This is a genomic window from Mycolicibacterium baixiangningiae, assembly GCF_016313185.1.
Taxonomy (GTDB): domain Bacteria; phylum Actinomycetota; class Actinomycetes; order Mycobacteriales; family Mycobacteriaceae; genus Mycobacterium; species Mycobacterium baixiangningiae.
Window position 1 is genome coordinate 5,330,068 of sequence record NZ_CP066218.1, and the last position, 461,373, is coordinate 5,791,440.

Consider the following 461,373-nt stretch of genomic DNA (forward strand, 5'->3'; position numbering starts at 1 on the left):
TGTCGAGCGCGACGGCATGGGCGAAGCCACGGCGCCGCAGGCGTTTGGCCGCATGCGGTGTGGTCACCACCGGCAGCGAACGGTCGAGCCCGTTCTGCGCCACCCGATCCCAGTGGTCACCGTGCATGTGCGACAGCAGCACCGCATCGAGCGCCGGCAACCGGTCGATATCGAGCGCCGGATCGTGCAACCGCTTCGACAACAACCCGTACCCCAGGTATGCGTGCTGGCCGCGGTGCAGGAAGTTCGGATCCGTCAACAGCGTGATTCCATCGGCGGTGAGCAGCGTCGTGGCGTTGCCGATGAAGGTGACGGTGATGTCCATGACGCGGAGCTACCCCCGTTCGCGGCGGATATGCACCCACCGATCAAGCGAATACCCGTGATGTCGTCACTAGCATCGGCGGAGTGGGCGAAGAAGTGAAGCAGACGGAGTTCAGCCGGGCGCACCGTCGCGAGTACCGCCGCAAGGTGCAGCTGTGCCTCGATGTGTTCGAGACGATGCTGGCGCAGTCGAGTTTCGAGTTCGAGCGCCCGTTGACCGGTATGGAGATCGAGTGCAACCTCGTCGACGCCGACTACCAGCCGGCGATGAGCAATTCCGAGGTGCTCGCGTCGATCGCCGATCCGGCATATCAGACCGAATTGGGCGCCTACAACATCGAATTCAACGTGCCGCCGCGGCCGCTACCCGGCCGCGCCGCACTCGAACTGGAAGCCGAGGTGCGCGCCAGCCTCAACGCCGCCGAAGGGAAAGCCGACTCCGACGGCGCCCACATCGTGATGATCGGCATCCTGCCGACGCTGATGCCCGAACACCTCTCGGACGGCTGGATGAGCGAGTCGACGCGTTATCAGGCGCTCAACGATTCGATTTTCACCGCGCGCGGCGAGGATATCCTGATCGACATCGCCGGCCCCGAGCGGCTCAGCCTGCAGGCTGCGACCATCGCCCCCGAGTCGGCGTGCACGAGCATGCAGCTACACCTTCAGGTCTCCCCCGCCGATTTCGCGCGCAACTGGAACGCCGCACAGGTCATCGCGGGACCGCAGCTGGCGCTGGGCGCCAACTCCCCGTACTTCTTCGGCCACCAGCTGTGGGCCGAGACCCGCATCGAACTGTTCACCCAGGCCACCGACACCCGGCCCGACGAGTTGAAGACCCAGGGCGTCCGGCCGCGGGTGTGGTTCGGCGAACGCTGGATCACCTCCATCTTCGATCTCTTCGAGGAGAACGTCCGCTACTTTCCGTCGCTGCTACCCGAAGTGTCCGACGAAGACCCCGTCGCCGAACTGGCCGCGGGCCGCACGCCGAAGCTCTCGGAGCTGCGGCTGCACAACGGCACGATCTACCGGTGGAACCGGCCGGTGTACGACGTGGTCAACGGCACACCGCATCTGCGGGTGGAGAATCGGGTGCTGCCCGCCGGGCCGACGGTGATCGACATGCTGGCGAATTCGGCGTTCTACTACGGGGTGCTGCGCACGATGTCCGAAGAGGACCGGCCGCTGTGGACGAAGTTGAGTTTCGCGACGGCCGAGCACAATTTCCGCGCCGCCGCGCAGCACGGGATGGACGCGCGGCTGTACTGGCCGGGGCTCGGCGAGGTGACACCCGATGAGTTGGTGCTGCGCCAGCTACTCCCGATGGCCGACGAGGGATTGCGCCGGTGGGGGGTGGCCGCAGAGGTGCGCGACCGCTACCTCGGGGTGATCGAAGGCCGCGCCAAGACCGGCCGCAACGGCGCCACCTGGCAGATCACGACGGTGCAGGCGCTGCAGAAACGCGGTCTCGCGCGGCCGGCCGCGCTGGCCGAGATGCTCCGCCTCTACTGCCAGCGCATGCACAGCAACGAGCCCGTGCACTCGTGGGACGGGCGCGCGTAGGTTGGCACCATGACGTCAGAGGTGATGGATTGGGACAGCGCTTACCGGGGCGACGGCGTGTTCGGCGGCCCTCCCCCGTGGAACATCGGTGAGCCCCAGCCGGAGCTGGCGGCGCTGCACCGCGCGGGCCGGTTCCGCAGCGCCGTGCTCGACGCCGGGTGCGGGCACGCCGAATTGTCGCTGGCACTGGCCGCGGACGGATACACCGTGGTCGGCATCGACATCAGCCCGACGGCCATCGCGGCGGCCAACAACGCCGCCCAGGTGCGGAACCTGGTGACCGCCAGTTTCGCCCAGGCCGACATCACCGCGCTGAGCGGCTACGACGGGCGTTTCAGCACCGTCCTCGACAGCACGCTGTTCCATTCGCTGCCGATCGGGGTCCGTGACGGCTATCTGCGCTCGATCCACCGGGCCGCCTCCCCCGGTGCGAAACTCTTCATCCTCGCGTTCGCCAAGGGTGCGTTCCCGGCCCACCTGGAGACCAAACCGCGCGAGGTGGAGGAAGCCGAACTGCGCGACGCGGTGTCACGGCACTGGACCGTCGACGACATCCTCCCGGCCTTCATCCACGCCAATGCGCTGGCAATGCCGGGGATCCCGGCGGACGCACCGTATGACCGTGACGAGAAGGGCCGGTTGAAGTTCCCGGCGTTCCTGCTCACCGCGCACAAGTCCGAGTAGGGCTCACCCGGTCGCGGCGTCGGACAGCGCGGCGGCCGTCAGCTCCAGTTCGTCGGGCGCGACGTCGACGTGCGGTGAGAGCCGCAGCACCGGCACCGTCAGTTCCTGCGGGGCGCGCCGCGCATCGCACGCGGTGGTGACGATGCGCCGCTCGTCGATCAGCCACGCGCGCACCCGGTGCGGGTCAGCGCCGTCGGTCGGCACCAGCGTGGTGATGGCCGTCGGCTCGTCGACCGGTTCGACCACGCGCCAGCCGGCGACGTCGGCCATCACCTCCCGGGTCAGCCGGCCGACCTCGGCGAGCCGGGCCCTCACGTCCTCGTCGCCGGTGGCGAGATGCTCCCCGATCGCCACCGAAAACCCCACGCGCGCAGCCGCATTCGACTCGCCATGGGCCAGCTGCTGCAGGACGGTCAGAGGCGCGGAGGGTTCCGACGGCGGGAAGCGTGGCCGCAGCATGGCGGCGAAGTCGGGATGGAGGGCCAAGACACCGACGCCCCGGGGCCCGGCGAGCCACTTGCGCGACGACGAGTAGATCGCATGGGGCGCCACCGTGCAGTCGAGGTGGCCGAGCGCCTGGGCGGCATCGACGACGAGCGGTAGATCGAGGTCACGACACACCTCGGCGAGCGGGCGCAGAGGCTGGGCCAGCCCACGATGACTGCCCAGCGGGGTCAGGTGCACCAACCCCGGCCGTTCCCGTGCCAACGCCTCGGCGGCCGCGTCGATGTCGAGCCGCCCGTGTTCGTCGACGGGTAGCGGTGAGACTCGAAATCCGTTGGCCGCCATCAGTGCGAGGTTCGGCCCGTACTCCCCGAGCAGGCACGCCACCGAGCGGTCGCCGTCCCAGCTGGCGAGCAACAGGTCCAGCGCATGGTTCGCACCGGTGGTGAAGATGACGTCGGTGGGCGCCAGACCGGTGAGTGCGGCGACGGCGGCGCGGCCGGCGTCGAGCACCGGCGCCGCCGCCTCGAGCGCGACGTAGCCGCCCACTTCGGCTTCGTGACGCGCGTGCTGGGCGGCGGCGTCGATGGCAGCGAAGCCCTGCCGCGAGCAGGCCCCGCTGTCGAGGTGCACGCCGGCCGGTTTCGGCCGTGCCGCGCGCCAGCGCTCTGGCAGTGTCCCGGTCACTTCACGGCCAATGACAGCCCGAAGTCACCCGCGGGGTCGGTCCACCAGTGCGTGCGGCGCAGACCCGCGGCGGCGAGTTCGGCGGCGACGTCGTCGGGCCGGAACTTGCAGGAGACCTCGGTGAGCATCTCCTCCCCGGCGGCGAATTCGGCGCTCAGGTCCAGCGCCCTGATGCGCACGCGCTGCGAAGCCGTTGCACGCAGCCACATTTCGATGCGCCGCTCGTCGGGGTTCCAGCGGGCGACGTGCGCGAAGGCCTCCACGTCGAAGTCGGCGTCGAGTTCCCTGTTGACCACGGCGAGGACGTTGCGGTTGAACCGCGCCGTCACACCTTCGCTGTCGTCGTAGGCCCGGACCAGCCGGTCGGTGTCCTTGATCAGATCGGTGCCCAGCAGCAGCGCGTCGCCGGGCGCCATGGTGTCGGCCAGGGTGGCGAGGAAGTCCGCGCGGGGAGTGGGGGTGAGGTTGCCGATCGTCGACCCGAGGAATGCGATCACGCGCCGGCCGCCCTGGGGGATCTTGCCGAGGTGTTCCTCGAAATCGCCGCAGACCGCCTCGATCTCGAGGCCCGCGTACTCCGCCTCCAGCGCAGTGCCGGCGCTGCGCAGCACGCTCGCGTCGACGTCGAAGGGGATGAACCGGCGCAGCGACCCGTGGTCATGCAGCGCCGTCAACAGCATCCGGGTCTTCTCCGAGGTGCCACTGCCCAGCTCGACCAGGGTGTCGGCGTCGGTGGCGGCAGCGATCTCGGCGGAGCGATCGCGCAGGATCTGCGCCTCGGTGCGTGTCGGGTAGTACTCGGGCAGCCGGGTGATCTGGTCGAACAGGTCACTGCCGGCGGAGTCGTAGAACCACTTGGGTGGCAACGTCTTCGGTGTGGTGGTCAGTCCGTCGCGCACATCGCGGCGCAGCGCCTGGGCGGCGGAGTCGGCCGCCAGGTAGGTGGCGATGGTGAACGTCATGCCGGTCCTTTCAGCGCGGTCATGTGCACCGCGTCGCCGTCGGTGTGGACCAGGTGGCGGTCCGGGATCTCCTCCCAGCCCTGATCGTCGTCGTAGGGTTCGCTGGCCAGGACCACGCCGTCCCCGGTGCGTAGCACCGACAGGGTGTCACCCCAGGTGGTGGCGACCAGTTCGGATCCGTTGGCGGCGAGGATGTTCAGGCGTGCCTGGGGATCGCGCGCGGCCACTTCGCTGACGGTGTCGCCGAGCCGGTCCATGCCCCGGTCGAAGATCAGGGCCGCGAGCAGCGCGCTGTCGACGGTCGACTCGGCGTGCGCGGACAGCGGCAGCACCGCCCGGTCGACGAGCCCGTTGTGCGACAGCAGCCACGCCCCGTCGGTGAACGGGGCGGACGCCGTCGGCTCGATCGGCATCCCGATGCTGGCCGAGCGCACCGCGCCGACGACGCATCCGCTGCGCAGCGCGGGCGCGACCGAGGCGAACGACGCGTCACCCCACAGCGGAGCGGCGCTACGCCACCGGCGAGGTCCTCCGTCGGGCGTGTCGGGTGAGAAGAAGCCCACGCCCCAGCCGTCGGCGTTCATCAGGCCGTGCTTCTGACGGCGCGGCGCGTAGGACTGCACGAGCAGGCCGTACGGCGGATCGAGCATGAGCGACGCCACGGAGCGGGGCGCCCCGAGCCAGCCGAGGTGGCGGCACATCAGGACCCGCCCTCCTGGTCCTCCGACTCGTCGTCAGACCATGCCAACCTGACCCCGGAGAAGATCTGCCTGCGGATCGGGTGGTCCCAGTTGCGGAAGCTGGGTCGCAGGATGTCCGCCCCGACCGCCCACGACCCGCCGCGCAGTACCCGGTAGTCCCCTGACCCGGCGCCGTCGAAGAACGGTTGCGAATACTGCTCATAGAGCATCGGGGTGAAGCCGGGCCAGGGCCGCAGCGACGAGGTGGTCCACTCCCACACATCGCCGAGCATCTGCTCGGCGCCGTAGGCCGATGCCCCGGCCGGATACGCGCCGACGGGCGCGGGCCGCAACGCGTCGCCACCGAGGTTGGCCAGATGGGCGGTCGGCGCCGAGGACCCCCACGGGTACCTGCGGCGCCGCCCGGTAGCCGGATCCCAGGCGCAGGCCTTCTCCCATTCGAACTCGCTGGGCAGCCGCGCCCCGGCCCACCGGGCGTACGCCTCGGCCTCGAAGAACGTGACGTGCTGGACCGGTTCGTCGGCGGGGATCTCTTCGACGTGCCCGAATCGGGTTCGTGTCCCGTCGCCGTTCCAGAACTGCGGGGCGCTCAACCCGACACGTTCCCGGTGCGCCCAGCCGGGTTCGGACCACCACTGCGGCCGCCGGTACCCGCCGTCGTCGACGAACTGCTGCCATTCGCCGTTGGTGACGGGGACGCGGCCGATCCGGAACGCGGGCACGTCGACGGTGTGGGCGGGTCGTTCGTTGTCGAGCGAATGAGGTTCGGTGACGGCGTCGACGCCCAGCACGAAGGGGCCACCCGGCACCCGCACCGACGTACCCGCGAGGCCTGGCCGCCCGGCGGGCAGTGGCGTTCCGGTACCGAGCAGCGGCGCGCCGGACCGCAGATTGATCGCCTGCAGCATGGTCTCGTTGTGCTGGTGCTCATGGCTGACCGCGAGCGCGAAGGTGAAGTCGGCATCGTCCTCGGTCAGCGCGTCCTCCGGTAGCGCGTCGAGCCGGTCGAGCACCTTGTTGCGCACCGTCCTGCAGTAGCCGCGGGCGTCGGTCGGGGGCAGCAGCGGCAGGTCGGCCCGCTTCGCGCGGGGGTTCTGGAACGCGTCGTACAGCCGCTCGACGTCGGAGGCCAGCAGCCCGGGGCGGGCCAGATCCGCGTCGCGGAGCAGCCACAGCTCCTCCTGCCAGCCGATATGCGCCAGGTCCCAGACAAGCGGACTCATCAGCGGGTCGTACTGGCGACGCAACTCCGCATCGTCGAGGTCGACCAGACGAAGCGTGCGCTCGCGCGCCCGTGTGAGCCCGTCGGCCAGGGTGTCACGTGGAGTCAAGACTCACCTTTCGCGAGCTGCCGTACCGCTGGGCCGATCCCGTATGCGACGGCCCGGTCGGCGAAGTCGTCCGCCGGGCTTCGCCCTTCTTCGACCGAACGCATCAGCTGCTCCATCGATTCCATGAGCGGTGCCGGCGCCCGCTCGGCAGCCGCCGCGACGCAGCGCATCGCCGCCACGTGCAACCGGCGGTCAGCCAAGCCCATGCGCGCCGCACGATCCCAGGCGGTGGCCACCGGCTCGGTGGCCTCCGCGGCGATGTCCGCGGCCACCGGATCGTCGAGCAGGGTGGTCACGGTGAAGGCGACGGCCGGCCACAGCGCATCTGAAACGGCGTCCAGATAACGGATTTCGAGCCACCGGCGGGGACGCACCGGCGGGAACAGGGTGGTCAGGTGGTAGTCGAGATCGGCCCGCGTCGGCCGCCGCCCGCCGAGGATCGCCCGTCCGTCGGCCCAGTCGGCGAACGGCACCCAGTTCGGCACCGCCACCGGGTCGGGACTGTGCACCAGCATCACCGGAGCGCGCAGGGCGTACCGTGCCCAATCGCTGGCCGGATCGTCCCCGTCCACGCCGAGCACCGGACCGCAGCGAGCTTCATCCAGCTCGCCCCAAACCCACTGCCTGCTGCTGCTCCACCCGGAGAAGCGGCCGGCCAGCAGCGGGGAATTGGCGGTGACGGCGATCATCGTCGGGCCGAGCGCATGCGCCAACCGGACCCGGGCCGCCCAGTGGCGGCGGGGGCCGGCGTCGAGGTTGACCTGCACCGACGCCGTCGAGGTCATCATGAACGCAGCGGCCGCCCCGGTGCCACTGGCGGAGAAGAACGCCTCCATCGCCGAGTACCTGGCCCCGGGGTTGACTCTGCGCGGCCGGCGCAGCGGATCGGCACCGAGGAGCACCAGCCCGAGCCCGCGCCGGGCGAAGGCCGACCGCAGCACCGCCCGGTCGGCGGTCATCGCGGTGATAGCGGCCAGCGGGCCGTCGCCGGGAGGGCCGGACAGTTCCACGGCGCCGCCGGGTTCGACGGTGATCCGGCTGCCTCCGGGGAGCACGGGGACGCTCGCGATCGCGTCCGTCACCTCACCCCACTGCGGGCGCCGGTGCGGGTCGGCCAGATCGTAGGAGTGTGCCTCGATCTCGAGACCCACCCGGCCGACCGGGCCGTCGTGCAGGCAGCCTGCGGTGATGTACTCGGCGGCATCGGCAGCCGAGGCGAATTCTTCGGGACCCGCATCGCACCCCGGGTCACACGTCATCGGAACGGTCAACACAACCCATCCCTCCCGGGTCCGGACCGCTAAGACTGGACCGCTGGTAGGCAGCCGCGGGATCGGCCGATCACCGCTTCCGTCCTCATTGTCCAGAGCCGACCGACAAGTGCACCTTATTTATGCGTGACAGCTTGGTGACATACGCGTTTCCGCGCGCCCGGTCGTCATTGCCCCAGCGTGTTCTGCATGGCGCCGGCCAGCACGTTGACCGCCGGGCCGCCGTTGCCGGACTGACACACCTTCGCTTGCAGCAGAACATTTTCCCGCTTGCGGGTGGTGGTGAAGCAGCGCCGGTCGGTGCCGGCCTCCTGCTTGACCCAGTCGGCGTCGGCCGGACCGGGCGGACCGCCGGTGAACGTCCACACCTGGGTGGTGAAGTTGTCGAGGTGCATCGCGGTGGTCTGGCCCGCGCATCCTGCGGTGCGGTCGACGACGCGGCGGTACGCGCGCTCGGCGGCGTCGGCGGTGGCGTACACCCCCACTGCCTGTTTGACCAGATGGGTGCCGTCGGTCGGCGACTCCTGCGCGACGGCACCGTTGAACGACGCGAGGTCGGGATCGTTGTAGACCTCGGGCAGACCGATGTCGGCCCAGTTGTTGCACGCCGGGTTGTCCACGTAGAAGCCCTGCACCGGGTGGGTGAAGAAGGACTCCCAGCGCATCGAGGCGCCGACGATGTTGCCCACCGAACCCTTGCCGAGCACGGCGTAGTTGACCACGCCCGGATCCGACGGGCGGGCCTGCGCGGGTGCCGCCACGGCCAGTACGAGACCGGCCGCGGCGACGCCCACCAGGAACCGCATCGGTGCTAGACCTTCGCCGACAGCTTCACGTCGATGTTGCCGCGGGTGGCCTTGGAGTACGGGCAGAAGGCGTGCGCCTTCTCCATGAGGTCGTCGGCGACGGACTGCTCGAGCCCGGGCAGGTAGCCGACCAGGTGGGCGGTCAGACCGAACCCACCCTCGGAGTCGGGACCGAACCCGACCTGCGCGGTGATCGCCGACGCCTCGTCGATCTCGACGTCATTGTTCTTGGCCTGCAGGCGCAGCGCACCCAGGAAGCACGCGGCGTAGCCGGCCGAGAAGAGCAGCTCCGGGTTGACGCCCTCACCGCTGCCGCCCAGCTCCTTCGGCGGGCGGGTGTCCAGGTCGATCTTGTCGTCGCTGGACTTCACGTGGCCGTTGCGGCCGCCGCCGCTGGCCGTCGATTCTGCGGTGTACTTCACTTCGATGCTCATGATGCGATCATGCCAGCCCCGCCGCAGGCAGCAAGACCGACCAACAGCAACGCCGAGTGCACGGTTGTTGTACGCAATACCCGAGAGGGGTGTGCAACAACCGTGCACCCGGCGAGGAGTTACGCCTGCGCGCCGGCCTTCACCTTCGGCTCGGCGCTGTCACCGCCATCACGATTGTGTCTGGAAGAGTCCAATCACGGTCGCGATGGCGCGGTCGTGGAGGGGCTTCCGGGCTGGGCGGGCTGCGCGGGCTGCATACCGGGTTGACCAGGGCCGAAGGGCGATGCCGGCCGCTCGAACTGACCACGGGGCATCATCGGGAGCATGCCGGAGGGTGGGCCGTCGCGGAACATCATGTGACCGTGACCGGGGCCGCCATCGCGGTGGTGACCGCCGCCGGAGCTCTTGCCGAGCACGAAGCCGGAGAAGAAGACGACGGCGACGATGAACACGACGCCGGCCACGATGCCGACCCAGGCGGCGATCGTGGTGACGCTCGCACGGCGGCGTTCCTTGGGCGCTTCGACATACACCGGCTGCTGGGTGGTCGTGTGGACCGGTTCGGTCTGCGGTTCGGAGGCCGACGCGGGGGTCGACGGGGTTTCAGTCATGCGCCCGATGATGCGAGCGCTGCTGATGTGGCGGACCTGTATGGGCTATGAATCCGCTGTGAAGTGGACGGGGCCGGGCCACTTGCGTAACGCCACGGCGGAAATCCGGCCCGCAGAGCACCCTCCCGTTACGCAAATCGAGCGACGCGAGGATCTACCGCGGCGGCCAGGGCACCGGCCAGGGCAGCAGCTCCCCCGGCTCATAGGGATTCACCGCGAACTGAATCACCCGGTACGGCGCATTGTCGCCGAGCGGCGTGGTGTTCCACTGGCTGACGAACACCCGCACCTCATCCAGCGTCGAGCCCGGCGAGATGTAGCCGCCGTACGGCTGGGCCAGTCGGTTGATCTCCGGGGGTGGCAGGAACTCCACCTGATCCGGCCAGTCGGCGGCGACGACGACCGTGGTCACCGGAGCGGTACCCAGCCCGATAGGGCTCTCGGCCACCCGCATCTCCATGTTCCCCGTACTGGCGTTGAAATACGACAGCACGGTCTTCCCGTCGATCTGCCGCACACTCATCTCACCGACGCGGTCCTCCCACAGCGGTGTCGGCACATGCCCCCAGCCCTGCTCGGCGGACCACCCCTGCCACCCATCGCGGTCGGTGAACACCTGCGGCGCGGCCCGGTACAGCACGACCGGTCCGCTGCGGTCGAAGTTGTTGGCCACGATGTACACCCACCCGCTGGGCGAGTCCGGAGTCGGGATCGGGTCGTAGTAGCCGCTGATCTGTGACTGCCACCCCTCGGCATCCCCCGCATCCCGCTCCGAACCCGGCACCGTGCGCCAATTACCCTGCGCGGACTCGGCTTTCACCAACCGGGAGGTCTGCGGACGCAGGTCACGGGTGGTGGTGACCAGCATGTAGTTCTCACGATTGATCTGCACCACGCCGGCGGGCAGTTGCGATGAACCGGCCGGCGCCGCATCGGCCAGCAGCGGCGTGTCCACCCCGGTGACGCCGTCATAGCGCACACCACCCGGGTCGAGAATCGATTCGGTCTCGACGTGCAGCGCGATAGGCGAATACCAGCCGCCGAAGCCCACGCCCTGTCCGGCGAAGCTGTCGCCGCAGACCTGCAGGATCCCGCTCGGAAACTCCATGAACTCACACAGGTCTGTCGCGCCGATGCCGTAATCGCGGGTGGGCGTTCCGGTTCCGGCGGTCGGCCCGATCCGCACCACCTGCCCGGGCGCCAGCGGCGGCAGGACCGGACCGGGTACCGGCGCGGGAGGCTGCGCATGGGCGGCAGGCGCCGACAAGGCGACAGCGAGGACCGCGACGGCGGTCAGGCGGCCCGCGTACACCCGCCGGTCAGAGCTGAGCGGCCAGCAGCTCGGCGATCTGAATCGTGTTCAGCGCCGCGCCTTTTCGCAGATTGTCACTGGAGATGAACAGCGCCAGCCCGCGCCCGTCCGGGGCACCCGGGTCCTGGCGGATGCGGCCCACCAGCGATTCGTCGACACCCGCGGCTGCCAGCGGCGTCGGCACGTCGACCAGCTTCACCCCGGGTGCGCCGGCCAGCAACTCCTGCGCGCGTGCGACCGAAAGGGGTTGGGCGAACTCGACGTTGATCGACAGCGAGTGCCCGGTGTAGACAGGTACCCGCACGCACGTCCCGCTGACCAGCAGATCCGGAATGCCCAGGATCTTTCGGCTCTCGTTGCGCAGCTTCTGGTCCTCGTCGGTCTCACCGGAGCCGTCGTCGACCAGCGAGCCGGCCAACGGCACGACGTTGAACGCGATCGGCGCGACATACTTGCTCGGCGCCGGGAACTCGACCGCGCCACCGTCGTGCACCAGGTCGCGGCTGCCGGAGACCACAGCGCTGGCCTGACCGAACAGCTCGTCGACACCGGCGAGCCCGCTGCCCGACACCGCCTGATAGGTCGACGCGATCATGCGCACCAGGCCGGCCTCGTCGTGCAGGGGCTTTAGCACCGGCATCGCGGCCATCGTGGTGCAGTTCGGGTTGGCGATGATCCCTTTGGGCCGGTTACCGGCATCGCTGGCGAAGTTGACCTCGCTGACGACCAGCGGCACATCGGGGTCGTTGCGCCAGGCCGACGAGTTGTCGACGACGACGGCACCGGCCGCGGCGAACCGCGGGGCCTGCACCCGCGACATCGTGGCCCCCGCGGAGAACAGCGCGATGTCGAGCCCGGACGGATCGGCGGTCGCGGCGTCCTCGACCTCGATCTCCTGCCCGCGGAACGGCAGCTTCTTACCCTGCGAGCGGGCGGAGGCGAAGAACCGCACGCTGGTCGCCGGGAAATCGCGTTCCTCGAGCAGGGTGCGCATCACCTGGCCGACCTGGCCGGTCGCACCGACCACTCCAATGTTGACCATCCCTAACGTCCCGTCCCTGCGTAGACGACCGCCTCTTCGTCGCCGCCGAGGCCGAACGCCTCGTGCAACGCGGCCACGGCCTTGTCCAATTCCGTGTCCTTGACCAGCACCGAAATCCGGATCTCCGAGGTCGAGATCAAGTCGATGTTCACGCCGACCTCGGCGAGCGCCTCGCAGAACGTCGCGGTGACGCCCGGATGGCTGCGCATCCCGGCACCGATCAGCGACACCTTGCCGATGTGGTCGTCGTAAAGCACTCGGGTGAAACCGATTTCGTCCTGCAGCGAGGTGAGCTTCTCCACCGCGCCGGGGGCGTTGTCCCGCGCACAGGTGAACGTGATGTCGGTCTTGCCGTCCTCGATCTTGCTGATGTTCTGCAACACCATGTCGATGTTCACGTCGGCGTCGGCGACAGCGCGGAACACCTTGGCGGCGTAGCCGGGAACGTCGGGCAGGCCCACAACGGTCACCTTCGACTCACTGCGGTCGTGAGCAACTCCGGTCAGGATGGCGTCTTCCATGGCGATGTCCTCGATCGATCCTTTGACGATGGTGCCGGGTTTGTCCGAGTACGACGAGCGCACGTGGATGGGCAGGTCGTAGCGGCGGGCGTACTCCACACAGCGAAGCATCAACACCTTGGCGCCGCACGCCGCCATCTCGAGCATCTCCTCGAAGCTGACGGTGTCGAGTTTGTGGGCGTTGGGCACGATCCGCGGGTCGGCGGTGTAGACGCCGTCGACGTCGGTGTAGATCTCGCAGACATCGGCGTTCAGGGCGGCGGCCACGGCGACGGCCGTGGTGTCCGACCCTCCGCGTCCGAGCGTGGTCACGTCTTTGGTGTCCTGACTCACACCCTGGAATCCGGCGACCAGCACGATCTGGCCCTCGTCCAGCGCCGAGCGCAGCCGGCCGGGAGTGACGTCGATGATCTTGGCGTTGCCGTGGGTCCCGGTGGTGATCACGCCGGCCTGCGAACCGGTGAACGAGCGGGCCTGGGCGCCGAGGGACTCGATGGCCATCGCCACCAGGGCGTTGGAGATGCGCTCACCGGCGGTGAGCAGCATGTCGAGCTCCCGCGCGGGTGGAACCGGGCACACCTGCTTGGCCAGGTCGAGCAGGTCGTCGGTGGTGTCACCCATCGCCGAGACGACCACCACGACGTCGTTGCCCGCCTTCTTGGTCTCGACGATGCGTTCGGCGACGCGGCGGATGCGCTCGGCGTCCGACACCGAGGAGCCACCGTATTTCTGGACGACGAGCGCCACTGTCACGCCTTTCACGCGGGAAAAAGTCCCACCAAGGATAAGGGCTGCGCGCACCTCCTTTTTTCGGCCGGTAGCTTCGGGTGGTGGCCAACCCGCCCGCCCATCGGCACGCCGACACCCGCGTCCCCATCCATCCCCACCTCGCCGCCCGCTGGAGCCCCCGCGCGTTCGACCCGGCGGCCCCCCTGGACGACGAGGCGCTCACCGCACTGCTGGAGGCCGCGCGGTGGGCCGCGACGTGGGGTGGCCGCCAACCGGTGCGCTACCTCGTCGGGCGTCGCGGCGACCCGACGTTCGATGCGCTGGGCGGGCTGCTGCGCCGCGGCAACAGCTACGCGCGGGCTGCGAGCGCGCTGATCCTGGTCTGCGCCGATGAGGGTGACGACGAGCGCACCGCCCGATACGCCGTCCTCGATGCGGGTGCCGCGATCGCCGCCCTCAGCGTCGAGGCGGTGTCCCGCTCGCTGATCACCCACCCGATGGCCGGCTTCGACATCGACGGGGCACGGGAGGCGTTCGGTATCCCCGAGGGTGTGCTTCCGCTGGCCGTGGTCGCCGTCGGAAAGCTCGGGGACTATTCGCAGGTCGACGACGCCGTCGCCGAACGTGACTCCAGGCCCCGCGAACGGCTGCCGCTCGAGCAGATCGCGTTCCGCGAAACGTGGGGCCACCCCGCGTTCTGACTTTGCTCGAATTTCACAATTAACGACGATGCAACACAATTGACCCTGTTTCCGTAACAGAAGCATCAGTTACTGCGAGTAATCGGCCGCCGTGGGCCGCTTATCCCTTGCAGAAGAGGTTTCACATGGATACAGGAACCACAGCATTCATGCTGTGTTGCATCATCGGCCTCACGCTGATGATTCCGGGTCTCGCGCTGTTCTACGGCGGCATGGTCTCCGTCAAGAGCTCCACCAACATGATGATGATGACCTTCGGGGCCGTCGCATCCGTCGGGATCCTGTGGGTGCTGTTCGGGTTCTCGATGGTGTTCGGCACCTCGTACGGCGGGTTCGTCGGCAGCTTCACGGAGTTCGCCGGCATGAAGGACCTGCTCGAGCCGATGACCACTGTCGACGGCCTGCCGGTCAGCCTGTTCGCGGTCTTCCAGGCGCTGTTCGCCGCCATCACCGTCGCACTGATCTCCGGTGCGGTCGCCGACCGGATGAAGTTCGGCGCGTGGATGGGCTTCGCCACGCTGTGGGCGGTGCTGGTGTACTTCCCCGTCGCGCATTGGGTGTTCGCCTTCGACGGTGTGGTGACCGAGAACTCGGTCGGCGGCTGGATCGCCAACACCCTCGGCGCCGTCGACTTCGCCGGTGGCACCGCGGTGCACATCAACGCCGGCGCCGCGGCGCTCGCCGTCGCGATCGTCCTCGGCAAGTCGGCGATGTTCGGGCAGCTGCGCAAACCGCACAACGTGCCGCTGACGCTGCTCGGCGCGGGTCTGCTGTGGGCCGGCTGGTATGCGTTCAACGGCGGTTCCGCGCTGGCCGCAGGCAACTCGGCGGCCATCGTCATGGTCACCACGTTCGTCGCCACCTGCGCGGCGGTGCTGGCGTGGCTCGCCGTCGAGAAGATCAAGGACGGTCACGTCACCGGTGTCGGTGCGGCATCGGGCGCCATCACCGGCCTGGTCGCGATCACCCCCGCCTGTGGTGCGGTCACCCCGGTCGGCGCGATCTTCGTCGGCGCGATCGCCGGTGCGGTCTGCGTCTACGCCGTCGGCCTCAAATCGCGCTTCGGCTATGACGATTCGCTCGATGTCGTGGGCGTGCACCTGGTCGGCGGCGTGATCGGCACCCTGCTCATCGGCTTCTTCGCCAGCGAGGGCATGCCGAACGGCGTCAACGGTCTGTTCTACGGCGGCGGGATCGACCAGCTGTGGAAGCAGGCGGTCGCGGCCGGCGCGGTGATGCTCTATTCGTTCGTGGTCGCGTACATCATCGCCTTCGCGCTCAAGAAGACCGTCGGCATCCGCATCTCGCCCGACGAAGAGGAACAGGGCATCGACGCCAAGTTCCACCGCGAATCCTCATACGACTGGCAGCCCGTCTAGTCACCGCCTGCGGCCGGCACGGGGTGAACAACCCCGTGTCGGCCGCATTTGCATGTCCATCGAGTTTCCTATCGTGATACAGTGATTCATCCCAAGAGACAAGGGTCCCGTTATGTCCACCGATCTCGCCACGCTCGCCGAGAAGACCGGCACCAAGTTCATCCTGGCGCTGTTCGTCGATCTGCGCGGAAAGCCCTGCGCCAAGCTGGTTCCCGTTGAGGCTGTCGAACAGCTCGCCACCGAGGGCGTTGGTTTCGCCGGTTACGCGGTAGGCGCCATGGGGCAGGAGCCCAAGGACCCCGACCTCGTCGCGATCCCGGATCCCGCGTCGTTCACGGCCATCCCCTTCGTCAAAGAGGGCCTGGCGATCGTGCATTGCGATCCCCACGTCGAGGGCAAGCCGTGGCCGTATGCGCCGCGCAACATCCTCAAGACGCTCATCCAGCAGGCCGCCGACGCCGGCTTCGAACCCTGGGTCGGGGCGGAGGTCGAGTACTTCCTGCTCAAACGCAACGCCGACGGCAGCCTCGTCACGGCCGACGCCGCCGACACCGCGGCCCAGCCCTGCTACGACGCGCGCGGCGTGACCCGCATGTACGACCACCTCACCGCGATCTCCACCGCGATGAACCAGTTGGGCTGGTCCAACTACGCCAACGACCACGAGGACGGCAACGGCCAGTTCGAGCAGAACTTCCAGTTCGCCGACGCGCTCACCACCGCCGACCGCGTCATCACGCTGCGCTACCTGCTGTCGATGATCGCCGCCGAACGCGACATGGTCGCCACCTTCATGCCCAAGCCGTTCGGTGACCGCACCGGCACCGGCCTGCACCTGCACCTCTCGCTCACCAGCGGCGGCACCCCGGTGTTCCCCGCGGACGACGCCGCTCTTGACGACCGCGGCCTCGGCCTGTCGGACACCGCGTACGCGTTCATCGGCGGAATCCTCGACCACGCCTGCGCGCTGCAGTCGGTGATCGCCCCAACGGTCAACTCCTACAAGCGAACCGGCGCAACGAGCACCGCATCGGGCGCCTCGTGGGCACCGCGGACCGCCACCTACGGCGGCAATGACCGCACCCACTACATCCGCGTGCCCGACGCACAGCGCATCGAACTGCGCGGCGGTGACGGTTCGGCCAATCCGTACCTCGCGGTCGCCGCGGCCCTGGGGGCGGGTGTCGACGGAATCAAGCGTTCGGCCGACCCGGGTGCGGTCGGTGCGGTGATGGAAGGCCGTAAGCCTCTGCCGCCCACCCTGCTGCACGCGGTGGAGGAACTGGAGGTCGACCCCGTCGTGTCCGGTGTCCTCGACGCCGCGGGCGGCGGCGGCGTCGCCCGCTACTTCGCCGACCTCAAACGGCACGAGTTCTTCGACTACCACGGGACTGTCAGCCCGTGGGAGGTCGATCAGTACCTGACCGCGTTCTAGATCGTCCTGAACCACTGAAGAAAATAGAGAAAGCGAGCGACTGATGTGTGGGATCGTCGGGTTGCATCTGCGCAACCCCGAACTCCATCCGCGACTGGGCGAACTGCTCACCGGAATGCTGTGCGAGATGTCCGACCGCGGTAGCGATTCGGCGGGCGTCGCGGTGTACGGCGACCCGACGTGGACACCACCCGGCCACGGCTGCGTCTCCCTGTTGGAGATCGGGGCGTCCCCCGACTCAGTCAGCGAGGCAATCGGTTCGGCGCTGGGCGTGCAGGTGTCGGTGACCGTGCTCGACGCCACCTACCTGGTGACCGCGGAGGCCGAGTCGGAGGCGTTGCTCGCCGCGGCACGCGCGGCGTTCCCGGGTGCGTTGGTCGCCGGCTTCGGCGACGACCTGGCGGTGCTCAAGGGTGTCGGCGAACCCCGCCTGCTGGCCGAGGCGTGGGGTCTGGCGTCGGCGCAGGGCTGGCAGGGTGTCGGGCACACCAGGATGGCCACCGAATCGGCGGTCACGCCGTCGGGCGCCCACCCGTACGCGGTCGGGCCCGACCAGTGCCTGGTGCACAACGGGTCCTTCGCCAACCACGCCACCATCCGGCGTCAATTACGCGCTGCCGGTGTCGAATTCGACAGCGAGAACGACACGGAGGTCGGGGCGCGATTCGTCGCGACACAGCTCGCGGCGGGCCGTGACGTCGAGACGGCGCTGAAGGAACTGTGCGCCACCTTCGACGGCTTCTACACCCTGTTGGTGTCCAACCGTGACTCCTTCGCGGTCGTACGCGACGCGATCGCCTGCAAGCCCGCGGTGATCGCCGAGACCGCCGACTGGGTCGCGATGGCGAGCGAGTACCGCGCACTGTCGGGGCTGCCCGGCGTCGAGAATGCAGCAATCTGGGAGCCCGAGCCTGAGGTGGTTTACGCATGGACGCGGTGAATTTCGATCTTCGCACCACGAAGCTGCGCGAGGTCAACACCGCGCTGCACAGCGCCGATATCGCCGGTGACTTCGTGATCCAGAATCCCGACGGCGCGCACAACGTCGCCGTGGGCGTCAACGCGCCCGTCCGCGTGACGGTCGACGGTCACGTCGGCTACTACGCCGCCGGGATGAACCAGCAGGCCGAGATCGTCATCAACGGCAACGCCGGCACCGGTGTCGCCGAGAACATGATGAGCGGCACCGTCTGGGTCAAGGGCAACGCGTCCCAATCCGCCGGCGCCACCGGACACGGTGGGCTGCTGGTCATCGAGGGCAATGCCGCTGCGCGGTGCGGTATCTCGATGAAGGGCATCGACATCGTCGTCGGGGGCGACATCGGCCACATGAGCGCGTTCATGGCCCAGGCCGGCCGGCTCGTCGTGCGCGGTGACGCCGGTGAGGCGCTCGGCGACTCGATCTACGAGGCCCGCCTCTACGTCCGCGGCTCGGTGGCATCGCTGGGTGCGGACTGCGTCGCCAAGGAGATGCGGGACGAACACCACGAGGAACTCAGACGGCTGCTCAAGGCCGCGGGTTTCGAGGACGACGACACCGCGGCCTACACCCGCTACGGCTCGGCCCGCCAGCTCTACCACTTCCACGTCGACAACACAGGGGCGTACTGATGACTTCCTCCAGTGACGACCGCTCCCGGCTGGGATTGCGCGAATCCGCGACCTTCGACCGGGCCACCATCGCCGGCATCCAACGTGCGGCGGACACCGGCATCTACGACATCCGCGGCTGGGGCGCCAAGCGTGCCCTGCCGCACTTCGATGATCTGCTCTTCCTCGGCGCCTCGATGTCGCGCTACCCGTTGGAGGGCTATCGCGAGAAGTGCGCCACCGACGTGGTGTTGGGCGACCGTCACGCGAAGTACCCACTGCACCTGGACATCCCGGTGACCATCGCCGGTATGTCTTTCGGCGCGCTGTCGGGACAGGCCAAGGAGGCGCTGGGCCGCGGCGCCAGCGAGGTGGGCACCTCCACCACCACCGGTGACGGCGGGATGACGCAGGAGGAGCGTGGGCAGAGCAAGCACCTGGTGTACCAGTACCTGCCGTCGCGGTACGGCATGAACCCCGACGATCTGCGCAAGGCCGACGCGATCGAGGTGGTGCTCGGTCAGGGCGCCAAGCCCGGCGGTGGCGGAATGCTGCTGGGCCAGAAGATCTCCGAGCGGATCGCGTCGATGCGCACCCTTCCGCAGGGGATCGACCAGCGGTCGGCGTGCCGGCACCCGGACTGGACCGGACCGGACGATCTCACCATCAAGATCAACGAACTGCGTGAGATCACCGACTGGGAGAAGCCGATCTACGTCAAGGTCGGCGCCACCCGCACCTACTACGACGTCAAGCTCGCGGTGCACGCGGGCGCCGACGTCGTGGTGGTCGACGGGATGCAGGGCGGCACCGCCGCCACCCAGGACGTGTTCATCGAACACGTCGGCGTGCCCACGCTGGCGGCCATCCCGCAGGCGGTGCAGGCGCTACAGGAACTCGGGGTGCACCGCAAGGTGCAACTCATCGTGTCCGGCGGCATCCGCACCGGCGCGGACGTGGCCAAGGCGCTCGCCCTCGGCGCCGATGCGGTGGCCATCGGCACCGCGGCACTGATCGCCCTCGGCGACAACCATCCGCGCTACGCCGTCGAGTACGAGAAGATCGGCAGCGCCGCAGGGTTCTACGACGATTTCCAGGACGGGCGCGATCCGGCCGGTATCACCACCCAGGACCCGGAACTGGCCGCCCGCCTTGATCCGGTCGAGGCGGGCCGCCGTCTCGCCAACTACCTGCGAGTGCTGACGATGGAGGCGCAGACCATCGCCCGCGCGTGCGGGAAGGCCCACGTCTGCCATCTCGAACCCGAGGACCTGGTGGCCATCACGATCGAGGCCGCCGCGATGGCGCGCATCCCGCTGGCCGGCACCAATTGGATTCCCGGAGCGGGGCTGTGATGAGCGCTTGCGCGAAGAGGACACGATGATGACCGAGACAGCTGACGTCGTCATCGTCGGCGGCGGCCTCGAGGGCGCCGCCGCCGCATGGGCGCTGGCCGAACGCGGCGTCACGAATGTGGTTCTCGCCGAACGGCATACGGTCGGTGCCGGGATGACGGGCAAATCGAGCGGCATCGTGCGCTGCCATTACGGGGTCAGCTCGCTGGCCGCCATGGCCAACGCCGGGCTGGAGGTGTTCGAGAACCCGCAGAAGTACCTGGGCGAGGCGGCCGACGACATCGGCTTCCGCCAGACCGGTTACGTCGTCGGTGTCGGTGAGCAGAACGTCGACGCGATGCGCAAGAGCCTTGCGGCGCAGCGCGCGGTCGGTGTGCAGACCGAGGAGATCGACGCCGCCGAGGTCGCCAAGATGTGGCCGTTCGCCGACCTGGAACCGTTCGCAGCCTTCGGCTGGGAGCCGCGCGGCGGATACGGCGACGCGTATCAGACCGCACAGGCCTTCGCGATCGCCGCGCGGGCCGCGGGTGTGCGGGTGCGACAGAGCACCGCCGTGCAGAGCCTGGTGACCGACGGTGAGCGCGTCACCGGGGTGAAACTCGCCGACGGTGGCGAGATCTCCGCCGAGACCGTCGTCGTGGCCACCGGCGTCTGGACCCGTCCGTTCCTCGCCCAGCACCGCATCGACGTGCCGATCCGCGTGGTGCGTGAACAGATCGTGTTCATCGACCCCGGCGTGGAACTCGGGCCGGTGCCGGTGTTCTCCGATCTGGTGTCGCTGCAGTACATCCGGCCCGAACCCGACGGCACCGTCCTGTTCGGCAACAGCGATCTGGCCGACAACGAGGACACCGACCCGGACAACTACCTCAACCGCGCCACCGACGACTTCGTCGACATCACCGTCGAGAAGGTCGGCACCCGGTTCCCCGGATTCCCCGACGCCTCGATCACCAGCAGCTACGCCGGCTGCTACGACGTCACGCCCGACTGGAACCCGGTGATCTCGCGCACCGACCTCGACGGCCTCGTCATCGCCGCCGGGTTCAGCGGACACGGATTCAAGATCGCGCCCGCGGTCGGCAGGCTGGTGGCGGATCTGATCGTCGACGGGCACAGCTCCGACCCCCGGATCCCCGAGACCGACTTCCGGTTGTCCCGCTTCGCCGACGGCGATCTGCTCAAGACGCCCTACCCGTACGTCGGGGCCGGAGAGATGCGGTGACGCGCTGCCTGCGTTTCCGCTAGCGAGACGCCGGCTTAGTAGGGTGGACGGGTGAACGACGTTCCGCTGCTCCGCAACGAGTCGGGGACCGCGCGCGAGCGCGACCCGCAGGAGCCGGTCGAGGACACCGAGTTCGAGGCGGCGATCGGGCGTAACGTGCGCAAACTCCGGCAGCAGCACGGGCTCACCGTTGCCGAGATGGCCACCCGCGTCGGGATCTCCAAGGCCATGATGAGCAAGATCGAGAACGCCCAGACGTCGTGCAGCCTGTCCACGCTCGCGCTGCTGGCCAAGGGCTTCGACGTGCCGGTCACCAGCCTCTTCCGCGGTGCGGACGTCGAGCGTCCAGCCGCGTTCGTCAAGGCGGGGACCGGCGCCCGGATCGTGCGCAATGGCACCAAGGAAGGCCACGACTACCAGCTGCTCGGGTCGCTGCGCGGTGAGCACAAGCGGCTGGAGTGCCTGGAAGTCACTCTGTCGGAGAAGAGCCGGACCTATCCTCTGTTCCAGCACCCGGGCACCGAGTTCATCTACATGCTCGAAGGCGTCATGGACTACAGCCACAGCCGGTCGGTGTACCGCCTGCACCCCGGCGATTCCCTGCAGATCGACGGGGAAGGCGCGCACGGCCCCGTCGACCTGGTCGAACTGCCGATCCGGTTCCTGTCGGTCATCGCGTTCCCCGACTCGCAAATCTGATCCTCGAGACTGCGGTGAGATCGCCAATCTCCCCGGAATCGTGATCTCACCGCGGTCTCGGCGGGTTCGGGCCATTTGGGGCGTGGCGGCGCCAGGGTCTACAGTGGTCAGCGTGCAGCGGGCGCTCCTTCTCGGTCGCCGCGGCGGGGTCTGACCAGACCGGCTTCCCGTCGCGGGTTTTCGCGATGCGCCGGTCGAGTCCCTCGTCAAACTCCCGGAGCAATCGATCATGAACACCCCGAATTCGTCAGACGCCTACTCGTCAGCCCGCGCCATCACCACCCCGTCCGGCCCGCCCCATCCCGGCCAGCCGGCGTGGAACACCCAGCGCGCGTCGTCCATGCCGGTCAGCCGCTACCGCAGCTTCGCCGACGAGGTTGAGCCCATCACGCTGCCCGATCGCACCTGGCCCGACAAGGTCGTCGACACCGCCCCCATGTGGTGTGCGGTAGACCTGCGTGACGGCAATCAGGCACTGATCGACCCAATGAGCCCTCAGCGCAAACGCCGCATGTTCGACCTGCTGGTGCGCATGGGCTACAAGGAGATCGAGGTCGGTTTCCCGTCGGCCAGCCAGACCGACTTCGACTTCGTCCGCGAGATCATCGAACAGGGCGCGATCCCCGACGACGTCACCATCCAGGTGCTGACGCAGTGCCGGCCCGAACTGATCACGCGCACCTTCGAGGCCTGTCAGGGCGCGCCGCGGGCGATCGTGCACTTCTACAACTCGACGTCGATCCTGCAGCGCCGCGTGGTGTTCCGCGCCGACCGGGACGCCGTGAAGAAGATCGCCGTCGACGGCGCGCGGCTGTGTGTCGAAGAGGCCGCGAAGTATCCGGACACGGCGTGGCGGTTCGAGTACTCCCCCGAGTCCTACACGGGCACGGAGCTGGAGTACGCCGTCGACGTCTGCAATGCGGTCGCCGACATCGTCAAGCCCACCCCCGAGGTGCCTTTGATCGTCAACCTGCCCGCCACCGTCGAGATGGCGACGCCCAACGTCTACGCCGACTCGATCGAGTGGATGAACCGGAACCTGCGCCCGCGCGACAGCATCATCCTGAGCCTGCACCCGCACAACGATCGCGGAACTGCCGTCGCCGCAGCCGAATTGGGCTATCAGGCCGGGGCCGACCGCATCGAGGGCTGCCTGTTCGGCAACGGCGAGCGCACCGGCAACGTCTGCCTGGTGACGCTGGGCCTGAACCTGTTCAGCCGTGGCGTCGACCCGCAGATCGACTTCTCCAACATCGACGAGATCCGCCGCACCGTCGAGTACTGCAACCAGCTGCCGGTGCACGAACGGCACCCGTACGGCGGCGATCTGGTGTACACGGCGTTCTCCGGCAGCCACCAGGACGCGATCAACAAGGGCCTCGACCAGATGAAGGTCGACGCCGACGCGGCCGACAAGGACGTCGACGACATCCTGTGGCAGGTGCCGTATCTGCCGATCGACCCGAAGGACGTCGGCCGCACCTACGAGGCCGTCATCCGGGTGAATTCGCAGTCGGGCAAAGGCGGCGTGGCCTACATCATGAAGGCCGACCACGGGCTGGTGCTGCCGCGCCGCCTGCAGATCGAGTTCAGCCAGGCGATCCAGAAGATCACCGACGGTGAGGGCGGCGAGGTGTCGCCCAAGGAGATGTGGGACGTCTTCGCCGACGAATACCTGTCGCCGGTCCGGCCGCTGGAGCGGATACGTCAGCGCGTCGACGCGGCGGAGGTCGACGGCGGCACCGACACCATCACCGCCGTGGTGAAGGTCGACGGCGCCGAGCGCGAAATCGTCGGTGCGGGCAACGGCCCGCTGGCCGCGTTCGTCGACGCGCTGGGCGCGATCGGCTTCGACATCAGCGTTCTGGACTACTCCGAGCACGCCCTGTCCGCCGGCGAGGAGGCCCAGGCCGCCGCCTACGTCGAGGCCTCCGTCGGCGGTAGGACGGTGTGGGGTGTCGGTATCGCGACGTCGATCACGACGGCCTCGCTGCGCGCGGTGGTCTCGGCGGTGAACCGGGCCGCCCGCGGCTGACCCGCGCAATATCGGCGGTACTGCCAGGACACCGGCCAGTAACGCATCACTGTTTGCCTGGTTCCACCAGACAGTGATGGGAGATCGAATGACCGGCAAGTTCCATCTGGCGTGGTTCCTCAACTTCGTCGCCGACGAGTGGAACGGGACCTGGGGCGACGGTGGGCGGGACTTCACCGGCGACTTCTATGTGGAGATGGCCCGCGATCTCGAACGCGCCAAGTTCGACTACGTACTCATCGAGGACAAGCTGATGGTGTCGACGGCCTACGGCGGCACCATGGAGTACGACCTCAAGCACGGCGTGAACCCGAAACACGATCCGGTCCCGCTGGCGGTGTTGATGGCCAACGCCACGAGCCGGCTCGGCGTCGTGCCGACGATGTCGACCAGTTTCTATCCGCCGTTCCTGCTGGCCCGGTTGTGCAGCACGATCGACCACATCGCCCGCGGCCGGTTCGGCTGGAACGTCGTCACCTCGGGCGAGGACCGCTCCGCGCAGAACTTCGGGCTCGACAAGCTCTACGAGCACGACGAGCGTTATGCGCGGGCCACCGAGTACATGGAGGTGGTCACCAAGCTGTGGGAGTCCTGGGACCGGGACGCGATCGTGCGCGATCACGAGACCGGGACCTACGCCGACCACACGCGCGTGCGCACCATCGACTTCGAGGGCAAGTACTACAAGTCGCGCGGCCCCCTGAACACCGCGCCGTCACCGCAGTACCGTCCGGCGATCGCCCAGGCCGGGGCGTCACCGCCTGGGCGGGAGTTGGCCGCGCAGCACGCCGACACCATCGTCGCGCCGGCCGACGGCCCCGAGAAGATGAAGGCCTACCGCGACGACATCCACGCCCGCATGAAGGCCAACGGCCGCGATCCTTCGCATTGCAAGGTGTTCTACCTCGTCTCCCCGATCGTCGCCGACACCACCGAGGAGGCGCTGGCCAAGCGGGACCGGTGGTTCAACGACCCCCTCTACGTCGAGTACATGCTGGCCGAGATCTCCTCGATCACCGAGATCGACTTCTCCCAGTTCGATCTCGACAAACCGCTTCCCGAGGTGTGGACCAACGGAGAGCGGGGTTCGCTGGAGAGCTTCGTCGGCCGGGGCAAGGACAAGACGCTGCGCGAGCTGGTCACCGGCAGCGGGTTGACCAGCCACGTCGGATTCACCGGCACGCCGGCCGACGTCGCACAGGAGATGGCCGACGTGATGGACGAGGTGGGTGGTGACGGCTATCTGATCACCAGCCCCGTGATGCGTCTCAACCGCCGCTACGTCACCGAGATCACCGACGGTCTGGTGCCGGCCCTGCAGAAGCTCGGCCGGACCCGCAGCGAGTACACCACCGAGATGCTGCGCGACCACCTGCGCGAGTTCTGACGTGTCGCTGCGCGGGCTCCGCCGCTGCGGGCTGGGCGCCGACTCACCGCACGCGACGATCGACGACGCCGTCAACGCGCTGCGCTCCGGACAGATGGTGATCGTCGTCGACGGCGAAAACCCGGACGACTACGGCGATCTCATGCTCGCTGCGGCCCATGCCACTCCCGAACGGGTGGCGTTCATGGTCCGCCACACCGGCGGCATCCTGTGTGTCCCGATGCCTGCCGCTGACCTCGACCGGTTGGCACTGCCGCCGATGGTCGCGGTCAACGAGGATCCCAAGGGTGTGGGTTATGCGGTGTCGGTCAACGCCAGGACGGGCATCGGCAGCGGGATCTCGGCGGCCGACCGGGCGCGGACCATCTCACTGCTCGCCGAACCGGCAACGCGGTCAGGGGATCTGAGCCGGCCGGGGCACGTGTTCCCTTTGCGCGCGGTCGACGGCGGCGTGCTGCGCCGGGCGGGACACACCGAGGCGGCCGTCGACCTGACCGGGCTGGCCGGGCTGTCCCCGGTGGCCGTGATCGGCGAAGTCGTCGGCGACGACGGCACCCTCGTCCGCGGCGAGCGCCTGCGGGCGTTCGCCGCGACGCACCGACTCGTCACGGTGGCCGTCGCCGATCTGATCGCCTACCGGCACCGCACCGAACGACTCGTCGAGTTCAGGGCCACCAGCCGAATGCCGACCCAATACGGCGAGTTCCAGGCCCACGGCTTCGAGTCGGTGCTCGACGGCCGCGAACACATCGCCCTGGTGATGGGTGACCTGACGGGTGGCGCAGCGGGGCGCCATCCGTCGCCGACTCTGGTGCGGGTGCATTCGGAGTGCTTGACCGGCAACATCTTCCGATCCGCGAGCTGTGACTGCGGAGCCCAACTGCGGCACGGTATGGCTGCGGTCGCCGCCGAGGGCCGCGGTGTCGTGGTGTATCTGCGCGGTCACGACGGCGGCGGGGCCGGATTCCTGCCGAAAGGCCATGGCGGCGAGGGGAATCAGCCGGGGGATGCGCGCGACTACGGCGTCGGGGCGCAGATCCTCGCCCACCTCGGGGTCCGGCGGATGCGGCTGCTGACGAACAACCCCGTCAAACGCGTCGGCCTCGAGGCCTACGGACTCGAGATCACCGAAGCCGTCGGCCTGCCGGGGCGTACGGGTCATCCCGGCGAACCGTACGCAGACCAGACCGCCACCCCCTGGTGACGGCCGACCCCCTCACCCGGTCTCGCTCGTTCCTGCCACTGATGGTGGCGGCCGGAGCCACCGTGAGCCTCACCGCGCCGCTGGAAGTGCTGTACATCCGGGAGATCTCGCACAGCAGCCTCTACATCGGGATCTTCATGCTCGGCGCGGCCGTGGGCGTCATCGTGGTCGACGTGTTCGGGTCGCGGGTGATTCCGGGGCTCGATGCGCGGGCCGCTCTCGCGGTGGGGCTGACGCTGTTCGGAATCGCCTGCATCGGAATGGGTCTGGCGCCCGGTGGGGTGCCACTGATGTCGGCGCGCATCGTGCAGGGCCTCGGAGGCGGGATCGTCTTCGGCGCGGGACTGCAGGCGGCGGTGCGGCTACCGCATTCGTCGGCCGACGACCTCGCCCGGTCGCTGGGGCGGTTCAACGTGGCGTTCCTCTTCGGCGGTGCGGTCGCGTCGCCGGGCGGGCTGCTGGTCGCCGGGCTGATAGACGGCCGGATCGGTTACCAGGTGGCCCTGGTCGGCACCGGGGTGCTGGCTCTGCTGGTCGCCGCCGCCATCGCTATCGCCCTACCACGGCTGGCCGCGCCGCCGGGCAGTGCGCCGGTGCGCATCGGTCTGCCCCGGTTCGACCGGACAGCTGGCGGCGGCGCCGCCCTCGTCCTGGCGATGAGCGGTGAATTCCTGCGTGGCGGAGTGTTGTTCACCGCTCTACCGCTCGCCGGTGCGGCGCGAGGGCACTCCGTCGTCACGATCACCGCGGCGGTCGCACTCATGTCGGCCGTCGAGATCGTCGCGCTCGCGCTGGCCTACCGGCTGATCCGGCGCACCGGGGTGATCGGGATGCTCGTCGGCTCGTTCACCCTCGGCACGTTGTGTTCGGTGGTGCTGGCGCTCGATCCCGGTGTGACGACGTATCTGGTGGTGTCCGCAAGCTTCGGGGTGACCCTGGCCGGTGCCACGGCCGCCCTGCCGGTGATGGTGGTCGCCCGCGTCGGGGAGTCCGCCGCCGGCTTGGCGAAGTTCCGCATCTCGGCCGGCATCGGCCTGCTCGCCGGGTCGGTCGGCTGCGCCGTGGTGGGCGCCCAGTTCGGCGTCCCCGCACTGTTCACCGCGACCGCCGTCGTCCTGCTGACCTGCGCGTACCTCGCCCACCTCGTGGGCCGACACCCGGGTCTACCCAGACCCGCGTAACTCCGCTGAATCAACTACGCCCGAGTCCGGTAACAATTGCCTGCTCAAATACTCCCGGGGACTCAGGAAGGACTGATGACGCGTGTCGGGAGCGGAACAAGCAGTGTCCGAAGCGTGCCGGAACAGGCTGCGCGCCAAGGAACCGGCGCGCCCCGAAATCGCCTACCAGCGGCAGCGGCAGAGCCCGGACCGGTTGAACAACTCACCGCGGCGGACCTATGACCTGCTGCGCTCCACGCTGGTCACCTCCGGTGGCAGGCTGCTCCTCGTCGAACACGAGTTGACCAACGCACTGTCCGCGAGCCGCAACACCGTGCGCGCGGTGCTCCAGCAGCTCGCCCGCGAAGGGCTGGTGACCCGCGAACCCAAGAACGGAACCCGGGCCATCGGGGCGCTGGTCCTGCCCATCGACGAACTCACCCCGGTCGAGGCACGGCTGCTCGAATGCCGGTCGCTGGGCTGCCCGCCGATGGTGCGCGACCGCCTCGACCTGCCGTTGGGCTGGACAGTGCTGATGATCGAGGCCGTGTTGCTGCAGGACGGCGTTCCGCTGGGTATCTCGGTCAACTACATCGCGACTGGTGAAGAGCAGTCACTGGAAGCGGACATCGACGAGCCCGACGTCATCCACATCCTCGAGAAGAAGCTCGGGCTGCGGATCGGCGGCAGCCGCACCACGATCGGCGCCGTCGCGGCCGACGAGCAGACGGCCGAACTGGTCGGAGTGGAGCTCGGCGCCCCGCTCGTCTGGCTCGAGGATGTCATCGAGGACGACTCCGGGCAGCCGCGGGCGCTATCTCAGCTCCGGCTGCGCGGCGACCGGGTGGCGTTCTCCGCCACCGCCTACCGCACCGCCTGACGCGGGCAGCCCCAGCACCCGGCGGTTGAGCAGGACCGTCGCACCGAGCACGACCAACCCGGCCAGCGCCGTCACCAGCATCGCCCGCTGCGGACCCAGCAGGCTCGACGTGACACCCAGGACCACCATGCCCGTCGGCAGCGCCACGCCGATGGTCGTGGTCAGCAGCCCGAACGCCGCGGCCCTGTCATCGGGGGCCACCGCGGACACCGGCAGCGTCGCCTGGGTGGAGCCGAACAGACCCTGCCCCACTCCCGCCACGCCCAGGGCGAGCAGAGCGACCGATACCAGTGGCGTGTAGGCGAGCACGCCGAGGCCGACCAGGCACAGCGCCACACCCACCGCGAACGCGGCGAGCGGCCGGCGCGACGGCCGCAGCACCAGCGCGGCGGCGACCACCAGCTGGACGAGGCCGGCCATCGAACCGATCACCCCGGTCAGCGAGGCTCCCGCGCCGAGGCGCTGGGCGATCACCGGCACCAGCGGGATGAACGCGAAGTAGCACAGGTTGCAGATGACGGTCACCAGCAGAGTCACCGCGAGCGCCCGTGAACGCCGCAATAGCCGCCAATTAGCCTGCGGCACAGGTGTTATCGGCGGGCCGCCGGCCCCCTCCGGCATCCGGCGGGTGGACAGCCACAGCAGCGGCACCGAACCGGCCAGCAGCACCGCAGGCACAGCGAACGCGGCACCGAGGCCGAACGCGCCGACACTGAGTCCGCCGAGCAGTGGGCCCGCCATCATCGCACTCGCCATACCGGTCACCTCGGCGTTGAGGACCCGGGTGGCCCGCGCCTCCCCGCCGATCCGCAGCAGCAGCTCACGCTGCGCGGTCATGTTGACCATGCCGCCGACGCCGTAGGCCAGCTCGAACGGATACACCATCCAGGTCTGCACCGCACCGGTGCTGACGAGAAGCGTCATCACCACCGAGACCGGTAAGAGCACGAACTCGGTGACCAGCACCAGTTTTCGGGCGTCGAGTCCCCGGCGCAGGGAGCCGGCGACCCAGGTGCCCAACAGCATCGGTGCGAAGATGGCGACGCCGACGAACTGGTTGGCGATCGGATGCCCGCCGAGGTCGGTGACCAGGTACGTGCCGAGGAACAGTCCGTTCCAACGGGTGACGTGCCACAGCCACGAGCTGATCAGCAGCCACGCCAGAGGCTTTCGCGCGGTCCGCCTCAGAGCGCCACCCTCGGATCGGCCACCGATTGCAGCGCGTCGACCACGATGTTGGTCATCACGTATAGCAGCCCGACAACCAGTGTCACCCCGGCGATCGCGTTGAAATCGGCCTTGTCGATCGCCCTGGCGATGTAGAACCCGATGCCCGGCCGCGCGAAGATCAGCTCGACCAGGATGCAGTTGCCGATCATGACCGCGATCTGCAGGCCCATCAGCGCGAGTACGGGGCCCAGGGAGTTGCGCGCGGTGTGCATGAACAGGATCCGCTTCTCGCTCATACCTTTCGCGCGCACGGTGCGGGTGTGGTCGGCGCGCATGGTCGTCTCCAGGCTGCTGCGCAGGACGCGTCCCACGGCCACCGCCGGCGTCAGCGCCAGGCAGAAGGCCGGGAGGATGAGGTGGTGGAGGCCGTCGGCGAAGATCTCGGGCCGCCCCGCCAGCAGGCTGTCGATGAGCAGGAAATGCGTTGGCCCCGTGGGCGCGTCATCGTATGACGTCTCCCCGGTCACCGGCAGGATGTTCAGATAGCGGTAGAACACCAGCATGCCGAGCAGGCAGGCGAGGAACACCGGGACCGATGCGCCGGAGATCATCACCACCCGCAGGACCCCGGAGCCGCGCCACCCCTGCGCCGTCGCCAGGCCGAGCACTGCTCCGATCAGCACGGTGAAGATCATCGCCACGAGGAGCAGTTCCAGCGTGACCGGCAGGAACGCCGCGATGTCGGAGAGCACGGGGGTACGGGTGAGGCTCGACTGGCCGAGGTCCCCCTGCACCGCGCTGACCAGATAGTTCCAGAACTGCACGGGCAGCGGCCGGTCGTATCCGAGTTCCGCGCGGGCGGCGGCGTAGACCTCGGGGGATGCCTTCGCACCCACCACGGCCGCGACCGGATCGACCGGCGCCACCTGTTGCAGGATGAACACCGCCAGCACGAGCACGAACAGCACCGGGATCGCGCCGAGCAGGCGCCGGGGCAGGACGGTCAGCATCAGCGGTCCCGGATGCGGTCGCGCAGTGCGTCACCGGCGAAGTTGGCGACGATCGCGATGAGTGCCACCGCTGCGGCCGGCATGATCGGGATCCACCACGCGCTGAAGATGTAGGTGATGCCCTGGGCGCTCATGGATCCCAGTTCGGGCGCCGGTTGCGGCGCGCCGAGACCGAGGAACGACAGGCTGGCCAGCATCAGCACCAGCGCCGCGATGTCGAGGCTCGCGGTCACGATCGTCACCGGCACCGCCCCGGGCAGCAGATGCCGGCGCAGCTGCCGCCGCCAACTCACCCCGCCGACCCGGGCGGCCTCCATGTGCGGGGAGGCCCGCAGTCGGCGCACCTCCGAGCGCACGATCCGGGTGTAGAGCGGCCACCACACGATCGCGACGCCGATGAGCGTGTGCGTGTAGGACCGGCCGAGGGCGGCCACCACCGCGAGCGCCAGGATCGGTCCGGGGAGGGACAGGAACGCGTCGGTGATCCGCATCAGCACGGTGTCGATCCACCCGCCGCAGGCGCCGGCGACCAGCCCGATGAGGCCGCCGAACACCACCGAGAACGCCACCACCGCCAGCGCGCCGAACCAGCTGGTCTGCATCCCGCACAGCACCCGGCTGAGGACGTCGCGGCCGACCGTGTCGGTGCCCAGGAGGTTGGCGCCACCCGGCGCGGACATCGGTTTGCCGACCGCCAGCAGCGGGTCGAACGGCGCGATCTGTCTGGCGAAGATGGTCACCACGAACAGCACGGCCAGCGCACCGAAGGCGACGTAGCCCGCCACCGGGGTGCCCTGGAAATACTCGCGGGTCGCCAACCCCAGCCGTCCCCGGTACCCGACCAGACCGGTGGGTGCGTAATACTCCGCGACCGCCATTGACGTCTCCTCGTCTCGATCGGCGATGGGTGTTGCGCCCGGACGGCGGTGGCCGGGCGTGACATCAGAACTCGCGCAGCGTCTCCCGCAGCGTGGTGCCGGTGTATTCGGTGCGGGTCAGGCCCATCCGCTGCAGTTCGGGTACGAGGCCGTCGGTGATCGACGTGATGTAGTTGCGGTTGAGATCCCAGCCCGGCTTCATGATGAGGAAGCCGTCGCCGCCGATCTCCTCCATCGCCTCCCCCATCTGCCGGGCGACCTGCTCGGGCGTGCCGACGAACTCGACACCGGTGGTGGCCCAGTCGATGGCCAACTGCCGCAGCGTCTTCGGACCCGGGCTGCCGTCGCCGCGCATGAAGTGCTCGAGGGAACCCCGCTCACCGTTGGTGGTCAGATCCGCGGGTAGCGGTTCGTCCCAGTCGAACTGCTTGAAGTCGATCTCGGTGTTCGACGAGATGCCGACGAGTTGCTTCTCGATGTAGCTGTCGGTGGCCACCAGGCGTTCGATCTCCGCGCGGGCCTCGGCCTCGGTCGGCGCGACGACGGGTGAGACACAGAACATCAGCTTGATGTCGTCGGGGTTGCGGCCCTCCGCCGCGGCACGGGCCCGGATGTCGTCGCGGTAGGCCTTCATCCCGGCGGTGCCGGTGCCGACGGCGACGATCGCATCGGCGGCGCGGGCGGCGAACGCCCGGCCTCGCGGTGAGGCGCCGGCCTGCAGGATCGTCGGGCGGTGCTGCGGTGAGGGCACCGTGTTCAGCGGGCCCCTGGACTTGAAGTACTTGCCGACGAAGTCGACGGTCCGCACCTTGCGGTGGTCGGCGTAGGTGTGGGTCTCGCGATCCATCACCACCGCGTCGGCATCCCACGAATCCCACAGCTGGGTGACGACGTCGAAGTACTCGTCGGCGACGTTGTAGCGCTCGTCATGCTCGGGTAGCCCGTCCAGGCCGAAGTTCTGCGCGGCGCGGTCCTCGGCGGAGGACACGATGTTCCAGCCGAACCGGCCCTCGGACAGGGAGTCCACCGTGGAGGCCAACCGCGCCAGCAGGTAGGGCGGGTAGAACGAGGTGGACATCGTCGCCACCACACCCAGCTTTGAGGTGTGCGAGGCGATCTTCACCGCCAACGGCACCGGATCGTGTTTCGGGGCGAACACCGAGTTCTTCAGCGCACCCTCCATCGAGCGCCCGTAGGCGTCGGCCACCATCACGGTGTCCTCGATCATGATGAAGTCGAAGCAGGCGCGTTCCATGCTGCGCGCCATGTCGACGTAGAACTGCCCGTTGGGCCAGCGCGCCACGTCCGGTGACGCCCGCGGCGTATCCCATTCCGGCGGAATGAAATTCATGAACCATCCGAGGTGGAACTTCTTGGTCACTGGTGATCTCCTGTTTCTGTGTGCGGTTGAAAAAGCCTGGGTCAGCCGGCGAGCCGCTGATCGGCCTGCGGTGTGGTGAGCAGGCAGGCGGCCAGATGCCGGCTGGTGTCGTCGGTGGACAGCAGTGCGGGCACCTCTGTCGGGCAGCGCTCCACCCGTTCGCCGCACCGGGGGTGGAAGGCGCATCCGGGCGGGACCGCCAGGGGGCTCGCCGGTTCGCCGGGCAGCCGCGCCGGCTCCTTGCCCGGGCTCGGTATCGCCGCCAGAAGCGCTTTGGTGTAGGGATGTTTGGGGTTGGCGATGAGCTTCTCGGTCGGTGCCAACTCGACGATCTGACCCAGGTACATCACCGCGATCCGGTCGGCGATGAACCGTGCGGCCGCCAGGTCATGGGTGACGAACACGACGGCCATACCCAGCTCGCGACGCAGCTCCTGCAGCAGGTTGAGCACGGACGCCGCCAACGACGCGTCGAGTGCCGACGTCGGTTCGTCGCACAGCAGCAGCGGAGGCGGGTCGATGATCGCGCGGGCGAAGGCCACCCGTTGGCGCTGGCCACCGGAGAGGCTCGATGCCTTCACACTCGCCACGTCGGGGGGCAGGCCGACCTGACGCAGGGCCGCATCGACGCGATCGCGGCGTTCGGTCCGGTTCGTCGAACCCAGTAGCCGCTCGCCCACGATCTCCCCGACCGTCATCCACGCGGTCAGTGATGCGCCGGCGTCCTGGAAGACCATCTGCGGCCTCGGCCCGACGGACTTCACGCTGCCGCCGTCCGGCTCCATCAGCCCGGCCACCACCCGCAGCAGTGTCGACTTCCCCGAACCGGATTCGCCGACCACCGCAATGGATTCCCCGGGGGCGACGTCGAGGACGACGTGGCGTAGCGCATGCAGATCGTCGCGCCGGAACGGGCCGCGCCGCACAGAGAACCGCTTCTCGACCCCGTTGATCTGCAGCACCGGTCGGGGGTCGTCGAGTACCGCCATCGGCGGGAACGGCGTTGTCTCCGCACGGGTACGGGACTGGGCCGTCGCGTTGGGCACGATGCAGGCCGCGGCGCCGGAGTGGGTGGTGGCGGGCGTCGGGTCGGGCAGCACCTCTGTGCACGCGGGAATGACCGCGGGGCAGCGCGGCGAGAAGGCGCACCCGTTGGGGTGTGCCCGCGGATCCGGCGGGCTGCCCGGCAGGGCGCTGATCGCCCGGCCCAGCGGCAGGTCGAGGTCGAGGCGGGAATTCAGCAACCCGAACGTGTAGGGATGCGACGGCGCCGCCAAAACCTCGTCCATGGCGCCGATCTCGGCCAGCCGCCCGCCGTACATGACCGCCACCCGGTCGGCGATCTGCGAGGCCACGCCGATGTCGTGGGTGACGACGATGAAGGAAGTACCCAGCTCCGTGCACAGGTCACGCAGCAGGCCCAGCACCTGCGCCTGCACGGTCACGTCGAGAGCGGTCGTCGGCTCGTCGGCGATCACCAGGTCCGGCCCGCCTGCGACCGCCATCGCGATCATCACCCGCTGTCGCAGGCCGCCGGACAGTTCATGCGGGTAGGCCTTCATCCGCCGCAGCGGGTCGGGGACGCCGACGAGCTCCAGCAGGCGGCGCGCCTCGTCGGGATCCCCGGCGACCTCGGTGATCTGCCGGCCCACCCGCATCGTCGGGTCCAGCGACGTCATGGGGTCCTGGAACACCGCGCCGAGGTGGGCCTTTCGGACACGGCGCCGCTCCTCGGCCCCGGCGGTGACCATGTCGACACCGCACACCTCGGCCAGGCCGGAGACCACGGGTGCGGGTTGCCCGTCGAGCAGCCCGAGCAGACCCAGACCCAGCACGCTCTTCCCGGAGCCGGACTCGCCGACCAGCGCGAGCACTTCCCCGGGCTGGACGTCGAGGCTGACGCCCCGCAGCGCGTGCAGCGGCACCCCGCGGCGCTGGAACGTGACGGTCAGATCACGCACGCGGGCCCGCGGCGTCACCTCCGCGGGCTGCGCCGCTACAGCCGTCCGCAGCGCGATGTCATCGTCGATGGTCATGGCGCGAGCCCCTCGATTGCCGTGCGAATGGGAAGTCTTCGACTCGGGTGAGACACCGGTGCGGGCCGACGTTGGCTCTGCGTCACCAGATTTCGGAATGGGGAAAGCAAACCCGTTGTGCGTGACGACTTCACGACGTGTCGATGTCCATCGGATTGCGCCGCCGCTCGCCCGCCGCACCCGGCCACGGCGCAATACAGGATTTACCGCGGGGCGCGGCCGAGGAAATGGTCACTGCAAGAATGAGGCTGTTGCCGGCGAACTGGAGGATGCGTAGATGACGGTCGTAGTCGTAGGAAACCCGAAACCGATGTCGCGGACGCGGGCGGCCGCCGAACTGGTCGCCGAGAAGCTGACCGGCTCGGCCCCCGAACACGTGATCGACGTCGTCGACCTCGGCCCGGGCCTGCTGGGGTGGGGCGATCCGAAGGTGGCCGCCGCCAAGGAGATCGTGAAGTCGGCCGATTCACTGGTGGTGGCCTCCCCGACGTTCAAGGCCACCTATACCGGGCTGTTGAAGTTGTTCCTCGACCAGTTCGGCGCGGGTGAGTTGGGGCAGGTCACCACGTTTCCGCTCATGCTCGGCGGATCGCTGGCGCATGCGCTGGCGCCCGAACTGACGCTGCGCCCCGTGCTGGTCGAGATCGGCGCCAGCTGCCCGGCGCCGAGCCTCTACCTGATCGACTCCGAGTACGAGACCTCACCGGAGCTCGAGAAATGGCTGGATGTCGCGCGCCGGTTCGTCCCGCAGGTGTCCTCGTGATCACCGCGGTCGAGGGTCAGTTCGACCAGGCCCTGCTGCGGCAGGCGTTCGGCTGCTTCCCCAGCGGGGTGACGGCGTTCTGCGGTCTGATCGACGGTGTTGCCGAGGGGATGGCGGCCAGCTCGTTCACCTCGGTGTCGCTCGACCCGCCCCTGGTGTCCGTGTGCGTCGCCAACACGTCGACGACATGGCCGAAGCTGGCGCGGCTCGACCGGCTCGGGCTGTCCGTGCTGGCCAATGACCACGGCGCCGTCGCGCGCTCGCTGGCGGCCAAGACCGGCAACCGGTTCGACGGCGTGGAGTGGGAGGCGACCGCCAGCGGTGCGGTGTTCGTGCACGGCTCGACGCTGTGGCTGGAGTGTGCTCCGTTCAAACGCGTCGAGGCGGGCGACCACGAGATCGTCGTGCTGCAGATCATGGCGTTGGCGATCTATCCCGACATCGCCCCGATGGTGTTCCACCGCAGCGGATTCCACGGTTTGGCCGCCTCGTCCTGAGCGCGGGTGTGCGAGGAGGGCGGTACCGCACAGGTACCGCCCTCCCGTCGCGTCAGGCCCGTTTGAGTGCCGGCGGCCAGAAGATCTGCGGGTAGAACGAATTGCTCTCGATCCCGGTCAGGTCTTTCTGCGCGACGGTGGCATTCGGCGGTAGGCAGAGCGGGATCCAGATCGCCTCGTCCATGGCGATCTGACTGCACTGTTGGTAGACGCCGTTCATCGTCTCCGTGGTGGGCTGCCGGACGGCATCGTCCATCAGCGTGTCCAGCTTCGGATTGGAGTACTGAAAGAAGTTCAGCGGCTTGGCGCCCGTCCGCAGCAGGATGCGGAACGTGGTGTCCAGGTGCAGGGTGTCCCCGCCGAGGAACGCCACCAGCAGGTCCGGACGCTTCTCGGGCGGTTGATTGGCGAGATCGAACATCTCGGCCACCGGCATCGCCCGCAGGGTGACGTCGAGTCCGAAGGCGGCGAGTTGGTTCTGCACCAGTTCGGCCATCTGCTGGCGCGGCGCCCCGCCGTCGGCGGCCCACGCCAGGTCCACCTTTTTCGAGGGTAGAGACGCCACCATCGCCTTCAGTGGAGCGGTGTCGACCTCGGCCGGGAAGGGGGCCAGCTCGGGCGGCAGGGAGTTCGCCGGCCACATCGACTCCTGCGCAGTCGCCAGCCCACCCCACGCGGTGTCTACGATGGCCTTGCGGTCCAGCGCGGTCAGCATGGCGCGGCGCAGTGCGACGTCGGTGAAGAGGCCCGACGTCGGGTTGAGCCAGATCGCCTCGCCCGACCCGCCGACGGCAGTGACTACCGAGAAGTCCGGGTTCTGTTGGTACGCAAGGACATCAGGAACGGCGAAGCCTTTGCTCACGATGTCGAACGCCCCGGAGTCGAGCTGCATCTTCTGCGTCGTGATATCCGGTGTGATCTCGATGCGGATGGTCTCGAACGCCGGCTTGCCGCCCCAGTAGTCGCCGAACGCCGACAGCGTGTAGTGGCTGCCGGGGACGAACTCGGTGAAAGTGTAGGGGCCGCAGCCGGCGTCGTGGGTCTTCAACCAATCCTGCGCCAGGTCATCACCTTTGGCGTTGGCGGCCACCGCCGTCGGGCTCACCGCGAACGGCTGCCACGGGCACGCCAGATAGTGCATGAAGGCGTTGTTGGGCTCTTTCAGCGTCACGATGAACGTCGTCGGGTTGGGCGCCGCGGTCCCGGCCACCCCGGCAACCATGTATGCCGGGCCCTGGTTGACGGCCGCGCGGCGCTCAAAGCTCTTCACCCAGGCCTGCGCGTCGGCGATCGTGCCGTCGTGGAACTTCACGTTCGGATGCAGCGTAAAGGTATAGGTCATCTGGTCCTCGGAGACCGTCCAGTTCTCGGCCAGACCGCCGATGATGTCGGCGGTGCCGGGCTGGTAGCGCACCAGGCCCTCGTACGCCGATTCCATCACCTGTACGCCTTCGCCCTCGTACATGATGTCCGGGTCCGGCACCTGCATATCAGCGAGGAACGGCATCTTCAGGGTCAGTGTGCCCTTGGTCGATCCACCGCCCCCGGCTCCGCAGGCCGCGAGGAACGAAGCCAGCGTCAGTCCGCCGATGGTGAGGCCGCCGGCCTTGAGGAAGCTGCGGCGGTCCAGTCCGGTGGGCGGTGGTACGTGATGGGGCACGGATTCTCCTACGTAGCGGGACTCTTGGCGGCAGAGCACGGCATACGCTGGCGTGCGTCGGTACCGCGCAGTAAAGCCGGGTCACGTGACGCATCGGCGTCGCGTCGGTGCCTCGTGTATTACGCCGGTCCCCCGCTCAGGCCTTCGCGCTGCGTTATTTCGCATCGCCATATCGCCGGTGCGCCGCGCGGTGGGCCAATAGACTCGGGGCGGGAGTGGCTCGACGGCGAGCCGCGTCCGTGAGGGGGATCCCATGTGGGACTCATTCTGGGACTATCTGTGGTCGGCAGTGGTGATCTTCGCGTTCATCGCCTACCTGATCATCTTGTTCAACATCCTCACTGATCTGTTCTGGCGTGATCACAAGACGTCCGGGTGGATCAAGGCGATCTGGGTGGTCTTCCTGATCCTGCTGCCCTACCTCACCGCGCTGGTGTACCTCATCGCCCGAGGCGGTGGCATGGCTCAGCGTGCACGCGAAGCGGCGTTCGCTGCCCAGCGGGAGACCGACGACTACATCCGCCAAGCGGCAGGCCGCTCCCCGGCGCAAGAGATCGCGGACGCCAAGGGACTGCTGGACAACGGCGTCATCACCGAGGCCGAGTTCGACGCGCTCAAGGCCAAGGCGCTGAGCGGCTGACGGCCGGCGCCGAACGTCAGAACAGGGCGAACTGGTCGCCGACGGTCGTGGGATCGAAGAAGTCCTCGATGCCGGTGCCGCCGACGACGTGGTCGACGGCGCGCATGAACTCGGCGTCCGAAAGCACCGGCACGCCGAACTCGTGGGCCTGGTAACCCTTGCCCTGTTCGACGTCCGCCTGGTTGCAGATGACCAGCGAGGTCACCGGGTCCACGTTGTCGACGTAGGCCAGGCCGGCGGTGCCCATCCGCTCGATCAGTTCCTCGTGGGTGTGGCTGACCTCGGCCGAGACCGCGACGCGCATGCCCTTCACCAGCGGGCGTCCCGGGACGTAGCGGCCGGGGTTGAGGTACGGGCACGGCGTCCGCGCGGCCACCATCTTCAGCGGGTGCAGTTCGTCATGGGTCACCCGGCCGTTGGGCCACAGCCGCCGGCCGACCGGACGCGTCGGCAGCCACGCCCTGCGTTCCCGGGCGCGGGCCAGCGTCGGCTTGAGGATCTGGGCGAGCACCTGCGCGTCGTCGAGTGCATCGTGCGGTTTGAGCTGCGGCACGCCCCAGTGTGCGGCAAGGGTCTCCAACCGCAGGTTCACCGTGCCCAGGTCGAGGCGGCGGGCGAGTTCGACGGTGCACATCACCGAGTCGATGGGAAGTTCGGCGCCGACCAGTTCGGCCTCGGAGGTCAGGAACGAGTAGTCGAACCCGACGTTGTGGGCGACGAGCGTGCGGCCGCGCAACAGCTCGGCGAGGTCTGCGACGACGTCACCGAACCGCGGTGCGCCCTCCAGCATCTGTGCGGTCAGCCCGTGCACGTGGGTGGGCCCCGGGTCCACGCCCGGATTCAGCAGCGTGGCGAGACTGTGCTCGACGTTGCCGTCGTCCCCCACCGCGAGTGCGGCCAGGCTCACGATGCGCGCCTGGCCGGGCCGGAAACCCGACGTCTCGACATCGACGACGGCCCAGCCTGTACCGGTATCGACCGCAGGTCGTCCCCAGCTGTGGCTCACCACTTCAGACTGGCACGCCCCTCCGACAATCCTCGGATCGCAGCGGTGCGTGTCGGGCACCTAAACTGCCGGGGATGGTCACCCCTCGAGGACGCGCCGCGCTGTCGGCCGGAGCCGCCGCGCGGTGGGCGTCGCGCGTCACCGGGCGCGGGGCGGGCGCGATGATCGGCGGGCTCGTCGCGATGACGCTGGACCGCTCGCTGCTCGGCCAGCTCGGCGCCGGCCGGCGCACGGTCGTCGTCACCGGCACCAACGGCAAATCCACCACCACGCGGATGACCGCGGCGGCGCTGGGCACCCTCGGCGCGGTCGCCACCAACGCCGAGGGCGCGAACATGGACGCCGGCCTGATCGCCGCGCTCGCCGCCGACCGCAACGCCGGGCTCGCGGCGCTCGAAGTCGACGAGATGCACGTGCCGCACGTGTCCGACGCCGTCGACCCGTCCGTCGTGGTGCTGCTGAACCTGTCCCGCGACCAGCTCGACCGGGTCGGTGAGATCAACCACATCGAACGCACGCTGCGCGCCGGCCTGGCCCGGCATCCGAAGGCGGTCGTGGTGGCCAACTGTGACGACGTGCTGATGACGTCGGCGGCCTACGACAGCCCCCGCGTGGTCTGGGTGGCCGCGGGCGGCAGCTGGGCCAACGATTCGGTGAGCTGCCCGCGCTCCGGCGAGGTGATCGTCCGCGACGGCACCGACTGGTATTCGACCGGCACAGATTTCAAGCGGCCAGACCCGCAGTGGTGGTACGACGACACCCACCTCCACGGCCCCGACGGCCTGTCGCTGCCGATGACGCTGGCGCTGCCGGGCGCGGTGAACCGCGGTAACGCGGCGCAGGCCGTCGCCGCCGCGGTCACCCTGGGCGCCGACCCGGCAGCCGCGGTGGCCGCCGTATCGGGGGTCGACGAGGTGGCCGGGCGCTACCGGACGGTGCGGGTGGGCGACCACACGGCGCGGGTGCTGCTGGCCAAGAACCCCGCGGGCTGGCAGGAAGCGCTGTCGATGGTCGACAAGCACGGCGCGGGGGTGGTGATCGCGGTCAACGGGCAGGTGCCCGACGGGGAGGATCTGTCGTGGCTGTGGGATGTTCGGTTCGAGCACTTCGAGGACACCCAGGTGGTGGCCGCCGGTGAGCGGGGCACAGACCTCGCGGTGCGCCTCGGATACGCCGGCGTCGGGCACACGCTGGTGCACGACACCCTCGCGGCGATCACGTCCTGCCCGCCGGGCCACGTCGAGGTGATCGCGAACTACACGGCGTTCCTGCAACTCAACAGGCGGTTGGCGCGCTATGAGTGACTCCACGGTCCGCATCGGGTTGGTGCTGCCCGATGTGATGGGCACCTACGGCGACGGCGGCAACTCGGTGGTGCTGCGGCAGCGGCTGCGGTTGCGGGGCATCGACGCGGAGGTCGTCGAGATCACGCTGGCCGATCCGGTGCCCGCCGAACTCGACCTCTACACCCTCGGCGGCGCAGAAGACTACGCACAGCGGTTGGCGACCAAACACCTACAGCGCTATCCGGGCCTGCAGCAGGCCGCCTCCCGCGGCGCCCCGGTGCTGGCGATCTGCGCGGCCATCCAGGTACTCGGCCACTGGTACGAGACATCGTCGGGGGAACGGGTCGACGGCGTAGGGATGCTCGACGTCACCACCTCACCGCAGCCGGCCCGCACGATCGGCGAAGTGGTCTCCCAGCCGCTGGTCCCCGGGTTGTCCGAGAAGTTGACCGGCTTCGAAAACCACCGCGGCGGAACAACTCTCGGCCCTGACGCGGCACCGCTGGCACGGGTCGAGAAGGGTGCGGGCAACCGCGACGGTGACGGCGTCGACGGGGCGGTGCAGGGCAGCGTCATCGCGACGTACCTGCACGGCCCGTGCCTGGCCCGCAATCCGGAGCTGGCCGACCACCTGCTGAGCAAGGTCGTCGGCGACCTGCCGCCGCTGGATCTCCACGAGGTGGCGCGGCTGCGTCGGGAACGGCTGACGGCACCGCGGCGGGCCTAGGCCGCCCGGCGCCGCACCACCGGGGCGCCGACGGGACAGCCACGGCCGGCCAGGGCCGTGCAGACCCGCGCCAGCCAGTCGTGCGGATGCTCCTCGGCGATGACCCGAATGACGATCCAACCCCGCTCTTCGAGCATCCGCAGCCGGGCGATGTCCTTGACGTACTGCGCGCGATCCTTGCGGTGGTGGTCACCGTCGTACTCGACCGCCACCATGAACTCGCGCCAGCCCATGTCGAGGAACGCGACCGGGCGCGACCCGTCGACCACCGGAATCTGAGTCTCCGGTCGCGGCAGACCCGCGTCGTGCAGACACAACCGCAGCCGGCTCTCGCGCGGTGAGGCCGCTCCGCCGTCGACGAGCGGCAGCAACTCGCGCACCTGCCGTAGCCCGCGGGCGCGGGGATATCGCCCCGCCAGCGCCATGACCTGGTCGACATCGAACCGCTGATTCCACATCAGGGCGTCCAGCCGCTCCAGCGCCTCACCGCGCTCCAGGTGGCGTGCGAGGTCGAAGGCGGTGCGCACCCTCGTCGTCACGGGGAGCCCGGACCTCCGGGTGATCTCGTCCTCTGCGACTCTCTCGGTACGCGGGATCAAGCCCTCCTGCGGCCTGCAGTTCGCACCGACGACCTCGATGGGCGTGGACGGGTCCACCCAGGGCGCACCGTGCAGGGAGGCCGCGGCGACACCCGCGACGACTCCACGCCGGCCGGTCGCTAGCCAGGCGCCGATCGCACGGTGGCGCAGCGAGGCCGCGGAGCGCTTGGAGAGGTACACACCGCGGTACAGCACGGTGTAGTTCATGCGGAGGTCATGGCGGGTCACCACGCCCGCGGCCAGTGCCTCGCCGCCGAGGATCACGTCGCTCATGGGTTGCATACTGCGCGAGGGGTCTGACATTTCTCGAAATCGACGTTTCGTAGCCATCGGCCGAGAGGACCTCTACAAAACGTCGGTTTCGCGTGCGACGGATCGTGCCGCGATATCAGGCCATGGCGCGGCGACCGGCCAGCGCACGGCCCAGCGTGAGTTCGTCGGCGAACTCGAGATCGCCGCCCATCGGCAGCCCCGACGCGATGCGTGTGACGCTCAAGCCCGGGATGTCGCGCAGCATCCGCACGAGATAGGTGGCCGTCGCCTCGCCCTCGGTGTTCGGGTCCGTGGCGATGATCACCTCGGCCACGTCGACGCCGTCGACCCGCTCGCCGATCCGGTTCAGCAACTCACGGATGCGCAACTGGTCGGGCCCCACCCCGCTCAACGGGTCGAGCGCGCCGCCCAGCACGTGGTAGCGGCCGCGGAACTCCCGCGTCCGCTCGACGGCCTGCACATCCTTGGGCTCCTCGACCACGCAGATCAGCGAGGCGTCCCGCCGGGGGTCGCTGCAGATGCGACAGCGGTCCGCGTCGGAGACGTTGCCGCACACCTCGCAGAACTTCACCCCGTCGCGGATCCGATTGAGCACCGCGGTCAGCCGGTCGATGTCGGGGGGCTCCACGCTCAACAGATGAAAGGCGATGCGCTGGGCGCTCTTCGGCCCGATCCCCGGCAGCTTGCCGAGTTCGTCGATCAGATCCTGTACGGGCCCCTCGAACAAGTCAGAGGCCCGGGATGCCCAGGCCGCCCATGCCGCCCGCGAGCGGCCCGAGCCGGTCGTGCGCGAGGATGGTGACCTGCTTGGCGGCGTCGGCGATCGCGCCGACGACGAGGTCCTGCAGCGTCTCGACGTCGTCGGGGTCGACGACCTTGGGGTCGATGGCCACCGCCACCACGTCACCGCTGCCCCTCATCGTCACCTGCACCAGGCCGCCGCCGGCCTGACCGTGCACCTCGGAGTTGGCGAGTGACTCCTGCGCCTCCATCAACTGCTGCTGCATCTGCTGCGCCTGGGCGAGGAGTGCTGACATATCGGGCTGGCCACCACCGGGTTGCATGACTGGTCCCCTTGCATGTTGATGTCGCGTTGGTCTCGACTTGGTTTCTGTCGCCCGTATCCGGCGCTTTGGGGTTTAAGCGTAGTCGGCACGCGGGCTACGGTGGCGCCCGTGCCTGCCAGCCTGCGTGTCGGAGCCGCGATCGCCACCAGCCTGCTGATCGCAGGATCGATATTCGCCGCCCCCGCCGCCGCCGCGCCCGCCAACATCGCGGGCAAGATCGTGTTCCTCGACCCCGGCCACAACGGCGCCAACGACGCCTCGATCAGCAGGCAGGTCCCGACCGGCCGCGGCGGCACCAAGGACTGCCAGGCCAGCGGTACGTCTACCGAGGACGGCTATCCGGAGCACACCTTCGCGTGGGACACGACGCTGCGCATCAGGCAGGCGTTGACCGCGCTGGGCGTGCGCACCGCCATGTCGCGGGGCAACGACAACGCGCTCGGACCGTGCGTCGACGAGCGCGCGGCGCTGGCCAATTCGGTGCGCCCGAATGCGATCGTGTCGGTGCATGCCGACGGCGGCCCGTCGACCGGACGCGGCTTTCACGTGCTGTACTCGTCGCCCCCGCTCAACGACGCACAGGCCGGGCCTTCCGTGCAATTCGCCCAGATCATGCGCGACCAGCTGTCCGGGTCCGGATTCGTGCCGTCGACCTACATCGGATCCGGCGGGCTGAACCCGCGCAGCGACATCGCCGGGCTCAACCTCGCGCAGTATCCGTCGGTCCTCGTCGAACTGGGCAACATGAAGAACCCGGCGGACTCGGCGGTGATGAAGACCGCCGAGGGCAGGCAGCGCTACGCCGACGCCGTCGTGCGCGGTATCGCCGCCTTCCTCGCTGTTTCCTGACGGCGCTGTTTCCTGAAGCCCGTCAGGCGGCGGATGAGCTCCCGGACTCGACCTCGTGCTTGAGGTTCTCCAGCACCTGGGCCTGGATCTTCTTCAGCCCCAGCGGCGCGAACGTCTTCTCGAAGAACCCCTTGACGCCACCGGCGCCCGTCCACGACGTCTTGACCGTGACCGACGAGCCCGGGCCCGCGGGGGCGACGGTGTAGTTGGTCACCAGCGTCGAGTTGGCGTCCTTCTCGATCACGGTGTGTCCGGCCACGTCCACGGTGGCCTTGACGTCGCGCACCCGCGACTTCGTCGCCTGCAGCTTCCAGGTGGCGACCGTTCCGGCCCCCTGCCCGCCCTCGAGCACCCGATAGTCGCGGTAGTGCTCGGAGAGGATCTTGGGGCGGACGGTCTGGTAGTCGGCGACGGCTGCCAGCACCGCCGCCGGTTCGGCGTTGATCATGACGGTGCTGGAGGCGCTGACCTGTCCCATCGGTGAAATCTCCTTGTTCGAAGTGAAGACGCGGTGTGTCCCAGGGCGGTGCGGTCGCATCGGCTTCGGTCGCGGACTAGCGTATACGCGTGTCTGTTGCCCCGACCGACGCACGGGCTGCTCACGCCGAAGGCGTGGAGCGGCTACTCGCCAGCTACCGGGCGATTCCGCCGACCGCCTCAGTGCGTCTCGCCAAACCCACGTCCAACCTGTTCCGTGCACGCGCCAAGGCCACCGCCAAGGGGCTCGACGTATCCGGTCTGACCGAGGTGATCTCCGTCGACCCCGACGCCCGCACCGCCGACGTCGCCGGCATGTGCACCTACGAGACCCTCGTCGCCGCGACCCTGCCGTTCGGCCTGGCGCCGCTGGTGGTGCCCCAACTCAAGACCATCACCCTCGGCGGCGCGGTGACCGGGCTGGGCATCGAGTCCACCTCGTTCCGCAACGGCCTGCCGCACGAGTCGGTGCTGGAGATGGACATCCTCACCGGCACCGGCGAGGTCGTCACTGCGAACCGGGACCTGTGCCCGGATCTTTTTCACGCCTTCCCCAACTCCTACGGCACGCTCGGGTACTCGGTGCGGCTGAAGATCGAACTCGAACCGGTCAAACCGTTCGTGGCGCTGCGCCACTTACGTTTCCGGTCGCTGACCGACCTGGTCGAAGCGATGGACCGCATCGCCGAATCCGGCGGCCTCGACGGCGAGCCCGTCGACTACCTCGACGGTGTGGTGTTCGGCGCCGACGAGAGCTACCTGTGCGTCGGCGTCCGGACGGCAACGCCCGGCCCGGTCAGCGATTACACCGGTCAGCAGATCTACTACCGCTCGATCCAGCACTCCGGAGACAACGGCGCTGAGAAGCGTGACCGGTTGACCATCCACGACTACCTGTGGCGCTGGGACACCGACTGGTTTTGGTGCTCAAGGGCTTTCGGCGCTCAGAACCCGACGATCCGGCGGCTGTGGCCGCAGCGCTACCGGCGCAGCAGCTTCTACTGGAAGCTGATCGGATACGACCAGCGGTTCAACATCGCCGACCGCATCGAGATACGCAACGGACGGCCACCGCGGGAGCGCGTCGTCCAGGACATCGAGGTGCCCATCGGCCGCACCGCGGAGTTCCTCGGCTGGTTCCTGGAGAATGTGCCGATCGAGCCGATCTGGCTGTGCCCGTTACGGTTACGGGACAACGACAGCTGGCCGTTGTATCCGATCCGCCCGCAACACACCTACGTCAACGTGGGCTTCTGGTCGTCGGTACCGGTCGGGCCGGAGGAGGGGCACACCAACAGGCTCATCGAGCGCAAGGTCAGCGAGCTCGATGGGCACAAATCGCTGTACTCGGATGCGTACTACTCCGAGGAAGAATTCGACGAACTCTACGGGGGCGAGACATACAAAACGGTCAAGAAGGCATACGACCCCGATTCACGGCTGCTCGATCTGTATGCCAAAGCGGTGCAGAGACGATGAGCGCCTGCGCGAAGAGTAGGAACCTGCGATGACGAAACTCGTACCGGAACAGAAGCTGACGTTGGCGGAGATCCTCGAGATCTTCGTTTCGGGCCAGGAACCGTTGAAGTTCACCGCCTATGACGGCAGTACCGCCGGCCCGGCGGACGCCACGCTCGGCTTCGACCTCAAGACCCCGCGCGGCACCACCTATCTGGCCACCGCGCCGGGTGATCTGGGTATGGCGCGGGCCTATGTGTCCGGCGACATCGAGCTCACCGGAGTCCATCCCGGCGACCCGTACGATCTGCTGCGAGCGCTGACCGGGACAATGGAATTCAAGCGCCCGCCGGCCAAGGTGCTGGCGAACATCGTGCGCTCCATCGGATTCGAGCACCTCAAGCCAATCGCCCCGCCGCCGCAGGAAACATTGCCCCGGTGGCGCCGGATCGCAGAAGGATTGCGACACAGCAAATCCCGTGACGCCGGGGTGATCCACCACCACTATGACGTATCGAACACTTTCTACGAGTGGGTGCTCGGGCCGTCCATGACCTACACCTGCGCGTGCTACCCGCAGCCGGAAGCGACGCTGGAGGAAGCGCAGGACAACAAGTACCGCCTGGTGTTCGAGAAGTTGCGGCTGCAGCCCGGTGACCGGCTGCTCGACGTCGGTTGCGGGTGGGCCGGCATGGTGCGGTATGCAGCCCGCCACGGCGTGAAGGCCGTCGGCGTGACCCTGTCGAAAGAGCAGGCACTGTGGGGACAGAAGGCGATCGCCGACGAAGGTCTGACCGACCTGGCGGAGATCCGCCACGGTGACTACCGCGACGTGCGCGAAATCGGTTTCGACGCAGTCTCGTCGATCGGGCTCACCGAACACATCGGTGTGCAGAACTATCCGTCGTACTTCCGATTCCTGCAGTCGAAGCTGCGCACCGGCGGACTACTCCTCAACCATTGCATCACCCGGCCGGACAACCGCGCCGCGCCCGCCGCGGGCGGATTCATCGACCGCTACGTGTTCCCCGACGGGGAGTTGACCGGTTCGGGCCGCATCATCACCGAGGCGCAGGACGTCGGCCTGGAGGTGGTGCACGAGGAGAATCTGCGTCACCACTACGCGATGACGTTGCGCGACTGGTGCCGCAACCTCGTCGAGCACTGGGACGAGGCGGTCGACGAGGTGGGGCTGGGCACCGCGAAGGTGTGGGGGATGTACATGGCGGGTTCGCGGCTCGGTTTCGAGACGAACATCGTTCAGCTGCACCAGGTGCTGGCGGTCAAACTGGACGAGCGCGGCAACGACGGCGGGCTGCCGCTGCGGCCGTGGTGGTCGGCGTAACTACACGTTAGCTGCCGTCGATCCGGCGGGCGCCGAGTTCGTTCTGCAGCAGTTCGAGCGCGGCTTCCTCCGGGTCGCGGCGAGGGCCCATGTCCTGGTGGACCGCTTCGGCCAGCATGCTCTCCTCGTCGTCCCCGGGCAGTGGCGGAGGGGCGGCGGGCGACGGCCGGGCGGGTTCCGCCGGAGCGGCGGCCAGCCCGGCACCGGCTTCGCACTGGATCTTCCAGTCCACTCCGAGCGCATCCTTGAGGGCCTCGCGAATGACGTCGGAGTTCCGCTGCTCGACAAGCCGTTTCGCCAGTGGCGCCGACTCATGGCTCAGCACCAACGTGTCGTTCTCGACCGCGCGCACGATGGCGCCGGCCAGCATCACGTCGATGGTGCGGCTGCGCTGCCTGACCTTCTCCCGCACCGTGGTCCACATGCTGCGCACCGCCGCGGCGTTCGGCGCGCTACCGGCGGCCGGGGGGACCTCGACCACGGGCTCGGCGGGCTGGCGCACCGGAGGCGGCGACGGCTCCGGCTCGGCAGGCGTGGCGACCGGGCGCGATACCGGCTCGGGTGGTTCAGCGACGGGGGCCGCCGGCTCGGGCGGCGCGGGCGGCGGAGCCGGCTGTGACACCGCCGCGGGTGGCGTCGGCGTTTCCGGACCGGGCTCCGCGGGCGCGGGGGCGTCGGGCACCCGACTCCTGCGGGTGAACGTCTTGGCGGGCTCCACCTGGCGCGCGGCGGCCGGCATGTCCGAGGCCGGGATCGACATGTCGAGGCGGGTCTCGATGCGCTCGACGCGTTGCAGCAGAGCCGATTCCGTATCGCTGGCCGACGGCAGCAGCAGCCGGGCGCAGACCACCTCGAGCAGCAGCCGGGGCGCGGTCGCACCGCGCATCTCCCCCAGCCCGGCGTGCACCACCTCGGCGTAGCGGGCCAGCGTCGCGGCGCCCACCCGCTCAGCCTGATCGCGCATCCGCTCGAGTACGTCCCCCGGGGCGTCGACCACCCCGCGGGCGGCGGCGTCGGGCACCGCCTGCAGGACGATGAGATCGCGGAAACGCTCGAGCAGGTCGGTGGCGAAGCGTCGCGGATCGTGCCCGGCGTCGATCACCGATTCAACGGCGCCGAACAGCGCGGAGGCGTCGCCTGCGGCCAGCGCATCGACCGCATCGTCAATCAGCGCGACGTCGGTGGCCCCGAGCAGGGCGAGCGCGCGGCCGTACTCGACGCGGTTGCCCGCCGCCCCCGCCAGCAGCTGGTCGAGCACCGAGAGCGTGTCACGGGGCGACCCGCCGCCCGCCCGGATCACCAGCGGGTACACCGCGTCGTCGACGGTGACGCCCTCGTCGGCGCAGATGCGTTCCAGCAGCGTGCGCATGGTCTTGGGCGCCAGCAACCGGAACGGGTAGTGGTGGGTGCGCGACCGGATCGTCGGCAGCACCTTCTCCGGTTCAGTGGTGGCGAACACGAAGATCAGGTGCTCCGGCGGCTCCTCGACGATCTTGAGCAGCGCGTTGAAGCCGGCCGTGGTGACCATGTGCGCTTCGTCGACGATGAAGATGCGGTAGCGCGACTGTGCCGGGGCGTAGAACGCGCGGTCGCGCAGTTCGCGGGTGTCGTCGACACCACCGTGGCTGGCCGCGTCGAGTTCCGTCACGTCCATGTTGCCCGGCCCGTTGGGGGCCAGCGCCACGCACGAATCGCACGTCCCGCAGGGGGTCGGGGTGGGCCCGGCTGAGCAGTTCAGCGAGCGGGCCAGGATGCGCGCCGACGACGTCTTCCCGCAGCCCCGGGGACCGGAGAACAGGTAGGCATGGTTGATGCGCCCGGCCGACAGCGCGGTCGACAGCGGCTCGGTGACATGCTCCTGCCCGACCACCTCCGCGAAGGTCGCCGGTCGGTACTTGCGGTAGAGCGCCACGGTCAGCAGGCTACCGACGCAGTACGACGGATGGTCAACCGAGCAGTGACTCGGTGGCGGCCAGCAGCGTGCACGTCGCCAGACCGTCGATGGCCGAACGCAGGTCGTCCTCCGTGGGGAACGACGGGGCGATCCGGATGTTCTTGTCTTCCGGATCTTTTCGATACGGGAAGGCCGACCCGGCTTCGGTCACCGCGATGCCCGCGTCCTTGGCCAGCGCGACCGTGCGCCTGGCGGTACCCGGCCACACGTCGAGGCTGACGAAGTAGCCGCCCTTCGGATCGGTCCACGAAGCGATCTTGGCGTCACCCAGCCGGCCTTCGAGGATCTCGCCGACGAGTGCGAACTTCGGCGCCAGGAGCTCGCGGTGGCGCTGCATGTGCAGCCGTACGCCGTCGGCGTCGCCGAAGAATTTCAGGTGCCGCAACTGGTTGACCTTGTCCGGGCCGATCGACTTCTTGCCCGCGTGCTGCAGGTACCACGCGATGTTGCCCAGCGAGCCGCCCAGGAAGCTCACGCCGGCGCCGGCGAAGGTGATCTTGCTGGTCGAGGCGAATACCAGCGGCCGGTTCTGGTTGCCCGCCGCGGCGGCGAGGCCGAGGACGTCGACCTGCCGCACGGAGTCCGGCGTCAGGGTGTGCACCGCGTAGGCGTTGTCCCAGAACAAGCGGAAATCGGTTGCCGCCGTGCGCATCTGGACCAAGCGGCGGACCACTTCCCAGGAGTAGGTGATACCGGTGGGGTTGGCGAACACCGGAACGCACCACATGCCCTTGATGGCCGGGTCCGCGGCGACGAGTTCCTCGATGAGGTCGACGTCGGGACCGTCTTCGAGCATCGGCACGGGAATCATCTCGATGCCGAGGTTTTCGGTCAGCGCGAAGTGCCGGTCGTACCCGGGGGCCGGGCACAGGAATTTGACCGCTGTTCCGTCGCGCTGGTCCTCGATCCAGGGCCGCGGCGAGTCGACACCGCCGTGCAGCAGCGAGAACACCACGGTGTCGTGCATCAGCTCGAGGCTGGCGTTGTTGCCGGCGATCAGGTTCTGCACCGGGATTCCGAGTAGGTCGCCGAAGATGGCGCGCATTTCCGGCAGGCCGTGCAGACCGCCGTAGTTGCGGACGTCGGTGCCGTCGCTGTCTTTGTAGGTGTCCCGGCCGGGGAGCTCGAGCAGCGCATTGGACAGGTCGAGCTGGGCCGACGAGGGCTTACCGCGGGTCAGGTCCAGGTGCAGACCCTTGCCCTGCAGCTCGGCGTAGTTGCGCTGCTGCTGCTCGTGCTGGGCGACCAGATCGTCGCGGCTGAGGGAGTGGAACGACACCGCGGGCCTTTCACCAGGAATCCGGGAGCAGAAACAAAGGGGACCCCGCGCACCCGCCAGAGCCCGTTGACCCTTGCTGCCTTCCGGCCCTGGGGGAGTTCACAGGATGGACGCCGCGCGGGGTCCGCCCTGAGTGTAATACCCACGCCCGGGCACATCTCGACGGGCGCGTTCTGCCCGTCAGCTACGATTGCCCGCGGAGGATTCGCCTAGTGGCCTATGGCGCTCGCCTGGAACGCGGGTTGGGTTAATAGCCCTCAGGGGTTCAAATCCCCTATCCTCCGCACCCGGTCCGCGGTGCGATCGGCATCGACGATGCTGATCGCACCGCCGGCCACCAGTCTCGAGGAGGAGTATGCGGCGCTCGGTCGCGGTCATCTGGCACGCATCGTTCTCCGTCATCGCCGCAGCTCTCTACTTCTTCTTCGTCCTGCCCCGCTGGTACGAGCTGTTGGGGACGACGTCGCACACGCTCGGCACCGTGCTGCGCATCGTCACCGCGGCGCTTATCGGCCTCGCGGCGCTGCCGGTGGTGTTCACGCTGCTGCGGACCCGCCGGCCGGAATTCGGCACACCGCAGCTGGCGCTGCGCCTGCGAGTGCTGTCGATCGCGCTGCATGTGCTGGCCGCGGCGCTGATCCTCGGAGCCGCGATCAGCGAGATCTGGCTGAACCTGGACTCCGCCGGCCCGTGGCTGTTCGGCATCTACGGCGCGGCCGCCGCGATCGCGCTGCTCGGGATTTTCGCCTTCTACCTCGCGTTCGTCGCCGAGACGCCGCCGCCACCGCCCAAACCGCTCAAGCCCAAGAAGCAGACCGGACGCCGCGGTCGCAAGGGCGCGCAGGAGTCGTCGGCCACCGAAACCGCCGGAGACACCACCGAGGACACCACTGAGGATGCCGACGCGCCCGAGACCGAGCCGTCGGAGACCGACGAGCCGGTCACCGAAGAGTCGGACACCGAAGAGTCGGCCGACGAGGCTGAGCGGTCGGAGTCCGACGACGCCGCGCAACCGGAGACGCCCGTCGAGGACGAGGACGAGGCCGCCGGCAGCGGCCGGTTACGCAACCGGCGTCCGTCGGGCAAGGGTGATTCACCGCGCCGACGTCGCCGTCTTCGCGGTGGCGTCGCCATCGAAGACTGAGGTCAGCGCCCTACGTCGACACCTTGGGGTCCGATCACGAAGAATGTGGGCAGAACCCGAGGAATAAATCGTCGTCGAAGGGCAATTCATGGGCATGCACTGTCCCCGTTGGCTGTCTGTGGTGTCGGTCCTTCTGGCCGCGATTCTCACGTTGGTCATGCCGATCGCCCCGGCCACCTCGACCGCCGCACCGGGTGATCCGGTCGCCGCAGCAGCCGCCGTCGAACCCGCCGTGGCGCGGATCGACACGGAGATCGATTACCAGAACGCCTTCGGCACGGGCACCGGCATCGTGCTCGATGGGGGCGGCCAGGTGCTGACGAACTACCACGTCGTCCAGGGCGCCGATCGGCTCAGCGCCACCGTCGCGGGCCGGTCGTACCCGGCAGAACTCGTGGGCTACGACCGCGGACGCGACATCGCGGTGATCCAGCTGCTCGGAGCGGGTGGCCTGCCGGTGGCGCCGATCGGCGACTCGGCGGCGCTGGTGGCCGGCGAACCCGTCGTGGCGCTCGGCAACGCCCAGGGCTCCGCCGCCCCGCTGACCCGGGAGGTCGGCAGCATCACCGCCTTCGGGCGGACCGTACAGGCCGAGGACACGCTGACCGGCAGTTCCGACGAGCTCAACGGGTTGATCGAATTCGCCGCCCCGGTGCGCGCCGGTGACTCGGGTGGGCCGGTGGTCAACAGTGCCGGACAGGTGGTCGGCATCACCACGGCCGCGTCGGTGAGTTTCCGGATGGGTCCCGGCGGTAAGGGCTTTGCGATCCCGATCAACGACGCGGTGGGCATCGCCAACCAGATCCGGTCCAGAGTCCCGTCCGACAGCGTCCACATCGGTCCGCCGGCACTGTTGGGCGTCGGCGTCCGGACCGCACCGACCGACGTCCCCGGTGTCCTCATCCAGGAGGTGCTGCGCGGCGGCCCCGCCGAAGCGGCTGGGCTGATGGACGGCGACGTGCTGATCGCCATCAACGGCAACCGGCTCTCGTCGGCGACCGCGCTCACCTACACCCTGGACCGGTTCTACCCCGGTACCGTCGTCGACGTCACCTGGATCGACCGCGCCGGCCAGGAGCGCGCCGGCAGGGCGACGCTGGCTCCCGGCCCCTGAGTCAGGGCGTCTGACTCAGGGCGTGGCGGGCAGCAGGCGTTCCAGCCCCACGATCGCCAGGGTGAGTTCGAACTCGAACTGACCGTCGTCGGGTGACGGCGCGGCGGCGAGCACCCGGCGAAGCGCCGGATAGTCCGAATCGGCCGACCGCTCGAGCGCGGCGCGGGTCTGCGCCTGATGGAAGTCGCGCACCGAGGTGTGCAGCGTGTCGTGGGCGGCCGACTGGGCGATGTTCGCGACGGCGGTGACGCCGCGGCGGGCGTGGTCGGCGGCGAAGCCGGCGCTCAGCATCGCGGCGAGTACCCGTTCGGCGAGGGCGAGGACCGCGCCGGCGCCCGCACCGCTGAACGGCATCTGGTCGGCGCCTCCCCCGACCTGGACGATGCCGTCGCGGAAGGCGTAGGCGTAGGCACGCAGAACCGCGCGCCAGTCGCCGTCCTCGGGCAGGTGCACCGCGTGCAGCGATTGTTCGAAGCGGTCGAGCACCACGAGCGTCAGCAGGCCCTGACGATTGCCGACGTAGTAGTGCAGGGCCTTGCGGCTGACGCCCAGTTCGTCGGCGACGGCCTGCATGGTCAGTTCCGGTCCCGGTGCCCGGCGGGCTGCGGCGACGATCTGCTCGCGGCTGAGACGGGCGGGGCGTCCCCGGGGCCGACGTGGGTTCTGCGCGTCGACATCGGCTCCCACGGGGCCAGCCTACGCAGCGCTGCGTGTATTTTCGCCGATCGGTAAAAAGTCGGTGCGCCCCGCCCTAACCTGAGCGAGTGCCAAACACTTCCTATCGGGTCGTCCAGTGGACGACCGGCAATGTCGGAAAGAGTTCCGTCGCGGCGATCGCCGCGAATCCGAATCTCGACCTGGTCGGCTGCTACGCGTGGTCGGCGGAGAAGGCCGGCCGCGACGTCGGTGAGCTGGTGGGCATCGAACCACTCGGGATCAGCGCTTCGAACGACGTCGACGCGCTACTCGCGCTGAAACCCGATGTCGTGGTGTACAACCCGATGTGGATCGACGTCGACGAGCTGGTGCGCATCCTGGAAGCGGGCGTAAACGTGGTGGCGTCGGCGTCGTTCATCACCGGGCACAATCTGGGCGACGGGCGCGACCGATTGATCGAGGCGTGCGAGCGCGGGGGTGCGACGCTGTTCGGTTCCGGCGTCAGCCCGGGCTTCGCCGAGTTGCTGGCCATCGTGGCCGCGACCTCGTGCGACCGCGTCGACAAGATCACCATCGCGGAATCCGCCGACACCACGTTGTACGACTCCCCCGACACCGAACGTCCGACCGGCTTCGGCATGGCGATCGACGATCCCGATCTGCAGCCGATGGCCGCCAACGGCACGGCGGTGTTCGCCGAGGCTGTGCAGCTCGTCGCCGACTCGCTCGGAATCGAACTCGACGAGATCGTCTGCGAACCCGAATACGCCCAGACCACCGAGGACCTTCCGATGGCATCGTGGACCATCCCGGCCGGACACGTCGCGGGGGTGGCCGCAAGCTGGCAGGGACGCGTCGGCGGCAGGACCGTCATCGACATCAACGTGCGCTGGAAAAAGGGCCAGACGCTCGACCCTGACTGGCAGCTCGACAGCGACGGCTGGAAGATCACCGTCGAAGGGCGGCCGACGGTCAACATGACCGTCGGGTTCCTGCCGCCGCAGGACATGATCGAGAACGCGAAGACACTCGACGACTTCTTCGTCCTCGGCCACATCATGACGGCGATGCCACCGATTCACGCCATTCCGGCTGTGGTGGCCGCCGCACCGGGCATCGCGACCTACACGAATCTGCCGCTGCCACAGGCGCGCGGAGTGGTGCCTGTTAGCTGAATCCGCACCGGTGAGCGCGCTTTTGCCACCCGAATTAGAGCGGCTAAGCATTATACGCTCCGAGCCTGATGAGACGATTAGGGTTTGGTGGCAGTTTGCTGGGGTATGTGATCCCTTGCGACCGGGGGGGACGTGAACGTTCCCTGCCGTGCACGGACTGCAGCCCATGGTCCGATCGTCCACCGGCCCGGGAGGGCCACAAAGTCTGGAGTCTCTATGCGTGAAATCGTTGCTGTCGCCGCCGCTACCGGTGCTCTTCTGTTCGGTGGGGCCGGCGTAGCCAATGCCACCACCGAGTACACCCCTGTTCAGGGTCCGACGACCACACTGGTCGCCCAGGCCGACGACGATCAGGAGGACGGCGACAACACCGGCCTGTGGGGCCTCGCGGGTCTTCTCGGTCTGCTCGGGCTTCTCGGTCTGAAGCGGCGCAAGGACACCCACGTCGCGACGCCGGCGCCCGGTACCCCCGGTTACGGGGCCCAGCCGCGCGCGTAGCACTGAGCTCTACCGGTCGGCCCGCCACCTCCACGGTGGCGGGCCGGTTCCGTTCTGCGCGTTCTACTTTCGGTTACCGTCGTCATCCCAGTTGGCGGCGACCTTCTTGCTCGGCTGCACCCGCGGCGGCTCGCCCGGCATCTTCGGATAGCTCGGCGGGTACGGCAGATCCGAGAGTCCGCGTTCCTCGTCGGCGGCGACCATCTCGAGCAGGACCTCGATGGATTGCGCTTTCGCCTCGATGTCCGCCCACGGATTCGGCCGGCCCGCCACGAAGTCCGGCACCGTGCCGATCGTGTAGTCGTCGGGATCCGCGTCGGCCAACTCGGCCCACGTCAACGGCGTCGACACCGTCGCGATCGGCGTCTTGCGCACCGAGTACGCGGAGGCGAACGTGCGGTCGCGGGCGTTCTGGTTGTAATCGATGAACAGCCGTTGGCCGCGCTCCTCCTTCCACCACGACGTGGTGACCGCATCGGGCGCGCGCCGCTCGACCTCGCGGGCCAGCGCTATCCCGGCGCGACGCACGGCCACGAAATCCCAGTCGCTCTTGATCCGCAGGAACACGTGCACCCCGCGACCGCCCGAGGTCTTTGGATAGCCGACCAGCCCGAGTTCGTCGAGCAGCGGTTTGAGGACGTCGACGGCGATCGCGCTGGCTTCGCGGAAGCCGGTGCCGGGCTGCGGGTCCAGGTCGATGCGGAGCTCGTCGGGGTGTTCGACGTCCGGACACCGCACCTGCCACGGGTGCAGCGTGATCGTGCCCATCTGCGCCGCCCAGGCGATCGCCGACGGATGAGTCACCTTGAGCGCGTCTGCGGTGCGGCCGGACGGGAAGGTGACCGTGCAGGTCTCGAGATATTCGGGATGCTTCTGCGGCACCCGTTTCTGGTAGATCTCCTCGCCGTCGATACCGTCGGGGAACCGCTGCAGATGCACCGGCCGGTCCCGCAGCAGGGACACCATCTGCTCGCTGACCGACAGGTAGTACTCCACCAATGTGCGTTTGGTGCCGGCCGAGCCGAGTTCCGGGAAGTAGACCTTGTCGGGGTTGGTCAGCCGGACGGCGACACCGTCGACGTCGATTTCCTCTGCGGGCGTTGCCATGTCAGGTTCTCTCCAGGACGTCGTACAGGTCGTAGTTGAGCGGGACCTCCAGCTGATCGAAGGTGCAGCTCGCCGGATCGCGATCCGGCCGCCACCGCCGGAACTTGACCGCGTGCCGAAACCGTCTGCCTTGCACGGAGTTCCCTTCCATCTGGTCGTATGCCACTTCGGCGACCTTCTCCGGCCGGATCGGTATCCAACGCTTGTCCGCCGCGGAGTTCCACCGGCTCGGATCCCCCTCCCGCACCTCGTCCCCTTCGCGCAGCGGTTCGAGTTCGGCGAGCAGCTTGATCCGGTCCTTGGCGGTGAATGATGCTGCACCCCCCACCATCCGGAGTTCGCCATCGTCCGTGTACAGCCCGAGCAGGATCGAGCCGATCCCCTCCCCGCTCTTGTGGATGCGGTAGCCGATGGCCACACAGTCGGCGTCGCGGGCGTGTTTGACCTTCACCATCTCCCGCTTGCCCGGAAGGTAGGGCCCGTCGAGCCGTTTGGCGATCACGCCGTCGAGACCCGCCCCCTCGAAGGTGTCGAGCCACTCGGCACCGAGCGCCGGATCCTCGGTGGTGCGCGTGACATGGCACCACGTCTTCTCGTGGACCGCCGCCGACAGCGCGTCCCGGCGCACCCGGAACGGTTCCTTCAGCAGCGACCTGTCACCGGTGGCCAACGCGTCGAAACCGATGAAGTGCGACGGTGTCTGCTCGGCGAGCATCTTGACGCGGCTGGCGGCCGGGTGGACCCGCTGGCTCAGCGACTCCCAGTCCAGCCGTACCCGGCCACCGATGTCACGCGGGACCACGATCTCCCCGTCGAGCACACAGCGTTCGGCGAGTTCGTCGCGCAGCGCGACGACCAGTTCCGGAAAGTACCGGCCGAGGTCCTTGCCGTTGCGCGACTGCAGCAGCACGTCCGGCCCGTCGCGGAAGACGAGCGCCCGGAAGCCGTCCCACTTCGGCTCGTAGGACCAGACCCCCTCATCGCTGGGCACCTTCACCTGGGCTTTGGCGAGCATCGGTTCGAGCGGAGGCATGACGGGGAGGTCCACTGAGAAGGGCACCTTTCCATCCTCGTGTATGCGCGGGTCGCACCGAAAGAGACTTCCCACGCGCACCGAATTCATCACCCCCCGGAGAAATGGTCATCGGGGGTGCGACGATCGGTCATCGCAGCAGTGCCGGGGCGTTTCCGGTGAGGTGGGTGCGCGCGGACCGGACGAAGTCGAAGACCAGCGGATTCTGTTCGCCGATCCGGGTCGCGACCACGACCTTGCTGGCGGGGAAGCCCTCCAGCGGCACGGTCGCCAGACCTGCGCGCAGGGAGCTGCGCCTGTCGCCGGCAGGCAGCACGGCGATCGCCTGGCCGCTCGCGACGAGTTCGAGCCTGTCCTCGAAACTCTCGACGACTGGCCCGGCCGACATCGGCACCGGCTCGTTCGGCCGGTAGGAGTCCGTCGGGAAGATCATGGATGTTCCGCCGTGTGAGCAGATGACGGTCTCGTCGCGGGCGAAGTCGTCAAGCGACACCGAAGCGCGGTCTGCCAAATGGTGGTCAGCCGGCATCACCAACATCCGCGGCTCTTCATAGAGGACAGTGACCCGCGCCGCGTCGATCGGGATGAACAGCGGATCCCTAGCCACCAGGACATCGACTCCACCGTCGGAAAAGACCCCTTGCTCGTGGCATTCGAGATGGCGGGTACCGATATCGGCCTCTGGATGACGGCGCCGCAGTTCCCGCACAGCCGAGGTGATGACGAGGTCCTCGACGTAGCCGATGACGACCTTGCCTGCCGGTGTGTAGGCGCGGGCGGTGAGCGCCGCCTGGCGGGCAGCGTTCAGAAGCGCCTGCGCCTCCGGGAGGAACGCTTTGCCTGCCTCGGTGAGCAGGACGCCGTGCGGCGTGCGGTCCAGCAGGCGGACACCCAGGCGGTGTTCCAAGCGCTGAATCTGCCGACTCAGTGATGGTTGCGCCACATGCAACTCGGCCGCAGCGCGGCTGAAGTTGAGAAGCTCGGCGACGACCGTGAAGTACCGGACCAATCGCAACTCCAGGTCGACCCCGAGGTCGTTCACCGTCGATTTCCCATGAGCGGTCCAACCCCGCCGCCAACCGCGCGTATTCCTTTTCCACATAGCGAGGTACCAACCAGGTCTTGGACGCATGGCCTCGGCCGCCGAAGACTCGATGCATGAGCAGATACGACGGCAAGAACGTGGTGATCACCGGAGGCAGTAGTGGACTCGGGCTGGCGGCCGCGCAATATCTGGTGGACAACGGCGCGCACGTCCTCGTCACGGGCCGGCATCAGCAAACACTGGAGAACGCAGGCCGGCTGCTCGGCGGCAACGGCATCACAGTCCGCAGCGATGCGCGCTCGCTGCCCGACATCGACGCGCTGACCAACCGAGTCAGAGACGAGTTCGGCACGCTCGACGCCCTGGTGGTGAACGCAGGCATCGGCAGCTTCGATCCCTTTGATGAGGTGACTGAACAGACCTTCGACGAGGTCTTCGCCATCAACACCAAGGGACCCTTCTTCACCGTGCAGAGGCTGGCACCGCTTCTGTCCGAAGGCAGCGGGGTGGTGCTGACGACATCGATCGCGAACCAGACGGGGTGGGACGCACTCAGCGTGTATTCGGCCAGCAAGGCGGCCCTGCGCTCGATGGCCCGCACGCTCAGCCGCGAATTGCTGCCCAAAGGAATTCGCGTGAATGCGATCAGCCCCGGTTCGATCGACACGGGCAAGTTGGAGAAAGAAGTCCCGGAAAAGGCCGCCCGACTCAAGGCCGAGTTCACGGTCAGTAGTCCGATGCGACGTTGGGGCCGTCCCGACGAATTCGCCCCGGCAGTCGCGTTCCTCGCATTCGACGCGACATACGTGGCCGGGATCGAACTTGTCGTCGACGGCGGCGAATCACAACTATGAGAAGGGATTTGACGTTGACCGGATACGAGGGAAAACGCGTCGTCATCACGGGCGGGACGAGCGGCATCGGGCTCGCCACCGCCAAGGCGCTGATTGCCGGTGGCGCTCGAGTCCTGGTGACAGGCCGGACACCGACGTCATTGGAAAACGCGAGAGCCGCACTGGGTCCTGGCGCAATCGTGGAATCGAGCGACGCGGTCTCTGACATCGACAGTCTCGTCGATCGCGCCGCCGCGGAGTTCGACGCCGTCGACCTCCTGGTGCTCAACGCCGGCGGGACCGTGTCCTCCACCGTCGACGAAACCAGCGAGGCTGAGTACGACAAGCTGTTCGAGCTCAACACCAAGGCCCCCTACTTCACGCTGCAGAAGTTCGTGCCGCTGATGCCCGTGGGCAGCGCCGTGGTTCTCACGACCTCTGTCAGCAACACCAAAGGCATCGCGACGACGAGTGTCTACTCCGCGACCAAAGCGGCGTTGCGGTCCATGACGCGCACATTCGCTCGCGAACTGATCGACCGGGGTATCCGCGTCAACGCCGTCTCACCCGGTCCCATCGACACCGGCATCCTCGAACGCACCATGTCTGCTGAAGCCGCGCGGCAGTTCCTCGACCAGATCAAGGCCGCCAACCCGATGCAGCGATTCGGCGAACCCGAGGAAGTGGCGAAGGCGATCATCTTCCTCGGGTTCGACGCGACCTACACCACCGGCACGGAGCTGCTCGTCGATGGCGGCGCCTCCGACTTGTGACCAGTCCGGGCAGACGGCAAAGACACTGAGAACCTTTCGCTCACAGCGTTAGTCCCGATCTCGACATCTCGGCGTGCGTCCAGTACACCAATGGAATGCCGCACCCCACGAACGATGTCTGGGAAGTTCTGTCGACCGCGCGCTCGATCCGGCGCTTCACCGACGAGCCGGTCGACGCCGAGACACTCGACCGCTGCCTGCAGGCGGCCACGTGGGCGCCGAACGGCGCCAACGCGCAGCTGTGGCGATTCATCGTCCTCGACGGCCCGCAGCAGCGCGCCGCGGTGGCGGAGGCCGCCCGAATAGCCTTGGCCTCAATCGAATCCATCTACGTTATGACGAGGCCGGCCGACGCCGACGAGAGCCGCGCGGCCCGCAACAACCGCGCCACCTACGAACTCCACGACCGAGCAGGCGAATTCACCTCGGTGCTGTTCACCGCGTACAAGAACGAGTTCTCGTCGGAATTCCTCCAGGGCGGTTCGATCTACCCCGCCCTGCAGAACTTCTACCTCGCCGCACGCGCCCAGGGGCTGGGTGCGTGCATCACCAGTTGGGCGTCCTACGGCGGCGAGCAGGCCCTGCGCGAGGCGGTCGGCATCCCCGACGAATGGTTCCTGGCCGGGCACGTCGTGGTCGGGTGGCCGCGTGGACGGCACGGTCCGGTCCGCCGTCGGCCGCTGCCGGACGTGGTGTTCCGCAACCGGTGGGACCCCGAACGCGCCGACATCACCTATGGCAGGGGTGCGCGGCCCCGGGCCACGTGAACTGCTCACGCCGCGGAAGCCCGCGAAACTGAACCTGCGCAGCGGAAGTGCGAGAGTCGGTGTGCGGGAGCTCAGTTTCGAGGGTGCCGGCAGCGCGCCGTCGCGACAATGGGAGGGTGCAGCTTCCCGTCATGCCTCCGGTGCGGCCGATGCTGGCCAAGTCGGTGCCGTCGATCCCGCCCGGCGCGTCCTACGAACCGAAGTGGGACGGCTTCCGGTCGATCTGCTTCCGCGACGGCGACGAGGTCGAGTTCGGCAGCCGCAACGAACGCCCGATGACGCGCTACTTCCCCGAACTGGTCGCCGCCGCGACCGCCGAGTTGCCCGAGCGCTGTGTCGTCGACGGGGAGATCGTCATCGCCACCGACCGGGGCCTGGACTTCGAGGCGCTGCAACTGCGGCTGCATCCCGCCGCGTCGCGGGTACGGATGCTCGCCGAGAAGACCCCGGCGTCGTTCATCGCGTTCGATCTGCTCGCGCTCGGTGACGACGACTACACCGACCGCCCGTTCAGTGAACGCCGCGCCGCTATGGTCGCGGCGCTCGCCGACACCGGCCCCTCGATCCACGTCACCCCGGCCACCACCGACCTGGACACCGCGCAACGCTGGTTTCACGAGTTCGAGGGCGCGGGCCTCGACGGCGTCATCGCCAAACCGTTGACGCTGACCTACCAGCCGGACAAGCGGGTGATGTACAAGATCAAGCACGCGCGCACCGCGGACTGCGTGGTCGCCGGGTACCGGGTGCACAAGTCGGGCGACGACGCCGTCGGCTCGCTGTTGCTCGGCCTCTACACCGACGACGGCGGCCTGGCGTCCGTCGGCGTCATCGGCGCCTTCCCGATCGCCACCCGGCGCGCGCTGTTCACCGAGCTGCAGCCTCTGGTCACCACGTTCGAGGAGCACCCGTGGAACTGGGGCGCCCACGTCGATCCCGACGTGGTGCGCCGCTACGGCGGCGGCTCGAGGTGGAACGCGGGCAAGGATCTGTCGTTCGTGCCGCTGCGGCCCGAGAGGGTGGTCGAGGTGCGGTACGACCACATGGAGGGCCGACGGTTCCGCCACACCGCCCAGTTCAACCGCTGGCGTCCCGACCGCGATCCGCGCTCGTGCACCTACGCCCAACTCGACCAGCCGGTCACCTTCCGCCTCGGCGACATCGTGCCGGGACTGGGCTGACTCAGACGGATACGGCCTGCTTGGCGTTGCGCTTCGCGGCCATCTTCGCCTCGCGTTCGAGGCGCCGCTGCTTGGCGGTCTCGAACTTCTCGCACGTTTCCTCGAGTTCGGTGACCAGCACACCGAGGTCGTCACGCATGCGGGCGGCCTCACCGGTGAAGTCCTCGCGCTCGAAGATGCGCCACTTCTTCAGGACCGGCATCACCACGTCGTCGAGGTGGATCCGCGGGTCGTAGACACCGCCGACGGCGATGACGACGGCCTTGCGGCGGAAGTCGGGAACGGTGTACCCGGGCATCTTGAAGTTGCGCAGCACATGGTGCAGCGAGTGCATGGCCTGGTCGGGGGCGACGTCGAAGCCGGCCTCGGACACGTCCCGGTAGAAGATCATGTGCAGGTTCTCGTCGGCCGAGATCCGCTGGAGCAACTGGTCGGCGATCGGCTCCGCGCACGCCTTGCCGGTGTTGCGGTGCGAGACGCGGGTGGCGAGCTCCTGGAACGTCACGTAGATCACCGAATCGAACAGGCTCCGGGCGAAGAGCTTGTCCTCGCCCTGCCCGTTCTGGCCCGGTGAGAAGCCGCGGGTCATCTGCTCGACGCGCAGTTCCTCGAGTTCGACCGGGTCGATCGCCCGGGTGACGACGAGGTAGTCACGCAGCGCGATACCGTGCCGGTTCTCCTCGGCCGTCCAGCGATTCACCCACTGACCCCAGGCGCCGTCGAGGCCGAAGTTCATCGCGATCTCGCGGTGATACGACGGCAGGTTGTCCTCGGTCAGCAGGTTCTGCACCATCGCCGTCTGGGCCACCTCGGACAGCTTCGACTGTCCCGGCTCCCAGTCCTGGCCACCGAGCGCGTAGTAGTTCTTACCGTCCGACCACGGAATGAAGTCGTGCGGATTCCAGTCCTTGCGCATCCGCAGATGCCGGTTGAGATTCGCCTCCACGACCGGTTCGAGCTCGGTCAGCAGCTGCACTTGCGTCAGGTCCTTCGCCACGGCGTCCCCCAGATGTATGTGTCCACGGCGGTCACAGGTAAGTGTACGGGGTCCGCCGGCTGACACCGAAGCGACGCGCTCGAGCGGGCTAGATTGCGGTCGTGACCCGCACCCCCGCGGGCCGGTTCGCCCCGAGCCCGTCGGCCGATCTGCACATCGGCAACCTGCGCACCGCCGTCCTCGCCTGGCTCTTCGCCCGGTCCACCGGCCGGCGGTTCCTGATTCGCGTCGAGGACCTCGACTACCGCACGGACTCCGACATCGCCGCCCGCCAACTCGACGACCTCGCCGCGCTCGGACTGACGTGGGACGGGCCCGCCGAGTACCAGACGGCGCACCGTGAGCGCTACGACTCCGTCATCGAGCGGCTGATCCGCGACGACATGGTGTACGAATGCTATTGCAGCAGAAGAGATATCGCGCAGGCGCCGCGCGCCCCGCATGCACCACAGGGCGCCTACCCGGGCATCTGCCGCGATCTCACCGGCGCCGAACGCGCCGAACGCCGCCGCGAGACGGGCCGGCCGCCCGCGCTGCGGTTGCGCACCGACGTCATCACCTACACCGTCACCGACCTGCTGCACGGTCAGCACACCGGCATCGTCGACGACTTCGTGGTCCGCCGCGGTGACGGTGTGCCCGCCTACAACCTCGCGGTGGTCGTCGACGACGCGGCCGCGGGCATCGACCAGGTGGTGCGCGGCGACGACCTGCTCAGCTCCTCCCCACGGCAGGCCTACCTGGCCCGGCTACTGGGCCGGCCCCAACCCGTCTACGCCCACGTCCCGCTGGTGCTCAACGCCGACGGGGCGCGGCTGGCCAAACGCGACGGCGCGGTGACGCTCGCCGAGATCGGGGTGGGGAGGGCGTTCGCCCAGATCACCGCATCCCTGGGCTGGCCCGCCCGCGACCTCGGCGGGTTGCTGGCCGAGTTCGACCCGGCCCGGCTCCCGCGACAGCCGTGGATATACGTCCCCGACTGAGCAGAACCCTTCTGCGCCGACGGCCGGCTTGCTAGCGTCCGCCGGTGAGGTTTCTTCGAGCGCTCCTGCTGCTGCTCGCGGTGCTGGCCGTGGCGTCGTGTGGATCAGCCGGCGACGGCGGTGACGAACCGATAAAGGCGGCGGGAGTGCTGCGGGTCGGCACCGAAGGCGTGTACAGCCCGTTCAGCTACCACGACGCGTCAGGTCAGCTCGTCGGCTACGACGTCGACGTCGCGCGCGCGGTGGCCGACGAGATCGGTGTACGGGCCGAGTTCGTCGAGACGCCGTGGGATTCGATGTTCGCCGCACTCGAGGCGGACCGGTTCGACGTCGTCGCCAATCAGGTGACCATCAACGCCGAACGGCAGGCGAAATATGATCTCTCGCAACCCTATTCGGTGGGTGAAGGGGTCATCGTCACCCGTGCCGACGACAATTCGATCACCTCTCTCGACGACCTGAAGGGCAAGGTCGCCGCCGAGAACGCCACCAGCAACTGGTCAGAGGTCGCCCGCAAGGCCGGCGCGCGCGTGGAATCCGTCGAGGGGTTCAGCCAGGCCATCACGCTGCTCACCCAGGGCCGGGTGGACGTCGTCGTCAACGACAGCATCGCGGTGTACGCCTACCTGGCCGAGACCGGCGACAAGTCGGTCAAGATCGCGGGCACCGTCGGCGAGAAGAGCGAGCAGGGCTTCGCCGCGCGCAAGGACAGCGGCATGCTGCCCGAACTCAACCGGGCCCTCGACGCCCTGCGCGCCGACGGCACGCTGGCGGCGATATCGCAGAAATACCTCAACGCCAACGCCTCCGGCGCACCCGCGTCCGCCGAGGCCGTCCCCCGGTCCACGTGGCAGCTGATCGGTGACAACCTGTGGCCACTGGCGCGGGCGGCGTTGACCATGACGATCCCGCTGACGATCATCAGCTTCGCGATCGGGCTGGTGATTGCGCTCGGGGTTGCCCTGGCGCGGCTGTCGTCGAACATCGTGCTCAGCAACGCCGCCCGCTTCTACATCTCGATCATCCGCGGCACCCCGCTGCTGGTGCAGTTGTTCATCGTGTTCTTCGCGCTGCCGGAGTTCGGGGTGCGCATCGACCCGTTCCCCGCCGCGGTGATCGCGTTCTCGCTCAACGTCGGTGGCTATGCGGCGGAGATCATCCGCTCGGCGATCCAGTCGATACCGAAGGGCCAGTGGGAGGCCGCCGAGACCATCGGGATGAACTATGCGACGTCCCTGCGCCGGATCGTGCTGCCCCAGGCCGCCCGGGTGGCCGTGCCGCCGCTGTCGAATACGCTGATATCGCTGGTCAAGGACACGTCGCTGGCCTCGACGATCCTGGTGACCGAACTTCTGCGGCAGGCGCAGATCATCGCGGCGCCGACGTTCGAGTTCTTCGCGCTCTACGGCACCGCGGCGGTGTACTACTGGGTGATCTGCCTGGCGTTGTCGTTCGGTCAGGGCCGCATCGAACGCCGGCTGGAAAGGTACGTGGCGAGATGACCGACGATCGGGTGGTCGCAGAAGGCGTGTACAAGGCCTTCGACGACAACGAGGTACTCAAAGGGGTGTCGTTCCGGGTCGCCGCCGGATCGGTGACCACGATCATCGGGCCGTCGGGCTCCGGTAAGACGACGCTGCTGCGGGCGCTCAACGCGCTCGACGTCCCCGATGCCGGCGTCATCCGGGTCGGCGACGTGGAGTTGGACTTCTCCACACCGGTGCCGAAGGACCAGTTGCGGCGCTACCGGATGCAGAGCGGGTTCGTGTTCCAGTCCCACAACCTGTTCCCGCACAAGACGGTGCTGCAGAACGTCACCGAGGGCCCGATCGTCGTGCAGAAGCAGCCGAAGGAGGCGGCCGAGGCGGCGGCGGTCGAGCTGCTGACCCAGGTCGGGTTGGCGGAGAAACGCGACCAGTATCCGTATCAGCTCTCCGGCGGACAGCAGCAGCGGGTCGGGATCGCCCGGGCGCTGGCATTGCGGCCGAAGGTCGTGCTGTTCGACGAGCCGACCTCCGCGCTCGATCCCGAACTGGTCGGCGAAGTGCTCTCTGTCATCAAGGATCTCGCCGTCGAGGGGTGGACGCTCGTCGTCGTCACGCACGAGATCCAATTCGCGCGGCAGGTGTCGAATCAGGTGTTGTTCACCGACCGCGGCGTCATCCTCGAGCAGGGCCCGCCCGACGCGGTGATCGGAGATCCGAAGGAGGAGCGGACGCGTCAATTCCTGCAGCGCATCCTCAACCCGCTGTAGTTCTCCTGCGCGAGCGCGCGGATTTGTCCGCAAACTGGCGGCGTGTTGCGTACAGACACGCGCGGTCGCGGAGAAGGTGACTTTCTACGGCGTGAGTTCTTTGACGCCCCAGGGTGATCCGTAGGCCGTCAGCAGCTCCAGGAACGGCACCGCGTCGAACGCCTCCGGGCCGAGCACACCCGCACCACTCCAGGTTCCGTTGGCCAGAAGCTCCAGTGCGACAACGGGATTGATCGCCGTCTGCCAGACGACGCACTGGTGGCCGTATTCGGCCATCGACCACTCGTTGTCGACGACGTGGTACAGGTACGTCGACCGGGGCTCGCCGTCCTTGCCGGTCCCGGTCACCCACAGCCCCGCGCACGTCTTACCCGTCATCTTGGGGCCGAGCGTGGCCGGGTTGGGCAGGCAGGCGGCGACCACGTCGCGCGGGCTGACCTCGACCCGGCCTTTGTCGCTGCCCACTTTCACCGTGTCGGTGCGGTCCAGTCCCAGCTTGTGCAGCGTCTTGAGGACGTCGATGAACTCAGCACCCAGGCCGTATTTGAACGTCGCGCGTTGGCACGTGACCCAACGTGGCATCAGCAGCACCTCCTCGTGCTCGACGTTCACGCACTCGACCGGGCCGATGCCCTCGGGAAAGTCGAAAACCTCAGGCTCGCTGAAGGGTTCGGTGACGAACCAACCGCGGTCGGCCTCCCAGATGACCGGCGGGTTCAGGCACTCCTCGATCGTCGTCCAGATGGAGAACGACGGCGCGAAGTCGTAGCCCTCGACGGCGAGGTTCGCCCCGTCACGGGTGCCGAGCTCCTCGATATCGGAGAACAGGTGGTCCGCGGCGTAGCGCGCGAATACGTCGGACAGGCCCGGTTCCACGCCGATACCGACCAGGGCCAGGCGGCCGGCCGCGGTCCAGTCCGCCTCGGCGGCGAACTGCTCGTCGCCGAGCTTCACCCCGGTCAACGCGTACGGCTGGTCGGGGTGGCGGCGCGACAGGCTCATCGCCATGTCGAGGTAGTGCGCGCCGCCCACGAGCGCACCGTTGAAGATCGGCATCACGAAGCGCGGGTCGACGGCGTTCATCACATGGGTGACCGCGTGCTCGCGCACCAGCGCGGCGACCGCATCTGCCGACGTCGCGTCGACCTGCGCGGAGACGAACCGCGGGTCACCCACCGCGTCGGCGGCGTGGCGCGCCCGGCCCTCGTCGTAATCGCAGACGACGACCATCTCGAAGAAGTCGCGGCGCGCGGCGATCGCACAGAAGGCCGATCCGACGCCCCCGGCACCCACCAACAGGATTCGCATGCCCGGCACCCTAATACGCAATCCGAAGTATCGCGCCGGTTCGACGACGGTTTACGTAGACAAAGCCGCTATATCGCGACGGAAAGCGTCTCCATCCCGCGCAGGGTGAGGTTCGGCTTGTAGACCGGTTCGGCGGCCAGCCGGGCCCCGGGGAACCGTGCCGTCACCGCCGACAGCGCGACCGCGGCCTCCAACCGGGCCAGCGGCGCGCCGAGGCAGAAGTGCGGCCCCTTGCCGAACCCGAGGTGGCGGATCTGCGCCCGATCGGGATTGAATTCCCCGGCCCGGTCGAACGCGGCCGGGTCGCGGTGCGCCGCGGCCACCAACAGCAGCATGCTGTCGCCCTCGGGCACCGCCATGCCGTTGACCGTCATGTCCTCGGCCGCGATGCGGGCGACCAGCTGCACCGGCGGGTCGTACCGCAGCGTCTCCTCCGCCACCGCCGACACCCGCTGCGGATGCGCCGCCAGCTGCGCCCACTGCCCGGGGTCGCGCAGCATCGCCAGGATCGCGTTGGCGATCAGGTTGACCGTCGTCTCGTGGCCGGCCACCAACAGCAGGTTGCAGGTCGCGACGATCTCGTCCTCGGTGAGCTGGTCGCCGGCCTCCTCGGCGGCGATCAGCCCGGAGATCAGATCGTCGCGCGGCTCCACCCGGCGCTTGGCGATCAGTTCGCGCAGGTAGCCGCGCAGCCAGAGGCCCGCCTCCAGCCGCTGCTCAAAACCCTGCGCAGCCTGTCCGGTGACGGTCACGAACGGATCGAGCGACTGGGCGAGCAGCGCCGACGCGCTGCTGAACCGCGGTTCGTCTTCCAGCGGCACGCCGAGCAGACGGCAGATCACCGCCACCGGAAGCGGATATGCGAGGTCGGCGACGACGTCGAACTCGCCCTTGGCCTCGACCGCGTCCAGCAGTGAATCCACCAGCGACACGATGCCCGGTTCCAGCGCCTTGACCACCCTGGGCACGAACGCCGAACTGACGAGCCGGCGCAACCGCGTGTGGTCCGGCGGGTCGAGGAACAGGAACCCGGGAGCCCCGAACGGCCGTGCGGCCGCACCCGCGGCGACCTCGCGCTGCGCGACGGTCGACTTCAGCCGGTCACTGGCCGACGCCGGATGTCGCAGCACCTCGTCGCAATCGGCGAACGCGGAGAACACCACCAGGTTGGCCGAGGGCAGCGCCAGCGGTCCGGCGGCTCGCAGGTCGGCGTAGAGCGGATACGGATCGGCCCGGTTGGCCGGGTCGAGAAGGCGACCCAGCAGCGTCTGGGTGTCCGCGGTCGTCATGCAAGCCATTGTGCAGAAGGACGACCCGCCGCAGGTCAGCCGTAGTAGCGCCCCAGAACATGATCGCGCAGCGCGTCGAATTCACCGGCGACGATGGCCGCGCGGATCTGGTCGACCAGGCGGACGACGAAGCGTTCGTTGTGGATGGTGCACAGCGTAGAGGCCAGCATCTCCTTGGCCTTGAACAGGTGGTGGATGTAGGCGCGGGTGTAGTGCGCGCAGGTGTAGCAGTCGCATTCGGCGTCGATCGGGGTGAAGTCGCGGCGGTAGCGCGCACCGGTGATGTTGTAGCGCCCGGTCGCCGAGTACACCGCGGCGTTGCGGGCCACCCGCGACGGCGACACACAGTCGAACGTGTCGGCGCCGGCGGCCACCGCCGCGAAGAGGTCGTCGGGCTCGCTGATACCGAGGAGGTGGCGTGGCTTGTCGTCGGGCAGTTCGTCGGTGACCCAGCCGACGATGGTGGCGAGGTTCTGCTTCTCCAGCGCGCCGCCGATGCCGAACCCGTCGAAGCCCAGTTCCGCCAGCCCGCGTGCCGCCTGCCTGCGCAGGTCCTCGTACTGGGCACCCTGCACGACGCCGAACAGCGCCTGGTCCGGTTTGTGCGACCGTTCCCCGCGCAGGCGGCGGTGTTCGGCCAGGCAGCGCACCGCCCACTCGTGGGTGCGCTGCACCGACTGTTCCTGATAGCCACGGGTGTTGACCAACGTCGTCAACTCGTCGAAGGCGAAGATGATGTCGGCACCCAGTTGATGCTGGATGCCGATCGACACCTCGGGGGTGAACCGGTGGGTGCTGCCGTCGAGGTGCGAGCGGAACGTCACACCGTCGTCGTCGACGTGGGCCAAACGTTCCTTACCCTCTGCGATGACGTCGTCGGTCTGCAGCCGTTCGGTGTCCATCGCGAGCACCTTCTTGAACCCCACGCCCAGCGACATCACCTGGAAGCCACCGCTGTCGGTGAACGTGGGGCCGGGCCAGTTCATGAACGCGCCGAGCCCGCCTGCGGCGTCGACGATGTCGGATCCCGGTTGCAGATACAGGTGATAGGCATTGGCGAGAACCGCCTGAGCGCCAAGCTCTTTCATCGTCTCCGGCAGTACCGCCTTGACGGTCGCCTGGGTGCCGACGGCGATGAACGCCGGTGTGTGGATGTCTCCGTGGGGGGTGCGGATCACCCCGACCCGGCCGCGTTGTCCGGGAAGTTCGGCCTCGACGGTGAAGAACTGCTGATCCACGGGAGACATTCAACAGGATCGACGGGCGGGCCCCCCGGCGCCGCCGGAGTTGGCCCAATCACTGTTTCGGATTCAGCGCGTCCGCCCATACTGCATGGCGACGGTCCGCCTTACGGAGACGGGCCGCGCGACAGAAGGAGAACAGTGTGAAGCGTGGTTTCCTGGTGAGCGTGAGCGGCGCGGCGATCGTCATCGCCGGCCTGGCGGGTTGTTCCTCGGACAGCGGTTCGTCGGAGTCGACGACGTCCGCGGAGTCGAGTGACACCGCCACCGCCAGCGCATCGGCGGAGGCCACCTCGGCCCCCGGTGGCGCGAAGGTCATCATCGACGGTCAGGATCAGGCCATCCAGGGCACCGTCGCGTGCACCTCGATGGGCGGCAACGTCAACATCGCGATCGGCCAGGCCACCACCGGTATCGGCGCCGTGGTGACCGAAGCCGATCCGCCCGCCGTGCAATCGGTCGGCCTGGGCAACATCAACGGCGTGACGCTCGGCTTCCAGCAGGGCACCGGCCAGGGCAACGCCGAGGTGGAGAAGGACGACAAGACCTACAACATCAAGGGCAATGCGACCGGCATCGACATGGCCAACCCGCTGCAGCCGGTGACCAAACCGTTCGAGATCGAGGTCACCTGCCCGTAGTTCCGCCCCGACGCAGTGACGGCGGCGGCCCTGCGGGGCGGCCGCCGTCTTTGTTTCTGCAAACAACACTGTGCACCGTGTTTGCTGTGCGGTAGCCTTCGACGCGGCGCGATCGCGCCGATACTTCCCCAGGGGGCTCGTTCGTGGCAAAGCATCGCAAACGGCGTCGGCCGCATCTCACGCCGGTTGTCGTCGCCGGCGCCACGGCCGGGATGTCGACGGTGTTGGCACTCGGACACGCGACCAACGCGACCGCGGCCACCATCCCCACCGCGGACACGGTGATCGGCGTCGGTGGCTGGAGGAATCCGACGAGCGATCGGATCCCGAACAAGTTCCAGGGCAAGCTGGTCCCCCCGGGCCAGGATTTCGTCGGCGTGCAGTACCCGGCGCAGCTGCCCGTCGACCCGAGCGTGGCCGAGGGCCAGGCACCGCTGGGTGAAGCGGTCGACGGCGCCGCGGGCTCCGTGCTGATCGTCGGCTACTCCGAGGGGTCACTGGTCGCCGAGCAGTACAAGCGCGCACTGGTCGCCGCCGGTGCGCCGAACAGCGGGAACATCGCGTTCCTGTTCATCGCCGCCCCGACCGTCCCCAACGGCGGCATCTACTCCCGCTTCCCGGATCTGCGGATCCCCGGCTTCACGAGCACCGGTGCGGCTGCGCCGTCGCCGTACGACGAGACCTTCGTGACGCTCGAATACGACCTGATCGCCGACTTCCCGGCCTACGCCAACCCGCTGTCGCTGGCCAACGCCGTGCTGGGCCTCGCGTACTTCCACGGCGACCAGGGGCCTGACAACGTCGACCTGGAGAACGCCCCGCAGTCGGTGAAGGTGGTGACCAGCGAAGCCGGAGGCACCGACACCTACGTGCTCATCCGCGCCGTGAACCTCCCGCTGTTGCAACCGATCCGCGACGTGGCAGCGCTCACCGGAACCACGGCCGTGGTCGAACCGTTCGTCGGTGCCGTGGAGCCCACCCTGCGACTTCTCGTCGACATGGGCTACACCGACCGCGACTACCGCACCATCGGGGTGGACGAGCAGGCGGACTACCAGGACGCCGACCGGCCGACGCCGTTCTCCGTCTTCACCCCGGCCGACCGAATCGTCGAGACCGCCAATGCGCTGCCCGACGCCCTGCGTGACGGCGCGCAGAACGTCACCGGAGCCCTACCGGCAGCGCCGACGACCCCGACGACCAAGACGACCCCGACGACCAAGGCGGCGAAGACGACCGGCTCTGATGCGCGCAAGCAGGCCGCCGAGAGCGAAGACGACAGCGACGGCAAGACCAACGTCAAGCGGAATACCCTGTTACGCAAGGTGTTCGGCGGCGTCACACCGAAGCGCGGCAGCGGTACCGCACCGGCGGCAGATCCCGAACCGTCGCCGCAGGCGGAGTCGGCCGGAACCGCGGCCGAGCCGAACGACGCACCCGCGGCCTGACCCGCTCAGGCTCGCGACGCCGAGCTGTTCTCGGCGTACAGGTGCACCAGGCCGGAGGCCACCGCGAACCGCGGCCCGTGCACGCCGTCGATGTTCGCCCGGCCCACCACGATTCGCGCGGCGCGTAGCGATTCACCGACCGTGCGCAGCAGTTCGTCGTCGAGCGCTCCGCCGCCCGCGAGCACCAACGCGATCGGCGACTCCTCGAAGGTGGACAGGCACCGCGCGATGTTCGCCGCGACGGTCTCCTGCTTGATCGCCAACCGCAGGCTGCGCCACTCCTCGGCGGCCAGCCGGTGGCTGAACGGCACCAGGCCCGCACTGCCGCGGGTGCACAACCGGCCGATCGCGTCGGCGGGCGCCGGGCTGTCGAGGAACACCCGGCGTCCGTCCTCCTCGTGGGCGACGTGCGGACCCTCCACCCGCAGCGCCGGTGTCCGTTTCACCCGTTCGGCCAGCGCCCGCGGGATGCCCAGCACCCGCGACACCGCCGTGGTGATCGTCTCCCCCGCACCTGCTGCGGTGACGGTGCGGCCCTGACCGATCAGATCGACTGTGCCGCCGCCGATGTCGCAGACCACCGCTCCGGGCGGCAAACCCGGTGTCGTGTGCGCACCCCGCGCGGCGGCGGCCGGTTCACTGGAGATCGTCGTGGCGGGCCGGCCGGTCAGCGCCGAAAGCGTTGCGGCGGCATCGGTGACGGGTTCGGCGGCCAGCAGTGCCACGACGGTGCCGCGGGCGTCGGCGACCCCGCGGCGCAGCCACGCACCGTTGTCGATCGCGGCGAGGTCGGTGAAGAACGCATCGTCGGTCGCAATGCCCTCCGCCGCGACGGGCACCGCGCGCAGCCGCACCCCGACCGCGCTGCCCGGCGGCTCCAGCCGCAGGACACCGTGGGCCGCAGCGGGTGCGTACCGGACGATCTCACCGCCGACGCGGCAGTCGACGTAGTCGTCGTCCACCGCAGGCGGATCGGGCGGCCCGGTGCGTGCGGTGACGGCGATCGCGGGGGCGTCGGCCAACTCCCTGGTGAACTCGGCGACATCGCGCAGCCGGTCGTGGCCCAGCTGCAGCGCCGCCGACAGGGCGATGGGATCCGCCATGGCACGGTAGGCCCGCCCTTCGGCAACCACCTCCACGGCGATGAGCGCACCCCGCTGCACACCCTCGAGGTCCACCTCGTCGACCACCGGGACGTCGATCGGGATGCGGTTGCGGATCAGCACCGCATCGTCCTGGGCGGCCAGCACACCGGCGATGCACCAGCCTCGCGCCACGGCATCGCTGACGGCCTGGGCGGCGACTTCGAAATCCGTTGCGGCGGAGACGGATACAATCACCGGCTCGGGCTTCGCCGGTCCGGTCAGATCGGCCAGCGGCACATGCCTGCCGACTCCGTAGCCCGCACCTGCCGGGGTGCTGGCATCGGGACGGCGCAGGCTGCGCACCGGCGCGCGAGGCGACACCGCGGGAGCGAGTGGGGCGGTCGCCGTGTCGACCGGGCGGATCGTCGCGAGCACCACCTCGTCGACCCGCACCTGCGCGTCGACCTCGAGTCGGTGCAGCAGCGCCGCGGCGCCCTCCAGCGAGTCCGCCGAACCCTTCCGCCCGCGGGTCGGCGCCTGCCCGTGGACCAGCGCCTCGACCCTGCCGTCGTCGACACGGGCGAGGACGATCTCGGTGGTGTGGTTGCCGACGTCGACCCCGGCCACCACAACCGAATCGCGGCTCACCGCAGCAGGCCTCGCCGGGCGTAGACGTCGGCTGCCTGACGCACCAGTTCCGCGCACCGCGACGCACCACGGGTCTCCAGCGACACCTGCAAGGCCGCCAGTTCGGCGGCGGTCGACCGGTGCGGGCGCAGCGCCTCGTAGAGACCCATCACCGCCTCGTCGTCGATGACGGCCAATTCCGCTGCGCGCAGGAAATTCTCGGCCAGCTGAGGGTTGCCGTGCTCCTCCGCGACGACGGCCTGATAGGCGAGCGTGGTGGGGTCCATCCGCAGGTCGGCCAGTGTCAGTTTGCCGTCGATCGCGGCAGCCACGGTGAATCTCTCGGGGGCGGACTCATACTCGGTCATACTCGTTTGGCCTCCACGGTGATCGGCGCCTGCCCGGGTTCACAGGCCTGGCGTTCCAGCGCCACCAACGCCACGGCGCGGGCATGGTAGCGGGCGGAGATGGATTCGTCGGTGCCGCCGGCGAGGATCGGCAGCGGGGCCATCCCCTTGGCGTGCCGGGCGGCGTTGCGGCCCAACTCGCGGTACATCTTCGCGGTGAGCAACGGCGCGACGCTGAACAGTTCGAGGTTGGCCAGCGGCGCCAGGTCCCGCCGGTGGATGAGTGCGGTTCCCTTGCCCTGCAGTCCGATTGCGATCCCGGAGCCGGATAGCCGGGCGGCGGTCAGGCCGATCAGCCCGACGTCGATGGTCGAGCGGATCCGGACGAGGCGCGGGACGCATCCCTCCTCCTCGAGCCCGGCGGAGATCTGGCGAAGCACCTCACCGACCGTCAGACCGCACAGTGTCAGCCACACCGAACGGCCGAGCGCCGGCGACAGCCCGATGCAGACCTCGCGGGGATCGCTGCCCTGGCGGGCCGGTTCGATGTCGGACAAGACCAGGTGACCCTGATGCTCGGCCTGATCGGCGGTGAGTTCGGCGGCCGTGCGGGCCTGGCGGATGTCGTCGATCTCCACGCGGCGCGCCTCGGTGAGCGAGTACCCGGTGCCGGGCCCGGCGTAGTCGTTCGGATCGGTGATCTTCGACAGCACGCGGAACTGCTCGTCGAAGATGGCCGAGGTCTGCAACTGGTCGCCGCGCAGGCGTTCTCGGGTCAATTGCATGATCGCCTCGGCCTCCGGGGTGTAACCGGTGCGGTGCAGTGCGGCAACGACGTCGAACACCGTGAGCTGCCTGGCCTCGATCGCGGTGGCCGCCTCGGCGACCGCCTTCGGGTCACCGGCGGGCAGATCCCGCGAATCGTTGGCGACCACGACCGCGTCGATCCGGTCATCCTCGAAGTCGGCCAGGCCGAGGTCACGGTAGACCGCCTGCACCGCCGTCGCCGCCCGCCTGCGCACGCGCGCGAGATGTTCGGGCGACACGGTGCGCAGACCCCCGTCGGCGCCCCAGTCGCGCTGCAGCACCAGGAAGTCGTCAATATCGTCGGCGTTGAAGTTCGACAACGCAAAAGCGTTGTCGTAGCGGGGAATCGAGCCGAAGCCGGAGAAGATGAAGTCGGCGCCGGCCAGCAGCACCGGCAGCGTGTGGGCGCTGCGGCGGATGTCCGATTCGGAGATCAGGTTGTCGTTGCCCGCACACGATTCCAGATCACGCATCATGACCATCAGGTTCTCGGCGAGCAGTTCCTTCATGCCCTCGGGCACCGACGCGACCACGCCGACACCGTCGATGCCGCCGTTCTGCACGCCCTGCGAGCCCAGCGCCCGGGCCAGCGAGACGCACCGCGACTCGAGGTAGAGGATCGAGCACTTCTCGGCCGCGCCCATCAGCACCTCGGCGCCGCCACCGCTGGTGACGCGCATCTTCAACCCGCGCGAAGCGTACGCGGCGGTGAGGATCGCCTTGGAGAACGGGGTGTCGTCGCCGTCGACGAACACCTGCTCGGTGCCGTAGATCGAGATGGTCTCGGCGTAGCTGGTCAACCCCCGCAGCCCGAGCCGCAACTCCATCGCCTCTTCGATCGAGCACTGCGCCATGGCGCCCGGGTCGCCCACCTGGCTGCCGATCAACAGTGCGATCGCGTTCGACGGCGCGTCGCCGAACACCGGCACCGTCGTCTCGACCTCGCGGAACCCGTACGCCACCGCACTGGCCGCGTCGGCCGCGATCAGCAGCGGATCGTCGAGCTGATTGGTGACGTGCGCCTGGTTGCTCGGGGTGCGCCTGGCCCGCATCTTGTGCATCGCCATCTGCATCTCGACCGGCGTCATCACCGCCATGACGCGGGCGAGCTTCGCCGGCGTGGTGCCGCCGATCAGCCGTACCACCTCGGCCCGCGACACGTTGACGTCGACCGCCATCCGCGCCAGCACCGCATCGTCGAGCGCCATCGCCTCCTCGGCGACGGCGAGGTCGATGCCGTAGCGGGCGATGAATTCGTCGATGACGTCGAAGTCCGCGGCCGGCTTGCCGTCCAACTCCACGATCACGCCGTCGCGCATCACCAGCGACGGCTCGGGGTCGTGCGGGCTGCGCATGGCGACCAGACCCAGGGCCGGGTCGGTGACACTGAATCCGTCGAGATTTACCGGTTTCGCATCCAGAATCCGCATCCGACCCTGCGCCAGGTCGTTGATTTCCGTCACAGCGCTGATCCTGCCAAAGCCGCCGACGCGCGGGCGCGTTCGCCCCCGAATGCGATGTGCCTGACACCATGGGGGCGTGAAACGACTCGTTCTCGCGCTCGTCAGCGCACTCGTTCTCACCCTCACCGCCTGTTCGTCGCCGAGTCCCGCGGACCCGTTCCACGCCTTCGCCGACGCCCTCGGCCGCCGCGACGCCAAGGCGGCCGCGCAGCAGACCGACGATCCGGGGGCCGCCGAACCGGTGATCGCGGCCATGTTCGCGGGGATGGGTGCCGACGCCGCCGTGCAAGTGTCGCCAGCGCCCGTCGACGGTGAGGACACCACCGAGACCCTGAGCTACCAGTGGACGCTGGCACCCGGGCGTGAGTTCGGCTACGAGACCACCGGCACCGCCGAGCAGAGCGGTGACGAGTGGCGGCTGGCGTGGTCGACGGCGCTGCTGCACCCGGATCTGCAACCGAATATGCGGTTCCAGTACAGCGAGGACAGCGAGCTGCAGACGCCGGTGCTCGACCGCACCGGGCAACCGTTGATGACGTGGCAGACGGTCGGGGTGATCACGCTGGACCGCGCGCATCGGGCCTCGTCGAGCGCCCTTGCCGCACTGCTGGCGCCGATCGAGCCGACCATCACACCGGAGTCCATCCAGGCGCAGTTCGACACCACCGCCGACCAGGTGGTCACCGTGATCCGGCTGCGCGAGGCCGACCTCACGCCGGTGGCCGAGCAGCTGCGCGCCGTCCCCGGCGTCGCGATCGCCGACCAGGGTGACCTGCTCACCACGGATCGGGCGCTGTCCTCACCGGCGATGGCCGACCTGCCGAAGGTGTGGCAGGACCGCATCACCCGGACCGCCGGCTGGTCGGTGTATCTGGTCGACGGCGACGGCGCGGCCGCGCAGCGACTGACCGCCACCCCGCCCGCACCGACCGACCCCGTCCGCACCTCCCTTGACCTGCGCCTGCAGCTGCTGGCGCAGGACGCAGTCGCCCAGGAGCCGCGGCCGACCGTGCTCGTCGCGATCTCGCCATCAGACGGTGGCATCATCGCGGCCGCGCAGAACGAGGCGGCCGACGCGCAGGGCGCCATCGCGTTCTCCGGTCTGTATCCGCCGGGTTCGACGTTCAAGACGATCACCACGGCCGCGGCGCTGGAAGCAGGACTGGTCACCCCCGAGTCGCCGGTCGAGTGCCCGAGCCGGCTCACCATCGAGAACCGCACGATTCCCAACGACGACGACTTCGAACTCGGCACAGTGCCGTTGACGACGGCGTTCGCCCGGTCCTGCAACACCTCGATGGCTGCCCTCGCCGATCGGTTGCCCGCCGATGCGCTGTCCACCACGGCACGCGCGTTCGGGATCGGCGTGGATTACGTCGTCCCGGGTCTCACCACGGTGACCGGCCGGGTGCCCGCCGCCGACACCGCCGCCCAGCGCGTGGAGAACGGGATCGGCCAGGGCACCGTCACGGTCAGCCCGTTCGGTCTCGCGGTCGCCGAGGCCAGCCTCGCGCACGGATCGACGATCACGCCCACGCTGGTGCTCGGCGAGAAGACCACCGCCGACACCCCGTCCGAACCGCTCCCCGGCGACGTGGTCGACGCGCTGCGGATGATGATGCGCGCGACGGCCACCGAGGGCACCGCGAGCCAGCTGTCCGATATCGCCGACCTGGGCGGGAAGACCGGGACGGCGGAGTTCGGCGACAACACCCACTCGCACGGGTGGTTCGCGGGGATCGCGGGGGACATCGCGTTCGCGACTCTGGTGGTCGGCGGCGATTCGTCCGCCCCGGCTATCACGGTGTCGGGCAACTTCCTGCGGCCGGCGGGGTGAGTCGGGCAAGCTGAGGCCATGAAACTGGTGGCCGTTCTGGCAGTGGCCGGCGGTGCGTTCGCCGCGCCGCTCGTCACCGCCTCGCCCGCCACGGCGAGCCCGTGCAACAGCGTCGACTGCGTTCCGTATGTGGACCGCAACATCGATCCCAGCGAATCCTGTGTGTCCGGAGGCAGCCGCTATCTGTTCGGTCTCGACGCCTCGGGCAACAACTATCTGTGCACGATGCAGTCCCGGTGGGTGCCGCAACCAGCGCTCGTGGGAGTGCGGACGAACGGCGCCCCCTGTGACGGCAGCACCGGTGTGGCGCAGACCCCCGACGGGTTGGTGCTGACGTGCAAGGCCGGCGCCTGGAAACCCGACTTCACTGCCTTCTACTACTGATTCGCGAGGCCACCGAGGTCGTCGGGGACGTCGACGGCATGTTCGTGCAGCGCCTCGATCGGCACCACGTCGAGGGTGCGTTCGTGAGTGGCGGCGAGCACCACCGGCGCGGCACAGCCGTCGCGGTGGGCGCGCAGCCAGTTCGCGGCGGTGACGCACCAGCGGTCGCCGGGGTTCAGTCCCGGGAACCGGTACTCGGGCCGCGGGGTCGACAGGTCGTTGCCGATCGAACGCTGGTGTTCGAGGAAGTCGACGGTGACCACCGCGCAGATCGTGTGGGCGCCGAGGTCTTCGGGGCCCGTCGAACAGCAGCCGTCACGATAGAAACCGGTCAGCGGGTCGGTGCCGCACTCTTGCAGCGGGCCACCCAGCACATTGCGTTCGGACACTGCGTCAGTATCGCGTGCTGTTCGGGCAGAACGCCCACTCCTACGCCTTTGTGCGCGTTCCGACACCACGGCCGTGAATGGCGGCGCATAGCCGGATTCGACAGCCATGGTGGTGAAACCCAAGACAAGGGCGCGGCGCTGCAGGTGTTCAGGAGCTCAGGAGCTGGTCTCACACCGATGCAAAAACCGCCCCTACCTGCGTGGACAGGGGGGCGGTTCTGGCGGTGGCGGAGGGATTTGAACCCTCGGACGGGGGTTACCCGTCACACGCTTTCGAGGCGTGCTCCTTAGGCCGCTCGGACACGCCACCGTGTGGCAGCTTACCGAAACGGCTGCGCAGCCCCTAATCGCCCGCCGACCTCGCCGAGACCGCAGCCACGGTCGTCAAGCGCGCGGTTTGGCAGCCCTGTGTGCAGTCTCGGCGGGAGGCGGGGAAACCTCAGCGCTGCGCACCGAAGAACGCCTCGAGCGGCTGTGCGCACTGGTCGGCCAGCACGCCGCCGCGCACCTGCGGGCGGTGGTTGAGCCTGCGGTCGCGCACCACATCCCACAGCGAACCGACCGCACCGGTCTTCGGCTCCCACGCCCCGAACACCAACCGCGCCACCCTCGCGAGCACCAGGGCGCCGGCGCACATCGTGCACGGTTCAACGGTGACCGCGAGCGTCGTCCCCTCCAGCCGCCACCCGTCGCCGACCACCGCCGCGGCCGCCCGCAACGCCAGCACCTCCGCATGCGCGGTCGGATCGCCCAGCGCCTCGCGCGCATTGGCGGCGCGCGCCAACTCCGTGCCGTCGGGCCCGAACACCACCGCGCCGATCGGCACGTCGGCCGGACCGGCCAGCGCCGCCGCGTCGAGCGCGGCGCGGATCAGGGTCTCGTCAGACGTCACCGATTGAGTTTGTCGATCACCGCGGACAGCTCGTCGGCGAAGCCCATCTCCCGGGCGATGCGGCCGAGCTGCTCGTCGGCGTACAGGTCGGTCTCGTCGAGGATGACGCTGAGTACCGCCTCGGGCAAACCCATATCGGAGAGCAGACCGATATCGCCCTCCTCGAACGGATCGACGTCATCGAGATCGTCGGGTTCGATGTCCGCGTCGAGCTGTTCGAGCACCTCGGCGGCGATGTCGTAGTCGAGTGCCGCGGTGGCGTCCGACAGCAGCAACCGCGTCCCGGACGGGGCCGGCCGGACGATCACGAAGAACTCGTCGTCGATGTCCAGCAACCCGAACACCGCTCCGGCGCTGCGGAGTTCGCACAGCTCCTTCTCAGCGACCGTGAGGCTGTTCAGCGAGGCCCGCCGCATGGGCGCGCAGCGCCACTTGCCGTCCTCGCGGACGACCGCCACGCCGAACCCGTCTGGCGTGCCATGCGCCGGCGCACTCTGTGCTCCCATGTCGCAGTACGGTAGTCGCCCACGAGCGCCTTTGACCAGGCATGGGTACCGCCCCCGGTGCGGTGTGCCAACCTGGAATGGTGACGAAACCACCCGTGTGCGTGCTGGGCCTGGGCCTCATCGGCGGTTCGGTGATGCGGGCGGCGGCCGCCGCGGGACGCGACGTGTTCGGCTACAACCGATCGGTGGAGGGTGTACAGGCCGCGCGCTTCGACGGGTTCGACGCCAGCGAGCACCTCGACGAGGTTCTCACCCGCGCGGCCGAGGCGTGCGCGCTGATCGTGCTCGCCGTACCTGTGCCCGCCCTCGGTCTCATGCTGGGCCACATTCGCGCCACCGCGCCGCATTGCCCGTTGACCGATGTGACCAGTGTGAAAGGTGCTGTGCTGGAACAGGTCCGGGCGTTCGGCCTGCAGGAGCGGTTCGTCGGCGGGCATCCGATGGCCGGCACCGCCCACTCCGGCTGGGCAGCGGGTGACGCGGCACTGTTCACCGGTGCGCCGTGGGTGATCAGCGTCGACGACGACGTCGACCCCGACGTGTGGGCGCAGGTGATGGCGCTCGCACTGGACTGCCATGCGGTGGTGGTGCCCGCGCGCTCCGACGAACACGACGCCGCCGCGGCCAGCATCTCGCACCTGCCGCACCTGCTCGCCGAGGCACTCGCCGTCACCGCGGGCGAGGTGCCGCTGGCGTTCGCGCTGGCGGCCGGATCGTTCCGCGACGGCACGAGGGTGGCCGGGACCGCACCCGATCTGGTGCGCGCCATGTGCGAGGCGAACTCACCTCAGCTCGTGCCGGCACTGGACCGCAGCATCGAACTGCTGACCGCCGCCCGCGAGACGCTGGCGCGGCACGGGTCGGTCGCCGAACTGGTCGAGTCGGGGCACGCCGCACGCATGCGCTACGACAGCTTCAGCCGGCCGGAGATCATCACCACCACGATCGGCGCCGACAACTGGCGCGACGAACTGGCCGCCGCCGGACGGGCCGGCGGAGTGATCAGATCCGCGCTGCCAACCCGGGATAGTCGAGGATGAAACCGTCGGCGTCGATGGTGATCGTGGTGTCGGCGACCGGGGATTGCACCTTGATGGCGTCCGAGCCCTGCCCGCCTCCGCTGTAGCTGATCGTGACCTGTTCCACCGAGAACTCGGGCAACCGCACGTACACCACCGGGACGGCGATGGAGTCGCCGTGCTCGTGCAGGCCGGCACGGCGGATCGGCAGCGTGTTGAAGAACGGGCTGAGCACCACGTCGACGTCCATCGCCCCGTCGAACGCGGCGCGCTTCATCTGGTTCTGCTGATTGCGGACCAGCCACATGTTCTCTTCGTCACGGGCGATCGAGAGTTGCCGCTCGCGCTCGGCCAGCGTGACGGTCATCGACAGCCGTTTCGTGGCGCCGTGCTCGTCGGTGACGAGGTCGTAGGAGGCGGAGAACGGCGGGTGCGCATCGCAGCGGGCGGCGACGATCCGGCCGTAGGCCTTGATGCGCTTACCCACCATCTGCACCCGCACGGACTCCATCCGTGCGACGTCGTGCGCCCGCCACGTCAGGACCGCGGGCCAGGTGTTCTTCACGTCAGAGCGGTCGGCTTCACTCACCCTTCTACCGTAGGCGACGCACCCGTCCGTTCGTACCCCACAGCCGAACTCGACGGCGATCCGCCGCGACTTCGTGACTCCAGCGCCACCTCGTCACTCAAGAACGGCTGCGGCATGCGTCCCGCGCGGCGCCACCGCCCCGACCCGGGCACCGACAGCCACACCGCGAGCGCGAGCAACGCGTCGAGGATCAGCGCCAGTGCGGTCACCATCAGCGCGCCCACCAGCGCCAGGTAGAACTCCCGCACCTTGATGCCGTCGATCAGGTAGCGGCCCAGCCCGCCCAGGCTCGCGTAGGCCGCGACCGTCGCGGTGGCCACGATCTGCAGGGTCGCCGTGCGCAGACCGCCCATGATCAACGGCAGCGCGATCGGCACCTCCACGCGCAGCAGCACCCGCTTCTCCGTCATGCCCATCGCCCTGGCGGCGTCGACCACCGCCGGGTCGACGTTGGCGATCCCGGCGTAGGTTCCCGCCAGGAGCGGCGGGATGCCGAGCAGCATCAGCGCGACCGTCGGCGGAATCAGCCCGAGACCCCACAGCAGCACGCCCAGCAGCAGCACGCCGAGGGTGGGCAGCGCACGCAACGCGTTCACACCCGTCACGACCAGGAACGTGCCCTTACCGGTGTGGCCGATGATCATCCCCAGCGGTACGGCGATCAGCACGGAGAAGACCACCGCGATGACGGTGTACTCCAGGTGCTCGACGATGCGGGCACCCAGGCCCGCCGGACCGGCCCAGTTGGCGGCCGCGAAGATGAACGACAGCGCTTCGGAGAGGAAGTTCACGCCGCGGCCCCGACGGTCTTGGTGCGGGCCGGACGGCTCGCGCGGGTCCAGGGCGTCAGCGCCCTGCCGATCAGCATGATCACGGTGTCGATCACGACCGCCAGCACGAAGATCGCGATGATGCCCGCGACGATCTGATCGCTCTTGTTGGCCTGATAGCCCTCGGTGAACCAGGTGCCGAGACCGCCGACGCCGATGACCGAACCCACCGACACCATCGAGATGTTGGTGACCGCGACGACGCGCAGGCTGGCGATCAGCACCGGAACCGCAAGCGGTAGTTCGACTTTCAGCATCCGCGTCAGCGGCTTGTAGCCGACGGCGGTGGCGGCATCGAGCACCGCGGGCGACACCGCGTCGAGCGCCTCGGGGACGGCGCGCACGAGCAGGGCGACGGTGTAGAGCGTCAGCGCCACGATCACGTTGGCCTCGTCGAGGATGCGTGTCGGGATGACCAGCGGCAGCACGACGAACAGTGCGAGCGACGGGATCGTGAAGATGATGCTCGCGGTGATCGTGGTGAGCCGCCGCAGAGCGGTGGTCCGCTGCACCAGCGCACCGAGCGGCACCGCGATCAACAGCCCGAGCACGATCGGGATCAACGACAGCCGCAGGTGGATCACGGTCAGCGCCCACAGGTCGTCGAGATGGGTCAGCAGATACCGCACCGCTCACACACTCCCCGAGTCGCTGCGCTCGTGCCCCGCCGGAACCCCCCGCCGCTGCGCTTCGGCGCGCTGAGTGTCGAGCGCGGCGAGCACGTCGTCGGCCCTCACCCCGCCGATCACCTGGCCGGCGTCGTCTACCGCCACCCCGAGCCCCGACGGGGAGGACAGCGCCGCGTCGAGCGCCAGGCGCAGCGTGCCGTCCGGCCGGAACAGCGAACCCCCGGCGATCGTGCTGTCGTAGAGAGATCTGCCGCTGCGGTGCAGCGCGACGCCGTCGTCGTTGATCCAGGCGTACGGCGTGCCGTCCGGCCGGGTCACCAGCACCCAGTCACCCGACCCGAGTTGAAGCGCGTCGATCTCGGGCTCGCGGACATGGCGGATGTCGTGCAGCGGCAGACCCGCACCGCCGGCGGGGTAGAACTGCAGGCCGCGGTAACCGCGATCGGCGCCGACGAAACCGGCCACCGCATCGTCGGCCGGGTTCGACAGCAGCCGCGCCGGGGCGTCGTACTGCAGCAGCACCCCGCCCCGGCCGAAGACCGCGACCTTGTCCCCCAGCTTGATCGCCTCGTCGATGTCGTGGGTGACGAAGACGATCGTCTTACGCAGGTCGTTCTGCAGCCGCACGATCTCGGTCTGCAACTCCTCGCGGACCACCGGGTCGACCGCGCTGAACGGTTCGTCCATCAGCAGGATCGGCGGATCGGCGGCGAGCGCGCGGGCGACGCCGACGCGCTGCTGCTGACCACCGGACAGCTGCGCCGGGTAGCGGTCGGCCAGTTTCGGGTCGAGTCCGACGCGTTCCATCACCGCGAGCGCGGCCTTGCGGGCGCTGCGCCGGGATTCGCCGCGCAGCACCGGCACGGTCGCGACGTTGTCGACCACGCGCAGATGCGGCATCAGCCCGGCGCTCTGGATGACGTAACCGATGCCCAACCGCAGCTTGACGGCGTCGACCCGGGCGACGTCCTCACCGCCGACGGTCAGCGTGCCCGACGTGGGCTCGATCATCCGGTTGATCATCCGCATCGAGGTGGTCTTACCGCAGCCCGACGGGCCGACGAACACCGTCAGCGTGCCCTCGGGCACCTCGAGGCTGAGGTCGTCGACCGCGACGGTGCCGTCCGGGTACCGCTTGGTGACGTTCGAGAAGGTGATCATCGGGTCGCCTACTTCTGGAGGGGCTGGTTGAAGCCGTTGTCGCCGACCCATTTCTGCGCGGCCTCATCCGGGTCGACACCCTGATTGCCCTCGACCGCGGAGTTCAGCTCGATGAGGGCCTCGGTGGTCAGCTTCGCGCTCACCGCGTCGAGCACCGACTTGAGCTCGTCGGACTTCTTCTGCGAGGCGACCAGCGGCACCACGTTGGCCGCCAGGAAGTTGTTCTTCGGATCCTCCAGCACCACCAGATCGCTCAGTTCGATCGCCGGTGACGTGCTGAAGATGTTGGCCGCCGTCACCGTGCCGTCGGTCAGCGCCCGCACCGTCGCCGGCCCGCCGCCGTCGCTGATCGCCACGAAATTCGCCGGGGCGATGTCGAGCCCGTACTTCTCCTTCAGCCCGGGCAGGCCCTCGGCGCGGCTGAGGAACTCCGAGGGACCGCCGAATTTCACCTCGGGCGAGTGCGCGGCGAGATCGCCGATCGTCCTGAGGTTCCACCGCTGCGCCGTCTGAGCCGACACCGCGACGGTGTCCATGTCTTCGGCCGGAGAGGGATACAGGATCGACAGATCGCCGGGCAGCGCCCGCAGCAACTCGAGTACCACCGCATCCGGGGTGGTCACCGTGGTGCCTTCGTCGAAGTACTGCAACAGGTTCCCGGTGTACTCGGGGATCAGGTCGATCGAATGGTCCTGCACCGCAGGGATGTACGTCTCGCGGCTGCCGATCCCGAACTGCCTGCTGATCTCGAAACCGTTGGCCTCCAACGCCTGGGCATAGATCTCGGCGATGATCTTGGATTCGGTGAAGTCCGCCGACCCGACGGTGACCGTCTTCAGGTCACCCGAGATCTCGCCGCCGCCGAGCGGGTTCGAGCTGCCACACCCGACCAATGCCAACGTCGCCGATGCCAGAAGGGCCGCCAGCCGGGTGACGCCCCGCCTGCGACTGCGCGTGCTCGCCATTCGGAAGTCCTCTCGGCAGTGGGCTCGTGCGGGTGGCTCTTGCGGACATTAGCGGGATGCGGGCCGGTGCGCCGTCCTTTACCTCACCGGTAGCTGGTTTCGTGGACCGTCCGAACGGGCAGATATGAGCTATGAGCACCGATCCGTACGGGCCGTCAGCAGGGCGTGAGCCGCAGGGCTACGACCCGCCGAATCCCGGGCCACCGGTCCCGGGGGACTACCCGGTCGCGGATCGCACCCCGCCCGACCTCAAGAAGGTGCACTTCACCAGGGCAGCAGCGCTGTGGACGTCGGTGATCGTCGGCCTGCTCATCCTGATCGTGCTGCTCATCTTCATCGCCCAGAATACCGAGTCGACGACGCTGGAGTTCTTCGGCTGGCAGTGGAATCTGCCGCTGGGTGTGGCAATCCTGCTCGCCGCGGTGTGTGGCGGTCTGATCGCGTCGCTCGCCGGGGCCGCGCGGCTGTTCCAGCTGCGCCGCGCCGCGAAGAAGAACTACAGAGCCGCAATGCGCTGAGTCTCAGGCCAGCGCTTCGAGACCCGCTGCGATCAGCGGCGCGACCGCGTCGCCGACGTTGTCCTCGGTGCCGCCCATCCGGGCGCGGAACGCGATCCCCGCGGCGATGATCGCCAGCTTGAAGTACGCCAGCGCCATGTAGAAGTCCCAGTGCGCCAGCGGCTGACCCGACGCCGTCGCATAGCGCTGCGCCATCTCGTCGCCGGTCGGCAGCAGTTCCGACGTCCACGCCGCGTCACTGTGCACGTAGTTGAACATCGGGTTGCGGTACACGCACATCAGCGCCGCGTCGCTCAGCGGATCGCCGAGCGTGGACATCTCCCAGTCGAGCACCGCGCGCACCGTGGTGGCGTCGGTCGGGTCGAGGATCGTGTTGTCAATGCGGTAGTCGCCGTGCACGATCGACGCGCGGGTCTCGGCAGGCACCCGTTCGCCGAGCGCGGCGTGCAGCGTGTGCACGTCGGCATCGCGCGGGTCGTCGTCGAGGCGCACGTGGCTCCACTGCGAACCCCACCGCCGCACCTGGCGTTCGAGGTACCCGCTGGGCTTGCCGAAATCGCCGAGCCCGACGGCGGCCGGATCCACCGCGTGCAGTTCGGCCAGCACCCGGATCAGCTCGTCCACGCAGGCGTCGATCGTGGCCTTGTCGCCGAGGGCCTCGAGTTCGTCGGCGCGACGGATGACGCGCCCCTCAACGTGCTCGACCATCTGGAACGGGGCGCCGAGTACCGAGTCGTCGTTGCGCATCGTGATGGCGCGGGCCACCGGGACCGGGGTGCCGGCGAGGGCGGCCACCACGCGGTACTCGCGGGCCATATCGTGCGCCGACGGGGTGAGGCCGTGCAGCGGCGGGCGGCGCAGCACCCACTTCGACGCGTCGTCGAACACCAGGAACGTCAGGTTCGAGCGGCCGCCCGCGATCAGCTCGGCCCGCAGCGCACCGTCGCGGGCGATGCCCTCAGAACGCAGATGCCGGTCGAGTGCGTCGAGGTCGAGGCCCTCGAGAGTCGGAGACGTCATGGCGATCTGTCTACCACCGGCCCGATGGGCGGCTCGCGCGAGCGCTCACCACCGCAGGTTTCGCGGCAGCAGGTCCCATACGTGCTCGGTCCCGTTGACCGACGCCACCGTGAGCTGCCCGGCCCGCGAGGACCACAGCAGCCGGGTCACCGAGGCGTAGTCGACGTGGAAGGACAGCAACTTCTCGGTGCCCAGTACCCGATGCAGCAGCGCGTTGATCACCCCGCCGTGGCTGAACACCGCGACGGTGTCCTCGCGATCGGCGGCCGTCACGAGGTCGTCGACGGCGGCGAAGATGCGCGCCGTGAACGCCTCCTCGTCCACCCCGCTGGGCAGCTTGCCGTTCATCAGCCGCTCCAACTCCTGCGGGTTCTCCCGGGCGATCTGCTCGATCGGGATGTAATGCGGCAGGTCGCGGTCGTATTCGGCGAGGCGTTCGTCGACCTCGGTCTGGATGCCCAGTGCGTCGGCGACCGGCTGCGCGGTCTGCACGGCGCGTCGCTGCGGGCTGCTCACCAACCGCGTGATGGGAAACCGCGCCAGCGCGTCGGGCAGCCGCTTGGCCTGTTCGATGCCCTCCTCCGACAGGACGGGATCAGAGCCTTCACCGGGTTCGCTGCGCAGAGGCAGCGCATGTCTGACCAGAAGCAGTTGCACCGTGACACCATATGGGCCCATGGGTTACGCCGACGATCTGTTCGATCTCAGTGGCCGCGTCGTGCTCGTCACCGGCGGCAGCAGGGGCCTGGGACGCGAGATCGCGTTCGCCGCGGCCCGGTGCGGAGCCGACGTCGTGATCGCCAGCCGGTCGCTGGAGAGCTGTGAGGCGACGGCCGCCGAGATCGCCGAGGCGACGGGCCGCACCGCGATGCCGTACGGCGTGCACGTCGGGCGCTGGGATCAACTCGACGGGTTGGTGGACGCGGTCTACGAGCGGTTCGGAAAGCTCGACGTGCTGGTCAACAACGCCGGCATGTCGCCGCTGTACGACTCGCTGACGTCGGTGTCGGAGAAGCTGTTCGACGCGGTGTTCAACCTCAACGTCAAGGGCCCGTTCCGGTTGGCGGCGCTGGTCGGTGAGCGGATGGTGGCCGACGGTGGCGGGTCGATCGTCAATGTCAGCTCGAGCGGTTCGCTGCGACCGGATCCGTCGATGCTGCCGTACGCCGCGGCGAAAGCCGGGCTCAACACGATGACCGAGGGACTGGCCAAGGCGTTCGGCCCGACGGTGCGGGTCAACACGCTGATGGCCGGGCCGTTCCTCACCGACATCAGCAAGGCGTGGAACTTCTCCGAGGTGTCGAAGCCGTTCGGCCACCTGGCTCTCGAGCGGGCCGGTGAGCCGTACGAGATCGTCGGCGCCGCACTGTTTCTCATGTCGGACGCGTCGAGCTTCACGACGGGTTCGATCCTGCGGGCCGACGGCGGGCAGCCGTAGGTGTGCGCCGCTACGGCGTGACGATGTCGAACGCCGGGTCCGGCCGGTCCAGCATCGCCAACAGCGACGGCAGCGCGCCGGAGTCACCGACGATCTCGATGCCGGGCGAATCGGTGTCCCCCGCCGCGAATGCCAACAGCCGCAACGTGTTCGCCAACCGGACGGTGGCCTGCGCGCTCGACGGGTCGGCCGCCACCTTCCGGTACACCAACACCCCGTTGCGCAGCGTCAGGCGGTAGTTGTCGCCGGTGTGGAGGAACGTCACATCGGTCGCGATGTCGAGGTCCCAGGCCCGCGGGCCGTTCACACTGATGGCCAGCACGTCGAACATCTGCTCCGGCGTGAGCTGCGACAGCATCGACGGCGACGTGACCTGCGTCGGAGTGCCGAAATTGCCGTCGCGCAGTTCCGTCGCACCGGAGAGGTAGAAGTTGCGCCAGGTGGCGTTCTCCGCCCCGTAACCCAACTGTTCGAGGGTGTCCGCGTACAGCTTCCGCGCCCCGGCGTGCTGCTCATCGGTGAACATGGCGTGATCGAGCAGCGTTGCCGCCCAACGGAAATCACCGATACCGAACGCCTCGCGCGCCAGCTCCACCAGGCGGTCCAGCCCGCCGATGGCCGCGACGTACCGCGGCCCCAGCGCTCGCGGCGGATGCTGCCACAGCCGGGCCGGGTTCCCGTCGAACCAGCCCATGTAACGCTGGTAGACCGCCTTGACGTTGTGGCTCACCGAACCGTAGTAGCCGTGCGCGTGCCAGGCTCTCTCCAGTGCCGGCGGCAGCGCGAAGTCCTCCGCGATCTCGATGCCCGTGTGACCCTGGTTGAGCCGATGCAATGTCTGGTCGTGCAGGTAGGCGTACAGATCCCGTTGCAGCGACAGGAAATTCGCGATGCGCTCACGGCCCCACGTCGGCCAGTGGTGCGACGCGAACACCACGTCGGCCCGGTCGGAGAATGTGTCGATGGCCTCGGTGAGATAGCCCGCCCAGCCATGCGGGTCGCGCACCAGCGCACCGCGCAGGGTCAACAGATTGTGCAGATTGTGGGTGGCGTTCTCCGCCATGCACAATGCGCGGAACCCGGGGAAGTAGAAGTGCATCTCGGCGGGCGCCTCGGTGCCGGGCGCCATCTGGAACTCGATCTCGACGCCGTCGACGGTGTGCGTCTCGCCCGTCGCGGCGATGTCGAGCGTCGGCACGATCACCGCCACCTCACCGGTCGACGTGCGCTGCCCCAGCCCGCACCCGACCTGCCCGGCCGGCCCGACGCCGAGCATCGTGCCGTACATGTACGTCGCGCGCCGCGCCATCGCCGTACCGGCGTAGACGTTCTCGGCCACGGCATGATCGATGAACCCCACCGGGGCGATGACCGGCACGCGGCCCGCATCGACGTCGGCCTGGCTGGTCACCCCGAGCACACCGCCGAAGTGGTCGACGTGGCTGTGGGTGTAGATGACCGCGGTCACCGGCCGCTCACCGCGGTGTTGCCGGTACAGCGCCAGCGCGGCGGCGGCGGTCTCGGTGCTGATCAGCGGGTCGATGACGATGACACCGGTGTCCCCCTCGACGAATGTGATGTTCGACAGGTCCAAGCCGCGCACCTGGTAGATACCTTCGACGACCTCGTAGAGCCCCTGCTTGGCCGTCAGCGCCGACTGCCGCCACAGACTGGGGTGCACCGATGGCGGCGCCTCACCGCCGAGGAAGGCGTAGGCGTCGTTGTCCCACACCACCCGCCCGTCCGCGGCGGTGATCACGCACGGATCGAGCGCGGCGATGAATCCCCGGTCGGCGTCGGCGAAATCCGCTGTGTCGGCGAACGGCAGTGTGCTCAGGTGGTTCCGGTGCGCCGACTCGATGGTCGCGCTCGGTGGCTTCGGGTCCATGGCGATGACCCTGCCACCACGCCCGGTGCTTCGGTGGGAAACGGCGGCCGGTGCTCTACTCCGGGTTCTTCTCGCGCCACTCGCGTTCGAAGGGCAGCCGCCAGGCGCTCGGCGCGATGAGTTGGTGGATCGCGTTGGGACCCCACGTCCCTGGCTGATAGAGCTTCGCCGGCGGTGGATCCTCGAGCAGCGGGGTGGAGCGGTCCCACAGCGACTCGATGCCCGCGGCGGTGGTGAACAGCGTGTGGTCGCCGCGCATCGCGTCGAGGATCAGCCGTTCGTAGGCCTCCAGCACGTCACCGACCCGCCCGGTCTCCTGGGTCGAGAACTGCATGGACAGCTTGTCGAGCTTCATCCCCGGGCCGGGACGCTTGCCGTAGAACGACAGCGACACCTTCGAATTGTCGGCGAGGTCGAAGGTGAGGTGGTCCGGACCTTGGGACCCCACCCCCGAGCCGGCCGGGAACATCGAGCGCGGCGCCTCTTTGAACGCGATCGAGATGATGCGCTGCCCCTCGGCCATCTTCTTGCCGGTACGCAGATAGATCGGCACGCCGGCCCAGCGCCAGTTGTCGATGCCGACCTCGAGCGCGATGAACGTCTCGGTCTCCGAATCCGGCGCCACGCCCTCTTCGGCCCGGTAGCCGGCGTACTGACCGCGGATCACCTTGGCCGGGTCGAGCGGCAGCATCGACCGGAAGACCTTGTTCTTCTCCTCACTGATCGCCCGGGGCTCGAGCGCGGTCGGCGGTTCCATGACGACGAATGCCATCACCTGGAACAGGTGGGTGACCACCATGTCCTTGTAGGCGCCGGTGCTCTCGTAGAAGTTGGCACGCTGGTCGAGGCCGAGTTTCTCCGGGATGTCGATCTGGATGTGGTCGATGAAGTTGCGATTCCAGATCGGCTCGAACAAGCCGTTGGCGAACCGGAACGCCAGGATGTTCTGCGCCGCCTCCTTGCCGAGGAAGTGGTCGATGCGGAAGATCTGCGACTCGTCGAAGGTCTCGTGCACGAAGTCGTTGAGTTCCACGGCGCTGGCCAGGTCGGTGCCGAACGGTTTCTCCATCACCACCCGCGACCGGTCGACGAGGCCGGAGTCCTTGAGCATGGTGATGACGGCCTTGGCCGCCTTGGGCGGCACCGACAGGTAGTGCAGCCGCCGCGCGTCGGGGCCGAGTTCCTCTTCGGCCGCCTTCACGGCCGTGGCGAGCGCCTCGGGTCCGGCACTCTGCGGCACGTAGGAGATCCTGCAGGCGAAACCTTCCCATTCCTTGTCGGTGAGTTTGTGGCTGCCGAATGCGTCGACGGCCTCGCGGGCCACTGCCCGGAACTCGTCGCCGGACAGCTCTTCGAGCGACGTGCCGACGACCCTGATCTTCGGCGCCAGCGAGGACTGGACGAGATAGGCCATGCCGGGCAACAGTTTTCGTTTGGCGAGGTCACCGGTCGCACCGAACAACACGATGACGTGCGGGTCGAGTTTCTCGTCGGCGATCCGGTGCGGGCGCGCGCCGGGCGCCGGATACGCGATGGTCTGCGGGGATTCAGGGGCCACCCTGGCGATGATGTCACCATGAGTACTCGCCCGCAGAGGTTGTCAGCCCTGCTGTTCGGCGAGCCACCGTTCGGCGCGCCGCGTCGAGGCCCGCGACAGCCAGGCATCCTGGATCAGCTCCGTCAGCTCGTCCAGCCCGATCTGTCCGATCTGCGTGCCGCGCACCAGGACCGACAGGTGGCCGTCGAAGCGATCGCTGGTGAAGAACGGTGAATTCGGGTCCTGCACCAGCGACAGCTTGTCGGCCTCGGACTCCACCCAGATCATGATGACGTCGGGGTATTTTTCGCCACTGTCCGGATCGGCGGCGTCCGGTTGCGGGGTGCGGAAGAACACGAAGGACTTCCCGCCGACCTGATAGATCGCATTGCCCTTCGGGCCCTCTATGCGCTTGGTGTGCGGCATCGCGGCCGCGAGCGCGTGGACATCGTCCACCCGGGCGGGACGGTCAGGCACGCCGCTCCCCGCCCTTGGGGACGACGCCCTTGGGGACGACGCTCTTGGGGACGATGTTGTGCAGGACGACATCGGTGAGCGCACCGTCGGCGACGGTGGCGGTCATGTAGGTGCAGTACGGCTGGCGGCGGCGGTCGGTGGGCGAACCCGGGTTGAGTAGCCGCAGCCCACTGGCCGCGGTGGTGTCCCACGGGATGTGGCTGTGGCCGAACACCAGGACGTCGGTGTCCGGATAGAGCGCGGCCATCCGCGCGTCACGCCCGCCGGATGCCCCCGTCTCGTGCACGACGGTGAACCGCACCCCCTCCAACGTGACATCCGCGCGTTCGGGCAGGCGGCGGCGCAACTCGGCCCCGTCGTTGTTGCCCCAGCACCCGACCAGGCGGGCGGCCCGCTCCTCGAGCACGTCGAGCAGGTCGGGCTCCACCCAATCGCCGGCGTGGATCACCACATCGGCGCGCGCGACCTCGTCCCACACCACCGCGGGCAGGTCACGCGCCCGCTTGGGCAGATGGGTGTCGGCGATGAGCAGCAGCCGCATCGGTCACCCCGCCTGCAAGAGCTCGGCCATCTTGGGGATGACGGTCTGCAACGCCTTGAACGGGCGCAGCATCACCTTGAACGACGTGATCTCGTCGGCGTCGTTCCACTCGATCATGTCGATCCCGTTGACGTGGACACCGTCGATGTCGGCGACGAACTCGAGCACCGCCGACCGGTCGGCATACCACTGGTTGACGTAACGAAAGTTCTTTCCGCCGAACACTTTTGCGGCCGCGTTCAGGTAGGCGGCGGTCGTGTCGCGCCCTTCCTGGGGGGTGAACACCGCGGGTGAGTAGAACACCGCGTCGGGCGCCAGCAATGCCGTCACGTCGCCACCGTGGCCGCCGTCGATGAGGTCGAGCCAGCGCTGGATCACCGGGGGTGTCGTCATACCGTGGGAGATTACGCGGGGTTTGGCCGACCGAGGTGAGGGTAACCGCGCTGGCGTCGGGCCACTATTTCTGCAGGAGTTCACTTATGAGAGTTCGCCAGTTCGGTCGCTTCCTCGGCGCGGTGGTGATGACCACGTGGGCCGCCATGATCGGCGTGGCAGCGCCCTCTGCGTCCGCCCAGCCGTGCCCCGATGTCGAGGTGGTCTTCGCCCGCGGTTCCGGTGAGGCAGCGGGTGTCGGCGGCGTCGGCCAGTCGTTCGTCGACGCGCTGCGCGCCCAGGCCGCCCCGCGGACGGTCAACGTCTACGCGGTCAACTACGCCGCGTCGAACAATTTCGACGCCCGCGAGGACCTGGCCAGGACCGTTGTGGACGGGATCCGCGACGCCGGCAGCCGCGTCCAGACCATCGCCGATACCTGCCCGAACACCCGGATCGTGCTCGGCGGGTTCTCCCAGGGTGCGGTCGTCGCGGGGTTCGTGACCAGCTCGACCGTCCCGGACGCGGTGCCGGCGTCGTACCGCAACTCCGTCCCCCAGCCGCTCGCGGCCGAGGTCTCGGAGCACGTCGCGGCGGTCACCCTGTTCGGGCTGCCGTCGGCGGAGTGGCTCGGCACGTATGGCGCTCCCGGAGTCGTCATCGGTCCCCTCTATCAGCCGAAGACGCTCGAACTGTGCGCCGACGGCGACACCATCTGCAACGGCGCGCCCGGCGGACAGCCGAGCATCGCGCACGCGCTCTACGGGGTGAACGGGATGACGCAGCAGGCCGCCAGCTACGTGGTGGGCCGGTTGTAAGAAAGACCGCAACGCCGCCGACGCCGAGCCGCCAGGGGCTCAGCGTCGGCGGCGTTCTCATGTCCGGGGAAAAGAACGACTCCAGGGCGTGGTGCGTGCCGCGGGAGGAGCTTGAGTAGCCGTTGCAACTCAACCTCTCGGTTACGCGGCACCGGCGAGCCACCTCATCGGCGAGCGGTAGCTACACCAGCCTCCTAAGCGAACGGCCGAAGGATTTGGGAAACAATTAGTCCAGGCCACCGGTTGCTGTGACAGCACGCCGCGCTAAGGACAGAGCCGAAGGACCGTCCTGCTTAGCTCCGAGGGCCACGAGAACCAGTTGCTATTAACGAATGATTCTGGAAGCTGACGGCTGAGTCGCCCGTCAGCGTTCGGATTGAGATTACGAATAAACCAGTCGGCGATCTCCCTTAACCGCTCGACGTGCTCAAGAGCTCGGCTTCTGCCGATCCCCTCGTTCAGCCCATGGGCGATTTGATGCCGGCGAGCTACGGCCGCTGACAGGTCTCGTCTAAGGGATTGATCGTCTTCATCAATCCAGCGCTCGAAGTCGTCACGAAGCCGCAGGTCTAGGCGCCCAAGCAGGGTCAAGAGATTTTCGACGCTCGGATTTCGGCTCCTATCCATCCACGAAATAGAGAAATTTCGAACCGTACCGTAACTTGACTCTTGTATGTGTCCGCGGACGCAGTCGTGAACGACTTGCTCAAGGTATCCGACTGCCCGAAGCAACAGAAATCTGGTTAGCCACACCTCCTCGTCGTCGCTTCGAGCCATCGGCGGATTTGCGACCGAGTCGGACAGCATCAGAAGCTGCCTTTCCAGGCTCACTAGAGTATGCGGTGGCCACGAACTTCGGCTCATTCCGTTTCCGTACCGGCTTCCGATGCCATAATTCTAGTGACACCATTTATACGCGCTCGAACGTTTTCCTCACTTGTCGTCGACGATGCAGATGACATTTGCAACTCGCGATCCTGTCCGATCCGAATGAGCGCGGCACTAAGTCGCTGCGTAGATAGTGGCTCGCCAGACTCTAGTATTCGCATATAACCGACCATCACAGCTTCGAGTAGGGCTGCGTTCACCCTCTGGCCTGTCCTTCTGATAGCGTCGCGTACTCCTGCCGCATTAAGAGCAACCGCCGCGCCCTCGAATGCCTCGCGGATGTCGCTTATGGGGAAAGTCGTTAGCGTTCTGTGGTCACTCATAAAGGTGTTCAAGAACTTCTTGAGCGGAGAAAAGTACTCGTTCGATCTTGAGTACAGAGCGATGATGCGGAGAACCAGCTCCTGATCACGTAGCCGAGGAGACGGAGGACCGTAAATTCTACGCCAATCAGCCACTGAGTTGAGGTCCGTTAGCAGCCCGACGAGCGGCCCTGAGTAAAGAGCGATACGGATCTCATGAGCAGTTAACTGAGTTCCGCCCGAGTTCAGCCGTTCAAATATCTGGTAGACGGCGTCAAGCGAAGCGGGGCTGCCGTCAGTACGAACGATTGTCGCCTGTATGAATGTATTTCCTAGCATTCTGCGAAGCGGATCGTCCAAGGTTCTGTATGTCAAACCCTTAAACTGTTCGGCAACATTCGTCAAGGCAAACTCAACACCCCGGTACACGCCGTTGTAAAAGTACTGCAGAGTCTTTAGCCGTTGCTGGCCATCTAAGACCAAATAACGCTTATCAAGCTGTTGCACTAGCATTATCGCTGGTATTGGGTAGCCGAGTAGCAGAGATTCTATGAAGCGGTCCATCTGCGGACGTCGCCATACAAAACTCCGTTGAAAACCCGCAACCTCCAAATCTTCATCGGGATGCCCAAAGTTGGGAATGACAATGTCACCGCGATCGAGCCGGCGAACGAGCCCCTCGACGTCAAAGTCCGTGCCGGAGTATGAAATTGAGACGCTCTCCGCCTCCGCCTGCTCGATCTCGGCCACTTCTTCTTCGGTGAGCGTCGAGGGGTCCTCTGGCGTGTCACGTACATCACTTTCAGCGGTCATGCCAAGAGACTATCGGCCGCCCGAGCGCCGCAACGTCACCGAAGTAGAGCGCCCACACTTCAGGGATGGCGCCCTGCTCACGCTGGCTGACGGTTGACATGGCGGTGATTGATCTCTGTCACCGCTCTCGTGAAAACTAGAGGGTTCGCGCGTGTGTGAAGGCCCGTTTCCTTCGTTCCTCGGCAGCCTGTACAGGGCGGCGGCGTCGGTTAATCGGTCGTTGGCGCGGCCATAGAGCTGCGCTGGGGCCATCGTTGACCGACATATACGCAACGACGGCTTAGCTGCTTTTTGCTGCTTAGCGAACCTCGTATTGCCTCCATGTACGGCGGCTCGGAAAGGATCGACTGAAGCAACTGTCGAGCACCAGCCAAACACTGTCAGCCATCAGCCGACGTAATACACGTAATGAGTGCGCCCGAAGGGATTCGAACCCCTAACCTTCTGGCGTGAGCGCACCGTCCATCTCCGTCCGTAACCGAGCGTGAAAGTGCCGGTCTATCAGCTGGTATCACCGTTCACAGTCCGCAAGCGTCCGCCGTCGTACGCCCAATTTCGGGGGCGTTTGTGTCAGGAAAGTGGAGACTCCGGCGGATCATTCTGCCGACAGCTACGGCAAGGGGTCCGAAGCAGTCGTCATCGCCCTGCATGAGGCAGTGAAGCAGTTGGAGGCGTCTACCCGCGGGTCAAACCGTATGCCCAAGCCGTGATTGAACTCAGCCGAATGCGAAGCTGATCGTGCTGCTGCGGTTGGCTCCAGCCGGGGAACCACGCCTGGGCGTTGCTCAAATGTATATAGCTGGTGAGGTCCCAGCCATTCCGGATGGTCTGCTTCAGCCGGTCCGGCTCAGGCATGGGGTCCGCCCAGCGATCGAACGAGCGGCGCGCGACTGCCTCGGTCACGACCCTGACGTCTTCGTTATCAGAAGCACTCGCTTCCTCTCGAAGCTTGTCCGCTATCGACCGAAAGAACGCGTGGTTGGGGGCGATATGCCCTGAAGCTATCCCCCAAGGGAGGTACAGCGTCACCCCGAGACCAAACCCTATGTTGGCGACGCCAATAAGGTCTTGCAGTTCTGCGTCGGGTTTTGTAAACCAGTCGATCGCTGCCGTGAACTCCGGGGTAACGAAGCCGTCCACATCATCCCCACTGAGGGCGGGATCGTCATCGGCCTCCGTCATGAGACCCCGACGATTGTCCGCGGGCGTCCGAATACCGGGCCGGTCCCTTGCAAGTCGATCGACCCGATTGCAGCCACGAGATCTCGCACACTCTCAGTGGATACGTACAAGAGTCGAGAATGTCCCGACCAGCCTTCCTCGTGGGTCAACTCGGCATCGACGAGGGCGTGATCCGCCATTGACGGGAAACTGACGCCGTCGCCCTCAGGGATATCCTTGATTCGCTCACGCTGGAGCCATTCTTGAACCTCTCCCCACAGCCAAAGGCCACCGCCAGCCAGATACGTGGGACGCGGGAAGTTCTTCTGTCGATCACCTCGGACCCAGTTGTCCACCGTCTGGCGCCGCTTACCCAGGCGATCGGCTATTTCTCCGCGCGTCACGAGGTCTGGATAAGTCCGAAGCGGACGTAGGTCACATGCCGTCAGCGTGCCGATGGCCGCCCGTGCCGCCGCCACCGCGGTCGACCCCGTTACCAAAACGGAAACCAGTGTCAGCCCGCCGTGGGACTCCACCACCGCCTCCGCAGAGTCGTAAAGTCTGTCGATCCGCGGGTCACCAGGGTCGTCGATCTCCGGAACGACGAACACCCATTCGAATGATTGCTCGTCAAACATACTTAAGCATGCGTCGACCACGCCTTGTTGTCAACGGACCACAGCTGAGATAGACCTCACTGTAACCGCATCAATTGGTGCTGGTCAGGGCAGTGATTGACACTGCGGCGCAGCCTGCGTGCCTTCCAGGTCGGATTACCCGGGGTGCCGTCGACTCGAATGAACGGGGCGCGACCGCCACAAGGACAGTAGAGCGCGAAGCCGTGACCTTGCTTCCGGAGGGTGAATTGCCGTTCCACGACAGCCCACTCGACTACATCGAAGATGTCTTTGTGCAGCGTGCGACGAGCCTCGCTGAGGTCCGCCGGTTCCCAAGCCACCGGACGATGATGACAGGTTTGGCGGGTCAGTGAGTTCGGAGCGGCGTTACGGGTCGATCACCCGGAGCAAACCGTGACGGTGTAGCGACCCTTCGTCGTCTGCTCATCGACCACCGAACCATTCACCAGAAGCTGACACGACAGCACCGTGCCGTTCGTCTGCGCGCTGATCGAATGCATCTGATACGTCGCCTCACTCGAGAACGTCTGAGACCACGACGACGGTAGATCCATCACCGTCTGCATCTCATTCATCCCATCGAAGAAACTCGCCGACATGATCGGCGCATCCGACTTCAGCACATATGCGAAGCTCCCCGCGTTCGCCCCCGCAACAGGAGCGGACGCAACCGCAAGAATCACGCAGCTCGCGCCGATGATGAACTTCCCCATGACATCCCCCACTCGAAGGTCCTCCCCGACCCGTCAACGAGAGCATAACGCCACCCAAGGTTGATCACAGCAAAAGTCAGGAACCCTGCCAGGCTCCGCCCTTAGGGGTCGCTATAGCGTCTCGACGGAAGGCTCACCAGCGAACCATCTCCGCTGCGGCTACCGTTCAAACCGGAACGGCTACCGACGAGGAGAGACATGGCTATCGAGCAATTGTTATCTGTGGACGTGCCTGAAGGGCACATGCCCGTCACCGCTCAGATGCAGGAACTGATCACCACAGCACTCGCTGAGGACCCCGACAACTCCGGTGACAGCCCTCTGCTCGCCGTGCTCGCCCTCGCCATCTATCGGCTAGAGGGGCGGCTATTCGCGACGCAGGCCGAGATTCTGAAGGTGCACCACGCACTCCTGAACCTTCGGGCACACACGGTCGACCTTGAATCACGGATTATCGAAGCCGGGTTCGACCTGCCGCCAATCGAGTTTGAACTCGAACCCGTTGAAACACTCTTCGCTCCCGAAGACGACTGAAAGTCCTGCGCAGGAGCGAAATCCGTTGGCTTCGGTTCAGCGGATGGACGACTACCATCCGCTGAATGACGGGCCTCTCACCGTCAAACGCCGTTTTCCTCAAGCCACTCGGCAGCTGTCGTGTCCCGCACCGTCAGAGTGTCATCCGGGAACACCTTCACCCGCAGCCCCAACTGCCCGGGCCGACCCGCTCGCGGCAGCTTGGCCCATTCCGGTAGCCGATAGTGCGGCACCTCAACCGGGATCCCTAGAGGTGTAGCCAGCACGTCCGCCAAGTAGGCGTACAGCCCGTCATGCGCCACAACTGGCTTAGCGACCCGCGCCATCACCCCACCGCCGGCTGACGATTCCACCGGGCATTCGCCGCCCGCACCTTCGCAGGATCCTTCGCAGGCCCCACTTCGGGCGACAAACGCGCCACCAAATCCACCACCTGGCGATCCAACGCCCGCAACTCCGCCGACAACTTCACCAACACCGTCGGACTTCCCTCGCCACTCACCTCGCGGTCGTACACCGCCTGCAACTGCTCCACCCGATCAGCGGTGCGCGCCGCCCGATCCAAGATGTCGAGTTCCGACTCAGACCACTCCAAAGTCAGGCCCACCTCGCGGGCAGACGCCTTCAGAAGGGCATCCAACTGCGTCCTCAGACGCTCACCTGCGGACATACTCACCTCTCCTCAGAAAATTTGGGTGCAGTGCACTGACAGGCAGGCGCTATGCCGACTCGGTGCGGCCCAGGTTCATCTAGGGGTCACTCCCCCAGGCGTCAGGGTCCGGTCGGGAGGGTCATCAGCGGAACGCGGGCCTGGCTGAGGTGTTGGTCTCGGATCTGGTCTTGCACCGCGGTTTGGCTGTAGCCGAATTGGTTGGTGCCACTGATGTGGACGCTCTGATCGATGACTGGTTGGTTGCCTGGGCCGGCAGCACTGTTGGCGCCCGTTGGACTGAACGGCGAGGCCATCATGTTGCCCGGCAGGACAGCCCCACCCCCGCTGGCTTCGGGCATCATCGGCATGAATGGGGTGGGGGCGTTCGCCTCTCCCGCTGTGTTCAATGCGCCGAATGCCTGCGGGATGTTCGACAGGAGGCTCGTCAAACCCCCACCGCCGCCACCACCGCCAGGGAAGAGCCCTCCCCCACCCTCGGATCCGCCGCCCGCTCCGGCGTTGACGTCGAGCCCCATCACGGCTTTGGCGATCTTGAAAAGTCCGAATTGCGTGGGGTCTTTGAAGATGTCGCCGATGCCGAGGATCTCGAACATGCCGGAGGCGAGGTCTTGTCCGAGCTGCTGCGCGCCGCCGAAAGCGCCTTCTTTTGCGGGCATCACATAGAGCGGCTGATCCTTCGTCCCGGACAGGTGGTTCTGGGAGATGTCGGCGGCGGAACTGCCTACCGGCATGGCCGGGTACGCCGACGACGTTCCTGAGCCGCTCGGCACCGGGAGGTAGTACTGCTTCTCGAACTGCGGATCCAAGGCGCCAGCCGCGTTGCCGCCGTACTGGGCGCCACCGCCGGTGCCGCCGCCACCCTCGAAGTTCACACCGTTGGGCAGGGTGGCCGCCATATGCCCGCTGTTACCGGGGTACGGGTTGACGCCAACATTCAGCGCGCCCTCTTGGTAGCCCGGCAGGAATCCCAGCTTCGCGGCTTCAGCGTCGCTGGCGAAGTTCACAGTGGTGAACATGCGGGCGCTCGACGCCTGACCCTTAGTGAGGACTTCATAGAGGTCGGAGATCGACCCCGAACAATCCGCCAGTCCCTTGGCGAGATCGGATGCGGGTGCGTAATCGGTTCTGCCACTGGCCTGCTGGGCCAGCGCGAACATGGCGTCCACGTTGTTGGCCCCGACCGCGCCGCCGCTCGACGAACTGCTGCCCGTAGTGACCGGAGGCGCTACGTACGTCGACACCGCCGGGATCGGCAGCTGAGTCGTCGGAACACCCACGGCCGGTGCGATGGGCGCCGTCCCGCGGGGAATCATCCTGACCTGTCCATCACGGGTTCGATAGGTGCCGGGAGGCTTCAGAGCCGAGGACGGAACCCCGGGCAATGCCGGAATCGCTGGGCCGGGCACCGCGCCAGGTGTTGTGAAGGCACTGGCCACGCCCTCCGCCGTCTTCAGCGCCGCACTTACTCCGGGGATCTTGCTCGCCAGGCTGAAGAACTCATCCAGCGGCCCCATGAGGGTGTCGATCGCGGTCTTGATGGCATCGAACACCGGCTGCATGATCGTCCACGCCGTAGACACCGCGGTGTGAATCGCGCCAAAACTGGTCTGCCAGACCGTAGACATGGCGCCGATCGCGGCCGACAGGGGCGGGACAACGACGTTGGCGATGTTGCCCATCATGGTCATCCACGTGGTCATCGGCGGCAGGATCATTGCGACGGCCTGCTGAATCATCGGCAGCGAGGCGGTCGCCATCTGCAACAGCGCCGGCAGCAGCGGCATGATCGAGGTGAGTGCCTGGCCCCACTGCTGCACGAACGGAATCAGCACGGGCAGGATCGTTTGAATACCCGAGACCATTTGTCCGGCAAGAATATCCGCCATCTGCGCGAGCACGGGGCCAAGGGATTGAATGACCGGCGTCAACGCCCCGGAGAGCTGCTGCACGACGGGCTGCATGGCGTTGAACCATGACGTGAGAGCCGGGGCGATGGCCTGCACGGTGGTCACGAGCGCGGTCCCGATCACCCCGCCGATCGGGGCGATGGCTTGCAGGAATGCGCCAGCCGCGGGGGCGAGCGCGGACATGGTGTCGCGGAGGCTGACCATCCAGGTGTTGAGAGCACCCTGACCGGCTGGAGAGTTGATGAAGTCGGCGGCCACCTGGGTGAGGCTCTGCAGCATCCCCAGCGGCCCACCACCTTCGGGTGCTGCGGTCGCGAAGCCGCCGAGAATCTGACCAACGTTGCCGATGATGTCGCCAAGCTGTTTGAATCCGGCGATACCGCCCTCAATCCACGACTGCATGTCCCCGGACGCGCGGGCCTCCCCCACGAATTGCGAGAACGCCTCCGCGGCACGGGCCGCGCCGTCAGCGAGTTGCGGCAGGAATCCCGAGCCGACCAACCCGATGTCGACGAACGACGACACAATCGGTTCGAGCGCCTGGGAGAGGCTGTCGAACGCAGACGCCATGTTGTTCGTCATCTCCGCGATGTCGCCTTGCATCGCCGGGGTCTGCAACTGTTGTGACACTTCGGTCATGGCGCTGTTAGCCGATGCCGCGATCTGGCTCATAGTCGTTTGGACCTGAGGCAAGTACGTCGATCCCAGTTGCGAGATCTGCTGACCGAGCCCTGCGAAGAACGCATCACCGACAGTGAATTTCAGCGTGTCGAGAGCGGGCAACATCCCTTGGATGGCTCGAGCGGCTTCCTGCGCGTTCGGGGCGAGTTGCTGAATCGCTTCGTTGAACTTCTCGGTGTCTCGAACCTCTTTGACGGCATCGGCGAACCCGGACGTGGCGACCTTGAGTGATCCGATGGCCAGCCCGGCTGCACCGGCTGCGGCGGGGATCAGACCGAGGACACCAGACAGTTGCGAGACCACCGAAACAGTGCCCGCGATCGCCGTGGGTGAGGCGATGGCCGCGCTGGCGACACCGAGCGCCTTGTAGTTGGTCGACAGGTTCCGCAGCGACGTGGCCGCTGCGTCGAACCCGGACTTATCGACATCGAGCTTGACCGTAGCGCGGGTCTTGTCGACCTTCCGTTTGAACTCATCGACGTCACGTTCACCCGGCCGGGTATCGGCCCCAATCCTGGGGCGACCCATGCCGCGTTCCATCTCGCGGCCCCACCGCCGGCCCGCCTGGTACGCGTCGTTGTCGACTTCGCGCAGCGCTCGCTTAACCCCTGGCGCGATCTCGCTGGTGCTAGGTAGAACCGTGACATAGACATCCGCAATCGACGCCATCTTCAGCTCCTTGAATCCTGTAGAGGGGTGCGCAGCCGGGTCATCAGATCAGCGACCAATCGACCGGCTGGTGGTGGAAAAACTGGCGGGGAGAGACATCCCTATGCCAACGAGGTGGCGGTTGGCAGGCCCCTGGGGGTTGACCGGCCAGGGGTGCCTGACTTCCGGTCACAGGCCACCTCCGAAGGGGGTCAGGTCAACTCGGGGTCGGTTGTCATCAACGGTGGTGCTCCACCAGTTGCGTGCGGTGATGAAGGTGGTTCCGGGTCCGGGGTTGTGGTAGCCGTTGCATCCGGTGCAGAGGTGTCCGTTGGATGCGTGGTTGCCTTTGGATTGGGCGCTGGTGAGGTCTATGCCGTAGGAGGCGGCGGCTGCGATGGTGATGGCGTCGATGGTGTCGGAGCGGGCGCGGTTGCATTTGCGGTGGGCGGCGGCGCAGTTGGTGATGTCGTAGGCGGGGCCGCCGTTGGCGATCTGCCAGAGGTGGTCGAGTTGAAATGAGCGCGGGTCGTGGTGGTGGGCGGTGTAGTCGATGTCGTGGCCGCAGATGTGGCAGGCGTCGCCGCGGGCGCGGATCCTGGCGCGCAGGCGTTTGGCTTTGGCGTCGTTGACGCGTGCTGGTGCGGTCATGTTGTTCTCCGGGTACTTACAGGTCTGGAGATAGCGGCGGCACTGGCGCAGGTACGACTCGGTCCTAGGTACCGTCGTGGTCGTCCTTGCACCTGGTTAACGGTGGTGGTTGACGCCGTGCCGCTGCCGTTCATCAGGCCCGGACGTTCCAGCGGCCGGATGCGGTGTCGCCTGCTGCGACTCGATCCAGCTCGTACCACTGCAGGCCCGCCAGGGCGGCTGGCCTCAGATTGCTCAGGTAACCGGCGAAGGTGATACCGGCCGCAGCGGCTTTCGGCCCTGGATGGCGTGAGTCCCAGAGTCGTTCGACGGAGTCGGTGAGTTGCGGGTAGGCGGCTGAGAATGCATTGACGGTGTCGGCGTCGCCGAGTTCGATGGCTCGGCTGACGATGGCGCGGCTGAGGGTTTGGTCCCCGATCCGCACTGCACGATCGAGGAGGCGTTGCAGCCCGCGAGTGTCGGTGATCGTTTCGACCCGCTCCTGTGCGTCACGGAGGCTGATCGCTAGGGCCGCGGGGTCCCCGGATAGTCCGCGGATGCCGAGGACGCTCTGCGCGTCGTCACGGTCCTTCACGCTGACCGAGGAGGCCATGGTGGTGAGTTTGGTTGCGAGGCGGGCCATGACTGATTTGAACCGCTTGGCGTACTCGACGCGCAGCCAGTCTTCGTTGTGGTCTTTGTCGGCGTCGAGATCGCGGTAAGGATTCAACTGGATTTGCTCGTTGATCAGGGTCAGCACTTCGTCGTCGCGGTTGAATCGCTGCAGCGTCAGGCGTGCGTCGTTGATGGCCCGGTCGAATTCGTAGAAGGAGGATCCTTCGTTGGGGTCGGTCATCGCGTGGTCTCTTTCAGGTTCTGGTGTCTCGGTAGTGGGCTAGTTCGGTGCGGCCGATTCGGTATCGGCCGTCGAGCTTTGTTGCCGGTAAGCGTTTGTCGGTGATCGCCCTGCGGATCGCGCGGTCAGTCACTCCGAGAAGCGTTGCGGCGCTGGTGGTGCTTATGGTGTTGTCGTCCTGCTGATCACAGTGTGTAGCCGGTTCCGGTTGCGGCGCTTGCCTTTTACCGGTCGCGGAACTATTCATGTACGCAGCACCCGCAAGCTTGATCGCCAACAATGCTTGATCGAGTTGCGGGTCCTGGCCGCGTATCTCGGCACGGACCCGGTCGAGCTTCAACAACTGGTTGAGCAGACCGCAGATACGGCCGTCGATCACGGCCACTGGCCCTCCTAGGCCGTGGACGAGATGTTCAGCTGGCCGCGTCATGGCTGGCGCCGCCAGAAGTCGGGCGGCGGCGGCTCAAGTTGGGCTAGTTCGTCGCGGATCATGCCAGCCAGTTGCTGGCGCTTCGGTCGGTCGTCGAAGGGTCCGTCTTCGGGTGCGTGGGAGCGCACCACCATGCCCGTGAGCCAGCGGATGACCGAGGTGTGGGATTGCGGATCGGTCACGCGGAGGTCTTCGGCGAGTTGCATATAGACGGGTTCGTCCTCTTGGAGGTGTGCCAGCACCATCTGCAGGGCAACGCGCTTCGCTTCAGGGGTTGACCAGACGGCGTCGCTCATGCCGACTCTTCTCCTTCGCTCTGGCCAGTGATGCGCCAGATCCTGTTGTTGATGGCGTTGCCCACTGCTGGCTCGGAGACGATTCGATCGGACTTGTGTAGGACGGTGCGCGCGGTGGAGTGGTCGTATCCGGCCGCGATGGCAGCGGCGCGGAAGTGTGCCTGATCGACGACCGTCGTTCCCGCGGGGAGGTTGTCGAGGTACTTGGTGACCCACGCTGACGCGGGCACGTAAGCACCTTGCTCCCCAGGGACGATCGACCAGGTTGCGGTTCCGCGGGAGCGGTCGATCACGGTCACGTCGGGATGAGCATGCGCGGCTTGAGCAAGGGTGCTTCGGCTGTGCCCTGCAGCTACCCCAGCCTCGTAGACAGCAAACGATCTAGCGGTGGTGTTGCCCTCTTCTCGGAGCTGCTGGATGTGTTCTTCGAACCATTCTCGAGCTGACGGCTTTGACCGTCTCTGGTCGTGCCACCTGCGGGTATCCAGGTCGGTCACGTTGCTGTCGAGTTCACCGGTGAACTCGCGGTTCACCCCAGTTGAGCTGCTGTTTTCTGGGGTGAACTCCGGTTCACCGGTGAACTCGCGGTTGAGCGCGTAGTGCGACGCCTTCTCCCCCGGAATGACGACGACCTGGCTAATTTTCTCCAGGTGCGGCAATACCGCGTCGAAGGCTTCGCGATAGTGCTGCTTGCCCATCGCGCGGCGCAACTCACTGCGCGACATCGAGCCGGTGGCCAGCAGGCGGAGTATCCGGCTGCGGACCGTCGTGGCGTGCCGATCGTCGATCATCTCGTCGAACGTGACCCGTGACATCGCCCGCTCCTTGACCTTGGCGCGGGCAGCGTGACGGTCGTACTCGAGGACGGAGTTCCGGGTGGCGTCCGACTTGTCCATGATGACCTCGGAGAGCTCCCAGTCGCCCGCTGAGACGACCATGCGGTGATCGAGAATGGCCAACGCTGCGGCGACCTTGAGCCGGGCCAGGGTCCGGTGACCGTCAAGCGCCTCTCCAATCCCGCGGCCGTTGGCCAACAGTCCGGCGTTGATGTACTCGCGGATCTCCGGGGGGCCGTACTGCATCAGCACCTGGGCGCCCGACGATGCCCACGACGGCACTGCCGTATCCAAGACGCGAACGGGGGTTGGTCCGGGGTCGTCGGGCATGTCAGGGTCGGTGACCGATGCCCACAGCAGTCGCTGCGGCGTCCCGCCCGTCACATCGTCCATCAATACGGCGGTGTGCCCGAACTGCGCGCTGATCGACAGGGACAGCCGGTAGGAGTCGGCGGGAACCGACCGCGTGGTGGCCGAGGATGCGCCCTTGCTGCCCAACCGGTCACCGGTCAGTGCGGCTTTAAGTGCGGCCCTGGTGTTGTTGCCCTGTCCAGCGTTGAGGGCGGCCAGGTGGTCGATCTCGGACACGGTGATCAGTGCGCGGGTGATCCGGTCTTCGGGGTTCTTCTGTTCCTTGAACAATTCGGCGATGCCCTGCCCCGAGCCGAGTCCTTCCTCGTGAATGTCGGCGGGCCACACGACGCGACTGAGCTTGTCGGTTACACCCTTGCCGGATCCCGACCGGCCGACGAGGACGACGGCCATGTTCAGCGACGCCGGGGCCGGCGGTCCGGGGAGCATCACATGCGGGCCGGTCGTGGCGATCACTCGCGGCAGGATCGCGTACAGCAGCGCCCACGGTGCTACGTAACTGGCTCTGGCCCACTGGTAGATGAGCGCGAGTTGGCCTGTGGCCGACCAGAATTCGTCGTCGTCGATCACTACGATGCCGCCTTTCGTTGGCCGCTTTGGATGGTCTGGTGGATCTCGTGGGCGCCGAGGCCGATCTCGTGTGCGGCGGCGGCGAGCGCGCTGTAGACCGCTGCGGGTGCCGAATCGGCTGCCGCCCTCGCTGCTGCCCAGAACAAGGTGCTGTTCCGATTGCCGGGCTGGGCCTCGTGCACGGCGCGAACCAGTCCTTCCCAGCGGTCGCCCGAGGTGGAGTTCTTGTCTAGAACTGCGTCTCGCGCTGGAGGCGCGTAGGTGGGCTGGACGATCAGCGCCCGCAGATGTTCGGGGAGATCTGCGATAGGGGCGTCACGGTACAGCCGGTAGGGCCTTCCGGTGTCTGGGTGAATCGATCCGGGTGCGACGAGGTAGCCACGGCCGCCGGCTTTTATGTCGATTCCGGGGATGCCATCGACCTTGCCCCGCACCGAACCGGAGTGCCGGTAGTACAGGTGCCATCCGCCTGAGCCGGTCTGCACGCATAAAGTGCTGTGTTCGGGTCGAAGGTTGAGCGCCGAGACTCTGCCCCCGTTGCGTGGGTCGACATCGAGGCAGATAACACCGACTTGCGTGACACCCCAGTTGCATTCGCCGAACTTGCGCTTCCAGGACGCTATGACGTTGCGGTCGCGGGTGAAGTCCACCACCCCGTGGGCCGTGATCGGGATCTTGCCGGCGAGCGGACCGACGCTGAAGCCATGCTCCAACATGATGCCGAGGGGGTTGCCCCCGCCAGTCGTGGCGGGGGCAACCTCGTTGGTGCTGCTCACTTGTCAGCCATTCCGCGGAGCTTGTCGAGCAGCGTGTTGACCAGATCGGCATCGAGATCGTCGGTGCTGACCGATGCCTTCAACAGGATCGTGGCGAGTTCCTTGCGCCGGTCGCGGAGCAGTTTGTCGTTGCGGACGTGGAGGCAGTTGACGCAATCGCCGATGTCCCACCACATCCCGGTTTCCGTGTCGAGTCGCTCATGGTCGAGCAGTTTCGGGTCAGTTACCTGCTCTGGTGCGTCAAAGTCGGTGATGTCCCTGACGTTGACCCTGTATTTCTTCGGGACCGTAATCATCACTCCGCACATCGCGGGAAACATGTCCTGGCCGGCTTTCCGGGCTTCGTCCTCGTCGTCCTTCCACCACCGGTGATCCATGTAGGGGGCGGCAGATCGAATTCCTCGAATCAAGGCGCAAGGAATTGCTTCACACGTATAGCCGGTTGATCAACGGAGAGTTCGATGCCTAGGGAGCGGCTACGGCCTGGAGAGCATGGCCGAATCACGGAAAAGTCAAGGGGTGGAAGATTTTTCGCGACCTGCTACGTTCGCGACAATGATGGCGAACGGCGCCGCGTAGAGCGGTCCAGCGACAAGTCCGCCGAGGACGCCCGCCGACTGCTACAGCGTCACCTCAAGGACCGGCGCCCGCCCGTCGCGAAGCAAGAGGTCACCGACAAGACCACATTGGATGAGCTGTTCGAGGTGTGGATCTTGGCGAAGGCAGCCGAGGACGGGGTGTCGTCGCAAACAGTCGATCAATACCGACAGGTGTGGGCGAAACACGGAGCCAATCAACTCGGGGCGCTGCGCATTCGCGAAGTCGACACCAACCGGGCCCACGGACACGTACAGAGCATGGGGGCTACGACGCAGGCGAAGCGGTTGCGCATGATCTTGCTGGGCATGTACTCGATGGCCACCCGGTTCGGCATCGTCACCGTGAACCCAATCCGAGAGACAAAGCCAACCAAGGCGGTCCCCAAGAAGGTGGTGCGCAAGATCCCGTCCGATGTCCTTGAGCGCGTCCGGAAGGCAGTCCGCGACTATGCCGACCGCGAAGGGCCTGGACCGCGACCGGGGCGGCTACTGCCGGCATTCGTGGATCTGTTGGTGGCGACCGGGGCGAGACCGAATGAGGTCCTGGCGTTGCGATGGTCGGACTGCGATACCAGCGGAGACCCTCCCACTGTCACTATCCGGGGCACGCTGATCGACCACGGCCGCATCGTCGGGAAGCCGCTCCACCGTCAGGACAGACGCAAAGGGGACGCCCCTGAACACACGGTGATGCTCCCCCGCGTCGGGGTCGACGCACTGGAGGAGCTGAAGACCCAGTCGAATGGCGAGGGTCCCGTCTTCGCCAACCGCGAGGGCGGCTGGATGTCGCTGGCCAACATGCGCAGGACGTTACGGGCGGCGCTCCCAGAAGATCTGCGGACGACGATCACTCCGCACACATTCAGGCGGGCAGTCGCGACTGTGGTGCGTGACGAACTCGGACCGGAGAAGGCCCAGCAGCAGCTGTCGCACGCGAAGTTGGCGACCACCGAGAAGCACTATCTGCAACGTCACACCGAGGGGCCTGATGTCCGCGCTGTGCTCGACAGATACACCAACCAGAGCGGTGATAACTGAATGTGGCGGGAAAGTGTCCGCTACGGGCGTGTCGGGTAATGACGGTTTAGTCATTACCGCTGATAGAGAGTGCGCCCGAAGGGATTCGAACCCCTAACCTTCTGATCCGTAGTCAGATGCTCTATCCGTTGAGCTACGGGCGCGTGCTGTGTTCAGTTGTGTCGTGGCTGACGAGTCAACCGCGGCGGAGGCGAGAGGATTTGAACCTCCGGTCCCGTTTTAGCGGGACAACTCATTAGCAGTGAGTCCCATTCGGCCGCTCTGGCACGCCTCCTGACGTTACCGCCGGTCGCACAGCCTACACATGCGTCACCGGCGGAAGCAAAGCGGTCGATCGACCACCCTATGCTGGTCGGGTGACCGCCCGCCTGCGCCCCGAATTGGCCGACATCCCGGCCTACACACCGGGTAAGACGGTTCCCGGTGCCATCAAGATCGCCAGCAACGAGACCGTGCACGGCCCGCTGCCGAGCGTGCGTGCCGCGATCGAGAAGGCGACCGACCAGATCAACCGCTATCCCGACAACGGTTACCTCGAACTGCGCGAGCACCTGGCCGGACACCTCGATGGCGGAGCGTTCGCCCCCGAGCAGATCGCCGTCGGCTGCGGTTCGGTCAGCCTGTGCCAGCAGTTGATCCAGATCACGTCGTCGGTGGGCGACGAGGTGGTGTTCGCCTGGCGCAGCTTCGAGATCTACCCCCTTCAGGTGCGCACGGCAGGCGCCACCCCCGTACAGGTGCCGCTGCGTGACCACACCCACGACCTCGACGCGATGCTGGCCGCGATCACCGACCGCACGCGACTGATCTTCGTCTGCAATCCGAACAACCCGACCAGCACCGTCGTCGACCCCGAGGCGCTGGCCCGGTTCGTCGAGGCCGTTCCGCCGCACATCCTCATCGCGCTCGACGAGGCCTACGTCGAATACATCCGCGACGACCTGCTGCCCGACAGCTTCGGGCTGGTCCGGGCGCACCCGAATGTCGTGGTGCTGCGGACGTTTTCGAAGGCCTACGGGCTGGCCGGGCTGCGCGTCGGATACGCGGTCGCCGACCCCGACATTGTCACCGCGCTGGGCAAGGTCTACGTACCGTTCTCCGCCACCAGCATCTCGCAGGCCGCGGCGATCGCCTCCATCGACGCCGCCGACGAACTGCTCGCCCGCACGGACGAGGTCGTCGCCGAACGCACCCGCGTCAGCGACACCCTGCGCGAGGCCGGGTTCACGCTGCCGCTCTCCCAGGCGAACTTCGTCTGGCTGCCGCTGGCCGAGCGCACCCTCGACTTCGTCGAGAAGGCCGCCGAGAACCGGTTGGTGGTACGCCCCTACGGCGAGGACGGTGTCCGCGTGACCGTCGCCGCACCCCACGAGAACGACGCCTTCCTGGACTTCGCCCGCAGTTGGATTGGAGCTCGATGAGCCGCACGACCTTCGACGAACTCAAGGACCGGACCGGCACCATCGCCGACTCGGAACTCGACGACTTCTGGGCGACGCTCGCACCGGTCGACATCGACTTCATGATCGGCGAGTGGAAGGGCGGCGAATTCCACACCGGCCACAAGGCCAACGGATTCATGGAGCGCCTCAACTGGTTCGGCAAGACGTTCCACTCCGCCACCGACGCCAAACCGCTGGTGTGCCTGGACGCCGACGGCAACACGTTCTCCAACAAAGAGGCGATGAAGGGTGAGGCCAGCCTCTGGATGGAGGAGTTCCGCGGTGAGGTGACCGCGTCGATGGTCTACGACGGCGCACCCGTGCACGACCACTTCAAGAAGGTCGACGACAACACCCTGCTGGGCATCATGAACGGCAAGGGCGCCCTCGACGGGAACCGCCACCTGTACTTCTACCTCGAGCGGGTCTAGACCTCCGCGCGACGGCCGGTGAACGCCAACAGCCGCTGCAGCGGCGGCGCGTCCTCGGCCACCTCCACCGCGTCGTCGAAGCCCGCCCGAACCCGGCCCTCCGGCGTGAGGAACTTCTGCGTCAGACCGAGCACGTACTCGCTCAACGAGTCGGGCGCAGGCACATCGCGCCCCGTCGCCGCGCCGTAATCCCACGCGTGCACCAGGAATTCGAGCGAGAGGATGCTAACCAGCACGTCGGCCGGCATCTCGTGTCCGCCGACGTCGACGGCGCCGTCCAGTCCGCGGCGGTGCCACGCGTCGAGCGCGGGCCGCGCGGCGAGGATCACCTGACGTTCCACGGAGTCCGACGGATCCCGCTCGGGCATCTCCGCACCCGCCGCGCCGCCCAGAACCGTGATCGATGTCAGCAGATGATCGGTGAGGCCGGCGACGTCGAACTTCTCGCACGGCGTCTGCTTGCCCAGGTCGTCTTCGGCGATTCCGCGGACCACCTGGTGCAGCACCCCGAGACTGAGTTCGGCACTGCGCAGTTCGTTGGTCGGTGGTGAGTCGGGCCCCTGCGGCAGGTCGCTACGCATGGTGCTCACGTTATATGGCGGCTGGCCTATCGTGGCCCAGATGGGTACGCATGCGAGGACTCTGACGGCTGCCGCGCTGTTGTCTGCGGGGCTGCTGGCCGGCTGCACCCAGACGGTGACAGGCACCGTCGCTCAGACCACCGAACCCGGCCCGCCGGTACCGGACGCCGAGTCCGTCACCTGCAAGGAGTACACCACCCTCGACGAGGGTGCCCAGATAGCGATCATCGGTGAACTGATGGACGCCGGCAGCGGCCAACGGGGAGAGCAGCGCACGGTCGTCGCCAAGACCCTCGCCGACGCGATCTGCAAATACCTACCCGCGGCCCGGCTCAGCGAGATCCTGGTCGGCCGCTAGCCTCGGGTTCCATGGGCAATACATACGAGTCGGTGGCCGTCGACGTCGACGGCCACGTCGCGCAGGTGACGTTGATCGGTCCCGGCAAGGGCAACGCGATGGGGCCGGCGTTCTGGGCCGAACTGCCCGAGGTGTTCACCTCACTCGACGCCGATCCGAACGTGCGCGCCATCGTGCTCACCGGCTCGGGCCGCAACTTCAGCTACGGACTCGACCTGGTCGCCATGGGTGCTGAGCTGCCCGGTCTGGACGCCGGCGCCAAGTCCCGCGCCGACTTCCACAAGCGGCTGCAGAAGATGCAGGGCGCCATCACCGCCGTCGCCGACTCGCGCACCCCGACGATCGCCTCGGTGCACGGTTGGTGCATCGGCGGTGGTGTGGACCTCATCAGCGCGGTGGACATCCGCTACGCGAGCACCGACGCCAAGTTCTCGGTGCGCGAGGTGAAGCTGGCGATCGTCGCCGATGTCGGCAGCCTGGCGCGGCTGCCGCTGATCCTGACCGACGGCCACCTACGCGAGCTGGCGCTGACGGGTAAGGACATCGACGCGGCGCGCGCAGAGAAGATCGGGCTGGTCAACGAGGTGTTCGACGGTCCGGAGGCCTCGCTGGCGGCCGCGCACGCCACCGCGAAGGAGATCGCGGCGAACCCCCCGCTGACCGTCCACGGCGTCAAGGACGTCCTCGATCAGCAGCGCATCGCCCGGGTGTCCGAAAGCCTGCGGTATGTGGCGGTATGGAACTCGGCGTTCCTGCCGTCGAAGGATCTCGGCGAGGCCGTCACCGCGATGTTCCAAAAGCGGCCGCCGAACTTCACCGGCGAATGAGCGGTGGCGGAGGGATTTGAACCCCCGGACGGTGTTAGCCGTCTCTCGCTTTCAAGGCGAGTGCATTAGGCCGCTCTGCCACGCCACCGCCGAACAGCGTAGTGGGTGCTACACCCGGCCGAGCCTGGCGGGCGCCGAGCCCGCCCGCATCGCGGCGCTCACCCGGCGGCAGTTCTCCCCCATCGCCGCGATCTGCGGCCGAGACAGCCTGCCCAGGAAATGAGCGCGCACGCCCTCGCCGTAAGTGACCATCGCCTCACCCACCAGGCTCCGCCCCTGATCGGTGATCGACGCCAGCACCCCGCGACCGTCGTCCGGGCTGGCCCCCCGCCGCACCAGACCCTGCATCTCCAGCCTGCGGATCTGCCGCGTCACCCGGCTGGGCAGCGACATCAACGCCTCGGCCAGGTCACCCATCCGCGCCGACCCGGTCGGCGACTTGTCCAGCATGTCGAGCAGCCGGACGTCGTTGAGAGTCAGGTGATGCTGTTCCACCAACGACTTGTTCAGCGTCGCGTAGACCCTCAACGCAGCATCGAGAAAGTTTTGCCAGGACCGCTGTTCTGCAATGTCGAGGCCCGGCATATCGCTTGCCGTACGCCCCCCTATCATCCCCTCCATCCGCCCATGGTAGAGCACGAAGCCGTCCACCGGAAGCGAACTGTACCCAGGGGTAGGGTTTAAATAATGCATGCGATCGTCGCGGAGTCACCTGAGAAGCTGATTTGGACGGAAGTACCTGAACGCGCACTTCAATCGGGTGAAGTGCGAATTGACGTGGTTGCCGCCGGGATAAACCGCGCCGACCTGCTGCAGGCGGCCGGCAAGTATCCACCCCCGAAGGGCGCCAGCGACATCATGGGACTCGAAGTGTCCGGCATCATCGCCGAGATAGCGGACGGGGTCTCCGAGTGGTCCGTCGGCCAGCCGGTGTGCGCTTTGCTGGCGGGCGGCGGTTACGCGGAGAACGTCACCGTTCCCGCCGGTCAGGTCATGCCGCTCCCTGAGTCGGTGGAACTCGCCCAGGCGGCGGCGCTACCGGAAGTGGCGTGCACGGTGTGGTCCAACGTCGTGATGACCGCCGGACTCGGGGCCGGACAGGTCCTTCTCGTCCACGGCGGTGCCAGCGGCATCGGCACCCACGCCATCCAGGTCGCGCGTGCGCTCGGCTGCCGGGTCGCCGTCACCGCGGGGTCGGCCAACAAGCTCGACCTGTGCCGGGGACTGGGTGCCGAGGTGACCATCAACTACCGCGACGAGGACTTCGTCGAACGTCTGCGCGCCGAGACCGATGGGGCCGGCGCCGACGTGATCCTCGACATCATGGGAGCGGCCTACCTCGACCGCAACATCGACGCACTGGCCACGGGCGGACGCCTCGTCATCATCGGCATGCAGGGCGGCACCAAGGGCGAACTCAACATCGGCAAGCTGCTCGCCAAGCGCGCCGGCGTGACGGCGACTGCGCTGCGCTCCCGCCCGGTGACCGGGCCGGGCAGCAAGAGCGACATCGTCGCCGACGTGGTCGCGAACGTGTGGCCGATGGTCGCCGACGGCCGGGTGCGCCCGATCATCGGGGCGGAGTTCCCGGTGCAGGAGGCCCAGGCCGCTCAGGAGATGCTCGCCTCCGGTGAGGTGTCGGGCAAGGTGCTGCTGCGCGTGCGGGACTGACTCAGCCCAGCGACGCCAGCGCGCGCACCAGCTGATCCACCTCGGCGGTGGTCGTGTAGTGCGCCAGCCCGACGGTCACCGCGCCACCGATGTCGTCGACGCCGATGACGTCGAGGACCCGCGAGTTCGCATTCGCGATCGCCAGCACGCCGTTGTCGGCGAGCCGCTGCACCACCTTCTCCGCCGACACGTCACGGACGGCGAAGCTCAGCACCGGGATACGGACCTCGGGCTGACCGATCACCATCACCAGCGGCAGCGAACGCAGCGACATCAGCAGGTAGTCGAAGAGCCGGCCCATGTAGGACGTGGCGGACTGCATCGACAGCGACAGACGCTCACGCCTGGTGCCGGTCGCGTTCTCGTCGAGGCCGGCCAGGTACTCGACGCTGGCGACCAGCCCGGCGAGCATGCCGAACTGGTGGACGCCGACCTCCAACCGTGCAGGCCCGGTCGCGTACGGATCCAGCGACACCGACCCGAACTGGTCGATGGTCGACGGATCGCGGAAGACGAGCGCGCCGATCGGCGGGCCACCCCACGCGACGGCGTTGACCGCCACCACGTCAGCGTCGATCTCCTCGAGGTCGATCAGCCGGTAGGGCGCGGCCGCGGAGTGGTCGACGACCACCAGCCCGCCCACCTCGTGCACCAGCTTGGTCACCGCCCGCAGGTCGGTCACCGTCCCGATCGTCGACGACGCCGACGCGATCGCCACCAGCCGCGTCGGCCCGGTGATCAAGCCCTCCCACTGCCAGGCGGGGAGTTCGCCGGTCTCGATGTCGACCTCGGCCCATTTGATCTTGGCGCCGTATCGGTTCGCCGCACGCAGCCACGGCGCGACGTTCGCCTCGTCGTCGAGTCGGGTGACCACCATCTCGTAGCCCAACCCCACCCGTGACGACGCCGCATCCGCGAGCGACGCCAGCAGCAGGGCGCGATCGGCGCCGAGCACCACACCGCGCGGGTCGCCGTTCACGAGATCGGCGACCGCCTGGCGGGCGGCATTCAGGACGGCGGCACTGCGCCGGGCCGACGGATGCGGGCCCATGGTGGTCGACATCGACCCGCGGAACGCGGTCGAGACCGTCGTGGCCACCGCATCGGGCAGCAGCATCCCGTGCTGCGCGTCGAAATGCACCCAGCCGTCGCCCAATGAGGGGTGCAATCCACGCACCCGGGCGACGTCGTATGCCATTGCAGCCACCTTAGAGCGTTCGTGAATTCCACAAACCGACACGTTTTTGGTGAGCGCCCGACCGTGCGCATCGACCGTTGCCGTACCAGATCGGAACACCTGGGCAGCCATACTAGTCCAGGACGCTGGCACTGCCGAGCGCTAATCCCCCCATCGTTGCTGACGCGCTGACGAGCACCGCGTCGACCGGGTCGGGCGGCACACTGTCCGACTTCGCGGGGGGTGAGCATGTCGGCCACCGGCTTTTTCTCGGGCCTGGCGGTGTTTGCGGGGAGCGACGACGGCCGGTGCGCGCGCGGTTGCGTGGGCAACCGAGCGGCGGCCTCGGCGGAGCGGCCGTTCGCCTGTCGCCGCGGCGGCGGGCCGTGCCGACGGTCGCGTGCGGGGGCACCGGCGCGGACGGACTAGTGTCACAGCGATAGAACAGCCGTAAGAGGGAATGCGACTCAGATGACGCTCAACAACGACGACGACAACATCGAGATCATCGGCGGCGACGCCCCCGGCGGAAACGACCAGGACGGGAACGGCAAATCGCTGGCCGACCTGGTCGAACAACCCGCCAAGGTGATGCGGATCGGCACCATGATCAAACAACTCCTGGAAGAGGTGCGGGCCGCTCCCCTCGACGACGCCAGCCGCAACCGGCTCCGCGAGATCCACCACACGAGCATCCGCGAACTGGAGGAGGGCCTTGCGCCGGAGCTGCGCGAGGAACTCGAACGGCTGACGCTGCCGTTCACCGAGGACACCGTTCCGTCCGACGCCGAACTGCGCATCGCCCAGGCGCAGCTCGTCGGGTGGCTCGAAGGGTTGTTCCACGGCATCCAGACCGCCCTGTTCGCCCAGCAGATGGCCGCAAGGGCCCAGCTCGAACAGATGCGCCAGGGCGCGTTGCCTCCGGGCATCGTGGTGCCGGGCCAGCGCGGCGGACCAGCGCACCCCGGCACCGGGCAGTACCTCTAGGGCACCGGTGGCAGTTCCTCGTATCGAGACCCGTGACGCATGGGTCGAATTCCCCATTTTCGATGCCAAGACCCGGTCGCTGAAGAAGGCGTTCCTCGGTAAGGCCGGCGGCGCGATCGGCCGCAACGAGTCGAACGTCGTCGTCATCGAGGCGCTTCGCGACATCACGATGTCGCTGGAACTCGGTGACCGCGTCGGGCTGGTCGGGCACAACGGCGCGGGCAAGTCGACGCTGCTGCGGCTGCTGTCGGGTATCTACGAACCGACCCGCGGATCTGCCACCGTCACCGGCCGGGTCGCGCCCGTGTTCGACCTCGGGGTGGGCATGGATCCGGAGATCTCCGGATTCGAGAACATCGTCATCCGCGGGCTGTTCCTCGGTCAGACCCGCAAACAGATGATGGCCAAGATCGACGAGATCGCCGAGTTCACCGAACTCGGCGACTACCTGTCCATGCCGCTGCGCACCTACTCGACCGGTATGCGCGTGCGGTTGGCGATGGGTGTCGTCACGAGTATCGACCCGGAGATCCTGCTGCTCGACGAGGGTATCGGAGCCGTCGACGCCGAATTCCTCAAGAAGGCGCAGTCGCGGCTGCAGAGCCTGGTCGAGCGCTCGGGAATCCTGGTGTTCGCCAGCCATTCCAACGAGTTCCTCGCACGGCTGTGCAAGACCGCGATGTGGATCGACCACGGCACCATCAAGATGGCGGGCGACATCGAGGATGTCGTGCGGGCCTACGAGGGCGAGGACGCCGCGCGGCACGTGCGCGAAGTGCTCGACGAGCACCGCGGGGACTGGTCGCCCGACGAGCGCTCGCGCGAGGAGAATCCAGCCGCCGACGAGCGCTCGCGCGAGGAGAATCCAGCCGCCGACGAGCCCGCCCGATGACTGAGGCCGTCTACGCCGTCGTGGTCACCCACCGGCGTCCGGAGTCGTTGGCGCGATCGCTCGACGCGCTGTCCGCCCAGACCAGGCGGCCCGACGGGCTGATCGTCGTCGACAACGACGACGACTCCCAGGTGCGCGACCTGGTCGCCGGCCAACCGATCCCGTCGACCTATCTGGGGTCGCGCCGCAACCTCGGCGGCGCAGGCGGTTTCGCGCTCGGCATGCTGCATGCGCTCGCCGCGGGCGCGGACTGGGTGTGGCTGGCCGACGACGACGGGCGGCCGCTGGGTCCGTCGGTGCTCGATACGCTGCTGTCCTGTGCCGAGCGCCACGGGCTGGCCGAGGTGTCGCCGATGGTGTGCGACATCGACGACCCGACCCGGTTGGCGTTCCCGCTGCGCCGGGGGCTGGCGTGGCGGCGACGCGTCTCCCAACTCGGTGAGGGGGATCTGTTGCCGGGCATCGCCTCGCTGTTCAACGGCGCGCTGTTCCGCGCGTCGACGATCGAGGCGGTCGGAGTGCCGGATCTGCGCCTGTTCGTCCGTGGCGACGAGGTGGAACTGCACCGCCGCCTCGTGCGCTCGGGGCTGCCGTTCGGCACCTGTCTGAGAGCGACCTACGTCCACCCGTGCGGCACTGACGAATTCAAACCGATCCTCGGCGGGCGCATGCACACGCAGTATCCCGACGACGCGACCAAACGCTTCTTCACCTACCGCAATCGCGGATACCTGTTGTCCCAGCCGGGGCTGCGCAAGCTGCTGCCACAGGAGTGGGTGCGGTTCGGCTGGTACTTCCTGGTGTCCCGCCGCGACGTCCCCGGACTGCGGGAGTGGATCCGGTTGCGCCGTCTTGGTCGTGAGGAGAAATTCGGGAGGCCGGGCACATGACGTTCGTCGACGCTTCAGCGCAGTCGAAGACGATGGCCCGCGCATGGCGTGACCTTCGGGAGGGGTTCCACAAGCGCGAGCTGTGGCTGCACCTGGGCTGGCAGGACATCAAACAGCGCTACCGCCGGTCGGTGCTGGGCCCGTTCTGGATCACCATCGCCACCGGTGCCACCGCCGTCGCCATGGGGCTGCTGTACTCGAAGCTGTTCAAACTGGAGCTCTCCGAACACCTTCCGTACGTGACGATGGGCTTGATCGTCTGGAACCTGATCAACGCGTCGATCCTCGAGGGCGCCGACGTGTTCATCGCCAACGAGGGCCTGATCAAACAGCTGCCGACACCGCTGTCGGTGCACGTCTACCGGCTGGTGTGGCGGCAGATGATCCTGTTCGCGCACAACATCATCATCTTCGTCGTCATCGCGATCATCTTTCCGAAGCCGTGGAACTGGGCCGACCTGTCGGTGATCCCGGCGCTCGCGCTGATCATGCTGAACTGCGTGTGGGTGTCGCTGTGCTTCGGCATCCTCGCGACCCGCTACCGCGATATCGGTCCACTGCTCAACAGCATCGTGCAGCTGCTGTTCTTCATGACGCCGATCATCTGGAACGAGGCGACGCTGCAGGCCCAGGGTGCCGGGCAGTGGGCGAAGCTCGTCGAGCTCAACCCACTGCTGCACTACCTCGACATCGTGCGGGCCCCGCTGCTGGGCGCCGACCAGGAGCTGCGGCACTGGATCGTCGTCATCGTGCTGACGGTGATCGGCTGGACGCTGGCGGCGCTCGCGATGAAGCAGTACCGCGCGCGCGTGCCGTACTGGGTGTGACGGATCCGGGACCCGAGTTGAATCGGCAAGAAGCTCCTTGCTGTGAAAAGGACAATTCAACGAATTCTCGATCGGTTTGAGAGTTACGGTCGCGCTGCCGATATTTACGTAACCGTAAGGAAACCGAAGTGGAATCACGACTTCGTCCGTATACGACTGCCGGAATCGCCCTGGTCGGGGCCAGCGTCATCGCATTATCTCCAGTCGCACCGCCGCTGCCCGACGTCAAGGTGGCCAATCCGTCGGTACAGCTCTCCGCCGCCGTCGACCCCTTCACCCCGTGGGTCGACCTCCTCGGGCAGGCCGAAACGAACCTCACGGGCCTCGCCGACGGCTGGGCCGAAGCGCCGTTCCCGGTGCTGCAGCAGGTGATCGTCAACCAGCTCGGATACCTGAGCGAGCTCCCAAACTTCGAAGCGATCGCCGGACAGCTCCTGACCAATCTGCAGGCCGGCTTCGAGGCGCCGTTCGCCCCGGATCTGGTGGGATCACTCGACCCCGCGCACGTGGCGCTGTTTGACCTCCTCCCGCTGCTGGACGTGCTGCCCGCCGATCTCCAACCGCTGATCGACTTCTCGGCGAGCCCACTCAGTGGCGTGCTGCTGGGGCTCGTCGGCCCGGTGATCGGTCCGGTGCTGGCCCTGGCGGCGAGCGTCCAATCGATCGTCGGGAACCTCACGAGCGAGGCACCCGATCCCGAAGCGGCGCTGAACACGCTGATCAACGTTCCCGCCGCCATGGCCGACGCCTTCCTCAACGGTGGACAGACTCTCGACCTCACCCCCGTGCTCTCGGCTGTAGGGCTGGAGTTGGAGGCCCTGGGCTTTCCGCTCGCGGTGGGGATCACCTTCGGTGGTCTGCTGAGTCCCGGAGGGTCGATCTTCAACGCCCTCGATCTCGGCCTCGTCATCGGCGGGGAGACCAGCACGCTGGCAGCAGGAGTAGGACCGGGCGCCATCGGTTCGCTGATCAACCTCTCCAAGGCAATCGCGCGGGCCATCGGCTGGGACGGCACGGGGAACCCGCTGGAAGCGGACGACGCACCACCGTCGCCGGCGCTGCCGCGTTCCGCCGACGACACCTCGCTCTTGAAGGCGTCGACAACGTCGATCACGGTGACCGAGACCAGCACCGGCACCGGCACCGGCACCGGCACCGAAGAGGTCACGTCAGGCGATCCGGCACCGGAGGGCGCGCCCGCACCCGAGGGGAGCGCCGAGAGCGGGACCCCCGCGCCGGTCGAGCAGGTGAACGCCGACGAGACCGCGGCCCCCGTCGATCAGGACAACGGCGACGAGACGGTCGCCAAGCCGGTCACGAAGAAACCCAATCCGGGCGCCAAGATCGCAGGCGCCCTCAAGGCGACCGGCGACAACCTCAGGGCGGCGGCGAACGACCTGGGCAAGCGCCTCACCAACGGCGGCAAGAAGACTCCGAAAGAGCAGAAGGCACCCGCCGCGGACAAGGCGTCCCCTTCGGAGAAGTCGGCGAGCGAGTAATCACGAGGGGTGCCGCCCGCGTTCGTGACCGCACGGCGGAAATCCGGGCGATTTCCCGCCGTCAGGTTACGAACGCGGGCGGTTATTTCGCACAGGCACTTCCCAGGATGCTTTAGCGTTATGGCGATATGAGCATCCCGCCATACCAACCGCCGACGTCCTCGACACCGGGCGGCAGCAACACGCTGCGATGCCCGAAGTGCTCCGGGGCGATGAAAACCTACGAGCGCAACGGCATCCACCTCGAGCAATGCGACAGCTGCCGCGGCATCTTTCTCGACTTCGGGGAACTCGAGGCGCTCACGCAGATGGAGAGCCGCTTCGCGCAGGCTCCGCTGCCCCCGCCCCAGCAGTCCTACGGCGGGGGCCACGGATACGGTCCTGGCTGGGGCCAGCACGGTAACAAGCACTACCGCAAACAGGGCTTCGGACGGCTGTTCTTCTCCAGCTAGATCATCCGCGCACAGGCTTCGACAAGCAGATCGTCGTCCGGGTGGTTGACCGCCGCGGCGACCACGGCCGCCCTGGCGAACGGTTCGAGCACCGGCCACGGGTCGGCGGACGCAGCGATTAGTGCTGCGCCGCCGGCCTGCCGGTATGCGCCGAGGAACGCCGACCAGTCGTCGTCCGGGATGTGCCCGGCCGCCCAGAACCCCGCGGGCCGCGCAAGGTCCCAGGCGGGATCGCCGACCCCGAGATCGTCGATGTCGATGAGCACCCACGGTTGACCAGACGCTCGGCGGCCGAGCTGGCCGAGGTGGAAGTCTCCGTGCACGACCGTGCTTGGCCGGCCCGGCGAGCCGACGCGCCACACCTGCGGCGGTAGTCCGACCACCGCACGCCGCACCGCCTCCGCGGCGGCCCCCGTCCCCCGCAGCCGCTCGACGGCCCGCCGCAGCCGGACCGGCCATCCGTGCGGGAGCCGCGCCGCGACCGGCTGGGCATGCAACCGCGCGAGCAGCGCCCCGGCCTCCGCCCACGGCAGCAGCTCCGGTTGCGGCACCACGACGTCCACGCGGGGCCATCGGCTCCTCCACCGCGCGCCGGCCCGTTCGGGCACCACCGTCAGCGGCGCCAGCAGGGTCTCGTGCAGTTCGTCGGCCACCGTCAGCCGCGTCCGCAGTGCGCGCGGATCGGTCCCGGGCCGGTGCAGCTTCGTCACGACGTCACCGTCGAACGTGATCTCCGCACCGGACCGGGTCTGCACACTCCCGACCGTATTGGTTTCAGCGGCGCGGGATCGACTGCGGTGCGGCGAGGTTGATCCGGTTCCACGCGTTGATGGTCACTGCCATCGCGATCAGCTGACCCAGTTCGCGGTCGGTGAAGACCTCGGCGGCCTGCTGGTACACCTCGTCGCTGACCGCGCCCCGCTCGGCGACCTCGGTGACGGCCTCGGTCAGTGCCAGTGCGGCGCGCTCCCGTTCGGTGAAGAGGTCGCCCGCCTCGTCCCATGCGGCCACCAACGCCAGCCGCTGGTCGGTCTCGCCGTGGGTGCGGGCGTCGCGGGTGTGCATGTCGAGGCAGAATGCGCAGCCGTTGATCTGCGAGGCGCGGATCTTGATCAGCTCGCCGATGGTCGGGTCGACGTCTTTCGCGGACGCGTCCGACAGCGTCATCATCGCGCCGTAGAGCTCCGGAGCGACCTTGAACATCTTGATGCGGCCGCTGGTCCCGGCATTCAGTGTCTGTGTCATATCTCGAACGGTAGTCCCGAAAAACCCACGCAGATGGTTCAATTGTGACGTGACTTCGTGGGCCAATTCGGGGGCGCGCGACCTGCACCTCGACCTGCGCGAGGTGATCCGGCCCGGCGCCCGCGGGGTGCGCGACCTGCTGATCAACGCGCTGCGCGATGCCGTCCGCTCGGGCCGGCTCACCCCCGGCACCACGCTCCCGCCGTCGCGCACGCTGGCCGCCGACCTCGGCATCGCCCGCAACACGGTCGCCGAGTCCTACGCCGAACTCGTCGCCGAAGGCTGGCTGGCGTCGCGGCAGGGCGCAGGCACCTGGGTGGTGAACACCGGCGCGCGACAACTGAGCACCCGGCCGCGCGGACGACGCACGACCGCGCGCCACAACCTGATGCCCGGCTCCCCCGACGTGTCGGAGTTCCCGCGCGGCGCCTGGCTCACCTCCGCACGGCGCGCGCTGACCAACGCTCCGAACGAAGCGTTGTGGATGGGCGATCCACGCGGCCGTCAGGAACTGCGCGAGGCGCTCGCCGACTACCTCGGGCGGGTGCGCGGCGTGCGCACCTCACCGGAGACGATCGTCATCTGCGCGGGCGTGCGGCATGCGGTCGAACTGCTCACGCGAGTCTTCGGCCCGCAGCGGCCGATCGCCGTCGAAGCTTACGGCCTGTTCATCTTTCGCGACGCGATCAGCGCGCTGGGCTCGTCGACGGCGCCCATCGGCCTCGACGAGCACGGTGCGGTGATCAGCGACCTCGACCAGTACGACGTGCCCGCCGTCCTGCTCACCCCGGCCCACCACAACCCGCACGGAATGCCGCTGCACCCCACCCGCCGCACCGCCGCCGTCGAGTGGGCGCAGCGCCGCGGCGGCTACGTCCTCGAGGACGACTACGACGGCGAGTTCCGCTACGACCGCCAGCCCGTCGGTGCGATGCAGAGCCTCGCGCCCGACCGGGTGATCTACCTCGGCTCGGTCAGCAAGAGTTTGGCGCCGGCGCTGCGGCTGGGGTGGATGGTGCTGCCCGACCACCTCGTCGAACCCGTGCTGGCCGCCGCGGGCGGCAGCCAGTTCTTCGTCGACTCCCTGGCGCAGCTGACCATGGCGGATTTCATCACCAGCGGCCAGTACGACCGACACATCCGCCGGATGCGGATGCGGTACCGGAGGCGGCGCGACCGGCTCGTCGACGCACTCGCCCCGTTCGACGTCGAGATCCGCGGTCTGGCAGCGGGGCTCAATGCGCTGCTGACCCTGCCCGACGGCGTCGAGCACGAGGTGCTGCAACGCGCCGGCAACGCAGGTATCGCGCTGACCGGCCTGTCCGTCATGCGCCACCCCGCGGCCGGACCGGACGTCGCCGACCCCGACGGCGTGATCATCGGTTTCGGCGCACCCGCCGAACACGCCTTCCCCGCGGCGCTCGACGCGCTGTGCGGCGTCCTGAACACGGCGCTGCGCTGAGCGCGGCACCGCATAAGCTGCCAGGGTGGCCGAGCCCCCCATATCGCCCCAGCTGCCGCTGACCACGCAGGTGTGGCGGTTCCTCGCCACCGGCGGCCTCGCCGCGATCGTCGACTTCGGCCTCTACGTGCTGCTGCTCGAAGTGGGTCTGCACGTCAACATCGCCAAGACGCTCAGCTTCATCGCAGGCACTACAACCGCCTATCTGATCAACCGGCGCTGGACCTTCCAAGCACCTCCCAGCCGGGCCCGGTTCCTCGCGGTGTGCGGGCTCTACGCGACGACGTACGCCGTGCAGGTCGGCATCAACTACGCCTTCTACACGGCCTGGGACGACAAGCCCTGGCGGGTGCCGGTGGCGTTCGTCATCGCCCAGGGCACCGCGACGGTGATCAACTTCATCGTGCAGCGCGCGGTGATCTTCCGGTTGCGGTAGCGCGCCTCAGTCCGTGCCGCCCACCGATCGGTCCAGCGCGTCGCCGCCTTCCTGGTCTTGCCGGTCATACACGTCGGCCGCGGCGCGCAGCTTGTCGCCGAGGTCGGTCAGATCGGCGCGCAGGCGCTCGGCCTGCGCCTCGAGGATGGCGATGAACTTCGAATACCCGGGCGTCCCTGCTTGTTTCCACGCCGCCGTCTGTCCGGCGATGCTGTCGGCCACCCCGGATCGACTCATCGCGGCCTCCTGGGCCACGACGTGCATCTGATCAGCTGACCGGCGTACCTCGGCGGGCACCACGTACACATCGCTCATGGCGCGGCGCTCCCGGCCGAACGCCGGCACGCGATGGAACCCGTGATCAACGACGCTTCCCGCGATCCGAACACCAGCGTGCGACCGTCTTGGCTGCTGAACCGCACGTCATGGTTGCCAGTGGAGTTCGCCATCGCCGTGACTTCGGTCAGACCGGCCTCGGCCGCCATCCGCTGCACAGCGGGATACACCAGGTCCCACTGCTGGTCATCGAAGGAGATCGGCGACGTCAGCTTGGCGAAGTACAGCGAGGTGCCCTTGTGGCCCGTCGCCTCTTGGGTGCACCCCGAGCGGGCTTCGTCATACGCCCATTGCCACGGCGCGCTGGCGGGCACGACCTGCGACACTTCCGCGCGCACCCGCTCGATCAACTCCAGCATCTGCGATCTGGTCTGCTCGATGTCCGGTAGCTCCGCGATGTCGGCCACAGGTATCTCCTCGTTCACGATCGGCGAGTCGTAGTCACCGCCACCACCTCCGCCACAGCCGCACGTGAAGACCAGCGCCGTCAGGACGGCCGCTGCGCGCCGCCGGAAGTGGGGCACCCTCGATTCCCTCACCGCACCAACCTGTCCTCTCCGCTCCTGGTCGCGACGTCTCCCAGATCCGCGGCGATCACCGCGAGGTTGTATGCCGGTGTCCGCAGGATCTTCTCCCCGCTGGGCAACTCGACCGGACGGGGGTAGTCGGCGTGCGAGTCGGCGCCCTGACGAGAAACGCCGTCCGGCGTGGTCGCGGCACCGGCCGACAGTTGCTCGAGCGGCAGCGTCAAGGGGTTGGGACCGAACGCGCCGAGGTCTCCGGCCGACGGCAACGGAATGGGACCCCACTTCGGATCCCCCGATATCGGGTCACCGGGGGCCGACATCACATAGGCGTGCCCGTCCGCGAGGTAGAGATCGGACTCGTCCCGGATCGGTGGGTGGGTCTCGATCGGCACACCCTGGGCGTTGTGGTGCGTCACGCTGTCGTTGGTGAACCCGAGGCCGGGTGAGCCGTAGAACGCCGCATCGTCGACGACGCCGGGCTGGCCGAGTTCGTTGAGCGCCTGTGCGGTCGTCAGCGAGCCGTAGGAGTGGCCGAACGCTGACAGGTGCACATCCGAACCGTTCTCGTTGGTGGCGTTGATCCCCCGGTAGAACTCGGCGAGATCGGGCGCCGCCTCGTTGGCCCGGCTGTCGAATCCGGCCTCGAGCACCGAGATGTCGTCCTTGTCGGGCGGCTCGTAGCCCAGCCAGGCGATCGCGGAGACCTGCTCACCTTGTCGCCCCGCCAGCGCGAGCTGATTCTGTGTCTCGGAGCGCAGGGCGCTGGCCTCGTTGACCATTCCGGGCAGGCTCTCCGGTGTCGTGCCCACTCCGGGGGTGGTGACGGCGACGTGCTGGGCTTCGTCCGGATTCCCCACGGCGATGGCCGCCCGGGGTTCGCGGCCCTCGGGAAACTCCAGCAGCATCAGGTACTTGTTCGGGTCGTCCTTTCCGTCGGCCGAAAGCGCTTCCTTCATCGCTTTCAGGTCCGCCAAGCGGGCGTTACGGTCCGCCACCATCTGGTTGTAGTCCTGCACGTGACCGTAGGCCCGGCGGTCCAGCGGCACACCCTTGTCCTTCAGGTACTGCTGCAGGGTGGGTGTCGAGTCGACGTCGCGCTGCGCTTCGTCGAGCTGCCGGTCCAGCGTGGCCTTGTTCACTTCACTGCGTACCGCTACCGGGACACCGTCGCGGTTGGCGACCCATTCGGGATGCTCGGCCACGACTTTGCGCTGCTCCTCTACCGACAACGCTTCCCACCAGGCGTTGACGTCGTTGGGTGCGACGCCGTCGCCCTCCGGCGGGTACGGCGCGGACAACCCGGAGTGATCGCGGCCCATCTGGTGCGCGCCGGCGAAGTCGGTGGCGCCATTGGCGGTGACGTCGCCCTCGGCCAGGTTCGCGAACACCTCGGCGCAGTCGGCGTCCACGTCCTGGCCCTGATGAATGAGTGCCTTCGCCCGCGACTCGAGGTCGTCGGCGATCGGCTGTAACTCGTCGTGCATGTCGGCGGGCGCGGTAATCGTGACGTCGCCGTTGTCGGCGAGCGTGAGCAGCCCGCCCTGCGCTGCGACGTCGGCACGCAGGGCGGCGAGCTCGGATTGCAGTTCCGCCACCGCGGCGGAGGTCTCCTCGGCCAGCTGGGCCACCGCGCCGATCACCGCGACGTCGTCGAGCACCTTGCCTTTGCTCTCGTGGATCTTGCCGCGGGCGGCGTCTGCGGCCGGAGAGTCCCAGCCGGGTAATCGGGAGATCATCTCGAGGTCGGACGTGACACCCTCGATGTTCTCGAGTTCGGCACCGAGCTCGAAGGAGATGGACTGCAGCGCGCCGACATTCCAGGTGTCGATATCGCTCAGCTGCATGTACCAACCCCCCAGCGCCGATCATCAGGTTACCGTCGAGCCCCGCATGGCGTGCGCACCACTTTGCGGCTGCGCTGACCCGCCGGACCGAAGCGGTACCCTCGTCACGATGTTGCAGACCACGACCAGGCGGCTCACCGGTTGGGCCCGTACCGCGCCCACCGTGGCGCAGGTGCTGTCGACGCCCGACCCCGAGGTGATCGTCAACGCCGTCGCGCGGGTCGCCGACGATCCGCAACGCGGGATCATCGCCCGCGGACTGGGCCGGTCCTACGGGGACAACGCCCAGAACGGCGGCGGCCTCGTCGTCGACATGACCGCGCTCAACCGCATCCACACCATGGACAGCGACAGCCATCTCGTGGACGTCGACGCCGGGGTCAACCTCGACCAGCTGATGCGGGCGGCACTGCCGCTAGGACTGTGGGTTCCGGTGTTGCCCGGCACCCGCCAGGTCACCGTCGGCGGCGCGATCGCGTGCGACATCCACGGGAAGAACCACCACAGCGCGGGCAGCTTCGGCAACCACGTCCGCTCGATGGACCTGCTCACCGCCGACGGCACCGTGCGCACCATCAAACCGCGGGGCAAGGACGCCGACCTCTTCTGGGCGACCGTCGGGGGCAACGGGTTGACCGGCATCATCCTGCGCGCCACCATCGCGATGACGCCGACGGAGACCGCCTACTTCATCGCCGACGGCGACGTCACCGCCGACCTCGACGAGACCATCGCTTTCCACAGCGACGGCAGCGAGGCGAACTACTCCTACTCCAGCGCCTGGTTCGACGCGATCAGCCCGCCGCCCAAACTCGGCCGTGCCGCCATCTCCCGCGGCTCGCTGGCCACCCTCGACCAGCTGCCCAGGAAGCTGCAACGCAATCCACTGAAATTCGATGCGCCGCAACTGCTCACGTTCCCCGACGTGTTTCCCAACGGGCTGGCGAACAAGTGGACGTTCGGACCGATCGGCGAGCTGTGGTACCGCAAATCGGGCACCTACCGCGGTAAGGTCCAGAACCTGACGCAGTTCTACCACCCGCTCGACATGTTCGGGGAGTGGAACCGTGCCTACGGCAGCGACGGGTTCCTGCAGTACCAGTTCGTGGTGCCCACCGAGGCCGTCGACGAATTCAAGGCCATCCTCGTCGACATCCAGCGCTCCGGCCACTACTCGTTCCTCAACGTGTTCAAACTGTTCGGCCCCGGAAACAAAGCGCCGCTGAGCTTTCCGATCCCCGGCTGGAACGTCTGCGTCGACTTCCCGATCAAACCCGGGCTCGGTGAGTTCATCAGCGGACTCGACCACCGGGTGCTGCGGTTCGGCGGGCGGCTCTACACCGCCAAGGACTCCCGCACCACCGCCGACACCTTCCACGCCATGTACCCGCGCATCGACGAGTGGATCGCCGTGCGCCGTCGGGTCGACCCCGACGGGGTGTTCGCCTCGGACATGGCCCGACGTTTGGAGCTGCTCTGAATGGTGCGCACACATGCTTGACGCCGTAGGTAACCCCCAGACCATCCTGCTGCTCGGCGGGACCTCGGAGATCGGGTTGGCGATCTGCGAGCGCTACCTGCGCGACGCGCCCGCCCGCATCGTGCTCGCCGCGCTGCCCGACGATCCCGGCCGCGACGCCGCCGTCGCTCAGATGCGCAGCGCGGGAGCCAAATCCGTCGAGGTCATCGACTTCGACGCGGTGGACACCGCGAGCCACCCCGATGTGATCGACCGGGCGTGCGAAGCCGGCGCCCGCGACATCGACGTGGCGATCGTCGCGTTCGGGCTGCTCGGTGACGCCGAGGAGCTGTGGCAGAACCAGCGCAAAGCCGTGCAGATCGCCGAGATCAACTACACCGCGGCGGTTTCGGTCGGCGTGCTGCTCGGCGAGAAGATGCGCGAACAGGGCTTCGGTCAGATCATCGCGATGAGCTCGGCTGCCGGTGAGCGCGTGCGGCGGTCGAACTTCGTCTACGGGTCCACCAAGGCCGGGCTCGACGGTTTCTATCTCGGACTCGGAGAAGCGCTGCGCGAGTACGGCGTTCACGTCCTCGTCATCCGCCCCGGTCAGGTGCGGACCCGGATGAGCGCCCACGTCAAGGAAGCGCCGCTGACCGTGGACAAGGAATACGTCGCCGAACTGGCGGTGACCGCGTCGGCCAAGGGTAAGGATCTGGTCTGGGCGCCGGGGGCGTTCCGCTACGTGATGATGGTGCTGCGCCACATTCCGCGGCCCATCTTCCGCAAGCTGCCCATCTAACCCGGTGGGCACGAACTCGCTGGCCGCCCCGTTGAAAGTCGCGGGCCGGATGGTGGTGGCGGCGCTGATCGCCGCCGCCGTCGCGGTCGTGGCCCTCGCGGCGATCGCGCGGGTCGAGTGGCCGGCCTACAACTCGTCGAATCAACTGCACGCGCTGACCACCGTCGGCCAATTCGGCGCTCTGGCAGGGCTGTTCGCGGCGGCGTGGGCGCACCAGCGCGGCAGGCGCCTGCTGGCGCACGCGGCGTCGACGGTGTTCCTGTCCGCGTTCGCCGTCGTGACCCTGGCGATGCCGCTGGGCGCCACCAAGCTCTACCTGTTCGGCATCTCGGTGGACCAGCAGTTCCGCACCGAATACCTGACCCGCTTCGCCGACACCGCGGCGCTGCACGACATGACCTACTACGGGTTGCCGCCGTTCTATCCGCCCGGGTGGTTCTGGCTCGGCGGACGGCTCGCCGCGCTGACCGGCACACCCGCGTGGGAGATGTTCAAACCCTGGGCGATCATCTCGATCGCGATCTCCGTCGTCCTCGCATATGTGTTGTGGACGGCGATGATCCGGTTTCGGTACGCGCTGATCGTCACCACCGCGACCGCCGCGGTGATGCTGGCCTACTCGCCGGCCGAACCGTATGCCGCGATCGTCGCGGTGCTGCTGCCGCCGGTGTTCGTCCTGGCATGGTCGGGGTTGCGGGCCGGGAGCCGGCACGGCGGGCAGGAGCGACGGGGGTACCTCCCGCTTGCGGGGGCCGACTCGGGGATCGGGCACGCCGGGTGGGGCGCGATCGTCGGCGTCGGGGTGTTTCTCGGGGTGGCGGCCCTGTTCTACACACTGCTGTTGGGTTATGCGGCGTTCACGCTGGTGCTCATGGGGCTGACGGTCGCCGTCGCCCGCCGAACGATCGAACCACTGCTACGGCTCCTGGTGATCGCGGTGATTTCCGGCGCGATCGCGTTGATCGGCTGGGGTCCCTACCTTCTGGCGGCGGCGAAAGGCACACCCGCCGACACCGGCACCGCCCAGCACTACCTGCCCGCCGACGGCGCTCAGCTGTCCTTCCCGATGCTCAGCTTCACGCTGCTCGGCGCGCTGTGCCTGGTCGGCACGGTCTGGCTGGTCGTGCGCGCCCGCACCTCCACCCGGGCCGGGGCGCTGGCCATCGCCGTGCTCGCGGTCTACGCGTGGTCGCTGCTGTCGATGCTCACCACGCTGGCGGGCACCACGCTGCTGTCGTTCCGGCTGCAGCCGACGCTGGTGATCCTGCTGTCCGCCGCCGGGGTGTTCGGGTTCGTCGAGGCGGCGCGCGGGCTGGCCGAGAACTTCTCCAGCCGACGGCTGCTGGTGGCCGCGGGTGCCGTCGGCACGATCGGGGCGCTCACCTTCAGCCAGGACATCCCCGACGTGCTCCGCCCGGACATCGCCGTGGCCTACAGCGACACCGACGGCTACGGGCAGCGCGCCGACCGCAGGCCGCCCGGCTCCGAACGCTACTACCGCGAGATCGACGCGGCGATCCTCGACGCGACCGGCCGTCCCCGCAACGAGACGATCGTGCTGACCGCCGACTACAGCTTCCTGTCCTACTACCCGTACTACGGATTCCAGGGTCTGACGTCGCACTACGCCAACCCCCTCGCGCAGTTCGACGAGCGGGCGAAGGCCATCGAGAGCTGGCGGACCCTCGGTGACGCCGACCAGTTCGTGGCGGCGCTGGACGGCATGCCGTGGGATCCGCCGACGGTGTTCCTGATGCGCCGTGGCGCCGAGGACACCTACACCCTGCGGCTGGCCTCCGACGTCTACCCCAACCACCCGAACGTGCGGCGCTATCAGGTGAAGCTCGACGCGGCACTGTTCGACGACCCGCGCTTCGAGGTTTCCGACATCGGTCCGTTCGTGTTGGCGATCAGAGTCGATGACTGACGCCCAGGCCGGGCCGTTAACATCTAGGCCCGTGAACTCTGGGGTTGCGGTCGGGAGCAACCACCGGACGGCGCGCCTCATCGCCATCGTCGCGGGACTGCTCGGCGCGGCGATGGCGCTGGCCACCCCGCTGCTGCCGGTGAAGCAGACGACCGCGGAGCTGAACTGGCCGCAGGACGGCGTCCTGCGCAGCGTCGACGCCCCACTGATCGGCTACGTCGCCACCGATCTGACGATCACCGTGCCGTGCCGGGCGGCGGCCGGGCTGGCCGGACCCGCGAACACCGGACGCACCGTCCTGCTGTCCACCGTGCCCAAACAGGCGCCCAAGGCCGTCGACCGGGGTCTGCTCATCGAGCGGGTGAACAACGACCTGCTGGTCATCGTCCGCAATACGCCGGTGGTGTCGGCGCCGCTGGACGAAGTGCTCAGCCCGCAGTGCCGGCAGTTGGTGTTCACCGCCCACGCCGACAAGGTCACCGGCGAATTCGTCGGCCTCACCCAGGGCCCCGACGACGTGGAACCGGGAGAGGACCCCGGCCAACCGCTGCGCGGCGAACGCAGCGGCTACGACTTCCGGCCGCAGATCGTCGGCGTCTTCACCGACCTGACCGGGCCCGCCCCGCCCGGTCTGCAGTTCTCGGCCACCGTCGACTCCCGCTACAGCAGTACGCCCACCCTGCTCAAGCTGCTGGTGATGTTCGCGGGCGTCGCGCTGACCGTCATCGCGCTCGGTGCGCTGCACGTCCTCGACACCGACGACGGGATGCGCCACCGCCGGTTCCTCCCGTCGCGCTGGTGGTCGATGACCCCGCTGGACGGTGTGGTCACCGCCGTGCTGGTGTGGTGGCACTTCGTCGGCGCCAACACCGCCGACGACGGCTACATCCTGACCATGGCCCGGGTGTCCGAACAGTCCGGCTACATGGCCAACTACTACCGCTGGTTCGGCACACCGGAAGCCCCGTTCGGCTGGTACTACGACCTGCTCGCGCTGTGGTCGCACGTCAGCACCGCCAGCGTGTGGATGCGGCTGCCGACCCTGCTGATGGCGCTGGCCTGCTGGTGGTTGATCAGCCGGGAGGTGATCCCGCGCCTCGGACACGCGGTGAAGGTCAACCGCGCGGCGGCGTGGACGGCGGCGGGCATGTTCCTGGCGGTCTGGCTGCCACTCAACAACGGTCTGCGGCCCGAGCCGATCATCGCGCTGGGCATCCTGCTGACCTGGTGCTCGGTGGAGCGCGGGGTGGCCACCAGCCGGCTGCTGCCGGTCGCGATCGCGGTCATCATCGGCGCGCTCACCCTGTTCTCCGGGCCGACCGGCATCGCCGCCGTCGGCGCCCTGCTGGTCGCCGTCGGGCCACTGAAGACGATCGTGGCGCGGCATGTCGCGCGGTTCGGCTACCTGGCCCTGCTGGCGCCGATCCTGGCCGCGGGCACCGTCACCGCGATCCTGATCTTCCGCGACCAGACCCTGGTCGGCGAACTGCAGGCCAGCGCCTTCAAGAGTGCGGTCGGGCCGAGCCTGAGCTGGTTCGACGAGCACATCCGCTACGAGCGGCTCTTCACCACCAGCCCCGACGGCTCGGTGGCGCGGCGTTTCGCGGTGCTGACCCTGCTGCTCGCGCTGGCCGTGTCCGTGGCGATGACGCTGCGCAAGGGCCGCATCCCCGGCACCGCGGCAGGGCCGAGCCGGCGGATCATCGGTATCACGATCATCTCGTTCTTCGCGATGATGTTCACCCCCACCAAGTGGACCCACCACTTCGGTGTGTTCGCCGGGCTCGCGGGGTCCCTCGGCGCGCTGGCCGCCGTCGCCGTCATGGCCGTGGCGATGAAGTCGCGACGCAACCGGGCCATGTTCGCGGCCACGGTGCTGTTCGTCGCCGCGCTGTCGTTCGCCACCGTCAACGGCTGGTGGTACGTCTCGAACTTCGGGGTGCCCTGGTCGAATTCGTTCCCCGAATACAAGTTCGGCTTCACCACGCTGCTGCTCGGACTGTCCGTGCTCGCGCTGCTCGTGGCGGCGTGGTTCCACTTCTCCGGACGCGACACCTCCCCCGACGACGACGGCCGCTGGCGGTGGCGCCGGATCGTGCAGTCACCGCTGGCGATCGCCGCATGGCTGGTGGTGATGTTCGAGGTGGTCTCGCTGACGCTGGCGATGGTCGACCAGTACCCGGCGTGGACGGTCGGCCGGTCCAACCTCGAGGCGCTGACCGGCAAGACGTGCGGGCTCGCCAACGACGTGATGGTCGAACAGGATCCGAACGCCGGACTGCTCGCGCCCATCGGGGTTCCCGTCGGCGCCGCACTGGGCGCCGCGGCGGCGCAGGGTTTCAGCCCCAACGGCATCCCGTCCGACGTGTCCGCGGACGCCGTGATGGACCAACCGGGTGCGACGAACTTCGCCGACACCGAAGGTGACGACGAGACGGGCGACGAGGCCGGCACCGAGGGCGGCACGACCGCCCGCGCCGGCATCAACGGATCCCGCGCCCGGCTGCCCTTCAACCTGAACCCGGCCCGCACCCCCGTGCTGGGTAGCTGGCGAAGCGGCACCCAGGCGCCGGCCGATCTGCGCTCGGCGTGGTACCGGCTGCCCGACCGCGGTTCGCGCGGGCCGCTGCTGGTGGTGTCGGCAGCCGGCCGCTTCGATCCCGGCGACATGGTGGTGCAGTGGGCCACCGACGACGGCGGCGCCGATCCGGACCCGGGCGGCAGCGTCGGATTCGGCGACGTCGGGGCGTCGCCGGCGTGGCGCAACCTGCGGGTGCCGCTGGACGCCATCCCCGCCGAGGCCACCCGCATCCGGCTGGTCGCCAACGACGACGACCTGAGCCCGGAGCACTGGATCGCGCTGACCCCGCCCCGGATCCCGGAACTGCGCTCACTGCAGGACGTGGTCGGCTCGCAGGACCCCGTCCTGCTCGACTGGCTGGTCGGGCTGGCCTTCCCCTGCCAGCGTCCGTTCGACCACCGCGACGGCGTCGTCGAGGTGCCGAAGTGGCGGATCATGCCGGACCGGTTCGGCGCCGAGGCCAACTCGCCGGTGATGGACTACCTCGGCGGCGGCCCACTGGGCATCACCGAACTCCTGCTGCGCCCGGCGACCCTGCCGACGTACCTGAAGGACGACTGGTTCCGCGACTGGGGTGCGCTGCAGCAGCTCACGCCGTTCTACCGGGACGCCGTACCGGCACGCCTGGATCTCGGTTCCACAACGCGCAGCGGCCTGTGGAGCCCGGCGCCGCTTCGCCACTAGGTCCGTCGCCTACCATCGACGCTCGTGCCCGCCCACCGTTTCGTCCGCCTTCTCGCCGTCTTCGCGGGCTTGGCGGGCGTCGTGCTGTGCGCGTTGGCCCCGCTGCTGCCGGTGAAGCAGGCCACCGCCACGATCCTGTGGCCGCAGGCGCCCGCCGAGGACGGCTTCGTCGGCGACCTGACCGCGCCGCTGGTGTCCGGGGCGCCGCGGGCGCTCCACGTGGCCATCCCGTGCCAGGCGATCTCCACGATGCCCGCCGACGGCGGCCTCGTGTTCTCCACGATCCCGCCCGCAGGCATCGCCGCCGGGCGCAACGGGCTGTTCGTCCGCGCCAACGCCGATGACGTCGTCGTCGCGTTCCGCGATTCGGTCGCCGCGGTCGCCCCGCGCGCCGCGGTCGCGGCGGGCGCATGCAGCGAGCTGCGCATCTGGGCCGACGTCGGCGCGGTCGGTGCCGACTTCGTCGGCATCCCCGGAGCCGCGGGCACGCTGGCCCCGGACAAGCGTCCGCAGGTCGCCGGCGTGTTCACCGAGCTCGAGGTGGCGGCACAGCCCGGAGCCGCCCCGGCGGCGACATCAGAGCCACGCCTGACCGCCCGCATCGACGTCGACACCCGGTTCATCACCAGCCCCACGCTGCTCAAGCTGGCGGTGATGACGCTGGGCGTGCTGTGTGTGCTCGCCTCGATCGTCGCGCTGGCCCTGCTCGACCGCCGCGTCGGGCGCGGCGTCCCCCGCGCATGGCGGCGCCTGCGAGGGGTCGGCCTGTGGACATGGCTGGCCGACATCGGGGTGATCGGCACGCTGCTGCTGTGGCACGTGGTCGGGGCGCAGTCGTCGGACGACGGATACAACCTGACGATCGCGCGCGTCTCCGACGAGGCCGGCTACACCGCGAACTACTTCCGCTACTTCGGCGCGACGGAAGCGCCGTTCGACTGGTACCAGAGCGTGCTCGCGAACCTGGCGTCGATCAGCACGGCCGGCGTGTGGATGCGCATCCCCGCCACGGCGGCGGCGATCGCGACGTGGCTGATCATCAGCCGCTGCGTGATCCCGCGGCTCGGCAGACGCCTGGCCGCCAACCGGGTCGCGGTGTGGACCGCAGGCGCGGTGTTCCTCGCGGCCTGGTTACCGTTCAACAACGGCCTGCGGCCCGAACCGCTGATCGCGTTCGCGGTGATCGCGGTGTGGATGCTGGTGGAGCGGTCCGTCGGCACCCGCCAACTCTGGCCCGCCGCGGTGGCCGTCGTCCTCGCGATGTTCTCGGTGACGCTCGCACCGCAGGGTCTGATCGCGCTCGCCCCGCTGCTCGTCGGTGCGCGTCCGATCGCCCGCATCATCTCCGCCCGCCGCCCGGTCGACGGGCTGATGTCCTCCCTGGCGCCGTTGGTGGCCGCGATGTCCCTGCTGTTCGTCATCGTGTTCCGCGACCAGACGCTGGCCACCGTCGCCGAATCGGTGCGCATCAAGTACGTCGTCGGCCCGACGCTGCCCTGGTATCAGGAGTTCCTGCGGTACTACTTCCTGACCGTCGAGGACAGCGTGGACGGATCGCTGACCCGCCGCTTCTCGGTGTTGATCCTGCTGCTGTGCCTGTTCGGCCTCATCGTGCTGCTGCTGCGCCGCGGCCGGCTGCCCGGGACCTTCGGCGGCCCGGTGTGGCGGCTGGCCGGCACCACGGCCGTCGGGCTGCTGCTGCTGACGCTCACGCCGACGAAGTGGGCGGTGCAGTTCGGAGCGTTCGCCGGCCTCGCGGGCGCGCTCGGCGGCGTCACCGCCTTCGCCTTCGCCCGCGTCGGCGTCAACAGCCGACGGAACCTGGCGCTGTACGTGACCGCGCTGCTGTTCGTGCTGGCGTGGGCGACCTCCGGGATCAACGGCTGGTTCTACACCGGCAACTACGGCGTGCCCTGGTTCGACAAACAACCGGTCATCGTCGGCTTCCCGGTCACCACGATCTTCCTGGTGCTGGCCATCGCCGGCGGCATCCTGGCCGGCTGGCTGCACTTCCGGATCGACTACGCCGGGCACACCGAGGTCGCCGACACGGGCCGCAACCGCGCGCTGGCGTCGACACCGCTGCTCGCCGTCGCCGTCATCATGGTCGTGCTCGAACTGGGGTCGATGGTCAAGGCCACCGTCGGCCGCTACCCCGTCTACACCATCGGCGCGGCGAACACGGCGGCGCTGCGGTCCGGGCTGTCGGCGGACAGCTGCGCGATGGCCGACCAGGTGCTCGTCGAGGCCGATACGAACGCCGGGATGCTGCAACCGGTTCCGGGTCAGCGCTTCGGCCAGTACGGTCCCCTCGGCGGTGAGGACCCTGTCGGCTTCACCCCCAACGGCGTCAGCGACACCCTCGAACCCGCGGAACCCGTGGCGGCCAATCCGGGCACCGTGAACTCCGACGGACCCGTCGACAAACCGAACATCGGCGTGGGGTACGCGGCGGGCACCGGCGGCGGCTACGGCCCCGAGGGCGTCAACGGCTCGCGGGTGTTCCTGCCGTTCGGTCTCGACCCCGACCGGACCCCGGTGATGGGCAGCTACGACGAGAACACCGTCGCCGCGGAGGCGACGTCGGCGTGGTACCAGCTGCCGCCCCGCAGCCCCGACCGGCCGTTGGTGACCGTCGCCGCCGCGGGCGCGATCTGGTACTACGAGGAGGACAGGTCGTTCAACTACGGCCAGTCCCTCAAGCTGCAGTGGGGCGTGCACCGGCCGGACGGCACATACGAGGAGCTGGGCGAGGTCCAGCCGATCGACATCCACATGCAGAAGGCGTGGCGCAACCTGAGGTTCCCGCTGGCCTGGGCGCCGCCGGAGGCCAACGTCGCCCGCATCGTCGCCGACGACCCGAACCTCTCGGAGGATCAGTGGTTCGCGTTCACGCCGCCGCGGGTTCCGGTGCTGGAGACCGCCAGCGCTTTCCTCGGCGTGCAGACGCCGGTGCTGATGGACATCGCCACCGCCGCCAACTTCCCCTGTCAGCGGCCGTTCTCCGAGCACCTCGGGGTTGCCGAACTGCCGGAGTACCGGATCCTGCCGAACTTCAAGCAGGTGGTCGCGTCGTCGAACCAGTGGCAGGCCGCCGAGGACGGTGGGCCGTTCCTGTTCATCCAGGCGCTGCTGCGGACCGCGACGATCCCGACCTACCTGCGCGACGACTGGTACCGCGACTGGGGTTCGATCGAGCGCTATATCCGGCTCGTGCCGCGTGACGAGGCACCCGACGCCGTCATCGAGGAAGGATCGACACGAGTGTTCGGGTGGAGCCGGGGCGGACCGATCAGGGCGCTGCCGTGAGCGGCACATCGGGAGACGCCGTGAGTACGACCGTGACGCCGAGCGACACCACGGCCACCCCCGGCCGGCCGGCCGGTAAGGATGTGCGGATCGCGCGGTGGGTCGCCACGATCGCCGGGCTGCTCGGCTTCGTCATGGCCGTCGCCACCCCGCTGCTGCCCGTCACCCAGACCACCGCGACCCTGAACTGGCCGCAGCAGGGCCAGTTCGCCAACGTCACCGCCCCGCTCATCACCCAGGCGCCGGTGAGCCTGACCGCCACGATCCCGTGTGAAGTGGTCCGGACGATGCCGGCCGAGGGCGGGCTCGTGCTGGGCACCGCACCGGCCGAGGGCCGCGACGCGGCGCTGAACGCGATGCTGGTCAACGTCACGCGCACCCGCGTAGACGTGATCGTTCGCAACGTCGTGGTCGCCAGCGTCAACCGCGCGCGGGTCGCCGGACCCGGCTGCGAACGCATCGAGATCACCTCGTCGGAAGACGGGACGTTCGCCGACTTCGTGGGGCTCACTCAGATTTCCGGCGAAGACGCCGGCCAACCTCAGCGCACCGGCTATTCCGATCCGAATCTGCGCCCCGCGATCGTCGGCGTGTTCACCGACCTGACCGGGCCCGCACCGCCGGGGATGTCGTTCTCGGCGACCATCGACACCCGGTTCACCACGCAGCCGACCGCGCTGAAGCTGACCGCGATCCTGCTGGCGATCATCTCGACCGTCATCGCGCTGCTGGCGCTGTGGCGGCTGGACCGCCTCGACGGGCGGCGCATGCGCCACCTGATCCCGACGCGCTGGCGCACGCTGACCGCCGTAGACGTGTTCGTGGTTGGTGTGTTCGCGCTCTGGTACATCATCGGCACCAACTCCTCCGATGACGGCTACCAGATGCAGATGGCCCGCACCGCCGAGCACTCCGGCTACATGGCCAACTACTTCCGCTGGTTCGGCGTTCCCGAGGACCCGTTCGGCTGGTACTACAACCTGCTGGCGTTGATGACCCACGTCAGCACCGCCAGCATCTGGATGCGGCTGCCGGATCTGATCTGTTCGCTGATCTGCTGGCTGCTGCTGTCCCGCGAAGTGCTGCCGCGACTGGGCCCCGCGGTGATCGCCAGCAGGCCGGCGCTGTGGGCGGCCGGCCTGGTGCTGATCGGCGCCTGGATGCCGTTCAACAACGGCTTGCGCCCGGAGGGGCAGATCGCCACCGGAGCGCTGATCACCTACGTGCTGATCGAGCGGGCCATCAGTTCCGGGCGGCTCACACCGGCCGCGCTGGCCATCTTCACGGCGGCGTTCACGCTGGGCATTCAGCCCACGGGGCTGATCGCCGTGGCCGCGCTGGTGGCCGGCGGCCGGCCCATCCTGCGGATCATCATGCGGCGCCGCCGTGCCGTCGGCATCTGGCCACTGCTGGCCCCGCTCCTGGCGGCGGGCACCGTCATCCTGGCGGTCGTGTTCGCCGATCAGACATTCGCCACGGTGCTGGAGGCCACCAGGATTCGCACCGCGATCGGCCCGAGCCAGGAGTGGTACACCGAGATCCTGCGGTACTACTACCTGATCCTGCCGACCGTCGATGGTGCGATCTCGCGCCGGTTCGCGTTCCTGTTCACCGTGCTGTGCCTGTTTCCGGCCCTGTTCATGATGTTGCGCCGCAAACGGATCCCCGGCGTCGCGCGCGGACCGGCGTGGCGGCTGATGGGCATCATCTTCGCGACGATCTTCTTCCTGATGTTCACCCCCACCAAGTGGATTCACCACTTCGGTCTGTTCGCGGCCGTCGGCGGCGCCATGGCGGCGCTGGCCACGGTGCTGATGTCGCCGGTGGTGTTGCGCTCGGCGCGCAACCGGATGACGTTCCTGGCCCTGGTGTTCTTCGTCCTGGCGTTGTGCTTCGCATCGGTCAACGGCTGGTGGTACGTCTCCAACTTCGGTGTGCCGTTCAACACCTCGGTACCCCAACTGGGCGGGGTGACTGTCAGCACGGTGTTCTTCGTGCTGACCGCGATCGCCGCGCTGTGGGCGTTCTGGCTGCACGTGACGCCGCGCAGCGAATCCCGCGTCGTCGACAAGCTCACCGCCGCACCGATTCCCATTGCCGCCGGGTTCATGGTGCTCGTGTTCATCGCGTCCATGGCGATCGGCGTGGTGCGCCAGTACCCCACCTACTCCAACGGGTGGGCCAACATCCGCGCGTTCGCCGGTGGCTGCGGTCTGGCCGACGACGTGCTCGTCGAACCCGATTCCAATGCCGGGTTCCTGCGCGCCCTGCCCGGCGATTACGGCCCGCTGGGGCCGCTCGGTGGAACGGACCCGGTGGGCTTCTCCCCCAACGGGGTTCCCGACCGGATCATCGCCGAGGCGATCCGATTGAACAACCCGCAGCCCGGCACCGACTACGACTGGAACCAGCCCGAGCAGCTGTCCCGCCCGGGCGTGAACGGGTCGACGGTGCCACTGCCCTACGGCCTGGACCCCACCACAGTTCCGGTCGCGGGAACGTATTCGTCTGCGGTGCAACAGGAAAGCCGGCTGGCGTCGGCGTGGTACGAGTTGCCCGCCGCCGACGACGCCCACCCGCTCGTGACGATCACCGCGGCCGGCACGATCGCCGGGCGCAGTGTCGCGGAGGGGGTCACCTCCGGGCAGACCGTCGCGCTGGAATACGCCCGCCGCGGACCTGACGGTGCGCCGGTGCCCGCGGGCCGCGTCGACCCCTACGACATCGGTCCCACGCCGTCGTGGCGCAACCTGCGCTATCCGCGCGACCTCATCCCGACCGACGCGGTCGCGGTGCGGGTCATCGCCGAAGACCTCAATCTCGGTCAGGGCGACTGGATCGCGGTGACTCCGCCGCGCGTGCCGGAGGTGCGGTCGGTGCAGGAGTACGTCGGCTCCGAACAGCCCGTGCTGCTGGACTGGGCGGTGGGGTTGGCGTTCCCGTGCCAGCAGCCGATGCTGCACGCCAACGGCGTCACCGAGGTGCCGAAGTTCCGGATCTCACCGGACTACTACGCCAAACTGCAGAGCACCGACACCTGGCAGGACGGCCTCAACGGCGGCCTCCTGGGCATCACCGACCTGCTGCTGCGCGCGTCGGTGATGTCGACGTACCTGTCGAACGACTGGGGTCAGGACTGGGGTTCGCTGCGCCGCTTCGACACGATCGTCGACGCCGAGCCTGGGCAAATCGACCTGGGCAGCGAAACGCACAGCGGGCTGTGGAAGCCGGGCGAGATCCGCATCGCGCCGTAAGTGTGTGACATGCGCCGAGTTCTACATGAGGGTCGCGCAGAATCGCCGCCCACAACCCTGGTGTAGAACTCGACGCGTCACGGCGGATTCGCTTGTGCAGCAGAAGTGCTCGCCGCCGAGAATTGTCGTACCCCTCTGCGAGGATGCAGTTATGGCCTCGAGCGCACCGTCTTTCGTCCCCAGCGCGCCTCGCGCTGCGCGTCTCGAGGTGTTGTTCGAGGAGTTGGCGGAGCTAGCGGGTCAACGTAATGCGATCGATGGGCACATCGTGGAGATCATCGCCGAGATCGACCGCGACGGATTAGGCGGCATCACCGGCGCCCGCTCGATTCCCGCGCTGGTGGCGTGGAAAACCGGGTCGTCGTCGACGAACGCCAAAACCATCACCGCAGTGGCGCAACGACTCGAAGAATTCCCGCGCTGCGTGCAAGGACTGCGCGAAGGGCGACTGTCACTGGACCAGGTCGGGATCATCGCCGAGCGGGCCGGTGCGGGATCTGATGCCCACTATGCCGAGCTGGCCGCCTCTGCCGGCGTCAACCAGCTACGCACCGCGCTCAAACTCGAACCCCGACCCGAACCCGAACCCGAGCCGGGTCCCGACTCGGAATCCGACGCCGACGCCGACGCCGAGCCCGATCCTGATCCGCGGCCGTGGATCACCAAGGACAGCGATGACGCGTACACCTATTGGCACATCGCCCTTCCGCATATTGAGGCGGCGACGTTCGAGGCGGCCCTGCAATCCCATCACGACGGGCTGATCGCCCAGTGGAAACGCGACCACGGCGATAGCCCGGCGGCTGACCGGCCACCATTGCCCACCCGCGTCGATGCGTTCACCGCACTCGTCGAAGCCGGATGGGACGCCGAAGCGGCGCGGCGCCCCCACGGACACCGCACCACCGTCGTTGTGCACCTCGACCTGAAGGACCGCATCGCCGCACTGCATCTGGGACCGCTGCTCACCGATGCCGACCGCCGCTACCTCACCTGCGACGCCACCTGCGAAGTGTGGTTCGAACGCCACGGCCAGGTCATCGGCTCCGGACGCACCACCCGACTGATCAACCGCACGCTACGACGCGCGCTCGAACACCGCGACCGCACGTGTGCGGTCCCCGGGTGTGGCGCCACCCGAGGTCTGCACGCCCACCACATCCAGCACTGGGAAGACGGCGGACTCACTGAGCTGGACAAGCTCAAATGTCGCTAAGCTACCCTCATGGTGAAAGCGAAAACTCCTGTTCAGCGGGTTGGGGTTCGGTCGGCGGCGATCTACGCCCGGATCTCGGCGGATGTGGAAGGCACCGGGTTGGGCGTGGCACGGCAGGTGGAGGACTGCCGCAAACTGGCCGCTGATCGGGGCTGGCAGGTCGGTGATGAGTATGTCGACAACGATGTGTCGGCCTACTCAGGTAAGCCGCGCCGCGAGTACGCCCGGATGTTGGCCGATCTGAAATCCGGTGCCCGGGATGCGGTGATCGTCTACAACCTGGATCGGTTGCATCGCCGACCGGTCGAGTTGGAAGAGTTCGTGACTCTGTGTGAATCGGTGGGTGTACGGGATGTCGCCACGGTGACCGCCGACATCGATCTCGGTAACGATGATGGGCTGTTCATGGCCCGGATTTTCGCCGCGTTCGCCGCCAAAGAATCCGGCCGCAAGTCCGCACGTATCCGCCGCAAGATGTTGCAGAACGCCGAACAGGGCATACCGCACGGGTCGGCACGGCCCTTCGGCTACGAATCCGACAAGATCACCCTCCGCGAGACCGAGGCCAAGGTCGTTCGCGAGATGGTCGACCGGTATCTGGCTGGCGCGTCGATTCGGTCGCTGACGATCTGGCTCAACGACACCGGGATCGCACCGGCGGTGTCCAAGTCGTGGCAAACCACGGCGGTGCGCCAGATCCTGATTTCCGGGCGTATCGCCGGGCTCCGCGAGCATCATGGGGAGGTGATCGGGTCTGCGGTGTGGCCGGCGATCATCACCCCCGCCGAACGTGACCGCATCCTTGCGCGGACGACTGCCCGCTCGGTGACCAAGACTCGCGCCCCACGCACCTACCTGCTATCGGGGATGTTGCGGTGCGGGCGCTGCGGAAATCGGTTGTTTTCCCAAGCCCGCCATAACAATCCGACTAACAGGGTTCGCCGATATGTCTGCTTGAAAGGCCCCGACCACGGCGGCTGCGGCCGACTCACCGTGGTCGCGCAACCGGTCGAAGAATTGCTCACCGATGCGGTGCTGACCCGACTGGACTCCCCGCAGCTGGCCGAAGCGTTGGCGGGCAAGGCCAGCGTCGATGCTGATGTCGCGGCGTTGGCAACACAGCTTGAAGCCGACCAGGCCCGCTTGGATGAACTGGCTGGACTCTACGCCGAGGGTGCGGTGTCAGCGCGGGAATGGATCGCCGCCCGCGACCCCATCAACGACCGCATCGCCCAAGCCCGCCGCGACATCGCCAAGGCCACTGACACCAGTGCAGTGGTGGATTTGGTGGGCTCCGGCGACGTGCTGCGCGGCCAATGGAATGACCTCGACATCGACCGCCAACAGGCGATCGTCAAGTCGGTGCTCGATCACGCCGTGATTGCCCCAGGCGTTCCGGGCGTGCGCAAGTTGGATATCAATCGGGTACAGCCGCATTGGCGGATGTAGATTGCCTCGCCGCGCGCTCACGCATATATGCCCGGACTGGTCAGTGAGAACACATCGGGACGACGGTGGGTGATAGTCGATGGATACGGGCGTGGCGCGGTGCTGATTTTGGCGGCTAGGTTGGGGCGTTCGCGTCAGGCGTGGTGTCTGGGTGCGGCCGTAGCAATGGTTAGACTCAGCTCACAGCCCTGCCGCGCTGGTCAGGACGGTTGTGTGAACCGAGGGGAGGTCGGCCGTGGCGACAAATGACCAGCTGAAGGCTCTCGTCATGAGCCACGCCGAGGGCGATGACCCCCAGTTCTACGCCGTGGCGATGCAGGTGGCTGCAAGATCCGCGCGTGCCGGGCATGGGAAGTTCGCCCAGGAACTGCGTGACCTGGTTGATGAGCTGCGCAAGCGTGGCGCGATGAAGTCGAGAGTGGCCTCGGTGGTGCCCGTCGCCCAGCCTCGCGGTGAATTGAGTTCGCTGCTCACGGTCACCTACCCGGAGGCCCGACTGGCAGACCTCGTCTTGTCGCCCGGTCTTGCCGAGCGCCTACGGCATGTGTTGCTGGAACAGCGTCAGCGAGACAAGCTGGCCCGGCACGGTCTTCGCGCCGCGCGCCGGCTGCTGCTCATCGGTCCTCCGGGGACCGGCAAGACCTCCACCGCACGTGTCGTCGCGGGCGAACTTGGGCTTCCGCTGTTTTCGGTGCGGTTGGACACCATCATCACCAAATTCATGGGTGAGACGGCTGCGAAGCTGCGTTTGATCTTCGATGCACTCATCGACACGCGGGGGGTGTATTTGTTCGATGAGGTCGACGCGCTCGCCGGTGACCGGGCTGCACCCAATGACGTCGGCGAGATCCGCCGAGTCCTCAACTCCTTTCTTCAGTTCCTGGAAGAGGAGTCCTCTGACAGCATCATCATCGCGGCCACCAATCATCCCCAGCTCCTGGACAACGCGCTCTATCGCCGGTTTGACACGGTGATGGATTTCGCGCTGCCCGACGATGCGGCCATCGAGGCAGTCATCCGGAACCGCCTTGCCCTGTTCCAGATCGGAAACCTGAGTTGGCCGAGAGTCGTCGCTGCCGCCCACGGGCTCAGCCATGGAGAGATCGCGACAGCGGCAGAGAATGCGGCAAAACGAACGGTGCTGACCGGCCGGGCCCGGGTCCGCACCGACGATGTGGTGACCGCGTTGCGTGAGCGTCCTCGCACCAGCCGCCACAGTGAACCGGCGATCTAAGCCTCATGGCAGATCGAGACCGCCCACATCTTGTCGTGCCCGTGCCGCCGTTATCGGAGCCGTTCACGCTCGCCAGCGCTGGCGGCGGTGGCGATAAACACGAGTTCACGGGAGACCGTAAGGGCCATGGCCGCCGCCTCACTGACGAATTCAACGCCGCGGTCGCGCCCGCGACGAATGATGAGGTCGAGCCGGCAGGCACCTACGTCACGTTTGTGTCATTTGCCGGTTTGGAGTTGGCGCTGCAGAGTCTGGACCCTCAGCGCTCCGGTGAGCAGCCCGAGCTGGTCGCCGTCCGGGAGACACACACCGATCGCGGGATCGTTCAGATGGCGACCGTGTACATACCGCGCGGCAAGAAGGAGTACTTCCTCAAGCGGTTGGACGCCTACGTTGCGTCTACCGATGAGGCCAAAGCGAGCAACGCCGCACTGATCGAAGGCATCCAGTCGATCCGGCGCGCGACGATCCGCGAACTGTGGACCGACCCAGATGAACTGTTCCCTGACGACACCACCGAAGTCCGCTGGTGGGAGGTGTGGCTGCTCAACCGTGATCGCCGCGAATCGGCGAGGTTCAGTGACTTTGTTGCACGGCAGGGGCTGCGTACCAGCGAGCACTATCTGGGTTTCGGCGACCGGACGGTAGTGCTCCTGCGGTCCTCCGCCGCCCAATTGGCGCAGACATTCCAGTCCGTTGATGACATCGCCGAACTGCGGCGACCACATGACGTCGCCACCTTGTTGACAGAACTGCCCGCCACCGAGCAGGCCGAATGGGCAGAGGAGCTGCGGGGACGTTTGAAGGTGGCCGACGACGACGCGCCGGTGGTGTGCATCCTCGACACTGGCGTGCAGGACACCCATCCCTTGCTGGCAGACTCGATCGACGTCGCTGATCTGCATGCCGCAGACCCGCAATGGCAGACCGCACCTGTTCATTCGCACGGAACCGAGATGGCAGGCCTGGCTCTCTACGGTGACCTGCACGCCGCACTCGTGGACACTCACCCTATCCACCTCACACACCGCCTCGAATCGGTGAAGTTCTTGCCCGACAACACCCACAATGACCGGGACCTCTACGGCGCCATAACGGCCCGCTGCGTTGACCGACCCGAGATCGAGGCCGCTCATCGCCGCCGCGTATTCATGCTCGCGGTCACCGCGCCCCGACCCACCGTCGATGGATCCGGCACCGAACCGCGCACACACATCGACACCGGTCGGCCCACGTCCTGGTCGGCGGCAATCGATGCCCTGGCCTTCGGCCGCGCCATCGACGACAGAGACCCCAAACTCACCTACCTCGACCGTGACGAGCCGCGACGCCCGCGCCTGTTCGTGATTTCCGCCGGCAACATCCGCGACCTCACCGCCACCGATGACCACCTCGTCCGAAGTGACGTCGAACCCGTTGAAGATCCTGCTCAGTCGTGGAACGCGCTCACGGTCGGCGCTTACTCCCATCGCGACGACATGTCAGGGGCGCCAGCTGATTTCGCCAGCTACGTGCCGATAGCCAAGCGCGGCGAACTATCCCCGGTCAGTCGCACATCAGTGGTCTTCGATCGCACGAGATGGCCCTTCAAACCCGACGTGGTCGCTGACGGCGGCAACGTCGCGGCCTCACCAGACCGCACCGACGTTGACACGCCTCCCAACCTTGCGCTGCTCACGACCCGGCTTCAACGACCGGGCCAAGGTCCTTTCACCGCGACGCGCGACACCTCGGCGGCCACTGCCCAGGTCGCGGCCATCGCCGCCGATCTGTCCCACGCCTATCCGCACCTGCGCCCCGAGACCATTCGTGGGTTGATCGTGCACTCAGCCGAGTGGACCGATGCCATGCGCGCCCGCTTCGACGACGAATCGAATAAGACCCGCCTGGTCAGTCTGCTACGCCGCTACGGCATGGGCGTGCCCGATGCAGCGCGCGCGCTGCGCAGCGCCACCGATGCCCTGACCCTCATCGCACAAGCTCAGATACGACCTTACGAGCGTGACCACGACAGCAACACCGGCAAAGTACGGGAGATGAACCTCCACGAGCTACCGTGGCCCATTCAAGCCCTCGAAGCGCTCGGGGAAACCGAGGTGCGCATGCGTGTCACCCTGTCCTACTTCGTCGAACCTAATCCCTCCAGCCGCGGCTGGACCGGCCGGTATATCTACCCCTCCCACGGCCTGCGGTTCGCCACCCGCCGCCCCGAGGACAGTATCGAATCGTTCCGACAGCGCATCAACACCCGGGCACGTATCGACGGAGGGCGCCCACCGGCACTCGACACCGAGAAAGGCTGGTTGTTCGGCAGCAATCAACAGCAGGCGCCGGGCTCGCTGCACACCGACATCTGGACAGGCGCCGCCGCCAACCTCGCTAGCAAGGGAGCCATCGCCGTATACCCGGTCGCGGGATGGTGGAAGAACCAACACAAATACGACCAGAGCAACCAGGGCGTCGACTACTCACTCATGGTCAGCATCGAATCCCCACACGTCGACGTCGACCTATGGACCCCCGTCGCCCAGCAGATCACCACAACCGTCGAAATCCAAACCTAGCTAGGCCTTTACGCCGCTCGCCTCGAACACTACGAGCGTTTGACACAATCATTGCGAACGTGCTGGTCTGAACTCGACTGGCGATGTCAACTCGAATTGGGGCTTGTCGTGCGGGCTGCGGCACCGCCTTGATGTCCGGCGGACCCGGCGATAGGAGCGCCGGGCGCCGGCGGCACGTGGTGCTGGTTGACCGCTGAGTGACTGTCTGTCGTGTTGCCTGGTCGCGGTCGAGGGTGTGTCGGCTGACCCTTGGTGTCAAGGCTCGAACCGGGGTTCGACCGCATGCGGCGCTGGCCCTGACATCAACTGTCAGTCAACAGGACTGCGCTGATGTGACCAGGCGAGAAACAACATAGCTGTTGAGACTTCATCGTGCTGGCGCTCGCTCGCTCAGATCTGTCGGTTGCGGCTTAGCGGAGCAGGGTGGCGATATCGGCGAGAACGGCGGGGTTGGTGATGGTGACGGCGAGTTGTTGACGCTCACAGGAATCCACAAGCCAGGAGGTGAATTCCTCAAGACTGTAGGGCTTTCCGTTCTGCCCATTGGTCGTTCGTACCTGTGGGCTAGCCATCGGGCACCTCGATGAGAGGGGCACGGCGGTGCTGTTGTAGTGCTTCGCGGGCGGTTCGGCGCTGCTGGATGCGACGTAGGGCGGCGGTGATGGTCAGGGTGCGGTCGCCGATACTGATGTGCCCGGCGCGGTCGAACGCCCACGCCACCAGATCATCGACACCGCCGGTGTTCTGGAATGGGTCATGCTGGTATGCACTGATTTTCAGTTGTTGTTCGCGGGTCCATGCGGCGCGGTGTTCGCGTAGCGCGGTCATGGTGGTGGAATAGCGGCGGGACTTGCTGGTGATGTGGCCCCGGAACCCGAGGGTGTGCAGCCACCGCCCGATCTCGGTGAGCCCGCTGTCGGCGAGCACGCTGATGCTGGCCAGGATGGCGCGCACGTGTTCGGACACATCCAGGTCGGGTATGGCTTCGGCCGAGAGGCGCCGTGCGCTGATCCCGAGGTCGGCCAGGGATTTGGTGACGTATTTGGCAAGATAGCGTGCCACTCGGCGGCCTGGTAGTGACCGACCGATAGTCGAATTCTTTTCTGGTGAAGCCTGATCCGCGGGATCAGAGCGTGGCGTGATGGGTTGGGTGTCGATTTGGGTCCCGAAGGCGATCACCCGCTCGGCGGTTTCCGCGCGGGGGTCGTTGACGGTGAGGGTGACGGTGCGGGCGGCGTGCTGGATTGTGGTGGCGAGTTCGCCTGCGCTGATGGGTGATTCCCAATCGGTCTGATCGGGGTCGTCGTGGGGGTCGAGGCGGATGAGGGCGTGGATGTGCGGGATGGCGCGGGCTTGGAGTTCGACGATTTTGATGAAGCTGACGCGCACCACATCCGGATCGACCCCGGCGGCTTTCAGCTCCTTGCGCAGTGCCCGGCGCAGGGTGATGGTGAAGCGTCGCCACAGTTCGGGCAGGTGCCAGGTGAACAGCACATGCCCGACATAGTCATAGCACTCCTGGCATAGTGGCTGACCGAGATGCTGGTCGTCCTGGTCGTGGGTGGTGCTGCACCACATGGGCTTTCCGTGCGGGCAGCGGCGGTAGCCACCGATGCGGTGGTGATCGCGGCACACGCCGTGCTTATGCGTGCTGTCGCCTGCGGTTGTGGTGGTGTGGACGGGTCCGAAGCTGGGTGCGGTGAGGGTGAGGAACACTTGCGGACGATCCGCGACCGCGGTGGGCATGCCGTGGTGGCCGCCGGCGGCGCCGGCGTGCACGAGCTGCCAGGTATCGCGCGCGTACAGGTCCGAACACGACGGGCATACCTGGGCCCGGCGGTTGTTGCACCGCGTCCACACGACCTGTTCCCGACCGTATTCATCGTTGCCGACCAGTTGAATGGGTTGAGCGCAAAACCCGACCGATTCCGCCCGCCGCCACCAGGACTCGAATCCCATCGAGGAGGCGCGGCGCACCATCTGCTCCACAACCCTGGTGGTGTCGACGGTATCGGGAACCCCGGGCAGTTCAAGCTGGCGCAGTGGCCTCACGCTATTCACCCCTGCTGTCCTCACCCGATGTCTGGCCGTTGGTATGGCTTCGCGACTGCCCGCTGCTGTTCCGCCGGCCGGGGAACCGGAATTGGGCGGCCAGAGTCGTGATGTCGTGGTCGGTGACGTGGAAGGCCCGCACCCGTTGAGGTTGAGCGGTGCCGTCGACCATCATGTAACCGACACCTGGCGTGGCGGCGGGGATGCGGTCGCATTCCGCACCCGCATCACGTGCCCCTTGACCCAGGACCATGGCGGTTTGGGTGGCTTCGGTCAGCCGCAACCCGACACGCACGGTGAACAGCTGCCGCACCGGCAGGGTGTCTTTGGCCGGGTCTTGCACGGCCGCCACCACGCTGATTCCGACCGCACGGCCCTGTGACAGCAGTAGCCCGAGGAGTTGTTCGATTTCGGTGCGGATCTTGCGGTCGCTCACATACGACGTCAGTGCGGCGATCTCATCGATCACCACCACAAACAATGGCTCGGCCGGCGTCGGAGTGTGCAGTCGAGTTTTGCCCCGCATCCGATTCGCCCGGGAATGCATCACCGTCACGAGCTGGCGCAAGAGTTCGAGGGTGCTGTCGGTGGCGTCGTGGGTGAACACGCTGAACATGGGTGCTCCGGCGCCCAGTTCCATGCCGCCTTTGGGGTCGATGACACACAACCGCACCAGCCCGGTTTTCACGGCCGGCGCGATCCCGGCGATCAGGGACCACAGCACCGAGCCTTTGCCGGCGCCGGTGGCCCCGGCGATCAGCACGTGGTGCCCGAGCAAGGGCAGTTGCCAGCGGTGGCGGGTTTCGGTGATCCCGATGCTCACCGCCCCCAGATCCACTCGGGTGGCCGGGGTGGGCATCCGTAATGTGATCGGTTTGGCCAGCACATCGCCACGCATCAACGTGATGCGCAGCTCGCCGGGTGCGGTCGAGGTGATCGTCACCCGGTCGGCCCGCCACGCGGCGGCCAGAGCGTCGGATCGCTTCTGCCAATCGGCGAGGGATTGGCCGGTGACGATCCGCACCGCCAGCACATCAGTGGTTCTGCCGATCGTCACGGTGCGCAGAGCGGGGGTGAGAGTCCGTTCGCCGAAGGTGGCGGTCAGGCAGTGCAGGGCGCACACCGATTCCCAGGCGCGGGTATAGCGCGACCAGGTCAACCAACGCCGCCGTATTGGTTCGGTCACCCAGCCGCGAAACGAGGCCGCGTCCAGCCAGGCCCATCCCAGATAACCGACACTCAGCGCGATCGCGATGATCACGCCCACGCGGGGACCATGAATCACGCCGAGCACGATGCTGGCGATGATGGGGATGCTGATCGCCGGGAACAGCACCGCCCACCACAGCAGATTCCCGGCCGCGGTGAACAGCGACATAACGAGGACCCCGAACCAGTCATCATTGTCAGACGCAGTGTTGTTGGTGTTCTTGTTGTATGAAGCCATGGCAATCTGTCCTTCGCGTGAGTGGAATGGCCGGCAGCAGCTCCCGGGTTGGGGCGCAATGATCGACTCACCGCGCCCCAGACACCGGGGGTTTACTTCTGCGGACGTGCCTGCTCACCCGACGGGGCACCTGCAGCACCCGCGGTGATGGCGTCGGCGCGGAAGGCCACACCGCTGCGATCGCCTTGTGCCCACGGGATGGCCACCAAACCGGACACCGACACCGACTGTGTCACCGCGACTTTCGGATCCCCGGCCACGGTGACATTGAGCACCTCGCCACCGGTCTCATCCAAAGCGAGCACCTGGGTGGCGAACAGTGGCACCCCGGTGGCGGTGTCGACTTTCGGGCTGCCGGTCTCGAAGTTCAGCCGCGGCTCAGCCGCGCGGGTGACGATGAACCGGGTTCCTGATGTATCAATCCTCAAACGCATTGCCCTGCTGTTCCTTTCGTGTTCCGAATGCGCCCGGTCAGGCGCTGGGCTCAGTTCACGCGGACATCACCGACATCACCAGCGACCTTTGAGGGCATTGCCGACACGGCGGCGGACATTTCGGACACGACAGGGACATACCGGCGGACATCGACAGGCATCACCGCCGCGGGGTGCCGACGGCCGCATGGCAAACTAGGAACCACGTGGTGAGGATGGATGGGATCGATACGGAAAAGATGTGCGCTGAGTCGATGGAAGATCAGGGCGGCTGCACCGACGCAGTAGCGATACCCAACGATCGCCTCACGCAACGGCTACACGCCAAGGGGCTCTCGCATGCGCGGTTCGCCACCGCGGTCGGTGTGGATATTAAGACGGTGCGACGCTGGCTGGCCGACACCAGCTACAAGGTCCGCGAGCACAACGCCCACCGGGCCGCCAAAGTGCTCGACTGCACCCCGGACGACCTGTGGCCCAGCCAATACCCGCCCGCCACTGCGAGCGCACTGGCGATGGCCCCGGGTGGGCCGTTCAGCGCGACGCTGTATGCCAGCCGCACCCAGCTGCCGATCACCGGCTGGCAGCAGCATTTCGCCGGCGCCACCACCGGCATCGACATCCTCGTCCTGGCGGCGACGTTCCTGTTCGATACCCTCGACGGATTCCTCGACACCCTGCTCGACGCCGCCGCTCGTGGTGTCACGGTGCGCTTCCTCGTCGGTGACCCCGACACCGCCACCATGATCTTGCGTGGTGAGGAGGAAGGCATCGGTGAAGCCGTCATCGCCCGCTGCCGCACCTCAGTGGAACTGCTCGCCCCGCATGCCGGCACACCGGGGCTGGACATTCGCACCCACGACACCACGCTGTACACGTCGATCTTCCGGGTCGATGACGCCATGATCGTCAACTTCCACATCTACGGCTCACCCGGGCGCAACAATCCGGTGCTGGTGCTGTCCCGTCACCACGAACCCCGGCTCTGGGCCACCCTCGAAAACGCATTCACCCAGGTGTGGGACGACGCCACACCCCTGACCGAGAAAGGCTGACCCTCTCGATGCGCACCGACTACTACAACGACCCCAACGCCCCGGCACCCAACAGCGTCGTCCCGTCGGCGTCGGCGATCGTCACCGACGAACAGGGACGGATCCTGCTGATCAAGCGCCGCGACAACACCCTGTGGGCGCTACCCGGCGGCGGACACGACATCGGCGAAACCATCGCAGACACCGCCGTGCGCGAGGTCAAAGAGGAAACTGGGCTCGACGTCGAAGTCACGGGTCTGGTCGGTGTCTACACCAACCCGCAGCACGTGGTCGCGTTCACCGACGGTGAAGTCCGCCAACAATTCTCCCTGTGCTTCACCACTAAGGTGCTCGGCGGCACTCTGGCCATCGACCACGAAAGCACCGACATCGCCTGGACCCATCCCGAGGACATCCCCAACCTGGACATGCACCCGTCGATGCGGCTGCGCATCGAGCACTACCTGCAACACCGCGACAGCCCCTACCTCGGCTGACCCCACGGCGCACTACAGCCAGTCGCGCACCCGCCGCACCGCCGCCAACAGTTCCTCGCGGCCAGCGTCGACCGCCCGGTGCACCGGATCCTCGGGCCCATATCGCGCCAACACGTCGCTCAGTCGATCCTGCGGAGATATCGACGTACCGTCGGGTCCGGTCGTCAGATCGCAAAAGGTCAACGCGTCCAGAACATCGCTCGGCGGCTCCCCGAAGGCCGATAAATTCGACAGGCCCCGCTCAGCAGCCTCCGCGTGGGCTCCGGTATGAAACGCCACCAACGACGCGACCAACTCCCCAAAACCAGTCGACCGGGCAAACTTCGCGCCGTCGAGCGGATGAAATCCGGTTTGGCGCACCGATGGCGCGTAGCCGATGTCGTGCAGCCACGCCGCCGCCACCAGACAGTCCGCTGGCTGCGCACCGAAACGCCGACTCAGCCGCTCGGCAGCCGTCGCGACACCCCGCACATGCGCTAACCGCCGGGGTTGCCCGGCCAGCCGTGCCTCGGCCTCTCGCCGTGCACGCTGCGTCAGAGTCCCACTCACAACTGCCAGCCTACGAGTCCCAGCGCCCCGGCGCAGGCCCATAGCTGATGCTCAGCGCAGCATTTGTCTCCGCGGCCGTAGGGATCCAGGCGGCTACCTGCGGGCTTCGCTACGCTCGCTCTGCTCCCGTCCGCTGGCGCTCCCGTCCGCGCCGCTCCCTACGCTTCGCCCTCCGTCCGCCGCCACACCAGCCTGCCCACGAAAATCGGCGCACACATCTCGCGGGCCCCAGCACCCCGGCATTACGACAAGCCAGAGCTGCCCGGGCCCCTCGTCGCACCGAGCCGTCGTCGGCGGCAGGAGCTGACGCAAAAAAACCCACTCCGACCTGCGACGTGAGAACTTTCTTTACTGCTATCAAGGGCTGGCTCGTCGCGCGCCTATGGCCGGTCCAGACGCCAGTTGGGTGCTCGTACATGCAAACCGGCCTCTGCATCCCATCGCAGATAATCCGACATGTCCTCGTGCCGACCCATCATTGTGGTGTGCCCTTCGAGGACTAGTTCACCTCGTTCGTTCGTGCACTCGCTACGAGTGCCAACGATATCCGCTCCAAATCGCTCAACGACTGACTCGATGTACATAACTCCTCGGAGAACGTCTCCGGCCATGATCGGCTTGTGGTAAACGAATCTCTGCGCCACTTGCATCATCTGAACGGATTCCATGCCAATGTCTACACTCCGAAAAAAGTCCTGCTGAATCAGATACGCAAATACCGCGGGAAACGTCAAAGGAGCCACGATTGATCGGTGCCCCATTTCCGAAGCGCTACCTTCATCGAGCGTCACCGGATCCGTAACTTTTACAGAGTTCGCATACTGGCGTATCTGCTCTCGTCCGACAATAAAAGTGCCGGGATAACGCCAGACCATGCCCTGAATATCGACCTTGAATGCCATCTCTTAGCCCAACCGCGCCTTTGCGATCGCTCGTCCGAAGATCTTCTTACCGTTTACCGTTGCAACTAGCGCAATGACTATAGACTTACTGTTAGCATCCACCGATTTAACCCTCCCATTAAAGGTAATCTTTGTCCCTTGATCATCATTTGGCACACTCACCATGGAGATAAGCCGGACGTTATATTCGGTGACGGCCGCCGGATCGCCCACCCACGACACAATGTAGCCACCGCCCAGTCCAATTGTAAGCATCCCGTGCGCAATGGCGCCGTCGAGACCCATCTTGCGCGCAACGTCGTCGTTCCAGTGAATTGGATTGAGGTCGCCGGACACACCTGCGTAATTAACCAAGTCTTTGCGGGTGATTGTCATAATTTTCTCGGGCAATGTGTCGCCCAAACTCACTGAGTCAAACGCCCGCAATGTCATTTCGTACATCTCCTGTTGCTTTCACCTATGCAGCATGAGTACGCCGGCTATTATGGTGAATCCGAGCTGTGGTATAACGATTCTACATCATCGCCGCGCCCGCACGACCTCGATAAAGTCTGAACTTGGCCTCGCGCGGATGCCGCCTGTAAGGGTGTCGTCAAGAATGCGATTAGCGACCTTCGTATCTTTGTCATCTACGATTGCTTCAGTTCAGCAACACCCCGTGGTCACGCAGGAAGTGAGTACGGAGAGTGTAATCCTATAGGTCCATCCAAGATGGGAATTTTGTCGCCAATACCGGTGTCCGCTGCATAGTCGAGGAATACGTCGAGAGCGAGATGGTCCTCAAAGGCAAATCCGGTACTATCAAACACCGATAGTACGTTTGTTTGCGCCGAAGGTTTAGGGTCTGTTGAAGCGGCCACGACCAAGTCCTGCAGGGTCGCGTCAATATCTTTCCGCTGGAGAATCTGACACTCTCCTTCTTTTAATGCTTGGTCAATATGGTCCACACAGACATAAGACCGTTCCATGACTGATCTAGGAAGTTCCGTCTTCCCTGGCTCATCCGCGCCTATGGAATTAATGTGCAAGTGCTCTGCGAGGTGCTCATCAGGAAAGACTGGACCCGTCCCCGGAGACACGGATGTGGCCGTCACGACGATATCTGCACCAGATACAGCCTCAGAAGGAGTACTCGCTAAGTCAAAGGCGGCTGAGGTGAAAGGACACCGATGTTGCAGGGATCGTGATCGTTCGGCATCGACGTCATAGGCTCGAATGTGATCGAGGTCGAATTGAGTTGACAAGCCGTGTATCTGAGTCACGGACTGAAGACCTGCACCAATTACACCGACGATGTGTGCATCGGGGCGCGCTAGAAATGAACTCGCGAGCGCTGTCGCTGCGCCCGTACGAATTGCGGTGGGTATGGTGGCGTCACAGATGGCGGTGAGCTCACCATTAGAGCTGTTATAGCGGCAGATTGTGCCGATGACAGTCGGGAGGCGATGCGCAGTGTTATTTCGCGGCTTGTAACTTATTGTCTTGAGCGTCATACCACGCTCGTCGTCAAAGTAAGGCATGTTCTCGATGATGCCAGAACCCGCTTCTTCTTTGATCACGAAGCCACTGCGCGGCGGGCAGCGACCAACCCCCGGCGAGTCTACCGTTGCTAAGAGGCCTTTCCTCAATCGTTCGATACAATCTAGCATAATCGTATCCATGCCGACGAGTTGGACTAAGCGCTTTGTATCGCTGTATGACAATACCAGAGTGTTCATATCTCCCCCAATGCTGTAAGCGTCCGGTGCGTGGGCGGGTGCATCTATTTGTCCTAGATATCGTATAAATCCCTGATTAGCCCGCCAACAATCGCTCCGTTTTGCCGATATATAAGATCGCTATGATTGCAGTCAACTTGGTGTTCTGCGACGTTTCCGCGTACGTGCGGCCGCCATCGCTCGGCTTTATTCAGCGCCTCATCTCGCATTGCTTGAACTACAACCGCATCACCGCCAAATACTTGTGGCTTGTGCTGAGTCACCAATAGCGCATGCAGCCGTAGGCATCTCGCGACGCCGCCGATCGATTTCTCATCCAGCGCCAAGTTCAGGTTGTCAAAAATTTCAATAGGCACTCCAAATCGTTCAAACGCTCTCTTGACTAGCACTGAATCAGCATCTATGTCAGACAGTTCCTCGACATCCAGGTGTTCAAGCCATTGCTGTTCTATCACGCGCCGCGGATCGAAATTGGCCGGCAACGGGGCCACACTGGGGACCGTATCCAAAATAATGGGCGTATCAACCCTGTGGCCCAATCTTTCGAGTTGGCAGGCCATTTCATGAACGACGATACCGCCAAAAGACCAACCAACAAGTCGACATGGTGCTCCAGCGGAAGGTTTAATTAGGTCGATATAGTCGCGCGCTAATTCGGTAATGGACTTGGGAGCGTAGCTTTCATCCAAAAGCGCCGGCGATTGAATGCCGACGATTTCGATCGAGTCTGCCAGGCTCTGCGATAATTCGAAGTATGGCCAGCATACTCCGTCGCCCGCATGCACGAAGTGCAACCGATTTTTGCATTCATTCGAGGTCGCCCGCCTGCTTAGGTCAATCAGTGGGCGCAAATTGCGATCCGGGTCGCTCGCGCGTGAAGCTGACAAAAGTTGGGTGATGGTGGGGTGGTCGAAGAGGGTGCGTACGGTGAGGTCGGCGGCCAGGGTGTGCCTGAGTCGGGCGACCAGCCGTGTTGCCAGCAAGGAGTTCCCGCCGAGGTCGAAGAAGTTGTCGTCCACACCAACCTCATTGAGGCCCAAAACTTCGCAGAACGCCCCGCACAACAAATCCTCCACCGGAGTCTGCGGCCCACGCGAAGTACCCACCGAATACACCGGCACCGGCAACGCCCGACGATCCACCTTGCCGTTGACCGTCAACGGAACCCGATCCATCACCACCACCGCAGCCGGCACCATAAACTCCGGCAACCGCTGAGCAACAAACCGACGCACCTCAGAGACCTCAACACCCTCACCGGCGACCACATAACCAACCAGGCGCCGATCACCAGGGCGATCCTCACGCACCATCGCCACCGCATGCTCAACCCCCGGGTGAGCAGCCATCGCGGCCTCGACCTCACCCAGCTCGATACGGAAACCACGTACCTTCACCTGATCGTCAACACGCCCCACAAACTCCAACTGGCCATCAGCACGCCACCGCACCAGGTCACCGGTGCGATACATCCGCACACCCGAACCATCAAAGGGATCGGCCACAAAACGACTCGCCGTCAAACCCGCACGACCCAGATACCCGCGCGTCACACCCAAACCCGAGATATACAACTCACCCACAACACCCGGAGCCACCGGACCCAAACCAGAATCCAACACATAAACACGCACACCCGACAACGCACGCCCAATAGGCACCTTCGTACCGAGGGGTTGGGTACTGGTTCGTACGAAGGCGGTTGCAGCATGCGTTTCCGCCGGTCCGTAGACATTTACCAGCGTGCCCGGCGATGCGAGATAATCATTCATGCTTCGGCTGTGTGTAAGTAGCTCACCGCCTTGGATCACCTGCCGCATCGAGCGATCGTCAAACTTCACATACTCGGACAAGACGGTATCCAGCGCCGACATCGAACCGAACAATGTCTCGACGCGTTGTTGAACAAGCCACTTCGCTAGAACCCCCGCATCCAGTCGGATGTCGTCGTCGGGGATGAGAAGACAACCTCCGAGGCATACAGATGCCAGGATCTCTTGGACGGAAAAGTCGAAACCAACTGACAAATACTCGGCGACGACCCCGATATGGTCACCAGGGAAGAGCTGCGACTGGCATGCCAACAAGTTGGCCAATCCGCATTGGTGCATCACAACGCCTTTGGGGGTTCCGGTGGAGCCGGAGGTGTAGATGATGTAGGCGGCGTTGTGGGGGTGGAGGGGGGTGTGTCTGTCGTGGTCGGTGATTGCTGTGGTGGAGTGTCCGGTGAGGCGGTCGTGCAGTGCGGCGTCATCGAGGACCAGCGTCGTGGTATTGGTGTCCCCGAGCAGGTCGACCACTTCTGTGGTGGTCAGTAGTAACAGTGGCTGCGCATCGGTGAGCATGAACGCGATGCGGTCGGGCGGATACGAGGTGTCAATGGGTAGATAAGCTCCGCCGGCCTTGAGGACGGCCAACATCGAAATCACCATCTCCGGGCTGCGGGGCACGGCCAACCCGACGATGGTCTCCGGGCCCACGCCCTGGGAGATCAGCAACCGAGCCAACTGGTTAGAGGCCTCCTCAAGTTGTCCATAAGTCAGTGAGACATCCCCATAGACCACCGCGGTCTTATCCGGCGCCTGCCCAGCACGGGCGCTGACCATATCGGGCAACAACGGCAGCCGCTCGGCCTCAACAGCGCCACCGTCGTTCCACTGCTCCAGCACCTTGCGACGTTCATCATCGGTCAAGACGTCGATCGAACCCACCAAGCACAACGGATCATTGATCACCGCCTCCAACACCCGCTGAAAACGCTCCACCAACAACTGCACCGACTCCCGATCGAACACATCCGTGCGATACTCCAGGGCTCCGGTAATGCCCTGATCAGGTGAGTCAGCCAAACTAAACACCAAGTCCATACGGGCCGTCTTCGTCGCGATCGGCACGGGTGTCACATCCAGACCGTCCAGCGCCAGCGTCGCGCTCGCCGTGTTGTTCCAGGCCAGCATTACTTGGAATATTGGCTGATGAGCCAGGGAGCGAACAGGATTGAGCAGCTCCACAATATGTTCGAACGGAACGTCTTGATTATGGAAGGCGTCAAGGCTGCGTTCCCGTACGTTGTTCAAGACCTCAAGGAAGGTAGGAGTACCCGAGAGATCGATTCGCAACACCGCCGTGTTGACGAAGAACCCGATCAGATCGTTGAGGGCCTCATCGGTGCGACCCGCCACAGGAGTGCCCAACGCAATATCCTCACCAGCACCCATGCGTGAGAGCAGCACTGACACAGCGGCCGCAACTACCATGAAACTGCTGGCACCGTGTCGCCGGGCCAACAGCGACACGTTTCGGGCAGTTTCCTGGTCGATATCAAAGGCCACCACATCCCCGGCATACGACGCCACGGCAGGGTACGGGCGATCAGTCGGTAGTGAGATATGAGCCGGCAGCCCGGCAAGAGTCTTCTCCCAGTACTGCGCCTGGACGCCGAGCTGGCTAGTCGGGTCCCGCAGCTCGCGAAACAGTTCTTCCTGCCACAAACTGTAGTCAACATACTGGACCGGCAACGGCTCCCAATCTGGAGCAACCCCGCAACGGCGTGCCGCATAGGCATGCTTGAGGTCTTCAAACAGTGGACGCATCGACCAGCCGTCGCTAGCGATGTGGTGTACCACAATGACCAACACATGCTCAGTCGCCGAGACCGTCACCAACTTCGCGAGAAGTGGAGGCTGGGCGGCCAGGTCAAATCGATGTCGCGCTAGCTGTGTCAAGACTTCGTCAAGCGCCTGCCCGGCAGCCAGCCGGCCAATCTCTAATCCTGAAAATCCTTGCGTACCCGACAGAACCCTCTGAAACGGCCGACCCTCCACCTCAACAAACACGGTGCGCAAACTCTCATGACGATCAACAACGTCACCCAGAGCCGCATCCAGCGCCGCGACATCAACATCACCGACCACACGCAACGCAAACGGCATGTTATACGCCGGTTCCAGATCACCAACACGATCCAAAAACCACAAACGAGACTGCGCCGCCGACGCAGGCACAACGAAGTCCTTATTTGTAGTGATCATTTAAACGCTCCTAGCTGTCTTCCATCGCCATCTCGCGTGGGTAACGGCGAAGCCTCGGCCGCTGTTTGGACGACGCAGACTCCCCGTAACCAGAGTTGGCGTGGGGGGCGAGTTGGGTGATGGTGGGGTGGTCGAAGAGGGTGCGTACGGTGAGGTCGGCGGCCAGGGTGTGCCTGAGTCGGGCGACCAGCCGTGTTGCCAGCAAGGAGTTCCCGCCGAGGTCGAAGAAGTTGTCGTCCACACCAACCTCATTGAGGCCCAAAACTTCGCAGAACGCCCCGCACAACAAATCCTCCACCGGAGTCTGCGGCCCACGCGAAGTACCCACCGAATACACCGGCACCGGCAACGCCCGACGATCCACCTTGCCGTTGACCGTCAACGGAACCCGATCCATCACCACCACCGCAGCCGGCACCATAAACTCCGGCAACCGCTGAGCAACAAACCGACGCACCTCAGAGACCTCAACACCCTCACCGGCGACCACATAACCAACCAGGCGCCGATCACCAGGGCGATCCTCACGCACCATCGCCACCGCATGCCAACCCCCGGGTGAGCAGCCATCGCGGCCTCGACCTCACCCAGCTCGATACGGAAACCACGTACCTTCACCTGATCGTCAACACGCCCCACAAACTCCAACTGGCCATCAGCACGCCACCGCACCAGGTCACCGGTGCGATACATCCGCACACCCGAACCATCAAAGGGATCGGCCACAAACGACTCGCCGTCAAACCCGCACGACCCAGATACCCGCGCGTCACACCCAAACCCGAGATATACAACTCACCCACAACACCCGGAGCCACCGGACCCAAACCAGAATCCAACACATAAACACGCACACCCGACAACGCACGCCCAATAGGCACCTTCGTACCGAGGGGTTGGGTACTGGTTCGTACGAAGGCGGTTGCAGCATGCGTTTCCGCCGGTCCGTAGACATTTACCAGCGTGCCCGGCGATGCGAGATAATCATTCATGCTTCGGCTGTGTGTAAGTAGCTCACCGCCTTGGATCACCTGCCGCATCGAGCGATCGTCAAACTTCACATACTCGGACAAGACGGTATCCAGCGCCGACATCGAACCGAACAATGTCTCGACGCGTTGTTGAACAAGCCACTTCGCTAGAACCCCCGCATCCAGTCGGATGTCGTCGTCGGGGATGAGAAGACAACCTCCGAGGCATACAGATGCCAGGATCTCTTGGACGGAAAAGTCGAAACCAACTGACAAATACTCGGCGACGACCCCGATATGGTCACAGGAAGAGCTGCGACTGGCATGCCAACAAGTTGGCCAATCCGCATTGGTGCATCACAACGCCTTTGGGGGTTCCGGTGGAGCCGGAGGTGTAGATGATGTAGGCGGCGTTGTGGGGGTGGAGGGGGGTGTGTCTGTGTCGTGGTCGGTGATTGCTGTGGTGGGTGTGTCCGGTGAGGCGGTCGTGCAGTGCGGCGTCATCGAGGACCAGCGTCGTGGTATTGGTGTCCCCGAGCAGGTCGACCACTTCTGTGGTGGTCAGTAGTAACAGTGGCTGCGCATCGGTGAGCATGAACGCGATGCGGTCGGGCGGATACGAGGTGTCAATGGGTAGATAAGCTCCGCCGGCCTTGAGGACGGCCAACATCGAAATCACCATCTCCGGGCTGCGGGGCACGGCCAACCCGACGATGGTCTCCGGGCCCACGCCCTGGGAGATCAGCAACCGAGCCAACTGGTTAGAGGCCTCCTCAAGTTGTCCATAAGTCAGTGAGACATCCCCATAGACCACCGCGGTCTTATCCGGCGCCTGCCCAGCACGGGCGCTGACCATATCGGGCAACAACGGCAGCCGCTCGGCCTCAACAGCGCCACCGTCGTTCCACTGCTCCAGCACCTTGCGACGTTCATCATCGGTCAAGACGTCGATCGAACCCACCAAGCACAACGGATCATTGATCACCGCCTCCAACACCCGCTGAAAACGCTCCACCAACAACTGCACCGACTCCCGATCGAACACATCCGTGCGGAAGGTTGCCCGGATGGCCAGGTCGTGGCGTGGTAGTACCGCCACGGTCAGTGGGTAGTGGGTTTGATCGTGTCCTTCCAGTGTGGAAACGGTGAATCCTCGGCCGGTGGTAGCGAAGTCGTCGTTACTCATGGGGTAGTTCTCAACGACGAACATCGAGTCAAACAGCTTGTGTGTCCCTGAAATTCGGTGCAGATCGGTTAGACCGATGTGGTGGTGGTCCAGCAGGCTGGCGTTGGTTGCTTGGGCCTGGGCGAAAATATCCGCTACGGAAAGTGCCGGGGGGCAGGGGATCCGGATGGGGATGGTGTTGATGAAAAGTCCGACCATCGATTCATGGCCTGTGAGGTCGGCGGGCCTGCCGGATACCGGGCTGCCGTAGATGACATCGGTTCGCCCGGTGAATTTCGCCAGGGTCAGTGCCCATGCCACCTGCAAACAGGTGCTAAAAGTTAGCCCCTGATCAGCAGCGAGCTTGCGTGCGGAATGGTAGAGGTCTTCTGGGAGTACACAGTCGAGCACTTCCATCTCTGTCGGCTCGTCGGGCGTTTCGGGTGCGATGAGGAAGGGTTCGGCATCGGTGAGCAGTTCTTCCCATGCGCTGAGCGAGGCGTCGTGATCAACGTTGGTCTCCAACCATTCAAAGAACCGCCGATACGGGATGGGCGTAGGCAGGGCGGAGTCACTGCCGTGATGTTCATAGATGCTGAGCAACTCACGCAACAGGACGGGCATCGACCACCCGTCAAGGATGAGGTGGTGATTAACCAGCGATAGCAGATGCCTCTCCGGAGCGATTCTGATCAGCAGTGCACGAATCAAAACGTCGTGGGAGCTGTCGAATTGAGTTGCCCTGGCCTCAGCGAGCAGCTCAGTCAGATGCGATTCGGCAGTATCGGGGTCTTCAGCGCTGATATCGACTTGCTGGAACGGCATGTCCACCGTGGCCGGAATGATCTGGATCGCCCGATCGCTTTGGTGCCTGAACCGGGCGGCCAGGTGCGGATGACGTTGAACCAAGACGTTCAACGACTTGCGCAGCAAGGCTGCGTCCACGGGGCCTTCCAGGCCAAGGTTGAGCTGAACATTGTAGATATCACGGTGCCCCACAGCACCGAAATCGGTGTGAAAGATCAACCCTTCCTGGACTGGGGTGGCGGGAAGGACATCGGCGATACGGCCCCATCCCTGGTCGTCGAGGGTGTCGATGAGACTCTGGCTGACCCCCTTGAGCACGAGGTCAGACGGCGTTACACCACTAGCGCCGGCATCTACCTTGTCAACCAAGACCTCCAGCGCTTCAAACCAATGCCTGCCAAGTTGAGCGATCTGCGCTTCATCGAAATAGGTTCCCGCCCAATTCCACACGGCACTCAGTCGGGGACCCTCAATCGAATCCAACGTAATCGCATTGACTTCCAACGCATTAACCATCGTGACGTCTTCAGACATCCCGCCCAAGAAGGGCCGCACACCGCCCACAGAGACCGGCCTCCACTCTGAGTTCTCAGAGTCGACCGCCACCCGCCCAAGGTAGTTAAACCCGACGTTGGGTTCCTTCATCTCCTGGAGCCCAGAAGATGGATCGAAGTACCGTAGTACCTGGTAGTTGACCCCGTCTGGAGAGCTGCGCAACGACTCCTTCGTGCGCTTCACAAAAGCCGATACTCTCTTCAGCTCACGATCTGCAAACAGTTCCGGATCGCATTCGAGTGACACCGGATACCTACTGGTAAACCACCCCACCGTTGAAGACAGGTCCACATGTTCAGCGACATCCTCGTAACGACCGTGCCCTTCGAGGTTCACATCCACACGCGACGATCCGCGCCAAGCACTCAACGCCAACGCGAACGCAGCGAGGAGCACTTCCTGGACGTTGGCATTGAACGCCGCGGGTACACGTGTCAACACCGCATGAGTAATGGCCGGATCCAAATCCAAACTCAACGACCCCGAATCCCGGTAGGTCCGCGCGCGCCAGTCAACGCCGACCGATCACCACTGGGCTCCAACCGAGATACGCCGGCAAGAACTGAACGCCAATAGTTGGCGCCCCCAGCATGATCCACGTGGCCGCGCAACAAAGAGCCCACTCCCGGAACGACGTTCCCCCATGCCCGTATGGCAACCTGTCGCCACTACGCACCGCTTCGGCGATCAAATTCAGATCACGCAACAAGATGTGCCAGGACACTCCATCTACCGCGAAATGATGAACCACCAAAAGCAGTACATCGTCGCCACCCTCAACACTGAACCAAACACTCTGGAACACCACCCCCTGCGCCGGCCTCAACGCCTTACGTGCTAGCTCAAAGCCCTCCACAACCGCCACAGCCACGTCATCACCGGCAGCAACCCTCACCTTGCTCACACAGTTACCCACCACCACCTGATCAGCCGACACCACCCGCCCATAGGCACCGCCATCCTCTTCAACGACACGCAGACGCAGCGCAGCATGCCGCTCAACCAGAATCCGCAAGATCGTCGACAACTCATCAAACTGCAAATTCGGCGGCACACCCACCACATACGCTTGGCAGAAATCGTCCAGCGAACCACCCAAACCACGTGCCCACTCCATAATCGGGGTCAGGGCAAAATCACCCGTGTCATCAACCCGAGCAGGAACTTCCGAGAGCACACCATCACCGGAGGCCACGGTCGACAACCCAGCCACGCTCTTCAAGCGAAACACATCTTGAGGCCTAAACACCAAGCCCCGCGACCGCGCCACACTCACCAACCGCATCGACGCAATACTGTCCCCGCCGAGGTCGAAGAAGTTGTCGTCCACACCAACCTCATTGAGGCCCAAAACTTCACAGAACGCCCCGCACAACAAATCCTCCACCGGAGTCTGCGGCCCACGCGAAGTACCCACCGAATACACCGGCACCGGCAACGCCCGACGATCCACCTTGCCGTTGACCGTCAACGGAACCCGATCCATCACCACCACCGCAGCCGGCACCATAAACTCCGGCAACCGCTGAGCAACAAACCGACGCACCTCAGAGACCTCAACACCCTCACCGGCGACCACATAACCAACCAGGCGCCGATCACCAGGGCGATCCTCACGCACCATCGCCACCGCATGCTCAACCCCCGGGTGAGCAGCCATCGCGGCCTCGACCTCACCCAGCTCGATACGGAAACCACGTACCTTCACCTGATCGTCAACACGCCCCACAAACTCCAACTGGCCATCAGCACGCCACCGCACCAGGTCACCGGTGCGATACATCCGCACACCCGAACCATCAAAGGGATCGGCCACAAAACGACTCGCCGTCAAACCCGCACGACCCAGATACCCGCGCGTCACACCCAAACCCGAGATATACAACTCACCCACAACACCCGGAGCCACCGGACCCAAACCAGAATCCAACACATAAACACGCACACCCGACAACGCACGCCCAATAGGCACACCCCCACCCACAACCAACGGATCACTCATCAACGCGCACACCGTCGCCTCAGTCGGCCCATACGCATTAACCATCCGCCGACCAACACACCACTCATCAACCACAGCAACAGAACACGCCTCACCACCGACAAAGAGAACCCGGGGAGTGGCTTTGTCGGTCAGGTCAGCTCCGGTTAGTGCACTGGGAGCGACCAATGCATGCGACACCGACGCCCTTCTGAAGTACTCAGATAGTTGGAGTCCTACACGAGCCTCATCAGATGCAATAGACAATGTGGAACCGCCTCCCATGGAGGTGCAGAGTTCGACGACCGACAAGTCGAACCCGAACGATCCGAACTGCATCACGGTGTCATCACGACTTACGTCGAGTCGTCTGACCTGATCATGTGTGAGGTTTGTTAGGCCGAGGTGGGTGGCGGTGACGCCTTTGGGGGTTCCGGTGGAGCCGGAGGTGTAGATGATGTAGGCGGCGTTGTGGGGGTGGAGGGGGGTGTGTCTGTCGTGGTCGGTGATTGCTGTGGTGGAGTGTCCGGTGAGGCGGTCGTGCAGTGCGGCGTCATCGAGGACCAGCGTCGTGGTATTGGTGTCCCCGAGCAGGTCGACCACTTCTGTGGTGGTCAGTAGTAACAGTGGCTGCGCATCGGTGAGCATGAACGCGATGCGGTCGGGCGGATACGAGGTGTCAATGGGTAGATAAGCTCCGCCGGCCTTGAGGACGGCCAACATCGAAATCACCATCTCCGGGCTGCGGGGCACGGCCAACCCGACGATGGTCTCCGGGCCCACGCCCTGGGAGATCAGCAACCGAGCCAACTGGTTAGAGGCCTCCTCAAGTTGTCCATAAGTCAGTGAGACATCCCCATAGACCACCGCGGTCTTATCCGGCGCCTGCCCAGCACGGGCGCTGACCATATCGGGCAACAACGGCAGCCGCTCGGCCTCAACAGCGCCACCGTCGTTCCACTGCTCCAGCACCTTGCGACGTTCATCATCGGTCAAGACGTCGATCGAACCCACCAAGCACAACGGATCATTGATCACCGCCTCCAACACCCGCTGAAAACGCTCCACCAACAACTGCACCGACTCCCGATCGAACACATCCGTGCGGAAGGTTGCCCGGATGGCCAGGTCGTGGCGTGGTAGTACCGCCACGGTCAGTGGGTAGTGGGTTTGATCGTGTCCTTCCAGTGTGGAAACGGTGAATCCTCGGCCGGTGGTAGCGAAGTCGTCGTTACTCATGGGGTAGTTCTCAACGACGAACATCGAGTCAAACAGCTTGTGTGTCCCTGAAATTCGGTGCAGATCGGTTAGACCGATGTGGTGGTGGTCCAGCAGGCTGGCGTTGGTTGCTTGGGCCTGGGCGAAAATATCCGCTACGGAAAGTGCCGGGGGGCAGGGGATCCGGATGGGGATGGTGTTGATGAAAAGTCCGACCATCGATTCATGGCCTGTGAGGTCGGCGGGCCTGCCGGATACCGGGCTGCCGTAGATGACATCGGTTCGCCCGGTGAATTTCGCCAGGGTCAGTGCCCATGCCACCTGCAAACAGGTGCTAAAAGTTAGCCCCTGATCAGCAGCGAGCTTGCGTGCGGAATGGTAGAGGTCTTCTGGGAGTACACAGTCGAGCACTTCCATCTCTGTCGGCTCGTCGGGCGTTTCGGGTGCGATGAGGAAGGGTTCGGCATCGGGTGAGCAGTTCTTCCCATGCGCTGAGCGAGGCGTCGTGATCAACGTTGGTCTCCAACCATTCAAAGAACCGCCGATACGGGATGGGCGTAGGCAGGGCGGAGTCACTGCCGTGATGTTCATAGATGCTGAGCAACTCACGCAACAGGACGGGCATCGACCACCCGTCAAGGATGAGGTGGTGATTAACCAGCGATAGCAGATGCCTCTCCGGAGCGATTCTGATCAGCAGTGCACGAATCAAAACGTCGTGGGAGCTGTCGAATTGAGTTGCCCTGGCCTCAGCGAGCAGCTCAGTCAGATGCGATTCGGCAGTATCGGGGGTCTTCAGCGCTGATATCGACTTGCTGGAACGGCATGTCCACCGTGGCCGGAATGATCTGGATCGCCCGATCGCTTTGGTGCCTGAACCGGGCGGCCAGGTGCGGATGACGTTGAACCAAGACGTTCAACGACTTGCGCAGCAAGGCTGCGTCCACGGGGCCTTCCAGGCCAAGGTTGAGCTGAACATTGTAGATATCACGGTGCCCACAGCACCGAAATCGGTGTGAAAGATCAACCCTTCCTGGACTGGGGTGGCGGGAAGGACATCGGCGATACGGCCCCATCCCTGGTCGTCGAGGGTGTCGATGAGACTCTGGCTGACCCCCTTGAGCACGAGGTCAGACGGCGTTACACCACTAGCGCCGGCATCTACCTTGTCAACCAAGACCTCCAGCGCTTCAAACCAATGCCTGCCAAGTTGAGCGATCTGCGCTTCATCGAAATAGGTTCCCGCCCAATTCCACACGGCACTCAGTCGGGGACCCTCAATCGAATCCAACGTAATCGCATTGACTTCCAACGCATTAACCATCGTGACGTCTTCAGACATCCCGCCCAAGAAGGGCCGCACACCGCCCACAGAGACCGGCCTCCACTCTGAGTTCTCAGAGTCGACCGCCACCCGCCCAAGGTAGTTAAACCCGACGTTGGGTTCCTTCATCTCCTGGAGCCCAGAAGATGGATCGAAGTACCGTAGTACCTGGTAGTTGACCCCGTCTGGAGAGCTGCGCAACGACTCCTTCGTGCGCTTCACAAAAGCCGATACTCTCTTCAGCTCACGATCTGCAAACAGTTCCGGATCGCATTCGAGTGACACCGGATACCTACTGGTAAACCACCCCACCGTTGAAGACAGGTCCACATGTTCAGCGACATCCTCGTAACGACCGTGCCCTTCGAGGTTCACATCCACACGCGACGATCCGCGCCAAGCACTCAACGCCAACGCGAACGCAGCGAGGAGCACTTCCTGGACGTTGGCATTGAACGCCGCGGGTACACGTGTCAACACCGCATGAGTAATGGCCGGATCCAAATCCAAACTCAACGACCCCGAATCCCGGTAGGTCGGCGCGCCAGTCAAACGCCGACCGATCACCACTGGGCTCCAACCGAGATACGCCGGCAAGAACTGAACGCCAATAGTTGGCGCCCCCAGCATGATCCACGTGGCCGCGCAACAAAGACGCCCACTCCCGGAACGACGTTCCCCCATGCCCGTATGGCAACCTGTCGCCACTACGCACCGCTTCGGCGATCAAATTCAGATCACGCAACAAGATGTGCCAGGACACTCCATCTACCGCGAAATGATGAACCACCAAAAGCAGTACATCGTCGCCACCCTCAACACTGAACCAAACACTCTGGAACACCACCCCCTGCGCCGGCCTCAACGCCTTACGTGCTAGCTCAAAGCCCTCCACAAACCGCCACAGCCACGTCATCACCGGCAGCAACCCTCACCTTGCTCACACAGTTACCCACCACCACCTGATCAGCCGACACCACCCGCCCATAGGCACCGCCATCCTCTTCAACGACACGCAGACGCAGCGCAGCATGCCGCTCAACCAGAATCCGCAAGATCGTCGACAACTCATCAAACTGCAAATTCGGCGGCACACCCACCACATACGCTTGGCAGAAATCGTCCAGCGAACCACCCAAACCACGTGCCCACTCCATAATCGGGGTCAGGGCAAAATCACCCGTGTCATCAACCCGAGCAGGAACTTCCGAGAGCACACCATCACCGGAGGCCACGGTCGACAACCCAGCCACGCTCTTCAAGCGAAACACATCTTGAGGCCTAAACACCAAGCCCCGCGACCGCGCCACACTCACCAACCGCATCGACGCAATACTGTCCCCGCCGAGGTCGAAGAAGTTGTCGTCCACACCAACCTCATTGAGGCCCAAAACTTCACAGAACGCCCCGCACAACAAATCCTCCACCGGAGTCTGCGGCCCACGCGAAGTACCCACCGAATACACCGGCACCGGCAACGCCCGACGATCCACCTTGCCGTTGACCGTCAACGGAACCCGATCCATCACCACCACCGCAGCCGGCACCATAAACTCCGGCAACCGCTGAGCAACAAACCGACGCACCTCAGCCGCCCGGTCGACCATGGACGGGTCGTTGACCCAATCTACTAATGAGCCGGTCCTAGCCGGTGTCAAGTATGGGCCGGAATGCGTTAGGCCAGATTGGCTGGCCCCCTGGTCCAGTTTCGCGTGCCGGTGCACGAATACGACGTCAATGAGGCCAGGAGTTGTCGACCACGTTGTCCACACCTCGTAGCCCAGCTTTTGCCCGACGAGGTGGCACTGATGCGGTGACGCGACACCCACGGATGCGGACAAATCCATTGGTAGGTCTGCAAGATGCGCTCTGCCGTCGGCGTTGGCGAGGGCGTCGGCTTTAGCCAGATCCGGCCAAACTCCCGCGTGGGGCACTCCAGTAATCCGGATTGAGAGCGGTACCTCTGACCGAAGGTAGTCGTCCAGTGCGACCAAGTTGCCGAAGCGCTGCCAGGTGAGAGAAGGCAAGTGCGTTCGAGACTGCGACCGAGCCGGTGCTTTTCGCAGTATTACGTCGTAACGGTACGCGCTAAGTTCGTTGATTGAGTGCATGTTCTTGAGATGCACTTCGACACATGCAATATCGGTCAAATGCTCACAGAGTACCGCAAAAAACTCCGGCGCCAGTAACAACTCATTCTCGGCGAGAATTTCTCTGCGTACTCGTTCCCTTAGTGCATCGATGGTATCGGAGTTATTGGCCTTCGCGCACACCACACCAGTGATAAAGGCTTGTTGTAGTTTTAGGTTTCGAATGTCGCCAACGAGAAGAGCGCCGCCTGGCGCTAGTCGCTGGAAGGCGGCTTTCAGCACGTCGAGCAGGTAGCCCAAGCTCGGGAAGTACTGGATGACCGAGTTGAGTACAACTGTGTCGAAGTAGTTTTCGGGAAGGTCATCCGAAACGTCAGCCGCTTGCGTCCGCAACCGGACCCGGTTGCCCCATTGTTGCCTTCGCAATGCTGTCTGCAGGTTCAGGATAGTGTCTGCAGCGAAGTCAGTGCCCCAGTACTCATCACAGTCGGGCGCTAGCTGAGACAGCAACAGGCCAGATCCGACTCCAATCTCCAACAGGCGACGTGGTCTGAGCGTACGTATCCGGTCCACGGTGTCCGCTCGCCACTCCTCCATTTGTCCGATAGGAATCGGAGTACCTGAGTAGCTGCTACTCCAGCCCCGGAAGTCGCCTCCGAAGCTGTCGCTGCTGTTGATCGCGACGTCTGTTGAGTACAGGCCGCCGTAAACCATTCGCCAGTGCGCAACTTTTTCGGCCTCGCGTGCGGGTTCGCGCGTCAGCATCGCGTTCCGGTCCAGGACGATATAGCCCACTAACTGCTTCTGGGAGGCGTCAGCGTCGGTTAAGACAGGACTTGCCGCGGTGCATGTAGAGACCACTGCCTGGGCAACCCGTGGGTGAGCAGCCATCGCGGCCTCGACCTCACCCAGCTCGATACGGAAACCACGTACCTTCACCTGATCGTCAACACGCCCCACAAACTCCAACTGGCCATCAGCACGCCACCGCACCAGGTCACCGGTGCGATACATCCGCACACCCGAACCATCAAAGGGATCGGCCACAAAACGACTCGCCGTCAAACCCGCACGACCCAGATACCCGCGCGTCACACCCAAACCCGAGATATACAACTCACCCACAACACCCGGAGCCACCGGACCCAAACCAGAATCCAACACATATAGCGAAAGATGGGCCAACGGGCTACCGACGTTTCCACGTTTGAGACCACTTATGGTGACTGGCGGGCAGCTTGTAGCGTGCACGGTCGACTCAGTAATTCCGTACATGTTGACAACACGGATCTGATCATCAGCTGCATGCAACGCTTTGACCTTCGCCGCTTCGAGCGGTTCGCCGCCTGTAACTATGGTTAATACCGGTACTGGTAACTCGATATCGCGCATCGCCTCGAGCAGCAAGTACAGGGCGGTAGGTGTTTGGCTGACGATCGTCGCATGTGTGCGCGCAATCTCCGCCGCGAACGACTCTGGCGATCTAGCTAGTTCTCTTGATACAAGCACAGCCTGGGCGCCTGTCGAGAGCGCCCCGAATATCTCCCACACTGAGAAGTCGAAGGCACTTGAATGAAACACCGTCCAGATTTGGGAGCTGTTGAGGTCGATCTGGTCGACAGAATTCAGAAGAGCCGTTAGGCCGAGGTGGGTGGCGGTGACGCCTTTGGGGGTTCCGGTGGAGCCGGAGGTGTAGATGATGTAGGCGGCGTTGTGGGGGTGGAGGGGGGTGTGTCTGTCGTGGTCGGTGATTGCTGTGGTGGAGTGTCCGGTGAGGCGGTCGTGCAGTGCGGCGTCATCGAGGACCAGCGTCGTGGTATTGGTGTCCCCGAGCAGGTCGACCACTTCTGTGGTGGTCAGTAGTAACAGTGGCTGCGCATCGGTGAGCATGAACGCGATGCGGTCGGGCGGATACGAGGTGTCAATGGGTAGATAAGCTCCGCCGGCCTTGAGGACGGCCAACATCGAAATCACCATCTCCGGGCTGCGGGGCACGGCCAACCCGACGATGGTCTCCGGGCCCACGCCCTGGGAGATCAGCAACCGAGCCAACTGGTTAGAGGCCTCCTCAAGTTTGTCCATAAGTCAGTGAGACATCCCCATAGACCACCGCGGTCTTATCCGGCGCCCTGCCCAGCACGGGCGCTGACCATATCGGGCAACAACGGCAGCCGCTCGGCCTCAACAGCGCCACCGTCGTTCCACTGCTCCAGCACCTTGCGACGTTCATCATCGGTCAAGACGTCGATCGAACCCACCAAGCACAACGGATCATTGATCACCGCCTCCAACACCCGCTGAAAACGCTCCACCAACAACTGCACCGACTCCCGATCGAACACATCCGTGCGGAAGGTTGCCCGGATGGCCAGGTCGTGGCGTGGTAGTACCGCCACGGTCAGTGGGTAGTGGGTTTGATCGTGTCCTTCCAGTGTGGAAACGGTGAATCCTCGGCCGTGGTAGCGAAGTCGTCGTTACTCATGGGGTAGTTCTCAACGACGAACATCGAGTCAAACAGCTTGTGTGTCCCTGAAATTCGGTGCAGATCGGTTAGACCGATGTGGTGGTGGTCCAGCAGGCTGGCGTTGGTTGCTTGGGCCTGGGCGAAAATATCCGCTACGGAAAGTGCCGGGGGGCAGGGATCCGGATGGGGATGGTGTTGATGAAAAGTCCGACCATCGATTCATGGCCTGTGAGGTCGGCGGGCCTGCCGGATACCGGGCTGCCGTAGATGACATCGGTTCGCCCGGTGAATTTCGCCAGGGTCAGTGCCCATGCCACCTGCAAACAGGTGCTAAAAGTTAGCCCCTGATCAGCAGCGAGCTTGCGTGGCGGAATGGTAGAGGTCTTCTGGGAGTACACAGTCGAGCACTTCCATCTCTGTCGGCTCGTCGGGCGTTTCGGGTGCGATGAGGAAGGGTTCGGCATCGTGAGCAGTTCTTCCCATGCGCTGAGCGAGGCGTCGTGATCAACGTTGGTCTCCAACCATTCAAAGAACCGCCGATACGGGATGGGCGTAGGCAGGGCGGAGTCACTGCCGTGATGTTCATAGATGCTGAGCAACTCACGCAACAGGACGGGCATCGACCACCCGTCAAGGATGAGGTGGTGATTAACCAGCGATAGCAGATGCCTCTCCGGACGATTCTGATCAGCAGTGCACGAATCAAAACGTCGTGGGAGCTGTCGAATTGAGTTGCCCTGGCCTCAGCGAGCAGCTCAGTCAATGCGATTCGGCAGTATCGGGTCTTCAGCGCTGATATCGACTTGCTGGAACGGCATGTCCACCGTGGCCGGAATGATCTGGATCGCCCGATCGCTTTGGTGCCTGAACCGGGCGGCCAGGTGCGGATGACGTTGAACCAAGACGTTTCAACGACTTGCGCAGCAAGGCTGCGTCCACGGGGCCTTCCAGGCCAAGGTTGAGCTGAACATTGTAGATATCACGGTGCCCCACAGCACCGAAATCGGTGTGAAAGATCAACCCTTCCTGGACTGGGGTGGCGGGAAGGACATCGGCGATACGGCCCCATCCCTGGTCGTCGAGGGTGTCGATGAGACTCTGGTGACCCCCTTGAGCACGAGGTCAGACGGCGTTACACCACTAGCGCCGGCATCTACCTTGTCAACCAAGACCTCCAGCGCTTCAAACCAATGCCTGCCAAGTTGAGCGATCTGCGCTTCATCGAAATAGGTTCCCGCCCAATTCCACACGGCACTCAGTCGGGACCCTCAATCGAATCCAACGTAATCGCATTGACTTCCAACGCATTAACCATCGTGACGTCTTCAGACATCCCGCCCAAGAAGGGCCGCACACCGCCCACAGAGACCGGCCTCCACTCTGAGTTCTCAGAGTCGACCGCCACCCGCCCAAGGTATTAAACCCGACGTTGGTTCCTTCATCTCCTGGAGCCCAGAAGATGGATCGAAGTACCGTAGTACCTGGTAGTTGACCCCGTCTGGAGAGCTGCGCAACGACTCCTTCGTGCGCTTCACAAAAGCCGATACTCTCTTCAGCTCACGATCTGCAAACAGTTCCGGATCGCATTCGAGTGACACCGGATACCTACTGGTAAACCACCCCACCGTTGAAGACAGGTCCACATGTTCAGCGACATCCTCGTAACGACCGTGCCCTTCGAGGTTCACATCCACACGCGACGATCCGCGCCAAGCACTCAACGCCAACGCGAACGCAGCGAGGAGCACTTCCTGGACGTTGGCATTGAACGCCGCGGGTACACGTGTCAACACCGCATGAGTAATGGCCGGATCCAAATCCAAACTCAACGACCCCGAATCCCGGTAGGTCGGCGCGCCAGTCAACGCCGACCGATCACCACTGGGCTCCAACCGAGATACGCCGGCAAGAACTGAACGCCAATAGTTGGCGCCCCCAGCATGATCCACGTGGCCGCGCAACAAAGACGCCCACTCCCGGAACGACGTTCCCCCATGCCCGTATGGCAACCTGTCGCCACTACGCACCGCTTCGGCGATCAAATTCAGATCACGCAACAAGATGTGCCAGGACACTCCATCTACCGCGAAATGATGAACCACCAAAAGCAGTACATCGTCGCCACCCTCAACACTGAACCAAACACTCTGGAACACCACCCCCTGCGCCGGCCTCAACGCCTTACGTGCTAGCTCAAAGCCCTCCACAACCGCCACAGCCACGTCATCACCGGCAGCAACCCTCACCTTGCTCACACAGTTACCCACCACCACCTGATCAGCCGACACCACCCGCCCATAGGCACCGCCATCCTCTTCAACGACACGCAGACGCAGCGCAGCATGCCGCTCAACCAGAATCCGCAAGATCGTCGACAACTCATCAAACTGCAAATTCGGCGGCACACCCACCACATACGCTTGGCAGAAATCGTCCAGCGAACCACCCAAACCACGTGCCCACTCCATAATCGGGGTCAGGGCAAAATCACCCGTGTCATCAACCCGAGCAGGAACTTCCGAGAGCACACCATCACCGGAGGCCACGGTCGACAACCCAGCCACGCTCTTCAAGCGAAACACATCTTGAGGCCTAAACACCAAGCCCCCGCCCGCGCCACACTCACCAACCGCATCGACGCAATACTGTCCCCGCCGAGGTCGAAGAAGTTGTCGTCCACACCAACCTCATTGAGGCCCAAAACTTCGCAGAACGCCCCGCACAACAAATCCTCCACCGGAGTCTGCGGCCCACGCGAAGTACCCACCGAATACACCGGCACCGGCAACGCCCGACGATCCACCTTGCCGTTGACCGTCAACGGAACCCGATCCATCACCACCACCGCAGCCGGCACCATAAACTCCGGCAACCGCTGAGCAACAAACCGACGCACCTCAGAGACCTCAACACCCTCACCGGCGACCACATAACCAACCAGGCGCCGATCACCAGGGCGATCCTCACGCACCATCGCCACCGCATGCTCAACCCCCGGGTGAGCAGCCATCGCGGCCTCGACCTCACCCAGCTCGATACGGAAACCACGTACCTTCACCTGATCGTCAACACGCCCCACAAACTCCAACTGGCCATCAGCACGCCACCGCACCAGGTCACCGGTGCGATACATCCGCACACCCGAACCATCAAAGGGATCGGCCACAAAACGACTCGCCGTCAAACCCGCACGACCCAGATACCCGCGCGTCACACCCAAACCCGAGATATACAACTCACCCACAACACCCGGAGCCACCGGACCCAAACCAGAATCCAACACATAAACACGCACACCCGACAACGCACGCCCAATAGGCACACCCCCACCCACAACCAACGGATCACTCATCAACGCGCACACCGTCGCCTCAGTCGGCCCATACGCATTAACCATCCGCCGACCAACACACCACTCATCAACCACAGCAACAGAACACGCCTCACCGACCGTGGTTATCGACTGCACAGCAATTAGATCTTCGGGTTGCAGCGTCGAAAGTAGGGCTGGTGTGATCGTGACGTGAGTGATCGCCTGGCTTCGGATCAACGAACTCATCGCTGCCAAGTCAGACGTGTCCAATGGCAGAACGATTGAAAGCCCCTCACGTAGGGATGCTAAAAGTTCCCACACAGCGCTATCGAACGAAACAGAGGCAATGCAAAGCACTTTTGATCGACGGCCCAAACCGACCCGTGACATATGGCGGCTCTGTGTGAGGTTTGTTAGGCCGAGGTGGGTGGCGGTGACGCCTTTGGGGGTTCCGGTGGAGCCGGAGGTGTAGATGATGTAGGCGGCGTTGTGGGGGTGGAGGGGGGTGTGTCTGTCGTGGTCGGTGATTGCTGTGGTGGAGTGTCCGGTGAGGCGGTCGTGCAGTGCGGCGTCATCGAGGACCAGCGTCGTGGTATTGGTGTCCCCGAGCAGGTCGACCACTTCTGTGGTGGTCAGTAGTAACAGTGGCTGCGCATCGGTGAGCATGAACGCGATGCGGTCGGGCGGATACGAGGTGTCAATGGGTAGATAAGCTCCGCCGGCCTTGAGGACGGCCAACATCGAAATCACCATCTCCGGGCTGCGGGGCACGGCCAACCCGACGATGGTCTCCGGGCCCACGCCCTGGGAGATCAGCAACCGAGCCAACTGGTTAGAGGCCTCCTCAAGTTGTCCATAAGTCAGTGAGACATCCCCATAGACCACCGCGGTCTTATCCGGCGCCTGCCCAGCACGGGCGCTGACCATATCGGGCAACAACGGCAGCCGCTCGGCCTCAACAGCGCCACCGTCGTTCCACTGCTCCAGCACCTTGCGACGTTCATCATCGGTCAAGACGTCGATCGAACCCACCAAGCACAACGGATCATTGATCACCGCCTCCAACACCCGCTGAAAACGCTCCACCAACAACTGCACCGACTCCCGATCGAACACATCCGTGCGATACTCCAGGGCTCCGGTAATGCCCTGATCAGGTGAGTCAGCCAAACTAAACACCAAGTCCATACGGGCCGTCTTCGTCGCGATCGGCACGGGTGTCACATCCAGACCGTCCAGCGCCAGCGTCGCGCTCGCCGTGTTGTTCCAGGCCAGCATTACTTGGAATATTGGCTGATGAGCCAGGGAGCGAACAGGATTGAGCAGCTCCACAATATGTTCGAACGGAACGTCTTGATTATGGAAGGCGTCAAGGCTGCGTTCCCGTACGTTGTTCAAGACCTCAAGGAAGGTAGGAGTACCCGAGAGATCGATTCGCAACACCGCCGTGTTGACGAAGAACCCGATCAGATCGTTGAGGGCCTCATCGGTGCGACCCGCCACAGGAGTGCCCAACGCAATATCCTCACCAGCACCCATGCGTGAGAGCAGCACTGACACAGCGGCCGCAACTACCATGAAACTGCTGGCACCGTGTCGCCGGGCCAACAGCGACACGTTTCGGGCAGTTTCCTGGTCGATATCAAAGGCCACCACATCCCCGGCATACGACGCCACGGCAGGGTACGGGCGATCAGTCGGTAGTGAGATATGAGCCGGCAGCCCGGCAAGAGTCTTCTCCCAGTACTGCGCCTGGACGCCGAGCTGGCTAGTCGGGTCCCGCAGCTCGCGAAACAGTTCTTCCTGCCACAAACTGTAGTCAACATACTGGACCGGCAACGGCTCCCAATCTGGAGCAACCCCGCAACGGCGTGCCGCATAGGCATGCTTGAGGTCTTCAAACAGTGGACGCATCGACCAGCCGTCGCTAGCGATGTGGTGTACCACAATGACCAACACATGCTCAGTCGCCGAGACCGTCACCAACTTCGCGAGAAGTGGAGGCTGGGCGGCCAGGTCAAATCGATGTCGCGCTAGCTGTGTCAAGACTTCGTCAAGCGCCTGCCCGGCAGCCAGCCGGCCAATCTCTAATCCTGAAAATCCTTGCGTACCCGACAGAACCCTCTGAAACGGCCGACCCTCCACCTCAACAAACACGGTGCGCAAACTCTCATGACGATCAACAACGTCACCCAGAGCCGCATCCAGCGCCGCGACATCAACATCACCGACCACACGCAACGCAAACGGCATGTTATACGCCGGTTCCAGATCACCAACACGATCCAAAAACCACAAACGAGACTGCGCCGCCGACGCAGGCACAACGTCAGCTCTGACACAGGATGAGAGTTTTGGTTTGGACGTCAGGCCTTTCGCACGACGACCGGTATGGGGGGCGAGTTGGGTGATGGTGGGGTGGTCGAAGAGGGTGCGTACGGTGAGGTCGGCGGCCAGGGTGTGCCTGAGTCGGGCGACCAGCCGTGTTGCCAGCAAGGAGTTCCCGCCGAGGTCGAAGAAGTTGTCGTCCACACCAACCTCATTGAGGCCCAAAACTTCACAGAACGCCCCGCACAACAAATCCTCCACCGGAGTCTGCGGCCCACGCGAAGTACCCACCGAATACACCGGCACCGGCAACGCCCGACGATCCACCTTGCCGTTGACCGTCAACGGAACCCGATCCATCACCACCACCGCAGCCGGCACCATAAACTCCGGCAACCGCTGAGCAACAAACCGACGCACCTCAGAGACCTCAACACCCTCACCGGCGACCACATAACCAACCAGGCGCCGATCACCAGGGCGATCCTCACGCACCATCGCCACCGCATGCTCAACCCCCGGGTGAGCAGCCATCGCGGCCTCGACCTCACCCAGCTCGATACGGAAACCACGTACCTTCACCTGATCGTCAACACGCCCCACAAACTCCAACTGGCCATCAGCACGCCACCGCACCAGGTCACCGGTGCGATACATCCGCACACCCGAACCATCAAAGGGATCGGCCACAAAACGACTCGCCGTCAAACCCGCACGACCCAGATACCCGCGCGTCACACCCAAACCCGAGATATACAACTCACCCACAACACCCGGAGCCACCGGACCCAAACCAGAATCCAACACATAAACACGCACACCCGACAACGCACGCCCAATAGGCACACCCCCACCCACAACCAACGGATCACTCATCAACGCGAAGACGCTCGCCTCTGTCGGCCCGTAGACGTTGAGGATCACGGCGCCCATGTCAACCCATTGATATGCCACATGGACGGGCAGCGCTTCTCCGGCGAATAAGACCCTCGATGTGCTCACTGGCAGCGACTCATCAATACCGGCCAACACTGAGGGAACACCACTGAGGTACGAGACGTCGGTGCTCGGCCGCCAGTTGGCGAGTGCGCTCTGATCGGTCAGAAGCTCAACGCTTGTGCCGTTCGACAGAGAGCAGAGGACCTCATGTACAGAGACGTCAAATTGAATGGAGGTACCGGACACGCTTCGGGCGTCGTTTCCGTTGATTGATTGCGAGGCGTCTCCGACCAAACTCGACCAATTCTGTGTGAGGTTTGTTAGGCCGAGGTGGGTGGCGGTGACGCCTTTGGGGGTTCCGGTGGAGCCGGAGGTGTAGATGATGTAGGCGGCGTTGTGGGGGTGGAGGGGGGTGTGTCTGTCGTGGTCGGTGATTGCTGTGGTGGAGTGTCCGGTGAGGCGGTCGTGCAGTGCGGCGTCATCGAGGACCAGCGTCGTGGTATTGGTGTCCCCGAGCAGGTCGACCACTTCTGTGGTGGTCAGTAGTAACAGTGGCTGCGCATCGGTGAGCATGAACGCGATGCGGTCGGGCGGATACGAGGTGTCAATGGGTAGATAAGCTCCGCCGGCCTTGAGGACGGCCAACATCGAAATCACCATCTCCGGGCTGCGGGGCACGGCCAACCCGACGATGGTCTCCGGGCCCACGCCCTGGGAGATCAGCAACCGAGCCAACTGGTTAGAGGCCTCCTCAAGTTGTCCATAAGTCAGTGAGACATCCCCATAGACCACCGCGGTCTTATCCGGCGCCTGCCCAGCACGGGCGCTGACCATATCGGGCAACAACGGCAGCCGCTCGGCCTCAACAGCGCCACCGTCGTTCCACTGCTCCAGCACCTTGCGACGTTCATCATCGGTCAAGACGTCGATCGAACCCACCAAGCACAACGGATCATTGATCACCGCCTCCAACACCCGCTGAAAACGCTCCACCAACAACTCAACGTCCTGGCTGCTGTAGAGAGCGGCGTTCGCGTGAATGTCGAGGTCGATCACATCGAAGTCTATGTCGAAGACCATAAAGGAAAGGTTGTCGACCAATCCGCCCGACTGTACGACTTGGGTTACGGCGTGGCCGCCGAACTCCATTTTGTAACTGTACCGCATATAGTTTACTTCGTAGTGATAGAGGGCAGATAATCCGCCAGAAATATTCAGGCTGCGAGCGAGCTCTTCCCCGCGGAACCCTTGCACTGACTGAGCTATATCAACCGCCCGCGCGGTATTGGTCATCACATCCGCAAAGGTGCTCGACTTTTCGACCGTAACGCAAAGCGGCAACGCGTTGGCAAAGGGACCGACAGAGGTCCTTGCCTCTGCCGAACGTCTGGAGCCGAACAGCATTCCGTGGGCGACGTGGCCTGAATCGGTAAACCTTCCTGCGAGTACGCCAACAGTAGCGGTCATAAAAGTTGAAGCCTTGACGCCATAATCAGCACAGATTTCACGCACTCGGTTAACTAACTTTGCATCCAACCGAAATCGCTGTGTCAAATTATGGCGAGCCGACCGATAACTCCGACGACCATGGCTAAAGTCCACGAGTTCGAAACTACGCGAAGCGACAGCTTCACGATAGGCATCGAATTCTGGGCCGAGCACCCTCTTACGTTCGCCGGATTCAAGCTTGAGGTAATCGGCGATCGCATTTATTTGTTGACCGATTGGAGCGTCGCGGGCGTTTGAACCGAGATTGTATACTTCCGCGACCTGCGCGGCAATTAGCGAAAGACCAAACGCGTCCGTCACTACGTGATGGTACACATGTTGCCAAATATATGTATCCGTAGATAACTTAAAGAGTGCGTAACGGTAGAGTGGCCCTTCCCTCAGATCTAGGGGTTCTGCGAGATTCTCTGCCATGAAGCTCTGCGATTTTGCGAGCCGATCCTCCGAAGCGCTGAGGTCGTAATATGTGAAGGGAAAGTCCGACCCGCCAGCATTGCAAGGCTCCTGCCAAACAACACCATCATTGTCCTGTCTGACTACAACTTGCAAACAAGGATTGCTGGCAACCACACGCTCGCAGGCAGTTCGCAATCGATCAGCATTGATGGGACCATGGATGATGAGATACTCTCCAATCTGCCGCACCGGCGCTTCCGTCGCTAACTGCTCCGCGAGCCAGATTTCCATTTGGGTGGACGACAGAGGGTATCGGTCAACCATGCTTAGTTCCTCCGCAATGATCGTGTATTAACAGGAGCGTTAGGCTCGAAAGCCAGAGATTCGACTCAATCTGGAAGCCAGCCAGCAACGATGACCCCGTGCATTGGAGTATTCAGATAGTCGATGCGGTAGAGACCTAGCTCGGCAAGCCACGAATCGAATGTGTTGAGCGAATACGTGTTACCGCCGCCCGAAGCAACCATCGATACTGCGAACAACGCGGCAAACTTCTCCTGCGACGTGACCGGGCTACCCCCGCTGGCCCGAATCGCATCGACAATGAGGACGCGTCCGTCGTCGCTCATACCGGCGCGGGCCTTACTTAAGAGTATTTTGCACTTCTCAGGATCGAACAGATGAAAGATGTTCGCGAAGAGATATAGGTCCGCGGCAGCCCAATCGCTTTCAAAAAAATCACCAGTTACCATTCTGAACCTGCTAGACACGCCAAATTTGCCAGCCGATTCGTGGGCGATGTCGGCGATCTCGGGCACGTCGTAGCCGACCGCCCTGAGTCCGTGATGCTGCTGAAGGAGTAGATGACTATATATCCCACTTCCACATCCGATATCAACAAGAAGTCGATCTTCTCGTAAGAAGTGGTGCTTATCTAGTGCTTTTCCGATGGCTGCTGCGATTGGCGGCGCCCAGAAACGTATGCCAAGTACGAGCTGCCTGTACGTAGCGGTCGATATTCCGTTGACATTGCGAACCGACCCGGTCTTTACCGTGTGTGCAAGGTTCCTCCAATATTGCCACGCGATTTCTTGGTCATAGTAGATTTTGCCCGTCAAGTCGTTCACGCCTTCGACGGCGGTTAAGACATCTGAATATTCTTCCGGCAGATGGTACGTGGGGTCGCTTCCCGGCATAGCATTGGTGAACAACCAGCCGTAGGCCACAAGTGCATCAACGAGGATCCGCAAACATTCCTCGTTACAGGCAGTGCGCTTTGCTATCTCAAATAGCGTCGCGGGCCCCGACGCGACGCAACTGAAAATTCCCAAGTTGTATGCAGCCTCAATTATCGCAGTTTCCCAGGACGATATGAGTGCCGAATAGAGTCGGTGAGCAGCGGCGTTTGACGTGCTGATGTGGCCCACCGTCTCCCGAGGGAACTGAGTTATCCTAAAATCCGTCATCGTATGAATGCTCCGTCTTCTGTTTTTCGCCCTCACCAGAGATACGCTGCGAAATGTGACCGTCAGCATTTATTCGCGCATTTTTATCAGAGAAATGCCAAAAGCTGATGCAGTACTCGAATTCGGACCGTGAGCCAGGCACAAACCAGTGAGCCAGGAACAAATATGGTGGCTAGTCCGGATCGTCCATGGCGACCCGGAGGCTCCGCGGTCGTAAGTCCGTCCAGCTCTGCTCCACAAACTCTAAGCAAGCTTGTCGTGAGCTCTCAGCGTAGACCTGGCTCCAGCCGTCAGGCAGGGGGACGAACGCCGGCCATAGCGAAAATTGCTCTTCGCTATTTACCAGTACCAAAAACTTGCCGTTCTCATCGTCAAACGGATTCGCGTCCACGACGTCTATTAATGCTCGATGGCGTGGAGGAGTCAATTGGTGCGCCCGCACATTGTTGCGTGCGGTTTCATTTAGCACTTAGCACCTAGCGCCTAGCACCTAGCACCTAGCGCCTAGCACCTAGCACCTAGCACCTAGCACCTAGCACCTAGCACCTATGGCCTATGCCGTATTAACGTTGTGCAGCGCCGCAGCTTGTAGGTAAACCGTCGAGAAGCGGCGCATCAAGAGCCGTTCTCCAGTGCTACTGGATACCTGAGTCGTGTCGGTCGAATCACAACCTGAGTTCGACACGCTACACGCGGCTGCTCACGGTCACCCTGGTCCGCGTTGGCTTCGAACTAGGAAGCAGTTTGATCGTCGTCGTTCACGGCGTCAATAGCCTCGTTAAGTCTGTCAGCAAGGTTCGCCCACGCCCGCCCAATGTCCGTTGCCAGTTCAGCAACGGTAATTCTGCAATGATGCGGTAGCTCCGCCGCCATGTGGTCTATCTGCTCGACTGCTGAAACACTCATGACAATGCCACGAATGAGCGTTCGACCGCGATCATTGAGTCGCAAGGCCGGGTCATTGCGCAGCCGTTGAAGCGTATTTGGTGAAACTCTAGCGTCGTAATCCCGCTTCTGGATCAGTTGACTTGGAGCATGGGGATTTTCACGTGATTCCGGCGATGGGGGAAGGCTGTGCGGCGTCCTGTGTGCTTTTTGAGCTTCGGGCACTGGATCGTCGCCTCGGTCCAATCGACACCGCACATCCCGCACCGTCGCTGTTGAAATACCTGATTGCCGGGCGATCTCACGTTGGGACATCTTCGCGCCACTACGAATCAAGTCCGCGGCAATCACGCGTCCCCGACTGGAAGCGAGTGGGTGCAGCTTACCGCCTATACCGATTCTAATGTGCAACTGGCTATTCTGACCAGTTGCACATTCTCGGCGGAGTGATGCCACAGTCCCGTGCGACAACGCACACACCGACGCGATCCTGCGATCAGACCACTCTGGGTTGGTCTCAAGAATCCGCCGTGCCGCAAACTTCCGATCACTCAACGTAAGCGGGAGGCCATGTCGACAGTTGGCGGCGACTGCATAGACGAATGCTTCTTCTTCAGTGCCATCAAAGAAGTGGACGTCGATGGTCTCTTCGTTCCGCAGCGCCGCCGCTTCGAACCGGTGCATCCCGTCAACTATCCGCATCGTCTGCCGATGGACCACGATTGGCGCAAGCGGACCAGTAGCGATGGCCAACTGGTTGATGTGACTCTTGCTCACACCGATTAGGCGGGGAGAGTCAGCGGGCCTCAAGGCGGCGAGTGCAACGTTCTTCGCTGTCGATTGGATGAGTTGGGCGCCGGCGGATTCCTGCGAGTTGCGTTCGACGTTTGTAAACGTATGCGGCATCGGATTCCTCGTTACGCGGCCCGTAGGCGAAGCGCCCTAAGCGGGGCGGCTCCCGGTGACTGCTGACATGTACACGATGGCGACGTCGCACAAAGCAGTTGGCGTATGGTCCCGATCGCATACTGAGAGCAGAGGCTTACGTGTAGGCCTGGTTGAATGCTGCTGCCTCGGCATTTAATCTGAGCGACAGGCGAATTCGTGGTTGTCGCTCCAGGATACCGGCCGGTCGTGAAGGAAATGGGGCGACCGACCCCCCAGTGGTCCACGGACGGTCTGCGATGCGATCCCGCTAGTTCACGCGAGCGAGTGCCGGAAACTAGATCAATCGGCCACTGCCGCATGCGTCGATCGGCTGGATCCTGCCAGGTTTGCGACGGTTCGCTCAATCGCGCTGTAAGCGAGATAAAGATGCCGGCCAAACGCCTTCCAGTCGGGTTCTCGACCTTCGTCAGCGAACGTAATCGCATCTCCCAACTTTGGTTACTCCCGAACCGTCGATTTGAAGTAGTGGCTGTGGGGAACGCTTCGCGCGGTGCAGAGTGGACTCTCTCGCCCGTTCTTGAATGCCGGGCTTGAAGGGGGCGGTTGAGATTCCGTCGACGGTGGCTAGGGTAAGCGGCCGAGATACCTGACCGGCATGGCTGAGAGTTCTCGAGCCCCCGAGAAGGCCTAGGCCACAACGTGTGACATGGACGTGAACACAGACTGAACAAGTGTCGTAACGCTGCCGCTAACTCGCGAGCCCAAGCGAGCTTGCCTCCGCTACGAGTGTCAATAAGAGGGTTCGATTGCACACCTGGGACCCCTGGGACGCATTCGATCGCCGCCCACCGTCCACCCAGAGTGACGGCGATCGGTCGAGCATGACGTTCGCTTATCGGGTCCGTGGCGTTCGGGCGGTCGAATTCAACGCCAGTTCTCATACGTAGCCCCCGCTGAACCAGCCGGACTCTTCGAGCTGTGGCCCTCAGAGCACCTTGGCAATCTGCTCAGCGCGCCCGAGTGACGTGAGTCGCGCCTCAACGGACCACCTCGGCGGCCCGAAACATCTACCTCGACGATAAGGGGAGAAGTCGTGTTCCGCAAGGCTCTCACTGACATCAGGCATTGCTGGCCACGAGGGGAGATACGTATTCTTCGTTCCTGTGAAACACGACTGGCTCCTCGTTGAGGTTCTAGGAGATTTGCCGACGGTTGTCGCCCAAGGCGACCGCCTTCGCCGGTTTGTGCCCAGCGAAGTGTTTCTACGGCGCAATCCCCACCGTCGGCAGATCGACCAGGCAATCGCAGCGGCCGTCGATGGCAAAGCCGGGATCGTTCAACGCACCGCCCATGGCAATTGGCTGATCTGCGCCGACCCGGTCACCATGTCTGACGGTCGCGTTCACGGCGTCCATGTATGGACTGGTCCATCTGCAACAGAGCCACCCGATCGACCCGAAGTTGGAGCCACTGTTTGGGATCTGAGTTCTGGATTGGCCAGTGACACTCGTCAAGCGCTTGTAAACAGCGGAATCGATCCAACCCAGCCACTCGACCACCGTGCACTCGCAGACGATCTTGTGGTCGGTAGCATTCATCCGGAAGAAGGTGCAGCGCTGGCAGCTGCTGTGCGATGGGAAGCCGGTCAGACACTATGGGGCACCTGGGATATCGACGACTATCTCGGCAATCCAATTCGGGTGAACTTTGTGTCCCGTGCTACGGCAGATCGACACAGCAAAGGCGACATTCGCCACTGTATCCGTGCGATGAACTGGCGTTCGCCACGCGCCGCTGATCATTCTTCGGGATTTGCTCTCGCTGAGCAGATTCTCCGCGGAACGGGGCGCGAAGGTTCACATCGTGCCTTGCTGAGCCTGGACAGTTGGACCCTCTTAAAGTGGCTTGATCTGCCATGCCCTCATTTTGACTGGCGCGGCGAACACAGCAGTCAGCCACTGGTCCATCCTGATGACCGTCCCGTGCGAGTTGCTATGACGCAGCAGTTCGTACACGGGCCGGCCGAGGGACTGCTCCGCCTGCGCAGTCGTAGCGGTTGGACGTTGATACACACCACTGTCAGTCGCGTTGAACTCGCCAAGGACGTCGTCGCTGGATTGATCTCGTTCCGCTTGCCATTGCCTCACGACATAACAGCCGACGAAGGCAGTGGCCGGGTCTGACCGAACACAGCGTTCTCGGCCCGAGAGTCTCTGTTTGTTGCACGAGCGATGGTCGCCAACCTCCTGGGAATGGTGCCAATAGTCGTTAATACACCTACCCGGACCGGGACTGCTGCTGCGCGTCCATGCCCCGCCGCCAAGGCCGTCCCGTTAGGCGGCGAGTACAGGCCGGAAAGTGGTCCCGCGGACAAGGCTGCAAACTCACTGACCAGATCGGGAGAGGACGTTTTCTGAGGTCACCCGTACCCTTCGAAGTTGCAACAGGTCGCCTTCGCCAGCCATCGCGATGGCACCCAAAACAGACAACTACCGCGTTAGTGGTTAGATTTATGACTAGCCACTAACCTCGTGCTGCTGTGTCCCTACCATCACCGGCTGCACCACCGCGGCGTCATCACCATCACCGGACCCGCCAGCCGCCTGACCGTCACCGACAGCACCGGCCGACAACTGGAATCGGGATCGCTGGCCCGCCCACCCAACCACCCCCCGCCCACGGTCGCGGCCTACCCGGGACCCACCGGAGAACGCGCCGACTGGTGGTGGTACACACCCTTCCAACCCCCACCACCCACCACCAACTGAGTCGCCCGGCTAACTGTTCGCGGCGTTGTGGCGGTCGATGGCGGAATCGCAGTCGGCCTGCGACTGATTCGTCTGCTCCATGCAGACCCGCACGTTCGCCTCGTCGGGGTTCATCCCGGCAGGCACCGACGGGCTGTCGAATTCGCCCTGGTAATTCGACCAGATGGTCTGGTTGGTGTCAGTCAGCCGGGCGCAGTAGGCCGGGCTGCCGGTCGGGGTCACCCCCGCCGCGCCCATCGTCGCGCAGTCCGCACCGACGACGACCACCGGCAGCGCAGGGGCCGCGGCCGTCGTGGTGGCCGCGTCGCGCTGGGTGAACCAGAACGCGCCCGCGGCTACGGCGGCCACCACTGCCACGCCCGCGGCGACCAGCAGCGGGCGCTTGGCACTCCAGGTGCGCGGTTTCACCGGCTTCGCGTGACGACCCAGGGCCGGCGCGCGGGACGCGACCGTCTCCATCGCGGCGTCGTCGGTGCCGATGCGGTGCTCGAGCGCACGCGCGAAGTCGATACACCGCTCGAAGCGCTTCTCCGGCGACTTCGCCAGCGCCCGGCCGATCACCGGCCCGAGGCCGGCCAGTTCGGGACGAACGGTGCCGATCGCCGGCGGATCGGCGGTGAGGTGGGCGCTGATCACGACAGCCGGATTCGAGTGCGTGAAAGGCGGTGTGCCGGTGAGCAATTGGTACGCGGTCGCGGCAAGCGCGTACTGGTCGGCGCGCCCGTCGATCTGGTCACCGCGCAGCTGCTCGGGCGCGGCGTAGGCCACCGTGCCCACGGTCATGTTGGTGCCGGTCAGACCGCTGGCGTCGCCGGCTTGGCGGGCGATCCCGAAGTCGGCGAGCATCACCCGCTCGTCGGGTGATCCCGGATCGGCGATGAGGATGTTCGCGGGTTTCACGTCGCGGTGGAAGAGGCTGCGCTGGTGGGCATGGTCGAGCGCCGACGCGACCGCGGCGATGATGCGGACCACGACGTCGGGCGGCATGCCGTTGGGATAGCGCTGCGCGAGGAGCCGGGCCGCATCGGTGCCCTGCACGTAATCCATCGAGATCCACAGCAGACCGTCATAGTCACCGCGATCGTGCACCGACACGATGTGGGGGTGCCACAGCGTGGCGGCGAGCTCGGCCTCACGGTGAAACCGCTGGCGGTACTCATCGTCGGCAGACACCGAGGCGGAGAGCACCTTCAACGCGTCATGGCGCGGCAGGCGCGGATGCTGCGCCAGGTAGACCTCGCCCATACCGCCCGCGCCCAGGGAGCGCACCACGGTGTATCCGGCGATCAGCTCCCCCTCCGCAAGCGGCATGGGCGAATACTACGGGCCGGATGTGCCGCCGGTGTTCGGGCGGAGTGTCGGGTGCAGACACCCGCGCTCGCGGTCAGGGGGTCAGGCGCGGCGCAGGGTCAGCAGCGTGATCTCGCTGGGCGCGAACACCCGGAACGGCGGGCCCCAGAACCCGGTACCGCGGCTGGTGTAGAGCTGCGTCTTGTCGCCGTGGCGGCTCAGGCCGTGCACCACCGGCTGCTCGAGCCGGACGAGGAGGTTGAACGGCCAGATCTGCCCGCCGTGGGTGTGGCCGGAGATCTGCAGGTCCACCTCGGCGCGCGCCGCATGGGTGACCTGCTTGGGCTGATGCGCCAGGAGCAGCACCGGCAGCGTGCGGTCGGCGCCGGCGAGCGCGGCCTCGAGGTTGGCACCGTGCCCGTGCACCCCGGACGCCTTCGCGGTGGCGTCGTCCACCCCGGCGACGACGAGCCGGTCACCCCCGCGCTCGACGACGATGTGCCGGTTGTGCAGCGCGTCCCAGCCGATGCTCTCCATGTAGTCGAGCCAGCCCTGCGCCTCGCTGAAGTACTCGTGGTTGCCGGTGACGTAGACGCGGGCCGAGGCAGCCTCGACGGAGGCCAGCGGGCCGGCCTGGTCCAGGCGTTGGTCGACGGTGCCGTCGGCGATGTCACCGACGTGGCAGACGACGTCGGCGGCGAGATCGTTGACGCGCTTCACCACCGCCGCCGACCAGCGGGCGCGGTCGATGGGCCCGTAGTGCGTATCGGTGATCATGGCGACGCGCAGGCCGTCGAGCCCGCGACAGAGTCCGGCGATGCCGATGTCGACGCTCTTTATCCGCGGCACCCGCATCGCCTCGGCGTAGCCCCACACCAGCAGCACGGCCACCACGGCGACGACCGTGACGGCGACCGCCCGTCCCCGCACCGGATCGTCGACGCCCGCGAGGAACAGGGCCAGCCGCAGGACGTGGCCGAGCACCGACCACACGAACAGCACCCAGGCCACACCCAGCAGCGCGTCCGCCGCGGCGGAGAGCCAGTCGGGGCGGCTACGGCCAGGGCCACGGCCCACCAGCATCATCGCCGGCAGCGCGACGAAGGCCGCCGCGAACAAAGCCGTGCCGGCGACCACGACCGGTGTCGGCCAGGCCGTGCCGGCGAGCAACAGCGTCCACCACGGCACGCCGAAGAGGAGCAGCAGGATGGCCGACACGATCGCGGTGCGGCGCCATCTCCCGCGGGATCGGCGCGGCGGGGTGTCGACCGCCTCTCCCCGGCGGTCCGTCGTCATGTCCTCATTGCGCATAGGAACCGACGGTACCGACCGTTCGCGCGGTCTAGATCGGGATGAGGCCGTGCTTGCGCTGCACGCGCTGGATCTGCTTGTCCCGCAACAGACGCATCGCGCTGCGCAGCTTGAGCCGCGTCTCGTGCGGTTCGATGACCGCGTCGACGTACCCGCGCTCGGCCGCCACGTACGGGGTCGCCATATCGCGGTTGTAGCCCTCGATGAACTGCCGCCGGATCTCCTGCACCTCCGGCGCATTCGGATCGGGGAACCGCTTGACGATCAGCTGCGCCGCACCCTCGGCGCCGATCACCGCGATGCGCGCGGTCGGCCAGAGGAAGTTGAAGTCCGACGTCAGCTGCTTGGACCCCATGACCGCGTACGCGCCGCCGTAGGACTTGCGCACGGTGATCGTCACCTTCGGCACATCGGCCTCGACGACGGAGTAGAGGAACCGGCCACCACGCTTGATGATGCCGTTCTTCTCCTGCTCGACACCCGGCAGGAAGCCGGGGGTGTCGACGACGAACACCAGCGGGATGTTGAACGAATCGCAGAACCGCACGAACCGCGCCGCCTTGTCGGAGGCCTCGTTGTCGATCGCCCCCGACATGTGCATCGGCTGGTTGGCGATGACGCCCACCGGGCGGCCGTCAACGCGGGCGTAGCCGGTGATCATCGCCTGGCCGGCCTGGGCCGCCACTTCGAGGAAGTCGCCGTCGTCGAAGATCCGCAGCAGGATCTCGTGCATGTCGTAGGCCGTGTTGTCGCTGTCCGGCACGATCGAGTCGAGCTCGAGATCGTGCGGGGTGACCTCCGGCTCGAGGCCGGGGTTGACGATCGGCGGGTCGTCGAAGGTGTTGGCCGGCAGGAAGCCCAGGTACTCGCGGACGTAGGAGAACGCGTCCTTCTCCGAGTCGACGACGGTGTGGATGTTGCCGTACTTGGCCTGCGCGTCGGCGCCGCCGAGCTCGTCGAGGCTGACGTCCTCACCGGTCACGTCCTTGATGACGTCGGGGCCGGTGACGAACATGTAGCCCTGGTCGCGGACCGCGACGATGAGGTCGGTCTGGATCGGCGAGTACACCGCACCGCCCGCGCACTTGCCGAGGATGATCGAGACCTGCGGGACCAGACCGCTCAGCAGCTCGTGCCGGCGACCCAGTTCGGCGTACCAGGCCAGCGACGTCGCCAGGTCCTGGATGCGCGCACCGCCGGAGTCGTTGATGCCGACGATCGGGCAGCCGACCATGGCCACCCACTCCATCAGCCGGGACACCTTGCGGCCGAACATCTCCCCGACCGATCCCCCGAACACCGTCTGGTCGTGGCTGAACACGCCGACCGGACGCCCGTCGATGGTGCCGTGGCCGGTCACCACACCGTCGCCGAACAGCGCGTTCGGATCGCCCGGGGTGCGGGCGAGTGCGCCGATCTCCAGGAAGCTGCCCGGGTCGAGCAGCGCGTGGATCCGCGCGCGCGGGCTCGGGATGCCCTTGGCGTCACGTTTGGCGGCGGCCTTTTCACCACCGGGTTCCTTTGCGAGCTCCAGCTTCTCGCGGAGTTCGGCGAGCTGTCCTGCGGTGGTCCGTCCGGTCACTTGCTCTACTTCCCCTGGGCCTCGATACGGTTGATCGCTTCGCTCATATGCGCACCGACCTTCGCGATGTACGGCTCGTCGATCGCCTGGATGTGCTCACCGCCGATCGGGACCACTTCCAGCTCCGAAACATACTCACCCCAGCCGCCGTCGGGTTGGCGGGTGGCGTATCGCGGTTCGAAGTAGATGGCGTCGTCGTGGTAGCGGTCGGCCATGTAGAGGGTGACGTGCCCGTCGTAGGGCTTGATCTCGGCGGTGTCGATCATCCGGTTGTCCAGATACGACGTGCGCTGATGCTCGATGATTCCGCCAGGGATCTGCACGCCGCTGGCCGCGACAGCCTCCATCACGAACCTCACCTGACCCTCGTCGTCGAGGTTCTCGAGCTCGTCGTAGGGGATCTCGGGAATCTGCACGTTGAAGGTGCGCTCGGCGAACCGGGCGTACCGCTCCCAACGGGCGCGGGTCTCCTCCTTGGTCTGCGGGACCTCTTCGCCGGCGCGCACCGCGTCAATCAGGCCCACGAACCGCACGTCGGCGCCGGCCTGCTTGAGCCCGATGGCGCACGCGTAGGCCAGCACCCCGCCCAGCGACCAGCCGGTCAGCACGAACGGCTTGTCGCCGTTGAGCTCCAGCAGCTTCGGCACGTACTCGGCCGCCCGCTCCTGCACCGAACCCTCGACCCGCTCGATGCCGTAGACCGGGGTGTCGGCGGGCAACCGGTTGATCAGCGGTTCGTAGACCACCGTCGACCCGCCGGCCGGGTGGAACACGAACACCGGCACACGGTTCGACCCCTCCTGCGGTGCGCGCAGCACACGCACGAACCCGTCGACCTTGCCGGCCTCGAGGTGGTCGCGCACCGTGGTGGCCAGCTCCTCGACGGTCGTGGCGCCCGCCACGTCCTCGGCGGTGATGGTGCCTTCGGCGCGCTCGGTCAACCGCGCGGCCATCTTCGCCGCCGTGGCCGCGTCGATCTCCGGCAGCGGGTTGAAGATGCCGCCCGGCGACTTACCGGTGACGATCGCCCACGTCGCGAACGTGACGCGCTCGGCGGCGTCGCGCGGCGGGACATCGGCGCCCAGCGCCTCGGTGACGGCCTCCTGGGTCAGCACCTGCGCGGCCATCTTGGCGGCCGACGCCTTCTCCGGAGCCGCGGCGGTCGGTCCCGACGGATCCGTCGGCGGCGCCGGGATGTTCGCGACCGGAGCGGCTCCGGCCGCGACATCGGGCCCAGGACCCGACGGATCCGTCGGCGGCGCCGGGATCGAATCGTCCTGCGTGCTCGGTTCGGCCTGCGGATCCGGCACCGGCGTCGTCGCCGTCGTCAGGTTCGCCCCGGACAGCACCGCAGCCTGTTCGGCGGCCTGTTCTGAGGCCTGTTCTGAGGCCTGTTCGGAGCCCAGCGGATGTCCCGCGGCGGCCAGCTTCTCCTCGAGCTCGGCGACTGTGGACGCCCCGCCCATCAGCTCGGCCTGTTCGGCGGCGATCTCCTCGGCCGTCTTACCCTTCTGCGCCTCGGCCAGCTGGTCGACCTCGTCACGGTGGTCGATCGCATACTGGATGAGCTGCTCGACGGCGTACAGGTTGGCGTCGCGCACCGCGGTCAGCTGGATGGGCGGCAGGTCGAAGTCGTATTCGACGCGGTTCTTGATCCGCACCGCCATCAGGGAATCCAGGCCGAGTTCGATCAGCGGCACCTCCCACGGCAGGTCTTCGGGCTCGTAACCCATCGCGCTGCCGACGATCAGCCCCAGCCGGTCGCGCACCGCCTCGCCGGAGTCCGGCGACCATTTACCCAGCCCCGCGCCGAGATTGGCGCCCTGGGTCAGGTTGTCGGACAGGATCGCCGCATCGTCGTCGTCGGGTTCGGCGGGAGCCAGCGAATCCGTCTGCGCGGCAACGGTTCCCGTCGCCACCGCGGCGGGCAGAGCCACCGCCTGGCCGCCGCGCGTGACGATGGCGTCGTAGACGAGCGTGAACGATTCGTCGATACGGGCGTGCACCTGCACCGAGGCGCCACCCGGATGACGGGTCAGCGTGGTCACCAGGCGGGCGCCGTCACCGGGCACCGCGCGCTGCTCGGCCGCCGTCACCGCCGCGTCCGGGAACACCTGTGAGGCAGCGGCTTTCACCAGACCCGCCAGATCGGTGGCACCGCGCGGCGCGAACTCCCACACGTGCCTGCCGTCCGGGGTGGCGACGTGGCTGCCCGGCAGGACGCCGGCGTTGTCCCCGCTGAAGCGCACGTCGAGCCAGTGCGGTTTGCGGCGGAACCGGGTCGGCGGGACGTTCGCGTAGTCCAGCGCCCCGGCCAGCCCGCGGGAGCGCCGCGGGAACAGCGTGCGGATGTCCAGGTCGTGGCCGTGGACGAACAGCTGCGCCATCGCGGCGGTCATCGAGTCGACCTCGTCCTGCTTACGGGCCAGGGTCGCGATGAGCTGGCCATCATGGAGCCCAGCGCTGGCCGTCGTCAGCCCGACCTGCATGAGCGCCACCGGATTCGGGGCCAGCTCCAGGAACGTGGTGTGCCCGTTGTCGACGGCGTTGCGGATGCCGTGGGTGAAGTAGACGCTGTGGCGCAGCCCCTTCTTCCAGTAGTCCACGTCGTGGATCGGGTCCGAACCGGGCCGCAGGTACTTACCCTCGTGCACCGTCGAGTAGTAGCCGACCTGCAGCGGATGCGGTGTGATGCCGACGAGCTCGGCGGCGAGCTCACCGAGCAGCGGATCCATCTGCGAGGTGTGGCTGGCGCCCTTGGTCTGGAACTTGCGGGCGAACTTGCCCTCCTTCTCGGCCCGTTCGATGATCGCGTCCACCTGCTCGGGCGGACCACCGATCACGGTCTGGGTCGGGGCGGCGTACACGCACACCTCGAGGTCGGGATAGTCGGAGAACACCGTCTTGATCTCGTCGGCGGAGTACTCCACCAGCGCCATCAGCCGGATGTACTCACCGAACAGCATCGCCTCGCCCTCACCCATGAGGTGGCTGCGCGAGCAGATCGTGCGGGTGGCGTCCTCCAGGGACAGGCCGCCGGCGAAGTACGCCGCCGCGGCCTCACCGAGCGACTGGCCGATGACCGCACCCGGCTTGGCGCCGTGATGCTTGAGCAGTTCGCCGAGCGCCACCTGGATCCCGAAGATCGTGATCTGAGTGGTCTCGATGCCGTAGTCCTGCGAATCGTCGAGGATCAGCTCGACGATCGAGTAGCCGCGCTCGTCCTGAACGTAGGAGTCGACCTTGTTGATCCACTCGGCGAACACCTCGTTGCGCAGGTAGAGGCTCTTACCCATCTTGCGGTGCTGGGCGCCGAATCCGGCGAGCACCCACACCGGACCGTTGGTGACGGGTCCGTCGGCGCTGTAGACGTTCGGGCTCTGCTTACCCTCGGCGAGCGCGCGCAGACCCTTGATCGCCTCGTCGTGGTCGCGGGCCATCACCACCGCGCGGGAGCGGCCGTGATTGCGCCGGGACAGCGTGCGCCCGATCGACTCCAGCGACGACGCCCTGCCCTCTTCGCTCTCCATCCAGTCGGCCAGCTCGGCGGCGGCGGCGCGTTTGCGCGAGGTCAGGAATGCCGAAACCGCCAGCGGCACAAGCGGAGCGGTCTCTTCCTGGGCGGCGAGCTCTTCGCGGGCCACCTCGAGCAGGCGCAGCGCCTCGTCGGTCAGGCCCGGCAGCTCGTAGGTGTCCTCGACGGCGGCCGCGGGACGGTCGAGACCGTCGTCGTCATCGTCATCAGAGGTGACGAACTCGCCGTATTCGTCCATCCGCACCCCGCCCACGAACACGGCGGGCTTGTTCGGCTCGGCGGTCACCTCGACCACCTGCTCGGGTTCGGGTTCGACCAGATCGCTGGGCAGCACCTCACGCAGCACCACGTGCGCGTTGGCGCCGCCGAAGCCGAAGCCGGACACACCCGCGATCGCGTGCCCGCTGTAGCGCGGCCAGTCGGAGACGGTGTCGTTGACCTTCAGCCGCACCGCGGGGAAGTCGATGTAGGGGTTCGGGCCGGTGTAGTTGATCGACGGGGGCAGCTTGTCGTTGCGCAGCGACAGCGCCACCTTCGCCAGGCTGGCCGCGCCGGCCGCCGACTCGAGGTGGCCCACATTGGATTTCACCGCACCCAGCAGCGCGGGTTTCTCGGCGGGCCGGTTGCGCCCGACCACCCGGCCGAGCGCATCGGCCTCGATCGGGTCACCGAGGATGGTGCCGGTGCCGTGCGCCTCGATGTAGTCGACGTCGCGCGGGTTGATGCCGGCGTCCTTGTAGGCCCTGCGCAGCACCTCGGCCTGCGCGTCCGGGTTCGGTGCCAGCAGGCCGTTGGACCGGCCGTCGTGGTTGACCGCGCTGCCCGCGATCACCGCGATGATCTCGTCACCGTCGCGCCGGGCGTCGGACAGGCGTTTGAGCACCAGCATGCCGGCGCCCTCGGACCGCGCGTAACCGTTGGCGTCCTCCGAGAACGACTTGATCCGGCCGTCCGGGGCGAGCACCCCGCCGACCTCGTCGAAACCGATCGTCACCAGCGGGGTGATCAACGCGTTGACGCCACCGACCATCGCGACGTCGGCCTCACCGCTGCGCAGCGCCTGCACACCCTGGTGCGCGGCGACCAGCGAGCTCGAGCACGCGGTGTCGATGGCCATCGACGGCCCGCGGAAGTCGAAGAAGTACGAGACCCGGTTGGCGATGATCGAGCTGGTGGTGCCGGTGATCGCATACGGGTGCGCGACGGCCGGGTCGGCCACGGACATGAAGCTGTAGTCGTTGTTCGACGCGCCGATGTAGACGCCGACGCGCCCACCGCGCAGGCTCGACGCCGGGATGCGGGCGTGTTCGAGCGCCTCCCAGGTCAGTTCCAGCGCCATCCGCTGCTGCGGATCGATGTTGTCGGCCTCCATCTTCGACAGTGCGAAGAATTCGGCGTCGAAACCCTTGATGTCCTTGAGATAGCCGCCCCGGGTGGCCGCCTTGGCGACACGCTCGGCGATCCGCGGCTCGCCGAGGAACTCCTCCCATCGGCCCTCGGGAAGGTCGGTGATGGCGTCGCGGCCCTCGAGCAGCGCCTCCCACATCTGGTCCGGGGTGTTCATATCGCCGGGGAACCGGGTCGCGATCCCGATGATCGCTATGTCCATGTCGACGGACTCGAGGCGCGGGTCCCGGCTCCAGTCGGCGCCGTCGTCGGAGTGGTCGACCTCGGGCTCACCCTCGACGATCACCGTCGCCAGCGATTCGATGGTCGGATTCCGGAACACCACCGTCGCGGTCAGCGTGACACCGGTGAGGTCCTCGATGTCGCTGGCCATGGCGACCGCGTCGCGCGAGGACAGGCCGAGCTCCACCATCGGCGTCGACTCGGCGATGCCGTCGGCCTTCTGGCCGGTGGCGTTCGCGATCCAGTTGCGCAGCCATTCGCGCATCTCGGCGACGGTCATGTCGACCTGCGCCGGGCGCAGCGCGCCGCCCTCCCCCTGGGCGACGACCGGCTGGTTCTCGACGGAGGGCGAATTGTTCGGTGTTTCAGACATGTTCATCTCTTTCGCCGCCCGCGGCGGTGTGTGGGGAAAAGCGTCAGTCCGTCTCGTCCGGGAAGGCGTTGGCGACCTTCCCGCTGCGGAGGCTGCCGTCGAGGTAGGCCGACCGGCACGCGCGGCGGCCGATCTTGCCGCTCGACGTGCGCGGGATCGCTCCGGCCGGGGTCAGCAGGACGTCGCGCACGGTGACGCCGTGGCGCACCGCGATCGAGGCGCGGATGTCGTCGGCGATGGGGCCCATGTCCAGCTTGTGCGCACCCGGTGCCCGCTCGCCGACGATCACGAGCTGTTCGGAGGTGTCGTCGGGGTCGCGCTTGAGACCCGCGTGGGCGTTCTCGAACACGTCATCGGGGAGCTGGTTGGCCGGCACCGAGAACGCGGCGACGAACCCTGTGCGCAGGGCCTTGGTGGCCTCCTGCGCCGAGTACTCGAGGTCCTGCGGATAGTGGTTGCGGCCGTCGATGATCACCAGGTCCTTCACGCGGCCGGTGATGTAGAGGTCGCCCCCGTGGTAGGCGCCGTAGTCACCGGTGCGCACCCACATCGCGTCGTCGGCCGCCCCTTCGGCGTGGCTCGGGCTGGTCCGCGATTTGAGGATGTTGCGGAAGGTGGCCTGGGTTTCCTCTTCCTTGCCCCAGTACCCGGTGCCCATGTTCTGCCCGGAGATCCAGATCTCGCCGATCTGGCCGTCGGGCAGCTCGGTGGCGCTGTCGTTGTCGACGATCACCGCCCACTCCGCGATCCCGACCTTGCCCGCCGACGCCTGCGCGACGGCCTTGGGCGAATCCGGCGGCACCTCGACGAAGCGGTGGCTGTTCAACTCGTCGCGGTCGACGGTGATGATCTTCGGCGACTCGTTGACCGGGGTCGTCGACACGAACAGCGTGGCCTCGGCCAGACCGTAGGACGGTTTGATGGCCTGCGGCTTGAACCCGTACGGACCGAACGCCTCGTTGAAGTTGCGCACGGTGGCCGCGGAGATCGGCTCGCTGCCGTTGAGCAGCGCCTTCACGCAGGACAGATCCAGCGGCGGCTCACCGTCCTTGGGCAGACCGCGGGCGGCGGCGTGGTCGAACGCGAAGTTGGGCGCAACGGAGATGACGCCGCCGGTATCGCCTTCCTTGCGCGCCATCTCGCGGATCCAGCGACCGGGCCTGCGGACGAACGCGGCGGGCGTCATGAACGAGATGTAGTGACCGATCACCACCGGCAAAAGCACGGTGATCAGGCCCATGTCGTGGAAGAACGGCAGCCAGGACAACCCCCGGTCGCCTTCCTCCGCCTCGAGCGCCTCGATCACCTGGACGACGTTGGTGGCCAGGTTCAGGTGGGTGATCTGCACACCGGTCGGGATGCGGGTCGACCCGGAGGTGTACTGCAGATAGGCGATGGTCTCCTGGGTGATGTCGACCGGTTCCCAGGTGGACCCGACCTCGTCGGGCACCGCGTCGACGGCGATGACACGCGGCCGCTGGTTGGCCGGCCGGGTGCGGAAGAACTTGCGCACACCCTCGGCGGCCTCGGTGGTGGTCAGGATCGCCGCCGGGGTGCAGTCGTCGAGGACGGCGTGCAGGCGTCCGACGTGGCCGGGCTCGTTCGGATCGAACAGCGGTACGGCGATACGGCCCGAGTACAGCGTGCCGAAGAACGCGACGAGGTAGTCGAGGTTCTGCGGGCACAGGATCGCGACGCGGTCACCCGGCTGGGTCACCTGCTGCAGGCGCGCGCCGATCGCGCGGTTGCGGGCGCCGAAGTCGGCCCAGCTCAGGTCGCGCTCGACGCCGTCACGCTCGGTGGAGAAGTCGATGAACCGGTAGGCGAGCTTGTCCCCACGCACCTTCGCCCATCGTTCGACGTGACGCACCAGGTTCCCGTTGTCGGGGAACTTGATGAGACCGTCCTTGATGAACGGGTTGTGGAACGGCATTTTCACTCTCTCCTGTCAAAGCACTTCGGGTCGCACGGGCCTCGAAGTCTTCGTTTTTTGTACCGACGGGACGCTGCAGCCTCTCTGAAGGACCGCGCGAACACCAAACGCCCAAGATGCTACTCGGGTGCGGGTCCGCGGCGGGCTCGACGCTGCGCGCCGACCGTGGGTCTTCGTCTTAGTTTTCTCTTAATGTTAAGTGACCGGTGGGCACCGGCCAAATCAACTTGGTCACGTGTCAACCATGTTTTGGTTGCGGTGCGCTCTCGATGACCCCGCGGGCCCAGTTCAGGGTCCACCCCGTGGCCGGCTGGCCGTCGACCTGCCAGAACTGCGGGGTGGCGTACATGGCGTGAATCGGCTTGCCCGCCCCGCCCGCCAGCGTCTCCAGCGTGCGCGGCAGGTTGACGATCGAGAACGCCGACTCGGGGGCGGCGCAGATCAGGTCACCCGGCGCGCAGATCTCGAACACCCGGTCGTTGAGCTGTCCGAAGCCGCCCGGCCGCGGGCCGGTCATGCTCAACCCGAGGGCGCTCAGTGTCGGCACCTCGGCCAGCGTGATCTCCGCACCCACCCCCGGCGGGGTCGGACCGACGTCCTGACCGACCCCGGTCTGGCGGCGACCGTCGGCGATGGCGGTCACCCCGAGCAGCAGATCCTGGTCGATCGGTCCGCGGCCGTTGCCCACGTCGCTGGCGATGTCACCGGCGATCACCGCGCCCTGCGAGAACCCGACGATCACGAAACTGGTCAGCGGGCAGCGGTTGTTCATATCCGTCAGCGCCTTGACCGCGGCCTGGGTCCCCTCGGCGCGGCTGTCGTTGTAGGACATCTGCTTGTCCGCGGAGAACGGATTGTGGAACTGGGCGGTGTAGGGAACCGTATAGATCTCGAGACGGTCGTTGCCGAATTCCGCGCGCAGCGGGTTGGTGACGCCGAGCAGCAGCGCGATCGGGAACTGCGTCGGGTTGAACGGGTCCATCTGCGGCGACGACTCCCAGGTGCCGGGGATCGACAGCAGTTGCACGTCCGGGCAGCTGGCGTCCTGGAACTCCGGGCGCGGCTTACCGGTCGTCGGCGCACTCGTCGGCGGCACCGCGGTGGGGGGCAGCGCCGTCTCAGGGGTGTCCGGCCTGCGCATCACCACCACGATGATGGTCACGACGAGCACGACCACCAGGGCCATCGCCCCGGCAGCGGCCAGGGCGAGGATGCGGTGACGTTTGCGTCGGCTGGTTTTCGGCATGGGGTATTCGGCTCCTCGCGTATGCGGGTTTCGCTAGCTAGCAGAGTCGTTCGGTTGCGATGCGAATGTAGTCGGCGGTCGCGGCGTGGATCTCGCTCACCGTGACTCGCAGGGAATCGGGCCTGGTCGCGCGCACCTCGCCGCGCACGAGCGGCACGATGAACTCCCACATCGCCTGATCGCTCTGCTTTGCCGCGCGTGCCTGGCAGACCGTGGAGCCGATGGACAGGGCGCGCAGATCGCTCGAGGCGCGCACCCCGGCGACGGTGAGGGCGTCGAGGTAGCGGCGCTGCTGGGCGGTGACGGTCGGGGCGCCCGGATGCGCGGCGCCCTGCGGCGGGCCGGGCAGGTCGGAGCCGCGCTCACCGTGCCTCTCGGGCGGCGCGGCCGGCGAGGGCTGGGCGGTCGACGTCGCGTCGCCGTTGAGCACCGAGTCGGTCATCGCGCACGCGGCGACCAGGACGACCACCGACAGCATGAGCAGCGTCGGAACCATCCGCCGTCGCTGCTGCACCCCTCCACGGTACCGGCTGTCCACCGCGGCTCCCGGCCGGCGGAATCGGCTGATGACTAGCGGATGGCCGCCACCAGGTCCGAGGACATGGCCCCCAGCTGCGGCCCCCAACTGCCCCAGCCGTGCTCGCCGGCCGAGGGGAAGTCGAAGTGGCCGTTGCCGCCGCCGACGGCCCGATAGTGCTGGTAGAACCCGCGATTACTGCCCTGCGCCTGATCGCAGTAGCCGATCATCGCGGCGGGATCCACACACGTCAGGGTCGTCGGGCTGTACACCCACAGCCGAGTGTTGTTGTTCGCCAGCAGCTGGATGTGCACATCCGGGTCGTGCCACTTCCAGCGGCCCAGCTGTGGGAGGCCCCACATGTTGCGGGTGTCGACACCGCCGAACCGCATGAGCCCCGCGGTGATCGCCCCGTTGAGCGCGGTCGCCGACGGCGTCATGAAACCGGACATCGACCCGGCGTAGCGGAAGCGGTCCGGGTGGAACGTCGCCATCATCATCGCGCCGGTGCCACCCTGGGCGGCGCCGACGATGCCGTGCCCACCGGGGGCCAGCCCCTTGTTGGCGGCCAGCCATTCGGGCAGCTCGGACGACAGGAACGTCTCCCACTGGCGGCTGCCGTCCTGCTCCCAGTTGGTGTAGAGGCTCCACGCCCCGCCGGCGGGGGCGGCCACCGAGATGCCCTTACCGGCGAGCGTGTTCATCGCGTTGCCCGCGGTCACCCAGTTGCTGACGTCGGGGGCGGCGTTGAAGGCGTCGAGCAGAAACACCGCGTGCGGTCCGCCGCCCTGGAACGCGACCGGGATGGCGCGGCCCATGGCCGCCGACGGCACCATCAGGTACTCGACGGGGTCGGCGTTCGCGGTGGTCTGTGACGTGGTCCCGACGGCCGCGAACAGTCCTGCGGCCACCGCCACGGCCATGACCGCTCGCACCAGCCCACGCATCATCTGTCCCACCTCACGTCCGTCATCTCTGTCGACCGATCCCGCCACATCCCGCGCAAGGTAGTGAACCACACCACCTTCGCGGGTCGGGCCGAAAGCACCCGTGAACGACGACGGCGGCGACCCCCGAAGGGATCGCCGCCGCCGACGTGTCAGTCAGTGCGTGGTGGTCAGCCCGCCGGCGCCGGTGCGGGCGCGGGGGACGGCTGCGGGGTCGCCCCCAGCACGCGCTGGATGTCCGGCTTCATCTGCTGGAGCTGCTGGCCCCAGTAGCCCCAGCTGTGGGTGCCGGCCTGCGGGAAGTTGAACACGCCGTTACGACCACCGGCGGCCAGGTACTGCTCCTGGAACGTCTCGTTGGTGCGCAGCGTGAAGCTCTCCAGGAACTTCGCGTTGAAGTTGTCGCCCTCTGCCTGGCCGCTGCCGCTGATGTCGGCAGGCTTGCCGTTACCGCAGAACACCCAGACGCGGGTGCCGTTGGCGACCAGCTTGTCGATGTTGACCATCGGGTCGTTGCGCTTCCACGCCGGATCGCTCGACGGACCCCACATGTCCTCGGACTTGTAGCCGCCCGCATCGCCCATCGACAGCCCGACCAGCATCGGCCACCAGCCCTCGGACAGGTTCAGGAAGCCCGACAGCGATGCCGCGTACTGGAACTGCTGCGGGTAGTAGATCGCCAGCGTCATCGCGGCCGAACCGGCCATCGACAGGCCGACGGCCGCGTTGCGGTTCGGGTTCACACCCTTGGTGGACGCCAGGTAGGCGGGCAGCTCGCTGGTGAGGAAGGTCTCCCACTTGTAGGTGGAGCAACCGGCCTTACCGCAGGCCGGCTTGTACCAGTCGCTGTAGAAGCTGGACTGGCCGCCGACCGGCATGATCACCGAGAGGCCGGAGTCCAGGTACCACTCGAACGCGGCGGTGTTGATGTCCCAGCCGCTGAAGTCTTCCTGCGCACGCAGGCCGTCGAGCAGGTACACACCCGGGGAGTTGGCACCGCCGCTCTGGAACTGGACCTTGATGTCGCGGCCCATTCCGGCCGACGGAACCATCAGGTATTCCACCGGCAGGCCCGCGCGTGAGAATGCCTCGGCAGTCCCCGAGCCTCCGGCGACGCTCACCAGGCCGGGCAACACGGCGGCCGCGGCAGCGGCGATCGTGAGCCGGCGCGGCATGGCCTTCACCGCGTCGCGCATCTTCCCAACGAAACTCATACTGCTATATCCCATCTGTCGTAAGCCGCAGCCGGTCCGGATAACCCCAGAGCAGCCGCGTTGCCCGTGTAGTCAACCACACGAATGTGTGATCGCTCTCTCGCGCATGTTCCGCCACGAGCGCCGCTGCCCCGTTGAAAGCGGCACTCGAGCCCGGTGTCGAGGGGGGCGTTCGCCCACCTCAGAGCCCTGGCGCGCGGGTGCCCGCCGAGGGGAAATCGAAGGTTGCCGGCATGGTCACCGGCGGTGTTCGTGGAATTGGTCACCCGGGGAACACGCGACGCGCTGTGCATGTGCGGTCCTCCACCGTCGTTCGGATTGGGCGCCGTCGTACGGCGGTCGTCAGGGCAGCGTTGACCCGGTGTGCGGGACACCTGTACGGCATATCGCCGCGACCTGCCCCCGGCGTTACCCAAACAGAAGAAACACCCGGCCGACAAATCGGCGCCCCGACCACGACAGACGTCACGGACCCGTCGCCGGCATGCCGGTGTAGGCCGGTTCGAACGGTTCGGGGACGGCCAGACCGCACCGGATCAGCTCGTAACGGGGCACCCGGTCGATCCGGTACTGCGTGAATTCGTAGGCGTGCACCACGTTCGACAGGAACCGGCGCGGGGTCATCGGAGCGCGGATCGACGTGAGCATCGCCTCGGTGGCCGGGCACTTCAGCGCCACCTCCGCCTGCGCGATCCAGTCGCGATCGAGGTAGGTCGGCAGATACGGCGGGATCTTGAAGAACGGCCCCTCGGCCACCGCCCAGTCCGGGAACAGGTTCTTGTCGTGGCCGATCCGGCCGTCCTCGAGCCGTTCGGTGTGCATGGCCACCGGGTTGGCCAGCCCGATCTGGTCGATGACCCGCACGTCGAGGCCCACGTTCATGCCGAGCATGCCCAGGTTGGTGAAGAACACCGTGTGCGGGCCGATGTACCCGGGGCCGGCGTCGGGCGGAGGCGGAAAGGCCGGCACCACGTCCCACATGTCGTAATTGCCCGCCGGCAGCAGCAGGGCGCCGTCGGGGGTGTTGTCCAGGGCGGTCACCACCGCACGCATCCGCGGATAGTCCAGGTAGTCGGCGGCGGTCAGCGGGTGGGCGTGGCCGGTTGCCTGCGCGTAGAAGCGGCGCTCGTCGACGATGCCGGTATCGGTGACCCGGGTGGCGTCGGGGCCCATCCCCGTGGCATTGGCCGCCCACAACGCCCAGCCCGCCACCGCCAGCCACAGCACGCTGGTGGCGCCGGCCAGCAGGTACCCGGTCTCCCGGCTGATCCGGCTGCCGTCGGGCAGCACGACGGGGATCACCGAGACCGGCAGCAGGATGACGAACAGCGGGGTGAGCAGCACCCGGCCGTGCATGAAGTCGCCACCCTGGCGGATCCAGTAGATGCCCTGCAGCAGACCGCTGACCACGATGAACAGCACCACCGTCGCGGGGCTCTGCACCAGGCGGGCGACCCGGCCGTAGCCGGGCGGTGGCTGGTGGCGGATCCACCACGGCCGGCTGCGGGTGCTCAGCAGGACGACACCCGTCACGGCCAGCAGGACTGCGGGCACCCACAGCAGATAGGGCTCCGCGAAGTTGGTGAGGTAGGTGAACCCCTGCGGCCATTTCGCGCCGGTGGCGTCCTTGGCCACCGCGGTGCCGGGCACGATGAGGGCGTAGTAGCCCATCCGGAAGATCTGGTAGACCACCGGAAGGAGCCCGCCGGCGACGACGATCAGCAGCCGGCGCCGCCAGGTGCGGGCGGCGACCAGCATCATCAGCAGGACGCCGACACCGACGAGGGCGAGTTCGGGGCGGACCAGCACGCTCAGCCCCGCGACGAACGCCAGCGCGGCGGCGAACGGCCGGCTCACCGCGTCCCGTCCGGTGCCCGACGGGTTGCGCAGCCCCTGCGACCAGCACACGAGCATCCACCACAGCAGGCCGAGGTACGCCAGGACCAGCCCGTTCTCCAGCCCGGAGGTGGCGAAGTCGCGGGCCGGGGGCACCGCGATGTAGACCAGCACACCCGCGGGGAGCAGCAACGCGCGACGGCCGCGCAGGCCGGGTGCGTACAGGCGGGCGGTGCCGAGCATCGCCAGCACCACCCCGACCAGCGACAGCACCAGCGCGAACACCAGCGCGACGTACTCGAGCTGCACCGAACCGCCCACCCACGCGCCCGCGGTGATCAGGTAGGTCCACAGCGTCGAGGTATTGGCCTCCACGCGTTCGCCCGCGTTGAACACCGGGCCGTTGCCCGCGAGCAGGTTGCGCACCGTGCGCAGCACGATCAGCCCGTCGTCGGCGATCCACCGGCGCTGCCAGGCGCCCCAGCCGAACAGCGCCGTCACCACCACGACGCTCGCCCACAGGCTGACCCGCACCGTCACGTCGTACGGGAACGCCGGACCGCGGACCAACCGGCGCGCCGTGTCGGAGCCGCGGGCGGGCCGCACCGTGTCCGATGGGCGCGGCGGCCGCACCGCCTCAGCCGAAGATGACTGCCGCACCGACGGTCCCGATCCACGCCACGGCGAGGAACTGCAGCACCCGGTCGCGCAGCGCGATCTCCTCGGGCTCCCCCGCCATACCGCCGTCGACGTCGACGGCGTACCGCAGGATGGCGATGGTGAACGGGATCATCGAGACGACGAACCACGAGGTGCCACCCTGGTCGTCGCGTCCGAACGCCCACAGCCCGTAGCAGAGCACCACCGCCGTGGCCGACATCGTCCACACGAACCGCAGGTAGGTGGTGGTGTAGCGCTCCAGCGACTTGCGGATCTTGGCGCCGGTCCGTTCGGCCAGCTGTAGTTCGGCGTACCGCTTACCGGCCGCCATGAACAACGACCCGAACGCCATGACGAGCAGGAACCACTGCGACAGCGGGACGCCGGCGGCCACACCGCCCGCGATGGCCCGGATCAGGAAGCCGGACGAGACGATGCAGATGTCCAGTACCGCTTGGTGTTTCAGGCCGAAGCAGTAGGCCAGCTGGATCGCGATGTAGATCGCCATCACCAGTGCGAGGTTGGGGGTGACAAACCACGAGATGAGCAGCGACGCCGCGCCCAGCACCACCGCGAGGATGTACGCCAGCCGTTCGGGCACCACCCCCGCGGCGATCGGCCGGAACCGCTTCGTCGGGTGGGCGCGGTCGGCCTCGACGTCGCGGGCGTCGTTGACCAGGTACACCGTCGAGGCCGCCAGGCAGAATGCGACGAACGCAATCGACACCTTGATCAGGACGGTGCGGTAGTCGTAGGTGAACCGGTCGTCGCCGAGGGCGACCAGCGGCGCGGCCAGCACGAGCAGGTTCTTCACCCACTGCCGCGGCCGGATCGCCTTGATGATCCCGGCGGGCAGGCTCCGTGGCGGGCCGGTGACCGGTGCCGCTTCCTCACTCATGCCGACACTCCACGCTTCGAACCCATGTCGATCCGCTCCATTGCGCTGCACTCAACTCTGCTGGCCATCAGTGTCCGTCCCGGCGACTTACCCGGTCCGCCGCCCGCGCGGCGGCCTCGGCGACCACCGCACCGACCGCGACCCCGGTCAGCACGTCACTGGGATAGTGCACGCCGAGCACCAACCGCGACAACGCCATCGGCGGGACCAGCACCGCGGGCAGCGGCAATCCGGTCACCCTGCCGAGCAGCACCGCGGCCGCGGTGGTCGAGGTGGCGTGCGCGGAGGGAAAGCTCAGTCGGCTGGGCGTGCCCACGTTGACGGCGATCGCCGGGTGATGCGGCCGCTTGCGGCGGACCACCCGTTTGATCACGACCGCGGCGGCATGCGCGGCGAACGCCCCGGCGCCCGCGACCAGCCATTCGCGGCGGCGACGGGGTTGCAGCAGCGCCCCCGCTCCGGCGACGGCCAGCCAGCCCGCGCTGTGCTCACCGAAGTGCGAGAGCCCGCGCGCCCCCGACAGCACACCGGGACGGCCGGCGAGCGCCGCCTGCACCGCCACCAACGCGGCATCCTCGCCGCGCGGTTCGTCAGCCATCGCTCATCGCTTTTCTGGGGAGGACAGCACTTCGTGGGGGGAGAGCAGCACCGTCTCCCACTTCTGCTTGCTCGTCAGCACCGGAAGCGCCTCGCGGTACACGCGCCGCATCCGGTTGAACTTGCGGGCCAGCCGCACATGCTGGCGCAACGACGCCCGCAGCAGCGCGAACATCTTGTCGCGGTCGCGCTGCCGGTACACCACGCCGCGGCCGTCGGCGGTGGTCACCGTGACACCGTCGACCTTGCACAGCAGGAACCAGCGGGCGTCCTGGGTGGCGACGTTGAGCTGGGGCCGTTCGTGGTGCGCCGGGTTCTCCCGGGTGAGTTGATGGGCCACCCCGCGGGCCAGTCGCAGCGCGATGGCGGGCTTGTTGGTGGGGATGCGGGTCTTGCGCCGCACCTTGCCCGACGGCGCCGGCAGCGCGGTCGCACCGGGCAGTACGACGGCGTCCGGGAACTGCTCACGCATCTTGCGCACCTCGGGCAGCGCGGACTCCAGGATGGAGAAGATGTGCTCAGGGCCCGCGAGGAAGTCGGCCATCGCCTTGGTCTGGATGGCGACCGTCGAATACTCAAGGCACAGAAGGTGTTTCAGCGTCGCCTTGACCGACGAGGCGAGTAGCCCGCCGACCTTGCCGTCCCAGTGCATGGCGGACACCACCAGCCGGTTGCGCAGGTGGAAGTAGGCCTGCCAGTCGATGGCGTCGTCCTTGTCGCTCCACGCCATGTGCCAGATCGCGGCGCCGGGCAGCGTGACGGTGCCGTAGCCGTGCTCGGCGGCCCGCAGCCCGTAGTCGGCGTCGTCCCACTTGATGAACAGCGGCAGCGGCTGGCCGAGCTCCTCGGCGACCTGCCGGGGGATCATGCACATCCACCAGCCGTTGTAGTCGGCGTCGATGCGGCGGTGCAGCAGCTTGCTGCGCTCCTCGTCGTCGGACAGCGGGTACTTGGCGAAGTCGTGGTCGTACTCGGCGTCGGGCGCCGCGGTCCACATGAAGTTCTCCTGGTCGACGACCTCGGCCATGATGTGCAGGTGTGACGGCTCCTGCAGGTTGAGCATCTGACCGCCGACCAGCGTGGGGTGCTTGGCGAACCGGTTCATCGCCAGCGCCCGCAGGATCGAGTCCGGTTCGACGCGGATGTCGTCGTCCATGAACAGGATCTGTTCGCAGTCGGTGTTCTTCAGCGCCTCGTACATCACCCGGCTGTAGCCGCCGGAACCGCCGAGGTTGGGCTGATTGTGGATGGACAGCCGGTTGCCCAGTGCGGCCGCGGCGGCCTCGAAACCGGGATGGTCCTTGGCCTTGCTGGTGCCCTGATCGGAGACGATCACCGCACCGATCACCTCGTCGACCAGCGGATCGGAGGTGAGCGCGGCGAGCGCGCTGACGCAGTCGGCGGGCCGGTTGAAGGTCGGGATCCCGACCGCGATGTTCGCGCGGCCCGGTGCGGGGAAGTTGGCGTACCAGCCGGCGCTGCGGACGGCGACCTCGGAGTCGGTGGTGATGTCGAACCAGATCCAGCCGCCGTCCTCGAACGGCGCGAGGTCGACCTCGAATTCGACGATGCCGGGAGCGGCTTCGGTGCCCGACACCTCGTTGCCGCCGACGGTGATGCGGGCGCCGGTGGCCTTGGTGCGGTACACGTCGACGCGGGCGCTGCCCACGAGTTCGACGCGCAGCACCACCGTGTCCAGCGTCGACCAGCGCCGCCAGTAGCTGGCCGGGAACGCGTTGAAGTAGGTGGCGAACGACACCTCGGACTCGGCGCCGATCTCGAGGGTGGTGCGCGTCGGGGCGTGTGCGCGCCGGGCGTTGGTGTCGGATTCCTCTATATAGAGCTTGCGGACGTCGAGGGGTTCGCCGGGCCGCGGCAGGATCACGCGTGACAGCAGGCTGACGGCGCGGGATTCGCCGGCGGCCAGTGCACCGGTCGGGATCTCACTCATGTGGTGTTGCTCTCGCTCTGGGTCAGGGGCGCACCGTCGCGCAGGTGCGGCGCCAGGGTGTTGTCGTACATGTTCAGCGCGCTCGCGATGGCCATGTGCATGTCGAGGTACTGGTAGGTGCCCAGTCGCCCGCCGAAGAGGACCTTGGCCGACGCCGTCTCGGCCTTGGCCTTGGCCCGGTAGGCGGCCAGCAGCGCGCGGTCGGACTCGGTGTTGATCGGATAGTAGGGCTCGTCGTCCTCGTCGGCGAACCGGGAGAACTCGCGCATGATCACGGTCTTGTCCGTGGGGTAGGCCCGCTCGGGGTGGAAGTGCCGGAACTCGTGGATGCGCGTGTAGGGCACGTCGGCGTCGTTGTAGTTCATGACGGGGGTGCCCTGGAAATCACCGGTGTCGAGCACCTCGAGCTCGAAATCGAGGGTGCGCCAGCCGAGCCGGCCCTCGTCGTAGTCGAAGTAACGGTCCACCGGGCCGGTGTAGATCACCGGGGCGTCGGGGTTCGCGGCGCGCAGGTCCTCACGCACGTCGAACCAGTCGGTGTCCAGCCTGACCTCGATACGGTCGTCGGCGGCCATGTTCTCCAGCCACTTCGTGTACCCGTCGACGGGCAGACCCTCGTAGGTGTCGTTGAAGTAGCGGTTGTCGAAGGTGTAGCGGACCGGGAGCCGGTTGATCGTGGAGGCGGGCAGTTCCTTGGGGTCGGTCTGCCACTGCTTGGCGGTGTAGTGCTTGACGAACGCCTCGTAGAGCGGGCGGCCGATCAGTGAGATGGCCTTCTCCTCGAGGTTCTGCGCGTCGTCGGTGTCGATCTCGGCGGACTGCTCGGCGATCAGCGCGCGGGCCTCGTCCGGGGTGAAGTAGCGGCCGAAGAACTGACTCACCAGGCCCAGGCCCATCGGGAACTGGTAGGCCTGGCCGTTGTACAGCGCGAACACCCGGTGCTGGTAGCCGGTGAAGTCGGTGAACTGCCGCACGTAGTCCCACACCCGCTGGTTGGAGGTGTGGAACAGGTGGGCGCCGTATCGGTGCACCTCGATACCGGTCTGCGGCTCGGGTTCGGAGTAGGCGTTGCCGCCGATGTGCGGCCGTCGCTCGATGACGAGGACCCGCTTGTCCAACTGGGTCGCCACCCGCTCGGCGATCGTGAGGCCGAAGAAGCCGGAGCCGACGACGACGAGGTCGTAGGAGGCTCCGGAGGGCTGGAGCGGAGCGACCGGGGAAACAGGGGAGCTCATCGGCAGCCAGGGTATCCGACCGCGGCCGTCATTCCCGACATGCTGCCCCCGCCGGGCGCCGCAAGCGGTCAGCGGGTCCAGGTCGCAATTCGCTCACAATTCAGCATCGTCACTCTAGTCACACGAGTCACGCCAGTAGCATCAGTCACGTCGGCGCGGGCGCTCGAGAGAGGGAGTTCGACGCGTCGACACCGATAAGCCCTACGAGCGATAACCACATGTAGTCCATGTATTGAGGAGACTTCCGTGCCGAACCGACGTCGCAGCAAGGCCTCGACAGCCATGAGCGCGTTCGCCGCCCTGGCCGTCGCAAGTCCAGTTGCAGCCGTGGCCGTGACCCAGCTCTCCGGGTCCACCGATGCGCCTCAGCACCGAGAATTCGTCCAGGCCGCCATGGTCACCGACCTGCCCAGCGAGCTGATGTCCGCGCTGTCGCAGGGCCTTTCCTCCTTCGGCATCAACCTGCCGACGACGCTGGCCGGCGCGCCGCCGACCTCGACGACGCTGACCACGCCGGGGCTGGCCACTCCGGGCCTCACCTCGCCGGGGCTCACGACACCCGGCCTGACCACGCCAGGCCTGACCACGCCCGGTCTGACCACCCCCGGACTGACCACACCCGGGCTCACGACACCCGGCCTGACGACGCCCGGTCTGACCACGCCGGGCGTCAGCGTGCCGCCCGTGACCGCGACCGCGCCGGGACTCACCGACGTGGGTCTGACCAACCCCGCGCTCACGAATCCCGCCCTGACCAGCCCGACGGGCGCGGTGCCCGGGCTGACCACCCCCGGATTGACGACCCCGGGGCTCACCGGTCTCGACCCGACGCTGACCCCGATCTCCACCGGCGCACTGCCGATGCCGGGTGAGGTGCCGATCTCGGCGCCGCTGGCGACGGATCCGGCGCTGGGCACCTATCCGATCCTGGGCGATCCGCTGATGGCGACGATGCCCACCGCTCCCGCCAGCACCGGGTTGCTCGGCGATCTGTCGAGCGCCGCCAACCAGCTCGGCGCCGGCCAGGCCATCGACCTGCTCAAAGGTGTCCTCGTCCCCGCAATCACCGGGGCGATCAAATCGGCGACGCCGCCTGCGGGTGCGCCGCTCCCGCCGCCCCCGCCCGCCCCGGGTATGTAGCAGTCCTGCACCGAAACGGCACCGCAGAAGCCGACGATGGCTCTGCGGTGCCGTTGCAGTTGTGATTTGTTGCCGGTTTCCGCCGTGTCGAAACATCAGTAACAACTGACACATACGTAACATCAGTCCGTGCTGTCCCGCCGACCTGCGCCGTCACTCTTCTTCACCGCGATCGCGGCGACGGTCGTGCTGCTGCCGCTGGCGATCGACGGGCTGCCCGGTGGCGACGACCGATCCGCAACGCCCGACGCCCCGACGCTGGTCGAACAGGCACTCCCCGGACTCGGCGGCGGCGAGACCATCCGCGAACTCCACCAGGACACCCCGTTCTCCATGGTGGCGCTGACCGCCGACGACCTCACCGGAACCTCCGCACGGGTGCGCGCGAAGAAGGACGACGGTTCCTGGGGCCCGTGGTATGAGGCCGAACCACTCGAAGGTGTCGGCGAGGAGACCGCCGCGCGGCGCGGCACCGACCCGGTGTTCGTCGGGCGCACCACCACCGTGCAGATCGCCGTGACCAGGCCGGCCGACGCCGCACCCACCCCGGCCGCGCCCGTCGAACCCCAAGGCCAACCCGCAGGACAAGGCCTGGGATACGTGCCCGCCACCGTCGAGCAACCCTTCGCACAGAACATCAACGCCGTGCTGATCAGCCCGCCACAGGCGCCGGTGGACACCGCACCGCTGCCCAACGCGATGCTGGCCCCCGGCGTACCGCCGCGCATCATCACCCGCACGCAGTGGGGCGCCGACGAATCCATGCGGTGCGGCGAGCCTCGCTACGACCACGCCGTCCGCGCCGGCGTGGTGCACCACACCGCGGGCAGCAACGCCTACGCGCCAGAGGATTCCGCCGGGATGATCCGGTCGATCTACGAGTACCACACCCGCACGCTGGGCTGGTGCGACCTGGGCTACAACGCCCTGATCGACAGGTACGGCCAGGTCTTCGAAGGCCGCGCGGGCGGGATGGACCGGCCGGTCGAGGGCTCACACACCGGCGGGTTCAACACCGACACCTGGGGTGTGGCGATGATGGGCAACTTCGAGGTGGAGCCGCCCACTCCGATCCAATTGCGCACCACCGGAAGGCTTTTGGGCTGGCGGCTGGGTCTCGACCATGTCAACCCGATGGGCACCGCGGTGATGACGTCGGCCGGCGGGTCGTTCACCCACTTCCCGCGGGGCGCAATGCCCACGCTGCCCAGCATCTTCACCCACCGCGACGTCGGCAACACCGAATGTCCGGGCAACGCCGCATACGCCGCGATGGGAGACCTGCGGGCCATCGCCGCCCGGTTCAACGCACCCCCCGGACCGGAGGATCTCGCCGAAACCCTGCGCGGGGGCGCCATTTTCGACCGGTGGGTCAAGATGGGCGCGATGACCAGCGCGCTGGGCGCACCCACCTCCCCCGAGGCCGCCGGGGCGGGCGCGACGAAATACGTCCGCTTCGAGCGCGGCGCGATGTACTGGTCACCGGAGAGCGGTGCCGCACCCGTGACGGGCGCCATCTACGACGCGTGGGGATCGCTCGGTTTCGAACGCGGCGCCCTCGGATTGCCCACCAGCGGCGAGATCCACGAACCGCTGTGGATCAAGCAGAACTTCCAGCACGGCACATTGAACTTCGACCGCGAGAAGGGCGCCGTCACGCGCGTGATCGACGGCGTCCCGCTCGAACTTCCGCCCGCGTCGTCGCACACCCCGCCGGTGCAGCTGGAACGCTTCACCGCACCGATCAACCCGTAATCGGACGACGATCAAGCGGCGAGGCACGAGCCGCGTTGAGGAGTCCGATGATCAAACCTTCGTCGGTTTACAGCCACCAGCGTTCGAGCACGCGCGCGACACCGTCGTCGCTGTTTCGGGTGGTGACCTCGTCGGCGGCCGACACCGCCTCCGGATGCGCATTGCCCATCGCCACGCCGAGGCCGGCCCAGCGCAGCATCGGGATGTCGTTGGGCATGTCCCCGAAGGCCACCACGTCGCCGGCCTCCAGACCGAGGGGCACCGCGAGCTGCCGGATACCGCTGGCCTTGCTGATGCCCGACGGCATGATCTCGATCAGCCCGTTGTTCGTCGAGTACGTGATGTCGCCCTCGACGGTGATGTGCTTGGCCAGTTCGGCGGCCATCTCGGCGCTGCTCGCCCCCGATTTGCGGATGAGCAGTTTGACCGCGGGGGCGCTCAGCAGATCGTCGAAGGACACCTCGGTGTTGTCGGGGTTGAGCCAGGCGTGCTCGTAACCGGGTGAGCTGACGAACTGCGGGGTCGCCGCGTCGTGGGCGGAGCGGCCGACCCGCTCGACGGCCAGACCTGCACCGGGGATCACCCGGCCTGCGATGTCGGCCAGTTGGCGAAGCGCGTCGATCGACAGGGTGCGGGCCGACAGGATGCGGTCGGTGGCCGAGTCGTAGATGACGGCGCCGTTGGCGCACACCGCCATCGGCGCCAGCCCGAGGCCGTCGACCACCGGCCCCACCCAGCGGGGCGGGCGCCCGGTCGCGAGCACGAAGTGCACCCCGGCGTCGACGGCGGCATGGACGGCCGCGCGTGTGCGGGGCGAGACCTTCTCGTCATCGTCGAGCAGCGTGCCGTCCACGTCGGTGGCGATCATCGCGGGCAATGTCATATTCGGGACGTCATCTCGTACGCCTGCCTTCTGCCCGCCTCCGGGCGCGCTCTGCCAGCTCCGCCTCGTCGAGTCGGCCGGCCTCCTCGAGGGTCGGTGCGCTTCCGCCCAGCCTGCGCGGTACCCAGTGCCGGCCCGCCGGCCGGGGGTAGTCCGCTTGCGCCCGGTCCAGCAGCGCACCCATCGCCTCCCGCAGCCTGGCGGTCAGTTCGACCGCAGGCCCGTCCGACGGAATCGGCGCACCTACCACCACATTGACCGGGATCTTCTTGCGGCCCAGCGCATGTGGATGGTCCTTGGTCCAGACACGGTGCGCACCCCAGACGATCAACGGCACGATCGGCACCTCGGCCTCGATCCCCATGCGCGCCGCGCCGGTCTTGAACTCCTTGAGTTCGAAGCTGCGGCTGATGGTCGCCTCGGGGTACACGCCGACGAGTTCACCGGCGCGCAGCGACGCAACGGCGACGGCGTAAGCCCCCGCGCCCGCGCGCCGGTCGACCGCGATGGTGCCGGTGTGCCTGATCAGATAGCCGACGATCGTGACCCGCTCCATCTCTGCCTTGATCATGAATCGCATGCGCCGCCCGCGGTGCTTCACCGCGAGAGCGGCGGGCAGGAAGTCGAGGTAGCCGGTGTGGTTGATGGCGACGACCGCCCCGCCGCGAGCCGGGATGTTGTCCAGTCCGTCATAGGTGATCCGTGTCCCGGCGGCCCTGGTCACCGCCACCGCGGCAATCTCCAGCGTGCGAAAGACCGGCTCCATAGGCGCTACTCCAGCGCCCCGGCGGGCCCGGACCGCTCGGCGCGGCGCGCCGCCTTCTGCGCCGCTTCCTCCATGTCCATCCGGTTGGCCTCCGCCAGCGTCGGCGCCGCGCCGCCCAGCCGGTGCGGCACCCAGAACTCGCCCGGCGGGTGCGGGCCGTAGGAGTCCTGCACCCGGTCGAGCAGATGCTGCATGCGGTGGTGCAGCAGAGCCGTCAACTCCGGTGCGGGCAGCGTGGGTTCGATCGGCTCGCCGACGGCCACCGAGATCGGCACCTTCGGGCGCAGCAGCTTCTTGGGGTGTCCCTTGGTCCAGATCCGCTGCGCACCCCACACGATGTGCGGCACGATCGGCACCTGCGCGGCGATGGCCATCCGCGCCGCCCCTGATTTGAATTCCTTGATCTCGAAGCTGCGGCTGATGGTCGCCTCCGGATACACCCCGACCAGCTCGCCGTCGGTCAGCGCCCGGCACGCCTGCTCGAACGAGGACGCACCGCTGTCGCGGTCCACCTCGATGTGGCGCAGGCTGCGCATGACCGGCCCGGTGATCTTGTGGTCGAACACTTCCTTCTTCGCCATGAAGCGGACCTTGCGGCCCAACCCCTGCCGGTAGGCCGGCAAACCGGCGAAGGTGAAGTCGAAGTAGCTGGTGTGGTTGATCGCGATGACCGCTCCCCCGGTCTTCGGCAGGTTCTCCACGCCGGTGACGGTGAACGTCAAACCCTGCAGGCGCCATGCCAGGCGCGCGATCTGGATGACTGTTCCGTATACCGGTTCCACACAGCCAGCGTAATGGGCCGCACCTCAGCGGCGGGGTGAGCGGTACACCACCCGCCGCGGCAGGCCGCCCGCACCTGTCGCGCCCCTTAGACTGGACCCGCGACGTCAGGCGGGCGAAGCGGCGCGCAGGAAGGAAAATGTGCAGGTCACCAGCGTTGGACACGCCGGCTTCCGGATCGACACCAAGGCGGGGAGCATCCTCTGTGATCCGTGGGTCAATCCGGCCTACTTCGCCTCGTGGTTCCCGTTCCCGGACAACACCCAGCTCGACTGGGACGCCCTCGGCGACGTCGACTACCTCTACGTCTCGCACCTGCACAAGGACCACTTCGATCCGAAGAACCTGAGTGAGCACGTCAACAAGGACGCCGTCGTGCTGCTGCCCGACTACCCGGTGCCCGACCTGCGCCGCGAACTGGAGAAACTGGGCTTCCACCGGTTCTTCGAGACCACGACCTCGGTCAAACACCGCGTCAGCGGCCCCAAGGGCGACCTCGACGTGATGATCATCGCGCTGCGGGCGCCGGCCGACGGCCCCATCGGGGACTCCGGGCTGGTGGTCGACGACGGTGAGACCGTCGCGTTCAACATGAACGACGCGCGGCCGGTCGACCTCGATGTGCTGGCCGCCGACTTCGGCCGGATCGACGTCCACATGCTGCAGTACTCGGGTGCGATCTGGTACCCGATGGTCTACGACATGCCCGCCCGCGCCAAGGAGGCCTTCGGCACGCAGAAGCGGCAGCGTCAGATGGACCGGTGCCGCCAGTACATCGCACAGGTCGGCGCCACCTGGGTGATCCCGTCCGCCGGCCCGCCGTGCTTCCTGGACCCCGAACTGCGCGACCTCAACGACGATCACGGCGACCCGTCGAACATCTTCCCCGACCAGATGGTGTTCCTGGACCAGATGCGCAGGCACGGCCACGACGGCGGCCTGCTGATGATCCCGGGATCGGCGGCGGATTTCACCGGGTCGCAACTGGATTCGCTGACACACCCGCTGCCCGACGACGAGGTCGAGGCCATCTTCACCACCGGCAAGGCCGACTACATCGAGGCCTTCGCGCAGCGGATGGCGCCGGTGCTGGCCGCCGAGAAGGCGTCCTGGGCGCCGCCGGCGGGCGAATCGCTGCTCGAACCGCTGCGCGACAGGTTCGAGCCGATCATGGTGCAGAGCGATCAGATCTGCGACGGCATCGGATATCCCGTCGAACTGCGCATCGGTCCGGAGACGATTGTCGTCGACTTCCCGAAACGTGTTGTGCGTGAACCTATTCCCGACGAGAAGTTCCGCTACGGGTTCGAGATCCCGCCGGAACTGGTGCGCACGGTGCTGCGCGACGGCGAACCGGACTGGGTGAACACCATCTTCCTGTCCACCCGGTTCCGCGCGTGGCGGGTCGGTGGCTACAACGAGTACCTGTACACATTCTTCAAATGCCTGACCGACGAACGCGTCGCGTACGCCGACGGCTGGTTCGCCGAAGCGCACGACGATTCGGCGTCGATCACCATGGGCGGATACGATTTCCAGCGGCGCTGCCCCCACCTCAAGGCCGACCTCTCGAAGTTCGGTGTCGTCGAAGGCAACACGCTGACCTGCAATCTGCACGGCTGGCAGTGGAATCTGGAGAGCGGCCGCTGCCTGACGACCAAGGGTCACGAGCTGCGGACCGGACCGTCGTGACCGCACCGCGCCAGTACTACGACGACGGGCTGATCCAGCTCGACAAGTATGCGATCACGTTGCGGCGCTATCACTTTCCGTCGGGCACCTCGAAGGTCATCCCGCTTCGGCAGGTCCGTGGGTACACCACGACGCCGCTGAACCTCATGCACCGCTACCGCTTGTGGGGCAGTTCGGATCTGCGGCGGTGGTTACCGCTCGACGTCCGGCGCCCGCTCAAGTCGACACTGGTCACCCTCGAGGTCACCGACAACCGGTGGCGGCCGGCGTTCACTCCGGCCGACCCCGCTCAGTTCACCACGATGCTCGACGAACTGCTCGACCGCTGACTCCGGACGCGTCCGGCGATCTTGCGGACCCCGCGGACACCCAGCAGCGCCGACGCCACCCACGGACCTGCCACGATGATCGGGTCCATCCAGATATGGTTGCGGTCAACACGTTTCGTGTTCGTGCGGGCCGCCAGCCCGTTGTGGGTGAACTCGGCCTTGACCCCCGTCTCGGTGAACGGGTTGTCCGGATGCAGGCTCGCGAACGACTGCAGGTGATGCTCGACGGCGTCCACCCGGTCGGCGAGGAGCAGCAGCAGCCAGTGCGCGGCCTTGGCCTCACTGTGTTTGGCATAGGAGTACTTGCGGATCGCCCCCGACAGGCCCCGCGGCGGGGCCGACGTGCCGAACACCGGGGTGAGCATTCCGTGTTCGATCGAGCGCTCCCGCGGCCACTTCTGCGGCTGCCGTTCAGGGAACTCCCAGTGCGCGCCGGTCTCGAGGAACTTCAACTTGGGCACCGACGGCCGGTCGGCGGGGTCGAGATCGGCACCCCAGCCGGGGATGCGGGCGCGCAGTTCGTCGGACGACGGGACGGGTGGATGGTCTGCGGTGTAGGTCATGTCAGTCCTCACGCTGCGCTGGGCACGATGATGGGCTTGATGCAGTTGTCGAGCTTGGCGGAGAAGATGTGGTATCCCTCCGCGATGTGCTCGAGCGGAATCCGGTGCGTCACAATCTCACTCGGCTTGAGGTAGCCGTTCTCGATGTGGGAGAACAACCGCGGCCACTGCCGTTTGGCGGGACACTGGTTCATCCGCAGGGTCAGCCCTTTGTTCATCGCGTCGCCGAACTTGACCGCGCTGAACATCGGCCCGTAGGCACCCATCACCGAAATGGTCCCGCCCTTGCGCACCGAGTCGATCGCCCAGTTCAACGCGATGGGTGAGCCGCCCTGCAGTTTGAGTTTCGCCGACGTCACGTGCTGTACGAAGTTGCCGTCTGCCTCCGCACCCACCGCGTCGATGACGACGTCGGCGCCGAGATGGCCGGTGGCCTTCTTCATCTCGACGACGATGTCGTCGTACTCGGCGAAGTTGTAGGTCTCGGCGTGCGCGAAGGAACGGGCCTTCTCCAGCCGGTACTCCAGATGGTCGATGACGATGACCCGGCCGGCGCCCATCAGCCACGCGGACTGGGCGGCGAACAGGCCCACCGGGCCCGCTCCGAACACCGCGACCACGTCACCCTCGACGATGTCGCCGAGTTGCGCGCCGAAGTACCCCGTCGCCAGCGCGTCGGTGCACATCAGCGCATCCTCGTCGGAGATGGTGTCCGGGATCAGCGAAGGGCCCACATCGGCGAACGGCACGCGGACGAATTCCGCCTGTCCGCCGTCGTATCCGCCGCAGGTGTGCGAGTAGCCGTAGATGCCGCCGACCGCCGTCGCGTTCGGATTCACGTTGTGGCAGTTGGAGTACAAGCCGCGCGCACAGAAGTAGCACGATCCGCAGTAGATGTTGAACGGCACCATCACCCGGTCGCCGGGTTTGAGGTTCTGTACCGAGGGGCCGACTTCGTGGACCACACCGATGAATTCGTGCCCGAACGTCATCCCGACCCGGGTGTCGGGCATCATGCCGTGGTAGAGGTGCAGATCCGAACCGCAGATCGCGGCGAGCTCCACCCGCACGATCGCATCGTTGGGATGCTCGATGACGGGCGGCGGCTTCTCCTCGACTCGAATCTTGTAGGGACCCCGGTAGACCATGGCACGCATGACCGTGCCCATACCCAGCCGCGGTACGTCGAAACGCGGGTTAGCGGGTGACGACGGTCTGCCGCAGTTCGGAGGCGTCATCGGACTCGGTGTCGTAGACCCGCACGATGGCCTCGTCGCCGGGCTGCAGGAACGTCGACTCCCCCAGTTCGGTGTAGCGCGTCGCCCCGATTCCGATCAGCACGTGCTCAGGGTGCCCTGCGGCGACCATCAGCGCGCCGACATCCTCGAGCGGGGTGTCGGGCGAACCCTTCTGGTGGGCCAGGCGTTCGGTCACCCAGTCCAGCAGGACCTCGCCGTAGTACGAGTAGCCGAGCAGCGGGCTGTCCATGCCGTAGGCATGCTCCTGGCCGTCGCGGTCGCGAAGGAAGCACACCAGCCGCAGCGTCGCGGTCGGTCCGTCCGGTGTCAGGTCGGAGATCCCGAAGAACTGCGCGGCCACCCCTTTGGAGTGTGCGCCCCAGTTCTTCTTGTGGCTGATCTTGGCGGCCCCTGGTCGGCGGATCGAGCAGTCGTTGAACGCGCCGAGCGCGAACGGGTCGAGCCGGACGACGGTGTCACCGTCCCACACCACCCGGCACGCCAGCCCGACCTCGGGTTCGATCTGCAGATTCAACGGCTCGTCGCTGTCGGGCAACACGATCCGATCGTGCGACAGCGGGAACTCGCCCAGCAGTCCGTCGACGCCGGGTGCGTACCACGGGAAGATCCCCTTGGGCGCTGCTCCTTCGGAGCTGACGTTGACGAAATCGGCTGCCTCACCCGCCTGTTCGAGGTGTCCGGCGAAGTTGCCCGCGACGCCGAACCCGAACCACGAGCGCATGTCGTCCAGCGCGAGATCGATCACGGTTCGAGCACCTCGGTCCCGACGAACGGCACCAGGGCCGCGGGCACCCGCACGCTGCCGTCGGGCTGCTGGTGATTCTCCAGAATCGCGACCATCCAGCGGGTGGTGGCCAGCGTGCCGTTGAGGGTGGCGGCGATCTGTGGTTTGCCGTTCTCGTCGCGGTAGCGGGTGGACAGCCGCCGGGCCTGGAACGTCGTGCAGTTCGATGTGGAGGTCAGCTCGCGGTAGGTCTGCTGCGTCGGCACCCACGCCTCGCAGTCGAACTTGCGGGCCGCCGACGAACCGAGATCGCCCGCGGCGACGTCGATCACGCGGTAGGGCACCTCGATCTGGGCGAGCATCTCGCGCTGCCAGCCGAGCAGGCGCTCGTGTTCGGCCTCGGCGTCGTCGGGCTTGCAGTAGATGAAGCCCTCGACCTTGTCGAACTGGTGCACGCGGATGATGCCGCGGGTGTCCTTGCCGTAGCTGCCGGCCTCCCTGCGGAAACACGTCGACCACCCGGCGTAGCGGCGCGGGCCCGCGGACAGGTCCAGGATCTCGTCGGAGTGGTAGCCGGCCAGCGGCACCTCCGAGGTGCCGACCAGGTACATGTCGTCGGATTCCAGGCGGTACACCTCGTCGGCGTGTGCGCCGAGGAAGCCGGTGCCCGCCATCACCTCGGGGCGGACCAGCACCGGCGGGATGACGAGGGTGAACCCGTTGTCGGTGGCCAGCCGCACCGCGAGCTGCATGAGACCCAATTGCAGTAGTGCGCCCCGGCCGGTCAGGAAGTAGAAGCGCGAGCCGGCGACCTTCGCACCGCGTTCCATGTCGATCAGCCCGAGCGACTCACCGAGTTCGAGGTGGTCCTTCGGAGCGTCGATCGTCGGTGGCTCGCCGACGACGTCGAGCACCGCGAAGCAGTCCTCGCCGCCGGCCGGCACCCCGTCGATGACGACGTTTGAGATCGCCATGTGCGCGGCGGTGAAGGTGCGTTCGGCGTCGCCCTGGGCGGCCTCGGCGGCCCTGACCTGCTCGGCGAGGTCTTTCGCCTGGGCCAGCAGCGCGGGCCGCTCCTCCGGCGAGGCCTTGCCGACCTTCTTACTGGCCGCCTTCTGTTCGGCCCGCAGATTGTCGGCGGCCGACACCGCGGCACGCCGCGCCGTGTCCGCCTCGAGCAGGGCGTCGACGAGCGCGGGATCCTCACCGCGGGCCCGTTGGGAGGTGCGCACGGCGTCGGGGTTCTCGCGCAGCAGTTTGAGGTCGATCACGGCCGCAACCCTACTTTTGTCCGGCCGCTCCGAACATTTCGAGGTAGCCGGTCTGGCCGAACACCCGGGCGGCCTCGATCGCATTCGGTGTGCCGGCCCCCGGATCGGCGCCCGCCTCGAGCAACCCGCGCACCACGTCGTCCTGCCCCTTGAACACCGCACCGGCGAGCGGGGTCTGCCTGGTCGTTGGCGTCATCCAGAGCGTCATCCGGGCCGGTCACACCCTCGAATTCTGCGCGTGGGGCCAGCCGGGCGGCACGACCACATAACGTTACAACTGCATCACTTGTCACAGCACCTGACACGCCTGTCACAATGGAGCGGATGTTGGAGGCACCAGAACGCGACCGCCCGGCGGGCGACCCGCGCGTCCGGACGCCGTGGTGGCACAGCCTGCACGCCACGTCGACGCGGCGCGCCCTGCTGCTGACCGCACTCGGCGGGCTTCTCATAGCCGGACTCGTCACCGCCCTGCCGTCGGGCGAGGGCGTCAACGGCCCCGGTCTGAGCGCGAGCGCGATCACGCTCGGCCCCCGCGGGAACGACACGTTCAACCACGCCAAGAGCGGTGACTGCCTGAACTGGCCGGAACGTAACCCCGACGGCGCGCAGATCGTAGACTGCAAGGACGAGCACCGGTTCGAGGTCGCCGAATCGGTAGACATGCGCACGTTCCCGGGCAGCGAGTACGGCCCCGATGCGGCGCCGCCGTCTCCGGCCCGCATCCAGCAGATCAGCCAGGAGCAGTGCCAGGCAGCCGTCCGCCGCTACCTCGGCCAGCGCTTCGACCCGAACAGCCGCTTCACCATCAGCATGATGTGGTCCGGGGACAAGGCGTGGCGCCAGGCCGGCGAGCGGCGCATGCTGTGCGGCCTGCAGCTGCCGGGCGCCAACAACCAGCAGTTGGCGTTCACCGGCAAGGTCGCCGAGATCGACCAGTCCAAGGTGTGGCCCGTGGGCACCTGCCTCGGCATCGACCCGACCACCAACCAGCCCACCGACATCCCGGTCGACTGTGCCGCCCCGCACGCCATGGAGGTCACCGGAGCGGTCAACCTCGCGGAGAAGTTCCCCGGCGGGTTGCCGCCCGAACCCGAGCAGGACGGCTACATCAAGGACGCGTGCACCCGGATGACGGATGCCTACCTCGCGCCGATCCAGCTCCGCAACACCACGCTGACGTTGATCTACAGCACGATCTCGCTGCCGAGCTGGGCGGCGGGCAGCCATCAGGTGTCGTGCAGCATCGGCGCGACGCTGGGCAACGGCGGCTGGTCGACGCTGCTCAACAGCGCCAAGGGCCCGCTCCAGATCAACGGGCAGCCCCCGGTCCCGCCGCCGGACATCCCCGAGGAGCGGCTGAGCCTGCCGCCGATCCCGTTTCCCGACGCCGAGGACACGTCCTCCCAGACCGAGCCGGATTACAGCCAGAGCCAGAGCGATCAGAGCCAGAGCGATCAGAGCCAGACCGACCAGAGCCAGACCCAGCACGGTCCGCAGGCCTCGACGGAGCCGACCCCGGCCCCGCCCACCGACGCGCCGCCGTCCGGGGACGGCAACACCTTCCTCAACGGTCCGCCGCCGCCGCCGGCTCCCGAGGTGGCGCCGCCGCCCGCACCGGCCCCGCCTCCGCCGGCACCCGCGCCGTTGCCGGTCGAACCGGTTCCGCCTCCGCCGGGACCGTAACCGCGTGCCCGTACGGATGAGCGCGCAGCGGTTCGACGAACTGGTCTCCGATGCGCTCGACCTCGTCCCGCCCAAGCTGGCCGCCGCGATCGACAACGTGGTGGTGCTCGTCGAGAAGCGGCACCCCGACGAACCCGACCTGCTCGGCCTCTACGAGGGCATTGCGCTCACGGAGCGCGACCACACCTACGCGGGCGCACTGCCCGACACCATCACGATCTACCGCGACGCGCTGCTCGACATCTGCGACAGCGACGAGGACGTGGTGGACGAGGTGGCGATCACCGTGATCCACGAGATCGCACACCACTTCGGCATCGACGACCACCGGCTGCACGAACTCGGCTGGGCCTGAGCGCGGCATCCCCGATTTGTCGGCCGGCAGTGCTATGAACGGGCCATGACCATCCAGTGCCGGGAGTGCGGGGCCGGGCTGGAACACTGCCACGGCACTGTCATCCACCACGCCCGCCACCGCATCGAATGCACCGAGGACGACTGCACCACCCCCGAGGTGGTGCACACCTTCAGCATCGACTGCGAGGCGGTGGGCTGCCGGTGCGGCCGGTCGGCCGGTGCGGCCGGTCGGCCGGCCGCGCGGTGATCTGAGTTCAGCCCATCGGGTCCACCGACTCCAGTGCATCGTGCACCGGGTCGGCATCGGGCTCGGGATAGAACGGTGGTAGGCGCGCGCCCCACTGCACACAGCTCCACCGGCCGTCGGTGACCGGGGCCAGCACCACCGATTCGGTGTTCGCGAGGTGGTGGTCCAGTGCGAAGGTCCCCTCCACACCCGCCAGCACCGCCGACACCAACCGGATCGCCGCGCCGTGGCTGACCACCACGATGTCGTCCCCCCAGGCGTCGTCGTCGAGGTAGCGGATCCGCAGTTGGGTCAGCACCGGCACGTAGCGGTCGAGCACCTCGTCACCGGTCTCCCCGCCGGGCATCGGCACGGCGAGCTCACCCTGGTGCCAGCGCTGGTAGACCGACTCGAACCGGGTGATGGCCTCGTCGTCGCTGCGGTTCTCGAGCTCACCGACCTGCACCTCGTGCAGGCCGTCGAATTCATGCGGTTCGAGCGCCGTGGCGGCGGCGATCTCGGCGGCGGTTTCGGCGGCACGCCGCGCCAGCGAGTGGGCGAGCAGCCCGGGCGAGCGGGTCAGTCCGCGCGCGAACGTGCCGGCCTGTTCACGTCCGAGGTCGGTCAGGGCCGCGCCGGGCGGGCGGGTATCGAGCCGCCGTTCGACGTTGGCGTGCGACTGCCCGTGGCGCACCAGCACCAGCCTGCCGCTCACCGGTCGTCCTCCGGCAGTCCTTCGCGCAGTCGTGAAAGCCAGCGTGTCGCCTCGTCGCTGCGCGGCGGTGGCGCGCCGGCGGCCGTCCCGGTCGGCCAGGAACCCAGATATCGCACATCGGCACAACGACTGTGCAGCGCTTTGAGTGCCTCGGCGACGGCATCGTCGTCGATGTGGCCGACCCAGTCGAGGAAGAACACGTAGGTGCCCAGTTCGGTGCGGGTGGGCCGGGACTCGATGCGGGTCAGATCGATGTCCCGGATCGACAGCTCGGTCATCGCGGCGACGAGCGCGCCAGGGATGTTCGGCAGCCGCAGGGCGACCGAGGTGCGGTCGGCTCCGGTGCGGGCCGGGGGTGGGGCAGGCCGGCCCACGAGGACGAACCGGGTGCGGGCATTCGGCTCGTCGACCACGCCCGCGGCGAGGCTGCGCAGGCCGTAGTGGTGGGCAGCCAGCGCCGTGCTGACGCCCGCATCGGCACGTCCGGCTGCGACGTCGGCGGCCGCGGCGGCGTTCGAGTGCGCGGGGATGAGCTGCGCGGCGGGCAGGTGCTCGGTGAGCCAGCGGCGCACCTGGGCGGCGGCCACCGGGAACGCCGCGACGGTCGTGACGTCACCCTGGTGGTCGGGCCGCACCACGATGCTGAAGGACACGTCCAGGGTCAGTTCGGCGACGATCTGCAGGGGCACGCCGACCGCGAGGCTGTCGAGGGTGGGCAGCACCGAACCCTCGATCGAGTTCTCGATCGGCACGCACGCGTAGTCGGCCGCCCCGGACCGGACGGCCTCGAGTCCGGCGGGGGTGCTGTCGGTCGGCACGGGGGTCACCGCGTCCCCGCCGGGCACCAGGCCCCCCGACACCATCTGCTGCAACGCCGACTCGGTGAACGTCCCCTGGGGGCCGAGATAGGTGATGCGCGGCACGTCGCAACCCTATCCGCTGTCCGGGACGGCCCGGGGCAAAGCCTTGCGCCACCCCGCCATCCGTAGTTAAGTAAGGCTTACCTCACTAACCGGAAGGCAGCGCGATGGCCAAGACTCCTCCGACGACCAGACCGGCGACGACGACGGCACCGACTGGACCCTCCACGGCCGAGCGGATCCGCAGCGCATGCGCCCGCGGCGGCGGTGCGATGCTCGCGGTAGAGGGCGTCGACCCGGTCAGCACCCCGGTGCACCACCTCCTCGACGACGGGTCGTTCGCGATCACCGTCCCCGTCGCCGCCGCTCTCTCGACGATGGTCGCCTCCTCAGGAGCCGCGGGCGTACAGGCAGTGCTGGAGATGACCGACTATGCGCCGCTGCCGCTGCGGGAACCGGTGCGTTCCCTGGTGTGGATCCGCGGACGCGTGCACACCGTGCCGAGCGACGACGTGTCGGCGCTACTCGACCTGGTTGCCAGCGCCGACCCCAATCCCGCTCTGCTGCAGGTCAATTCCGGCGATCACCCGCGTTACGCGCTGATGCGGCTGGAGATCGAGTCCGTGGTGGTGGCCGACGCCACCGGCGCGGAGTCGGTGGGCCTGAGCGCACTGCTGGCAGCCCGGCCCGATCCGTTCTGCGCGATGGAGTCCTGCTGGCTGCAGCACATGGAGTCGGCGCACCAGGAGGTCGTCGACCGGTTGGCCAACCGGCTGCCCGCCGCCATGCGCCGCGGCCGGGTTCGCCCCCTGGGCCTGGACCGCTACGGCGTTCAGTTGCGTGTCGAGGACACCGACGGCGATCACGACGTGCGCCTGCCGTTCCCCAAACCCGTCGACGACGTGACCGGCCTCAGCCAGGCCATCCGGGTGCTGATGGGCTGCCCGTTCCTCAACGGTCTGCAGGCGCGGCGCGGGCGCTAGCGTTGGGGCGGTGACCCGGCCCCTAGACGAGCTGCCCGATGTGCTCGACGCCCGGCAGCGCCGCGCGGTGCGCATCGAGATCGCCGTCGTCCTCGCGGTCACGTTCGGCCTCAGCGCCTACACCGCGTCACTGCGGCTGCTCGAGTCCGTGCTGCTCGGCCTGTCCGGCCAGGTGGTCGCGCTCAACCCGCGCCGGTCCACATTCGACCTCCTCGACCTCGGACTGAACCTGGCCGGCGTGTTCCAGCTCCTGGCGTGGGGGGCACTCGGGGTCTACCTGTTGTGGCGCAGCGGCTTCCGCCTGGCCGACATCGGGCTGGCGCGGCCGCGGGTGCGCCCCGACCTGCTCGGCGGCCTCGGGCTGGCCGCGTTGATCGGACTGCCCGGGCTGGCGCTCTACCAGGTGGCCCGTGTCCTGGGCCTCAACGCCTCGGTCGAACCCGCCGAACTGTACGACACGTGGTGGCGCATCCCGGTGCTGCTGGCGATGTCGTTCGCCAACGGGTGGGCCGAGGAGATCATCGTGGTCGGCTTCCTGCTGACCCGGCTGCGGCAGCTTCGGGTCAACCCCGTCGTGGCGATCGTCGCGGCGAGCCTGCTGCGCGGGGCATACCACCTGTACCAGGGCTTCGGCGCCGGCCTCGGCAACGTCGCGATGGGCCTGGTGTTCGGATACGTCTGGCACCGCACCGGGCGGCTGTGGCCGCTGATCATCGCGCACGCGCTGATCGACGCCGTGGCGTTCGTCGGCTACGCCCTGGCGGCCGGACACCTCGGCTGGTTGCAGTGACCGGCCGGTGCGGGCACGTACATTTTTCGCTGTGAACCCGAATCCCGGCAGGCCCGGCCCGCCCGGCAGCGGGAGGGGGCCGAACGGTCCGCATGAGCCGTCGCAGGTGATCCGCCGCGCCCCCGGCCACCGGCCGCCGCCCGTGTGGCCGCCCAACCCGCCGACACCCCCGGCGCCCCCGCCGCCGGCGTGGGAGCGGCGCCTACCACCCCCGCCACCGCCGCAGCTGCGGCACCAGCCCCCACCCCCGCGGTCCGCGCGGCCACCGGCACCGGCCCGGCCGGCCGTTCGTCCACCGGTCCGCCCGCCCGTTCCGCCCCCGGTGGCCGCCGCCCGCCCCCGCCGTAAACGCCACTGGGGCCGGATCGTCATGACCGTGCTGCTCGTCGCGGTCGTCGTGCTGGTGGGCCTGGTCGTGTGGGTCGACACGTCGCTGCAGCGCATTCCCGCGCTGACCGCCTACCCGGACCGGCCCGCCGCCGGCCGGGGCACCACCTGGCTGCTGGTCGGCTCCGACAGCAGGGCCGGCCTGGATGCCGACCAGCAGGCGCGACTCGCCACCGGCGGTGAGGTCGGCACCGGGCGAACCGACACGATCATGCTGGTCCACCTCCCCGGACTGGGCTCGAGCGCCCCGGCGACGATGGTGTCGCTCCCCCGCGACTCCTACGTGCCGATCCCCGGTTACGGGGAGGACAAGATCAACGCCGCGTACGCGCTGGGCGGTGCGCCGCTGCTGGCGCAGACCGTCGAACAGGCGACCGGGCTGCGCCTCGACCACTACGCCGAGGTCGGATTCGACGGGTTCGCCTCGATCGTCGACGCCGTCGGCGGGGTGACCATGTGCCCGTCCGAGCCGATCAACGATCCCCTGGCCGGCATCGACCTGCCCGCGGGCTGCCAGGAACTCGACGGCCGCAACGCGCTCGGCTTCGTACGCACCCGGGCCACCCCGCGCGCCGATCTCGACCGGATGACCAACCAGCGGGTGTTCATGTCGGCGCTGCTGCACCGCGCGGCCAGCCCCGCGGTGTTCCTCAACCCGTTGCGCTGGCTGCCGATGGCACACGCGGCCGGTGACGCCCTGACCGTCGACACCGGCGCGCACGTGTGGGACCTCGCCCGGCTCGGCTGGGCGCTGCGCGGTGACCTCACCACCACGACGGTCCCGATCGGCGAGTTCACCAGCAGCGGCTCCGGGGCCGTCGTGGTCTGGGACAGCGCTGCGGCAAGCCGGCTGTTCGAGGCGATGGCCGCCGACACGCCGATACCAGCCGACGTGCTCGACCCCGGCCCGACCGGCTAGAGTCACCGGCGTCAGCAAACTGTGGCCGGAATTGTTACCGTCGTCACAAATTACGAGCGCAGCTTAGGGGAACCTTTCCTCAGTAAGGTTGACCTTGGCTGACAATACCGTTTGACCTGGGATATCGTCTTCGGCATGACGACATCCGGCGCTCTCGACACCAAATTCCACGGACTTCTCAAAGAGCAGATCCGCAGCGAATTCACCGCCGCTCAGCAATACATCGCGATCGCGGTGTACTTCGACGGCGCCGACCTGCCGCAGCTCGCCAAGCACTTCTACGGCCAGTCCGTCGAAGAGCGCAACCACGCCATGATGCTCGTGCAGTACCTGCTGGACCGCGACGTCGAGCTCGAGGTCCCCGGTGTCGACGAGGTGTGCAACCGGTTCGACTCCGCGCGGGACGCCCTGGCCCTGGCCCTGGATCTCGAGCGCACCGTCACCGAGCAGATCAGCCGGCTGGCCAGTGTGGCGCGCGAAGAGGGCGACTACCTTGGCGAGCAGTTCATGCAGTGGTTCCTCAAGGAGCAGGTCGAAGAGGTCGCGCAGATGACGACCCTGGTCCGCATCGCCGAGCGCGCGGGCGCCAACCTGTTCCACCTCGAGGACTTCGTCGCCAGGGACATGGCCGGCGCCGGGGCGGATTCGAGTGCCCCGCGGGCGGCGGGCGGCGCGCTCTAGCGGTCGGTGCCTGCCGCGCCGGTCAAGCCGTTCTGCAGCCAGTCCTTGGTGCGGCCGGGGTGGTTCGTGGCCACCCAGGCCACCCCGAGGTCGCGGCAGTACCGCACGTCCTCGTAGTGGTCGACCGTCCAGCAGTACAGGGCACGCCCCTGGGCGGCGGCGCGGTCCACCAGTTCGGGATGTTCGCGCAGCGTCATGATCGACGGCCCCACAGCCGTCGCCCCGACGGTCGTCGCCGCGCTTCCGCCGAGATAGCGTGACGTCTCCCCGAGCAGCACCGTCGGGAGCATCGGCGCGGCCCGCCGGATGCGCCACACCGCGGCCGCCGAGAACGACATCACGACCGCCCGCGAGAGGTCGGCCGAGGCCGGCGCCGCGATCCCGAACCGGTGCAGCAGCGCCAACACCTTGCTCTCCACCAGGGCGCCGTAGCGCACCGGATGTTTGGTCTCGATGAACAACTTCACCGGCCGGTGCCAGTCCAGCACCAGCTCGACGAGGGTCTCCAGCGTCAACACCTCGGTCATGTCGGCGCCTGCGTCCGGGCGCCGGCTGGCGTGCCATGAACCGAAGTCCAGTGCCCGCATCTCGGGCAGCGTCATCTCGCTGACCACCCCGGTCCCCGACGACGTCCGGTCCACGCGACGGTCGTGTACGCACACCAGATGCCCGTCGCGGGTCAGCCGGACATCGCATTCGACGCCGTCCGCGCCTTCCTTGAGGGCCAGCTCGTAGGCCGCCAGCGTGTGTTCGGGCCGGTCGGCCGACGCCCCGCGGTGCGCTACGACGAACGGATGACCGCCGAGCATGCCGTCATCCGGGTTCATGAGCCCTATGCTGCCGGGTTCTGCCCTCTGGACTCAACCGGACGGCCGGATTCACCGTCCGCCTGCGTATCCGACGGGTTGTCGTCGGGCACCATCACCCAGCGCTTGACCGGCCGCGACACCGGCGCCTGTTCGAATCCGGACACCACGCGGTGCGCCACGAGGAGGGTGGCCAGCGCCATCAGGTAGGCGATCGTGGTCACCACGGTGTTGTCGGCGATGCCCTGCGGATCGGTGGTGAAGCTGGTCGCGATCGAGAACACCGACACGACGGTGCTGAACGCCCACAGGATCCACCACACGATGATCGGCCTGCGCAGCGTCGAGATCCGGCTCTCCACCGCGGCGAGTTCGAGTAGGTAGACCGGCGCGAAGAACAGGTTGACGAACGGCACCAGACAGCCCAGCCGGAGCCGCAGCGGATCCCGCGGATCGGACTGCCCGCGGTAGGCGTAGGCCGCACCGCGGCGGGCGATGAGCCAGTTCGTCAGCAGCACGATGCTGCCGACCACCAGGAACGCCGCCGCGACGCTCATCGCGACACCCAGCCAGGTCGCCACCCCCGCGACCACCGGGTGCAGAAGGGTGGTGCGGTTGATCAGCAGCAGCAGGTACCGCAGCGCGTGTACGGCGGCGGTGGCACCGAGCACCGCCATGGTGGCCATCAGCGTGGTGCGCACAGCGGCCGCCGACGGGCCGGTGCGGGCTTCGGCTCCGGAGGTGTCGACGGTGTCGAAGTGCTCGACGAGGCCCCAGCGCGGGGTCGTCGCGTAGCGCGGCGTGGGTCCGAGCGGTCGGCGGCGGGCGCGCGGCGGAGGTGGAGCACCGGGCCGCACCGCGATCCACCGGTAGCCGGGAGGGAGGCGCGGCGGAACGCCCGTGGTCCCGGGCCGGGCTTGGGCGGCGCTCCACTCCGCACCGGGTGAGGCCGGCGCAGTCGGTACGGAGGGTGCCGACGGTGCCAACAGCGCGCCCTGACACCGGGGACACAGCTGCCGCTCCCGGTCACGCACGTTCCACCGCGTTCCGCAGCGGGAACACACCTGGATCATCGGATCAGCCTAGCGACGGTGTCAGAAGCTCCCGGCGCGACCGTCGTCGGTGACGACCGGCCGGCCGGCGGCGGACCAGGCCATGATGCCGCCGCTGACGTTCACGGCCCGGTACCCGTTGCGCGCCAGGTATTGCGCCACGCGCTGCGACCGGCCGCCCGCGTGGCACATCACGTAGACCGTGGCCTCCGGGTTCACCTCGGCGAGCCGGGACGGGACGTCACCCATGGGGATGTGCACCGCATCGGGGGCGTGTCCGGTCCGCCATTCGTCGTCCTCGCGCACGTCGAGCAGCAACGCCGACTCGTCGAACGCGGTGGGCAGCTCGGCCACGTCGGCCTGTATCACCTCGACGTCGTCCATGGGTCCCATGCTGTCACGTCTGCGCCGACTCGCGCGTGTCCTCCGCCGGACAGCAATCGCGGTCTTATCCACAGTTTCCACAGGTTCATCCACAGGCCGGATGTCGGCCCGATCGAATATGCGCTCGTGGACGGTGCACGTGCCGAGTGAAACTGTGGATAAACCGTGAGTATGCATAAAGGTCACACACGGGTAACGAAACCGCGGAGCGAAATCGTTAGCGTCACTAACGTCGCCTGGGAGCCGCGCCCGAAGCGGCCCGTCCGTCGGGGTGGGACCTGACTTTGCCAAGGAACCGGCGCGAGAGCCCGCTGACACGCCGGGGCCATCTGCCGCACGTCCCCGCCACCGCCCGGCGGACCCGGCCGCGGGTCGGTTGGGGGCATCGCGATCCGAACCCCGCCGCGGGGTTGCGCCGGGCGGCGGGAAACGCCTCTGACGTCGGCGGACCGCGAGTAGCCACCATCACCGCCGGGCGGATTTCCTCCGGCGTTCGTCACCGGTTATGATCGGCGTCACACGGTTGCCGTGTGACAGATCTCACTGGGGGTATGTGTTGATCGTGCAGGTCAGGAGCTTCTGATGGCGTCTCACCCGATGGGCGGTTCGGCGATGCCGCCGTCGGAGTGGCACGCGTCGACGCGCGTGCACACCCGCAACCAGTTGATCGCGTGCCTGCGGGCAGGTGTCATCGCGCTGGTTCTGCTGGGCATCCTCGCCCTGATCGTTTTGTTCTGATCTCTGCGCAGTCGGGTATCAGTGGAGGCGAGGCGCGCGTTTCTTGCGGTGCGCGCTGCGATGGAGCAAGGTTGACACCGATGTCGAGCATGTCGTGCTCCATCAATCGCTGATGAGGAAGGGACCTTATGGCTGAATACACCTTGCCCGATCTTGATTACGACTATGGCGCACTAGAACCGCACATCTCGGGGCAGATCAACGAGCTCCACCACAGCAAACACCACGCCACGTATGTCAAGGGGGCGAACGACGCCCTGGCGAAGCTGGCGGAGGCGCGCGACAGCGGAGACCACTCCGCGATCTTCCTCAACGAGAAGAACCTCGCGTTCCACCTCGGCGGACACGTGAACCACACCATCTGGTGGAAGAACCTCTCGCCCAACGGCGGCGACAAGCCGACCGGTGAGCTGGCGGCCGCGATCGACGATGCGTTCGGCTCGTTCGACCAGTTCCGCGCGCAGTTCACCGCCGCGGCCAACGGCCTGCAGGGCTCCGGCTGGGCGGTGCTCGGCTACGACACGCTGGGCCAGAAGCTGCTGACGTTCCAGCTGTTCGACCAGCAGGGCAACGTCCCGCTGGGCATCATCCCGCTGCTTCAGGTCGACATGTGGGAGCACGCGTACTACCTGCAGTACAAGAACGTGAAGGCCGACTACGTGAAGGCGTTCTGGAACGTCGTCAACTGGGAGGACGTGCAGAACCGGTTCGCCACGGCCACGAGTGCCGCCAGCGGCATCATCCTGGGCTGACCGACCGGCTCATCGCCAGACTCGCACGAGGGGCGCCGCGCGAATTCGCGCGGCGCCCCGCTCTCGTTGTGTGCCGGTTCATCGTGCGTTGGCACTCGTGTCGTCTTGCGTGCCAGCACACTGCTGCCGCATCCTGATCACACGACCCGCAGGCGTGTCGGTCCACGACGAACACCGATGCCTCGGAGGCGTACATGGAGACAGGGTCCGGGCGGGCGATCGGGATCGCGCCCTTTCACTCCGGCGGTTCACTCAAGGGCTTCGTCGTGTCGGGGCGCTGGCCCGACTCCACCAAAGAGTGGGCGCAGCTGCTGATGGTCACCGTCCGGGTCGCGTCGCTGCCCGGATTGCTGTCCACCACAACGATTTTCGGTGTGCGAGAGGACCTGCCCGACGAACCCGAACCCGGCACCGTCGGGCTAGTACTCGCCGAGGGCACAGTCGTCGGGGACGCCGCGGTGCCGCCCGGTTACTTCGCCGAACGCCAACCGCCGGCGCTGCTCATGCTGCATCCGCCGTCGGAGACCACACCGTCGCTGCCGGAGTGCACCGGCGCTGCATCCGGGTGCGTGCTGCTGCCCGGGCTACCCCATCTGGGCCTCGAGCACCGCGCGGCCTGGGTGGAGGCGGAGTCCGACGGCACCGTCACGTCGATGGTCAGCCGGGTCGGTGTCGACCCCATCAGCCATCCCGACACCGCCGTGCTGGCCATGCTGCTCGCCGCGTAGCGGCCTCCGGAAGCCCGCGAACACCACTTCCCGCATCGGAGAATACGGCTACCCGAAATCGCCTGTGGCGCTGGCGTGCCGGGTACGCCGCGGCTATCGTCGAGGGAGTCAGCGAAGGGGAGTAGCCCCGAATCGTCGTGTCGACATACTGGCCCTCGGGCCCGGCCGGCGAACCGCACCCTCGGTGGGCGAGACCTTCGACTCAGCTGCCGGCGCATTCTCGGATGCTCCGGCGACGTGTCGAAAGGTGTGTCCGATGCTCGGCGCCGCCCTGGTCAGCCTCGTAGTCGTCTCCGTCGCCGAACTCGGCGACAAATCGCAACTCATCACGATGACCTACGCGCTGCGCCATCGCTGGTGGGTGGTGCTCTCCGGCGTCGGCATCGCCGCCATGCTCGTCCACGGGCTGTCGGTGGCGATCGGCCACTTCCTCGGCGTGACGCTGCCCGAGAAGCCGATCGCGTTCGCGGCGGCCATCGCCTTCCTGTTGTTCGCGGCGTGGACGTGGCGTGAGGGTCGCAACGCCGCCGACGAGGACGTCCGCGTGGCCGAACCGCGCTTCGTCGTGCTGGCGATCATCTCGTCGTTCGTCCTTGCCGAACTCGGCGACAAGACCATGCTGGCGACGGTGGCGCTGGCAAGCGACCGCGACGCCATCGGCGTCTGGATCGGTGCGACCGTGGGCATGGTGCTCGCCGACGGCGTTGCCATTCTCGCGGGGGCAATGCTGCACAGGCGTCTGCCCGATGGCTTCCTGCATGCGATGGCGAGCGTGCTCTTCCTGCTCTTCGGCCTCTGGATGCTGTTCGACGCCGCGCTCGGCTGGCGGGTCGTGGCGGTCGTCGCGACGGGCGGCGTGGCAGCCGTCGTGGTGGCCGTCGCCGTGGTACGCAGCATGCGGGCCAGGCGCGCCCGCGCCGAGGCGGGCACGCCGCCGCGGGAATCGTCGTCCGAGACGGTCTGACCTGCGGCAGGCTACCGTTGACCTCCCGCAGTCCCGCGGCCGGCGGCCGGTTCAACCGGCTCGGGTCGCACTGCGCCACCGACGGCCGCAGGGGCGGCAAACGCCTGAATCCGTGACGACTCGGCCGCCGATGCGCGCGGTGGTGGGTCCAACGATTGCTGGGAGCCACCTGAGAGCGTGTCCAGCACAGCGTATGCTACGGATCCGTTATTATTTGCTTCCGGTCATGGTTGCACCCTGCTCGATACCGACGAATCCGCAGTTCCACGCGGTTTCCGCGCCCTGGTGAACGAGCACACATCAACATTTGGGCGGTTTGCACTTGGTTGGGAGCATAAGTCTCGCTACGATGGTCAGCAAATACGCCGCACCTTTAGCCCGCTCGTCACGCATGTGGAGGTCAATTCGATGAGCACGACGTTCGCCGCACGGCTGAACCGACTATTCGACACGGTCTATCCGCCCGGCCGGGGACCGCACACATCCGCCGAAGTGATCGGTGCGCTCAAGTCAGAAGGCATCACGATGTCGGCGCCGTACCTCTCACAGTTGCGTTCGGGCAACCGCACCAATCCCTCGCAGGCGACCATGGCGGCCCTGGCGAACTTCTTCCGGATCAAGCCCGCCTACTTCACCGACGACGAGTACTACGAGAAGCTCGACAAAGAGCTGACGTGGCTGGCCAACATGCGTGACGAGGGCGTCCGCCGGATCGCGGCACGCACGGTCGGGTTGTCCCCGGAGGCCCAGCAGGACATCGTCGCCAAGGTGGACGAACTGCGCCGCAAAGAGCACCTCGACGACTGAGTCCGGCCCGCTGCGGCGGCGGGCGGCGAAGCCGTTGGTGTTTGCCTCAGGTTCTTGCGCTGACGCTCCCGCGATCCAGTGCCTGGTACTGCCGGGCGATCGCGAGTATCCATTCCCGGTCCGCATACTCGTCCGGCTGGCGTAGCCACCCGAATCCCGGAAAGCGCGCGTGACCGCTGCCCGGTGAGTCCTCCCGTCCGGCGAAGATCCACTCCGCGATGGCCCGCGCCTGTTCGGTGGGGCTCACCGCGGGGGCCGACGCCAAAGGTTCCGTCACTCGGTCCGGGTCTGCGGCGCCGTGGCCGGACGGCGCGTCCACGGTCCGCAGTTCCTTGGACGCCTCGAGGAACAGCGCGTCGGAGATCAGCGACATGCGCTCGGCGACCCGGAAGACCAGGGGGCCGTGCGGTCGGACGCCGATGCCCACGTCGGGGTGGCGGCGGCCGAGTTCGGCCGTCAGTGGCTCGATGATCCGCAGCTCACGCCGCGCCCCGAACCAGTCCTCGATGCTGGGCAGCAGCGCCCCGACGGCCACCGCGACCATGGCGCACCCGAGCAGCGTGGCGGCGGCACCCATCTCCACCGATTCGGCGAGGCCTACCGCGCGCAGCAGGAACAGGACCGTCACCACCAGGATCAGCGCGATGCCGAGGGTGAAGACGAACAGCGCGCGGCCCCGACGGCTGCGGCTGGAGTGTCGCAACCCCGACCACATGACCAGCGACATCGCCAGCAGCACGTAGATCAGCGGCAGCAGCCACGATGTACTGCTCGCACCGAGGTTGCGCCGCAGGTACTCCTCCGGGGACATCTCGGGCTGCTGACCTTCGGCGAAGAACAGCGCCAGGCTGAGCGCCGCGATGACGGCTGCGGGGGCGTACTGCGCGAGCGCGAGACTCCGGGTCGCCGAGGGGGTGCGCGCCGAGGCGACCGTCGTGATCATCACGCAGCTGCCCGCCGCGCACATGATCAGCGCGATCTGGCTGAACGCCATCGCGATGTTCGGCCAACCGACCAGGGTGTCGACGAGCAGGGTCAGCGGCTGCCAGCTCAGCGCCGCCACCGCCGCCAGGTTGCCGAGCGCCAGGATCATCGCGGTGCTGACCAACGACTGTTTGTTGACCAGCGCCCACCCGATGCGCAGACCGGTCGCCAAGCCGAGCAATCCGGCGATGCCCCAGACGATCAACCAAACGCCTCTCCGAGGCGGATCTGCACGATCGAGGAGCGGTCGCACGGCAGCCGGCCGAGCCGGTAGATCAGCAGGGCCGCGAAATCCTCCGCCTCCTGTTCGGCGTCCTCGCCGCTGGGGCCCATACAGCCGGTGCGCTGGTTGAGCATGTATCCGATGAGCTCGGAGCTGGCGACCTCGGTGTTCTGCCGGGCGGCCTGCACCACCGGGATCCCTTCGTGGCCGAGCACCAGATGTCCGAGCTCATGGGCCAGTGTGCGGTCCCAGGCGGGCAGCCCCTGCTGGATCAGGAACTCGTCGCGCTCGGCGTACTGGCGCCACTGCCCGCACACGCCGGGCGGCAGGTCGGCGGTCTTGACCTCGATCGGCCGTCCGCGGTCGGCGCTGACCGCCTGCACCAGGCGGGGCAGCGAGACTTCACCACGTCGCGGTGCCAGCTCGAGTACGGCGCTGACGGCGCGCGTGACGGCGCGATTCGTTGGCATGTCTCCCCTCTCCGTCGTCTGGATGTGCCGGCCGGGCCGGTTAATTCATGAAGCGGGCGATGCTCTCGGTGCGGACCACCCGGCCGGCTTTGGCCTGCCGGTATCCCACGAGGCCGCCGAGCCCGGTCAACACCATGATTCCGGCGGTGCCAGGTACGGCCACCGCGGCGATCTGCGCGACACCCGCGGTCCGCAGGTACTCGCCGTATCCGACGCGGAAGCTTGCGGGCACGGCCGCGGGCTCACCGCTGCGGACGGGCACGTCGGGCCTGCGGGCCGCCGGCTCCTGCGCTGGTGCGCCACGCGCCGGGACGCCCGGCGATCCTGCCCGCGGTGCGGCCCCGCCGCCACTGCCACCGGAACCGGAACCGGCTGAGCCGACGCCGACCACCGACGGCAGCCCGATCGGTGGGACGCCGATCACCGGGACGGCGACCGGCGCCATCGGCACCACCACCGGCAGACCCGGCACCGCGTCGATGACGCTGGGTGTCACGGGCCCCGGTTCGTCCAGCTTCGGCGGCAGCCCCTCGGATCCATCGTGGTCACTGCCGGTGTCGCCGGGGGCCGGGGACGGTGCCGTGGTGGGGCTGGTTGTGGTGGGGCTGGTTGTGGTGGGGCTCGTGGTCGAGGGGGTTGTCGTCGGGGCCGTGGTCGAGGGCGTCACCGGTGTCGTCGCGGGTGTGCTCGACGGCTCCGCACTCGTCTTGACGGGGTGGTGTGGCCACGCCCAGCGGGGAAGCCGCGACCAACTCGGCGGCCAGTGGCGACCACGCGCCGAGGTCGACGGGCTGTCCGGCCGGTCGGTCTCCGGCGCCCCGGTGTCGTCGGGCTCCGGATCATCCTGGCTCTCATGGGTTTTCGTACGGTCGGCATCGGGTCGTGCCAGATCGCCATCGGCACCCGGATCGGCGGCGCCGGCGCCAACGGACGCCGCGCCGACGTCGTCGGACTCGGCGAATGCCATCGCTCCACCCAGACCGGTGAGGAACAGGCCGGCGGCCACCAGGCAGGCCGACGCGGCGACGCGTACGCGCGATCCCACCTCGTCACCGCCCCTCGAACCCCGCCCCTACGGGGTTTTCATACCGTTGGGACGATTCTCGCACAATAGTGGCCTCGCGTTTGCTAGTGCGAAGAATCAGCCAGCCGCGGCAGGGCGCGGGCGTCGCCGGGCCGCATTCGACCGCTAGGGTTGGACTGCACCGACACAGCCACGCGCAGGGCGGGCGAACAGAGGACCGGAGGGTTGCGGGGAATGGGTTTGTTCAGACGACGCAAAAGCCGCGCTACCCGCCGAGCCGAGGCCCGCGCCATCAAGGCCAAGGCGAAGCTGGAAGCCAGGCTCTCGGCCAAGAACGAGGCCCGTCGCCACAAGTCCCAGCAGAAGGCGGAGACGCGGGCACTGAAGTCTCAGCTACGCGCCCAGCGGGAGAGTGACCGCAGCGCGCTCAAGGTTGCTGAGATGCAGTTGAAGGCGGCCAGGGAGGGCAAGATCTTCTCCGCCGGCCGCATCCGGCGGATGCTCACCGTGGCCAGGCTGCTCGCCCCGATCGCGGTGCCGCTGGTGTATCGCGTCTCGGTGGCGGCCCGCGGGTTCGCCGACGAGCGCCGCGCCGACCGCCTCGGGGTTCCGCTGAGCCAGCTCGGCCAATTCTCCGGCAACGGCGCGGAGCTGTCCGCGCGGATCGCCGGTGCGGAGCAGTCCGTGCGGCTCGTCTCCCAGAAGAAGCCGAAGGACGCCGAGACCAAGCAATTCGTCACCGCCATCACCGAGCGGCTCGGAGACCTGTCGGCCGCCGTCGCCGCCGCGGAGAACATGCCGACCGCGCGCCGGCGGGCCGCCCACGCCGCGATCACCGAACAGCTCGACGGCATCGACGCCGACCTGATGGCCCGGCTCGGCGTGGCCTGACCGTTCGACGAAAGACGTTGGTATGCAATTCCTCGCGCGCTGGTTCGCGGCTGCGGTCACCGCGGTCCTGCTCGTCGCGCTGTCGGTGGCAGGTGCGGGCACGGCCTCCGCGCACGCCGCGGTCATCGGCACCGATCCCGCCGACAGAGCGACGCTGACCCAGGCACCCGCCCGGGTGAGCGCGACGTTCAACGAGACCATGCAGTCGGCGTTCGCCGCGATGACCGTCGTGGGTCCGGACGGCAACCTGTGGTCGACGGGTGCGCCGCAGGTGCGCGATGCGGTCGTGGCCGTCGACCTGCGGCCGCTCGGGCCGTCGGGCACCTACACCGTCAACTACCGCGCGACGTCGGCTGACGGCCACGTGGTCACGGGTTCGTGGTCCTTCGATCTGACCGTCAGCGGCACCGGGACACCCGGGCCGTCGGCCGCGGTACTGGCACCGCCGCCCGCTCCGGCCGACGACCCTCCGGTGTGGCCCTTCATCGTGGGCGCCTGCGTGGCTGTCGGGGCAGCCGCCTGGTGGGCGGCGCGACGCCGGACGTGACCCGGCCGCACTGGCGGGCGGCCGTCGGCGGTATCGCCGTCATCGCGGCGACGTCGGTGGCGGCGTGGGCGCTGGGCCGGCCGCAGAACGCACTGAGCGGTACGGCTGTCCGCGCGGCAGCGGACTGCGCGGCGATCGTCACGCTCGGGCTGGCAGTGGTGCCGCTGCTCGACACCGGCCGGTACCGCGGCGAGTTGTCCCGATCGGCGGCGGTACCGCTGGCCGTGAGCGCGGCGGTCTGGCTGCTGGCCGAACTGGTGCGGATGGTCGTGGTCAGCGCACAGACCGCGGCGCTGGCCGTCGGGACCGTCGGGGTGCACACCTACTTCGAGTTCCTCACCCATACCGCGGCCGGGCGGGCCGGGGCGGTCAGCGTGGTCGCCGCCGCCGCCGTGTGCGGTGCGGCCGTCGCGGCGCCGCGCACCACGCCGGTGGCGCTCGCCACGACGGGTGTCGCCGCGTCGGGGTTGGCGGCGCGGACCCTGGCCGGGCACCTGACGGAGAGCCCGCTGGGCGGGCTGGCGGTCGCGGTGCACGCGGTGGCGGCCGGGTTGTGGTGCGGTGCATTGGTCGGATTGTTGGTGACGGTCGCGCACCGCGGTCGGTGGGCACGTGTGCTGCCGCGGTTCTCGGCGCTGGCCCTGGCCTGTGTCGGTGTGCTGGTCGTGGCGGGCGGGGTCGGGGCACTGGTCACCGTCGACTCCCCCGCTGAGTTGGTGACGACCGGTTACGGACGGCTGTTGACCGCGAAGCTGCTGGTGACGGCCGTGCTGGCGGTGTTGGCGTGGCGCAACCGGAGCCGCTGGCTGCCGGCCGCGCGGGGTCATCGCGCCAGCGCCGGACTGTCGCGGACGAGGTCACTCGTGGAGTTGGCGGTGATGACGGTCGCGCTGACCGTGGCCGCGGCGCTGGCCGTCACCGGATGAACCGGAACGCCGCCTGGCATGATGGGGCCACTGTCGCCGCACCCGGACACCGCGAAGGAGCAGCCCCGATGGCAGACCGCCAGGATGGGCCCGACGAGCAGGCCGAGACCTCCGGCCGCCCCGCCGACCCGGCGCCGCCGGCCGCAGAGGCCGTGCCGCCGGTGAAGAAGGCGCCCGCCAAGAAAGCGTCGGCCAAGAAGGCTCCCGCCAAGAAAGCGGTGGCGAAGAAGGCTCCTGCCAAAGCCGCCAACAAGGCTCCCGCCAAGAAGACGGCACCCCCCAAGAAGCAGCCGCCGCCCTCACCGGCGGACCTCGTCAGCCCCAATGGTGATCTCGCCGCGGCGGCCGAGGAGGTCGCCGCGGAGGCCAAGAAGACGGTGGCCACCGCGAGCAATCCGGTGTCCGGACCGGCGCCGGTGCCGGTCGACGGCCCCGATCAGTCCCGGTTGCCACTGGCCGCGGCCGTGGCCGCGGCCCTCCTCGTGATGCTCGCCGTGGTGGTCGCACGCCGCCGCTGAAATACGCTTGACCCTGACGCCACGTCAGGGTGGACAGTGGCGTCATGGACGCGAACACGGTCGGGGCGGTCGCCCGGCTCACCGGTGTCTCGGTGCGCACGCTGCATCACTACGACCACATCGGGTTGGTGGTGCCCAGTGTGCGCACCGCGGCCGGGTACCGGGGCTACACCGACGCCGACGTCGAACGGCTGCACCTCGTCCTGGTCTACCGGTCGGTGGGCCTGCCGCTCGACGAGATCCGCACCGTGCTCGACGATCCGCAGGCCGACGTCCTCGCGCACCTCGAACGCCAGCTCGAGCTGCTGCACGAACGCGCCGACCGCATCCGGCACACCATCAAGGCAGTGGAGGAACTGATGAACGCCCGTGAAGAAGGAATCCAGCTGACGGCCGAGGAACAGGTCGAGATCTTCGGCAGCACCGTGCACCGCGACGAGTACGCCGCCGAGGCCGAAGAGCGCTGGGGTGACACCGATGCCTGGCGCCAGGCCCGGCAGCGCACCGGGCAGATGAGCAAGCAGGACTGGATCGACGTCAAGGCCGAAGGTGAAGCGCTGCTCGCGGATCTGGCCGCGGCCAAGCGCGCAGGGATCGCCCCGGGAACTCCGGAGGCCGATCAGTTGGCGGCACGCCACCGCGCCTCGATCGAGCGGTTCTACGACTGCGACGCCGAGATGCAGCTGTGCCTGGTGCAGATGTACCTGGCCGACGAGCGCTTCACCCGCACCTACGACGACCGCGAGCCGGGGTTGGCCCGGTATCTGCACGACGTGGTCGTCGCTAGCATCGAGCGGTGACCATCGAACCACGCGCCACGGCCGACCTCGTCGACGACATCGGACCCGACGTCCGCAGCTGCGATCTGCAACTCCGCCAGTTCGGCGGGCGGGCGGAATTCGCCGGCCGGATCACTACTGTGCGGTGCTTCCAGGACAACGCGCTGCTCAAGTCGGTGCTCTCGGAGCCCGGCGACGGCGGGGTGTTGGTGATCGACGGCGACGGCTCGCTGCACACCGCGCTGGTGGGCGATCTGATCGCCGCGTTGGGCCGCGACAGCGGGTGGAGCGGGCTGATCGTCAACGGCGCCGTGCGCGACGCGTCGACGCTGCGCACCCTCGAGATCGGCATCAAGGCGCTGGGCACCAATCCGCGTAAGAGTACGAAAACCGGTGCGGGAGAACGGGATGTGTCGGTGGCGTTCGGCGGCGTGACGTTCACGCCGGGTGACGTCGCCTACAGCGACGACGACGGGATCGTCGTCGTCACCCCGTAGGGACTCCGCCGGCCCTCCGTCCCACTGTGCGGATTCATACGCAACACGCTGTAGAGAGCGTATGAGTCCGCACAGTGGAGAGGACTAGACCGATACCGGCGCGCGGTGCTTGCTGAATTGCAGTGTGTCGTCGTTGATCTTGCTGTTGCGGATGACCCGCAGGTCGACCAGATAGTTCTGCTTCAGCCGCCACGGCGTCTTCGAACCCGACTTCGGCAGCTTGTCGAGCGCACGCTTGATGTAGCCCGAGGTCAGGTCGACGAACGGCAGCCGCTCGACGTCCCCACCGGGATGCCGCGGGACGACGGTGTCGTACCCCTCGGTGTCCATGTAGTTGATCAGCCGGCTGACGAACTCCGATGTCAGGTCGGCCTTCAATGTCCACGACGCATTGGTGTAGCCAAAGGTGAACGCCGAGTTGGGGATACCCGAGAGCATCATGCCCTTGTAGGCGACCGTATCGGCGAGGTTCAACCGTTCGCCGTTTCGCAACACCTCGGCCCCGCCGAAGAACTGCACGTTCAAACCCGTTGCGGTGATGATGATGTCGGCGTCGAGGCGCTCCCCCGACTTCAGCAGGATGCCGTCGGCGGTGAACCGTTCGACCGCATCGGTGACGACGTCGGCCTTACCCTTGCGGATGGCTTTGAAGATGTCGCCGTTCGGGGCCAGGCACACGCGCTGATCCCACGGCTTGTAGTCGGGCGCGAAGTGCCTGTCGTAGTCGTACCCCTCCGGCAACCGGCGTTCGGCCATCTTGCGCAACAGTTTCCGGAAGGTGTTCGGGAAGGCGCGGGCGATCTGGTATTGCGTCATCGCCTGCATGATGGCCTTCCACCGCACGGCCGTGTACGCGGGCTTCTCGGGCAGCAGCCGGTAGGCGCGGGCGGCGAAGGGGTCCTTGTCGGGCAGCGCTCCGATGTAGGTCGGTGTGCGCTGCAACATCGTGACGTGGCCGGCACCGTTGTTGATCAACGCGGGGATCAGCGTGATCGCGGTGGCGCCGCTACCGATCACGACGACGTTCTTGCCCTGGTAGTCGAGATCCTCCGGCCAGTGCTGCGGGTGCACGACGGTGCCGCCGAAGTCGTCGGCCCCGGTGAACTCCGGCGAGAAGCCCTTGTCGTAGTTGTAGTAGCCGCTGCACGCCCACAGGAAGCCGGCGTTGAGCTGGATCTCCTCGCCGCCCCGGTCGATGGTCAGCTCCCAGTGGTTGTCCTGGTCCGACCAGTTGGCGGCGACAACCCGGTGGCCGTACCGGATGTGCTTGTCGATGCCGTTCTCGGTGGCCGCTTCGTTGAGGTAATTCCAGATCGACGGCCCGTCGGCGATGCTCTGGTCGGTGGCCCACGGCTTGAAGTGGAACCCGAGCGTGTACATGTCGGAGTCCGACCGGATGCCGGGGTACTTGAACAGGTCCCAGGTCCCGCCGAGGTTCTCGCGACGCTCGAGGATCGCGTAACTCTTGCCGGGGCACTGGCCCTGCAGGTGCCAGGCGGCGCTGATGCCGGAGATCCCGGCTCCCATGATCACAACGTCGACAAATTCGGTCATGCTGTCAAGCTATCAACAGCGTGTCGATAACGTCAACAGTGTGTCGAGAATTTCAACGCCGTGTAAAGTCAGCGACGTGACCACCGCCAGCCAGGCCCGCGCACCACGCGGCCGCCGGTCGGCCCGCCCGTCGGGTGACGACCGCGAACAGGCCATCCTGGCGACCGCCGAGCAGCTGCTCGAGACACGGGCGTTCGCCGAGATCTCCGTCGACGACCTGGCGAAGGGTGCGGGCATCTCGCGACCGACCTTCTACTTCTACTTCGGCTCGAAAGAGGCAGTGCTGCTGACGCTGTGGGAGCGGGTGATCCGGGAGGCCGACGCCGCGCTCGAGGCAGCGGCCGCCGCCGCGGGGACGTCGGAGGACCGTGACGTCTGGCGCCCCGGGATCACGGTGTTCTTCGACACCTTCGGCGCCCACCGCAGCGTCACAGTCGCGGCGTCCGCTTCGGACAACGCCGAGGTCCGCGACGTCTTCGCGAAGTTCATGCAGAGGTGGATCGACTTCACCGCGGCGACCATCGAGGCCGAGCGCCGGCGCGGCGCCGCCCCGGACACGCTGCCCGCCCACGACCTCGCGACGGCGCTCAACCTGATGAACGAGCGCACGCTGCTCGCGGCGTTCGCCTCCGAGACCCCCGGCATCCCGTCGGACCGCGTACTCGATTCGCTGGTGCACGTGTGGACGTGTGCGGTGTACGGGGAATGCCCCTGACGCGTCGGCCCCTCATGCGAACATATGTTCGTGTCGGTCATAGCTGCGGCGAACATCCTGCACGCTGACCTCGACTCGTTCTACGCCTCGGTCGAGCAGCGCGACGATCCGGCGCTGCGCGGCAGGCCGGTGATTGTCGGCGCCGGGGTGGTGCTCGCGGCCAGTTACGAGGCCAAGGCGTACGGCGTGCGCACCGCGATGGGCGGGCACCAGGCCCGCCGGTTGTGCCCGCAGGCGATCGTCGTCCCCCCGCGGATGGCGGCCTACTCCCAGGCCAGCGCCGACGTGTTCGAGGTCTTCCGCGACACCACCCCGATCGTCGAACCGCTCTCGGTCGACGAGGCGTTCCTCGACGTGTCGGGCCTGGGCCGGGTGTCGGGCACACCCGTGGAGATCGGCGCAACGCTACGGGCCAGGGTTCGCGACGAGGTCGGGCTGCCCATCACCGTGGGGATCGCGCGCACGAAGTTCCTCGCCAAGGTCGCCAGCCAGGAGGGCAAGCCCGACGGGTTACTACTGGTGCCGCCCGACCGCGAGTTGGCGTTCCTGCATCCGCTGCCGGTGCGGCGGCTGTGGGGCGTGGGGGCGAAGACGGCCGAGAAGCTGCACGCCCACGGGGTCCAGACCGTCGCCGACGTCGCGGAACTGGGCGAGTCCACGCTGGCGTCGATGGTCGGCGGCGCCATGGGCCACCAGCTCTACGCGCTGTCGCGCAACATCGACCGGCGCCGGGTGGTCACCGGCGTCCGGCGCCGCTCGGTCGGTGCCCAACGGGCCCTGGGCCGGCGCGGGAACACGATGTCGGCCACCGAGGTGGACGCCGTCGTGGTCAACCTCGTCGACCGCATCACCCGCCGGATGCGCACGGCGGGCCGCACGGGCCGCACAGTCGTGCTACGGCTGCGCTTCGACGATTTCAGCCGGGTCACCCGCTCGCACACCATGCCGCGCGCGACGGCGTCGACCGAGGCCGTCCTCGCCGCCGCGCGCGGCCTGGTCGCCGCGGCCACCCCGGAGATCGCCCAGCGCGGCCTCACGCTGATCGGGTTCGCCGTGTCCAACATCGACCGCGACGGCGCCCAGCAGCTCGAGTTGCCGTTCGGTCCGGTTCACGACACCGTCGCGCTCGACGCCGCCGTCGACCAGGTACGCACGCGCTACGGCAACCTGGCCGTCACCCGGGGTGTGCTGATGGGCCGCGACCCCGGATTGGAGATTCCTATGCTGCCGGATTGACCGTCAGGCCGGGACCACCCGCCCCCAGACCCGGTGTTCGCCGAGACCCTCGATGAGCGAGGCCGCCAGGCCCGCGGGGTCCGACGCGCTGAGCACACCTTCGGAATCGGCGCCGACACCCGACAGCGCGAGCAACTCCGAACCCTGTGGGAGCACGGCCAGCGCCTTGAAGTGCCGGAACGCCTCGTCGACGAGAATCTTCGCCTGGACGGTCGTGGGCGATCCCGCGAGGACGAGGCCGTCGAACTCGATGGAACGAGCGGTCGCATACGTCCGCGAGATCGGCACGCTGCCACCCTCGTGGTCGAGGGTTCCGCCGTGCGAGGCGATCACCAGGGGCACCAGCTTCGCCGCCCCCAACGCGTCGACAACCGCCGCCACCTCGGCGATGTCGGAGTCCGGACCGGTGAGGACGCCGATGTTGCGGCCCTCCACCGGCCAGGTCTGACCGACCTGCGACAGTGCCGGGCTGAGCACCGCGGGATCGACCGGGGCGACGGTGGGAGCGGGCGGCTCGAGTCCCAGCCCGGCGGCGACCGCCGCGCACAGTTCCGCGTCGATATTCGCCAGGACCACGAGCTGACGTTCCTTGATCGCCTGCTCGTAGCACTTACCCAGCTCGAAGGTGTACGCCTCGACGATGTGAGCCTGCTCCACGGGGCTCAGGCTGCGGTAGAACATCGCCACCTGAGAGAAGTGGTCGTCATACGACGCCGGTGCGGCGCGGAGTTTCGTCGACTCGACGACAGCGGTCGGCACCTCGATGAACGCCCCGTTGTCCGCACCCGCGAGGAACGGGCATCCTCCGTCGAGTGAGTTCGGCTTGTACGGCGCGACGCCGGGGTGCACGCCATGCTGGTGGAAGCCGTCCCGGAACATGTCGTTGACCGGTGCGTGCGGGCGGTTGATCGGGATCTGGCCGAAGTTGGGTCCGCCCAGCCTGGTCAGCTGGGTGTCGAGGTAGGAGAACAGCCGCGCCTGCAGGAGCGGATCGTCGGTGACGTCGATGCCGGGCACCAGATGGCCCGGGTGGAACGCCACCTGTTCGGTCTCGGCGAAGAAATTGGTGGGGTTGCGGTTGAGCTGCAACGTGCCGATCAGCTGCACGGGTGCGAGTTCTTCGGGCACGATCTTCGTCGGGTCGAGGAGGTCGATGCCTTCGAACATCTGATCCGGTGTATCCGGCATCACCTGCACGCCGAGGTCCCACTCGGGATAGGCGCCCTTCTCGATCGCGTCCGCGAGGTCGCGGCGATGCAGGTCGGGGTCCATTCCGGCGGCGATCTGCGCCTCCTCCCAAACCAGCGAATGCACCCCCAGGCGCGGCTTCCAGTGGAACTTCACCAGCGATGTCGTGCCATCGGGACCGGTCAGCCGGAAGGTGTGGACCCCGAAGCCCTCCATCATCCGGTAGGACCGCGGGATACCGCGGTCGGACATGTTCCACATGGTGTGGGCCTGGGCCTCAGTGTGCAGGGACACGAAGTCCCAGAACGTGTCGTGCGCGCTCTGGGCCTGCGGGATCTCCCGGTCCGGATGCGGTTTGGCGGCGTGGACGACGTCGGGGAACTTGATGCCGTCCTGGATGAAGAACACCGGAATGTTGTTGCCGACGAGATCGAACGTGCCCTCGTCGGTGTAGAACTTGGTGGCGAACCCGCGGGTGTCACGCACCGTGTCGGCCGATCCGCGAGAACCCAGCACCGTCGAAAACCGAACGAACACATCGGTTTCCGCACCGGATTTCAGGAACGCGGCCTTGCAGATCTTCTCGGCGGCGCCGTTACCGCGGAACACCCCGTGAGCCGCGGCGCCACGGGCGTGCACCACGCGCTCAGGGATGCGCTCGTGGTCGAAGTGGGTGATCTTCTCCCGCAGGTGGTGATCCTGCAGCAGCGTCGGCCCGCGTGCGCCGGCCTTGAGTGAGTGATCGGTGTCGTACAGTCTCGCGCCCTGGGCGGTGGTCAGGTATTCGCCCTGCTGCCCGCGCGCGGTCCGCGAGCCGCCGACGGAAATTCCGGTGGCCGTGCGCAAGTCGGGTCCGGACTGATCCGGCTTGGGAGGCAGCGGCTCGCGCGGGGTGGTCGGCTCCTCGAACGACGGCGGTTCCGAACCCGGCATGCCGGGGATGTAGCTCGGGCTGTGTTGAAGCACCCGTTCGGCCGCGTCTTTGACCATGTCCTTGGCGTCTTTGACGACGCCCTTGATGGTCTCTTTTGCTCCGCGGTCTGCCGCCATGGGGTCCCTTCCGTCACGTCACCGCGCGAAGCGGGCACCGCCTACCGGACCCGTCGACGCACGCTCAGGGCGGCTTCCCGTCGTGATTAGTCTTTAAACGCCGCAGGCCACCATGTGGGATTCAGGAACTCGTCCACTCCAGCAGTCGCGCGGCCGGCCAGGTGTTGACGATCCGGTCCATCGGCACCCCGGCGTCGAGCGCGCGCTGCGCCCCGTAGCCCAGGAAGTCGAGTTGCCCGGGCGCGTGGGAGTCGGTGTCGATCGAGAACACACAGCCGATCTGCAGAGCCAGGTCGAGGAGCCGGGTCGGCGGGTCGCGCCGCTCGGGACGGGAGTTGATCTCGACGGCGGTGCCGTGGTCACGGCATGCGGTGAAGACCTTATCGGCGTCGAATTTCGACTCCGGTCGGACACCGCGGTTGCCGGTGACCAGCCGGCCGGTGCAGTGGCCGAGCACGTCGGTGTGCGGGTTGGCGACGGCTTTCAGCATGCGGCGGGTCATCGCCGGGGCGTCCATCGCCAGCTTCGAGTGCACGCTGGCCACCACCACGTCGAGGCGCTCGAGCAGTTCGTCCTCCTGGTCCAGCGAACCGTCCTCGAGGATGTCCACCTCGATGCCGGTCAGAATACGAAGGGGTGCAACCGTTTTCCGCAGTTCGTCGATGACGTCGAGTTGTTTGCGCAGCCGGTCCGGCGACAGTCCGTTGGCGATGGTCAGGCGCGGCGAGTGGTCGGTCAGCGCGCAGTACTCGTGGCCGAGGTCCCGGGCGGCGAGCATCATCTCCTCGATCGGCGCCGATCCGTCCGACCAGTTCGAGTGGACGTGCAGGTCCCCCTTGAGCGCCGCGCGGATCTCGCCGCCGCCGAGATCGGCTGCGTCCGCTCGCAACTCGACCAGCGCGTCGGGTTCCCGCCCGGCCCACGCCTGGGCGATCACCTTGGCCGTCTTGGGACCGATCCCCGGCAACGACTGCCAGCTGTTGGCGGTGCCGTGGCGTTCCCGTTCGGCCTCGGTGAGCCGCTCGACGATGTCGGCGGCATTGCGGTAGGCCATCACCCGGCGGGAGTCCTCGCGGGCGCGGTCCTTGTAGTACGCGATCTGGCGCAGCGCGGTGACCGGATCCATGTCCCCAGTGTGCCCTCAGCGCTGTGACGTCACGCAAATTGGCGCAGGCCGCCTCAGCCGGGCGCCTGCGTGCAGTAAGTGCCGCGCGCGGCGTTGAGCACGATGGCGGCTTGCCCGGGCGCAGCAGCGTATTGGGCCGCGATGGAGTCGATCACGGCGTTGGCCGGCTGACCGCTGTAGAGCATTCGGCACGCCTGCCGTCCCGCAGTGAGGAGTTGGTCGTCGTTACCGGGGAACTTGCCGCGCGTCGCACCGAGGAAGGCGTTGTCCTCCGCGGTCAGCGGGATGGGCCAGGCGGCGGCGGGACCGACCGACGCACCCAGCAGCACACCGGCTGTGATCGTGGCCGCGAGCAGACGCCCGCATCGGTTCGTTGTCGACATCGTGTTCCCTCTTGTCGGGTGTTCGATCTCCATCTTGAGCGTAGCCGCGGGTCGAGGGCGGCCTTCGCGCAAATCCGGACTCCGTATCGGGTTAGAGCGACTCCCAGGAAAGCGGACTACCGTCGGTCTACGTGCGATTCGCCTTCAAAACCTCACCGCAGAACACCACCTGGGCCGAGATGCTGCCGATCTGGCAGACCGCCGACGGCATCGACGTCTTCGAGTCCGGCTGGACCTTCGACCACTTCTATCCGATCCTCTCCGACTCCACCGGGCCGTGCCTGGAGGGTTGGATCACGCTGACCGCACTGGCGCAGGCCACCACGCGGTTGCGCGTCGGCGTGCTCGTCACCGGTATCCACTACCGCCACCCCGCCGTGCTCGCCAATATGGCCTCGGCGCTCGACATCGTCTCGGGCGGCCGGCTCGAGCTGGGCATCGGCGCCGGCTGGAACGAGGAGGAGTCCGGCGCCTACGGCATCGAACTCGGCAGCATCAAGGAGCGCTTCGACCGGTTCGAAGAGGCGTGCGAGGTGTTGACGGGTCTGCTCACGCAGGACACCACGACGTTCGACGGTAAGTACTACCAGCTCAAGGACGCGCGTAACGAGCCGAAAGGCCCGCAGCAGCCCCATCCCCCGATCTGCATCGGCGGTAGCGGCGAGAAGCGCACCCTGCCGATCACCGCCAAGTACGCCGACCACTGGAACTTCGTCGGCGGGACGCCCGAGGAGTTCGCCCGCAAGCGCGACGTGCTGGCCGCGCGCTGCGAGGACATCGGCCGCGATCCGAAGGAGATCACGCTGTCGGCGCACGTCCGGCTGGGCGAAGACCGGGATTACGCGAAGGTGATCGGCGAGGCGGGAGCGCTGGGCGCCGAGGGGCTCGACCTGGCGATCATCTACCTGCCTCCGCCCTACGACCCCGCTGTTCTGGAACCGCTGGCGGAGGCGATCAGGGACTCTGAGCTGGCGAAATAGCCGGTCACGAAAATATCACGATCAGGCAAAGATTGAGTGGCACCGAGTTACATCCACCCGGCCAGCGGGTTCTACTTAGCTAGACGCCGAAGCGCATCAGTTCGTCGGGGGTGATGAGCCGTTCCTGCCTAGCGGGGAACTCCCGGCTCTTGACCGGATGGCGGAACAATGACCAGGCCATTCGACCCACCCGTGAACGGGTTATCGGGTTGATGTACACGATGATCACTCCTGCGATATACCAATAGCTGAACTGTGGGCTACCTTATCGCAATACCCACATCAAGTCATTAGAGACCGCAGTCGCGGCAAACTCGGTGAGGCGCGCCGATCGTCGATTGGCTGTTTCAGGTGTGACGGATGTGGTTGATGTGGCGCCAAACGGGTGGCTGCGCCGCCCGACCGTGCGGTGTCATACGCGCCACGCCGAGGCAGGCGTACCGCACCGCACAGTCGCGGGGAAACCTCTAGCGCTGCGGCGCCGCCGTCGGCTTGATCGGCGCCGGCAGAGCGCTCTTGCCCATCAGGTAGCGGTCGACACCCGTGGCGGCGGCCCGGCCCTCGGCGATCGCCCACACGATCAGCGACTGACCACGGCCCATGTCGCCGGCCACGAAGACGCCGGGAACCGAGGTCGCGAAGTCGGCGTCGCGCGAGACGTTGCCGCGGTCGGTGAGCTCCACCTTCAGGTCGGTCAGCAGACCTTCCTTCTCCGGTCCGACGAAGCCCATCGCGAGCAGCACCAGATCGGCCTCCAGCTCGAAGTCCGAACCCTCGACCCTCTCGAACTTGCCGGCCTTCATCTCGACCTCGTGCACCTTGAGCGACGTCACGCGGCCGTCCTCGCCGCAGAACTCCTCGGTGTTGACCGAGAAGACCCGCTCGCCGCCTTCCTCGTGCGCCGAGGCGACGCGGTACATCAGCGGGTAGGTCGGCCAGGGCGTGCTCTCGGCTCGTGTCTCCGGCGGCCGCGGCATGATCTCGAACTGGTGCACGCTGACCGCGCCCTGCCGGTGCGAGGTGCCGAGGCAGTCCGCGCCGGTGTCGCCGCCGCCGATGATCACCACGCGTTTGTCCTTCGCGGTGATCGGCGGCTCGCCGTCGTCACCGACCACGGGGTCACCCATCTGTACGCGGTTGGCCCACGGCAGGAATTCCATCGCCTGGTGGATGCCGTCGAGTTCGCGACCCGGGATCGGCAGGTCGCGCCACGCCGTGGCACCACCGGCGAGCACCACGGCGTTGAATTCGGACCGCAGCTGCGCGACGGTGATGTCGACGCCGACGTTCACGCCGGTGCGGAACTGGGTGCCTTCGGCCTCCATCTGTTCCAGCCGGCGGTCGATGTGGCGCTTCTCCATCTTGAACTCGGGGATGCCGTAGCGCAGCAGGCCACCTATGCGGTCGGCGCGTTCGAACACCGTGACGGTGTGGCCGGCCCGGGTCAGCTGCTGCGCGGCGGCCAGACCGGCGGGGCCGGAGCCCACGACGGCGACCTTCTTACCGGTCAGCCGGTCCGGCGGCAGCGGGACGACCCAGCCCTCGTCGAAGGCGTTGTCGATGATCTCGACCTCGACCTGCTTGATGGTCACGGCATCCTGGTTGATGCCCAGCACGCACGACGCCTCACACGGCGCCGGGCACAGCCGCCCGGTGAACTCCGGGAAGTTGTTGGTCGCGTGTAGCCGTTCGATTGCATCGCGCCACCGGTCCTTGAAGACCAGGTCATTCCACTCGGGGATCAAGTTTCCGAGCGGACAACCGTTGTGGCAGAACGGGATTCCACAGTCCATGCAGCGGGCGGCCTGTGTCTGCAGCGTGTCGTGGGAGAAGTCCTCGTAGACCTCTTTCCAGTCACGCAGGCGCAGCGGCACCGGGCGGCGCGGCGGGAGCTCGCGGTGGGTGTACTTGAGAAAACCGCGCGGATCAGCCACTTGCGGCCGCCATGATCGCCTCGCTCTTGTCCGCGCCGGTGCGCTCTGCCTCGGCGATTGCGGCCAGCACGCGCTTGAAGTCGCGCGGCATGACCTTGACGAAATTCTTCAACTCTTCTTCCCAGTCGTTCAGAACCCTGGTGCCCACCGCGGAATCGGTGGCGTCGACGTGGGCCTGCAACAAGCCGTGCAGCCATTCGGTGTCCTCCTCGTCGAGGACGTCGAGCTCCACCATCTCGGCGTTGAGGTTGTCCGCGAGCACATTCGCGGGGTCGTAGACGTAGGCCATACCTCCGGACATCCCCGCCGCGAAGTTGCGGCCCGTCGGCCCGAGGATGACCACCTTGCCGCCGGTCATGTACTCGCACCCGTGGTCGCCGACACCTTCGACGACGGCGACGGCACCGGAGTTGCGGACCGCGAAGCGCTCACCGACCTGGCCGCGCAGGAACATCTCACCGCTGGTCGCGCCGAACAGGATCACGTTGCCCGCGATGATGTTGTCCTCGGCGACGTAGTCGGCGGGGGCGTTCTCGGCCGGGCGGACCACCACCCGGCCGCCCGAAAGGCCCTTGCCCACATAGTCGTTGGCGTCACCGTAGACCCGCAGCGTGATGCCTTTGGGCACGAAGGCGCCGAAGCTGTTGCCCGCCGAACCGTCGAACGTGATGTCGATCGTGCCGTCGGGAAGTCCCTGGCCGCCATAGGCTTTCGTCACCTCGTGGCCGAGCATGGTGCCGACCGTGCGGTTGACGTTGGCGACCGTGGTCGAGAACTTGACCGGCGTGCCCGAATCCAGTGCCTCCCGGCACATCACGATCAGCTGCTGGTCGAGCGCCTTGTCCAGCCCGTGGTCCTGACGCGAGCTGCAGTACAGGTCCTGGTTCATGAACGCCGACTCGGGCTCGTGCAGCACCGGCGAGAGGTCCAGCTTGTGGGCCTTCCAGTGCGCCGACGCCTTCGTCGTGTCCAGCATGCCGACCTGACCGACCATCTCGTTGACGGTGCGGAAGCCCAACTGCGCCATGGTCTCGCGCACTTCTTCGGCGATGAACATGAAGAAGTTCTCCACGAACTCCGGCTTGCCGTTGAACCGCTCGCGCAGCACCGGGTTCTGGGTGGCCACGCCGACGGGGCAGGTGTCGAGGTGGCAGACCCGCATCATGATGCAGCCCGACACGACCAGCGGTGCGGTGGCGAAGCCGAACTCCTCGGCGCCGAGCAGCGCGGCGACGACGACGTCGCGGCCGGTCTTGAGCTGACCGTCGACCTGCACGACGATGCGATCGCGAAGACCGTTGAGCAGCAACGTCTGCTGCGTCTCGGCCAGGCCGAGCTCCCAGGGCGCACCCGCGTGCTTCATCGACGTCAGCGGTGTCGCACCGGTGCCGCCGTCGTGACCGGAGATCAGCACCACATCGGCGTGCGCCTTGGACACACCCGCGGCCACGGTGCCCACGCCGTTCTCGCTGACCAGCTTGACGTGCACGCGGGCATGCGGGTTGGCGTTCTTCAGATCGTGGATCAGCTGCGCGAGATCCTCGATCGAGTAGATGTCGTGGTGCGGCGGCGGCGAGATCAGCCCGACGCCCGGTGTGGAGTGCCGCACCTCGGCCACCCACGGGTACACCTTGTGGCCCGGGAGTTGGCCGCCCTCACCGGGTTTCGCGCCCTGGGCCATCTTGATCTGGATATCCGTGCAGTTGGACAGGTAGTGGCTGGTCACACCGAACCGGCCGGACGCGACCTGCTTGATCGCACTGCGACGCCAGTCGCCGTTCTCGTCGCGGTCGAACCGGTTGGTGTTCTCGCCGCCCTCACCGGAATTCGACCGGCCGCCGAGGCGGTTCATCGCGATGGCCAGCGTCTCGTGCGCCTCCGCGGAGATCGACCCGTAGCTCATCGCGCCCGTGGAGAACCGCTTGACGATCTCGCTGGCCGGTTCCACCTCGTCGAGCGGAATCGGTTCGCGCACACCGTCTCTGAACTTCAGCAGCCCGCGCAGCGAAGCCATCCGCTCCGCCTGGTTGTCGATCAGCTGCGTGTACTCCTTGAACACCGAGTACTGACCGGTGCGGGTGGAGTGCTGCAGCTTGAACACCGTGTCGGGATTGAAGAGGTGGTACTCGCCTTCACGCCGCCACTGGTATTCGCCGCCGACCTCGAGTTCGCGGTGCGCGCGCTCGTCGGGGCGGTCCAGGTAGGCCAGCGAGTGGCGGGCGGCGACCTCGGCCGCGATGTCGTCGAGATCGATGCCGCCGACCGGGCAACTCAACCCGGTGAAGTACTCGTCGAGGACCTGCTGGTTGATGCCGATGGCCTGGAACAGCTGAGCACCGGTGTAGGACGCGAGCGTCGAGATGCCCATCTTGGACATCACCTTGAGCACACCCTTACCCGCGGCCTTGGAGTAGTTGGCCTTGGCCTGATCGCTGCTGATGCCGGTGATCACGCCGCGGTCGACCATGTCCTCGATGGACTCGAACGCCATGTAGGGGTTGATGGCCGCGGCGCCGAAACCGCACAGGGCGGCCATATGGTGCACCTCGCGGGCGTCACCGGCCTCGACGACGAGCCCCACCTGGGTACGGGTGCGCTCGCGGACCATGTGGTGGTGCACCGCCGAGACGCTCAGCAGCGACGGGATCGGCGCCATCTGCTCGTCGGATTCGCGGTCGGACAGCACGATGATGCGGGCACCGTCGCGGATGGCGGCCGAGACCTTGGCGCGGACGTTGTTCAGCGCCTCCTTGAGGCCCTGCCCACCCCGGTTGACCGGGTAGAGGCAGCGGATCACCGCGGCGCGCATACCGTGCTTGTGGCCGCGGATCTCGTGGTCGGGGTCGACGCAGATCAGCTTCGACAGTTCGGCGTTGCGCAGGATCGGTTGGGGCAACACGATCTGACGGCACGATTCGGCGGTCGGGTTGAGCAGGTCGCCCTCGGGTCCGATGACGCCCTGCAGGCTGGTCACCACCTCTTCGCGGATGGCGTCCAGTGGCGGGTTGGTCACCTGGGCGAACAACTGCTGAAAGTAGTCGAACAACATGCGCGGCCGCTGCGAGAGCACGGCGACCGGGGTGTCGGTGCCCATCGAGCCGATCGGCTCGGCGCCGACGCGCGCCATCGGGGCGACGAGCAGGTTGAGCTCTTCGTAGGTGTAGCCGAACGCCTGCTGGCGCAGCACCACGCGGTGGTGGGGCATCCGCACGTAATCGCCGGGCGGCAGCTCCTCGAGGTGGAACAGGCCGGCCTCGAGCCAGTCCCCGTACGGGTGCTCGGCGGCGAGTTCGGCCTTGACCTCCTCGTCGGAGACGATCCGTCCCTGGGCGGTGTCGACCAGGAACATGCGGCCGGGCTGCAGGCGCATCTTCTGCACGACCGTCGACGGGTCGAGGTCGAGCACGCCGGCCTCCGAGGCCATGACGACGAGGCCGTCCTCGGTGACCCAGATCCGCGACGGACGCAGGCCGTTGCGGTCGAGCACGGCACCGATCACGGTGCCGTCGGTGAAGCACACCGCAGCCGGGCCGTCCCACGGCTCCATCAGCGACGAGTGGTACCGGTAGAAGTCGCGCCGCGCCGGGTCCATCGACGGGTGGCGCTCCCACGCCTCGGGGATCATCATCAGCACCGCGTGCGGCAGGCTGCGCCCGCCGAGGTGCAGCAGCTCGAGCACCTCGTCGAAACGCGCGGTGTCCGACGCACCGGGGGTGCAGACCGGCACGATCTTGTCGAGGTCGGCCTGGGTGCCGAACACGTCGGTGCGGATCAGCGCCTCGCGCGCCCGCATCCAGTTCTCGTTGCCGGTGACGGTGTTGATCTCACCGTTGTGGGCGACCCGCCGGAACGGGTGCGCCAGCGGCCACGACGGGAACGTGTTGGTCGAGAAGCGGGAGTGCACGATGCCCAGCGCGCTGGTCAGCCGCTCGTCCTGCAGATCGAGGTAGAACGCCCGCAGCTGCGGGGTGGTCAGCATGCCCTTGTAGACGAACGTCTGGCCGCTCAGGCTCGGGAAGTAGACGGTCTCCCGCCCCGGGCCGTCCTGGCCGGGGCCCTTGGTGCCCAGCTCGTGCTCGGCACGTTTGCGGATCACGTAGGCGCGGCGCTCGAGTTCCATGTCGGACGCGCCCAGCGATTTCCCGTCGCTTCGCTCGCCCAGGCCCAGGAAGACCTGCCGGAACGTCGGCATGGCGTCGCGAGCCAGTGCTCCGAGTGAGGAGTCGTCGGTCGGCACGTCGCGCCAGCCGAGCACCGTCAGCCCCTCGGCCTCGGCGATCTTCTCCACCTGCTCGCAGGCGGTGGCGGCGTCCTTGGACGACTGCGGCAGGAACGCGACGCCGGTGGCGTAGCTGCCCGCGTCGGGCAGGTCGAAGTCGACCACGGCGCGGAAGAACTCGTCGGGGACCTGCAGCAGGATGCCCGCACCGTCGCCGGTGTTCGGTTCGGCGCCCTGGGCACCGCGGTGCTCCAGGTTGAGCAGGGCCGTGATGGCCTTGTCGACGATGTCGCGGCTGCGACGGCCGTGGATGTCCGCCACCATCGCCACGCCACACGAGTCGTGCTCGTACGCGGGGTTGTACAGCCCTTGAATCCTGGGCGCCATTCCCACCTGACCCTTACTCTCGAACCTTCGGCGAAGCTTCACCTGGCTGCCGTCTGCGACGGCGTGAGCCGACGGGGCGGAGGCGGTCCTCTGTGCAGCACTGAACAGCGGCCTTTTTTTCCCACTCGCCACAAGTGGAGAAAACGATAAGTCAAACACCGGCTGACATGCCAACTTAGTCAGACCTAACTATACTCGCCGGCCCGTTGCCTGGCCGTCGAGTTCGACACGGCGCTGCACCGCGGATGTCGTTGCCTCGGTGGATATTTCGGTAACTCCCCGGAACGCCCTCCGCGCCGAGCCGGCGGGCCCGTCAATTGCTGTCGCCGCCGAGGAGTTTGCTGACACCGAATTATCGGGCCATTTTGCTGGCACTGTTGGGCGTGTGACGTTTGCACAACTCCTTGTCAGATTCTTAGAGATTGCTGGGTCACACGTCCAGGGGCGTTCACCCCACGTCCCTGGGCGGATCGGACCTCCGGCGGACGTTGCACGCCTCGGCGAAGAACGAGCGCTTGGCGACGTGATCATCCGTGCGACAACGGCTCTCACCATCCACTGCCCGTGGCGCAGAGCGCTGGTGGTCGCGGAAGTACCCCCCGGGTGTATGCGCCGGCACCAGCATGCTCATGCTGAAACGCGATGTCGCACCCGCTCAACACCCCTATCGGCCGGTTCGGCGTCGAGACGTTCGAGGGCACCGGAGACCACAGCATCGCCACCATGCCCACCCACGGAATGGTCAATCCGCTCACCGGACTGCCGTCGGCGGCAGCGCTGGCGATGCTGCTCGACCACGTCGGCGGTCTGGCCAACCACCTGCGGCGCGGCGACGACGAGTGGACGGTGTCGACCGAACTGTCGCTGGAACTGATCCCGGAAGCCGCCGACCTCGTCACCGCCGACGATGCGGGCGTGGTCGCCCGGGCGTGGCCGGTCGCCGCCAGGGGACGCACGGCGCTGGCCGCATGCGAGTTCCGCCACCACGACGCGGTGATCGGTACCGGAAGCGTGCGGTCCTTCTACATCACCGGCGCCCAGTTCACCGAATGGCCGCAGAACCCCGAGCACCACACCCGCAGGGTCGGCCTTGCCGCGATGATGGCCGTCGAACCGGACGGCGCCGCCGCGCTGCGACAGGATGCCGATCCGGTGATCAACAACATGCTCGGTGTGGTCCACGGCGGGGTGGCGGCGACGGGACTGGAACTCGTCGCCTCCGCCGCGGTCAACGCGGGCCGCACCGGCGCCCCACTGCGGACCGGATCACTGCGGGTGAACTTCCTGCGCCGGCTCGTTGCCGGTGGCGAATGCCGTTACAGCGCAACAGCGTTGCGCGTCGGACGGTCCACCGGTTTGGCCGACGCGCAGGCGGTGGGCGCCGACGGTCAGCTCGCCCTGACGGCGCGCTTCACCGGGTATCGCTGACCGTACCGCTCGACTAGCATCCGGGTGCATGCCTCAGGCCCGTGCCGACCGCGGAATCGGTGGGTTCATCCGCCGGTCGGGATACCTCCGCAAGTGGCTGATCCTGGGCATCGCGATCGGCGTCATCGCCGGTCTCGGCGCGGTGGTCTTCTACCTCGCGCTGGACTACTCAGGACGGTTCCTGCTCGGTTATCTCGGCGGCTACGACATCCCGAAAGCCGCGGGCGACGGCGGTGATCCCGGATCGCCGGGGTTCGACCGCCCGTGGGCGATCCCGCTGATCGCCTGCGGCGGCGCCCTCGTGTCGGCGTGGCTGGTCGCGCGCTTCGCCCCGGAGGCGGAAGGCCACGGCACCGACAGTGCGATCGAAGCCGTGCACACCGATCCGCGGGCGATCCGGGCCCGTGCCATCGTCGTCAAGACCATCACCAGCGCGCTGACCATCGGTTCGGGCGGATCCGCCGGACGCGAGGGCCCGGCCGCGCAGATCTCGGCCGGATTCGGCTCGATCCTCGCCCGCCGCCTCGACCTGTCCTACGAAGACGGCCGGGTCGCGGTGTCGCTGGGCATCGGGGCCGGCATCGGGTCGATCTTCGGGGCGCCGCTGGGCGGCGCGGTGCTGGCCGCGTCGATCGTCTACCGCGAGGACTTCGACTACAAGGCGCTGATCCCCGGCTTCATCACCTCGGCGACGGCCTACGCGGTGTTCGGCTCGTTTCTCGGATTCGAGCCGCTGTTCGGCTACGTCGCCGCCGACTACCGGTTCGACCACCCCCTCGACCTCGGCTGGTTCGTGGTGCTCGGCGTCATCGCCGCGGCGGTCGGGTGGCTGTACGCCCGCACGTTCTACGGCACCATCGCACTGACCGCGAAGCTGCCGGGCGGCAAGGTGATCAAACCGGCGGTGGGCGGGCTGCTGGTCGGTCTGCTCGGCCTGGCGATCCCGCAGATCCTCGCCAGCGGGTACGGCTGGGCGCAGAAGGCGACCGCGACCGACACGCTGATGGCGATCCCGCTGTGGATCGTGCTGCTGCTGCCGTTCGCGAAGATCGTGGCGACGTCGCTGTCGATCGGCACCGGCGGATCGGGCGGCATCTTCGGCCCGGGTGTGGTGATCGGCGCGTTCGTCGGCGCGGCGGTGTGGCGGCTCGGTGAGTCGGCCGGGGCGCCCGGCCTGCCCGAGAGCCCCGCGGTGTTCGTGGTCGTGGGGATGATGGCCTGCTTCGGCAGCGTCTCCCACGCCCCGCTGGCCGTCATGATCATGGTGGCCGAGATGACGGGCTCGTTCTCGGTCATCCCGTGCGCCATGGTCGGGGTCGGCGTGGCCTATCTGTTGATCACGCGCACCAACGTGACGATCTACCAGGCGCAGCGGCTCAACCGCGAGACCGCGGAGGCCGAGCGCATGACCCGCGTGCAGGGCGCGTAGCGGCGCTGGGGGTTTTGCTGCGCTGTGATCTGTGTCACGCTCGTCAGGGATGCCTACCGATGGAGGGAGTCCGGCATGCGCGACCCGACGATGACACACAGAGTGGCCGCCGAGTTCATCGGGACGTTCTGGCTGGTGTTCGGCGGCTGCGGCAGCGCGGTGTTCGCCGCGAAGTTCACCTCCGCGGACGGTTACGCGTTCGGCATCGGATTCCTCGGCGTCTCATTGGCGTTCGGCCTCACCGTCCTCACCGGCGTATATGCGTTCGGCACGATCTCCGGCGGGCACTTCAACCCCGCGGTCACGCTGGGCGCGGCGCTGGCCCGGCGCGTCGAATGGCGGGTTCTGCCGGTGTACTGGGTCACGCAGGTGGCCGGCGGGCTCGCGGCCGGACTCGTCATCTATGTCGTCGCCCAGGGGCAGGAGGGCTGGTCAGCCACCGGAAACATGGCGGCGAACGGATTCGGCGACCACTCCCCCGGCGGCTACTCGCTGCTCTCTGTCGTCATCGCCGAAGTGCTGCTGACCGGCATCTTCCTGCTGGTCATCCTCGGCTCTACCGACACGCGCGCACCGAGGGGGTTCGCGGGTCTGGCCATCGGGCTGACCCTGACGCTGATCCACCTGATCTCGATCCCGATCTCGAACACCTCGGTGAACCCGGCCCGCTCCACCGGCGTCGCGTTCTTCAACGGCAACGACGCCCCCGCCCAGCTGTGGGTGTTCTGGCTGGCGCCGCTGATCGGTGCCGCCATCGCGGGTGCCGCCTACCCGTACCTGTTCGGCCGCCACGAGGAACTGGCCGATCGCCCGGTGCGCGACGACGCCCTCGACGCACAGGCACTCCTCGAAGACGAATCGGACCCGCGCACCCGGCGTGGGCCCGAACCAGAGGTTCGGTGACCCGGAACCGTCGCGCGCACAGCAAGCTCACGGGTCGCCGTGTGACAAGCAGAATTAGGCAAGCTAACATCCCCGCTATGAAGAGAGCGATCCTGGCGATTGCCTTTGCCGGCCTGGCGTTCACCACGCCGGCCGTCGCGCACGCTGATCCCGACACCGATTTCGCCAACGCCCTGCACACCATCGGCGTCTACGGGCAGAAGGACTACAACGCCTGGATCGCCAAGATCGCCTGTGAGCGCATCGATCGCGGTGTCGACCACAACGCTTACGACTCAGCGACATTCGTCGCGCGACAGCTACCCAAGGGCAGCACCACCGAGCAGGCGTGGAAGTTCCTGGGCCTGGCGTACCCCACGTACTGCCCGGCGCATCAGGCGCTGCTGCAGCATGCCGCGGAGAAGCCGGCGTGAGCACCCGCAGAGATCGAGGGAGTGGTATGGGCAACCGTCTGAAAGCGCTCTGGACCGGTGCGATGAGCGCCGCGATGACCGTGGGCGTGTTGGCCGCTCCGGCGGTCGCCTCAGCCGACGCCACCGACGACTATCCGATTCCGGGCCGGATCATGAAGACCACCTGCACGGTGGAGCAGTACATGGCCGCGACGCGCGACACGTCGCCGATCTACTACCAGCGGTACATGATCGACTACAACAACCGGCCGATCGACATCCAGAACATGGCCCGTGACCGGATCTACTGGTTCTTCACGCTGGATTACCCGGCCCGCCGCCAGTACTCGGAGGCCACCGCCACCAACGTCTACTACGAACAGGTGGCCACCCGCTGGGGGAACTGGGCGAAGTTGTTCTTCAACAACAAGGGCGTTGTCGCACATGCCACCGACGTCTGCATGAGTTACCCGCCGTCGGACCCGTCGGTGTGGCACTGGGGACCGAACGAGCGGCGCTGAGGGGACCAGGCCTGATGATCTCGATGAAATCGACCCTGTCTGCCGTCGCCGTCGCGGCCGGACTCACCGCAGGCGCTCTGGGCCTCGGTGCGTCTCTCGCCGCGGCCCAGCCGCCTCCTCCGTCGCCGGCCCTGGGCGAACCGGTGCCGGCGTGGGCGCCGCCCAAACCGGCCGAGTTCTGGTCCGGGCAACCCGTCGTGTGGACGTCGGCCTGGGGTGGTCGCTGGGGCGTCTGGATCAACGGCGGCTTCATCACGCTGTCGTCGAACCCCGTCACGAACGGCGGCTGACCGCTCCCTGACATGAAATCAGGCCCGCACCCTTGGTTGGGTGCGGGCCTGATTCACAGGTCGGGTCAGCTCTTGCTGTTGCTCTTGCTCTTGGCCGCTTTGGCCGCGGACTTCTCGGTCGACTTGCCCTCGTGCTTGAGATCTCCACCGGCGTTCTCCAGGTGGGCTCGCACGAACCACTGGAACTTCTCCAGTTCAGCCGAATGGCTGACGAGCATGTCGTTGGTCACCGGGTCGGCCTCCTCGGTCTCCTCGATGTTCTTGCGGGTGTCCTCGATGATGCCGTCGTAGACCAGATCGAGCGCCGCGAGGTGCGCCGCCACCATGTCACGCTCCAGGGAGTAGTCGTCCCACGTGCGGTCACTGATGATGGCGCCGGGGGTGCCCTTCGGCGAACCGCCAAGTGTCGCAATACGTTCGGCCACCTCGTCGGCGTAGCCGCGGACGAGTTCCACCTGCGGATCGATCATCTCGTGCACACCGATGAAGTTGGGGCCGACCACGTTCCAGTGGACGTGCTTGAGCGTCAGGTGCAGATCGTTGTACCGGCTGAGCTGCTTCTGCAGCAGCTCCGCGACCTGTGCGCCCTCTTTGTCCGTCATGCCGGGAACGGTGTATGCCATGAAACATCTCCTTCTTCCGCGCGTGATGAGTCTTCGTGTCCTCGACTACCCCTCGCTGCCATGACGTAATCAGAGGCCAGTCCCGCGTCACAGTTCGGCAAGTCGAGGGATCGCCAGCCGGGCGCCGAACCGCGGGTTGCGGGCCAGCCCGCTGGCCAGCAGGACGCGCACGGCGCGGTGGCGGTGTGGGCGTATCGGCTCGAGCAGATCGAGCATCGCCGGATCGTCGATCGGGTGCCCGAGCAGGCTCCACCCGACCGTCTTCGCGAGGTGGTAGTCGCCGACCGACAGCGCGTCGGCGTCACCCCACGCCCGCTGCGCGGTCTCCGCGGCGGTCCACACCCCGACTCCGGGCAGCGACGTCAACGCCGCGCGCGCCTGCTCGGGCGGCCGGGCCGACAACCGCTCGAGGGAGTCGGCACGCTGCGCGCACAGCACCACCGTGCGCGCCCGCCCGGGATCGACGTTGGCGCGGTGGAACTCCCAGGACGGGATCCGCCGCCACACCTGCGCGCCCGGCGGCACCCGCATCCGCGCGGGCGCGGGCCCGGGTGCGAGCGTGCCGTACTTGGTGACCAGCAGCCGCCACGCACGGAACGCGTCGATCCCCGACACCCGCTGCTCGAGCACCGCGGGGATCAGCGCCTCGAGAACCCGGCCGGTGCGGCCCAACCGCAGGTGCGGGATCCGCCGGTGCGCGGCGGCCAGCGTCGGCTCCTGCGGTGCGAATCCCGCCGCGTCGTCCTCGGCGCCGAGCAGTGCGGGCGCGCCGTCGAGGAACTCCTCCGCACCGGCACCCCACGCCTCGAGGTCCACCGCATCGGGCGCCGACCGGGTGATGCGCGCGGTCACCGGACCGCTCGGCGGCAGGCTGGTCCGCCACGTCGCCCCGTCGGCCGTGACCGTGAAGCACGGGTCGCCGCCCCCGCGCCGTAGCGGCGAGAGGGTCAGCGCCGGACTGGCCGGGCCACCGAACGTCACGCTACGGCGAAGTGCCTGGTCAGCCCGCATGATCGGCCTCCCGACGGGTGAACGAGGTGATGACGCAATCGTGACATCGGATCCGGATTGGTTTCCACGAGTGCGGGTACGGACACCAAGAACCCTAGTTTGTGCTCGCAGCAACGTGATGGCAAAGGGGTCGGGGTGAGCGGTATCGACGATAGGCTGCTCGCCGCGGCTCTGCGCCCGGGGCGGGCGGCCCGGTTGGCCGGTGAATCCTTCGACACCTGGCGCGCCGGTGTCCGCCGCGCGGCCATCGATGCGGTGACCGATTTCGTCGCCGACCGCTGCGCCGAGGATCTGCGGTTGACCGGCGTCGACATCACCGCCGACGTGCTCGCCGACTTCGTCGGCGACGGTAAGTGCCTGCGCTCGACGTTCGCCTACCTCGGCTGGCTGGCCGGTGCCGAATCCGACGCCGAATCCGACGACGCGGCCGTGCGCGCGGCGGCGAGCTTCGATCTACTGCACATCTTCGCCCTGCTGCAGGACGACGTGATGGACGATTCGCCGCTGCGGCGCGGTCGGCCGTCGGCCCACGTGCGGTTCGCCCAGTGGCATCGGGAGAACGGTCTCAACGGCTCCGCGGAGCGCTTCGGCGCCTCGGCCGCGGTCCTGCTCGGCGATCTCTGCCTGGTGTGGGCGGGGCAGATGATGCGGGAGAGCGGCCTGAGCGCCGCCGCCCTCGGCCGGGCCTGGCCCCGGTACGACGCGATGCGGACCGAATTGGCGGTGGGCCAGTTCGCCGATCTGGTCAACGATGCGGGGGGACGGCCGACACTGGAAGACGTGCTCGACGTCGCGCGTCGTAAATCCGGTAACTACACCGTGCGCCGCCCCCTGGAGATCGGCGGTGCGCTGGCGGGCTGCCCGGAGCCGACACTGCGGCTGCTCGGCCGCTACGGCGCCGCGGTGGGCGAGGCCTTCCAGCTGCGCGACGATCTGCTCGGCATCTTCGGCACCCCGACGGTCACCGGCAAACCCGCAGGCGGCGACCTGTCGGAACACAAGGCCACCAGCGTGGTGATGGCCGCGCACCGGCTGGCCGAACCGGCGGTGCGCAACCAGCTCACCGAACTGATGTCGCGGCGTGACCTCGACGCCGGCGACATCGCCCGCTGGCAGCACCTGATCGCCGCGACGGGCGCCGTCCAGTGGATCGAGCAGCTGATCGACCGGCGGCTGTCGCACGCCCTCGAACGCCTCCACACCAGCCCACTCGACGACACCGTGCGAACAGCACTGGTCAACATGGCGGCCGCCTGCACCCAGCGGGCGGCATGAGCCGGACAGGAGAAACCAACTGATGCGCACCGTCGGGGGGCGAACAGACCGGGTGGTGGTCGTCGGCGCCGGATTGTCCGGCCTGTCGGCCGCCCTGCAGCTCGCCGGGCGCGGCCGCACGGTCACCGTGCTGGAGCGGGAGACGTTCCCGGGCGGCCGGATGGGCCGGCTCGACATCAACGGCTACCGGATCGACACCGGGCCGACCGTGCTGACCATGCCCGACATCATCGAAGACGCCTTCGCCGCCGTGGGCGATTCGATGGCCGGCCGCCTCGAACTGCACCGGGTCGACCCCGCCTACCGCGCCTCGTTCGCCGACGGCAGCGGACTGCACGTGCACACCGACGCCACCGCGATGGCCGGCGAGATCGAACGGTTCGCCGGCGCCGACGCCGCCGACGGCTACCTACGGCTGCGCACCTGGCTGACCAGGCTGTACCAGGCCGAGTTCAACGGCTTCATCGCGTCTAACTTCGACTCACCGCTGTCGCTGGTGACCCCGCAGCTGGCCCGCCTGGCCGCGATGGGCGGGTTCCGGCGCTGGGATCGCATGGTGCGCAAGTACATTCCCGACGAGCGGCTGCGGCGCATCTTCACCTTCCAGGCCCTCTACGCCGGCGTGCCCCCACACAAGGCGCTGGCGGCGTACGCGGTGATCGCCTACATGGACACCGTCGCCGGGGTGTACTTCCCGCGCGGCGGCATGCGGGCGGTCCCCGAGGCCATGGCAGCCGCAGCGTCCGACGCCGGTGTCGAGTTCCGTTACGGCTCCGCGGTTTCGGTGCTCGAACGCGGCGCGGACGGCCGGGTGACTGCGGTTCGCACCGACGCCGGTGACCGCGTCCCCGCCGACGCCGTCGTCCTGACCACCGAACTGCCGACCACCTACCGCCTGCTCGGCCGCACTCCGCGGCGGATGCTCCCGCTGCGTCCCGCGCCGTCAGCGGTGGTCGCCCACGTGAGTTGTGCTGCAGTCGATCCCAGCGTGGGACACCACACCATCCTTTTCGGCGACGCGTGGGAGCAGACATTCCGCGACATCATCGACGAGGGCCGGGTGATGAGCGATCCGTCGCTGTTGGTGACCCGCCCCACCGCGGGTGACGCCACGCTCGCGCCCGCAGGCCGCGATCTCCTCTACGTCCTGGCCCCCGCGCCCAATAACGCAGTGGGACAGGTTGATTGGTCGCAGACCACCGACTCCTACGTCGAGGGCATGCTGGCGGAGGTGCGGCGGCGCATGCCCGGGGTCGGTGACGACCTCGAGGTACTGCACGTCGTCGACCCCGACGGCTGGGCCCGCCAGGACATGGCGGCGGGCACCCCGTTCGCGCTGGCACACACCTTCGGCCAGACCGGACCGTTCCGGCCGGCCAACACGGTTCGCGGTGCGGACAACGTGGTGCTGGCCGGATCGTCGACGGTGCCCGGCGTCGGGGTGCCGACCGCACTGCTGTCCGGCCGGTTGGCCGCAGACCGAATCACCGGGGCCGTCACGTCATCCGTCCCCACGAGATCCACCCCCAAGAGATCCACCCCCACGACGGTCCCGACCAGAGCGAGGAGCAGGCTGTGATCGGATCCGAACTCGACGCCGCCGGGGTACGCGACCCCGCCCTGCGCGACGCCTACCGCTGCTGCCGGGTTCTCAACGCCGAGCACGGGCGGACGTTCTTCCTGGCGACCCGGCTGCTGGCGCCCGAACAACGCCCGGCGGTGCACGCGCTGTACGGCTTCGCCCGCCGCGCCGACGACATCCTCGACGATCTCGAGTCCACCGCCACCACCGGCGAACGGGCCGACCGACTGCACCGACTGGCGACGGAGTTGTTCGACGGTCTCGTGCAGGGGAAGCCCCCCAGCGGTGACCCGGCGCTGGCAGCCGTCGCGCACACCGCGCGCCGCTATGGGATTCCGTGGGAACTCTTCGACGACTTCCTGGCGTCGATGCGGATGGATCTGACGGTCACCGACTATCCGGACCGCGCCTCGGTCGACCGCTACATGTACGGCTCGGCGGAGGTCATCGGGCTGCAGCTGCTGCCGGTGCTCGGCACCGTGGTGCCCCGCGAGGAGGCCGCACCGTATGCCGCCGCGCTGGGCAAGGCCTTCCAGTTGACCAACTTCCTGCGTGACGTCGACGAGGACCTCGACCGCGGCCGGGTGTACCTGCCCGCCGATGAGCTGGCCGCGCACGGTGTCGACCGCGAGCTGCTGATGTGGTGTCACACCACCAAGCGCACGGACACCCGGGTGCGCAACGCACTGTCCGAACAGCACGCGGTGACCCGGCGGATCTACGACTACGCGCGCCACGGGGTGGATCTGCTGCATCCGCGCTCGCGTCCCTGTGTCGGTGCCGCGGCGGTGCTGTATTCGGAGATACTGGACCGCATCGAAGCAATCGATTTCGACATCTTCAACCAGCGCGCCACCGTGGGGAACGGACGCCGGCTCCAGGTGGCGGGCGCCGGGCTGCTGCGTGCCTGGCGCAGCCGGCTCGCCCACCCCGCGAAGGTGTAGGCATGGAGCGATTCCAGTACCTGATCGTCCTGGGCGCCTGTCTGCTGCTCACGCTGCCGCTGGAGATCTTCGGGGCCGGCGTGTATCGGCAGGCCCGGCGGGCCGCGGCGGCGATCCTGCCGGTGGCCGCGGTGTTCATCGTGTGGGACGTGATCGCGATCGTCGCCGATGTCTGGGGCTACAACCCGCGGTTCGTCACCGGGATCGGGTTCCCGCAGGTGCCGGTCGAGGAGTTGATGTTCTTCATCGTGATCCCGCTGTGCGGTCTGCTCACCTACAACGCCGTCGACACCATCCTCGAGTACCTCAAGCGCCGGCTGCGCACCCGATCGGCGCAGTCGTCGTGATCGGCCTCGGGTATACGCTGCCGGCGATCGCGGCAGTGGTCGTGGTGGTGGTGTGGGAGCTGGGGTGGCTGCACACCGGGCTCTTCCGGCGGCCGGCGTACTGGATCTCCATGGTCATCGTGCTCGGTTTCCAGATTCCCGTGGACGGCTGGCTGACCAAGCTCAGCGCCCCCATCGTCATCTACAACGAGGAGCACACCAGTGGCATCCGGTTCCCCTGGGACATCCCGGTCGAGGACTTCCTGTTCGGATTCGCGCTCGTGACCGGCGTGCTGCTGCTGTGGGAGCGCCAGCGGGTGAGAGGCGCGAAGGTCGGCGGCGAACGGGTGCGCGATGAGTGAGGCGCTCCCGCACGCGCGGGTGCCCGCCGCATTCGACGTCGGCGCGGCCGCCTACGACCGGCTGGTCGGCGCCAATCCCGGTTACCACGACCATCTTCGGCTCTCCGCACAGCGGATGGGACTGCCCGACGGCGGACGCGGGATGCGCCTGCTCGACGCGGGTTGCGGCACCGGAGCGTCGACCGCAGCGCTGCTCGCCGCCGCCCCGCACGCCCAGATCGTCGCCGTCGACGCTTCGGCCGGGATGCTCGCCGAGGCGCAGGCCAAACCCTGGCCCGGTTCGGTCGACTTCGTGCACAGCCGCATCGAGGACGTCGCCGCCGCCGGGGTGACCGGTCCGTTCGACGGGATCTTCGCGGCGTACCTGCTGCGCAACCTCGCCGACCCCGATGCCCAGCTGCAGGAGTTCCGCGACATGCTGCGCCCGGGTGCCCAGCTGACCGTGCACGAGTACTCGGTGCGGGACTCGCCCGTGGCGACCGCGGTGTGGAATGCGGTGTGCTGGGCCGTCATCATCCCGGCCGGGCGGCTGCGCACGGGCGACGTCTCGCTGTACACCTACCTGCGGCGCAGCGTCCTGGACTTCGACGGCGCGTCGACATTCCGGGATCGTTTGGTGCGCAACGGTTTCAGTGACGTCCGCAGTGAGACGGTGCCCGGGTGGCAGCGCAATGTCGTGCACACATTCACCGCGAGAGTGCTGCGATGAGCGCTTGCGCGAAGAGCAGAGGGCCGCGATGAGCGATCCCCGACGTGTCGTCCACCCGGCGCCGGCCGGCCTGCCCGATGCCACCTCGCTGGGCGACCGCCCGCGCGCGGTGGTGGTCGGCGGCGGGATCGCCGGGCTGACCGCCGCGACCGGACTGGCCGAGCGCGGCGTGTCCGTGGACGTCGTCGAGCGCGAACCGTACCTGGGTGGCCGGGTCGGCGGGTGGACCGACGACGTCGACGGTGTGGGCGCGGCGGCGATGAACCGCGGGTTCCACGCCTTCTTCCGCCAGTACTACAACCTGCGCACCCTGCTGCGCCGCGTCGATCCACACCTGTCGATGCTCACCGCGGTGGAGGACTATCCGCTCATCGACGGTCAGGGCCGCCGGGACACCTTCCGCGGTCTGCCGCAGACCCCGCCGTTCAACGCGGTCGCGTTCGCCTTGCGCAGTCCCACCTTCCGGCTGCGGGATCTGGCCCGGCTCAACGCGCGGGCGGCCGCGCCGCTGGCGACGGTGTCGGTGCCCGACATCTATGACCGGCTCGACCACACCGATGCCGATACGTTCCTGCGCGACATCAACTTTCCGGAGGCCGCCCGACATCTGGCGTTCGAGGTCTTCTCGCGCAGCTTCTTCGCCCAGCCGCCGGACCTGTCGGCGGCGGAACTGGCGACGATGTTCCACATCTACTTCCTCGGTTCCAGCGAAGGGCTGGTGTTCGACGTCGCGAACGACAACTTCGACGTCGCGCTGTGGGAGCCGTTGCGGCGGTACCTCGAGGGCCTCGGCGTGCGGTTCCACACCGGGGTGTCGGTGACGTCGGTGGAACCGGGCTTCACGGTGCACTGCGATTCGGGGCAGGCGCTGTCCGCCGACGGCGTGGTGCTGGCCACCGATGTCCCCGGATTGCGCCAGATCATAGGTGCCTCAGGAGAACTCGGCGACGAGCCGTGGCGCGCGACCGTCGACGGACTCGGCACCGCACCGCCGTTCCTGGTGCACCGCATCTGGCTGGACCGTCCGGTGGCGGCCGACCGGCCCGCGTTCCTGGGCACCGGGGGCCTGACGCCACTCGACAACGTCAGCGTGCTCGAGCGTTACGAACGCCAGGCCGCCGACTGGGCGCACCTCACCGGAGGCTCTGTCGTGGAACTGCATTCGTACGCGGTGACCGACGCTGGCGACGAGTTGCCGCGGCGGCTGCTGGCCCGGTTGCACGGGATCTTCCCCGAGACCGCGGACGCGAACATCGTCGGCGAGCGGCTCCTGCTGCGCGGTGACTGTCCGCGGTTCGCCCCCGGCGACTTCGCCGTCCGGCCCGCCGTGGACACCCCCGTCGACGGTATGGCGCTGGCCGGAGACGGGATCCGCATCGACCTGCCGGTGGCGCTGATGGAACGTGCCGCGACGACCGGCTGGGCGGCCGCCAACCGCCTGCTCGCCCACTTCGGCGTCGCCGGGCACGCCCTGACGACCGTGCCGACCACCGGGCGATCCGCAACGCTGCGGCGACTCGCCCGGCGAGGAAGGCAATTGCAGTCATGAACGTGTTCGCCGGCGTCAAGAGCAAGTGGGCGAAACTGACACCGTTCCAGGTGCTTCCGCGCATCGACTGGGCGGAGCAGAAGCCCACTTACCAGGACGCGCAGCCGGCGCTGATCAATGGCGCGCTCAGCCGTGCGCAGTCCCGCCCGAGCGGCAACTGGTTCCCGTTCGCGGGCAGTGACAGCATCCGGCGCAAACCGCTGGGCACCTCGGTCGCCGGCGTCGAGCTCGTCGCGTGGCGGGGTACCGGCGGCGAACTGCACGTCGGCCCGGCGAGCTGCCCGCATCTGGGCGCCGACCTGTCCACCGGGACGATCGACTGCGGCACGCTGATCTGTCCGTGGCACGGGTTGCGGCTCTCCGGGGAGCGGCGGGAGTTCGGGTGGAAACCGTTGCCCGCCTACGACGACGGGGTGCTGACCTGGGTCCGTCTCGACCGCGTCGGTGGCGAAGAACCGACGGAGCGCCCGATCGTCCCGGTACGTCCGGACGGGCCTGTCCTGTCGGCGGTGACCCGGTTGGTCGGCGTCTGCGAACCCGCCGACGTGATCGCCAACCGGCTCGATCCGTGGCACGGCGGATGGTTCCACCCGTACTCGTTCACCCGGTTGGAGGTACTCAGCGCGCCCGCGGCGGGTGACGTACCCGAGGAAGAGGACCGTTTCCTCGTCGCGGTGACGTTCCGGATCGGCCGGCTGGGGGTGCCGGTGGTGGCGGAGTTCGTCGCGCCCGAACCGCGCACGATCGTCATGCGGATCGTCGACGGGGAGGGTGCGGGCAGCGTGGTGGAAACCCACGCGACACCGGTGGGCCCTGGCCCCGACGGGCGGCCGCGCACGGCGGTGATCGAAGCCGTTGTCGCGCACTCGGATCGGCCCCGCTTCGGCTATGGGCAGAAGGTGGCGCCGTTGATCACCCCGCTGATGCGCCACGCGGCGACCCGGCTGTGGCGCGACGATCTGGCGTACGCGGAACGGTTGTACGCGGTCCGCACCCGCTGACCCGTCTCCGCGTGTGCGCCAGGCCGCTTACGGCAGCGACGTGTCGGCCCGGGTCCGGGTCTCGGTGAAGCCCGCGGCACTGCGTATCCGGGCGAAGGCGCGGACCATCGCGTCGGTCGCCTCGTGAGTGTCCGCGAGCGTCGAGCCGTCGGTGAGCACCGAGATGTTCAGCTGGTCGACATAGCTCCACACGGTGACGTTCATGGCGCTGCCCGCGGCCAGGGGCCCCACCGAGTAGATCTCGCTCACCACCGCCCCGGCGACGCAGCCTCGGCGTCGAGGTCCGGGCACGTTCGAGACGATCACGTTGAACAGCTGATTGGGCGCCTTGCGCCGGGAGGTCCAGCCGAAGACCGTGCGCAGGGCCGTGGGGGGCACATACTCCAGCGAGCGCCCGACCGTGCCGGGGCCGAGGAGGTCGTGGTTCTCCTTGGCGATCCCGGCCGCAACAGCGGTCAGTCGAACCTGCTCGAGAGGGTCGTCGATGTGCACCGGCAGTGACACCAGCATGGTGCTCAGAGCGTTGCCGGTGATCCGGTCCCTCGAGGTGTCCGTGGCGACCGGCACCGAGGCGATGATGGGTTCGTCGGGGTGGCCGTCGTAGGTCAGCAGCAGATCGCGCAGCCCGCCCGCCGCCGTCGCCAACACCAGATCGTTGATCGTGACGCCGAGATGCCTACTCGTCTCCTTGGCCTCGGCCAGCGACAAGGTAGCGCTCGCGAAGCTGCGGGCCGGTGAGAGCTTGTGGTTCAAGAACGTCGGCGGCGGGTGGAACTGGCGAGCCAGGTCGGGGTGCCCGTGGCGCTGCCGGGACCGTCGCCGCACCCGGTAGATCCCGACGGCGCCGTCCCTGACGACGTCGGGCAGCTTTGTCAGCGTGCGCGCATGGTCGCGGACCGCACCGCGGATCAGCTCCACCGCCGACGGCCGGGCACCCGTGATGTCCCGTCCGCCGGCGCCGGGCATGAGATCGACCCATTCCATGGCGCGCGCCATCAGATTCGCCGAGGCCACACCGTCGGCGAGCGCGTGATGAACCTTCCCGATGACCGCGATCCGACGGTTCGCGAGCCCCTCGGCGTAGTAGAGCTGCCACAGCGGACGTGTGCGATCCAGGGCGGTGCCCGCGATTTCACCGATGAGTTGGTCGAGTTCGCGCCGTCCACCCGGAGCGGCCACCCGAACCCGCCGCACGTGGTAGCCGAGGTCGACGTCGGCGTTCTCGCGCCACATCGGGCGGTGCAGACGCAGCGGGATGCCGACCAGTTCGTAGCGCATGGGCTCCAGGAGATGCATCCTGCTGCGCAGGGTCTCGCAGAAGACCTCGAAGCCCGGCTCTCCCTCGAACTCCGAGGTGTCGACAACGGCCACCTTCAACGTGTGCTGGTGCACGTTGGGCGTTTCGCTGTTCAACAGCAAGGCATCCCACCCGCTGAGCCGTTTCACGATGCTGCGGCGGAGAGCACGCGGTCGTGCACCGAACTGATCGCCTCGCTCAGCGCCGGCACGAACCGGTCGGACTGCAACGTGCAGCTGGCATGGCCCGCATCGACCGGCACCACCTGTGCATCAGGTATCTGACCGGCCAGCCACCGCTGGCGCCCGGTCCCGAAGGCATGGTCACGCAGTGTGATCACCACCGACGTCGGCACGTCGATCTCCCCTACCCACGGCCGCGAGTCGAACCGCGTGATCTCGGCGACGGCACGGGTGATCGCACCGGGGCTGGTGGCGCGGAACTGACCGAGCAACCACTGCGGTACCCCGAATACGCCATCGGCCGCCGAGGAGACCGGCGTGAGCGACGGCCCCCGCAGCGGCGGGCTGAACGCGTCGATGAAGGCCGCAAAGATGCCGGTGGCCAGGCGCTCGTAGCTCGCGCGGGAGACGGCCGCGGCCGCGGCGCACAGCACGAGCCCGTCGACACGTTCCCGGTGACGCCGCCACACCAACTGGGCGATCAGCGAGCCCATCGAGTAGCCGACCGGCACGAACGTGCGGATACCGAGGGCGTCAGCCAGCGCGACGACGTCGTCGGCGCAGTCTTCGAGGAGGAACCGGGGCGAGCTGATGCCGTGCCCGTGACAGCGTTGGTCGAACACCACCACCCGGCCGAACTGCTTGACCACGTCCAGCGCCGGATACCAGGTCATCAGCCCGGTGCAGGCCACCGAGTGCAGCAGGAGATACGTCGGTCCGTCCTGCGGCCCGTAATCGATCACATACGTGCTGCCGCGGCCGGGCAGATCGACGGTCCGTCCGGGAGGGATCTCACCGACGGCGGCCAGCGCCGGGATACCGGGAAGTCTCGGCATGGTCAGCCCCCATCGGCGCCGATGGTCGTCGCGTCGTCATTACAGCACGCGGATCAAGACCAAAACCAGGTTTCCCGGGTGCGTGCGGATCAGCCGACCGTGACGTCGGCTTTGTCCGGATAGAACGCGACATGCCCGGCGATGTCGGCGACCGCCGGATAGGGCTGGCCGTAGGTCCAGATCACGTCCTCGACGGTCTGATCGGCGGCGTTGACATGGTAATAGGCGGCGTCGCCCTTGTACGGACAGTAGGTGGTGGTGTCACTGCAGACCAGCGCCGACTCGGCGACATCACGCATCGGGATGTACTGCACCGCAGGGTAGTCCGCCTCCTGCAGGGTGAGCGCGTCGTCGGTCTCGGCGATTACGGTGCCGTTCACCTCCACCGTGACGTGCCGTCCGGTGGGCGTGACGGTGATGGGGTGTTCCGCGGTGGGTTCGAGGACGGGGCGTCCGGCCATGAGTGATCTCCTGACGTTGAGTCGCTTCAACTTGCTCAACAAGGTGCCCACCGCCGTTCTTCCGATCACTACGATCACACGTCATGACGAACCCCGACGCCGCCTCGGCGCAGGCCACGGTCGACATCGCCGCCGACCCGGACGCGGTGTACCGCCTCATCACCGATCTTCCCACCCTCGCCGAACTCGCCGAGGAGACTTCGGCGATGCAGTGGAAGAAGGGCGACGCCGCCCGGCCCGGTGCGGTGTTCGTCGGCCGCAACCGCAACGGATCACGGTCGTGGAACACCACCTGCACCGTCACCGACGCCGCGCCGGGTCGCGCGTTCGCCTTCGACGTGCGCAAATTCGCGATCCCGGTGTCGCACTGGCGCTACGAGATCGCGCCGACCGCGACGGGCTGCCGGGTCACCGAGAGCACTTGGGACCGCAGGCCGGGATGGTTCCGGAAACCAGGCGCCTGGGCGACCGGCGTCAGTGACCGAGCCACCGCCAACGTCGAGAACATCGCCACGACGCTGCGACGGCTGAAGGCCCGCGCCGAGCGCTGACATGCTTTCAGGGGCGGCCGGTGATCCGGTTGGCGAGCTTGGCGATCGCACGTCGCAGATCTGCGGCAGAAGTCGGTGTGTCTGAAATCGCTCACCCGAAAGTTGGCCGAAAAGGACTCGTTGCGGAACCATTGAAACATGTCCGTAACAATCGCACAGCAAACGGCGCCGGCCCGATGAGCCTGTCCGTGCGAGCACGGTGCACCCGGCGTCGTCTCGCGGGCGGCCCGCTCGTGCGGCTCGTCGACCGGGTGGAGGCGGGCGCAGCGCTGACAGCCGCCGCCCTGCTGATTGTGGCGGGCTTTTTCGCTGTGCAGGTTTCGACGTCAGTCCGCGCCGATCAAACGCACGCCGCCGAAATGGACGCGGCGAACCGGCATCCCATCGAGGCCGTCGCCCTCGAACGGAGCCAAGTGAAACCCCAACGGCCCATCACGACGTTCACGGTGCCGGTGCAGTGGTTCGCGAACGGCGTCACACGGGACAGGACTGTCGAGATTCAGCACCCGGTCAAAGCCGGTGACCGCGTCAGCCTCTGGATCGACGATCAGGGCAACGCCGTCTCGGCCCCGAGGAGCGAAGCGGACGCTCGGGCGAGTGGACTCGGCGCCGGTCTGGGGTTCTGGTTGCTGAGCCTCTGCGTGGTCGCCACCGCATTGCTCGTGCTCCGGCGGGCGTTGAACCGAGTGCGGTATCGCGCCTGGGACCGCGGTCTCCTACTTCTCGTCGGCAAGGGGGGCGGCTCGACCGCTTACAGTCCGTGAGAACACCGCGCACGTGAACACACGAAACGAGGGGCACCCGAACGGGTGCCCCTCGTCGATGGTGTGAGTGTCAGCGGACGGTCACGTAGACGACGCGGTCGTCGTTGTCGTAGCGCACCGAAACGATGCTGGACTGGTCGAGCGGCTTGACCATGCCCTGGTGGTTGACCCGCACGGCGTAACCGCGGTCATCCAGCGAGCTGATCGCGTCCTGGGCATTGCCCGGCCCGGCCGGCGCGGCCTGCGCGGGGGCGGCGAAGGCCAGGAACCCGGTGGCCAGTCCGCTGGCGACGATGGTGGCGAATCCGAACTTGTTCATTTCCCTACCTCTTTCTCGTCTTCGGTCTGGAGCGTTTTCCTGGCCGGTCTGATGGTTCAAACCAGCAGCTCAGGGCCATGATTCCGGCTGGCAGTGATTGACCGGCGCATGGCAGGATATTTTCGTTGTCACCACTGCTGCCATCCCTCATCAATGTCAGACCCCGGGCGCATGCTGGCGGCAACGACGACGAAAGGTGCAGCCATGTGCTGGCATTGCGATCACCCGGAGGCCACTCGGAACGACTACCTCGACGTGGTGTACGACAAGATCCTGAGGAACGGTTGGGCAGTCCAGTACGTCGAGAGCGAGCGCAGACCGTTCGCCTACACCGTCGGCCTGCACGAGTGCGGGCTCCCCGAACTCCTCATCACCGCCGTGGACCCCAAGCGCGCGCTGCTCGTGTTGAACACCGTGGCGGATTACTGCATCGCGCACGACGGCCCGGTCCTGGCGGGAGACACCATGTCGCTGCCCGATCAGCTGCTGGAGTTCGTCGAGGTGTCCCAACCCGACGCACACATGGGGATTGCCATCGGCATCTACGGTCGCGATGTGCGCGCGCTGCAGTTGGTATGGGCGGACGCGAACTACGAGTGGCCGTGGTCGGCACGGTTCAACCCCGGAGGAGTGCGTCAACCGGTATTCGGGAAGCGGGAGACTCGTTGCCCGCTCCACCGGTCAGAACCGAAGGCGGTCAACTGAATACGAAAGAGGGGCACCCCGGGCCGGGTGCCCCTCTCGCGACGGGTCAGCGGACGCTGACGTAGACGACGCGGTCGTCGTTGTCGTAGCGCACCGAAACGATGCTGGACTGGTCGAGCGGCTTGACCATGCCCTGGTGGTTGACCCGCACGGCGTAACCGCGGTCATCCAACGAGCTGATCGCGTCCTGGGCGTTTCCGGGCCCGGCCGGCGCGGCCTGCGCGGGGGCGGCGAAGGCCAGGAACCCGGTGGCCAGTCCGCTGGCGACGATGGTGGCGAATCCGAACTTGTTCATTTCCCTACCTCTTTCTCGTCTTCGGTCTGGAGGTTTTCCTGGCCGGTCTGATGGTTCAAACCAGCAGCTCAGGGCCATGATTCCGGCTGGCAGTGATTGACCGACAGATGGCAGGATCACGACCTTCGCCGCAAGGCTGCCAGCGCGAAGTCCGAGTCGGGGAGAGACATCGTCAAGCCTTCGGCGAGGATCAGGGTCGGGCGTCGACCTCGCTTCGGGCGCTTGCAAGGACGGCACTCAGTACGCCGGGAAATCGCGCCTCCAGGTCGGCGTCCCGCAGTGCACTCATGATCGACGTCCCCTGGTATCTCTGCTCGATTACACCCGCCTCTCGCAGCACTCGAAAGTGGTGCGTACCGGTTGATTTGGTGACCGGTAGTTCGAAGGCCGCGCACGGCTGATCACCGTCGTCATCGGCTAGGCGGCAGACAATCTTGCGCCGAATCGGATCGGCAAGCGCCGACAGCACCGCGTCCAACCTGATCTCGTCCACAGCTGGATGGTGCAGCATCCGCATGAGATCAACCTTCCGTAGCCCGAGCGTTAATACGAATGGTACCGTACTAACACTCTTAGTACGGCATTCGTCGTACTAGTGACTCTGAGGGAGTGACGATTCTTGTGCCCACAATCCATCAGTCGCAGGATGTGCCTGCGTTGTTCAGACCCATCACGCTGCGGGGCCTCACCGTGCCGAACAGGGTGTGGATGTCACCGATGTGCACCTACTCCGCGGAGTCGGGCGAACGGGCCGGCACGCCAACGGACTGCCATCTCGTGCACTACGCGTCACGCGCTGCTGGAGGCGTTGGGTTGGTGATGGTTGAAGCGACCGCGGTAAGGAGTGATGGTCGCATTTCGCCGTGGGATTTGGGTCTTTGGGCCGATGCGCAGACGCCGGACTTCAAGCGACTGGCGAAGGCAATCTCCGCTGCGGGCGCAGTGCCGGCGATTCAGCTTGCACACGCCGGCCGCAAGGGCTCACTGGAGCGTCCGTGGCGTGGTGGCGGTCCCCTGGCGGTGAGCAATGGAGGTTGGCCGACGGTGGGGCCAAGCGCCATTGCGTTTCCCGGTTACCCTCGCCCCACAGCCGCAGATCGATCGGAGATGGCGAATCTCGTGGCATCATTTGCATCTGCGGCGCGACGCGCACTCGAAGCCGGCTTCGAAGTGGTCGAGGTCAATGCAGCACACGGGTATCTGCTGCAGTCCTTTCTATCGCCGATCTCCAATCGGCGCACCGATGAGTTCGGTGGGAGCTTGGTGAACAGAGCGCGCTTCGTCCTCGAAGTGCTCGATGCGGTACGCGCCATCTGGCCGCAACATATGCCGGTGTTCCTGCGAATTTCGACAACCGACTGGATCGCCGAAGACCCTGCCGATAGCCGCGAGGGATGGACTGTCGCGGACTCGATTCAGCTAGCGCTTTGGGCGCGCGAGCACGGGGTGGACCTCCTGGACGGGTCCTCGGGTGGTGTTGAGCCGAAACCAATTCCATCGGCGCGTGACTACCAAACGGCACTCGCTGCGCGAATCCGGTCGGAGGCATCAGTCGCCATCGCCGCGGTGGGCCGCATCACGGAGGCAACCTGGGCCGACGAACTCGTGCGCACGGGTCAAGCGGATGCGGTCTTCATAGGCCGTGCCCTGCTGAGAGATGCTTCGTGGCCAAACAATGCAGCAGCTCAGCTTGGAGTTCCTCCGCGTTTCGTCGAGCAGTATGCATATGCGCTGTGAGCGCAGGAACCTGTGAAGCACCGTGTCCCAACGTCCTGAGCGGTCAGTGCGAATGGGGCACTCGGAGGCTTCGTATAGCAGGGTAGCCCAGCACGGAATTCGGCGCGTCGGCGTCGAGCGCCTTGCCATACAGGGTCGCCCACATCGTCTCGGGTGCGCCGCGCAGGTCGACGCGGGTCACGGGACTGTCCGCAGATAGAGGAACTCCGAAACGTTCGCCACCGCAAGGAGATAGCGCACCGGCGGGATCTTGGGCATATCGGAGCGGCTCGGGTCCACGTAGAGCTGCGGGTCGGTCAGCGCATAGCGCCGTCGCCGCGTGATGACTTCACACCCGCCGGCGGCGATCACGTTCTTCACCCAGTCCGCATCCGAACCGTAGGTGAGCGCGAAAACGAATCCGTCGCGACGGCGGAAGAGGTTGATCGGCGTCCGGAACTCCCGGCCGGATGTGCGCCCGCGGTGGACGACCATGCCGAAGCCCGGCAGCCACGGTGCGAGGTACTTGACCACCCGGTTGAGGCCGACCCGATTCGCCCGGGCGAGCCACCTGGGAGCCGGCATCGCAGACCTCCCGCTACCTCTGAGTCCTACTCGCCTGCTTGGCGTTTCGCAGCTCCACCCAGAACCGGGCGGCCTCGGCGATCGACTCCTCGACCGGCCGCGGCTGCCACCCCAGTTCCCGCACAGCCTTGCTGTGGTCGAGCGGGGCCTCGGCGCGCATCAGCCGCAGCGATTCCAGCGACAGCCGTTCGTCGGTGCCCCTCAGCCGTGACTTGGCACTGCCCAGCGCGGCGAGCGCATACGACACCGGGAGCGGTATCGACCGTGCTGGTGGCGCCACCCCGGCGGCCTCCGCCGCGATGCGCGCGACGTCGGCGTTGCTGATCATCTTCTCCGAGATCAGGTACCGCTCACCGACACGGCCCTTCTCGGCGGCCAGGATGAGCGCGCGGGCCGCGTCGTCGACACCGACCGCCTCGAGTTCGATACCGCCCATCACGAAGGGCAGCTTGCCCAACGCAGCGCCGGCGATGACCGCTCCGTGCGGGGTCCGGCCCCAGTCACCGCTGCCGTAGGTGGTCGACACGCACATGGCCACCCCGGGCAGCCCGCGCTCGCGGGCGTACCGCAGCACCAGTTCCTCACCCTGCACCCGCGACCGCACATAGGGCGTGACACCCCGCGTGCCGATCACGTCGCCCTCGCTGGCCCGCCGGCCGCGACGACGGCCGACGGTGACATAGCTGCTGGTGAACACGAAGCGGCGCAACGGGATTCCGACGGCCACGTCCAGCACGTTTCGGGTGCCTTCGACGTTGGTGCGAAACAGCGGGGCGGCGTCGCGCAGCCACCCGCGGGCGTCGACCACGCAGTAGTACACGTCGTCGCACCCGGTCATCGCCTCACGCAACGTGTCGTCGTCCCAGATGTCGCCCTGGTACCGCCGCACGGCCAGGTCGTCGATGCCGACCGTCTTGGCACCTGCGCGCACCATCGCCCGCACGTCGTGGCCGTCGGCGACGAGTTGGCGGGTGACGTGGGAGCCGAGGAAACCGTTGGCCCCGATGACCAGCGCGGTGCTCATGGGCGACCTCCGCCGTACTGCTGCATCCAGGCCGCCGCCTCGTCGGTGAGCGTGCCGAGCTCGGCCGCCTTGCGGCACCACTTCACCGTCGCCGAGACGAACCGCAGCGGGTTGTAGACGTCCTCCTGACGGGACCACTGACCGTCCCCGGCGTAGGTCACGATGGAGATGTTGGTGGCGCTGACGATCGTGCCGTCACCCGGATCGCGCATCGGGTTGTCGAGTTCGCAGATGACCCGCCCGGTGGCCTCGTCGGCGACCGACCACCGCGAGGGGAACGAGGTCATGTAGCTGCCGGGGAAGGTGGTCATCGTCTTCCAGATCCAGGACCGGACCTCTTCCCGGCCGCGCATGGTGCCCGCGGCGTGTTCGACGTATACGACGTCGGAGCTGTACTGCTCGACCCAGGGATCCCAGTCGCGGGTCTGGGCGGCCTGGGCGACCGTCTCCTCGAACGTCGCGAACGCCGCTGTCAGCTCGGCATTGGTGAACCCGGTGGGGGCGGTGTTCGTCACACCAGAACTGAAACACGTTCTAGCTGGTTTTGTCGAGGGTGCAGCACCGCCGAGCAGGGATTATCGTGGCGCGGCCTACGGTTGTAGGGGGTGCACCCGAGGAGGTCATGTGGCACAGGATCATTTGAAGAACATGCGCCATCAAGAGGACACGCGCTACAACAGGAATCCCGCCGCGGTGGACGCGCTGTCCCCCGAGCAGTACCACGTCACGCAGCGCAACGGCACAGAGCGCCCGTTCACCGGTGAGTATTGGGACAACCACGAGCCGGGCATCTACGTCGACGTCGTCTCCGGTGAGCCGTTGTTCGCCTCGGTCGACAAGTTCGAGAGCGGCAGCGGCTGGCCGAGCTTCACCAAACCGCTCGACGCGACGAACGTGAAGGAGAAGCGCGACGTCAGCCATCTGATGGTCCGCACCGAGGTGCGTTCGGCGCACGGCGACAGCCATCTCGGCCACGTCTTCACCGACGGACCCCGCGCGCAGGGCGGGCTGCGGTACTGCATCAACTCCGCAGCACTGCGGTTCGTTCACCTCGACGAGCTCGAGGCGCAAGGATATGGCGAGTACGCGACGCTGTTCGAGACCACCAAGGAGGAATCGCGATGACCGAACTCAAGAAGGCCGTCCTCGCGGGCGGCTGTTTCTGGGGGATGCAGGATCTGATCCGCAAGCAACCGGGAGTGGTGTCGACGCGCGTCGGCTACACCGGCGGGCAGAACGCCAACCCCACCTACCGCAACCACCCCGGCCACGCCGAAGCGATAGAGATCACCTACGACCCGGCGCAGACCGACTACCGGGCGCTGCTCGAGTTCTTCTTCCAGATCCACGATCCGACGACGAAGGACCGCCAGGGCAACGACGTCGGCACCAGCTACCGCTCGGCGATCTTCTACACCGACGACGAGCAGAAGAGCGTCGCGCTCGACACGATCGCCGACGTCGACGCGTCGGGGCTGTGGCCGGGCAAGGTGGTCACCGAGGTGACGCCGGCGAGCGAGTTCTGGGAGGCCGAACCCGAGCACCAGGACTACCTGGAACGCATGCCGTGGGGTTACACCTGCCACTTCCCGCGGGCGGGCTGGAAGCTGCCCAAGCGGGCCGACGCGAAAGCCTGATCAGGCCAGCGGCTGGGGCCGGCGGCGCAGGGTGACCTGCCCGCCGGCCTTCGGCGTATAGGCGACCCCGCGGGAGTGCACCTTCTCCCCCGCCGCCGTGGTGGTCTCGATGTCGAAGTGGCGCAACACCGTCCGCAGGACGACGTCCATCTCGACGTTGGCGAACACCGCGCCGATGCAGCGACGGGTGCCGCCGCCGAACGGGACGTGGGCGGTGGGCGACGGGCGGGAGCCCACGAACCGCTCGGGTGAGAACCGCTCCGAATCGGCGTAATCCTCGGCCTGCTCGTGGATCTCGGCCAGCGCCACCACGACCGAGTACCCGCGCGGGATCACCCAGTCGCCGAGTTCGAAGGCCGGCGTGTAGACGTGGCGGCCGGCGAAGTCGATGACCGTGCGGTTGCGCTGCACTTCGTAGATCGTCGCCTGGCGGTATTCGTTGTCGCCCGTCGCCGCTTCGGCGACCAGCTTGGCCAGGACGTCGGGGTGGCGGCTGATCCGCTCGAACGCCCAGCCGAGCGTGGACGCCGTGGTCTCGTGTCCGGCTGCGAGCAGGGTGAGTAGTTCGTCGGCGATCTCGTTGCGCGACATCGCCGTACCGTCTTCATACGTACTACGCAGCAGCAGCGCCAGGACGTCGTCGCGTTCGTCGAACCGCGGGTCGGCGAGGACTTCGTCGATGAGCCGGTCGATCGTCTCGTCGTAGCGCCTGCGGTAGTCGGCGAGCCGGCCCCACGGCGTCCAGCGACCGAAGGTCCGCGGCGGGCTGGGGATCACCGCGAGCCGCGATCCCAGCGTCACCCACGGCGGGATGATGCTGCGCAGTTCGTCGAGTTTCTCCCCGTCCGCGCCGAACACCGCCCGCAGGATCGCGTTGAGGGTGATTCGCATCATCGGCTCCAGCGTCGAAAATGGCTGACCCTGCGGCCAATTGGCCGATTCGCGCAGCGTCTCCTCTTCGAAGACCCGCTCGTAGTTCTTGACGCTCTTACCGTGCAGCGGAGGGGTGAGCAGACGGCGGCGCCGCTTGTGCTCGGCGCCGTCGAGCGCGAACACCGACCCGGGGCCCAGGATGCGGCTGAGGTTGGGCTGGATGTTTCCGACGGCGTCGGTGGGCGCCATGAACAGCTGCTTGGCCAACTGCGGATCGGCGACGATCACCGTGCGGCCGAACATCGGGACGTTGATGCAGAAGGCCGGACCGTGCCGGCGCGCCAACGCGGCGATCAGTTGGCGGCGGGCGAACACGTACGCGATGCCCTGGACCGGCATCGGTAGCCGCAAGGCGGGTGGTAGGTGGGCCGCACGGGCACTCGAGGTGGGGACTTCGGCAACGGTCGCTTCGCTCATGGCACTCCCAGCCGGTTGTTGGTACTGCGCGGTACCGGAAACTTGTGGGGTACGGTACCGCCTGGTACCACGTGATGCAAGGGTGGCTGGAGGTGACATGACGACGGCGACGGCGGCGGTATCGGACCCCACGACGCAGACAGATCCGTTCCGCGGCAGGCTGCTCGACGGTATGGCGGCCTCGATCGCCGAACGTGGTTACCGCGACACCACTGTCGCCGACATCGTCCGGCACGCGCACACCTCGAAGCGCACCTTCTACGCCCGCTTCGGCACCAAGGAGGACTGCTTCGTCGAACTCCTGCGCGCCAACAACGAGGCGTTGATCGCCGGCATCCGCGCGGCCGTCGACCCGCACGCCGACGGGGATGCGCAGATCCGGCAGGCGGTCGCCGCCTACGTCGGGCACATCGCGGCGCGACCGGCGATCACGCTCAGCTGGATCCGGGAGCTCCCCGCGCTAGGCGCGCAGGCGACACCACTGCACCGTTGGGCGATCGACCGCCTGACCGACATGCTGGTCGATCTCTCCGGCAACCCCGGCTTCCGCCGCGCGGGAAGGGCCCCGTTGAGCAGGCCGCTGGCCGTTGTGCTGCTCGGCGGGTTGCGGGAGCTGACCGCGCTGTTCGTCGAGGACGGCAGTGACGTGCAGGGGCTCCTCGAACCGGCGGTCGCCGCGTCGACGGCGCTGCTCGGCGGTTAACGCAGCAGCAGACGCGCCGAGCGTTCCAACCGCTGCGTCATGTCGTCGTAGGACGAGTAGCCCATCCCCGCCCACACCAGCGCACCGACGTAGAGCAGTTCGAGGGCCTCGATCGCGTCGAAGTCGACCGGCGCCCCCAGCGCGTTCACCAACCGGTCGCGCACATCGCGGCCGATGCGCTGCCGCAGCACCTCCACGTCGGGCTCCTTACCGAGCAGGGCGTTGGTGACCGCGCCCGCGAACTCCGGCTCGTCGGCCACCAGCAGCGCGATGTCCCGCAGCACCTCGACGACCCGGGTGGCCGGGTCGTCCGACTCGTGGGCGGCCGGAGGCGCCGCGGACAGGCGGCGCCAGAACACCTCGGCGACGAGATGCTCTTTGGACGAGAAGTAGGTGTAGGCGGTCGCCGCTCCGACACCGGCTTCCGCGGCGACGCGCCGTACGGTCAGACCGGCGAAGCCGTCACGGTTGAGGATGTCGACCGCGGCGCGCCCCAGCCGGTCGACGGTGTCGGCCTGTTTCGCGGTCAGACGGCGCCGAGTCGACTCCAGGGTCGGATCGGACACATGTCCGGACGCTACTACAACGCCGCATGGCCAGCAACGGCTAAGTTGGGTAGCCATGAGCCTCACCGACACTGATCTCCCACCGCGCGCCGCGCGGCTGTTCGCGCTCGCCGACGAGGCCATCGGCTTCATGCCCGCCGACGAGGGCCGCACGCTCTACGACATCGCGGTGCGCTACCTCGGCGACGGTGTCGGCGTCGAAATCGGTACCTACTGCGGGAAGTCCACGCTGATGCTCGGCGCGGCCGCGCAGGAGACCGGTGGCGTGGTGTACACGGTCGACCACCATCACGGCTCCGAGGAGCACCAGCCGGGCTGGGAGTACCACGACACCACCATGGTCGATCCCGTCACCGGACGGTTCGACACGTTGCCGACCATGCGGCACACGCTCGACGCCGCCGATCTCGACGACCACGTCGTCGCGGTGGTCGGACGCTCACCGGTGGTGGCGCGGGGATGGCGAACCCCGTTGCGGCTGTTGTTCATCGACGGCGGCCACACCGAGGAGGCCGCCCAGCGTGATTTCGACGGCTGGGCCAGGTGGGTGGAGCCGGGCGGCGCGCTGATCATCCACGACGTGTTCCCGAATCCCGACGACGGCGGACAGGCGCCGTTCCACATCTACCGCCGCGCGCTGGACACCGGCGTGTTCCGTGAGGTCGGCGCGATGGGCTCGATGCGGGTGCTGGAACGCACTGCTGGACAACCCGGTTCGCTGCAGTGACGGGGCCTAGCGGTCGCTGACCGCGCAGGCGCAGTCGAATTCGTCCTCGAGGCCGCGCGGCAGGTCGGCGGCGCGGAAGATCCCACTGCCGGGCGTTGCGGCGGTCAGCGCATCGGCGGCCAGGATGACGGCGGCGCCGGTCCACGTGGTCCGCTCCTCGGGCCAGCGCTTCCCGTCGGCGAACACCAGTCCGGTCCAATAGGATCCGTCGTCCTCACGCAGGTGGTGCATGGCGGCGAACTGCTGGTGTGCGCGTGCCGAATCACCGATCGCGTCGAGCGCCATCACCAGTTCGCACGTCTCGGCACCGGTGACCCACGGGCGGTCGTCGACGCACCGGATGCCCAGGCCCGGCACCACGAAATCGTCCCAGCGGTCGTCGATCCGGGCATGGGCGGCCGGGCCGCGCAGTGCACCGCACAGCACCGGGTAGTACCACTCCATCGCATGCCGGTCCTTGGCCACGAACGACCCCGGATGCGCCACGATGGCGTGTCCGAGCCGGCCGACCGCCACCTCCCACTCGGGCTGCGGCTCACCGATGTGGTCGGCGAGCGCGAGCGCGCACCGGATCGCGTGGTGGATGCTGGCGCAGCCGGTCAGCAGGGCCTCCGGAATCGGGCCGGCTGCGCTTAGCGCCCAGGAGATCTCGCCGTTGGGACGCTGCAGGCCCAACACGAAGTCGATCGCCTTGGCGACAACGGGCCACATCGTTTCGGCGAATGTGCGGTCGCCGGTGATCAGCACGTGGTGCCAGACACCCGCGGCGATGTAGGCACAGAAATTGCTGTCGCTGTTGGCGTCCTCGATCACGCCGTTGCGGAACTGGATCGGCCATGAACCGTCCGGCCGCTGGGTCGTACGGCACCATTCGTAGGCCGCGCGCGCCGGTTCGATCAGGCCGGCGACGGTCAGCGCCATCGCCGACTCGACGTGGTCCCACGGGTCGGTGTGCCCGCCGGTGAACCACGGGATGGCCCCTGAGGACTCCTGCTCTGCGGCAATCGATTCGGCGGTCTGCCGGCACTGCTCCGGGGTGAACACGCCGGGAATTCCGGGCAGGCCAGCGGCGGGCATCCGCTACCGCGCCGGCTTCTCGAAGTAGAGCGCGACGCTCTTCCCGATCAGGGGATTGAGCAGTTCCTCCCCGCGCCGGGTGAGCCAGGGCGCCGACATCATGTCCCAGACCAGCAGCTTGTGGTACGCCGCGACGGCGGGGTGGTCGTTCTTCGACGTGCCCACCGCGCATTTGAGCCACCAGAACGGCGAGTGCAGGGCGTGGGCGTGGGCGGTGTGGATGAGCCTGAGCCCGTGTGCGGTCACCTTGTCGCGCAGTTCGTCGGCCTTGTAGATCCGGATGTGGCCGCCCTCGTTGGCGTGGTACTCGTCGGACAACAACCAGCAGATCCGCTCCGGCAGCCAGCGCGGGACCGTGATGGCCAGCGCGCCACCGGGTTTGAGTACCCGCACCAATTCGGCGATGGCCTGCTCGTCCTGGGGCACGTGTTCGAGGATCTCCGAGGCGATCACGAAGTCGAAGGTGCCGTCGGCATACGGCAGGGCGAGCGCATCACCCTTGACCACTTCGGCTTTCGCCGACGCCGGCACCTCACCCTGGGCCTTCATCGCCTGCAGGATCTCGTCGACGTCGTTGAGGTCCTGCGCGTTCTGGTCGAAGCCAACCACGTCGGCTCCGCGCCGGTAGGCCTCGAAGGTGTGCCGGCCCGCACCGCAGCCGACGTCGATCACCTTCGAACCCGGCCCGATTCCCAGACGGTCGAAGTCAACGGTCAGCATATGGCCCTCTTGTACACCGAAACAGTCTGTGCGGCAACGGATTCCCAGCTGAAAACGTCGAGCGCTCTGCGACGGCCCGCGGCGCCGAGGCGATGGCGCTGCGCGGGTGAGTCGAGCAGTTCGCCGAGCGCACCGGTGAGTTCGTCGACATCGCCGGGCCGGACCAGGCGGGCACATTCGCCGTCGGCGCCCACCACCTCGGGCAGAGCGCCGGCCCGGCTGGCCACGATCGGTGTTCCGCTGGCCATCGCCTCCACCGCCGGTAGTGAGAAGCCCTCGTAGAGCGAAGGAATGCAGGCGACCTCGGCCGAGGCGAGCAGCGCGGCGAGTTCCTCGTCGGACAGGCCGCTGGAACTGTGCACGATGTCGGAGATCCCGAGTTCGGCGATCAGCTTCTCCGTCGGCCCGTTGGGCTCCAGCTTGGAGACCAGCTGGACGTCGAGATTGCGCTCGACCCGCAAGCGGGCGACGGCGTGCAGCAGGTGGCTGATGCCCTTGAGCGGGACGTCGGCGCTGGCGATCGCGATGATCCGGCCGCTCACCCGGTGGTCGGCGGGCCGGAACAGTTCGGTGTCCACGCCCAGCGGCACCACGTGCAGTTGCTCGGGTGAGACCCCGAAGTCGTCGGCGATGTCGGTGGCCGACGAGGAGGAGACGGTGAGCAGTTCGGGGATCTGGCGCGCGACCTGCTTCTGCATCTCGGCGAAGCCGTACCAGCGGCGCACCAGGGGTTTGCGCCACCAGGAGGCGGCCGCCACGTCGACGACCTTGTCCCGGGTGATCGGATGGTGGACGGTGGCCACCACGGGCAGCCCCAGGCCCGCGATCTCCAGCAGCCCGGTGCCCAGGCTCTGATTGTCGTGGACGACGTCGAAGTCACCGAGCCGCTCGGCCAGGAGCCGCGCGACCCGCATGGTGAAGGTCTTGGGCTCGGGGAATCCGGCGGTCCACGTCGTCAGTAGCTCGAGCAGGTCGATCCGGTCGCGGATCTCACTGGGCCGCGGCACCCGGAACGGATCGGGTTCGCGGTAGAGGTCGAGGCTGGGCACCTTGGTCAGGCGGACCCGCGGATCGAGCCCCTCGGGGTAGGGCTGGCCTGAGAACACCTCGACGTCGTGACCGAGATCGGCGAGTCCGCGGGCGAGATGCCGGACGTAGACACCCTGGCCTCCGCAGTGCGTTTTGCTGCGGTACGACAACAACGCGATGCGCATGGTCAGATGAGTCCGAGGCCGGTGGGCCGGGCCGCGCTGGACCGGTCGAATCGTGTCACGCAGAGACTCCGAACCTTCTGGACATGTGTCCAGACTATAGTTTGACGTGCTACGCGACGCAACGCGTCCGCTTGTGCCTGACTATCACAGCGACGTGGTGGTGTCTTGCCCAGCGGACTGCCCCGCCCGCGGAGGTGGGAAGCCGCCGGTGGCCACCGGCCCCCACCGCGTCGGGACGAGGCGCAACAGACACTTGCCCTGGTCGGCCATGGCCTGCCGGTACTCGGCCCAGTCCGGGTGTTCACCGGCGATCGCCCGGTAGTAGTCGACCAGTGCGTCGACCGCCTCGGGCAGATCCACCACCTCCGCCTCACCGTCGACCTGTACGTAGGGTCCGTTGAAGTCGTCGGAGAGCACCGTCACGCTCGCCCGCCCGGCCCTGCGGATGTGGGCCGCCTTCGCGCGCTGGGGATAGCTGGCGATCACGATCCGGCCCTCGTCGTCCACCCCGCCGGTCACCGGAGAACTCTGCACCGATCCGTCGGCGCGGTAGGTGGTGAGCACCATCTTGTGCCGGGGCCGTACGAAGTCGAGCAACTCGGCGCGTCCGACACTGTCCGCGGTCGCGTATTTCGGAGACATGCACGCCACAGTAACGACGATCAATGTCGGACCCCCGCGCTAGCTTGTCGAACATGAGTTCGACACGAGAGCAGATCATGGATGCGATGGATGCCGTCGAGACGTTGTCCGCCCGCCTCACCGCACTGCCGGTGACCGGGATGAGCCGCACCGACACCCAGGCGGCGCTGGTCCGGCTGGGCCGGCTCAGGGAGCAGGTGCAGGACGTGGAACGCCGGATGACCGGGCGGCTCGTCGCCACGGGCACCCCGTCGCAGTTCGGCGCGCGGACGTGGGACGAGGTGCTCGCCCAGCGCCTGCGCATATCCCCCGGTGACGCGCGGCGCCGCATCGCCGAGGCGGTCAGCGGGGATCCGTCTGCCGCTTGAGCACCCACGCGGGCACCCAGTGGGTGACCGCTTTCCGCCGGGCGCCGTAGGCGATGTCGTAGGTGACCAGGCCCCACCAGTAGCCCTGTTCACACATGCCCCAGCAGGTCAGGCGCCCTTCGACGACGGCGTGCATCTGCAGTCCCGCCGGGTTGTAGCCGCCGTGACGGTGCGGCTCCCGGGGAAAGAGCACCCCGAGGTCGACCAGCACCGCGGCAGGCGGGTCGACGCGACGGAATGCCGGCGGCACCGGCTGCCCGTTATAGCCGATCGACTGCAACTCGCCCACTGTTCGATCATACGTTCGAAGTCCCGGTTCGGCGGCGCCGGCCTCCACGCTGGGCGGCCCCATGGTTGCCGGCTCAGATCACGAAATATCCACCAGACGAAGCTGCCTTATCCGGCTCAACCGAAAGATTCTGCCAACCGTCAACCAATTACCGCCACCGGAATTAAATCGTTGACCTGCAGGTTTACCAGTTCAGACGGGAACGGAGAACATCCGGTCCAGTCAGCAGAAAACGTTCGAACCGCGACGAATCCACACCAGGGGCCACGGCTCGCACACACACCAGAGGGACAGAAAGAAGTAGGACATGAACAAGTTCGGATTCGCCACCATCGTCGCCAGCGGACTGGCCACCGGGTTCCTCGCGTTCGCCGCCCCCGCCCAGGCCGCGCCGGCCGGGCCCGGAAACGCCCAGGACGCGATCAGCTCGCTGGATGACCGCGGCTACGCCGTGCGGGTCAACCACCAGGGCATGGTCAAGCCGCTCGACCAGTCCAGCATCGTCTCGGTCCGCTACGACAACGACGACCGCGTCGTCTACGTCACCGTCCGCTGACGCCCGACCACCGCGAGGGGCACCCACATCGGGTGCCCCTCGCTCGCGTTCGGAGGGCCGATCCGTGGTTTCGGGCCGCGCATCAGCGGTTATCCGAACGCTCGATGAGCTTCGACCTCACCCCGACGATCGCGCAGCACGACCTCGCGCGACGCACCCACGAGTTCGCCGAGCAGTGCATCCGCCCGGTGGCGTTGGAGTACGACCAGCGTCAGGAGTTCCCATGGCCCGTTCTCGAGGAAGCGGCGCAGCGGGGGTTCTACAGCCCGCTGTTCTACCGCGACCTGATCGGCGACCCGACCGGGCTCTCGCTGCCGATGTTCATGGAGGAGATGTTCTGGGGCTGCGCAGGCATCGGGCTGGCGATCGTCATGCCCGCGCTCGCCCTCTCGGCGATCGGACAGGCCGCCTCACCCGAACAGATGCTCCAGTGGGCACCCGAGTGCTTCGGCACCCCCGGTGACCTCAAACTCGCCGCGCTGGCAATCTCCGAACCCGAGGGCGGCAGCGATGTCCGCAACCTGCGCACCACCGCCCGCCGGGACGGTGACGACTGGGTGATCGACGGCCACAAGATGTGGATCGGCAACGGCGGCATCGCCAACGTCCACGTCGTCAACGCCGTCGTCGACCAGGAACTGGGCCACAAAGGCCAGGCGCTGTTCATCGTCCCCGGTGGCACCCCGGGTCTGGAACTGGTGCGCAAGCTCGACAAGATGGGCTGCCGCGCCTCGCACACCGCCGAGCTGAGGTTCAACGGCGTCCGCATCCCGGGTGACCACCTCCTCGGCGGCGACGAGAAGCTCGAACACAAACTCGCCAAAGCCCGCGAGGCGGTAGAGGGCGCCCGCAAGTCCGGTTCGGCCGCGCTGGGCACCTTCGAGCAAACCCGGCCCATGGTCGCCGCCCAGGCACTCGGAATAGCAAGGGCCGCACTGGAATACATGACCGAATACGCCAACCGCCGCGAGGCGTTCGGCGCGCCGATCATCGACAACCAGGGCATCTCGTTCCCCATCGCCGACATCGCCACCCAGATCGACGCCGCCCGCCTGCTGACCTGGCGCGCCTCGTGGATGGCCGCCACCGGGGTGCCGTTCGACCGCGGCGAGGGGTCGATGTCGAAGCTCGCGGCCAGCGAGGTCGCGGTCAAGGCGACCGAGCGGGCGATTCAGACACTCGGCGGGTGGGGCTACATCACCGACCACCCGGTCGAGAAGTGGTATCGCGACGCGAAGCTCTACACGATCTTCGAGGGCACCAGCGAGATCCAGCGCATGGTCATCTCGCGCGCCCTGGGCGCCGCGGACGGCGCCCCGCCGCTGCACGTCGACCTCGAACCCACCGGCGGACCGCTCAACCGGTACTTCGGCCGGGGCACCCCGCTGCGCGGCCGCGCCGCCGACCGGGCGCTGTCCGCCAAGGACCGGGTGCCCGAGTCCGTCATGCGGGTGGCGATGAAAGTGCTCAAACCGCCGCGTAAGTGATCGGGAGGCCGGATGGCCCAGCAGATGAGCGGCGTGATGGACGCCGCATTCGACGCTCTGCGCTACGAGCCGACGGCGAAACGGATCCGGGTCACGCTCGCCGGTGAGCCGGTCGCCGACACCGACCGGGCGCGGCTCGTGTGGGAACCCCGCCGCATCGTGCCCGCCTACGCGGTCCCGTTCGATGCGCTGCGCGCCCAACTCGCCCCGGCCGGCGCGGAGTCCGGCTCCCAGGAGCACGCCCCGGCGTCGGTGGATCGCACCCGCCGCACGCTCGACCCGACCGTCCCGTTCACCGCCCACTCGTGTGAGGGCACCGCCTTCGACGTGGTGGCCGGAGAGGAGACCGGCGCCGCCGCGGCGTTCCGTCCGGCCGATCCCGACTTCGCCGACTACGTGGTTCTCGACTTCGCGGTGTTCGGATGGCGCGAGGAATCCGAACCGGTGGTCAGCCACCCGCGCGACCCGTTCCACCGCATCGACGTCCTGCGCAGTACCCGCCACGTGCGCGTCGAGTACGAGGGCCGGTTGCTCGCGGAGTCGTCGAGGCCACTGCTGCTGTTCGAGACGAATCTGCCGATGCGCTGCTACCTGCCGCCCGAGGATGTCGGGGAGCTCACGCCCAGCGACACCGTCTCCTACTGCGCATACAAGGGCCGCGCCACGTACTACTCCGTCCCCGGCGGGCCGCGCGACATCGCGTGGACCTACCGCGAACCCCTGCACGACGGTGCACCGGTGCGCGACCACGTCTGCTTCTTCGACGAGCGCGTCGACGTGATCGTCGACGGCACGAAAGGTGAGCGGCCCGTCACGCAGTGGAGCGAATCCGGCGGTTGACCCGGCGCGAGTTTGACCCGCAGCGGTGTGGGCACGCTCATCGGACACCGGTATCGAGGAGGATGCATGCGCGCAGTCACCTGGCAGGGACGTCGGAAGGTCTCCGTGGACACCGTGCCCGATCCGGTGATCACCGAGCCGACGGACGCGATCATCCGGGTCACCAGCACCAACATCTGCGGGTCGGACCTTCACCTGTACGAAGTGCTCACGGCGTTCATGAATCCCGGCGACATCATCGGCCACGAGGCCATGGGGGTGGTGGAGGAGGTCGGCGCCCAGACCGGCGATCTGAAGGTCGGCGATCGCGTGGTGATCCCGTTCAACATCTCCTGCGGCACGTGCTTCATGTGCGATCACGGTCTGCAGAGCCAATGCGAGACCACCCAGAACCGCGACCAGGGCACCGGCGCGGCGCTGTTCGGCTACTCCACGCTCTACGGCGAGGTGGCCGGCGGGCAGGCCGAGTACCTGCGGGTGCCGCAGGCCCAGTACACCCACATCAAGGTCCCCGACGACGGACCCGACGAGCGCTACGTCTACCTCTCCGACGTGCTGCCCACCGCCTGGCAGGGCGTCGAATACGCCCAGGTTCCGGACGGCGGCACGCTGGTGGTGCTCGGGCTGGGACCGATCGGCGCGATGGCGTGCCGGATCGCCGCCCACCGCAACAACTGCCGGGTCATCGGCGTCGATCTCGTCGACGAACGCCTCGACCGGGCGCGCCCGCACTGCGCCGAGGTGATCGACCTGCGCACCCAGGATCTCGACGCCGTCATCGCCGACCTCACCCAGGGCCGTGGCGCCGACTCGGTCATCGACGCCGTCGGGATGGAGGCGCACGGTTCACCGGTCGCCGAGGCCGCCCACACCGCCAGCAGCTTCCTGCCGTCGAGCGTGGGCCGGGTGGTCATGAAGCACGCAGGCGTGGACCGGCTCGCCGCGCTGAACTCTGCGATCTCGCTGGTCCGCCGCGGCGGGACCATCTCGCTGTCGGGGGTGTACGGCGGCGCCGCCGATCCGATCAACATGATGACGCTGTTCGACAAGCAGGTCACGCTGCGGATGGGGCAGGCCAACGTCAAACGCTGGGTGCCCGACATCCTGCCGCTCCTGACCGCCGACGATCCCCTCGGCGTCGAGACCTTCGCCACGCACCGATTGCCGCTCAGCGCAGCCCCCGGCGCGTACGAAACCTTCCAGAAGAAGCAGGACGGAATGGTCAAGGTGGTGCTCACCCCGTAGCGGTGTGGGTGTGATTGGACAGCGGCGCCGTGGGGTACCTGACCGGCGTGAATCAGGCGTGGAACGGGCATGCCGCGCGGCGAAATGTGCATCCGCGCAAAAAAGTACCCGGTACCCCTGGTTTCACCTTGGGGAGTCTGGCAACATTACCGATCGGTAAGTTCGGTTCGTCCAAACCCGGGAGATGACAGTGGAGTTCTTCGACGAGGTTTCCGGCGTATCGGTTCTCGCGCAGGGTGACGAGGGCGGCGGCGCCGCCCTCAGCGAGATCATCGGGCTGTCCGCCGCCGCCGCCGTGGTCACGGCGGTGCTGCTGTGGATCGGCTACCTGCACCGAAACCACAAGATCAGCTGGCTGACGAAGTTGGCCGACTGGTCGGGGCGCCGGTTCAAGCGGCCACCATGGGTGGCGCTGCCGATCGCGATGTTCATCACCTCGATCATCTGCGCGCTGTTCGGCTTCATCTGGGACGTCAGCCTGCACATCGGTAACGGTCGTGACGACGGGGCGCTGGCGAACCCCGCCCACTACTTCATCCTCATCGGCCTCTTCGGCATCTTCGTGGCGGGCTGCACGGCAATCGTGCTGCCCTTCGACCGGCCGGGGCCGGCCGCGGTGCGCATCACCGACCACTGGCATGCGCCCGTCGGCGGCATCGTCATGGCCGGCTGCGGCCTCTACGCGCTGATGGGCTTCCCGCTCGACGACGTCTGGCACCGCATCTTCGGCCAGGACGTCACCCTCTGGGGGCCCACCCACCTGATGATGATCGGTGGCGCCGGCTTCTCCACGCTCTCCGCGCTGTACCTGGAACACGAAGGCCGCAAAGACCGGCCCGTCGACGCAGCGCCGGACGGTATCGGGCTGAAATTCGTCCAGTACCTCGCCTTCGCCGGCGTCCTGATCGGTGCGTCGGTCTACCAGATCGAATTCGACTTCGGTGTCCCGCAGTTCCGCCAGGTCTTCCAGCCCATGCTGATCGCCGCGGCCGCGGCACTCGCGCTTGTGGGCGCCCGCATCTTCATGGGCCGTGGCGGTGCGCTCATCGCGGCGCTCCTCGCGCTCGGGTTGCGTGGACTCGTCGCGATCACCGTCACGCCGGTTCTCGACGCGCCGGTCAACTGGTTCCCGCTCTACCTGGGGGCCGCGGTCGTCGTCGAACTCCTGGCGTTGACCCCGCTCCTCAAACGACCTGTGCTCTACGGACTGGTCGCCGGACTGGGGATCGGGACCGTGGGCCTGTGGCTGGAATCGCTCTGGATCAACGCGGTCTACCCCTACCCGTGGCCGACCAGCCTCTGGCCGGAGGCACTCGCGATGACCCTGCCGGTGGCGGTCCTGACCGGCGCCTGCGGCGCGATGGTCGGCATGGTGCTCACCGGTCAACGCCTGCCACGGCGCGCGATCAGCGCCGGACTCGTGGCGCTGACGGTCGTCGCGATCGGTGCGGCCACCGCCAACGGACTGCAGTACAAGGTGCCCGAGACCGCCACGGCGGCAGTGACCTTGACCGAAGCCCCGTCGGTGAACGGTCAGCGCTACGTGACCGCCGACATCCGCTTCAACCCGCCGGACGTGGTGAGCGACGATCCGAACTGGGTGTCCGTGCTGGGCTGGCAGGGTGGTCTGCCCAACGAGCGTGGCCAGTTCGTCGACCACCTCGAGAAGGTCGGCTCCGGTCATTACGTGTCGACTCAGCCGATGCCGGTCTCCGGCACCTGGAAGACGATGCTGCGGGTGCACGACGGCAAGACCTTCACGGCCATGCCGATCTATCTCGCCGGCGACCCGGGCATCGGGGCGCAGGAGGTGCCTGCCGAACCGCAGTTCACCCGCCCGTTCGTCTCCGAGATCACCATCCTGCAGCGTGAGCGCAGCCCGGACATCTCGCAGTCGTTGTGGCTCATCGGCTGCCTGGTGGTGCTGGCCTGCACGCTGGCAATGGTCGCCGGGATCACCTGGGGCGGTGGCCGCATCAACAACAGCGAGCCCAGCGGCAGCGAGGCGGAGCTGCAGCCTTCCGCACAGTCATGACGGTGCCGCCCGACGTCCGTCTCCTGGCCGACCATCCGATCTGGATCGCGTTGCCGGCGTTCGCGCCGGCCATCGTGGTCGCCGGGGTCGTCGTCTACATTGCCGCGAAGAACCGCCGCAAGGACGGCGGAACACCCGACGGAGAAGGGAACCTGTGACCCGCACCGCACGACGCTCCGGATCAGTCCTCATCATGACCGCGGCGGCGCTGCTGGTCGCTGCCTGTGGCGGCTCGCAGGACAGCGGGGATGCCTCGAGTCCGGGTCCGTCCGCGTCGACGATCAACCCGTCGGAGATGACCGATCAGCAGCGGCCCACCGACCGGCTGACCATCGACATCAGCATCGAGGGCGGCACGGTCACTCCCACCAACGCGCGGTTGCAGGGCAAGGTCGGCCAGCCGATCGTGTTGCGCGTCAACAGTGACGTCGCCGACGAACTGCACGTGCACTCGGTGCCGGAGCACACCTTCGCCGTCGAACCCAAACCCGGACAGCAGTTCCAGTTCACCGTGGACGTGCCCGGCAATGTCGAGATCGAGCTCCACAACCTCCACCTCGTGATCGCCGGCGTGCAAGTCCAGCCGTGACCTCCGGGGCGCACGTGACGGTCCTGGCACACGGTCTCGGCGGCTCGACCGATCTGCCGATCCCCTACACGTATGCCCTGCTCGGCGCCGCCTGGGCGCTGACCGCGACGTTCGCGGTCGTGGCACTCGCGTGGCGCAAGCCCAGGTTCGACGAGGACCGGCCTGGGCGCGCGCTGCCCCTGTGGGTGACCTCGGTGGTCGACGCCCCCGCCACGCGCTGGGCCGTCGCGCTCACCGGGCTGGTGTTCACGCTGTGGGTCGCGATGGCCGCGTTCTTCGGTCCGCAGAACGCCGAGAACCCGCTGCCCGGGGTGTTCTACGTCCTCATCTGGGTCGGCCTCGTCGCCCTGTCGTGGGCGATCGGACCGGTCTGGCGGGCGATCTCCCCGGTGCGCGCGCTCTACCGGGTGCTGCGGTTGAACCGCCGCAAGGACCGGCCCCCGTACCCGGTCCGCCTCGGCTACTGGCCCGCGGCGTTCGGGCTGTTCGCGTTCGTGTGGCTGGAACTGGCCAGTCCCGATCCGGGGTCCGTCGCCGCCATCCGCACCTGGCTGCTCGTCTATCTGGCCGTGACGTTCGCCGGCGCCCTGTGGTTCGGCGAGCGGTGGTGTGCGCGCGCGGACCCGTTCGAGGTGTACAGCGTGGTCGCCTCGCGGCTGTCGATGTTCCGCCGGCAGCGCCACACCGGACGCATCGCGATCGGCAACCCGTTCGATCACCTGCCGACGCTTCCGGTGCGGCCGGGCACCGTCGCGGTGTTGTCGGTGCTGCTGGGGTCGACGGCCTTCGACAGCTTCTCGGCGATGCCGGTGTGGCGCAACTTCGTCGACTCGACCGCCGACGGCCCGGTCACCGCGACCCTGCTCAAGACAGCGGGTCTCGCGGTGTTCGCGCTGATCGTGGCCGGAACGTTCAGCGCGGCCGCGATGGCGACGGGCGGGGTGGACCGGGCGCGGCGCCGCGAACTGCCCGGCCTGATGGCGCACTCACTGATCCCCATCGTGATCGGTTACGTGTTCGCCCACTACCTTTCGTACCTCATCGAACGCGGTCAGCAGACGGTCATCCTGCTGGCCGACCCGCTGCAGCGGGGCTGGAATCTGTTCGGGCTCGGCGACGCCGAGGTCAGTTATCTGCTGTCGCTGCACCCATCGGTGCTCGCCACGCTCAAGGTGGCGTTCGTGGTGGCGGGCCACATGGCCGGCGTGGTCGCCGCGCACGACCGGGCGCTGCGGTTGCTGCCGTCGGCGCACCAGATCACCGGACAGCTCGCGATGATGCTGGTGATGGTCGGCTACACGTTCATGGGGTTGTATCTGTTATTCGGTGGCTGAGCTCACACCGCAGGGTTAGTGTGGCGGGGTGCCCCCAGAAGAATCACTGGAGCGGGCACTGGCTGGTGGGTCGCCCCAGAACGTCGGATGGTTTCGCTACCACTTCGCCGACGAGCGCTGGGAGTGGTCTGATCAGGTGCATCTGATGCACGGGTACCAGCCAGGTGCCGTCACCCCCACCACCGAACTGGTGCTCGCACACAAACACCCCGACGACTACGTGTCGGTCGCGGCGACCCTCGACGACATCCGGCGCACCCGGCGCACCTTCAGCACCCGCCACCGGATCATCGACACCCACAAGCGCATCCATGATGTCGTCGTGATCGCGGACCGCATGTTCGACGACACCGGCGACATCACCGGCACGCAGGGGTTCTACGTCGACGTGACACAGACCCGCACCGAGGAGTCCACCCGGGAGATGGCGGCCGCCACCGCGGCGGCGATGGTCGAGCACCGAGCCTCGATCGAACGCGCCAGGGGAATGCTCATGCTGGTCTACCGCGTCGACGCGGTCGCGGCCTTCGAGCTGCTCAAATGGCGTGCCGCCGAAGCCGGCGTGAAGCTGCGCACCTTCGCCGAACGGCTGCTCGACGATTTCACCTCGCTCTACTACGAGGACACGCTGCCGCCGCGCTCGGTGTTCGACCACCTGCTGCTCACGGTGCACCACCGGGTCCGCGCCGCGGGTGTATGACGGACGCCGCGGCGCTACGGTGACGCTATGCGCGCGCTCATCGTCGTCGATGTCCAGAACGACTTCTGTGAAGGCGGCTCGCTGGCTGTGAGCGGCGGGGCCGCCGTCGCCCGCGGCATCAGCGGCCTGCTCGCTTCAGACCCCGGGTACGCCCACGTGGTGGCGACCAAGGACTTCCACATCGACCCGGGCGGCCACTTCTCCGACACCCCGGACTACCGGCAGTCGTGGCCCCGCCACTGTGTCGTCGGGACCGACGGCGCCGAGTTCCATCCCGACCTGGACCGGTCACCGGTCGAGGCGGTGTTCACCAAGGGCGAGTACTCGGCGGCCTACAGCGGCTTCGAGGGCAGCGATGCGTCGGGCACGCCGCTGGGTGACTGGCTGCGTACGCACGGCGTCGACGAGGTCGACGTCGTCGGGATCGCCACCGACTACTGTGTGCGGGCCACGGCCGCCGACGCCGCGGCGGCCGGTTTCACCACCCGCGTGCTGCTCGACCTCACCGCGGGCGTCGCCGAGGACTCGACGGCCGAGGCGGTGCAGGCGCTACGCGCCGCCGGGGTGGACATCGTCTGACCACCGTTTCGATCAGTGTGACGGGGCACGCCGTTGAGACGTCGTGAAAGTGGGTATGGGTCGTGAGCCCCGGTAGGGGCTCAGGTCGTGCTGCCCGCACTACCGTTCGCCCGTATCGTCGCCCCCGTCAGAACCCGAACCTCAGGAGTGTGCACTTTGGCCGCAGCCCCCACCCCGAACGTCCCCTCCGAGACCTGGCCGGGCAAGGCCTATCCACTCGGGGCGACGTATGACGGCTTCGGCACCAACTTCGCGTTGTTCAGCGAGGCCGCCGACCGCGTGGAGCTGTGCCTGTTCGATGCGGACGGCAACGAGACCCGGGTGACGCTGCCGGAGGTCGACGGGTTCGTCTGGCACGGCTTCATCCCCAACATCGAGCCCGGCCAGCGCTACGGCTACCGCGTGCACGGCCCGTACGACCCGGCCAACGGCCAGCGCTGCAACCCCAACAAGCTGCTGCTCGACCCGTACGCGAAGGCCATCGACGGCACCTTCGAGTGGGGCCAGCCGCTGTTCAGCTACAACTTCGGCGATCCCGACAGTCGCAACGACGACGATTCGGCCGCCAACATGCCGAAGTCGGTGGTGATCAACCCGTTCTTCGACTGGGGCGTGGACCGCCCACCCCACCACGAGTACGCCGACACCGTGATCTACGAGGCGCACGTCAAGGGGCTGACGCAGACCCATCCCGACATCCCCGAGCAGATCCGCGGCACCTACTCCGCCGTCGCGCACCCGGTGATCATCGACCACCTCAAGGCCATGGGGATCAATGCCATCGAGTTGATGCCGGTGCACCACTTCGCCAACGACTCGACCCTGATCGAGAAGGGGTTGTCGAACTACTGGGGTTACAACACCATCGGGTTCTTCGCCCCGGATCCCAAGTACACCTCGAGCGCCACCCCCGGCGGTCAGGTGCAGGAATTCAAGGCGATGGTCCGCGCACTGCACGAGGCGGGTATCGAGGTGATCCTCGACGTGGTCTACAACCACACCGCCGAGGGCAACCACATGGGCCCGACGCTGTCGATGCGTGGCATCGACAACGCGGCGTACTACCGGCTCGTCGAGGACGACAAGCGGTACTACATGGACTACACCGGCACGGGCAACAGCCTCAACGCCGGTCATCCGCACGCTCTGCAGCTGATCATGGACTCGCTGCGCTACTGGGTCACCGAGATGCACGTCGACGGTTTCCGGTTCGACCTCGCCTCGACGCTGGCCCGCGAGTTCTACGACGTCGACCGCCTGGCGACGTTCTTCGAACTCGTGCAGCAGGATCCGACGGTCAGCCAGGTCAAGCTGATCGCCGAACCGTGGGACGTCGGCCCCGGCGGTTACCAGGTCGGCAACTTCCCGCCGCAGTGGACCGAGTGGAACGGCAAGTACCGCGACACGGTGCGCGACTACTGGCGCGGCGAGTCGGCCACCCTCGACGAGTTCGCGTCCCGGCTGACCGGTTCGTCGGACCTCTACGAGCACACCTCACGCCGGCCGGTGGCGTCGATCAACTTCGTCATCGCCCACGACGGGTTCACGCTGCGGGATCTGGTGTCCTACAACGACAAACACAACGACGCCAACGGCGAGGACAACAACGACGGCGAGAGCCACAACCGGTCGTGGAACTGCGGGGTTGAGGGCCCGACCGACGACCCCGTGATCAACGCGCTGCGTGCCCGTCAGGAGCGCAACTTCTTGACGACTCTGATGCTGTCCCAGGGCGTTCCGATGATCTGCCACGGCGACGAACTGGGTCGTACGCAGGGCGGTAACAACAACGGATACTGCCAGGACAACGAGATCACGTGGATCGACTGGTCGACCGCCGACACCGAGTTGATGGCGTTCACCCAGAAGGTCTCCGAGCTGCGCGCCGCTCACCCGGTGTTCCGCCGCCGCCGGTTCTTCTCCGGCCGCCCGGTGCGTCAGCGCGGTGCGCCCGGTCTGCCCGACATCGCCTGGTTCGCCCCCGACGGCGCCGAGATGACCGACGAGGACTGGGAGAGCGGTTTCGCCAAGTCGATCGCGGTCTACCTCAATGGTCAGGGCATCCCGGATCTGGACGTGCGGGGTCAGCGGGTCACCGACGACTCGTTCCTGCTGTGTTTCAACGCCCACCACGAACCGCTCGAATTCGCTATGCCCGCAGCGGAATTCGGCAGGGCGTGGCTCCCGGTGATCGACACCGCCAACGACGATGGCGCCCGCGAGTCGGTGACTGCGGGCGCCAAGATCGAGGTCGCCGACCGGTCGGTGCTGGTCTTGAAGGCGATCAACGAGCCGTAGGAGCGGGACTCACTCGACGACGGTGCTCATTCAACGATCGTGAAGAACGAGTCACCGTCCTCGGGTGTTCCGCTGACCTGACCGGCATCGGTGCCGTGGTGGGTGGGGTCGAGGTTGTCGATCTCCTCCTCGGGCAGCGGTTCGACATCACCGACCGGTGCGTCGTCGGCGACGGGGTCGGGCACCGCGCCGGCGGCCGGGTCGGGAACCTCGGCGGCGAGCTTCTCGTCGAGCGAGTCACTGCGGTCCACCTCGATCCAGTGATCGGGCGGGTCGACGACGTTGTCGCCGTCGTCGTTGCGCACCTCGTCGGCGTCCAGCGACTCCATGGGTGAGAGGGTGTCGCCGGGGCCGCCGACGTCGTTGGCGGAATCGAAGTCCGTGTTGTCGCTCATGTCGGCCGGTTGCCCCGCGGCGGTGGGCACTAAACCTGCTGGGATGTCCGCTACACCTGGCCGCAGCGGCCGTACCTGCGGATACGGCACGTCCCGCAAACCGGGGGCACGATTACTACTGACCGGTAGCCGACCCGACCAACCGGTGAGTTAGTGTGCAGGAAGACCCTCAGTCACCGATCAGGGAGTCACCCATGCAGCTGGCGCTGACCGACGAGGAAGCCGCCTTCCGCGACGAGCTTCGAACCTTCTACCGCACCGAGATCCCCGCCGATATCCGCGAGCGGTCCCGGCAGGGCGGCGAGGTCTCCAAAGAAGACATCGTCACCACGCACAAGATCCTCCACAGCCACGGGCTGGCCGTTCCGAGCTGGCCCGTCGAGTGGGGCGGTAAGGACTGGACGCCCACCCAGATGCAGATCTGGCTCGACGAGATGCAGCTGGCCTGTGTGCCGGAACCGCTGACGTTCAACGCCAAGATGGTCGGCCCGGTGATCGCGGAGTTCGGCTCCCAGGAGATCAAGCAGCGGTTCCTGCCGCCGACGGCCGCCCTCGACATCTGGTGGTGCCAGGGGTTCTCCGAGCCGGAGGCCGGTTCGGACCTGGCGTCACTGCGCACCACCGCGATCCGCGACGGTGACACCTACGTGGTCAACGGCCAGAAGACCTGGACGACGCTGGGGCAGTACGCCGACTGGATCTTCTGCCTCGTGCGGACCGATCCGCAGGCGCCCAAACGCCAGGCCGGTATCTCGTTCCTTCTCATCGACATGAACACCCCCGGCATCACGCTGCGCCCCATCAAGTTGGTCGACGGCAGCTTCGAGGTCAACGAGGTCTTCTTCGAAGACGTCCGGGTGCCGGCCGACCAGCTCGTCGGCGAGGAGAACCAGGGCTGGACCTACGCGAAGTTCCTGCTCGGCAACGAGCGCACCGGCATCGCGCAGGTGGGCCGCACCAAGGTCAAACTGGCCGACGTCAAGGCCCGCGCCAAGGAGTCGGGCCTGCTGGACGATCCGCTGTTCGCCGCCCGGCTCGCCGAGGCGGAGAACGACGTGCTGGCCCTCGAGCTGACCCAGATGCGGGTGACGTCCGGATCCGTCGGCGGTAAGCCCAATCCCGCGTCGTCGGTGCTCAAGCTGCGCGGCAGCCAGCTACAGCAGCTCGCCACCGAACTGGCTGTCGAGGTCGCCGGCGCCGACGCCCTGCCCTACGAGGCGGGCGAGATCGCCTCCCCCGGGTGGGCGCAGCGCAGCGCACCGACGTACCTCAACTACCGCAAGACGTCGATCTACGGCGGCAGCAACGAGGTCCAGCGCACCATCATCGCGTCGACCATTCTCGGATTGTGAGGTAGGAGATGGATTTTCAGCTCAGCGATGAGCAGGTGCTGCTCCGTGACACCAGCCGCGAGGTGCTCACCCGCACCTACGACATCGAGACCCGTCTGAAGGTCGTGGACTCCGAGCTCGGCTGGAGCCGCGACGTGTGGAACCAGCTGGCCGAGATCGGCATCCTGGGCCTCGGGTTCGAGGAGGACGCCGGTGGTCAGCTCGAGATCATGGTGGTCGCCACCGAGATCGGTCGCCGGCTGGCGCCCGAGCCGGTGCTGTCGGCAGCCCTGGGGCCCGGTGCGCTGATCGCCGAGGCCGGTAGCGACGAGCAGAAGCAGGTGCTCGACGAAGTCGCCGCGGGTCAGCGGCTGCTCGCGTTCGCCCACACCGAACCCGGTATGCGGGGCACTGGTGCGAAGGTTTCGACAACCGCTGCGCGCCAAGGTGACTCATGGTCGTTGACCGGGCGCAAGAACCCCGTCATCGCCGGTGAATGTGCCGATCTCCTCGTGGTCAGCGCCGCGCTGCCCGACGGCGGGACAGGCCTGTTCCTCGTTGATCTGCAGGCGGGCGCCGCCGTGACACGTACGCCGTACCGCACCTTCGACGGTCACCGCGGTGCGCAGATCGACCTCGACGGGGTGGCCGCCCAGCCGCTCGGCGCCGGTGGCGACGCCTCCGACGCGATCTCGCGGACGCTGGTGCGCCTGCAGTCGGCACTGTGCGCCGAGGCGCTCGGGGCGATGGAGGAAGCGCTGCGGCTGACGACCGATTACCTCAAGAGCCGCAAGCAGTTCGGCGTCACGCTGAGCAAGTTCCAGACGTTGACCCAGCGGGCCGCGGATATGTACGTGTCGCTGGAACTGGCGCGGAGCATGACGTACTACGCGGCGATGTCGGTGGCCGACGGCGACTTCGACCCGGCCATCGCGGCGCGGGCCAAGCTGCAGATCGGCCGCTCCGGCCGGCACATCGCGCAGGAGGCCATCCAGCTGCACGGCGGTATCGGTGTCACCGCCGAGTACCCGGTCGGCCACTACGCCGCACGCCTGACCGCGATCGAACACACGCTGGGTTCGGCGCAGGATCAGCTGCACGTGCTCATCGCTGGGCTCGGCGACTACGAGGTCGTCACCGTCTAGTTTCTGTGCACCTTCTCTGCGGAAGAAGTGGCGGGGAAGCTCAGCCGACGAGCCGGGTGATCGACTTCATCGGGATCGGCAGCCAGCTCGGCCGGTGTCGCGCCTCGTACCCGACCTCGTAGACGGCCTTGTCGAGTTCGTAGGCCGCGAGCAGCTCCGCGTGGTCGCGCGGATCGGTGCCCGACGCGGCGGCGTATCCGTCGCAGAACGAGCTGACGTTGCGATCCACCCATTCGCGGGCCCGGGCGGCGAGCTGTTTGTCGTGGGCGGCGTCGCCACCCCGCTCGATCAGCCGCTGATACGCGGCGTATTCGTAGGAACGCAGCACACCCGCGACGTCGCGCATCGGGGAATCCGGCCTGCGCCGCTCCTCGAGCGGTTGTCCCGGTTCACCTTCGAAGTCGATCAGCAGCCACCCCTCGGTGGTGCGCAGCACCTGTCCGAGGTGCAGGTCGCCGTGCACCCGGTGCACCGTGATCTGCTGGTCGGCGAGTTTGCGGTAGCGCTCCTCGATCAACGGTGCGTGCGGCCGCAGTTCGGGCACCGCGTCGGCCACCGACCGCAACCGCTCCAGCACGGTGTCGAGCGGGAACGGTACGGCCGAGGTGCCCAGTTCGGCGGCCAGTGTCGCGTGGACCGAGGCGACGGCCTCGCCCAGCCGGTGTGACTCCCCCGCGAAGTCGCCGCCCACCTCGTCGGCGTAGAGGTCGCCTTCGGCGAACAGGTCGCGGGTGCTGGTGAGCGCCATGTCCCAGCCCTCGGCCGAGTTGGCCGCGAACTCGGTGACCATCCCCAACGCGTAGGGCTCCCCGTCGAGGGTGGTCTCGAACGATCCGAGCAGCCGCGCCACGTGCGGGTTGCCCGCGCGGGCGAGCACCCGGTTCAACTCGATGTCGGGGTTGATTCCGGGGGTGATGCGCCGGAACACCTTGAGGATCGCAGCCTGGTCGAAGACGACGCTGGTGTTGCTCTGTTCGGCGCTCGACACCCTCGGCGTCGCCTCGACCGGCAGCGTCGCATCCGGTTCCTTGACGAAGTGGATCTCACCGATCTGCGCCCCGGAGTCGATCAGCGTCAGCAGGAAGTGCGCGGCGGCCGGGTCGTAGAGCGCGTCGTACCCGGTGCGATCCCCGCCCGGTGCCGCGTCGCGGCCGATCTTCGCCACCGCGTTGTACTCGTCGATCGGGGCGGCGTCCCAACGGATGAGGATCTGGTAGCGCTCGGATCTGCCGTCGGCGTAGCTCACCGTCAGCAGCACCAGATCGAGATCGTCACGCAGCGGCGCCACCACATCCGGTGTGGCAGAGATCAATTCGCGGCTGCGTCCGGCGTACCACCGCTGTTGCGGTAGCCAGTCGCCGAAGGGGAGATTCATGGTTGCACTCCTGCCGGTTCGGGGTCGGGGGCACGAAGCTGGAACCAGTAGAACCCGTGCCCGGGAAGGGTCAGCAGGTAGGGCAACGCTCCGACACTCGGGAAATCGACGTATCCCGTCATCTCGACCGGAGTGTAGCCGTTCCACTGCTGCAGGTTCAGTTCGATGGGCTGCGGGAACCGGGACAGGTTGTTGACACACAGCACGGTGTCTTTGGCGCCCCCGCCGTCGATCTCACGCACGAACGCCAGCACCGACGGGTTGGACCCGCCGAGTTCGCGGAAGGTTCCGATCGCGAACGCGTCGTGGCGCCTGCGTACCGCCAGCATGGTCTTCGTCCAGTTCAGCAGCGAATTCGAACTGTCCCGCTGCGCTTCGACATTGACCGCCTGATAGCCGTAGATGGCGTCCTGGTTGGGCGGCAGATAGAGGCGGCCCGGGGTCGCCTTCGAGAAGCCGGCGTTGCGGTCCGGGGTCCACTGCATCGGGGTGCGGACGCCGTCGCGGTCGCCCAGCCAGATGATGTCGCCCATCCCGATCTCGTCGCCGTAGTAGAGCACCGGCGATCCCGGCAGGGACAGCAGCAGCGCGGTGAACAACTCGATCTGGTTGCGGTCGTTCTCCAGCAGCGGGGCCAGCCGGCGCCGGATGCCCACATTCGCTTTCATCCGAGGGTCTTTGGCGTACTCGGCGTACATGTAGTCACGCTCTTCGTCGGTGACCATCTCCAGCGTCAACTCGTCGTGGTTACGCAGGAAGATTCCCCACTGCGCCATATCGGGGATCTCCGGTGTCTGCGCGAGGATCTCGGAGACGGGGAACCGGGATTCGCGCCGTACCGCCATGAAAATCCTTGGCATCAGCGGGAAGTGGAAGGCCATATGACATTCGTCGCCGCCGGTGGCCGGGTCGCCGAAGTACTCCACCACGTCGGCGGGCCACTGGTTGGCCTCGGCGAGCAGGACCCGTCCCGGGTACTCGTCGTCGATCACCTTGCGGCAGTGCTTGAGGAACGCGTGGGTTTCGGGCAGGTTCTCGCAGTTGGTGCCCTCGCGTTCGAACAGGTAGGGCACGGCGTCGAGCCGGAACCCGTCGATGCCGATGTCGAGCCAGAAGCGCAACACGTCGAGCATCGCTTCCTGCACATCCGGGTTGTCGTAGTTCAGGTCGGGCTGGTGGGAGAAGAATCGGTGCCAGTAGAACTGCCGCCGCACCGGGTCGAAGGTCCAGTTCGACTCCTCGGTGTCGACGAAGATGATTCGCGCGTCGGTGTACCGGTCGCTGGTGTCGCTCCAGACGTAGAAGTCGCCGTAGGGCCCGTCGGGGTCGCGGCGGGACTCCTGGAACCACGCGTGCGAATCCGAGGTGTGGTTCATCACCAGGTCCGTGATGACGCGGATGCCGCGCCGGTGCGCCGCGTCGAGCAACGTGACGAAATCCTCGACCGTGCCGAATTCGGGTAGCACCTTGTAGAAATCCCGGATGTCGTAGCCGCCGTCGCGCAGCGGGGAGTCGTAGAACGGCGGCAGCCACAGACAGTCGACGCCGAGCCACTGCAGGTAGTCCAGCCGTTCGGTCAGCCCCCGCAGGTCACCGGAACCGTCGGCGTCCGAATCGTGGAACGCCCGTACGAGCACCTCGTAGAACACCGCACGCTTGAACCACGTCCGGTCCTCGGGGACCATCCGCGCATGGCCGAAGTCCTCGGCCGTCGGATGCTCGACCACCCCGTGTTCGATGTGGCTGCCCGCCGCCGGATCATGCTCGGCGTGGGCGTGGGAGCCGCTGCTGTGGTCCATCGGTCTCCAGTCCTACCCATCGTGGCGGTCCCTGAATCGTGGCGCAGTCCGCCGCGCCACGCGAGCGCGGCGCGGCGGTATGGTGCCGGGATGGCCAACCGCGATCACGGCGACCCCGGCGACGCGCCGTCGGTCCCCCCGCCACTGCGCCCGGCCGTGGACCCGGTGCGTCCGTCGGCCGCCGAAGAAGCCCGCACCATCGCCGCGTCCACCAACACCGCCACGCTGGCCACGTTGACCGCCGACGGCGATCCGTGGGCATCGTTCGTCACCTACGGCCTGCTCGACGGCGCCCCGGTGCTGTGCGTGTCGAATCTCGCCGAGCACGGCCGCAATCTGGCCGGTGATCCGCGCGCGAGCATCGCGATCGTCTCGCCGGCGTCCGAATCCGATCCGCTCGCCAGCGGCCGGGTGACGCTGGCCGGAGTCGCGGAACGACCCACCGGTGACGAGGCGGGGGCCGCGCGGGACGCGCACCTGGCCGCGGTCTCGGCGGCGAAGTACTACATCGACTACAGCGACTTCACCGTGTGGGTGCTGCGCGTGCACCGGGTGCGGTGGGTCGGCGGGTACGGGCGGATGGACTCGTGCAGCGGTGCGGACTACACCGCCGCCGAACCGGATCCGGTGGCCGCGCACGCCGCGGGGGCGATCACCCACCTCAACGCCGACCACGCCGAATCGCTGCTGGCGATGGCCCGGGTGCTCGGCGGCTACCCGGACGCCACCGCCGCGACGTGTACGGTCGCCGACCGCTACGGGCTGGATCTCCGCCTCGACACCGAGCGCGGGATCGCCTACACCCGCGTGAGCTACGCCGCGCCGATCAGCTCGCCGGAGGAACTGCGCGCTGCGGCCGTGGAGTTGACGCGGCGGGCGCGGTCGGGCTGACCGGGCGTCGAATACGATCGCGGTTATGTCTGCTGCGAGCGAACGACCCGAAACCTGGCAGGCGGCGTTCGAGTTGATCCGCACCCGCGGTTACGAACACCGCGAGGAGCCGTTCCGCCTCGCCAGCGGTCAGCTCAGCCACGACTACATCGACGGTAAGTACGCCATCGACAACGGTGAGCGGCTGTCGATCGTGAGCCGCGCGGTCGCCGACCTGGCCGCCCGCACCGGTATCGAATTCGACGCCGTCGGCGGTCTGACCATGGGCGCCGACCCGTTGGCGCACGGCATCGCGATGGTCACCGGCGCGGCCTGGTTCTCGGTGCGCAAGGAGCAGAAACAACGCGGCCGCGAACAGTGGATCGAGGGCACCCGGATCGAACCCGGGATGCGGGTGCTGTTGGTCGACGACGTGATCAGTACCGGCGGGTCGACGGCGCTGGCGTTCGACCGGGTCGTCGCGGCCGGTGCGGTGGTCACCGGAGTCATCCCGATGGTCGACCGCGGCGATGTCGCCGCAACGCTGTTCGCCGAGCGGGGCGTGCCGTTCGCCGCGCTGGTCAGCTACCGCGATCTGGGGATTGAACCGGTCAAAGCGGTGTAGCCGCCGCACGGCGTAGAGATTCGCCGCCGCGGCGTCAAGAGTTCGTCAAGGACACTGCCGTGGCGCCCCGGCCGGGAGCACGGTGGCAGTATGACCCTGCTCGACTACGTTCCGACCCTGCAGCACGCGGCGACACCGCGCATCGACCCGGCGATCTGGCCGCGCACCACGACCGTCGACAGACACGGCCGACTGTGCGTCGGCGGGGTGGCCCTGACCGACGTGGCAGACCAGTACGGAACCCCGGCATACGTGCTCGACGAGGCAGATTTCCGCAGCCGGTTACGGGACTACCGGGCAGCCCTGCCGGACGCCGCCCTGGTCTACGCAGGCAAGTCGCTGCTCACCACGACGGTGGCGCGGTGGGTGGCCGAGGCCGGCGCAGGCGTGAACGTCAGTAGCGCGGGTGAGCTGGCCACCGCGCTGGCCGGCGGCGTGCAGCCGGCCCGAATCATCCTGCAAGGCAATGGCAAACCGCCCAAGGAGGTGCGCGAAGCGCTGGACGCCGGGGTGGGTCGCGTGGTCATCGACTCCCTCGTCGAGATCGCCTACCTGGCGAGCGCGGCGCCGCAGCCACAGCCGGTGCTGGTGCACCTGACCCCCGGCGTGGACGACGACCAGGCGGCGGCCGCGGCGGTGCAGCGCATCGTCGCCCAACCGCGGTTGCGACTCGTCGGGGTGCACTGCCACATCGGTTCCCAGGTCACCGATCCGGCACACTACGACGCCGCGGTGCGCCGCATGATCGCCTTCATGGCCGATGTGCGGGCCCGCCACGGCGTGCTGCTCGGGGAACTCGACCTCGGCGGCGGGCACGGTGTCGGGTATGTCAGTGGAGACCCCACGCTGGACCTCACCGAGTTCGCCGCCCGGATCGACGATGCTCTGGACGCCGCGTGCGCGGCCGAACGGTTCCCCCGGCCGCGGGTGATGGTGGAACCGGGGCGAGCGGTCAGCGCACGCGCCGGTGTCACGCTGTACCGGGTGCTCGCGGTGAAGTCCGAGCAGCATGGGCGCACCGTCGTCATCGTCGACGGCGGGATGTCCGACAACCCGCGCGTCGCGCTGTACGGTGCGAAATACAGTGTCGCGCTGGCGAACAGAAACACGCCCGGACCAACGCAGACGGTCACGGTGGCGGGCCGGCACAGCGAATCGGGTGACGAACTCATCCGGAACGCGACGCTGCCCGCCGACATCCGCCCCGGCGACCTGCTCGCGGTCCCGGTCACCGGCGCCTACCACCACAGCATGGCGTCGGCCTACACCATGATCGGCCGGCCGCCGGTGATCTCCGTGTGCCTGGGCAGGGCGTCGGAACTGGTGTGCCGGGAGACGATCGACGACCTACTGGCCCGTGACCGCGGCTGGTCAGCGGGGAACGACGAGTACCGGGTCGGGTTCGACGCCGACGGTGACGGCGTCGCCCGCCGCGAACGGCGCGGCCGCCGCACTGGGCAGCTGAGCGAATAGGACGCTGCCGTCGGCCAGGGTGCAGTACACCCGGGAGATCGACCCGAGGAACGCCACCGAGCTGACCGTCGCATTCGGGGTGGCGCCCGCGGTGACGGTGACGGATTCGGGGCGCACCAGGGCGAGGCCGTCGCCCGAGGTGATCGACCCGTCCAGCGCCGCCACATCGGTGCCCAACACCTTGGCGCGGCCGCCGTCGACGGTGGCGGTCACCCTGTTGTTGAGCCCGACGAATTCGGCGACGAACGGCGTGGCCGGGTGTGCGTACAGCTCGGCGGGGGCGGCGAGTTGCTCGAGGCGGCCCTGGTTCATCACGCCGACCCGGTCGGCGACGGCCAGCGCCTCCTCCTGATCGTGGGTGACGAACAGCGTGGTGGTCCCGACCTCGAGCTGGACCCGGCGGATCTCGTCGCGCAGCTGTGCGCGGACCTTGGCGTCGAGTGCGGACAGCGGTTCGTCGAGCAGGAGCACCCGCGGCTGGATCGCCAGGGCGCGGGCCAGCGCGACCCGCTGCTGCTGCCCACCGGAGAGCTCGCTGGCGTACTTGTGTTTGTGCGCCGACAGGCCGACCAGGTCCAGCATGTCTGCGGCCCGAGAGGTGCGCTCCCCCTTGGATTTTCCGCGCATCTTGAGACCGAACGCGACGTTGTCGAGCACCGTGAGGTGCGGGAACAGGCTGTACGCCTGGAACACCATGCCCATATCGCGTTTGTTGGCGGGCACCCGGCTGACGTCGCGGCCGTCGACCGACACCGAACCCGACGTCGCCTCGTCGAGGCCGGCGAGGATGCGCAGCGCGGTGGTCTTACCGCACCCGGACGGACCCAGCAGCGCGACCAGTTCACCCGGGCGCATGTGGAGCGTCAGCCCGTCGAGTGCGTGGACGCTGCCGTAAACGCGGGTCAGGTCGTTGAGTTCGACGGCGACTCCGGCGGTCATGCGGCTCCTGACGGTGCGGGGGTGGGGACCGCCGGGTCGGCGGTCGATGTGCGACGGCGGCCGCGGGTCACGAACGAAAGCACAAGCAGCAGAGCGAATCCGAACAGCAGCACGGCCAGCGACGCGGCGACCGAAGTCGGGCCGTCGGTCTTGCCGAGCGCCACGATCTGCACCTGCAGCGTCTGGTAGCCGCTCAACGAGGCGATGGTGTACTCCCCGAGCACGACGGCGATGGAGATGAACGCCGCCGACAGGATGCCCGACCAGATGTTGGGTACCACCACCCGCAGGATCGTGGATCCCCACCCCGCGCCGAGTGAGCGGGCCGCCTCCGACAGCGTCTGCAGGTCGATGGCGGACAGCGCCGCGTCGATGGACCGGTAGGCGAACGGCAGCACCAGCACGACGTAGACGAACGTCAGCGTCAGCGCCGACTCCCCGAGGAAGTACGTCACCCACAGGTACACGTTCTTCAATCCGACGACGATGACCAGCGCCGGGATGGTCAACGGTAGGAGACACAGGAATTCGACCGGCCGACGCGCCCACGGCGCTCGCAACCGCACCCAGATCATGGTCGGCACCAGCACGGCGAGCATCGCGACGACGGTGAGCACCGCCAGCAGCAGGGACACGATGATCGCCTGGTAGAGCGCCTCATCGGCGACCAGGTTCTCCCACGCCCGCAGCGTGCGGCCGCCCCCGATCAGGTCGCGCGTCGAGAAGTCGGCCATGGCGTAGAGCGGGAACAGGAAGAACAGCCCGAACAGTATCCAGAGGACCACTCGCACAGCTCGTTTCACTGCAGCCACCTCGCGGTGCGGCGCACCAGCGCGTTGTAGGCCACCATCACCACCGCCACGACGACGATCATCTCCAGCGCGAGCGCGTAGGCGAACCCGGACTGGCCGAGCACCACCTCACTGGTCAGAGCGGACCGGATCAACAGGGGCACGATCGGGCTGCCCTGACTGACCAGCGCGGCCGCGGTCGCGTAGGCGGCGAAGGCGTTGGCGAACAACAGCAGTAGCGATCCGAGGAACGCGGGCATCAGGAGTGGGAAGCCGACCTCGCGCCAGTACTGCCAGGTCGAGGCGCCGAGGTTGACCGCCGCCTCCCGCCACTGTTCGCGCAGCCCTTCGAGCGCGGGGACGAAGACGATGACCATCAGGGGGATCTGGAAGTAGGTGTACACCAGGATCAGCCCGGACAGGCTGTACAGCCAGCCGGATCCGGCCAGGTTCCAGCCCACCGCCTGTTGGATCCACAGCGTCAGCACCCCGTTGAGCCCGACGGTGGCCAGGAATGCGAAGGCCAGTGCCACACCGCCGAATTGGGCGAGCACACTGCACAGCGCGAGCACTCCACGGCGCACCATCGACTCCGGCGGGCTGCTGACGATCAGCCACGACAGCACCGCACCGAGGACCGCACCGATGAGTGCGGTGCTGCCGGAGAGCAGCACGCTCTTCCACAGCGCCGACAGTGCGGTCGCCGTGAACAGCGCCTCGACGCGGTCCAGCGAGAAGGCGCCGTCGGCGACGAAGGCGCTCACCACCACCGTCACCGTCGGGACGAGCAGGAAGATCGTCAGGACGGCGAAGAACGGCAGCAGCGGCACCCCGTCGCGCAGGCGTCTCACGGTGTTCGTCAGCCGATCGCGCTGGCCCAATTGCCGGCCAGGTACTCGGTGGCCTTCTTGTTCTGGTCCACCGAGACGATGACCGGCTCACCCTCGACAGCCGGGAGCGCGTCCCAGGCCGCCTTGTCCAGGGTCCCCGCCTTCTGCATGGGTTCGGCGCGCACGGGCCGTGCGCCGCCGCCGAGGTAGAGGTTCTGGCCCTCGTCGCTGTAGAGGAACTCCTGCCACAGGCGCGCGGCGGCCGGATGCGGGGCCTCCTTGTTGACGGCCTGGTAGTAGTAGCCCGCGACGGCGGGTCCCGGCGGCACGACGACCTGCCAGCTGGGCAGCTTCTTGGTCTCCGCGGCGTTGAGGTAGTCCCAGTCGATGACCACCGGGGTCTGGCCGGATTCGATGGTGGCCGGCGTGGGGTCGACGGGCAGGAAGTTGCCCGACTCCTTGAGCTTGCGGAAGAACTCGACGCCCGGTGCGATGTCGTCGGCGGACCCACCCTGGCTCAGCGCCACCATCATCACGCCGGAGAACGCGGCGCCGGCCTGCGTCGGGTCGCCGTTGAGCGCGACCTTGCCGCGGTACTCGGGCTTGAGCAGATCGTTGACGCTGGTGACGGGCGGGACCTTGGCGGAGTCGAAGCCGATCGACATGTAGCCGCCGTAGTCGTTGACCCAGGTGCCGTCTGGGTCTTTGAACTCGGCGGGGATGTCGTCGAAGGTCTCGACCTTGTACGGCGCGAACATGCCGGTGTTGGCCAGGGCCACGGACTGGCCGAGGTCGAAGACATCGGGGGCGGAGGACTTGCCGCGCTGCTGGTTGGCGGCGTTGATCTCATCCTGGCTGGCGGCGTCGGGCTGCGCCGAGTTCACCTTGATCCCGTACTTCTTCGAGAACGCGTCGATGATCGCGCCGTAGTTCGCCCAGTCCGGGGGAAGCGCGATGACGTTGAGCTCACCTTCGGACTTGGCCGCCTCGACGAGCTTGTCCATGCCCCCGAAGTCGGCCGCCGAGACGGCCTCGGAGACCTTGACGCCCGAGTCGGTCTCGCCGCCGCCGGACTCTTTCTCCGGCGGGGCGCAGGCCACCAGACCGGAGATGAGGAGCGCGGATGTGCAGGCTGCCAGCAGCCGTGAAGTGATCATTGCCGAACCTTCCGATGGTCAGGAGGCGCAGCGGTGACGCGGCGGTTACGGCGTCCCGTCACCGCAGTGAATGGATCCGAACGGGGCGTGAGAACACTACCGTGACCAGGCGGATCAGGCAGGACGTTGGCCAAGACCTGACCCGTACACCCGGCAGGCGCGCATTTGTGCTGGTCGCGGGGATAACATCGGGACGTGGCCGAACGCGAAGCCCCGGGGGAGTTCGACTACCGCTGGGACGAACCGCCCCATCACGGCGGTGCGGGCACGGGGCACGGCGCGGCGGCCGAGCAGGACTACGACGAGGTCTACCAACCCACGGCAGCGGATTACAGCGAGCCCGAATACGCCGAGCCCCAATACGCCGAGCCCCAATACGTTGCACCCGAGTACGCCGGTGCCGACACGTGGGGCGAACCGATAGGTCGCCTGCCCGTTGACGACGAGCACTTCGACGCGTTCGACGCCAACACGTGGTCCTTCCGGCCGCCGCCGCCCCCGTGGTATCGCACGCGGCAGGCGGTCGCGGTGCTCGTGGTCGTCGCGCTCGCGGCGGTGGCGCTCGTGGTGTCGGCGGTATTGCTGCTCGTCGGTGGTTCCGGTGACGGCGGCGAGCAGGAGTCGACGGTCGCGCCGACACCGTCGTCGACCGTGGCGCCGACGCCGACGCGCACCAGCGAGCCCCCGCCACCTCCGCCGCCTCCCCCTCCGCCACCGCCACCCCCGGAGTCGCAGGCACCGGCCAACAGCGGGCCGGTGTACCGGCCGACGCAACGGCCGAGCCAGACGAAGAAGCCCGAGATCGGGGTGACGAAGAGCCCCGCCATCCGTAAGCCGAACAATCCGCGCGAACCCGATTGAGTCACGCGCCGGCCGTCACGCCAATAGGCTGACGGCATGGCGGAATTCGACCCTGTCGACAGGTTCTCCGCTGCCCCCGCGGCAGCGCTGGCCACGATCAACCCCGACGGCGCACCACATCTGGTGCCGGTGGTGTTCGCCGTGCACAACGACACGGTCTACACCGCGGTGGACGCCAAACGGAAGTCGACGCAGCGGTTGCGCCGGCTGGCCAACATCGAGGCCGATCCGCGTGTCTGTCTGATCGTCGACCACTACGCCGACGACTGGAGTCAGCTGTGGTGGGTGCGCGCCGACGGCGAGGCCGCCATCCACCACAGCGGGGACGAGATGGCCGCCGGTTACGCAATGCTGCGACAGAAGTATCCGCAGTATCAGCGCCTCGAGCTCGACGGCCCGGTCGTCACGGTGGCGGTGCGGCGATGGTCGTCGTGGCAGGCGTGAAACGGCTACGAAACGGTGAGCACGGCTACGGCGTCGTCACGAAGGTGCTGCACTGGCTGACGGTGATCGTCGTCGCGGCGCAGTTCGGGGTCGGGTGGTCGATGGAGGCCGACGACGCGGTGTTCGATCGCGAGAAGGACCGCATCGACGCACTCGAGGACACCGGTGAGGACCGCGCCGAGCAGCAGGGCGAGGCGGCCGAGGAACGCTTCGAGGCCGAACTGGACCGACTCGACGACGAGTTGGACGCCCGCGAGGACGGCTACGTGGCGGACGCGGCATCGAGCCTGCTCAACAGGGACGGGTTCAGCGACGGCTTGTCGCTGCCGGAAATGCATGTGCTGCTGGGTGTTTCGCTCATCCTGTTGGCGCTGACGCGGGTGATCTGGCGCCGCATGGGAGGGCTGCCCCCGTGGGCCGATCACCTCGGCGCCGGCGAGCGGCGTTTCGAAGCGACGCTGGAGAAGATGCTGTTGACAATGCTGTTCATGGTCCCGGCGACCGGACTGATCCTGATCGCCGGTGGCGAGCATTGGCTGATACTGCACATCGCCGCACAAGTGGTCTTCCTCGCGGTCATCGCTGCGCACGTGGGCCTGATCCTCAAGCACACGGTGGTGCGACGAAACCGCCATCTGTCGCGGATGCTGTAGTCACGCGATCCTCAGAAGGGTGGTTCGTGGGGTTCGGGTGGTGGTTGCCAGTCCGGTGGGAGGGTTTCGGGTTGGTCGGGCTCGTTGATCCAGCGCAGGTACGGGTTGGCTTTTCTTCGGTGCTCGAGCATCAACAGCGCGGTGCGACGTCGACGGTTGCGGTCCTTGCGGTTCTCGATCTCATGCTTGCGCGCGGCGTCGAGCCTGCGGCGCGCGGCGTTGACCGGCCGCAGGGTGCGGTTGCGCTCCCGCCTGTGCGCGACACGTTTTGCGCGTTCCCGAGACAGGTTGCGACGGCGTGCTTTCGGCTCCACACACGCCGGCGGTCCCATCCGGGGGAACAACTCGATGCCGCCGGGGGCGGTGCAGTACATCCGCCCGGTCGGCGACGTCCACACAATGGTGCCGTCGGGCAATTGCACATCATGCCACCCGTTGTCGAACGTTTTGAGCCGATGATGTTGGCGGCACAGGCATTTCAGATTGTTCGGGGTGGTGAAGCCACCCTTGGACGGGTCGACATGGTTGAACGGAATCGTATGGTCGACGTCGCAGCGCTCAGCGGGGCGGTCACACCCCGGGAACCGGCACGTCAGATCCCGCATCCGCACAAACCGTTCCACCGCCGCCGTCGGCTGATAGCGCCTCATCTCTTCGGCGGTCACCACCGGCGCGGTGAGCACCCGCAAGGTGGCCCGCTCGACCATGCGCCGCACCACCTCGGCGTCGATCACCCCGAACCCGGCCAGATACCCGGGCTTGTTCCCGATACCCAGCACGGTGGATTGGTCGGCGATCACATTGATCACCGTCCGCACGCCACGGCCCTCATCCACGGTCGGCGCGGGTGTGCCGGCGCTCGAGCAGGCCGGGCATCGGCACGCCAGCGTGATGCCCTGGGCCATCGCCGCCACCGCATCCGCGCGCCGCTGGTCCAGGGTGCGCGGATCCTGCGGACACACCCCGTTGGCCAGGGCGGCGAGCTTCTCATCCACGATCACCGCCGATTCCGCGTCGAGGACCCCGTCGACTTTGGCGGTGCCGTTCCCCACCGGGATGACGTCGAAATGCCGATTGTCTTCAGCGGTTTCGCGTTCCCGGATGGCGTCGGGATCCAACGCGCGCACCGCGGCGTCGACGGTGTTGTTGACCCGTTTACGCGACCACGACTGCCAGCGCGCCACCCCGGACGACAACCTGCTGTCGAGGGCGGCGAGCACCGACAAATCCCGAACCAGTTCGGTGCGCTTGAGAATGATCTGCACCGTGCGCCAATCAGTGTCCCCCGCGCACAGCACCGCCATGACTGTCGGGAAGCGGCTGTCCAGGGCTTCGGCGTTGGCCACCAGCGTGCTGGCCGTGCCAGCGGGCAGGTTCATCACGGCAGCCACTTCGGCACTGGTTCGCTGCAACCCCGTCACGATCATGTACCCGCAGTCCGGGTCCTCGGCCTCAGCCTCCCACGTGCGCCGACCCAACAACTCCGCCACCGCCGCCACCCGGCGCCCCACCAGCGTCGACTCCTCACGATAGGAGTCAGCGATAACCGCCACCAACTCGTCTGACGAGGATTCATCGAACATGTGTGCGAGTGTAATCCGACCCACCGACATTGATGGCTCGCGCGATTCAACTTCCGACCTACACTCCGACCGTCCGAAGTAAACCTCCCGCGGAGGCCTGATGTCCGATGCATGCGCCACCAAGCGTGCCGCCTACCTGCTGGCGTTCTCCGCGGTCGCGCTGATCATCGCGTTCATACTGGCGAGACTTCCCCTCAGCGGGCCGGTCGGGGCGTACGAATTCGCGCGTGGCAACAATCCGTCCGACAGAGACGTCCTCATCGCGCGTATCCAGGTCGTCGCCAGCATCGTCGCTGCGGTCTGCTCCGTCGGCTTCTACGTCGCAGCCGTGGACGTCAAGGAAAGCCGCGCGCTGATCGCGCTCGGAGTCATCGGCGTCTTCGTCGGTCTCGCCTACGTCCTGTTGATTCTGTTCGTCCTGCAGGTCGCCTTTTAGCCGGCCGCCGCCTCGAACAGCCACGAGATCGCCAGCGCGCCAGGGTCGGTCGCGCCGCGCGACGCCTCACCGACATAGCTCGCCCGACCCTTGCGGGCCACCCGGTCACGCGTCGATTCCGCACCCTCGACGGACGCCCGCGCGACCTCGGCCAGCGAAGCACCCTGCTGTAGCGCCTCGTTCGCCGGATGCAACGCGTCGACGACGGTGTTGTCCCCGACGTGTGCCCCGCCGAGTTCGACCACCGACTCCAAACCGGCCCCCGTGCCCGCCGCCAACGCCGCACGGAATTCGTCGCTCTCGGCGAACGCCTTCGACAGCTCACGGAACAGCGTGCCGAACACCGCACCGGACGTCCCACCCGACCGGACGAAGTACGAGCGTGCGATCGCGTCGAGCACCTCGGCGTCCGACCCTCGCAGCGGCAGATCGAAATGCCCCAGCGCCGCCGACATGTTCAGCCCGAAGTCACCGTCGCCGACCTGCCGGTCCAGCGCGGTCAGCTCGTCGACCGCGCCCTGCACCCGCTCGACGAACGTTGTCAGCCAACCACATTCGGGTCCCGAAGCAGCGCCGTCGTCAGGTTCGGCCACCGTGGTGTCCACCAGATCTCCCGGTTCTGCAGCGGCGAGTCGCGGCCACGCCGGCGCATCCGTCGGCGCATCCCACAGCCCCACGATCTCGTCGTCGACCCGTGCCACGGTCACCGACGCCCCGCGCATGTCGAGCGCGGTGATCATCGTGCCCACCAGGCTGCGCACCACCCGCACCTCCGCTGCCCGCAACTGCTCGAGCACCTGCCCGAACACCAGATTCAGCTCCAGCGGGTGCGTGCTGCCCAAGCCGTTGACCACGACGATGACCCGGTCCCCCGCCGCCACGTCGAGCGAGGCGAGGATCCGCTCCAACAGTGCCTGCACGATCTGGGTCGCCGGACGCCACTGCGTGCGTTCGGTACCCGACTCGCCGTGGATGCCGATGCCCATCTCGATCTCGTCCGGTCCGAGGTCGAATGACGGCCGGTCGGATCCGGGCACGGTGCACGGGTCGAGGGCCACCGACATACTGCGCGCGTTCTCCGCGACGCGTCGGCCGAGCGCTGTCACCTCCGCGAGCGTCGCACCGGCCGCCGCGGCGGCACCGCAGACCTTCTCGACCACGATCGTCGCCCCGGTGCCGCGCCGCCCCGGGCCGTCGCCGTCCGATTCGGTGGCCACATCGTCGGCCACCACCACCACGTCGGTGTCGATTCCCTCGTCGCGCACGATGTCCCGCGCGATGCGGAAGTTCATCATGTCGCCGGTGTAATTCTTCACGATGTGGAGCACGCCGGCATCGGAGTGGACGTGGCGCGTCGCACCAGCGATCTGCAGCGCATTCGGCGAGGTGAAGATCGGCCCCGGACAGACCGCGTCCAGCAGCCCCGAACCGATCAACCCAGAATGCATGGGCTCGTGCCCCGACCCGCCACCGGAGAGCACCGCCACCCGGCCCGGCGGTGTCGGCGCGCGGCGCGCGAGGAAGCCCGGGTCCCGGTGCCAGGTGACCTCGGGGTTCGCCGCAACGAAGCCGCGCAACGCGTCGGGCAGGAAGGAATCGACCGAATCGAGGAAGTACCGGTGCGCCATGACCCCGACTGTAGGGGGAGCAGCCCCTTGTGTTGCAGATCACATCGGAGCAGGGTGGGGTTTGCGGGTCGAACGCAGGAGGGAAAGCGACGCAGGAGGGAAAGCCATGGCGGACAAGACGACGTCGCAACCGGTGCCCACCGCGGACCACCCCGAGGCCATCCGCAACGTCGCACTGGTGGGGCCGTCCGGCGGCGGGAAGACGACCCTGGTCGAGGCCCTGCTGGTCGCCGCGGGTGTGCTCACCCGCGCCGGCGCGGTCACCGAGGGCACGACGGTCTGCGACTGTGACGACATCGAGGTGGCCCAGCAGCGTTCGGTCGGTCTGGCGCTCGCCCCGCTGCTCCACGACGGCGTCAAGATCAACCTGATCGACACCCCCGGCTACGCCGACTTCGTCGGGGAACTGCGCGCCGGCCTGCGCGCCGCTGATTGTGCGCTGTTCGTGATCGCCGCCAACGAGGGTGTCGACGAGCCGACGAAACTACTGTGGCGGGAGTGCGACGCGGTGGCCATGCCGCGCGCGGTGGTGATCACCAAACTCGACCACGCCCGCGCCTCCTACGGCGAAGCCCTCAGTGCCGCCCGGGAATCGTTCGGCGACAAGGTGGTTCCGCTGTACTTCCTCACAGGCACCGAGCTGACCGGCCTACTCACCGGCGAACCACCCGGCGCGCCCCATCTCGACGAGTACACCGAACTGCGCGGCACCCTCATCGAGGGCATCATCGAGGAGTCCGAGGACGAATCGCTGATGGAGCGCTACCTCGGTGGCGAGGACATCGACCAGGCTTCGCTCATCGGCGACCTGGAGAAGGCCGTCGCCCACGGCTCCTTCTTCCCGGTGATCCCGGTCTGCAGCAGCAGCGGTGTGGGCACCCTCGAACTACTCGAGGCGGTGACCCGCGGCTTTCCTTCTCCGCTGGAACACCCACTGCCCGAGCTGTTCACCCCCCAGGGCGCTGCCCGCCCGGCCCCGACGTGCGATCCAGCCGGCCCGCTGCTGGCCGAGGTGGTCAAGACGACCTCGGACCCCTACGTCGGCAGAGTGAGCCTCACCCGGGTGTTCTCGGGGACGATCAGGCCCGACATGACCGTGCACGTGTCGGGCCATTTCTCGTCCTTCTTCGGCGCGGCGGACGACTCGGTGACCGGCTCCGGTCACCCCGACCACGACGAGGACGAACGCATCGGCACCCTGTCTTTCCCGCTGGGCAGACAGCAGCGACCCGCACCGTCGGTAGTGGCCGGAGACATCTGCGCGATCGGCAGGCTGACCCGCGCGGAAACCGGAGACACGTTGTCCGACAAGGCCGATCCGCTGGTACTGAGACCGTGGGCCATGCCCGAACCGCTGCTGCCGGTCGCGGTGGCGCCGCGTGCGAAAACCGATGAGGACAAACTGTCGGTGGGTTTGACGCGGCTGGCCGCCGAGGATCCGACGCTGCACATCGAGCAGAACCCGCAGACGCACCAGATCGTGCTGTGGTGCATGGGTGAGGCGCACGCCGCCGTCGTCCTCGACGCTCTGTCCCGGCGTTACGGCGTGACGGTGGACGTGATCGACTTGCGCATTCCGCTGCGGGAGACGTTCGGCGGCAGCGCCAAAGGCCACGGCCGTCACGTGAAGCAGTCCGGCGGGCACGGTCAGTACGCGGTCTGTGACATCGAGGTCGAACCGCTCCCCGAAGGCGCCGGCTTGGAGTTCGTCGACAGGGTCGTCGGTGGATCCGTTCCGCGACAGTTCATCCCGAGCGTCGAGAAGGGGGTGCGGGCGCAGATGGACAAGGGCCTTTCCCTCGAGGGGGCCCCCGGCTATCCGGTGGTCGACGTCCGGGTGACGCTGGTGGACGGCAAGGCCCACAGCGTGGACTCTTCCGACTTCGCCTTCCAGATGGCCGGTGCGCTGGCGCTGCGTGACGCCGCCGCGGCGACGACCGTCAACCTGCTCGAACCCGTTGACACCGTGTCCATCACGGTGCCCGACGATCTCGTGGGTGCGGTGATGGGCGATCTATCCGGCAGGCGTGGCCGCGTGCTGGGGACCGAGCGATCGGGTGCCGACCGCACGGTCGTCCTCGCCGAAGTGCCCCAGGCCGAACTCGTCCGCTACGCGGTGGATCTGCGCTCCCTGTCCCACGGCGCGGGCGTCTTCCACCGATCCTTCGCCCGGTACGAGCCGATGCCGGAGAACGCGGCGGCCAGGGTCCGCGCCGCGAGCTGACGGCCGTGTTCAGTCGGTCTCGTAGAACTCCGGCTGGCCCGCCCAGGGTTCGGGTTCCACCCTGAAGGTGTTGAGCGCGGTCGCCAGCACCCCGTAACCGCCGGCGATGAAGATGAGGTCCATCCGGGCCCGCTCGTCGAGGCGCTCCCCCAGCGCCTCCCACGTCTGCGGGCTGATCTGCGACCCGTGGTGCATCTCGTCGACGGCGGTGAGCACCAGTCGGTCGAACGCGCCGGCGGCCGCACCCGTACGCGCCGCCTCGACGTCGGCGTCTGACAGGCCGGCCATCTTCCCGATCGCGCGGTGGTGGACCCACTCGTACGCGCAGCCATGTTGGTGTGCGACGCGCAGGATCACCAGCTCCCGCAATCGGGGAGGCAGTGTCGCATGCTCCATCAGATACGTGTTGAACGGCAGGAACTTGGCGGCCAGGTCGGGGTGACGCGCCAGCGTGGCCAGCGCATTACCCGCCGAGTCGGGGTCGCGGCGCTCCGGCGGCACCGCACTCTCGAGCGCTGCGCGGGTCCGGTCGTCCCATTCCTCGGCGGGCAACGGCGTCAGCATCCCAAGTCCTCTTCCCAGCAAAAATCAAGGTCATCGGCAGGGGCAATATATGCCATACTCGGCACTTTGCTGGCAACGTGATCTTCGCCGCAGCTGTCGAGCCCGGCCTTGCGCCGAGCAGCGTCAGTTGGAAAAGTTGACTCGCTTCGGCAGTGGCCGGGGATGTACCGTCGGCTGGCGTAGGCGACGGACGACCGTGGTCGAGGAGGTGGTTCGCGGTGGCTTCGTCGGGGTCGGCGTGGGAGCGTCGGTTGACCAAGTGGCGGTTCGATCCGCCGCTGAAGGTCGCCTTCCTGATCACCGCGCTGATCGTGGCGCTCGTGCTGACGCTGGTGTGGATGCAGTTCCGCGGCGCCTTCACCCCCGAGGTGAAGCTGAAGATGATCGCCGAGCGGTCCGGCCTGTCGATGGATCCGGGCGCGAAGGTCACCTACAACGGCGTGCCGATCGGTCGCGTCGACACGGTCTCGGCGATCGACGACAACGGAAAACCCGCCGCCGAACTCGCCCTCGCCGTCCACCCGGAATATGTGGACCTCATCCCCGCCAACGTCGAGGTGGGGATCCGGGCCACCACCGTGTTCGGCAACAAGTACATCTCATTCTCCGCCCCGGAAAACCCTGTCCCGCAACGCATTGCGAGCAACGACGTGATCCGCGTCGATTCGGTGTCCACGGAGTTCAACACGCTGTTCGAGACGGTGGTCTCGGTGGCCGAGCAGGTCGACCCGATCAAGCTCAACCAGACGCTGACCGCCACGGCCGAAGCTCTCGACGGGCTCGGTGACCGCTTCGGCCAGTCCGTCGTCAACGGCAACGAGATCCTCGCCGACCTCAACCCGCAGATGCCGCAGATCCGGCGCGACACCCAGCTGCTCGCCGATCTCGCCGACGTCTACGGCGACGCCGCACCCGACCTGTTCGACGGCCTGAACAACGCCGTCACCACCGCCCGCACCCTTAACGAGCAGCGCGGCAACCTCGACCAGGCGCTCATGGCCGCGGTCGGCTTCGGCAACACCGGTGGTGACGTGCTCGAACGCGGCGGCCCCTACCTCGTGCGCGGCGCCAACGACCTTGTCACAGTGTCCGAGACGCTGGATCGCAACAGCCCGTCGCTGTTCTGCATGATCCGGAACTGGCACGACGCCGAACCGGCCTTCACCGAATTCAACGGCGGCAACGGGTACTCGGTGAACCTGCACAACACCGTGCAGGGCGCGTCGAACCCGTGGGTCTATCCCGACAACCTGCCGCGGGTGAACGCCACGGGCGGGCCCGAAGGCCGTCCCGGCTGCTGGCAGAAGGTCACCCGCGATCTGTGGCCCGCGCCGTATCTGGTCCTGGACACCGGCGCCTCCATCGCTCCCTACAACCACCTCGAACTCGGCCAGCCGCTGGCGATCGAGTACGTGTGGGGCCGCCAGATCGGCGAGAACACCATCAACCCCTGACGGGTCTATACCGGCTAGCCGGTAGGCGCTTTTGGGCGCTCACGTGGACGACATCCGCGCGCGCAGCGACGAGTCTCTTGTGCAACGCCACGAAGGGAACTCGCCATGCACCACGACTTCGCTCCCCAGGATTTCCAGAAGGCCACCGCGCCGCTGCTGCCTGAACTGCACCAGCGGGCGCTGCGGCTGACCCGCAACCACCACGACGCCGAGGATCTGGTGCAGGAGACCATGGTCAACGCGTTCCGCGGCTACCGCGGCTACACCGAAGGCACGAATCTGCGCGCCTGGCTGTACCGGATCGAGATGAACACCTTCATCAACGAATACCGGAAGGACCGGCGCCGTCCGGCACTACAGCTCACTCCGGACTTCCCGGACACCGATGTCACCACGGCCGGTCAACGCGGGGGCCCGGCATGGCGGTCGGCCGAGGACGACGCCCTGGACCGGCTGCCCGACCGTGAGCTGCGCGCGGCGTTCCAGGCGCTGCCGGAGCAGTTCCGGATGGCGGTCTACTACGCCGACGTCGCCGGGTACGCGTTCAAGGAGATCGCGGAGTTGACGGGGGCGCCGCTGGGCACGGTGATGTCGCGGTTGCACCGCGGCCGCACGCAACTGCGCAGCCTGATGCTGACCGGTGAGCGCCGTCCCGCCGAGCTCCGGGCGGCCTAGGAGACCGGTTCTGCCAAAGGGGCTTCGAGTCGCTCCTCGTAGGCACCCTCGCCGCGGCCGAGCGCGACGGTCGCCGCGATCATCGCCGCCGCGGCGGCGGCCAGGGCGATCGGTTCCAGTCCGCTGATCGACATGTGCTCGTTGAGGACGATGGCACCGAGGACGACGGCGATCACCGGTTCGAGCACGAGCATCGTCGGCACCGAGGTCTGCAGCGAACCGGCGTGGAATGCCGACTGTTGCAGCAGCGTCGCCGCGACACCCAGCGCGACCACGAGATAGAGGGCGGGCGTCGTCACCGCGCTGTACACCCGGCCCTCGGTCAGCATGTGCATGACGATCTTCGTCAACACGGCGACCAGTCCGAACAGCACACCGACCGCGGCGGCGAGCATCACCGCACGCCGCCAGTTGGTGGCGCGCATCGCGATCAGCACACACGCCAGCACGACGCCCACACACACCGCGACCACGATCACCGTCAGGGCGACCGGGATGTCGTAGTCACCGGCGCTGGTTTTGGCAAGGGCGACGAACACCGTCAGCGAGGCCGTCAGCACCAGCGCCCACAGCCACTCCGCACGCTTCACGCGGCGGCCCGCCATGCGCGCGCTCAGCGGGAGAGCGAACAGCAGCGCGGACACCAGCACCGGCTGCACCAGCAGCAGCGATCCGTAGCCCAGCGCCAGCGCCTGGAAGAAGAAACCCGCCACCGCGGCGCCGGTCCCAGCCCACCACACGCGCCTGCGCAGGAGCGTCCGCAGCATGACTGTGCTGACGCCCTTCTCGGGCGGCACGTCGAGGGTGGCGCGCTGCCGGACCACGATGCCGACCGCCATGAAGATCGCCGCCAGTAAGGCGAAGAACACCGCAAGCCCATGGCCGACCAAGCGGGACACACCCCTTCTCCACACCGGAACGAGGCTGTCGACAGACAGCACCCACCACCGTAGAGGCAGTGCGCGAATTCGGCCTTATCGGCTGGTTGCCGGGGGCTAGCTGGCCTCTCGCCGGCCGGGCTGCGACTCGGCCGAGCCCGACGCCGCCGCTGAAGCCGAAGCCGAACCCGAAGCCGAAGCCGAAGCCGGGGCGAGCTTGTCGTTCACCGACGCCACCACGGTGTCCACGCGGTGCACGGCCTTGTCGCACATGCCGCGGACCCGGTCACCCGCCGTGTCGACGTCGTCGGCCGCGCTGAGCAGATACGCGCGCATGGTGACGCGTAGGTGTTCACCGAAGGAACGGGCCCGGCGGCGCAGGCGGTCGTCGATCTCGAGAGTGACGTACGGCATCAGTCGGTACCTCATGTGCCTGCTCCCCATCGTCAGTGCTTGGCCAAGCCTAACGGCGTTGCTGCCCGCAGTGAAGTTGAGATGTGTCGCAGATCACGCGTTCAGTGATGCGGATCACATCCTCACGGTGCGACCGGGGTTCCGTCCCAGTCCGTCAGCGTCCACCCCTGCGCGGGGTTTCCGGTGATGACGACCCGGCCGGTGTTGGGCAGCGGATGGTCGCGGAGCAGTTCCGGATGCGGATTGTCGACGTTCATCGTCACCCACAGCATGATCGCGGCGGCGTGGGAGAACGCGACGGGGTTACCGCCGGCGTGGATCTGCGCGCTGTCGTAGATCTGCTGGACCGCGGCGTCGAACCGGGCGTCGAATTCGTTGCCGTCGACCGAACCGGGGATGCGTGCGGCACGGTCACCGCTCAGCCACTGGACCGGCGCGGCGAAATACTGAGCCGCGGACGCCTCCGGGAGCCCCTCGGACTCACCGGCCTCCACCTCACGCAGCCCAGGAAGCACCATGACGGGCTCGGCGAGCGCCGCGGCCAACGGCGCGGCGGTCTGCTGGGTGCGGACCATCGTGGAGGCGTAGACACCGTCGTAGCGGTTCGCCGACAATGCAGCCGCGGCATCGGCGGCCTGGCGGCGGCCCAGATCGGTGATCGACGGCCCCGGCGTCGAGGTATCGATCAGCCCGGACGCGTTGCCCTCGGACTGCGCGTGGCGCACGAACGTGAGCGTGATCTCCGTAGGACCGCCCGCGGCGGCGGGCGGTGCGGCGATGACCGCGGCGCCGACCACCAGTGCGGCCAGCAGCCGTCGCATACCCGTCACCGCGTCATCGTCGCAGACCCGCGGGTCAGACCGGGACTGACTGCCCGGCCCGCTCCTGCTCGAGCCGGCGGTTGAGCTTCTCGCCCTCGATGTCGAGATCGGGCAGGACCCGCGCCACCCGCTTGGGCAGCCACCAGGCCTTGTCGCCGAGCATCGACATCACCGCGGGTACGACGGTCATCCGCACCACGAACGCGTCGATCAGCACGCCGAACGCCAGCGCGAAGCCCATCTGCTTGATCATCGGATCGCCGTTGAACACGAAGCCGGCGAACACCGCCGTCATGATCAGGGCGGCCGCCGCGACGACGCGACTGGCCTGGGTGAAGCCGTGCGCCACCGCCGCGTCGCCCCGGTGGCCGTGGACGTGGGCCTCCTTCATCGACGACACCAGGAACACCTCGTAGTCCATCGCCAGCCCGTAGAGCACGCCGATCACCATGATCGGCAGCATGGACAGGATCGGCCCCGTCGCGGACAGCCCGATCAGCTGCTGGAACCAGCCCCACTGGAACAGCGCGGTGGTGGCGCCGAACGTCGCGAACACGGTGAGCAGGAATCCGGCGGTCGCCTTGAGTGGCACCGCGATCGAGCGGAACACGACCATCAGCACCAGGATCGACAGACCCATCACGATGCCCACGTAGATCGGGATCGCAGAGCCGAGCCGGTCGGACATGTCGATGCCCATGGCGGTGATGCCGGTGACGCCGAATTTCACGTTGTGCAGGCCGGCCAGCGGGCCACTCTGGGCGCGGATGTCGCGCACCAGCTGGGCGGTGGCCTCCTCGGTCGGCCCGTTTTCCGGCACGACGGAGAACACCGCGGTGTCGGAGGCGTCGTTGACGCCGCCCAGGACCACCTCGGCCACACCCGGCACCCGGCGCAGATCGCTGTAGGCACCCGCGATGTCGGCAGTGGTCAGCTGGCCGCCCGCCGCGGGTTCGGCGACGACGACCAGCGGTCCGTTGTAGCCGCTGCCGTAGTGCTCGGCGATCACGTCGTAGCTCTCGCGCTGCGGAGTGCCCTGGTTGTAGCTGCCGCCGTCGGGCATCCCGAGCGTCATCGACAGTGCGGGCAGGGCGATCACGCCGGTGACCAGGACACCGGCCAGCGCGGCGGGTACCCGGTTGCGCAGGACGGCGCCCACCCATGCCGAGGCGAACCGGTGGCCGCTCTCCTCCGTCTCGGCGCTGTGCCGGCCCTTCGGCGAGGCGATGCGCTCACCGACCAGGCCGAGCAGCGCGGGCAGCAGGGTGATGGCCGCGAGGACGGAGACGACGACGGTGCCCGCCGCCGAGAGCGCCATCGGGGTGAGCAGCGAGATGCCCACGACCGTGAGCGCGACGAGGGCGATCACCACCGTCATGCCGGCGAAGACGACCGCACTGCCGGCGGTGCCGATCGCAAGGGCGGCGGCGTCGGCGGCGCTCATGCCGCGGTCGAGGATCAGCCGCCGCTGCCTGTTGACGATGAACATCGCGTAGTCGATGCCGACGGCCAGGCCGAGCATCAGCGCGAGCACCACCGTCATCGACTGGATGTCGAACAGGTGGGAGAACAGGAAGGTACCGCCCACGCCGACGGCCACCGAGATCAGCGCGGTGACCAGGGGCAGACCCGCCGCAACCAGCGAGCCGAGGGTGACGATCAGCACGACGGCCGCGACCATGAGGCCGATGACCTCGCCCGCACCGGCGATCTCGGGCATCTGCGCCATGCTCGCCGACGGCAGCACCTCGATACCGCGGTCGCCGACCGCCTCGCGCGCCGCGTCGATGGTGTGCTCGACGACGCCGGTCGGCAGTTCAGCGGTCTGCTTGTCGAACTGGAACTGGTAGAGCGCGGCGGCGCCGTCGGCGGAGACCGTCACACCGGGCATCGGCTGACCGTTGACCGTCAGCGGTCGCGGCGCGTCCGGGGACGGCGGCGCGTTGATCTGCGCGCGGGCCACCGCCGCCGACGCCGCCAGCGTCGGGCTGGCGGGGCCCTTCGCCATCTCAGCCTCGGCCATCCGGCGCGGGTCGAGCACGTGGTCGGTGCGCGAGATCGCGTCGACCGCGGCCAGCACGGCGTCGCGGTTGGCCCCGTCGTCGATGCGCTGGCCCGCGGGTGCGGCGAAGGCGATACTGCCCTGACCGCCGGAGGACTGCGGCATCCGCTCCGCCAACTGGTCGATCACCTCTTGCGCGGGCGTGCCGTTGATCCGCATCTCAGTGGAGATCTTCGGCGGATTGAGGGCGAGAATGCCCGCCACGACGGCGATGAGCGCGAACCACGCGGCGATGACGTGCCAGGGCCGGTGGAACGCAAACCGGCCGATGCGGTGCAGAAATGACGCCATGAAACTGAGAGTAGGCTCGCAGTACTCGAGTCGGCCATCGGTTGTAGTGAACGCCACCATGACCCAAAGAGCATGATGCGCGCCACTTTTCGGAACAAGCCGGCAAACACACGTTTGGCGGCGGCCGCACCAGGCTAACCCTGCAGGCGCTCAGCCGCGCGCTTCGGCTTTCGCCGCCTTGACCACGTCCGCCGCCTCGCGGCTGGCGCGTTTGGACTCCTGATACGCAGCGTCGGCATCGGTGAGTGCCTGCTCAGCCTTGGCCAGACGCTCCTTGGCGTCCTCGTGGCGCAATCGGGCAGTGGCGAGATCGCTCTGCCGCTGCGCCATGGTGTCGTCGGCGTCGGCTTGCGCGCGTTCGGCGGCGGCCAGCACGGCACGGGCCTGTTCGTGTCTGCGCCTACGCTCCCGGTCTTCCTCGTCGGACGGTGCCGGCTTCGCCGGCTCTTTCTTCTTGGCGGGTGCACTGAACACCATCTCGGAGTCGCCGAAGCCGCCGAATCCCGACCAGTGTTCGGCCTTCGCCAGCCGGCCGAGGCGCGCGGTGACCTCCGGATCGGCAACCGCCGCCTGCAGCGTGCCCGTCACGTCGTCACGCAGCGCGGCCGTCGGCGAGGTGACCTCCGACGCCTCCAGCGCGGCCTTGGTCAGCTGCTCGATCAGTTTGCGCTGCCGCGACGACAGCTCCCGGATGCGTTCGCCGTCCATCGACGTGTGCGCGGCCCGCAACTCCTCGCCCAGCCCGGCCAACCGGTCCCGCACCTCGGGGTCGTGGTGGATGAGCCGGTTGACCACCGCTGCCGACGTGGTGGGCTTGCGGGCCGCGGCGATCCGTTTGGCCGCCGCCGCGTCGCCGCGCTTCTTGGCGTCGGCGGCCAGCCGGGTACGCAGCGCGGTGAACTCCTCAGGCGCCACCGCGTACAACTGGTCCAGCGGGTCGTCGGCCATACCGTCCATGATGGCGTGGATCTGCCCTCAGGCGGCGCAGAGGTAGTCGGCGATCAGCAGCACCGGCCACAGCAGCATCGTCTGACCGAACGCTGCGAGGTCGGCCCCGGCCGGGAGGCGGGTCGCGAACTGGCCTTCGAAGAACCCCACGTACTGCGGGTGCGTGAAGGTGAACGCCATCCCGACGACCAGGTAGGGGATGGCCAGCCACAGCGCCGCTTCGAGCAGATCTGCGACGCTCACCTCCCTGAACAGGAGGCGGCGCAGCGCACCGAGCATGTCGTTCATATCAACGGCCGGCTTCGGCGCACCCGGCGGCGGACGTCGGCCAGCAGCAGATGGCTGCCGCCCTGCCGGATGGGGGCGGGCAGGAAGCGGTTGACGAAGGCGACGAACAGGAATAGTTGTTCGAACCACCGTTGCTCGCGTGCACTCCACGTCACCCCGAGCGCCTCCCGGAAGATCGGCGCGAGGAACCCGACGGTGAGGAACTGCAACAGATGTCGCGAAGACCAGCGCAGCGGCGCCGGGATCATCCGCAGATCGATCAGGTCGCTCAGGTAGCCACGCACGTTGTCGTCGACCGAGACCCGTCCGCAGGCGCTGTTCCAGTAGGTGTCGAACTCGGCACGGGTGGGCGGCCACTGGTCCTCGGAGACCTGCAGCGTGGTGCCGAGCGGCCACGCCGATCGGTAGAACTGCTCGGCCTGTTCGGGGGTCATCTCACCGCGCAGCATCTGATAGGCGTCCTCGAGCCCGACGAACAGACAGGCCGCGACCCACATCTGCTGGTCGCGGTCGAACGCGTTGTAGCGCACCGGGCTGGCGTCGGTCGACTTCACGTGCCGGTGCGCGCCGTCGACCGCCGCCCGGTAGGCGGCGCGGTCGGTGTCGGTGCCGAACAGCGCGACGGCGAGGTAGGAGAACGTGGTCCTGGCGCGTTTCCACGGGTGTTTGAGCAGGTTGCCGGAATCGACTTTGCTCTCCACCACCCCGTAGCCGACCTCGGGCCACGACAGCTGCATGATCACGTTGGCCGCACCCGCGGCAAACGACCAGAAGTCCATCGCGTCGGTGGCGGTCACCGCGTCGTCCGACCAGCGTGCCGTGCGGCGTCCGATCGTGATGCGGGTGTCGGCCAGGGTCAGACTCCGTCCAGCCGCCGATACCCGTCCGCTGCGATGCGGCAGTGCCATGCCTGCGAGCATTCCACAACAGGCGATGGCCGGTTGGGCGATCTGCGATGAACATCGCCGCTGTGCGTGCAGGAGAAAACGGTGGAATCCCGTCTCCACGGTGCCGAATGATCGTTAACATTTGACGAGATCGGGAGGGTCACCGCATGGAGACGAAGCTTCGCCAAATCCTCAGCTACAAGCTGACCATCGCCGAACTGATCGGGATCGGACTGCTCCTGGGCACGCCCTACCTGATCGTCGGGGTCATCTGGTCCAGTACGCACACCGATCACCTCAGTGATATGCACGGTGTCGACCTGGCGATCTCGTTCCTGGGGTCGATCGCCTCGTGGCCGGTGCTGCTGTTCTCCGATGTCTGTATGACCTGACCTGAGTCGCGTCGGACCACTCGTTTGCGTAACGCAGTGGCGGTTCTCGGCGCGTTCTGCCGCCCTGGCGTTACGCAACTCGCGTTTGGGTGGCCGCCCGCGCGGGGTACGCGGCACGCCATGAGCAACGAGTTCGCCGACGAGTCGATCGACGTCGTCGCCCCGGGCGACATCATCGCCGTGGACCGCGGGTCGGGACCGCAGCCCTACAAGGTCGTCCACAAGAACGACGGTGAAGACTCCTACCTCGTCACGCTCGAGGGCGACGACGGGGAGACCTTCGAGAAGGAATTCGCCGCGGGCACATCGGTGACCCGGTCGTTGGAGTCGAAGTGGGAGTCCACCCAGAGCCCGACCCCGCACACCTGACACCGGGTTTGACCCGGGCGTCGACGGGTCAGCGCACCCCGAACAGCGCAAAGATCTCCTCGGTGCGCCACCAGATCAGGGCCACGAACAGCAGCAGCACCGCCGCCGTCACACCGCCCTGCACCACGTTGCGGCGCGCGGCCGGGGCGTACGCGTACACCGCGGCGATCGCCGCACCGGTGATCAGGCCGCCGACGTGGCCCTGCCAGCTGATGCCCTGCCCACTGATCAGCGGGAACACGAACGTGAACACCAGGTTGAGGATGATGATCGCCGCGATCCCGCGGATGTCGAGGTTCAGCCGGCGGGCCACCACGAACATCGCGCCGAACAGCCCGAACACCGCGCCCGACGCCCCGGCCGTACCGGCGTTCAGTGGTGAGAGCAGATACACCAGCACCGACCCGCCCAGCGCACTGAGCGCGTAGAGGGCCCCGAAGCGCAACCGGCCCAGCCACATCTCCAGCGGCGGACCCACCACGTAGAGCGCCCACATGTTGAACAGCAGGTGCATCGCCCCGTAGTGCAGGAACGCCGACGTGACGAGGCGGTACCACTCCCCCTCGGCGACCCCGGGCGACCACAGGACGAATTCGCGGTACAGCTCGCCGGACGCGCTCTGCAGCAGGAAGGCCAGCACGTTCACCGCGATCAGCGCATAGGTGACCACCGGCCTGCTCGAATCCGGCAGCCGCCCGCCGAACGCCGTGCGGGCCTGCGGCGCCGCGCGGTTGGCCTCGCCGACGCAGTCAGGGCATTGATGCCCGACAGCGGCCGAGCGCATGCACTCCGGACAGATGTAGCGTCCGCACCGGGTGCACTGCACGTAGGTCTGGCGGTCGGGGTGCCGGTAGCAGCTCGGCGCCTGCGCCGGTGACTGCGGGTACTGGGGGTTCATCTCTCACTTCCGGGGTCGCGCGTCGCAGCGTGTCTCGGCAATGTCCATTGTGCGGTGTCCATTGTGCGGCCCCGAGGCCTCAGACCACTGGCGTGACCAGCTCCCCGATCCCGGCGATCTCCACTCTGGCCGTGCATCCAGGCCGCAGCACCGCCCCGGTCTCGTCGCCGGAGGGTCGATAATCCGGTGTCCCGAGTAGAAAGACGTCGCCGGGATGGAGGGTGAACTGCTGCGACGCCCAGCACACGAGTTCTTCGGGCCCCACGTAGGCGGCCGCGACCGCTTCCTCCTGGACCAGCTTCTCGGCGACCCACGTCCTGATGACCACCTCATCCCAGGCCGGCAGGTCCGGTGGCGCCACCAGCTCGGTCCCCAACGGGCAGAAGCCGTCGAGCCCTTTGCCTCGCGACCAGTGGTCGTCGCACTCCTGCAGGTCGCGCGCGGTGACGTCGTTGGCCACGCAGTATCCGGCGATGCACGTCCGCGCCTGTGCGGGAGTGGCCAGTCCGCGGCACCGCTCGCCGATGACGATCGCCAGTTCCCCCTCCGCGACGACGCGCTGGGCGACCCCGCCGGAAAGGCGCAGGGGCTCGCCGGGCCCGATCACCGCGTGGGCGTTCTTGATGAACAGTTGCGGCTCGACGGGCGGGCGACTCGCGCCGACGGGAAAGTTCCGGGCGGTGCCCCAGATGGTTCGGACGTCATGGGAGCGCTTCACCCAACCTCCACAGCAGGTCATATCGTTAACGAAGCCGTTACACCCGCGGCTTGTCGTCGAGCCCGCGGCCGATTTAAGTTTGTTTGGAATACCGCCTTGGTATACCAAACAAAGGAAATCAGATGTCCAACGCCCGTTGGCGCATGTTCACCCTGCTACTCCTGCTGGTAACGGTCAACTACGTCGACCGGGGCTCGCTGTCTGTGGCACTGCCTGCGATCAAAGAGGAATTCCACATCAGTGCCGAAGTCACCGGCATGCTGTTGTCGGCGTTCTTCTGGGCCTACGCCGCCATGCAGATCCCGGCGGGCTGGCTCATCGACCGATTCGGCCCGCGCAAACTCATCACCGCGGCCTGCACCGGGTGGGGCGCCGCGACCGCTCTGTCCGGCATGGCGCCGAACATCGCCACCATGGCCGTCGCCCGGGGCGCGATCGGCATCACCGAGGCACCCATCATGCCCGCCGGCGGCAAGCTCAACGCGGTGTTCCTGACGGAGAAGGAGCGTGGCCGCGGCGCGACGATTCTCGACGCCGGTGCGCCGCTGGGGTCGGCGGTCGGCGGCATCGCCATCGCCAGCCTCATCGCCGCAACCGGAAGCTGGCGGTGGGCGTTCATCATCGCGGGCGTAGTCACCATGTTCCTGGGCATCTGGGCATGGCGGGCGATCCGCGACACCCCGGAGGAACACCCGAAGGTCAACGCGGCCGAGCGCGAGTACCTCATGAACGCGCACCGCGAGGAGAGCGCTCGTCACCAATCCACCGGGAAACGTGCGGGCCTGGTCTACTACATGAAGTACCGCAGCTTCTGGGCGATGTGTCTGGGCTGGCTGGGATTCAACGGAGTCTTCTACGGTCTGCTCACGTGGGGCCCGCTGTTCCTCTCGGAGAGCAAGGGATTCAACCTCAACGCCATCGGCTGGTCCACCTTCGCGATCTTCGGCGCCGGTTTCGCCGGTGAGATCATCGGCGGACAACTCGCCGACCGGCTGAAGGAGGCCGGCTACGCCACCAACCGCGTGATGCGGGGCCTGCTGGGTTTCGCCGGCGTCTGCGTGGTGGCGGGCCTGGTCGGAGTGGTGCTCATGCCCGGGCCGATCGCCGCGATCGTGCTGCTGTCGACGGTGCTGTTCTTCCTCCGTTGGGTCGGGTTGTTCTGGTCGGTGCCCGCCATCCTCGGCGGCCGTGAGGACGCGGGCATCCTCGGTGGCGCGATGAACCTGGCCGGCAACATATCCGGGTTCGTCACCCCGATGGCGGTCGGATTCATCGTCGGCGGCACCGGCAGCTACACCTGGGCGCTGCTGTACTTCGTCGGCGCGGGCGTGATCATGACGGCGGCGGTGCTCGTGCTGGACTACTCCACGCGACTGGCCCCCAAGGCCTCACTCGCATCCACAGAGAAGGGAATCGCGGTATGACCCGCATAGGGATGATCGTTCCGTCGTCCAACACAGCACTCGAACCGGCTACGTCGCGACTGCTGGCCGATCGCGCCGACGTCACCGTGCACTACACCCGAATTCCCGTGCAGTCCATCACCCTTGACGGCATCGGCGCCGCGTTCGACGTCGACACGATGCTCGCCGCCGCCCGGTTGCTGGCCGACGCCGAAGTCGACTGCATCGTCTGGAACGGCACTGCCGGTTCCTGGCTCGGCGTCGAGCACGACCGACAGATCTGCGCGGCGATCACGGAGGCGACCGGTATCCGCGCCGCGACGTCGACGCTCGCCATTCTGCAGGTCTGCCATGACTTCGGGATCACCGCGCTGGCATGCGCGTCGCCCTACACCGACGACGTGGTCGAGGCCATCGTCGGGGAGTACGCGTGTCACGGAGTCGGCATCGTCTCGCATGCGGAGTGGAAGCTCACCGACAACTTGTCGTTCGGCAGGCAGACTCCCGCCGCGGTGGCCGAACTGCTGTTGGCAGCGGCCCCGAAAACCGAAGGCGCCCAGGGTGTTGCGTTGATCTGCACCAACGTCGACGGCACCACGGTGACCGGTGAGGTCGAGGAGGCACTCGGCATCCCGGTGATCGACAGCATCGCCGCGACACTGTGGTGGGCAATGGAACTCGCAGGCGCCGACGGGCGGATCACCGGAGCGGGCAGGGTGCTGGAACAGGCGTCGTTCCGTCACCGGGCGAAGAAGATCGTCACCGAGCTGCGGGAGCGGACGGGGTGCGATCGGACCACCGTGCGGATCGACGATGCGGCGCTTGGCCTGCACGTCGATCTGTGTGCCGCCGAATCATGCGCTCCCGGTGTGCGGTCCATTCAGCATGACCCGTCACTGGATCAACGCAAGCTCGAGACGGTGATGTGGCTGGAGGAGAAGCGCCAGGTGCTGGTGCAACCGGCGTTCGTGGAACCTCCCTACCCGCCACAGGCCCTGCGTGACGTTTACGGCGTCAGCGCCCAGGCGCTGGGGCCGGTCGAGCGCGAAGGTGAACTCGTCGCCTGGTTCTCCGCCCACAGCATCGGCGAACGCGCCTGGACGGCCGACGATCTCACCGCGATGGATGACGCGCGCCACGCTCTTCGATCACTACTGAACAAGAACTGAGGGATATTTCGTGACGGACAAGAAGATCCAGATCAGCGTCGGTATCGATGTCGACTCCTGCGCCGGCTGGCTCGGATCCTACGGCGGGCAGGACTCACCGAATGACATGCAGCGGGGCGTATTCGCCGGTGAGGTGGGCGTGCCGCGGATGCTCAAACTGCTCGAACGCCGCGACATCGTGTCCACCTGGTTCTGGCCGGGCCACTCCATCGAGACCTTCCCCGAACAGGCCCAGATGTGCGTCGACGCCGGACACGAGATCGGGGCGCACGGGTACAGCCACGAGAACCCCCGTTCGCTCACGCTGGAGCAGGAACGCGACGTGATGGACAAGAGCGTCGAACTCGTCGAGAAACTGTCGGGGACCAGACCCAAGGGCTACGTGGCGCCGTGGTGGGAGATGAGCGAACACACCGTGTCGATTCTCGAAGAGCACGGGTTCTCCTACGACCACTCGCAGAACTACAACGATTTCGTGCCGTTCTACGCCCGCGTGGGTGACGAGTGGACGCCGATCGACACGACCAAGGCGGCCGCGCACTGGATGAAGCCGCTCAAGCACGGCCATGAGATCGACATCGTCGAGTTCTGCGGCAACTGGTATGTCGACGACCTTCCTCCGATGATGTTCATCAAGAACCACCCGAATTCGCACGGCTTCGTGAACCCGCGCGATATCGAACAGCTCTGGAACGACCAATTCGATTGGGTCTACCGGGAACTGGACTACGCGGTGATCCCGATGACGCTGCATCCAGACGTCTCCGGACGCCCCCAGGTACTGCTGATGCTCGAACGGCTCCTGGATCGCTGGGGGAGCTTCGACGGCGTGGAGTTCGTCACGATGGCCGCCGCGGCCGACGAGTTCCGCACGCGGTATCCGTTCGGCCAGCCGACGCGCCCGGACTGCGTCAGTCGCTGACGTGCGCGTCGGCGCAGACGGGAATGACTAAACTGGGCGCACCATGTCCCCGACGCCCTCCGACGACGGCAGTCCAGCCAGCAATCTGCTGTTGCGGGGCCGGCTCATCGACGCGTTGCGGACCGACGTCATCAAAGGCCGCTATCCGCCTGGGTACCGTCTGGTGGAGCGTGATGTCGCCGAGGCCTACGGGGTCTCGCGCCTGCCCGCCCGGGAGGCACTTCAGGCACTGCGGAGCGAGGGCTTCCTCGAAGTCCGCAAGACCCGGGGTCTGGTGGTCCGGGACTGGACGGAACGAGACGTCACCGAACTGTTCGACATCCGCAGTGCCCTGGAGGCGATGGCGTGCCGGGAGGCGGCAGGCAATCGGTCCGACGACGATGTCATCGCGCTGCGCCAGGCGGCCGAATCCGCCGATCGAGGGGCCGAACGCGGTGACGCGGCGGCCGCCCACGACGCGAACGCACTCTTCCATCAGTTGCTCGTGACCGCCTCACACAACCGCACACTCGTCGAGATCATGGCGCCGATCCTGTATCGCGTGCAGTGGCTGGTGCGGCAGATCCCCGACCCGCACACCGTGTCCGACGACCACCACCAGCTCGTCGAAGCGATCGCCGAACGCGACGCGCGGACAGCGGAGAAGCTCGCGATCGACCACGCCGAACGCAACCGGGCGACCACGCTGCGGACGTTGTTCCCGGATACCCCGCGCCGGTCTCGGCTCGGCTGACCCCGCGGCAGAGTCAGCCGGCGGACCCGAACTCCATGATCAGCCGCGTCAGCCGCAGCGCCGCCAGCTTCCAGCCGTCGTCGCCACGCACCCACCGTTCGTGGTAGTGCCCGTATCCCGTGAGCGACGGCCCGTTCTCCCACACCACCCGGTCCTGCATCGCCCACACCACGCGGGCGTGATCACCGTCGACCTCGATCAACGGGGTGTGCACCTGGTGCGCCGAACGCGCGCTGGTCAGCGACGACCTGATCATGTCGACCGCGGCGTCGCGACCGTGCACCACCGGGACGCCGGTGCCCTCGCTGACGTCGAGCTCGATGTCCTCGGTCATCAGGTCGGCGAACCCGGCCCAGTCCCGGGTGTCGAGGGTGTAGCAGTACCTGGCCTTGGCCTGGGTCAGTGCGAAGAAGTCGTCCCTCATCTCACGCCGCTCATGCCACCACGATCCGCAACTGCTCCCACCCACGGACCGTGGAGGTCGGCGCCAGGCGGGCGGTGTCGTAGTCGATGTCCCACTCCGGGAAGCGGTTCAGCATCTCGTCGAGCGCGACGCGGCCCTCCAGACGTGCGAGGTTGGCGCCCAGGCAGTAGTGCAGACCCTTGCCGAACGTGACGTGGCTGATGTTGTCGCGGTGAATGTCGTAGGTGTCCGGATCGGGGTAGCGGCGGTGGTCGCGGTTGGCGGCGCCGAACAGCAGCAGTACGGCGCTGCCCGCGGGCACCGTCGTGCCATAGGCCTCGAAATCCCTTGCCAGCCAGCGCGCGACGTGCGGTCCGGTCGGCTCGAATCGCAGTGTCTCGTCGACGACGCGGTTGAGCAGGCTGCGGTCCTCGCGCACCTGCCTGCGCTGGTCGGGGTGTTCGGCGAGCACTTTGGCCAGCCAACCGATCAGCCGCCCGGTGGTCTCGTTGCCGGCACCGGCCACCACCTGCGTGTAGTGCAGCACTTCCTTGCGTGTCAGCGTGCGCGTCACGCCCTCGGAGTCGGTGAACTCGACGTTGAGCAGCGCGGTCATCAGATCGTCGGAGGGATTCTGCGCCCGCCACTCGACGTAGTCCGCGTAGATGCGTCCGTCGGCGATCCGGTCGGGGTCGGCCACCTTCATCGGGGCACCGGGTTTGGTGCGCAGGTTGGCGTCGTTGGCGTCGCGCACCGAAATCTGTTCGGACTCAGGGATTCCCAGCAGCATACCGATCACGCGCATCGGCATCATCGAGGCGAGTTCGGCGATGATGTCGAAGCCGTCGGATCCGACGTGCGGGTCGAGGCAGGTGCTGCAGTACCGCCGGATCTGATCTTCGATCGCGGCCATCCGGCGTGGGGTGAACACCCGGGACATCAGCCCGCGAAGCATGGTGTGTCCGGGCGGGTCCTCGAACATCATCACGCCCTCGGGCATGTCGAAGTCGGACTGCACGAGTTCGAGGATGTCGCTGCGACTGTTGGAGAACGCCTGCCAGTCCAGCAGCGCCTTCTCGACGTCGGCGTGGCGCGACAGCGCCCAGAAGTCGTAGCGCTCGTTGTAGTAGAGCGGCGCCTCGTCACGCAGCCGGGCGTAGGTGGGGTATGGATCGGTGACGATGCCGATGTCGTAGGGGTCGTAGTACACCCCGGCCTCGACCAGACCCGCCACCGCACCCTCGCTTCGCCTTCGGCCGCGTCAGATGTTGGGCGACCGCTCAACACCTGATGCGGCCATGTCTAGCAGCCGCCGCGACGGTCGGTCAAGGATTTACGCGTGCTCCGCGAGCCGGGTTGCGGCCAACGAACCAACGGGCACCCGGCGCTGGCAGCGGTCGAAGTACAGATGCACCTGGGTGCCCTGCGGTGTCTTGTCGATGTCGACGCGGTCGGACAACGCCCGCATCAGCGGGATGCCGCGGCCGCGGGACCGCTTCTGGTTCGACGGATCGCTCCTGCGCCACTGGCCGCGGTCGGCGATCGTGATGGCCAGGGTGCCGGTGTCGGCCGCATACGAGGTCTGCAGGGTGATGTTGTCGCCCACCTCATGGTCGCGGTAGGCGAACTCGGCGGCGTTCGACAGCGCTTCGTTGACGACCAGCACGATGTCGCTCGAGCGGACGTCGTCGAGCTCGAAGTGGTCACAGATCCACCGGGTGAAGTCTTCCCGCAGACGGGCGACCGTGTGCGCGTCAGCAGCGCCCATGCGAAGGAATCGCAGGTCGGCGCCGTCTGACGGTTTGCTCGAAGAACTCATAGTGGATATGGGCTACCCGATTCGTGCGGATGTCATTCAGCAAAGGTTTTCAGCGCTGCATCCAGCGTCGAGAACAGGTCGATGAAGTCGGTCATTCCGGTGATCTTGAGGGGTCGGCTGGTGCCGGGACCTTCCGCCACCACCGCGAATCGCGTCTGAGGGGTGAGTTCGTCGTGGGTGACGGCCAGAACATGAATTCCGGCCGACGAGATGAACTCCGCATCGCTCAGGTCGACGATCAGCCCGGCGGGGTCTTTCCGGTGCGCGGTGCGGATCGCGGTCTGCAGGTGCGGTGCGGTCAGCATGTCGACGACCCCCGTGGCACGCACCACTGCGACCCGTCCATGCCACTGTTCGACACCGAAATCCTGAACGTCCAACACCCAACCCTCGTGATTCTTCGTACCCGCCCCCGGCGAGCAACGAGTCGCAACTGTCAAGGCTGCAGTCTCAACCCGGCACATCCGAAATCGGAGCACGACGGCATCAAGGCTAGCCCACCTCGGCCCACGATGACCGGTCAGCCGAGGACCGCTACCGTTGAAAATATCCGCTATCGGACGGGGAAGTGTGCCAACGATGCCCGGGGAGACCGCGCCGACCGTTTCTGGGGATCACACCGCCCGCAGCCGGGCCCAGATCGCCGACGACGTCGAGGTCGGACTGGCCGGAACTCTCAACCTGCGCCGCACCGGCCTGCGGTTACTCACATTGCTGCGCCCCGAACTCGCCGACTGGACCGCGCTGGTCCTGCCCGACAACCGCACCGGCGGTGTCACGTTCTTCGGCGGGGACCAGATCGGTTTCACCGACCTGGTGCCGCGCCGGCCGGAGGCGCATCCGCTGCTGGAGCGCACGTTGCGCACCGGCCAACCCCAGCGCGTCCGGCTCGAGCCGGGTGACGCCGAGGACGCACTGACGAGCTTCGTGCACCACCCCCGGCTGTGTGGCGAGGTGGCGGCCCGCTCCCCCGCCGACATCCTGGTCCTCGGGCTGACGGCGAGGGGCACGACGCTGGGCGCCCTGCTGCTCGCGCGGTTCGGGGACCGCGGCTGGGGCGATGACGCCGACAAAGACGATGACGACGACAAAGACGACGACAAAGACGATGACGACGACAAAGACGACATCGTGTTCGCACAGCGGCTCACCGGCAAGGCGGCGGTCGCCCTGGACTCCGCTCGGCTCTACCAGGAACGAGGCCGGATCGCCGCCGCGCTGCAACGCGGTCTGCGGCCACCGGTCCTGCCGGAGCTCGACGGTATGCGCGTGGCCGCCCGGTACCGACCGACCGCCGAACACCTCGAGATCAGCGGCGATTTCTATGACGTCCACGGAACCACCGGCGACTGGCTCCTGGCGCTCGGCGACGTCTCCGGGAAAGGGGTGGAGGCCGCGGCGCTGACGGGCCGCACCCGGCAGAGCATCAGAACCGCCGCGCACTTCGACCGGCGCCCGGAGGTGGTCCTCGGCGCGCTCAACGCGGTTCTGCACGACGCGGAGTCCGACCAATTCGTCACCGTGGTGTGCGCCAGGGTGCGGCCGCACCCCGACGGTCACGCCGACATCGACCTCGCCGTCGCGGGCCACCCGCCGCCGATCGTGCTGCGGGCCGACGGCCGGGTGGGCCAGCTCGAGGTGTCCGGCACCGCGGCCGGGTTCCGCGCACAGACGCGCTACCGCCCCGCCACCGTGCGGCTCGACCGCGGCGACACCATGCTGATGTACACCGACGGCGTGGACGAGGCCCGCAACCTGACCGGGTTCTACGGCGAGGACCGGTTGATGGCCTTCCTCCCTGCCTACGCCGGGGCGGCGCCCGACGTGGTGTGCGAGGCGGTCGAACAGCACGTGCTCGAATTCCTCGACGGTCAGCCCCACGACGACATCGCCCTGCTGGCGGTCACATGCGGGGTCTAGCCGATGCCCTGCCCCGGTACGAGGCTGCGCTCGCCGACGACGACGCCACGGCCGCCCGCGCGCTGGTCGAAGAGCTGCTGGCCGACGGCGCCGATCCGGTGACCGTGCTCACCGACGTCGTCGCGCACACCCAGCGCGCCGTCGGCACCCGCTGGCAGCGCGGCGAGTGGTCGGTCGCCCAGGAGCACGCCGCCACGGCCATCTCCGTCGCGGCGACCAGAGCGGTGGCGGGCCACGTGCGGACCATGCCGGTCACCCGGGGCCGGGTGCTCGTGGCGTGCTCGCAGCGGGAGTGGCATGCGCTGCCGGCGATGATCATCGACTGCGCCCTGCGCGCCGACGGCTGGGACAGCACCCTGCTCGGCGCGGCCACGTCGCCGATGCGGCTCAACCAGCACCTGCAGGATCTCGGGCCGGAAGCGGTCGCGGTCAGCTGCTCGGTGCTCGGCGCGATGCCCACGACCCGGCGGTTCATCGAGGCGAGCACCGCGGCCGGGATACCGATCGCGGTCGGCGGTCCGGCGTTCGGCAGCGACGACGTGCGCGCCCGCGCCCTCGGTGCGACGGCGTGGGCGCCGACCGCCCAGGCGGCGGTGGCCGCGGTGGCCGCGCTGCCCGCCGTCGTACCGCCCGCGCCGCCGCTGCCTGCCGGGCCGGCGGGCGAGCAGGCGCTGCTGGAAGACGATCACCGGGCGCTGGCGGACCGGTTGCGGACGCGCTGGTCGGTCAGTGCGGCGGCGGGCCCGCCGGAGGAGGCGTCGCCCGGTGACCTCGGCGACGTCGCCAACGACGTACTGCACCAGGTGCTGCACGCGGTGGCGGCGGGCCTGCTGACCGGCGACCCGCGGACGGTGTCCGAAACCGGTTGGTGGATCGCGGATCTCATGCAAGCCCGCGGGATCGACGTCGCGACAGTGCACGAACTCGGTGACGTCCTGACCGCCTCGCTGGGGGACTATCCGCTGGCGCGTGAACTGGTCGCCCGCCACTTCGTCCCGGACTTCGGCTAGCCGCTCAGCCGGCGGAATCCCGCAGGATCTGGCGCAGCCGGTCGAGCGGATCCGCGCCGCGCGGGTTCAGTTGGCGCGGGGCGTCGGGTTCGGCATCGGCGTCGGCGGTGCCACCGGGCGCCCCGGCCGTTGGTGGCGGAGGGGGTGGTGGAGGTGGTGGCGGCGGCGGTGGCGGTGCGACCGGTGGCGCGTTGCGCAGCCCGTCGATCTTCGCCTGGAGCCGGGGAGCGGTGTCAGCCCGGACGGTGCGGCGTTGTTCGTCGGGGTCGGAGTTACCTGCGAAGCAGTTCGCCGGTGCCTGGTCGACGATTCCGAGCGCCTGCGTGTAGAGGTCGCGGGCGTCGGCGTTGCGGCCGATGAAGGCGGCGTCGTCGGCCCGGCGTTCGCGGACCAGTGCGAGGTTCACCCGCACGGGGCAGGACCGCTCGGCCGGAGTGCTCGCGAGGGCCTCGGCGAACGAGGCGTCGGAGTCGTCGAGCCGGCGTTCGAAAACGGCTGAGAGTCCCTTGACGAACGGCGCTTTCGCGGGTTCGACGATGTTGGCGACTCCGAGGACGGCCGCGTCGGCGGCCAACGCGTCGGCGTCGCGGTCGGCGTAGTCGCCCACCGCGGCGTTGCCTGCGAGCACCACCGACAGCAGCTTGACGATGACCAGCACGGTGACCAGCGTCAGGGGCGCGCTCCAGAGCAGCAGGCGCCGCCGCATCCGCAGCCGCGCCGGCAACGGGCCGGTCTTGCGGCGCCTCACGACAGCACATCCCGTCGGGCCACCCGGCTCTGGCGCAATTCCCGCACGCTGAGCCAGATCTCACCGAGTAGCAACGCCGCGGCCAGCAGGCACAGCAGCCAGTACAGTTCGCGGCGCGAGCCGGTAGGGACGGCTTCGGTCGCCTCGGCGGTGTCCGAACGCACCTCGAGTGGCGGGAGTTCACCGCCGGATCGGCGATCGAGATAGGGCACGCCGAGGTCCTCTGCGATGCTCCGCAGGGTGGCTTCGTCGATCACACCGTCCGCCGGGTGGCCCAGCACCGCTCCCCCGCTCACCGAATCGGTCGGTACGTCGACACCGGCCTGCGGAGCGGGTGCGCCCGGCGCCCCCGCACCGGCGTAGACCACGAGGTTCTGCGAGCCGGGATACTGCTGGGCGGCCTGGATCAGCTGATACCGCAGGATGTTCCCCGGTGCGGCGGCATCCGCGCGGGCCGGATCTCCCGGCGGCAGGGCGACCATGGCGTCCACCACGGGCTGCAGGCTCCACACGTCCTGCGACAGCGGCCAGGCCAGGGTGGGCCCGGGCGCGAAGGTGATCACCGCGAAGCGGGCCTCGGGATACCGCTCGAGCAGCGCGTCGATGTCGGACCGCGCGTCCACGGTCCGGTCGAGGACGACGAAGACGTTGGTGTTCGCACCGCTCCCGCGCTCGCCCGTGTCCTCGGCGGCCGCGGTGATCGCCGGGCGGGTGGTGGCCAGCAGCAGCAGCGCGACCGCGAGAGTCATTGCCGCCCAGCGTCCCAGCGCACGCCGGCGGTGCGCACCCGTCGCGGCCAGAACCTGACGCAACGTGACCAGCCGGGCACCGACGAGGGCCACCGCGACGACGGCGAAGATCGCGAACGGGATGATCGGTTCGAACGTCACCGGCGCAACACCACCAGCGTCACACACAGCAGTGCGGCGGACACCAGCACGACGGCCAGCGCCGGCACCGGCGCATCCTGCGCCTGGCCGGTCACCCGGGTTCCGTCGTCGAGGACGAGCGGTACCGGACGGCTGTCGATCCGCGCCAATCCGTCCTGGACGGCGGATTCGGTGGCGGCGACGGTGAACTGTCCCCCGGTCTGGTCGGCCAGTGCCCGCAGCGCCGCATCCTCACCCGAGGTGATCACGTTGACCTGGGCGCCCGCGGCGTCGGCCAGCTCGGCGACCCGTTGCGCGTCGAAGAGCGCGGGCCGCGGCTCCTCCGGGCCCCGCAGCGCCGGCGGTCCGAGGTAGATCACCGAACGGCGGTGAGAGCTCTTCTGTTCGAAGTCCGGAAAACCGGTGAGACACAATGACAGGACGTCGTCGACGCTGGGTGCGTAGTCGGTGTAGGTGATCGGCGCGGTGAACTGGTCGATCATCCCCGGATCCGGGTCGGGCACCTCGGACGCCCGGGCCAGGTCGCCGAATCTGCCTGCGGCGTACTGATAGTCGCGGGTGAGCGGCACGACGCGGGAGTTCACCGACGTCAGACCGATGCGCTGGGTCTGGTAGGTGCCGGCCTGCTGGGCGAAGTGACGGAGCAGGGCTCCGGTGGCCGGGTCGGTGAGCGGGGATGCGACACACAGCATCACGTCTTCGGGGTGGGCGCGTTCGAAGCTGTCGTCCGCGCCGGTCGGGCGTGCGGCGGCGGCCACGGCCGCGCCGAAGAGCACCACCAGCAGGACCAGCGTGGCGACGGTGGACACCGACCGCAACCGTGCGGCGCGGGCGTATTCCGGCAGCCGGATCAGCCGGGCGATGTTGGCCAGCGGCCGCAGGCTGCCCCGTTCCGGCGACAGCGGGAGCAGTGTGGCGAGCACGAAACACGCGATCAGCGCCAACAATCCGGCGACGGCGATGGGCACCCATCTCAGATCCATGTGCGAACCAGTTCCTGAGCCCGCGCGCTGAGGTCCGCGACGTCGGCGTGCGCGTCGTCGTTGTGAGCGTCGTCGTTGTGAGCGTCGTCGTTGAACCGCATCTCACCCAGTTCCGAGAGCACGGGCGCGGCCGCGCCCACGCTGCTGGCGGCGAGGGCGTCGAGTTGCATGTACTGCGCGCGGACACCGGTCGCCTGGTGCAGGAAGCTGCGCAGCGTGCTGCTGATGGCGGCGCAGGCTTCGGGCGCCGACATCCTTCCCGACTCGTGCTCGGCGGTGATGTCAGCGATCCGGCCGGCGTACCGTCGCCGCAGCAGCCCCGAGTGCAGCGGGCCGATGACCGGGCGGCCGCGCAGCTTGTCCGATGGCAGCGTTGCCACGAAAACCACGACGTACCAGGCGATCACGAGAATCAGCAGGAGAAGCGCCACCCACAACCACAGAGTGGAGTACGGCGTCGGCCCCATCACATGCCGCAGGAGCTCATCCGGCACGGGCGAGCACCTCGGTGAGGGCGACGAGCTCGCGCCGGATGTCGTCGCTGCCGGCGACGGTCGCGTACGGGACCGCGTGCCGGCTCAGCAACGCGTCCAGACGCCGGATACGGGCCTTCTCGGCGCGGCGGTAGGCAGCCACCACCCGTCGCCCGAGTGTGGCGCCGTTGAGGACGACCTTGCCGGTCGAGACGTCGTACCCGTCACCGTCTTCCGGCCCGCCGATCGGCGACAGATCCGACACCATGACCCACATGATGTCGTGGCGGGCGGACAGCCGGCCCAGCATCTCGTCGAGGCGCGGGGTGCTGTCCGGTTCGTCGGACACTACGACGATGAGCCGGCTGTGACCGTAATGCGTTGCGACGTACTCGAGTTGGGAGGTGATGTCGCTGGGCCCCGGATCGTCGAGGCTGTGGGAGTACCAGCGGTGCAGCAGGCTCTCGATGTGGTTCTCACCGCGGCGGGCCGGGATGTTGGCGCAACCGCGCGCATCACCGAGGACCATCCCGACCTCGTCCGAGCGGTTCATGCTGATCAGGCCGATCGCACCCATGACGTGCGCGGCGACATCGCGTTTGCACTCACCGCCGGGCGACAGTGCGGACATGTTGCGGCCGGCGTCGGCGACCAACAGGATCTTGTGGTGTTTCTCGGAGACGAACCGCTTGATCAGCACGCTGCCCGAGCGGGCCGAGGCTTTCCAGTCGATGTCGCGCACGTCGTCACCCGGGACGTACGGGCGCAGGTCGTCGAATTCGAGGCTGCGGGTGTGCAACAGCGCGTAGCGGCCGCCGTCGAGCAACCCTCGGGTGTCCTTGCCGAAGTGCGCCCGGGCCCGGTTCAGGTGCGTGCCCACGGGGTCAGGGCACCCGCACGGCCTGGAGCACGGCGTCGACGACCCGGTCCCCGGTGACGTCGGCGTTGGCCGCTTCGAATCCCAGGATCAGCCGGTGGCGCAGTACGCGGTGCGTCACCGCGGCGACGTCGTCGGGCAGCACGTGTGCGCGTCCCGCCAGCACCGCATGCGCGCGTGCGGCCTGGCACAGCGCGATCGTGGCGCGGGGGCTCGCCCCGTAGGCGACGAACCGGGCGATCTGCTTCGGCAGGTGCTGCTCGGGCCGGCGGGTCACCTCGACCAGTCGGCTCGCGTACTGCACCAGCACCCGGTCCATGTGGACGTGCCGCACCACGTGCTGCGCGCGCCGCACGTCGTCGAGTCCGACGACGGGCGGCGTGTGGTGGTCGCTGTCGTAGAGGCCCGCGTCGATGCGCGCCATCACCTCGACCTCTTCGTCGACCGACGGGTACTGCAGCAGGTCCTTGATCATGAACCGGTCCGTCTGCGCCTCGGAGAGGGGATACGTGCCCTCCTGGTCGACCGGGTTCTGGGTGGCGATCACCAGGAACGGTTCCGGAAGCGGATAGACCTGACCCGCGATCGTCGTCTGGCGCTCCTCCATCGCCTCGAGCATCGCGCTCTGCGTCTTGGCGCTGGAGCGGTTAATCTCGTCGAGCAGCACGATGTTGGCGTGCACGGGGCCGAGCTGGGTGACGAAGCGGTTGGTGGCCGAATCGTAGATCTGGGTGCCGATGATGTCGCTGGGCAACAGGTCGGGTGTGCACTGGATGCGCTGGAAGGCACCGTCGATGGCGGCGGCGATCACGCGTGCGGCGGTGGTCTTCGCCAGCCCGGGCACACTCTCGATCAGCACATGGCCGCCGGTCAGCAGGCCGATCAGCAACGATTCGCGCAGGTTCTGCTGCCCGACCACTTTCGCGGCGAAGGCGTCGCCGACCGCGCGCACGATGCGCTGCGTTTCGGCCAGGGATTGCTGATCAGGTCGTATACGTGCGGCAGTCATATCCGGCGTGGATTACCCCTACCTGCAGTTCTCACACCTGTGTCCGGCCCGATCGGCTACGCCGAAGGCGAACAACCGCCATGATCGCCGCCGGTCTGGAAGCGTCGGCGCGATGACGACGGTATCGCTGCGCCGCTCGATCGGCGACGTCACCTTCGACCACGTCCTCGTGTCACCGCAGGACCCGAGCGGCGACGGGCGCGATGCCCCAACGGTGTTGGTGTTCCATGGGATGGAGGGCCGCAGCGACGCCCAACTCGCGATCGCCGAACGCCTGACGCAGTGGGGTCATCAGGCGATCGCCGTCGACCTGTTCGGTGAGGCGGTGAGCGCGGGCGGCGCGCAGCGGTGCGCCGACGAGATGACCGCGTTCCTCGCCGACCGGGGCGGGCTGGCCGACCGGTTGTCGGCGGTGCTCACCGCGTTGACCGACGTGCCGGAGGTGAACCGCGACGCGATGGCGGCGATCGGCTTCTGCTTCGGCGGCCTGTGCGTCCTCGACCTGGCCCGAGCCGGGCACCCGTTGCGGGCGGTGGTGAGTTTCCACGGGCTGCTGACGGCGCCGGACCGGCCGGTCGACGGGGCAATCCCGGCGCGGATCGCGGTCCACCACGGGTGGGACGATCCGTTCGCGCCGCCGGAGGATGTGGTGGCACTCGGGCGCGAGCTCACCGCCCGCGGCGCGGATTGGCAGGTGCACACCTACGGGGGTGCGATGCACGCGTTCATGGCTCCGTTCGCCGACCAGCCCGAGCGAGGCATCCAGTACCACCCCGTCGTGGCCGACCGGGCGTGGCGAGCGCTGGGCGTTTTCCTGGGCGAGAACTTTCCCCGCTGACTGACGACATCACGACTAGGAGCCGCTGAACCGGCCCGCGATCCCGTCGTCTGGCGGCCGCCTTCCCCCACGCGACGATGGTCGAGGTGCCGCATGCGAGCACCTTCGTCGCGCTCGACGCCCCGCAGGCGGTGGCCGATGCGGTGACCGCGGTGTCGACGAGCGCCGCGGGCGCCCCAGTAATCGACTCACCGCGATGAGATCCGTAGCGGCGTTTCGCACACCGCGCGCCCATTTGGGTAACGCAGTGGCGGCCCCGGGCCCGGAATCCCGCCGTAGCGTTACGCAAATCGCGCACCGGCCCCGTACCGTTCCCCCGGATCTGGGAGCGGGCTATCATTTCTGCGTGACTCCGCGGAACCGACGATCGGACGCGTTCGCCAATGTCCACCGCATCGTCGCCGCCGCCCGCGAGGTGTTCGGCCGCGACGGGGACAGCGCCACGCTGAGCCAGGTGGCCGAGGCGGCCGGCGTCGCGAATGCCACGCTCTACCGGCACTTCCCGAACCGCGGGGCGCTGGCGGCCGCCGTCTATGAGGACATCGTCGTCACCGACATCAAACCGGCGATCCTGGCGCTGGGCAGAGACGCACCGCGCGCGGCGTTCATCGACGCGCTTGCCCATCTCGAGGACGTGATGTTCCGCCAGCGGCCCCTGCTCGCATCGATCGGCGACCTCGCGGACCTCACCGCACAGCTCTTCACCCGTGATCGTGAGCAGTTCGACGACATGATCATGCAGGCACAGGCGGCCGGTGAACTGCGTGCGGACCTCACGTCCGACGACGTGGCGACGTTCGTGGCGATGGTCACCACGGCGTCGGTGGCCATGAACCAGCCCCGCCCGATGCGGCGCCGCTACCTCAGCCTCATGTTCGACGCACTCAATCCCGTTGCGGCCGAACCGCTTACGCAGTCGGCCCGCTGAACCGGTCCTGCAACCGGCGCAGCGTCTCGGTGATCCCTGCCGCGTTGCGTTTCGCGAACCCGGTGCGCTCGTAGTACCCGATCCGGTCCTTGACCGCACCGGTGTCCCGGTAGTCGAAGGTCTCCGTCACCCGCGTGCGGGTCGGCGAGATCTCCTCGAACTCGAACCGCCAGTGGTGGCCGAACGGATGCCGCCATTCGACGAGCCGATTAGGGTTGAGCGCGGTGACGGTACTGGTGATCCGGTACGGCACCCCGAACATCCGCATCTTCGTCGAGAAGCGAGACCCCGCAACCACATTCGCGGGCGCATCGATGTTCGCACCGACCGTTCCCGAGCCGTCGAACTCGTGATGCCGCTTCGGATCGGCGACCAGCGCGAACACCTCCGCCGCCGGCGCGTCCACCTCGACGGCCCGGCTCACCTGGTTCGGCCCGTTGTCCACCACCGAAACTGTCATGACACCGCTTTCACGTCCAGCAGTTGCAGGCTGCGGTCCCACAGCCGTTCGGCCACTCCGGCGTCGTCGGCGAGTTTGTTCGCCCGGGCGACCTTGTGTTTGTAGTAGTACTGCCCGGATCGCCAGTCCACCCCCGGCGCAGCCGAGGCCAGCCACACCAGTTCGTCGCTGCCCTGTTCGGTCCCGATCAACGCGATGTGGCGCAGCGGGCCGCGGTAGAGCATTCCGTACAGCGGGTTCTTGACCTCGGCGCTGAAGTTCGACGCCACCGGCCCGGGATGGAATGCCGCGGTGGAGATGCCCGACGGGTGGTAGCGGCGGTGCAGTTCCTTGGTGAACAGGATGTTCGCCAGCTTCGACGTGCCGTAGGCCAGTGATCCGTTCTGCTGCTGCACCGCGTCGAGGTCGTCGAAGTCCACGCGGGCGAACTTGTTGGCCATGCTGGAGGTGTTGAGCACCGACGCCCCGGACTCGACGAGCCGGTCGAGTAGCAGCGTGGTCAGCAGCAGCGGCGCCAGATGGTTGACCTGGAACGTCTTCTCGAATCCGTCGACGGTCATCTCGCGGGTGTTCATCATCCCGCCGGCGTTGTTGGCCAGCACGTCGATGCGCGGGTAGGTCTCGAGCAGTCGCCGCGCGAGCTCGCGCACCTGCGCGAGGTCCGCGAAGTCGGCGACGAACGAATCCGCGCCCAGCGGACCGGCGACGGCCGCCGTCTTCTGCGGCGAGCGCCCCACCACGACGACGTTCTCACCGCTGCGGGTCAACCGCTTCGCCGCCGCGGCCCCGACACCGTCACTGGCGCCGGTGATGACGATCGTTCTTCCGGCCACAGGCCTGCCCCTCTCGTCGATCCTACGAGGGTAACGCGGGACTTCGGGGTCGCCATAGCAGAGAAGGTCGGCGCGCTCCTGTCGGAGCGCCCCGACCTTCGTCAGCTCATATCAGGGTGTCGATACCGGTTCCGGTGCCCGTGGTGGTGGCGGAGGAACCGAGGGCCACGGCGACGGCACCGGCGTGTTGCGCACCCGCTGTGGCCACCAGAACCACTTGCCCAGAAGCGCCGCGATCGACGGCGTCATGAAGGCGCGGATGACCAGGGTGTCGAACAGCAGGCCCAGGCCGATCGTCGTGCCCACCTGGGCAATCACCGTCAGCTCACTGACCGCCATCGAGATCATCGTGAACGCGAACACCAGACCGGCCGCGGTCACGACCGAGCCACTGCCACCCATGGCCCGGATGATGCCGGTCCGTAGACCCGCATGTATCTCCTCTTTGAGCCGGGAGACCAGGAGCAGGTTGTAGTCCGCGCCGACCGCCAAGAGGATGATGACCGACATCGCCATCACCATCCAGTGCAGTTCGATGCCGATGATGTGCTGCCAGATGAGTACTGACAGACCGAACGACGCGCCCAGCGACAACACCACCGTGCCGACGATCACCGCCGACGCGACCACGCTGCGGGTGATGAGCAGCATGATGATGAAAATCAGTGCGAGCGAGGCGATTGCGGCGATCAACAGGTCATAGGTGTTGCCGTCGTTCATGTCCTTGAACATCGCCGCACTACCGCCGAGGTAGATCGTGGACCCCTCCAGCGGCGTGCCCTTGATCGCCTCCTTGGCCGCCATCTCGATCTTGTCGATCTTGGCGATGCCCTCGGGGGTCAGCGGATCACCGTCATGGCTGATGATGAAGCGCACGGACTTGCCGTCGGGCGAGATGAACTGCTCCATACCGCGTTTGAAGTCGGCGTTGTCGAAGACCTCGGGCGGCAGATAGAACGAGTCGTCGTTCATCGATGCGTCGAAGGCCTCACCCATGACGGTCGTATCGCCCTGCATCGCCGCCGCCTGATCCTGCATCCCCTTCTGAGTGGAATACATGTTCAGCATCATGACCTTCATGGTCTTCATGGTCTGGATCATTTCCGGCATCATCGCGACCATCTGCGGCATCAGCGCGTCCAGCCGCTCCATCTGCGGAATGATGGCCTTGAAGTCGTCGGTCATCACGTTGATGCCGTCGAGGGTGTCGAACACCGACCGGATCGCCCAGCAGACCGGGATGTCGTAACAGTGCGGTTCCCAGTAGAAGTAGTTGCGGATCGGCCGGAAGAAGTCGTCGAAGTTGGCGATGCTGTCGCGCAGCCCTTCGATGTCGACCACCATGCCCTTCATCTGGGTGACCATGGCGTGCGTGACGTCGCTCATCTCCTTGGTGAGGTTCGCCATCCGCGTCATCGTGTCGATGGTGTTCTGCATGTCATCGGCCTGTTTGAGCATCTGGGCCGTGAGGCCCTCGTTGTACTTCTCGGTCAGCTTCTGCTGGGTGCCCTGCATACCGATCATGAACGGGATCGACGTGTTCGAGATGGGCTTACCGTCCGGCCGGGTGATCGCCTGCACCCGTGAGATGCCCTCAACCTGGAAGATCGCCTTGGCGATCTTGTTGATGACCAAGAAGTCCGCGGAGTTCCGGAGATCGTGGTCACTCTCGACCATCAGCAGCTCGGGGTTCATCCGAGCCGTGGAGAAGTGACGATCAGCTGCCGCATAGCCCTCGTTGGCCGGCAGGTCGGCGGGCAGGTAGTTGCGGTCGTTGTAGTTCGTCCGGTAGCCGGGCAGCGCGAGCAGACCGACCAGTGACAGCGCGACAGTGGCGATCAGGATCGGTCCGGGCCAGCGCACGATCGCGGCGCCGATCTTGCGCCACCCGCGCACCCTCATCGCACGCTTCGGTTCGAGCAGTCCGAACTTGCTGGCGACGGTGATGATCGCCGCACCCAGCGTCAGCGACGCGAACACCACGACGACCATGCCGATCGCCAGCGGAACGCCGAGGGTCTGGAAGTACGGCAGCCGGGTGAAGCTGAGGCAGAACGTCGCACCGGCGATCGTCAGACCTGAGCCGATCACCACGTGAGCGGTGCCGTGGAACATCGTGTAGAAAGCGGACTCTTTGTCCTCGCCGGTACCTCGCGCTTCTTGATATCGGCCGATCAGGAAGATGGCGTAGTCGGTCGACGCCGCGATGGCGAGCGTGACCAACAGGCTGGTCGCGAACGTCGAGAGCCCGATGATCTCGTGATACCCGAGGAACGACACGACACCACGCGCCGCCAGCAGCGACAGCACCACGGAGACGAGCATCAGGACCGTCGTGATGATCGAGCGGTAGACGAGCAGCAGCATCACGATGATCACGGTGAAGGTGACCGCCTCGATCAGCCGCATACTTCGGTCGCTGGCAATGTGCTGGTCGGCGGCCAGCGCCGCTGGACCGGTCACGAAGGTCTTGACGCCCGGCGGCGGCTCGATGCCGTCGACAATGGTCTGAACGGCGTCCACCGATTCGTTGGCCAGCGCCTCACCCTGATTACCGGCCAGCTTGACCTGCACGTAGGCGGCCTTGCCATCACTGCTCTGCGATCCCGATGCGGTCATCGGATCGCTCCAGAAGTCCTGGACCGACTGGACGTGCTCGTCGGCTTCCAGCCTGTCGATCATCTGGTCGTAGTACGTGTGCGCGGCGTCGCCGAGCGGCTCTTCGCCCTCCAGCACGATCATCACGTTGCTGTCGGAGTCGCCCTCTTCGAAGACTTCGCCGACGCGCTGCATCGAGATCATCGCCGGTGCGTCGTCCGGGCTCATCGACACCGCCCGCATCTGCCCGACCTCTTCGAGCTGCGGCACGATGACGTTGAGGATCGCGATGACCGCGATCCAGACCAGGATGATCGGCACGGCGAGCGTGCGGATCATGCGGGCGAAGAACGGCCGGCGGTAGGGCTTTGCCGGCGGGAACGCGTCGGTGGGCGCGTCCGTCGTCGGCGCGCTCATGCGGACTTCACGAAGCAGTAGGTCAAGGCGTTCACGCCGGTGGCGGTCCTCTCGTCTTTCACTTCGTCGTCGACGATGATTCGGCACGTGATCGAATCACCGTCGCCCTGCGCGAAGATGTTGGGGGCGGCGGACGCCTCCGTGGTTTCCAGGGTGATGCCCCAGGGCATAGCTGTGTTGTCGAGTCGCTGCGGTTTCGAATCGAGGTCGAGGTAGTTGATGTTGGCGTAGCTGCCGGATCCCGAGATCTCGTAGCGGACGACCTTGGGGTCGAACGGTTCGGGGTCGTCGGCGAAGACCCGGGGGGTGACGGTGATGCCGTCGGATCCGAAGAAGCCCCGGATGCGGTGCACGGTGAACCCGGCAACCAGCACCACGAGCACGACCAGCAGTGGTATCCACGCCTTCTTGGCGGCACTCAACATGTTTCTATTTCCCCGACAGTCGCTGGCTCGTCACGGTCAACCGGCCACATGGGACACGGCTGTGCCGAACAGAATGGCCGTATCCTCTCTCAAAGGAGCGACGGTCGCGAAACCGCGACCCGTCCCGGGCACCCGCGATGACGCGGTCATGACCACGTCACTGCAGCTCATCGCCACTGTGGGCACCTCGGTCCTCCTCCGGTCCGCTAAAAACTTAGCCAGTATAAACAGGAACCTTAGATTATTTAGATGTCTATCGCAGCGGCCTCTCAGCAAGCGGAGACAGCGATCACAGCGGTACCCCGGAAGTGGCCCCGGCCATCGCCGAGCCGGGTGACGCTTAGCTTGGCTAGCGGTACTATCCCGAGCATGAAGGCAATCGGAATCGCACTGGGCGCCGTCGGCATGGCTCTGGCCGTGGCGATTCCCGCTCAGGCGGAACCCGAGCCGTCACCTCCCCCGGCGCCACCGGCGCCCGCGTCGGCGATCGACAAGGACGGCACCTACAAGGTGGGCGTCGACATCCTGCCCGGTACCTACACCTCCGGAGGACCCGCCGACGATTCGGCCTGCTACTGGAAACGTGTCGGCGCCGACGGCAAGCTGCTCGACAATGCGCTGACCAAGAAGTCCGCGTCGGTGCGGATCGAACCGACCGACGCCAGCTTCACCACCACCGAGTGTTCGACGTGGCAGCTGAGCGCGTGCGGTACCGCTTGCCCGCCGCCGCCACCGGGGCCGGGGCCGCTCGAGATGCTGGGCCAGCTGGGCGGCTTGTTCGGCCCAGGCCGGGCCACGGGCCCGACGCCCTGAGCCGTCACGCTTTCAGGCGGCGAGCACGAAGGACAGGAAGAATCCGCCCGCAGTCGCGAACGCGTTCAGCGGCCGGCCGTGTTCGAAGGCCTCGGGCATCAGGGTGTCGGCGAGCGAGGCCAGTACGGCGCCGCCTGCGAAGGCCAGCGCCAAGGCCAGAACCTCCTCGCTCAGTACACCGGCGGTCGCCCGCCCGAGCACCACGGCGAGCGCCAACAGAACCGCACAGGAAAACCACGTGAGAATGACTGTGCGGCTGGACATTCCAGAGTTACGCATGGCGACCGCCCCGACCAATGACTCGGGAAGGTTCGAGAAGAAGATCGCCGCGAGCAGGGAGAGCGACGCGCCACCGACCAGGGAGACGCCGAGCGCAAGGTTCTCCGGCACCCCGTCGAGGGTGACCGCTGCGAGCAACGCCAGGCCGACGCCCCGACGGGCGCCGGACGCCGCGACTTCACGCACGTCCGGCCCGGAGCGTCCGGCAACGTACTTGTCCAGCAGGGTGTCGGCGATGACGAACGCTGCTGCGCCCGCGAGCAATCCGAGGCCGGCATGCCAACCGCCGGCCATGTCGAACGCCTCCTCGAAGAGTTCGAACGTGAGGGCCGAGATCAACGCACCGCTGGCGAAGGCGAGGAGGACGCCGGTAACGCGCTTCGGTGGGCTCCACCGCACGCCGGTGAGCGCGCCGATCACCAGCGCGCTCGACGCCGCGATACCGAAGTAGACCGCGATCAGCACCGGCGCGAGCCGCTCAGGTGGTGGCGGGGACCTGCGCGGGAACCAGTTCCTGACGCTCGCGGTCCCGGGCCTGCGCGCTGAAACACAGGATGCTGGCCGCGAAGCTGACGACGGCGATGGCACCGGCGGTCATCGCGACCACGGTGTCCGACGTGCCGATGCTGGCCAGGCACACCGCGAGGGCGATGACCGCGGCGAAATTGAGAAACAACGCGGTGGTGGCAATTGCCTCGGTGCTCGCGTCGGCTGGAGTCGGCACGCGCTCGCCCATCGGAGTCTCCTTCTCGTACTGCGTCTCGCTGCAGGTGATGGGCTGTTTGTTACCCGCGTGCCGAAACCTCAAACCGTCCCGCGCAGCACAACGGCCCGCCGCCGCGACACTCGGTCGCGATGACGGGCCGTCGGTGCCGGCCAATCAGCCGGCCATGAACTGGTCATAGGCCGATGCGAGATCGGCAGGCAGCACGCTGACATTGCACTGCTGCTGCGTCTCGCCGATCGGCGCCAGGATGCCGCGCAGTTCGTAGTACTCCTGCGTGTTGGCGGTGAAGTAGCCGCGGATGTCGGCCTCCGCCTGCGGGCGGGGCTGGTTCATCGCCGCGGTCACCACCTGGTTCGCGCCCGGATGGGCGGCCAGGTACTGACGCGCCGAACCGGTCACGTTGCTGACCGTATTGGCGACTCCGCTGGCCGTGCAGTCGACCGCTGCCGACGCCGTCGGCGCGGCAATGGTTGCTGCGGCCACTCCGCCGAACAGGCAACCGGCGAACACACCGGCAATCCCCCGGCGAGCAGTATTACCACTGAATTTCATGATCACGTCCTCTTCGGATATCCGAATTCGATGCGCTGTTCACAGCGCTTTCCCCGTCCCAAAACGAAGGTACCCGAACCTAAATGGTGCTAATCGGGCGTTGCCGGCCCAGCAGGCGCCCAGCCGCCGACGTTACACAAAGGGGATGTGATATGTGCCTCAATACAAGCCGCGTTACGGCCCAGACGGCCCGTCGACCTCGTTTTTCTCAGAGTTTGCCGCCAACCCTTAATTGATCGTGATGTCGACAGATACCGAATCGTTATGGGCGGACAAGCAGGCGACCTTGAAAAGGCAACGACCGCCGCGAATGAGCTACGTCACATCGGGCCGAATAACGATTACTCGTCTCATTCAGCGGCAACCCAACCTTTGGTGCACCCGAGCGCCGACAGGAAAGAAGTCAACGCACAAGGGAGCGAAACTTGACTACCGCAGATACCACGAAGTTGCTCGCACAGTTGCGCGCGATACTCGATCTGACCAACACCGAGATCCAGGTCGCAGAGACCCGGGTCGCCCAGGCCCGGACCGAAGCGGTCCGGACGGAGTTGGAGCAGAACGCCTCCAATGGGCGCGACCGCGCCGAGGCGATCGAGAACACGATCCGCGATCTCGGCGGATACCCCGACGTGATCGGCCCCTTCCTCGGCCGTGCCGCGGCCGCCGTGAAGGCGCTGACCGAGCAGGCCGAACCGTTCGACGAGGCCCTTCTGGGCGACCTCGCACTCGAGGATCAGCTCCTCGACCGGTCGCGCTATCTCAAGGCGCTGGCCGTCTCTGCCAAGAAGCAGGACGTCCAGGCCCTGGCCGACCGTCTGATCACCGCACACTCGGCCACCGTCGAGTGGCTGACCACCGTGCTCGCCGAGGACGCCCTTGGTGGCCCGGCCGCGCTGCGCCGGACCCCGCTGCAGGCGGCGACCGGCGTCGCCGTCAGGGCGGTCAACCTGCCGCTGATGTGGACGACCCGTGGCGTCGACCGCACGGTCGAAGCGCTGCGCAGCACTGGCCCGGCGTTCAACGACCTGGTCCACCGCGGCTCCCGCGTCACCGAGGTGGCGGGCAAGGCGATCAGCGCTTCGCGTGACGCCGCGCTGGCCACCGCGGAGAAGGTCACCCGCGACGAAGGTGCGGGCCGGGCCGCCGACGCCCTGCACTCGGTGCGGGACGGCGCCGGTGTACTGGACCCCTCCGAGTTGCCGATCAAGGGTTACGACGAGTTGACGGTCGCCGAGGCCATCGCCGAGGTCAAGGATCTCTCCGAACCGTCGGACATCCGGACCATCGTCGCGTGGGAGGAAGCGCACAAGAACCGCGCACGCGTGGTGTCCGCCGCTCAGACGCGGCTGGCCGCCATCGCACAGGAGGTCGTCGGCATCAGCTGACGCCTCACGACGACAGAACCCCGCAGCCCCGGCTGCGGGGTTTCGTCGTTTCCGGGGGTCAGCTCCGGGCGTCCGGCGTCTTCTCGCGCTTTGTGGCGACCCGCGCCAGCGCGTAGAGCACGGCGCCCACCCCCAGCAGGATCGCGGCGAACAGCCACACCTTGGCGGTCTGCTGGGTCATCAGCAGCACACACGAGGCCACACCGAGCACCGGCACCACGGTCCACACGCGGAAGTGGTCGTGCTCGACGGGATCGCGGCGCAGCACCAGCACGGCGACGTTGGTCGAGATGAACACGAACAGCAGCAGCAGCACCACGGTCTCGGCCAGCGTGGACAGCTCACCGACGAGCGTGAGCAGCATCGCCACCACCGTCGTCGCGACGATCGCGACCCAGGGCGTCCTGCGCTCGGGCAACACCCGGCTCAAGACGGCAGGCAGCAGCCCGTGTTCGGACATGCCGTAGGTCAGCCGGCTGGACATGATCATCGTCAACAGGGCGCCGTTGGCGACCGCGACCAGGGCAATGGCGCTGAACAGCCAGTCCGGCACGCCGACACCCGTCGCCGCCACCACGTCGAGCAGCGGCCCGGACGACTCGGAGAGCTTGTCCGCGGGCAACGCGATGGCGCTCGCGACACCGACCAGCACGTAGACCACCCCGGCGGTGACCAGTGCGCCGAACAGCGCACTCGGATACACCTTGCTCGGGTTGCGGATCTCCTCGGCGACATTGGCCGACGTCTCGAAGCCGACGAACGAGTAGTACGCGACGATCGCGCCGGCCAGGATCGCCAGCGCGGGGGTGGCGCCGTCGGGGAACTCACCGACCCGGCTCACCTCACCGCGACCCCCGCCGACCATCACCGCCACGGTGACGATGACGATCAGCAGGCCGCTCAGCTCGATCACCGTCATCACGACGTTGCTCTTGACCGACTCGTTGATGCCACGCGCGTTGAGAGCTGCCACCAGAGCGAGGAACACGATCGCGGCCGGGATCGCCGGGACGTCGATGAACGTCGAGAGGTAATCGCCCGCGAACGCCAACGCCAGCCCGGCCGCGCTGGTCACCCCGGCCGCCAGCATGCTGAAGCCGACGAGGAACGACACCGCCGGTTTCTTGAACGCCCTCTCGGCGAAGACGGCGGCGCCACCGGCTTTGGGATACTTCGTGACGAGTTCGGCGTAGGAACCGGCGGTGAGCAGCGCCAGGAGCAGCGCGACCAGCAGCGGCGCCCACAGCACGCCGCCGACATCCTGGGCGAGCACCCCCATCAGCGCATAGATGCCCGCCCCCAGCACGTCACCGAGGATGAACAGGAACAGCAACGGACCGGTGATCTTGCGTTTGAGCTTGCCGGCGGTCTCTGAATCGTCCGCCTCTACCTGTTCGGTCGCTTCCGGTGCCATGCCGTACCAGGTACCCAGGTCAGCACATACGCAAGCCTGGTCGTTCCAGGTCAGCGTGGTCGGTCAGTAGTGGACGCGGAACCCGCCGATGAGGCGCAGGACGTTGCCGTCCGGATCGGTCAGGGTCGCCAGCCGCACCCCCTTGGCCGCGTCGACGATCGGGACCCTGACTCATCGCTCGGCCGCGGATCCGGCCGTCGCCTACCCTTGCCGACGGGGCCGCGGCACGGTGCGACGCGGCCGGGAAGGACTCATGACGAGCGCCGTGAAGCCAGACGGCCGAATCAGGGTGCCGGCCGACCTCGATGCGGTCACCACCGTCGGGGCGGAAGACCACAGCGCGGTGGACCCCGCGGCGGTGGATCGGATCTGGCAGGCGGCACGGCACTGGTACTTCGCCGGGATGCACCCGGCGATCCAGGTCTGCCTGCGCCACCACGGTCGGATCATCCTCAACCGCGCGATCGGGCACGGGTGGGGTAACGGTCCCGACGACCCCGCCGACGCGGAGAAGATCCCGGTCACGCCGGACACTCCGTTCTGTGTATACAGCGCCGCCAAGGCGATCACCACGACCGTCGTGCACATGCTGGCCGAACGCGGTCATTTCTCGCTTGACGACCGGGTCTGCGAATACCTGCCGAACTACACCAGCCACGGCAAGTACCGCACCACGATCCGCCATGTCATGACCCACAGCGCCGGGGTCCCGTTTCCCACCGGTGAGCGGCCGAACCTCAAGCGCATGAACGACAGCGAGTACGCCCGCGAGATGCTCGGCGACCTGCGTCCGCTCTACCGGCCCGGGCTGGTGCACATCTATCACGCGCTGACGTGGGGACCGCTGGTGCGCGAGATCGTGTCCGCGGCGACAGGCCGCGGCATCCGCGACGTCCTGGCCACCGAGATCCTCGAGCCGCTCGGCTTCCGCTGGACCAATTACGGTGTCGCCGAAGGCGATGTCCCGCTCGTCGCGCCCAGCCACGCCACCGGCAAACCGCTGCCCGCGCCTATCGCCGCGGCATTCCGCACCGCCGTCGGCGGCACACTGCACCAGATCATCCCGTTCACCAACACACCCCTGTTCCTCACCGGGGTGGTGCCGTCGTCGAGCACGGTCTCGACCGCGCAGGAATTGTCCCGGTTCGCCGAAATGCTGCGCCGCGGTGGCGAACTCGACGGTGTCCGGGTGCTGGCACCGGACACACTGCTGCAGGCCACCCGGGAGTGCCGCCGCCTGCGTCCGGACCTCGCGACCGGGCTGATGCCCTTGCGCTGGGGCACCGGATACATGCTGGGCTCCAAGCGATTCGGACCGTTCGGCCGCGACGCCCCCGAGGCATTCGGCCACACCGGACTCGTGGACATCGCCGTCTGGGCCGATCCGGCGCGTGGTCTGGCGGCGGGTGTGGTCAGCAGTGGGAAGCCCGGGCGGCACCGTGAGGCCAACAGGTACCCGGCCCTGCTCGACCGCATCAACGTCGAATTTCCTCCAGACCACAGCGAGATACCCGGCTGATGCCGCGAAGCGGTGGCGCTGCACACCGGTGACGTAACGCTCACGACCCCGCGGGACGCACGCCCCGGTAGATGCCGCGCCGCACGATCCACGGTTGCAGTACCCGGTCGACCGACCACGCGGGGAAGCGGAACGCCGTGCCGTTGGTGGCGAAGACCTCGAGGCCGTCCGACTGGCCGCCGAGCACCGATCCCCACCGCCGGGTGGGCGCGCGGTTGCGCGCAGTGGGCGCCCGGCGAAATCCGAGCGGATGTTCCGGGCGAGCAGTGTGTCCGCGCGGTTGCGCGCGCTGCTCCGCAGCGGATCTGTGGCGGCGACGTCGCCGATCGCATAGATCCGTTGTCGTTCAGGCACTTTCAACTGCGGCGTGACATGGACGAATCCGTCGGCGTCGAGCAGTTCGGTGGGCAGCCACTCGGTGTTGGGCCGGACCCGCCCGATCGCCCACAAGCACCGCATCCGCCGTCGAAGCCGGTTGTCCGGTGCTCCACTCGACCGGTTCGCCGGTGATGTGGTCGCACGCGAATCCGTCCGGGACGACGGCGCGGTGACCCGCCCGCAGCACCACGCCGAGCCTGTCGAGTCGCCGCGCGATCCTGGCCCACACCCGGGGATGGTGATGAGGCAGCGGCCGCGGTCCGGGGAAGCAGAGTTCGACGCGGGTGCCGGGCCAGGTGAGGGCCAGATTGGCGGCGCTGCTGACCGCCGCCGCACCGCCGCCCACGACGAGCACCGACCGCGCAGCCGCCAGCCGTTCATGGTCGGCGCGCAGTTGGGCGGCGACCTCGTCAGCCGACCGGTAACCGGGCCTGCGCCAGAAGCCGTTGCGCACTCCGGTGGCGATCACCAGCGCGTCGAAATCCTCGACCGCCGCCGACCCGTCGGCGCACTGCCCGAAAACTTTCCGGCCCGCGAGGTCCAGCCCGGTCAGTGTGGCGTGGACGGTGCGCACCCGGTCGAGGGCGCGGAACCGCTCGAACGCAATCCAGTAGTCGCGCGCCCAGTCGTCGGGGCGGGCCAGGCGTACGCCGAGCTCCTGCCCGCTGACCAGGCCCGGCCGCGCGGAGATACCGACCACGTCGAAGTCGCGGGCCAGCCGCATCGCGGTCAGCACACCACTGTCGCCGAGACCGGCGACAACGATGTGCGGGCGGCTCACACCCGCGCCTTGTGCGGGGGTCGTGGCACGAACCGTGACACCCGGTCGATCACGTCCTGGTAGCCCGGCCGCCGCTTTAGGCTGCGGTCCTCCATCATCGGGATGCTCGCCCCGAGGAACATCGCGAGCATCGCCAGCGCGCCGGCGAACAGCCACCAGGCATTCCCCGGCGACGCGGCCACCCCGAACAACCCGAGGGCCACCCAGAATCCGCACTCGCCGAAGTAGTTCGGATGCCGCGACCACGCCCACAGCCCGCGGTCCATCACCTCACCGGACCTGCGGCCGACGACGAATCGGTGCATCTGCACATCGGCGGTCAACTCCAATGTCACCGCCGCGACCGCAACCACGAAAGCCGTTGCGGTGAGCCATCTCCAGCCCTCACCCGGCGTCGTCACCGCGACGTAGACCGGCAGCATCGCCACGAACACCTGCAGGGTCGGGATCAGGTGGATGGCGATCAGGTCGACGACGAACTCCCAGCGTCCTGCGCGCTCCCGGAACATCGGGTAACGCCAATCCTCGTGGTGCAGACCGGGAAACGCATACAACCAGTTACCGGTGAGCCGCACCGCCCAGTACCCGACCGCCACGGCGATCAGCACGCAGCGCACCGTGTCGGGGTCCGGGCTCTGGCTCCACCAGTAGAAGAACAGCAGCGGCGGGACGACGCTCCAATAGGCGTCGTAGAAGCTGGAGTTGCGGTAGGCGCGGCTGAACGCGAACACCACCACGGTGCCCACCACGTCGGCGATCAGGGTGTCGAGCCACAGCCGCCCGGTGTCGGGCCCCCACATCAGCCAGGCCGCCGCGGCGGCCAGTGCGACGACATACGCCGCGGCGATGATCGCCAGCGACGCAGCCTTGCTCCGGTGTGCAGCCACAGCGGCGCCTCCTGGGATGGCCCCGCGATGAGTGACGTGGGCCACAGCGGGTCGCACAGTAACACGTTCCAGTCCGGCCGCCGGCGGGCTTATCGTGGGTGAGGTGAGCACCGCCGCCGATACCGATCGAGTCGCCGATCTCGCCAGCCGCGTCGTGGCCGAACACGATCCGAAGACCGTGCCCGTCCAGGAATTGCTCGGTGCCTGCTACGACGCCGGACTGGCCTGGGTGCACTTCCCGGAGGGTCTGGGCGGGTTGGGGGTGTCGCGCGGTTTGCAGGCGGTGGCCGACGGCATCCTGCAGGGCGCGGGCGGGCCGGTCCCGCTGGGGCTCAACCCGATGGGCTATGGCATGGCGGCCCCGACCATCCGTGAGCACGCCCGGGACGACGATCTCAAGCGGTCCTGGCTGCGGCCGCTGGCCACCACCGAACACATCTGGTGTCAGCTGTTCTCCGAACCCGGGGCGGGGTCCGATCTGGCGGGGCTGGCGACCTCGGCGGTACCCGACGGTTCCGGAGAAGGCGCGGACTGGGTCATCAACGGACAGAAGGTGTGGACCAGCCTGGCGCACCGGGCCCGGTGGGGTCTGCTGCTCGCCCGCACCGATCCCGACGTGCCCAAGCACAAGGGCCTGACGTATTTCGTCGTCGACATGCACGCCCCCGGCGTGGAGACCCGGCCGCTGCGCCAGCTGACCGGCCACGCGGAGTTCAACGAGGTGTACTTCACCGACGTCCACATCCCCGACGCGCACCGGCTCGGCGCGGTCGGTGACGGTTGGCGGGTCGCGATGACGACGTTGATGAACGAGCGCAGTGCGCTCGGTGCCAGCGGCAGCCGGCGCGGCGCCGGCACCATCGCCGACGCCGTCGGGCTGTGGGCGTCGCGTCCCGAGCGGCAGACCCCGGTGTTGCGCGACCGGTTGTCCGAACTGTGGCTGCGCGCCGAGGCGCAGCGGATGACCTCGGAGCGGTCCCGGGCCTCGGCGACGGTGGGTGGACCCGGCCCCGAGGGCTCGATCGGCAAGCTGGTCGGCGCCGAACTCAATCAACGGATCTACCAGTGGTGCATGGACTTTCTCGGGCCGGAGGGATTGCTTTACCACGGCTACGGGATGGACAGCGGTGACACCAGCGACTGGCGCGGCCCGATCCAGCAGCGGTTCCTGCGCAGCCGTGCCAACACCATCGAAGGCGGTACCTCCGACGTGATGCGCAACATCCTGGGTGAACGGGTGCTCGGCCTGCCGGGCGACCTGCGTGCCGACGCGGGCATGCCGTGGAAGGAGATTCCGCGTGGCTGAGGAGCTTGCGGATCAGCCCGAACATGTGGCTGATTCCCAGGAGTTCGTGTTCTCCGATGAGCAGCGACAACTGCGCGATGCGGTGCGCCGGTTCTGCGCCGAACACTTCGGCGAGCAGACCGTCCGCACGCTCATGGAATCCGACCCGCCGTACGACCCCGCATTGTGGGGCCGACTCGGCACCGAACTCGGGGTGCTCGGGCTGTCGGTACCCGAGGACGACGGCGGTGTCGGCGGCAGTCTCGTCGACCAGGCCGTCGCTGTCGAGGAGTTCGGTGCGTCCCTGGTGTGCGGACCGCTGTTCGGGACGGTGTACCTCGCGGTGCCGGCCCTGGTCGCCGCGGCGTCCGGACCGGCGCGTGACGGTCTGCTGGCCGACCTCGTCGAGGGGACCCGCACCGCGGCCTTCGCGCCGAGCGCGGACCGCGTCACGGCCGATGGGGACGCGCTGACCGGTGAGCTGGGGCCCGTGGTGGACGCCGGCGCGGCTGACGTCCTGCTGGTCGCGGCCACCGGCGACAACGGGGTCGGCCTGTACGCCGTCGACGCCACCGCCTCGGGGGTGGAGCGCACACCCCTGGTCACCCTCGACCTGACCCGCCCGCAGGCCGCCGTCACCCTCTCGGGTGCGCCCGCGACGCTGATCGCGGGGCCCGAGGAGGCAGGCCGGGTGATTTCACATGCGCTGCACGTGGGTTCGGCGCTGCTGGCCGTCGAACAGGTGGGCGCGGCACAGCATCTGCTCGACCTCGCCGTCGACTATGCGAAGTCCCGTCTGCAGTTCGGCCGTCCCATCGGATCGTTCCAGGCCGTCAAACACCGGCTGGCTGACATGCTGGTCGACGCCGAACACGCCCGGTCGACGGCGTATCACGCGGTGTGGGCGCTGAGCGACGGCTCCGACGACGCCGAACTCGCCACGGCGATCGCGCAGGCGGTGTGCTCGGCCGCGCTCAGCCGCATCGCCGTCGACACCATCCAGGTGCTGGGCGGCATCGGCTTCACCTGGGAACACCAGGCGCACCTCTACTTCAAACGGGCCACCACCGACGCGGCGCTGCTGGGCACCGCCGAGGAGCACCGGGCACGGGTCGCCGACCTGGTGCTCGACACCGCGTCGCCCGAGCGGGTTCCCAAGGTGGCAGCCGGCTTCCCCGGCTGAGCGGACACCCGGCGCGAACGCCCCGAAGTCGCTAAGCTGGCGCCTTTCCCACACTTGGAGGTGTGACCATGTCGGCTGATCCCGGTGCGGCCGCGGCCAGACCCGGGAGTGGTCACATCCGGCTGACGTCGCACAGCGGCAGCATCGGCACGCCGGTGATCCGTTGGGGCGCGTCCACCGCGGCAGAACGCGGTCCGGTGGTGGGCACCACCGCCAACCGCGCGCACCGCAACGTCATCGGCACCCACAGCGGGTCGTACAGCGTCTACCGGGCATTGGCCGTCGCGGCGGGTGCGCTCAAGCGTGAGCACCGCGCCGACCTCACCGACACCTCCCCCACCGACACCGTTGGCCCGTACCCGCAGTGGAGCGATCCCGCCGCGATCGTCAGCATGGACCCGTGGGGCGCCGGCATCGCCGAGGTGTTCACCACGGAACTGGCTGCCGGCCTAGACATCCGACCAACGATCGCGATCACCAAGGCGCACGTGATCCTGCCCGAGATCACCGACGCGATCGCCAAGGGGCGGCTGGTTCCCGACGGGCGCTTCCTGCTGGGCAGCGGAGCGGCGCTGGTGACCAAGGCGGCCGTGGAACCCGTCTGGTGGCTGCCGGGGGTGGCACAGCGGTTCGGGTGCAGCGAAACCGATCTGCGTCGCGTGCTGTTCGAGGAGACCGGCGGGATGTATCCGGAGCTGGTGACCCGTTCCGACCTCGAGGTGTTCCTGCCGCCGATCGGCGGTCAGACCGTCTACATCTTCGGCAGCGCAGGCGATCTCGCCGATCCGTCGGTCGAGCTGACCGCCCGGGTGCACGACGAGTGCAACGGTTCGGATGTGTTCGGGTCCGACATCTGCACGTGCAGGCCCTATCTCACCCACGCGATCGAGGAATGCATCCGTGGAGCGCAGAACGGCGGCGTCGGATTGGTCGCCTACTCCCGCAAAGAGGGTCGCGCATTGGGCGAGGTGACGAAGTTCCTGGTGTACAACGCCCGTAAGCGTCAGGTCGGCGGCGACACCGCCGACCAGTACTTCGCCCGCACGGAATGCGTGGCCGGCGTCCAGGACATGCGGTTCCAGGAACTGATGCCCGACGTGCTGCACTGGTTCGGGATCCGCAAGATCCACCGGCTGGTGTCGATGAGCAACATGAAGTACGACGCGATCACCGGCTCGGGAATCGAAGTGGGACAACGGGTCAACATCCCCGACGAACTGGTGCCACCCGACGCGCGCGTGGAGATCGACGCGAAGATGGCGGCCGGGTACTTCACGCCGGGGCCGGTGCCCGACGCCGAGCAGCTCAAGCAGGTCAAGGGCCGCGGACTGCAGCGATGACGCAAGCCCTCGTCGACACCGCCGAAGGTGCGGCTACCGCGCTGCGCTCCACCGACGCCGTCCGCGACCGCGCCGGGCGACTGCTGCGGCGCGCCAGGGCGGGCGAGTCGGCATGGTTCACCGTCTGCGACGACGCCCTCGACGCGGCGGCGGGCGTCGTCGCCGACCTGACCCGCACCCGGTATCCGGACCTCGAGATCCCGTTCCACAGCCGGTGGCGGCATTTCGAGGCCGGCGGGGTGGACCGTGCCGCCGGGCTTCAGACAAGCCCCCAGGCGATGATCGACCTCGCGGTGGTCAGCGTGCTGCTCGACGCTGGCGCCGGCGCGGACTGGAGCTATCGGGAAGACTCGACGGGTCAACGGTTTTCGCGCTCGGAAGGTCTGGCCGTCGCGAGTTGGCACGCGTTCGCCGACGGGGTGTTCTCGTCGGATCCGGGTGATCCGCTGCGTGTCGACGCCGCCGGCCTGCAGGCGTTGACCGCCGACCGGTTGGGCGCGGCGTTCCAGGTCGCCGCCGACAACCCGCTGGTGGGGCTCGACGGCCGGGTGGAACTGCTGCACCGCCTCAGCGGCGCATTGACCGCGCAGGTGTTCGGCGGTCGGCCGGGCGGGCTGTTCGATGCGCTCACCGCATCGGCGCAGGCGGTACACGCCCACGACATCCTCGCGGTGCTGCTCGACACGCTGTCACCGATTTGGCTGAGCGGCAACGAGATCGACGGTCATCCGCTGGGTGACTGCTGGCGACATGCGGCGGTGGTCGGTGACGGTCTCACCGACGGGTGGGTGCCGTTCCACAAACTCTCGCAGTGGCTGACGTACTCGCTGCTCGAGCCGTTCGAATGGGCGGGGGTGGAGGTGGCCGGTGTCGACGCGCTCACCGGCCTGCCCGAGTACCGCAACGGCGGGTTGCTGCTCGACACCGGTGTGCTTCGACTGCGCGCACCCGAATTCGCCGACCGCACATGGCAGGTCGGTGACGAACTCGTGGTCGAGTGGCGGGCGCTGACCGTGGCGTTACTCGACGAGCTCGCCCCGCTGGTGTGCACGCGACTCGGCGCCGAGATGCCGCTGGCCTGCGTCCTGGAAGGCGGGACGTGGGCCGCGGGTCGCGCATTGGCCCAGCAGACCCGGGGCGGGTTGCCGCCGCTGAGCATCGCCAGCGACGGCACCGTCTTCTGACGAAGAACAGGAGTAGACATGGGTGAACTCCACCTCGTCGACCACCCCCTGGTGGCGCACAAGCTGACGCTCCTGCGCCGCAAGGACGCCTCGACGCACAACTTCCGCCAACTGCTCCACGAGATCTCCGCGCTGATGGCTTACGAGGTGCTGCGCGACATCCCGACCCAGGAGTTCGAGGTGGAGACGCCGCTGGAGACCACGGTCGGCAGGGTCATCGACGGGAAGAAGCTCGTGTTCGTGTCGATCCTGCGTGCGGGCACCGGCATCCTCGACGGCATGCTGGCCGTGGTGCCCGGAGCCCGCGTCGGCCACATCGGGCTCTACCGTGATCCGAAGACGCTCGTCGCGGTGGAGTACTACTTCAAGATGCCGACCGGCCTGGAGGAGCGCGACGTCGTCGTGGTGGACCCGATGCTGGCCACCGGCCACTCGGCGGTCGCGGCTGTGGACCGGCTCAAGGAATGCGGACCCAAGTCGATCAAGTTCGTCTGCCTGCTCACCTGTCCCGAGGGCATCGCCGCAATGCAGGAAGCCCACCCGGACGTGCCGATCTACACGGCGGCCGTCGACCGCCAGCTCGACGAGCACGGCTACATCGTGCCGGGGCTCGGCGATGCGGGCGACCGGATCTTCGGCACCAAGTAGCGGTTTTGTTTGATCAACCCGCCGCCCGGGAATCGGTCGACACAATGACACACGAATGGGAATGCGTCGTCGTCGGTGGTGGCGCCGCGGGATTGAGCGCCACATTGGTCCTGGGGCGGGCGCGGCGGCGCACCCTGCTGATCGACGCCGGCGAACAGAGCAACAGGTTCTCTCACGGCATCGGCGGTTTGCTCGGGTTCGACCAGCGTCCTCCCGCCGAGCTCTACGAAACTGGGCGCCGCGAGCTCAAGGCGTATCCCACGGTCGAGTATCGAGAAGGCACGGTGGTGCGGGGCGCTCCGCAGGACGACGGCTACGTCCTGGACCTCGACAGCGGTGACCAGGTCACCACCCGCCGGGTGCTGCTGGCGACCGGTATGCAGTACTGCCCCCCGGACCTGCCGGGCTTGCAGCCGCTGTGGGGGAAAACGGTGTTCCAGTGCCCGTTCTGCCACGGCTGGGAGATGCGTGACAAGCGGCTGGCCGCGCTGGCGACCGGTGACGAGGCGATCCACGCAGCGCTCATGCTGCGCGGGTGGAGCGACGACGTGGTGCTGCTGAGCGACGGCCATCCGGAACTCGACGGCAAGGGTCTGGAGCAGTTGAAGGCTGCCGGGGTGACCATCGACGATCGCCGGATCACCGAGTTGGAGGGCACCGACGGTCAGCTGACCGCCGTGGCCTTCGCGGACGGAACCCGGCTGGAACGCGACGGTTTGCTGGTGGAGGCGCCGCTGCGGCAGCGGTCGAAGCTGGCAGAACAATTGGGCGCCTCGTGTACGCCGGGGCCCCTAGCGGTGGACACGATCGGCATCGACGCGCTGCACCGCACTTCGGCCTCGACGGTGTTCGCCGCGGGCGACGTGTGCACCGAGCAGCCCTATGTCGCCGGAGCGATCGCCGCGGGCGCGCAGGCCGCGATGATCATCGCCCAGAGCCTGCTCTCGGAGCAGTTCGGCATGCCGTACCCACCCGACGAGGACTGAGCGCGAAACAGCATTCCCGGTCGTGAGCAGCGCCGATTGACGACCGGGAGCGCTGTCTCGACGCGTCCCTATTGACACCTACCTACTAGTAGGTAGAGTGGCGCTATGCCTGCCGCTACCGACACGTCGCAAGAGATCCTCCGCTGCGCGCGAACCCTGATCATCGTCGGTGGATACAACGGCTTCAGCTACGCCGACATCGCCGCGGTGGTGGGTATTCGCAAGGCGAGCATCCATCACCACTTCCCCACCAAGGTCGACCTCGTCCGCACCCTGCTGCAGCAGTATCGCCAGGAGGTCGACGCCGGCATCGCCGAGTTCGAGCGCCAGTCGGCGAATCCGGTCGACCAGCTCAGCGGATACATCGGTTACTGGGAGAGCTGCATCGGCGACCCGACTGCCAGCTATTGCGTGTGCGCCCTGCTGGCGAGCCAGCTCCCGGTTCTGCCTCCGCAGATCGCACAGGAACTGCAGTCCTACTTCCGCAGCCTGTCGGACTGGCTGACGTCGTTGTTGGACCGCGGGGCGAAGAGCGGCGCCATGGTCCTGTCCGCCGACGCCCGGGTCGAGGCAGAGACGTTCATGGCGACCGTGCACGGCGCAATGCTGGCCGCCCGCGCCTACGGCGATCCAACGGCGTTCGGCATGATCACGCGCCCCCTTCTCGCTCGGCTCACCGCCGACCGTTGATCCACCGCGCGATGAAGCGCGATGCAGTACGTCCCTCCCCTCAGAAATGGAACCGTCATGACCGGAACTACTCTCACCGTGCCCACTCCCGCCGAGGTCCGGCAGTGGCTGCACTCGTACTACCTTCTGCGCGCCGCGGTTTCGGGTCTCTGGGTTGCCGCGGCCTTCATGTTCGGCACGAGTCACGTCGCCATCGGGGCTGTCCTGCTGATCGTCTACCCCGCCTGGGACGCTGTCGCCAATGTCATTGACGCACAACACAACGGCGGACTGACGCGCAACCCGATCCAGGCGGTCAATGCGATCGTCAGTGGGGTGACCACCGCGGGAGTCGCGGTAGCATTCGGGTTCGGCATGCACGCCGTGATCGGCGTGTTCGGCGTGTGGGCGACTCTGGCCGGCCTCCTGCAACTCGCCGTGGGCGTCCGCCGCTGGAAGACCTACGGAGCACAATGGGCGATGGTCCTCAGCGGTGCCCAGTCGGCTCTCGTCGGCGCGGTGTTCCTCAAGCAGGCATTCGGCGGCGCCGCCCCGTCCATCGCGGACATCGCGCCCTATGCCGCATTCGGCGCCTTCTACTTCCTCGTCTCCGCTCTCTGGCTGACCGCGTCCGCAGCGCGGCGTCGCAGAATGTCCTCGGCTACGGCGTGATCGCGTCGATCGCCCGGTAGATCCGCTGCTCGCTGACGGGCCGTGCGGTGCCGAGCTGCTGCGCCCACAGGCTCACCCGCAGCTCCTCGATCATCCGCCCGATGTCCCGGACATCTTCAGCGGCCGCGCGGCTCGACGAAAGTGATTGCCGCAGTTCGTCGTACGCATCCTGCACGGCGTGCACCCGCTCCATTCGCTCCCGGTCGGCGCCGACGGCGTGCGGCAGCCGCTCGAGGCGACGGCTGATCGCGGTGAGGTAGCGGGTCAGGTTGGCAAGGTGCGCCACGCCGGTGGCGGTGACGAATCCCGGCGGCAGCAGCGCCGCGAGTTGGGCGCGGACGTCGGCGATCGCCTCGGCCTGCGCGGCCGGCGGGGCAGTGGGCAGGGCCACCTGCGCCTGCTGCGCGGCGGCGAGCACCTTCTCCACCCGGCCGACGATGTCCAGGGTGGTCGGCACCAGAGCCGCGGCCACACGTTGCCGTAGGGCGTCGAAGTCACCGCGCGTCCAGACCGGTTCGCGGACGAGCGCATCCACCGCCGCATCCGCACAGTCCTCGAGCAGCGCAGTGAGCGACCCGTCGGGATTGGCACCGAGGACCAGCCGACGGCGGGTATCCAGTGCCCGTTCGACGTTCTTCACCGGCGACGGCGCCGCCAGCCGCAGCAGCCGCCGGATCCCCGGGCCCGTCGCGGCGCGCTGTTCGGCCGGCGTGGCGAAGACCCGCACGTCGACGGCGCCGCCCGCGTCGACGAACGCAGGGTAACCCCGCACCCGGTGCCCTTTGGAGGTGCGTTCGACCGTGCGCGGCAACTCGTCGAGATCCTCAGGCCAGCCGCGTAATCCGGACCGCTCCAGCCCGTCTGCGACCGCGCGGGCCACGGCGTCGCGCACCGGTGCGGCCAGTTGCTCCTGCAGCGTGTCGAGGTCCTTGCCCCGCGCCACCTCCGCACCGTCCCGCTCGACGGCGAACGTCACCCGTAGATGCGCCGGGATCTTCTCGAGGTCGAAGGCCTCGATCGGCACCACCACCCCGCTGCGTTGCCGCAATTGCCGCGACAGCGCCTCGAGCAGCGGCTCCTGCCCGGGATTCATGGTCTGCAGCACGGCTCGCGCGGTGTCGGGCGCCGGGACGAAGTTGCGCCGCAGCTCCTTGGGCAGCGACTTGATCAGCGCCGTGATCAGCTCCTCACGCAAAGCCGGTACATGCCAGGCGAATTGGTCACCACCCAGGCGGGCCAGCACCTCGACGGGTACGTGCACGGTGATGCCGTCATCGGCGGCGCCCGGTTCGAAGCGGTAGGTCAACGGCAGCGCCAGATCCCCCGCCTGCCACTCGTCGGGCAGTTCGTCGGCGCCGTCCCCGCGAAGCAGATCCTCGCGGGTCATCGTCAACAGATCGGGCGTGCGGTGCCGCTGCTTACGCCACCACGCGTCGAAATGCCTTGCCGAAAGGACAGTTTCGGGGATGCGGGCGGCGTAGAACGCGAACACCTCTTCGTCGCCGACCAGCAGGTCCCGCCGTCGGGCCCGCTCCTCGACCTCCTCGAGTTCCTCGCGCAGCCGCGCGTTGTCACGGAAGAAGTGGTGCTTGGTCTGCCAGTCGCCCTCCACCAACGCATGGCGGATGAACAGTTCACGCGCCAACTCCGGGTCGATCTGCGCGTAATTGATCTTGCGGCGCGGCACCAGCGGCAACCCGTACAGCGTGACCCGCTCGAACCCCATCACCGCGCCCCGCTCGGCATCCCAGTGCGGTTCACTGTGCGTGCGCTGCACCAGATCACCGGCGATCCGCTCGACGGTGTCGGGGTCGATGCGGGCCCCGACGCGGCCGAACAGCCGGCTCGTCTCCACGAGATCGGCGACGACGATCCAGCGCGGCGGGCGTTTCGTCAGCACCGAACCCGGCGCCAGCACGAACCGCGAGTTGCGCGCACCTTGAAACTCTCTGGAGTCGCGTCCTTTTGAATCATCCCGCAATCCGACGTGCGACAGCAGGCCCGCCAGCAGCGCGGCGTGCACGCTGGCCGGCTCGGCCGGTTCGTCGGACTCGCGGATCCCCAGGTCGCGGGCGATGCTGCGCAGCTGGCCGACCAGGTCCTGCCATTCCCGGATGCGCAGGTAGTGCAGGAACTCCTCGCGACACATCCGGCGAAAAGAGCTGCCGGACCGCTCTTTTCGCTGCTCGCCCAGATACCGCCACAGATTGAGGAACGAGACGAAGTCGGAATGCTCGTCGGCGAACCGGGCGTGCTTCTGGCGGGCGGCGTCCTCGCGGTCGACGGGGCGCTCCCGCGGATCGGGGATGGACAGCGCGGCGGCCAGCACCAGCACCTCGCGCACACAACCCTCGGTGTCGGCCTGCAGGATCATCCGCCCGATGCGCGGATCGAGCGGGATACGCGCCAGCCGGCGCCCGGTGTCGGTGAGCTGACCCTGCAGGTCGAACGCGCCGAGTTCCTGCAGCAGCGCCACCCCGTCGCGGATGCTTCGCTTCTCCGGCGGATCCAGAAACGGGAAGTTCTCGATGTCGCCGAGGCCGAGTGCCGCCATCTGCAGGATGACCGCGGCGAGGTTGGTGCGCAGGATCTCCGGATCGGTGTAGCGCGGCCGTCCGGCGAAGTCCTCCTCCGGGTACAGCCGGATGCACACACCCGGTGCGGTGCGCCCCGACCGGCCGGCGCGCTGGGCGGCCGACGCCTGCGAGATCGGCTCGATCGGCAGCCGCTGCACCTTGGTGCGGCGGCTGTAGCGGGAGATGCGCGCGGTGCCCGGATCGACGACGTAGCGGATGCCCGGCACCGTCAACGACGTCTCGGCGACGTTGGTGGCCAACACGACGCGCCGCCCGGTTCGAGCCGGCGAGAAGACCTTCTGTTGTTCGGCCGTCGGCAGGCGCGCGTAGAGCGGCAGCACCTCGGTATTGCTGCCGAGCTCGCCGCGCAGCACCTCGGCGGTATCGCGGATCTCGCGTTCCCCCGAGAGGAACACCAGGACGTCGCCGGGCGGCTCGGCCTCGAGTTCGCGGACCGCATCGACGATGGCGTCGGTCGGGTCGCGTAGTTCGGTACGGACGACCTCGTGGTCGGGGTCGTCGGGATCGTCGGTCGAGTCGCCGACCACCGGCACTTCCAGCGGCCGGTAGCGGATCTCGACGGGATAGGTGCGGCCGGACACCTCGACGATGGGCGCTCCGGCGAAGTGCTCGGCGAAGCGCTCCGGCTCGATGGTCGCCGAGGTGACGATGACCTTGAGGTCCGGCCGGCGCGGCAGCAGTTCGCGCAGGTAGCCGAGCAGGAAGTCGATGTTGAGGCTGCGCTCGTGGGCCTCGTCGAGGATGAGGGTGTCGTAGCGCAGTAACCGGCGGTCGCGCTGGATCTCGGCGAGCAGGATGCCGTCGGTCATCAGCTTGACCAGTGTGCGGTCGGAGGCCTGGTCGGTGAACCGCACGGTGTAGCCGACGGCGTCGCCGAGCGGGGTGCCCAGTTCGTCGGCGATGCGCTGTCCGACGGTGCGCGCGGCCAGGCGGCGCGGCTGGGTGTGGCCGATCGTGCCGCGGATCCCGCGGCCCAGTTCCAGGCAGATCTTCGGCAGCTGCGTGGTCTTACCGGATCCGGTCTCGCCGGCGACGATGACGACCTGGTTCTCGGCGATGGCCTTGGCGATGTCGTCGCGGCGTTCGCTGACCGGTAGATCGGGATAGGTGATCGCCGGGACGGCCGCCAGGCGGGTTGCGACGAGCGCTTCAGCGGCGGTGATCTGCTCGGCGATCTGCGCCAGCTTGTCGGGCTTGGCCTGTTTGAGGCGGCGGCCCAGGCGGGCGGCGTCGCGGTAGGTCAGACCGTCCAGGCGGTTGCGCAGTTCGCGGACGGACGGTTCGGACACTCGCGCCAGGATATAGGCGCGTCAGCCGTGACCGGGCGACCAGTACTCCAGCATCTCGGCGAACGTCTCGAACGCCGGCGTGGACACCCCGTAGGTCGCCTCGAGATGGATGCTGAGCGGGAAGCCCAGCTCGCCGACCCCGTCGATCACCCGCTTGTAGAGGTCGAGCAGCATGCGCCGCTTGTCGGCCGGCTCGCTGGCGGCCAGGGCCTTGACGAACTCCTGCTCCGCGGCGACCGCGGCGTTGCCCGGGTCCTGGATCAACCAGTTGATGAGCCCGACGCGGCTCTCCACCTTCGGCACGAACCCGAACGACAGCAGGATCTCCGGCCGGTGTTCGTTGCCGGCCGCGAACTCCGTCAGAAACCCGACGATCGCGTCGGAGTACAGCAGCTGCGTCATCCCGTAGGTGGCGCCCTGCTTGCATTTGAAAGTGAACCGGCCCTGCTCACCGTCGCGGGTGGGGATCAGGATCGCACCCCGGTTGTCGACCAGCCCGTCATAGAGCGACAGCGCATCGGTAGGGGCGACGCCGCTGCCCTCCCCGTCGTTCATGGTCCGCGGGACACCCACGAAGGCGATACCGTCGAACCCCGCCGCGCTGAGCTTGGTCAGCCGCTCACGCAGCGCGGACTCGTCGAGGAATGCGGTGACCTGCGTGCACAGCCCGCGCACACCCGGCAGTTCCGGCTTGATGATCTGCCAGAAGTCCAGCACGTCCATCTTGGGCTTCATCTCGATGGGACGGCCGCTGTCCTCCTCGATCATCCCGGGGATCATGACGTGGGCGATGCGGCCCTCGATACCGGCCTCGGCCGAGCAGCGCAGCACCTTGTGGGCGTCCTCGAGCGCATGCTCGCGGCCGCGCTCGACATTGGGCGGCACGAGTTCGAGCGCGACGGTGTTCAGGGGCAACGACTGCTCCTTTGACGGCATGACGACAGATGCGACGTGTCGGCCGCACTCCCCCCGGAAATCGTCACCATACCGGTCAGAACTGGACGCCGCCTGAGCCGGTCGCCGTCACCCGAGGAACGCGACGACCGCGCCGAGGTAGATCACGATCGACAAAAGGTCCTGGATGACGGTGGCCAGCGGACCCGATCCGAACGCCGGATCGAGGTGGAGGCGGTTCAGCAGCCAGGGCAGCGCCAGCGCCACCAGCGTCGCGATCGCGCTGGCCGCGAAGACGGCGACCGCGACGGCAGCGGCGAGCGTCCAGTCGCCGGTCATCAGCGCCACGACCGGCGCCATCAGCCCGCCGAGCACCAGCCCCACCAACAGACCGGTGATGCTCTCCGGCACGATCACCCGCCGGATCCCCACCCCGACAGACAGACCGCGGATCGCCAGCGTCTCGGTTTGCGTACCGACCGCATCAGCCAGATAGACGATGCCGGGCACGAAGTACGCGACCGCGAGCACGGCGTCGAGCTGTGCTTCGAACGCCGCCATCAGACCCGCCGACGCCATTGCGCCGAGCAGCCCCACGATCAGCCACGGCGTCCGGTGCCACAGCCGCCGGGTCACACTCTCCACGCTGGTGGCACGCGCCGCGTCGACCGAATCCAGGAACCCGCCGAGGCGCGCCATGTCTTCGCGGTGCTCCTGCAGCAGGACACCGATGAGCGTCTGCGGGGGAATCAGCCCGTGGAACCGGCCCTCGTCGTCGACGACGGCCAGCCCCGGTTCCCCACGCTGCACCGCCTCCCAGGCGACCTCCTCCTGATCGGTCTCGGGCGCCACGACGGGCGGCGCGGCATCCATGACGTCGCGCAGCAGCACGCCGTGGGGCGCCGCGAACAACCGCTCGATGGCGGCGACCCCGATCAAGCGGTCGCCGTCGAGCACCGCGACGGCCGCGGCGCTGACGAACTCGACGCCCCGCATGCGGTCGAGGACATCGGCGACGGAGTCGCCGACGGCGGCGGTGGGGACCTGCGCGGTCGCCCGGTCCGCAGCGGTGCCGGGACCGTCGAGGCGATCATGGACCGGGGCACTGCTCGCGACATCTTCCACGAGGCAACTCTGGCACGCATGCGGGCACCGAGGGCCGAAGTCCTCTCCGGTGCGGGTACACCCCGTGCACCGGGGCGCTCACCCGTCGATGAGCCGCTGCACCGACGGCGGAACGGGAAGCGGGGAATCGGAGACGGGTGCGCGGTAGCGGGTGTCCACGGGCACCACTCCGGTCCAGGCCGCGCCGTCCGCCGCCGGGCCCGTCCGCGCCTTGGCCACCCACGACCCGTCGACGATCGGCACCTCGAGCAGCAGCGTGGACGCGAGTTCCTTGTCCGTGTGCGGTGGGCACTCGGCCGCGCGGCCGGGGATCAGTGTCTCGGTGAACCGGTCGAGCAGCCCGGGCGCCTCGTCGCGGTCCACCACACGGCACACCCCGCGCACCACCGCGGAGCGATAGTTGGCCGAGTGATCGAACTGACGCTCGGCGATCACCAGCCCGTCGAGGACGAAGGCGCTCACGCACACCTTGGCCCCGCCCGCGATGTGGCGCAGCGCTCCCGCACCCGTCGACCCGTGCAGCAGCAGCCGTTCCCCGTCCCGGGCCACGAGCATCGGGACCGCCCACGGCTCGTCTCCCAGCACCGTCGAGACGGTCGCCACCGCGGCCGTGTCGAAGACCTCGCGCAGCAGCGCCAGATCGGCCGCCCGGCCGGGTTTGCGGGTCAACTGACTCAGCGGTGAATTCGTCACAGATGTCATTCATCCAGCCCGGCGTACCGGCGGCAACCTATATCTCGCTTCGCTACCTTGAGTCCATGAACGCTGACGTGATCGTGGTGGGCGCGGGCCTGGCCGGCCTGGTCGCCACGCACGAGCTCACCCGCCGCGGCAAGCGGGTCATGCTCGTCGACCAGGAGAACGCAGCCAACCTCGGTGGGCAGGCGTACTGGTCGTTCGGCGGGATCTTCCTGGTGGACAGCCCCGAACAGCGCCGCATGCGAATCAAGGACTCCTTCGAGTTGGCGTGGAGCGACTGGCGGGGCAGCGCCGCGTTCGATCGCCTGGACGACGAGGACGTGTGGGCGGCCAAATGGGCCCGCGCCTACGTCGCATGGGCGGCGGGCGAGAAGCGTGACTACCTCACCGCTCTCGGCATCTCGTTCCTGCCGACGGTCGGCTGGGCCGAGCGCGGCGACCTGAGCGCCACCGGACACGGCAACTCGGTGCCCCGGTTCCACGTCGCGTGGGGCACCGGCACCGGCATCATCGGTCCGTTCACCGACTCCACGCTCGCCGCCGCGCAGGGCGGACTGGTGCGATTCCGCCACCGCCATCGGGTCGACGGCCTGGTGTTCACCGACGGTGCCGTCACCGGCGTGCGCGGCACGGTGCTGGCCCCCGACAGCGCGGTGCGCGGCGCCCCGTCGAACCGCGACGCCGTCGGCGAATTCGAACTCTCCGCGCAGGCAGTGGTGGTGACGACGGGCGGCATCGGCGCCAATCACGAGATCGTGCGCCGCTTCTGGCCCGCGCGGATGGGCACCCCGCCGACGTCGATGATCACCGGGGTGCCCGCCCACGTCGACGGCCGGATGCTCGACATCGCGGCGGATTCTGGTGTGCGCCTTGTCAATCGGGACCGGATGTGGCACTACACCGAGGGTATCGTCAACTGGGATCCGATCTGGCCCGACCACGCGATCCGCATCCTGCCCGGACCGTCGTCGATGTGGTTCGACGCGCTGGGCCGCCGGCTTCCCGCGCCGTACCTTCCCGGCTACGACACCCTGGGCACGCTGCGCTATCTGCGCACCACACCGGACATCGCCGAGTACGACCACTCCTGGTTCATCCTGACCCAGCGCATCCTCGAGAAGGAGTTCGCGTTGTCCGGGTCGGAACAGAATCCCGACATCACCGCGAAAGACCGCAAAGCGTTCCTCAAGGAGCGGCTGTTCAGCAAGGGCGGACCCGGTCCGGTCGAGGCGTTCAAGAAGCACGGGGTGGACTTCGTCGTCTCGGAGTCGGATTCCGCCGACGCCCTCGAGGACCTGGTCGCGAAGATGAACGCGCTCACCGCCGAACCCCTGCTCGACCCGGCGATCATCCGCCGCCAGATCGAGGCGCGCGATCTGCAGGTCGCCAATCCGTTCAGCAAGGACGCGCAGATCCAGGGCATCCACAACTCACGCAGCTCACTGGCCGACCGCATCGGCCGCACCGCGGCACCGCACCGCATCCTCGACCCGGCGGCCGGACCGCTGATCGGCATCAAACTGCACATCCTGACCCGAAAGACGTTGGGCGGCATCCAAACCGACCTCGCGTCACGCGTCATCGGCCTGGACGGGCAACCGATCGACGGCCTGTACGCAGCCGGTGAGGTGGCGGGTTTCGGCGGTGGTGGCGTGCACGGATACAACGCCCTGGAAGGCACGTTCCTCGGCGGGTGCATCTTCTCGGGCCGTTCCGCCGGCCGGGCCCTGGCCGACCGGATCTGACCGGGCGGGAAGGCGCGGGGATGCAGGCGAATTCGGGGTTCGACGCGGCGCTGCGCCGCCGGATGCTGCTGGTGTACCTGGCGATCCTGTGGACGCTGTACGCGGTGGCGGTGCTGTCGGCGCATACGCTCGACACCCAACCCTCCGACGGCCGTGGGGAACTCTTCGCCCTGGCGCTGCTCACGGTCGGCGTGTTGACGGCGGCGCGTCCCCCGCTGTGCGGATGGCGTTATGTGGTGGCCCTGGTGTGCGTGAGCGTGTCGCCGGTGGCGGCGTTGCTGTTCCACGAACAGATCGCCGCCCAGGTGTGGTCGGTGATCCCGCTGATGTTCGTCGCCATGTTCCTCCGCACATGGCACGGCCCCGCCGTGACGCGCGTGGTGGTGACGGCGTTGGCCGCGGCGGCCGTCATGGCGCTGGTGATCGCGCCGGCCCCGGTGCCCAGCCTGTGGTTCGTGTTCTACGTCGCGTGCATCGTGGGCTCCGCCGAGATCTTCGGGCTGGCGAATTCGGTGTTGGTGGATGCGGCGTTGCGGGACCCACTGACGTCGGTGTGGAACCGTGCGGGCGTCGTCCGGCACGCGACCCGGGTGATCGGCAGAGCGCGGCGCCGCGGGGATCAGGTCGCCGTCGTGGTGCTCGACGTCGACGATTTCAAAGGTGTCAACGACCGTCGCGGCCATGCTGCGGGCGATCTCGTGCTCAGCGGTCTCGCACAGCGGTGGGTCAGCAGGCTACCGCCCAACAGCGTGATCGGCCGGGTCGGTGGTGACGAATTCGTCGTCCTGCTCGGCGGTTCCGACGAACACCGCGCCCGTGCGCTCGCCGCCGAACTGGTCGACGGACATTCCGTCGATGTGACATACGGGGTGGCGGCGGGGCCCGCCGAGTCCGACGCGTTCGAGACGTTGTTCGCCTCCGCCGACGAGGATCTCTACCGGAGCAAGCGAGCCCGCTCTCCTCAGGCGGCGACCAGGAAGCCGGCGACGTCCTCGGCCACCGGTCCGGCCTGTAGCCGGAACGACTGCAGCGGACCGATCAGCGGCTCGTCGTAGCCGGCGAACCACAGGCCCGGCGCCGCCGAGGGCAGTCCGTTGACCACCGGCGCCCCCTCCTCGTCGAGCACACCGAGATGCCCGACGAGCGGTTCCAGCCCGTGGCGGTATCCCGTCGCGCCGATGACCACCTCCGGCCGGATGATCTGCCCGTCGGCGAGCACGACGGCGTCCCCGTCGAACGCCTCGACGGCGGCGACCACCTCGATGCGCCCGGCCTTGATCTGCGGGACCAATTCGTCTCCGAGCGTGGGGATGCTGCCGTCGTCGAGCAGTGCGCGGTAGATGCCCCGGCGCGGTGCCGGCAGTCCCGCGGACGTCAGGTCGCCGAACCACAGCCTGCTCACCAGAGCGGCGGCGTGGTCGAGCACGGGGACCGGCAGCCGGCGCAGCGCGGCGCTGAATGCGTCCACCGGGATCCCGGCGGCCGAACGCGGCACCAGGTGCGGCGGGGTGCGTACGGCCAACCGGACGCGGCCGGCCACCCCGTCGCTGAGCTGCAGCGCGATGTCGGTGGCGGAGTTCCCCACTCCGACCACCAGCACGTCGCGTCCGGCGAACGGCCAGGGGTTGCGGTAGTCGGCGGAGTGCAGGAGTTCGCCGGTGTAACCCTCCATTCCGGGCCATGCCGGCAGCGCCGGGGTGTGATAGTTCCCCGTCGCGATCACGACGGCATCAGCCGTGTACGACTCCCCGTCGGTGGTGATCTGCCACCGATCGTCGTCGCGGTCGATCCGGGTCACCGTGACTCCGAGGCCGAGCCGAAGCTGTTGGCGGCGAACGTAACTGTCGAAGTAGTCGACCATGTCGTCACGCTTGGGCCAGCGGCCGTAGCGGCGTGGAATCGGCTGCCCGGGCAGGTGAGACCAGTAGCCGCAGGTGTTGAGCCGGAACCCGTCGTAGCGGCCCCGCCAGGTGGACACGGGCGCCGTCGCGCGGTCGAGGACCAGCGCGTCGACCTTCTGTTCGTGGGCGAGTTGGCGGGCGATCGCCAACCCGCAGGGACCGGCACCCATGACGACGACGCGTTCGTGGCGTAGTTGAGAGGACATCCCGGCCAGGGTTCCCACCCGGCGGCCGGCTCAAGCCGGTTTCCCGTTCGGCGTGCCGGGTAGTTCTGTGGTCTACCCGAACCGTTCAGGAGGATTGATGAGCTCACCGGAACCGACGCCTGACGACGACCAGCAGGCGGAGACCGAAGTGCCGAGCGCGAGCCCCGGATACTCCACGCCTCCGCCGGAAGGCGTTCGCGACGCCGAGGACCAGGGCGACGCGACCTAGCACAGACGAGAACCCGGGCGGCGGTGGATCCAAGGGTCAACCACTGCCCGGGTTTTCGTCTGTCACTGTTTGTCAGGGGTGCGCGGCGAGTGGGTGCTCGGATCCTCGCCCCGCGTCAGTGGTGGGACGTGTTCGACGAGGCCCGCGACGCGGGCGAGCCCGGAGCTCACTGCCGTCAACACACTGCGCTGGCGGCCCGACGAGCGACGCGCGCCGCGGTCGAGGTGATCGCGTGCACGGTCGAGCACGGTGAGCGGCGCCGCCGCCAGTGCGTTACCCGGTGGGCGCCGCGCCACGACCGGGTGCGGACGGGTCGGCGCGGTCCGCCGCACCGCCTCCCACGCCCAACCCAACTGGATCAGCGTGCGACGGTCGGCGGCATCCTGGAGCATCGGCAGCAGTCGGTCTTCTTCGTCTCGAACATCTTCGCGCAGAAGCGATTCGATGCGTGGCCACAGCTCCCGGTGGCGTGGGTCGTCGACGGGGTACTTCTCGAGTTCGGTGAACAGCTCGTTGATCTCCTGGTGTTCGCGTTCGATCTCCAACGTCAGCGGTTCACCGTCGGGCACCATCTTGCGGATCGCCGGCCACAGCACCGCCTCCTCGGCGAACGCGTGCGGGAACACGAGGCGGCACAGTTCGGTGAGATAGTCCTGCCGTTCGTCGCCGGTGCTCGCGTCGATGTGGTGCAGCAATCGGTCGAGTTCGATGTGGTCACGCTTCTGGCGCGTGAGGACGCTGAACGGGCCGCCGAGCTGTGCGAGGTTCTGGTCGGCAAGGGATGACGTCATGGGTGCTCCTCTCCGTGGGCGGAGCTGTGCCCCGACTGCGGAACTCCAAACCCCGACGTTCACTACGAAATCCAACTGCGGGCCGGGGTTTGTGGTCTCAGTGCCCGGGTACCGCAGTCCTGCCGTACAGACATCGTGCGGCGGTCGGGGTGGTCGTTTGCGCGGCCGCTAACACTCAAATCTTGGAGAACTGATGTTCCGCCATACCGATTACATGCAATTCGACGTCAAGCCCGAGAAGCCGGATCCGGTCTACGCGGCCAAGCTCCAAGAGCTGCTCGGCGGCGCCTACGGCGAGATGACCGTGACGATGCAGTACCTGATGCAGGGCTGGAACTGTCGCATGAAGGGCAAGTACAAGGACCTCATCATGGATATCGCGACCGAGGAGATCGGTCACGTCGAGATGATCGCGACCATGATCGCCCGCCTGCTCGAGGGTGCACCGGCCACCAACGCCACCCAGAACGCGATGGGCGACTCGGTCGTCGCCGCCGTGATGGGTGGGATGGACCCGCAGCAGGCCATTGTCACCGGTGGCGCGCCCACCCTGTCGGACAGTCGGGGCGTGCCGTGGAACGGCCGCTACGTCACCGCATCGGGCAACCTGCTCGCAGACTTCTACGCCAACGTGACGGCCGAGGCGCAGGGCCGCGTGCAGACCGCGCGGCTGTGGCACATGACCGACGACCCGGGCGTGAAGGCGATGCTGCGGTTCAACCTCGCCCGCGACACCTACCACCAGAACATGTGGCTGGCCGCGATCGAGGAGCTGCAGGCCGACGGGCTGGAGGGCGTCATCGCACCGAACGATCTGTTCGACGAGGAGAACTCCGAGCAAGCCAACACGCTGTGGCATCTGTCGGACGGCGCGGACGCCGACAAGGGTCGGTGGATCGGACCGCTGCCCGATGGCATCCACACCGGCGTGTTCCTCGCGGATCCGCAGCCGCAGGGCGACCGCCAGTCCGGGCCGCCGCCGGACCCCAAGCTGTACGTCACCTACGACGGCTCCCTCGGTGAGCCGCGGCCACCGGCGTTGGGAACGGAGAAGGGCGTGATGGGCAAGCTGAAGGACGCGATCGATCCCGACAAGACGTAAAACGTTCACGCGCCGGCGACTCGTAGTCTGGATGAGGTGAGTGTCTCCGACGTGACAGCCCTGATCCTCGACGACCGCTTCGCGCGGGAACTGCCGGAGATGGCGGTCCGCTGGCGGGCCCAGGAGGCTCCCGACCCGCGACTGCTCGTGCTCAACGAGCAGTTGGCGGGGGGCCTCGGTCTCGATGCCGACTGGCTGCGCACCCCCGACGGGGTGCGTCTGTTGGTCGGCAATTCGGTCCCCAGCGGCGCCACCCCGGTGGCGCAGGCCTACTCCGGCCATCAGTTCGGCGGGTTCGCCCCCCGCCTCGGTGACGGCCGCGCGCTGCTGCTCGGTGAGCTCGTCGACGCCGACGGCCGCATCCGCGACCTGCATCTCAAGGGCTCCGGGCACACACCGTTCGCCCGCGCCGGTGACGGTTTGGCCGCGGTGGGACCGATGCTGCGTGAATACATCGTCAGCGAGGCCATGCACGCCCTCGGGATCCCGACCACGCGTTCCCTCGCAGTGGTGGCGACCGGACGCTCGGTGCAGCGCGAGACCATGCTCGACGGGGCCGTGCTGGCCCGGGTGGCGAGCAGCCACCTGCGCGTCGGCAGCTTCCAGTACGCGGCCGCCACCGGTGACCGCGACCTGCTGCGCCGGCTCGCCGACCACGCCATCGCGCGCCATCACCCGCAGGCGGCCGAAGCCGACAACCGGTATCTGGCCTTGTTCGAGGCGGTGGCGTCGGCCCAGGCACGCTTGATCGCCCGGTGGATGCTCGTCGGATTCATCCACGGCGTGATGAACACCGACAACATGACGATCTCCGGCGAGACCATCGACTACGGGCCGTGTGCGTTCATGGATGTCTACGACCCCGAGACGGTCTTCAGCTCCATCGACATGTGGGGCCGGTACGCCTACGGCAACCAGCCCTCGATGGCCGCCTGGAACCTGGCCCGCTTCGCCGAGGCGCTGCTTCCGCTGCTGGCCGACGATCTCGACCAGGCGATCACCATGGCGGAGGCCGCGCTCGGCGCGTTCGGCCGGGAGTACGCCGCCGCGTTGTCCGCCGGAATGCAGGAAAAGATCGGGCTGTCCGGGGCCGATGAGACCGTCGTCGCCCCGCTGCTCGAGGATCTGCTGACGCTGTTGCAGCAGAATCACATCGACTTCACGTCGTTCTTCCGCGACCTCGGCCGCGCCGCCCGCGGCGACACCGAACCCGCGCGCGGGTTGTTCGCCGACCTCGCGGGCTTCGACGTGTGGCTGAACCGCTGGCGTGCGCTGGACCCCGACGGCGAGGCGATGGACCGGGTGAACCCGATCTACATCCCCCGCAATCACCTCGTCGAGGAGGCGCTGACCGCGGCCGCCGCGGGCGACCTGTCGCCGGTCGAGCGTCTGCTCACCGCAGTGACCGGGCCGTTCGAGGAACGGCCCGGTCTCCAGCGTTTTGCGGAACCGGCTCCCGAGGACTTCGGCCGGTACCGCACGTTCTGCGGTACCTGAGAACTAGGGCGTGCTGGCGCAGCCGACGCCGGGGATGCACCCGCTGGCGCCGCCCGGTCCGGCCGTACCGGCAGGCCCGCCGGGGATTCCACCAGTCGCACCCTGGGGACCGGCCGCACCGCCCGGACCACCCGGGATCGCGCCCGCAGCGCCCTGCGGACCAGCCACACCACCCGGCCCACCCGGAATCGCGCCCGCAGCGCCCTGCGGACCAGCCACACCACCCGGACCACCCGGAATCGCGCCGGCAGCGCCCTGCGGACCGGCCACACCACCCGGACCGCCCGGAGGCGGAGGCGGCGGGGCGGCGCAGCCCGTGCCGTACGGATCGACGCAGCCGGGAGGACCGCCCGCCGGGAGCAACAGGGTGGCTCCGGCCGGAACGGCGAAGACGATCGCGAGTGCGGAAGCGCCGGCCGCGAGGACCGGCGTGATCTTCATACGTTGAGTGGACATGCGGCGCCTGTACCACCCCGCAGCTACTTCAAACATCACTCGTCATGCGAAAACGATCTAGTAGTGGTATGTGTCCGACGGGGCGGGCATGTGCACGGGTTCGTCCTCGAAGTCGGTGACCTCGATGCCGTAGGCGCGGGCCAGGTCGAGAATTTTGTTGGCCCGCGCGATCCGGGGAAGGTCGGACCCGTTGCGGATCTCTCCGCCGTCGCGCTCGAACTCCGCGAAGAACTCCTTCGCCCACGAGATCTCATCCTGTGAGGGCGACAGCCCCTCGTTGACCACCGAGCACTGGTCAGGGCTCAGGCAGATCTTGCCGGTCATCCCGAACTCCGTGGACACCGCCGTCGCCTCGATGAGCCGCAGCGCGCTCGAACCGATCGTCGGCCCGTCGATGGCACTGGGCAGATGCGCCGCCTTCGCCGCGATGGTGAAGCGGGACCGGGCGTAGGCCAACGTCGCCGGATTGTCGCCGAAGCCGGTGTCCCGACGGAAGTCGCCGATGCCGAACGCCAGCCGGAAGGTGCCCTTCGCCGCCGCGATCTCGGTGATGCGCTCCAGGCCGCGGGCGGTTTCCACCAGCGCGACGATCGGCACGCCGGGCAGCCGTTTGGCGGTTTCGCTGACGTGGTCGACCGATTCGGCCATCGCGAGCATCACCCCGCCGACCGGCGTGCCCGCGAGCGCGTCGAGGTCGTCGGCCCACCACGGCGTGCCGAACCCGTTGATTCGGACCCAGTCCGAGTTGCCTGCCTGCAGCCAGCGGACCACGTTGTCGCGGGCCGTCACCTTGTCCTTGGGGGCCACGGCGTCTTCGATGTCGAGGACGACGATGTCGGCGCGTGAGCGGACCGCGGGTTCGAACCGGTCGCCGTGCGCGCCGTTGACCAGCAGCCAGCTGCGCGCGAGCACCGGGTCGATGCGCGATCCGACGTCACTCGAGTCATGGGAGCTCGAATCATGGGAGTCGGCACCGTGGGAGTCGAAGGACACCTCGTCATACACCCACTTATGGTCGCCCAGACGCCTCGGACGGGACGCGGCAGGGGCGGGAAGCTGCGGTCAGACGCGGCCGGACATCGGGGCGGGCGGTGGCGGCGGGGGCGGTACGGGCAGGCACAGACCGGTATTGGTGTCGAGTGCTCGACCCGGCAGGCAGAACGGCGCGCAAGCGTTGGTGACACCGGTTTCCCCCGGCAGGCAGGCCGAGCTGACGGCCGGCGAGACGAGCGTGGTGATAGCGGCCGGCGTCGCGGTCAACGCGGCCACCGACAGCGCCGCGCCGAGCAACCGGCGCACTGGATACGTCATGGTTGGTGCTCCTCGAGTGGCATCCCCGACCCGGGTCGGCCCACGATCGACTGTAAGCGCGCACCGGTCGCGGGAGGGCCGAAATCGGTGACAGAAGGCGGGGGTCAGACGACCTGACGCATGATCTCCCGGACAGAACAACGCGAGCCCGACTCCCCTCGGAGGCCCCATGCGTACGCGCGAACTCGGCATCGTGATCGGTGAGCACCCCACCGGTCCGCACAACGCCATCACCGACGTGCCGGGTGTGCGGGTCGGGCACACCACCCTCGAACAGGCGGGTCCGCCCGCGGTGCGCACCGGTGTGACCGTCGTCGTCCCCCACGACGACATCTGGACCGAGCCGATCTTCGCCGGTGCGCACCGGCTCAACGGCAGTGGGGAACTCACCGGCCTGGAGTGGATCCGCGAATCCGGCGAGCTGACGTCGGCGATCGCGCTGACGAACACCCACAGCGTCGGAGTGGTGCGCGACGCCCTGGTCGACGCGCAGGTCGGGGCCCGCGGCGACGGCCTCTACTGGTCACTGCCCGTGGTGGGCGAGACCTACGACGGCGTGCTCAACGACATCAACGGTCACCACGTGCGGGCCGAGCACGTGCACGCCGCACTGGCCGGCGCGAGCGGCGGTCCGGTGGCAGAGGGCAACGTCGGCGGCGGCACAGGCATGATCTGCCACGGATTCAAGGGCGGCATCGGCACCGCGTCCCGGATCGCCGACACCGCTGCGGGCCGCTACACCGTCGGCGCGCTGGTGCAGGCCAACCACGGCCGCCGGGAGCGGTTCCGCGTCAACGGGGTGCCCGTCGGCGAGCTCGTCGGCCCCGACGTCGTACCCCTGCCCGGCATGCCGGTGACGTACGAGCCGGGGTCCGGTTCGATCATCGTGATCGTCGCGACCGATGCGCCGCTGCTGCCGCACCAGTGCACCCGGCTGGCGCAGCGGTCCGCGCTCGCGGTCAGCCGGGTCGGCGGCAGCGGCGAACAGTACAGCGGCGATCTGATGCTGGCCTTCTCCACCGGTAACCGGGGGATCCCGCCGTATTCGTGGGACGAGGACGCCGGCACCGGGCGCCCCGAGATCGCCGTCCGGATGGTCGCGCCGCAGCTGATGACGCTGCTGTTCGACCTCACGATCGAGGCCACCGAGGAGGCGATCGTGAACGCGGTCGCCGCTGCCACCACCGTGACCGGCCGCGACGGGCGCACCGCCCACGCCCTCGACCACACCCTGTTTCGCCAGGCCATGGCGCCGCGACACTAATCAGCGGGGTCAGGGGCGCGTGCACCCCGCCAGACGGTGTCCAACAACTGGGTCAGTGCGGCCTCGTCGAGCGGCGGCATCGCGAACACCAGGCGGTAGTAGGCCGGGGAGAACAGGGCGTCGACCGCCACCTCGACGTCGAGGTCGGGGCGCAGTTCGCCGGCGGCGACACCGACGAGCAGAACGGCGGTGACCGCGGCCCGGCGCGGCAGCAGCCATTGGTCGAGCAGCGCGGTGGCGACCTCGCCGTTGGAGCTGGCCGCGCCGATGACGCTGCGGAACAGCGGACCGGTCGTGGAATCGGACAGGATGTCGTTGAGCGCGCGCAGCTGGTGATCGAGCGCACCCCTGGTGTCACTGCCGGTCGGGGGCACGATGGAACCGCGCATCGCAGCCAGCAGGCCCTCCAGCACGATCGCCGCCGCCGACGGCCACCACTTGTAGATGGTCGTGCGGCTCACCGCGGCCCGTTTGGCGATGGCGTCGATGCTGACTGTTCCGGTACCGCCCGCGAGCGCCAGATCCGTGGCGGCCTGTAACACCGCGGCACGCAACTCGACGTTGCGCGGCCGCCCTCGGCGCAGCGGCTCCGCTGCGATGATTGCGAGCCCCGTCGTGGCGCGTGTACCGTCATTTGTGGACACTCTGTTCACTATATTCTCAGCTTTCGAAAACGATTGGGGCTTCGGCGGATATCCATGCGCAGCGTCTTCACCAAATCGTCGGTCTTCGCGAACAAATCGACTTTCGTCGCAACGACCATCGGCGCGGCGGTGCTCGCCATCGGAGTCAGCGGCTGCACCCCGACGGATGCGCCGCCGGCCACCTCGCCGACCGGTCTGCCCACCTCGGTGTCGAGCACTCCCCCGCCGGCAGCGAAAGAGAACAGCGCGGCGGTGGTCGACTATTCGCGCCTCCTCATCGAGCCGACAGACATCAATAGTGCGTTCGACACCTTCGTCACCCGGTCGACCGTCGCGAATCGCCGCGGCGGTAAGGGCGTTTCGGCGCTGTTCGTCAACGAGGCGGACACCAGGGCGATCGGTGTGACGATCACCGTCCTGCCGGATCCCGCCGCCGCGAAGGCCGCACTCGACGCCAGCCTGCACGCGATCGGCGGCTCTGTCGCCGGTGGTCAACCTGCGCCGTCGGCGGTCGGCACCGACGGCACTGTGGTCACGGGCACCTCACCCGACGGCGCCAAAGAAGTCACCGCGCTGCTCTTCACGGAGGGCCCCGCGGTGACACGCATGGAATTCCAGAGCGCCCCCGGTGATCCCACCGCCCTCGACGTCGTCAACGACATCGGCATCAAACAGGCCATCGCGTTGCGCGCCGGTCTGCCCAGCGTCACCGATTGACACCGCTCACAACCCGGTTGGTTGACCGTCATATCGGGGTAGAGAACTCCGGTGCGCGAATTCCGCCGGAACTCCTTCTCCATCCCACGGCATGACCGGTCATGAATTCGGCCGGCCGAGCGGAATTTGCCCCGCCGTGCACAATCGGGGGTGTGACATCGCGCATGGAGTGGGTGCGGCGGTGGTGGCAGCTGCCGGATCACTTCGAGTGGTTGACGGGCTATCTGTTCAGCCGCGGCATGATGGCCGCTGCGCGAATCATGCTCGCCCTGATGGTGGCGTCCCTAGCTCTTGTCCCAATTATGTTGGTGTTCAGCTCTTTTGGTCCGCGGTCCACCATCGGCGTCGCGGTGTCCTGGTTCGCCGGTTTCGCCGGGTGGGCGACGATGGTCCCGTACGTCCAGCGGTGGCCGAGCCGAACCCAATCGCTGACGGTGTCGTTCGTCGCGACCGCCTGCATCGCCGCGGTGTCCCTGGCGCAGTCCGATCCGCTGGTCGAGCTGGTGGCGTGCTTCGGCTTCGTGACCCCGGCCGCGTACGTCGCATTCCTGCACACGTCCCGCTACACCGCGTACGTCTTCGCGGTGGCAGTGGTGACGGCTGCGATCGGTGCGGTGCGGCTGGCCTCAGCCGGCCAACTGGTCGGCGCCACCGCACTGTTCTGGTTCGTCGTCGTGCTCAACGCGGTCATCCCGTTCGGCGTCCAGACCATCGTGCATGCGCTCGGCGTGGATGTGGTGCGCTCGGAATGGGATCCGCTGACGGGTCTGCTGACCCGGCGGGCGTTCTATCAGCGCCTGGTCGGGCTCGTCGCGGACAACGGTTCGGCCGACCGCAACCTGCTGGTGGCGGTCATCGATCTGGACCGGTTCAAGAACCTCAACGACACCCACGGTCACGCTGCCGGTGACCGCGCCCTGATCGCCGTCGGGCGGGCGCTGTCCCGAAGCGCCGACGACGACGCGCTCGTCGGGCGGATCGGCGGTGAGGAGTTCGTCGTCGCCACGATCTCCCCTTCGGCGAATCCGACGCAGCTGGCGATGCGATTGCGTGCCGCCATCGAGAAGGCCGCCACCCCGTTGACGGCCAGTGTCGGCACGGCCAGTGTGCCGCTGGTCCGGCTCCGCGTCACGGGTTGGCGCGCGGGCATCGACGAGGCGATCACCACCGCCGATACCGCGATGTACGCGGCGAAGCGGGCGGGCGGAAATCAGGTGCGGCACAGCCAGCTGCCCATGGTGCTCGACGACGACCCGGCATGACACCGCCCCTTCACAGCCCGGGCTGATCCTCGATGAGGCCGAGCCAGATCTGCGCCGCGTCGATGGCCACCTTCTCGCTGATGAAGGCGTGCTGGGTGCCGGTGTAGATGTCGCGGAACGCGCGCTCGAGGCGGCTGCCCTCGCGGATCGCGTCGGTGCCCGCCACCAGATGGGCCCATTCGGCGCACTGCCGCGCGGTGTCGGTGGCGTAGACGGCGGCCACCCGCATGTCCGCGCGCAGGGCCGCGGTGAGCTCGGCACCGGAGTCGACGGCGGCCTCCGCGGTGGTGAACGCGTCGAGCACCAGGAGTCGGGCCGCACGCCACGCCGCCGTGTGATGGGCCAGCCCCTTCTGGAAGGTGGGACGGCTTGCCAGCGACGCCATGTCACTCATCCGGACCTTCGTCGCCGCGAGCTCGCGGACATCGTCGAGCATGCTCTTGGCGACCCCGAGCGCCCATGCGGCATGTCCGGCGGCGGTGACCGGCATCAGGCCCATCCGGGTGGCCGCTGAGGCACCGCGCCGCGGGCTGCGGGAGAACAGCGGGAACGTGCGCGACGCCGGTACGAACACGTCGTCCACACGGTAGTCGTAGGACCCGGTGCCCTTCAGACCCTGCACATGCCAACCGTCGGTGAACGTGACCTCGTCGCGTGGCAGCACCGCGACCTGCATATCGGGCACACCGTCGCCGGCCCAACGGATCTCGCCGTGGTCCATCGGCAGGAACCCGGCCGTCACGAACGGCGAGTGGCCGGTACCGGAGCCGAAGCTCCACGAACCGCTCAACCGGTAACCGCCGGGCGCGGCGGTTCCCTGACCGTTGGGGAAGAACTGTCCGCCCATGGTGACGCGGTTGTCGCGGGGGGTGAACACCTCCGCGAAGCCCTCGTCGGGCAGATAGCAGGCCGCGGCGAACGACGACGGCAGATTCGCGATCCCCACCCAGCCGAACGACCCGTCCTGCCAGGCCATTTCGATCCAGGTCTCGATCATCTCGGGGAATGACGGTTCGACGCCGCCCGCGGGGATCGGATTGAACGCGGACATCAGCCCGCTGGACCACATCTCGTCGACGATCGCCGGGGACAGAGTGCGCAGCCGCTCGCTGTCCGCGGCCTGCGACCGCACGAGGTCGCGCATGTCGCGGGCCAGCCCGACGACTCCGGCGACAGGGGCCGCGGTCACGCCGGCACCGACCGGCCGAGTCGTGTGCTCATCGCGGTCGACCGTACGCGGCCGGGCGCTCCGTCGGAGGGGAATCGCCCTACACGGTTAGTGGGACCCACCCAGGGGTACCTCTGGAAACCGTCACCGACCGGAGGGAGCAGCCGATGATCGACGATGCCGTGCGGTTGGCCGGCCGGACCGCCATGCGGCTGGCCCGCGGAATCCCCGTGGTCGGCAGCCGGTTCGGCGCGCCGCCGCAGCTCGACCTCGACGGTCGCGTCGTGTTCGTCACCGGCGCGGCCCGCGGGCTCGGCGCCGAGATCTCCCGCCAGGCGCATGCGCGCGGTGCCCGGGTGGCGTTGGTGGGCCGCAGCCTCGGGCCGCTCGAGGACCTCGCCGCCGAACTGGGCGACGGGGCGGCCGCCTTCGAGGCGGACGTCACGGACGCCGCCGCGCTGCGGCGCGCCGCCGACGGCGCGGTCGCCGCCTTCGGGGGGATCGACGTCGTGGTCGCCAACGCCGGGATCGCCCCGCCGTCGGAAACCGTGGCCACCATCGCCCCCGACGAGTTCGAACGCGCCATCGAAGTGGACCTGCTCGGCCAGTGGCGCACCGTGCGCGCCGCCCTGCCCGCGGTCATCGAGCGCCGCGGCCACATCGCGCTCGTCGGCTCGATCTACGCGTTCTTCAACGGTGTGCTCGCTGCCCCGTACGCGGTCAGCAAGGCCGGGGTGGAACAACTTTCGCGCACGCTGCGAGTGGAACTCGCCCAACACGGTGTCACCGCGGGGATCGCCCATCTCGGCTTCATCGACACCGATCTCACCAGCGACGCCTTCGACGACCAGCACGCGGCGGCGATCCGTTCGGCGGCACCGGGTTTCATCACCAGGCCGATGAGCGTCGAATCGGCGGCCGCCGCCGTGCTGTCCGGTGTCGAGCGGCGCGCCGCGCAGGTCACCGCGCCGGCATGGGTCGGTCCGCTGCTGGTCGCGCGGACCCTCACCACCGCCGTGATGGACGACGTGCTGATCCACAATCCCCGCGTCAACGAGGCGATCCAGGGCGCCGAATCCGCTGCGACGAAACCGAATCCGTAGCCCGCTCAGTCCGGCCGCACGGTGCTCAGGCAGAAGGGATGGCCGACCGGGTCGAGGAGCACCCGCCACGCCTGTCCGGCGGGCTGGAACCCGGCCTCCGTCGCTCCCAGCGCCACCGCCGCCACCACCGCCGTGTCGAGGTCGTCCACCGCGACGTCGAGATGCATCTGCTTGTGTTGCGGTCCGTCCGGCCACGACGGCGCCACATACGTGTTGACGCGCATCAGCGTCACCATCGGGCCCGCACCCGACAGGGCGATGAGCCCGCGGTCGGGCGTGGCGAACACTTCCTCGAGGCCGAGCAGGTCACGGTAGAACGGCGCGAGACTGTCGGGGTCGGGGCAGTCGATGGAGATCGACGCCAGACTGCCGACGGGACCTTCGGGAGAAGACATACCGTCGAGCCTAGAACCTCAGCGTACGACGATCGTGTGTTCACCGCGGGGCACCAGCTCGCCGATCACCGGTGCGCCGGGGATCTCACCCGCGATCAACAGGCCCCCGGAGGTCTGGGTGTCGGCCAGCAGCAGCGCCTCGTCCTCGCCGACCGCCGACAGATCGGCGTGCGGTGCCACCCAGTCGAGGTTGCGCCGGGTGCCGCCGCTGACGTAACCCGCGGCCAGCGCCTCGCGCGCACCGGCGATGTAGGGCACGGCAGCCGCATCGATCACCGCGGTGACACCGCTGGCCCTCACGAGTTTGTACAGGTGACCGAGTAGGCCGAATCCCGTGACGTCCGTGGCGCATTCGGCGCCTGCCTCGAGCGCGGCGACCGCTGCCTGCGCGTTGAGCGTCGTCATCACCGCGATCGCCTCCTCGAAGCGTTCACCGGTCGCCTTGTGCCTGCTGTTGAGCACACCGATGCCCAGCGGCTTCGTCAACGACAGCGGGAGACCCGGTTTGCCGGCGTCGTTGCGCAGCAGCCGGTTCGGATCGGCGATACCCGTTACCGCCAGACCGTATTTCGGCTCGGGATCGTCGACGCTGTGCCCACCGGCGAGATGACAACCCGCGGCGTTGCACACGTCGAGCCCGCCGCGCAGCGTCTCGGCGGCCAGTTCGAAGGGCAGCACGTCACGCGGCCAGCCCAGCAGGTTGACGGCCACCACCGGCCGGCCGCCCATCGCGTACACGTCCGACAGTGCGTTCGTCGCCGCGATGCGGCCCCAGTCGTAGGCGTCGTCGACGACCGGGGTGAAGAAGTCCGTCGTCGCGATCAACGCGACGTCCCCCGCGATCCGGACGGCGGCGGCGTCGTCACCGTGGTCCAGACCCACCAGCAGCTCCCCCACCGGATCCTGCGGATGCGCCGCGGCCAGTCCGCGGACCACGTCCTCCAGCTCGCCCGGCGGGATCTTGCACGCACAGCCGCCGCCGTGGGCGAACTGCGTCAAACGGTAGGAGGATCGCAACGTCATGGCACCATCGTGCCTGCGATGATGGGGCCATGGTCCAGGGAGGCGTATCCGGTCTGGTGACCGGCGCGATCTTCAAAATCGTCGAACGGCAGGATCTGCCGTTGGCGGGTTCGATTCCCGTCCGCCTCCGCCATACTCTCTGCGACTTCGGCGTGCTGGGTCGCGCTGGGCGCGACCGCGCACGCCGAAATCATGACTGACCCGCGCCGGCGGGTGCCCCGCACCGACGCACTCCTCGCCGACCCCCGGCTGGCCCAGGCGGAACGCACACTGGGCCGCACGTTGGTGAAGTCGGTGATCGCGGCCGCGCAGCAACGGGCGCGGTCCGGTGACATCGCACCCGAACAGGTCGCCGACGACGCCGTCGCCGCGCTGCCGGCCGCGGCGGTGAGCCTGCGTCCGGTGATCAACGCGACCGGGGTCGTCGTCCACACCAACCTCGGTCGCGCTCCCCTGTCGCGCACCGCCGTCGACGCGGTGGTCACCGCCAGCGGCGCCACCGACGTGGAGTTCGACCTCGCGACCGGCCGGCGCGCCCGCCGCGGCCGCGGTGCACTCGCCGCGCTCGCCCACGCGGTCCCCACCGCCGGCGGTGTCCACGTGGTCAACAACAACGCGGCCGCCCTGCTGTTGGTGGCGATGACGCTGGCGGGTGGGCGCGAGATCGTCGTCAGCCGTGGTGAACTCATCGAGATCGGCGACGGTTTCCGCATCCCCGAACTGCTCGAGTCGACCGGGGCACGCATCCGCGAGGTCGGCACCACCAACCGCACCCATCTGCGCGACTACGCCGACGCGATCGGCCCGGACACCGGCTTCATCCTCAAGGTGCATCCGTCGAACTACTACGTCTCCGGCTTCACCAAAGGGGTCGGCATCGCCGAGCTCGCACCGCTCGACGCACCCCTGGTGGTCGACATAGGTTCCGGACTGCTGACCCCGCACCCGGTGCTGCCCGACGAGCCGGACGCCACGACGGCGCTGCGCAGCGGCGCCGACCTCGTCACCGCCAGCGGCGACAAACTCCTCGGCGGCCCGCAGGCGGGGCTGCTGTTCGGCGCCGCCGAGCTGATCGAACAGCTCCGCAGGCACCCGGCCGCGCGCGCACTGCGGGTGGACAAGCTGACGCTGGCCGCCCTCGAGGCGACGCTGGTGGGTCCGCCGACGCCGGTGCACCAGGCGCTGACCGCGGACGTCGCCGACCTGCGCGAGCGCGCGGAGCGGCTGGCCGCGCAGATTCCCGGTGCGGACGCCGTCGACTGTGTGGCCGCGGTCGGCGGGGGCGGGGCCCCCGAGGTCGCCCTGCCCAGTGCCGGCGTCAGCCTGCCGGAATCCTTCGCGGCGGCCCTGCGCACGGGGACTCCGCCGGTGGTAGGTCGCATCGATGTTGGCCGCTGCGTCCTCGACCTGCGCACCGTCGCGCCCGAGGAGGATGGGCAGCTGCTGGCGGCGGTCATGGCATGTATGTAGTCGCCACCGCCGGACACGTCGACCACGGCAAGTCAACACTGGTGCACCGGCTCACCGGGATGTGGCCGGACCGTCTCGCCGAAGAACAGCGGCGCGGCCTGACCATCGATCTCGGCTTCGCGTGGGCCGACATCGATGGTCGCGAGCTGGCATTCGTCGACGTGCCCGGACACGAGCGATTCGTTGCGAACATGCTGGCGGGGGTGGGCCCGGTGCCGGCCGTGATGTTCATCGTGGCCGCGACCGAGGGGTGGATGCCGCAGTCGCAGGAGCATCTGGCCGCCCTCGACGCGCTCGGCGTGGAGCATGCCCTGCTGGTGATCACCAAGGCCGATCTCACCGATCCGGGCCCGGCGATCGGACAGGCCGTGAACGCGTTCGCGGACACCGCCATGGCCGCCCCGCCGGTGGCGCTGAGCACCGATCTGGACGCGGTGCGGGCGGGGCTCGCGAACCTCGTCGACCGGCTGCCCGCACCCGACCCCGGCGCTGACGTCCGGCTCTGGGTGGACCGTTCGTTCACCGTGCGCGGGGCAGGCACCGTCGTCACCGGGACGCTCGCCGCGGGGACACTGCGCGTGGGCGACGACCTCGAACACGCCGGACGGCACGTCACCGTGCGCGGCCTGCAGTCGCTCGGCCGGGACCGCACCGAGGTGGGCCCGGTGGCGCGAGTGGCCGTGAACCTGCGCGGCGTGGACCGCCACGACATCGGGCGCGGGGACACGCTGCGCACCCCCGGCGCATGGCTCGACACCAGCGAGATCGATGTCGCCCTGCGCTCCGCCGACGAACTGCACCGCGAACTCGTGCTGCACATCGGGTCAGCCGCGGTGCCGGTGCACGTCCGCCCCATGGGAACCGCGGCACGCCTGCGGTTGGCGCGCCCCCTGCCGCTGCGCGTCGGGGACGTCGGGCTGCTGCGTGATCCGGGGCAGCATCGCATCGCCGCCGGTGTCGAGGTGCTCGACGTGCGGCCGCCGCCGCTGCGGCGCCGGGGCGCGGCGCGGGAACGGGCCGCCGAGTTGGCCGCGGGCCGGACACGTCCGCCCGTGTACGCCCGCGCGTCGGACCTGCGCGCGATGGGAATGCCTCTGGAGGGGCAACGCGTCGGGGACTGGGTGGTCGACCGGACCTGGTGGGACCAACGGCGCGCACAGGCGGTGGCGGCTGCGCAGCAGTGGGCGGCCCAACACGACGTGGCCGCCGGGATGCCGTTGGAGGCGCTGCGCCGGGAGATCGGGCTGCCCGTCATCGAGCTCGTCGCACCCCTTCTGGCCGACACCCCGCTCGAGATGGCCGACGGCCGCGTCCGCCCGCCCGGCCACGCCCTGCCGCCGCGGGTCGACGAGGCGGTGCGGACCGTCGAGAAGTGGTTGGCCGCAGAACCGTTCCGCGCCCCCGATGCCGACTCGCTCGCCGACCTGAAGCTGGGCCCGCCGGAGCTGGCCGCGGCGGTGCGCGCCGGGCGGCTGTTACGCATCGCCGACGGCGTCGTGCTCGGTCCGGACGCGCTGGGGCGGGCCGCCGAGATCCTGCGGGCGCTGCCCCAGCCGTTCACGGTGGCCGAGGCCAAACGCGCCCTGGACACCACCCGCCGCGTCGCGGTGCCCCTACTCGAAGCGCTCGACGCGCAGCGGATCACCCGCCGGGAAGCCGACGGAACACGCACGCTGAACCCGTGACCCCCTATACCTAGAGCTGCTAGGGTAGAGCCGCTATGTATATCGACAAGGACTTGGTGGCGGCCACCGCGACCCCCCTTGTCCTCGGCATCCTCACCGAGGGCGAGTCCTACGGCTACGCGATCATCAAGCGCGTCCACGACCTGTCCGGCGGACGGATGCAGTGGACCGACGGCATGCTGTACCCGCTGCTGCACCGGCTCGAGCGGCTCGGATACGTGACGGCCTCATGGGGGGTGTCCGACACCGGCCGGCGGCGCAAGCACTATGCGATCACCGATGCCGGCCGACACATGTTGGCAGAGCGGCACAGTCAATGGAACGTGGTGGCGGACGCGTTGAACCAGGTGTGGCGCGACGCCCAGCCGACCGTCGCCGAGGGGTGGTCGTGATGGACGTCGACGCCGCACTGGAATCGCAGATCGCCCAGTGGCGCGGCTACGTCGAACGCCATCACGCGATTTCGGCGGCCGACGCCGACGAGATGGAAGACCATCTGCGCAGCCAGATCTCGGACCTCTCCGCGGCGGGACTCACGGGTGACGAGGCTTTCCTCATCGCGGTCAAACGCATGGGCAACATGGGTGGCATCTCGCGCGAGTTCGCCCGGGAACACTCCGATCGGCTCTGGAAGCAGCTGGTCCTCCCGCCCGCCGCGCCGGACGCGGCCGGCACACCACCCCGACGTGAACTGCTCGTCGTCCTCGCACTGGCCGTCGCCGCGGCGCTCGCGGTCAAGACCGGATCGGCTCTGCTGGGTGAGCACACCTTCGCGCGCAACGCTGCGTTGTTCGTGCTTCCCTTCCTCACCGCGTACTTCGCCTGGAAGCGCCGGATGTCGCCGCGTGCCGCCACGGCGCTGCTGGTGCCGTACGTCCTGGCGGCGGCCCTGCTGAACGGATACCCCTTCCGCCCGGAGGGCTCGACCGCGGTGATCGCCGCCATCCACACCCCCATCGTGTTGTGGTTCGTGGTCGGTCTGGCCTACGTCGGAGGGCAGTGGCGAAACGATCGTCGCCGCATGGATTTCATCCGGTTCACCGGTGAATGGGTGGTCTACCTCGCCCTGTTGGGCCTCGGTGGCGGTGTACTCGTCGGATTGACGATCAGCGCCTTCGACGCGCTGGGGATGGACGCCGAGTGGGTGATCGAGGACTGGGTGCTGCCGTTCGGCGTGGCGGGCGCGGTGGTGGTCGCCGCGTGGCTGGTGGAGGCGAAACAGAACGTGGTCGAGAACATCGCGCCCGTCCTCACCCGGGTGTTCACCCCGCTGACGATCCTCATGCTGCTGGTATTGCTCGCGGCGTTCGCGACGGCCGGCACCGTGGTGGGCGTCGACCGGAACCTGCTGATCCTGATGGACCTCATCCTGGTCCTGGTGCTGGGACTGGTTCTGTACGCGATCTCGGCCCGCGGCCCGGACCTGCCGCCCGACCTGTTCGACCGCCTCCAACTCGTGCTCGTCGTCAGCGCGCTCGCGGTCGATCTGCTGATGCTGGTCGCCATGCTGACCAGGATCAGGGAGTTCGGCGTGACCCCGAACAAGGTGACCGCGCTCGGACTGAACCTGGTCCTCCTGGTCAATCTGGCGTGGTCGGCGTGGCTGACCGTCGGATTTCTCCGCCGGCGCACCGGGTTCAGCGCCACCGAGCATTGGCAGACCCGCTACTTCCCCGTCTACGGGCTGTGGGCGGCGGTGGTGGTGGTCGTCATACCGCCGATGTTCGACTTCGCCTAGCGCGTGGTTGGATCGGTACTGCGCCGGGTAGTCGCCAGCGGACCGAGGAGGACGGTGTGGACTTCAGGAAACTGATCGAGTCGTGGCCGGTGTACCGGCAGCTCACCGGCGACGACGCGCTGGGCCGCGGTAAGGCCGCGCAGTCCAAGCGCTCCCTGACCCTGACGCCCCGCACCGCCGAGGCCGACCACGTCGCCCACTCCGTCTGCCCGTTCTGCGCGGTCGGCTGTGCGCAGAAGGTGTACGTCAAGGACGAGAAGGTCGTCCAGATCGAAGGCAACCCGGACAGCCCGATCTCACGGGGCCGGCTGTGCCCCAAAGGCTCTGCGAGCAAGCAGCTGGTCACCGGCCCACAGCGGCTGACCAAGATCAAGTACCGGCCGCCGTACGCGACCGAGTGGCAGGACCTCGACCTGGACACCGCGATGGACATGGTCGCCGACCGCCTCCTCGACGCGCGTGAGAAGGGCTGGCAGCAGTTCGACGCCGACCGCAACACGCTGCGCCGCACCATGGGCGTGGCCAGCCTGGGCGGCGCCACCCTGGACAACGAAGAGAACTACCTGATCAAGAAGCTCTTCACCGCGCTGGGGGCGTTACAGATCGAGAACCAGGCGCGTATTTGACACAGCGCCACGGTTCCCGGTCTGGGGGCCTCCTTCGGTCGCGGCGGGGCGACGGACTACCAGCAGGATCTCGTCAACTCTGACTTCATCGTCATCATGGGGTCCAACATGGCCGAGGCACATCCGGTCGGATTCCAGTGGGTGGTGGAGGCCAAGGCTCGCGGCACCGAGGTGGTGCACATCGACCCGCGGTTCACCCGCACCAGCGCGCTGGCCGACCGGCATGTATCGCTGCGCGCCGGTAGCGACATCGCATTCCTCGGTGGGGTGATCAACTACATCCTGTCCAACGGCCTCGACTTCCGTGAGTACGTCACCGCATACACCAACGCGTCGTTCCTGATCGACGAACGGTTCAGTGACGCAGAGGATCTCGACGGCCTGTTCAGCGGCTACGACGACGCCACCGCCTCATACGACCCGTCGACATGGCAGTACGAAGGCACGGATCAGGAGAGCGGCGGCGCGGCGGCCAAGGAGGAGAGCGCGGCCTACCAGTCCGGGTCGGGCGGCCCACCGATCGAGGGCGGCGCCGGCGAGATCCCGAACGATCCGACGCTGCAGCATCCGCGCTGCGTCTACCAGATCCTCAAGCGGCACTACGCCCGATACACCCCGGAGATGGTCGAGCGGGTGTGCGGTGTGCCGGCCGAGCAGTTCCTCGAGGTGGCCCGCAAGTGGGCGGAGAATTCCGGCCGCGAGCGGACCGCGGCGCTGGTGTACAGCGTCGGCTGGACGCAGCACACGCTGGGCGCGCAGTTCATCCGCGCCGGCGCGATCATCCAGTTGCTGCTCGGCAACATCGGCCGCCCCGGTGGCGGTGTCTTCGCGCTGCGTGGCCACGCCAGCATCCAGGGCTCCACCGACGTCCCGACGCTGTTCAACCTGCTGCCCGGTTACCTCGCCATGCCGAGGGCGGGCCACGAGACGCTGGCCGACTACCTCGACGACATCAAGAGCCGCAACCAGAAAGGCTTCTGGTACAACGCCGATACGTACATGGTGTCGCTGCTCAAGGAGTACTGGGGTGAGCACGCAGGAGCCGACAACGACTTCTGCTTCGACTACCTGCCGCGCATCAACGGCGACCACGGCACCTACCGCACGGTGATGGACATGGTCGACGGCAAGGTGTTCGGCTACTTCCTGCTCGGCCAGAACCCGGCGGTCGGGTCGGCGCACGGCCGGCTGCAACGCCTCGGCATGGCGAACCTGGACTGGCTGGTGGTGCGCGATCTCGTCGAGATCGAGAGCGCGACGTTCTGGAAGAACGGGCCCGAGATCGAGACCGGCGAGATCACGCCGGAGACCTGCCGCACGGAGGTGTTCCTCTTCCCGGCCGCCTCGCACGTGGAGAAGGCGGGCACGTTCACCCAGACCCAGCGGATGCTGCAGTGGCGTGAGAAGGCTGTCGAACCGCCGGGTGACGCGCGTTCGGAGCTGTGGTTCTTCTACCACCTCGGGCGAATCCTGCGGGAGAAGCTGGCCGGTTCCACCGACGAGCGGGACCGCCCGCTGCTCGAATTGTCCTGGGACTACGCGATGGACGGTGACGAGCCCTCGGGTGCGGACGTGCTGCGACGGATCAACGGCGTCGACCTGACGACCGGGCGCGCGGTGGACAACTACACGGCGCTCAAGGCCGACGGCACCACCATGTGCGGATGCTGGATCTACAGCGGCGTCTACGCCGACGAGGTCAACCAGGCCGCGCGCCGCACACCGCACACCGAACAGGGGCCCCACGACAACGAGTGGGGCTGGACGTGGCCGATGAACCGCCGTGTCCTGTACAACCGGGCGTCCGCGGATCCGCAGGGCCGGCCGTGGAGTGAGCGCAAGAAGCTCGTCTGGTGGGACCCCGACAACCAAGAGTGGACCGGCTACGACATCCCGGACTTCGAGAAGAACAAGCCGCCGGACTACCGGCCTTCGCCCGAGGCGGTGGGCGTCGAGGCGCTGCATGGCGACGACCCGTTCATCATGCAGGCCGACGGTAAGGGGTGGCTGTTCGCGACGAACGGCGTGGTGGACGGTCCGCTGCCGACCCATTACGAACCGCACGAGTCGCCGGTGCGCAACCCTCTCTACGCCCAGCAGGGCAATCCGGCGCGCAAAGTGTATGGGCGGGCGGATAATCCGTCGAACCCGTCGCCGCCCGAGTTGCACGGTGAGGTGTTCCCGTTCGTGTTCACCGCGGCCCGGCTGACCGAGCACCACACGGCCGGCGGGATGAGCAGACAGCTCCCCTACCTGGCGGAGCTGCAGCCCGGCCTGTTCGTGGAGGTGTCTCCGCAGTTGGCGGCCGAGCGCGGGTTGACACACATGGAGTGGGCGCACGTGGTCACGAGCCGCGCCGCGGTGGACGCCCGGGTGTTCGTCACCGACCGGATGCGGCCGCTTCGCATCGACGACCGTGTGGTGCACCAGATCTGGATGCCGTACCACTGGGGGAACGCCGGGTTGACCGACGGTGACGTGGTCAACGACCTGCTCGGTGTCGTCGCCGACCCGAACGTGTTCATCCAGGAGAGCAAGGTCGCGACGTGTGACATCCGGCCCGGCCGGCGTCCCCGCGGGCCCAAACTGCTCGAGTACATCGCGATGTACCGGCAGCGGGCGGGCATCACGATCGAGACCGGTACCGACCTCGACACGACGAAGACGTCGACCGACCACACTGAGGAAACGTGATGAGCGAGAAGCGAAGCGGATCGCGCGTCGATCCAGCCGACAACAGCTTCTACGGTCCGCTGGAGGACCCCGCCGGCAATGCCGGGTACTCCGAGCATCCGCAGCGGGTCGGTTTCTTCACCGACACCTCGGTGTGTATCGGCTGCAAGGCCTGCGAGGTCGCGTGCAAAGAGTGGAACGAGGTGCCCGACGACGGCTTCAACCTGCTGGGCATGTCGTTCGACAACACCGGGAACCTGGGTGCGAACTCGTGGCGGCACGTGGCGTTCATCGAGCAACCGGCACCGGAACGGGAACCAGTCGACCTCGGTATGCCCGACGTCAGCGGCGCGGGGATCGACATGGTCGGTCAGCGGCCCGACTTCCGGTGGCTGATGGCCTCCGACGTCTGCAAACACTGCACCCACGCCGGCTGCCTCGACGTGTGCCCGACCGGGGCGCTGTTCCGCACGGAGTTTTCGACAGTCGTTGTGCAGCAAGACATCTGCAACGGATGCGGCTACTGCGTATCGGGCTGCCCCTATGGCGTCATCGAGCGGCGCGAGGGCGACGGCCGGGCCTGGAAGTGCACGCTGTGTTACGACCGGTTGCACGACGGGCTGGAGCCGGCGTGCGCAAAGGCCTGCCCGACGGATTCGATCCAGTTCGGCCCGCTGGACGAACTGCGCGAGCGGGCGGCGCTGCGGGTGGAGCAGTTGCACGAGCGCGGGGCGACCGAGGCGCGGCTATACGGCCACGACCCGAACGACGGTGTGGGCGGCGACGGCGCGTTCTTCCTGCTGCTCGACGAGCCGGAAGTGTATGGCCTACCGCCGGATCCGGTGGTGCCGACACGGGATGCCGGTGCGATGTGGCGGTACGCGGGGATGGCGGCGTCGGCGTTGGTCGGCGTGGCGGTGTCGGCCTTTCTGGGACAGCGATGAGCGCTCGCGCGAAGAGCAGAAGGCAGCGATGAGCGCTCGCGCGAAGAGCAGAAGGCACCAGTGAGCGCTCGCGCGAAGAGCAGAAGGCAGAGTTGATGCCACGCGAACAGCTGGCCGTGCCGAAGGCCGAGTTCCAGTCCTACTACGGACGTCAGATCCTCAAGACGCCGGTGTGGAACTGGATGATCGCGGCGTACCTGTTCTCCGGTGGGCTGTCGGCCGGCTCGGCGATGCTGGCCGCAGGTGCGGACCTGACCGGCAGACCCGGGCTGCGGAGGGTCTCGCGAATCGGGTCGCTCGCGGGGCTGGTGGCGAGTATGTACTTCCTGATCGGTGACCTGGGCCGTCCCGAGCGGTTCCACCACATGCTGCGGGTGGCCAAACCGAGTTCGCCGATGAGCATGGGCACATGGATCCTCGGCGCCTACGGACCCGGTGCGGGCCTGGCCGCGGTGGCGGAGCTGATACCCGGGCGGTGGCGACGGACCCGGATGGGGCGGTTGGCCGTGTGGGCGGCACGGCCCGCTGGCCTGGAAGCCGCGGCGGTGGCGCCGGGGGTGGCGTCCTATACCGCAGTCCTGTTGTCACACACCGCGGTTCCGGCGTGGCACGAGGCACATCCGTATCTACCGTTCGTGTTCACCGGTTCGGCGGCGGCCAGCGGCGGCGGGCTCGGCATGATGCTGGCGCCGTTCACCGAGTCGGGGCCTGCGCGACGGATGGCGGTCGCGGGTGCGGCACTGGAGGTGGCGGCGTCGCGGACGATGGAACACCGGCTCGGATTCGTCGGTCAGGCGTACACCACCGGCAAGGCGCACCGGCTGCGGAAGTGGTCGGAGATTCTGACCGTCGGCGGTGCGGCCGGGGCGGTCGTGGGCCGCCACCGGGCAGTGGTCGCGCTGTCGGGCGCGGCGCTGCTCGCCGGCAGCGCGCTGCAACGGTTCGGTGTCTTCGAAGCGGGCGTCGAGTCGACGAAGGACCCCAAATACGTTGTCGTGCCGCAACGTGAGCGGCTCACCGCCGGTGACCCGGCGCGCGGAGACGCACCCGGTACGCAGTTTCCCCGGCTCACCGCGACGGTGCGGCGAGCACGCACGGCCGCGGCGCGCACGCTGTCGCGGACCCGCTGACCCTCACAGCCGGGTGGCGGCGAAACCCGCTCCCTGGCTGACCATGCCGTTGAACGGATACGACCCGTGCGCCCCGGTGTTGCCGCCCGGCCCGCAGACCGGGTCACCCGCCGCGCACAGTTCGATGGTTCGCGGCGCGAACATCGGTCCGCTCACCGCGGGCGGCATCGCGTACTTCTGCAGGAAAGGACCCGACGGCTTGCCCAGCAGCACCACCGCCGCGACGTTGTCAGCGACGTCCGGTGCGAGCGGCGGGGGCAGCGGGGCCGGCGTCACGCCTTGGGGCACCGCGTCGGCGGTCACGTATCCGGAAACCACCGCCCCCTGGGAGAAGCCCGCGAGCACCAGCCGGGTGTTGGGACAGATCACCGACATCACCTGGACCCGGTTGGACGCATCCCGGATGCCGTCGACGACGGTCCTCGGGAAATCCGGGCTGGCGAAGTCCTGGCTCGCCGGGTAGTTGACCCCGTACACGCCCAGGGTCCGCCAGCCGATCTGTGAGCGCAGCGAGTCCACGAAGGCCTGCCCGGTGCCGCCGACCCCCGGCGCCTCGGCGGTACCGCGCGCGAAGATCACCTCGACGTCCGGACACGGCTGCGCCGACGCCACCGGCACCGACCCCCCGAGCACTCCCGCCCAGGTCAACGCCAGCCCTACGCCGGTCGCCCGACCCGCTCGGCGCACAGCCCTCCACGTCGCGATGACGTTCATCCCACCCCCACTATCGCGTCACCACCCGACCCGGGAACCGATGCTAGTACCACCGTCAACGGCGACGCTTAGACTCCTGCGAGCACTGTCACTCCGGCCGTGGAAGGAGTACCGGTGGCGGCAATCCCGGTCATCGCGTTGACCGGCTATCTGGGCGCCGGGAAGACCAGCCTGCTCAACCATGTGTTGCGGGCGCCGGACGCCCGGGTGGGTGTGGTCATCAACGACTTCGGTGAACTCAACGTCGACGCCGCCCTGGTCACCGGGCAGGTCGACGAACCGGCGTCGATCGCCGGCGGATGCATCTGCTGCCTTCCCGACGAAGGCGGCCTCGACGCGGCGCTGGAGAAACTCGCCGACCCGAAGCTGGGCCTGGACGCCATCATCGTGGAGGCCAGCGGTCTGGCCGACCCCGTCGCGGTGTCGCGGATCATCCGCTTCAGCGGGGTGGACAGGGTGCGGCCCGGCGGGGTCGTCGACGTCATCGACGCCGCCATGCACTTCGACACCGTCGACCGCGGCGGTGCACCGCCCGCACGTTACGCAGCGGCGTCCCTGGTCGTCGTCAACAAGCTCGACCAGATCCCCGACCGTGCCGCCGCCCTCGAGCGCATCGAAGCCCGCGTCCGCGAACGTCATCCGGAGGCGCACATCGTCGGCGCGGTCGGCGGCCGGGTGGATCCGGCGCTGCTCTACGACGTCGCCGCCCCGGGCTCCGACGTCGGTCAACTGTCCTTCCGTGAACTGCTCCTCGACGACGCCCACGACCACGCCCACCACGACGACCACAACCACGACCACGTGCACGCGGTGTCGGTGACGGCGACCAGCACCGGCTGCGTCGATCCCGGCGCGCTGTTCGACCTGCTCGAAGCCCCGCCGGCCGGGGTGTACCGCATCAAGGGCACGGTGGCCGTGCGCTACCGCGAGCGGGCGCGCAGCTACGTCGTCAACGTCGTCGGCCCCAACGTGCACGTCGCCGCCGGAACCCCAGGTTCCGGCAACGGCCTGGTGGCGATCGGGACCGGGTTCGACGTCGACGAGGTCCGTGCGCGCGTCGAGGCGGCGCTGCGTCCGTCCGACGGGCCGGTGCCGACGGCGGGACTGCGCCGCCTGCAGCGCTACCGGCGGCTCAGTGTCTGACTGAGGAGTGTCTGACTGAGGATCGAGTTCTAGCTTTCGCTTCCGCCCACCTCGGCAGGCAACGGTGGTCCGAGCGGCTTTGTCGGTGTCGTTGTGGCGGGAGCGGGTCCGGCACCCGGGGACGCGGGGGCGGTCGAGGCGGCCGGGCCGTGGAACTCCAGCATCGTCTCTTCGCGGATGACGTCGTCGCCGATGGTGACGGTCAATGCCTCCGCGGTCACGGTATAGGTGGCGGCGTCGTTCTCGGCGACGAACTCGCCGTCACCCTCGGCCGTCGCCGCGGTGATCAACCGGGCACCGTCGCGCACGCGCACACCGCGGTACTGGTACTCCCCGTCGGGCGATTGGCACACCGCGATCCGCGAGCTGTCGGTTCTGCCATACGCCACAGCGGTGCTGGGGGTCGCGCAGCGGGCGGTGGAGTCGATGAATCCCTGTGCGTCGGAGGCGGGTGCGGCGGCGGCAGGCAGCGCGCCGAACGTCAGCAGCGCCGTGCCCGCCGCAGCGGCGACGGACCAACGGAGGATCGTGCTCGAAGTGGGCATCGCCATCCACAACACCATGTCCGGCCGGTGAGCGCGAGGGTCGACACCGAGACACAACACACTCGTTAGGTCTCCGAGACCCGCGGCATGGCCCGGGTGGCGGCGCGGATCGCCAGGTAGATCAGCGTGGTCGTCACGACGAACACCGGCCAGCCCATCGCCAGGCGTGCGAGCGCCAGCAGTCCCTCCCGGTCGGTGTCGTACAGGTAGTACTGCACCAGGAAGCGGGCCCACGACACCGCGGCCATCATCACGGTCACGCCGTCGAAGATCGCGCGCACCCGGCGCACGCGGCGCCAGGAGCCGTCACGGCCGGTGAACCATGCCCACAGCAGGCCGGCGGCGGGCCGGCGGATCACCACGGAGAAGGTGAACACGACGGCGAGGCCCAGGTACATCCAGATGCCGGGGAGGTAGAAGTCCTTGGTTCTCCCGGTGATCCACGCGACGCCGGCACACAGCGCCACCGCGGCGAAGCCCAGCAGCGACGGACGGGTGGACTCCCCGCGCAGCAGCTGCCACCCGAGGATCACGGCCGCCGCGACGATGGCCGCGACGATGGCGGGGACCAGCCCGAACATCGCCGATGTCGGAGCGAAGGTCGCGACGGGCAACGCGGTGGACACCAGTCCGCGGATCCCGCCGGCGCGGGCGAGCAGGTTCTGAAAGGGCGGTGCGCGATTCGGCGTGGACGCCGCATCTGCGCCGGAAGCGTCGGGCCGGCCGAGCATGGCCCGAGGGTACCTGCGCGGTGGCACTGCGGCAGGATCGCAATCGAGATGACCGAACCAGACGGCCCGTCCGTGGCTTCCCGGCGGCGCCACATCGTGCGGCTGGCGGTCTTCGCGGTGTTCGTGTTCGGCCTGTTCTATCTGGTGGCGGTCGAGCGGGTGATCGACGTGGACGGCGTGCGCAGCGCCGTGGCGGCCACCGGACCCGTCGCACCGCTGGCCTACGTCGTGGTGTCGGCGGCGCTCGGTGCGGTGTTCGTCCCCGGACCGCTGTTGGCCGGGGGCAGCGGCCTGCTGTTCGGTCCGGTGCTGGGCACGTTCGTCACGCTGGGTGCGACGGTCGGCACCGCGGTCGTCGCCAGCCTCGTCGGAAGGCGGGCCGGGCGTGACAGTGCGCGTGCGCTGCTGGGCGCCGAACGGGCCGATCTGCTCGACGCACAGATCGCGCGGCGCGGGCTCTGGGCGGTGGTGGGGCAGCGTTTCATCCCGGGCATCTCCGACGCGCTGGCGTCGTACGCGTTCGGCGCGTTCGGGGTTCCGTTGTGGCAGATGGCGGCCGGCGCGTTCATCGGATCGGTGCCCCGCGCCTTCGTCTACACGGCGTTGGGTGCGTCGATCGGTGACCTGTCGTCACCGTTGGCCTACACCGCGATCGGCATCTGGTGTGCGACCGCCGTCGTGGGCGCCTTCGCCGCGCAGCGCGGCTACCGGCGGTGGCGCGGTCACCGGCCGCCAGCCCCGGACCAGGACACGCCCGAACCCTCCGACGGACGAACCTGACCGGTCGACGGGCCTAGAGTCGGAGGGGTGAGCGCCGGGGAGAGCCGCGCCGGAGTCGACCTGACCAATCTCGACCAGCCGCTGAGCCCGGACGCCGGGGCGACCAAACGCGACCTGGTCGACTATCTCGACGCGGTGGCCGACCGGATCCTGCCGGGGCTGGCCGGACGTCCGCTGACGGTCCTGCGGGTGTTGCGCGGTCAGGCGCCGTTCATGCAGAAGAACGCTCCGAAGTACACCCCGGACTGGGTGAAGACGGTGGCGATCTGGGCGGAGAGTTCCCACCGCGAGGTGCGCTACCCGCTGTGTGACGATCGGCGCACGCTGCTGTGGCTGGCCAATCAGCGCGCGGTCGAATACCACCCAACGCTGGGTCTGGCCGACGACATCTACCGGCCCACGCACCTGGTGCTCGACCTCGACCCGCCGACGGAAACCGATTTCGCCGCGGTGGTCGAGGTGGCGTATCTCGTGCAGCAGGCGCTGGACGACAGCGGGCTGGCCGGTGCGGTCAAGACCAGCGGGGCGAAAGGCCTGCACGTCTTCGTGCCGGTCGACGACAGCGCGCCGGTCGAGGACGTCGCCGCCGCGACCAGAGCGCTCGCGGCCCGCGCCGAGGCCCTCGATCCCGCGCTGGCCACCACGGCGTTCATCGTGGAGGACCGGCACGGCAAGGTCTTCGTGGACTCCACCCGCGCCGGTGGCGCCACCGTCGCCGCGACCTACAGTCCCCGGCTGCGTCCGGGCACTCCGGTCTCGTTTCCCGTGGACTGGTCCGAGTTGTCGTCGGTCACCCCGGCCGATTTCACCGTGCACACCGCAGTCGACGCGCTCGACGGACGCGACCCGTGGGCGGAGGCGATGCCGGCTCCGCAGCGGTTACCGAGTGACCTCATCGAACACGGCCGCACCATTCCGGTCGCCAGGGTGGCCGCGATGCACGAGGGTAAACGCCGCGCCCGGGCCCGCCGCAACAATGGCTGAGCACTCTCCAACGAAGTCCGGCTGTCCACTACGCGAAGTGACGTGCGTCGCTTTCATGGACGAAAGGTGCCATTCGACCACTATTTGGCACCGCGGAATCAAAACTCTGACCTGCTGGTTTAACACCCTGGACACATAAAGTTTCGCAGAGGTACAGAGAGAAGTACGGAAAAATGAAGAAGTTCGGAATGGCCACCATCGTCGCAGGCGGAGTGGCCGCAGGATTCCTCGGGCTGGCCGCCCCCGCGCAGGCCGCGCCGGCCGGGCCAGGAAACGCTGACAACGCCATCAACTCGCTCGATGACCGCGGCTACGAGGTGCGGGTCAACCACCAGGGCACGGTCAAGCCGCTTGATCAGTCGAGCATCGTCGCGGTCCGCTACGACAACGACGACCGCGTCGTCTTCGTCACCGTCCGCTGACGCCTGACCACCAGCGAGGGGCACCAGAAAGGGTGCCCCTCGCTGGTGTTTCGTGCGTTGTCACAAGCCCAACTGGGTGAGCCCCGGATGATCCTGCGGCCGCGGTCCGCTGCGGTCCCAACCGAACAGGCGGTCCGCCCCGCTGATCGGGACGTCGTTGATGCTGGCGTGGCGGGTTGTCATCAACCCGTCCGCGGCGAACTCCCAGTTCTCGTTGCCGTACGCGCGGAACCACTCGCCGCTCGCGTCGTGGTACTCGTAGGCGAACCGGACGGCGATGCGGTCGTCACCGTGGGCCCAGATCTCTTTGATGAGGCGGTAGTCGAGTTCGCGGGCCCACTTGTCGGTGAGGAACCCGATGATCTCGTCACGCCCGCGCAGGAACGTGGAGCGGTTGCGCCACCGGCTGTCGGGGGTGTAGGCCAGCGCCACCCGCTCGGGGTCGCGGGTGTTCCAAAGGTCTTCCCCTGCGCGCACTTTGGCGGTCGCGCTCTCCAGGGTGAACGGGGGCTTCACGGGTTCAGCCTTTCTCGGCGGCGACGCGGGCGCGTTCCCTCATCGACGCGACCACTCCGCCGTCGTTCAAGATGTCGGTGCCGGTGAGATATCCGGCCCGGTCACTGACGCAGAAGGCCAACAGCTCGGCCATCTCCTCCGGTTTACCCCACCGGGGCACGGCGGCGTCGGCGACCATCGCGCCTGCGCCCGCCTGCTCCTCCAACCGGCCCATGTCGGTGTCGACGGAACCGGGTGAGACCGACACGATGCGCAGACCGCGCCCGTTGAACCGCTCCGCCTGCGAGGTGCTGTACCACCTGACGAAGCTCTTGCTCAATGCGTAGGCGATGCCTGATTGGGCCTCCTCGGGAACGATGGAGCAGGCGGACAACATGTCGGCCATGAAAGCGTCCTCGTCGGTGAGGGCACGGGGGAAGTGTCCGGTGGGGATCATCTCCTCGGGCAACATGTGCGCCGCCATCGAGGCGACGTTGACGATCGCGGCGCCCTCGCCCGCGGTCCGGTAGAAGGCTTCGTCGACGTTGACCGTGCCGATCGCGTTGGTGCGCATGACGTATTCGGCGTCCCCCATGCTGGGGCTGACCCCCGCGGTGTGGATCACCGAGGCGAGCGGTCCGAGGCTCGATGCGGTGTCGAACAACGCCGCGACGGCGTCGCGGTCGGTCACGTCGCAGTAGACGGCAGTGGCCGTGATGCCGAGATCGTCGAGGCCGGCGACTGCGGCGTCGAGCCGGTCCCGTCGCACATCGCAGAGCACCAGCGTGTGGTCGCGGCCGACGATGCGTGCCGTCGCCACGCCCATACCGCCCGCACCGCCGGTGATCACCGAAATACGACTCATCCCTGCAACCTATACGCCGACGCGATGTCGGTACGTTGGTAGCGGTGAACCACGCAGACGGTGAAAAAGCCGACGCCGGCATCCTGAGCGGCGTCTCCGAGACCGCGCTTCTGACGCTGAACGGCCGGGCGCACCAGGCCCGCCACCCCAAGGCCATCATCGACGACCCGATGGCCATCCGGCTCGTCGATGCGATCGACTTCGACTTCGGCAAATTCGGCCGCAAGGGCCAGGAGATGGCGTTGCGCTCGCTGGCCTTCGACCGGGCGGCGATCCGGTACCTCAGCGCTCATCCGTCCGCGACGGTCGTGGCCCTCGCCGAAGGCCTGCAGACCAGTTTCTGGCGGCTCACCAGCGCGCGGCCCGATCTCGACTTCCGTTGGGTCACCGTCGATTTCCCCCCGGTGATCGAACTACGCGAGCGTTTGCTGCCGCCCTCTGACCGGATCACCACCCTCGCACAGTCGGCACTGGACTTCTCGTGGATGGATCGGGTGGACACCACCAACGGCGTCTTCATCACCGCGGAGGGTCTGCTGATGTATCTGCAGCCCGAGGAGTCGATGCGCCTGATCACCGAGTGCGCCAAGCGGTTCCCGGGTGGTCAGATGATCTTCGACCTGCCGCCGGTGCTGGTCAAGAAGTTGGCGCCCAAGGGGATGCGGGCCTCCCGCCGCTACCGTGTGCCGCCGATGCCGTTCAGCCTGACGCCGGCTCAGCTGGCCGATCTGGCCAATACGGTTCCCGGCATCCGCGCCGTGCACGACCTGCCGATGCCGCAGGGCCGCGGCCTGATGTTCGAGAAGTTGTTCCCCGCGTTCTGGCAGCTCAGGCTGACCAAGCAGATGCGGGGCGCCTACACCCTGCTGGAATTCGGGTAGGCCATGACGGATGCCGAATGTGCGCTCACTGCGAAAAATCGGCGGAAAAGTCGCAGCCATTGCACATTCGGCGCCGGAACGCCGTCGGTCACCCGGTCACGGCGGTGAGCAGGCCGGAGATGCGTTCGTGCAGGGCCTCGGTGTCATCCTCGACGGCGATCGTGGAGAGGAACAGCGCCGCACCCGCTGCCATGGCGAGAACCGCTCGGGCGTCGAGTTCGGCGCTCCCCGCTTCAGAAGATGCACCGAAAAGATTCACCGCGGGACCGCTGAAATCCGCCCACAGGCGCCGGCGCATCTCGTCGTTCTCGGCCATCGCGAGCAGCAGTCCGGGCACCGCCGCCCGCACCTCCGGGCGGGCGAACAGCTGCCGGCTCCCGCGCACCACCCACTCGACCCACCCGCGACGGTCGGTGCCCGCGAAGGGCGCCAGATCCGGGGTGTCGCCCAGGATGGCGTGAAACACCAACTCCGACTTGGACGGCCAGCGGCGGTTGATACTCGATCGGCTCACCCCGGAGCGCACAGCGATCTGACGCATGCTGAGGTCGTCCCAGCCGATCTCCACCAGCAGCTGCCGGGTCACCGCGAGAACCCGATCGTCGATCGACGCGTCCCTGGGCCGGCCGTGCGCCTTTCCGTGCTCCACACCGCAATTCAACCTCAGGTCCGCATCGGCGGTGTGCCTGATGCTGGCACTCGCCGGAGTCGGCGGTTTAGGCTGAGCGGACGGTCGGCGTGGGGAGCGTGAGTGGTCACATTGGACCGGCTCGTCAACGTGCTCGGTGGTTATGGCGTCTCGCTGCGGGCGTGCGCGGTGCCCCGATCCACCGAGTTGCGCACCGTCGTGATGCACGAGGAACGCGACGTGGTCGGCGACGTGCTGCTGGCGGTGGGCGCAGATTCGGTGGCGACCGCGGTCGCATGGGCCCGCGCGGCCCGGGCGGCGGTGGTGCTCGTCCGGGCCGACTCCGACGACGTCGGTCAGGGCCTCGACGCGGCGGAGCCCGGACATCCGGCGGTCCTGACCGTCGACCCCGACGTGTCGTGGAGTGAGCTGGCTGCGGTGGTGTTCGGGCTGGTGCTGGAGGGCCGCGAGACCGAGTCCGGGCGTGGGCCCACCGACCTGTTCGCCCTCGCCGACAGCCTGGCCGACGCGATCGGCGGTGCGGTGACGATCGAAGACCGGCACTGGCGGGTGCTCGCGTATTCGCGGATGCAGCAGTGCGCCGACGACGCCCGGGTCGAGACCATCCTCGGCAGGCAGGCCCCCGACCGGCTGCGGGCGATGTTCACCGAGCGCGGCGTCGCCAGACACCTGGCCGCCTCCGACGCTCCCATGTTCGTCTCCCCGGCTCCCGAGGAGGGGCTCGCGGGCCGGATGGTGATCGCCGCCCGCGCCGGCCGGGAGTTGCTCGGCTCGGTGTGGGTGGCGTGTGCGGCGGAGTTGCGCGGCGAGCAGTTGCGTGCCCTGTCCGACGGCGCCCGGATGGTCGCGCTGCACCTGTTGCGGTCCCGCGCCAGTGCCGATCTCGAGCGGCAGGTGGAGTCCGACCTGATGATCGGGTTGCTCGACGGCACGGTCGACGCGCCGACGGTGGTGAGCAAACTGGCGCTGCCGCCGTCGGGGCTTCGAGTCATCGCGCTGCGCGCCCGCCTGGGCGAGGAACGCCACGCCGCGCTGCTGCTGGCGTTCGAACGGGCCACCACGGGCTTCGGCTGGTCGCGGCCGGGACGCAGCACGCTGTCGGACACCACCGTCTACACCGTGCTGCCGAGCGAACCGGCGGACACCGCGCGACGCTGGGTCGGCAGCCTGCGGGCCGCGCTGCCCGAGCGCGCCACCGTCTTCGCCGGAATCAGCAGCACGGCAACGGTTCTGGAAATGCCCACGGCTCGCGACGAGGCCGACGAGTGTCTGGCGCTGCACGAAATGCAGGGCGGGGCCGGCGACGCCCCCGCCTACGACGAGTCCTGGGATGACATCGTGCTGCGACGGCTGCGGATCGCCGCCCGTGTCGGCCGCACCCCGCAGCGCGGACCGGTGGCGGACCTGCGGCGCCACGATGCACACCACGCGACCCGCTACGTCGACACGCTGCGGGCATGGTTGGCCGCCCAGGGCGACCTGCACCAGGCCGCCGAACGCCTCGGCGTGCACGAGAACACGGTGCGCTACCGGTTGCGCAAGATGGCCGAGGTCAGCGATCTCGACCTGACCGATGCGCGCAAGCGCCTGGCGATGACCGTCGAACTCGCCGCCACCGACGACGACGGTGTCACGTTGTCCGAAGACGACAAATCGCCCTGACCGCATTGTCCTGATCGGGCAATGGCCACCCGCCGGTCAGTCGCCATCATCGGTGGGGACAGGTTTTGTCCCGGTGAGTAGCCGGCCAGTGGAGGTGACGTGATGTTCGACGAATTCGACGGCGGGCCGCGGTCGGTGATCGTGGTGGGCGCCGGCATCGTCGGCCTCTCCACCGCATGGTTCCTGCAGGAGCGCGGCGTCGAGGTGACCGTGGTGGACCGCGACGGTGTCGCCGCCGGCGCGTCCTGGGGTAACGCCGGGTGGGTCTCGCCCGCGCTGACCATTCCGCTCAACCAGCCGTCGGTGCTGGGCTACGGTCTGCGGTCGCTGGCCGACCCGGCCGCCCCGCTGCACGTCCCCGCCCGGGCTGATGTCCGGCTGTGGTCGTTCCTGACGCGCTTCGCGGCCAACTGCCGGCGCTCGTCGTGGGACCGCGCGGTCAGCGCCAACCTGCCGTTCAACGCCGAATGCCTCGACGCGTTCGACGTGCTGACCGGCAACGGGGTCGACGCGCCTACCACCGACGGTCCGATCACCGCGATGTTCACCTCTGAGCGGTACGCCGCGCATCTGGTCGACGAACTCCGCGGGCTGCGCGGCGCCGGACAGGACGTGGTCTATCGCCGCCTGACCCGCACCCAGCTCGGCGAGCAGGTGCCCCTGGCCTCGTCCGCGGTGACCGCCGGTATCAGCGTAGAGGGCCAGCGGTTCGTCGATCCCGGGCGGTTCACCCACGCGCTGGCGTGCGCCGTGGTGGGGCATGGCGCGACGATCAGCCCGGTCGACGTCGCCGATGTGGTGCCGGACCGGCGGGGCGTGCGGGTCCATCCCCGCACCGGCACACCGCTGACCGCCGACGCCGTCGTGATCGCGACCGGCGCCTGGCTGTCGTCGCTGGCCGGTCGCTGGGTGCGCACACCCGTGCGCGCCGGACGCGGGTATTCGTTCACGGTGCCCGTCGACCGCCCGGTCCCGGGTCCGGTCTATCTGCCCGAGGTGCGGGTGGCGTGTACGCCCTACCAGGGCGCCCTGCGTGTCGCCGGCACGATGGAGTTCCGCGGCCCCGACGAACCGATCATCCCGGCCCGCGTGGAGGCGATCGTGGCCTCGGCCGCACCGTTGCTCGACGGTGTCCGGTGGGACGAGCGCACCCATGAGTGGGTGGGCCCCCGCCCGGTCACCCCCGACGGCCGTCCGCTGGTCGGCGCTGTCGCTCCCGGCATCTACGTCGCCGGCGGCCACGGCATGTGGGGAATGGCCCACGGCCCCGTCACCGGCCGGCTTCTGGCCGAGCACATCACCACCGGCAAGCAACCCGAGGCGCTGCGGGCCGTCGACCCGCTGCGCTGAACACAGACTCGCATCGAGTCGTCAGGGGCGGCGCATCGACCCGCCCCTGACGACGATCTCTCATCTCATCGAGGAGGATGACTGTGACTACCGCACAACGCTTTTGGATGACGCCGGTGGCCTACCGGCGTCTGCAGGACGAGCTGACCGAACTGCGGAACCTGCTCGCCACCGAGGCCGCCGACGACAGCGAGGAGAACACCGTCGCGGTGCAGCGGGCCCGCCAGACCCGCATCCAGCAGATCCACGATCTGCTGCTCAACGCCGTGGTGGGTGAGGATCCGCCCGACGACGGTGTCGCCGAGCCCGGCATGGTGCTGACGGTGCGGTTCGACCAGACCGGCGACCAGGAGACGTTCCTGCTCGGCGTCCGGGGTGCGGAATACGGCGACCTCGAGGTCTATTCGGTGAACTCACCGTTGGGCGAGGCGCTGATCGGCGCCCGGCCGGGCGACCGGCGCACCTATTCGGTGCCCAGTGGCGCATCCCTGCCGGTGACGCTGCTCAAGGCGGTGCCCTACGGGATGCACCGTCCGCGCGGGTGACCCGCCGGGTCATCATCGCTGCAGTGGCGGCCGGGCGGCGGCACCACGACGACCGCGTCGGGATTCCGGCGTGTCCTGGTCAGGAGATTACGGTAGTTGGACCCTGTCACGGTACGGTCATGGCGGGTTGAGCGGACAGCCTCGAAAACAGCCCGGTGGCGAGCCACACTCCCCGCCGCGGACCAACTGCCCAGCCCGCGTCGCAACTGACGAAGGTTGCGTACGTGCCAGCCCCCGATCCGACGACAAAGCTCTGCGTTCCCGGTACCACGTCCGCGCCGTCCGAGCGCCGAGCTCGATACGCCGTGTGCCAGCCGCACGGGTTAAGGACTGCGGTGAGCACTTTTACCGACACCATGTTCAGCAATGCCCGCTCGAGCACCAAAGGGATGGTGACAGGGGAACCTGACCATGCTGTTCGCCACACCTGGCTCGAGGTCCACGAGCGGGCCCGGAGGATCGCCGGCGGGCTCGCGGCAGCGGGGGTCGGTCACGGAGACGCGATCGCTGTGCTGGCCGGGGCGCCCGTCGAGATCGCGCCGACCGCCCAGGGCATCTGGATGCGCGGCGCGAGCCTGACGATGCTGCACCAACCGACGCCGCGCACCGATCTGCAACGCTGGGCCGAGGAGACCACCGCGGTCATCGAGATGATCGACGCCAAAGCGGTGATCGTGTCCGACCCGTTCATGCCTGCCGCCCCGCTGCTGTCCGGACTCGGCATGCTGGTGCTGACCGTCGCCGATCTGCTCAGCCACGATCCGGTCGAGCCGGTGCCCACCGGTGACGACGACGTGGCGCTGATGCAGTTGACGTCGGGGTCGACGGGTTCTCCGAAGGCGGTGCAGATATCGCACGCCAATGTCGTGGCCAACGCCGAGGCGATGATCGTCGGATGCGAGTTCGACATCGACACCGACGTGATCGTGAGTTGGCTGCCGTGTTTCCACGACATGGGCATGACGGGGTATCTCACCGTGCCCATGTTCTTCGGCGCCGAACTGGTCAAGGTCACGCCAATGGACTTCCTACGTGACACGTTGCTGTGGGCCAAGCTCATCGACAAGTACCGCGGCACCATGACAGCGGCGCCCAATTTCGCCTACAACCTGTTCGCCAAGCGGCTGCGCAGGCTCGCCTCGCCCGGTGAGTTCGACCTGTCGTCGCTGCGGTGGGCCCTTTCGGGCGCCGAACAGGTGGATCCGCAGGACGTCGAGGATCTCTGCGAGGCCGGTGCACCGTTCGGGTTGAGGCCGGAAGCGATCATCCCTGCGTACGGCATGGCGGAGACGACGGTGGCGGTGTCGTTCTCCGAATGCGGTCGCGGCATGGTCGTCGACGAGGTGGACGCCGATCTTCTGGCGGTCCTCCACCGGGCGGTACCGGCGAACAAGGGACACACTCGGCGGCTGGTGTCCCTCGGGCGGCCGCTGCCGGGTCTCGAGGTGCGGGTCGTGGACGAGGACGGTGCCGTACTGCCCGCCCGCGGAGTCGGCGTGATCGAAGTGCGTGGTCGTCCGGTGACCCGTGGCTACACCACCACGGCGGGGTTCGTCGCGGCGCAGGACGAACTGGGCTGGTACGACACGGGCGATCTCGGCTACCTCACCGAGGCCGGTGAGGTGGTGGTGTGCGGCCGGCTGAAGGACGTGATCATCATGGCCGGTCGCAACATCTACCCCACCGACATCGAGCGGGCCGCGACCCGCGTCGCCGGGGTGCGGCAGGGGTGTGCGGTCGCCATCCGCCTCGACGCCGGCCACTCTCGCGAGACGTTCGCCGTGGCGGTGGAGAGCAAGGACTTCGAGGATGCCGAGCAGGTCCGGCGCATCCAACGCCAGGTCGCCCACGAGGTGGTGGCCGAGGTCGATGTGCGGCCCCGCAATGTGGTGGTGCTCGAGCCGGGCTTGATCCCGAAGACACCGTCGGGGAAACTGCGCCGGGCCCATGCGCTGTCGCTCATCGACTGAGTCGGTCCTCTGCGACTGCGGGTAGGTTCGGCTCCGTCACGTTCGACGGCGCTGTCGACGGCGCTGTCGACGGCGCTGTCGACGGCGGGAGGGGTGGGCCGATGGCCGACTATGACGCCCAGGCGGGCCGTGAGCCCAGGGCGCCTGCCGAGCCGTCGCAACGCCGGCGGGAATCCGACGAATCCGATTACCACGAAGGTTTGCGTGGGGTCGCAGGCATAGTCGCCGGCGCCGGCAGTGTGACCGAATTGCTCAGCGCGGTCGCTCAGTTCGCGGCGCGGGCGATTCCCGGTGTCGAGGGTGCCGGTGTGGCGTTGATCAATCCGAACGTCGGCCTGCCCACGCGAGAGCGCAGCGCGGCTACAGCGTGCGCTCGACAGCCGCGCGGTGATCGATCAGGCGATCGGCATCATTCGCAGCCGTTCGGGCGCCAGTGGTGAGGAGGCGTTCGCACGGCTGACGAAGATCAGTCAGAACGAGAACGTCAAACTCCACGTCGTGGCCGAGCGACTGGTGGACGAGGCGGTCCGGCGCGCCCGCGCGCAGAAACCCTGATCAGGGCTGGAGCATGTCGGAGAGCGCCGAGACGATCACCGGGCGCGAGGTGCGGTCACCCATCAGGGCCCGGGCGACATCGGTGAGGTGCTCACCGCGACTACGGGCGTAGGTCCGGAGCAGGGTGAAGGCCTCCTCGACGGGCACGTCGAAGATCTCGCGCACGAACCCCTTCGCCTGTTCGACCACCATTCGGCTGGTCAGCGCGGAACGCAGCTGAGGCAGGACCGTCGCGGGTGTCGGCGGGTGTTCCTGCAGGATCGCGACGCACGCCACGTGGGCCAGCGCCTGGCTGACCAGAAGGTCGGCCTCATCGAGCACACCGGGGTGGGTACCGAACAGGCCGAGCGCCCCCAGCACGGTGCCCCCCGCACGCATCGGCACAGCGTGCACCGACGCAAAGCCCGCCTCGCGCGCCGCGGCCACGAACCGCGGCCAACGCTGCGCGGCCGTCGTCAGATCGGCGACCGACACCGGCTGGCCGCTGCGAAAGCAGTCCACGCAGGGCCCCTCGTCGGACTGCAGCTGAAACAGTTCCAGTGCGTGCACCTGGTCGGTGGTGGCGGCCAGCAACCGAAGGCGGTTCAGCGGATCGGCGAGCAGGAATCCGGCGGCGGCGATATCGAGCAGATCGGCACAGCGTTCGGTGAGGTCGGTCAGCAGATCCACGATGTCGAAGTCGTCGAGCAGGCTGTCAACGAGCGTCACGACGGCGTCGAGCACGCGGGTCTCGCGGGACGCATCGGTCATCGTGTCCCCTCCCAGTAGTCAGTGGGCCTCGAGCCGCAGGCGGCGTTCGAGAATGTCTCGGGCCACGTCCGAGGCGCTGCGGCCGTCGGCGTAGGCGTGCGCGCGCAGCCGCAACAACGCCTCGGCCGGGTCAATGCCCAATTGGGCGACAAGCATGCCTGTCGCCTGGCTGACCTCGACGCGACTGAGCGCGTTGAGCTCGGCCCACGCGTCGGACCGGGGATCGTCGACCGCGGCACGCAGATCGGTGTCCAGCAGGTCGAGCAGGGGGATGCCGGCGATCTCCGCGGCGGCGATCGCGCCCGCGAGCTGCTCCCCGTGAATTTCTCCCGGCTCAGCGCGGAAGAGGTCGAGCGCGCCGACGTGTTCACCGGCGACGAGCAACGGCATCGCGAAGACGCCCCGGATGCGCAAGTCGAGCATCGCGGGCCGGTACACCGGCCAGCGCACTTCGGCAGGGTCGGCGAGGTCGACCGCCAGCACCGCGCTCCGGTGCCGGACGGAGTCCAGGCATGGCCCCTCACCGAGGGTGAATTGCAGCTCGTCGCACTCCCGGGCCAGCGTTCCGCTCGCACCGAGGGTTCCGGTGGCGGCCCCCTCGAGGACCAGGGAGATCGCCGCTGCGTCGACGCCGAGGAGCGTCACGCAGGCCTCGCACAACCGGTCGGCCGCGGCGGTGCCGCGCTGGCCGTCCACCGCGGCGGACAGCTGTTCGTGGAAGGCCACTACACGCCGGACGACGGTCGGCCGGTTGGTGGCCGACCCCGGTGGCGAGGCGCTGTCATCAGTTCACCCTATCCCGATCCGAAAGCGATGCACGAACCGCTTGCAAACGGGGGTGGTGAGCGCGTTGACAGCACTCGGCAACAGGCGTGTACTGGAGCTCCATCATCGAAAATCGAGGCGCCCCAATGTTTGTCATTTCCGGCTCCCGGACCGACGCCACAGCCCGGGGCGGGGTGGGTCGATGAGCCCCCGCAAAGCTCTCGCTCGTCTGATCGCCGCCACCGAGCGAGCCGCCAGCAGGGCCGCCGACGCTCGATGGGCGCTCGCACGGCTTCGGCGCGACAAAGCGTTCACCGATCGCAGCCGCGACAGTCGGTTGGCGCATCAGCGTCGTGTTGACGAGTGACTGTGCTCAGATAGCCACTGGAACAGCCCGCGATTCGGGCTTCTACGCCTGGACCGCCAACTCCAGGTCGCGCAGCGGCTCGTCGCCGTGTGCGCGGATCTCGACGGCGAGCAGCGCGCCGCAGCCCGGGCAGGCGTACCCGTCGGCGCGCAGACCGGGGTGCAACCGGATCTTGGGACCCAGATCCTCGGCCGCCAGCCGGGAATGGGCCGCGTAACCCTTCCAGTTCTCGTCGGCAGGAGCGATCACATTCCCGCAGTCGCAGGCGAACACCAGGGACACCCCGTCGTGCGCCAGCACGAGATGGTCGCCGACTGTGCGGGCGCCACCCATCAGGTCGAGTTGCACCACCCCGAACGTCTTGTCCTTCGCCCACAACCGCCGCCGCGCGCGTTCGCGGCTGCGGCGGGCGCTGGTCTCCTCGTAGTCGACCGCACCGTCGACCACCACAACACCGTAGAGGCGCGCAGCGCTCTCGACGGACAGGCGCCCGGCCGTGATGTCATCGAGCACCGTGTCCGGGTCGGCGTCGAGCGCATCACCCCAGCCGCCACCGCCGTGGAAGCTCCAGTCGACGACATCGCCTGCGGCGAGCTGGATTTCACCGGGTGAACCGGTGTACACGACACGCTCACCGGCCACGTCGTCGGCAGTCATCGAGCCCCCGGCGAGTGTGGCGTCGATGTCGCTGCCACGCACGATCGTGACCTGATGCGTCGAACCCGGCATGCCGCCGTGGATTCCGAGGGAGTTGGGCATCGACATGCTGTGGCCGGCCATCACGCCGTGCAGCGCGTCGGTGTCGTGGAGGACGAACGACGAGCTGACCGACAACCCGCCGTGGTGACGGCCGGCGCCCCCGCCGTCGGTGTTGGCCGACCGGTTCAGGTACAGCAGTGGGAAGACGGCCTCCTCACCCTCGACGTTGTTGAACTGCCCGGTGAGGATCTCGTTGGGCCCGCGGTAATCGACGCCGTTGCGGTTCACGTTGGCACCGGCGCCGCCGGCGAGTACCTCGGTCATGGCGCCGCCGTAGGGTTCGCCGTACTGGTTGCGGCCGGCGATGTGGAAGACCATCAGTCCCCCGGTGGTCACCGCCCTTGCCTCACCGCGCAATTCGTCGTGAGTGCTGACCAACGTCGACAGCGCGCTGCCCGCGGTGCTCTGCACGATGGTGGTGGCGCCGGTGGTCGATGCGCCGCACGGCGCCGGGTGCTTCGCGTTGACGATCGTGCCTTCGGGTGCGGTGACCTCGATGGCCCGCATCACGCCGCTGTTCCACGGGATGTCGTGGGCGAGCACCGGCAGGATCGCCGAGAACACACCGCCGCGCAGGCCGGACATCGTGCAGTTGAAGAACCCGGGCAGTTGCTCTGCGGTGCGGCCGTAGTCGAACACCAGCCGGTCACCGTCCTTGCGCAGTTCGACCTCGACGCGCGCGAGCGTCGACTCGTGCCCGTTGTGGTCGAAATAGGTTCGCGCACGGCTGGTTCCGTCCGGGATCGTCAGCAACCGCTCACGCACCTGGGCTTCGGAGCGGTCGAGCATCGTCGTCATCACGCCTGTGACGACGTCGGCGCCGTACCGGTCGACCAGGCGCAGTATGCCTTGGCGGGCATGGTTGTTCGCGGCGATCATCGCCTTGAGGTCCAGCCCGAGGTTGGCGGGCAACCGCGATGCCGCGAGGATGAGGTTCCACACATCCTGGCGGGTCGTGCCGCCCGAGATGATCTTGGTGGGCGGCAGGATCAGGCCCTCCTGGTACACCTCCCGGGCGGCCGGTGACCAGCTCGACGGCGTCATCCCACCGATGTCGAGCACGTGCGCACACGTGCCGACCCATCCGATGCGGACACCGTCGTAGAACACCGGCTCGATCATCGTGACGTCGGGCATGTGCAACGCCCCCTTGTAGGGGTCGTTGGTGATGAACGCATCTCCCTCCTCGATGCCGACGGTGTCGGTGCAGTCGGCGATGATGTGGTTGACCACCGTCTCCATCGAACCGGAGTGGAAGAGGTTGTGCGGGCCCATCGTCACCACCTCACCTCCCGCGTTGTAGACGCCGGTGTTGCAATCGTTGGCCTCGGTCACCAGCGGTGACCCCGAGACGTTCTTCAACACCGCCGACTGCTGGGCGACGATGGCGGTCAGGCGATTTCGGACGACCTCGTAGGTGATGACGTCCACATCGATGAGTGCGGTCATGGGTCAGGCGGCTTTCTGGCTGGTGTGGATGACGGTGTTCTCCAGTTCGTCGATGACGGCGGTCTGGTCGGGCCCGACGAAGATGGTGGTGCCCGGGTGTTCGATGACGGCCGGCCCCTGCACCCGGTCCCCCGGGCGCAGGTCGGTGCCGCGTGCGACGTCGGCGAGCGTGGTCCCGTACTCGCGGCCCAGGTACACCTGACGCGACGACGGTGTGTCGCCGCCCTGACTGTTGGCACTCACGACGTGGGTGACCCGTGGCTTGTCCAGTTCCCCCTTGGCCTGCACCCGCAGGGAGACGATCTCCACACCGGCGCCGAGGAACAGCGCCTCGCTGCCGTAGAGCTCGACGAACTGCGTCTTGAAGGCCTCCATCATGCGCACGATGGAGCCGGTGCCGAGGGTTCCGGGTTCGACGGGCACCGAAAGCCCCTTGCTCTGCATCCGGAACCGCACGTCGGCGGACCGCTGGACGACGATGCGATCGGCGACCGCGCCGCTGCCCAGGAGCTCCTTGGTGACCTCGGCCTCGAGATCCTCGAAGTGCCGGGTCAGGCGTTCGGGATCGAAGGCGTCCTCGGCGCCGTCCCACGTCGCCGAGTGCATGGGGTCGGAGATCTCCGCGGAGACGTGCAGATCGCTCATCGCCGCGCCGAACGCCGAGTGCACGGTTGCGGTGGCGGGCACCAGGATCGACTGCGCGCCGAGTTCGGCGCCGAAGCGGTGGCAGTGCGCCCCGCCCGCACCCCCGTAGGCGAAGACGACGAAATCGCGCGGGTCGTGGCCCTGTCCCACCGTGAGCGTGTCGAGCAGGTCGGCCATCCGGTGGTCGGCGATGGACTTGATGCCGTAGGCGGCTTCCTGCACGGACAGGCCGAGAGGTTTGGCGATCCTGTCGTACACGGCGCGTTCGGCGCCCTCCTTGTCGAGCCCGAAGGTCCCGCCGAGGAAGTAGGTCGGATCGATGATGCCGAGCACCACGTCGGCGTCGGTGACCGTCGGTTCGGTGCCGCCGCGGCGGTAGCAGACCGGACCGGGCATCGAACCGGCGCTGGTCGGCCCGACGACCAGTTGGCCACCGACCACCCGGGCGATCGAACCGCCGCCGGCACCGATCGCGGTGACCTTCACCGCGGGTTTGAGCACCTGGTAGCCGTTGACATGCTGCTGGGGTGAGATGACCGGCTCGTAGTCGGTGATCATGCCGACGTCGAACGAGGTGCCGCCCATGTCGGTGGTGAGCACATTCGGGGTGCCGATACGCCGGGCGAGCTGGGCACTGGCGAGCACACCGCCGGCGGGTCCGGAGGTGAGGATGGAAACCGCTGTCTCACCGGCTCTTTCGGGGGTGATGACGCCGCCGCCGGAATCGAGGATGCGCAAGGAGCCTGTGAGCCCGCGGTCGCGCAGTGAACCGTCCAGCTTGGTCATGTACCCCTGCACGGCCGGGCCGAGGTAGGCGTTGAGCGCGGTGGTGGCGGTGCGTTCGTATTCGCCCAGCACCGGCGCGAGCTCGCTGGAGATCGTCAGATAGACCTCGGGCGCCATCTCACGGATGATCGCGGCGATGCACTGTTCGTGGCTCGGTTCACGGAACGACCACAGTAGGCAGACCGCGATCGCCTGCACACCCTCGTCGAGCAGTACCTGGACCTCGGTGCGGACCTCGTCCTCGTCGAGCGCGACGACGACCGCGCCCTTGTAGTCGACGCGTTCGGTGACCTCGCGGATCAGGGGCCGCTCCACCACTGGTGGGACCTGCGTGCGCTGGGAGTCATGCCGGATCTCGTGCAGTTCCTTACCGGCCCAGTGGCCGGTCGCCCGCTGCATGAGGATCGCGTCGCGGAAGCCGCGGGTGGTGATGATGCCGGTCTTGACGCCCTTGCGCTCGATGAGCGCGTTCGTCGCGACGGTGGTGCCGAGCCCGAAGTAGTCGACCTGCCGCAGGATCGATCCGGCAGGCAGCCCGAGTTCCTCCTCGGCCAGGGTCAGCGCGTTGTTCACCCCTTCGGAGGGGTCGTGCAGGGTGGTCGGCGTCTTGAGTAGACGCGCGGTGCCGGACTCGTCGAGAAGGACGGCGTCGGTGAACGTGCCGCCGATGTCGATACCTACGAAATACGCCATGGATGTCCTCTTCCGCCCGTGAGCGCGGGCCGCGGATAAGGCGTGCCGTCGCGACGACGGACACGCAGTACACTCACTATACTGTGTGTATAGCGAGTTTGCGGCGCGCCTCTTTCGGTGGGGTTCCTCACACCGGGAGGTCTCTGCGCCGCTCGGTACGCTGACCCGGTGGCGACGCTTCGCGAGGTCCAGAAGCAACGGACGCGCGCACTGCTGCTCGAATGCGGACTGGAATCGTTCGCGACGAAGGGCTATCAGGCCACCACGATCGATGACATCGCCGCGGCCGCCGGCGCCACCCGCGCCACCTTCTATCTGCACTTCGCGTCCAAGGCACAGCTCATGCATCAGCTGATCGACGACGTCGACGCCATCCTCACCACCGCCGACGATCCGCCGCTGGCCAAGGTCGTCGAGTCCGGCAGCTGCGACATGGTGCGCGAATGGCTGGATCGCAAATTCGATCAGTGGCCCGTCATCCGGCCCTACATGCTGGTGGCGCACCGGGCGGAAGCCGGCGACCCGGAGGTGGCGGCGGTGCTGGACCGATGGTTCGACGGCACGGTCCAGGCGATGCAGACCGGCCTGGACGACGCGGACCGGTTCCACCCCGATGCCCGACGAAGCCGGTGCCTACTGGCGTTCGGACAGTTCGAATTCGTCTCGCGGCAGTGGTTCCGGCGTGGCTGGCTGGTCGAGCGCGAGGTCCTGCTGGAGACCCTCACCGACTCCTGGTGTCACCTGTTGACGTGACGAGCACCTGATCCGGCGTCACGTCGGCCTCGTCGTCGCCGAAGGGCACGTGTCCGCGGGTGAGGATGAACATCGACAGTGCCGCCAGCGTGGCGGCGCCGAACATCACCACACCCATCGGCACCGCGCTGCCCTCACCGAGAAGGCCGACCAGAGGTGGGGTGACCGCACCCATGCCGTACTGCAGGAAGCCCAGTACCGCTGAACCCGTCCCCGCCGCCTGCGGCACCTCGGTGATGGCCAATGCGGTGGCGTTGGCATAGACGAATCCGATGCAGCCCATGAAACAGGCCATCAACGCGATGGTGGCCCAAGGGATCACGTGACCGACGGTGACGTTGAGGGCCATCAACGCGGTCGCCACCAGCAGTGCGATGACGCCACCCATCAGCACTCGGCGTGGCGATATGGTCCGCACCAGGCGCGCGGAGATCAGGCTGCCGGCGCCGACGGCCAGCGCACACGATCCGAACGTCACCGAATACGCCGCGGGTGAGAACCCGAGGATGTTCTGCACGACGAAGGGCGATGCCGCGATATAGCCGAACATGGCGGCCGCCGAGAACGCCATGACCAGCGTGTAGCCGAGGTAGTAACGATTGCTCAGCACTCCGCGCGCGCTGGCGCCCAGGGCCTTGAGCCCTCCCGGCCGTCGATGCTCTTCGGGCAGGGATTCCTTGACGGCGAGCACCACTCCCAGCAGCGTCAACAGGTTGAGCACTGCCAACGCGAAGAACACGGCGCGCCAGCCCAGCCCGGTGACGATGACGCCGCCGAGGATCGGGGCGGTGATGGGCGCCAGGACGCCGATCAGCATCATCACCGCGAAGAGCCGCGCCGCGCGGGCGCCGCGGGAGCGGTCGGCGATGACGGCGCGCGAGATCACCACACCGGCCGCACCACAGAACCCCTGCGCGAATCGCAAGGCGATCAGCAGCCCGATGGACGGCGCCAGCGCGCACGCCACGCTGACGGCGACACAGGCGACGGTGCCGATGATCAGCGGGCGCCGCCGGCCGTAGCGGTCCGACAGTGTCCCGATGACCAGCTGCCCCACCGCCAGCCCGATCAGGAACGTGGTCAGCGACAGCTGGATCGTCGACGGCGAGGTGCCGAAGTCCGTCGCCATCTCCGGGAACGCCGAGAGGTACATGTCGATGGAGAACGGCGTCACCGCGTTGAGCAGGGCGAGAACGGCGATCAGCACCGCCGACGGGGCCGATACGACCGTCGGGACCTTCTGAGTCATGCTTCCTTTCAGCGTGTGGCGGGCAGCTGCGACACTACCTATGAAAGCATACGTATTTTTTAATATGTGTGTCAAAATACCCATATGACTGTGAGCGAACCCACCGACACGCATCGTGAGCTGGCGCTCGCCCTGCACGATCTGTCCTGGCGGATCGCCCGGTTCGGTCCGGCGCAGGTGGGGCTGGAGCCGCTACCGGCCTCCGAGCTCGCGGTCCTGCGCGCGGTGATCGAGGAGCCGGGGCGCAGCGTGTCGGAGGTCGCCGCGGCGACGAACATGCAGTCGAGCAACGTCAGTACGGCGGTGCGCGGGCTGATGGACCGCGGGCTCCTTAACAAGTGCGCCGACGCCCGCGATCGGCGGGTGTCGCTGCTGGAGCCGACGGCACGTGCGCTCGCCGAACGCGACGCCATCGAGAACGCCATCGCGGGGTCGGTGTCCGCCGCGCTGAGGGAGCTACCCGCCGCTGCGGTCGAGGCCCTCGTCGCGGCGATCCCGGCGCTGCGCGCGCTGACTACCCAGGTCGCGCCGTCGCTGACCGGACGGGCCGGCGCGGCGCAGCGGGGCGCGTAGCCGCGTCGCTCAGGCCGGGGCGCGGTCGGAGAACGAGGACATGATGGCCTCCCTGGGAGACCGCCACGTGAGCCCGAAGTCGGCGAGGGTGGCCGAGTCGTCGGTCGGCGTCGCCGCGGTGAGCAGCAGCGCCGCCTCGTAGGTCAGCCCGTCACCGAGCGGGACGATTCCGGCCAGGGTGTCGCCGATTCGGCTCATCCCCCGGAAAACGCCGGGGCTCAACGGAATTCGCCGGAACCTTCGCACGGAGCCACGCTCGAGGGCGTCGATCATCTCGTCGAACGTGACGAGTTCGCCGCCGCAGACGTACCGGCGCGGACCGCGGCCGGGGCGCATCGCCCCCGCGTGGACGGCGGCGACGTCGCGCACGTCGATCATCTGCATGCCGCCGCGCAACCTGGGAGCCACCGCGTACCGCACGAGCGGCGCCCACCCGCGTTCGGTGACACCGGGGGCCGTGTGGAACGCCGGGCCCACCACGCTCGACGGGTAGGTGATGACGATGGGCGCCCCCTGCTGCTGCAGACGCCGCGCGACGCGGTCGGCATAGCCCTTGGTCTTGGCGTATGCGCTCCGCCCGGGCGCCGTCGGGGTGTCCGGTCCGATGATCCCGTCCGGCGGCGGGAACAGCGCGCTGTAGCTGCTCACCGATACGACGGGGTCCAGGCCGGCGCGCACCGCCTCGGTGAGCAGTGCCTCGGTCGCGTAGGCGTTGACCTCCCACATCAGCGCACTGCGCCGGTTGTCGGTGCCCACCACACCGGCGCCGTGCAGCACCGCGTCGCAGCCGTCGAGCAGACAGGTGATCGTGGCCTGCTCGCGGATGTCGCCGGAGAACACGTCGACGTCCCCGAGTTCGGCGAGGTGGTCGAGCACCGGTGCGCCCTCGGCGTCGGGCCCGACCAGCAACCGCATCCGGTGGCCGTCCGCCAGCAGGGCCCGCACGCAGTGCGCTCCCACGTATCCCGTTCCGCCGGTGACGCCGATCAGCATCGGTCCTCCTCGCCCGGGCGCCGGTGACGGCGCTCCCTGTGCACATCGGAGGTTTACGGTACCAGTGGCACCGTTATGCCGCGCTCACTCCGCGTCGTCGCGCGCGACCGCTGGGGCGGCCGACGTGCCACCGGTTGGCGGCGGGCGCTCCGGCCTGAGCGAAACGCCGTTTCATACTGCCCGGATCGGCAACACTGGCAGGGCAACGCGGCGGTACCCAGCCCGCTCGCGGTCGCCCTGACGACCGGAGCCGGTACTCGGCCACGGTTGCGCCGACAGAAAGGAACACCATGGCGCTCGACGACGACGACATCACCACCACTCCGGGTGGCGGCGAGGGAACCGCTGACGGCGGCTCCAACCCCGAAGGCCACGACGGCGGAGCCGACGGCACTGCCAGCGGCGGTGAGGGCACCGCCGACGGCGGTTCGAACCCCGAAGGCCACGACGGCGGTGCCGACGGGACCGCGTGACCCACCTGAGATGCTGAGCCGCTGCATCGCCACCGACCCGCACACATTCGCTTCCGAATACTGGGGTCGCAGACCGCTGCTCAGCCGTTCCGGCGCGCTACCCCGCGATTTCGGAGATCTCCTGTCGCCCACCATGGTCGACGAGCTGATCGCCGAGCGCGGGGTACGCGCACCGTTCATCCGGCTGGCCAAAGAGGGTGACGTCCTGCCGAAGGACTGTTACCTGGGGCCGGCCGGTTTCGGAGCTGAGATGCCCGACCAGGTGGATTCGGCGAAGGTGCTCAGCCGGTTCGCTGACGGCGCGACCATCGTGCTGCAGGGTCTGCACCGCCTGTGGCCGCCGGTGATCGACTTCGTCCGCGGCATCGTCGACGACCTCGGGCATCCGGTGCAGGCGAACGCCTACATCACGCCGCCCGGCAATCGCGGCTTCGACCCGCACTACGACGTCCACGACGTGTTCGTCCTGCAGGCGGCCGGCGAGAAGCGCTGGATCGTCCACGAACCCGTGTACGTGCACCCACTGCCCTCACAACCGTGGACGCAACACCGGGCGGCCATCGCCGAGCGCGTCACCGGCGAACCGGTGATCGACACCGTGCTCTCTGCGGGCGATGCGCTGTACCTCCCCCGCGGGTGGGTGCATTCGGCGCGAGCCCTGGACACGACGTCGATCCACCTCACCGTCGGGGTGTCCGCGGTGACCGGTGCCGACGTTGCGCGTGCAGTGGTAGACGCATTGGCGGACGACGCCGCGTTCCGGGCGTCGTTGCCGATGGGCGGCCACCCGGACGACCAGGATGAGATCATCGCGACGGTGACCAAGGTGATGGCACAGCTCGTCGCGACCCTGCGCGACGACGCGACCGCACTCAGCCATGCGGCCGCCGAACAGTTGACACGTCGGCACGCCGAGCAGACCCGTCCGGTGTCCGTCCGGCCGCTGGCCACGCTCGACGCGGTCGCCCATGCCGACACCGCTGCAGTGGCGTGGCGCAGCGGGCTCGTCGCGACGGTGGACACCTCCGGCGACGGCATCGCGCTGCGACTCCCCGACCGGGTCATCGCGTTTCCCCCATCCTGCGCGCAGGCTGTGCTGGCGCTGAGCCGCGGGTTGGTGGGCGACGCCGGCAGCCTGCCCGGCCTCGACCGCGCGGACGGGGCGGTCCTGATCCGCAGGCTGCTGCGTGAAGCGGTCGTGACGCCGGCCACCGTATGACCATTGGGAGGCGGCCACCGTGCAGTGACCAGTCGCTGCTGCGCGAGGACCCGATGTACGGCACCGCCTCCGCCGGCTCGTCGTGGGTGCTGCTCGAATTGTCCGGCGGCTGGGGATCTTCGGCGTTCCTGCAGTCCCCGGCGGTGATCGATCCGGTTCTCGGGCGCGCAATCGTGCGCCGCGTCGAGGCGGCAGGCATGCGCATCGCGGCCATCCGCCGCCATGGCCGCCGGACCGGGGCCCCGCGGTGGCGGTGGTTCGTGGCCCGTTCCGGCGTCGGCAGCGAGGCACTCTACTGCGGGGAGGCCGACGGCCCGCAGGGTTATCTCGACCTCGCGCTGGACGGGTCCGACGGCGCCCCGACCGCCGATCCGGTGGTGGCGGTGTGCGCGCACGGCAGACACGACCAGTGCTGCGCGGTGCGCGGACGCGGCGCGATCGCGGGCATCACCGCGGCGTATCCCGAGATGGCTTGGGAATGTTCACATCTGGGCGGCGACCGCTTCGCGGCGACGATGCTCATCCTGCCCGAGGGGCTGTGTTACGGGCGGGTGGACTCGACCGACGCCGCCGAACTGGTCGACCGATATCTCGACGGCCGAGTGGACAACCGCTACCTGCGGGGCCGTACGTCGCTGCCCCATGCGGTGCAGGCCGCGCAGTACTTCACCCGCGAGAAGTACGGCGACGACCGCATCGCGAGCCTGTCACCGCTGGCCGTCGAGCACACCGACACCCGCCACCGGGTGGTGCTCGACGGCGACGCAGGCCCGGTCGAGGTGCTCCTCGAGGAGGGCTGGTCCGAACCGCTGCTGTCGCAGTGCCACGCGAAAGTACCTGGCCGCGTGAAGATCTACCACTTGGTGTCGATGGCACCGGCCTGAGTGAGACGTCGAAGATCAACAGGGGTGCCGGTGGCGGTGGCGATCAGCGCAATTGGCCGGGAGAGAACACGCCCCGCAATGTGGCCATGAATCGGTTGATGCGACCGTCCACAACTTGCGGGCTTTCGCGGTCTGTCTGGGTGATCTGGACGCCTGCCGCCACAGGTGTCACATGGGAAACGCTGCGGGTGGATCGGGTGTGGGCACAGCCGTCGGCCAGCTCCCGTGATCTGTTGGGAACGCGCACCTTGCGATGAGGTCGCAACCGATGCGGGTGCGGGAATATATGAGCTCGACGAATACTCCGAACTCATGCGCGGCAAAGGCCTGGTGGGTGGAACCGAGGGGCTTGGGCTCAGCTTCAACTCCTGGCTCCACATCGAAGGGCATGCGACCGTCACCATCAAGGGCGACACCGCCCACTCGGTTACACCGCACCTGCATATGCACGCCAGCAGAGACGGGGCGAGCAACACTGTTGCCGTTGGCTATTGGCATGACGACTGGATTCGCAGCGCCGAGGGGTGGAGAATTTCATTCCGCCGTGTCGAGGATCTGTTCATACAGACCTTCCCCGTCGTCGAGACGCCTCCGATGCTTTCTGGACTCGCTCCAGCCCCGGCCATCTAGTGCCCTGAGCTCTCCGAGATCGAGCGATGTGGAACTGGCTGTGGTGAAGAGCGCCATGAATCTGAGACGCGGCGCGCAGCAACGGTTTACCGCAGGAGCTTGTGGGTGTTGCTCGCCACCGGCGCCTGCCCCAACGCCGCCGTCTTTGAACTGGCGCTCGTCGACGAAGCCACCCGCTGCGAAGCCGCTCCGCAGCCCGCGGCCCACACCGCTGCCTCGGACCCGGATTTCGCCTAGACGGGGATAGACGCGCGATCAAGACTCGTGCGCAATTTCCGGCAATAGTGGGCACCTGGTCCGCCACGACCATCAAGGTGGGCTCCCACTTTCAATCTCCGATTCGTGAAAGTCACCAACCGCGCGCCGCCTTGGATGCCAAAAACCGGGCGAAACCCGTTGAAAACGCTGCCTCCGACCGCACATAGTAGTCAGAAGCCTAATGACGGTGCAGCAAAGGATCTTTCATGACGACGCATCCGGTGCTCGCCTACCACTGGACAAACGATGACCGGCCCGGGGTCCGTTGAGTGACGGCCGGCCACGTCGCTCTCAGCAGGAATGCCGCGGTCTTACCCGGTCCGTGAGCTCGACGTATTCACCTATTTGGCGCCTCGCCGCGCCTGTGGTCGCGAGCACGGGGCATTCCCGAACAGACCCATACCCGGTCCCGGTGTTTGCCAGCCACACCCAATCCAAATCGATTGCACTGCAGAGGAGTTGTTGATGCCCGGTCGACCGGAGTTCGATCTTTACTCATTGCCAAAAGAGCACCTGGCGTTGCGCGAGGCGATCCGTTCGCTGGCCGAGAAGGACATCGAACCGTACGCCGCGGAGGTCGATGAAGACGCGCGGTTTCCTGCCGAGGCGCACCGAGCGCTGGTCGGGTCGGGGTTCCACGCCCCCCATGTGCCTGATGTCTACGGTGGTGAGGGCGCCGACGCGGTGGCGACATGCATTGTGATCGAGGAGATCGCCCGGGTGTGCGCGTCATCATCGTTGATAACCGCGGTTAACAAGCTCGGCACGATGGGATTGATGCTGGACGGGAGTGAGGAGCTCAAGTCGGTGGTGCTGCCCGACGTAGCTCGCGGTGCGCTTGCGTCGTATGCACTCTCGGAGCGAGAGGCCGGCTCGGATGCCGCTGCCATGCGGACCCGGGCTCGTTTGGATGGTGATCACTGGGTGTTGAACGGGGTGAAGGCATGGATCACCAACGGCGGTGAGTCGACCTGGTACACCGTTGTGGCCGTCACCGACGCCGCTGCGGGGCCGCGTGGTATTTCGGCCTTCATGGTCCGTAGCGATGACCATGGCTTCACAGTCGGTCCTCTAGAGCGAAAGCTAGGCATCAAGGGATCTCCGACGGCGGAGCTCTATTTCGAGGACTGCGCCATTCCCTCAAGCCGCATCATCGGCGAGCCGGGTGACGGCTTCAAGACCGCATTGCGAACGTTGGATCACACCCGACCCACGATCGGCGCGCAGGCCGTCGGCATCGCGCAAGGCGCCCTCGACAAGACGATTCAATATGTCAAGGAACGCCGGCAATTCGGTTCGGCTATCAGCGGCTTCCAAGGTGTGCAGTTCATGCTCGCGGATATGGCGATGAAGGTCGAGGCTGCACGCGCAATGGTGTACACCGCTGCCGCGCGGGCTGAGCGGGGGGAGAACGGACTTTCCTTCATTTCGGCGGCCGCGAAGTGCTTCGCCTCCGACACCGCGATGCAGGTGACTACCGATGCGGTGCAGCTGTTCGGAGGAGCCGGATATACGCGCGATTTCCCCGTCGAGCGGATGATGCGCGATGCCAAGATCACCCAAATATACGAAGGTACCAACCAGATTCAGCGTGTGGTCATGGCACGCGCACTGCTGCAGTGAACGTGACGCGTGTCCTCTGCGCAACAGGGTTTCAACCAAACCGCCAAGCGGGCGCCGCGGGCTGCGGGTCGATTGACGCTCCCAACAATCCCTGCGTCGGCGCCGTTGTCCTCAGCGGGTTCCATCGGAGGCTAGTCAACGGCGGCCAGGCGGCAGGCGATGACTGACTGCGATAGCCCGATGAACGAACGTACGTCCAGCCTGGTGAGCTGAGACCAGCGGTCGAGTCGGTAGGTGACACTGTTGGCGTGCAAATGGACGGCGAGGGCCGCTGCTGCAATCGACATATCCGCCTCCGCGAACGCCAGCACCGTCTCGGCCAGGTGGGGATTGGCCTGGGCCACCTCCACCGCCGCCGCCAGCAACGCGTGGAGCCGATCTCGTTCAGCCAACAGGATCGCCTCATGCCAGTCGCGCTCAAAAAGGCGAACCGGACGCTGGGTGGACGTGCAGCTGAACGCCAGTCGAGCATCGCCGAGGCTCTCCGCTGCGCCAGCCAAGCCGTGGCGCGCCAATCCGACTCCCCAACGCCCTGCCAGCGTTCCCTCGGTCGGGCCCTGGGTCACAATCTCCAGGAGCCTCCCAGCCTGCGTGACCATCTCCAGCCGACCGCCCGCCACCGTTCGACTGACCACGTCGGCCGCGAGGTGCGGCGGTAGCGTCAGCACGCTCCGATGCGCCGAGAACTCCGTGACGCCCGGCCCGGGCAGCCAGACCAGCCCGACAAAATCGCCCCGCGGATCGAGCCGTAGCCGGGCTGCGATGACCGATGCCGCCGCTCGTTGCTCGGGATCCTCCACGCACTCCAGGAACTGGTGAGCCAGAGTGATTCTGTCGCCGTCGATGGCCCGGGCAACCCTACTGTGGGCGCCCGCCATCACCGTGGTCGTCTCCCGGATCGCCTCGAACATGAGTGTGCCGATGCGGGGCAGCAGCGGAATCATCGGTGGTGTCGATCGACCGACCAGTATTCGCCAGATCTCGGCATCGGCCACCTGATAGGCAGCGATCAACGCATCGATGGGTACCCCACCGGCGGCCCGCTCGGCAGCAAGATCCGTGGCCGCCGCCAGCTCGGATGAGCTCAGCCCTCGTTGCTCGGACAGCGCGTGCAGTCTGTTGAGGACCTGTAGTGCGACAGCGGCGCGGTGTTCCGGTTCCGGGATGACCACGTACACCGGCTGGGCACTGCGGATGGATCTCGTGACGGTCTCCGCTATTGCGGACACCTCGTCCACCATGACGTTCAAGGTGTGTTCCACCGCGTGCCAGCCCTTGATCTCCGATTCGTGATTGTCACTAATCACAAGCGCTCCTAGTCGCCAAAAACTGGGTGATACCCGTAGATATCCGTGGCCCCGAGCCCACATAGTAGGGATTAGCCCAAGAACTGTGCAGTGGAGGATTTTTCATGGCGATTCACGCAACCGCCGGCGGTCCCGCCATCGCCAGCGGTGACCCGCTCGACGACCGCTACGATCTGCGCGACGGGGAAGTGCACCTTTCTGGTATTCAAGCGCTTGTCCGACTGCCCCTGGACCAGCGGCGACTGGACCAACAGAACGGCCTTGACGTCGCCGTCTTCGTCTCCGGTTACGAGGGCTCGCCCCTTGCTGGGCTCGACCTGCAGCTGTCTCGGCAGAAGAAGCGGCTTGCCGAGCACCGCGTCATCTTCCAACCCGGCGTCAATGAGGAGCTGGCCGCCAACGCGGTCCAAGGGACGCAGATTGCTTGCGCCTCGCCAGACCGGATCGGTGATGGTGTCGTCGGCATCTGGTACGGCAAGGCACCGGGCCTGGACCGCGCGACCGACGCCATTCGGCACAGCAATCTGGGCGGAACGCACCGAAGCGGCGGGGTCCTCGCCCTGGTGGGCGACGACTCGATAGCGAAATCTTCGACGGTGCCGAGCAGTTCGGAAACTGCCATAGCTGAACTTGGGATGCCGTGTCTGTCCCCAGCAGATCCACAGGACATCCTCGAGCTGGGCCTGCACGGCATCGCGATGTCACGAGCCTCTGGATTGTGGGTTGCCATGAAGCTGGCGACCAACGTCGTCGACGGTTCCGGCATGGTGCGCCTGGACCCTGCCCGGGTCCGGCCCGTGACTCCCGACACCTCCTTCGACGGCAAGGTATTCGAGCACGTGCCAACGGGACACCTGCTGCAGCCCACCCTCGGCAAGCTCGAGGCGACGCAGGTCCGCCAACGCCTCGAGCTAGCACGACGCTATTCCGCAGCCAATCACCTCAACCGGATCACTGGCGATCAGGCGGCAAAGCTCGGGATCGTCTGCGCTGGGGCCACCTATCTCGATGTCCGGCAGGCACTCTCAGACATCGGCATCACCGACGCCGCCTTCGCCGACAGCCGCGTCAGGGTCCTGAAGTTGGGAATGATCCACCCCCTCGAGCCGGGCATCATCGACACATTCAGCGCAGGTCTGCGCGACATCGTCGTCGTCGAAGAAAAGAAGGCCTTCATCGAGCTCGCCCTCAAAGACATTCTCTATGGGCGGCCCGAGGCGCCCCGCATCGTCGGCAAGCGGGACGAACACGGCCGCGAACTCTTCCGAGCTGACGGCGACCTCCCTGCTGACTACATCGCGACGAGACTGGCCCCGCGCATCCGCGACCACGGGGGACCCGCCTCCGTAACCGAATGGCTGGAACGACGGACCGCACGGCGGATACCGACGCTCCTGCCGATCCTGCCCCGCCGTCCCTCCTTCTGTTCCGGTTGCCCGCACAACAGCTCCACCAAGGTTCCTGATGGCTCGTTGGTAGGCGCGGGCATCGGTTGCCACGCCCTGGTCGCCTTCATGCCCGAGGACCGGATCGGCGAGTCGATCGGTCACAGTCAGATGGGCGGCGAAGGGGCTGCGTGGATCGGCATGGCTCCCTTCGTCACGCGTGATCACCTGTTCCAGAACCTCGGCGACGGCACCTACCACCACTCGGGGTCACTGGCTGTTCGTGCCGCCGTTGCCAGCGGCGCCCACATCACCTACAAGCTCCTCTACAACGACGCCGTCGCCATGACAGGTGGCCAACAGGCGATCGGCAAGATGGCCGTCCCCCAGATCGTCGCTGAACTCCTCGCCGAAGGTGTCGCACATATCGCAATCACCAGCGACCAACCAAAGCAGAGCCGTCGCGCGTTTGGCCGTCGTCTGCCTGCACGCGTATCGATCCGCCACCGTGACGAGATGATCACGGTGCAGGAAGAGCTGGCTCAAACTGCCGGCGTGACAGTTCTGATCCACCAGCAGGAGTGCGCCACCGAACTGCGCCGCAAGCGCAAGCGGGGGCTTGTCGAGTCACCCAACCGTCGCATCTTCATCAACGAACGGGTTTGCGAGGGGTGCGGCGACTGCGGCGACAAGTCGGGCTGCCTGTCGGTGCGCCCGACCGAAACAGAATTCGGCCGAAAGACCGAGATCCACCAAGCCTCCTGCAATCTGGACTTCTCCTGCCTCAAAGGTGACTGCCCCTCCTTCATCGAAGTCATTCCGCGCAAGGCATCGCATAGGCGCTTCCGCCGGCAGTCATCCGCGGCAACAAAGCCGAAACCTGAACCGACGCCGACGCCGACGCTGCCGGCGCCTCAGCTGCGCGTCACGGCTGAGGACTTCTCGATGCGCATCACGGGCGTCGGCGGCACCGGCGTGGTGACTGTGGCGCAGGTGATTGCCGCCGCAGCATCGCATGCCGGGCTCCAGGTCAAGGGGCTCGACCAACTCGGTCTGGCCCAGAAAGGTGGGGCGGTCGTATCCGATATCCGTATGTCGACGTCAAAGATATCTGGCGCCAACAAAATCGGGCCTGGTGGCTGTGACCTCTACCTGGGATGCGACATCTTGGTAGCCGCGACAGAGACGAATTTGGCAGTGATGGCTCCGGACCGCACCTACGCGGTGGTGTCGACCTCCATCACCCCGACCGGACAAATGGTGACCGATACCGCCACACTCTTCCCGGCGATCGACGATCTGACCGCTCGTATCGAATGGTCAGGTGCGCGCCCCGAGAACATCTTCGTGGACGCTCACGCCGTGACCGGGACCGCAGCTCTGGACGAAGACCAGTACGACAACATCTTCCTGCTCGGTGTCGCCGTGCAGTCCGGTGTCATTCCGCTCTCTCCCGAGGACGTGGAGTGGGCGCTGGATCTCAACGGTGTCCAGGTCGAGCGCAACCTCGCAGCATTCCGGCTGGGACGTCAGCACGTTGCCGACGGGGGCTCCGCGGTCGACACCTCCCCAGCTCCCAGCGCCCTGGGTGCTCTCATCCAGCGCAGGGCGGACGAACTGACGGCCTATCAAGACGACACATGGGCCACGCGGTACACCCAGCACGTGGACGACATCCGCAGATCGGAGGCAGCGGCGATTGGCGAGAGCACCGCGATCACCGAAGCGTTCGCACGTCATCTGTTCAAAGTCATGGCCTACAAGGACGAGTACGAGGTGGCACGACTGCACCTCGACCCCATCCTCGAGAGCCAGATCCGCGACGAGTTCGGTGACGGCGCGAGCTACTCGATCCTGCTGCATCCGCCACTGCTGCGCGCCATGGGATTGAAGAACAAGATCCGCCTGCAAGCCTGGCGGGCCAAGCCGGCATTGCAGGTGTTGTATCGGTTACGAAAGGTGCGCGGTACCCGCCTCGACATCTTCGGATACGACGGTGTTCGGCGCGAGGAGCGGCGCCTGATCGAGGACTACACCGAAGCCATGGCCACCGCCATGACTGCGCTCTCCCCCACGACGTACGACGCCGTTCTCGAAATGGCCGGTCTGCCCGAACTGGTGCGGGGTTACGAAAGCCTGAAAATGGAGTCGCTCAAGAAGTACCAGTCGCGGCGGGCAGCGATTCTGCAGGAGTTGACCACTCAACGTTCACACGCCTGAAGCGCACTGCCTTCGAGTCATACCGGTGGTCTTCGTGCCGAGGTCTGAGTCGCTTCAGCCGCCCGGCCGAATGGCGACGTCACCGGCAGCTTGCCTGATTTGCGGTGGTGAACGACTTGCTCGTGTCGGTGGCAACCACCACCGATCGTCGGGGTCTTCCGCTGTGACGAAACTTCGCGCTGAAACTGTCAGCTGCTCACTGGGACCGCTTCTTCGGCAGCCACGCGGCAAGCCGGTTCAATGCCTCTTCGATCTCCTCGGTTCTGCCGCCGTAGGAGAATCGGACGAAGCGCTTCCCATCCCAAGGATCGAAATCAATTCCTGGCACCGCGGCCACGCCGGTTTCGTCCAGCAGGCGGCGACACCACAGGTCTGACTGCTCGCCGAGATGGCTGATGTCGGCATAGACATAAAATGCACCATCGGCTTGTGCCAGGCGATCAATTCCCAGCTGGGGCAACCTGTTCAAGAGGATATCTCGATTGCGCCGATACACCTCGACGTGGGATTGCAATTCAGTGTGCGCCGCGTCGGTGAAAGCGTGCAGCGCGGCGTACTGGGCCAGAGCAGGCGGGCACAGCGACATATTGCCGGTCAGAGTGTCAACGGCGCTGAGTAAACCGGCCGGGGCCAGCATCCATCCGAGTCGCCACCCGGTCATACACCAGAACTTCGAAAAGCTGTTGATGACAACGGATTCAGTATGGAACTCCCATGCCGAGTGCGGCGGTTCGCCGAAGCTGATTCCATGGTAGATCTCGTCGCTGATCAACAGCACGTCATTGATTGCGCACCAGTAGGCCAGCTGTGACAGTTCATCTCGCGAGAGCACCGACCCGGTGGGGTTGGCTGGGCTCGCCACGATCAGTCCTTTGATCGGCGTTTCCAGCGCGTCGAGCATCGCTACCGTCGGACGGAAAGCACTCGCCGCGTCACACACAAGGTCGACGACCTCGCAGCCGAGGGCGGAGAGGATGTTTCGGTAGGCGGGGTATCCGGGCCTCACAATGGCAACACGGTCACCCACGTCGAAGCCGGCCAGAATGGCGAGCGTCAACGCCGACGAGGCTCCGGTGGTGACGACCACGTTCTCACGACTGACCTCCAAGCCATACATCGGCCGGTAGTGACGGGCGATTGCCGCGCGTAGGTCCGTCAAACCCAGCTGCTCGGTGTAGCCGAGGGGACGTTCCTTCAACGCGTCCATGGCGGCCGCCAAGACCGGGGCCGGGGCAGGGCTGGACGGTTGCCCGGCCGCCAGGGACACGACGTCGCCAAGAACCCGTTGACGTTCAGCGGCTGCCGACACCACCTTCATCACGTGAAACGGTGCGACCTGGGCGCGGATAGCGGGCTGGGCGGTGAACTTCCTCATGACCGTCCTGCTCTCCTCTCGTCGAGCTCTCGTAATGAACGAGCCAGCACCATGCGGCATCGTGGAATGGGACTTCGACGGGAAGCGCTGGGCATCGAGGGCGACCGACTCGAGATCAACGTGGACACCACTCACGTCGCGCGCAGGCCATTTCGGTTGCGGCGACGTTTGGCGGCTACACACCGAGTGCGCTGGTCGTGTACGCGCCTGGACCTCAGTAGCCGCGCTCGCGCCATGCTTGGAGATTCGGGCGCTCGGCGCCCAACGTGGTGTCGTCACCATGGCCCGGGTACACGATGGTGGAATCGTCGAAGACATCGAAGACCTTGGTGGTGACGTCGCCGAGCAGGATGTCGAAGTCGCCGGGTTGCCAAGTCTTTCCGACCCCACCAGGAAACAGGCAGTCGCCGGTGAACAGGTGGGTGATTCCGCCGGTCGCATCGCCGGAGAGCGCCAGCGCTACCGACTCAGGCGTGTGGCCACGCAGTGTGATGACATCGAAGTGCAGGTTCCCGACGGTGAGAGTGTCGCCGTCGGCGAGCACTCGGGCTGGCCGCACCGGAAGTTCGTTGCCGTCGAGCTCGCTGGCCGCGGTGGGTGCACTGGTCGCCGAGGCGACCGCTTCCAACGCTTGCCAGTGGTCGGCATGTTGATGGGTGGTCACGATCAACGCCAGATGCGGGCCGTACGCGCCGACGACTTCGAACAGGGTCTCGGCGTCGTTGGCGGCATCGATCAGCAGCGACTCACCGGTGTGAGAACACGTGACCAGATAGGCGTTGTTGTCAGTGGGGCCCACCGACACCTTGACCACCGTTGCTCCGGGGAGGGTGCGGCGCGCTCCCGAGCCAGGTTCGATATGTCCGGTGTACTCGTGGTCGATTACAGTCATGCCACTCACGTTACTCCTTGTTACACTGCTTGCAGCGCAAGCACTTTCCTTATCGGCGGACGTTGCGAAGACTCTTCCCCCGAGCCGCATGTCGGTGTCAGCACCGCGGTCAGACGGCGGCATTACGGGCCGAACAGATCGCCCCCTGTGAGGGCGACCCGACCAGCGCCGCGTACTTCGACAGAACTCCCGGAGCGGAGCTGAGTTGCGGCGCGGTCCACGAGGAGCGTCGCGAGGCAAGCTCGTCTCCGGAGACCTCGACTTCAATCGAGTTGTTGGGGACATCGATGGCGATGACATCACCGTTCTGCACGAGTCCAATCGGGCCCCCGACGGCCGACTCGGGGGCGACATGTCCGATACACAACCCGTGTGAGGCACCGCTGAACCGCCCGTCGGTGACGAGAGCGACCTTGGGCCCCAACCCGGCCCCCTTCAAAGCCGCCGTCATGGCCAGCATTTCACGCATACCCGGTCCCCCTTTGGGGCCTTCGTTCCTGATGACCAGGACCACACCTGCTTCGATGTCCCCGCGCTGCAGGGCCCCCATCGCGTCCTCTTCGCATTCGAATACCAGTGCAGGGCCGGTGAATACCGCAGGTTGGTTGCCGGCTGTCTTGATGACGCTGCCCTCCGGGGCAAGTGAGCCCCGAAGGATACGTAGCCCTCCCATCGGGGCAATGGGTTCGCCCAGTGATTTCACCACGCGCCCGTCCGGTTTCTGCACCACCAGCTGTTGCAGTTCCTCACCGATCGGGCGACCGGTGATGGTCCGGGCGTCGCCATGGATCAGACCTTCATCTAAGAGTGCCCGCAGAACAAGTGGAACCCCGCCGACTCGGTCGAGGTCCGCCATCACATATCTCCCGAAAGGCTTGAGATCAGCGATGTGCGGGACTTTTGCGCCGATGCGATTGAAGTCATCGATCTCCAGCTCCACGTGAGCCTCGTTGGCGATCGCGAGGAAGTGTAGGACTGCATTGGTCGATCCGCCGAGCGCTTGGACCAGTGCGATGGCGTTTTCGAGGGATTCGCGAGTGATGACGTCCCGGGTGCCTTCGCCTCGCTCGATCATCTGCAACACCGCGCGCCCCGCGGCCTCGGCTACCTGGTCTCGAGTCTCGCCATCGGCTGGCGCAGAGGCTGACCCGAGAAGCGACATGCCGAGCGCCTCCGCCGCCGAGGCCATCGTGTTCGCCGTAAACAACCCGCCACATGCGCCCTCTCCAGGGCAGGCGGCCCGTTCGATGGCCTCGAGCTGGGCGTCTGAGATTGTTCCGCGGGCACGCGCCCCCACGGCTTCGAAGACGTCCTGAATGGTGCAGGCAGTGCCATCAGGAAGCGATCCCGGACGGATCGAACCCGCGTAGATGAGCGCGGCGGGGATGTCGAGCCGGGCGGCGGCCATCAGCATCGCCGGCAAGGTCTTGTCGCACCCGGCCAGCAGGACGCCGCCGTCGATGGCCTCCGCCTCGAATACCGTTTCCACCGAGTCGGCGATCACCTCGCGAGAGACCAACGATAAACGCATCCCGCGATGCCCCATCGAGATCACATCGGAAACCGAGATCGTGCCGAACTCCAGAGGGAATCCGCCGGCGTTGCGGATGCCGGCCTTCGCGCTGGCCGCCAACCGCCGCAGCGGCATGTTGCACGGCGTCAACTCGTTCCAGGAGTTGGCGACAGCGATTTGCGGTCGTGCGAAGTCATCGTCGTTCATTCCCACTGCGCGGAGCATGGCCCGGGCGGGGGCACGTTCGTATCCGGCGGTGACGCGGGCGCTGCGAAGGGATTCACGGCGGTTTCTGTCTGATGTGAGCACAAACACATGGTTTCAGGCGCGCTTTATGATGTCCAAGTCCAACTTTGCTCATGTTTATGATCTGAAAGCATAATCGTGGCATGTATCCGGCCGACTTGACGCTCCGGCAGCTGCGGTGCTTTCGCGCCGTCGCGCGGACAGGGAAATTCACCGCGGCAGCTGCAGAGTTGCATGTGTCGCAGTCCGCATTGTCCCGCACGATTCTCACTATGGAGCGGACACTGCACGTGGAACTACTTGACCGCTCCACCCACCGCGTAGCGCTGACAGCTGCTGGTGCTGAGCTGCTGCGGGTGATCGAACCCGTGGTCGATCAGCTCCGTGACGGCATGGAGCGCTTTGCGACCTACGCGGCCGGGCAGTCCGGGACCGTTGCCGTGGCCACACTGCCTTCTGTCGCAGCGATGTTGCTTCCCAACATGATTGCTGCGTTCCTCGCCGACCACCCGGGGGTGAGTTTCTTCATCATCGACGGAGCCGCCGACGCAACCCAGACAGAGTTGACGCGGGGATCCGCCGAGCTTGCTGTCACGACCCGCCATGGTTTGGGCGACGACATCGTCTTTACGCCCCTGTTCAAGGAGGCGATGTTCGGGGTAGCCAGACGCGATCACCCTTTGGCGCAACGTAAATCCATGACATGGGCCGATTTCACCGACACCAACTTCATCGCAGCCCGCCGCGGCACGAGTATCGGTCGCATCACCGACGCCTGCTTCGACCGCCATCACGTGACGGTGAAGCAGCAATTCAACCCTTCGACCGTCGCAACAATCGGCGGCCTCATTCGCGCGGGCATCGGCGTGAGCGCATTGCCATCGTTGGAAATCGCCGGCTTCAATTTGACGGACCTCGCATGCGTGCCAATCGAAGCCAGTGACGCGACCAGGATTCTCGGTGTTGCGCATTCGACAACACGGAGCCTATCTCCTGCCGCTGCCAGCTTTCTGACCCACCTGAAACGGTGCAGTCCGCAGCATTCAGGTGTCACCAAACTCGATCCGCCGCCCGTGAAAACATGACTCGCAGAATGCAAGAACACCCATGTCTTCATCTGTCTCGTGTCGATGTGGCGCCGAGCTGCACCAGCTTCGATCGGCACAGCGATGCAAGACGTGAACGGTCGGATCCTTCGAGTCCCAGAGTCGAGGAGGTCTCTGCAATGTTGAGCAGGCGTCGATAGAATTCCGTTGGTGTCACACCGAATTCGGGTAGGATGTACTCGATCTCAGCGTCGAAGGGTGCCCACCGCGAAGCGAACACCCACATCCGTTGCTCCTCCGCGGCGGAAATAGACGGCCACGTCGGGCGTAGAGCCTCCGACTCATCGTGCAACTGGATCACCCTCGCTGCAGGTCCGCTTCGCTGAACCCCCGCTCGAGACGCTGACGGACGGTGGTGAGGTACCGAGCAGCATCTGCACCATCGACAATCCGATGGTCATAGGAGAGTGACAGATACGCCATCGAACGCGGTTGAATGAGTAGGTTACCCGCTGCATCGCGATGTGCCATCAGGCGTTCCACGACTGCACCGACGCCGAGGATGGCCGATTGCGGTTGATTGATGATGGGCGTGTCGAAGAGTGCACCTCGGCTGCCAGTGTTGGTGACCGTGAATGTCCCGCCAGAAAGACTCTCCGGTTTGATCTTTCCTGACCGGACTGCCTCGGCGTGCTCAGCGATGGCCGAAACCAAACCGGTGATACTCAGCGCCTGAGCATCCCTGATGACAGGAACCATCAGACCTTTCGGGCTGTCGACTGCCATGCCCAGGTGTACCAAGCCGTGATAGGTCACTTCCGTGCCGTCCGCGTTGAGTGAGGAGTTGATGACCGGGTGTGCCGATAGCGCCTCAACAGCAGCTGCCACCACGAACGGCAGAAACGAGAGCTTATAGCCAGTCCTGGACAGGTAGTCCGCTCTTGCCCCTGCACGCAGTGATGCGATTGCGGTCAGGTCGACCTCGATCACCGTTGTCACTTGCGCCGCGGTTTGTAGCGAAGCAACCATCCGCTCAGCGATGATTCGCCGAATCCGGGGAAGTGTTTCAACACGGTCTAGAAGGCCACTATCCCGACTGTCGGAAGGTCGTGTCGAAGGTGGCTTTTGTTCTGGCAGCGAGCTTTCGACACTGTCAGGTGCGCGCGGGGGCTCTTTGGGGGCCGCACAGCCCGCAGGCGGCCCGTCCGGGCCCTCGCTCAGGGCAGGAGCGTCGCCGCCGATGCGGTTGACGATGGCTATCGTGGTGCCGACGTCGACAAGGGCGTCTTCAGGTTCGAGAATGTCAGCCAGGATGCCGGTTACCGGTGAAGTGATCTCGGTGTCAACCTTGTCGGTTGCCACCTCAACAAGGGGTTCTTCAAGCTCAACCGGGTCTCCGACAGCCTTGAGCCACCGCGTGATTGTGGCTTCGGTAACTGACTCACCCAGCGAGGGCAAGACGACTTCCTCTGTGCCGTTGATAGGTGTCATGTCAGCCTTCGACCAGATCGAGTGCTGCGCGCACGATACTTTCGGTATCTATTCCGTGGTAACGGTAGACGTCATCAAGGGTTCCCACCTGTCCAAACCGGCTGACGCCCAACGCGGCTCCGGGCACGTTGTTGATGCCAGTGAGGAACGCCAGCGTGTGCGGGTGGCCATCGAGCACGGTGACCATGGGGGCCGCACGGTGAGCCGGGAGTACCTGGTCGAGGATCCATGATGGACCGTCTGCGAGACCTCTACGTGCCTGCATCGCCTCGAAGAGCAAGCCTGGGCTGGTCACGCATACTACGTCGACTCCAACGCCTTGTGCATTGAGCCTTTCTGCGGCGAGAAGAACCTCCACCATCACCGCACCCATGCCGACCAGGGTGATGGCCGGCACCTCGGCGCGGCGCAGCGTATACGCTCCGGCAACCACCTGGTGTCTGCGACGTTCGCGGGCTGCCGGGTCTTCTGGTACCGCAGCCAAGGTCTGATCGACCGGCCGTGTGGACAGCCTCAAGTAGGACGATTTGCCGTCTGGGCGCCCCAGTTGGCCGATGCACGACATCAGCGTCCACTCAACGTCGACCGCGAACGCCGGCTCGTAGCTCACGCAGCCGGGTTGCTCCAGCCCGATCGAGGGTGTCTTGATGGACTGGTGCGCCCCGCCCTCGGCGGCCAAGGTGACCCCGGACGGGGTTCCGACCAGAATGGACTGGCCGCCGGCGTAGATACCGTAGGACCACGGCTCCAGCGCTCGCTCCACGAAAGGGTCGTAGACCACGCCGATCGGAAAGAGCGGCTGGCCCCAGCGGCTCCATGTGGCACCGAGCTCGCTGAGCAAACCCACCAGGTTGGTCTCGGCGATGCCGAGTTCCATGTGCTGCCCGGTGGGCTTTTCCCGCCAGTGCATGATGGTCTCTGGGTCGTCGTCAAACCAGTTGCGCCGCTCGTTGGGTGACCACACGCCGACCTTGTTCAGCCAGCCCGCAATGTTGGTGGTGGAGCTGACGTCGGGACTGACCGTCACCACTCGTTTCGCGGCATCGGGGGCTTGACGGCTCAGGTCCAGCAAGGCACGCCCCAGCGCGGCCTGCGTGGACGCGATGCCGGTCGGTGTACGGCGCAAATCCGCAGGCACCACGGGTGGTTCGGCCACGCTGATCGGCTCGCGGCGCAGTCTGTCCGCTGTTGCCAGGCAGATTCCGGCCGGCGCACTGCCCGCCTCGAATCGAGACCACGGCGCTGCGGGGTCCATTCCGAGCTCAGTGGCCAATTCATCGTATTGCTTAACGGTCAGCAGCGAGGAGTGGTTCTGCGGGTGCCCTTGAGTGGGTAGCCGGTAACCCTTGATGGTGTAAGCGATGATGACGGTGGGCCGCGTGTCATCGATTTGCCCGTATGCCGATCGCAGCGCATCCAGGTCGTGGCCTCCGAGGTTACGGATGGCGCGCAAGAGCGTCGCGTCGTCCAGATCAGCTATGAGCGCGGCGATTTCAGCACCCTCTGGGCCCCCACCGGGCAGGCGCCGGCGGAGCTCGTCGGCACCACAGCGCAAGAGGCGTTGGTATTCAGGGTTCGACATCCCCAGAATCCGGCTGCGTAGTTCCGGCCCGCCTGATCGCGTGAACAACGCCTCGAGCAGAGATCCGAACTTGACGGTGAGCACCTGCCAGCCCGCCGCCGCGAACATCGCCGAAAGCCGATCGGCTGCGATGTGTGGGACAACGCGATCGAGGGACTGGCGGTTGAGGTCGACAATCCAGACGATCTCGCCCAATTCTGCGACCGACGAATCCAGGATCGCTTCCCAGACAGCACCCTCATCGAGCTCCGCGTCACCCACCAGCGAGTACTGACGGCCTTTGCCTGCTGGCCCGATCTGAGTATGCACGTAGCGCCGGGCTATTGCTCCCCAGATCGGTGCGGTCGCCCCGATACCGACCGATCCTGTCGAATAGTCGACTGGATCAGGGTCTTTCACACGGCTCGGGTAGGACTGCAGTCCGCCGAACTGTCGTAACGTGGTCAAGTACTTCGCGTCGAGTTCGCCGAGGAGATAGTTGATGCCGTGCAGCACCGGAGATGCATGCGGCTTGACTGAAACCCGGTCGCCGGGTTGAAGCTGGTCGAACCACAACGACGTCATGATCGATACCATCGATGCGCACGATGCCTGATGTCCACCGACCTTCAGACCTGATGGATTCGGCCGTACCTTGTTGGCGTGGTGGACGATCGACGTCGCTAGCCATAGCAGCCGCGTCTCAATCTCCAGAAGAGGCGAACGCGCTTCAGCACCGACGGCGAGTTTGCCAACTGGATGAGAGCCGTGCATCAGTTTTCCTCCTTGCGCGAGTTTGCAGATGAGCCCGACTCGTCACCACCGTTCCGCGAGCTGTCGTGATGGCGGTAGCAGCCCGGTACGCCCGTCCTGTTCGAACAGAGCCAAACTCGTCTGCGACAGGGCCCGACGCTGCAGAGCCCGCACCTGAGTCGACCATTGGAATGCCCACTGGGCAAGTCCGTTTCGCGGTCGTGTGCATTCTGTGCACATTTCACCCCGCCGACAGCCCGGGGGTGGTCATCCTGACCACCAACCGCGGAGCCGCCTCCTACATCGCCGACACCGACACCTGTTGTCGCCCCCGTCCAAGACCCAGAGGCAACGGTCAACGCGCCAGCGGAGGGCACGAAGCCGTCCTGCAGCACCGCTCGAGCCCGGCTCATGACGTGCCGCACCACGGCAGCGCGCTGTCTGATGAGTGCGGTATCGATCAACAGCCTCCGAGGCGATGAGGCGAGAACCCGGCTGACTCCCCGCCAACGCATCCCTTTTCGGATTCCCAACGAAAGCCTGCGGGTCGACTCGGTGATCAATCTGATGATCCCCCGCCTCAGGAAGTGTCCGATCCTACGCAGAATGTCAGGCTTCACGACTCGCTCTTGCTGGTGCAGAATCGGGGTGCTTGACTCCACCTACCGTTCAGCCCGCAGCCCTCGCGCACCGCGGCAGGATCGTCTGCCAAGGCGGACCTACCGGCGAATGCATCTCGACGCGAAGGCTCGGTGTGGCCACCCCTCTTACCGTTGTGGAGTTTTGATGAGCACCTCTACGTCATCGCATCGGGACGTCGCCACCAGGCCGTACAGCGGTTTCCCTGCAGCTCATCCGGTGTCGGCCACCGGCGCTCGTGTCGTGGTCGAGACGATGGAGCGACTTGGCGTCCGGATAGTTTTCGGACGGGGCGGCTCGCATACCAGGACGATCTGCGAACAGCTCGAGTCCTCAGGGTCTCTCCGACGCGTCGTTACCTGCCACGAACAAGGCGCCGGGCATGCCGCCGCCGGCTACGCGCTCGCAAGCGGTGACGTCGGCGTGTGCATAGCCGATGCCGGTCACGGTGTGCTCAACCTCGTGACTGCTCTGGCTGACGCCCACCTGGATTCTGTGCCGGTGGTTGCCGTGATCGGACACGCCTCCAGGAGGTCCTCGGGTTGCGGCGTCTCAGAGGAGATCGACGTCGTCAGCCTCACTATGCCGTTCACCAAGCACCACATCCTGGTGACTGATCCCGCTGAAATTGGTACCGCACTCGCCGATGCCTTTCACCTCGCGGGCTCGGGCCGTCCCGGGGCGGTCGTGGTGAGCATTCCCGAGGACATCCTGCGCGCCCCGGCGCCCGGAAACCAGGCCCGCAGACGCGCCCTCAAGGGTTATCGGATCAACACCCGCCCGAGCCTGCCGGCTATCCGCGCCGCAGTGGAACTCATCCAGCACTCCAGTGCCCCAGTGCTGTACGTAGGCGGGGGGGTGGTGAAAGCCAATGCCTCCGAGGAACTGACGCAGTTGGCCGAGCTGACAGGCATTCCGGTGGTCACGACCTTGATGGCTCGGGGAGCCTTCCCTGATGGTCATCGACTGCACTACGGGATGCCCGGGATGCACGGCACCGTTGCCGCAGTCGCTGCCTTGCAGCGCAGCGACCTGCTGATCGCGCTCGGCGCTCGGTTCGACGATCGGGTTACCGGGCAACTGTCGACCTTCGCTCCACGTGCACGCGTCATCCACGTCGACATCGACCCCGCCGAGATTGGTAAGAACAGAGCAGTTGACGTCGCGGTGACGGCTGACTGCAAACCGGCCATTCGAGCTCTCACCGAGACACTCACGTTGGCGGAGTCTCTCGACTTCACCAGCTGGCGAGGTTATCTCGAGTCGATGCGCGCCGCGTACCCCATCGGCTACAGCCGGCCCGGCGACGGATCGCTGTCGCCGCAGCTGGTCATTGAAACCGTAGGACGAACTGCGGGACCAAACGCCATCTTCACCTCCGGCGTCGGACAGCACCAGATGTGGGCCGCTCACTACATCAACTTCACAGAACCTCGGAGGTGGCTGAACTCCGGTGGGATGGGAACCATGGGGTATGCCATCCCGGCGGCACTGGGGGCGAAGGCCCGGCACCCCGACAGTGAGGTGTGGGCTATCGACGGCGACGGGTGTTTCCAAATGACGTGCCGTGAACTTGCCACGGCCGCCACCGAAAACCTCCCCATCAAAGTTGCGCTCATCAACAACGGCAATCTCGGGATGGTCAAACAACTGCAGGCAGTCCATTACGACGGCCGCTACTCCCAAGTCGACCTAGCCACGCATTCCCGCCGGATCCCCGATTTCGTTGCGCTGGCAGAAGGCCTGGGCTGCGTGGCCCTGCGTTGCGATCGCGAGGCCGACGTCGCACAGACCATCGCTGAAGCGCAGCGAGTGACCGACCGACCCGTGGTCATCGACTTCATCGTCAACGATGACACGCTGGTATGGCCGATGGTAGCCGCAGGAATCAGCAACGATCACGTCATGGCCGCATGGGGTGTCCGGCCGCTGTTCACCGACGCGGACTAACTGTTACAGAACCTCCTGGCCCCGGCCCGGGGCGGTGTCCTGCTGTCGCTACGCACGATAGTCGGCGCGAACCCATCACGGCGCTCACTCACCGCATTGCTCTACACCACTGAGCTTTGAGCGGTTGGCGCGGTGCAACTAGGCGCAGACTGAGGCCAAGACCGCACTGTCATGCTCACCCCCACCGCTGAAGGTAGATCCTGTCACGGATTGCCCTCCGCCAGTGGGTAATCGACCAAGGTCCCCAGCCTGAGGCGGCGACGCGCTGAGCGCCGGCCACGCACCTGAACTCGGGGCAAAAGTTAATCGATGTTAACGCTAGCGGAACTGATTCGACTTTTGCAGCACGTTTGATTGTGTGGACATCCGAGCCGCCAGCATCGCGAAAGATGCTGCCAAAAGGGAATGCAAAGGTCCTATCCCCACAAGTCTCACCCCCTGGGTTCGAGTGTTGACAACATCACATCGCGCCCCTAGGTTAATCCAGAGTCACACCCGAAAGAGAGCCACCGTGACATGTGGATCGTCGTCAAGCGAGTCAACTCTCGCCACACCTCGCACTCCACGGGGATACAACGACCGTGGCCCCGTCCCAGGACACAATCGAGACGGACGCAGCAGACCAGACCGCCGACAATCCGGCACTACGCGTAGAGAATCAACACGCTGCGACAACAGCCCCGGGGTTTTTCCGGACTCCGGCTTGCGCCCGATCGGACGCGATAATACGTGTGACAAGCACAACGGCCCAGAAGTAAAAGGGAAGCTACCCGCGAGCCCGACGAATCCAGGCCACTTCGTTTTTCCGGACCCCCCACAAGGGGCGCTTCTGCACAACGCTTACACGGTACCTGAGAGCACGAACACCTAACGAGGGTTTTCATCGACGCCGCACCCCGGCCAACTCAGCAGCCGCCCGCCCAGCCGACTTGCATACACCATCAAAAAGGGAGCAGTTGATGTCTCTACACGATTCGCGCGTCGCAGACGCTTCGCACGCCGACAAGCGAGCCCGCGCGGGAGCGATTCTCGCATCGGCAATTGCCTGTGTCGCCGCCTTCAAAGGTCTCAACGAATCGGTGACTCCGCCGGCGCTCCCGATCCTACAGGAGCAGTTTCAAGTTCCCGGGTCCACCATCTCGTGGGTTCTCACTGGAGTGCTGCTGACAGGAACCATCGCCACACCCATCGTGAGCAGGCTCGGCGAGGTCTGGGATAAGCGGCGAGCACTTCTCGGGGTGCTCGCCATAGTCGCTATCGGAACCCTCATCTCTGCCTTATCGATATCAATCGAGATGCTTATTGCAGGCCAACTGCTCCAAGGTGTCGGCCTGAGTACCGTCCCGTTGGCTATTGGCGTCATTCGCGATACCCAGACCGAAGCCCGTACGAAATCCGCGAACGGCTTCATGGTCGCGGCCATTTACGGCAGTACGGCAGCCGGAACAATGGTCGCTGGGCCTATCGCCGATCATTTGTCCTACCGATGGCTGTTCTGGGTACCGCTCATTGCCCTGAGCGGGTGCATTCTCGCGGTGTGGTTCTTTGTCCCGCGTTCCTTGAAGAATGGCGGGGCGAATGCTTCCATTGACGTGGCCGGCAGTGTTCTTCTCGCCTTCGGCCTAGCCGCCCTGTTGCTGGCATTGACGTTCGCGCCCGCTTGGGGATGGCTGTCGCCTCGGTTCCTCCTTCTCCTGAGTGCTGGGCTTGTGGGGTTTCTTCTGTTCATCCGCGTCGAGCTCACCGTCGACGATCCATTGATCGATCTCCGGCTGATGCGCAGTTTTACCGTTGTCGCTGCGTCGGGCCTGATGTTCTTGGCGGGTTTCTGCATTAACGCCACTCTTGTGAGTGTTCCCATGCAGACCCAGCTGCCGGCATCAACCGGCTACGGATTAGGCGAATCGGCAACGGTCACCGCCGCGATTCTGGTCTCGACCACTCTGATCGGGCTCACGGCGCCGTTGATTTCCGTGTTGGACAGAGCAATCGGCTCGCGGTTTGCGTCGTCGATCGGTCCGATCTCGATCCTGGCTGGCGCCGTAGTGATGCTGGCGCTGGGACAACGCGGCAGCATCGTCATCGTCTTCGTCGCCACCTTGCTCGTCACCTTCGGACTGACCGTCTCGATGACTCAATCATTGAACCTCGTCGTCAGCGGTGTGCCGGCTGACAAGGTCACCGAGTTCAATGGGCTGAACTTCGCCATCCAGGCCGTGGCCGGAACCATCGGCGCCCAGGTATCGGGCGCCGTACTCACGGTCGACGGTGCTGCCGCGGATACGGCGCCGCCGTGGAGTGCTTTTGGCACCTCGTGGGCAATCTCCGGTGCGCTCTCTCTTGTCGTCCTGGCACTTGTGCTGGCGGTAGGAACCCCGAAACGTGCTGCTGCATAGCACCTCACGCCTATCAGCCCCGGGAAGAACCCGAGGCTGATAGGCCGTTTTCCGAGTTCTCAACGCGATCAGCCAGAACTGGCCTCTATCCCTGCCGATGCTTTACAGGGGCCAACGTGCCGAGCGCTGTGCATGGAGGCCCTGCCCGATGTGCGCGTTGCCCCGGGGCAAAGAGATGCTAACTGGCTCGTCCGCGAGGGGGTGCAGGGCCCGTACTGGTAAACGCTCACAGCCACAGCATCTTTGGTCTGCAGTATCGGCTGCCGCTGGCACTGGGCCATGGATCTCGCACGTATGCGCGAACGAGTCCGGGCGTTGTCAAGTGATGGTGAGACCACCGTCTACGGTGATGGTTTGCCCTGTGACAAAGCCACCGGCGGCCGAGGCCAGCCAGACGGCAGTCGCGGCCAACTCGGCTGGTTCGCCGGTGCGGCCGAGGACCACCCGTGACATTTGCGCATCAAGGTAGCCCGGCTCGTACTCGTCGGTCATCTCCGACTTGAAGAAGCCCGGAGCCAGGGCGTTGACGCGAATGCCCTTGCGAGAGCCCCACTGCTGGGCAAGATCTCGGGTCAACCCGATCACAGCGGACTTCGAGGAGGCATACGCGGCTTGTGGCAGACCGGCGGTGGTGAACGCCAAGGCACTGGCGAGGTTGATCACCGACGAACCCGGTTTCATCACTCGGCCGCACGCCTGCGCCATCCAGTAGGACCCGTGCAGGTTGACGTCAACGACTCGGCGGAACTCGTCGGGGGTCTCGCGGGTCGCCGGTACGGCGGTTCCGACACCGGCGTTGTTGATCAACACATCCACCTTGCCGAACTGGTCAACCGTGGCATCGACCAGTGCCGCACAGGCGGCGGGGTCCGTGACGTCGGTCTGGATCGGCAAGGCCCTCCGCCCAGCCGCCGAGACCAGAGCGGCGGTGTCGGAGAGCCTTTCAGATCGCCGTGCGCAGAGTGCGATATCAGCACCGGCTTCGGCGAAGGCCTTCGCGAACGCCACCCCCAGACCGGACGACGCGCCGGTGACGATGACGACCCTGCCGTCGAGTCGAAACAGATCAAGAACACTCACAATGGCTCCTCAGGATTCTTCGGCCGACAGGGGTCTGGCGAGGTTAGGCACTCCGTTGGCCCTTCGTGGGGCCGCAGGCGCGGGCGCCACTGACGAGCATACGCACAGGGCCAGGCCAAAGGCTCAGTGACACTGAAGCTTTGGCGGTCGATCATCGGCGTCCAGACGCTGTCCGACAACGAGCGCGTTCGTACCTGGCTCAGGTTGCGAAGGGGTGTACCGGACCGGCCTTGCCCGACCACACCCGGCGCGGCTGGCGTGACCGCTCAGTTCGCTGGAAGCCACTGTGCGTGAACTGGCGCGACCGTTAGCTCACGAGGTTCGTGATGAGCCCAATTCACAGCTGCCGCAAAGACGTGCCCCGCCCTAGAGGAGTTGCGTCAATCATCCACTCGTGAGCGCGGCACCCGAGACCGATCGAAGCTCGCGCAACAAACAGTGACCGACGGTGACGTCAGCCGGCCGACCAACCCGGCAAATGAGAGGTCAGCGCCTGTATCGCCGCCGTGGACATCGTGGCGACGATGTCTTCTTGATTCAATCCCTTGTTGAGGGTGGCCACCGAGTTGAGCATCGAAAATACCGCCTGTGTCAACAGGCGGGCCTGTGGCTCCGAGAGATCCGGGCGCAACTGCATGACGAGCAAGACCCACTCCTGCGCATACAGATTCATCTCACGTCGAACCTTTCGCCGTTCAGCGTCGGGTAGGGCATACTCGTTCTTCAGAAATATCAACGATCTCGGCGGGTCAGTGATCACGGACCTCACATGAAAATCCACGATCGTCTCTAACGCTGCACGCGGATCAGGTTCACTGTCGACAGTAGCGCGGGCAAACTGATGGAGCTCCTGCAAACCTTCTTCGACCACCGCGATGAGCAACGCCTGCTTGTTCTGAAAATGACGGTAGAGACCCGGACCGGAGATCCCCGCCTCGGTCGCGACCATGCCCACCGTCACCGAGTCATACGGATGGTGCAGAAACAGGTTGGCGGCAGCGTCGAGAAGCAACTTGCGTCGCGAGCCGCGGGGCTGCGGTACACCCGCGTGCAGGGGCCCATCCCCAGCGCTCGCAGGTGCCGACAACGTCATAGGTGCCTACCCTACCTGCGCACGACACCCCGGCTTCCATTAACAGGAATTACCCGCAGCTGCGCCGACGCTACCAACCGTTTGAGCCACGAACGCTGCCTCCGCCACACCACGCAGGCGCTTCGCGCGTGCCATCGCTCAACGGACGCGACCCCCTAAAGGCCCCCGGCGAGGAAGATTAACGCACCGCCGAACATCAAAGTCCACGGTCTTGGCGTTCAATAGCGTTGTCTAGCAAATCATTTAGGGCTTATACCCCCCTGGTCTTGACAGCGCAGCCTATGCGTTTTACGTTAATCAATATTCACACAGTGGAGGGACGGGAAGATGCGATTCATATTCATGAGTGAGGGTGAGACAGCGCCGGGCGCCTCATACGAGTACCGCTACCGCGAGCTCATCGATGAGGTGCTCCTGGCCGAGGAGGTGGGCTTCGATGCGTTTGGCACCTCGGAACAGCATGTGGCGATCGGCACCGCGACGACGTCCGCACCGGAGGTGCTGTATCCGTATCTGATGGCGCTGACCAGCAGGATCCGGTTTGTGCACCTGGTCACGCTGCTTCCGACTCGGATCAATCACGCGCTTCGGGTCGCCGAACGCTTGGCCACCGAAGACATCCTGTCCAACGGGCGGATCGAACTTGGTGTCGGCCGGGGCAACACCACACTCGCCTTGCGCGCATTCGAAGTGTCACCGAGTGAGAACAAGTCACAGCAGCTCGAAGGCCTCGAGGTGATCCGTCGGGCGTTGCACAACGACGTCTTTTCGTTCGTCGGCGAGCACTACAAGATCCCGCCCCGCAGTCTCGTGCCTAAAGCCATTCAGGCACCCTGCCCACCGATACATATGGCCACCGGAAGCCCCGAATCGGTGCGGGCGGCCGCTGAGCTGGGCATCGGCGCGATCATCGGCGGTTACTACCTCGGCTTCGACTTCCTCGAGAGCATGATTCGCGTGTACGACGACGCTCTGGCCGCCGCGACGCACACCTATCCGCTGCAGGCAGAACGGCTGGTAGCGATCGGTGGCGGCATGCACTGCGCGGAAACCCGCGAAGAGGCCCGCACCTGGGCGCGGGGGCTCAAGGACACGATTGGCTTGGCCACCGACGCCTACGAGCGGCTGTCGAAGCTGTCCAGCGACTACCAGTACATGGGTGCTGTCAAACATCTCGATTTCAACGACGAGCGCTACATGTTCGAAGATTCCTCCGGCTTCATCGTCGGCGATCCCGACGACTGCGTCGCTCAGGTGCAACGTTTCGCCGACCTCGGTGTGGACTCGTTGGTCATGCGTATCGACGGCCTGCCCCACAAAGAGCTGATGAAGTCCATCGAACTCTTCGGTAAGTACGTCATCCCGAAGTTCAAGAACCCGCGTGGCGTCGCACGCACTCCGGAGGCCATCTTGGCCGACATCCGCGCCGCCCGTCCTGCCCACTATGCCGAACAAAAAGAATTCGAGGAGAACATGAATCACAAAGAACAGGCCATGAGTGGTGCAAGCGCAGGGGCGGGTGCGGCCCGATGAGCACCCACAACGGCGGCGACATCTACTCGCGCTACCCGAAAGAGTTCCTGATCGAACGCAAACCCAACGGCGTTCTGTTGGTCACGCTCAATCGGCCCGAGCAACTGAACGCGCTGACGATGCCGATGTTCGAGCAGATGGGAGACCTCCTGCTCGACATTGACCGCGACCCACAAACCCGAGTCGCCGTATTCACCGGCGCCGGCCGCGGCTTCTGCACGGGCATGGACGTAGCCCAACCTGACCCGTCGCTCGAAGAGGCGATCGTGCTCATGGAGACCGAACGCCGGCGCATCTTGACGATGCTGAACATGGATAAGCCGATCATTTCAGCCATCAACGGCCCGGCCGTAGGCTGGGGCCTGTCCCTGGCGCTGCTCGCCGACATCAGCGTCGCCGCGGAAGACGCCATTCTGATGGACGGACACACCCGGGTCGGCGTGGTCGCCGGCGACCATTCTTCGCTGATCTGGCCCCTTCTCGTCGGGATGGCCAAAGCGAAGTACTACCAGCTCACATCGGCGCGTATGACCGGAATCGAAGCCGAACGCAACGGATTGGTCAGTGTCGTGGAGCCCAGGGAGAAGGTGCTCGAACGTGCTCTGGCGATTGCCGATGACCTCGCCCTGGGTTCACAGCGGGCCATCCAATGGACCAAGCGGTCCTTGAACGCCGGATGGCTCACCAACGCATTCCCCCAACATGAGCTCTCCGCCGCTCTTGAAACGCTCAACTTTGCAGGTGCCGACTACCTGGAGGCGCGGCAGGCCTTCCGCGACCGTCGCCCCACGCGCTTTCCTTCCGCCTACGGTGACCAGTCTGCACCTGCACCGGCACAGGGAGTCGCAAGCCGAGCATGACGAGGCCCTCACCCGTTCAGATCCCCGGGGCGACCTGTGTCGACGATTCCGGTGTCCTTATCGTCACCCTCGATCGGCCACCCGCGAATGCGCTGAACCGCAGCCTCGTTGTCGGTCTGCGCGCATTCTTCGCTGAACTGGCTTCCCACGAAGCACCTGCGCCGGTGGTCCTCACCGGCGCGGGTGCGCGCTTTTTCACGGCGGGAGGCGATATCAAGGAGCTCGAGGGAACCGGCCCTGAGGAAATCGAAGGGCGGATGCGTGACTTTCATGCACTGCTCGTCGCCATGGATCGGTTCCCTCGACCGCTCATCGCTGCGGTCAACGGACACTGCGTGGGCGGTGGCATGGAGCTGGCCCTCTTCGCCGACACCATCCTGGCGACCCCGAACGCCACGTTCGGATTTCCCGAGATCAACCACGGATTGTTACCCGCTGATAAAGGTCTCCAGCGCGCCGCGCTTCTTCTTGGCGCGCAGGCCGTCCGGCGAATGGTGTTGTCGGGAGAGTTGTTCCCCGCCGACGAAGCCGTTCGTATCGGGTTGGTCGAACGGCTGGAGACACCTGCCACACTGCTTCCCGCGGCCATTCACGCGGCGCGCGAGGCCGGCGCCAAGGCGCCGGTGCTCTACCGCGCATTGAAGCGCAGCGTCAACAACCCCAGTGACGAGCGAGATGAGCATTCATTGGCCAACACGATCGCCGCCGCCGCAGACTATTTCGAGGATCCTGTCGCCGCGGGGCTACGCGCTGGCTGGAACCGCGACAAGGCCTCGATCGCCGCCACACAATAGAACAATAGCTAAATCAATCTCGCCGAGGACTAGGGCTGAAAATGGTGGCACGAAAAGCGGGTTCGACTGGCACGCCGAGCAGTGGCAGGGCCAGCACAATCCCTGTGTTGCAAAGTATCCAAGACTTCGAAGCGGCACCGCGAACCTTCCCCCAGATGCTGTTCGACCGGGCCGCGTACGAACCCGACACAATCGCGTTTACCGATTGGAAGCACGGCACCGCGAGTCCGACGACCTGGGGCGAGTACCTGCACGAAGTTCAGCAGATCGCCGTCGGCCTTCACGAACTCGGTGTCACCTCAGGTGATCGAGTCGCGATCATGTCCTCCACCCGCAGAGAATGGGTCATCGCAGCTCTGGCAATCCAGAGCCTGGACGCAATCCTGGTTGGTGTTTACCCGACTAGCTCCGTCACCGAGCTTGCCCGCGTGCTGGAGATCAGCGAGGCAACAGCAATTTTCGCTGAGAGCGAGACCGATCTCGGTAAAGTGGCCGCGGTTGCCGCCAGCACGCCGCACCTTCGGGCGGCGATCGGATTTGAGTCCCGGCCCATCGAGTTCCCCGAACGCGTGCGGGCGGTGGATTGGCGGTCGTTGCAGACGGTGGGGATGGCGCGTGGAGTTTCCGAGCCAGAGTTGTTCGGCAGGCTCCTAGAAGACGGCGACATCGACCATCCCGCCGTTCTGTTCTGGACGTCGGGCTCCACCGGCGACCCCAAAGGGGTCGTTCACACCCATCGCACGCTGCAATACTCGGTGCTGGGGTTTGCAGTGGCCTATCCCGAGATCGGTCGCGTGCAACACGACCTGGTGGCATTTCTCGGGCTCTCTCACGTAGCCCCGGCGCTCGTCAATGTGTTCGTGCCGATCATGACCAAACTGGTCGTCACGTATTGCACGATGGAGCAGCGCCTCGAGTCACTCACAGCAGTTCGGCCCACCGCAATCGTCTGGCCACCCCGGATGTATGAGAAGCTCGCCGGCGAGCTTCTCGAAGAACTCTCGAATTCTGGGCCCCTTCTCCGTATGCGGTACGGGTTGGCTATGACCGTCGCACGAGCAGTGTGTGCCCGTCGATGGAATGGCAGGACCCTTCCTCGATACCTCGATGTGCTGTACCAGCTCAGCCTCAAGACGGCTTTCCTGCCGCTGCGTGCCAAATTCGGTATGGAGCGCATCACGGTCAGCTGGACCTCCTCGGGGGCCATGACACCTGAGGTCGCTGCGCTGTGGCAGATGTGGGGTCTGGACTTGCGTGAGATGTACGGAACGACGGAAACCTGCGGACCGGTCCTGGTCCAGTGGGACCGGTCCTTCTACGCGATGGGCACTGTCGGCAAGTCTTTACCCGATTCCCGGTGGGTGGTCAGAGCCAGCGAGAACGGAGAGTTTCAGGTCAAGAGCCCTTGCTTGTTCACCGGCTATTGGCGTGACCCAGCATCCACAGAAGCAGCTTTTGACGATGGCTGGTACGGCACCGGAGATCTTGTCGAGATCGCACCGGACGGCGAGGTCACGATCATCGGCCGCATCAAGGATCTTCTGAAGACAAGTGGGGGAAAATCTGTCAGTCCGCAGCCCATCGAGGTGCGTCTGAAGGCCAACCCCCTGGTGGACGAAGCGATCGTGGTGGGAGAGGGCCGTAAGTACCTCACGGTCTTGCTGAGCGTGAGCGAAGAAGCACAGGCGCTGCCGGTCGATGAGCAGCACGCTGCCCTCAACGCGTGGATTGAGGAAGTCAACTCCGAGCTGGCTCGTCCACTGCAGCTCAAGAAGTTTCGCGTCCTCCCGCGCGCGCTGTCGGCCGACCTGGGTGAGCTCACCCTCAAGGCGACCATCCGCCGCGCCAACATCCTCACCTCGTTTTCCGACCTCATCGAGGACATGTACGAAGCGAGCGAGCAGTATCAGATCTCGGGTCATGCTCGCCTGTCGCGGCGTGGCCATGGCTAAGACAGGTGAGGCGGACAGCACACGTCATGAGGTGCGGGTCGAATTCATGACCAGCGCAGAGATCGCGGCCGCAGTGGAGGGCGGCGCACGCACGGCGGTCTTGCCGCTGGCCGCCATCGAACAACACGGCCCCCATCTACCGCTGTCAATGGACGCCGATCACGCCGACGAACTCGCCGTACGGGTCGCTCGCAAGCTCGGAGGGACCCTTGTGCTGCCGACGATCCGGGTCGGGTACTCGCCGCATCATCTCGCCTTCCCCGGAACCTTGTCTCTGCGCGCGTCGACGCTGGAGGCTGTCTGCGAGGATTACGCTGCGCACCTTGCGGATTCGGGCTTCCGCAGGCTGGTCATGTTCTCCGGGCACATCGGAAACTACCCGGTGATGCGCGAGTTCGAAGGGCGCTTGGCCGCCAAACTGGCACCACTGTCGTTGATCATCTTTCCCGGAAGTGAAGCGATTCTCGGTGCGTGGCGTGACGCCGCGGAGTCGTCGGGCCTCCGCGCCAACGTCGGCGGCCACGCCGACATCGCCGAGACATCGATCATGCTCGCGCTACATCCGGATAGGGTCCGCACAGACAGACTGACCCCCGGTTACCAGAGCGATACCGACGATGCGTTTCTCGACCGGGTCATCACCGAAGGTCTGAAAACCTTCTCGCCCAACGGAATTCTGGGCAACCCCATCGGCGCCGACACCGCTATCGGGAAGGCCTGCCTCGAATCGGTGACCGACCTGATCGTTGACTACGTCCGCAGCCGAGGCGCATGAGGGAGCATCCCACTCCGCACAAGGTCCCCTGCGTCCACTCCCAGGAAGATGCACATGTTAACTCTCAGCCAGGTCAGCTCCGGTGACGCCGAACGTGACGCGTCGCGACTGCGGAGGCTCTACAGTCGGTACCCGACCGGAGTAGCCGCGGTCTGCGCTGTACGCGATGGCCAGCCTGTGGGAATCGTCGCCACTTCCTTCACCCCGGTGTCCATGGAACCCGCGTTGGTCTCGATCTGCGTTCAGCACATCTCGACCACATGGCCGCAACTCTCGCGCGACGGCCATCTCGGGGTCTCCGTGCTCGCGGAAGGTCACGCCGACATGTCCCGCCAGCTTGCGGCCAAGAACGTCGATCGCTTCGCTGGACTGACGTGGTTTGGCAGCGATTCCTCTGCACTGTTCCTAGCGGACGCAGCAGCATGGCTCGACTGCAAGATCGTCTCATCGATTACCGCCGGCGATCACAACGTCGTTCTCATGGAGGTCAAAAGTGCTGCCTGTGACGAGACCGTATCGCCACTGATCTTCCATGACAGCCGGTTCCGATCAATGCTCGC

The 461,373-nt window shown here is 67.4% G+C and carries 424 protein-coding genes, 6 tRNA genes, 1 other RNA gene and 8 pseudogenes (2 of these 439 cut by a window edge); 210 read left to right on the plus strand and 229 right to left on the minus strand.

Translation table 11 applies throughout. The features are described from left to right. Positions 1-325, minus strand: the 5' portion of a protein-coding gene (locus I7X18_RS25330) for an MBL fold metallo-hydrolase (protein WP_193046724.1). It extends 479 nt beyond the left edge of the window; only the first 325 of its 804 coding nucleotides appear in the window; its start codon is at positions 323-325; its stop codon lies off the left edge, out of view. An 83-nt stretch (positions 326-408) separates the two neighbouring features. Between I7X18_RS25330 and I7X18_RS25335 the strand changes: the two genes are divergently transcribed. Next, positions 409-1,887, plus strand: coding sequence for a glutamate-cysteine ligase family protein (locus I7X18_RS25335; RefSeq protein WP_193046725.1), 1,479 nt, complete (start codon positions 409-411; stop codon positions 1,885-1,887). A 9-nt stretch (positions 1,888-1,896) separates the two neighbouring features. After that, the gene (locus tag I7X18_RS25340; RefSeq protein ID WP_193046726.1) at positions 1,897-2,571 is read left to right on the plus strand and encodes a class I SAM-dependent methyltransferase; all 675 of its coding nucleotides are present in this window, start codon (positions 1,897-1,899) and stop codon (positions 2,569-2,571) included. Between the two features lie 3 nt (positions 2,572-2,574). Here I7X18_RS25340 and egtE read toward each other — a convergent pair whose 3' ends face one another. The 11 genes from egtE to I7X18_RS25395 form a co-directional block, all read right to left on the minus strand. Further along, the gene (gene egtE, locus I7X18_RS25345; RefSeq protein WP_193046727.1) at positions 2,575-3,702 is read right to left on the minus strand and encodes an ergothioneine biosynthesis PLP-dependent enzyme EgtE; all 1,128 of its coding nucleotides are present in this window, start codon (positions 3,700-3,702) and stop codon (positions 2,575-2,577) included. After that, on the minus strand, positions 3,699-4,664 hold the full coding sequence (egtD, locus tag I7X18_RS25350) for an L-histidine N(alpha)-methyltransferase (RefSeq protein ID WP_193046728.1): 966 nt from the start codon (positions 4,662-4,664) through the stop codon (positions 3,699-3,701). The genes egtE and egtD overlap by 4 nt, the downstream gene beginning before the upstream one ends. After that, positions 4,661-5,365 carry an ergothioneine biosynthesis protein EgtC gene (gene egtC, locus I7X18_RS25355; protein ID WP_193046729.1) on the minus strand — a complete coding sequence of 235 codons (705 nt, stop codon included), beginning with the start codon at positions 5,363-5,365 and terminating at the stop codon, positions 4,661-4,663. Before egtC ends, egtD begins: the two co-directional genes overlap by 4 nt. Then, complete coding sequence (egtB, locus tag I7X18_RS25360) at positions 5,365-6,696, minus strand: ergothioneine biosynthesis protein EgtB (RefSeq protein WP_193046730.1); 1,332 nt, start codon at positions 6,694-6,696, stop codon at positions 5,365-5,367. The genes egtC and egtB overlap by 1 nt, the downstream gene beginning before the upstream one ends. Then, positions 6,693-7,955 (minus strand): ergothioneine biosynthesis glutamate--cysteine ligase EgtA, encoded by a 1,263-nt coding sequence (egtA, locus tag I7X18_RS25365; protein WP_193046881.1) that lies wholly within the window; start codon positions 7,953-7,955, stop codon positions 6,693-6,695. Before egtA ends, egtB begins: the two co-directional genes overlap by 4 nt. Before the next feature lie 179 nt (positions 7,956-8,134). Next, positions 8,135-8,773, minus strand: a complete 639-nt coding sequence (locus I7X18_RS25370) for a sensor domain-containing protein (RefSeq protein ID WP_193046731.1) — start codon at positions 8,771-8,773, stop codon at positions 8,135-8,137. 5 nt (positions 8,774-8,778) lie between these two features. Further along, positions 8,779-9,207, minus strand: coding sequence for an organic hydroperoxide resistance protein (locus I7X18_RS25375; protein ID WP_193046732.1), 429 nt, complete (start codon positions 9,205-9,207; stop codon positions 8,779-8,781). Between the two features lie 194 nt (positions 9,208-9,401). Beyond that, positions 9,402-9,818, minus strand: coding sequence for a hypothetical protein (locus tag I7X18_RS25380; protein WP_226863730.1), 417 nt, complete (start codon positions 9,816-9,818; stop codon positions 9,402-9,404). A gap of 154 nt (positions 9,819-9,972) precedes the next feature. Then, positions 9,973-11,115, minus strand: a complete 1,143-nt coding sequence (locus I7X18_RS25385; protein WP_193046883.1) for a DUF4185 domain-containing protein — start codon at positions 11,113-11,115, stop codon at positions 9,973-9,975. Between the two features lie 22 nt (positions 11,116-11,137). Continuing rightward, positions 11,138-12,172: an aspartate-semialdehyde dehydrogenase gene (locus I7X18_RS25390; RefSeq protein ID WP_193046733.1), complete on the minus strand. Its 1,035-nt coding sequence runs from the start codon at positions 12,170-12,172 to the stop codon at positions 11,138-11,140. A gap of 2 nt (positions 12,173-12,174) precedes the next feature. Beyond that, positions 12,175-13,440 carry an aspartate kinase gene (locus I7X18_RS25395; RefSeq protein WP_193046734.1) on the minus strand — a complete coding sequence of 422 codons (1,266 nt, stop codon included), beginning with the start codon at positions 13,438-13,440 and terminating at the stop codon, positions 12,175-12,177. Positions 13,441-13,523: 83 nt separating this feature from the next. Here I7X18_RS25395 and I7X18_RS25400 point away from each other — a divergent pair, with 83 nt between their 5' ends. From I7X18_RS25400 to I7X18_RS25460, 13 genes are all read left to right on the plus strand, one after another. Then, positions 13,524-14,123, plus strand: coding sequence for a nitroreductase family protein (locus tag I7X18_RS25400; RefSeq protein WP_193046735.1), 600 nt, complete (start codon positions 13,524-13,526; stop codon positions 14,121-14,123). A gap of 125 nt (positions 14,124-14,248) precedes the next feature. Beyond that, positions 14,249-15,502 carry an ammonium transporter gene (locus I7X18_RS25405; protein ID WP_193046736.1) on the plus strand — a complete coding sequence of 418 codons (1,254 nt, stop codon included), beginning with the start codon at positions 14,249-14,251 and terminating at the stop codon, positions 15,500-15,502. A gap of 112 nt (positions 15,503-15,614) precedes the next feature. Further along, the gene (glnT, locus tag I7X18_RS25410) at positions 15,615-16,937 is read left to right on the plus strand and encodes a type III glutamate--ammonia ligase (RefSeq protein WP_193046737.1); all 1,323 of its coding nucleotides are present in this window, start codon (positions 15,615-15,617) and stop codon (positions 16,935-16,937) included. Positions 16,938-16,980: 43 nt separating this feature from the next. Further along, positions 16,981-17,877 carry a class II glutamine amidotransferase domain-containing protein gene (locus tag I7X18_RS25415; RefSeq protein WP_193046738.1) on the plus strand — a complete coding sequence of 299 codons (897 nt, stop codon included), beginning with the start codon at positions 16,981-16,983 and terminating at the stop codon, positions 17,875-17,877. Further along, a complete protein-coding gene (locus I7X18_RS25420) occupies positions 17,865-18,548 on the plus strand; it encodes a protein glxC (protein ID WP_193046739.1) in 684 nt (227 codons plus the stop codon). The genes I7X18_RS25415 and I7X18_RS25420 overlap by 13 nt, the downstream gene beginning before the upstream one ends. Then, complete coding sequence (locus tag I7X18_RS25425) at positions 18,548-19,882, plus strand: FMN-binding glutamate synthase family protein (protein ID WP_193046740.1); 1,335 nt, start codon at positions 18,548-18,550, stop codon at positions 19,880-19,882. Before I7X18_RS25420 ends, I7X18_RS25425 begins: the two co-directional genes overlap by 1 nt. Positions 19,883-19,910: 28 nt before the next feature. Next, positions 19,911-21,107, plus strand: a complete 1,197-nt coding sequence (locus I7X18_RS25430; RefSeq protein WP_193046741.1) for an NAD(P)/FAD-dependent oxidoreductase — start codon at positions 19,911-19,913, stop codon at positions 21,105-21,107. Positions 21,108-21,158: 51 nt separating this feature from the next. After that, positions 21,159-21,806 (plus strand): type II toxin-antitoxin system RelB family anti-toxin, encoded by a 648-nt coding sequence (locus I7X18_RS25435; RefSeq protein WP_193046742.1) that lies wholly within the window; start codon positions 21,159-21,161, stop codon positions 21,804-21,806. A 229-nt stretch (positions 21,807-22,035) separates the two neighbouring features. Next, positions 22,036-23,841 (plus strand): 2-isopropylmalate synthase, encoded by a 1,806-nt coding sequence (gene leuA / locus I7X18_RS25440; RefSeq protein WP_193046743.1) that lies wholly within the window; start codon positions 22,036-22,038, stop codon positions 23,839-23,841. A gap of 88 nt (positions 23,842-23,929) precedes the next feature. After that, the gene (locus I7X18_RS25445) at positions 23,930-25,228 is read left to right on the plus strand and encodes an NtaA/DmoA family FMN-dependent monooxygenase (protein ID WP_193046744.1); all 1,299 of its coding nucleotides are present in this window, start codon (positions 23,930-23,932) and stop codon (positions 25,226-25,228) included. A gap of 1 nt (position 25,229) precedes the next feature. Continuing rightward, entirely contained in the window at positions 25,230-26,432 is a 1,203-nt protein-coding gene (ribB, locus tag I7X18_RS25450) for a 3,4-dihydroxy-2-butanone-4-phosphate synthase (protein WP_232375328.1), read from the plus strand. After that, a complete protein-coding gene (locus I7X18_RS25455) occupies positions 26,429-27,613 on the plus strand; it encodes an MFS transporter (protein WP_232375329.1) in 1,185 nt (394 codons plus the stop codon). The genes ribB and I7X18_RS25455 overlap by 4 nt, the downstream gene beginning before the upstream one ends. A gap of 103 nt (positions 27,614-27,716) precedes the next feature. Further along, positions 27,717-28,472: a GntR family transcriptional regulator gene (locus I7X18_RS25460; RefSeq protein WP_232375330.1), complete on the plus strand. Its 756-nt coding sequence runs from the start codon at positions 27,717-27,719 to the stop codon at positions 28,470-28,472. Here I7X18_RS25460 and I7X18_RS25465 read toward each other — a convergent pair. From I7X18_RS25465 to I7X18_RS25485, 5 genes are all read right to left on the minus strand, one after another. After that, positions 28,407-29,723, minus strand: a complete 1,317-nt coding sequence (locus tag I7X18_RS25465; RefSeq protein WP_193046886.1) for an MFS transporter — start codon at positions 29,721-29,723, stop codon at positions 28,407-28,409. The two genes, I7X18_RS25460 and I7X18_RS25465, sit on opposite strands and share 66 nt — an antisense overlap. Further along, positions 29,657-30,652, minus strand: coding sequence for an ABC transporter permease (locus I7X18_RS25470; protein WP_193046746.1), 996 nt, complete (start codon positions 30,650-30,652; stop codon positions 29,657-29,659). Before I7X18_RS25470 ends, I7X18_RS25465 begins: the two co-directional genes overlap by 67 nt. Beyond that, a complete protein-coding gene (locus I7X18_RS25475; RefSeq protein ID WP_193046747.1) occupies positions 30,652-31,530 on the minus strand; it encodes an ABC transporter permease in 879 nt (292 codons plus the stop codon). The genes I7X18_RS25470 and I7X18_RS25475 overlap by 1 nt, the downstream gene beginning before the upstream one ends. Positions 31,531-31,594: 64 nt before the next feature. Next, positions 31,595-32,911 carry an NtaA/DmoA family FMN-dependent monooxygenase gene (locus I7X18_RS25480; protein ID WP_193046748.1) on the minus strand — a complete coding sequence of 439 codons (1,317 nt, stop codon included), beginning with the start codon at positions 32,909-32,911 and terminating at the stop codon, positions 31,595-31,597. 41 nt (positions 32,912-32,952) lie between these two features. Further along, positions 32,953-34,947, minus strand: coding sequence for a dipeptide ABC transporter ATP-binding protein (locus tag I7X18_RS25485; protein ID WP_193046749.1), 1,995 nt, complete (start codon positions 34,945-34,947; stop codon positions 32,953-32,955). Between the two features lie 277 nt (positions 34,948-35,224). Between I7X18_RS25485 and I7X18_RS25490 the strand changes: the two genes are divergently transcribed. Together I7X18_RS25490 and I7X18_RS25495 are read left to right on the plus strand one after the other, a co-directional pair. After that, positions 35,225-35,710 (plus strand): NADPH-dependent FMN reductase, encoded by a 486-nt coding sequence (locus I7X18_RS25490; RefSeq protein WP_193046750.1) that lies wholly within the window; start codon positions 35,225-35,227, stop codon positions 35,708-35,710. Then, positions 35,710-36,207: a flavin reductase family protein gene (locus I7X18_RS25495; protein ID WP_232375521.1), complete on the plus strand. Its 498-nt coding sequence runs from the start codon at positions 35,710-35,712 to the stop codon at positions 36,205-36,207. Before I7X18_RS25490 ends, I7X18_RS25495 begins: the two co-directional genes overlap by 1 nt. A gap of 52 nt (positions 36,208-36,259) precedes the next feature. On the opposite strand, the gene I7X18_RS25500 is transcribed toward I7X18_RS25495, so the two are convergent. Beyond that, entirely contained in the window at positions 36,260-37,867 is a 1,608-nt protein-coding gene (locus tag I7X18_RS25500) for an ABC transporter substrate-binding protein (protein ID WP_193046752.1), read from the minus strand. 253 nt (positions 37,868-38,120) lie between these two features. On the opposite strand from I7X18_RS25500, the gene I7X18_RS25505 reads away from it, so the two are divergent. Continuing rightward, on the plus strand, positions 38,121-38,507 hold the full coding sequence (locus I7X18_RS25505) for an SHOCT domain-containing protein (RefSeq protein WP_193046753.1): 387 nt from the start codon (positions 38,121-38,123) through the stop codon (positions 38,505-38,507). A gap of 16 nt (positions 38,508-38,523) precedes the next feature. Here the strand turns inward: I7X18_RS25505 and I7X18_RS25510 are convergent, their stop codons facing one another. Further along, on the minus strand, positions 38,524-39,516 hold the full coding sequence (locus I7X18_RS25510; RefSeq protein WP_193046887.1) for a DEDDh family exonuclease: 993 nt from the start codon (positions 39,514-39,516) through the stop codon (positions 38,524-38,526). A gap of 71 nt (positions 39,517-39,587) precedes the next feature. On the opposite strand from I7X18_RS25510, the gene I7X18_RS25515 reads away from it, so the two are divergent. Both I7X18_RS25515 and I7X18_RS25520 read left to right on the plus strand, forming a co-directional pair. After that, a complete protein-coding gene (locus I7X18_RS25515; RefSeq protein WP_193046754.1) occupies positions 39,588-40,817 on the plus strand; it encodes a Mur ligase family protein in 1,230 nt (409 codons plus the stop codon). Further along, complete coding sequence (locus tag I7X18_RS25520; protein WP_193046755.1) at positions 40,810-41,526, plus strand: type 1 glutamine amidotransferase; 717 nt, start codon at positions 40,810-40,812, stop codon at positions 41,524-41,526. Before I7X18_RS25515 ends, I7X18_RS25520 begins: the two co-directional genes overlap by 8 nt. Here I7X18_RS25520 and I7X18_RS25525 read toward each other — a convergent pair. From I7X18_RS25525 to I7X18_RS25535, 3 genes are all read right to left on the minus strand, one after another. Continuing rightward, positions 41,523-42,398 (minus strand): type IV toxin-antitoxin system AbiEi family antitoxin, encoded by an 876-nt coding sequence (locus I7X18_RS25525; RefSeq protein ID WP_193046756.1) that lies wholly within the window; start codon positions 42,396-42,398, stop codon positions 41,523-41,525. The two genes, I7X18_RS25520 and I7X18_RS25525, sit on opposite strands and share 4 nt — an antisense overlap. 115 nt (positions 42,399-42,513) lie before the next feature. Further along, entirely contained in the window at positions 42,514-43,125 is a 612-nt protein-coding gene (gene recR / locus I7X18_RS25530; RefSeq protein ID WP_193046757.1) for a recombination mediator RecR, read from the minus strand. Position 43,126: 1 nt separating this feature from the next. Beyond that, positions 43,127-43,462, minus strand: a complete 336-nt coding sequence (locus tag I7X18_RS25535; RefSeq protein WP_193046758.1) for a YbaB/EbfC family nucleoid-associated protein — start codon at positions 43,460-43,462, stop codon at positions 43,127-43,129. A gap of 111 nt (positions 43,463-43,573) precedes the next feature. Between I7X18_RS25535 and I7X18_RS25540 the strand changes: the two genes are divergently transcribed. Continuing rightward, positions 43,574-44,314: an Rv3717 family N-acetylmuramoyl-L-alanine amidase gene (locus I7X18_RS25540; RefSeq protein ID WP_193046759.1), complete on the plus strand. Its 741-nt coding sequence runs from the start codon at positions 43,574-43,576 to the stop codon at positions 44,312-44,314. A 22-nt stretch (positions 44,315-44,336) separates the two neighbouring features. On the opposite strand, the gene I7X18_RS25545 is transcribed toward I7X18_RS25540, so the two are convergent. Next, a complete protein-coding gene (locus tag I7X18_RS25545; protein WP_193046760.1) occupies positions 44,337-44,792 on the minus strand; it encodes an SRPBCC family protein in 456 nt (151 codons plus the stop codon). An 89-nt stretch (positions 44,793-44,881) separates the two neighbouring features. Between I7X18_RS25545 and I7X18_RS25550 the strand changes: the two genes are divergently transcribed. Continuing rightward, positions 44,882-46,270 carry an FAD-binding oxidoreductase gene (locus I7X18_RS25550; protein WP_193046761.1) on the plus strand — a complete coding sequence of 463 codons (1,389 nt, stop codon included), beginning with the start codon at positions 44,882-44,884 and terminating at the stop codon, positions 46,268-46,270. Positions 46,271-46,298: 28 nt separating this feature from the next. Then, positions 46,299-47,594, plus strand: a complete 1,296-nt coding sequence (locus tag I7X18_RS25555; protein WP_193046762.1) for a class I SAM-dependent methyltransferase — start codon at positions 46,299-46,301, stop codon at positions 47,592-47,594. A gap of 7 nt (positions 47,595-47,601) precedes the next feature. On the opposite strand, the gene I7X18_RS25560 is transcribed toward I7X18_RS25555, so the two are convergent. From I7X18_RS25560 to ffs, 3 genes are all read right to left on the minus strand, one after another. After that, positions 47,602-49,506, minus strand: coding sequence for a DNA polymerase III subunits gamma/tau (locus I7X18_RS25560; RefSeq protein WP_193046763.1), 1,905 nt, complete (start codon positions 49,504-49,506; stop codon positions 47,602-47,604). Positions 49,507-49,540: 34 nt separating this feature from the next. Beyond that, on the minus strand, positions 49,541-50,827 hold the full coding sequence (locus I7X18_RS25565; protein WP_193046764.1) for an aspartate aminotransferase type Ic: 1,287 nt from the start codon (positions 50,825-50,827) through the stop codon (positions 49,541-49,543). A 34-nt stretch (positions 50,828-50,861) separates the two neighbouring features. Then, positions 50,862-50,956: signal recognition particle sRNA small type (gene ffs / locus I7X18_RS25570), an RNA gene on the minus strand. 69 nt (positions 50,957-51,025) lie between these two features. Here ffs and I7X18_RS25575 point away from each other — a divergent pair. The 3 genes from I7X18_RS25575 (at position 51,026) to I7X18_RS25585 (ending at position 53,085) form a co-directional block, all read left to right on the plus strand. Next, a tRNA-Ser gene (locus I7X18_RS25575) sits at positions 51,026-51,111 on the plus strand. Between the two features lie 71 nt (positions 51,112-51,182). Continuing rightward, positions 51,183-51,971, plus strand: coding sequence for a lipid uptake coordinator LucA (locus I7X18_RS25580; protein WP_193046765.1), 789 nt, complete (start codon positions 51,183-51,185; stop codon positions 51,969-51,971). Between the two features lie 88 nt (positions 51,972-52,059). Then, on the plus strand, positions 52,060-53,085 hold the full coding sequence (locus I7X18_RS25585) for a S1C family serine protease (RefSeq protein WP_193046766.1): 1,026 nt from the start codon (positions 52,060-52,062) through the stop codon (positions 53,083-53,085). A 15-nt stretch (positions 53,086-53,100) separates the two neighbouring features. Here the strand turns inward: I7X18_RS25585 and I7X18_RS25590 are convergent, their stop codons facing one another. After that, positions 53,101-53,772: a TetR/AcrR family transcriptional regulator C-terminal domain-containing protein gene (locus tag I7X18_RS25590; RefSeq protein ID WP_232375331.1), complete on the minus strand. Its 672-nt coding sequence runs from the start codon at positions 53,770-53,772 to the stop codon at positions 53,101-53,103. Between the two features lie 77 nt (positions 53,773-53,849). Here I7X18_RS25590 and I7X18_RS25595 point away from each other — a divergent pair, with 77 nt between their 5' ends. Then, positions 53,850-54,917 carry an NAD(P)H-dependent amine dehydrogenase family protein gene (locus I7X18_RS25595; protein WP_193046767.1) on the plus strand — a complete coding sequence of 356 codons (1,068 nt, stop codon included), beginning with the start codon at positions 53,850-53,852 and terminating at the stop codon, positions 54,915-54,917. A gap of 216 nt (positions 54,918-55,133) precedes the next feature. After that, positions 55,134-55,415 (plus strand): WGxxGxxG family protein, encoded by a 282-nt coding sequence (locus tag I7X18_RS25600; protein ID WP_193046768.1) that lies wholly within the window; start codon positions 55,134-55,136, stop codon positions 55,413-55,415. Positions 55,416-55,478: 63 nt separating this feature from the next. Here the strand turns inward: I7X18_RS25600 and ligD (I7X18_RS25605) are convergent, their stop codons facing one another. From ligD (I7X18_RS25605) to I7X18_RS25615, 3 genes are all read right to left on the minus strand, one after another. Continuing rightward, complete coding sequence (gene ligD / locus I7X18_RS25605; RefSeq protein WP_193046769.1) at positions 55,479-56,522, minus strand: non-homologous end-joining DNA ligase; 1,044 nt, start codon at positions 56,520-56,522, stop codon at positions 55,479-55,481. A gap of 1 nt (position 56,523) precedes the next feature. Further along, positions 56,524-57,555 (minus strand): ATP-dependent DNA ligase, encoded by a 1,032-nt coding sequence (locus I7X18_RS25610; RefSeq protein WP_193046889.1) that lies wholly within the window; start codon positions 57,553-57,555, stop codon positions 56,524-56,526. A gap of 130 nt (positions 57,556-57,685) precedes the next feature. Further along, entirely contained in the window at positions 57,686-58,597 is a 912-nt protein-coding gene (locus tag I7X18_RS25615) for a LysR family transcriptional regulator (RefSeq protein ID WP_193046770.1), read from the minus strand. A gap of 116 nt (positions 58,598-58,713) precedes the next feature. Here I7X18_RS25615 and I7X18_RS25620 point away from each other — a divergent pair, with 116 nt between their 5' ends. The 4 genes from I7X18_RS25620 to I7X18_RS25635 all read left to right on the plus strand — a co-directional run bounded on the left by I7X18_RS25620 (position 58,714) and on the right by I7X18_RS25635 (position 62,154). Beyond that, positions 58,714-59,454 (plus strand): SDR family oxidoreductase, encoded by a 741-nt coding sequence (locus I7X18_RS25620; protein ID WP_193046771.1) that lies wholly within the window; start codon positions 58,714-58,716, stop codon positions 59,452-59,454. Positions 59,455-59,468: 14 nt separating this feature from the next. Next, positions 59,469-60,206 carry an SDR family oxidoreductase gene (locus I7X18_RS25625; RefSeq protein ID WP_193046772.1) on the plus strand — a complete coding sequence of 246 codons (738 nt, stop codon included), beginning with the start codon at positions 59,469-59,471 and terminating at the stop codon, positions 60,204-60,206. 95 nt (positions 60,207-60,301) lie between these two features. Beyond that, positions 60,302-60,973: a nitroreductase family protein gene (locus I7X18_RS25630; RefSeq protein ID WP_193046773.1), complete on the plus strand. Its 672-nt coding sequence runs from the start codon at positions 60,302-60,304 to the stop codon at positions 60,971-60,973. Between the two features lie 116 nt (positions 60,974-61,089). Further along, positions 61,090-62,154 carry an ATP-dependent DNA ligase gene (locus I7X18_RS25635; RefSeq protein ID WP_193046774.1) on the plus strand — a complete coding sequence of 355 codons (1,065 nt, stop codon included), beginning with the start codon at positions 61,090-61,092 and terminating at the stop codon, positions 62,152-62,154. A gap of 1 nt (position 62,155) precedes the next feature. On the opposite strand, the gene I7X18_RS25640 is transcribed toward I7X18_RS25635, so the two are convergent. Then, complete coding sequence (locus I7X18_RS25640) at positions 62,156-63,151, minus strand: acyl-ACP desaturase (protein ID WP_193046775.1); 996 nt, start codon at positions 63,149-63,151, stop codon at positions 62,156-62,158. A gap of 101 nt (positions 63,152-63,252) precedes the next feature. Here I7X18_RS25640 and gluQRS point away from each other — a divergent pair, with 101 nt between their 5' ends. Genes gluQRS through I7X18_RS25655 form a run of 3 tightly spaced genes read left to right on the plus strand, consistent with a single transcriptional unit; the run spans position 63,253 to position 66,388 of the window. Further along, entirely contained in the window at positions 63,253-64,134 is an 882-nt protein-coding gene (gene gluQRS / locus I7X18_RS25645) for a tRNA glutamyl-Q(34) synthetase GluQRS (RefSeq protein ID WP_193046776.1), read from the plus strand. Between the two features lie 44 nt (positions 64,135-64,178). Then, on the plus strand, positions 64,179-65,636 hold the full coding sequence (locus I7X18_RS25650) for an ABC transporter permease subunit (protein WP_193046777.1): 1,458 nt from the start codon (positions 64,179-64,181) through the stop codon (positions 65,634-65,636). Then, complete coding sequence (locus I7X18_RS25655; RefSeq protein ID WP_193046778.1) at positions 65,633-66,388, plus strand: amino acid ABC transporter ATP-binding protein; 756 nt, start codon at positions 65,633-65,635, stop codon at positions 66,386-66,388. Before I7X18_RS25650 ends, I7X18_RS25655 begins: the two co-directional genes overlap by 4 nt. An 84-nt stretch (positions 66,389-66,472) precedes the next feature. Here the strand turns inward: I7X18_RS25655 and I7X18_RS25660 are convergent, their stop codons facing one another. The 3 genes from I7X18_RS25660 to tgt all read right to left on the minus strand — a co-directional run bounded on the left by I7X18_RS25660 (position 66,473) and on the right by tgt (position 70,232). Beyond that, positions 66,473-67,696 (minus strand): saccharopine dehydrogenase family protein, encoded by a 1,224-nt coding sequence (locus I7X18_RS25660; protein ID WP_193046779.1) that lies wholly within the window; start codon positions 67,694-67,696, stop codon positions 66,473-66,475. Positions 67,697-67,764: 68 nt separating this feature from the next. Further along, positions 67,765-68,985 carry a cytochrome P450 gene (locus tag I7X18_RS25665; RefSeq protein ID WP_193046780.1) on the minus strand — a complete coding sequence of 407 codons (1,221 nt, stop codon included), beginning with the start codon at positions 68,983-68,985 and terminating at the stop codon, positions 67,765-67,767. Positions 68,986-69,020: 35 nt separating this feature from the next. Next, on the minus strand, positions 69,021-70,232 hold the full coding sequence (gene tgt / locus I7X18_RS25670; RefSeq protein WP_193046781.1) for a tRNA guanosine(34) transglycosylase Tgt: 1,212 nt from the start codon (positions 70,230-70,232) through the stop codon (positions 69,021-69,023). A 137-nt stretch (positions 70,233-70,369) separates the two neighbouring features. On the opposite strand from tgt, the gene I7X18_RS25675 reads away from it, so the two are divergent. Together I7X18_RS25675 and I7X18_RS25680 are read left to right on the plus strand one after the other, a co-directional pair. Then, on the plus strand, positions 70,370-70,867 hold the full coding sequence (locus I7X18_RS25675; protein ID WP_193046782.1) for a lipoprotein LpqH: 498 nt from the start codon (positions 70,370-70,372) through the stop codon (positions 70,865-70,867). Between the two features lie 143 nt (positions 70,868-71,010). Further along, a complete protein-coding gene (locus tag I7X18_RS25680) occupies positions 71,011-72,315 on the plus strand; it encodes a PE-PPE domain-containing protein (RefSeq protein ID WP_193046783.1) in 1,305 nt (434 codons plus the stop codon). A gap of 5 nt (positions 72,316-72,320) precedes the next feature. Here I7X18_RS25680 and I7X18_RS25685 read toward each other — a convergent pair whose 3' ends face one another. The 3 genes from I7X18_RS25685 to I7X18_RS25695 are packed head-to-tail and all read right to left on the minus strand — an operon-like array spanning position 72,321 to position 76,611. Continuing rightward, on the minus strand, positions 72,321-74,048 hold the full coding sequence (locus tag I7X18_RS25685) for a diol dehydratase reactivase ATPase-like domain-containing protein (protein ID WP_193046784.1): 1,728 nt from the start codon (positions 74,046-74,048) through the stop codon (positions 72,321-72,323). Continuing rightward, positions 74,045-74,395: a diol dehydratase small subunit gene (locus I7X18_RS25690; RefSeq protein ID WP_193046785.1), complete on the minus strand. Its 351-nt coding sequence runs from the start codon at positions 74,393-74,395 to the stop codon at positions 74,045-74,047. The genes I7X18_RS25685 and I7X18_RS25690 overlap by 4 nt, the downstream gene beginning before the upstream one ends. Then, the gene (locus I7X18_RS25695; RefSeq protein WP_193046890.1) at positions 74,392-76,611 is read right to left on the minus strand and encodes a propanediol/glycerol family dehydratase large subunit; all 2,220 of its coding nucleotides are present in this window, start codon (positions 76,609-76,611) and stop codon (positions 74,392-74,394) included. Before I7X18_RS25695 ends, I7X18_RS25690 begins: the two co-directional genes overlap by 4 nt. A 109-nt stretch (positions 76,612-76,720) precedes the next feature. On the opposite strand from I7X18_RS25695, the gene I7X18_RS25700 reads away from it, so the two are divergent. After that, on the plus strand, positions 76,721-78,481 hold the full coding sequence (locus tag I7X18_RS25700) for a penicillin-binding transpeptidase domain-containing protein (RefSeq protein ID WP_193046786.1): 1,761 nt from the start codon (positions 76,721-76,723) through the stop codon (positions 78,479-78,481). An 18-nt stretch (positions 78,482-78,499) separates the two neighbouring features. Further along, complete coding sequence (locus I7X18_RS25705; protein ID WP_193046787.1) at positions 78,500-78,865, plus strand: hypothetical protein; 366 nt, start codon at positions 78,500-78,502, stop codon at positions 78,863-78,865. Here the strand turns inward: I7X18_RS25705 and I7X18_RS25710 are convergent. The 4 genes from I7X18_RS25710 to I7X18_RS25725 all read right to left on the minus strand — a co-directional run bounded on the left by I7X18_RS25710 (position 78,859) and on the right by I7X18_RS25725 (position 80,652). Then, positions 78,859-79,254 carry a DUF2237 family protein gene (locus I7X18_RS25710; RefSeq protein ID WP_193046788.1) on the minus strand — a complete coding sequence of 132 codons (396 nt, stop codon included), beginning with the start codon at positions 79,252-79,254 and terminating at the stop codon, positions 78,859-78,861. The two genes, I7X18_RS25705 and I7X18_RS25710, sit on opposite strands and share 7 nt — an antisense overlap. Before the next feature lie 219 nt (positions 79,255-79,473). Then, positions 79,474-79,564: transfer RNA gene (locus I7X18_RS25715), tRNA-Ser, on the minus strand. 129 nt (positions 79,565-79,693) lie between these two features. Further along, a complete protein-coding gene (locus tag I7X18_RS25720; protein ID WP_193046789.1) occupies positions 79,694-80,146 on the minus strand; it encodes a nucleoside deaminase in 453 nt (150 codons plus the stop codon). Then, positions 80,143-80,652 carry a tRNA adenosine deaminase-associated protein gene (locus I7X18_RS25725; protein ID WP_193046790.1) on the minus strand — a complete coding sequence of 170 codons (510 nt, stop codon included), beginning with the start codon at positions 80,650-80,652 and terminating at the stop codon, positions 80,143-80,145. The genes I7X18_RS25720 and I7X18_RS25725 overlap by 4 nt, the downstream gene beginning before the upstream one ends. A gap of 95 nt (positions 80,653-80,747) precedes the next feature. On the opposite strand from I7X18_RS25725, the gene I7X18_RS25730 reads away from it, so the two are divergent. Beyond that, entirely contained in the window at positions 80,748-81,692 is a 945-nt protein-coding gene (locus I7X18_RS25730) for a prephenate dehydrogenase (protein ID WP_193046891.1), read from the plus strand. Here I7X18_RS25730 and I7X18_RS25735 read toward each other — a convergent pair. The 5 genes from I7X18_RS25735 to I7X18_RS25755 are packed head-to-tail and all read right to left on the minus strand — an operon-like array spanning position 81,655 to position 85,845. Then, entirely contained in the window at positions 81,655-82,260 is a 606-nt protein-coding gene (locus I7X18_RS25735; protein WP_193046791.1) for a putative glycolipid-binding domain-containing protein, read from the minus strand. The two genes, I7X18_RS25730 and I7X18_RS25735, sit on opposite strands and share 38 nt — an antisense overlap. Further along, on the minus strand, positions 82,257-83,051 hold the full coding sequence (locus I7X18_RS25740; RefSeq protein WP_193046792.1) for an ABC transporter permease: 795 nt from the start codon (positions 83,049-83,051) through the stop codon (positions 82,257-82,259). Before I7X18_RS25740 ends, I7X18_RS25735 begins: the two co-directional genes overlap by 4 nt. Further along, on the minus strand, positions 83,048-83,719 hold the full coding sequence (locus I7X18_RS25745) for an ABC transporter permease (protein ID WP_193046793.1): 672 nt from the start codon (positions 83,717-83,719) through the stop codon (positions 83,048-83,050). Before I7X18_RS25745 ends, I7X18_RS25740 begins: the two co-directional genes overlap by 4 nt. 3 nt (positions 83,720-83,722) lie before the next feature. Continuing rightward, positions 83,723-84,880, minus strand: coding sequence for an ABC transporter ATP-binding protein (locus I7X18_RS25750; RefSeq protein WP_193046794.1), 1,158 nt, complete (start codon positions 84,878-84,880; stop codon positions 83,723-83,725). Between the two features lie 8 nt (positions 84,881-84,888). Then, complete coding sequence (locus I7X18_RS25755) at positions 84,889-85,845, minus strand: ABC transporter substrate-binding protein (protein WP_193046795.1); 957 nt, start codon at positions 85,843-85,845, stop codon at positions 84,889-84,891. Between the two features lie 131 nt (positions 85,846-85,976). Here I7X18_RS25755 and I7X18_RS25760 point away from each other — a divergent pair, with 131 nt between their 5' ends. After that, a complete protein-coding gene (locus tag I7X18_RS25760) occupies positions 85,977-86,363 on the plus strand; it encodes a LapA family protein (protein WP_193046796.1) in 387 nt (128 codons plus the stop codon). Between the two features lie 3 nt (positions 86,364-86,366). Here the strand turns inward: I7X18_RS25760 and I7X18_RS25765 are convergent, their stop codons facing one another. Beyond that, the gene (locus tag I7X18_RS25765; protein WP_193046797.1) at positions 86,367-87,383 is read right to left on the minus strand and encodes a phosphotransferase family protein; all 1,017 of its coding nucleotides are present in this window, start codon (positions 87,381-87,383) and stop codon (positions 86,367-86,369) included. A 45-nt stretch (positions 87,384-87,428) separates the two neighbouring features. Next, entirely contained in the window at positions 87,429-88,040 is a 612-nt protein-coding gene (locus I7X18_RS25770; protein ID WP_193046798.1) for a histidine phosphatase family protein, read from the minus strand. Between the two features lie 19 nt (positions 88,041-88,059). Between I7X18_RS25770 and I7X18_RS25775 the strand changes: the two genes are divergently transcribed. Next, positions 88,060-88,821 carry an SDR family NAD(P)-dependent oxidoreductase gene (locus I7X18_RS25775; protein WP_193046799.1) on the plus strand — a complete coding sequence of 254 codons (762 nt, stop codon included), beginning with the start codon at positions 88,060-88,062 and terminating at the stop codon, positions 88,819-88,821. Between the two features lie 10 nt (positions 88,822-88,831). Here the strand turns inward: I7X18_RS25775 and I7X18_RS25780 are convergent, their stop codons facing one another. The 5 genes from I7X18_RS25780 to I7X18_RS25800 are packed head-to-tail and all read right to left on the minus strand — an operon-like array spanning position 88,832 to position 93,657. Continuing rightward, a complete protein-coding gene (locus I7X18_RS25780) occupies positions 88,832-90,709 on the minus strand; it encodes an alkyl/aryl-sulfatase (protein ID WP_193046800.1) in 1,878 nt (625 codons plus the stop codon). Positions 90,710-90,764: 55 nt separating this feature from the next. Continuing rightward, positions 90,765-92,267 carry a glucose-6-phosphate dehydrogenase gene (gene zwf / locus I7X18_RS25785; RefSeq protein ID WP_193046801.1) on the minus strand — a complete coding sequence of 501 codons (1,503 nt, stop codon included), beginning with the start codon at positions 92,265-92,267 and terminating at the stop codon, positions 90,765-90,767. A gap of 42 nt (positions 92,268-92,309) precedes the next feature. Then, positions 92,310-92,723, minus strand: a complete 414-nt coding sequence (locus I7X18_RS25790; protein ID WP_193046802.1) for an MmcQ/YjbR family DNA-binding protein — start codon at positions 92,721-92,723, stop codon at positions 92,310-92,312. Continuing rightward, on the minus strand, positions 92,716-93,264 hold the full coding sequence (locus I7X18_RS25795; RefSeq protein ID WP_193046803.1) for a metallophosphoesterase family protein: 549 nt from the start codon (positions 93,262-93,264) through the stop codon (positions 92,716-92,718). The genes I7X18_RS25790 and I7X18_RS25795 overlap by 8 nt, the downstream gene beginning before the upstream one ends. A 3-nt stretch (positions 93,265-93,267) precedes the next feature. Continuing rightward, on the minus strand, positions 93,268-93,657 hold the full coding sequence (locus I7X18_RS25800) for a nuclear transport factor 2 family protein (protein ID WP_193046804.1): 390 nt from the start codon (positions 93,655-93,657) through the stop codon (positions 93,268-93,270). Between the two features lie 86 nt (positions 93,658-93,743). Between I7X18_RS25800 and I7X18_RS25805 the strand changes: the two genes are divergently transcribed. Beyond that, entirely contained in the window at positions 93,744-94,454 is a 711-nt protein-coding gene (locus I7X18_RS25805) for a cutinase family protein (protein ID WP_193046805.1), read from the plus strand. A gap of 264 nt (positions 94,455-94,718) precedes the next feature. Here I7X18_RS25805 and I7X18_RS30155 read toward each other — a convergent pair whose 3' ends face one another. From I7X18_RS30155 to I7X18_RS25830, 5 genes are all read right to left on the minus strand, one after another. Further along, positions 94,719-95,318, minus strand: coding sequence for a HEPN domain-containing protein (locus tag I7X18_RS30155; protein ID WP_226863732.1), 600 nt, complete (start codon positions 95,316-95,318; stop codon positions 94,719-94,721). Further along, positions 95,315-96,457, minus strand: coding sequence for a DUF262 domain-containing protein (locus tag I7X18_RS25815; RefSeq protein ID WP_193046807.1), 1,143 nt, complete (start codon positions 96,455-96,457; stop codon positions 95,315-95,317). Before I7X18_RS25815 ends, I7X18_RS30155 begins: the two co-directional genes overlap by 4 nt. 675 nt (positions 96,458-97,132) lie before the next feature. Then, positions 97,133-97,639, minus strand: coding sequence for a GvpU-like protein (locus I7X18_RS25820; RefSeq protein WP_193046808.1), 507 nt, complete (start codon positions 97,637-97,639; stop codon positions 97,133-97,135). Further along, positions 97,636-98,256, minus strand: a complete 621-nt coding sequence (locus I7X18_RS25825; protein ID WP_193046809.1) for a helix-turn-helix transcriptional regulator — start codon at positions 98,254-98,256, stop codon at positions 97,636-97,638. Before I7X18_RS25825 ends, I7X18_RS25820 begins: the two co-directional genes overlap by 4 nt. A 377-nt stretch (positions 98,257-98,633) precedes the next feature. Further along, positions 98,634-98,969, minus strand: coding sequence for an MmpS family transport accessory protein (locus I7X18_RS25830; RefSeq protein WP_193046810.1), 336 nt, complete (start codon positions 98,967-98,969; stop codon positions 98,634-98,636). 198 nt (positions 98,970-99,167) lie between these two features. On the opposite strand from I7X18_RS25830, the gene I7X18_RS25835 reads away from it, so the two are divergent. Beyond that, a complete protein-coding gene (locus I7X18_RS25835; protein WP_193046811.1) occupies positions 99,168-99,503 on the plus strand; it encodes a hypothetical protein in 336 nt (111 codons plus the stop codon). Positions 99,504-99,828: 325 nt separating this feature from the next. Here the strand turns inward: I7X18_RS25835 and I7X18_RS25840 are convergent, their stop codons facing one another. From I7X18_RS25840 to I7X18_RS25880, 9 genes are all read right to left on the minus strand, one after another. Beyond that, positions 99,829-100,173 carry a hypothetical protein gene (locus I7X18_RS25840; RefSeq protein ID WP_193046812.1) on the minus strand — a complete coding sequence of 115 codons (345 nt, stop codon included), beginning with the start codon at positions 100,171-100,173 and terminating at the stop codon, positions 99,829-99,831. Positions 100,174-100,274: 101 nt separating this feature from the next. After that, a complete protein-coding gene (locus I7X18_RS29730) occupies positions 100,275-103,433 on the minus strand; it encodes a phage tail protein (protein WP_226863733.1) in 3,159 nt (1,052 codons plus the stop codon). Between the two features lie 168 nt (positions 103,434-103,601). Further along, positions 103,602-104,063: an HNH endonuclease gene (locus tag I7X18_RS25850; RefSeq protein WP_193046813.1), complete on the minus strand. Its 462-nt coding sequence runs from the start codon at positions 104,061-104,063 to the stop codon at positions 103,602-103,604. Between the two features lie 133 nt (positions 104,064-104,196). Next, positions 104,197-104,898 carry a hypothetical protein gene (locus I7X18_RS25855; protein WP_193046814.1) on the minus strand — a complete coding sequence of 234 codons (702 nt, stop codon included), beginning with the start codon at positions 104,896-104,898 and terminating at the stop codon, positions 104,197-104,199. Between the two features lie 13 nt (positions 104,899-104,911). After that, on the minus strand, positions 104,912-105,283 hold the full coding sequence (locus tag I7X18_RS25860; protein WP_193046815.1) for an excisionase family DNA-binding protein: 372 nt from the start codon (positions 105,281-105,283) through the stop codon (positions 104,912-104,914). Positions 105,284-105,324: 41 nt separating this feature from the next. Next, the gene (locus I7X18_RS25865; protein ID WP_193046816.1) at positions 105,325-105,624 is read right to left on the minus strand and encodes a hypothetical protein; all 300 of its coding nucleotides are present in this window, start codon (positions 105,622-105,624) and stop codon (positions 105,325-105,327) included. Beyond that, on the minus strand, positions 105,621-107,402 hold the full coding sequence (locus tag I7X18_RS25870; protein WP_193046817.1) for a hypothetical protein: 1,782 nt from the start codon (positions 107,400-107,402) through the stop codon (positions 105,621-105,623). The genes I7X18_RS25865 and I7X18_RS25870 overlap by 4 nt, the downstream gene beginning before the upstream one ends. Continuing rightward, entirely contained in the window at positions 107,402-108,178 is a 777-nt protein-coding gene (locus I7X18_RS25875; protein ID WP_193046818.1) for a bifunctional DNA primase/polymerase, read from the minus strand. Before I7X18_RS25875 ends, I7X18_RS25870 begins: the two co-directional genes overlap by 1 nt. Then, positions 108,175-108,555, minus strand: coding sequence for a hypothetical protein (locus I7X18_RS25880; protein WP_193046819.1), 381 nt, complete (start codon positions 108,553-108,555; stop codon positions 108,175-108,177). The genes I7X18_RS25875 and I7X18_RS25880 overlap by 4 nt, the downstream gene beginning before the upstream one ends. 84 nt (positions 108,556-108,639) lie before the next feature. On the opposite strand from I7X18_RS25880, the gene I7X18_RS25885 reads away from it, so the two are divergent. Then, positions 108,640-109,815 (plus strand): tyrosine-type recombinase/integrase, encoded by a 1,176-nt coding sequence (locus I7X18_RS25885; protein WP_193046820.1) that lies wholly within the window; start codon positions 108,640-108,642, stop codon positions 109,813-109,815. Between the two features lie 70 nt (positions 109,816-109,885). Here the strand turns inward: I7X18_RS25885 and I7X18_RS25890 are convergent. After that, a tRNA-Arg gene (locus tag I7X18_RS25890) sits at positions 109,886-109,958 on the minus strand. Positions 109,959-110,000: 42 nt separating this feature from the next. Beyond that, positions 110,001-110,089, minus strand: a tRNA-Ser gene (locus tag I7X18_RS25895). Between the two features lie 82 nt (positions 110,090-110,171). Between I7X18_RS25895 and I7X18_RS25900 the strand changes: the two genes are divergently transcribed. Both I7X18_RS25900 and I7X18_RS25905 read left to right on the plus strand, forming a co-directional pair. Continuing rightward, a complete protein-coding gene (locus tag I7X18_RS25900) occupies positions 110,172-111,236 on the plus strand; it encodes a pyridoxal phosphate-dependent aminotransferase (RefSeq protein WP_193046821.1) in 1,065 nt (354 codons plus the stop codon). Next, positions 111,233-111,688, plus strand: a complete 456-nt coding sequence (locus tag I7X18_RS25905; protein ID WP_193046822.1) for a DUF4334 domain-containing protein — start codon at positions 111,233-111,235, stop codon at positions 111,686-111,688. The genes I7X18_RS25900 and I7X18_RS25905 overlap by 4 nt, the downstream gene beginning before the upstream one ends. On the opposite strand, the gene I7X18_RS25910 is transcribed toward I7X18_RS25905, so the two are convergent. After that, a complete protein-coding gene (locus I7X18_RS25910; RefSeq protein ID WP_193046823.1) occupies positions 111,685-112,269 on the minus strand; it encodes a TIGR03086 family metal-binding protein in 585 nt (194 codons plus the stop codon). The genes I7X18_RS25905 and I7X18_RS25910 overlap by 4 nt on opposite strands. Positions 112,270-112,309: 40 nt before the next feature. Here I7X18_RS25910 and I7X18_RS25915 point away from each other — a divergent pair, with 40 nt between their 5' ends. Continuing rightward, positions 112,310-112,627: a hypothetical protein gene (locus tag I7X18_RS25915; RefSeq protein ID WP_226863734.1), complete on the plus strand. Its 318-nt coding sequence runs from the start codon at positions 112,310-112,312 to the stop codon at positions 112,625-112,627. Positions 112,628-112,638: 11 nt separating this feature from the next. After that, entirely contained in the window at positions 112,639-113,454 is an 816-nt protein-coding gene (locus I7X18_RS25920) for a crotonase/enoyl-CoA hydratase family protein (RefSeq protein WP_193046824.1), read from the plus strand. Position 113,455: 1 nt separating this feature from the next. Here the strand turns inward: I7X18_RS25920 and I7X18_RS25925 are convergent. Together I7X18_RS25925 and I7X18_RS25930 are read right to left on the minus strand one after the other, a co-directional pair. Continuing rightward, a tRNA-Ser gene (locus I7X18_RS25925) sits at positions 113,456-113,542 on the minus strand. A 20-nt stretch (positions 113,543-113,562) separates the two neighbouring features. Continuing rightward, positions 113,563-114,075 (minus strand): MarR family winged helix-turn-helix transcriptional regulator, encoded by a 513-nt coding sequence (locus I7X18_RS25930; RefSeq protein ID WP_193046825.1) that lies wholly within the window; start codon positions 114,073-114,075, stop codon positions 113,563-113,565. 66 nt (positions 114,076-114,141) lie between these two features. Between I7X18_RS25930 and I7X18_RS25935 the strand changes: the two genes are divergently transcribed. Further along, positions 114,142-115,125: an NAD(P)H-quinone oxidoreductase gene (locus I7X18_RS25935; protein ID WP_193046826.1), complete on the plus strand. Its 984-nt coding sequence runs from the start codon at positions 114,142-114,144 to the stop codon at positions 115,123-115,125. A 1-nt stretch (position 115,126) separates the two neighbouring features. On the opposite strand, the gene I7X18_RS25940 is transcribed toward I7X18_RS25935, so the two are convergent. Next, positions 115,127-116,323, minus strand: coding sequence for a cysteine desulfurase-like protein (locus I7X18_RS25940; RefSeq protein WP_193046827.1), 1,197 nt, complete (start codon positions 116,321-116,323; stop codon positions 115,127-115,129). A gap of 450 nt (positions 116,324-116,773) precedes the next feature. Here I7X18_RS25940 and I7X18_RS25945 point away from each other — a divergent pair, with 450 nt between their 5' ends. The 6 genes from I7X18_RS25945 (at position 116,774) to I7X18_RS25970 (ending at position 121,849) form a co-directional block, all read left to right on the plus strand. Further along, positions 116,774-117,289, plus strand: coding sequence for a bacterial proteasome activator family protein (locus I7X18_RS25945; RefSeq protein ID WP_193046828.1), 516 nt, complete (start codon positions 116,774-116,776; stop codon positions 117,287-117,289). 7 nt (positions 117,290-117,296) lie between these two features. After that, entirely contained in the window at positions 117,297-118,181 is an 885-nt protein-coding gene (gene wzt / locus I7X18_RS25950) for a galactan export ABC transporter ATP-binding subunit Wzt/RfbE (RefSeq protein WP_193046829.1), read from the plus strand. Continuing rightward, positions 118,178-119,071: a galactofuranosyltransferase GlfT1 gene (glfT1, locus tag I7X18_RS25955; RefSeq protein ID WP_193046830.1), complete on the plus strand. Its 894-nt coding sequence runs from the start codon at positions 118,178-118,180 to the stop codon at positions 119,069-119,071. Before wzt ends, glfT1 begins: the two co-directional genes overlap by 4 nt. Continuing rightward, positions 119,068-119,898 (plus strand): galactan export ABC transporter permease subunit Wzm/RfbD, encoded by an 831-nt coding sequence (wzm, locus tag I7X18_RS25960; protein ID WP_193046831.1) that lies wholly within the window; start codon positions 119,068-119,070, stop codon positions 119,896-119,898. Before glfT1 ends, wzm begins: the two co-directional genes overlap by 4 nt. A gap of 128 nt (positions 119,899-120,026) precedes the next feature. Then, the gene (gene gjpA / locus I7X18_RS25965) at positions 120,027-121,397 is read left to right on the plus strand and encodes an outer membrane porin GjpA (protein ID WP_193046832.1); all 1,371 of its coding nucleotides are present in this window, start codon (positions 120,027-120,029) and stop codon (positions 121,395-121,397) included. 128 nt (positions 121,398-121,525) lie between these two features. Beyond that, on the plus strand, positions 121,526-121,849 hold the full coding sequence (locus I7X18_RS25970) for a TFIIB-type zinc ribbon-containing protein (protein ID WP_193046833.1): 324 nt from the start codon (positions 121,526-121,528) through the stop codon (positions 121,847-121,849). Here I7X18_RS25970 and I7X18_RS25975 read toward each other — a convergent pair. Continuing rightward, complete coding sequence (locus I7X18_RS25975; protein WP_193046834.1) at positions 121,846-122,604, minus strand: phosphotransferase family protein; 759 nt, start codon at positions 122,602-122,604, stop codon at positions 121,846-121,848. The genes I7X18_RS25970 and I7X18_RS25975 overlap by 4 nt on opposite strands. Positions 122,605-122,623: 19 nt before the next feature. After that, on the minus strand, positions 122,624-123,094 hold the full coding sequence (locus I7X18_RS25980; RefSeq protein WP_193046835.1) for a carboxymuconolactone decarboxylase family protein: 471 nt from the start codon (positions 123,092-123,094) through the stop codon (positions 122,624-122,626). A 49-nt stretch (positions 123,095-123,143) separates the two neighbouring features. Between I7X18_RS25980 and pdxR the strand changes: the two genes are divergently transcribed. After that, complete coding sequence (gene pdxR, locus I7X18_RS25985; protein WP_232375333.1) at positions 123,144-124,556, plus strand: MocR-like pyridoxine biosynthesis transcription factor PdxR; 1,413 nt, start codon at positions 123,144-123,146, stop codon at positions 124,554-124,556. 40 nt (positions 124,557-124,596) lie between these two features. Beyond that, entirely contained in the window at positions 124,597-124,992 is a 396-nt protein-coding gene (locus I7X18_RS25990; protein WP_193046894.1) for a GtrA family protein, read from the plus strand. Between the two features lie 6 nt (positions 124,993-124,998). Here the strand turns inward: I7X18_RS25990 and I7X18_RS25995 are convergent, their stop codons facing one another. From I7X18_RS25995 to I7X18_RS26005, 3 genes are read right to left on the minus strand one after another with little or no spacing between them, the layout of a single operon-like run. Further along, a complete protein-coding gene (locus I7X18_RS25995) occupies positions 124,999-125,307 on the minus strand; it encodes a type VII secretion target (RefSeq protein WP_193046836.1) in 309 nt (102 codons plus the stop codon). Then, complete coding sequence (locus I7X18_RS26000; RefSeq protein WP_232375334.1) at positions 125,304-125,867, minus strand: LppA family lipoprotein; 564 nt, start codon at positions 125,865-125,867, stop codon at positions 125,304-125,306. Before I7X18_RS26000 ends, I7X18_RS25995 begins: the two co-directional genes overlap by 4 nt. Further along, positions 125,864-127,699, minus strand: coding sequence for an alpha/beta hydrolase (locus I7X18_RS26005; protein ID WP_193046837.1), 1,836 nt, complete (start codon positions 127,697-127,699; stop codon positions 125,864-125,866). Before I7X18_RS26005 ends, I7X18_RS26000 begins: the two co-directional genes overlap by 4 nt. A gap of 109 nt (positions 127,700-127,808) precedes the next feature. On the opposite strand from I7X18_RS26005, the gene I7X18_RS26010 reads away from it, so the two are divergent. From I7X18_RS26010 to I7X18_RS26055, 10 genes and pseudogenes are all read left to right on the plus strand, one after another. Further along, positions 127,809-129,179, plus strand: a complete 1,371-nt coding sequence (locus tag I7X18_RS26010; RefSeq protein ID WP_193046838.1) for a decaprenylphosphoryl-beta-D-ribose oxidase — start codon at positions 127,809-127,811, stop codon at positions 129,177-129,179. Between the two features lie 13 nt (positions 129,180-129,192). Beyond that, on the plus strand, positions 129,193-129,960 hold the full coding sequence (locus tag I7X18_RS26015) for a decaprenylphospho-beta-D-erythro-pentofuranosid-2-ulose 2-reductase (RefSeq protein WP_193046839.1): 768 nt from the start codon (positions 129,193-129,195) through the stop codon (positions 129,958-129,960). Between the two features lie 49 nt (positions 129,961-130,009). Continuing rightward, positions 130,010-131,887 carry a galactan 5-O-arabinofuranosyltransferase gene (locus tag I7X18_RS26020; protein WP_198730570.1) on the plus strand — a complete coding sequence of 626 codons (1,878 nt, stop codon included), beginning with the start codon at positions 130,010-130,012 and terminating at the stop codon, positions 131,885-131,887. Then, positions 131,880-135,152, plus strand: coding sequence for an arabinosyltransferase domain-containing protein (locus I7X18_RS26025; RefSeq protein WP_193046840.1), 3,273 nt, complete (start codon positions 131,880-131,882; stop codon positions 135,150-135,152). Before I7X18_RS26020 ends, I7X18_RS26025 begins: the two co-directional genes overlap by 8 nt. Before the next feature lie 24 nt (positions 135,153-135,176). After that, a complete protein-coding gene (locus I7X18_RS26030; RefSeq protein WP_193046841.1) occupies positions 135,177-138,461 on the plus strand; it encodes an arabinosyltransferase domain-containing protein in 3,285 nt (1,094 codons plus the stop codon). A gap of 32 nt (positions 138,462-138,493) precedes the next feature. Next, positions 138,494-141,715 (plus strand): arabinosyltransferase domain-containing protein, encoded by a 3,222-nt coding sequence (locus I7X18_RS26035; protein WP_404822828.1) that lies wholly within the window; start codon positions 138,494-138,496, stop codon positions 141,713-141,715. A 151-nt stretch (positions 141,716-141,866) separates the two neighbouring features. Continuing rightward, positions 141,867-142,919 (plus strand): annotated as a pseudogene (locus I7X18_RS26040) (HNH endonuclease signature motif containing protein); the annotation flags it as partial. A 21-nt stretch (positions 142,920-142,940) separates the two neighbouring features. Continuing rightward, positions 142,941-144,380, plus strand: coding sequence for a recombinase family protein (locus I7X18_RS26045; RefSeq protein WP_193046843.1), 1,440 nt, complete (start codon positions 142,941-142,943; stop codon positions 144,378-144,380). A gap of 235 nt (positions 144,381-144,615) precedes the next feature. Then, the gene (locus I7X18_RS26050) at positions 144,616-145,614 is read left to right on the plus strand and encodes an AAA family ATPase (RefSeq protein WP_193046844.1); all 999 of its coding nucleotides are present in this window, start codon (positions 144,616-144,618) and stop codon (positions 145,612-145,614) included. A 5-nt stretch (positions 145,615-145,619) separates the two neighbouring features. Further along, positions 145,620-148,178 (plus strand): S8 family peptidase, encoded by a 2,559-nt coding sequence (locus I7X18_RS26055; protein WP_193046845.1) that lies wholly within the window; start codon positions 145,620-145,622, stop codon positions 148,176-148,178. Between the two features lie 564 nt (positions 148,179-148,742). Here the strand turns inward: I7X18_RS26055 and I7X18_RS26060 are convergent. From I7X18_RS26060 to I7X18_RS26070, 3 genes are all read right to left on the minus strand, one after another. Then, the gene (locus I7X18_RS26060; protein ID WP_193046846.1) at positions 148,743-150,239 is read right to left on the minus strand and encodes a replication initiator; all 1,497 of its coding nucleotides are present in this window, start codon (positions 150,237-150,239) and stop codon (positions 148,743-148,745) included. Further along, positions 150,232-151,677 carry an FtsK/SpoIIIE domain-containing protein gene (locus I7X18_RS26065; protein WP_193046847.1) on the minus strand — a complete coding sequence of 482 codons (1,446 nt, stop codon included), beginning with the start codon at positions 151,675-151,677 and terminating at the stop codon, positions 150,232-150,234. Before I7X18_RS26065 ends, I7X18_RS26060 begins: the two co-directional genes overlap by 8 nt. 92 nt (positions 151,678-151,769) lie before the next feature. Next, positions 151,770-152,111: a hypothetical protein gene (locus tag I7X18_RS26070; protein WP_193046848.1), complete on the minus strand. Its 342-nt coding sequence runs from the start codon at positions 152,109-152,111 to the stop codon at positions 151,770-151,772. A gap of 254 nt (positions 152,112-152,365) precedes the next feature. On the opposite strand from I7X18_RS26070, the gene I7X18_RS26075 reads away from it, so the two are divergent. Beyond that, positions 152,366-153,166 (plus strand): helix-turn-helix domain-containing protein, encoded by an 801-nt coding sequence (locus I7X18_RS26075; RefSeq protein WP_193046849.1) that lies wholly within the window; start codon positions 152,366-152,368, stop codon positions 153,164-153,166. An 8-nt stretch (positions 153,167-153,174) separates the two neighbouring features. Beyond that, positions 153,175-153,642: an NUDIX hydrolase gene (locus I7X18_RS26080; RefSeq protein ID WP_193046850.1), complete on the plus strand. Its 468-nt coding sequence runs from the start codon at positions 153,175-153,177 to the stop codon at positions 153,640-153,642. A 12-nt stretch (positions 153,643-153,654) separates the two neighbouring features. On the opposite strand, the gene I7X18_RS26085 is transcribed toward I7X18_RS26080, so the two are convergent. The 21 genes and pseudogenes from I7X18_RS26085 to I7X18_RS29745 form a co-directional block, all read right to left on the minus strand. Further along, positions 153,655-154,191, minus strand: coding sequence for an HD domain-containing protein (locus I7X18_RS26085; RefSeq protein ID WP_193046851.1), 537 nt, complete (start codon positions 154,189-154,191; stop codon positions 153,655-153,657). Positions 154,192-154,571: 380 nt separating this feature from the next. Beyond that, positions 154,572-155,093: a (3R)-hydroxyacyl-ACP dehydratase subunit HadC gene (gene hadC / locus I7X18_RS26090; RefSeq protein WP_193046852.1), complete on the minus strand. Its 522-nt coding sequence runs from the start codon at positions 155,091-155,093 to the stop codon at positions 154,572-154,574. A gap of 3 nt (positions 155,094-155,096) precedes the next feature. Beyond that, the gene (hadB, locus tag I7X18_RS26095) at positions 155,097-155,525 is read right to left on the minus strand and encodes a (3R)-hydroxyacyl-ACP dehydratase subunit HadB (RefSeq protein WP_193046853.1); all 429 of its coding nucleotides are present in this window, start codon (positions 155,523-155,525) and stop codon (positions 155,097-155,099) included. A 230-nt stretch (positions 155,526-155,755) separates the two neighbouring features. Beyond that, complete coding sequence (locus tag I7X18_RS26100) at positions 155,756-156,811, minus strand: ornithine cyclodeaminase family protein (RefSeq protein WP_193046854.1); 1,056 nt, start codon at positions 156,809-156,811, stop codon at positions 155,756-155,758. 53 nt (positions 156,812-156,864) lie between these two features. Then, positions 156,865-160,842: a non-ribosomal peptide synthetase gene (locus I7X18_RS26105; RefSeq protein ID WP_198730477.1), complete on the minus strand. Its 3,978-nt coding sequence runs from the start codon at positions 160,840-160,842 to the stop codon at positions 156,865-156,867. A 10-nt stretch (positions 160,843-160,852) separates the two neighbouring features. After that, positions 160,853-161,377, minus strand: a complete 525-nt coding sequence (locus I7X18_RS26110; RefSeq protein ID WP_232375524.1) for a phosphopantetheine-binding protein — start codon at positions 161,375-161,377, stop codon at positions 160,853-160,855. 79 nt (positions 161,378-161,456) lie between these two features. Beyond that, the gene (locus I7X18_RS29885) at positions 161,457-162,089 is read right to left on the minus strand and encodes an AMP-binding protein (protein ID WP_198730479.1); all 633 of its coding nucleotides are present in this window, start codon (positions 162,087-162,089) and stop codon (positions 161,457-161,459) included. 25 nt (positions 162,090-162,114) lie between these two features. Then, the gene (locus tag I7X18_RS29890) at positions 162,115-164,811 is read right to left on the minus strand and encodes a condensation domain-containing protein (RefSeq protein WP_198730480.1); all 2,697 of its coding nucleotides are present in this window, start codon (positions 164,809-164,811) and stop codon (positions 162,115-162,117) included. A 40-nt stretch (positions 164,812-164,851) separates the two neighbouring features. Further along, positions 164,852-168,052 (minus strand): non-ribosomal peptide synthetase, encoded by a 3,201-nt coding sequence (locus I7X18_RS26125; protein WP_198730481.1) that lies wholly within the window; start codon positions 168,050-168,052, stop codon positions 164,852-164,854. Beyond that, a pseudogene (locus I7X18_RS30160) lies at positions 168,033-168,347 on the minus strand (condensation domain-containing protein); the annotation flags it as partial. The pseudogene I7X18_RS30160 and the gene I7X18_RS26125, both read right to left, overlap by 20 nt. After that, entirely contained in the window at positions 168,301-168,486 is a 186-nt protein-coding gene (locus I7X18_RS30165; protein WP_408632899.1) for a hypothetical protein, read from the minus strand. The pseudogene I7X18_RS30160 and the gene I7X18_RS30165, both read right to left, overlap by 47 nt. After that, positions 168,456-169,547 carry a condensation domain-containing protein gene (locus I7X18_RS29740; protein ID WP_232375335.1) on the minus strand — a complete coding sequence of 364 codons (1,092 nt, stop codon included), beginning with the start codon at positions 169,545-169,547 and terminating at the stop codon, positions 168,456-168,458. The genes I7X18_RS30165 and I7X18_RS29740 overlap by 31 nt, the downstream gene beginning before the upstream one ends. Next, positions 169,513-169,779 (minus strand): annotated as a pseudogene (locus I7X18_RS30170) (condensation domain-containing protein); the annotation flags it as partial. The pseudogene I7X18_RS30170 and the gene I7X18_RS29740, both read right to left, overlap by 35 nt. After that, positions 169,745-172,969: pseudogene (locus I7X18_RS26140) on the minus strand (amino acid adenylation domain-containing protein); the annotation flags it as partial. The pseudogenes I7X18_RS30170 and I7X18_RS26140, both read right to left, overlap by 35 nt. A gap of 101 nt (positions 172,970-173,070) precedes the next feature. Beyond that, a complete protein-coding gene (locus I7X18_RS26145) occupies positions 173,071-173,349 on the minus strand; it encodes a hypothetical protein (RefSeq protein WP_232375336.1) in 279 nt (92 codons plus the stop codon). Positions 173,350-173,569: 220 nt separating this feature from the next. Then, positions 173,570-174,037 carry a condensation domain-containing protein gene (locus I7X18_RS26150; protein WP_232375337.1) on the minus strand — a complete coding sequence of 156 codons (468 nt, stop codon included), beginning with the start codon at positions 174,035-174,037 and terminating at the stop codon, positions 173,570-173,572. A gap of 768 nt (positions 174,038-174,805) precedes the next feature. Further along, on the minus strand, positions 174,806-175,981 hold the full coding sequence (locus I7X18_RS26155) for a condensation domain-containing protein (RefSeq protein WP_232375525.1): 1,176 nt from the start codon (positions 175,979-175,981) through the stop codon (positions 174,806-174,808). Between the two features lie 5 nt (positions 175,982-175,986). Further along, the gene (locus tag I7X18_RS26160) at positions 175,987-182,226 is read right to left on the minus strand and encodes a non-ribosomal peptide synthetase (RefSeq protein ID WP_332522606.1); all 6,240 of its coding nucleotides are present in this window, start codon (positions 182,224-182,226) and stop codon (positions 175,987-175,989) included. 65 nt (positions 182,227-182,291) lie between these two features. Further along, complete coding sequence (locus I7X18_RS26165; RefSeq protein ID WP_193045844.1) at positions 182,292-183,368, minus strand: methyltransferase; 1,077 nt, start codon at positions 183,366-183,368, stop codon at positions 182,292-182,294. A gap of 172 nt (positions 183,369-183,540) precedes the next feature. After that, a complete protein-coding gene (locus tag I7X18_RS26170; RefSeq protein WP_193045843.1) occupies positions 183,541-183,759 on the minus strand; it encodes an MbtH family protein in 219 nt (72 codons plus the stop codon). A 341-nt stretch (positions 183,760-184,100) separates the two neighbouring features. Beyond that, a complete protein-coding gene (locus tag I7X18_RS29745) occupies positions 184,101-184,604 on the minus strand; it encodes a hypothetical protein (protein ID WP_232375338.1) in 504 nt (167 codons plus the stop codon). Positions 184,605-184,823: 219 nt separating this feature from the next. On the opposite strand from I7X18_RS29745, the gene I7X18_RS30235 reads away from it, so the two are divergent. The 3 genes and pseudogenes from I7X18_RS30235 to I7X18_RS26185 all read left to right on the plus strand — a co-directional run. Beyond that, the gene (locus tag I7X18_RS30235; RefSeq protein ID WP_232375339.1) at positions 184,824-185,039 is read left to right on the plus strand and encodes a hypothetical protein; all 216 of its coding nucleotides are present in this window, start codon (positions 184,824-184,826) and stop codon (positions 185,037-185,039) included. A gap of 1,265 nt (positions 185,040-186,304) precedes the next feature. Next, positions 186,305-187,324: a PAS domain-containing protein gene (locus I7X18_RS26180; RefSeq protein ID WP_193045841.1), complete on the plus strand. Its 1,020-nt coding sequence runs from the start codon at positions 186,305-186,307 to the stop codon at positions 187,322-187,324. Positions 187,325-187,666: 342 nt separating this feature from the next. Beyond that, a pseudogene (locus I7X18_RS26185) lies at positions 187,667-187,909 on the plus strand (HNH endonuclease); the annotation flags it as partial. Positions 187,910-187,918: 9 nt separating this feature from the next. On the opposite strand, the gene I7X18_RS26190 reads toward I7X18_RS26185, so the two are convergent. The 14 genes from I7X18_RS26190 to glf all read right to left on the minus strand — a co-directional run bounded on the left by I7X18_RS26190 (position 187,919) and on the right by glf (position 210,663). Next, the gene (locus I7X18_RS26190; RefSeq protein WP_193045840.1) at positions 187,919-189,220 is read right to left on the minus strand and encodes a serine/threonine-protein kinase; all 1,302 of its coding nucleotides are present in this window, start codon (positions 189,218-189,220) and stop codon (positions 187,919-187,921) included. A gap of 81 nt (positions 189,221-189,301) precedes the next feature. Next, complete coding sequence (locus I7X18_RS26195) at positions 189,302-190,510, minus strand: metallophosphoesterase (RefSeq protein ID WP_226863320.1); 1,209 nt, start codon at positions 190,508-190,510, stop codon at positions 189,302-189,304. A 31-nt stretch (positions 190,511-190,541) separates the two neighbouring features. Beyond that, positions 190,542-192,092: an acyl-CoA carboxylase subunit beta gene (locus I7X18_RS26200; protein WP_193045839.1), complete on the minus strand. Its 1,551-nt coding sequence runs from the start codon at positions 192,090-192,092 to the stop codon at positions 190,542-190,544. 5 nt (positions 192,093-192,097) lie between these two features. Continuing rightward, the gene (pks13, locus tag I7X18_RS26205; protein WP_269751282.1) at positions 192,098-197,635 is read right to left on the minus strand and encodes a polyketide synthase Pks13; all 5,538 of its coding nucleotides are present in this window, start codon (positions 197,633-197,635) and stop codon (positions 192,098-192,100) included. Between the two features lie 37 nt (positions 197,636-197,672). Further along, the gene (gene fadD32 / locus I7X18_RS26210; RefSeq protein WP_193045837.1) at positions 197,673-199,562 is read right to left on the minus strand and encodes a long-chain-fatty-acid--AMP ligase FadD32; all 1,890 of its coding nucleotides are present in this window, start codon (positions 199,560-199,562) and stop codon (positions 197,673-197,675) included. 238 nt (positions 199,563-199,800) lie between these two features. Continuing rightward, positions 199,801-200,808, minus strand: coding sequence for a carboxylesterase Culp6 (culp6, locus tag I7X18_RS26215; RefSeq protein WP_193045836.1), 1,008 nt, complete (start codon positions 200,806-200,808; stop codon positions 199,801-199,803). Positions 200,809-200,845: 37 nt separating this feature from the next. Further along, positions 200,846-201,322, minus strand: coding sequence for a hypothetical protein (locus I7X18_RS26220; RefSeq protein ID WP_232375340.1), 477 nt, complete (start codon positions 201,320-201,322; stop codon positions 200,846-200,848). 56 nt (positions 201,323-201,378) lie between these two features. Next, positions 201,379-202,275: an alpha/beta hydrolase-fold protein gene (locus tag I7X18_RS26225; RefSeq protein WP_193045835.1), complete on the minus strand. Its 897-nt coding sequence runs from the start codon at positions 202,273-202,275 to the stop codon at positions 201,379-201,381. 167 nt (positions 202,276-202,442) lie between these two features. After that, positions 202,443-203,486, minus strand: coding sequence for an esterase family protein (locus I7X18_RS26230; protein ID WP_193045834.1), 1,044 nt, complete (start codon positions 203,484-203,486; stop codon positions 202,443-202,445). Between the two features lie 465 nt (positions 203,487-203,951). Then, positions 203,952-205,982, minus strand: a complete 2,031-nt coding sequence (gene zomB / locus I7X18_RS26235) for a terminal beta-(1->2)-arabinofuranosyltransferase (protein WP_269751283.1) — start codon at positions 205,980-205,982, stop codon at positions 203,952-203,954. Continuing rightward, the gene (locus I7X18_RS26240) at positions 205,960-206,880 is read right to left on the minus strand and encodes a decaprenyl-phosphate phosphoribosyltransferase (RefSeq protein WP_193045833.1); all 921 of its coding nucleotides are present in this window, start codon (positions 206,878-206,880) and stop codon (positions 205,960-205,962) included. Before I7X18_RS26240 ends, zomB begins: the two co-directional genes overlap by 23 nt. A 67-nt stretch (positions 206,881-206,947) precedes the next feature. Beyond that, entirely contained in the window at positions 206,948-207,478 is a 531-nt protein-coding gene (locus tag I7X18_RS26245) for a phosphatase PAP2 family protein (RefSeq protein ID WP_193045832.1), read from the minus strand. Between the two features lie 3 nt (positions 207,479-207,481). Continuing rightward, positions 207,482-209,428 carry a glycosyltransferase gene (locus I7X18_RS26250; protein ID WP_193045831.1) on the minus strand — a complete coding sequence of 649 codons (1,947 nt, stop codon included), beginning with the start codon at positions 209,426-209,428 and terminating at the stop codon, positions 207,482-207,484. Beyond that, positions 209,425-210,663 carry a UDP-galactopyranose mutase gene (gene glf, locus I7X18_RS26255; RefSeq protein ID WP_193045830.1) on the minus strand — a complete coding sequence of 413 codons (1,239 nt, stop codon included), beginning with the start codon at positions 210,661-210,663 and terminating at the stop codon, positions 209,425-209,427. Before glf ends, I7X18_RS26250 begins: the two co-directional genes overlap by 4 nt. A gap of 246 nt (positions 210,664-210,909) precedes the next feature. Here glf and I7X18_RS26260 point away from each other — a divergent pair, with 246 nt between their 5' ends. Both I7X18_RS26260 and I7X18_RS26265 read left to right on the plus strand, forming a co-directional pair. Further along, entirely contained in the window at positions 210,910-211,803 is an 894-nt protein-coding gene (locus tag I7X18_RS26260; protein WP_193045829.1) for a hypothetical protein, read from the plus strand. A 129-nt stretch (positions 211,804-211,932) separates the two neighbouring features. Next, positions 211,933-213,558 carry an N-acetylmuramoyl-L-alanine amidase gene (locus tag I7X18_RS26265; RefSeq protein ID WP_193045828.1) on the plus strand — a complete coding sequence of 542 codons (1,626 nt, stop codon included), beginning with the start codon at positions 211,933-211,935 and terminating at the stop codon, positions 213,556-213,558. 67 nt (positions 213,559-213,625) lie between these two features. On the opposite strand, the gene I7X18_RS26270 is transcribed toward I7X18_RS26265, so the two are convergent. The 3 genes from I7X18_RS26270 to I7X18_RS26280 are packed head-to-tail and all read right to left on the minus strand — an operon-like array spanning position 213,626 to position 215,989. Next, positions 213,626-214,441 carry an HAD family hydrolase gene (locus I7X18_RS26270; RefSeq protein WP_193045827.1) on the minus strand — a complete coding sequence of 272 codons (816 nt, stop codon included), beginning with the start codon at positions 214,439-214,441 and terminating at the stop codon, positions 213,626-213,628. Positions 214,442-214,451: 10 nt separating this feature from the next. After that, a complete protein-coding gene (locus I7X18_RS26275) occupies positions 214,452-215,207 on the minus strand; it encodes a lysophospholipid acyltransferase family protein (RefSeq protein ID WP_193045826.1) in 756 nt (251 codons plus the stop codon). A 5-nt stretch (positions 215,208-215,212) separates the two neighbouring features. Next, positions 215,213-215,989 (minus strand): lysophospholipid acyltransferase family protein, encoded by a 777-nt coding sequence (locus I7X18_RS26280; protein WP_193045825.1) that lies wholly within the window; start codon positions 215,987-215,989, stop codon positions 215,213-215,215. A 139-nt stretch (positions 215,990-216,128) separates the two neighbouring features. On the opposite strand from I7X18_RS26280, the gene I7X18_RS26285 reads away from it, so the two are divergent. Together I7X18_RS26285 and I7X18_RS26290 are read left to right on the plus strand one after the other, a co-directional pair. After that, positions 216,129-217,679 carry a Rieske 2Fe-2S domain-containing protein gene (locus I7X18_RS26285; RefSeq protein WP_193045824.1) on the plus strand — a complete coding sequence of 517 codons (1,551 nt, stop codon included), beginning with the start codon at positions 216,129-216,131 and terminating at the stop codon, positions 217,677-217,679. Continuing rightward, the gene (locus I7X18_RS26290; protein WP_193045823.1) at positions 217,676-218,008 is read left to right on the plus strand and encodes a hypothetical protein; all 333 of its coding nucleotides are present in this window, start codon (positions 217,676-217,678) and stop codon (positions 218,006-218,008) included. Before I7X18_RS26285 ends, I7X18_RS26290 begins: the two co-directional genes overlap by 4 nt. Here the strand turns inward: I7X18_RS26290 and I7X18_RS26295 are convergent. From I7X18_RS26295 to I7X18_RS26315, 5 genes and pseudogenes are all read right to left on the minus strand, one after another. Further along, the gene (locus tag I7X18_RS26295; protein ID WP_193045822.1) at positions 217,969-218,571 is read right to left on the minus strand and encodes a hypothetical protein; all 603 of its coding nucleotides are present in this window, start codon (positions 218,569-218,571) and stop codon (positions 217,969-217,971) included. The two genes, I7X18_RS26290 and I7X18_RS26295, sit on opposite strands and share 40 nt — an antisense overlap. A gap of 8 nt (positions 218,572-218,579) precedes the next feature. After that, the gene (locus tag I7X18_RS26300; RefSeq protein WP_193045933.1) at positions 218,580-219,728 is read right to left on the minus strand and encodes a zinc-dependent alcohol dehydrogenase; all 1,149 of its coding nucleotides are present in this window, start codon (positions 219,726-219,728) and stop codon (positions 218,580-218,582) included. 40 nt (positions 219,729-219,768) lie between these two features. Beyond that, positions 219,769-220,575, minus strand: coding sequence for a DUF5718 family protein (locus tag I7X18_RS26305; protein ID WP_193045821.1), 807 nt, complete (start codon positions 220,573-220,575; stop codon positions 219,769-219,771). After that, the gene (gene serS, locus I7X18_RS26310) at positions 220,572-221,825 is read right to left on the minus strand and encodes a serine--tRNA ligase (RefSeq protein WP_193045820.1); all 1,254 of its coding nucleotides are present in this window, start codon (positions 221,823-221,825) and stop codon (positions 220,572-220,574) included. Before serS ends, I7X18_RS26305 begins: the two co-directional genes overlap by 4 nt. A 10-nt stretch (positions 221,826-221,835) precedes the next feature. Continuing rightward, positions 221,836-222,003, minus strand: a pseudogene (locus tag I7X18_RS26315) (ankyrin repeat domain-containing protein); the annotation flags it as partial. A gap of 137 nt (positions 222,004-222,140) precedes the next feature. On the opposite strand from I7X18_RS26315, the gene I7X18_RS26320 reads away from it, so the two are divergent. From I7X18_RS26320 to I7X18_RS26330, 3 genes are read left to right on the plus strand one after another with little or no spacing between them, the layout of a single operon-like run. Continuing rightward, positions 222,141-223,511, plus strand: a complete 1,371-nt coding sequence (locus I7X18_RS26320; RefSeq protein WP_193045819.1) for a septum formation family protein — start codon at positions 222,141-222,143, stop codon at positions 223,509-223,511. 4 nt (positions 223,512-223,515) lie between these two features. Continuing rightward, positions 223,516-223,866 (plus strand): metallopeptidase family protein, encoded by a 351-nt coding sequence (locus I7X18_RS26325; protein ID WP_193045818.1) that lies wholly within the window; start codon positions 223,516-223,518, stop codon positions 223,864-223,866. A 45-nt stretch (positions 223,867-223,911) separates the two neighbouring features. Then, the gene (locus I7X18_RS26330; protein WP_193045817.1) at positions 223,912-224,115 is read left to right on the plus strand and encodes a hypothetical protein; all 204 of its coding nucleotides are present in this window, start codon (positions 223,912-223,914) and stop codon (positions 224,113-224,115) included. Between the two features lie 7 nt (positions 224,116-224,122). Here the strand turns inward: I7X18_RS26330 and I7X18_RS26335 are convergent, their stop codons facing one another. Both I7X18_RS26335 and pheA read right to left on the minus strand, forming a co-directional pair. Next, positions 224,123-224,809 carry a histidine phosphatase family protein gene (locus tag I7X18_RS26335; RefSeq protein WP_193045816.1) on the minus strand — a complete coding sequence of 229 codons (687 nt, stop codon included), beginning with the start codon at positions 224,807-224,809 and terminating at the stop codon, positions 224,123-224,125. Beyond that, positions 224,806-225,732: a prephenate dehydratase gene (pheA, locus tag I7X18_RS26340; RefSeq protein ID WP_193045815.1), complete on the minus strand. Its 927-nt coding sequence runs from the start codon at positions 225,730-225,732 to the stop codon at positions 224,806-224,808. The genes I7X18_RS26335 and pheA overlap by 4 nt, the downstream gene beginning before the upstream one ends. A 104-nt stretch (positions 225,733-225,836) precedes the next feature. Here pheA and I7X18_RS26345 point away from each other — a divergent pair, with 104 nt between their 5' ends. The 4 genes from I7X18_RS26345 to I7X18_RS26360 all read left to right on the plus strand — a co-directional run bounded on the left by I7X18_RS26345 (position 225,837) and on the right by I7X18_RS26360 (position 229,429). Beyond that, positions 225,837-226,652 carry a DUF2470 domain-containing protein gene (locus I7X18_RS26345; RefSeq protein WP_193045814.1) on the plus strand — a complete coding sequence of 272 codons (816 nt, stop codon included), beginning with the start codon at positions 225,837-225,839 and terminating at the stop codon, positions 226,650-226,652. 10 nt (positions 226,653-226,662) lie between these two features. Beyond that, positions 226,663-227,442 (plus strand): CPBP family intramembrane glutamic endopeptidase, encoded by a 780-nt coding sequence (locus I7X18_RS26350; RefSeq protein WP_193045813.1) that lies wholly within the window; start codon positions 226,663-226,665, stop codon positions 227,440-227,442. Positions 227,443-227,548: 106 nt separating this feature from the next. Beyond that, positions 227,549-228,748 (plus strand): LCP family protein, encoded by a 1,200-nt coding sequence (locus I7X18_RS26355; protein ID WP_404822801.1) that lies wholly within the window; start codon positions 227,549-227,551, stop codon positions 228,746-228,748. A gap of 135 nt (positions 228,749-228,883) precedes the next feature. Continuing rightward, complete coding sequence (locus I7X18_RS26360) at positions 228,884-229,429, plus strand: ferritin (protein WP_193045812.1); 546 nt, start codon at positions 228,884-228,886, stop codon at positions 229,427-229,429. Here the strand turns inward: I7X18_RS26360 and I7X18_RS26365 are convergent. The 3 genes from I7X18_RS26365 to I7X18_RS26375 are packed head-to-tail and all read right to left on the minus strand — an operon-like array spanning position 229,426 to position 231,671. After that, entirely contained in the window at positions 229,426-230,256 is an 831-nt protein-coding gene (locus I7X18_RS26365) for a glycerophosphodiester phosphodiesterase (RefSeq protein WP_193045811.1), read from the minus strand. The genes I7X18_RS26360 and I7X18_RS26365 overlap by 4 nt on opposite strands. Positions 230,257-230,261: 5 nt before the next feature. Further along, complete coding sequence (locus tag I7X18_RS26370; RefSeq protein ID WP_193045810.1) at positions 230,262-231,308, minus strand: DUF4328 domain-containing protein; 1,047 nt, start codon at positions 231,306-231,308, stop codon at positions 230,262-230,264. Between the two features lie 21 nt (positions 231,309-231,329). After that, entirely contained in the window at positions 231,330-231,671 is a 342-nt protein-coding gene (locus I7X18_RS26375) for a rhodanese-like domain-containing protein (protein ID WP_193045809.1), read from the minus strand. Positions 231,672-232,253: 582 nt separating this feature from the next. Here I7X18_RS26375 and I7X18_RS26380 point away from each other — a divergent pair. The 5 genes from I7X18_RS26380 to I7X18_RS26400 all read left to right on the plus strand — a co-directional run bounded on the left by I7X18_RS26380 (position 232,254) and on the right by I7X18_RS26400 (position 235,660). After that, positions 232,254-232,409, plus strand: coding sequence for a hypothetical protein (locus I7X18_RS26380; protein ID WP_193045808.1), 156 nt, complete (start codon positions 232,254-232,256; stop codon positions 232,407-232,409). Between the two features lie 128 nt (positions 232,410-232,537). Next, positions 232,538-233,161, plus strand: a complete 624-nt coding sequence (locus I7X18_RS26385) for a superoxide dismutase (RefSeq protein ID WP_193045807.1) — start codon at positions 232,538-232,540, stop codon at positions 233,159-233,161. A 194-nt stretch (positions 233,162-233,355) separates the two neighbouring features. After that, positions 233,356-233,889 (plus strand): peptidase, encoded by a 534-nt coding sequence (locus I7X18_RS26390; protein ID WP_193045806.1) that lies wholly within the window; start codon positions 233,356-233,358, stop codon positions 233,887-233,889. A gap of 256 nt (positions 233,890-234,145) precedes the next feature. After that, entirely contained in the window at positions 234,146-234,853 is a 708-nt protein-coding gene (locus I7X18_RS26395; RefSeq protein WP_193045805.1) for a TMEM165/GDT1 family protein, read from the plus strand. Positions 234,854-235,261: 408 nt separating this feature from the next. Next, entirely contained in the window at positions 235,262-235,660 is a 399-nt protein-coding gene (locus I7X18_RS26400; RefSeq protein WP_193045804.1) for a transcriptional regulator, read from the plus strand. 46 nt (positions 235,661-235,706) lie between these two features. Here the strand turns inward: I7X18_RS26400 and I7X18_RS26405 are convergent, their stop codons facing one another. Genes I7X18_RS26405 through I7X18_RS26415 form a run of 3 tightly spaced genes read right to left on the minus strand, consistent with a single transcriptional unit; the run spans position 235,707 to position 238,382 of the window. After that, a complete protein-coding gene (locus tag I7X18_RS26405) occupies positions 235,707-236,849 on the minus strand; it encodes a hypothetical protein (protein ID WP_193045803.1) in 1,143 nt (380 codons plus the stop codon). After that, positions 236,846-237,337, minus strand: coding sequence for an ImmA/IrrE family metallo-endopeptidase (locus I7X18_RS26410; protein ID WP_193045802.1), 492 nt, complete (start codon positions 237,335-237,337; stop codon positions 236,846-236,848). The genes I7X18_RS26405 and I7X18_RS26410 overlap by 4 nt, the downstream gene beginning before the upstream one ends. A gap of 40 nt (positions 237,338-237,377) precedes the next feature. After that, positions 237,378-238,382, minus strand: coding sequence for a hypothetical protein (locus tag I7X18_RS26415; protein ID WP_193045801.1), 1,005 nt, complete (start codon positions 238,380-238,382; stop codon positions 237,378-237,380). A 213-nt stretch (positions 238,383-238,595) separates the two neighbouring features. On the opposite strand from I7X18_RS26415, the gene I7X18_RS26420 reads away from it, so the two are divergent. The 6 genes from I7X18_RS26420 to rraA all read left to right on the plus strand — a co-directional run bounded on the left by I7X18_RS26420 (position 238,596) and on the right by rraA (position 242,519). Beyond that, positions 238,596-239,252 (plus strand): DUF6474 family protein, encoded by a 657-nt coding sequence (locus I7X18_RS26420; RefSeq protein ID WP_193045800.1) that lies wholly within the window; start codon positions 238,596-238,598, stop codon positions 239,250-239,252. A gap of 22 nt (positions 239,253-239,274) precedes the next feature. Continuing rightward, the gene (locus I7X18_RS26425) at positions 239,275-239,799 is read left to right on the plus strand and encodes a copper resistance CopC family protein (protein ID WP_193045799.1); all 525 of its coding nucleotides are present in this window, start codon (positions 239,275-239,277) and stop codon (positions 239,797-239,799) included. Next, positions 239,775-240,725: a CopD family protein gene (locus I7X18_RS26430; RefSeq protein ID WP_404822796.1), complete on the plus strand. Its 951-nt coding sequence runs from the start codon at positions 239,775-239,777 to the stop codon at positions 240,723-240,725. Before I7X18_RS26425 ends, I7X18_RS26430 begins: the two co-directional genes overlap by 25 nt. A gap of 68 nt (positions 240,726-240,793) precedes the next feature. Continuing rightward, positions 240,794-241,243 carry an Rv3852 family protein gene (locus I7X18_RS26435; protein ID WP_193045798.1) on the plus strand — a complete coding sequence of 150 codons (450 nt, stop codon included), beginning with the start codon at positions 240,794-240,796 and terminating at the stop codon, positions 241,241-241,243. 44 nt (positions 241,244-241,287) lie between these two features. Next, on the plus strand, positions 241,288-242,043 hold the full coding sequence (locus I7X18_RS26440; protein WP_193045797.1) for a MerR family transcriptional regulator: 756 nt from the start codon (positions 241,288-241,290) through the stop codon (positions 242,041-242,043). After that, a complete protein-coding gene (gene rraA / locus I7X18_RS26445) occupies positions 242,040-242,519 on the plus strand; it encodes a ribonuclease E activity regulator RraA (protein ID WP_193045796.1) in 480 nt (159 codons plus the stop codon). Before I7X18_RS26440 ends, rraA begins: the two co-directional genes overlap by 4 nt. 84 nt (positions 242,520-242,603) lie before the next feature. On the opposite strand, the gene I7X18_RS26450 is transcribed toward rraA, so the two are convergent. Further along, a complete protein-coding gene (locus I7X18_RS26450) occupies positions 242,604-244,073 on the minus strand; it encodes a flavin-containing monooxygenase (RefSeq protein WP_193045795.1) in 1,470 nt (489 codons plus the stop codon). 76 nt (positions 244,074-244,149) lie between these two features. On the opposite strand from I7X18_RS26450, the gene I7X18_RS26455 reads away from it, so the two are divergent. Continuing rightward, the gene (locus I7X18_RS26455) at positions 244,150-244,788 is read left to right on the plus strand and encodes a TetR/AcrR family transcriptional regulator (RefSeq protein WP_193045794.1); all 639 of its coding nucleotides are present in this window, start codon (positions 244,150-244,152) and stop codon (positions 244,786-244,788) included. A 24-nt stretch (positions 244,789-244,812) separates the two neighbouring features. Then, positions 244,813-246,024 carry a DNA polymerase IV gene (dinB, locus tag I7X18_RS26460; RefSeq protein ID WP_193045793.1) on the plus strand — a complete coding sequence of 404 codons (1,212 nt, stop codon included), beginning with the start codon at positions 244,813-244,815 and terminating at the stop codon, positions 246,022-246,024. Positions 246,025-246,027: 3 nt separating this feature from the next. Here dinB and I7X18_RS26465 read toward each other — a convergent pair whose 3' ends face one another. From I7X18_RS26465 to I7X18_RS26475, 3 genes are all read right to left on the minus strand, one after another. Further along, positions 246,028-248,202 (minus strand): catalase, encoded by a 2,175-nt coding sequence (locus I7X18_RS26465; RefSeq protein ID WP_193045930.1) that lies wholly within the window; start codon positions 248,200-248,202, stop codon positions 246,028-246,030. Positions 248,203-248,383: 181 nt separating this feature from the next. Continuing rightward, positions 248,384-249,388 carry a PHP domain-containing protein gene (locus tag I7X18_RS26470; protein WP_193045792.1) on the minus strand — a complete coding sequence of 335 codons (1,005 nt, stop codon included), beginning with the start codon at positions 249,386-249,388 and terminating at the stop codon, positions 248,384-248,386. Between the two features lie 53 nt (positions 249,389-249,441). Beyond that, positions 249,442-249,771: a DUF732 domain-containing protein gene (locus tag I7X18_RS26475; protein ID WP_193045791.1), complete on the minus strand. Its 330-nt coding sequence runs from the start codon at positions 249,769-249,771 to the stop codon at positions 249,442-249,444. Between the two features lie 131 nt (positions 249,772-249,902). On the opposite strand from I7X18_RS26475, the gene I7X18_RS26480 reads away from it, so the two are divergent. Then, the gene (locus I7X18_RS26480; protein ID WP_193045790.1) at positions 249,903-250,751 is read left to right on the plus strand and encodes an LLM class F420-dependent oxidoreductase; all 849 of its coding nucleotides are present in this window, start codon (positions 249,903-249,905) and stop codon (positions 250,749-250,751) included. A 467-nt stretch (positions 250,752-251,218) separates the two neighbouring features. Here I7X18_RS26480 and I7X18_RS26485 read toward each other — a convergent pair whose 3' ends face one another. Then, positions 251,219-252,685, minus strand: a complete 1,467-nt coding sequence (locus tag I7X18_RS26485) for a glutamate synthase subunit beta (RefSeq protein ID WP_193045789.1) — start codon at positions 252,683-252,685, stop codon at positions 251,219-251,221. Beyond that, positions 252,678-257,291, minus strand: coding sequence for a glutamate synthase large subunit (gltB, locus tag I7X18_RS26490; RefSeq protein WP_193045788.1), 4,614 nt, complete (start codon positions 257,289-257,291; stop codon positions 252,678-252,680). The genes I7X18_RS26485 and gltB overlap by 8 nt, the downstream gene beginning before the upstream one ends. 642 nt (positions 257,292-257,933) lie before the next feature. On the opposite strand from gltB, the gene I7X18_RS26495 reads away from it, so the two are divergent. The 6 genes from I7X18_RS26495 (at position 257,934) to I7X18_RS26520 (ending at position 262,254) form a co-directional block, all read left to right on the plus strand. Next, positions 257,934-258,719 (plus strand): PaaI family thioesterase, encoded by a 786-nt coding sequence (locus I7X18_RS26495; RefSeq protein WP_193045787.1) that lies wholly within the window; start codon positions 257,934-257,936, stop codon positions 258,717-258,719. A gap of 28 nt (positions 258,720-258,747) precedes the next feature. Then, positions 258,748-260,148 carry a chloride channel protein gene (locus I7X18_RS26500; RefSeq protein ID WP_193045786.1) on the plus strand — a complete coding sequence of 467 codons (1,401 nt, stop codon included), beginning with the start codon at positions 258,748-258,750 and terminating at the stop codon, positions 260,146-260,148. 75 nt (positions 260,149-260,223) lie between these two features. Next, positions 260,224-261,051, plus strand: a complete 828-nt coding sequence (gene aqpZ, locus I7X18_RS26505) for an aquaporin Z (RefSeq protein WP_193045785.1) — start codon at positions 260,224-260,226, stop codon at positions 261,049-261,051. A 77-nt stretch (positions 261,052-261,128) separates the two neighbouring features. Next, positions 261,129-261,464 carry a DUF732 domain-containing protein gene (locus I7X18_RS26510; protein WP_193045784.1) on the plus strand — a complete coding sequence of 112 codons (336 nt, stop codon included), beginning with the start codon at positions 261,129-261,131 and terminating at the stop codon, positions 261,462-261,464. A gap of 26 nt (positions 261,465-261,490) precedes the next feature. Then, a complete protein-coding gene (locus I7X18_RS26515; protein ID WP_193045783.1) occupies positions 261,491-261,964 on the plus strand; it encodes a DUF5078 domain-containing protein in 474 nt (157 codons plus the stop codon). A 23-nt stretch (positions 261,965-261,987) separates the two neighbouring features. Further along, positions 261,988-262,254, plus strand: coding sequence for a hypothetical protein (locus I7X18_RS26520; RefSeq protein WP_404822795.1), 267 nt, complete (start codon positions 261,988-261,990; stop codon positions 262,252-262,254). A 65-nt stretch (positions 262,255-262,319) separates the two neighbouring features. Here I7X18_RS26520 and dps read toward each other — a convergent pair whose 3' ends face one another. Continuing rightward, positions 262,320-262,877, minus strand: a complete 558-nt coding sequence (gene dps, locus I7X18_RS26525) for a DNA starvation/stationary phase protection protein Dps (RefSeq protein WP_193045781.1) — start codon at positions 262,875-262,877, stop codon at positions 262,320-262,322. Between the two features lie 87 nt (positions 262,878-262,964). After that, entirely contained in the window at positions 262,965-263,888 is a 924-nt protein-coding gene (locus tag I7X18_RS26530) for a DNA-3-methyladenine glycosylase family protein (RefSeq protein ID WP_193045780.1), read from the minus strand. Between the two features lie 135 nt (positions 263,889-264,023). On the opposite strand from I7X18_RS26530, the gene I7X18_RS26535 reads away from it, so the two are divergent. Genes I7X18_RS26535 through I7X18_RS26570 form a run of 8 tightly spaced genes read left to right on the plus strand, consistent with a single transcriptional unit; the run spans position 264,024 to position 271,636 of the window. Next, on the plus strand, positions 264,024-265,163 hold the full coding sequence (locus I7X18_RS26535) for a polyprenyl synthetase family protein (RefSeq protein ID WP_193045779.1): 1,140 nt from the start codon (positions 264,024-264,026) through the stop codon (positions 265,161-265,163). A 22-nt stretch (positions 265,164-265,185) separates the two neighbouring features. Further along, positions 265,186-266,742, plus strand: coding sequence for a phytoene desaturase family protein (gene crtI, locus I7X18_RS26540; RefSeq protein ID WP_193045778.1), 1,557 nt, complete (start codon positions 265,186-265,188; stop codon positions 266,740-266,742). Beyond that, a complete protein-coding gene (locus tag I7X18_RS26545) occupies positions 266,739-267,689 on the plus strand; it encodes a phytoene/squalene synthase family protein (protein ID WP_193045777.1) in 951 nt (316 codons plus the stop codon). Before crtI ends, I7X18_RS26545 begins: the two co-directional genes overlap by 4 nt. A gap of 2 nt (positions 267,690-267,691) precedes the next feature. Next, complete coding sequence (locus I7X18_RS26550; protein WP_193045776.1) at positions 267,692-268,036, plus strand: lycopene cyclase domain-containing protein; 345 nt, start codon at positions 267,692-267,694, stop codon at positions 268,034-268,036. Beyond that, positions 268,033-268,377 (plus strand): lycopene cyclase domain-containing protein, encoded by a 345-nt coding sequence (locus I7X18_RS26555; protein ID WP_198730488.1) that lies wholly within the window; start codon positions 268,033-268,035, stop codon positions 268,375-268,377. The genes I7X18_RS26550 and I7X18_RS26555 overlap by 4 nt, the downstream gene beginning before the upstream one ends. Continuing rightward, complete coding sequence (locus I7X18_RS26560) at positions 268,370-269,086, plus strand: class I SAM-dependent methyltransferase (RefSeq protein ID WP_193045775.1); 717 nt, start codon at positions 268,370-268,372, stop codon at positions 269,084-269,086. Before I7X18_RS26555 ends, I7X18_RS26560 begins: the two co-directional genes overlap by 8 nt. A gap of 28 nt (positions 269,087-269,114) precedes the next feature. Continuing rightward, positions 269,115-270,635 carry an FAD-dependent oxidoreductase gene (locus I7X18_RS26565; RefSeq protein WP_193045774.1) on the plus strand — a complete coding sequence of 507 codons (1,521 nt, stop codon included), beginning with the start codon at positions 269,115-269,117 and terminating at the stop codon, positions 270,633-270,635. Further along, positions 270,632-271,636, plus strand: a complete 1,005-nt coding sequence (locus I7X18_RS26570; protein WP_193045773.1) for a Rieske (2Fe-2S) protein — start codon at positions 270,632-270,634, stop codon at positions 271,634-271,636. Before I7X18_RS26565 ends, I7X18_RS26570 begins: the two co-directional genes overlap by 4 nt. Before the next feature lie 27 nt (positions 271,637-271,663). Here I7X18_RS26570 and I7X18_RS26575 read toward each other — a convergent pair whose 3' ends face one another. From I7X18_RS26575 to I7X18_RS26585, 3 genes are all read right to left on the minus strand, one after another. Beyond that, entirely contained in the window at positions 271,664-273,082 is a 1,419-nt protein-coding gene (locus tag I7X18_RS26575) for a WS/DGAT/MGAT family O-acyltransferase (protein ID WP_193045772.1), read from the minus strand. Next, positions 273,079-273,951, minus strand: coding sequence for an alpha/beta fold hydrolase (locus I7X18_RS26580; protein WP_193045771.1), 873 nt, complete (start codon positions 273,949-273,951; stop codon positions 273,079-273,081). Before I7X18_RS26580 ends, I7X18_RS26575 begins: the two co-directional genes overlap by 4 nt. 89 nt (positions 273,952-274,040) lie before the next feature. Continuing rightward, positions 274,041-274,412 carry a DUF427 domain-containing protein gene (locus tag I7X18_RS26585; RefSeq protein ID WP_193045770.1) on the minus strand — a complete coding sequence of 124 codons (372 nt, stop codon included), beginning with the start codon at positions 274,410-274,412 and terminating at the stop codon, positions 274,041-274,043. A gap of 83 nt (positions 274,413-274,495) precedes the next feature. Between I7X18_RS26585 and I7X18_RS26590 the strand changes: the two genes are divergently transcribed. Next, positions 274,496-274,963, plus strand: coding sequence for an SRPBCC family protein (locus tag I7X18_RS26590; RefSeq protein WP_193045769.1), 468 nt, complete (start codon positions 274,496-274,498; stop codon positions 274,961-274,963). 176 nt (positions 274,964-275,139) lie between these two features. After that, positions 275,140-275,727: an Rv1733c family protein gene (locus I7X18_RS26595; RefSeq protein WP_455429783.1), complete on the plus strand. Its 588-nt coding sequence runs from the start codon at positions 275,140-275,142 to the stop codon at positions 275,725-275,727. Between the two features lie 70 nt (positions 275,728-275,797). On the opposite strand, the gene I7X18_RS26600 is transcribed toward I7X18_RS26595, so the two are convergent. After that, entirely contained in the window at positions 275,798-276,046 is a 249-nt protein-coding gene (locus I7X18_RS26600) for a hypothetical protein (protein WP_193045751.1), read from the minus strand. Between the two features lie 153 nt (positions 276,047-276,199). On the opposite strand from I7X18_RS26600, the gene I7X18_RS26605 reads away from it, so the two are divergent. Continuing rightward, entirely contained in the window at positions 276,200-276,751 is a 552-nt protein-coding gene (locus tag I7X18_RS26605; protein ID WP_307789460.1) for a DUF4262 domain-containing protein, read from the plus strand. A gap of 46 nt (positions 276,752-276,797) precedes the next feature. Here the strand turns inward: I7X18_RS26605 and I7X18_RS26610 are convergent, their stop codons facing one another. Both I7X18_RS26610 and I7X18_RS26615 read right to left on the minus strand, forming a co-directional pair. After that, the gene (locus I7X18_RS26610) at positions 276,798-277,046 is read right to left on the minus strand and encodes a hypothetical protein (RefSeq protein ID WP_193045767.1); all 249 of its coding nucleotides are present in this window, start codon (positions 277,044-277,046) and stop codon (positions 276,798-276,800) included. 190 nt (positions 277,047-277,236) lie between these two features. Continuing rightward, positions 277,237-277,563: an ArsR/SmtB family transcription factor gene (locus I7X18_RS26615; RefSeq protein ID WP_193045766.1), complete on the minus strand. Its 327-nt coding sequence runs from the start codon at positions 277,561-277,563 to the stop codon at positions 277,237-277,239. Positions 277,564-277,694: 131 nt separating this feature from the next. On the opposite strand from I7X18_RS26615, the gene I7X18_RS26620 reads away from it, so the two are divergent. Continuing rightward, entirely contained in the window at positions 277,695-278,783 is a 1,089-nt protein-coding gene (locus I7X18_RS26620; RefSeq protein ID WP_193045927.1) for an NADH:flavin oxidoreductase/NADH oxidase, read from the plus strand. An 88-nt stretch (positions 278,784-278,871) separates the two neighbouring features. On the opposite strand, the pseudogene I7X18_RS30180 reads toward I7X18_RS26620, so the two are convergent. From I7X18_RS30180 to I7X18_RS26635, 4 genes and pseudogenes are all read right to left on the minus strand, one after another. Further along, positions 278,872-278,964 (minus strand): annotated as a pseudogene (locus tag I7X18_RS30180) (class I SAM-dependent methyltransferase); the annotation flags it as partial. Beyond that, on the minus strand, positions 278,961-279,347 hold the full coding sequence (locus tag I7X18_RS26625) for a PNPOx family protein (RefSeq protein WP_193045765.1): 387 nt from the start codon (positions 279,345-279,347) through the stop codon (positions 278,961-278,963). The gene I7X18_RS26625 and the pseudogene I7X18_RS30180, both read right to left, overlap by 4 nt. Positions 279,348-279,360: 13 nt before the next feature. Further along, entirely contained in the window at positions 279,361-280,371 is a 1,011-nt protein-coding gene (locus tag I7X18_RS26630; protein WP_193045764.1) for an NAD-dependent epimerase/dehydratase family protein, read from the minus strand. After that, the gene (locus I7X18_RS26635; RefSeq protein WP_193045763.1) at positions 280,368-280,886 is read right to left on the minus strand and encodes a nuclear transport factor 2 family protein; all 519 of its coding nucleotides are present in this window, start codon (positions 280,884-280,886) and stop codon (positions 280,368-280,370) included. Before I7X18_RS26635 ends, I7X18_RS26630 begins: the two co-directional genes overlap by 4 nt. A 133-nt stretch (positions 280,887-281,019) precedes the next feature. On the opposite strand from I7X18_RS26635, the gene msrB reads away from it, so the two are divergent. Then, the gene (gene msrB, locus I7X18_RS26640) at positions 281,020-281,496 is read left to right on the plus strand and encodes a peptide-methionine (R)-S-oxide reductase MsrB (RefSeq protein WP_193045926.1); all 477 of its coding nucleotides are present in this window, start codon (positions 281,020-281,022) and stop codon (positions 281,494-281,496) included. Beyond that, complete coding sequence (msrA, locus tag I7X18_RS26645; protein ID WP_193045762.1) at positions 281,493-282,008, plus strand: peptide-methionine (S)-S-oxide reductase MsrA; 516 nt, start codon at positions 281,493-281,495, stop codon at positions 282,006-282,008. Before msrB ends, msrA begins: the two co-directional genes overlap by 4 nt. Here msrA and I7X18_RS26650 read toward each other — a convergent pair whose 3' ends face one another. Continuing rightward, a complete protein-coding gene (locus I7X18_RS26650) occupies positions 282,009-283,358 on the minus strand; it encodes a cytochrome P450 (RefSeq protein ID WP_193045761.1) in 1,350 nt (449 codons plus the stop codon). 97 nt (positions 283,359-283,455) lie between these two features. On the opposite strand from I7X18_RS26650, the gene I7X18_RS26655 reads away from it, so the two are divergent. Beyond that, complete coding sequence (locus I7X18_RS26655) at positions 283,456-284,061, plus strand: TetR/AcrR family transcriptional regulator (protein WP_193045760.1); 606 nt, start codon at positions 283,456-283,458, stop codon at positions 284,059-284,061. On the opposite strand, the gene I7X18_RS26660 is transcribed toward I7X18_RS26655, so the two are convergent. After that, positions 284,058-284,627 carry a TetR/AcrR family transcriptional regulator gene (locus I7X18_RS26660; RefSeq protein ID WP_193045759.1) on the minus strand — a complete coding sequence of 190 codons (570 nt, stop codon included), beginning with the start codon at positions 284,625-284,627 and terminating at the stop codon, positions 284,058-284,060. The two genes, I7X18_RS26655 and I7X18_RS26660, sit on opposite strands and share 4 nt — an antisense overlap. Before the next feature lie 55 nt (positions 284,628-284,682). Between I7X18_RS26660 and I7X18_RS26665 the strand changes: the two genes are divergently transcribed. Continuing rightward, positions 284,683-285,354, plus strand: coding sequence for a class I SAM-dependent methyltransferase (locus I7X18_RS26665; protein WP_193045758.1), 672 nt, complete (start codon positions 284,683-284,685; stop codon positions 285,352-285,354). Positions 285,355-285,360: 6 nt separating this feature from the next. Here I7X18_RS26665 and I7X18_RS26670 read toward each other — a convergent pair whose 3' ends face one another. The 4 genes from I7X18_RS26670 to I7X18_RS26685 form a co-directional block, all read right to left on the minus strand. Further along, on the minus strand, positions 285,361-286,431 hold the full coding sequence (locus I7X18_RS26670) for an MMP endo-(1,4)-3-O-methyl-alpha-D-mannosidase (RefSeq protein WP_193045757.1): 1,071 nt from the start codon (positions 286,429-286,431) through the stop codon (positions 285,361-285,363). Between the two features lie 3 nt (positions 286,432-286,434). Next, the gene (locus tag I7X18_RS26675; protein WP_193045756.1) at positions 286,435-287,151 is read right to left on the minus strand and encodes a class I SAM-dependent methyltransferase; all 717 of its coding nucleotides are present in this window, start codon (positions 287,149-287,151) and stop codon (positions 286,435-286,437) included. Further along, on the minus strand, positions 287,145-288,365 hold the full coding sequence (locus tag I7X18_RS26680; RefSeq protein ID WP_193045755.1) for an MMP alpha-(1->4)-mannosyltransferase: 1,221 nt from the start codon (positions 288,363-288,365) through the stop codon (positions 287,145-287,147). Before I7X18_RS26680 ends, I7X18_RS26675 begins: the two co-directional genes overlap by 7 nt. 144 nt (positions 288,366-288,509) lie before the next feature. Then, a complete protein-coding gene (locus tag I7X18_RS26685; protein ID WP_193045754.1) occupies positions 288,510-289,007 on the minus strand; it encodes a PPOX class F420-dependent oxidoreductase in 498 nt (165 codons plus the stop codon). A gap of 53 nt (positions 289,008-289,060) precedes the next feature. Here I7X18_RS26685 and I7X18_RS26690 point away from each other — a divergent pair, with 53 nt between their 5' ends. Beyond that, on the plus strand, positions 289,061-289,375 hold the full coding sequence (locus tag I7X18_RS26690) for a hypothetical protein (RefSeq protein WP_193045753.1): 315 nt from the start codon (positions 289,061-289,063) through the stop codon (positions 289,373-289,375). On the opposite strand, the gene I7X18_RS26695 is transcribed toward I7X18_RS26690, so the two are convergent. Continuing rightward, complete coding sequence (locus tag I7X18_RS26695; protein ID WP_193045752.1) at positions 289,350-289,664, minus strand: hypothetical protein; 315 nt, start codon at positions 289,662-289,664, stop codon at positions 289,350-289,352. The genes I7X18_RS26690 and I7X18_RS26695 overlap by 26 nt on opposite strands. 307 nt (positions 289,665-289,971) lie before the next feature. On the opposite strand from I7X18_RS26695, the gene I7X18_RS26700 reads away from it, so the two are divergent. The 11 genes from I7X18_RS26700 (at position 289,972) to glgX (ending at position 301,327) form a co-directional block, all read left to right on the plus strand. Further along, positions 289,972-290,220 carry a hypothetical protein gene (locus tag I7X18_RS26700; RefSeq protein WP_193045751.1) on the plus strand — a complete coding sequence of 83 codons (249 nt, stop codon included), beginning with the start codon at positions 289,972-289,974 and terminating at the stop codon, positions 290,218-290,220. A 104-nt stretch (positions 290,221-290,324) separates the two neighbouring features. Then, positions 290,325-291,707, plus strand: a complete 1,383-nt coding sequence (locus I7X18_RS26705; RefSeq protein WP_193045750.1) for an acyl-CoA dehydrogenase family protein — start codon at positions 290,325-290,327, stop codon at positions 291,705-291,707. Positions 291,708-291,719: 12 nt separating this feature from the next. Then, positions 291,720-292,547 carry a DUF427 domain-containing protein gene (locus tag I7X18_RS26710; protein ID WP_193045749.1) on the plus strand — a complete coding sequence of 276 codons (828 nt, stop codon included), beginning with the start codon at positions 291,720-291,722 and terminating at the stop codon, positions 292,545-292,547. Between the two features lie 66 nt (positions 292,548-292,613). Then, complete coding sequence (locus I7X18_RS26715; RefSeq protein ID WP_193045748.1) at positions 292,614-293,792, plus strand: zinc-dependent alcohol dehydrogenase; 1,179 nt, start codon at positions 292,614-292,616, stop codon at positions 293,790-293,792. Positions 293,793-293,976: 184 nt separating this feature from the next. Further along, positions 293,977-295,827 carry a hypothetical protein gene (locus I7X18_RS26720; protein WP_193045747.1) on the plus strand — a complete coding sequence of 617 codons (1,851 nt, stop codon included), beginning with the start codon at positions 293,977-293,979 and terminating at the stop codon, positions 295,825-295,827. A gap of 2 nt (positions 295,828-295,829) precedes the next feature. Continuing rightward, positions 295,830-295,985: a hypothetical protein gene (locus I7X18_RS26725; RefSeq protein ID WP_198730581.1), complete on the plus strand. Its 156-nt coding sequence runs from the start codon at positions 295,830-295,832 to the stop codon at positions 295,983-295,985. Further along, positions 295,982-296,416, plus strand: coding sequence for a hypothetical protein (locus tag I7X18_RS26730; protein ID WP_193045745.1), 435 nt, complete (start codon positions 295,982-295,984; stop codon positions 296,414-296,416). The genes I7X18_RS26725 and I7X18_RS26730 overlap by 4 nt, the downstream gene beginning before the upstream one ends. Next, positions 296,413-297,750 carry a hypothetical protein gene (locus I7X18_RS26735; protein WP_193045744.1) on the plus strand — a complete coding sequence of 446 codons (1,338 nt, stop codon included), beginning with the start codon at positions 296,413-296,415 and terminating at the stop codon, positions 297,748-297,750. Before I7X18_RS26730 ends, I7X18_RS26735 begins: the two co-directional genes overlap by 4 nt. A 28-nt stretch (positions 297,751-297,778) precedes the next feature. Beyond that, positions 297,779-298,450, plus strand: a complete 672-nt coding sequence (locus I7X18_RS26740) for an ANTAR domain-containing protein (RefSeq protein WP_193045743.1) — start codon at positions 297,779-297,781, stop codon at positions 298,448-298,450. 27 nt (positions 298,451-298,477) lie between these two features. After that, entirely contained in the window at positions 298,478-299,029 is a 552-nt protein-coding gene (locus I7X18_RS26745; RefSeq protein ID WP_193045742.1) for an isochorismatase family protein, read from the plus strand. A 156-nt stretch (positions 299,030-299,185) separates the two neighbouring features. Then, the gene (glgX, locus tag I7X18_RS26750) at positions 299,186-301,327 is read left to right on the plus strand and encodes a glycogen debranching protein GlgX (RefSeq protein ID WP_193045741.1); all 2,142 of its coding nucleotides are present in this window, start codon (positions 299,186-299,188) and stop codon (positions 301,325-301,327) included. 26 nt (positions 301,328-301,353) lie between these two features. Here glgX and I7X18_RS26755 read toward each other — a convergent pair whose 3' ends face one another. After that, a complete protein-coding gene (locus I7X18_RS26755) occupies positions 301,354-301,722 on the minus strand; it encodes a hypothetical protein (protein ID WP_193045740.1) in 369 nt (122 codons plus the stop codon). Between the two features lie 194 nt (positions 301,723-301,916). On the opposite strand from I7X18_RS26755, the gene I7X18_RS26760 reads away from it, so the two are divergent. Continuing rightward, complete coding sequence (locus I7X18_RS26760; protein ID WP_193045739.1) at positions 301,917-303,074, plus strand: acyl-CoA dehydrogenase family protein; 1,158 nt, start codon at positions 301,917-301,919, stop codon at positions 303,072-303,074. An 8-nt stretch (positions 303,075-303,082) separates the two neighbouring features. After that, the gene (locus I7X18_RS26765) at positions 303,083-304,198 is read left to right on the plus strand and encodes an acyl-CoA dehydrogenase family protein (RefSeq protein ID WP_193045738.1); all 1,116 of its coding nucleotides are present in this window, start codon (positions 303,083-303,085) and stop codon (positions 304,196-304,198) included. A 40-nt stretch (positions 304,199-304,238) separates the two neighbouring features. On the opposite strand, the gene I7X18_RS26770 is transcribed toward I7X18_RS26765, so the two are convergent. Next, the gene (locus I7X18_RS26770; protein ID WP_193045737.1) at positions 304,239-305,573 is read right to left on the minus strand and encodes a maltokinase N-terminal cap-like domain-containing protein; all 1,335 of its coding nucleotides are present in this window, start codon (positions 305,571-305,573) and stop codon (positions 304,239-304,241) included. Further along, complete coding sequence (gene treS, locus I7X18_RS26775) at positions 305,570-307,372, minus strand: maltose alpha-D-glucosyltransferase (RefSeq protein WP_193045736.1); 1,803 nt, start codon at positions 307,370-307,372, stop codon at positions 305,570-305,572. Before treS ends, I7X18_RS26770 begins: the two co-directional genes overlap by 4 nt. Positions 307,373-307,462: 90 nt before the next feature. Here treS and I7X18_RS26780 point away from each other — a divergent pair, with 90 nt between their 5' ends. The 3 genes from I7X18_RS26780 to I7X18_RS26790 all read left to right on the plus strand — a co-directional run bounded on the left by I7X18_RS26780 (position 307,463) and on the right by I7X18_RS26790 (position 310,340). Then, positions 307,463-308,263, plus strand: a complete 801-nt coding sequence (locus I7X18_RS26780; protein WP_193045735.1) for a HugZ family pyridoxamine 5'-phosphate oxidase — start codon at positions 307,463-307,465, stop codon at positions 308,261-308,263. 25 nt (positions 308,264-308,288) lie between these two features. Continuing rightward, entirely contained in the window at positions 308,289-308,867 is a 579-nt protein-coding gene (locus I7X18_RS26785; protein ID WP_193045734.1) for an orotate phosphoribosyltransferase, read from the plus strand. 90 nt (positions 308,868-308,957) lie between these two features. Then, entirely contained in the window at positions 308,958-310,340 is a 1,383-nt protein-coding gene (locus tag I7X18_RS26790; protein ID WP_193045733.1) for a diaminopimelate decarboxylase family protein, read from the plus strand. Here the strand turns inward: I7X18_RS26790 and I7X18_RS26795 are convergent. Genes I7X18_RS26795 through I7X18_RS26810 form a run of 4 tightly spaced genes read right to left on the minus strand, consistent with a single transcriptional unit; the run spans position 310,239 to position 314,057 of the window. Further along, entirely contained in the window at positions 310,239-311,279 is a 1,041-nt protein-coding gene (locus I7X18_RS26795) for an ABC transporter ATP-binding protein (RefSeq protein WP_193045732.1), read from the minus strand. The two genes, I7X18_RS26790 and I7X18_RS26795, sit on opposite strands and share 102 nt — an antisense overlap. Beyond that, on the minus strand, positions 311,276-312,082 hold the full coding sequence (locus I7X18_RS26800; RefSeq protein ID WP_193045731.1) for an ABC transporter permease: 807 nt from the start codon (positions 312,080-312,082) through the stop codon (positions 311,276-311,278). Before I7X18_RS26800 ends, I7X18_RS26795 begins: the two co-directional genes overlap by 4 nt. Continuing rightward, on the minus strand, positions 312,079-312,921 hold the full coding sequence (locus I7X18_RS26805) for an ABC transporter permease (RefSeq protein ID WP_404822793.1): 843 nt from the start codon (positions 312,919-312,921) through the stop codon (positions 312,079-312,081). The genes I7X18_RS26800 and I7X18_RS26805 overlap by 4 nt, the downstream gene beginning before the upstream one ends. 8 nt (positions 312,922-312,929) lie before the next feature. Beyond that, a complete protein-coding gene (locus I7X18_RS26810; RefSeq protein ID WP_193045730.1) occupies positions 312,930-314,057 on the minus strand; it encodes an ABC transporter substrate-binding protein in 1,128 nt (375 codons plus the stop codon). A gap of 195 nt (positions 314,058-314,252) precedes the next feature. Between I7X18_RS26810 and I7X18_RS26815 the strand changes: the two genes are divergently transcribed. Genes I7X18_RS26815 through I7X18_RS26825 form a run of 3 tightly spaced genes read left to right on the plus strand, consistent with a single transcriptional unit; the run spans position 314,253 to position 316,015 of the window. Then, positions 314,253-314,918 (plus strand): hypothetical protein, encoded by a 666-nt coding sequence (locus tag I7X18_RS26815; RefSeq protein WP_193045729.1) that lies wholly within the window; start codon positions 314,253-314,255, stop codon positions 314,916-314,918. A gap of 36 nt (positions 314,919-314,954) precedes the next feature. After that, on the plus strand, positions 314,955-315,362 hold the full coding sequence (locus I7X18_RS26820; RefSeq protein WP_193045728.1) for a TIGR03668 family PPOX class F420-dependent oxidoreductase: 408 nt from the start codon (positions 314,955-314,957) through the stop codon (positions 315,360-315,362). Next, positions 315,341-316,015 (plus strand): cytochrome b, encoded by a 675-nt coding sequence (locus tag I7X18_RS26825; RefSeq protein ID WP_193045727.1) that lies wholly within the window; start codon positions 315,341-315,343, stop codon positions 316,013-316,015. Before I7X18_RS26820 ends, I7X18_RS26825 begins: the two co-directional genes overlap by 22 nt. Positions 316,016-316,026: 11 nt before the next feature. Here I7X18_RS26825 and I7X18_RS26830 read toward each other — a convergent pair whose 3' ends face one another. Next, entirely contained in the window at positions 316,027-317,598 is a 1,572-nt protein-coding gene (locus I7X18_RS26830; protein WP_198730489.1) for an HNH endonuclease signature motif containing protein, read from the minus strand. Between the two features lie 100 nt (positions 317,599-317,698). On the opposite strand from I7X18_RS26830, the gene I7X18_RS26835 reads away from it, so the two are divergent. Continuing rightward, on the plus strand, positions 317,699-318,034 hold the full coding sequence (locus I7X18_RS26835) for a hypothetical protein (protein ID WP_193045725.1): 336 nt from the start codon (positions 317,699-317,701) through the stop codon (positions 318,032-318,034). Here the strand turns inward: I7X18_RS26835 and I7X18_RS26840 are convergent. Beyond that, a complete protein-coding gene (locus I7X18_RS26840; RefSeq protein ID WP_193045724.1) occupies positions 318,031-319,662 on the minus strand; it encodes a dihydroxyacetone kinase family protein in 1,632 nt (543 codons plus the stop codon). The two genes, I7X18_RS26835 and I7X18_RS26840, sit on opposite strands and share 4 nt — an antisense overlap. Positions 319,663-319,768: 106 nt before the next feature. Here I7X18_RS26840 and I7X18_RS26845 point away from each other — a divergent pair, with 106 nt between their 5' ends. Continuing rightward, entirely contained in the window at positions 319,769-321,886 is a 2,118-nt protein-coding gene (locus I7X18_RS26845; protein WP_193045723.1) for an elongation factor G-like protein EF-G2, read from the plus strand. Positions 321,887-321,895: 9 nt separating this feature from the next. On the opposite strand, the gene I7X18_RS26850 is transcribed toward I7X18_RS26845, so the two are convergent. Next, positions 321,896-322,450: a carboxymuconolactone decarboxylase family protein gene (locus tag I7X18_RS26850; RefSeq protein WP_193045722.1), complete on the minus strand. Its 555-nt coding sequence runs from the start codon at positions 322,448-322,450 to the stop codon at positions 321,896-321,898. 218 nt (positions 322,451-322,668) lie between these two features. Here I7X18_RS26850 and I7X18_RS26855 point away from each other — a divergent pair, with 218 nt between their 5' ends. Both I7X18_RS26855 and I7X18_RS26860 read left to right on the plus strand, forming a co-directional pair. Next, complete coding sequence (locus tag I7X18_RS26855; RefSeq protein WP_232375342.1) at positions 322,669-323,904, plus strand: MCE family protein; 1,236 nt, start codon at positions 322,669-322,671, stop codon at positions 323,902-323,904. Positions 323,905-324,009: 105 nt separating this feature from the next. After that, positions 324,010-324,579, plus strand: coding sequence for a sigma-70 family RNA polymerase sigma factor (locus I7X18_RS26860; protein WP_193045721.1), 570 nt, complete (start codon positions 324,010-324,012; stop codon positions 324,577-324,579). Here the strand turns inward: I7X18_RS26860 and I7X18_RS26865 are convergent. From I7X18_RS26865 to I7X18_RS26895, 7 genes are all read right to left on the minus strand, one after another. Then, on the minus strand, positions 324,576-325,469 hold the full coding sequence (locus I7X18_RS26865; protein WP_193045923.1) for a DMT family transporter: 894 nt from the start codon (positions 325,467-325,469) through the stop codon (positions 324,576-324,578). The genes I7X18_RS26860 and I7X18_RS26865 overlap by 4 nt on opposite strands. A gap of 105 nt (positions 325,470-325,574) precedes the next feature. After that, positions 325,575-325,886 carry a hypothetical protein gene (locus I7X18_RS26870; protein ID WP_226863317.1) on the minus strand — a complete coding sequence of 104 codons (312 nt, stop codon included), beginning with the start codon at positions 325,884-325,886 and terminating at the stop codon, positions 325,575-325,577. 107 nt (positions 325,887-325,993) lie between these two features. Continuing rightward, positions 325,994-326,692 (minus strand): histidine phosphatase family protein, encoded by a 699-nt coding sequence (locus I7X18_RS26875; RefSeq protein WP_226863471.1) that lies wholly within the window; start codon positions 326,690-326,692, stop codon positions 325,994-325,996. Between the two features lie 34 nt (positions 326,693-326,726). Next, entirely contained in the window at positions 326,727-329,045 is a 2,319-nt protein-coding gene (locus I7X18_RS26880; protein WP_193045719.1) for an MMPL family transporter, read from the minus strand. A gap of 150 nt (positions 329,046-329,195) precedes the next feature. Next, positions 329,196-330,002, minus strand: a complete 807-nt coding sequence (locus tag I7X18_RS26885; RefSeq protein WP_193045718.1) for a hypothetical protein — start codon at positions 330,000-330,002, stop codon at positions 329,196-329,198. An 18-nt stretch (positions 330,003-330,020) separates the two neighbouring features. Further along, positions 330,021-330,281, minus strand: a complete 261-nt coding sequence (locus I7X18_RS26890) for a hypothetical protein (protein WP_226863316.1) — start codon at positions 330,279-330,281, stop codon at positions 330,021-330,023. Continuing rightward, positions 330,278-331,189, minus strand: a complete 912-nt coding sequence (locus tag I7X18_RS26895; RefSeq protein ID WP_193045717.1) for an oxygenase MpaB family protein — start codon at positions 331,187-331,189, stop codon at positions 330,278-330,280. The genes I7X18_RS26890 and I7X18_RS26895 overlap by 4 nt, the downstream gene beginning before the upstream one ends. Before the next feature lie 146 nt (positions 331,190-331,335). On the opposite strand from I7X18_RS26895, the gene I7X18_RS26900 reads away from it, so the two are divergent. Then, a complete protein-coding gene (locus I7X18_RS26900; RefSeq protein ID WP_059095174.1) occupies positions 331,336-331,560 on the plus strand; it encodes a hypothetical protein in 225 nt (74 codons plus the stop codon). 120 nt (positions 331,561-331,680) lie between these two features. Beyond that, positions 331,681-331,929, plus strand: a complete 249-nt coding sequence (locus I7X18_RS26905; protein ID WP_193045716.1) for a hypothetical protein — start codon at positions 331,681-331,683, stop codon at positions 331,927-331,929. A 28-nt stretch (positions 331,930-331,957) separates the two neighbouring features. Here I7X18_RS26905 and I7X18_RS26910 read toward each other — a convergent pair whose 3' ends face one another. Continuing rightward, positions 331,958-332,827 carry a rhomboid family intramembrane serine protease gene (locus I7X18_RS26910; protein ID WP_193045715.1) on the minus strand — a complete coding sequence of 290 codons (870 nt, stop codon included), beginning with the start codon at positions 332,825-332,827 and terminating at the stop codon, positions 331,958-331,960. 79 nt (positions 332,828-332,906) lie between these two features. Beyond that, on the minus strand, positions 332,907-333,545 hold the full coding sequence (locus I7X18_RS26915) for a fumarylacetoacetate hydrolase family protein (RefSeq protein ID WP_232375343.1): 639 nt from the start codon (positions 333,543-333,545) through the stop codon (positions 332,907-332,909). Between the two features lie 122 nt (positions 333,546-333,667). On the opposite strand from I7X18_RS26915, the gene I7X18_RS26920 reads away from it, so the two are divergent. The 4 genes from I7X18_RS26920 to I7X18_RS26935 are packed head-to-tail and all read left to right on the plus strand — an operon-like array spanning position 333,668 to position 337,772. Next, positions 333,668-334,969, plus strand: a complete 1,302-nt coding sequence (locus I7X18_RS26920; protein ID WP_193045713.1) for an MFS transporter — start codon at positions 333,668-333,670, stop codon at positions 334,967-334,969. Next, the gene (locus tag I7X18_RS26925) at positions 334,966-336,117 is read left to right on the plus strand and encodes a maleate cis-trans isomerase family protein (RefSeq protein WP_193045712.1); all 1,152 of its coding nucleotides are present in this window, start codon (positions 334,966-334,968) and stop codon (positions 336,115-336,117) included. The genes I7X18_RS26920 and I7X18_RS26925 overlap by 4 nt, the downstream gene beginning before the upstream one ends. Before the next feature lie 10 nt (positions 336,118-336,127). Next, complete coding sequence (locus I7X18_RS26930; protein ID WP_193045711.1) at positions 336,128-337,039, plus strand: polysaccharide deacetylase family protein; 912 nt, start codon at positions 336,128-336,130, stop codon at positions 337,037-337,039. A gap of 43 nt (positions 337,040-337,082) precedes the next feature. Further along, positions 337,083-337,772, plus strand: coding sequence for a GntR family transcriptional regulator (locus tag I7X18_RS26935; RefSeq protein ID WP_193045710.1), 690 nt, complete (start codon positions 337,083-337,085; stop codon positions 337,770-337,772). 13 nt (positions 337,773-337,785) lie between these two features. Here the strand turns inward: I7X18_RS26935 and I7X18_RS26940 are convergent, their stop codons facing one another. The 4 genes from I7X18_RS26940 to I7X18_RS26955 all read right to left on the minus strand — a co-directional run bounded on the left by I7X18_RS26940 (position 337,786) and on the right by I7X18_RS26955 (position 340,374). Then, the gene (locus I7X18_RS26940) at positions 337,786-338,196 is read right to left on the minus strand and encodes a nuclear transport factor 2 family protein (RefSeq protein ID WP_193045709.1); all 411 of its coding nucleotides are present in this window, start codon (positions 338,194-338,196) and stop codon (positions 337,786-337,788) included. A 10-nt stretch (positions 338,197-338,206) separates the two neighbouring features. After that, complete coding sequence (locus I7X18_RS26945; protein ID WP_404822792.1) at positions 338,207-339,409, minus strand: cytochrome P450; 1,203 nt, start codon at positions 339,407-339,409, stop codon at positions 338,207-338,209. A gap of 99 nt (positions 339,410-339,508) precedes the next feature. Beyond that, positions 339,509-339,943, minus strand: coding sequence for an ATP-binding protein (locus I7X18_RS26950; RefSeq protein WP_226863315.1), 435 nt, complete (start codon positions 339,941-339,943; stop codon positions 339,509-339,511). Between the two features lie 83 nt (positions 339,944-340,026). Beyond that, positions 340,027-340,374: an STAS domain-containing protein gene (locus I7X18_RS26955; RefSeq protein WP_193045920.1), complete on the minus strand. Its 348-nt coding sequence runs from the start codon at positions 340,372-340,374 to the stop codon at positions 340,027-340,029. A 199-nt stretch (positions 340,375-340,573) separates the two neighbouring features. Between I7X18_RS26955 and I7X18_RS26960 the strand changes: the two genes are divergently transcribed. Beyond that, a complete protein-coding gene (locus tag I7X18_RS26960; protein WP_193045707.1) occupies positions 340,574-341,914 on the plus strand; it encodes a PP2C family protein-serine/threonine phosphatase in 1,341 nt (446 codons plus the stop codon). Further along, positions 341,902-342,924, plus strand: a complete 1,023-nt coding sequence (locus tag I7X18_RS26965) for a cobalamin B12-binding domain-containing protein (RefSeq protein WP_193045706.1) — start codon at positions 341,902-341,904, stop codon at positions 342,922-342,924. The genes I7X18_RS26960 and I7X18_RS26965 overlap by 13 nt, the downstream gene beginning before the upstream one ends. Positions 342,925-342,928: 4 nt before the next feature. Here the strand turns inward: I7X18_RS26965 and I7X18_RS26970 are convergent, their stop codons facing one another. From I7X18_RS26970 to I7X18_RS26995, 6 genes are read right to left on the minus strand one after another with little or no spacing between them, the layout of a single operon-like run. Continuing rightward, positions 342,929-343,630, minus strand: coding sequence for a hypothetical protein (locus I7X18_RS26970; protein WP_193045919.1), 702 nt, complete (start codon positions 343,628-343,630; stop codon positions 342,929-342,931). A gap of 38 nt (positions 343,631-343,668) precedes the next feature. Then, complete coding sequence (locus I7X18_RS26975) at positions 343,669-344,562, minus strand: hypothetical protein (RefSeq protein WP_193045705.1); 894 nt, start codon at positions 344,560-344,562, stop codon at positions 343,669-343,671. Then, positions 344,559-345,545 (minus strand): vWA domain-containing protein, encoded by a 987-nt coding sequence (locus I7X18_RS26980; protein WP_193045704.1) that lies wholly within the window; start codon positions 345,543-345,545, stop codon positions 344,559-344,561. The genes I7X18_RS26975 and I7X18_RS26980 overlap by 4 nt, the downstream gene beginning before the upstream one ends. Further along, on the minus strand, positions 345,536-346,039 hold the full coding sequence (locus I7X18_RS26985) for a hypothetical protein (protein WP_193045703.1): 504 nt from the start codon (positions 346,037-346,039) through the stop codon (positions 345,536-345,538). The genes I7X18_RS26980 and I7X18_RS26985 overlap by 10 nt, the downstream gene beginning before the upstream one ends. Continuing rightward, on the minus strand, positions 346,029-346,898 hold the full coding sequence (locus I7X18_RS26990; RefSeq protein WP_193045702.1) for a DUF58 domain-containing protein: 870 nt from the start codon (positions 346,896-346,898) through the stop codon (positions 346,029-346,031). Before I7X18_RS26990 ends, I7X18_RS26985 begins: the two co-directional genes overlap by 11 nt. Positions 346,899-346,902: 4 nt before the next feature. Continuing rightward, on the minus strand, positions 346,903-347,904 hold the full coding sequence (locus I7X18_RS26995; protein WP_193045701.1) for an AAA family ATPase: 1,002 nt from the start codon (positions 347,902-347,904) through the stop codon (positions 346,903-346,905). 112 nt (positions 347,905-348,016) lie between these two features. On the opposite strand from I7X18_RS26995, the gene I7X18_RS27000 reads away from it, so the two are divergent. Next, entirely contained in the window at positions 348,017-348,742 is a 726-nt protein-coding gene (locus I7X18_RS27000; protein ID WP_193045700.1) for a dienelactone hydrolase family protein, read from the plus strand. A 346-nt stretch (positions 348,743-349,088) separates the two neighbouring features. Continuing rightward, positions 349,089-349,670, plus strand: coding sequence for a TetR/AcrR family transcriptional regulator (locus I7X18_RS27005; protein WP_193045699.1), 582 nt, complete (start codon positions 349,089-349,091; stop codon positions 349,668-349,670). Here I7X18_RS27005 and I7X18_RS27010 read toward each other — a convergent pair. The 4 genes from I7X18_RS27010 to I7X18_RS27025 form a co-directional block, all read right to left on the minus strand. Further along, positions 349,651-350,130, minus strand: a complete 480-nt coding sequence (locus I7X18_RS27010) for an SRPBCC family protein (protein ID WP_193045698.1) — start codon at positions 350,128-350,130, stop codon at positions 349,651-349,653. The two genes, I7X18_RS27005 and I7X18_RS27010, sit on opposite strands and share 20 nt — an antisense overlap. Next, the gene (locus I7X18_RS27015; RefSeq protein WP_193045697.1) at positions 350,127-350,963 is read right to left on the minus strand and encodes an SDR family NAD(P)-dependent oxidoreductase; all 837 of its coding nucleotides are present in this window, start codon (positions 350,961-350,963) and stop codon (positions 350,127-350,129) included. The genes I7X18_RS27010 and I7X18_RS27015 overlap by 4 nt, the downstream gene beginning before the upstream one ends. A gap of 111 nt (positions 350,964-351,074) precedes the next feature. Continuing rightward, positions 351,075-353,978, minus strand: a complete 2,904-nt coding sequence (locus I7X18_RS27020; RefSeq protein WP_193045696.1) for an MMPL/RND family transporter — start codon at positions 353,976-353,978, stop codon at positions 351,075-351,077. Further along, positions 353,975-354,403 carry an MmpS family transport accessory protein gene (locus tag I7X18_RS27025; RefSeq protein WP_193045695.1) on the minus strand — a complete coding sequence of 143 codons (429 nt, stop codon included), beginning with the start codon at positions 354,401-354,403 and terminating at the stop codon, positions 353,975-353,977. Before I7X18_RS27025 ends, I7X18_RS27020 begins: the two co-directional genes overlap by 4 nt. Positions 354,404-354,772: 369 nt before the next feature. Between I7X18_RS27025 and I7X18_RS27030 the strand changes: the two genes are divergently transcribed. Continuing rightward, positions 354,773-355,216, plus strand: a complete 444-nt coding sequence (locus I7X18_RS27030) for an Rv1352/Rv1906c domain-containing protein (protein ID WP_193045694.1) — start codon at positions 354,773-354,775, stop codon at positions 355,214-355,216. Positions 355,217-355,228: 12 nt separating this feature from the next. Here the strand turns inward: I7X18_RS27030 and I7X18_RS27035 are convergent, their stop codons facing one another. From I7X18_RS27035 to I7X18_RS27045, 3 genes are all read right to left on the minus strand, one after another. Continuing rightward, positions 355,229-355,960, minus strand: coding sequence for a ZIP family metal transporter (locus I7X18_RS27035; RefSeq protein WP_193045693.1), 732 nt, complete (start codon positions 355,958-355,960; stop codon positions 355,229-355,231). Positions 355,961-355,973: 13 nt separating this feature from the next. Beyond that, on the minus strand, positions 355,974-356,231 hold the full coding sequence (locus tag I7X18_RS27040; RefSeq protein ID WP_193045692.1) for a hypothetical protein: 258 nt from the start codon (positions 356,229-356,231) through the stop codon (positions 355,974-355,976). Between the two features lie 144 nt (positions 356,232-356,375). Beyond that, positions 356,376-356,774: a heme-binding protein gene (locus I7X18_RS27045; RefSeq protein ID WP_193045691.1), complete on the minus strand. Its 399-nt coding sequence runs from the start codon at positions 356,772-356,774 to the stop codon at positions 356,376-356,378. A gap of 425 nt (positions 356,775-357,199) precedes the next feature. Between I7X18_RS27045 and I7X18_RS27050 the strand changes: the two genes are divergently transcribed. After that, entirely contained in the window at positions 357,200-358,162 is a 963-nt protein-coding gene (locus I7X18_RS27050; protein ID WP_193045690.1) for a ferritin-like domain-containing protein, read from the plus strand. 58 nt (positions 358,163-358,220) lie between these two features. On the opposite strand, the gene I7X18_RS27055 is transcribed toward I7X18_RS27050, so the two are convergent. Then, positions 358,221-359,576 carry an APC family permease gene (locus tag I7X18_RS27055; protein ID WP_193045689.1) on the minus strand — a complete coding sequence of 452 codons (1,356 nt, stop codon included), beginning with the start codon at positions 359,574-359,576 and terminating at the stop codon, positions 358,221-358,223. Positions 359,577-359,829: 253 nt separating this feature from the next. Here I7X18_RS27055 and lipE point away from each other — a divergent pair, with 253 nt between their 5' ends. Then, the gene (gene lipE / locus I7X18_RS27060; protein ID WP_193045688.1) at positions 359,830-361,095 is read left to right on the plus strand and encodes a lipase LipE; all 1,266 of its coding nucleotides are present in this window, start codon (positions 359,830-359,832) and stop codon (positions 361,093-361,095) included. Between the two features lie 40 nt (positions 361,096-361,135). Here lipE and I7X18_RS27065 read toward each other — a convergent pair. Both I7X18_RS27065 and I7X18_RS27070 read right to left on the minus strand, forming a co-directional pair. Continuing rightward, positions 361,136-362,197: pseudogene (locus I7X18_RS27065) on the minus strand (FAD-dependent oxidoreductase). Between the two features lie 53 nt (positions 362,198-362,250). After that, positions 362,251-363,141, minus strand: coding sequence for a DUF1295 domain-containing protein (locus I7X18_RS27070; RefSeq protein ID WP_193045687.1), 891 nt, complete (start codon positions 363,139-363,141; stop codon positions 362,251-362,253). Positions 363,142-363,244: 103 nt separating this feature from the next. Here I7X18_RS27070 and I7X18_RS27075 point away from each other — a divergent pair, with 103 nt between their 5' ends. The 8 genes from I7X18_RS27075 (at position 363,245) to I7X18_RS27110 (ending at position 371,108) form a co-directional block, all read left to right on the plus strand. Further along, positions 363,245-364,447, plus strand: a complete 1,203-nt coding sequence (locus I7X18_RS27075; protein WP_193045686.1) for an acyl-CoA dehydrogenase family protein — start codon at positions 363,245-363,247, stop codon at positions 364,445-364,447. Beyond that, entirely contained in the window at positions 364,440-365,609 is a 1,170-nt protein-coding gene (locus I7X18_RS27080) for an acyl-CoA dehydrogenase family protein (protein ID WP_193045685.1), read from the plus strand. Before I7X18_RS27075 ends, I7X18_RS27080 begins: the two co-directional genes overlap by 8 nt. Before the next feature lie 68 nt (positions 365,610-365,677). Next, positions 365,678-366,949: a GTP cyclohydrolase II gene (locus I7X18_RS27085; RefSeq protein WP_193045684.1), complete on the plus strand. Its 1,272-nt coding sequence runs from the start codon at positions 365,678-365,680 to the stop codon at positions 366,947-366,949. After that, positions 366,946-368,133 (plus strand): URC4/urg3 family protein, encoded by a 1,188-nt coding sequence (locus I7X18_RS27090; protein ID WP_193045683.1) that lies wholly within the window; start codon positions 366,946-366,948, stop codon positions 368,131-368,133. Before I7X18_RS27085 ends, I7X18_RS27090 begins: the two co-directional genes overlap by 4 nt. 18 nt (positions 368,134-368,151) lie before the next feature. Beyond that, positions 368,152-368,781 carry a uracil phosphoribosyltransferase gene (upp, locus tag I7X18_RS27095; RefSeq protein ID WP_193045682.1) on the plus strand — a complete coding sequence of 210 codons (630 nt, stop codon included), beginning with the start codon at positions 368,152-368,154 and terminating at the stop codon, positions 368,779-368,781. A 44-nt stretch (positions 368,782-368,825) separates the two neighbouring features. Beyond that, entirely contained in the window at positions 368,826-369,767 is a 942-nt protein-coding gene (locus I7X18_RS27100) for an NAD(P)/FAD-dependent oxidoreductase (protein WP_193045681.1), read from the plus strand. A gap of 105 nt (positions 369,768-369,872) precedes the next feature. Continuing rightward, positions 369,873-370,457 carry a TetR/AcrR family transcriptional regulator gene (locus I7X18_RS27105; RefSeq protein WP_193045680.1) on the plus strand — a complete coding sequence of 195 codons (585 nt, stop codon included), beginning with the start codon at positions 369,873-369,875 and terminating at the stop codon, positions 370,455-370,457. Between the two features lie 57 nt (positions 370,458-370,514). Continuing rightward, entirely contained in the window at positions 370,515-371,108 is a 594-nt protein-coding gene (locus I7X18_RS27110) for a DUF308 domain-containing protein (protein WP_193045679.1), read from the plus strand. On the opposite strand, the gene hrpA is transcribed toward I7X18_RS27110, so the two are convergent. The 4 genes from hrpA to I7X18_RS27130 form a co-directional block, all read right to left on the minus strand. Then, complete coding sequence (hrpA, locus tag I7X18_RS27115; RefSeq protein ID WP_193045678.1) at positions 371,098-374,994, minus strand: ATP-dependent RNA helicase HrpA; 3,897 nt, start codon at positions 374,992-374,994, stop codon at positions 371,098-371,100. The two genes, I7X18_RS27110 and hrpA, sit on opposite strands and share 11 nt — an antisense overlap. A gap of 21 nt (positions 374,995-375,015) precedes the next feature. Then, positions 375,016-375,909: a mycobacterial-type methylenetetrahydrofolate reductase gene (locus I7X18_RS27120; protein WP_193045677.1), complete on the minus strand. Its 894-nt coding sequence runs from the start codon at positions 375,907-375,909 to the stop codon at positions 375,016-375,018. A gap of 108 nt (positions 375,910-376,017) precedes the next feature. Then, positions 376,018-377,013 (minus strand): magnesium transporter, encoded by a 996-nt coding sequence (locus tag I7X18_RS27125; protein WP_232375344.1) that lies wholly within the window; start codon positions 377,011-377,013, stop codon positions 376,018-376,020. A gap of 78 nt (positions 377,014-377,091) precedes the next feature. Next, complete coding sequence (locus tag I7X18_RS27130; RefSeq protein WP_193045676.1) at positions 377,092-377,715, minus strand: pyridoxamine 5'-phosphate oxidase family protein; 624 nt, start codon at positions 377,713-377,715, stop codon at positions 377,092-377,094. 56 nt (positions 377,716-377,771) lie between these two features. Here I7X18_RS27130 and I7X18_RS27135 point away from each other — a divergent pair, with 56 nt between their 5' ends. Further along, the gene (locus I7X18_RS27135) at positions 377,772-379,457 is read left to right on the plus strand and encodes an FAD-binding dehydrogenase (protein WP_193045675.1); all 1,686 of its coding nucleotides are present in this window, start codon (positions 377,772-377,774) and stop codon (positions 379,455-379,457) included. A 20-nt stretch (positions 379,458-379,477) separates the two neighbouring features. After that, positions 379,478-380,512 carry a sensor domain-containing diguanylate cyclase gene (locus I7X18_RS27140; RefSeq protein WP_193045674.1) on the plus strand — a complete coding sequence of 345 codons (1,035 nt, stop codon included), beginning with the start codon at positions 379,478-379,480 and terminating at the stop codon, positions 380,510-380,512. Here the strand turns inward: I7X18_RS27140 and I7X18_RS27145 are convergent. After that, the gene (locus I7X18_RS27145) at positions 380,419-381,564 is read right to left on the minus strand and encodes a flavin-containing monooxygenase (RefSeq protein ID WP_193045673.1); all 1,146 of its coding nucleotides are present in this window, start codon (positions 381,562-381,564) and stop codon (positions 380,419-380,421) included. The genes I7X18_RS27140 and I7X18_RS27145 overlap by 94 nt on opposite strands. Before the next feature lie 97 nt (positions 381,565-381,661). Here I7X18_RS27145 and I7X18_RS29895 point away from each other — a divergent pair, with 97 nt between their 5' ends. After that, positions 381,662-381,793 carry a hypothetical protein gene (locus I7X18_RS29895; protein WP_264295975.1) on the plus strand — a complete coding sequence of 44 codons (132 nt, stop codon included), beginning with the start codon at positions 381,662-381,664 and terminating at the stop codon, positions 381,791-381,793. Between the two features lie 62 nt (positions 381,794-381,855). Here the strand turns inward: I7X18_RS29895 and I7X18_RS27150 are convergent, their stop codons facing one another. Continuing rightward, positions 381,856-382,584, minus strand: a complete 729-nt coding sequence (locus I7X18_RS27150; protein WP_193045672.1) for a hemerythrin domain-containing protein — start codon at positions 382,582-382,584, stop codon at positions 381,856-381,858. Positions 382,585-382,777: 193 nt separating this feature from the next. On the opposite strand from I7X18_RS27150, the gene I7X18_RS27155 reads away from it, so the two are divergent. Both I7X18_RS27155 and I7X18_RS27160 read left to right on the plus strand, forming a co-directional pair. Then, positions 382,778-383,686, plus strand: a complete 909-nt coding sequence (locus tag I7X18_RS27155) for a manganese catalase (RefSeq protein ID WP_193045671.1) — start codon at positions 382,778-382,780, stop codon at positions 383,684-383,686. A gap of 51 nt (positions 383,687-383,737) precedes the next feature. After that, positions 383,738-385,183, plus strand: a complete 1,446-nt coding sequence (locus I7X18_RS27160; RefSeq protein WP_193045917.1) for a protein adenylyltransferase SelO — start codon at positions 383,738-383,740, stop codon at positions 385,181-385,183. Between the two features lie 3 nt (positions 385,184-385,186). Here I7X18_RS27160 and I7X18_RS27165 read toward each other — a convergent pair whose 3' ends face one another. From I7X18_RS27165 to I7X18_RS27175, 3 genes are all read right to left on the minus strand, one after another. Beyond that, positions 385,187-385,639: a hypothetical protein gene (locus I7X18_RS27165; RefSeq protein WP_193045670.1), complete on the minus strand. Its 453-nt coding sequence runs from the start codon at positions 385,637-385,639 to the stop codon at positions 385,187-385,189. Positions 385,640-385,696: 57 nt separating this feature from the next. Further along, on the minus strand, positions 385,697-386,560 hold the full coding sequence (locus I7X18_RS27170; protein WP_404822800.1) for an HpcH/HpaI aldolase/citrate lyase family protein: 864 nt from the start codon (positions 386,558-386,560) through the stop codon (positions 385,697-385,699). A 141-nt stretch (positions 386,561-386,701) separates the two neighbouring features. After that, positions 386,702-386,950, minus strand: a complete 249-nt coding sequence (locus I7X18_RS27175; protein ID WP_193045669.1) for a hypothetical protein — start codon at positions 386,948-386,950, stop codon at positions 386,702-386,704. Positions 386,951-387,119: 169 nt separating this feature from the next. Here I7X18_RS27175 and I7X18_RS27180 point away from each other — a divergent pair, with 169 nt between their 5' ends. Next, positions 387,120-388,214: a DmpA family aminopeptidase gene (locus tag I7X18_RS27180; RefSeq protein ID WP_193045668.1), complete on the plus strand. Its 1,095-nt coding sequence runs from the start codon at positions 387,120-387,122 to the stop codon at positions 388,212-388,214. Here I7X18_RS27180 and I7X18_RS27185 read toward each other — a convergent pair. Further along, positions 388,211-388,867 (minus strand): TetR/AcrR family transcriptional regulator, encoded by a 657-nt coding sequence (locus I7X18_RS27185; RefSeq protein ID WP_193045667.1) that lies wholly within the window; start codon positions 388,865-388,867, stop codon positions 388,211-388,213. The two genes, I7X18_RS27180 and I7X18_RS27185, sit on opposite strands and share 4 nt — an antisense overlap. 45 nt (positions 388,868-388,912) lie before the next feature. Between I7X18_RS27185 and I7X18_RS27190 the strand changes: the two genes are divergently transcribed. After that, positions 388,913-389,575 carry a hypothetical protein gene (locus I7X18_RS27190; protein WP_226863313.1) on the plus strand — a complete coding sequence of 221 codons (663 nt, stop codon included), beginning with the start codon at positions 388,913-388,915 and terminating at the stop codon, positions 389,573-389,575. 152 nt (positions 389,576-389,727) lie between these two features. Beyond that, positions 389,728-390,837 carry a GGDEF domain-containing protein gene (locus I7X18_RS27195; protein ID WP_232375345.1) on the plus strand — a complete coding sequence of 370 codons (1,110 nt, stop codon included), beginning with the start codon at positions 389,728-389,730 and terminating at the stop codon, positions 390,835-390,837. Between the two features lie 10 nt (positions 390,838-390,847). Here I7X18_RS27195 and I7X18_RS27200 read toward each other — a convergent pair whose 3' ends face one another. Continuing rightward, the gene (locus I7X18_RS27200) at positions 390,848-391,981 is read right to left on the minus strand and encodes an acyl-CoA dehydrogenase family protein (protein ID WP_193045914.1); all 1,134 of its coding nucleotides are present in this window, start codon (positions 391,979-391,981) and stop codon (positions 390,848-390,850) included. A 191-nt stretch (positions 391,982-392,172) separates the two neighbouring features. On the opposite strand from I7X18_RS27200, the gene I7X18_RS27205 reads away from it, so the two are divergent. After that, positions 392,173-393,108: an SDR family oxidoreductase gene (locus I7X18_RS27205; RefSeq protein WP_193045665.1), complete on the plus strand. Its 936-nt coding sequence runs from the start codon at positions 392,173-392,175 to the stop codon at positions 393,106-393,108. Between the two features lie 5 nt (positions 393,109-393,113). On the opposite strand, the gene I7X18_RS27210 is transcribed toward I7X18_RS27205, so the two are convergent. Next, positions 393,114-393,503 (minus strand): VOC family protein, encoded by a 390-nt coding sequence (locus I7X18_RS27210; protein WP_193045664.1) that lies wholly within the window; start codon positions 393,501-393,503, stop codon positions 393,114-393,116. Positions 393,504-393,521: 18 nt separating this feature from the next. After that, positions 393,522-394,526 carry a selenide, water dikinase SelD gene (gene selD / locus I7X18_RS27215; RefSeq protein WP_193045663.1) on the minus strand — a complete coding sequence of 335 codons (1,005 nt, stop codon included), beginning with the start codon at positions 394,524-394,526 and terminating at the stop codon, positions 393,522-393,524. 38 nt (positions 394,527-394,564) lie between these two features. On the opposite strand from selD, the gene I7X18_RS27220 reads away from it, so the two are divergent. The 8 genes from I7X18_RS27220 to nrfD all read left to right on the plus strand — a co-directional run bounded on the left by I7X18_RS27220 (position 394,565) and on the right by nrfD (position 404,792). Next, positions 394,565-394,659: transfer RNA gene (locus I7X18_RS27220), tRNA-Sec, on the plus strand. Between the two features lie 59 nt (positions 394,660-394,718). Further along, positions 394,719-395,996, plus strand: a complete 1,278-nt coding sequence (selA, locus tag I7X18_RS27225; protein ID WP_193045662.1) for an L-seryl-tRNA(Sec) selenium transferase — start codon at positions 394,719-394,721, stop codon at positions 395,994-395,996. Beyond that, positions 395,987-397,681, plus strand: coding sequence for a selenocysteine-specific translation elongation factor (locus tag I7X18_RS27230; RefSeq protein WP_193045661.1), 1,695 nt, complete (start codon positions 395,987-395,989; stop codon positions 397,679-397,681). Before selA ends, I7X18_RS27230 begins: the two co-directional genes overlap by 10 nt. Positions 397,682-397,716: 35 nt before the next feature. Beyond that, the gene (locus tag I7X18_RS27235) at positions 397,717-398,073 is read left to right on the plus strand and encodes a PadR family transcriptional regulator (RefSeq protein ID WP_193045660.1); all 357 of its coding nucleotides are present in this window, start codon (positions 397,717-397,719) and stop codon (positions 398,071-398,073) included. After that, positions 398,073-399,419, plus strand: a complete 1,347-nt coding sequence (locus I7X18_RS27240; RefSeq protein WP_193045913.1) for a permease prefix domain 1-containing protein — start codon at positions 398,073-398,075, stop codon at positions 399,417-399,419. The genes I7X18_RS27235 and I7X18_RS27240 overlap by 1 nt, the downstream gene beginning before the upstream one ends. A 56-nt stretch (positions 399,420-399,475) precedes the next feature. Continuing rightward, positions 399,476-402,739 (plus strand): formate dehydrogenase, encoded by a 3,264-nt coding sequence (gene fdh, locus I7X18_RS27250; RefSeq protein WP_193045659.1) that lies wholly within the window; start codon positions 399,476-399,478, stop codon positions 402,737-402,739. Continuing rightward, positions 402,739-403,662, plus strand: a complete 924-nt coding sequence (locus tag I7X18_RS27255; RefSeq protein WP_193045658.1) for a 4Fe-4S dicluster domain-containing protein — start codon at positions 402,739-402,741, stop codon at positions 403,660-403,662. Before fdh ends, I7X18_RS27255 begins: the two co-directional genes overlap by 1 nt. 95 nt (positions 403,663-403,757) lie before the next feature. Then, the gene (gene nrfD / locus I7X18_RS27260) at positions 403,758-404,792 is read left to right on the plus strand and encodes an NrfD/PsrC family molybdoenzyme membrane anchor subunit (RefSeq protein ID WP_193045657.1); all 1,035 of its coding nucleotides are present in this window, start codon (positions 403,758-403,760) and stop codon (positions 404,790-404,792) included. Between the two features lie 3 nt (positions 404,793-404,795). On the opposite strand, the gene I7X18_RS27265 is transcribed toward nrfD, so the two are convergent. Continuing rightward, on the minus strand, positions 404,796-405,506 hold the full coding sequence (locus I7X18_RS27265) for a cutinase family protein (protein ID WP_269751284.1): 711 nt from the start codon (positions 405,504-405,506) through the stop codon (positions 404,796-404,798). A gap of 114 nt (positions 405,507-405,620) precedes the next feature. Here I7X18_RS27265 and I7X18_RS27270 point away from each other — a divergent pair, with 114 nt between their 5' ends. Next, positions 405,621-406,649 (plus strand): CobW family GTP-binding protein, encoded by a 1,029-nt coding sequence (locus tag I7X18_RS27270; RefSeq protein WP_193045656.1) that lies wholly within the window; start codon positions 405,621-405,623, stop codon positions 406,647-406,649. Positions 406,650-406,678: 29 nt separating this feature from the next. Here the strand turns inward: I7X18_RS27270 and I7X18_RS27275 are convergent, their stop codons facing one another. Beyond that, a complete protein-coding gene (locus tag I7X18_RS27275) occupies positions 406,679-407,200 on the minus strand; it encodes a hypothetical protein (protein ID WP_404822791.1) in 522 nt (173 codons plus the stop codon). A gap of 59 nt (positions 407,201-407,259) precedes the next feature. Then, complete coding sequence (locus tag I7X18_RS27280; RefSeq protein WP_193045655.1) at positions 407,260-407,925, minus strand: DUF3159 domain-containing protein; 666 nt, start codon at positions 407,923-407,925, stop codon at positions 407,260-407,262. A gap of 48 nt (positions 407,926-407,973) precedes the next feature. On the opposite strand from I7X18_RS27280, the gene I7X18_RS27285 reads away from it, so the two are divergent. The 3 genes from I7X18_RS27285 to I7X18_RS27295 all read left to right on the plus strand — a co-directional run bounded on the left by I7X18_RS27285 (position 407,974) and on the right by I7X18_RS27295 (position 410,111). After that, positions 407,974-408,705 (plus strand): TVP38/TMEM64 family protein, encoded by a 732-nt coding sequence (locus I7X18_RS27285; protein ID WP_193045654.1) that lies wholly within the window; start codon positions 407,974-407,976, stop codon positions 408,703-408,705. 27 nt (positions 408,706-408,732) lie between these two features. Next, complete coding sequence (gene ligD / locus I7X18_RS27290; RefSeq protein WP_193045653.1) at positions 408,733-409,689, plus strand: non-homologous end-joining DNA ligase; 957 nt, start codon at positions 408,733-408,735, stop codon at positions 409,687-409,689. A 173-nt stretch (positions 409,690-409,862) separates the two neighbouring features. Further along, complete coding sequence (locus I7X18_RS27295; RefSeq protein ID WP_193045652.1) at positions 409,863-410,111, plus strand: hypothetical protein; 249 nt, start codon at positions 409,863-409,865, stop codon at positions 410,109-410,111. 60 nt (positions 410,112-410,171) lie between these two features. On the opposite strand, the gene I7X18_RS27300 is transcribed toward I7X18_RS27295, so the two are convergent. Both I7X18_RS27300 and I7X18_RS27305 read right to left on the minus strand, forming a co-directional pair. Then, positions 410,172-410,627, minus strand: coding sequence for a nuclear transport factor 2 family protein (locus tag I7X18_RS27300; protein ID WP_193045651.1), 456 nt, complete (start codon positions 410,625-410,627; stop codon positions 410,172-410,174). A 4-nt stretch (positions 410,628-410,631) separates the two neighbouring features. Beyond that, positions 410,632-411,471, minus strand: coding sequence for an SDR family oxidoreductase (locus tag I7X18_RS27305; RefSeq protein WP_193045650.1), 840 nt, complete (start codon positions 411,469-411,471; stop codon positions 410,632-410,634). A 44-nt stretch (positions 411,472-411,515) separates the two neighbouring features. Here I7X18_RS27305 and I7X18_RS27310 point away from each other — a divergent pair, with 44 nt between their 5' ends. Beyond that, positions 411,516-412,352: a class I SAM-dependent methyltransferase gene (locus tag I7X18_RS27310; RefSeq protein WP_198730492.1), complete on the plus strand. Its 837-nt coding sequence runs from the start codon at positions 411,516-411,518 to the stop codon at positions 412,350-412,352. An 88-nt stretch (positions 412,353-412,440) separates the two neighbouring features. Here I7X18_RS27310 and I7X18_RS27315 read toward each other — a convergent pair whose 3' ends face one another. After that, positions 412,441-413,001 carry a TetR/AcrR family transcriptional regulator gene (locus I7X18_RS27315; protein ID WP_193045649.1) on the minus strand — a complete coding sequence of 187 codons (561 nt, stop codon included), beginning with the start codon at positions 412,999-413,001 and terminating at the stop codon, positions 412,441-412,443. 102 nt (positions 413,002-413,103) lie between these two features. On the opposite strand from I7X18_RS27315, the gene I7X18_RS27320 reads away from it, so the two are divergent. The 5 genes from I7X18_RS27320 to I7X18_RS30025 all read left to right on the plus strand — a co-directional run bounded on the left by I7X18_RS27320 (position 413,104) and on the right by I7X18_RS30025 (position 419,083). Beyond that, a complete protein-coding gene (locus tag I7X18_RS27320) occupies positions 413,104-414,663 on the plus strand; it encodes a PucR family transcriptional regulator (protein WP_193045648.1) in 1,560 nt (519 codons plus the stop codon). A gap of 102 nt (positions 414,664-414,765) precedes the next feature. Further along, positions 414,766-416,013, plus strand: coding sequence for an NAD(P)/FAD-dependent oxidoreductase (locus I7X18_RS27325; protein WP_193045647.1), 1,248 nt, complete (start codon positions 414,766-414,768; stop codon positions 416,011-416,013). A gap of 83 nt (positions 416,014-416,096) precedes the next feature. Continuing rightward, a complete protein-coding gene (locus I7X18_RS27330) occupies positions 416,097-416,558 on the plus strand; it encodes a GreA/GreB family elongation factor (RefSeq protein WP_193045646.1) in 462 nt (153 codons plus the stop codon). Between the two features lie 335 nt (positions 416,559-416,893). Then, the gene (locus I7X18_RS27335; protein WP_193045645.1) at positions 416,894-418,528 is read left to right on the plus strand and encodes a fatty acyl-AMP ligase; all 1,635 of its coding nucleotides are present in this window, start codon (positions 416,894-416,896) and stop codon (positions 418,526-418,528) included. Positions 418,529-418,915: 387 nt separating this feature from the next. Then, positions 418,916-419,083, plus strand: coding sequence for an ANTAR domain-containing protein (locus I7X18_RS30025; protein WP_319017977.1), 168 nt, complete (start codon positions 418,916-418,918; stop codon positions 419,081-419,083). Here I7X18_RS30025 and I7X18_RS27345 read toward each other — a convergent pair whose 3' ends face one another. The 4 genes from I7X18_RS27345 to I7X18_RS27360 form a co-directional block, all read right to left on the minus strand. After that, complete coding sequence (locus tag I7X18_RS27345) at positions 419,084-419,833, minus strand: GAF and ANTAR domain-containing protein (protein ID WP_193045644.1); 750 nt, start codon at positions 419,831-419,833, stop codon at positions 419,084-419,086. Positions 419,834-419,851: 18 nt separating this feature from the next. After that, positions 419,852-420,559 carry a GAF and ANTAR domain-containing protein gene (locus I7X18_RS27350; protein WP_193045643.1) on the minus strand — a complete coding sequence of 236 codons (708 nt, stop codon included), beginning with the start codon at positions 420,557-420,559 and terminating at the stop codon, positions 419,852-419,854. Positions 420,560-421,007: 448 nt separating this feature from the next. Beyond that, on the minus strand, positions 421,008-423,173 hold the full coding sequence (locus I7X18_RS27355) for a hydantoinase B/oxoprolinase family protein (RefSeq protein ID WP_193045642.1): 2,166 nt from the start codon (positions 423,171-423,173) through the stop codon (positions 421,008-421,010). A 3-nt stretch (positions 423,174-423,176) separates the two neighbouring features. Next, positions 423,177-425,297, minus strand: a complete 2,121-nt coding sequence (locus tag I7X18_RS27360) for a hydantoinase/oxoprolinase family protein (RefSeq protein ID WP_193045641.1) — start codon at positions 425,295-425,297, stop codon at positions 423,177-423,179. Positions 425,298-425,465: 168 nt separating this feature from the next. Here I7X18_RS27360 and I7X18_RS27365 point away from each other — a divergent pair, with 168 nt between their 5' ends. Continuing rightward, positions 425,466-426,050 (plus strand): TetR/AcrR family transcriptional regulator, encoded by a 585-nt coding sequence (locus I7X18_RS27365; protein ID WP_193045640.1) that lies wholly within the window; start codon positions 425,466-425,468, stop codon positions 426,048-426,050. Here the strand turns inward: I7X18_RS27365 and I7X18_RS27370 are convergent. Further along, complete coding sequence (locus I7X18_RS27370) at positions 426,019-427,299, minus strand: multidrug effflux MFS transporter (RefSeq protein WP_193045639.1); 1,281 nt, start codon at positions 427,297-427,299, stop codon at positions 426,019-426,021. The genes I7X18_RS27365 and I7X18_RS27370 overlap by 32 nt on opposite strands. 84 nt (positions 427,300-427,383) lie before the next feature. Here I7X18_RS27370 and I7X18_RS27375 point away from each other — a divergent pair, with 84 nt between their 5' ends. Further along, positions 427,384-427,872, plus strand: coding sequence for a MarR family winged helix-turn-helix transcriptional regulator (locus tag I7X18_RS27375; RefSeq protein ID WP_193045638.1), 489 nt, complete (start codon positions 427,384-427,386; stop codon positions 427,870-427,872). A gap of 9 nt (positions 427,873-427,881) precedes the next feature. Here I7X18_RS27375 and I7X18_RS27380 read toward each other — a convergent pair whose 3' ends face one another. Next, entirely contained in the window at positions 427,882-428,865 is a 984-nt protein-coding gene (locus I7X18_RS27380; protein ID WP_193045637.1) for an NAD-dependent epimerase/dehydratase family protein, read from the minus strand. Between the two features lie 290 nt (positions 428,866-429,155). On the opposite strand from I7X18_RS27380, the gene I7X18_RS27385 reads away from it, so the two are divergent. The 6 genes from I7X18_RS27385 to I7X18_RS27410 all read left to right on the plus strand — a co-directional run bounded on the left by I7X18_RS27385 (position 429,156) and on the right by I7X18_RS27410 (position 433,952). Next, a complete protein-coding gene (locus tag I7X18_RS27385) occupies positions 429,156-429,338 on the plus strand; it encodes a hypothetical protein (RefSeq protein ID WP_193045636.1) in 183 nt (60 codons plus the stop codon). Positions 429,339-429,348: 10 nt separating this feature from the next. Then, a complete protein-coding gene (locus I7X18_RS27390; RefSeq protein WP_193045635.1) occupies positions 429,349-430,557 on the plus strand; it encodes a cupin domain-containing protein in 1,209 nt (402 codons plus the stop codon). Beyond that, positions 430,554-431,441, plus strand: coding sequence for a ferredoxin family protein (locus tag I7X18_RS27395; RefSeq protein WP_193045634.1), 888 nt, complete (start codon positions 430,554-430,556; stop codon positions 431,439-431,441). The genes I7X18_RS27390 and I7X18_RS27395 overlap by 4 nt, the downstream gene beginning before the upstream one ends. A 312-nt stretch (positions 431,442-431,753) precedes the next feature. After that, positions 431,754-432,071: a nuclear transport factor 2 family protein gene (locus tag I7X18_RS27400; RefSeq protein ID WP_193045633.1), complete on the plus strand. Its 318-nt coding sequence runs from the start codon at positions 431,754-431,756 to the stop codon at positions 432,069-432,071. A 99-nt stretch (positions 432,072-432,170) separates the two neighbouring features. Beyond that, positions 432,171-432,308, plus strand: coding sequence for a hypothetical protein (locus I7X18_RS27405; protein WP_198730493.1), 138 nt, complete (start codon positions 432,171-432,173; stop codon positions 432,306-432,308). A 486-nt stretch (positions 432,309-432,794) separates the two neighbouring features. Continuing rightward, a complete protein-coding gene (locus tag I7X18_RS27410; RefSeq protein ID WP_193045632.1) occupies positions 432,795-433,952 on the plus strand; it encodes an acyl-CoA dehydrogenase family protein in 1,158 nt (385 codons plus the stop codon). A gap of 131 nt (positions 433,953-434,083) precedes the next feature. Here I7X18_RS27410 and I7X18_RS27415 read toward each other — a convergent pair whose 3' ends face one another. Continuing rightward, positions 434,084-435,193, minus strand: a complete 1,110-nt coding sequence (locus tag I7X18_RS27415) for an RsbRD N-terminal domain-containing protein (protein WP_193045631.1) — start codon at positions 435,191-435,193, stop codon at positions 434,084-434,086. A gap of 170 nt (positions 435,194-435,363) precedes the next feature. On the opposite strand from I7X18_RS27415, the gene I7X18_RS27420 reads away from it, so the two are divergent. Then, positions 435,364-438,864 (plus strand): indolepyruvate ferredoxin oxidoreductase family protein, encoded by a 3,501-nt coding sequence (locus tag I7X18_RS27420; protein ID WP_193045630.1) that lies wholly within the window; start codon positions 435,364-435,366, stop codon positions 438,862-438,864. A gap of 196 nt (positions 438,865-439,060) precedes the next feature. On the opposite strand, the gene I7X18_RS27425 is transcribed toward I7X18_RS27420, so the two are convergent. The 3 genes from I7X18_RS27425 to ilvD form a co-directional block, all read right to left on the minus strand. Next, the gene (locus I7X18_RS27425) at positions 439,061-440,239 is read right to left on the minus strand and encodes an aminotransferase class I/II-fold pyridoxal phosphate-dependent enzyme (protein WP_193045629.1); all 1,179 of its coding nucleotides are present in this window, start codon (positions 440,237-440,239) and stop codon (positions 439,061-439,063) included. 214 nt (positions 440,240-440,453) lie between these two features. Further along, entirely contained in the window at positions 440,454-441,131 is a 678-nt protein-coding gene (locus I7X18_RS27430; protein ID WP_193045628.1) for an MBL fold metallo-hydrolase, read from the minus strand. A gap of 109 nt (positions 441,132-441,240) precedes the next feature. After that, positions 441,241-442,953, minus strand: a complete 1,713-nt coding sequence (ilvD, locus tag I7X18_RS27435) for a dihydroxy-acid dehydratase (protein WP_193045627.1) — start codon at positions 442,951-442,953, stop codon at positions 441,241-441,243. 80 nt (positions 442,954-443,033) lie between these two features. On the opposite strand from ilvD, the gene I7X18_RS27440 reads away from it, so the two are divergent. Next, a complete protein-coding gene (locus I7X18_RS27440) occupies positions 443,034-443,975 on the plus strand; it encodes a LysR family transcriptional regulator (protein ID WP_193045626.1) in 942 nt (313 codons plus the stop codon). Between the two features lie 318 nt (positions 443,976-444,293). Here I7X18_RS27440 and I7X18_RS27445 read toward each other — a convergent pair whose 3' ends face one another. Next, entirely contained in the window at positions 444,294-445,427 is a 1,134-nt protein-coding gene (locus I7X18_RS27445) for a 2-oxo acid dehydrogenase subunit E2 (protein WP_193045625.1), read from the minus strand. Position 445,428: 1 nt separating this feature from the next. Beyond that, complete coding sequence (locus tag I7X18_RS27450; RefSeq protein ID WP_193045624.1) at positions 445,429-447,762, minus strand: thiamine pyrophosphate-binding protein; 2,334 nt, start codon at positions 447,760-447,762, stop codon at positions 445,429-445,431. A gap of 765 nt (positions 447,763-448,527) precedes the next feature. On the opposite strand from I7X18_RS27450, the gene ilvB reads away from it, so the two are divergent. Both ilvB and I7X18_RS27460 read left to right on the plus strand, forming a co-directional pair. Beyond that, positions 448,528-450,330: a biosynthetic-type acetolactate synthase large subunit gene (ilvB, locus tag I7X18_RS27455; RefSeq protein WP_193045909.1), complete on the plus strand. Its 1,803-nt coding sequence runs from the start codon at positions 448,528-448,530 to the stop codon at positions 450,328-450,330. A gap of 959 nt (positions 450,331-451,289) precedes the next feature. Next, a complete protein-coding gene (locus tag I7X18_RS27460; protein ID WP_193045623.1) occupies positions 451,290-452,726 on the plus strand; it encodes an MFS transporter in 1,437 nt (478 codons plus the stop codon). A 318-nt stretch (positions 452,727-453,044) separates the two neighbouring features. Here I7X18_RS27460 and I7X18_RS27465 read toward each other — a convergent pair whose 3' ends face one another. Beyond that, a complete protein-coding gene (locus I7X18_RS27465; protein ID WP_193045622.1) occupies positions 453,045-453,806 on the minus strand; it encodes an SDR family NAD(P)-dependent oxidoreductase in 762 nt (253 codons plus the stop codon). Between the two features lie 454 nt (positions 453,807-454,260). Then, positions 454,261-454,899 (minus strand): TetR/AcrR family transcriptional regulator, encoded by a 639-nt coding sequence (locus I7X18_RS27470; RefSeq protein WP_193045621.1) that lies wholly within the window; start codon positions 454,897-454,899, stop codon positions 454,261-454,263. 327 nt (positions 454,900-455,226) lie between these two features. Between I7X18_RS27470 and I7X18_RS27475 the strand changes: the two genes are divergently transcribed. From I7X18_RS27475 to I7X18_RS27500, 6 genes are all read left to right on the plus strand, one after another. After that, complete coding sequence (locus I7X18_RS27475; RefSeq protein WP_193045620.1) at positions 455,227-456,432, plus strand: LLM class flavin-dependent oxidoreductase; 1,206 nt, start codon at positions 455,227-455,229, stop codon at positions 456,430-456,432. Continuing rightward, positions 456,429-457,292: an enoyl-CoA hydratase-related protein gene (locus I7X18_RS27480; RefSeq protein WP_193045619.1), complete on the plus strand. Its 864-nt coding sequence runs from the start codon at positions 456,429-456,431 to the stop codon at positions 457,290-457,292. Before I7X18_RS27475 ends, I7X18_RS27480 begins: the two co-directional genes overlap by 4 nt. Beyond that, a complete protein-coding gene (locus tag I7X18_RS27485) occupies positions 457,289-458,086 on the plus strand; it encodes an enoyl-CoA hydratase/isomerase family protein (protein ID WP_193045618.1) in 798 nt (265 codons plus the stop codon). The genes I7X18_RS27480 and I7X18_RS27485 overlap by 4 nt, the downstream gene beginning before the upstream one ends. Before the next feature lie 104 nt (positions 458,087-458,190). After that, complete coding sequence (locus I7X18_RS27490; protein ID WP_232375348.1) at positions 458,191-460,038, plus strand: AMP-dependent synthetase/ligase; 1,848 nt, start codon at positions 458,191-458,193, stop codon at positions 460,036-460,038. A 46-nt stretch (positions 460,039-460,084) separates the two neighbouring features. After that, positions 460,085-460,813 carry a creatininase family protein gene (locus I7X18_RS27495; RefSeq protein WP_226863310.1) on the plus strand — a complete coding sequence of 243 codons (729 nt, stop codon included), beginning with the start codon at positions 460,085-460,087 and terminating at the stop codon, positions 460,811-460,813. A 177-nt stretch (positions 460,814-460,990) separates the two neighbouring features. After that, on the plus strand, positions 460,991-461,373 hold the 5' portion of the coding sequence (locus I7X18_RS27500; RefSeq protein ID WP_232375349.1) for a flavin reductase family protein. It continues 19 nt past the right edge of the window; 383 of the gene's 402 nt are visible here — the first part of the coding sequence; it begins with the start codon at positions 460,991-460,993; its stop codon lies off the right edge, out of view.

What these genes read in the sequence shown, in the direction of transcription:
- I7X18_RS25340 (WP_193046726.1), top strand. Translation starts at nt 1,897, where the DNA reads ATGACGTCAGAGGTGATGGATTGGGACAGCGCTTACCGGGGCGACGGC.
- egtD (WP_193046728.1), bottom strand. Translation starts at nt 4,664, where the DNA reads ATGACGTTCACCATCGCCACCTACCTGGCGGCCGACTCCGCCGCCCAG.
- egtC (WP_193046729.1), bottom strand. Translation starts at nt 5,365, where the DNA reads ATGTGCCGCCACCTCGGCTGGCTCGGGGCGCCCCGCTCCGTGGCGTCG.
- egtA (WP_193046881.1), bottom strand. Translation starts at nt 7,955, where the DNA reads ATGACGTGTGACCCGGGGTGCGATGCGGGTCCCGAAGAATTCGCCTCG.
- I7X18_RS25370 (WP_193046731.1), bottom strand. Translation starts at nt 8,773, where the DNA reads ATGCGGTTCCTGGTGGGCGTCGCCGCGGCCGGTCTCGTACTGGCCGTG.
- I7X18_RS25375 (WP_193046732.1), bottom strand. Translation starts at nt 9,207, where the DNA reads ATGAGCATCGAAGTGAAGTACACCGCAGAATCGACGGCCAGCGGCGGC.
- I7X18_RS25380 (WP_226863730.1), bottom strand. Translation starts at nt 9,818, where the DNA reads ATGACTGAAACCCCGTCGACCCCCGCGTCGGCCTCCGAACCGCAGACC.
- I7X18_RS25390 (WP_193046733.1), bottom strand. Translation starts at nt 12,172, where the DNA reads ATGGTCAACATTGGAGTGGTCGGTGCGACCGGCCAGGTCGGCCAGGTG.
- I7X18_RS25405 (WP_193046736.1), top strand. Translation starts at nt 14,249, where the DNA reads ATGGATACAGGAACCACAGCATTCATGCTGTGTTGCATCATCGGCCTC.
- glnT (WP_193046737.1), top strand. Translation starts at nt 15,615, where the DNA reads ATGTCCACCGATCTCGCCACGCTCGCCGAGAAGACCGGCACCAAGTTC.
- I7X18_RS25415 (WP_193046738.1), top strand. Translation starts at nt 16,981, where the DNA reads ATGTGTGGGATCGTCGGGTTGCATCTGCGCAACCCCGAACTCCATCCG.
- I7X18_RS25420 (WP_193046739.1), top strand. Translation starts at nt 17,865, where the DNA reads ATGGACGCGGTGAATTTCGATCTTCGCACCACGAAGCTGCGCGAGGTC.
- I7X18_RS25425 (WP_193046740.1), top strand. Translation starts at nt 18,548, where the DNA reads ATGACTTCCTCCAGTGACGACCGCTCCCGGCTGGGATTGCGCGAATCC.
- I7X18_RS25430 (WP_193046741.1), top strand. Translation starts at nt 19,911, where the DNA reads ATGACCGAGACAGCTGACGTCGTCATCGTCGGCGGCGGCCTCGAGGGC.
- leuA (WP_193046743.1), top strand. Translation starts at nt 22,036, where the DNA reads ATGAACACCCCGAATTCGTCAGACGCCTACTCGTCAGCCCGCGCCATC.
- I7X18_RS25445 (WP_193046744.1), top strand. Translation starts at nt 23,930, where the DNA reads ATGACCGGCAAGTTCCATCTGGCGTGGTTCCTCAACTTCGTCGCCGAC.
- I7X18_RS25470 (WP_193046746.1), bottom strand. Translation starts at nt 30,652, where the DNA reads ATGCTGACCGTCCTGCCCCGGCGCCTGCTCGGCGCGATCCCGGTGCTG.
- I7X18_RS25475 (WP_193046747.1), bottom strand. Translation starts at nt 31,530, where the DNA reads ATGGCGGTCGCGGAGTATTACGCACCCACCGGTCTGGTCGGGTACCGG.
- I7X18_RS25485 (WP_193046749.1), bottom strand. Translation starts at nt 34,947, where the DNA reads ATGACCATCGACGATGACATCGCGCTGCGGACGGCTGTAGCGGCGCAG.
- I7X18_RS25490 (WP_193046750.1), top strand. Translation starts at nt 35,225, where the DNA reads ATGACGGTCGTAGTCGTAGGAAACCCGAAACCGATGTCGCGGACGCGG.
- I7X18_RS25505 (WP_193046753.1), top strand. Translation starts at nt 38,121, where the DNA reads ATGTGGGACTCATTCTGGGACTATCTGTGGTCGGCAGTGGTGATCTTC.
- I7X18_RS25515 (WP_193046754.1), top strand. Translation starts at nt 39,588, where the DNA reads ATGGTCACCCCTCGAGGACGCGCCGCGCTGTCGGCCGGAGCCGCCGCG.
- I7X18_RS25520 (WP_193046755.1), top strand. Translation starts at nt 40,810, where the DNA reads ATGAGTGACTCCACGGTCCGCATCGGGTTGGTGCTGCCCGATGTGATG.
- I7X18_RS25525 (WP_193046756.1), bottom strand. Translation starts at nt 42,398, where the DNA reads ATGAGCGACGTGATCCTCGGCGGCGAGGCACTGGCCGCGGGCGTGGTG.
- I7X18_RS25535 (WP_193046758.1), bottom strand. Translation starts at nt 43,462, where the DNA reads ATGCAACCCGGTGGTGGCCAGCCCGATATGTCAGCACTCCTCGCCCAG.
- I7X18_RS25545 (WP_193046760.1), bottom strand. Translation starts at nt 44,792, where the DNA reads ATGGGACAGGTCAGCGCCTCCAGCACCGTCATGATCAACGCCGAACCG.
- I7X18_RS25555 (WP_193046762.1), top strand. Translation starts at nt 46,299, where the DNA reads ATGACGAAACTCGTACCGGAACAGAAGCTGACGTTGGCGGAGATCCTC.
- I7X18_RS25580 (WP_193046765.1), top strand. Translation starts at nt 51,183, where the DNA reads ATGCGGCGCTCGGTCGCGGTCATCTGGCACGCATCGTTCTCCGTCATC.
- I7X18_RS25585 (WP_193046766.1), top strand. Translation starts at nt 52,060, where the DNA reads ATGGGCATGCACTGTCCCCGTTGGCTGTCTGTGGTGTCGGTCCTTCTG.
- I7X18_RS25600 (WP_193046768.1), top strand. Translation starts at nt 55,134, where the DNA reads ATGCGTGAAATCGTTGCTGTCGCCGCCGCTACCGGTGCTCTTCTGTTC.
- ligD (WP_193046769.1), bottom strand. Translation starts at nt 56,522, where the DNA reads ATGGCAACGCCCGCAGAGGAAATCGACGTCGACGGTGTCGCCGTCCGG.
- I7X18_RS25610 (WP_193046889.1), bottom strand. Translation starts at nt 57,555, where the DNA reads ATGCCTCCGCTCGAACCGATGCTCGCCAAAGCCCAGGTGAAGGTGCCC.
- I7X18_RS25620 (WP_193046771.1), top strand. Translation starts at nt 58,714, where the DNA reads ATGAGCAGATACGACGGCAAGAACGTGGTGATCACCGGAGGCAGTAGT.
- I7X18_RS25630 (WP_193046773.1), top strand. Translation starts at nt 60,302, where the DNA reads ATGCCGCACCCCACGAACGATGTCTGGGAAGTTCTGTCGACCGCGCGC.
- I7X18_RS25655 (WP_193046778.1), top strand. Translation starts at nt 65,633, where the DNA reads ATGACCGACGATCGGGTGGTCGCAGAAGGCGTGTACAAGGCCTTCGAC.
- I7X18_RS25660 (WP_193046779.1), bottom strand. Translation starts at nt 67,696, where the DNA reads ATGCGAATCCTGTTGGTGGGTGCCGGGGGCGTCGGATCGGCCTTCTGT.
- I7X18_RS25665 (WP_193046780.1), bottom strand. Translation starts at nt 68,985, where the DNA reads ATGACGACCGCGGACACCCAGACGCTGCTGGGTCGCCTTCTCGACCCG.
- tgt (WP_193046781.1), bottom strand. Translation starts at nt 70,232, where the DNA reads ATGTCTCCCGTGGATCAGCAGTTCTTCACCGTCGAGGCCGAACTTCCC.
- I7X18_RS25690 (WP_193046785.1), bottom strand. Translation starts at nt 74,395, where the DNA reads ATGACCGAGTATGAGTCCGCCCCCGAGAGATTCACCGTGGCTGCCGCG.
- I7X18_RS25695 (WP_193046890.1), bottom strand. Translation starts at nt 76,611, where the DNA reads ATGCGGATTCTGGATGCGAAACCGGTAAATCTCGACGGATTCAGTGTC.
- I7X18_RS25705 (WP_193046787.1), top strand. Translation starts at nt 78,500, where the DNA reads ATGAAACTGGTGGCCGTTCTGGCAGTGGCCGGCGGTGCGTTCGCCGCG.
- I7X18_RS25725 (WP_193046790.1), bottom strand. Translation starts at nt 80,652, where the DNA reads ATGGGAGCACAGAGTGCGCCGGCGCATGGCACGCCAGACGGGTTCGGC.
- I7X18_RS25750 (WP_193046794.1), bottom strand. Translation starts at nt 84,880, where the DNA reads ATGATCACCTTCTCGAACGTCACCAAGCGGTACCCGGACGGCACCGTC.
- I7X18_RS25755 (WP_193046795.1), bottom strand. Translation starts at nt 85,845, where the DNA reads ATGGCGAGCACGCGCAGTCGCAGGCGGGGCGTCACCCGGCTGGCGGCC.
- I7X18_RS25760 (WP_193046796.1), top strand. Translation starts at nt 85,977, where the DNA reads ATGAGCACCGATCCGTACGGGCCGTCAGCAGGGCGTGAGCCGCAGGGC.
- I7X18_RS25765 (WP_193046797.1), bottom strand. Translation starts at nt 87,383, where the DNA reads ATGACGTCTCCGACTCTCGAGGGCCTCGACCTCGACGCACTCGACCGG.
- I7X18_RS25775 (WP_193046799.1), top strand. Translation starts at nt 88,060, where the DNA reads ATGGGTTACGCCGACGATCTGTTCGATCTCAGTGGCCGCGTCGTGCTC.
- I7X18_RS25780 (WP_193046800.1), bottom strand. Translation starts at nt 90,709, where the DNA reads ATGGACCCGAAGCCACCGAGCGCGACCATCGAGTCGGCGCACCGGAAC.
- I7X18_RS25795 (WP_193046803.1), bottom strand. Translation starts at nt 93,264, where the DNA reads ATGCGGCTGCTGCTCATCGCCGACACCCATCTGCCCAAGCGGGCGCGT.
- I7X18_RS25800 (WP_193046804.1), bottom strand. Translation starts at nt 93,657, where the DNA reads ATGACGACACCCCCGGTGATCCAGCGCTGGCTCGACCTCATCGACGGC.
- I7X18_RS25805 (WP_193046805.1), top strand. Translation starts at nt 93,744, where the DNA reads ATGAGAGTTCGCCAGTTCGGTCGCTTCCTCGGCGCGGTGGTGATGACC.
- I7X18_RS30155 (WP_226863732.1), bottom strand. Translation starts at nt 95,318, where the DNA reads ATGAGCCGAAGTTCGTGGCCACCGCATACTCTAGTGAGCCTGGAAAGG.
- I7X18_RS25815 (WP_193046807.1), bottom strand. Translation starts at nt 96,457, where the DNA reads ATGACCGCTGAAAGTGATGTACGTGACACGCCAGAGGACCCCTCGACG.
- I7X18_RS25820 (WP_193046808.1), bottom strand. Translation starts at nt 97,639, where the DNA reads ATGACGGAGGCCGATGACGATCCCGCCCTCAGTGGGGATGATGTGGAC.
- I7X18_RS25825 (WP_193046809.1), bottom strand. Translation starts at nt 98,256, where the DNA reads ATGTTTGACGAGCAATCATTCGAATGGGTGTTCGTCGTTCCGGAGATC.
- I7X18_RS25830 (WP_193046810.1), bottom strand. Translation starts at nt 98,969, where the DNA reads ATGGGGAAGTTCATCATCGGCGCGAGCTGCGTGATTCTTGCGGTTGCG.
- I7X18_RS25835 (WP_193046811.1), top strand. Translation starts at nt 99,168, where the DNA reads ATGGCTATCGAGCAATTGTTATCTGTGGACGTGCCTGAAGGGCACATG.
- I7X18_RS25840 (WP_193046812.1), bottom strand. Translation starts at nt 100,173, where the DNA reads ATGTCCGCAGGTGAGCGTCTGAGGACGCAGTTGGATGCCCTTCTGAAG.
- I7X18_RS29730 (WP_226863733.1), bottom strand. Translation starts at nt 103,433, where the DNA reads ATGGCGTCGATTGCGGATGTCTATGTCACGGTTCTACCTAGCACCAGC.
- I7X18_RS25850 (WP_193046813.1), bottom strand. Translation starts at nt 104,063, where the DNA reads ATGACCGCACCAGCACGCGTCAACGACGCCAAAGCCAAACGCCTGCGC.
- I7X18_RS25855 (WP_193046814.1), bottom strand. Translation starts at nt 104,898, where the DNA reads ATGACCGACCCCAACGAAGGATCCTCCTTCTACGAATTCGACCGGGCC.
- I7X18_RS25865 (WP_193046816.1), bottom strand. Translation starts at nt 105,624, where the DNA reads ATGAGCGACGCCGTCTGGTCAACCCCTGAAGCGAAGCGCGTTGCCCTG.
- I7X18_RS25880 (WP_193046819.1), bottom strand. Translation starts at nt 108,555, where the DNA reads ATGGATCACCGGTGGTGGAAGGACGACGAGGACGAAGCCCGGAAAGCC.
- I7X18_RS25885 (WP_193046820.1), top strand. Translation starts at nt 108,640, where the DNA reads ATGCCTAGGGAGCGGCTACGGCCTGGAGAGCATGGCCGAATCACGGAA.
- I7X18_RS25905 (WP_193046822.1), top strand. Translation starts at nt 111,233, where the DNA reads ATGAGCCGCACGACCTTCGACGAACTCAAGGACCGGACCGGCACCATC.
- I7X18_RS25910 (WP_193046823.1), bottom strand. Translation starts at nt 112,269, where the DNA reads ATGCGTAGCGACCTGCCGCAGGGGCCCGACTCACCACCGACCAACGAA.
- I7X18_RS25915 (WP_226863734.1), top strand. Translation starts at nt 112,310, where the DNA reads ATGGGTACGCATGCGAGGACTCTGACGGCTGCCGCGCTGTTGTCTGCG.
- I7X18_RS25920 (WP_193046824.1), top strand. Translation starts at nt 112,639, where the DNA reads ATGGGCAATACATACGAGTCGGTGGCCGTCGACGTCGACGGCCACGTC.
- I7X18_RS25930 (WP_193046825.1), bottom strand. Translation starts at nt 114,075, where the DNA reads ATGGAGGGGATGATAGGGGGGCGTACGGCAAGCGATATGCCGGGCCTC.
- I7X18_RS25935 (WP_193046826.1), top strand. Translation starts at nt 114,142, where the DNA reads ATGCATGCGATCGTCGCGGAGTCACCTGAGAAGCTGATTTGGACGGAA.
- I7X18_RS25940 (WP_193046827.1), bottom strand. Translation starts at nt 116,323, where the DNA reads ATGGCATACGACGTCGCCCGGGTGCGTGGATTGCACCCCTCATTGGGC.
- I7X18_RS25945 (WP_193046828.1), top strand. Translation starts at nt 116,774, where the DNA reads ATGACGCTCAACAACGACGACGACAACATCGAGATCATCGGCGGCGAC.
- glfT1 (WP_193046830.1), top strand. Translation starts at nt 118,178, where the DNA reads ATGACTGAGGCCGTCTACGCCGTCGTGGTCACCCACCGGCGTCCGGAG.
- wzm (WP_193046831.1), top strand. Translation starts at nt 119,068, where the DNA reads ATGACGTTCGTCGACGCTTCAGCGCAGTCGAAGACGATGGCCCGCGCA.
- I7X18_RS25970 (WP_193046833.1), top strand. Translation starts at nt 121,526, where the DNA reads ATGAGCATCCCGCCATACCAACCGCCGACGTCCTCGACACCGGGCGGC.
- I7X18_RS25980 (WP_193046835.1), bottom strand. Translation starts at nt 123,094, where the DNA reads ATGACACAGACACTGAATGCCGGGACCAGCGGCCGCATCAAGATGTTC.
- I7X18_RS25995 (WP_193046836.1), bottom strand. Translation starts at nt 125,307, where the DNA reads ATGAGCGATGTGTACGTGGTGCCCGCCGAGGTACGCCGGTCAGCTGAT.
- I7X18_RS26005 (WP_193046837.1), bottom strand. Translation starts at nt 127,699, where the DNA reads ATGCAGCTGAGCGATATCGACACCTGGAATGTCGGCGCGCTGCAGTCC.
- I7X18_RS26010 (WP_193046838.1), top strand. Translation starts at nt 127,809, where the DNA reads ATGTTGCAGACCACGACCAGGCGGCTCACCGGTTGGGCCCGTACCGCG.
- I7X18_RS26015 (WP_193046839.1), top strand. Translation starts at nt 129,193, where the DNA reads ATGCTTGACGCCGTAGGTAACCCCCAGACCATCCTGCTGCTCGGCGGG.
- I7X18_RS26020 (WP_198730570.1), top strand. Translation starts at nt 130,010, where the DNA reads ATGGTGGTGGCGGCGCTGATCGCCGCCGCCGTCGCGGTCGTGGCCCTC.
- I7X18_RS26025 (WP_193046840.1), top strand. Translation starts at nt 131,880, where the DNA reads ATGACTGACGCCCAGGCCGGGCCGTTAACATCTAGGCCCGTGAACTCT.
- I7X18_RS26045 (WP_193046843.1), top strand. Translation starts at nt 142,941, where the DNA reads ATGGTGAAAGCGAAAACTCCTGTTCAGCGGGTTGGGGTTCGGTCGGCG.
- I7X18_RS26055 (WP_193046845.1), top strand. Translation starts at nt 145,620, where the DNA reads ATGGCAGATCGAGACCGCCCACATCTTGTCGTGCCCGTGCCGCCGTTA.
- I7X18_RS26065 (WP_193046847.1), bottom strand. Translation starts at nt 151,677, where the DNA reads ATGGCTTCATACAACAAGAACACCAACAACACTGCGTCTGACAATGAT.
- I7X18_RS26070 (WP_193046848.1), bottom strand. Translation starts at nt 152,111, where the DNA reads ATGCGTTTGAGGATTGATACATCAGGAACCCGGTTCATCGTCACCCGC.
- I7X18_RS26075 (WP_193046849.1), top strand. Translation starts at nt 152,366, where the DNA reads ATGGAAGATCAGGGCGGCTGCACCGACGCAGTAGCGATACCCAACGAT.
- I7X18_RS26080 (WP_193046850.1), top strand. Translation starts at nt 153,175, where the DNA reads ATGCGCACCGACTACTACAACGACCCCAACGCCCCGGCACCCAACAGC.
- hadC (WP_193046852.1), bottom strand. Translation starts at nt 155,093, where the DNA reads ATGGCATTCAAGGTCGATATTCAGGGCATGGTCTGGCGTTATCCCGGC.
- hadB (WP_193046853.1), bottom strand. Translation starts at nt 155,525, where the DNA reads ATGACATTGCGGGCGTTTGACTCAGTGAGTTTGGGCGACACATTGCCC.
- I7X18_RS26100 (WP_193046854.1), bottom strand. Translation starts at nt 156,811, where the DNA reads ATGAACACTCTGGTATTGTCATACAGCGATACAAAGCGCTTAGTCCAA.
- I7X18_RS26105 (WP_198730477.1), bottom strand. Translation starts at nt 160,842, where the DNA reads ATGATCACTACAAATAAGGACTTCGTTGTGCCTGCGTCGGCGGCGCAG.
- I7X18_RS26110 (WP_232375524.1), bottom strand. Translation starts at nt 161,377, where the DNA reads ATGGTGCGTGAGGATCGCCCTGGTGATCGGCGCCTGGTTGGTTATGTG.
- I7X18_RS29740 (WP_232375335.1), bottom strand. Translation starts at nt 169,547, where the DNA reads ATGGGGGAACGTCGTTCCGGGAGTGGGCGTCTTTGTTGCGCGGCCACG.
- I7X18_RS26150 (WP_232375337.1), bottom strand. Translation starts at nt 174,037, where the DNA reads ATGCCCGTCCTGTTGCGTGAGTTGCTCAGCATCTATGAACATCACGGC.
- I7X18_RS26160 (WP_332522606.1), bottom strand. Translation starts at nt 182,226, where the DNA reads ATGGTTGACCGATACCCTCTGTCGTCCACCCAAATGGAAATCTGGCTC.
- I7X18_RS26165 (WP_193045844.1), bottom strand. Translation starts at nt 183,368, where the DNA reads ATGACGGATTTTAGGATAACTCAGTTCCCTCGGGAGACGGTGGGCCAC.
- I7X18_RS30235 (WP_232375339.1), top strand. Translation starts at nt 184,824, where the DNA reads ATGTCGACAGTTGGCGGCGACTGCATAGACGAATGCTTCTTCTTCAGT.
- I7X18_RS26190 (WP_193045840.1), bottom strand. Translation starts at nt 189,220, where the DNA reads ATGCCGCTTGCGGAGGGGGAGCTGATCGCCGGATACACCGTGGTGCGC.
- I7X18_RS26195 (WP_226863320.1), bottom strand. Translation starts at nt 190,510, where the DNA reads ATGCGCAATGAGGACATGACGACGGACCGCCGGGGAGAGGCGGTCGAC.
- pks13 (WP_269751282.1), bottom strand. Translation starts at nt 197,635, where the DNA reads ATGAACATGTCTGAAACACCGAACAATTCGCCCTCCGTCGAGAACCAG.
- fadD32 (WP_193045837.1), bottom strand. Translation starts at nt 199,562, where the DNA reads ATGCCGTTCCACAACCCGTTCATCAAGGACGGTCTCATCAAGTTCCCC.
- culp6 (WP_193045836.1), bottom strand. Translation starts at nt 200,808, where the DNA reads ATGCCGAAAACCAGCCGACGCAAACGTCACCGCATCCTCGCCCTGGCC.
- I7X18_RS26225 (WP_193045835.1), bottom strand. Translation starts at nt 202,275, where the DNA reads ATGATGCGTGGGCTGGTGCGAGCGGTCATGGCCGTGGCGGTGGCCGCA.
- I7X18_RS26230 (WP_193045834.1), bottom strand. Translation starts at nt 203,486, where the DNA reads ATGAGTTTCGTTGGGAAGATGCGCGACGCGGTGAAGGCCATGCCGCGC.
- I7X18_RS26240 (WP_193045833.1), bottom strand. Translation starts at nt 206,880, where the DNA reads ATGAGTGAGGAAGCGGCACCGGTCACCGGCCCGCCACGGAGCCTGCCC.
- I7X18_RS26245 (WP_193045832.1), bottom strand. Translation starts at nt 207,478, where the DNA reads ATGGCTGACGAACCGCGCGGCGAGGATGCCGCGTTGGTGGCGGTGCAG.
- I7X18_RS26250 (WP_193045831.1), bottom strand. Translation starts at nt 209,428, where the DNA reads ATGAGTGAGATCCCGACCGGTGCACTGGCCGCCGGCGAATCCCGCGCC.
- glf (WP_193045830.1), bottom strand. Translation starts at nt 210,663, where the DNA reads ATGAGCTCCCCTGTTTCCCCGGTCGCTCCGCTCCAGCCCTCCGGAGCC.
- I7X18_RS26270 (WP_193045827.1), bottom strand. Translation starts at nt 214,441, where the DNA reads ATGACATTGCCCGCGATGATCGCCACCGACGTGGACGGCACGCTGCTC.
- I7X18_RS26275 (WP_193045826.1), bottom strand. Translation starts at nt 215,207, where the DNA reads ATGGAGCCGGTCTTTCGCACGCTGGAGATTGCCGCGGTGGCGGTGACC.
- I7X18_RS26295 (WP_193045822.1), bottom strand. Translation starts at nt 218,571, where the DNA reads ATGACCTACACCGCAGACCATCCACCCGTCCCGTCGTCCGACGAACTG.
- I7X18_RS26300 (WP_193045933.1), bottom strand. Translation starts at nt 219,728, where the DNA reads ATGCGTGCCATGGTCTACCGGGGTCCCTACAAGATTCGAGTCGAGGAG.
- I7X18_RS26320 (WP_193045819.1), top strand. Translation starts at nt 222,141, where the DNA reads ATGGAGCGGATGTTGGAGGCACCAGAACGCGACCGCCCGGCGGGCGAC.
- I7X18_RS26330 (WP_193045817.1), top strand. Translation starts at nt 223,912, where the DNA reads ATGACCATCCAGTGCCGGGAGTGCGGGGCCGGGCTGGAACACTGCCAC.
- I7X18_RS26345 (WP_193045814.1), top strand. Translation starts at nt 225,837, where the DNA reads ATGGCCAAGACTCCTCCGACGACCAGACCGGCGACGACGACGGCACCG.
- I7X18_RS26360 (WP_193045812.1), top strand. Translation starts at nt 228,884, where the DNA reads ATGACGACATCCGGCGCTCTCGACACCAAATTCCACGGACTTCTCAAA.
- I7X18_RS26365 (WP_193045811.1), bottom strand. Translation starts at nt 230,256, where the DNA reads ATGAACCCGGATGACGGCATGCTCGGCGGTCATCCGTTCGTCGTAGCG.
- I7X18_RS26370 (WP_193045810.1), bottom strand. Translation starts at nt 231,308, where the DNA reads ATGATCCAGGTGTGTTCCCGCTGCGGAACGCGGTGGAACGTGCGTGAC.
- I7X18_RS26375 (WP_193045809.1), bottom strand. Translation starts at nt 231,671, where the DNA reads ATGGACGACGTCGAGGTGATACAGGCCGACGTGGCCGAGCTGCCCACC.
- I7X18_RS26380 (WP_193045808.1), top strand. Translation starts at nt 232,254, where the DNA reads ATGGCGTCTCACCCGATGGGCGGTTCGGCGATGCCGCCGTCGGAGTGG.
- I7X18_RS26385 (WP_193045807.1), top strand. Translation starts at nt 232,538, where the DNA reads ATGGCTGAATACACCTTGCCCGATCTTGATTACGACTATGGCGCACTA.
- I7X18_RS26390 (WP_193045806.1), top strand. Translation starts at nt 233,356, where the DNA reads ATGGAGACAGGGTCCGGGCGGGCGATCGGGATCGCGCCCTTTCACTCC.
- I7X18_RS26395 (WP_193045805.1), top strand. Translation starts at nt 234,146, where the DNA reads ATGCTCGGCGCCGCCCTGGTCAGCCTCGTAGTCGTCTCCGTCGCCGAA.
- I7X18_RS26400 (WP_193045804.1), top strand. Translation starts at nt 235,262, where the DNA reads ATGAGCACGACGTTCGCCGCACGGCTGAACCGACTATTCGACACGGTC.
- I7X18_RS26410 (WP_193045802.1), bottom strand. Translation starts at nt 237,337, where the DNA reads ATGCCAACGAATCGCGCCGTCACGCGCGCCGTCAGCGCCGTACTCGAG.
- I7X18_RS26420 (WP_193045800.1), top strand. Translation starts at nt 238,596, where the DNA reads ATGGGTTTGTTCAGACGACGCAAAAGCCGCGCTACCCGCCGAGCCGAG.
- I7X18_RS26425 (WP_193045799.1), top strand. Translation starts at nt 239,275, where the DNA reads ATGCAATTCCTCGCGCGCTGGTTCGCGGCTGCGGTCACCGCGGTCCTG.
- I7X18_RS26435 (WP_193045798.1), top strand. Translation starts at nt 240,794, where the DNA reads ATGGCAGACCGCCAGGATGGGCCCGACGAGCAGGCCGAGACCTCCGGC.
- I7X18_RS26440 (WP_193045797.1), top strand. Translation starts at nt 241,288, where the DNA reads ATGGACGCGAACACGGTCGGGGCGGTCGCCCGGCTCACCGGTGTCTCG.
- I7X18_RS26450 (WP_193045795.1), bottom strand. Translation starts at nt 244,073, where the DNA reads ATGACCGAATTTGTCGACGTTGTGATCATGGGAGCCGGGATCTCCGGC.
- dinB (WP_193045793.1), top strand. Translation starts at nt 244,813, where the DNA reads ATGTTCGTGTCGGTCATAGCTGCGGCGAACATCCTGCACGCTGACCTC.
- I7X18_RS26465 (WP_193045930.1), bottom strand. Translation starts at nt 248,202, where the DNA reads ATGGTCAAAGACGCGGCCGAACGGGTGCTTCAACACAGCCCGAGCTAC.
- I7X18_RS26470 (WP_193045792.1), bottom strand. Translation starts at nt 249,388, where the DNA reads ATGGATCCGGTCACCGCGCTGCGCCAGATCGCGTACTACAAGGACCGC.
- I7X18_RS26475 (WP_193045791.1), bottom strand. Translation starts at nt 249,771, where the DNA reads ATGTCGACAACGAACCGATGCGGGCGTCTGCTCGCGGCCACGATCACA.
- gltB (WP_193045788.1), bottom strand. Translation starts at nt 257,291, where the DNA reads ATGGCGCCCAGGATTCAAGGGCTGTACAACCCCGCGTACGAGCACGAC.
- I7X18_RS26495 (WP_193045787.1), top strand. Translation starts at nt 257,934, where the DNA reads ATGTCGCACCCGCTCAACACCCCTATCGGCCGGTTCGGCGTCGAGACG.
- I7X18_RS26500 (WP_193045786.1), top strand. Translation starts at nt 258,748, where the DNA reads ATGCCTCAGGCCCGTGCCGACCGCGGAATCGGTGGGTTCATCCGCCGG.
- aqpZ (WP_193045785.1), top strand. Translation starts at nt 260,224, where the DNA reads ATGCGCGACCCGACGATGACACACAGAGTGGCCGCCGAGTTCATCGGG.
- I7X18_RS26510 (WP_193045784.1), top strand. Translation starts at nt 261,129, where the DNA reads ATGAAGAGAGCGATCCTGGCGATTGCCTTTGCCGGCCTGGCGTTCACC.
- I7X18_RS26515 (WP_193045783.1), top strand. Translation starts at nt 261,491, where the DNA reads ATGGGCAACCGTCTGAAAGCGCTCTGGACCGGTGCGATGAGCGCCGCG.
- I7X18_RS26520 (WP_404822795.1), top strand. Translation starts at nt 261,988, where the DNA reads ATGAAATCGACCCTGTCTGCCGTCGCCGTCGCGGCCGGACTCACCGCA.
- dps (WP_193045781.1), bottom strand. Translation starts at nt 262,877, where the DNA reads ATGGCATACACCGTTCCCGGCATGACGGACAAAGAGGGCGCACAGGTC.
- I7X18_RS26530 (WP_193045780.1), bottom strand. Translation starts at nt 263,888, where the DNA reads ATGCGGGCTGACCAGGCACTTCGCCGTAGCGTGACGTTCGGTGGCCCG.
- crtI (WP_193045778.1), top strand. Translation starts at nt 265,186, where the DNA reads ATGCGCACCGTCGGGGGGCGAACAGACCGGGTGGTGGTCGTCGGCGCC.
- I7X18_RS26550 (WP_193045776.1), top strand. Translation starts at nt 267,692, where the DNA reads ATGGAGCGATTCCAGTACCTGATCGTCCTGGGCGCCTGTCTGCTGCTC.
- I7X18_RS26560 (WP_193045775.1), top strand. Translation starts at nt 268,370, where the DNA reads ATGAGTGAGGCGCTCCCGCACGCGCGGGTGCCCGCCGCATTCGACGTC.
- I7X18_RS26565 (WP_193045774.1), top strand. Translation starts at nt 269,115, where the DNA reads ATGAGCGATCCCCGACGTGTCGTCCACCCGGCGCCGGCCGGCCTGCCC.
- I7X18_RS26570 (WP_193045773.1), top strand. Translation starts at nt 270,632, where the DNA reads ATGAACGTGTTCGCCGGCGTCAAGAGCAAGTGGGCGAAACTGACACCG.
- I7X18_RS26580 (WP_193045771.1), bottom strand. Translation starts at nt 273,951, where the DNA reads ATGCCGAGACTTCCCGGTATCCCGGCGCTGGCCGCCGTCGGTGAGATC.
- I7X18_RS26585 (WP_193045770.1), bottom strand. Translation starts at nt 274,412, where the DNA reads ATGGCCGGACGCCCCGTCCTCGAACCCACCGCGGAACACCCCATCACC.
- I7X18_RS26590 (WP_193045769.1), top strand. Translation starts at nt 274,496, where the DNA reads ATGACGAACCCCGACGCCGCCTCGGCGCAGGCCACGGTCGACATCGCC.
- I7X18_RS26595 (WP_455429783.1), top strand. Translation starts at nt 275,140, where the DNA reads ATGAGCCTGTCCGTGCGAGCACGGTGCACCCGGCGTCGTCTCGCGGGC.
- I7X18_RS26600 (WP_193045751.1), bottom strand. Translation starts at nt 276,046, where the DNA reads ATGAACAAGTTCGGATTCGCCACCATCGTCGCCAGCGGACTGGCCACC.
- I7X18_RS26605 (WP_307789460.1), top strand. Translation starts at nt 276,200, where the DNA reads ATGTCAGACCCCGGGCGCATGCTGGCGGCAACGACGACGAAAGGTGCA.
- I7X18_RS26610 (WP_193045767.1), bottom strand. Translation starts at nt 277,046, where the DNA reads ATGAACAAGTTCGGATTCGCCACCATCGTCGCCAGCGGACTGGCCACC.
- I7X18_RS26615 (WP_193045766.1), bottom strand. Translation starts at nt 277,563, where the DNA reads ATGCGGATGCTGCACCATCCAGCTGTGGACGAGATCAGGTTGGACGCG.
- I7X18_RS26625 (WP_193045765.1), bottom strand. Translation starts at nt 279,347, where the DNA reads ATGCCGGCTCCCAGGTGGCTCGCCCGGGCGAATCGGGTCGGCCTCAAC.
- I7X18_RS26630 (WP_193045764.1), bottom strand. Translation starts at nt 280,371, where the DNA reads ATGAGCACCGCGCTGGTCATCGGGGCCAACGGTTTCCTCGGCTCCCAC.
- msrB (WP_193045926.1), top strand. Translation starts at nt 281,020, where the DNA reads ATGCGCCATCAAGAGGACACGCGCTACAACAGGAATCCCGCCGCGGTG.
- msrA (WP_193045762.1), top strand. Translation starts at nt 281,493, where the DNA reads ATGACCGAACTCAAGAAGGCCGTCCTCGCGGGCGGCTGTTTCTGGGGG.
- I7X18_RS26650 (WP_193045761.1), bottom strand. Translation starts at nt 283,358, where the DNA reads ATGAGCGAAGCGACCGTTGCCGAAGTCCCCACCTCGAGTGCCCGTGCG.
- I7X18_RS26655 (WP_193045760.1), top strand. Translation starts at nt 283,456, where the DNA reads ATGACGACGGCGACGGCGGCGGTATCGGACCCCACGACGCAGACAGAT.
- I7X18_RS26665 (WP_193045758.1), top strand. Translation starts at nt 284,683, where the DNA reads ATGAGCCTCACCGACACTGATCTCCCACCGCGCGCCGCGCGGCTGTTC.
- I7X18_RS26670 (WP_193045757.1), bottom strand. Translation starts at nt 286,431, where the DNA reads ATGCCCGCCGCTGGCCTGCCCGGAATTCCCGGCGTGTTCACCCCGGAG.
- I7X18_RS26675 (WP_193045756.1), bottom strand. Translation starts at nt 287,151, where the DNA reads ATGCTGACCGTTGACTTCGACCGTCTGGGAATCGGGCCGGGTTCGAAG.
- I7X18_RS26680 (WP_193045755.1), bottom strand. Translation starts at nt 288,365, where the DNA reads ATGCGCATCGCGTTGTTGTCGTACCGCAGCAAAACGCACTGCGGAGGC.
- I7X18_RS26685 (WP_193045754.1), bottom strand. Translation starts at nt 289,007, where the DNA reads ATGTCTCCGAAATACGCGACCGCGGACAGTGTCGGACGCGCCGAGTTG.
- I7X18_RS26690 (WP_193045753.1), top strand. Translation starts at nt 289,061, where the DNA reads ATGAGTTCGACACGAGAGCAGATCATGGATGCGATGGATGCCGTCGAG.
- I7X18_RS26700 (WP_193045751.1), top strand. Translation starts at nt 289,972, where the DNA reads ATGAACAAGTTCGGATTCGCCACCATCGTCGCCAGCGGACTGGCCACC.
- I7X18_RS26705 (WP_193045750.1), top strand. Translation starts at nt 290,325, where the DNA reads ATGAGCTTCGACCTCACCCCGACGATCGCGCAGCACGACCTCGCGCGA.
- I7X18_RS26710 (WP_193045749.1), top strand. Translation starts at nt 291,720, where the DNA reads ATGGCCCAGCAGATGAGCGGCGTGATGGACGCCGCATTCGACGCTCTG.
- I7X18_RS26715 (WP_193045748.1), top strand. Translation starts at nt 292,614, where the DNA reads ATGCGCGCAGTCACCTGGCAGGGACGTCGGAAGGTCTCCGTGGACACC.
- I7X18_RS26720 (WP_193045747.1), top strand. Translation starts at nt 293,977, where the DNA reads ATGACAGTGGAGTTCTTCGACGAGGTTTCCGGCGTATCGGTTCTCGCG.
- I7X18_RS26745 (WP_193045742.1), top strand. Translation starts at nt 298,478, where the DNA reads ATGCGCGCGCTCATCGTCGTCGATGTCCAGAACGACTTCTGTGAAGGC.
- I7X18_RS26755 (WP_193045740.1), bottom strand. Translation starts at nt 301,722, where the DNA reads ATGAGCGACAACACGGACTTCGATTCCGCCAACGACGTCGGCGGCCCC.
- I7X18_RS26760 (WP_193045739.1), top strand. Translation starts at nt 301,917, where the DNA reads ATGCAGCTGGCGCTGACCGACGAGGAAGCCGCCTTCCGCGACGAGCTT.
- I7X18_RS26765 (WP_193045738.1), top strand. Translation starts at nt 303,083, where the DNA reads ATGGATTTTCAGCTCAGCGATGAGCAGGTGCTGCTCCGTGACACCAGC.
- I7X18_RS26770 (WP_193045737.1), bottom strand. Translation starts at nt 305,573, where the DNA reads ATGAATCTCCCCTTCGGCGACTGGCTACCGCAACAGCGGTGGTACGCC.
- treS (WP_193045736.1), bottom strand. Translation starts at nt 307,372, where the DNA reads ATGGACCACAGCAGCGGCTCCCACGCCCACGCCGAGCATGATCCGGCG.
- I7X18_RS26780 (WP_193045735.1), top strand. Translation starts at nt 307,463, where the DNA reads ATGGCCAACCGCGATCACGGCGACCCCGGCGACGCGCCGTCGGTCCCC.
- I7X18_RS26785 (WP_193045734.1), top strand. Translation starts at nt 308,289, where the DNA reads ATGTCTGCTGCGAGCGAACGACCCGAAACCTGGCAGGCGGCGTTCGAG.
- I7X18_RS26790 (WP_193045733.1), top strand. Translation starts at nt 308,958, where the DNA reads ATGACCCTGCTCGACTACGTTCCGACCCTGCAGCACGCGGCGACACCG.
- I7X18_RS26795 (WP_193045732.1), bottom strand. Translation starts at nt 311,279, where the DNA reads ATGACCGCCGGAGTCGCCGTCGAACTCAACGACCTGACCCGCGTTTAC.
- I7X18_RS26810 (WP_193045730.1), bottom strand. Translation starts at nt 314,057, where the DNA reads ATGATCACTTCACGGCTGCTGGCAGCCTGCACATCCGCGCTCCTCATC.
- I7X18_RS26820 (WP_193045728.1), top strand. Translation starts at nt 314,955, where the DNA reads ATGGCGGAATTCGACCCTGTCGACAGGTTCTCCGCTGCCCCCGCGGCA.
- I7X18_RS26825 (WP_193045727.1), top strand. Translation starts at nt 315,341, where the DNA reads ATGGTCGTCGTGGCAGGCGTGAAACGGCTACGAAACGGTGAGCACGGC.
- I7X18_RS26830 (WP_198730489.1), bottom strand. Translation starts at nt 317,598, where the DNA reads ATGTTCGATGAATCCTCGTCAGACGAGTTGGTGGCGGTTATCGCTGAC.
- I7X18_RS26835 (WP_193045725.1), top strand. Translation starts at nt 317,699, where the DNA reads ATGTCCGATGCATGCGCCACCAAGCGTGCCGCCTACCTGCTGGCGTTC.
- I7X18_RS26840 (WP_193045724.1), bottom strand. Translation starts at nt 319,662, where the DNA reads ATGGCGCACCGGTACTTCCTCGATTCGGTCGATTCCTTCCTGCCCGAC.
- I7X18_RS26845 (WP_193045723.1), top strand. Translation starts at nt 319,769, where the DNA reads ATGGCGGACAAGACGACGTCGCAACCGGTGCCCACCGCGGACCACCCC.
- I7X18_RS26850 (WP_193045722.1), bottom strand. Translation starts at nt 322,450, where the DNA reads ATGCTGACGCCGTTGCCCGCCGAGGAATGGGACGACCGGACCCGCGCA.
- I7X18_RS26860 (WP_193045721.1), top strand. Translation starts at nt 324,010, where the DNA reads ATGCACCACGACTTCGCTCCCCAGGATTTCCAGAAGGCCACCGCGCCG.
- I7X18_RS26870 (WP_226863317.1), bottom strand. Translation starts at nt 325,886, where the DNA reads ATGAGGTACCGACTGATGCCGTACGTCACTCTCGAGATCGACGACCGC.
- I7X18_RS26875 (WP_226863471.1), bottom strand. Translation starts at nt 326,692, where the DNA reads ATGCGACGGCTGCTGGCCGCACTGGTGGTCGGCGCCGCGGTCATCGCC.
- I7X18_RS26880 (WP_193045719.1), bottom strand. Translation starts at nt 329,045, where the DNA reads ATGGCGTCATTTCTGCACCGCATCGGCCGGTTTGCGTTCCACCGGCCC.
- I7X18_RS26885 (WP_193045718.1), bottom strand. Translation starts at nt 330,002, where the DNA reads ATGGACGGTATGGCCGACGACCCGCTGGACCAGTTGTACGCGGTGGCG.
- I7X18_RS26890 (WP_226863316.1), bottom strand. Translation starts at nt 330,281, where the DNA reads ATGAACGACATGCTCGGTGCGCTGCGCCGCCTCCTGTTCAGGGAGGTG.
- I7X18_RS26895 (WP_193045717.1), bottom strand. Translation starts at nt 331,189, where the DNA reads ATGGCACTGCCGCATCGCAGCGGACGGGTATCGGCGGCTGGACGGAGT.
- I7X18_RS26900 (WP_059095174.1), top strand. Translation starts at nt 331,336, where the DNA reads ATGGAGACGAAGCTTCGCCAAATCCTCAGCTACAAGCTGACCATCGCC.
- I7X18_RS26905 (WP_193045716.1), top strand. Translation starts at nt 331,681, where the DNA reads ATGAGCAACGAGTTCGCCGACGAGTCGATCGACGTCGTCGCCCCGGGC.
- I7X18_RS26910 (WP_193045715.1), bottom strand. Translation starts at nt 332,827, where the DNA reads ATGAACCCCCAGTACCCGCAGTCACCGGCGCAGGCGCCGAGCTGCTAC.
- I7X18_RS26920 (WP_193045713.1), top strand. Translation starts at nt 333,668, where the DNA reads ATGTCCAACGCCCGTTGGCGCATGTTCACCCTGCTACTCCTGCTGGTA.
- I7X18_RS26925 (WP_193045712.1), top strand. Translation starts at nt 334,966, where the DNA reads ATGACCCGCATAGGGATGATCGTTCCGTCGTCCAACACAGCACTCGAA.
- I7X18_RS26935 (WP_193045710.1), top strand. Translation starts at nt 337,083, where the DNA reads ATGTCCCCGACGCCCTCCGACGACGGCAGTCCAGCCAGCAATCTGCTG.
- I7X18_RS26940 (WP_193045709.1), bottom strand. Translation starts at nt 338,196, where the DNA reads ATGAGGGACGACTTCTTCGCACTGACCCAGGCCAAGGCCAGGTACTGC.
- I7X18_RS26950 (WP_226863315.1), bottom strand. Translation starts at nt 339,943, where the DNA reads ATGGGCGCTGCTGACGCGCACACGGTCGCCCGTCTGCGGGAAGACTTC.
- I7X18_RS26960 (WP_193045707.1), top strand. Translation starts at nt 340,574, where the DNA reads ATGCCCGGGGAGACCGCGCCGACCGTTTCTGGGGATCACACCGCCCGC.
- I7X18_RS26965 (WP_193045706.1), top strand. Translation starts at nt 341,902, where the DNA reads ATGCGGGGTCTAGCCGATGCCCTGCCCCGGTACGAGGCTGCGCTCGCC.
- I7X18_RS26970 (WP_193045919.1), bottom strand. Translation starts at nt 343,630, where the DNA reads ATGCGGCGGCGCCTGCTGCTCTGGAGCGCGCCCCTGACGCTGGTCACC.
- I7X18_RS26980 (WP_193045704.1), bottom strand. Translation starts at nt 345,545, where the DNA reads ATGGATCTGAGATGGGTGCCCATCGCCGTCGCCGGATTGTTGGCGCTG.
- I7X18_RS26995 (WP_193045701.1), bottom strand. Translation starts at nt 347,904, where the DNA reads ATGACTGCCGCACGTATACGACCTGATCAGCAATCCCTGGCCGAAACG.
- I7X18_RS27000 (WP_193045700.1), top strand. Translation starts at nt 348,017, where the DNA reads ATGACGACGGTATCGCTGCGCCGCTCGATCGGCGACGTCACCTTCGAC.
- I7X18_RS27010 (WP_193045698.1), bottom strand. Translation starts at nt 350,130, where the DNA reads ATGACAGTTTCGGTGGTGGACAACGGGCCGAACCAGGTGAGCCGGGCC.
- I7X18_RS27020 (WP_193045696.1), bottom strand. Translation starts at nt 353,978, where the DNA reads ATGAGCGCGCCGACGACGGACGCGCCCACCGACGCGTTCCCGCCGGCA.
- I7X18_RS27025 (WP_193045695.1), bottom strand. Translation starts at nt 354,403, where the DNA reads ATGTTGAGTGCCGCCAAGAAGGCGTGGATACCACTGCTGGTCGTGCTC.
- I7X18_RS27030 (WP_193045694.1), top strand. Translation starts at nt 354,773, where the DNA reads ATGAAGGCAATCGGAATCGCACTGGGCGCCGTCGGCATGGCTCTGGCC.
- I7X18_RS27040 (WP_193045692.1), bottom strand. Translation starts at nt 356,231, where the DNA reads ATGGGCGAGCGCGTGCCGACTCCAGCCGACGCGAGCACCGAGGCAATT.
- I7X18_RS27045 (WP_193045691.1), bottom strand. Translation starts at nt 356,774, where the DNA reads ATGAAATTCAGTGGTAATACTGCTCGCCGGGGGATTGCCGGTGTGTTC.
- I7X18_RS27055 (WP_193045689.1), bottom strand. Translation starts at nt 359,576, where the DNA reads ATGGCACCGGAAGCGACCGAACAGGTAGAGGCGGACGATTCAGAGACC.
- lipE (WP_193045688.1), top strand. Translation starts at nt 359,830, where the DNA reads ATGACGAGCGCCGTGAAGCCAGACGGCCGAATCAGGGTGCCGGCCGAC.
- I7X18_RS27085 (WP_193045684.1), top strand. Translation starts at nt 365,678, where the DNA reads ATGTCGGCTGATCCCGGTGCGGCCGCGGCCAGACCCGGGAGTGGTCAC.
- I7X18_RS27090 (WP_193045683.1), top strand. Translation starts at nt 366,946, where the DNA reads ATGACGCAAGCCCTCGTCGACACCGCCGAAGGTGCGGCTACCGCGCTG.
- upp (WP_193045682.1), top strand. Translation starts at nt 368,152, where the DNA reads ATGGGTGAACTCCACCTCGTCGACCACCCCCTGGTGGCGCACAAGCTG.
- I7X18_RS27100 (WP_193045681.1), top strand. Translation starts at nt 368,826, where the DNA reads ATGACACACGAATGGGAATGCGTCGTCGTCGGTGGTGGCGCCGCGGGA.
- I7X18_RS27105 (WP_193045680.1), top strand. Translation starts at nt 369,873, where the DNA reads ATGCCTGCCGCTACCGACACGTCGCAAGAGATCCTCCGCTGCGCGCGA.
- I7X18_RS27110 (WP_193045679.1), top strand. Translation starts at nt 370,515, where the DNA reads ATGACCGGAACTACTCTCACCGTGCCCACTCCCGCCGAGGTCCGGCAG.
- I7X18_RS27130 (WP_193045676.1), bottom strand. Translation starts at nt 377,715, where the DNA reads ATGACATCTGTGACGAATTCACCGCTGAGTCAGTTGACCCGCAAACCC.
- I7X18_RS27135 (WP_193045675.1), top strand. Translation starts at nt 377,772, where the DNA reads ATGAACGCTGACGTGATCGTGGTGGGCGCGGGCCTGGCCGGCCTGGTC.
- I7X18_RS27140 (WP_193045674.1), top strand. Translation starts at nt 379,478, where the DNA reads ATGCAGGCGAATTCGGGGTTCGACGCGGCGCTGCGCCGCCGGATGCTG.
- I7X18_RS27145 (WP_193045673.1), bottom strand. Translation starts at nt 381,564, where the DNA reads ATGTCCTCTCAACTACGCCACGAACGCGTCGTCGTCATGGGTGCCGGT.
- I7X18_RS29895 (WP_264295975.1), top strand. Translation starts at nt 381,662, where the DNA reads ATGAGCTCACCGGAACCGACGCCTGACGACGACCAGCAGGCGGAGACC.
- I7X18_RS27150 (WP_193045672.1), bottom strand. Translation starts at nt 382,584, where the DNA reads ATGACGTCATCCCTTGCCGACCAGAACCTCGCACAGCTCGGCGGCCCG.
- I7X18_RS27155 (WP_193045671.1), top strand. Translation starts at nt 382,778, where the DNA reads ATGTTCCGCCATACCGATTACATGCAATTCGACGTCAAGCCCGAGAAG.
- I7X18_RS27165 (WP_193045670.1), bottom strand. Translation starts at nt 385,639, where the DNA reads ATGTCCACTCAACGTATGAAGATCACGCCGGTCCTCGCGGCCGGCGCT.
- I7X18_RS27175 (WP_193045669.1), bottom strand. Translation starts at nt 386,950, where the DNA reads ATGACGTATCCAGTGCGCCGGTTGCTCGGCGCGGCGCTGTCGGTGGCC.
- I7X18_RS27180 (WP_193045668.1), top strand. Translation starts at nt 387,120, where the DNA reads ATGCGTACGCGCGAACTCGGCATCGTGATCGGTGAGCACCCCACCGGT.
- I7X18_RS27190 (WP_226863313.1), top strand. Translation starts at nt 388,913, where the DNA reads ATGCGCAGCGTCTTCACCAAATCGTCGGTCTTCGCGAACAAATCGACT.
- I7X18_RS27200 (WP_193045914.1), bottom strand. Translation starts at nt 391,981, where the DNA reads ATGCGCGACCTCGTGCGGTCGCAGGCCGCGGACAGCGAGCGGCTGCGC.
- I7X18_RS27205 (WP_193045665.1), top strand. Translation starts at nt 392,173, where the DNA reads ATGATCGACGATGCCGTGCGGTTGGCCGGCCGGACCGCCATGCGGCTG.
- I7X18_RS27210 (WP_193045664.1), bottom strand. Translation starts at nt 393,503, where the DNA reads ATGTCTTCTCCCGAAGGTCCCGTCGGCAGTCTGGCGTCGATCTCCATC.
- selD (WP_193045663.1), bottom strand. Translation starts at nt 394,526, where the DNA reads ATGACGTTGCGATCCTCCTACCGTTTGACGCAGTTCGCCCACGGCGGC.
- selA (WP_193045662.1), top strand. Translation starts at nt 394,719, where the DNA reads ATGACTGACCCGCGCCGGCGGGTGCCCCGCACCGACGCACTCCTCGCC.
- I7X18_RS27230 (WP_193045661.1), top strand. Translation starts at nt 395,987, where the DNA reads ATGTATGTAGTCGCCACCGCCGGACACGTCGACCACGGCAAGTCAACA.
- I7X18_RS27235 (WP_193045660.1), top strand. Translation starts at nt 397,717, where the DNA reads ATGTATATCGACAAGGACTTGGTGGCGGCCACCGCGACCCCCCTTGTC.
- I7X18_RS27240 (WP_193045913.1), top strand. Translation starts at nt 398,073, where the DNA reads ATGGACGTCGACGCCGCACTGGAATCGCAGATCGCCCAGTGGCGCGGC.
- I7X18_RS27255 (WP_193045658.1), top strand. Translation starts at nt 402,739, where the DNA reads ATGAGCGAGAAGCGAAGCGGATCGCGCGTCGATCCAGCCGACAACAGC.
- nrfD (WP_193045657.1), top strand. Translation starts at nt 403,758, where the DNA reads ATGCCACGCGAACAGCTGGCCGTGCCGAAGGCCGAGTTCCAGTCCTAC.
- I7X18_RS27265 (WP_269751284.1), bottom strand. Translation starts at nt 405,506, where the DNA reads ATGAACGTCATCGCGACGTGGAGGGCTGTGCGCCGAGCGGGTCGGGCG.
- I7X18_RS27275 (WP_404822791.1), bottom strand. Translation starts at nt 407,200, where the DNA reads ATGGCGATGCCCACTTCGAGCACGATCCTCCGTTGGTCCGTCGCCGCT.
- I7X18_RS27280 (WP_193045655.1), bottom strand. Translation starts at nt 407,925, where the DNA reads ATGCTCGGCCGGCCCGACGCTTCCGGCGCAGATGCGGCGTCCACGCCG.
- I7X18_RS27285 (WP_193045654.1), top strand. Translation starts at nt 407,974, where the DNA reads ATGACCGAACCAGACGGCCCGTCCGTGGCTTCCCGGCGGCGCCACATC.
- I7X18_RS27295 (WP_193045652.1), top strand. Translation starts at nt 409,863, where the DNA reads ATGAAGAAGTTCGGAATGGCCACCATCGTCGCAGGCGGAGTGGCCGCA.
- I7X18_RS27305 (WP_193045650.1), bottom strand. Translation starts at nt 411,471, where the DNA reads ATGAGTCGTATTTCGGTGATCACCGGCGGTGCGGGCGGTATGGGCGTG.
- I7X18_RS27325 (WP_193045647.1), top strand. Translation starts at nt 414,766, where the DNA reads ATGTTCGACGAATTCGACGGCGGGCCGCGGTCGGTGATCGTGGTGGGC.
- I7X18_RS27345 (WP_193045644.1), bottom strand. Translation starts at nt 419,833, where the DNA reads ATGACCGATGCGTCCCGCGAGACCCGCGTGCTCGACGCCGTCGTGACG.
- I7X18_RS27355 (WP_193045642.1), bottom strand. Translation starts at nt 423,173, where the DNA reads ATGACCGCACTCATCGATGTGGACGTCATCACCTACGAGGTCGTCCGA.
- I7X18_RS27360 (WP_193045641.1), bottom strand. Translation starts at nt 425,297, where the DNA reads ATGGCGTATTTCGTAGGTATCGACATCGGCGGCACGTTCACCGACGCC.
- I7X18_RS27370 (WP_193045639.1), bottom strand. Translation starts at nt 427,299, where the DNA reads ATGACTCAGAAGGTCCCGACGGTCGTATCGGCCCCGTCGGCGGTGCTG.
- I7X18_RS27375 (WP_193045638.1), top strand. Translation starts at nt 427,384, where the DNA reads ATGACTGTGAGCGAACCCACCGACACGCATCGTGAGCTGGCGCTCGCC.
- I7X18_RS27380 (WP_193045637.1), bottom strand. Translation starts at nt 428,865, where the DNA reads ATGCTGATCGGCGTCACCGGCGGAACGGGATACGTGGGAGCGCACTGC.
- I7X18_RS27385 (WP_193045636.1), top strand. Translation starts at nt 429,156, where the DNA reads ATGGCGCTCGACGACGACGACATCACCACCACTCCGGGTGGCGGCGAG.
- I7X18_RS27390 (WP_193045635.1), top strand. Translation starts at nt 429,349, where the DNA reads ATGCTGAGCCGCTGCATCGCCACCGACCCGCACACATTCGCTTCCGAA.
- I7X18_RS27395 (WP_193045634.1), top strand. Translation starts at nt 430,554, where the DNA reads ATGACCATTGGGAGGCGGCCACCGTGCAGTGACCAGTCGCTGCTGCGC.
- I7X18_RS27400 (WP_193045633.1), top strand. Translation starts at nt 431,754, where the DNA reads ATGCGCGGCAAAGGCCTGGTGGGTGGAACCGAGGGGCTTGGGCTCAGC.
- I7X18_RS27410 (WP_193045632.1), top strand. Translation starts at nt 432,795, where the DNA reads ATGCCCGGTCGACCGGAGTTCGATCTTTACTCATTGCCAAAAGAGCAC.
- I7X18_RS27415 (WP_193045631.1), bottom strand. Translation starts at nt 435,193, where the DNA reads ATGGTGGACGAGGTGTCCGCAATAGCGGAGACCGTCACGAGATCCATC.
- I7X18_RS27420 (WP_193045630.1), top strand. Translation starts at nt 435,364, where the DNA reads ATGGCGATTCACGCAACCGCCGGCGGTCCCGCCATCGCCAGCGGTGAC.
- I7X18_RS27425 (WP_193045629.1), bottom strand. Translation starts at nt 440,239, where the DNA reads ATGAGGAAGTTCACCGCCCAGCCCGCTATCCGCGCCCAGGTCGCACCG.
- I7X18_RS27430 (WP_193045628.1), bottom strand. Translation starts at nt 441,131, where the DNA reads ATGACTGTAATCGACCACGAGTACACCGGACATATCGAACCTGGCTCG.
- I7X18_RS27440 (WP_193045626.1), top strand. Translation starts at nt 443,034, where the DNA reads ATGTATCCGGCCGACTTGACGCTCCGGCAGCTGCGGTGCTTTCGCGCC.
- I7X18_RS27445 (WP_193045625.1), bottom strand. Translation starts at nt 445,427, where the DNA reads ATGACACCTATCAACGGCACAGAGGAAGTCGTCTTGCCCTCGCTGGGT.
- I7X18_RS27450 (WP_193045624.1), bottom strand. Translation starts at nt 447,762, where the DNA reads ATGCACGGCTCTCATCCAGTTGGCAAACTCGCCGTCGGTGCTGAAGCG.
- ilvB (WP_193045909.1), top strand. Translation starts at nt 448,528, where the DNA reads ATGAGCACCTCTACGTCATCGCATCGGGACGTCGCCACCAGGCCGTAC.
- I7X18_RS27460 (WP_193045623.1), top strand. Translation starts at nt 451,290, where the DNA reads ATGTCTCTACACGATTCGCGCGTCGCAGACGCTTCGCACGCCGACAAG.
- I7X18_RS27470 (WP_193045621.1), bottom strand. Translation starts at nt 454,899, where the DNA reads ATGACGTTGTCGGCACCTGCGAGCGCTGGGGATGGGCCCCTGCACGCG.
- I7X18_RS27475 (WP_193045620.1), top strand. Translation starts at nt 455,227, where the DNA reads ATGCGATTCATATTCATGAGTGAGGGTGAGACAGCGCCGGGCGCCTCA.
- I7X18_RS27480 (WP_193045619.1), top strand. Translation starts at nt 456,429, where the DNA reads ATGAGCACCCACAACGGCGGCGACATCTACTCGCGCTACCCGAAAGAG.
- I7X18_RS27485 (WP_193045618.1), top strand. Translation starts at nt 457,289, where the DNA reads ATGACGAGGCCCTCACCCGTTCAGATCCCCGGGGCGACCTGTGTCGAC.
- I7X18_RS27495 (WP_226863310.1), top strand. Translation starts at nt 460,085, where the DNA reads ATGACCAGCGCAGAGATCGCGGCCGCAGTGGAGGGCGGCGCACGCACG.